The sequence below is a fragment of the Agarilytica rhodophyticola genome (genome assembly GCF_002157225.2).
Classification (GTDB): Bacteria; Pseudomonadota; Gammaproteobacteria; order Pseudomonadales; family Cellvibrionaceae; genus Agarilytica; species Agarilytica rhodophyticola.
Genome location: NZ_CP020038.1, coordinates 519,041 through 980,413, shown reverse-complemented (window position 1 = coordinate 980,413; position 461,373 = coordinate 519,041). Strand labels below are relative to the sequence as shown.

The following is a 461,373-nucleotide window of genomic DNA, read 5'->3' as shown; positions in this document are numbered from 1 at the left end:
AAGTTAACGTAGAGAGCGATATCTGATTTCTAAGCTTAAGGAAATCAGATATCCAAACTAGAGAGCACAGCCTTAAAAGACAGTCTATTCTCTTGAGAGCGTGCATCCAGCTAAACCGGAACCGATTATCACTAAATCAAAATGTGTTATAAAACGGTCTAACATACTCAACCTCTAGATTTCGATCACCTCAAAGTCACTTTTACCTACTCCACAGTCAGGGCACTCCCAATCATCTGGGATATCATCCCACTTTGTACCAGGTGATAAACCATCTTGCGGTGCCCCTTCGGCTTCGTCATAAATCCAGCCACAAATAATACATTGCAATTTTTTCATTGCGGTCCCCTGTGCAGAATGATTTTTAAATCAGCCGTATAATTAAGTATCAGATTACTCTGTTTTAAAAAATAAGATTTATTGGTCGTAAGTCCTAGTAAATCGGTAGAATGCAGAATTCTTTTCCTGTTCTTTTTGACGCCAACCATAACGTTTAGGTGCTTCCGTTTCTATTTTCAGCGTCCGGTAAATAAGCCAGTCATATAAAGAAAGAAAGTTATGTAGGTTCTTGGCCGAGTTAGGACCTCGGCTATGATGATGATGATGAGTTGTTGGGAATGTAAATACATGTGCTAACCCATGAAATATTTTTCTAACTAACGGATTAGAATGATTTAAAAGGTATAAATCATAATGCCAGTTGGTATGGACGTGTAACGCCCATAATCCTTTAATAATTACTCCATATATGAAAATTTCTGCTAAACCAAGGTAAAGAGCGATAAAACTGAACCAAACATTTGGCATGACAAACCAATACATCCAACCTTCAACGAAGGTCTGGCCAACGGTCATTTGAGCTTTTTCATCATCATTACCAATAAGGTGGTGTGGGCGATGTGCAGTTCGGAATATTTTATGTAAGGGTCGCAATATTTTTAATTTTGGAGTCCGGCTATGAGCTAGCCAGTGACCGAGCCCATGAAAATATTCTTCAAGCATTACAAACGCCAGCAGGCTCCACCAAAAGTATTCTTGCTCAAGATGAGCTAGAACGCCCTGATAAGGAGCTAAGAAAACGCCTGCTATTGTGAAGATCATCACCATAACTATAGGGCGTTGTATGAGCGTTATACCCACAGCACATATTGCCGCCATTTTTAAATCTGTAACATTTAGTATGCCTTTGCGGTAGTTACCCGTCATGAATTCGTAAATAACGCAAAGCAAAAAGAATGATGAGACAATTATCGTTTCCACTTTTAATCTCCCAACGTTTTATATGTCAGTCAAATATTATTTGACTTCATTTTCAGACCGTCCATATATGCTATTATTGACACAGTCATTCATCCAATGGATTATTAAAATAACAGTCATTGACAATGGTGATGCTAACAACTTTAGCTGGGCGAGATAAAGATGAAAGACTTAAGAAATGTTGATCTTAACCTCCTGGTAGTATTTAACGCGCTCGCGGAAGAGGAGCATCTAACTCGAGCAGCCGAGAAGCTTCACCTTAGCCAGCCAGCTGTTAGTAATGCACTCGCTCGCTTGAGAGATTTTTTTGACGACGAACTTTTCGTTCGTGCACCTAAAGGAATGAAACCCACTAGGAAGGCTCGAGCATTAAAGCAACCAATAAAACAAGCACTCGAAATTATCCAAAACCAGCTTCTTGATCAAGATGTGTTTGAAAGCAAAACAGCGAAGAACCACTTTTCTATTGCAGTAAACAGCTATGCTGAATTTGCACTTCTACCGAGGCTTATCGGTAATTTTCGCACTGAAGCTCCGAATGTAGTGTTGGACATATTTCCTGAGAGCGATGCCACCACAGCTGAGAAATTGAGATCTGGAGAATTAGACATCGCCTTAGATTACCTTTCTCTTCAAGGTAAAGATTTTATTGAAGAACCTTTTTTCGAAGAAGAGCTGGTCGTGGTTGCGGCCAAAGACCATGCTGAATTAAGAAATGGTCTTACAATTGATTTATATAACTCTCTGCCTCAACTCTCGATGCACCCGAGAGGCCATAGAGGAAGCCATACCGAGATTTTACTCGGCAGAAAACATATAAACCGAAATATTGTAATGTCAGTTTCAAATCTGATCAGCTTCGCTCCGTTAGTCGCGAATTCGGACATGATTTGTACACTGCCAAAACGACTTGCAAAGCACTTTGAAAAACAGCTAGCAATCAGCATATATGAATTACCATATAATCTCGATAAAATACCCATATTTATGATTTATCATCGAGATCGCGTGAATGATCCAGCACACAAATGGTTGCGAAACAAAATCACATTTCTTGCCACATTGAAAAATTAGTCTACGTAAGACTTTCTTACCCAAATTTTAAGGCCAACCTGTCACTGGTTGAATCAAAATCTCGCAGATAACTAGAAAAACCACATAAAACACTTATCACTACCATAACATCTTCATCTTATTATAATGTTGGGTCATACGAGATGCTCATATCAATTTGAAGATAATAAAGATACGCTAACGTGTTAAGAAACGTCTATTCGGACAGGCAATCAATCGATCATTACATGTTTACTTGTTTAAATCGATCTAAGCTTAGAGAAGTCAGTTGATTTGAAATAACGTTAGATCAATCCAATAGGCAGCTTTAAAGGTGTTTAAAAAATTAATATTACAACCAGTAATGAATTGGTTTTTGAGCCAGTTTGTAAATGCTGTCTGTTAAGGTAAACCAGCTGCGCTGTGTGTATAATTTGATTTGTTAAATCCAAGACACTTTTATCAAGTACGGACTATCTCACTATCGAATATATAGAACCTGTATTTAAGCCATATGAATAGGCTAAGTCTCCTATACTCCAAGTGAGTGATGGATGTTAATATAACTGCTCAGATGCTAAGTACTAGAAGGGCTTTACCTGCTGATGGGGATGCCATAACGATCTATATTAGCAGTTTAGAGGAAATTTTCGAAAAAATTAATCTGACTTCAAACAAACCAAAGGAGACTCCGTTTGAACAAAAGTGGCACAGAGGTCTTGGGTTAATAATTTTATTGGTATATGTGTCAATTAAATTTTGATTTATATTCATTAGTTTGGTCTATTTAGTGCGGTTTTTATTGTTATATTACCGAGAAGTATTTTCATCAAGATGAATTAAGATTGTAGTTAAATGAAGGAACCTATTATTTTATTGCCGGGCATGATGTGCGACGGCCGTTTATTTACACCACAGTATGTAGCACTTTCAGCGCAGCAACCAGTCACGGTAGCGGCGATTACTGGTAGAGCAAGTATTGAAGCATTAGCCGAAAATATTCTAGCAAATGCTCCCCCTACTTTTGCGCTCGCGGGACTATCAATGGGTGGCATTGTTGCCATGGAAATTATCCGTCAGGCACCGGGAAGAGTATCTCGCTTAGCTTTAATGGACACAAATCATTTGCCCGACCCTCCTGAGCGCATAGCAATTAGAGAGAGGCAAATTCAACAAGCTCGCCAAGGACACTTAAAAACAATTATGCGTGAGGAGATGAAACCCAATTATCTTGCCGAAGGAGAAAATCGCGATCACATTTTGGATTTATGTATGAGTATGGCCGAATCTCTTGGGCCAAAAGTTTTTGAGCAACAGTCACGAGCACTAGCTAAACGTCCTGACCAGAGGGAAACATTACGCCACATAAAAGTACCAACTCTTATCTTATGTGGAGAAAGTGATAGGCTATGTAATGTCGAAAAACACCAAATTATGCATAATTTAATCTCTCACTCCGAGCTGGTCGTCATCCCTAGAGCCGGTCATTTGCCTACACTTGAACAACCAGAGCTAACAAATAAAGCCCTAAATCGCTGGCTAAGAGTAGCGACTTGAAGTGTATTAGTTGCTTGTGCTATTGCGCTTAAAAATACTCGAACTTCTGGCAAAAACGTCTAGTCCCTGTTGGCTCAACCAATAGGGAATATCTATAAATATCCAGTTCTCCACTAGCTTATCCCCTTCTCGTCGATAAACATCGACTACTTGCATCTCGGCATTTTTCGAACCACCAGGGAGACCTAACCAACCACCAATAGGTGAATTGGATAGATTCGGCCAACCAAAAAAGCAAGCGTAGTTTCCTTCAGCAAAACGACACTCGTGGCCATGAAACTTCTTATCTTCTAGGTTTTCTCGAAAAGGCAACTGATGTTGCTCTTGGTAACGCTCAATAGTATATGTGGCGCCGACACCTGCAGGACCATACCACAACATATCTTCAGACCAAGTAGACTTTAAAATATCCACCGAACAGCCCATTGAACCGCTGTCATTGAGTGCCGATAAATCATCTATCATACGATCTAGCAAATCCAGAGTCTCACTAGACTGCTCTGTGGGAGCATCATCAAACAATAACCCGTCATGTGTACGTGGACCTGGATAATTAAAAAAAGTGCCAGTAGATGGCGGCAAAGGATTAACACCAGCAATCATCATTAGGCCAATGAGATCCACAAACAACCCACTGCGTGTTATCACCCCGTTCTCAACACAATTAAACTCGGCATAACGAAGGTTGGCAAGTCGGCGAGTATGAGGAATACCAAGAATATCTTGGTCAAACAAGCCCATAAAGTTTCCCATACTCATCACCCACACTTCGCCGTTGCCATATTTATTATTGCCGGCAATAAAAATATCTTCACGGCGTTGCATACGTGAAAAAGCCTTCATAAGAGGAATCCAAAATACTTCAGCAACTGCTTGTGCTCCTTGTTGTTGACGAAATGGATAAACGCCTTGCCAGGAATAATCATCGCTTACATAGCTGGCCAGCACTTGGGCAATATTTTCGGGGGCAGAGTTTTCTATTGCTTCAAAATATTCACGTATTAACTTTTTTTCTGATTGATACTGAATCATTGGTATTCACATGTTGTTCTAACAAAAATTACTGGACTTTATTGAGGCCATTTCTATTAGCAAGGTTTAGCCGAGACGAGCAAACCAAGCCAAAAATAGTAATATACCTACAAAGAAAACAGGCAATAGCCAGACTACTGGCTCCACTTTACCTGGCACCAAGTACCAGCCACCAGACGTCATCGCCTTGCCTTGATCACGAAACATTTTTATTTGTCCGGGTACGCTGTATTGATGCCACTCTTGTTTAAAGCCATCTAAAGCGACACTTGCTAGCCAAGCTACAACAAAGTTTATTGCTCCGGCAATAACAGGATACCAAGGCCAAGCAATTTCCGGTCTATCAACACCCATAGCAAGCCATATTGGGTCAACAGCAGGCTTTAAAATATCCAAAGGAACGATAAAAAGCAGGCCTAAAAATCCGGCAACAATACCTACTAGTAAACCTCTTTGCGATACCTGCTTGGAAAAAAAGCCCATACCATACATACATAGCTTAGCACCTACGACATAGGAGCCAACTTTTGATAAGACTTCCAGAATCGAGCCTTTGCCTCCTGCAAATGAAATAGCAATTGGGATAATCATTATGCCCCACAATACGGTAAAAATGCGGGAAACATTTAGGTAATGAGCTTCATCAGCATCGGGCTTATAAAATTTTCTATAGAAGTCCGTCACGCTGATTGTTGCTAATGAGTTTAGTGCTGAAGAAGTGGAAGACATAGAAGCGGAAATAATAGCGACGGTAATCAAGCCTAACAAACCCGGTATCGCTAAACTATTAGAAAAAATAAGCATGATTTGATTCGGCTGCTCAAATGGCTCGCCCTTATAATAGACAAACAGTAACGCACCAATAAGGAAAAATACAAAATATAAGAAGAATGCCGCAAACCCCATAACTAAATAAGATTTTTTTGCGTCACCAATATTTTTAGCCGCAAGCGCTCGTTGAGCCATAAATTGATTAGCACCATACACTGTTATGTGATAAAGGGTCATGGCAAACACACCGGCCCATATTGTTGGCGCTATGGAAAAATCCAGTTCAGTCCTAATGGGATTAAGTTTGCCATGCATGTCTAAAAAATTGAGCGCTTCGGGAAAGGAATCAATAGATGAAAGCAGCGAAACCAGAACAACACAAGCACCTAAAATTAAAATAATACCCTGTAGTACATCCGTCCATATAACGGCATTCATACCGCCAAGCATGGTATAGACAACAACGATAATGGCCATCACAACAATCGCGGTAGTCGCACTTATATCAGTAATGAACGTTACAACAAATGCCGTTGCCGTTAATATTGATGCAGCACCGACGCTCATGGTGAACATAAAGAGTAGACCCATAACCATGCACGATACTGAACCAAAGCGACGCTCTAAATATTCATATATAGAGGCAACACCACTGTTGTAGAAAAAAGGAATGAAAAAGACAATACAAACAAAGATAACAAGGGCGTAGTTAACATGAATAGCCAACGCAGCCATACCGTCACCGTAGGCCCATGCAGGCCCACCCAAAAAAGAAAGAGCGCTTACATAAGTTGCCAATACAGAGATACCAATTGCCCACCAAGGTGCGGATCGGTCTCCGAGATAGTAATCTTCAGCAGTATTAACTCGGCGGCTCATCAACCATCCCAAGCCTATATTCGCTAGCATGTATATGATTACGATGGACCAATTTAATATGCCGAAATCAACCACAATGATTCTCCTTTCTAGATATATACTACCTATGGACGAAATTTGAGCATTATCATCATTACATGGCTAGGGCCTGTTAACACTCTGTTTTTTATTATGACAAGCAGATTAATTGACTACGGATGCAATTTCAATCACCAATCCCATTCATAACGAATTTCTTTCTCATTTATGATCTCATAAAGTTTATATATGCAATATATTAAGGCGTATTTAGCACAAGGATAGTGCTCTACTAGAGCTAGTTATGCCCCATCCTCTTCTTTAACATTATTACATAGAGCATTATCACGGTTATAATAGAGCAATTTACTGAATTCGAAGTCAAAATAGGCTGCTACATATTGTAAGTGCCTTGGCAACGTTAAATACACCCATCATCCCGATATATCGGCAGAGAGAACACATATGGCAAACAAAATCCGTACCACTCATGTAGGATCATTACCGCGTAGCCAGGACGTTGTTGATTTCATTTTCTCACGGGAAAAAGGAGAACAATATGATCAAACTCAGTTCGATAAGGTTATGAGTGATCATGTTGCAAAGGTCGTTGCCAAACAGGTAGAGGCGGGTATTGATATTGTCTCAGACGGAGAAACATCGAAAATATCATATGCCACTTATGTCAAAGATCGCTATAACGGTTTTGGTGGTGATAGTGAACGCAATGCTCCGGCTGATTTAAAGCTTTTTCCAGATTTTCTGAAAAAGCTTTCACAACAAGGTGGAACTCCGGAATATTCACGCCCTGTATGCAACGCCGAGATTTCTACGAAAAACACGAGCGATTTAAATAACGATATTTCAAATCTCACTACAGCTATAAATCAACATAAAGCCCAACAAGGATTTATGAATGCCGCCTCTCCCGGCGTTATTTCTTTATTCCTACCCAATAAGCATTATTCTAGCCGTGAAAAATACCTGCAAGTATTGGGCGACGTTATGAAGCAAGAGTATGAAACCATTGTCGATTCTGGTTTACATTTACAACTGGATTGTCCAGATCTAGCTCTATCTCGACATATGTTATTTACAGACTTAAGTGATGAAGAATTTGTATCTATCGCTAACCTACATGTCGAAGTCCTCAATCATGCATTGCGTGATATAGATAAAAGTAAAGTACGCGTTCATATTTGTTGGGGTAACTACGAGGGGCCGCATATTTGCGATATCCCTATGAATAAAATGTTCGATACTTTGATGAAAGTTGACGCGCAATATTTATTATTCGAGACATCTAATCCTAGACATGCACATGAATGGACAATTTTTAGAGATCGAAAGTCAGAAATACCACAAGAGAAAGTTTTAATACCGGGCGTTATTGATAGCACAACAAATTTCGTGGAACATCCAGAGTTAATTGCACAACGACTGCAACGCTTTACAGACATCGTCGGAAAAGAGAGAGTTATCGCAGGATCAGACTGTGGATTTGGTACTTTTGCAGGCTTCGGCGCTGTCGCACCTGATATTGCTTATGCCAAGCTTGCGAGTTTAGTAGAGGGTGCCTCTCTAGCAAGTTCACAGTAGTGAAGTTATTGTAGGATCTATTTGGTAAAAAATGGTGTTTACCTATCCAACTAATTACTACAATGGATAAGTAAACACCGATGCTTACGCACACGCTTTAAAACTTGGTTCGAATTCTGACACCGGCATTACGAGGAAACAAAAAGCCTGTTTGCACTAAGTCATCACTGTTGTTATTGCCACGAGCAAGAACCGCTTCATCCTCTAAGTTTTCGACAAAAGCTTCAACACTGTATTTGCCTTCAACACTTTCCCAAGTTAAACGGATATCTGTTTTAGTAAAGCTGTCTTGTAACTGCGTAGGATCTGGGCCAATAATATTACTGGTGAAGTATTCGTCGCTGTAGTAGCTTTGAAGATATGGCGTAAGCGAGCCATTATCGCCAAGATCAAAACGATAGCTCGCACTTAGGGACAAGGTTACTTCTGGTGACCATGGCGTTACCTCCCCGTTTAGATCGATGAAAGGCTGTACCTGACCGCGATATAATTGATAAGGGTTATTTGCACCAAATACACCGTACTCTGAGTCTAAGTAGGAAAAATTAGCAGATAAAGTCCAGGCATCATCGGGCACATATACCGCTTCTATCTCAATACCTTTGGCTTCAATTTCACCGCCGTTGGTAGAAATACTTTGAACAATTCCGCCTACAGGGATTTGTAGCTGTGTTAATAAGTTATCGTACTCAGTCATATGAGCAGCGATATTTAACTTTAGCGTATTGTCGAGCAGGTAACTTTTATAGCCTATTTCTAAAACCGATGACTCTTGTTCATCTGTTGCGCCACCAACATTGACTGCTCCCGATAAAAAGCCTGTGGAATACGTACCGTAGAATAAACTCTCAGAGCCCAAGTCATATTCAAAACCGAGCCGATAAGTAGTGTTGTCATACTTTTCTGAAACCAGAATAGCATCGCTCGCATTTCGATTAATAGAAAACACATCACGACTAAAAGCTGGCACTATCGTCGGAGAAGCGCCGTTAGCTAAAATCGGATTAACAACTCGATCGACTGTGCCATCACCATTAGTGTCACCTGTAAAGTTGCTGCCCGCACCATCGAGAGATTTATCTTCTTCGCTATAACGCAAGCCAGTAATCAGGCGGAAGGCGTCACTCAATGACCATTCTACCTCACCATAAACACCGATCGTGTCACTCTCACGAAACGCGCTGTCTGCAAAAAAACCATTAATATTGATATCTCTAGAAACTATGGGTGTGCCCGATAAAATAGGCAGTTCTTGGCCATCAGGTGCAGTAGCCGTTCCTCTTACACTATCGTCGCGAAGAGTCGCTTGGAAAATTGAAAAGCTAGTGAATGTTTCATCAGATGAATAATAAAGGCCACTTGTCCATTGAATTGGGCCGTCGCCATTGGATGATATATTAAATTCCTGGCTAAATGATTCCAACGTTTCATCATAACCACCAATAGAGTTCGGGTTAGGGCTGAAATCAAAATCAAAACCAAATAGGTTTTCAAAATCTGTATAGTTACTAATAGATTTTACCGTTATGCCATCAAAATCTATTGAGCCACTTAATGTAATCGTCTCTTCTCTTAAGTCTACTTCAGGAGCATAATCTTGTGAAATTGTGTAGGCAGGATCGAAGTCGGCAACATTGGGAACACCACCAGAGCCTCTAACGGGATTTGCACAATTGGTCACAGAACCGAAAGGATCAGTTAAACCTTCTGGCGTCTCACGCCGACAGATAAATGTATAACCAAACAATCCAGCCTCGCGGCCATCTTCCTCACTCAACTGATAAATAAGTTTCCATTCCATGTTATCAGTCGGTCGCCAGAGTGTGCTAATACGATAGTTTTTATCATCTTGCGCACCTATATCTGGCCCAGCCAAATTAGTGATGTAGCCATCGCTCTTGTCGGTAGAAACGGCGAGACGAACGGCAAAGGTATCGCTCACGGGAAGATTTAATGCACCTTGTATCTTGGTACGATCAAACCGTTCGAAAGACAAATCCGTATAGCCTGAAACACCATCCTCAAAACTGGGAGCTCGAGTATACAAATTGAAAGCACCAGCGAAGGTGTTACGACCGTAGAGAGTGCCTTGCGGGCCTTTTAAAAACTCCACTCTCTCGACATCAAAAAAAGCGCGAGATTGTTGTGACGCTCGAGGCTTATATACACCGTCCACAAAGGCACCAACAATCGATGTGGCATCACCAAAAGTGTTAGATGAATTAGCTCCACGCACGTTGAATTTAGCATCATTTCCCACAAAAGCGTAGTTGACACCAGACACCAGCAATTCAACCCGAGATGCGTCAGTAATACCGCCTCGCTTTAAGGCTTCCTCATCAAAGGCTTGTACTGACAAACCAACATCTTGCACGCTCTCAGCACGTTTTGTCGCGGTAACTATGACCTCTTCTAGCTGGGCGTAAGTGGTAAGTGGCGATACAGATAGTGTTAAACCAATAGCTTGTGCCAGCTTCGATTTGTTTAGTCTAGCGTTGATCATCCTGCACTCCCATTCTATTTATCTGAAGTTAGCACTTCTTTTTAATATGATTTTCTGTCTATTCGGACGGGCATTAGTACAGCCTAATCCATGAGGCGCCTGAAAATATTTATACTTCGAATGCAATATCAAGTCAATGCAGGCCCATCATTGGTTTTAATATGACCAACCCTCAAAAATGACAAAAATTTCTTATAATTGATTTTATTAGGTCAAAAAAACAATAATTTGCACAATTTTAGTTAATATAAACCTATTTTCGTCGTCAAAATTAATTTTCAAACATTTGTTATTTAGTGGATCACACCAACCAACTGGGTATTTAATGTTGTTTTTTGCATTCGAAGTACATTATGATGACTGTTAGAAAAAGAACAGATACATTCTTATTTTCCCCACAAAACACCATCTGATTTTTTGCATGATAAGCGAGACAATGGCAACCACAATGGCTAACCACGAAAAAGAAATTGAACAGTGTATTATTCGCCGTAAGGATATGCAGGCATGTAAAACGGCCTTTATCGATGCACGTACACCGGGAAGCGATAAAAAAGAGAACTTTTGCTTAATTGGCGGAGGGGTTGCCGAAAACCCGGATCAGATAGTGCACATCGATACCCCACATGGTTTTAACATTGGCGCAGCGAAGCAGCCCAACGGCTGCAAGAACTCACATCACAGCCACGATACTGAAGAAGTGTTTATGGTTCATAGTGGCGAATGGAAATTCACTTGGGGCGAAAATGGTACCGATGGTTCAGTCATATTGTCTCCTGGAGACGTTATTTCCTTGCCCGTTAACATGTTCCGCGGATTCGAGAACGTTGGTCAAGATGACGCTATGTTATACGCGATTTTGGGTTTAAATGACGACGGCACTGCCGGCCGTGTAACATGGGCGCCCTACGTCTTTGATAATGCAAAAGAGCATGGGCTGGTACTACTTGAAGACGGGCGTCTAATCGATACTGCCGCTGGCCAGCAAGTTCCCGAAGACGCTTCTCAAGTAATACCGACAACATTAGAAGAAGCTGCAAAAATTGACACTTACTCTGTCGATGAAATGATAGCGAACGTTTATCGTAAGGACACAGTCACGGGAGAGATTAAAGGAGGCCTCAACGTTCATCCTGGAGTTAGAGAGATACCATTAATAGGCTCTGCTAACCCCAACGAAGATCTGGAAGATGCTTACATTAATCGCCATCACCGTTTTCATCTAAGATTACTGCAACTTGAAAGCGATGCACAGGTTCCCACACACCAGCGATTTGAAGAAGAAGTTATAATTGTTCAAAGTGGCGAAGTTAGTATAGATATCGATAGCTATTGCACAGTATTACATAAAGGAGATTTAGTAACCGTTCCCGTTAATGCTAAAAGATCATTGAAAAATAATGGGCAAGAACCGTCGGAATTATTTTTTGTACGCCGTGGTAACTACCCTAAAGCCCCTAACTATATGTAAGCTTTATTCAATAAAAATATCATTTAACAGATATATTAATTTTTAAAGACAAGAGAGAATTTATGTCTCGAATGCTTGGTCATTTTGACAGCGCGCCTAAAACACACAGCGAAAATACAAATATGCAAGGCTTCGATCCTGAATTTGCGGATATTGTCGACTATATTTTGCGAATTACTTACCGAATCTGGGAAGGCAAACAAGTTGGCCTCTGCCGAGACTACTATTCTGAAGAATGTCCAGTTTACACACTTGCTGGTATGACGGTTGGTTGTGAGCAGGTAACTCAAAATACCATAAATACTCTTGGTGCTTTTCCCGATCGAACACTGGCAGCAGTGAATATTATTTGGGGAGGCGATGATAAAGAGGGCTACCACACTTCGCATCTAATCGATACTGAAATGACTAACCTTGGTGACAGTGAGTTTGGGCCTGCATCTGGCGAACATGGACGAATTTTTGTTATTGCACACTGCATTATTAAAGCTAACAAAGTGGTAGAAGAATGGTTAGTTCGTGATAATTTTTCCCTCGCAGAGCAACTCGGTTTTGATCCAATAGAAGTGGCAAAAGAAAGTGCGCGACAGCCATTAGAAGAGCGTTTTGTACATTGGATGGCAAGCGAAAAAAACCGCGTTAAACAGCATGTCAATAATCAGCGTAAAAAGCTTGACGCAAGCCAAGAGCAAAAAGAAACGCTGCTTGCATCACTTCACAATATTTGGAACTGCCAAATGATTGGTGACGTCCAGCAGCTATACACACAAGGTGCAAAAATTTTTGCTCCAGCCAGTACCGAAATAGCAGGCTTCGACGCAATCATGGATTTCTATATTGCCTTGCAAGCGAGCTTATCTGATCTAAAAGTCTCATTTGATTATATATGCAGTACTTCTGACAAAGACAATGGTGAGAAGATTGCCGTGCGATGGACAATGGTAGGCAATCATACTGGCAACCGCCTGTTTGGTAAACCAAGTGGCAAGGAAATATTAATTATTGGTGAAAGCCAATATCATATGGTTGACGGAAAAATACAACAAGAATGGACTGTGTACGATCAACTTGCCGTTTATAGCCAGATATTTCGAAATTATGCCTAAGCCAGCAATAGACTTTCCATATGAAATTTATGATGCTCATCATCATTTTTGGGATTTAGACCAAGTACATTATCCGTGGCTTGCAACCAAAGGCATCAAGCGTTTCTTTGGTGATCCTGCCCCTATTCAGAGAAATTATCTTTACCACGATTTACAAAAAGATATTGGCCAGCTACCAGTTAAAAAGTCAATACATATTCAAGTAGGTGCTGATAAAGACCAACATTTCTTAGAATCCCAAACCATCCAGGATATCGCTCAAAGTAAAGGCCTGGCGGATGGTATTATTGCCTACGCATCCTTAGAGTCCGATGATATCAATCTGCAATTAGATCAGCTGACCACGCTACCTAATTTACGCGGTATCAGGCAAATTATTGGCCGCTCACCGCAAGAAGACAAAATAACAGGAACAGACAAATTAACCAACGATTCAAAATGGTTAGAAGGACTTAAGGAATTAGAAAAAAGAAATTTAAGTTTTGACCTACAATTAATTCCAGATCAAATGTTGAAAGCAGTCAACATATTTCAACAAGTACCAAACTTGAAAGTAGCCTTATGCCATTGCGGCTCACCTTGGTATCGCGATAGTGATGGCTGGGCAATGTGGGAAAAAGGATTAGTATCTATCGCTGAGTTACCTAACAGTATGTGTAAAGTATCGGGCTTGAGTATGTTCGATCATCAATGGACAGTAGATAGTTTACGCCCGATTATCGAAACAGTAATATCAATATTTGGCAGTGAACGCGTAATGTTCGGCTCCAACTTCCCTGTAGATAAGCTCCATACAGATTATGCAAGACTTTGGTTTGCCTATTTAGAAATAGTTAACGGCATTCATCAGTTAAATGATGTTCAAAAACAAGCTATGTTTAGAGATAACTGCGCACGTTTTTATAAATTAGAAAGCGAAAATAAGGCCTAAAGTTCATCCTATTTTCGACGATAAATTCTTCTTTGTATTTGTTCAGCACTGGGTAATTTAGGCTTGAAGTGAATTGCCATACCTCGAATAAGGAATACAATTAAAAAGCCTGCAGATAGTGCAATCGTAGTGTTTACACCACAGTACAACGCCAGATAGCACAAACTACTGCCAGCCAAAGCCGCCATAGCGTAAATATCTTCTTTCAGTAATAATGGAGGCCCGCCACAAACAACATCTCTAATCAAACCACCGCCCGTTGCAGTGACTGTCCCCATCATCACACAGGTGATAAAACCGTAACCAAGCTCATATGTCTTAGCAGTTCCTAACACCGCAAAGAGAGATAATCCTAATGCGTCTGCCCAAACAAGAAATTTTACTTTATTCCATGAATTGTAAAGTATCGTAGAAATACCGCCCGCCAGAGCAATACCAATTACCCATGGTTCCTTCAGCCAAAACACAGGAACATCAAGTAAGGTATCTCTTAAAGTGCCACCACCAATAGCAGGTAACAAACTGATGACCAATATTCCAAATAAGTCCATATTGTGTCGAATTGCCACCAAACCACCTGAAATAGCAAAAACATAGATGCCGGCATAGTCTGCTAATGTAATTAAATTCATTTCTACAAATTGTCAATTATTGTTAACAAGGTCAGAGAATATGACGACACTATAGCGCTTAACACATATACCTTCACCCATTTCGTTGGGCCAATAGAGTAAAACTAATGGATGTTGACTTCAAAAGAACAAAAGACAGAAAATCATGAGAATAAACGTTGTAGCAGAGTAAATAGGAAAGACTATTTCGGTTATAACTAGTAACTGAAATAGCCTAAAATTGTAGATAAACTACAAGCGCATTAGCACAGACGACTAAAACACTTGCAGTTAGTTTTCTCAAAAACTAGTGACCAAAAGAGGTGCTAATTACATCCAACAGGGCCTGTAGAGACAACGATATCATCCATCCAAACATCAGCATTATTACCGCTAAAGCTGTGCCACCCAAACATAACGTAGTTAAACTTATCTGCCAGCCAATCGGCTTTGCCTCCAACACCACCGTTATTCCAATCACTGGCTGATGTAATGGAATGTACCAGCTCACCATCAACCCTTGCGTGTAATTGGTGATATGGCAAATTACCTAACATTGCTAACTCAACACAATACCAAGTATTAGGCAACATTTCTGGCCCACTAAACCATTGGCTCATGGTTGGAGAAATATCATCGGTTGGCACCTCGTTTGTGCCTAAATGCCCTTTAATTTGACCAAATCTAATCTCATTATTTGCACTGGCATCCGCTTTTATACCCAGTATATGCTCGTGATTATCCCCCGCTTCATTACCGAGTTTTTTACTCATATAAACCATAGCTTTTATATAAAGAGTATTAACGCCATCAGGTAATTGCCTAATAATTTGAGCTGGAGCAGGGCCTCCCTTGAAGTGAACAGACTTATTCCCACTATATGATATGGCATCATCTACCAGCGCGAAAACGTTCCCTCCTTTAGTGTTGTTATTATTGTGTACCCAGCCAATAAAATTTTCCCAATCATTAGGCTGCTGATCGACAATACCGGTTTCAAATCCTTCTTCGAATAAAATCTGTGCGGAAGTTTCTCGCACTGAAATAATCTTATTCTCAGTTTCCACTTCACCGTTGAGGCTGACTGTCAGGGTTACGCTATATTCTCCTGCTGCAGCGTATGTATGCTCTATATTCTGACCGTCACCTGTATTCCCATCACCAAAGTCCCAGCTAAACTCTGCTCCGTCTAAAGTATCCCTGCCACTAAAGTTAGTTACTAAGCCATTAGATGTTGAGGTAAATTCAGCATTGAGAACTGGCACCTCAGGTTCAACAATAACCATTTTACTAATACTTGAGCTGGCACCTTTTGAATCAGTAACAGTTAGCGTAATATCGTAGGAACCAGCTGTATTATATGTATGAGAGCTAGTAACTCCGCTACTTGTTGAGCCATCGCCAAATGCCCACGCATAACTCAGGGTATCACCATCAGCATCTGTCGATGCACTTGCATCAACATTGATAACAAAAGGCACAGTACCCGAGATATTCGATAATAAAAATGAAGCGAATGGCTCAGTATTGGGAATGCTATCGTTCTCGCATACAGCACCAGTGACAACCGGATTCATCATATTTGCATTGGCAACGGCCTTAGTTCCTTGGAAGCCAAACTCTGCAGTTTGCCCGGGAGCAATATCCCTACTCCAAATTTGATTTTCAGCAAAATATGGATTATCTCCAGAAAAAACAGCATTCCACGAATTGGTAATTTTCGATCCGTTTTCATATTCCCACGACACATTCCAACCCGATATTGTGGTGGTACTAGTATTGGTAATTTTTATACTCCCAACAAAACCCGTATTCCATTCGTTTTGAATAATATGCTCACAAGTTGCAGCTAAACTGTGCTGACAAAATAGAGAACATGTTAAGGCCATCAGTGAAGTCCTTAACGAACAACCGAGTGTTAAATTAGACATAAAAAACCTTATGATTATGAATTAAAAGCTATCGCGACAACGCTTAAGTTAAGAAGGTTTAATTATAAAAAAAACGTAAGGCTTTTAATTAAGACAATGCCCATATAGTGAATGGTGGCTCAATGAGAATAATTATTGGCAGCAGAGACATTATTAAGGTTTTGAAAAAAATATTATTTTAAAGTTTTTACGTCAAATTCATATACCAAATAAATATTGCCATAATTTACAAGTGACACAGCGTAAGAGAGACGTATATTCGCAACTTGTCTTACTTAAAAAACGATAAAAAAATAATTATTTGTAGGTTCGTATTTCGCTAAAAATATAAATACGATAGATAAAAATAGCAGGGAGAAAATAAAGGAATAAAAAGTGGTAAATGCGATAGTACGATATGAGTATCAAGTTGCTAAATTCTGATGCCGATATAGAAGGTCATATCAGCATCAGACATATAAGTGGACACAGGTGAAACCAAGTCAGTCAATGAACTCAGGCTCTAGCCCCATCCCCCAGATTAATATGGTTCCGATCATTGCCGTTACCATAAGTACAAGACCAACAGTAATAACAGAAGAGGCATACATAAAGGCGCGATCCTTATCGATATTCATAAGAATAGGAATGCCTTCATAAATAAGATAGACCGAGTAACAACCAGCAACAACCATCGCAATAGTGTTTAGCCACAGTACAGGGTAGGCAAGAAAAATACCCACTAAAAATAGAGGCGTAGTTATAAATACGGCTAACGCTGTGCCATCATAGTGAACTCTTTCTTCAGGCCCTTGGACGCCATATGTATGTGACATCCAATTAATAAATTCTCCTAAAATAAACACTCCTGCAACTAATGCAACATAGGTGAGCGCACAGAGGGAAATGGCACTATTGACTGATAGACGCACCGGATCACCATCGCCTACAGACCAGCCAACCTGAGTGACACCATAGAAAGCTGCAAGTACGGGTATAAGCGCCAAAAATGGTACATGCGTTAAGAATACTTGTCTGAAAGAATCTTTTTGTTCACGAATGAGTTTCCATTCGTTATCTGGATTGATCAATATACCAATAGTGTGATCTAACAGCGCCATATAGCCTCCAATTCAAAGCAGTCTCGTTTATTTTTATTTGAGATCTAATAGATGTGCTTCAATTATAGAATGCCATCGCATGAATTTGCTATAAATAACCCACAATAAGGTTTGATCTAGCTCATACAGAGGGGAAAAACCTGCCCTATTTAACTACCCGCAGAGAAGGTCTGCGATCTGGCGTCTCTTTTTTCACATTCGTTTTGGGCTCAGGATCGGGATCAGGCTCAGGAGGAGCTTCAAAATCAAACATCATACCCTGGCCATTTTCTCTAGCATAGATACCCAAAATAGCGTGGCAGGGAACATAAAGATCGGTGGGAATTCCACCAAAGCGGGCATTAAAGGATACAGCCTTGTTACCAAGGTCTAAGGTACTAACTGCCCTGGGGGCGATATTAAGAACAATCTGACCATCCTTATTCACATACTGCTGAGGCACTTCAGTACCCTCCAAACGAGCGTTAACAACGATATGAGGTGTAAAATCGTTATCAACGATCCATTCGTAGAGAGCACGAATCATATAAGGACGGCTAGATGTCATTGCCAAAATACAAGTCTCTTTACTGTCAACTTACTATAAACTATCCGACTACTGGCCGCTTAAAGCGACCGCATTTCTCGTTCACTTTCGGTCAAGCTCTCTTGGAAGGATGAACGCTGAAACATTCTTTCCATATAGTCCAATAAGGGCATAACCTGACGCGTACGCGGTAATTCTATACCGAAACTACCTAGACGCCAAAGGATGGGCGCTAGACAACAGTCAACCAACGTGAACTCATCACTCATGAAAAAAGGTTTTTCAGAGAAGATCGGTGCTATAGCAGCAAGACTATCTTTCAAGTCTTTTTGCGCTTTAGCCACTAAATCGCGGTTTTTACCCTCGAGGATAGTTTTAACGAGTGGACACCAATCACGCTCAATTCGATAAATAAACTGGCGACTTTCTGCTCTTGCTACAGGGTAAACAGGAAGTAGAGGCGGATGAGGAAAACGTTCATCCAAGTATTCCATCATGGCAGCTGTATTGTATAGAGCTAGCTCTCTATCGAGCAATGTGGGCAGTGAGTTATAAGGATTTATCTCACTTAGCTCCATTGGTATATCACTAGGATCTACGTCCACAACATCGACTGAGACCCCTTTTTCAGCCAGTACAATTCGGACTCGATGGCTATAGTGATCGCGACTGTCCGAAAAATACGTCATGGATGAGCGTTTGGCTACAACTCCCATTAATTAATACCCCAACTTTGCACTACAATTTACTCTGCTGAATACAATTATTTAGTATTAACCTAACATAATTAAGCTAATACTAAAAATAAGCAGAAATGAATTCCTATTATATACTAATGAACGTCTTTCCAATATTCACGGTTTAACAACCAAGTAAATATTAATAACACACCTAGGAAAAGAAATACAAAAACGCCGATACGCTTTCTCTGTGGAGCCATAGGCTCAGCCATGTAAGTCATGAAATTCACAAGATCATACACAGTCTTATCATATTCTTCAGCGCTAAGAGTCCCCTTATACTCTTTAACTTCGACACTGCCACAGGGAGATTTAACCGCTTCACCTAGCTCATTGCGAACAACATCACCATGAGAATCTCTCTTATCTCCAGGAGCACACTCAGGCAGCCCCTGTAGTTCCATGAGTACATGCGGCATACCAACATTGGCGAAAACCTTGTTGTTAACACCTTTGGGCCGACTATCATCTTTGTAGAAGTTCTTGAGGAAGTTATAGACCCACACACTGCTACGTGCTCGAGTCACTAAAGTTAGATCTGGAGGCGTAGCGCCAAACCATTTTTTGGAATCTTGAGGACTCATGGATATTTCCATAAGGCTACCGATTTTTTGATCGGAAAAAACCAAGTTATCAAGCATCGCCTGATGAGGAATATCAAGATCATCTGCCACTCGACCGTAGCGAGAAAAATTAGCAGAGTGACATCCCATGCAATAGTTGACGAATACTTGCGCCCCGCGCTGCAAAGATTCCTTATCCTCTAGGTCAGCCTCAAAGTGCTCACATGGGATACTGCCACATGCGCCACCGCCAGCGGCAACGGCTTTAATAGGAATAATTACCAGAGCCAAGAACAATGCAAGTCCGCCAAGCACAACAATCTTATTAAGTCCCTTCATCTGAACACGCTTAGGCTCAGGATGAGTTTTCTCCATTTTCGTCCAGAAAGGCATACCGATGAAGTAAGCAAAATAAATCACCGTACAAATCTGGGACAGTATTGTTCTTCCTGGAGTCGGCGCTTTTACACCAAGGTAACCCAAGACAACGAAGGCAGCAGCAAACACAATCAATGCAACGCGGCTAAATGTGCCTTTGTAACGCATAGATTTAACAGGGCTTCGATCTAACCAAGGTAAGAAGAACAAAATAACAATAGCAGCTGCCATGGCAATAAAACCGAGGAACTTAGAGGTAAATACACCACCTAAATCAAAGGTTACAGCCCGCAATATTGCGTAAAACGGAGTGAAATACCACACCGGAGCAATATGCTCAGGAGTTTTCAAACCATTAGCTTCTTCGAAGTTTGCATGTTCTAGGAAGTACCCGTTTAGCTCTGGAGCAAAGAAGACAATACCTAAGAAACCAAACAAGAATACTGTAATTCCTACTAAATCATGAACAGTGTAATAAGGATGGAAAGCTACACCATCTAAAGGAATGCCATTCTCATCTTTATTTTTCTTAATCTCTACACCGTCAGGGTTATTCGACCCAACTTCATGAAGGGCAAGTAAATGCAATACCACAAGGGCGAGCAAAACAATTGGTAAGGCAACAACATGCAAAGCAAAGAATCGGTTTAAAGTCGCCCCTGAAATCAGGTAGTCACCACGAATCCATTGTACGAGGTCTTCACCAATATATGGGATTGCACCGAATAAATTGACAATAACCTGAGCACCCCAATAAGACATTTGTCCCCATGGCAATACATAGCCTAAGAAGGCTTCTGCCATAAGAGCCACGTAGATTACCATACCGAAAATCCACACTAGCTCACGCGGAGACTTATAAGAGCCGTACATCAAGCCACGGAACATATGCAGATATACAACAATAAAAAATGCTGAAGCGCCAGTTGAATGGAGATAACGAATTAGCCAACCATAAGGAACATCACGCATGATGTATTCGACAGATGCAAAAGCATCAGCCGCGGAAGGAACATAGTTCATCGTCAACCAAATACCAGTAAGTAGCTGGTTAACTAAAACAAGTAAAGACAGAACACCGAAGAAATACCAAAAGTTGAAATTCTTTGGTGCATAATATTTACCCATATGGGTATCCCATGCACGTTGCACAGGGAGGCGGGTATCAATCCAGTTCCACAAACCAGCAAGCCATGTTGTCATTGTTATGCCTCCTGATCTTCACCAATGATAATGACATCATCACTGGCATATTTATGAGGGGGGACTTCCAAATTAATTGGTGCAGGAACTCCAGTTAGAACACGTCCGGCCAAGTCAAACTTAGAGCCGTGACAAGCGCAGAAAAAGCCACCAAGCCACGCATCACCACCGAGGTCTTGCGCTCCGACTTCAGGGCGGTAAGTAGGCGCACAACCTAAGTGAGTACATAAGCCCAGAATTACAGCCACCTCTTCAGTGATAGAACGCGTTTTATTTTTTGCGTACTCTGGCTGCACAGATTTCTCGGATTCAGGATCTCGTAAACTAGGCTCCATTTTTGATAAGTCACTCAGAGCTTCTGGGGTGCGACGGAAAACGTAAACCGGCTTACCTCGCCACTCTACAGTTATCATCTGCCCAGGTTCGAGCTTACTTATATTAATTGATACGGGTGCACCTGCTGCTTTCGCTCTGGCACTTGGATTCCAAGAACCCACAAAAGGCACAGCAGCCCCAATGACACCTGCGGCCCCAACTGCAGACGTGAGCGCGGTTAACACTCGACGACGACCTACATTCACACCGTCATTACTCATGACGTAAATCTCCCCTCTTGATAAGGCTAATTTTGAAGGCTGGTTTTTTAGCGGCGATCAATTGCATGACAAGTCGAGCAGATAAGTTTTCGATGAGAAACACTGTCGTTTGAACCTCTAGCAATATAAGCCAAGAATAAAAATTCTCATGACTGGCAATTTTGATTATTAAATATACTGCCACTCAATAATAAGTAGATATAATGTACTTTCCTAAGGCCGGCTAAAAAATTGGGCACATGTTAAAGAAAAACATTACAAGTCACAAGATAATCGCAAGTTCTTATAACATTTTAGCTTAAAGCACGACCTAAATACTTAAGCAAAAAGTGCGGACGCGATGTAAGCCGTTAAAAAGTCTTTTACTTGCACAATCTTGTTCAATATAGATACGGCACTGGGCTTAGCATAGTTCATATACACAAAAACGCCCAAGTCAGCAAACTTGGGCGCCACCACAATGCAAAGATAAATCTGATTAACGCTTCGAAAATTGAGGCTTTTTACGAGCTTTACGCAAGCCGACTTTCTTACGTTCAACTTCACGAGCATCGCGAGTAACGTAGCCTGCTTGACGCAGAGGGCCGCGCAACTCTTCACTGTATGCCATTAGAGCACGAGTTAGACCGTGACGGATAGCACCAGCTTGACCAAAGCTACCACCACCTTTAACCGTAGCATTGATATCGAAGGCATCAACGTTTTCAGTACATTCAAGCGGCTGACGCACGATCATACGTGCAACTTCACGACCAAAATACTCGTCAACAGGACGACCATTTACGGTGATTTTACCGCTACCTTTAGTGATAAAGACGCGAGCCGTTGAAGTTTTACGACGACCCGTACCATAGTATTGTTCTGCAGCCATACTGCTATCCTTATAGTTTCAATTCTTGAGGTTGCTGAGCGGCATGCGGATGTACATCACCAGCATAAACCTTCATTTTCTTGAACATTGCGCGACCAAGAGGCCCTTTTGGCAACATGCCTTTTACAGCACTCTGAATAACGCGCTCGGGAGCTTTATCAATGAGCTTATTAAAGTTGATTGATTTCAAGCCGCCGGGATAACCGGTATGACGATGATACATTTTATCATTCGCTTTATTACCTGTTACATGCACTTTTTCAGCATTGATGATCACAATGTAATCACCAGTGTCGACATGTGGGGTATATTCTGGCTTATGCTTGCCGCGTAAACGGTGAGCAACCTCAGCAGCCATGCGGCCCAAGGTTTTGCCAGAAGCGTCGATAATGTACCAATCGCGTTTTACTGTCTCTGGTGTGGCACTAATAGTCTTCATGTTATATTTGCCCTAAAACGAGGTACGGATTAATAAGAGAAAAATTTAAATTGGAGCAACCAGGCCCCAAAAAGAGGGCGGATTCTACATAAGCGTTGTTCAGCATTCAAGCACTTTTTACATCTATTTCCCCTGCCACCCATTTCCTCGACTGAGGAGTAATACGGCCACTTCTATCCTAAGTGAGGGCAAGCTAGATACTCTTGACTTTGCATTTCTTGGATACGGCTCAATGTGCGCTCAAATTCAAAGCTTAAACGGCCTTTTTGATATAACTCAGGCATAGGCAATTCTGCCGAAAGCATTAATTTCACTCCACGATCGTAAAATTCATCCACCATATATATGAAACGCCTAGCTTGGTCGTCGTTATGTGCTCCCATAGATGGTACATTTTCGACAATCACCGTATGGTACTCTCGCGCAATTTCAATATAGTCATTTTGCGATCTAGGGCCATCACACAGAGCCGAGAACTGAAACCAAACAACATCTTCAGCCTCTTTAACTGCTCTAATCTCACGCCCTTCCACTTCTATTGCCACATCTTCACAAATCGCATCACGATCGGCGACGATATCATAGAAAAATACTTCCAGCGCTTGATGAGTTTGGTCGCTTAAAGGCGTGTGATACAAGGTTGCCTTCGTTAAAGTACGCAGACGATAATCAATGCCACCGTCCACATTAACGACAGTGGTATGGTGATTAAGCAAATCAATAGCAGGTAAAAAACGAGCTCGCTGTAAACCATCTTTATAGAGGCCATCGGGCACAATATTGGAGGTGGTAACAAGCACGACTCCCCTTTTGAACAGCACCTCAAGTAAGTTGGCTAGAATCATGGCATCAGTGATATCTACCACAAAGAACTCATCGAAACAGATGACTTTGGCTTCGTCAGCAAGTTTGTTTGCTACGACTACAAGAGGATCAGATTGATCCTTTATCTCTTTCATTTCCTTATGCACGCGGCGCATAAAGCGATGAAAATGTGTACGCATTTTGTTTTCAAACGGCAAGGAGTCGTAGAATATATCCATTAAATAGGTTTTCCCGCGACCAACACCGCCCCAAAAATATAGACCTTTAGTTACTTCGGCCGGCTGTTTTTTTGAAAACAGGGAAGCAATACGCTGTATGAACTTTTGCTGCGAACTGCGTTTATTTTCGTCGATAAGGGTCTGGTAGAGCGCTTGCAAATGCTCAATTGCATGCTTTTGAGCATCGTCTTCCTGAAAACCATGCTCACTTAGATCTCTCAAGTACCGATCTTGTGGGGATAAGGACATAACACACTGCTTCCTAATTTCTACTTAATACCCCCATCGATGGGGATTTTTATGTATCATAATTACTTATAGGCGAGCTGTGGAAAAAGCCCCTATCAACTTATCGCTGATCAAGTAATCATTGACTGGCCGTATTCTACAGTTTGATACGACTAAAGCAGCAGAAATTACTTAGTATCAGCGATCATGAAGTAATCATGCCGCATATTCACCATTAAAGAGTGATTGGCACCACTAATATTAGGAGGAAGAACGTGACGTTCTCACTGGAAACTTTACTGATGGTCAGCGCTATTGTTTTTTGCATTGGTGGCCTTATAGGCGCGGTAATCAGCCGTACACTTATGCCGCCAGAAATGCAAAAAGATCTCGAGCAAAGTCTTCAAGCCTCTCGCAGTGAATTAGAAAGATATCAACAAGATGTCTCTCAACACTTTGCCGACACATCCAAGCTGGTCACTAACCTGACAAATGCCTACAAAGAAGTCCATGATCATTTGGCAAAAGGAGCGATCCAACTCACTAATGCCGAAATCAGCAAAAAGATTCTCGATGCCGGCGACCGCAATCTAGGCATAGAAGCTCAAGATTCTATTGAAGAGTTAAATTTCGAACCACCGAAAGACTGGGCTCCAAAGGTGCCGGGGCAAGCGGGAACACTAAGTGAGGAATTTGGTCTCGATGATGTTCGTGAAGAAGATAATATCGAGAGCTTAACCGCAGGTAACAGAGGCTAGATAAATATCAGCAAGTGATTGGAGTCATAAGCATTTAAACAACTTAATAAAATCATTACAATTAAGCGAGGCTATCAGCAACTACTTCTTAATAAGTGAGGGATTATAAAACACATAGAACGGCTTCTTTAGAGTTCGGCAGATGTATTTACTCAGGCCCAAGCTCGAACATATCCATAATTTGATACTAAGATAACGGAAAACGTATTTTTCTATGAGTTCACTTAAAGCCCTTTTCTTATTTGTTCGCTGGCCAGTAACATTAGGGCTTCTCGCTGCACTTTTGGTGTTGACATTTTCCCCGGCACAACTCAAGTTCTCTTTGCCTAAATTTGTGCAGACAGAACATACGGGGTCTTCAAAAAATGAATGGATAGGCCCTGTTTCCTACTCCGATGCAGTGAGCAAGGCATCTCAAAGCGTTGTTAACATCTATACCCGTAAGCAAGTCGAACAAAAACTTCACCCACTTTTCAAAGACCCTATTTTTAGGCTGTTTTTTAATAGTGCCGATATTCCTCGCCGCAAACGCATGCAATCAGCACTTGGTTCTGGTGTCATTGTTACTAAAGAAGGCCACATTCTTACTAATTACCATGTTATCGGTGGGGCTGACGAAATTGTTGTCGCGCTGGAAGATGGCAGGAATGCCCACGCCCAAGTGCTTGGTGAAAATAGAGAACGAGATCTAGCCATATTGAAAATAGAGCTAGATAACTTGCAACCCGTATCCATTAGCGAAGACATATCACGAGTCGGCGACGTAGTACTGGCAATAGGCAACCCCTTTGGCGTTGGCCAAACCGTTACTCAAGGTATTATTAGTGCCACGCGCAGCCGTAACAGAAACTTAAATATTTCAACCTTCGAGAATTTTATCCAAACTGATGCAGCCATTCATCCTGGTAGCTCTGGCGGCGCATTAATCGATGTACACGGTAATTTGCTTGGTATTAATACTGCCAATCTTGATGAAACGGGTTCTGGGGGTATAGGCTTTGCCGTACCCGTTGATATCGCAATGCAAACCCTTAACGATATAGTGAAGTTTGGGCGAGTAGTGAGAGGCTGGCTAGGTGTTGAGGCGCAGGCATTGCAGTCAGCAGCGGCTCAGAACTCAGGCTTTAATGCAGCTACCGGCGTAGTTATCACACGTACAATGGAAGGTGGGCCGGCAGAAAAAGCTGGGCTGAAACGAGGAGATATCATCATTGGAATTCGCGGCAACCCAGTTAAAGAAGTGACAGATATTATTCAGATGATTCAAGAATCTCGACCAGGAGAAACCGTAACAATTGAGTTTATCCGAGGCGGGGAAGTTGCTTCGCTGGATGTAGTACTGCAAGAACAACCTTTAGCAGCGAGCTAAGCCCGTATTCATCACGCTATATTCGCTCGAAAGTCGAGCAAAAGGCACAAGATGAGTATGCCGGAAATAGCTCACCGAACAATATTAGTGCACTTTTAGTGTACTTCCAGCCTACTTTTTCGAAAAAATACCATTTACCCCTGTTCATATTCTCATTCACGCAGCAAACTACGCCAATAAATACGCTTAAATCCAAGGGCAGAGCATTATGTTTATTAGCACGTTAGATCTTTTCAAAATAGGTATTGGCCCGTCGAGCTCACATACCATGGGCCCAATGTCCGCCGCTGTTGCCTTCAGAAATAAGATCAAGGAAACCCTTGGTATCTATTCATCACAAAGTCATACGTTAAGACTGCGTTGCATATTGAAAGGCTCCCTTGCCTACACCGGTATTGGCCACGGCACCGATGGGGCGGTCATTCTGGGGCTCCATGGTTATACTCCGCAAAATCTTGCGTTTGAGAATGTCGCACAACTGCTTAATCAGTTAAAACAGCGTGATAACGTGCAAATAGATGGCTTGAATATACAATTCTTGCCCGACTCAGATATAGATTTTGATAAAGGCGAGCCTCTGCCAGAACATCCAAACGGCATGATATTACAGCTGCTAAAAGATAAAGAGTGTGTAGATACACAGACATATTTCTCAATAGGCGGCGGCTTTATCCACACTTTAGAAGAAATCAACTGTAGCGAACAAGTACTCACTATTGAAGACTACCCTTATCCCTTTGACTCCGCAGCACTTATGCTACAAATGGCGGAAAAAAGCGGGCTGTCCATCGCACAAATGAAGCGTGTCAATGAGGAAAAATCCATCGGGGTAGAAACTCTAGATTCGACTCTGGATGAGATATGGCAGGCGATGGAAAGATGTGTCAACAATGGTTTAGCCAATGACGGCCAATTGCCAGGGGGACTCAACGTTGAACGTAGAGCAAAGGCTCTCCACCAACAGCTAAATGAGGACACCGATAATACGACCTTAAATGATTGGCTATGTGCTTACGCCATGGCCGTCAATGAAGAGAACGCCGCAGGCCACTTGGTAGTCACAGCACCGACAAACGGTGCCGCTGGAGTCATTCCAGCGGTGCTGCATTACTTTGTAAAACACAGAAATGCTAGCCGCGATGATATTCACAACTTCTTGCTTACAGCAGCTGCAATTGGCGGGTTAATAAAACACCGTAGCTCAATTTCAGGGGCTGAAGTAGGATGCCAAGGAGAAGTCGGCTCTGCCGCCGCAATGGCCGCAGCAGGCCTGTGTGCTGTTCTAGGAGGCAGTCCCTCGCAGATAGAAAATGCTGCCGAGATTGCTCTGGAACACCACTTAGGTATGACATGTGATCCAGTTGCAGGCCTAGTACAGGTGCCTTGTATCGAACGCAACGGCTTCGGCGCAATAAAAGCCTATACCGCTGCGATGCTTGCAAAACGTGGCTCGGGGCATCACATCATGCCGTTAGATAACTGTATTTCCGCTATGAAGCAAACAGGCCTAGAAATGTCTGAGAAATACAAAGAAACCTCTCTTGGCGGGCTCGCTGTCAATTTAACGGAATGCTAGCCCTTACTAGCCCTATTAGAATAGGTCGTTAATCAATCCTTCCCGTCTAAAAATAAGCACCAATAGGTACTTTCAAACGTATTGGTGCGCTATTTGTATAGCCTACCTATGGCAGAAGCTGTTTTGTCATGTTTTTCTGAAAATATGAGAAGAAGCGCCCAGGCCAACGCACCAAGATTGAGCATATACAAAAAGTGGCCTTTTATAAAAAGCACCAAATGAGGGCAAAAACATCGAATCGCATATTAGAGCAATAATTTCAGACCAGCAGCTACCAGACGATTTTATTGAGACGGTAAGACAGTGGTATCAACCCATTGCACAAGATATAGCCGCAGAGGTTAATCTATCAGAGGGAGCTACAAGGCTCATCGGCATTCAAGGCTGCCAAGGTAGCGGCAAAAGTACTCTGGCTACATTTCTTAAAGCTATCTTGGAGATACAATTCAAGCTAAATGTTGCTGTTCTCTCAATCGACGATTTCTACCTCACAAGGCAAGAACGAGAACTGCTGGCAGAGCAGGTGCACCCCCTTCTCAAAACAAGAGGTGTCCCGGGTACCCATGACGTCAAATTAGCATTGGCGGTAATCGAACAACTTAGACACCAGTCACCCCATCAATCGAGTGACATACCGCGCTTTGATAAGGCGATAGATGATCGCGCACAAACATCCGACTGGGATCAAATACAGGGCTCTGTTGATGTGATTATTCTGGAAGGCTGGTGCACGGGCTTAAGTGCGCAAAATAGTAAAGCACTTTTGACACCTGTAAATGAACTAGAAGCACAGGAGGATACTACAGGTATATGGCGGGAGTATGTCAACCAGCAACTAGCCAATCAGTACTGTGAACTATTTGAGCAAATAGATAATTTAATCGTACTCAAAGCTCCATCCTTCGCATCTGTTTATCAATGGCGCCTATTGCAAGAACAAAAGCTCATTGAAAAGATCAAGTTATTTGATTCCGAGCAAATGAAAAGTGCAAACAATAAAACAATGTCTCCAAAAGAAATTACACGCTTTATATCTCATTACCAACGGCTTACTGAACATGCTATCGACACACTGCCTTCTAAGGCTGACTGGTTATTAACCTTAGGTGACAATCACCAAATAAAAGCACTAACTCTAAAGGACTCATCCTCAACAGCGGAGACAAAGCTGTGAAAGTAACGTCATTTATTGTATCCACAGACTTAGATGGGACTTTACTAGATCATCACACGTACGATTGGCAAGCAGCGATACCTGCGATAGAAGTGCTGCAACAACAACAAATTCCTATTATTTTAAATACCAGCAAGACCTTACAAGAGTCCATCACTCTTCAAAAGAAGATAGGCATCCAAGCCCCCTTAATTGTTGAGAATGGCTCGGCTCTAGTATTGCCTACGAACATTCCTACTCCTTTCGATACATCGGATAAGAAAATTGGCATTATCGACGATAAATGGCAAGTCATAACCTTTGGCTGCTCTCGCAAGGAGATACTGTCATTTATTTCAGAACAACGAAAAGAATACGGAAACATTTTAGCTGGTTTTAACGATTGGTCACTAGAAGAGATAGCAAAACGCACAGGTCTAAGCATAGAGCAAGCCGAGGAGTCTTCTAAGAAACTTTTTTCTGAACCGTTTATTTGGCTGGCAGATAATAATGCGTTTTTATTATTTGAGGAAAACGCTAAGCGAGCTAATTTACAAATACTGCAAGGAGGTCGTTTTTACCATTTGCAAGGCAAAACTGATAAAGCAACGCCCCTACTTTGGTTAAAAGAACAGTATCAAAAAATTAACCGTGGAACTTTCGGCAACGAAAATATCAATGATGGAATCATACCAAAACTTATCTGCCTTGGAGATAATAAAAATGATATTGCAATGTTAAATATTGCAGATTTTCCAGTATGTATAAAATCGCCAACAAGCGATTATCCCAACATAGACAGCAATAAGAATACGATTTATACAGAAGCCTACGGGCCATCTGGATGGACGGAAGCCATCACCAAATTGACAGCACAAATACAGCAAAAAATTTAATAGCAGCCATTAAGAATACAGGCAGTAAGTAATATGACAGACTTTTATCAGAATGGGATTATCACTACCCTACACAATCTAAATCAGCGTCCTTTAGAGGAAATGGAAGAAGAACTGAGACGCTTTTCTAAAGTCAGGCCCATGGCATTAGTTCTACCATCCTTATATTCTGAGCTTGAAGGGGAGGCTTTACCTAATATTGTCAAACATTTAAGCGAAGTTAATTATCTCAGCGAAATCGTCATTGGCTTAGATATGGCTGATGAAAGTCAGTATAGAAAATCATTAGAATTTTTCCGCCCCTTAAAGCAGTCATATAAAGTACTTTGGAATGACGGTCCTCGCTTACTAGCGCTTGATAAAAAATTACAAGATGAAGGATTGGCGCCTATGGAAAGAGGTAAGGGACGTAACGTTTGGTATTGTTTAGGTTATGCCTTGGCTTCCGGTAAGGCCCAGTCTATTGCACTTCATGACTGTGATATTGTTACCTATGACAGAGGTCTGTTAGCACGACTTATTTATCCTGTTGCAAATCCTAATTTTAACTACGAATTTTGTAAAGGCTATTACGCACGAGTGGCCAATGGCAAGATTCACGGTCGAGTCAGCCGCCTATTAGTTACACCACTAATCCGAGCATTGAAAAAAACTCTCGGCCACAGTGACTACCTTGAATACATTGATAGCTTCCGCTACCCATTAGCAGGTGAGTTTTCTTTTCGAACCGATGTTATCAACGACATTCGTATCCCCAGCGATTGGGGATTAGAAATTGGTGTATTATCTGAACTCAATAGGAACTACGCCAACAATCGTTTATGCCAAGCCGATATTTCAGATGCTTATGACCACAAGCATCAAGATTTATCTCCCGAAGACGCACAAGCAGGCCTTTCTAAGATGTCTATTGACATTTCCAAAGCCTTATTCAGGAAACTTGCCACCAATGGTATAGTCTTTAGCTCCGAAACGTTCCGTTCAATTAAAGCCACCTATTTCCGCATAGCACTTGATTTTATTGAAACTTATTATAATGATGCCAAAATGAATGGCTTAGACCTGGATATCCACAGCGAAGAGCAGGCGGTAGAAATGTTCGCCAAAAATATTTTGACGGCGGGACAAAATTTTCTGGATAACCCCATGGAAAAGCCTTTCGTACCAAGTTGGAATCGTGTAATTAGCGCCATTCCCAATATTTTAGATTTATTAAACGAAGCTGTTGAGCTCGATATGCAAGAATTTCAATCGTAGATCTGGGGTGCGAAAAATGTTTCTTTCAGCACAAAAAGAATTAAAGTTTTTAATACAGACCCATTTAGAGATTATTTATCCAGATGAGGATATTGAAACTCTAAATAAACGTCTGCTAGAAATAATGGAGCTAGAGGAGTGTAGCGTCAAACCTAACAGTCACGAGAATACGTGGAGTGAAAAAGACGCTTGGCTGATTACCTATGGCGATAGTATTAATAGTGAAGCAGCAACACCTCTGGCAACACTAAACCGGTTTGCCAAAGAAAAATTAGCGGATGTTATTAACGGAATACACATTCTACCATTTTTCCCCTATAGTTCAGATGATGGTTTTTCTGTAATTGACTATAGCCAGGTCAACGATAGCTTAGGCGATTGGGCCGACATTGAAAACATTGCGGCTAACTTCCATTTAATGTCGGATTTGGTGATTAATCACTGTTCCAGTCGCAGCCGCTGGTTCGACAATTTTAAAAGTAGAAAAGAGCCAGGAAAAGACTACTTTGTCGAAGCCTCGCCAGACGATGACACCAGTCAAGTTGTTCGACCACGTACCTCCCCCTTATTAAGAGAGGTGGAGACGCTAGACGGTAAACGCCATGTCTGGTGTACATTTAGCCACGACCAAGTTGACTTAAACTTTGCCAACCCAGAAGTTCTATGTGAATTCATTAAAATTATTAAGCTCTATCTCGATAGGGGCGTAAGAATTTTTCGTTTGGATGCCGTCGCATTTTTATGGAAACAACTGGGTACACCTTGTATTCATTTGCCTCAAACTCACGAGGTAATACGCCTCATCCGAAGTCTTATTGAGCATCACTCCAAAGATGCAATTATTATTACCGAAACAAATGTCCCGAATCATGAAAACCTCTCCTACTTCGGGAATGCCAACGAAGCCCATGCAGTTTACAATTTTTCTTTGCCCCCCCTTCTACTTCAAGCCCTTGTTGCTGGAACTAGTAAACATTTAAAAGCTTGGCAAATGAGTATGCCTCCAGCTCAAACGGGCACATTTTACTTTAACTTCATCGCATCTCACGATGGTATTGGGTTGCGCCCAGCTGAGGGTCTACTCGATGAACACGAAATAGAAACACTCGTTAACGCCATGCAATCTTTCGGCGCACGTATTTCCTGGCGGACAGCAGAGGGCGGACGCAATAAACCCTATGAAATGAATATTACTTTGTTTGATGCTTTGCAAGGAACGACCAAAGGCCCAGATAAATGGCACATTGAACGATTTATTTGTGCCCACGCCATCATGTTTGCGCTGGAAGGCGTTCCCGCCATCTATATTCATAGCTTTTTAGCGACTAATAATTATTATGAAGGTGTCGAAAGAACAAACCATAACCGAACAATCAACCGCTACAAATGGGATTACGACGAACTTACCGAAAAACTTAGCCAAAGCTTTTCAAACCATGCAAAAGTTTTCGATAAGATGTGTGGCTTACTTAGAATAAGAACAAAACAACCTGCCTTTCACCCTAATGCAGTGCAATTTACACTGCACCTTGGCGATCAAGTTTTTGGGTTTTGGAGACAAAGCCAGCAAAGAGATCAGAGTATTTTTTGCCTTCATAATGTCACGGATCAAGAAGTTCGCATTCCGGTATCGTCGATTAACCTTATAAGCCTGGATACATGGGTAGACTTAATCAGTGGTAAGGACTTCTCCGACATTAGGCAAGATGTTATCTTGCAACCTTATCAATATGTATGGATAACAAATAAAGTGTACTAAAACGCACCGGGGGTCTGGTAACAGACCCTAGTAAGAATGAATTAAAACCTGCATTTCTTCGTCAAAACACTGGTAAACAATTTCGATTATCTCTGTTGCTCTTGCAAAGTATTGCTCTCCAGTTAACCACGACTTTTCAGAAAACATATAGTGCTCTACCGACGCCAGAAACATATTGATTTCGTCGCAGCTAGAACCGCCAATCTTTTGTTGCAAAGCCTTATTCTTAAAAACATCTTCAATATCTTTTAACAAGTTTTTAATTTTATCTAAAGACTTACGTTTCTTTCCAACATCACTTGATGAAGTGAGAAAAATTGTACCCAAAGCTCTAAGCTGGCCTAACTTCTCTCCCAAACACAATAACTCATACCAATAAACACGGTTTCTACCAACAAGTTGTGCATCAACATTGTATTCTTTCGAGATCCAGATCATCAGATCCAAAGATGAGATAATTAACTTGGAGTGTTGCTCATAATTATCATATAACTCCTCCTCACCATTACTAGAAGATAGTCGCGCCCAGTGTTCCGTTATTGCGCGCCAATCATCATTCTTGGTAAAGTTCTCATCAATATTGACAATGCCTTTTATATCGCGCACTACCGAATCAGCATGAAAAATTAGATTTTCTTTTATATTTTTATCGCCAACGAGATAAGTAGCCATTAAACCTCGATGAACCTGGAGATGTTTGATTAGCATCCTCATTGCTTGTAGGAGTTGGATACCACACATACGTAATTTTTGACGGGAGCTTAAAAAGAAGCTAAACAAAATACCGACCGCAACGACAGCAACAAACATTACGCCCCAGTAAAATGACGCCATTCTCAAATGCCCTCGCTGTTTAGATTCTTTCATTTACATTTACAAATACCCAATAATAAACTAATTGAAGTACTCGCACACATTATATAGCCCAAAAATACCCACATTTCTGCGATGCATCAACCTAAAGACGATCTTTAATCCTAAGTATCTAGCGACTAAAACATATTAGTCAGCTTAAGAAAAGTGTGATCTCTAGCGTAAATACTTAAGAATATAAAAATGTAATTTTCAAAAGACAAGACATATTACAAAAACATGTTAAATATTATTTTTAATAACATTTAATAACTAAAATAACAATTCAACTTCAAACTTAGCTTCTCTGTCAGCCTCACAACTTAAGGTATAGAAGTCTTACTAACACTTCTACTCCAATTATCAATACTTTTAGAACTAAATGTTTTTAGATGCAGAAATAAAGATCTCTATGACAACTATACTATTTTTTATAAATCGAAATACGGGAAACTCTCATGTCTCTATACAATAATTTAGGCGGTGCAGCAGCTATTGATGCAGCCGTTGACATTTTCTATCGAAAAGTACTATCAGATAGCAGGATTAGTCATTTTTTTGATAACACCGACATGGAAACACAGCACGCGAAGCAAAAAGCCTTTCTCACTATGGCGTTTGGAGGGCCCAATAATTATACCGGTGTGGACATGAGAAAAGCTCATGAGAATATGAACTTAAACGAAGAACACTTTGATGCAGTGGCTGAATGCTTAACAAACACATTAAAAGACCTTGAAGTAAATGAAAATGAAATAAACGAAGTTATTAATGTTGCCTTAAGCGTCAAAGACGATGTGCTTAACAGATAAAGAACATGCCTACCGTATATTTTCATACTCTTGATGATACCGACGTACTATCTTTGCAATTAAATGATAATGAATCACTCCTAGATGGAATTCTACGCTCGGGCATTGATGTCCCTTTCGGTTGTAAATCGGGAGTATGTCAAAGCTGCTTAATGCAGAGTAACGATACTATTCCTCAAACAGCTCAATTAGGGCTTAGGCAGACCCAAATTGAGCAGGGGTTTTTCATGAGCTGCTGCTGTCTACCTGAAGACGGCTTTCGTGCCCATATGACTAAACCAAAGTCAGATTTTGTTACAGCAAAAGTGTTAGAAAAAGAACTATTGAACCAAGATATTTATAGGATAAGAGTTGAAAAGGTTGTCGACTACCGGCCTGGACAATTTGCAACTTTATGGAGCTCGAATGGAGTTGCGCGCAGTTACTCTTTTGCTAGTCATCCGCAAGAAGATGACTTTATCGAGTTCCATATAAAAAAAATAGAGAACGGCGCTTTCAGTCAATGGGCATGGAATAATTTAGAGCAAAGTCATACGCTAGAGATTCAAGGTCCTTTAGGTGATTGCTTTTACACAGAGTCCGACATGAATCAAACGCTTCTAATGTGTGGGATAGGCACTGGTCTCGCGCCTTTATACGGAATACTGAGAGATGCACTTATCTCTGGTCACAAAGGGAAAATAACCTTATACCTAGGAGGCAGAAATTCTACCAACTTATATTTTATGGATAATTTAAAAACCTTGGCAGAGAAATTTAACAACTTTTCCTTCGAATGTTTTGTTCAGGAAGTCGTCTTGGACAATCAGAGCGCAAACATACAGCAGGGAGATATATATCAAGAAGTTAAACGAGCCTATCCTAACTTAGAAGACACTAAAGTCTTTCTTTGTGGTGCAGATTCTTTTGTAAAAAAAATGAAAAAGCAATGCTTTCTCTCAGGAGCAAGTATGAAAGATATTTCATCAGATGCATTTATTGCATTTAAAAAAGACTAAGTTCTACTTAGCATCTGTTAACAATAATCTAACAACAGGTTTGCTTTAATTAAGGTAAACAGTGCCTAAACACCTTATACAGATAGCCTTATAGAAATAAAGATATCAATAAAGTGTTTAGATCTAATTTATAGGTTTAACAAGTGTCACCATGTTTTATAAGGTAAAAATTTACCATTCATGGTTAGAATTACTCGATCGCCTTTCGGATCCTCTTTTTTTTCCACATCCATAGAAAAATCAATAGCGCTCATAATCCCATCACCAAACTTTTCTTGTATCACTTCTTTTAGGGTATCGCCATAAACGCCTACAACTTCATATAAACGATAGATTAGCGGATCTTGAGGAATATCCCGATCCCAAGATTTTGTAGGATATTCTATTAAAGCTTCTTTCGCACCTGCTGGTAAGTCTAAAAAAGAGCATAGCTTTTCAGCTAATTCAGGAGGCATGCTATTCATTCCCAAACAAGCAGATGTAATCCACACAGTGCCTACATTTAACTCATCCGCAATTGCTTCCCATGTTAATTTTCTTTCATTTTTTACCAAAAATATGGCTTCGGTTACATCTATTTTTTTCATCAGTCATTCCTAGTGGTTAGGATTTAAAAAACTCAATTTGTAGTGAAAAATTATGGCTAAACGGAGTTAGGGTAATCCCCACGTACGTTTTCTGAATTAGCGAAAGTATTCGTTACAAGCCAACAACCGTCCATTTTTGTGCATAATCGCTTTATTCTTTAGCTTAAATATTTTTTGTCACCTCACAACACGCATAAAATAAGTGCAAAAATCAAGCAAAGATACCAGAATGGTGCTTTTACAGTGTTTTGAATGCGCAAAAAAAAGGCTTTTCCCAGACTCATGATAAATACAGCGATTATCATGCCAGTCTAGGATCGAGGTCACCGTAAATGACACTTTGTATCAACTACTTAGATGACTCTTAAAGATAAATCAGCAAGACTTGCAAACAATATAGCGAAATCACTACAAGGTTGAGCAGTGCATATTTTTAATGCTTTAACTATCTCGAAAGCCGCTAAACTAAAGTGATTTGTAGAAAAGCTGCACTTTCACTATTTTATAATTACTTACTGAAGTTTTATTTTTATCGAATACGCTTACGGCTCAAAACCAAATAAATTTAAATTAAGAAATTTACGATAATAATTTTGTATTATTTTTTCATTTAATTAAAAAAGTGGGGCACAAGTAATAGTTGGCATATTCGATGCTTGGGCTAATCACTGCAAACACCTCAGCGACCAATATTAAAAGTAGATTCATTATCTTTCATGCAAAGCAATGTGGATATTCTACACTGAGCACGACATCAGAAGTATGGATGTAATTTCACTTGTGACAAATCAAATGAAATACAAGTAGTAGTTAATATAATGTGGATATACGCGAAGGATGTAGATTTTTTTTGTTTGCAATTATAAGAATCATATAGCCGAAATAATTAATCCTGTGTGATTTTAAAGATATTTGACTATTGGGAAAGAACAAAGATGAAACTACAAAGTATATTTCGGGGCATCGTCTTATCAAGTGTTAGTATAGCTTATGTAACAAGCGCAAATTCATTTACCGAGGCGCTTACACAAGGTAAGGCAAATGGGGATATTCGAATACGCTACGAAACAGTTCAGCAGGATAATGCTTTGGAAGATGCCAATGCTTTAACCTTACGAACTCGTATTGGATATAAAACAGGTGAACTAAATGGTTTTTCTGCCTTTACCGAGTTTGAAGACGTACGAATAACCGCTGGCGTAGATGATTACTCCGTACCACCTACAGGTTTTCAGACAGGCGAATTTTCGGTAGTTGCAGACCCTGAAGTCACTGAATTAGACCAAGGTTTTTTACAATATTCGAATGGTTCATTTACTGCGAAGGTTGGTCGACAAGTAATGGTATTTGATAACCATCGTTTTATAGGTCACGTAGGGTGGCGGCAAGACCGTCAAACTTTTGATGGCGCTTCATTTAACTTAAAGCCAAACAAAAACCTCTCACTTAATTACAATTATATCAATAAACGAAATAGAATTTTTGCTGAAGCAGCGGATCAAGATTCAAATGACCATTTGCTGCATGCAGCCTATAAGACCCCTATTGGAACCATTACAGGCTATGCATATTTACTAGAACAAGATAATGCACTTGATACCACTTATGATACCTTTGGCCTTCGTTTTAATGGCCAAAATGGAAAGTGGAGCTACATAGCTGAGCTTGCCAGTCAATCTTTTGAAGCGGGCACAATAGAAGCTGATGCAAATTATATTATGGCAGAACTCGGCTATAATTTTGGCCCTGTAACAGTAAAGGGCTCTTACGAGTTACTAGGATCTGACAACGGCAATTATGGTTTTAGCACTCCTTTGGCAACATTACATAAGTTTAATGGTTGGGCAGATTTATTTCTTGCTACCCCCACCCAAGGTCTTGAAGATACCGCGATAAGTATAGGCGGCAAATTATTTCAAGGGGCTTGGATTATTAGATACCACAACTTTTCTACTGACGAATCTGCTCCTAATGATGATCTCGGAGATGAAGTAGACTTTGAATATAAAAGAAAGTTTGCAAAACACTACAACTTTGGTTTAAGAGCTGCGTTTTATAGCGACGCTGACGGCCCTGGTGGACGAGTTGATACCGATAAAGTTTGGTTTTGGGTAGGCGCGAGTTTTTAAGCTATTGCTATAGATTTAGCAGATGAAATGAGTGATGAAAGGAATATAGTCCTTATAGTAGTATGAGGACTATACCTACACCACTTAGCTTCTGTGCAAGCCTATTAAATTGGGAGCTCTCAACCGATCTGAGTATAAACACAGCCTAGGGTAACTTGGCAATAAATCTTGAGCCATTCAACACAACGTCAGAGGAAACATCCAAAATATCAAGCTCTCCAGCTAACCCAACAGAAGTTGCGACAATACTTCCACCTCTTTGATTAGCGGTGAATAACAGCTTCTCATCGTCAAGTAATAGGAAGAAACGAGGCCTATTAATATTCGCCGTCTCATGCTCAATAAGAGACAGTTCACCATTAGCATCAATATTGAAAACAGCAATACTATCGTGGCCTCGATTAGATACGTAGAGGTTATTACCGTCTTTTGAAATTTGTATATGAGCTGCGGTATTATTATCAGTAAAGCTACTTGGTAATGTGCTAATCCTCTGCCTTTCAATAAACTGACCGTTCAATTCAGAAACTTCAGTAAAAATAATTTCATTGCTTCCTTCAGCAACGATATACACAAAGTTTGGCTTACCAGGATGAAAAGCCATATGTCTTAAACGAGTTGCGGCACCACTATCCTCCTGAAAAACAACATTAGATATTAGATCAACTTGCCCTTTCTGCACATCATAACTATGTCGGGTAATTTTGCCTTCGCCATGGTAAATGGCATAAATATTATTTCCTGAAGGTCCCCATTGAACCCAGTGAGCTCTCGATTCTATACTTCGGGAAATCACCACAGAATCATCTTTGATTGCACCGCTTTCTTTATCGATACTAAATAGAGATATATTGCCTGTAGCAAAGCTTGACACTGCCAATTTATCTTCATTTTTGCTAAGAGAGATATAACCATTATTATCGCCAATACCGCGCTGGTGACTAATTTGTAGAAACTCGTTTTCGACCCATTTATTGCTCGTTACTCCAGCTGTTGCTGCATATATTCTATTTTGACTATCTAAGATACCATAAGAGCCTACTGAATCATCAGACACTTCGACTGCTTCATTAAATTTAAGAGTGCGTTTATCAAATTGAAGAACATATGCTTTTCTCCCAAATACTAGAAGTTCTATTATATCGGATTGATTCTCAGGTGTATCACTGGCTGAAGAGTCGTCAGAATTTCCACCTGAACCGTTACAAGAACACAAGAGTAACGCCGTGAGAACAAGAGAGAAAAATTTTAAACCATTCATATTATTTACCTGCGAAAAATTCTCGCGATAAATATAGAGACGACTAACATAAAAAACATGTTATCTATTTTCTATCAAGGGTTTGTCTTGGTATTACACCAAAATTTTCTAACATTTGTGATGTATTGTAAAAATAATAAAATATCTTTTTGAACGGATTCAAAGTCAACTTATTTATTATGTTGGTTGGATAAAACGTGAATAGAACTTTAATGAAAAAAACAGATTAAGGCAGAAGATGGTCTACCTTAATTATCATTTATTTTTTAATTCGATATTCCGCAGCGCGCGCATGAGCCTCTAAAGATTCACCTCGGGCAAGTACAGATGCAATTCGTCCAAGCTCATCCGCACCTTCAGCAGATACATGAATAAGAGAAGATCGTTTGACATAATCGTAGACACCTAGCGGAGATGAGAACCTCGCAGTGCCAGATGTAGGTAGGACATGGTTGGGCCCAGCACAGTAATCTCCTAAAGATTCAGAGGTATAAGGCCCGATAAAGATCGCTCCTGCATGACGAATTTTATCGACTGCTGCCAGCGGTTGTTCAATAGATAATTCCAAATGCTCAGGCGCGATGCGGTTGGCAATTTCTAGCGCATTATCTAGGCCGTCCACCTTGATGATTGCACCACGGCTTTTTAATGACACAGCAGCAATATCCTGACGCTCCAGGGTCGGTAAAAGTTTTTCAATACTAGCATACACAGACTTAGCAAATGCAGAGTCGGTGCAGAGTAAAATCGCTTGCGCTTGCTCATCATGCTCAGCCTGTGAAAATAAATCCATGGCAATCCAGTCCGGATCGGTAGAACCATCGCTGATAACAAGAATCTCTGACGGGCCGGCGATCATATCAATATCCACACGGCCAAACACTTCCCGCTTCGCCGTGGCGACATAGATATTGCCTGGACCAACAATTTTATCGACTTTAGGGATAGTTTCTGTGCCGTAGGCCAATGCACCAATTGCCTGTGCGCCACCAATAGTATAAACCCGATCAATACCAGCCACTGCTGCCGCAGCTAAAACAATATCGTTAACCTTACCTTCCGGTGTGGGGGTTACTAATACAACATCTTCAACACCGGCTACTTTAGCAGGAATGGCCGCCATCAACACAGAAGAAGGATAAGCCGCTTTACCTCCCGGTGCATATAAACCAACACGATCTAATGGCGTTACTTTCTGGCCCAACATCGTGCCATTAGCTTCTGTATATTGCCATGAAGCTTGCTTCTGATGTTCATGATAGCTTGCAATACGCTCAGCGGCATCTTGCAAAGCAGCTCTTTGCTCAACAGGAATCCGCTGCAGAGCCTCATGAACCTGCTGTTTTTCTATGATGACATCTGAGACAGTATTCAAACTGCGGCGGTCAAAGCGCTCTGTATACTCGACTAGTGCTTTATCACCACGTCTTTGAATATCACGTAAAATCTCTTTAACTGTTGTCACTACCTCGTCATTACTTTCTTCTTCCCAAGCAAGTAAATCGGAAAGTTGTCTATCAAAGCTCTCATCGGAGGCATTTAACATACGAATCAAGTCGCTCATTTCTAAGCCGCCTCTTCCCGTTCTTTTACTGCCGCGCTAATAGCATCGATAAGTGCCTCGATTTGCTGATGCTTCATTTTCATCGATGCTTTATTAACAATGAGTCGCGAACTGATTTCAGCAATAGTATCGCGCGCCTCCAAACCATTAGCTTTTAAGGTGTTACCTGTATCGACGATATCGACAATTTCATCTGCCAGTGACATCAGCGGAGCGAGTTCCATAGCGCCGTAAAGTTTAATTAAATCCACCTGACGGCCCTTACCGGCATAGTAACGCTTAGCTAGATTTGTATACTTGGTGGCGACACGAATTCTTCCAGCAGGCAGGCTTTTACCCACGATGCCTGCAGTCATTAGTCGACAACGAGAAATTTTCAGATCTAATGGCTCATAAAATGCACTATCGCCATGTTCGATCAGCGTATCTTTACCTGAAACGCCGACATCGGCCGCGCCAAATTCAACATAGGTTGGCACATCACTACCCCGTAGAATCAACAACCTCACATCGGGAGAACTGGTTTCAAAAGTTAGCTTTCGGCTAGCAGCAATATCTTCTAGCGGCTCTATCCCAGCGGAAGCCAGTAAGGGTAATGTTTCTTTTAAAATACGCCCTTTAGTAAGCGCGATGGTTAATTGAGGCATTGTCTTATTTTATCCTGAATTTCTTTTCCGGTAGCTTTGGAGGGAATATTTTTTAACCAGGCACACGGCGAATATTAACTCCCAATAACTGCAGCTTTTCTTCGATACATTCATAGCCACGGTCAATATGATAAATTCGATCGACCACAGTATCACCTTCGGCAACCATACCCGCTATAACAAGACTGGCAGAGGCTCGTAAATCCGAGGCCATCACGGGTGCACTTTTTAATTTTTCGACCCCCGTTACCACGGCAGTGTTTCCCTTGAGTGAAATATTAGCTCCCATACGATTGAGCTCATGAGTCTGTACCAGCCTATTTTCAAAAATCGTTTCCGTTACTGTAGAGGTGCCTTCTGCAACAGCATTCATTGCAGTGAATTGCGCTTGCATATCAGTGGGAAAGGCCGGGTAAGGAGCAGTAGTAAGGTTCACAGCTTTAGGTCGCCGGCCATGCATATCCAGTCGGATCCAGTCTTCGCCAGAGGTAATTTCAGCCCCCGCTTCTTCTAGCTTGAGTAAGACAACTTCTAGAATATCTGCGCGGGTATCACGCAAGGTAACGCTGCCTCCTGTTGCTGCCGCTGCCACTAAGTAAGTGCCCGTTTCGATACGATCTGGCATGACGGAGAAAGTACAGCCATTGAGCTTTTCAACACCTTCGATTACCAGATGATCGGTGCCAATTCCTTCTATTTTAGCCCCCATTGCAACCAGACACTCGGCTAAATCAACAACTTCTGGTTCGCGAGCAGCATTTTCCAAAACCGTCTTGCCTTTGGCGAGTACTGCAGCCATCAGCAGGTTTTCAGTACCGCCAACAGTAACGGTTTCCATATAGAAGTGGGCACCTTTGAGGCCATTCGGAGCTTTAGCATGTATATATCCGCCATCTACTTCGATCTCCGCCCCCATAGCTTCAAGCCCCCTAAGGTGTATATCAACTGGTCGGCTACCTATGGCACAACCACCGGGAAACGAGACTCTAGCTTCACCAAATCTTGACAGCAGAGGCCCCAACACCAAAATCGAGGCACGCATTGTTTTTACAAGCTCATAAGGCGCTTCAAGTTCTTTGATGGTATTGGGGTTAATTTCCACAGACATTTTTTCATCAACGATGACATCAACACCCATGCAGCGGATCAAAGCGAGCATAGTAGTAATATCATTCAGATGAGGTAGATTGCATATCTGTATCGGGTCACTGGCTAACAAGGTCGCAGCTAAAATAGGCAGTGCCGAATTCTTTGAGCCAGAAATTCTAATCTCACCCTTGATGCATGAACCGCCTTGAATAATCAATTTATCCATGAGAAATATCTATCAGCTTAAATTTTTAAATGTGAGTATGGAGCCACGCATTAGGCGTGATGATTAGACCATTCATCTGGGGTGTATGTTTTCATTTGTACCGCATGGATAGCGCCACTAGAAATAGCGTCTTGCAAAGCTGCATATACCAGCTGTTGTTTCTTAACCGCATTGAGCCCCTCAAAAGCAGGGCTTACCACGACTACTTGAACGTGGCTACCGTCACTTGAAACTTCAACCTGACTATCAGCGATAGCAGCTTCAAGCTTAGACTTTATTTGTTCTGAATTCATTGCAATACCAAGTAGGGAAATATAAAAAGTCAAACCAGCAAAAATTAGCGCCCATTAGACGCTAATAATTGGTGGCTATACTAATAAAAAAGCGGGCATTTCGCACCCGCTTTATCTATTTCGATATCTAATACCTAAACTGCATAGGGTAAATCAGCCTTTCCAGCTCCAGCTACTAATCGCTGCATCAAGATCACCACCAGTTTCAGCAACAGACTGGGAAAACTGCGAACGCAATGTTTTACCGAGGTTGACACCATCAAGCACCACATTGATCAATTTCCAAGCACCGCTTTTATGTTGCCCCATGGTGTAAGAAACTCGATTAACACCGTTTGGACCTTTAAATTTCTGGACAACCTCTACTTTTTTCTTACCTTCATTAGCCTTGTTCGGTGCTTCTAAACTAATTTCAAAGTCGGCAAAATTAGCCATACCTTTGGCGTAGGTCTCAACTAACCCGGAGGTAAACACCTCAATAAATTTCTCACGTTGCTCTTTTGACGCAGATTTCCAATATTTTGCGCCCATAACATTGCGAGCGATATATTTAAAATCAACAGCACTTTCCATGATTCTGCGCACGTCAGCAAAGTATTTCTCAGGGTTATCTTTTAAAGCTTTCTTACCGCCACTAACGACCTGCATAAGCTCAATAGTGACATTATCCACGACCTGATGAGGGGTAGCCTCAGGACGTTCATTTGCACTCGCTTGCTCGGTTGTGTCTGCGGCGTTTGCAAGACTGCTAAATAGCAAAAAAATACCTAACATTACCGAGTGCAGTGCGAACTTCATCTTCACAGTTTTATTCTCCTCATCGAATATCAAAAAATTTGGCCCTAAGGGCTTATTTAGGCTACGGGGCTTATTAGCGCCAATATAAACATCTAATGCTGAACGTAAGCTGACAATCTTTAAGTCTTTTAGGCTACATTGTACACCTTACACCCATAAAAAGACGGCTAATGTAAATAGTAAAAGCAGCAAAACAAAAGCATTGTAACAGGTTCCAACAACCACATTGCTCAATACAATCATCACACCTTTCACTGCTAGCCGCTTGTATATTGGTGTTTTAATACACATCATAATTGGGTTTAGCAGAGTAATTACAAGATTGTCGCCCTCTTTATTTAGCCATGTTAGGACTAACTCCATGCAGCAGAGTCTAAAATAGAGGGGATCAAATTTGAGATTTGCACAAATATAGTCCCTTATAGTAAATATTGCGGACTATAAGCATCGTACTTTTGTGTAAAAAGCCCTATTATAGCCCCCAATTTTACATACAAGTGGTTAGTCTGAGTCGATATTGAGCGATGAGCACATCGCCAAGTTCCATAACTCTCGTCAAATACCAATAGCGAATAAACTTATATATAAAGAGCCAAGTTTCTAGCATGAGTCAGTTTGATTATCTAAGCTCAGCCAAGCGCACTGTATCCCTTGAGCGGGACGCTTTAACAGATTTATTGACTAAAATTAATGGTGATTTTGTTAAAGCTTGCGAACTCATACTCAGCTGCCAAGGCAGAGTTATCGTAGTGGGCATTGGCAAGTCGGGACATATCGCAAAAAAAATAGCCGCGACCCTAGCAAGCACTGGAACACCGGCGTTCTTTGTTCATCCGAGTGAAGCTAGCCATGGTGATTTGGGTATGATCACTAAAGATGATATTACCCTTATGATTTCTAATTCAGGCGCTTCAGCTGAAATTGTTACACTGCTACCTATGCTAAAACGCCTGGACATTACTCTAATTAGTATGACAGGCAAACCCAACTCTCCAGTTGCAGAAGCGGCACATGTAAACCTTGACATTAGTGTTCAGTCTGAAGCTTGCCCACTAAATTTGGCTCCTACATCAAGTACAACTGTAACACTAGCTCTTGGCGATGCTCTAGCCGTCGCCCTGCTCGAAGCGAGAGGGTTTACTGCTGAAGATTTTGCCTTTTCTCATCCCGGCGGCGCATTGGGGAAAAAGCTTTTACTGCGTGTACAAGATGTGATGCATGGAGATACAGAGATTCCCAAAGTGACGGCAAGCACACCGTTAAAAGAAGCTCTCAGCGAAATGACAACAAAGGGCTTCGGAATGACTATTGTAGTAAGCCAAAGCCAGCAGCTGATGGGTATTTTTACCGATGGCGATCTTCGCCGTGCGATAGAGGCAGGTTTGAATATTAATAGCCTTGAGACTGGCGAAGTTATGACAAAAAACCCCAAGACGATAAATCAAAATATGCTTGCTGCCGAAGCATTGGGGATAATGCAAACACGCAAAATTACTGCCCTAGTAGTTAAAAATAATGAACAGGAAGTGATTGGAGTTTTACATATGCACGACTTATTGCGAGCGGGAATTATTTAAATAATGAGCAATCCAATGCAAATACAAGATAGTGAAATAATGGCCAGAGCAAGCAAAATTAAACTGCTGCTATTGGATGTCGACGGCGTAATGTCTGACGGTAAAATATATTTTTCTAGCACCGGCTCCGAAATCAAATCGTTTAACACATTAGATGGGCACGGCATTAAGATGCTCCGCCGATCAGGTGTGGAAGTGGGAATTATTACAGGCAGAACGAGTGAGATTGTTGCTAGGCGGGCAAAAGACTTAGGTATTCATTTATTGAAACAGGGCCGAGAGGATAAATTTGATGCACTACGAGAGTTACAAGAAGACTTTCCATGTGCTTATGAAGACATCGCCTACGTAGGCGATGACTACCCTGATTTGACAGTCATGATACGTGCAGGTTTAAGTATTAGTGTTGCAAATGCCCATCCGGAAGTAGCGAAACGCAGCCATTGGCAAACAACAAAAAAAGGCGGTGATGGTGCGGTGAGAGAAGTATGCGATATGATAATGCTTGCGCAAGGCACGTTTGACTCAGCACTTGAGGTTTATTTAAGTGACTAGAACTAGTCTGTACATTGTATTTATTTTGGCGCTATTATCCGCCATTATATACTTTGGTGACTCGCCACCTCGCATTTTAGGCACATCGCCGGCATTACACACAGAAGTGGATGCTGTGCCTTTCGCAGTCGCTCGCAATACAACAACAACACATTTCCAGGATGATGGCGGTCTAAGTTACACCTTTGATGCAGTCAAGTTGGAGCACTACCGAACTCAGGATGAAGATGAAGCACAAGAGATCTTCACCTTGATAGATAAGCCCCAATTGGTGTTTTATCAGGACAAGGAACCCTGGCTTGTATTAGCGAATAAAGGCAAAATAACGTCCCTAAATGAGCGTATAGAATTGTGGAATAATGTAGTCGTGAAGCATACAGATGCCGATGGTATTACCACCACCATTACCACACAGAGGTTAAACGTTGATCCAATAGGCAAGGTCGCTGAAACAGCTGAAGCTGTAAAAATAAATTCTGATAGCGTAGAAATCAAAGGCACAGGCCTTCATGCTGATTTTGTCGCACAAAAATTAAAGCTATTATCTAAAGTTCGTGGACTCTATGATCCAACTTAAATTTATATTTATCTCTCTAGCAGTGTTATTAGCAACCAATGCCTGGACACTACCAGACGATGACACACAGACGATGTTCATCGATGCTGACACACACGAGTTTGATATCCGAGCAGGAACAACAACGTTCTTGGGTAATGTGGTTTTGCAGCAAGGCAGCCTTAAAATCAATGCTAGTAAAGTGGTTTACTACGGTAAATTCGAAAAAGGCAAGGTTGACTCTGCCAAAAAAATTGTGGCAACAGGTAACCCCGCCCGTTTTCAACAAACCCCGAAAGAAAACAGCCCTCCGGTTACCGCTGTGGCCAATACACTTGAATACTCAGCGTCAAACGAGACGCTGTTTCTTATTGAAAACGCCTCTCTTGACCAAGATGGCACAAGTTTAAGCGGTAATCGTATTGAATACGATGTGAAAAAAGCGTTAGTAAAAGCAGGTGGAAAAACTTCTGCAGACGGCACCAAAGAGCGGGTGCGCATGGTTATCCCACCAAAAACCTTAGAGTCTATCAATGGCGAGGAAGGGCAAGAAGACAATTCCAGCATAGAATCCGAGCCTGAAGAAGACATCATCGATTCTGATTCAAATGAAGAAGAAAGCAACGAGACGGTAGACACAGAGGAAAATGAAACCTCCTCGCCCCCTCTCGAAGATACAGAATAAAACAACATAATAACCAACTAGCATATCAATAAGCAGTCGTCTTAATGTCGCAATTAGAAGCTAAACATCTCGCAAAAAGTTACAAAGGCAGACAAGTGGTTATCGATGTCTCAGTGTCGGTAAACCAAGGACAAGTTGTGGGCTTGCTCGGCCCTAATGGCGCGGGCAAGACAACCTGCTTTTATATGATCGCTGGCATAGTAAGGGCAGATCGAGGCCAAGTCTTTATCAATGGTGAAGATGTCACTCGCCAGCCCATGCATGGCCGGGCAAGGCGCGGTCTGGGCTACTTACCCCAGGAAGCCTCGGTGTTTCGAAAACTTACGGTCAGCCAAAATATCTTGGCGATATTGGAGACTCGCAAAGGCTTAAAGCGTAAGCAACGGCAAGAAATTCTAAATAAGCTACTGGAAGAGTTTCACATCACTCACATTAAAGATAGCCTCGGGATGGCGCTATCTGGTGGCGAGCGCCGACGCGTAGAAATTGCACGAGCGTTAGCCACAGAACCAGATTTTATATTACTTGACGAGCCCTTTGCTGGCGTCGATCCCATTTCAGTTAGTGATATCAAAGGTATCATCCAGCAACTAAAAGCCAAAAACATTGGCGTTCTCATTACCGATCATCATGTTAGAGAAACGCTCGATATATGCGAGAAATCTTACATCGTATCCGAAGGCCACATCATTGCTGATGGCGATGCCGCCACCGTACTCAATAACCAAAAAGTGCGGGAAGTCTATCTAGGACAGCATTTTCAGCTTTAGGCCATATCTGACACTAAGCCTAATTGTTTTGAGTTTAATACTTGACAAATTGCTCAAGCAGTGACCTATATACGGCACAATGTTTGCTTTATTTTTAACGCAAAACCGTTGCCTGAGAGCCTCGCTCAGTCTAAACTTATAAGGGTCTGCTTTCCTAAATGGAATCAAGCGGCTGTCACATAACATACAATCAACCGGGGCAAGTGTTAGCGCATATGAAGCAATCTCTTCAACTAAAGCTGGGTCAGCAACTTACAATGACTCCCCAGTTGCAGCAAGCGATTCGCCTTCTTCAGCTATCAACCTTAGATTTGCAATCAGAGATTCAGGAAGCGCTGGACTCTAACCCTATGTTAGAGATATCTGATGAATCCAGTAGCTCAGACAACGATTCAGGGGAAAAAGGGGCTGACTCTTCTCCTTCGGAAGATTTTGCCAAACCTAACGATTCTTCTTTAAATAGCGAAAGCACTAACTCTAGCGATGAAAATCCAAACTCTTCGAATGAAGAAGCGCGTCTAGATAGCGAATGGAGTGATACCATTCCCAATGAGCTGGCGGTTGATACCAATTGGGATGATGTCTACCAAGCATCATCATCCCCCGGCGCTTCGAGAAACGATAACGAAGATATGGATTTTGAATCTCGTCGCACCTCGTCCGAGACAATCCAAGACCACTTACTTTGGCAACTCAATCTAACACCAATGTCGGATCTAGATATAGAAATTGCCGAGGCTATCATAGATGCGGTAGAGCCCAATGGTATGTTGTGTCAGTCCTTGGATGATATATACACAGGCCTACAAGCCCATCATGAAGAATTAGAGATGGATGAGCTAGTTGCTGTATTGCACAGAATTCAGCAATTTGATCCCATAGGGGTAGCCAGCCAAAATATCAGCGAGTGTTTACTGATACAGCTAAACCAGTATGATCCTAATGAACCAGGCGTTAATTACGCCCGTAAAATTATTGAAGACTACCTAGAAGTACTTGGCAATCGAGATTTCAAGCAGTTAATGCGCAAATTGAAGATTAAAGAAGCCGAACTGCAACTTGCTATTAAAGTCATTCAGACGCTTAACCCACGCCCAGGGGAACATATTGGCACAGACTCAACCGAATATGTGGTACCTGATGTTTTTGTTAAAAAGGTAGATGATCGTTGGACAGTGCAGTTAAACCCTGAAATAGCTCCTCGAATTCGCATCAATAATGATTATGCGTCCTTAGTTAAAAGAGCAGACTCAAGCACTGACAATACCTTTTTAAGAGATAACCTTCAGGAAGCTAGGTGGTTTTTAAAAAGCTTGCAGAGCCGCAATGAGACATTATTGAAAGTGGCTACATGCATCGTTGAGAAGCAACAGGGCTTTCTTGATCATGGCCCAGAAGCTATGAAACCTATGGTATTACACGATGTTGCGGAAATTGTTGAAATGCATGAATCGACAATTTCTCGGGTAACAACGCAAAAATATATGCATACACCACAAGGTATATTTGAACTTAAGTACTTTTTCTCAAGCCATGTAGCAACAGAAGCAGGTGGAGAATGCTCTTCAACCGCTATTCGCGCCATTATTAAAAAACTAATCGCTGCTGAAAACGCCAGAAAACCCTTGAGTGACTCGAAGATCACAGGAATACTTGAAGAGAAAGGTATTAAAGTTGCCCGTAGAACCATAGCCAAATATCGAGAGTCACTTGGCATTCCACCTTCCAACGAGCGTAAACGACTAGTTTAAACTATTAGTCTTAATGTTATAGAGCACTCTGTATTTTTGTGTATTGGCTTGCGCAATAAACTATTGAATCGACATTCATCTATGTCTTCCTAAATATAGTTGAGCAATCTTCTAATACGCCAAGCTAAACACGTATATCTTTATTTTAAGGGGGCTAGTTGGCCCATTCGCCCACGACTCCATATTTTGTATACGTTTTATCTATATAGTACTGGATAAGATAAAAAATAATCATTGCTAAACACACAGTGTATTGTGTTCGTTACACAGTAAATAAAACTGATAAAATGGCAGTCTTTATTATTAAAATTGTTTAAAAAACTACCAAAGAATCTATGTTAATTAAAAGCATTCTCTCAACAAAGAGAACAGTGGCAAAAATTGAAGGTGGCAGTAAAAAGCGTGTGATTGAAACACTGGCACAGAATTTTGCGAACGATATCGAAGGCTTTGATGTCGATGAACTTTATCAAAGTCTTATTAACCGAGAAAAATTGGGTACAACCGGTATTGGTGATGGTATCGCAATTCCTCATTGCCGCTTTAATACCGGCGGTCATACATATGGCGCCTGCATGACACTAGCATCCCCCATTGACTTCGACGCAGTGGACGGCAAGCCAGTTGATATTATATTTGCAATGTTAGTACCGGAAAATGCAGAGAGTAGCCATCTAGAGTCGTTGGCAAGCTTGGCACAACTTTTACAAGATGCTGATTTTGTCAGCACAATACGTTCCGTATCATCTGATGATGCACTTTTCGATGCGATAACATCGTCATCTTAACCTCTATATAAGCGGGATCTGTCATGAGCTTTTTAGTAATCAGTGGTCGCTCAGGGTCGGGCAAAACTTCAGCCTTACATCTACTGGAAGATGAAGGGTTTACCTGTATTGATAATATTCCCGTCACCTTGTTGCCATCATTGATTGAGCATATAAATCAGCAAGAGAAGGAACGTTTTGCCATTGGTATAGACGCGAGAAATCTCGACAAGGATTTAGGCACTCTCTCGGGCATATTAAAATCCTCCCAAATCCCCCGTGAAAACTATAAAGTTATCTATCTAGACACTCATACCAATGTATTAATCAAGCGTTTTAGTGAAACTCGCCGTCGCCATCCTTTGTCGGATGAAAATACTGGACTTAATGAGGCACTTGAAAAAGAACGGGATATCCTTGCTCCTATTGTCGGTTTTGCCGATATTATCATCGATACTAGTGCTCTCAATTTGCACGAAATGCGCAGCACCATGCGACAACTCATCGTTGGCCCCCAAAGCAAGAGCATGTCAATTATGTTCAGTTCCTTTGGATTCAAGTATGGAGCTCCTACCGACGCTGATTTTATTTTTGATGTTCGCAGCCTTCCTAATCCTCACTGGGAACCAGGTTTACGTCTCAAAACTGGCCTTGATGTTGAAGTAGCAGATTACTTGTCGAGCCAGAATAGCGTAGAGGAGATGATTAACGATATCACTGGATTTGTTGCTAAATGGATACCTTCATTTGAAAATAATAATCGAAGCTATCTCACAGTAGCAATTGGCTGTACTGGTGGAATGCATCGTTCAGTGTATATTAGCGAACGCTTGTATCAAAATTTAAAAGAAACATATAAGGATGTTCAAGTTCGTCACCGACAATTACAAAACAATAACTTAAAAAATGGCTAATGCATGTTCGAACAGCAAATAGAAATCATTAATAAACTTGGCTTACACGCGCGCGCAGCCACACGCTTTGCGAATACAGCAAATAAATATAGCAGTAGCGTAAAAGTTCGCTTCGCCGACAAAACTATAGACGGCAAAAGTATCATGGCTCTGATGCTGTTAGCTGCGGCGAAGGGCAGCGAAATTACGTTAATTACTGAAGGTGAGGACTCAGAAGAAAGCATGGCCGCACTCGTTGAATTGATTAATAATAGATTTGACGAAGAAGAATAAACCGGCAAATAGTGTGCGCCTTAATATAAGGCTAGTGCCAGCAAATGTAAGGAAACACCGAGGCATAACTCGGATATAACTTAGATATAAACCTAGATAACTTATTACTAGATAACCTATTACCTAGATAGCCTACAACCTATAAAGAGTTACATGCAACAAGCTACCGAAGAGACCAAAAGCCAAACCCACTTGGCCAGAGTACAGACGCTACTAGGAAGCGGTACTCTGCAGCAGATAGCCAAGATGGTAAATAGCTTGCGTCCTGTAGAGATTGCTCGCCTACTTGAGTCTTCTCCCCCTCCTTCGCGTAAAGTTGTGTGGGATCTAGTAGATAAAGATGTTATCGGTGAGGTACTAGAAGAACTGCCCGAAGACATTCAAGGAAACTTTATCCGTGACCTGGATGCAGAACAGCTGGTAGAGCTAACAGAGGGCCTTGAGACAGACGATGTTGTAGATATACTGCAACAATTGCCAGAAAAAGTGACTCAAGAAGTGCTGGCGGCAATGAGCGATCAGGATCGCAACCGCGTGGAAACGGTCTTAGCTTATGACGAAGATACCGCAGGCGGCCTAACAAATACAGATACAATAACAATACGCCCACGTTTTACTCTAGATGTTGTACTGCGCTATTTACGTCGACACGTAGAGCTGCCGCCATCAACGGATGCTCTCATTGTGGTTAACCGTAAAGACCAATACTTAGGTTTGCTACCTCTCGCCAAACTTCTAACGTCAGATCCCAATACAACGGTACGCGAAGTGATGGTGACCGACACTAATGCCATACAGGCTAACCTGCCGGATCATGAGGTTGCTAAGCTTTTCGAACAAAATGATTGGATATCTGCACCTGTGGTGGATGAACAAGGCAAACTGCTTGGCAGAATCACAATCGACGATGTCGTAGACGTCATCCGCGAAGGCGCAGATCACTCGCTTATGAGCCTTGCCGGCTTGGATGAAGAAGAAGATACTTTTGCACCGGTAATGCGTACTATTCCAAGGCGCGCAATATGGCTGGGTATAAATTTGCTCACCGCCATTTTAGCCTCCGCAGTTATCAGCCTTTTCCAAGAATCGCTAGATAAAGTGGTGGCACTTGCGATACTAATGCCTGTTGTCGCCAGCATGGGAGGCGTTGCAGGCTCTCAAACACTGACAGTAGTGATTCGAGGTATGGCAATAGGCAACATCGGTTTTAGTAATATGAATTGGCTTTTGTCACGCGAGTTAGGCGTCGGTTTGCTCAATGGCTGTTTATGGGCAATAGTTATGGGAGGGCTGGTGTCACTATGGTTTAGTGATATCACACTCGCCTTTATTATCGCAGCTGCAATGGTAATCAATCTAGTTACAGCAGCAGCAGCCGGAACACTGCTACCACTGCTGCTCAAAAAAATGCATATAGACCCTGCCTTGGCAGGCGGCGTGACGCTCACTACAGTAACCGACGTTATTGGCTTTATGGCCTTTCTCGGACTCGCCACCTATTTTTACGCGTAAGCTAAATAACATACGGTTAGAAAACAAACATGCACATAGATTCCGATCATGAACCTCAAGAATTCGAGGAAGAAATAAAAAGTAAAACACAAGTTAAAAAAGAAATGCTCGCTCTACACGAATTAGGAATCTCCATCTCTAAATTAACACGTGAACAGCAAGCAAAAATTCCGCTCGACGATAAATTGCGTGAAATGATCGAACAAGCGCCGACAATTAAAAGCAATAGTGCTAAAAAAAGACATATGCAATACATTGGTAAGCTTATGCGCAGCGAAGATATTGATGCTGTCTCTCAAGCTTACGAGTCCGTCATACAGCAATCTCACCAAGCCGTACAACAGCACCATACCATAGAGAGGTGGAGAGATGTGCTGATTGCAGGCGATAACCGTGACATACAGCGTTACATAGAGTCATTTCCAAATACAGATCGCCAACAATTGAGACAACTTATTAGGGCAGCACAAAAAGAAATACAACAGTCAAAGCCTCCTGCGCACGCGAGAAAGCTGTTCCGTTTTATCCGAGATAATTTCTCAAGTGATGAACAAGATAGCTAACCGATAACCAACACTTCATCTAGTTGTCACTCATAAAAAATCATTAAGACTGCATTACAACTGCACTTTAAATTTTAATTAATCGAAGCTAAATCTCTATGAGCTTTCTCGCTAGTTTACGTAAGCAAGACTCTGACGACAAACAAGACCAACAACTTCACTATTTATTAACAATTGATCATTTAACAAGTGAAATGATATTACGGCTTTGTATTGCCAGCCAGCAAGAAATAGCAAGTATTGCTAACAAACCCTATTCTCTTCAGCGAGAACACCTATACCGTCCACCATCTTTTATACAACATAGCGACAAAAAAATACTGCAGGAATTAAGCGATAGTAGGGCTAGCTGGTTCAATACAGACAAAGGGCCTCTACCAGAAAACAATACTTGGTCACTTTTACAGGAGATTATTGCTACACAGCGATGCTACCTACTACATCAAAATAGTGTTATGGCTGTCAAAGCTGGCGAGCCTGATACTGTATATCCCTATTGGTCAATTAATACCAGTGGCGAGTATCAGCTCGGCTGGCAACTACAAGAAAACTTAAATCAATATAAGTTAATATTTTGCACACAAAAACCAAAATTTTATTTCACAGCTAATGATACAGCAGCTATCGATAGTATTGTCTTGGGGCCAGTTGTCTTTTTAGAACAACATAGACAGACCCCGCCCCGGCTCAACATTTCCGTAAGCGATATTGACAAATATATTCAACAGCGGTCAAAAAACTGGCAAAAGTGGGCTTTACCTCGCCCCCCCATAGTGGACACAGTAGTTGCGGATACAGAAATTAAGCCATTGCTGATCTGCCATGATAAGGGTACGCCTCAGCTATCACAAAAAAACAGCACTGGCGATATTCAACTGCTATTTAGTCTTTGCAGCGATAAATACTGCAGCCTACCGCAGAATACCTTCGACGACTGTATTTATTGGGATGGAAAAACACTACATCGCTTAGCGGTAGACAACAAACAAGGAGAGCACCTAAAAAACACGATTACAAGACGTTTAAGTGCGTTTACATCTCCCAATAACGAAAAGTGTATCTGGTATATTCAACATCAACAACAATGGCAACATTTATTTACAGACTTGTACGCACCGTTAAATAAGTTAAATGTCAGTTTTTGTACCGAGGCAGGTTTTCGACATCATTACGCTTATATCGAGAGCTGGGATGTTCGTATTAAAGAGCGAGAGAATGGGGATTTAAACCTTTCTGTATTACTACAAGCAAAAGATATAGACATTGAACTGCAGGAATTTTTAGATCAGCTACGAGATTTTAATTATCGCAGCAAGGATAGCCATATTTATTTACAAAGAAGCGATGGTCGCCTTTGGTTGGTACCCGCAGGTGATGTTCTCAATCTAATGGAAGAGTTGGAAGATTTAGATTATTCCCAAGATGGATTTCATTTACCCCATAATCAACGTCATCGCTTAGCAGATATAGAACACTGTACTCCGGCGTCGACCCATTGGTCCGGAGATACTGAATATTTAAATGAATCGATTGAATTGCACAAGAGTCCCGTTGTATTAAATAAAACTCTCGATTTTATCAAAGCACAACTACGCCCTTATCAATGGCTAGGAGTATGTTGGATTCAACACATGAAACAACATACCTGCAACGGTTTATTAGCTGATGATATGGGCCTTGGGAAAACACTACAAGCTCTAACCCATTTAGCATTTGAGAAAACACAAGGTAACTTAGCCAAGCCGGCACTGATTGTTATGCCCCTTAGCCTTTTACATAATTGGCAAAATGAGATAAAACGTTTCGCGCCACAACTAAGTTGTAAAATTATCCACGGTAGCAAAAGACATGACAATTGGACAGAACTCAATAATTACGATGTGCTATTAACCACGTACCACCTTGTGGCCTCAGATTTATCCTATTGGAATGAACAAAGGCTTTCCTGGCTCATCTTGGATGAAGCTCAGAGTATCAAAAACCCAAGTACACGCTATAGCAAAGCCGTGCGAGAAATTCCTTGCGAACATAAGCTTTGCTTATCAGGAACACCGGTAGAAAACCATCTTGGAGAGCTCTGGTCTATTATTAGTTTTCTGATGCCTGGATACCTGGGCAGCCGGCGTGAATTCAGAGACAACTTCCAAAAACCGATCGAGCAAGCCGGTGATGAGAAACAAATGCAACGTTTGCTTAAACGTATTGCGCCTTTTATTTTAAGACGCACGAAAGATCAAATAGCCAAAGATTTACCGGCAAAGACAGAAATAGAACAACTAATACCGTTATCATCAGAACAATATAATTTTTATGAGCAGCTAAAACATGAAACTTGGCAAGAATTACAAGCCAAGATAAATGAAGAAAATGAAAGTAATCATTCTATAGCGGCTTTAAGCGCATTACTAAAACTCCGCCAAGCATGCTGCGATCCAGGATTATTTCCCGATGTCGACTTACCCTCGGCAAAACGACAATACTGTATTGAAATGATTGAAGAACTGGTCGCAGAAAATCGAGCAGTTTTAGTATTCTCACAATTTACCCAAATGCTTGATATTTTGGATACATCCCTAGCAGAAAAAAATATATCAACACTTAAATTGACCGGAAAAACTCGCAATCGGCAGACCATGGTCGATGCCTTTCAAAGAGGAGAGGCTCCTGTTTTCCTTATCAGCCTAAAAGCTGGTGGCACGGGCCTTAACTTAACAAGAGCGGATACAGTCATTCACTATGACCCTTGGTGGAATGCCGCCGCACAGCAACAAGCCAGCGACCGCGCGCATAGAATTGGACAAGATAAGCCTGTATTTGTTTACAAGCTTATTGCTGAGAATACGATAGAGGAAAAAATAGCACAACTACAAGCACAAAAAATGGCTTTGAGTCAGCATGTAGATAATCAGGCACAATTAAATGCTGAAACTTTCGCGTTTAAGTTTGAAGAATTACTGACTCTTTGGGAAGAAGATAAAAACCATGAAAAAAACTAATATTGATATCGCCCAAATAGAACACTTTCTTGCTCAGCAAGGAAGTTTTTGTTTAATAGACTGGCTACTAAAGGAAAACTACTTAAGTTATAGCCACTATGAAGCGTGGCGCTATGGAAAAGAGGTTCTGTTAGATCACAACCTAAGTATTGATGATAAGGAAATTAATAAAATAATTAAAGAAACGAAAAATGCATGTAAGCAATTAAACCTAAGCAGCCAGCAGCAGGATTATTATACTTGGAGCAGTAGCAAAAATAATAAGCTTACAATAAGCCGACAACAAACTATTAATACTGAACTAGGTATACAATGGCTACGTCCGCAGGATCTACCACAGCTAGATTTATTCATGGACAATACGGAGGTTATTACAGAAAACAGGATTTTAGATGCACTTGGAGGGCGCCAGTTCGAGAGCGCGCAAAAGGCGTTGTCACAACTAACCGAGCTTAATCCGAATCAGAAGAAACTCGGAGAATATCAAGATCTCATTAACTATGGGCTTTATATCAGTAATAATCCGACGGTAGAAAAAACCACTCTTAGCGAAGAATTAGCAGGGCTTGAAAATGAAGTATCGCCACTTGCTCATACTATCCTAAAACATAATGCTCGCGATTATCTCGCTTTTGCGTGGCGCAGATTAAGTAACAGCTTAGAAAATCAAACATTTAATCAACAACAACCGAAACTACATCAGAGTTATATGCTGATGCAAATTCCCGACTGGCAGGGAGTATTGTCTTCATTAGCCGATGACAAACAATTATTCACTACAGCAGTCTTATTACATCGTCTTGCCTTAGCTTACGAAGCTACGAAGTGTGATAACGAAGCACTACTTATTTGGTGTCTATTGATGGAAATGGATCGCGTATATTGTGAGAGAATCATTGAAGAACAGCCAACACCACTTATTAACCCTTTGTGGCAAGACTTCTGGGAAACAGATGACGAAGAATATGATGGCGAATACTTAGGTTTTTTCCCAGCATTCATTTTTACTAAAATACCAGGGCTAATTCATCATTTAGGTAATTTTCCAACTTTACAACAGCCTGCTACCTTAGCTGTGATAGAAGCTATTAAAATTCATCAACAGCAAGGAGATGAAGTGCCTATAAGAAAAAAAATGCAGGACATAAGCCCTGCACTGTTAAAGTTATTTATTAATAGGTAACAAATAAATTAAATATATGAGCATTAGTATTAACATGCCCCTATTTAACTATTTTGGTTGTGCCAATATAACTTCGTGGAAGTAATAGGTATTAGGAGGAAAACTATCAACGCCAGTACCTGATCCACCAAGTTCAGTGAAGTCACCATTCATCAGTGTTTCACATGAAGAATTATCAAGGCTTCTTGAAAATAGCTCGTCAATATTAGACAAGCTATTAACTCCAACGGCATTGTAAACGTCGAAGGATTCCGCATCATAATCCGCGGGTTCTTCCTCCAAAGCGGCTTGATAATCAAAGTTAGCATTAAAACCACCACCTGGTGTTAAAGATCGAGATTTTGAGAAAACAGCCAAAGAGGAAGCCACTCGTAATGAACAAGAGAAAGCCAGTGGCTCTTGAGCAGTAAAACCAAACTGGGCACACGCACTACCGGCTTCAAGTCTACGGGTATAATTAACCCAACCTAGATAAAGTAGATCTTTTCCTAAACCACAACGGGATATAACATCACCTTTAGTACTACCAACATCAAACAAGGTAGCAAACTGCCAGCTATCGCCTGCAAATGTTTCTCCCTGGTCAGACACTAAGCCATTGGCAATGGTAAAGGTATACTTGGTGCTGAACTTAAGATCTTCGTCAGGCGTAAAGATCAGTGTGTTATCGCTGGCGTGGGTTGCTTTACCGGCAATACTTACTCCAGTATCAGTTTCTGTTAGCGTGAGGAAATTGCCTAGTTCCGATTCTGCTTGGCTAACCTTTTGTCCAAACCGAACAGCAATTGCCTCATGTACAGGAACGCGATTACTGAAATCATTGGGATATTGTCTGATTATGTTAAAGCTATCAGCAGCAGGACGTTGCGGACAAACATTATTGTTATCTGGCGTTGGCATTTCCACACAACGAGGAATATTTTCAAATTGAACAAAACTCACAGCAGAAGGTTCTGGTGTTGCTGTAGGTTGAGGCGTAGCTGTAGGGGTAACCGTCGGTGTTGGTGTCGATGTTGGTGTCGGCGTAGCGCTAGGGTCAGGTGATGCCGTAGGCGTCGGTGTCGGAGTGACAGTAGGTGCGGGATTATCAGGGTTTTGTGGCGAAGCGGTTGGCGTTGGTGTTGGCGTACTCTCTGCACTTGGGCCAGAGCTACTATCGTTATCACTACCACCACATGCGCTTAAAGTAATGGCGATACTAACGCTGGTTACCAACTTGGCAATAGCGGCGCGTTTAAATTCAATAATCATAGGATGTTCCAATACTAATGTAGATAAATCTGAGCCCATTCAAAGAAAAGAAAATGGCCTCATATATAGAAAAAGAATAGTGTTGTGTTGTATTAGTACATTTTAGATTTCTGGAAGATAACAGCGCCATCGAATTGTTCACATTAAACTAAAGACAAATAAAAAGCGCCACATAAAATCGATATATGACAATCTTTTTAGCCTTATTCAGATATAGATAATATAAAAGGGGAATGTTAAATATGGAAAATAGGACAATAAAATCAATAATTTACGAAAAGGCGGCGGCTGCGTTAATACAGCTTAAGGTTTTTATATTAAGACGATTAAAAATATAAACTGTAACAATAGGTGATTTTTATAATCACCTATTGTCTAACTCTCAAATATTTATTTACTAGCAAAGGTTCCAATAGCATCGTTTTTGCCAGATGGTACAAAAGCCAAAGCGGCTGAATTAATACAATAACGCAGTCCTGTGGGAGCTGGACCATCGTCGAATACATGGCCGAGGTGCTCACCACATTTGGAAAGGATTTCTACCCTTCTCATCCCCCAAGATCTATCTTCTTTCAGGATAATATTGTTCTCATCAAACACTTCCCAAAAGCTTGGCCAGCCCGTTCCTGACTTAAATTTATGTTCCGATTTAAACACAGGAATTCGACAACCAGCGCTAACAAACACCCCTTCACGCTTTTCGTTTAACAAATCGCCCGTAAACGCACGCTCGGTGCCCTTGTTCCAAAGAATATGAAAAGCCTTGTCATCGAGTAACTCTTCCCAGGTGGAACGTGGAATCTCATTGAGGTTCTCACCTTTTTTTATCCATTCTTTAGCTTGTACCACATCTACCTCAGCATTTTGAGCAGATGCTTTTTTTTGGTCTATTTCACCTATCGCACTTTGCACTCCCCATAGAGAAAGTAGGCCGGCGACCAGTGCAATATTTAACAAAAAGACTTTCTTTGATTTGGTTTTCAGCATAACAACACCTATCAACTATTAGCGCTCTAGGAAATACTTTCCTATTCGATATCCACACATTTGATATCTTTTAATCTGTATTAAGAGTATGGCAAATATTCGTTTAAAGTCTTCACGAATGTGTCGCACAGATATCCTAATCACGCTAAATCAGATTAAGCTTCTATGCTGAGCGACTGGCATTTTACGTCTAGTATCATCGACGCGACTAAAATCGATAGATGCTACTATTACACCCTCACCTTTATCTATTTTAGTCATCACCTCACCCCATGGGCCAACGATCATGCTTTCCCCCCAAGTACTTCTACCTTTGGGGTGCACACCCCCTTGATTGGGCGCCACAACAAAACTCTGGGTCTCAATGGCTCTTGCACGCACCAGTACCTGCCAATGATCCCGACCTGTCGCTTCGGTAAACGCGGAAGGTAGGCATATCAGCGAACAGCCTTGCCTTTGAAAAAAGGTAAAAATCTCAGGGAATCTAAGATCGTAACAAACAGCAACACCAAAGATACCCCAGGGGCTAGTAAAAGTTGGAATATTTTGACCATGACGGTACTCATCGGACTCGCGGTAGCGTTTAGTACCATCATTAACGTCAGCATCAAAAAGATGGACTTTGGTGTAAATACCTTGGCATAAACCATCGCTGTCAAAGACAGCACTGGCAGCAAAAGGCTTGTCGCTTCTAACATGAGCACTTTGAAAGGAGTTCTTATCTAGATGATATGTTTGCTTTTCAATGACGGCCTGACTTATAGGATAAGTGCCTGCCACAAGCCATACACTATGTTCGCGGGCAATATCGGACATTGTTGCCAAAAAATGCTCTTGTTGATCGTTATTAGGTTTTATTTTATTGCCATAGGTCAGAAAATTTTCTGGCAGAACAACTAACTTCGCGTTTTGCTCCACTGCTAGTTGCAATAATTTTTTTGCAGTCTCAAGATTTTCATCGATGTCATGACTACTGACCATTTGTATGGCGGCAACATTAACTTTAGTACTCATTGTTTTCCTCGATTTATGGGACTGCGATCGTATCTAAATCTTGCTCCTTAATTTCCTTGCCTCGACGGTTAGCCGCATTGATATCAAAAATTTTCTTAATGTTAATTTTTGGTTGTTCCCAGTCTCCCGTGACTTCAACATTAAAACTTGATGCTCGATCAACTTGTTTTTTAAATAGCTTACTCATAGCATAAACACCCAATGCAGCAGGTAACCCTACTACAACCGCTGTGGCTAATGCGACATTACTGGCCACAGGCAATGTAACAACCAATTCGCTATCCAGCTTTTCATTAGCCATATCGATGGTACCAGCCAACTGGATATATGAAGAGGAGGATTCAACAATAAGAGGCTCGGTTAAAAATATCTTGCCGTTTTTAAAATCGAGACTACCGAACACTCTGTCGTAAGAAAAACCTTGTGCGGCTAAATCAGAAAAATCTAAACGTAAGCGACGCAATATAGTATCAAAATTAAATAGCGCAATAAGGCGTAGTAAGGCATTTTCGTCACTACCGGCGCCGCGACTAAAACTACCTTTTTTAACATCTAAGCTAAGCAAACCTTTGACATTATTAAGAGTGACTTCATCCGGTGCACCTTTCCACCTTGCGTCTATATCAAATACCGCAGAATCACTTTCCATAAGTTTTTCCTGCTCCCAGGCAGCAAAGACATCCGCTAAGTTTTTAGCCAGTACTTTGCCACTAAAATAGCTATTATTTTGTTCGCCGTCACTCATCCACACAAATTCAGCACCGGATTCTTCTGTGCCAACCCTCATTTCTCTCACTTCGGCTCGGATATCGGAAAATACGACACCACCATCGATAGGGTCTACTTGAAAATCCCATGTCCCATAATTTTCGCCATTAATAGAAAGTTCTTTGGTAGAAAAATCAATCGCCACAGCTTCTGATAGATCCACTTCAGCCAAAACACTTTCATATGGCGGCTCTAGTGTTGTCTCGCTGCCATCTATTTTTTCTTTCCCAACTGTGTCCAGGGCTATATCAGAGGGAGAATTAGTAGCATTAGTTTCAGCTTCATCATCTTTGACGAACCTTAAATAATCTAGGTCAAGAACAATTGGCTGATCTTCTTCGGAAACAACCACTTTACCCGCTAAAAGTTCACTGCTCAGTTGCATTTCCCAGAGAGGCTGTTTGCGCTCCCCAGTGACCGATAAATTATCAATAGTAAATGAGCCGAGCAAAAACTTATCAATAGACAAATCAAACTTTGCTTGAAGATCATCCGAATTAGCATCTGGGTCGACATCGAATTCAGAGTCCGGGTTTTCAATGAAGTTAAAGTACGTATCTTTAACTGACGTCCACTTTTCTAAATCAAACTGAGTAAGAGAACCAACAATATCGAAGCGCCCTGTGCTTGGAATAGTGGTGTAGGAATTATCTCTTGGAGTAAGCTCATTAATTTCCACTAAGCCACTAATAGAATCACTAGCGACAGTGTCACTGGTAGCATTTCCTTGCTTAGTGGTTAACAAAGAAATTCTAAGATCATTATTCAACGAAAACCGGTATTCTTCTTTATCATCAAAGAAAAGAGCCCGTCCAGTAAAGTTAATTGCTTCCTGGTCTAGTTTTTTTAAAGGCCTGGGTAAATTAATTGCCACGCCGTTTAAATCGGATGATACATTCACTTCCAAAGGTCGTGCAGATTTAGCGCCTGGCACTGTGATATGTCCCTGAACTTCAGTTTCCCCTTCTAGGAATATTAGTTCCGGGCGCGTTACCCACGCATACAAAGCATCAACATCAACCATGCCATCAAAACTAACACGCGTATCTAAACCGCCTTCAGCATTGGGTGGACTAGAAATCCGGCTTTTAAAAGATTTGCCCCACACCTTGCCTGACAATTTATCGGCAAAAACGCCCTTATCTGTTTGATAGTGCAGGACGCCATTAATCTTCTTAATCTCTAGATTGACTTCAGGAATCTGCAAGTATGAGTTGTTTAATGAGACGTCTACTTTTTGTGAGAGATTACTGCTGCCCGAGCTAAGGGGTACAACCAAATCTACCTTCGCTCCAACCTTGCCATCTACAATCCAGCGATCAAAGGCGTTGCCAATATTCTGGCGAATAGGCGTGTCGTACAATAGCTTCATCGCGGTATTAGCATCGCTTTTTACTCGCCCTTGTATAGAAAGTGCCTGCCCATTTTTCACCGATGAGTCTTTAATCAAACTAACATGTGTATTAGAAATTGAATTGCCCAGTAACTTGGCTTTGCTTATGTTCATGGACAGGGAGTTATTGTCCAAATTTAAGCTTCCATCAACACCTTTTAATTCCGGCCATTTTGGGTCAAACATCAGGTTACCGTCATTTACTTCGCCGTATAGTTGGATAGTCGGAGGCACCGGAGGTTTTTTCTCAACAGAACCGTGGTATAAAAAGCGAGCATTTGAAATTTTGCCACTTTTAATGCTTCCGTCTAGCCAATCATATAAGGATTTTGGCACCGTTTTAGGTACATATTTTTTATGATTTTCAGCCAAGGTTTTTTCAATACCGAGCACTAACGTCATTTGCTGTGTGCCCCACTTCTTGCTAAAAGGCAGGGTTAACTTTAAATATCCTTTGCCCTCTTCCTCTGGGTTAGTGACTGTTAGCAGTCCCGAAGTGATATAGGTGATGCGGTTTTTAAAGTCTATCTCCCAGCCCACTTGCCCATGCGCCTCAGCGAAATCCATAGGGTCGTGATATACCTTTGGCAGGAATAAGGTGAAGCCATCATCTACATCCACATCAAAGCGGCCGCGATGAAGATTCATTGATACGAAACCATTAATATTAGAAAGCGCCGGCGCTCCCATAATGGCTTCAGACATACCGTCTTCAACTAAGGCGCTAATTTGAAAATAGCCCTCTTCCTTAGTTGTGATTTCAAAATCGAGATTTTTAACTGTGCCTCGAGGATTGATAGTCTTAACAATTTTATTGGTACGCTCATTCCCAAAGCCAATATGTAATAGAGTATCGACCCAAGGCTTTACGTCAATACTTTGCACGCGAATATTATTTAAGCGCTGTAAGTTTCCTTTTGCGATAAAGTCTAAGACAGGTGATTGAAATTCAGGCCATTGAGCATTAAAACCTTTCACCGTAAGATGCCAATTTTTCTCCTGATCTAACTGCCCCGCCAATTGTGCAGATAGTGCTTTTGGCAAATTGAACTCGCGATCGACGATATTAACATCGCCCGCCGCTTCTAAATCACCTCTTAATGAAATACCTTTATTGGCATCACCTTGGAACCATAAGCGTAAATTAAGTGTATATTCTTCACTTTTAATAGACGATAAAGCGAGCGCTGCCGCCACTTCGTGGGAAGGAAAGTTCTTCAATTCCAGATAACCGTTGGCAGTAAAGTTACTGTCTCTTGGGTCACCAAGTCCTTCAATGGCTAAATAAAATGCACGCTCCCCTTTACCTACATCTAGGCTCGCCAGTATGCGGTGGAAGTCTTCATCATTTTCTAGCGAGATATTCGGGATATGCAGTTGCGAGGCTTCTCGTGAAAAGTATTTCAACTGAAATCTGGCGTCAGTAATATGGACGCGCCGGCCAAACAAAAATATGTCGTAAATATCATCAAAGCGAAGTGCATTGCCATCGTTGCTAGAGCGAGTGAACTCTGGCATGCCGGGAACAGACCAAGCGCCGTGTTCATCTTGTACTAGCGCCATTTTAAAACCATCAAATTTCAACTGGCGCCAAGCTAGGCGCCTGTCGATAATTGAGTCAATAATACTCAGCTCTGCCGTCGCTTGAGAGACAATAAAAACCGACTCACCTGTTTTCGCTTTGACATGCACTCCTTTGAGTTCAAGCTTAGGTTTCAAACCAGACCAGCTGGCATCCACCAAAGCGATTTCCAAATCCATGCCAACGCTATTACCTAAGTAAGCACTTAGTTCTTCTTTGTAATCGGTTAGTAGAGGGAAAGCTTGACGAGCTAACTGAATAAACACCGCCGACGCAATTACCAAGGCAAAGACAGTTCCCCAGAATCTTCTGGAGATCATTCGCCAATGTTTTTGTTGAAATTTAATCACGTCTTTCTTCTACACGACTACTCTGGTTACCGCACAATACCTAAGCTCACACATCATTCTAATAGTCTTACGCCAAAACGATATCGTACTGCTCCTGGTTATACATACTTTCCACCTGAAATTGAATTGTACGCTCAATGAAGACTTCTAAATCTGCTACATTACTCGATTCCTCATCAAGCAAGCGATCAATTACCACTTGAGACGCCAACACTAAGAATTTATCGTTATCGTAGGTTCGCGCTTCGCGCAAAATCTCTCTAAAGATCTCATAGCAAATCGTTTCCGCGGACTTAAGTTGACCGCGACCACCACAGGCAGGGCAAGTCTCACATAGTACTTGCCCCAAACTTTCTCGCGTGCGCTTACGGGTCATTTCCACTAAACCAAGTTCGGACACTCCGGTAATCGTGGTTTTAGCGCGATCTTTTTCCATATGTTTCTCGAAGCTGCGCAACACCTGCCGCTGATGCTCCTCTTCTCTCATATCGATGAAGTCAATAATAATGATACCGCCAAGATTACGCACTCTAAGTTGTCTCGCTATTGCGGCAGCGGCTTCGAGATTGGTTTTAAAGATTGTTTCTTCTAGATTACGATGGCCAACAAAGGCACCAGTGTTAACGTCAATGGTACTCATTGCTTCGGTCTGCTCGATAATTAAATAGCCGCCAGACTTGAGTAATACCTTTTTTTGTAAGGCTTTTTGAATTTCATTTTCCACGCCATATAGATCAAATAGCGGTCGCTCACCGGGATAATGCTCTAATCTTGCGCCAATTTCAGGAGCATAGTGTTTGGCAAACTTTTGCATACGCGCAAAGGACTCACGCGAGTCGATGCGAGCACGCTCCAAGTTTGGCCGCATTAAATCTCGCACAGTCCGCATAAAGAGCGGCATATCTTCATAGATAATAGAAGGAGCTTTAGCCGCTTTAATGCTGTCTTCAAGGTCATGCCAGAGACGAAAAACAAAGGGAATATCCGCTTGCAATTCTTCTTTTAATGCACCTTCGGCAACAGTACGAATGATAAAGCCACCAATAGGATATTGCTCCTTATATTCTTCTGCCAACTCATTGACGAGTAATTTGAGCCGTTCCCGCTCATCCTCATCTTCAATGCGATTGGAAACACCGATGTGATCAGTATTTGGCATGTAGACCAGGTAGCGCGCAGAAACAGATAAATGGGTAGTTAAACGGGCGCCTTTGGTACCGATAGGATCTTTCGTCACCTGTACCAGAACAGATTGCCCCTCTCTGAGCAAATCACGGATATCGGCATCTTCGCTGCTGCGTTGCTCAACACCATCTTTGTTAAGTGGTGCAATATCTGCTACATGAATAAATCCCGCACGTTCTTGTCCAATATCGACAAACGCTGCTTGCATGCCGGGTAACACCCGCACAACTTTGCCCTTATAAATATTGCCGACGTAGCCCTTACTATGGGCTCGTTCAACATAGACTTCTTGTAAAACACCATTTTCAACGAGAGCAACTCGGGTTTCGGTGGGGCCAAAATTAACTAAAATCTCTTCGCTCATGTCTCTTCTATCCACACATGGCAATACAAGTGCATGCTAAGGCATGCATATTGCCGATATTTCGACATCACTCAGCCGTATTCCAGATTGGTATTTCCAGCTTCGATAACATACTACTAACAATTTCGATGGGTAGTCCCACCACGCCTGAGTAGCTGCCATTGAGGTTGGTGACGAACACAGCACCTAAACCTTGAATAGCATAAGCCCCTGCTTTATCGCATGGTTCGCCACTCGCCCAATAAGCTTCTATCTCATTATCGCTAATGGCGCGAAATTTTACTTCGGTAATACTGCATTCAACCCATTGCTGGCCACCAAAGCAAACAGCCACTCCTGTCATCACCTTATGAGTGCGATCTGAAAGCATACTTAACATGCGTTTACAATCTGCAAGATGTGCCGGCTTCTCAAGTATCACATCATCACAACATACAACGGTATCCGCTCCCAAAGAAGGAAGGTCGGGTCGCACTTTACTGCCCGCTTTAGATTTGTCCATTGCTAATCGACGAACATAAGCTTCAGGTAGTTCAGTGGGGTTATGTTGCTCTGGTACGTCAACATCAGCTGTTATATATCCGACGCCAATTTGACTCAACAGTTCACGCCGTCTGGGTGATTTTGAGGCGAGTAAAATATTCATATATTAAGCCATAAGTTAAGGTAATCGATGAGGGCCGGCTAGAACCTGTTCACACTAGGGCTTGTTAACAGGCCCTAATACATTCGGTAGTGCAAACGGATACGATTTATCGAGAAAAAAATCAAAGGCCAAAATAGTGCACTCACGGTAGTAGAGACAATGATATCAAGGGGCTCTCCCTTATAGCCAGCCAGACCTAACACCCAATTTGACATAACCTGATGGAAACCCACTAGCACAAAGATCCATAAGGTTTGATGCCACACCGAATAATTCTTAATACGCTGATATGCCACTAAGCATATGTAAGCCACAATAGACAGCGCTACGGCATGGGCTCCCCATACCACACCTTCGGCAAGGTCTTGAATCATCCCGGCAAACCACGCAATAAAAACACCGAAGTACTGGGGTGTGTGAGTGACCCAATAGACGACGAACAGACATAAAAATTCTGGCCGCAATAGAGCATAGTTACTTGAAATAGGATAAATAGCGACGAGCAAGCCAAGTGCTAGCGTGGCAAAAACAAGCCAATAATACGATACTAGTTGATGGCGTTTAGGCACCGATTAACTCTTCAAAGATTTCATTTATAGCCCACCTATTCATATAAAGCCCCTAAGGGAGGACTATCAAAAATTAACAAGGCATGGCGACTGCGACTAATATCTGCCATGGGCTTGGTAACAACTTTAGCAAAGCGCCTGGAAGGATCTTTCAGAACTTCCACCACTTCGGCAACAGGATAACCCACGGGAAAACGTTGCCCGAGGCCAGAGCTCACAAGCAAATCTCCCACAACAATATCTAAAGTATTTGCCACGTAAGGAAGCGCCAACTCATAGGTTCTTCCGCCAAGGCCCTCGGCAATCAATTGCTCACCATTACGATTAATCTGCACAGGCAAGGCATGTGTCGAATCGGTAATGAGTAAGACTTTCGAGCTGCGTTGCCCAACCACCACCACTTGCCCCATTAAGCCTTTGGCATCAACCAAGGCCTGACCTTCGTATACACCATGCTCACTGCCGCGGTTGACAATTACCTGATGCATAAGGGGATCGGGTGAACGGCCAATAATTTCAGCGATAAGCACTCGATCTTCAAGCGTATCAGCAGAATTAAGTAGCTGTCTCAATCTGACATTTTCAGCAGCGAGAGATGCATTGAGCTGAAGTTTACGTTTGAGCACAATATTTTCAGTTTGCAGCGATTCATTTTCCTGGATCAAGCGCTCTCTTGAGGTCAGTCTATTATCGGCCCACTCATCGAGCTGATTGGGAAAGTTAGATATCCAATAAAGGGGAGCGACAATATCCTGGGCGTGTCCTTTAATAGGGTCAAGCCAGTCGGTAAATAAATACATCAGGGATATCATTAACGACACTAAGGCGAGGATTGCCGTTCTAGTCCCTGGTGATGGACCTTTGGAAAACAGCGGTTTAATAATATTCTCCGACGCAAAAGTTAGAACAAAAAATATACTTCCCCTATATATTGTACAACTTAAATGCAAATAACAATGAAAAAGCTTTTTGAGTTCTTATTTTTAACAAAGTCAACATGGCTTGTTAAATAAACTATCTCGCTAATGAGATAGTTTATTTAATGTGTTTAATAGACTAAATCAATATTGTATTGATCCATTAATTCCATGGCACGACCACCACCTCTGGCAACACAGGTCAATGGATCTTCAGCTACAACCACAGGCAGCCCCGTCTCTTCGGTTAATAGCCTATCCAGATCACGCAGCAGTGCCCCACCGCCCGTAATAACAATACCTGTTTCCGCAATATCTGATGCCAATTCAGGCGGAGAAAGTTCTAATGCACTTTTTATCGACTGAACAATACCCGCTAGAGGCTCTTGCATGGCTTCAAGAATCTCATCACTGTTTAAAGTAAAGCTTTTGGGAATCCCCTCGGCTAAATTTCGGCCTCTCACGTCGATCTCTAACACTTCACTACCCGCGTAGGCACAACCAATCTCTTGTTTAATTCGCTCAGCCGTTGCATCACCGATCACGCTGCCATATTTTCGTCTGACATAATTAACAATAGCTTCATCAAAACGGTCGCCGCCGATTCTAACAGAATCCGATAACACTACTCCGTTCAATGAGATAATCGCTATCTCTGTGGTACCGCCACCAATATCGATAACCATTGAGCCTGTAGCTTCATCCACTCTCAAGCCTGCACCGATTGCCGCCGCCATCGGCTCCTCGATAAGTCGCACTTCGCGGGCGCCTGCACTTAGAGCAGATTCCCTGATAGCTCGCTTCTCTACTTCTGTTGAAAGGCAAGGCACACAAATTAGTACTCTGGGACTTGGCTGAAACCAACTGTGTTCATGAACTTTACGAATAAAGTGCTGCAACATCTTCTCAGTCACTTGGAAATCTGCAATAACACCGTCTTTTAAGGGGCGAATGGCTGTGATATTACCGGGTGTGCGCCCCAGCATACGTTTAGCTGCTATACCGACAGCCTCTACTGATTTCTGTCCGTTAACATTTCGAATTGCTACCACAGATGGTTCATCAAGTACTATTCCTTTTTCACGCACGTAAATGAGAGTGTTTGCCGTTCCCAGATCGATCGATAAATCATTGGAGAACAAGCCTCGCAGACGCTTCATCATATTGAGTAATAACCTGTTTGAATGATGCTATAAGTGATTCACTATCCAGCTTTTTAACTTGCTGTTAAAAAGCCTTTCAATGTGTTGTTATGTTAATAAATAAAATTAAAAAATCTATTGTGCTGCAATTTTTTAATAATTATAGGCTTAACTTCGCGTAAGACCTGTTAACTGGCCATGATCACGCTAAAATTATCGCACTCTATCAATGGTAGGGATTTTGAGCAAGGCGCAAATATGATAACGTAGCGCGTTCGATCAGATACGAGTATCAGTACTCGTAAAAATAACCCCGGATATGAACAGAGAGAGTAGTGTGGAAGCGAAAGAAATTCAAAATCTGGCGAAGTTGGCAAAATTAGAAATTAACGACGAAACGCTTGAGCAAACGGCAAAGAGTATTAACGAAGTGCTCAGTTTAGTAGACCAATTGCAAGCCGTCGACACAGATGATGTATTACCCATGGCACACCCCCTCGATGCCGTACAAACTCTCCGCAAAGACGTGGTAAGCGAAGCGGATAGACGCAACGATTTTCAAGCTATTGCACCTGCCACCGAAGATGGCCTCTATCTAGTTCCTAAAGTAATCGAGTAACACGGTGAAGTAAGTAGTAGGGTGATTAAATAATCGGGGTAACCCCTATGCCATACGCTATTAATTTCATCCTAATCTGTCATATACAACTCCTCATTCATAGACGTAAGCGCACGAGCAAACGCAATGCATAATTTAACTATCGCTGATATAAGCCGCAAATTGCGAGCAAAAGAATTTTCTAGTAAAGAAATCACCCAGCATTTGCTAAATAGAATCAAATCTCTTAACGAAAATTACAATGCCTTTATTTCTATTACGGAACAGCAAGCACTGGAGCAAGCAGATAAAGCTGATCAATTATTAGCACAAGGAAATGCACATGTTATGTGTGGTGTACCTATCGCCCATAAAGATATTTTTTGCACTGAAGGTGTTCTGACCACATGCGGCTCAAAAATGCTACATAATTTTGCTCCGCCTTATAATGCTACAGTTGTGCAAAATTATATGGATGCAGGCGTGGTTATGTTGGGTAAAACCAATATGGATGAATTTGCCATGGGCTCGTCCAATGAAAGCAGCTATTTTGGCCCGGTTAAAAACCCCTGGGCAGAAGACAGTGTTCCTGGTGGCTCTTCGGGTGGCTCCGCCGCCTGTGTCGCAGCCCGCCTAGCACCGGGGGCCACAGCTACCGATACCGGTGGTTCTATTCGCCAGCCTGCGAGTATGTGCGGGATTACTGGTTTGAAACCTACCTATGGGCGTGTTTCTCGCTGGGGGATGATCGCTTTTGCATCGAGCCTCGACCAAGGTGGTGTCATGACTCGCAGCGCTGAAGATGCGGCGCTAATGCTCAATGTTATGGCCAGTTACGATGCCAAAGATTCCACCTGCATCGATGAGCCAGTTAGGGATTACACAGCACAACTCGATGAAAAACTCGACGGTCTTACCATCGGTGTACCGCAAGAATATTTCAGCGAAGGTCTCAATTCAAGTGTTCAACAAGCTGTTGAGGATGCGATTAAGATTTACCAATCCCTCGGGGCTAAGATTAAGTCCATCTCACTACCTCATACACACTTGGCAGTACCCGCTTACTATGTGATTGCTCCGGCAGAATGCTCCGCTAACCTATCTCGTTTTGATGGTGTGCGTTATGGCTATCGCTGTGACACCCCTGAAAACCTAGAAGATCTATATATGCGCTCACGCGGTGAAGGCTTTGGCGATGAAGTCAAACGACGTATTCTGGTGGGCACGTACGCTCTATCTGCAGGCTATTTTGATGCCTACTATAACAAGGCCCAAAAAGTACGACGCCTTATTAAGCAGGACTTTGTGGATGCTTTTAAAGAGGTCGACGTTATACTCGGGCCAACATCCCCCTCACCAGCCTTTCCTTTGGGCGCAAAAAATAATGATCCAGTCGCTATGTATTTAGAAGATATTTACACTATCGCCACTAGCTTGGCTGGTTTACCTGGTATGTCGATCCCCTGTGGATTAGTGGACAACAAACCGGTTGGATTGCAATTAATAGGTAGCTATTTTAACGAACATAAACTGCTCAATATTGCGCATCAATTTCAACAAAATACCGACTTCCATACATTAAGTCCGCTCAGCAAATAGGTTATCGATCATGGTTTGGGAAACAGTTATCGGGTTGGAAGTACATGTACAACTTGCCACCCAGTCAAAAATATTTTCAGGCTCCAGCACTGCATTTGGCGCCCAAGCAAATACACAAGCGAGCGCTATTGATCTGGCAATGCCCGGCACATTGCCGGTTGCCAATGAACAAGCATTTCGCTTTGCTACCATGTTTGGCCTAGCTATCAACGCTGATATTGGTAAGCGCTCAGTATTTGAACGTAAAAATTACTTCTATCCAGATTTACCAAAAGGTTATCAAACCACTCAGCTAGCTGAGCCTATTGTTAATGGCGGTTACCTCGATATTGATTTGGCCAATGGCGAACAGAAACGCATCCGCATCCACCACGCTCATTTAGAAGAAGATGCCGGAAAGTCCTTACATGAAGACTACCATGGTATGTCGGGAATCGACCTCAATCGCGCCGGGACGCCATTGATCGAAGTAGTATCTGAGCCCGATATGAGTTCGAAGGAAGAAGCGGTAGCGTTTGCCCGCAAATTACACTCGATTGTGACTTCTTTAGGTATATGTGATGGAGAAATGTCACAAGGCTCTATGCGTTTCGACGTCAATATTTCTGTGCGCCAACCAGGTGATGCCTTAGGTACGCGCACCGAAACCAAAAATTTAAACTCCTTTCGTTTTATGGAACGCTGTATCGAGCAAGAAGTAGAACGACAAATTGACCTGCTTGAACAAGGTGGCAAAGTCGATCAAGAAACTCGCCTATATGACGGCGATAGTCATACCGCAAAATCCATGCGTTCCAAAGAAGAAGCCAACGACTATCGTTATTTTCCTTGCCCTGACTTATTGCCTGTCATTCTTGACGATGATTACATCAATGAAATTCGAGCATCACTACCTGAACTGCCCGATGCGATGAAGGCACGTTTCGAGAAGGACTACGCACTCTCAGCTTACGATGCTGGTATTTTGACGAGCGATTCTCACACGGCCAGTTTTTATGAGTCGGTAGTGGCTGCCTGCGAAGATCCCAAACTCTCTGCTAACTGGGTTATGGGTGAACTATCAGCTCGTCTAAACAGTGAAGAACTGACCATAAAAGAGAGTAACGTCAGCGCTCAGCAATTAGGCAAACTCATCGCTCGTATTAAGGACCAAACACTAACCAGTAAACTCGGTCGGCAAGTGTTTGACTATCTCTGGGATGGTGCTCAAGATGTAGACACCATCATCGAAGAGAAAGGCTTGAAACCTACCGATGCAGGTGAATTGGAATCTATTGTTGACCAAGTATTGGCAGACAACCCTCAACAGGTGGAGAACTACCGCAACGCCGACGATGTCAAACGCAAAAAGATGATCGGCTTTTTTGTTGGACAGATCATGAAAGCCTCTAAGGGACAAGCAAATCCACAACAGCTAAACCCCATTTTGAAAAATAAACTTGAGAGTTAGAAGTAAGTAAAATGACACAGAAAAAAGACAAACAAAAAGTTCTCGGTGAAGTGTTCACTGACGAGCGCGTTAGAGAATTCCTAGAAGTTGTGCCGGTAGGTGAAACAGACCCTCACTTTACCGCATTAGAGCGCGCCTACCGTGGTATGAAGGCTGACAACTTTGCTACTTTTGTAAAGTTTTTTGTCGCAGAAGGAAAAGATATTAACTGCACAAATGCAAACGGTGAAACTTTTCTACAAGTGATCAGCAAACACCGACATTCAGGGCCCTACATTACAGCTTTAACTGCAAGTGGCGCAAGATAAGCCCAATACCTAAGATATGCTGACACCACCTAGATACAAAAATAATTTAGCCACCGGTATATTTTACTTTAGCCAAGGCCTTAAATTACTTTGGCGGCCCGAATTACGACTTTATATTATTGTCCCTTTAGTCGTTAACTGCGCACTGTTTTTTGTCCTCACTGGCGCCCTTGTCCACTACTATGGCGGTTTCATCGATGGCTTGATGGAGCAACTACCCAGCTGGTTGGCTCCTTTAGCTTGGATCGCATGGATTGTAATTGGCATATTGGTACTGCTGATATACGGCTACAGCTTTAATATGATCACCAATATCATTGCCGCTCCGTTCTACGGGATGCTAGCGGCCAAAGCTGAAGAACTGCTCACCGGCGATGCTCCTCCCGATGAAAGCATTATCAAAATGGTTTTTCGCACCATAGGTAGAGAAATATCTAAACTGCTCTATTTCCTCTCCCGTGGTATCGTCATCGCATTGCTGATGCTATTAGTGGTGACCATTCCTGTAGTTAACTTCATTGCTCCATTTATTGGCCTGGCCTGGGGTGCTTGGTCCATGTCGATTCAGTATTCCGATTACTGTGCAGATAACAACCAAGTTGCCTTCAAGCCCTTACGCGGCTGTTTGTGGGACAGTAAATTTAGCAGCCTGGGCTTCGGTGGTTTTATTATGATGTGCAGCATCACTCCCATCGTTAATATTATCGCAATGCCTGTTGCAGTGGTGGGCGGTACCCTGTATTGGTTGCACGAACTGCGCGCCTGTGATGAGAGAAGGTGCAGCGTATAAAAAGATGTGATTTAGCCACAAACGTCCATTCTTAACATCAAACACTTAAGGCAATAGTAATAATCATACGGTTAACAACAATAATACGACTAGGGCCTGTTTGTAGGCGCTAGTCTTCACCCAAGACGAAACCTCCACCAGCCTCTTTGGCTCTTTGTAAACACTCTCTAGCATTTTTGACTAGGCTATCTAAGTCTTCTGATGAACTTGTAGACACTCCCGCACTGCAAGATACTGGTATTTGATATTCACCTACGTTAATAGCACTGGAGCATAAAATCTGGCGTACTTTCTCGGTAAAAGACAGAGCCTTTTCCGCGTCAAGGCCAGGCATAACAAAAGAGAACTCATTACTTCCCGTGCGTGCAAGAGTAAAGTGTGCCTGCGCTATCAAAGCACTCAGCTCATCGGCGATACCTTTAAGAACACCATCGCCTACTTCATTACCATAATCCTCGTTGACCAACCGAAAACTATCCACATCGATAACGGCGATGGAAGTAGGAGCCGACTTTTGTTGGGCATCTTCTAGCAGGGAGAAACCATGTTGATAGAAATATTTACGATTATAAACGCCGGTTAAATCATCGCGATTCACCATATCTCTTATCGATTCTATTAGCTCAATAAACTCGACATTATGAGATACCCGGCAGTAGAACTCTTCATGTTGGAAAGGCTTACGCAAAAAGTCGTTGGCGCCATTCTTAATAAAGCGCGCCGAAAGTGATCGCTCACCTTCAGACGATAAACCAATAATGACCAAATCTGTTTTTTCGTATTTATGGCGTATATTTTTCACCAGCTCACAACCATCCATACGCGGCATATTAAAGTCCGTTATTAGCAGCCTGACATCGGGATTATCCAGTAGTAGCTTAATCGCCTGAACACCATCACTCGCTTCAAGCACTTGGTAAAGATGTATTCTCAATAATGTGGCGATGAAACGCCGTGCTGTATCTGAATCATCGACAACAAGTATTTTGATATCCTGATTTTTAATTAAGCGCTCCAGCACACTAAGAGCATATTCGTAAGAAAAGCGACCTTCCTTAGTAACATAGTCAACAATACCTTTGGCCAGTAAACCTGCCCGTCGATCTTCATCAAAGCTTCCCGTCAAGACAATGGTTGGAATACCATTTTTTAGGGTGTAATCCACTACCTCACCATTGGGTGCATCGGGTAAATTCAAATCTATAAGACCTGCAAAAAACTCTTCTGCTTTACCCTCTACAAGACTTTTTGCTTCCGCAAAGCTTGTGGCATATACCGGTTGAAAGATATCTGAGTTTGAGAGCACATGCTTCAACACTTTCATGACAATCGAACTATCTTCCACAACCAGAATTTTTTTCATATCGCCTTATCTCTATGACATCGAAATAAACAAAAGCCCAGCTTCAAACCCTTCTTTATAGTGCAAGAAGACAACAAGGAAAGATTCTATGGAGGCATATATGAGCGTTTATATCTTCAAAAGATAAACGCCCTATAACAGTGTAGACAATATGAAAGGAGGGACTACTTTTTCAGTAAATGAGAAGGGGGCTGCTCACAGTTGATTTTACGACCTAAGAGTTCCTCTATAGCCGGTAGATGGAAGGCATCTTCTTCGCATGCAAAGCTGATGGAAACACCACTGGCACCAGCACGACCGGTGCGACCGATTCGATGAACGTAATCTTCCGGTTCTTCTGGCAAGGTGTAGTTAACAACATGGGTAACATCGTTAATATGAATACCGCGCCCAGCAACATCGGTTGCCACCAGTGCATCCAGTTTACCCTTCTTAAAATCATCTAAGGTGCGAATACGCTTACTTTGAGGGATATCTCCTGTCAACAAACCGACTTTTAGATTACGTCTGGAAAGTTGATCGTGTAATCTTTTACACTGATCGCGTCGATTGGCAAAAACAATCAAATTACCCACATCAGGATCACGAAATAAGTTGGTAAGTAAGGTCAGCTTTTCATCCGTAGACACCAAGTATACCTTCTGGTCTACCGTATCAGTGGCAATAGACTCTGGTTCGATCTCTACTCTTATAGGCTCATGGGTCCACTGCTCTGAAAGGCGCAGCACATCTTCTGGGAAAGTTGCTGAAAATAAAAGGGTCTGACGATGAGTATTCTTCGGCGCTAAACGAATAATGCGCTTAATTTGAGGAATAAAGCCCATGTCCAACATTCGATCAGCTTCATCGACCACTAAAACCTCTAGCTGATCTAGATAAACTTCTCGCTTCTCACAAAAATCCAACAAGCGCCCAGGTGTGGCAACTAAAATATCCACTAAGCTCGAGTGTAGCTTGTTTAATTGACGGCCATAATCCATGCCACCTACCAAGGTATGAATTTTTAAATCCGTATACTTACCGATTTGCTGAGCGTCTTTAGCAATTTGAACGACCAACTCCCTTGTCGGAGCAATAATCAAAGCTCTCGCCTCACCCGCATAGCGCACATCGTTTGCTCGTTCTTTCAACAAGTCCTCAAACACGGCAATCAAAAACGCAGCGGTTTTACCCGTGCCGGTTTGAGCTTTACCGACAACGTCATGAGAGCTCAGACTGTAAGGAAGAGATTTTGCTTGAATAGGAGAACAGAACTCAAAGTTCATTTCATCCAAGGCACGCATAATCTTGGGAGACAGGCTCAGTTCACTGAATCTCAAATTAGAAGAGTTTTTATTACTCACAAATAGAAAAGCCACAAGAAGTTTAAAACACTAAGATAAACGCCAAAAATTCGTTAGATGAAGCTCGTTTATACAAATTAAAACTTACCTCAGTACACATAATTCAAAGCGCATCCCTATACCAGCCGCCTATTTAAACACAAAAACATATAAATTGAACAATCTTGGTCATCAGAAGGTAATAGTATTGAATAAAAATTGTCATCTAGGAGAGCTATAGAGCGATAAACATTACTTACGTTATCAAAATACTTACTTTTGCTCTAAAATTCGCGCTCTCGTAATGTGATTCCAGAAGTGAGATGTGGGGTTTATGAAAATATTAGTTAGTGGTGCAGCAGGATTCATAGGCTACCACCTCTGTCACAATCTTCTCGCTCGTGGTGACAAGATAGTCGGCATCGATAATCTCAACGATTATTACAGCGTTGCGCTAAAGAAGGATCGCCTCGGGCAATTACAATCTTTCGACAATTTTCAGTTTTATCATATGGATGTCGCCGATCGTTCAGCAATGGAGAAATTATTCAGCGACAACAGTTTTGAGCGGGTCATACACCTCGCCGCACAAGCCGGTGTACGCTATTCCATAGAGAATCCCCACGCCTATATTGATTCAAATATCTCAGGCTTTCTCAATATTCTCGAAGGTTGTCGACACAATAACATCGCGCATCTAACTTATGCCTCATCAAGCTCGGTTTATGGCGGCAATCTTAAACAACCATTTTGTGAGTCTGATAACGTCGACACCCCCATTTCCCTTTACGCTGCGAGTAAAAAGTCCAACGAATTGATGGCTCACACCTACAGCCATTTATTCGGTATTCCAATGACGGGGTTACGATTTTTTACCGTTTACGGCCCCTGGGGAAGACCAGACATGGCGATGTTCAAATTTACTAAAGGTATTATTGATGGCTCACCCATTGATATATACAACAATGGGGAAATGTACCGAGATTTCACTTACATTGATGATATTGTCGAAGGAGTGATCAGGATCAATGACAAAATACCTGTAACAGAGCAAGATAATAAAAGAGGTATTTCGTCTTTGGAACCGAGAAAGGTACCCCATCGCGTCTATAATATTGGCAACAACATGCCAGTGAAATTAATGGACTTTATTAAAGCCATTGAACACTGCGTTGGTAAAAAAGCGAAAAAAAATATGATGCCGCTGCAAGCTGGAGATATGCCTTCTACCTGCGCAGACATATCTGCTCTAGAAGAAGATATCGGTTTTGCACCCAAAGTAAGGATCGCAGAAGGGGTCGCTAAATTTGTGGATTGGTATAGATCTTACTATAAGTAACATGCGTACGTTTTTTCGCCAAAAACAACATTAGAACAAAAAAAATTCAAACAAGTGTTTCAAGTTTGTGGATAAGCGCGCTATTATGCCCATTCGAGCTAGCTTAAGCTCAAATATACTCCTAAAATAGCGGCTCTCGATGCCTATAATCATTGATTACTCAACTGAAGATAGTTAATGAGCTAATATTTGTTCCGGCCATTGTTTACGTCGGATTACCTAGATGGAGTTAACGCTAGGTTTGAATAGGAATAGAGCACTTAATACAACAATAATCGGGAGAAATAGATGCTCAGTAAAACGCCACTAATACCCAAAAAACTCGCAATTGCCGTTGGCATCCTAAGCTCTCAAGCATTCATGCAGGCAAACGCACAAAGCCCTGATGGCAGGCTTGAAGAAATTATCGTTACATCTCAAAAACGAGCGCAAAGCTTACAGGATGTGCCAATCTCAGTTGCAGCTGTCACCGGTGACAAACTCGCCGATGCCGGGATAGAAAACCTAGATGATTTAACTTCTTACTTACCAAATATTCACTTTACCGAATCAGGTATCAGCACACAGGTGCGTATCCGAGGTATAGGCTCAGATAACAGCCAAGGCTTCGAACAATCTGTGGGTATGTATATTGACGGTATCTACTATGGCCGAGCACAATTGTTTCGTACACCAATGATGGATATGGAACGAGTCGAGCTTCTACGTGGCCCTCAAAGTATTTTATTTGGTAAAAACAGTATTGCAGGTGCACTCAACCTTGCAACCGCAAAACCGACAGATGAGTTTGAAGGCAAAGTCAGCGTCTCTCATGAATTCGAACACAATCAAGACGAAGTCAACGCCGTTATATCTGGACCTCTTACTGAAAACCTTCGCGCACGGGTCGCAGTGCGAACCTATGAAGAAGATGGTTACTTTTTCAATACCTTCAAAGAAGTGGATGAGGCAGATACCGAAGAACAAGCCGCACGTATTACACTTGACTGGACACCAACGGATACTCTTGCTTTCACATTGAAAGCAGAAAAAAATGAATTTGAAACGAAGGGCCGTCCAATTGAAGTGATCAGCGACGTGCCTCAAACCGCTGGCGGTGCAACTTTCGCTCAGACTCTTGGGCTTCTTAGTGCACCTGTCTTTGACTCAAATTTAAACTACCAGCGGCAAGCTGATGCCAATGAGTTCAGTGACAACGAAATTACTAACATAACACTGACCACCAGCTATGAATTTAACGATCACACCTTAACTTTCGTAACAGGAAAGCTATCGTTTGATTACACAGAATTATGTGATTGTGACTTCACTTCTGCAGAAATTCTTAACCTGGAGTTATTTGAAGACTACGATCAGTTCAGCCAGGAAATTCGTATCACATCTCCGCTGGGAGAAACTTTCGAGTGGATTGGTGGCTTGTTCTACCAAGACTACGATCAAACTTTTCGCGACAATTCCTTCACCTCTGGCGATAACTTGCTAACTCGAGTTGGCTTGAGCGCAATCGCTAATACAAGTGCAGACCGACGCTTCGAGCAATCGTCGGAGGCATGGGCTGTGTTTGGTCAAGTGACCTGGAATATCAGTGACTCTTTGCGTGCAACCTTTGGTGCCAGATACACCCAAGAAGACAAGGAAGCAAGCAAAGTTCTCGATATTTTAGACATCAATGGCCAACCGGTTAATGACCCAGTTATTGGCTTTACTTATCTAAGCGCGTTTGTATTAGAAAGTGAGGCTGCAACGGTGGATTTCACTCCAGGAGCTAACTTTGGCCAACCGCTGCAAAACTCAGGGCATAATATTTCAGCTGAGCGCGACGAGTCTGCGTTCACACCGCTTGTTATTGTAGAGTATGACTTTACACCTGATACCCTCTTATATGCCTCGTTCACCACAGGCTTTAAAGCTGGCGGTTTTGACCCCCGATCCAACAGTGTAGGTGATTTTGCCTCGTCTTCACCCGCAGGCCCTGAACAAAACCCAACACGTAACTTCGAGTTTGAAGAAGAAACAGCTGTGGCTGCAGAAATTGGCATTAAGACATCTCTTGCTGATGGCCGAGGTGAATTGAATGTATCGTTGTACAGGACTGACTACGAAGATCTTCAAATCAGCCAGTTTGACGGTGGTGCAGGCTTCAACGTTGGTAATGCAGGAGAAACGCGTGTTCAAGGTATTGAAGTAGATGGTAGATGGTTACTCACTGACGGTCTGACTGGTAGATATGGTATTTCTTTCTTAGACTTTGAATATACCGACTTCCCCAACGGCAACTGTAACCTCACGCAAATTAATGATGCCAGTGTTGGTACTGCAGACCTTGATGGTGACGGTGATTTCGAACTGTGTAATTACACAGGCCGAAGAGGTGTTTATACACCGGAATACACTGTCAACTTAGGCCTTGATTATTTTACGCCAATTACTGACAGCATCGACTTTGTAAGCTTTATCGATGTACAACAGGTAGATGGTCACAATGTTCACGTGAACCTAGATCCTATCGGCGAAATTGACTCTTATACATTGCTAAGCTTAAGAGTGGGCCTTGAAGGTGAAAAATGGAGCGTTGGTGTACTAGGCAAAAACTTACTGGATGAAGAAGTACTTTCATATGCAGCAGACCTGCCTTTGTCAGCTAGCAACTTCAACACCAGCTCTCAATACGCCATTGTTCGCCGCCCAGCAACAGTTGCACTTGAAGCCACTTTAAAATTCTAATCCACAGAAGTTAGTAATATTATTTAGAGCCTCGCCAATTAAGGCGGGGCTTTAAATTATTAAATCACCAAATTATTTAACCACTTTTATAAAAACATTAAAATTAGCTACTTAATTTATGGCGTGAGCACTATTGCTGAATTGTCATTAAAATGGCGTATCAAATAAGACTGACCTAACAAATAAAATAACTTAGGGCCTGCACTATTAAATTCATCTCATTTCCACAGCGTTTTTCCTGCAAACGATCAAGGCTTACACACATCTGTCGAAGCTTTTAATTTTATTGGCAACTCAGTTTATAAATATCATCATTAATAACTGACATTATGCCGATATCAACACAAGATAGTAGCGCTAGTCGAAGATTACTTCCTCCAACTATTGCAAGGCCACAAGCAAGGTATTCATAGCTTGAGTCCTGTAAGCCATCTAGACCAATGATGCTTATCCCCCTTCGGCTGTATCACGTACCTATGAAAATCAAAAATCATTATTGAGTACACAAGCAGAAAATAGCAAGGAATTAGAAAAAGATTATCCAATACTCCCTGCTGCAGATTAGAAAAAAATATCAAGTAAGTGAAACAGGTAGTTATTCCATTCCTCCTCCCTACGCAGGCCTTCATACTTTATTTAATAAACATGAAGAAATGATACCCATCATTATTGACGATTTATTATCACAGAAATCAGGGAAAAGTGATCATAGTTTGAATGCATTATATTGCCTAAGTGACAAATTTAAAGGTGGCAGCCCTTACATAGTAACAAAGGCAGTAATCGCACTTTCAGAAAAATCAATAAACGAGAAATCTATGGAATTAGGAACTACTATTTTACATAGTATTTTGGAAAATTATGCCAACTAGAATAATTTAGAAAAAGGACAAACTATCGCTGACACTGCTAAAAGATTTAAAAAAGTTTATCAGACAGTGGATTATTACAAAGCTTCATTGATAATAAGAGGCTCAACAATCAAAACCATCAACATTTTTTTATAATTTAGCTTTTGCCATCGATATAGGACTTTGGCGTTATTCCTATGATTTCATTGAAATCACGAATTAAATGAGATTGATCTGTATAGTCAAGCCAGGTAACTACATCTGCAATATCAGCGCCTTCATCGTCTAACATTTCAAGTGCTCGATGAAGGCGATATTTTCTAATAAGCCATTTAGGGCTTACCCCTAAATGCTCTTTTAAACAACGTTGAATTGCTCTTACAGATAAACCTGCACGAGAAGATAAAGCATCTACCTTAGCAATATAGATGTCATTTTTAATTGTGTTCACCAACTCCCTAGCTCTTAGCATAGAAGGCAATGGTGTAGAGGTAAAAGGCATTAGATAGCGTTGCAGGGCTTGTACTAATTCCTGATCGTTGTTTGCAGACACCAAGCCCTCTATAAGCTCAGGTATATCTCCGCCGAACACATCCTCAATTCTTAATTGTCGGTCGATATAATCTGCGGGCTTAGAATTTAAAAGGGGAGTCAACGCACCCAATTCGAATTTAACACCAACAATAGATCCACTATTTACCATTTTATACGAGTAAGCCTTACTCACTGGCCCTAAAATACTTAATTTTCCCTCATTGAAGAGCAAATGGAAGTTTAAGTCTGGCAAGTTCTTTTGTATGTGAGGACGATCTTCAGGTAATTGCCAATCAACAAACCAAAACTGCTCGACGAAACCTGCTAATAACGCATCAGGGAAATACCTTCGTAGGCGATAATTTTGTGCGCTTTTACTTTGGTGGAGAACGCCTTTGACTTTACTAGTGTTTATTTTCACATCATCACTATCGATAAGTTATTCCGCCATCGCCTAAGGCAATGAATGACGCCTTTTTACAATACTTTCATTACATAAGATAGTAACTTTTAGTGCTATGTACAACGATTACGAGATCACAACGATGAGACAGCAAACCGAAGAAAAAAATATAGAATTAAAAGGTATATTTCATATTGAGGACTGGCAAGAATCAGCAGACTCAGAAATGAGTGGTGGAGCCAAGTTAACAACGGCAAAAGTCCAGCAAAGATATGAGGGAGATATTGTCGGTACCAGTAAAACTCAATATCGTATGTATTATAAAACCGATGGGAATGCTTATTTTAATGGTTTCGAGAAGATTTCAGGCTCAATTAGATCAACAACCTGCCAATTAGTACTAAAACATGATGGGATATTTGAAAATGGACAAGCGAAAAGCCAATTTACTATTGTTGAATGCACACCACTTTATGAAATGATTGGCAAAACAGGCAGGTTTATATCTACACAAGCAAAACAAGCATCTTATTGTATTGCGAACAATAACTAAAAGCCTGCTAACTATTATTTTTATTACAGCATATTTTACATGCCGCATTTTTACTGACTTGCATATAGCGCCACTGGTTTTTTAAACCATCAAATAAGCCTAAACGGCCAGTCGCTGTTGCCAGTCCTGCTAGGAGTTTCAGCGCTTCAAGGGCTTGCATACAACCAATAATACCCACAACCGGTGAGAAAATACCGTTTTCCGAACAACTCAGTTGTTCATCATCCACATGTTCGAAAATACATTCATAACAGGGCGAATTCTCATCGCGGAAATCAAACACACTTAGTTGACCTTCAAAGCGAATGGCCGCCCCAAATACCAAAGGGCACGATACTCGCAAACAGGCACGGTTTAATCTTTGACGCGTCGCTAAATTATCGGAGCAATCCACAACCACATCCACGTCGACGAGCAGTGTCTCTAGATCATCTTCGTTAAGTCGTTTATCAAGAGCAACCACTTGCACATCGCTGTTCAGGGCATGCATCGCCGTTTTTGCAGATGCTACCTTTGTCATTCCAACAGCTGCTTGAGTGTGCATAATTTGCCGTTGTAAATTGCTCAACTCCACTACATCATCATCACTAACAATTAACTTACCCACGCCCGATGCAGCTAAATACATACACACAGGAGAGCCTAAGCCACCAGCACCAACAACGAGAACGCGGCCAGCATTAATGGCTTCCTGCCCAGCAATATCAACTTGTGGAAGTAAGATATGTCGTGAATATCTTAGCAGCTGATCATCATTCACTATTTTGTCCTAGGGTCACTCTATCGTTGCCACCATAATCTTGCACACTTGTGACTCTGTGATACCCCGCTTTAATAAAGATATCTTGCACTGCGTCTTTTTGCTGCCATCCGTGCTCTACCATCAACCAGCTATGGCGATTTAAATACTTTTGACCTTCATTCACAATATGCTGAATATCAGCCAAGCCATTATCCTCAGCGACTAATGCACTATAAGGCTCATAGGATAAGCCACCTTTACTAAGATGTTCATCTTCAGCATCAATATAGGGGGGATTGGAGACGATTAAATCAAAACTTCCGGAGACACTTTGGTACCAGTGACTTTGATAAATCGACACATTCTCCAAGCAATGCCTATCGCGATTTTTGGTTGCTTGCTCAATTGCTTGCTCGCTAAAGTCTACGGCGTCAATTCTACAGTCACGACGCTCCTTGGCCACAGCCAAAGCAATGGCTCCGCTACCTGTACCCAGGTCTAAAACTCTGCTATCAGGAGGCAAATGTTTTAACGCTTGTTCGACAATAACTTCTGTGTCGGGACGAGGAATTAGAGTATGGCGATTGACGTAGAATGGCATGGACCAGAATTCCTGCTCGCCAATAATATATGCCACCGGCTCGCCTTTTAGACGACGAACCAAAGATTCAGCAAGTTTATTTTCTTGCTCTTGGGTTAGCATTTTTTCTGGCCAGGTAAATAGATAAACGCGATTTTTTCCCAACACCCAGCTTAATAACGTTTCTGCATCTCGACGAAAGTTATCATCACATTGGCGCAGTTGTTCACAAGCTTCGTTCAACCATGATGCGATAGATCGAGTCACAAAAATTATTCGCTCAACGCTGCCAGCTGATCTGCTTGATATTCATTGACCAAAGGCTGAACCACTTCTCCCAAATTACCTTCCATGACTTCATCTAATTTATAGAGGGTGAGATTAATTCGGTGATCCGTCACTCGGCCCTGGGGATAGTTATAGGTGCGAATACGCTCTGATCGATCACCACTTCCCACTAGACTTTTACGTTCTTCTGACTGATTTTGCGCCGCTGCATCCCGCTGGGAGCTTTGCAATTTTGCCGATAGAAGAGACATGGCTTTGGCCCGATTTTTATGCTGTGAACGTTCATCCTGACATTCCACCACAACGCCCGAAGGAATGTGAGTAATACGGATAGCGGAGTCTGTTTTGTTAACATGTTGCCCACCGGCTCCTGAAGCCCGGAAAGTATCAACACGAATATCAGCTTTGTTAATTTCAATATCTTCTAGCTCGTCAGCTTCCGGCATCACCGCAACAGTGCAAGCCGACGTATGTATGCGCCCTTGAGATTCTGTTTCCGGTACGCGCTGCACACGGTGAGCACCGGATTCAAATTTAAGCTGTGAATATACGCCGTCGCCAACAATACGCGTGATGATTTCTTTATAGCCGCCGTGTTCACCCAGGCTCTCACTAATAACTTCTACTTTCCAGCGCTTATCCTCAGCATACTTGGAGTACATGCGGAATAAATCACCAGAAAAGATAGCAGCTTCATCTCCACCTGTTCCCGCTCGAATTTCCAAAAATACATTTTTGCTATCATTGGGATCTTTCGGTAGCAGTAACTTTTGTAGCTCAAGCTCCATGGGTTCAACTAAAGCTTCATTGGCTTTAATTTCTTGTTGGGCCATTTCACGCATATCGGCATCACCATCCTTTAATAAGGATTTAGCTTCTTCGATATCATTCATAACACCGCTGTAGCGCTCGAAGCTTTTTACAACGGGTTCGAGTTCTGCATACTCTTTGGAAAAATCGCGAAATTTATTTTGATCACTAATGACACTAGGATCGCTCAACAAAGCGCCAACTTCTTCATAACGCTCAACAAGTTGAGAAAGTTTTTCTACTATCGATTCTTTCATTTTTTCTCACGTCAACAACAAAACTTCAGCATTATTGCTAGCTAACATACACCTATCAACAGGCGCTAGTTAACAATAAAACTGTGTTTTATTTTTCTTCATCTAATTCGGATAAACCAAATAGAACTTCCATTGCCCGCACGATATCGTCGCGGCCTGCAGCACCTGCTTGTTTTACCTTGGCGGTAGGCACATGCATAAATTTATTACTTAAGTTGCGAGCAAGCTGAGTAATGACTTCTTCTGCGTTGGCACCATTACTGAGTAGTTTAAGGCTTTTGTCCAATTCCTGCTCGCGCACATTATCCACACTTTTGCGAAACGCTTTAATGGTGTTAACCGCACTACTCGAACGCTGCTCGCGAATATAGGACTTAACACCTTCTTCAATAATCTCATGAGCGATTTGAGCTGCCTGCTCTCGAGATCGCATATTTTCGTCGATAACCTCTTTTAAGTCATCAACTGTATACAAAAATACGTCAGCAAGATTACCGACCTCAGGCTCAATATCTCTGGGAACGGCAATATCCACCATGAACATAGGCTTGTGCTTACGTTTTTTAAGAGCCCGTTCAACCGCCCCCTTGCCCAATAATGGCAACTGGCTTGCAGTAGAAGATATAACAATATCTGCTTGATATAGATAGTCTGGAATGTCGGCAAGTAAAATGGCTTCGGCAGAAAACTTTTCAGCCAAAATCTTGGCATTCTCAAGTGTTCTATTGGCAACAATCACTTTTTTAATGCCTTGCTCAAGTAAATGACGCGCCACCAGCTCAATGGTCTCCCCTGCCCCTATGAGCAGCGCCACATCTTGCTTCAAGTCTGAAAAAATTTGCTGAGCTAGACTAACGGCAGCATAAGCCACCGACACCGGGTTTTCGCCAATCGCCGTTTCTGAACGAACACGTTTAGCAACAGAAAATACTTGCTGAAAAGTGTTATGCAGTACGCCGCCAAGCACACCGCTTTCGCGAGCAGTGGCATAGGATGACTTCATTTGTCCAAGAATTTGAGGCTCACCCAGGACAAGGGAATCGAGGCCACTGGCTACCTTCATCATATGACGCGCAGCTTCTTGGTCATTGTGCACATAATGAGCATTATGAATTTCAGATTTGGGAACATCTTTACAGGCAGCCAGCCAATCGATCAAGTCATCAAGACCACCATCACTATGGCAATAGATTTCCGTACGATTGCAAGTAGAAAGGATGGCTATCTCATTGACACCATCACGCGCCAACGCATCTTGCAATGCAGGCTCAATCTGTGAAGGACCGAAAGATAACTTCTCTCTAGTTTCAATACTCGCTGAATTATGATTAATACCAAACGCAAAGAATGCCATGAAATCTCATCTAATTTAGGCGTTAACAATCCTATTGATTATTAAAAAGGGCAACATTTTCTGCTGTACCAAGTGATAAGGCAAGCGCTCCTTTCAACAAGGAACAGTATAAAACAAACAATACGGCACTATAGAGCCATCTCTAGCGAAATGTTTAACGTTTATGTAACCCTTTGGTCTATGTTCGCGCCACATAGCGCATATTGCCAAGACAAAGCCAAAAATGAAAATCATTTGCAATTACCATTAATCGCTAACAAAGCCACTGAACGTGATATAGGTTCCACACTCAATAAAACAAGGGCACCTTATGGGCCGCTGACGGTCAAAACATTGTTATACTGATAAATAGGGCCTAGGTTTTGCTCATACCGCTTACACAAAAGAGGGCTAGCACTGGATTCGTCTTTCTATTATTTTCTTTCGTAAAGAGTTCTTGCGTAACAGGATTTATAGAGAAGGCAGCTCTTAAAACCAATATTAAGTCCGCCCGGACTAATATGGACAGCGAGATGCGTGGCAAAATCTAGCGTCTATGCGACATCTGCAGCCCTAGGTAGCATCCATATGAACAACCATTTATGGTAGACATAAGCAGGTATAGCATATTCAAGATAAATGGCATAACGAGTATTTATAAATGGGTTTTCGTAGTTTCAAACAAGGTCTCATTCGCTCCAGTTGTGTAGCGACACTCAGTGTTTTTGCATTACATGGATGCACGACGAACCCAACTCATACAGCAGCACAGACAGAAGTGCCGGTAGCACCAGAGGAAAAAGAGGTGTTGAAGCTGGATGTTGTGCCCGACAAACCATTCCCTATCGACACGTTATATGCCCTGCTCGTTGCCGAAATGGCGATTGATCGCAAGCGCTACGATATAGCCCTTAGCAACTATGTCCAGCAAGCGATACAGACCAGGGATGTTACCGTCGCCTCCCGAGCAACTCAAATAGCCCGTGGACTCAATGCACGACAATCAGCATTGGAAATGTCGCAGCTCTGGTCAGAACTCGACCCTTACAATTCGGATGCCCGTCTTATTGCTTCAATAGAGCTAATAGAGGCAAATGAATTACTAGAAGCTTTTGCTCTGTCTAAGAAAAACCTTGAAAACGGTGACCCAACTGCTTTTGAAAGTATTGCTGTAAAAGCAGAAAAAGACGACATAAAGATTGTTAAAACTCTGTTGGAAAAATACTCAGAATTACTCAACAATCACAAAACAGACATTGGCTTATGGCTTGGTTACTCCATACTCCTGCAGCAAGCAGGCCAGTTGGAAGAGGCTTTAGCTGCAGTAGATAAAGCCAACAAGATAGACAAGGACAACTTTCGAACAATCTTCCAAGAAACACGCGTTCTTCACAAAATGGGTAAAGCCGAGCTGGCCAACGAACGTCTTGGACAACTGGTAGATAAAAATCCGAACAATATCGGCCTGCGAGTTCGCTATGCACGGCTCGTGTGGAATACATCACCTGAAACCGCCAGAGAACAGTTCCAAATACTGCATGAGCAATCTCCTAACGATCAAGAAATCCTTTACTCACTAGCATTAGTGGAAAAAGATCTTGGATTGTTGGATTCGGCCAAAGATCACTTTGTTTTGCTGTTGAAAAACAACCAATACCCCTCTGCTGCGCATTATCATTTAGGTGATATTTTGCAAAAGAAACGCAAAATTAAAGTAGCTTTCGAGCACTTTATGCAGGTGGGAACTGGGCAAAATTACGTGGCCGCAACTATTAAGGCAAGCGACATTCTTGTTAACCAGAATAAACTCGATGAGGCTTTAAGTCTTATCAAAACACGCCAGCAAACTTCTACTGAGAGAACACAAGAGAGCCTCTTTATGCTTGAGGCTGATATCTACTCTCGTACAGGCAAACTACTTGAGGCCAAAGAAGCCCTCACCAATGGTCTCAAATACTTTCCCGACAGTGAGCGCATACTATATTCCAGGGCAATGTTAAATACCCAAATCGACTCCATTGAAGCTGCAGAGAAAGACTTAAAAAGAGTATTGGAATTAGTGCCAGAGCATGCCGCGGCCCTAAATGCCTTAGGCTATACTCTGGCGGACAAAACTACTCGTTACCAGGAAGCATACGAATATATTAAGCAGGCGTACGCCCTGACTCCCAATGATCCAGCTGTTATCGACAGCTTAGGCTGGGTAGCCTATCGTTTAGGCAACTTCACCGAAGCATTAAAAAGATTGCGCGCAGCAATGAAAGCTTTTCCAGACCATGAAATTGCAGCTCATTTAGGCGAAGTATTGTGGGTCAACGGCAATCACAAAGAGGCCATCGATGTATGGAAACAAGGATTGGAACTGAGCCCTGAAAGCAAAATTATAAAGAACACACTCGATAGGCTTAACGCTGATATAAAATAACGACATTTTTTCTCTGATGACCATTAACATTCTTAGTGATGCTACTGCCCAATGTATATACGTTGCTCGCGCTTACTGCTTACCCTGCTAGTTATTACAGCTTTTCTTGCCGGCTGTGCTTCAGCCCCCCAGAAATCTGGATTAAAACGCTCAAAAGAGGGATTGACCCACTGGCAGGCTAAAGGCAAGCTTGGAATTATCGCAAATGGCAAGTCAAAGTCAGTCAGCTTTAACTGGCAAAATTCAGGGAATTTTTTTGATATTCGCTTTCATGGTGCATTAGGTATCGGCAGCGCTCAGCTAAAACAAGATCGCGACGGCATTAGCCTAACGACCAGCAAAGATGAATACCATGCGAAGTCAGCTGAAGCCCTCATGCAAGATACCCTAGGCTGGTATGCTCCTGTGAGCGAGCTTCGCCATTGGATCAAAGGCATTGGGTCGCCACAATCGCCAGTAGAACAAAATAGCGTTGCACCGGACGGCAGGCTTCTATCACTAGAACAGCAAGGCTGGCTGATTGAATACCAGAAATATCATGAGAACCTAAGCATCAGACTGCCCAAGAAAATCATTGTTTCGCGCGATAAACTTAAGCTCACAATTATTATTAAAGACTGGCGATTCCAGGACTAACGAATCAATGCAAGTAGCTGTACCAATGCCGACGACATCAATACCAACAGTATCAATAACATTGCCATGCCCAGCAAAGCTCAACCTTTTTTTGCATATCACAGGTAGGCGCTCCGACGGCTACCACGATTTACAGACAGCATTTCAGCTACTGGATTATGGTGACGAAATAACCATTGAGGTTAATGATAGTGACAAGGTGTCCGTTACAGCACCTATTGCGGGCTTAGCACAGGTAGATAATTTGATTTATCGTGCTGCACATATGCTCAAGTCTTACACTGGAACCGATATGGGCGCACATATTACTCTTGATAAACAGCTGCCTATAGGTGGTGGCATTGGCGGTGGCAGCAGCGATGCGGCATCGACACTGTTAGGTCTTAATCATTTGTGGCAAACACACTTACCTATAGACACTCTGGCAGAGATAGGTCGACAACTGGGAGCTGATATCCCAGTTTTTGTACATGGCTATAGCGCGTGGGCTGAAGGCATTGGCGAAAAATTAACCCCCCTTGAACTTGAAGAAAAGTATTACCTAGTACTTGCGCCACAGTGCCATATTTCGACAGCAGAAATTTTTTGTCACAAAGATTTGACAAGAGACACACTCGCCATTACAGTAGCGGCCTTCCTCGAGAGGGGTGGGAAAAATGATTGTCAACCATTGGTAGAATCGTTATTTCCACAAGTGAAAGATGCGGTGAAATGGCTTAGCCGATATAGTCAAGCGCAGCTGACAGGAACGGGAGCTTGTGTTTTTGCATCGTTCTCTTCTAAGGAGGCAGCTCAAGCTGTATTTGCTGAGATACCAGAGCATTTAAGCGGATTTATAGCGAAAGGTGTGAATCAGTCGTCTCTGCATAAGTGTCTCGCCAAGATTTAGACTTTACTGGGGTGTAGCCAAGCGGTAAGGCAGCGGGTTTTGATCCCGTCATGCGAAGGTTCGAATCCTTCCACCCCAGCCATAACATCCATATCAACTGCAATTCGTCACTTCGTCCATCTCAAACTAAGCTTCTAAGGCAGGCGACATAATCGCCCTACCCTTTATCACGACAATTATGAGGCTAAAAAGTGGCTGATTTAATGGTATTTGCAGGTAACTCTTCACCAGGGTTGGCTCAAAAAGTAGCTACAAAACTAGGTATACCACTCGGGGACATTACCGTCGGAAAGTTTTCAGACGGTGAAATAATGGTAGAGCTCAACGAGAATGTTCGCGGTCGCGACGTCTTTGTTTTGCAGTCAACATGCGCTCCAACCAATGACAACATCATGGAGATGCTAGTGATTGTCGACGCACTATGTCGAGCGTCAGCTGGTAGAATCACCGCGGTTGTTCCTTATTTTGGCTATGCTCGACAAGATCGACGCGTCAGATCAGCGCGAGTACCAATTACGGCTAAAGTGGTTGCAGACATGATGGCTACCGTAGGTGTCGATCGGGTACTGACGGTCGATTTACACGCAGAACAGATTCAAGGCTTCTTCGATGTACCCGTGGATAATGTCTACGGAACTCCAGTACTTCTGGCGGATATCGAAGCGCAAAAATTTGAAGATTTGGTGGTGGTATCACCAGATATTGGCGGCGTAGTGAGAGCCAGAGCTGTAGCTAAGCAGCTGGGTATTGATCTGGCCATTATTGATAAACGTCGCCCTAAAGCAAACGTCGCTGAAATAATGAATATTATCGGCGATATTGAGAACAGAACATGTCTTCTTGTGGATGACATGGTAGACACTGCTGGAACGCTTTGTAATGCGGCGAGCGCACTCAAAGAGCGCGGTGCTAAAAAAGTGGTAGCCTATGCTACTCATGCGGTGCTCTCAGGGCCGGCAATTACACGACTGAATAACTCTGTAATGGACGAGCTGGTTGTTACCGACTCTATTCCACTGTCAGAGGAAGCAAAGAAATGCAAAGTAATTCGTCAATTGACCTTGTCTCATATGCTGGCTGAGGCGATGCGACGAATTAGCAATGAAGAATCTTTAAGCGCGATGTTTCGTTAGTGTAATTTCATTAACACAACTAACGTCACATTCCTATAAAGAACGGCCTCTTTGTGCAAGATCAAGTAACACAAAGATCGAGCAAAATAAAAGAGGCCAACCAACTCTCGATATCCTGGTCGCGGAATATTGAGATTTTTTTTATTTTCGGAGCAAAACTATGTCAGACAATGACTTTACATTAAATGCCTCGCTTCGCGATGATGCTGGGAAAGGTGCGAGCCGCCGCCTGCGTCGTGAAGAAGGTCTTGTACCAGCAATCGTCTACGGCGGTCGCAAAAAACCACAACCCGTAAGCCTAAAGTTCAACGAGTTGATTCACCAACTTGAGAACGAAGCCTTCTACTCTCACATCATCACTCTAAAAGTTGGTGATAGTGATGAAGAAGTAATTCTTAAGGACTTACAACGTCACCCATCAAAAGCGATTATTTACCACGCAGATTTCTTACGTGTTTCTAAAACGAAGAAATTCACCACTAAGGTGCCTTTGCATTTTATTAATGAAACCACAGCTAAAGGCGTAAAAGTTCAAGGCGGTGTTATTTCTCATAACATGACTGAGCTTGAAATCAGCTGCTTGCCAGGAGATCTACCTGAGTTTATTGAAGTGGATCTTGCCGAAGTTGAATTGGGTCAAATCGTACATATTTCTGACCTAAAACTTCCGAAAGGTGTTGAATCTGTGGCCCTTAGCCATGGTGAAGACCACGATCTCCCTGTAGTTAATATTCACAAAGCCAAAGGCGCGAGTGACGACTCAGCAAGTGAAAGTGAAGAAGCTGGCGAAGAATAATTCGCCACTTCAGTAATTTTATAGGCAAACCTAGTAATGAAAACACCTGACACGCCTGTAAAACTTATCGTGGGCCTGGGTAATCCGGGCTCCGAATACCAAAATACTCGGCACAATGCCGGTCAAGACTTTGTTGCAGAAATAGCCAGACAATATTCAGGCAGCATGTCACCATCACCCAAGTTCTTTGGTCTGGATACCCGTATAACAATCGCCCATCGAGATGTGCGCTTGCTAATTCCCACAACCTTCATGAATTTAAGTGGCAAAGCGGTTGCGGCTATCAGCCAGTTCTACAAAATTCCAACAGAATCTATTTTAGTCGCCCACGACGAACTAGACCTCGATCCAGGTGTAGTACGCCTGAAAATAGGCGGCGGTCATGGTGGTCACAATGGCTTACGGGATATTATTAGCGCCCAAGGTAACAATAAAAACTTTGGTCGCCTGCGCCTAGGTATCGGACATCCAGGCAACGCTAAACAAGTATCGAATTATGTGCTAAAACGAGCACCTTCGGACGAAATGACACGTACTGAAAACGCCATGGGTGAAGTATTCCCGCTACTACCAGACCTTGTCGCCGGTAACTGGGAAAAAGCCATGCGCGAACTTCACAGTAACAATTCAAAGTAACCATTTTAGAGCATTTTTTTAAAGTAACTGCTTTAAAAATAATGATAGGAAAGAATAACCATGGGCTTTAACTGCGGCATTGTAGGCTTACCTAACGTTGGTAAATCCACGCTATTTAACGCACTGACAAAAGCGGGAATAGGTGCAGAAAACTTTCCCTTTTGTACCATCGAACCCAATTCCGGAATCGTGCCTGTACCCGATCCTCGCCAAGACAAAATAGCAGACATTGTAAAACCCGAGAAGGTTATTCCTACTACTATGGAATTTGTCGATATTGCCGGTTTGGTGGCGGGGGCATCCAAAGGTGAAGGCTTAGGCAATCAATTTTTAGCCAATATCCGTGAGACAGACGCCATTGCTCACGTTGTGCGCTGCTTTGAAGACCCCAATGTTATTCATGTTGATGGCCAAATCAGTCCACAAGCGGATATTGAAGTAATCAACACGGAACTGGCGCTAGCCGATCTAGAAGCTGTGGAGAAAGCTATTCAACGCTACAGCAAGGCTGCAAAGGGGCAAGACAAGAATGCTATCGCAATGAAGGCTTTACTTGAAAAGATTCAACCACATTTGAATGAAGCCAAGCCGCTACGCTCTTTCAGCCTCTCAGAAGATGAGCTATTAAAGTTGAGGGAAATTAACCTTCTTACGCTAAAGCCCACCATGTACATCGCCAACGTCGATGAGGATGGCTTTGACAACAACCCTCTGCTCGATTGTGTAAAGCAAATCGCAGCTGAAGAAAATGCTGTTGTGGTACCTGTGTGCAACAAGATGGAAGCAGAAATCGCCGAGCTTGAGGAAGAAGAGAAAGTTGAGTTTTTACAAGAGCTAGGCATGGATGAACCAGGCCTCAATCGCGTTATTCGCGCCGGTTATACCCTGCTCAACCTGCATACATATTTCACTGCAGGTGTTAAAGAAGTAAGAGCCTGGACAATCCCTGTCAACGCTAGCGCGCCTCAAGCGGCCGGAAAAATCCACACAGATTTTGAGAAGGGCTTTATCCGAGCCGAAATTGTGGGCTACGACGATTTCATCGAACACAAAGGAGAACAAGGCGCCAAAGAAGCAGGAAAATGGCGTTTAGAAGGAAAAGATTACATCGTGAAAGACGGAGATATCATTCACTTCCGCTTTAACGTGTAATATTAAGCATAACAACTGAAATCTTCACTTGACTTTATAAGGGCGAGTAGTGAAAATAGCCGCCCTTCGAAGAGAGTCCTCTTCAACGTGTTATATGGCTAGGTAGCTCAGCTGGTTAGAGCGCAGCACTCATAATGCTGAGGTCGGGAGTTCAAGTCTCCCCCTAGCTACCATATAACTCTCCTTTCTACTGTTGTCAGCACATTCCCCTAACTACCTATAAACAATAACAATATATACTTAAGATTCGCCATGGCTTTAGACTTTAGTATCTATCTCTATGTGATGTTTTTTGAGTGGAGCGAAAGAAGCTATAGTGCTTGAGAGAAGACACTAAATGGAGTCAAACCAGTAAGTGTGTGGTGATATATATTATTTCGAAAAACGCTACTGTAGTTAGGAGTTTACACTCCCACTACAGCATGAATTAAATAAAAATATTAACGGGGAGCACTGATACTACCGAAGTTACGACCAGGCCTGGCAACCATAACAAGTCCTTCGTCAGAAACTCTAAGATGAACAAGTTTCCCTCTGCTAGTATCAAATATTCTAGCTCGGTCTGCGCTAGGATAAAAAGCTTTTAGTTCTGACTCATCAAAATCATTGATATTTTCAAGAGAGATTCCAGCAGTCGTAATCCACTTTTCGAATGTCCACACAACCTCTGTCACAGTGTCAGCATCGCTAGAATAGCGAACGGTGATGGATCCAACCTTTTGTCCCGCATCGTCAATCGCAGAATACACACATGAAGTTACAGAAGGACAATTTGTTTTATTAGTATCATTAATATCAAATTCAGAATAAGTATTCAATACTGACTCAACGTCCTGACGAGAATCACCTATCGCAACACCAATAGGAATAGAGACACCCTCAATAACAGTACCTATAGTAATATCTTGCGCATTAGAAAAGAGAGAGAAAGCACTGAGTGCAAATGAGAGTGCAAGATTTTTCATTTTCATTAAAAAATACCTTTAAAATTTGGAGTATATTAAAATTATTTGTCGGCACACCTATTACTCTTATTAAAAAATTTTAGAAAAAGTATTGCTGATAACATTTATGCACATTATAAATTAATTCCCATGAATTCTTATTTTAAATAAAAATTAATAAATTAAGAACAAAAATATGCGTTCGAATTAATTTAAAAAACATCAAAAAATTAAAATAATCAAATTAAAATAATTATAAAAAGAGAGATGACGGTGCGTTTTCAGTGCTACCCGTGCACCGACGCAAAGCAAGATACAACACTGAATTGTTTTTTGAAAGACAATTTTACTTGGTAATAAAAAAATGTCATTAAAATACAAAAGCATTCATTTAAAAGCGCTTGGTAATTAAATAAAAGTTTGACATATAGACACTATCGAAACATCTACAATTAATTGTTGACAATATATTTATTGGCCAAAGAAAAAGACGCTTAAAAATATCTAGAAATTAACCACCCCTGAAATTAAGAAACATAAAAAAATTAAGACGGCAACAAATTTGTTTTTGCAAAAACAAAAATTTGAACTAGATCAAAACCCTATTAACTTACAGTAATAATTAGTAACCAAGTTACAAATAAGAGATTTATCTCGTATATATACTTGCGCCGCAATTCAATATTGCTTTAGATCTTGTGAATTTATATTAATCAAGTCTACTTTCATCACACTCGCCAACTACTTTAACAAAGCACTTTAGAGAGTTTTTAGCTATGAAAAAAACCTATACACTTACCTGTTTTTTGAATCAAATAATGAGTATTATATTATTGATCTCTGCATCGCATATCGTTGTCGCACAAAACACTGATAATTTAATAATAGAAGAACAATTCCCGAGCGATAACTTTAACAAAATGGTAGCCACCTCAGAAATCTTCGTAAAATTCAACCAGAATATTATTGAGAGTAGTATTAACAACGAAAACACACTTACTGTAAGTATTCGGGAAAACGGAGAAAGAGTAGAAGGCTCAGTTAGGTTAATTGATAGTAGAACAATTAAATTTACGCCCAATACACCTTTTAAAAACTCGACAATATATTCTGTCTCACTCTCTAGCAGCATCGTGGCCAATAATGGTTCTACATTTGCTGGAAAAGATTGGGTATTCGCCACTCTTTATGATGTCGGTACAACTACTCAGGAAACTGTAAATGAGTGTGGAAAAGCATCTCATTTATCCCACATATATTTTGCTAATCGGGAGCGTAAACAAGCTGTAGGTTCTAAATGTTCTGCTTTCGGTTTTACTGAAGTACGACCTCCAGTTGCTTTAAACTGTAAACTTGTTGATCTCTCATTAAATGCGATAAGAAAAAAATCAAGTACACTAGATAAGTTAAGAGGTAGCTTTGATCCTTCATTCAACTATAAGGCAGCGGCTAAAGACTTGGGTATCACAGCTAAACAACTATATACTTCTCCACAGTTTGGAGTTAATAGTTCTTCTTCAGTTACGGACTTCTACAATAACAATATTAATAGAGAAACATGTAAGATGATCATGCAGGAAAACGCACAAGAATATGGTGGCGTTATTGGTGCAGTTAACGGATTTTTAGGAAATAGATATATATTCTTCGAAGCAATTTCGACGACAAAATAAAAATATTTACCTGTAGGGTAATTTTATTAAAACACTATTTTTGTAAAAGGATTTCATATTAAATTACTTCTCTAAGGTGGCTTATAAAATAAGCTACCTTATCATAACTTAACAAATGTGATTTTTATAGCCTTCGCGCCCTAGTAAAAAGCACATCTTTAGTGTATCTAGGCTTTTCAAACGATGAGCTTGCACCACAATGGGATAAAAAATAAATTTCGCACTAAAATAGGATGCAACTTAATAGTTTATAAAATATCACTTATTTTTAAATACTTTAGTGACAGTTAATTATTTTATTTTTCACTTGTAATTAATTTACTGTATTCGCTACATCTATACAGTATTTTTGTATATTTTTATTATTTGCGAACAAAAGCTTTTTAATCCACTACTAATAAAGCATTCACATCGCCAATATTGCTGTGTTTTCTCAATGTTAAAAATTGTTTTATTATTGAAGGGGTTATTTAATGAGGTCATCGCTACATATTCCGAGTGCATTTAAAAACTTATTTACGCACCAAAAAACAGCTAAAAACAACAATAATGTAACACATGCAAAAACGGAAGCCCCTGTAGTTGATACTCCCAGAATGTATATCGAAAGAGATCCAGCCAGGAATGTACAGCCGGCACCTAGGAACAATCAATGGAACCCTGAACTCGCTTCGCCTTCAAAAATCTCTATTCCGGCAAACACGGCGCTGACCGATGCCCTTACGGCCAATGGTTTACGTCCAGGTTTCATTGATGATGTAGATATGAGTAAGCCTTTAGTCATGGAGTTAAAAGAAGGAAAAAAGAACAAAAAACATCTCAGCAGCGCCTCTAGCGGTGACCCGGTTATCAGGCACTATGCCATGAAAACGGCTCCGCCTAAAGTGCTACAAATAGCCAACTTTCCCAATCGAAGTAATCAGAACCAAACTCTCATACTACATGATATAGGCAACGGTAATGCCGGCGTTCAGGCCATACTGCGTCAGAAAGATGGCAGTTTTACCGCTCTTAACCATAGCCAATCAATTCCCATTACTGATGGCAAAAAAGCCCGATACACGATGCAGGTAGGGCAAAATGGCGAAACTATGGTGCAGAGCTTTAATAAAAAACAAAACTTGGCCTCCTCCCTACGTACCCGTAACGACGCTCTCACTACTGGACACCTTCATACACCCGATGACGTTATTATGAATGTGTTGACTAAAAGCCATCAGTCTGCTGACGGCGATCTATTTAAAATTGCCGATGGCCAAATCTATCAATTTGATGAAGAGCAAAAACAGTGGCAAGCTAAAGCAGACACACAAGGAGCAAAAAAACTAATCTCCAGCGCCGAAGGTAAGGTCTATCATGCCGCTAACGGTCGGCTAAAAGATACGGCTACCAATGCGACCCTAATATCTCAGATGCCAGCCAGTAACGTTCTCCATATTGGTGCAACAGGCACCATGCTAGGTGTTAAGCCAGCGGCTGATCCTCAACAAAGTCACCACTTATTGCTAGGTAAAACAAATCAAGCTGAAGTAACAGAGCACACTCTAGCATTACCAACCAACAGTGAAATCACCGATGTTTTTGAACAGCAAGGTAAAGTGTGGATATCTCTAGCTTTGCACGATGAGCAAGGCAATGCTGCGGGCAATGCTTTGTACAAGAGCAATCTCACACAAGTCATGGATGAATATGGCGATGTTGCCACAACTCAGCTGAGTCCCCTAGAAAAAGTGGCTAACACAAACTTAGGATCAGATCTTAAAAGTGATTATAAGATCGATGCTTTTATTTCTGGTGCAGACGGCAAAGCATTTGTGCAAATTACAGGCAATGGCGGCAAGCACATTGCAGCCTTCGACCCCGAAAGTGGCACTATTGGCAAAGTGAATGGACAGCACACGGCTTCCACCTGGAATATATCTGGCAATAACGTCATTGAAAACGGCAAAGGTTTACCAAGTACTTCCCCAACACATGATATTCGTTTAGCAAATAACACCCAATTAGCTATTGTCGATCAAGGTATTGTTGTTAAGGATGCAGGTACCAATGAACTGCATACCACCTCTTTTGGTAAAAATGTCTCATCTATTGCAACGGATATTAAGGGTAAAACAGCTTACGCCTTAATTAATGGTCGTATCAAAGCTCTCAATGTAAGCCCCCCCACTAAAGAGTTTTCCATGTCCAGCCAGATGAAAACTTCCCTTGCCCAAAGTAATGGCACTACGGTGTCTCTTGCCAAAATAATACCAGGTAACAATATCACCGCCTTTGCAGCGGCAGACTCTTCTTTGATCGCACAAATGCACGGTGATGGCAGGCTGACCGCATTAATTAATGATAAACACCATGAGCTGCCAAGTTTACCGAGTAATGAAATCGTTACTGAGTTAGGTATTGATAGTGATCACAATCTATATGCCTTAACAAGTAACGGTAAGTTGCACAGAATGGCAAGCGATACCCTAGCTAAAAGCGCACAACAAACTACTAGCTCAGATAGCACACATGCAGAAGCAGAAGATGCAAAGACTCCCTGGGAAACAATAGACATACCCGAAAATATGACCGTCAAAGCCTTGAGTACGGGCAAGCAGATAAAAGTGACTCTCGAAGATACTCGAGGCCAACGGCATGAACTAACACCGACAGAAGACGGTTTCAAACCTTTATCCGCAGAAAAAAGTAGTGCTTTTGACGATTTTTCCAGGCGCGGTCGCTATTACCATATCCATGAGAAAAAGGATAAGAAAACCGGAGAGGTGCATGAAGAATTACACAAACGCCAATCCATTAAAACCCGCACAGGTAATGTTCTGGCACATCTAGCCGACGTACCTATCCACAGCGCTTCACAAGCCCAAAACTCTTTTATGAAACGCCTGCGAGGGAGCGAGCAAACCCGAGCAATGGCCGAAGCTGCAAAATCAACACATGCTGAATTTAAAGCTTTGAATAGGCAGCTGATCACTAGCAGAGATGAGCCACCTGCACCTATGACACAGCGCATAGCACAACTAGAAACTCGTGCACCAAAAACTGCTCAGCATATGCGTGCACTGCACCAAAACCTATTAAGTCAATTAACCGAAACTCTTACCGAAGCAGGTATCGAACGGGGTGTAATTAACGCTAAAACACATCGTCCACAACTCTCGAATCAACATGTAGGCAAAGAGTATGGTGGTGATAAAGATATTATTAATACCCTTAACACGTTAATGACAAAACTAAACATCGATGCAAATAGCCCAGTACATAGACTATTAAAAGCCTTCCACGACAGTGATCAAGGTTTAATGTCTCATAAAGCCATTAACCCCGCGCAGCCGCACACACTGCGAAACTTGCAGGTGACAAAGGAACATATCGAGCTAATCGCAGTGCAATTATCGACATTGGATAGAAATATTATGAAGGCCTCAGAAGCCATCGGTACAGCCACGACGCAAGAAGCGAAGGTGGCTGTGGACAACCAGCAAGCTGATCGCATTAGTAAGCAAAATGAAGAGTACCAAAATCACCCCATTGCTTTACAGAACAAAAAAGGAGTTACTAGCTACAAAGACCCCCTAAATGTTCAAAACGAGCTAGAAAACTTTTTCAATTTTCTAGATCGCCCAAATAGTGGTTTGAGTCGAGGCATTCGATCAAAAGTAGGTGCCAAAGATCACGAAGATGCTATGACGATTATGCGCAATGTGGCAGACAGTATTCCCGACGACAAAGCATTGACAATGAGCGAAAGAATAGGCACTCATGTTGGGTACGCCACTTGGCGACTGGGCTTACCGCAGACGCAGGATAAGAATAATGCTATTCAGCTGGCAGCGTTTACCGAGGTCGCAGCACAGCTTGGTAGTAAACATGGTATGAGTTTATCCACGGCTCCCAACGGTGACCTCAATATCCACCTTTCAAGAGTAAAAGATATTGGCGTATCTGCGTTAACAGCTGGAGCTGCATCGGTAGGGAATGGTAAAACCCTTGTACAAGCAGGTGGTGCAGAAGGTAGCGACCCCGGCATCCAAATCGGTGGAGCCAATCCAGATCTAAATGCGCGTTTTAAAATTCTTTTACGGTTTCAAACTTGGTTTGAAGGAGCACTCGGCACTAGCAAAGAAAAAGGTGGAACACTAGTTATTCCTGCAGATAAAAAAGGAGCTTTTCTAGACATAATGTTTGGCGGCAAAGCAGCCTCTCAAGTCCAGGACTTAATGAGCTTAGCCAAAACTCAAACTAAAAAAGAAGCAGTTCGGATGAATGCTGAAATAGGAGGCTATATAGCGGCAGCCATACGCTTCTATGGTGACTCAGATCTCAGTGTAGGACGAGACTCGCAGCCATATTTACGTGTGCAAGCTGAAGTCGACGCTCGCGTTAAATTCGCACAGTTAGACTTTGAAAAGCTAGTAGAAACAGGGCGAGGGCATCACCATACTGAAAAAACGGATCAGATGTTCCATCTCTTACCTTCTGGATATATACGCTCACGAATAGCTCAATACCATACAGTAAATTTACAAGCAGGCGATTCATTTGTCTATGGTGGTACCCCTGGTACTGCAGAAAATGGTGGCACTGGTATTAGCGAAAACTACGATGATGTGGGTAATACGCCGTGGCAAAGAATGTTTCTTTCATTTGATAATAAGCGAGAAACAAAATTTGATGGCACATCAAATACAGCAGGAGAAATTACCAAAGCCGATTATATTAACGCCATGCAAGACCTAGCACTCGCTTTTAAAGATTCTCACCCATTATTGGCAGGCAAAATCGCGGCAAACGTTAAAACCATGGAAAATAGTGGAGACAATTTTAAAGAGGTAGCAAAGCCAACAGTGAATACAGCAGTAGCCCTACTGGCCGGTGCCTCAGACACAGCGGCAGATGATAAAACTGAGAATAGCACTAAATTAAATAGCAAACAGCTGGCGGCTATTAATGTATTAGCAATGGTCGACATTCACAAGGAAGCCTACGATAAAGGCTCGACAATGCAAGGTGATGTTCAACACACCATGAAAGTTAGCAACTTCAACCGTCTACACGATGAAGGCACTGTTAATAAGCTCGCTCGAAAAGTAGGTATCGGGCCTAAACTAGATTCATCTGCATTACTCGCTCAGTTAATGCAGCACTCTCCGAATCTCAAAAATATTATTAGTCAAGCTTCTCAAGCGGGAGGAAGCGCCGTATTAAAAACTGGTTTTAACCCCGGTGTGCAAAGGCAAATAGACCAATTAAATGTAGAAAATAAATTAACAGATCAAATACTAGATGACTTGCTCGCAGGAAAAGGTAATTTGGTTAAAGAAATCGATGGTAAATTACAAGTAGTTCCTAATGCACAGGCAGGAAAAAATAACATAGTGCCACTAGCAATTGAAATATCAACAAGCAACATGCGCGAAAGAAACTTTGACACACAGACACCCTTCTTTCGTCCCGGAGCTCAGACCAGTATCGGCAGTTCAGAAAAAGCCATGAGCATAGAGTTTAGCTATGACGGAACAACAAGTGGATTACCGAGCAGTTTTACCGTGCAAAGGCAAAATGTAAATTCAGTCCCAAACAATACTGCACTGCACGAGGCATCTAAGGCTAGTTTACGCGTATCAACAACTTCTTAGAACATCAAGAAAAGGGGGCTAGATCACCCCCACAATATATTCAATAGTAAGTCATTTTCTCCCATAGGAACTCGGCGCAGATATATTTATGCGCCATTTTTTCAAAATAATATCTAGATCACACTAATAGTCTCTTACACCAACACGTATATTTAAGTGAGTTTACAATAGAGCGCTATGAATTATTTCTATTTTTCCTTCTAGTTTGCGTCTTATATGTTAAGATAACGCTGTAAGGAGCTTATACGGTTGCTGTAATGTGCATAAAACAAGGAATATAAAATAAAAAGCAGTGCGTGTATATTGGTATATTGAAAGCAGAGGTATCAAAATACTACCTTCATCAAAATAAGAATAATTAAAAGAATATTATTGGTGAAAGTATCTTTTTAAGTCTATAGTTGGGTATGAACTTATATCTGTATAAGTATTCATAAGTAATAGAAAAATAATTAATACCATTTTACTTTTCTGAGTAAGCCTAAATGGTTTGTATATGCAAATAAGCAAACTAAATATAAAAATTAGATCGACTTTTTTCATCTACTTGTAACCATAGCCGAGGTACTATAAACCTCTATTCTTGAAGTTATATAGTGGCACTAAAGTTGGAAGATAAAACTTTGATATACAAAAGCATATAAAGCTATAGCTTACATATTTAACTTTATTCTCACAGCAAAACTATTCAAAGGCAACATTATGGATATGAGTTTAAAAGTTATTCCACTCCAACTCCACCCGCTCGGTTTTATCGAATCATTTACTCATTTTGGCGCATCACTTAACTCTTTATTGAAAGAGACAGGAATAAATAAAAATATGTTAGCCAAGAGGGGGATAAAGATTTCTTATTCTCAATTAAATAGGCTTATAAAAAATGGTATAAAAGAATGTCAGCTTCCTGGAATAGGCTTGCTCATTGGAGGACACATTGATTGGAGTTACCATGGTACAGTTGGTACGGTTGTCTACTGCAGTCCCTCATTAAAAGATGCGTTCCATGCTTATTTTCATTTTCTCACTCTTGCGCAGCCTTATTATGAACAGCACCTGCAAGAGCGGCGTTATTTTTATGATACCTCCAAGACAATTGTAGATCCTATTCTTACTTTCGGCCCAACTGAAAACGATAGAGAACTTTACAAGTTTGAAATTGAATTTCAGCTCGCAATAACTTTACGATTGATAGATCTATGTGGCAACAAATCTGTTAGCGATACCAGAATACATGTTTGTCTTGAATATGAAGAACCAGAGTATATTCATCTTTACAAAAAATTACCTTGCACCTCTCTTAGGTTCGGCTGTAAACATTCTTCAATATCTGCATCAGAAGAATTTATCGTACAACCATGGAGAGAGCTTCGTAGACCAACTTTTTTAAGAGTTATTCAGCAGTGCGAGGAAGAGCTGCAAAATTCGGGTATGAAAGTTCGTTTTGCCACAAAAGTGTGTCGTATTATTGCAGCTAATTATTTTAACTATCATAATTCAGTTACTGTGGAAAGTGTTGCGGAACACTTGAACATAACCCCCAGATCCTTAACTCGGCGGCTTGCCCATGAACAAACATCGTTTCGTCAGCTTTATCACGAAGTAAGAATGGATATGGCATCACGGCATCTAAAAAGCTCTCACTTAAGTACAGAAGAAATTGCTAACTTGATGGGGTTTTCCAGTGTATCTAGCTTACGTAGATCAATTAAGAATTGGAGTGGTACAGTTATTAGTTCTATCAGAGATAAGTCTGTTAACCTTACAAAAAAGGCCTGTCCAATGTAAAAAAACGCACAAAAAAGATACCCCTTGAATATTCAGATTGACAAGCCAGATAACTTGATTACAGCCAAATAAGGTCCAAACCCATGAAAACACAAAAAATTCCTTCAATCTATATTATTTTAGGGACTCTGCTAGTTTTCGGTTTGGTGATGTTTATCTGGATGAACCAAGAAAATAATGTTTCTATTAACAACAAGACTCAACATAGCTTGACGACGACCACTACGGGCGATGTCAACGCCTCCGAATCAATTGCCATTAATCCCCAAGTACGCGAAAAAATTAGAGAAAAAAATAATTCAGAAACACCCTTTCGCTTTGACATCGAATATATCTTCAATGCCTTGAGCAGAGTTTCAATAGATAGCAACGGTAACGTTGTTGTCGATCATAATGCCAAAGATTTGCTTGAATCAGCATTTATGCATGTTTCTTTCGATTTGACAGAGTCGGAACTGGTAGAACTGGGAGAGTATATTCAGCTAGGAATTTCAGGAGTCGCGGGAGAACAAGCAGCCAAGATTGTTAGAGACTATTATGACTATCGGATAGAAGAAAAAGATTTTATGGCGACCCACCAAGCTAGCGACTTAAATGATATGCTTAATAACTTTGAACAGATTACCGCGATCAGAAGAGCAAATCTCGGTTATGAAGTTGCCGACAAGCTTTATGGACTCGATGAGATAAATAATCGTTATACTATAGAATCGATGGTCATACAATCAGACATTGAATTGGATAAGGAATCAAGAATAAAACAACAAAAGCTACTTAGCCAAAAATACGAGTTAGATAAGGTCGCCTATCACTTCGACGACCCAAACTTTAAGTCACGCTACGATCAATTCCTACAGGAAAAACAACATATTCTGGATGCAAACCTTGGTGAAAACCAAGAGCAAAAACAAATTGCGGCTCTACTTGAACAACATTTCGAGAGAGATGTTATTGAGAAAGTACGGCGCTACGCTAATCTTAAATAGTACGTTAGGATCTGTTGAAACCAAGCCGTCTGGTAACAAAAACAGAGTAAAGAACTAAGCATGAAAATAGTATATAAATGGCGTTCATAAATAGGTTGGGGTATGAACTAAAAAAACTTAAAGTAGTTTTTCCTATGGGCACATCAACAATATAGGCTGCAGCTTGGTTGTAGGTAGATTGAAATATTATTTCACCACTAGGCATAACTACTGCAGAAGGCCCGTTGTTAAGAGCGTGAACCATAGGTGTTCGATTTTCAACACTACGTAATACTGATGCATACAAGTGTTGATAAGGTTGATGAGAATCACCAAACCAAGTGTTATTAGACTGTGTAACGAGTATTTTAGCTTCTGATGACCCCTCGGATAAGGTTTTAGCTACCAGTCGTGGAAACATAATTTCATAACAAACAAATGGAAAGAACAAAGTATCATTGATACGATAGTTTACACTTTCTACCCCCTCACTATAGTCACTAAAAAAATCACCAAAATATTTTTTAACGACTTTTCTCACTGCTTTATTTTCGGAAAAAAGTGGTAGAGATTCCCCAATAGGAACCAGTTTTCGTTTCCGGTAATGCCCTTGCTCAACGCCGTCATTATTTATAAAAACTGAACTATTATATTTTTTGAACACCCCATCCAGCCTGCTTTTTTCAATATCTTGAAAAATTAAATGAGTATCAAAATCTTTTATATAATATTGAAATGCTGTCTTAACATGATGATCTCTGAAATACCCTTGAAATCTAGATTCGGGCCATATCACAGCAACGACATCTTCATGGGCGAGGCTCTGTGTCAGAGTTAATTTTGGAGAAAAAGCGTGGGAATAATTGATAGCCGGTGGTGGCACATTGATACTTGGCGCCTCATTAGGTTGAACTATACCAATTTTCTGGGTCGTCCATTGTCTCTCTAGTGTTTGGTATTTCGATAGTGAAAACATACCGTAACCCAACCAAAAGGTCACCATCATGGTAGCACATATTACTATTCCTTTTTCTTGTGTCCGTAAACAAATTTTATAAATTATTACATTGGTCAGCGCAATAATAAAATCCAACCCATAGACACCAGTTAAATCGATTGCTTGAAGAGCAACGAGAAAATGACTTTGGCTAGCCCCTAATTGAATAGAGAATAATAAAGGGAAAACTGAGAATACAATACAAACAATGACAGGAAAAGCTAAAAAATCAGATACTTTTTTTACTTTTCTCATTAGGTTAAAAACAATTGTTACAGCAGCTATTATATGAGCTGAATACAACCAGAATGCAATAGATAACAGTATTCTAGTAAATTTTTCGTATCCCTTTAGGTGAAAAATAAATTCCTCAATCCAATATACAGCGCAGACACTAGCTGACAGACCGCACAACAAGCCTAGGACATAAGCTTTTATAATATTAGTCTTATGCAATGCAAATAATAACGGAACAAAGCCAAACCAAGACAGTATAAATAAATTTGGAAAAAGAAAAGGTAGCCCAACTAACAAGCCGGATATCATCGCCAGTACAGACCTAAGCCTAAAGGATAAACAACTTAAATATACCCTATTGTAATTCATGACGACTCTTGCATTAGATCATTAATTTCCTTCTGCAATCGAAGCATCTCTGTTTTTCTTTCATCATCAGAAAGATCATTATTACTCTCAGCGATCCGCATTTTTAAAAATAATTTGGCAAATTCATTTTGCTTACCAAATAGTTTGCGAGATAATTGATGACCTAGGTATTTTTTTTGTAAATATGATTTTTCATCCAGTTGTCGACGCTCTTCTATAAGGGTCTTTTCATCAGAGTAACGAGATATAGTTTTTCTCTCAGCATTTTTATATTTGTGATATTTGAGAAATACATCCGCCAACAGCTCACCCTTTACCCCTACAAAGCTCTTAGTGATTAAAAAGCTTACTCTATCAAGGGATTTTTTTGAAATATTCTCAGGAAGCGATGCTTCTGCTTTACTTAATGAAGATTCAGACTTAGCATTGAGCTCTAGCTCTCCATGTAAATCTAATTTTATTTTAGAAAGCGCGGCCTCGATAATACCAAAACGAACCTCATTATTAAATACAGGAAAAAACAAGATTTTATAATCAGCATTCACAGATTTATTAGTATCTTGAATAATTGAACGCACTATCGCCAAACTAAAAATTATTAATATTACAATACTTAATAGACTGTGAAACCTCATCAAATATTTTCTTATATACATAAAATATTCCCGCAGGTTCATTTTACAACCTTACACGACTTATCTTAATAGTATTTTTTTATGGTTATACATTATCAATGATGCAAGTTTTTGAGCAATGAATTTATTATATGCATTTAGTGTTACACAATAAAATACTATTTATTCATTTAGTTTTGATATGGGCGCCATATTATCAACTCTCCATATAAAATGACATGAGATTCCATTCAGCTTAAAAACAGGCAAGTCGTGTCATAGCCAAAATATTCTAACGCTTACTAAAATTATCGCGCGCAATACATATCAACGAAATCAAATTAGGTCTATCTTTTTGATCGGATGACGCGAAGGTCAGAATCAGAAATCATTTGATTTTTCATATTCAATTTAAAGCATCAACTCACAAAAATGATGCTAACTAAAAACCTAAAAGGTGATCCTTCATGAGAAAATTAGTATCTCGAACGATCGTGGCACATGCTTTCGCATTTGTTGCCAGTTTCATGTTATCCAGCTCTGCAATGGCAGTCGGCGGGGGCGGTAATGCTGACGACCCTGCAGCTGACTATGCTGTAGCAGGCCCCAGTACGACTATAACTGAGAGCGGTGGATCAAATTGCACTATCTATCGTCCGCGAACGCTAACCGGAAATCACCCAATCGTTCTATGGGGCAACGGCACGGGCAATCGCCCAGATAGCTATGATGGAGGATTAACTCATCTCGCTTCCTGGGGTTTTGTAGTTGCTGCGGCAAATACAACTAATGCTGGCACTGGTTCAGCGATGATTGGATGTCTCGATTGGTTAGAAACTTCTAGTTTAAGAAGCTTTCTCGACTTTTCTAAAGTTGGAACTTCAGGCCATTCTCAAGGTGGTGGCGGATCAATTATGGCTGGACGGGACTCACGAATTGATGCGACTGCTCCGATGGCTGCATTCACAATAGGTTTAGGTCATAACTCTTCATCACAAAGACAACAAAGAGGGCCAATGTTGCTTCTTTCAGGTAGCTCTGATTTTATTGCCGCTCCTCGCTCAAATCAAGAACCCGTATTCAACCGGGCAAATGTTCCTGTATTCTGGGCGACATTGAATGGCGCGGGTCATTCTGAGCCAAGCGGTGACTTCGGAGACTTCCGTGGTATTACAACGGCATGGTTCTTATATTTATTGAAAGGGGATAGTAGCCTAGCAAATCTCTTCGAAGGTAATAATTGCGCTTTTTGTACAGCTGATGGCTGGGATATTCAACAAAAAGATATCTGAAGATTAATAGTTTTATAGGCCCAGAGTTTTCACATTAGCAAATGCAAAATTCGGCTTTGGGCCTATTACCAACAGAGTTTCAATTTACTTAACAAGTTTAACTGTTCCAAAAACGCTTGCATCGATAAACCCAAGATTCTTATCGCCATTAATAGGCTCAATCTCAACATCCCCCATAAAATGCTCACGAGCATTACCGTAATCGCTATCACAATAAGCAACCATAAGTCCCATTTCCTTTCCTTTACTGAGCTTAATCGGTTTTATCATGCTCGGCTCAACATCCTTATTGTCCCCTTGATATACAGTTATCTGCACTTCCCACAAGATTTTACTTGGCTCGGTAATACTTCGCTTCCAGATACTTTTTACATGGTCTGGAAACGCCTTAATATTCGACTTACCGGCTTTTTGATCCTCTTCTGTTAGAAATGGCCCAACGTCAATCGCTTGGTTGTCCAATGCAATGTGGTATGCGAAGGCATTGTAGTTATATAGGTGATTGCCGCCACTTTTATCTTCGTCTAAGAAAATTTCAAGTGTATCGTCATTCCAATATTGCTCTAGAGGGTTAGGGTGACTATCGTGGAGCACATCGTCCACGATTTCCGCAATTAGATACAGATGCTCTTCGGTCCACACCACTTTATAGCGCGCACTAAAATCATTCTCATCTGGCTGTGTTCCTAGCATAAGTTTATCTAGGCTTTTCCATTTTGCTTTCTCCCAAGCAGGATCACTCAGCTCGCCATCTAGAATTGGCGCCTGATCGGCAAATGGTGACTCATAAATTTCATTTACTACTGCTTTTTCTTCTGCAAAAGATTGTCCAGAGAAAAACAAGAATAGCAGGATAACTATACAAAAATTCATAAACCGTAAGCCCTAAAAATGTATTAACGTTTGCTGGCGATGCCACACACTACTCCCATGACAAGCAAAAAGTAACCCCAATCTCTTCCATCATGCACGTAAATCAGTAAAATTTTGTTACAATCGCTGGTGCGCACATCTTATTGTATCTTTGATCCTTGTGCCATAGAAATGAGGGGCTATTGCACACCTCACCCCCCCTAAGTAGGCACAATACTCTTTGACTATTCTTATAGCACTGAATACAAAATATCAAGGCAGGCATAAACTCAGGTTAGCGTACCTTAACTGTGTCGAGGTCTGATTATACTCTATGGATGGCATCAACAATTCCTCTCATACAGCTATCCAGGCGCTAAAAAATTAGCTGGCTTAGACTACTATCTACACAAATTAAAGGCTAAAGTGAAACCGCCAAATTTTTCCATTTCGATAGGAACTTTAGACAGGTCGCTGATGATTTTGTTAGCGAATAAAAATTCACCATTACTGTTGCCGTCATGCAACAGCAATGCACAATTAGCTTTACTCTTAATAAAAGACAGATCCAATACCCTACTTTTTTTATGTGCTTCACCATTAATGCCAGCGACAAACCAACGCTCCCCTCTTCGTCTAGCCATGACTACATCGCGGCCAGGGTAGCCTGACAAAAAACGGGTCTCATCCCAGGCTGAAGGCAGCTGTCGAAAGAAATCTCGGTAAGCTTGTGGCAAGGCCCTAAGGCTTTTGGATGAATCCGCGATATGCTGGATTCCTGATTCAAAAATCACCGACAACGCAGTTTCATGCCCATTAGTAGTGCGCCTCTTTACTCTTTGTGGCGTATAAGCCACCGGCGTATAGTCCATCGAACCAATAACATTGCGTGTAAAAGGTAAAATAGTATTCTGATAAGCTGCCAACTCGCCATAATCAGGCAACGATGAGAATGTATAAAACTCTGCTCCTCGTACAGATTCCATACTCATCAGATTAGGCCAGGTACGCTCCCAGCCCCGTGGCACGGTGCTACCGTGAAATACCACCATGATTTCATGTTCCGCTGCATCACGCAGAATATGTAGATATTGATTCATGATTTCCTGTTTATCACTTTGGAAAAAATCCACTTTTATGCCTTTTATTCCCAACCTTTTAAGCTTGGCAAACTCGGCATTACGTCGCCGACTATCGCTCATGATGTTGCGCGGTTCTTCACTTACAAAGTTATGTCGACCACCAGAGTTGTACCAAAAAAATAAATCTACATTACGCTTTTTCCCATAGGCGGCTAATTCTTCCATAGCATGATCGCCAATCGTATTCCAGTTAGCGTCGACTAGGGAATAGGGCCATCCAATATAGGCGGATAGATCAATAAAGTCTTTTAAAGCCGATAAGTTACGAGAGCTAGCGTGATCAGACCACCAACTCCAAGAAGATATACCTGGACGAATCCACTCCACATTGGATATTTTAGACGGATCACTTAGGTGAAAAACAAGATTACTTTCAATGATTCCTGCAAGACTGGCGCTAATAATGCCAAGCCGCCAAGGCATTTTCCACGGTGTTTTAGAGACTGCAATATTGCGCCCGAAACCCATTGCACTCTCTGCTAAGGGAAACGCTACTTTATAAATACCATCCTTAGCATCCGCCGCCAAATGAACGCCGTGATCACCTAAACCAATATTGCTTTCATGAAGCAACAACCATTGTTGGCCCTTAGTTTTAAATAATGATGGAAATCCCCAGCCAGTTTCTTTGTCTGTATTTTTAATCGATGTACCACTGGGGGTAGCATTTTTATAAGGCGTTTCATAAGCAGGTCGCCAAGTATCTGCAATATCGTAAGCCTGCCCCCAATGAGTACCATCAAGACCAACATTGAAACTTGTTACCTCATCAATAAGCCATGTCATCAGTGAGCTTTTATCTAACAAAACATAACGAAAACCGAAACCCTCATTAAAAAGCCGGATATCCAAACGCATTTTTTTACCACTTTCATCATCTTTAAAGGTGAGTAAAAGTTGGTTAGCCTGGGCATAATTATCACGACGTTTACCTGTTAACATCGTATATTTATCAGTAACTTTACTACGATTCTCTTCAATGAAAGTAAGGGCGTTAGTAAAGTCTGAAATAACAGGTTTATCTGGCTTTCTTTGATCGATGGTTGAGCTTACAAAGCCTAAACTCGACCACCCTAAAATAGATATGTCGCTATTGCGTCTCACGCTGTATTGTAAAGCGCCGTTAGACCTTTGACGTACGTAAAAAATAATTGAATTATCAGGAGAAGTAAGCTCCCATATATTGGCAACCACATTATTGTTATTGCCTTGGTGACTTTCAGCTACCTTTTGAGCAAAAGCACTCTTTAAAAAAATACTTAGTAATAGGTAAATAGGCAAGAAAAATAAAATTACTCTTTGTATATCTCTCATATCTATGCACCTTTAGGTAAAATTGAAGGTAAATACTACAGAATAAAAAAGGCCGCAATTGCGGCCTATTAATAGAGGTACTCACAAAATAACATTTTTACGTCTTTTCACCGATAACCAGCGTTGCCCTATTTCCTAATAAACGATTAATCAGAAGTGAAAAAGCAATACAAAATATTAAAGTAATAAACATCGCATGAATATAATGAACGGGCGTCCAAACAAAACTTAAAAAAGCATATAAAGCAACACCAGCGACCACAGCCGCTATCGCCGCACGAGCTTCGACCCCTTTAAAAGCCAAACCAACAACAAAAGCAGATAATATTGGCATAGAAAGCAGACCAAAGAGTTGTTGTACAGTATTAATCACACTTTCCTGTGTAGCAAAAACAGGAACTAAAAGAATAGCCAACAACGTCATAATACAAGAAACGATGCTACTTAACTTAGGAATATTATTGACTTTACGAACGTAACACTCATGCAAATCACAAACATACAACGCCGCTGAAGCGTTAAGAATACTATTAAAACTTGTCAATGCTGCCGCGGCAATTGCCGCAGCAAAGGCACCAGATAACCAGCCAGGCAATACGTCACCAACCAGACGTCCATAGGCTTCATCATTAATATCTCCATATAATTTAAACGCTACAATTCCCGGAACAGTAACGATAACAGGAACAATCATTAAACGAATTCCAGCAGCAGCTAGAACGCCTTTGCGCGCTTCTTTTAATGTAGGTGCAGCCATCGCCCTCTGAGTGATGGTTTGGTTTGTACTCCAATAAAAAGTTTGAATAAAGATCATTCCTGTCAGAAGAGTATGCCAAGGTATGGGCGAGTCGTTATCACCAATCATTGTCAGGCGTTCTGCAGGAATACCACTGAAATCAAAATCAATGGCTTTTAATGCAAGAAACACGACCAAAAGAGCAAGGGATAATATCAAAACGCCACTATAAGTATCTGATACAGCGACAGCTCGCAACCCTCCCAAAATAGCATATGTTGCACCGACAATAGCAAGTGAGACAGCAACAACCATGAGGGGAATATCCAAATCAAACATGGACAGTAAGAATAGTGAGCCACCATACAAAACAGCGGGCAAAAAGATAAAGATATTACCTAACAAAAAAAGCGCAGAGATTAATGCCCGAATATGTTTATCATTATATTTGCGCTGCAGCAATTCAGTGGTAGTTGTACAATTGTTGTTATAATATATCGGTAGAAAAACAAAGGCTAAAATAATCAAGCCACATACGGCAGCGAGTTCCCACCAAGCCAAAAGCAACATCTGATTGCCGTTCATCCCTACCAGCTGATCAGTAGATAGGTTTGTAAGGGTTATGGAACCAGCTACAAAATACCAACTCAGGCCACCGTTAGCCAGGAAATAGTCGTGTCCAGATCCCTGATCCCCAGTATCAGCCTTACGGCATTGAAGATAAGTTAATAACCCAATTATGGCTGTGATAAATATAAAAACGAAAATTTGCACACTGCCTCCATTTACGTATACATCATGTACTGAGCTGATTAATCGCAATAACTGATTAGCTGTAATAAAACCGATTAGTTGTAATAAAATAAATAGATACGATCAAAGCACTATGTCTACTTTTTGCTATATACCGTTAACATCTATTTCTAAATTAAACACGACTTACAAAACAATAGACCAGTTATTCTTCCAGAAGCCCAATGCGGTAGCGCCTATTCTCTAAATAACCACTAAATAAGTAATCTCTAAACAACTACTAACAAGCAATACGTTTATCTATTACTGAGCACTGGAGCAGCGTCTGCCTCGCTGTATTTCCGTCAACTATCTTCAATTAATTTATCTAGCATAAAGAATAGTCCATAGAATGGGGAACTCATAAAATTCATTCACATCATATTATTGTATTGTCGATGTTAGCGCCCAGCATATAAAATGGCGCAGATATACGCCTAGGCATGGCACCAATATAATACTTAATATGGGGATAGTAAAGAATTTATATGATAAATAGAAAGGAAGGGCGTACATATTTCAACCGCCCTCTAAAGTTTACTCGAAAGCTATCATAGCCAAGCAACAAACGGGAGTCGGCTAAAATAATAGCTGCACTGCAGTAAATGTCCAAAATACATACAACCGAAAAGCACTTGTATTCAAACTTCTATATCATTCTTTTCAATGTACACACGAGATATTCTCATGCTGAAAGCTGTGGGGAATATGCTTTTCAGTATTATACTTAGCATCACTAAAATACTGTTTTTCACATGTCTCGATGCGTTTGTAATAACGCTCATATACATTATCAAATTCTTCAATTGATCTATCGGAGGAATCATTTATTGCATTAGACATTTTTGATAATAAAACAATTGCTTCGTTAAAATTATTTTCTACTAGCAGGAGTTCGATAAGGAACTCTAGGGGTTTTATAATATGTGTGTTATTAAAAAACTGATTTTTCTTACATTTGTAACGCAGTAAGCCAATTTCCATAGATGAGTGGAGATACACATAAGCTGTCTCGCTTCTACACTCAATGTACGCCTTCATACCTCTTCTCATGGTATCTGTCCAAGCTCGCATTGCGATACCTTCACATTCAATCATACGATCGGCATGAGACTGACAAAAGTACTTGTATTTCATAAATACGCCCTTTGAACTTTAATTTTATTATCGATAGAAAATTATATGATTCGTATATATCTTATTATTTGTTTTAAACTGCCCACTTATCTTTGCCAATAAACCTAGCTTGTCATTGTTGTGCAGAGTGTTATTAGGACAAGAAGAAACAATAGAAAGAGGGTAATGGCTTTGTGCTATTTTTTCTTCCAGATCAGAAATTTGATGTGATAAGACAATATCGATTGTCGGTGTTTTTTTATTTAAATACTTAAAAATAGACGAACTTAACACTTCAAATTCATGCCATGATTTCAACGTTTGGTTTTCATGACAAACAACTATCTTAGGTTTATCGTCATCCCAATTGACACATTGATACCAGTCATATACTGGAGTTTTACATACTGATCTCGTATGGTTATCCAATATAGGAAATATCTTTTCCAACAAATCATTTACATCATGGTCGTTAATAACTTGCCAGGAAAATTGCGGCCAGTCTGTAGATTGTGATAAACGGTGGAAGCGTGTACTTAGCCCAGCATTTACCTCTAAACCTACACCGTCAGTATACCGCTCGAAAAAAGATAAAATTTGTCTATCGATCCACTGCCAATGCTTAAGCGTGGTGCTGCGCTGCTTCCAAGTATTTTGCGATAATGTTTTGTTACACTCAACACCTAGCTTACTTAATACACTGTAAGCTGCCTGATCAACAAAACCTGAAGTCGACGCGTGAGAACTAGCCTGCGCGCGAAAAATAACAGGATCAACTAGCTGTGATAACTGTGCAGCATTTAGCATAAATCACCCCAAATAAAAATACTAATGGTTTTCAATTAAACGTCGTTGTTACCCATTTATTTAGAACTTCATTGATTTCACTTTTACCCGGAGATGATGATCCGTTTTCTATCGCTTCGGCATGCCCAAATGTTGCTTCTATAATTGGCATTCCATCTACTTGCGTTTTTAAAATTACTCGATCGTTGTTTGCAAAACGTTGGCTCCATGCCGTTCGCACACTCTGCCAATAGGCCGAAGTTTTTTCCCAATAATCATAAGCAGGCGAAAAATCGACTCCATCTACACGCTGGTAGTTATTAAAACCAAATTCACGCACCAAGGTTGTTTTTGTTTCACTGCCCTCACGGACAGTTTTCGTATTATCCTGCTCGTGCGTCCATCCCATTGGGGTCACGGTGTGGCGGTTCTCAACGTTTAGCGCGTTGTAGTCATCACGTGTTGTATATTCACGCCTTGGCAAAGGACGCCAAGTACGGTCGCTTGTCCACGTTGAAACACCGTAGCGATGGTTCCATTTACCAGTTCCACAATAGCGGGGAGCATCAGAAACTTCATACACACATTGAGTCCACATACCTTTGTGTTTATTGCTCGAAATAAGTTTTCTTTCCCAAGTTTGATCGGCAACAAATTCAAATCTCTGTTTTGCTTCAAAGTGCCAGTCCTGGCGCCAATGTTTCACGACATGGCCATCACCAACAACTAAAATGTGCTGTAAAACAATAAGTGAGGGACTTTCTTCAATGAGAATAACTGTCTCAAACCCGCCGGAATGCTTGGCCGGCTTACGTTCATAGCCAGCCTTTAGTACAACTGTTTCTTGAAAATCAAAACTTACCTTATGCTCGCCTTGCATCGCCAAAATTGCAGCGCGATCTTTTTCACGTTTTGTGGATGCAGTCACAATTTTTTCGAAGTTGTCATTCGCCACAAAAGAATAAGAGGGGGACTTTAACTCTTGTTTTTTGTCCGGCGACTCTTTTTGATCTGGCGATTGGGAAATATACGAGCTTTGTGTACAGGCGCTGAGTAACATCACAGCAAGCACACCGCTAATACAAGTTAAGTTTTTATACATAATAAAATGTCCTGTCGCTTCTCAATGTCATTCACTTATTTTTACTTCATTTTGCCAATTTACAGATCAGGCAATTCTTCAAATAGCATTTACATCCTAAGCACTTGCAGTTATCAGTAAAATATATAATATTATGATAATGCTAATCATTATCATTCGCAAAATCAAGAAACCCATCATGATATCTAAAAAAATATGTCTTACCTTGCTCTCTCTGGCAGCAGTATCAACCTATGCCTTAGCTGATACATCAAACTCTTTGGATATGGAGAAGAAGTTAGAAGAAAGAATTGTCGTAGTAGGCACGAGAACAGAACGTGCCATACCCGAAATAGCAGCCACCATTGACGTCAAAACTGCCGAGCAAATTGAAAAAGAGTTAGCTCAAAACTTGGAGAATTTATTCCGCTTTACACCGGGAGTTTCTGGTTCCGGCTCTGGTAGCCGCTTCGGCTTCACCGGATTTAATATTCGCGGTATCGGCGGCAACAGGGTGCTAACCCTGGTAGACGGCATTAGAGTGCCGGAAGAGTTTTCTTTTGGACCTTTTTTAAGTGCCCGTCGAAATTTTATCGACATTGATAGCCTCGGCCGCGCCGAGGTAGCGCGCGGCCCTATATCTTCTCTCTATGGCAGTGATGCTTTAGGAGGTGTGGTTGCACTTACAACGAAAAAGCCAGAAGACTATTTGGGTAAAGACCAAAACACATATGCGGGATTTAAACTGGCTCATACCTCTGCCGATAATGGTACCGCAGCGCGCTTAGCGCTTGCAGCAGGAAGCCAAGACTTTGCTGGATTACTACTGTACAACCAAAGAACGATTGAGGAGTTAGAAAATCAGGGAGGAGTTGGTGGTATCGGGCTAAATCGTGAGCGTCCTGATCCGCAAGATATAGACAACCAAAACGCCGTGGTAAAATTTTCCTATTCACCAGGAGAGCAACATAGCTTACTTCTGTCATTAGAAAATTATGATAACCAAACAGATACAAGTGTCCTCTCAAATGGCGGTATCGTTAATTTTGGTGTAACCACGGATCAACAAGATGCTGAAGACGAACGTACAAGATCACGTTATTCATTGTCTTATACATACAAAGGCGATTTAACACTGCTAGATAGTTTAACAACAACAGTATATAAGCAAAGTAGTGAATCAGAACAACTCACCACGGAACAACGCAGTAGCGCAAGAGGCAATCAAATAAGGCTGCGCAGTTCACGCTTCGAGCAAGATATTCAAGGGGCCTTTGTGCAATTAGGAAAAGAGTTTAACAGTAAAAGCGCGATGCACTTTTTCACTTATGGTCTCGATTACTATCAAACAGATAATGATACATCTCGAAATGGCGGTACCTTCGATAGAGCCACCGGTGCACAACTACCAGAATTCCTACCATTACCTACGCGAGATTTTCCGCTTACAGAAGTTACTCAAGTTGCATTTTTTCTACAGGACGAAATTAGCTTGTTAAACAATCGTTTACTACTTTCACCGAGTATCCGTTACGATCACTATGATGCTAATGTGCGAGCAGATGAAATTTATTTGACCGGCAACCCAGGTATATCACCACCAGAAAACTACAGTGACTCGGATCTAACAAGTAAATTTGGTATCGTCTATAACATCACGCAAATCTATTCCATTTATGCTAGGTATAGTGAAGGATTCAGAGCACCACCTTACGATGATGTCAATGTAGGCTTTACTAATTTATTGGGCGGCTATAAAACCATATCTAACAGCGACTTAGTGTCAGAAGAAAGCCAAGGTATTGAGATTGGAATGCGTATAGAAAACGAAAACAACAATTTGCATCTAGCAATTTTTAAAAATGATTATGAAAATTTTATTGAATCATTAGCGATTGCCCCACAATTTGTCACTTCAAACGGTGTTGACCCTGCTGATAATTTACTAACCTTCCAGTCAATCAATCGCGCAGATGTAACAATTGAAGGAGCAGAATTAAGTGGTCGTTATTATTTTGAGACAGGGTCAAGCCTATTGTCGGGCTTTTCGTTACAAGCAGCCATCGCCTACGCGAGCGGCGAAGATGACAACACCGGTGAACCACTAAACAGTATTGAACCTATAACTGCAAACGTTGGTGTGAACTATAACTCTCCCACTGATCGCTGGGGTGTAAGTGTTATCAATACTTTAGTGGAAGCAAAAGATAATGACGATATTGATAGTCAAAGTGGCAGACTGCCATCCAGCGGCTATGGCGTTGTAGACTTACTTGCACATCTAACCATAAGTGAGAAGCTACGTATCAACATAGGTGTTTTTAATATCAGCGATAAATCTTATATAAGATGGGCAGATACACTGGCAATCGGTAATGATGCGCCCGCACGCTTCACCCAACCGGGTATCAATGGTGCAATATCGTTACGTTTTGAGCTTTAGCTCTGATAGTTTTAATAAAAGCAGTTACAAGAAATTGTGAATACAGATATCCAATTCATCCGGATGCCAAGTTTTCACAATTTCAATGTCGAGCTTCGATGTCGCTAAATTTAGGATGCGACACTGTTCATAATGGCGGCTTTTCATATTATAAAAAATACGGACAATAGGTTTATTTGAAAGCTCTAAGTTGGGCTCAATAACCACGCCCAATTTGCCATTACTCAGTTCTATCACAGTACCAACAGGGTAAACACTCATGCACCGAATAAAACTGTAAACTAGTGTTTTATCGAGATGGGACTCAGTCATAGACACCAGCAATTTCATTGCTTTAAAAGGCGCCATCCCCTCATGGTAGCAACGGGATGCCGTCACTGCATCATAGACATCCACAATGGCAGCCATGCGCCCATAGACATCGATCTTTGATTCATCAATCCCCATTGGATAGCCAGTACCATCTAAACGTTCATGGTGAAGACCACAAATAGACTTAGCAATATCGCTAATACCTTCGGACTTAATTAATACCTCTTGACCATAAACCACATGACGTTTCATTTCGACCCATTCATCATCAGTCAGTTTGCCCGCCTTATTTAGTATTTCAGAAGGCACACGTATCTTACCAATATCATGTAAAAGCCCACCCGTAGTCAATTCTTTTACTGTATTTTTATCAAAGCCCAGATAAGTTGAAAAAATACTCATTAGGATACCCACGTTAACAGAGTGCTCTAATAAATATCTGTCTTTCTCTCTAATTTGGCTTAGACACTGCAGAGCATTAGGGTTATTAAGTATGGAGTTATTAATATCATCTGCTAATTCATTGACAGGTGCCACATCAATGGCCTTGCCCATTTTGACATCATTTAATAAATCCTCAACCATGCCTCGGGCTTCACCATAAACGCGCTCAGCTTTTTCACGCTCAACCTTTAAAGTTAGACGTGGTTTGAATGACACATTATTGGATAAGATAGGATGAGCGAAACGAGAGTCTTTGCCTTTGCTAACATCAATAAAGAACTCTTTTAAGTTCTTCTCTCGAAGTTTGTCAAGCGTATCTTGGCGCTGAATAAAGCCTTCATTTTGCATTTTTCCATCTGCAACACCTTTAGTCTCCGTTGTAATGTACATACCAATTTCGAGATGCTCTGTTGAAATACGCTTGATATGACTCATCCGAAAAACTAACTCTAGGCAGTAAATGTAAGGAGCAAAAGCAACAGTTAAAAGTATAGCAGTGTTTCCAGTGCCACTAGATTTTTAAAGATAGATGTCAGCGGTAGAGCAATGAATTGTTATAGCCAAATAGTATTATAATTTTGACTACACAATGCTTTAGTCACAAGCAAGGATGGTAACAGCAGAAAAATATGGAGGGGCCAGTAGCTAGCCCCGAATCTTTACTCAAACATAGTCTTTTCAATAATGCCACATAAGATATGGCCAATCATGATATGGCTCTCTTGGATGCGAGCAGTGCAATCGGATGGCACACTTAGTACATGATCCGCCACTTGCAGAATCTTACCGCCCTGACCACAAAGACCAACACAGACAACACCTTTGCTTTTAGCACTATCAAAGGCTTCTAGGATATTTTTGGAATTACCTGATGTGCTAATACCAATAAAAACATCGCCACTTACAGCATTCGCTTCTAATTGGCGACTAAACACCTTGTCATAGCCGTAGTCGTTACCAATTGCCGTCAGCATCGAGGTATCGGTGGTTAAAGCAATTGCAGGTAAACCAGGGCGGTCAAACTCGAAACGCGCGACGAGCTCCGCCGCAATGTGCTGAGCATCTCCAGCACTACCACCATTGCCCGCTAACAAGACTTTATTGCCGTTTTTATATGCATCCACACATAACTGCGCCACTTCATCGATAGCATTTAAATGCTCAGCAGATGAAAGTATATGCTGTTTTACGCTGATGGATTGTTCAACAATGGTTTTTATATAATTTTGATGCGACATATGTTTCTCGTCATGTGTTCTAATAAAGCGAGAGCGGAAAGTGCTCTGTTATTTGTATAAAAGGATGGTGCTCTGTCACAATACGATAGGTTCTCCAAACCTCATCTTTGCGTCTATCCTCCCCTACTTCCAGGATTTGCCGATAGGTTTCAAGATTACATTCACGCAGTAATTCACCAATCCCCAAACGCTGCATCCTCAAATCTTCCTGAAATTGAGGATTGAGAACATCAATGCAAATCAAAGAGTTAGCAGTGACATAAATGTTATTGGACTGCAAACCTCTTAAATGCACACTACGGGCAACAACTCGATCTCCAGTATCTCGCTCAATATAGGGCGCAGGCTCGTCCAAAACGGTCTCATTCTGTGAGATGGTTTCAACGATCAGAGGTTCCCAAAAAAATGCTTCCAAACTTTTTGTTACGGTACCATCTGTGGTGAGCAAAACCCTCAAAAAAGCAGGTATTTTAGCCAAGTCCAATAAGTTATTGGTAATATCTTGAAACGATTCTATCGCACTCGGTTTTTGATTTAGCGCACTCATTTTTTTCGCTTACGTCTTTTAATCGCGGCATATTATCATAGAAGCCATGATTCATCTTTTATTTTTAGACTAGAGCCTAGTCACAGGAATTTAAGCCCTCCAGTTTGCCTTCAAAAACGTTATAATCTTAAACTTGATCAACCACCATAGAATATTTAAGGGGAATCCACTTTGAATCTTACAAACGCAGATAGCGGTCAACTTCAGCAATGGCAATCCGAACTTACTTCTCGTTACCAAGACATCAAAGCGAAAGGCCTTAATTTAGACCTTACCCGCGGAAAACCCTCCTCTGAACAGCTTCAATTATCAGATGCCTTAGACGGTATTTTAGGCTCAGAATACACCTCCCCTAGCGGAGTAGATGTACGCAATTATGGCGGTTTAGATGGTCTGCTTGAAGCCCGTAAACTAGGGTCACAATTCCTCGATATGCCGGCAGAAAATATTATTGCAGGTGGCAACAGCAGCCTTACGTTAATGCACCAGACGATGGCTATTGCTCATCAGTTTGGTCTTAATGGTAGTGATTCCGCTTGGAACAAGAGCGCTGATGTTAGTTTTATTTGTCCTGTGCCGGGGTACGATAGACACTACGGTGTTTGCCAGCACCTAGGCATTAAGATGATCACTGTGCCTATGGATGCCAATGGACCGGATATGGATGCGGTAGAGTCACTGGTAGCGCAAGATAAGAGTATTCGTGGCATGTGGTGTGTCCCCAAATACTCTAACCCAACCGGCGTCATATACAGCGATGATGTAGTAAAGCGCATTGCCCAACTGGGAAAAACAGCCCACCCAGATTTCCGCGTTTTTTGGGATAACGCTTATGCAATACACGATCTTGTAGAGCAGCCCAAGACACTAGCTAATATTTACGAGGCCTGCGTTGCTGCTGGCACAGAAGACAGTGTTCTGCAGTTTGCCTCCACATCAAAAGTGACTTTCGCCGGTTCTGGTGTGGCCTTTGTCGGCGCCAGCGCCAACAACCTTAAGGGCATCAAACAGTCCCTAGGTTTTATTACCATCGGTCCAGACAAAGTCAATCAGTTGCGCCATGTTAAGTTCTTCGCCGAGCCAGAATCATTAACTAAGCATATGCAAAAGCATGCCGGTATTATTAAGCCTCGTTTTGAATGCGTACTCAAGCAACTTGATAAGGCCTTTGGTGACAATGATCTAGGCAGTTGGGAGTCTCCGGAAGGTGGCTATTTTATCTCTTTTGACACTCGCCCAGGACTCGCTAAAGAAGTAGTAAGATTAGCAGGAGAAGCCGGTGTGAAATTAACACCCGCAGGTGCCACCTTCCCTTACGGTAATGACCCTGAAGACTGCAATATTCGCATTGCACCGACTGTACCAACAGTCGAGCAAGTAGAACAAGCCATGGACGTATTTGTCGTGTGCGTGCAGTTAGCGTCTATTAACCAGCAACTATCTGCTTAGGATCTACCAATAATCGGCACGACCCTTAAATTATTGAGCCACTCTTGGATGAAACTTTTCATCTTTCAAGAGTGGTAACAAAGGATGACAAAGTTGGCGCTAACCTTCTTTGGAATCGGAATCACAAGTCTCGGCAACTTCAAACCCTTGGCCCTTTGCCTGGTCGATAAGCGCTATGACTGGCCAGAAACCTAATTCTTTAGATTTGGCAAGATCCTCTTGCTTAATAGTATGTATATTAATATTGGATGTTGGAGAGCCACATAGCGCCGGCATCATTCTTCCTGTCATATAACCGCATTTAGAGTCGATGACAGCGATACCCGCCTCTTCCAACATCTTAGCTGTAGTAGCTAAGTCATCGCCCCCCCCTTCACATTGCACAGCACCGTTACTTCGAAAAATTTGCTCAGTAGCAGTAGATTCCGACACTTTTGACGCCACAGCCGCATCGGCAGAGGCGTCTTGTGTGGCATCATTATTTGCGGAATTATCGTTACTACAGCCATAAAGGCTGATCAGAACCACAGTAAGAAAAACATGACAAAGTTTAAACATCACCAGCACCCATAATTTTTAGAGCAGCAATCATAAACTATTTTATTATTATTTTATGTGCGCTTTGGCAGGGGCAGAAGCTTTCGATGACCACGGATGTTGATTGAGGTGCTGATAATTGAGTCCTCGGTTGATATCAATACCAGTAAGACGCCAAGCATGAGCATCGATAGAAATGGGGCCGAGTACTCTTTCATGAAAAACACTCGCAAAGATATAATCGCCCACTTGTTCATAGGCGTCATAGCTCACATCCACATGAGCGCCCAATGTAGTGCGGTAACCCTCTAGTGTAATATGGACGCGATACGTTAAGTGAGTTTCAGAATCAACCCATAACACCAGTTCATCACCCGCAGAGTTACCAATACCAGGCTTCATAGAAGTATAAATTCGGTGATATCGCTTACCATTTTCTTGCTTATCCTCTAAGCGAACAAAATTATCTTTAAAGGATTCAAGTGACAGTGGGCCGAGTAAAAAAATAAAAAAAGAATCTGCTGTTAATGCGGTCGATTGCAATACATCATCATCAACATTTTCTTCATTATTATAAAAAACTCGCGTCTGATTTGACGAGCGAATAACTTTTTTAGTCCCTGCAGGCCCTTGATAGTATGCGCTATAAACACCTGCATTAGGCAAAATTCTCTCCTCTGAACTAACGCGATAACGATGATCTGTAACCAGTGGCTGAATACGAGTAATAAGAAATTTCCAATCCCCATCAATACTTACATTAAGATCATTGAGTTGCTTTAATTTATTGCCACCGTGCTTTATAAACGTATTGTTAAATATTTCCGGGCCAGTTAAACCATCGGAGCAGCATGGTGTTGATAGAGATAATGGGCGGGGAAAGTTTTGCGCACAGCCGCTATTAAAAATAACAATTAACACACATAGTGCATAAATAAAACGGTAGCTCACACTCATAGAAATACTGATCTTGTAAGTAGATTTTTAAATATTTCTACGAGTCGCTGCACAAATAAGATTAATGTTATTGCTTGGGCTTGTTAACAAGATCTAGATAAATAGTCTCTAGATGCCTTCTTGCGCCAAGCACCTAAGCTCGTGCAAAGCTTTATCGGCATCTTTAGAAGCAATAAATATATGGTCGTGGTAAAAAGCAGCAACTACATTCGCACTAATATTTGAAACTGCTAACCGTGAAGATACAGCAGCAGTTAAACCTACTGCATCGAGACTAGAATGAATACTTAGCGTGATGCACTTAAAAACTCCGGAATATTGCATTTGAAATTCATCTGCTTTTGCCTTTGATAAAATCACTGTAGTTCCTTCCTGTTCACAAAAAGTACCCAATGGCTGTAGCGATTGTACAAAGTCGAAGTCAGAAGTATTTAGACAACAAAATACGTATTCTTCATCAGATAATCGGGGCGTCATGGACGCAATTAATGTATTTAAATCTGTTTCGCCTGACATAATTAGAGCTACCCTTTAGATAGTTTTATTCCAACAACACCAACAAAAATTAAACAACAAAAAAATAGTTGCTGCCAAGTGATAGGATGATTAAAAAAATAATGATCAACAAAAGAAATACAAATCGCACCTATGGCTAACCACACGATATAAGCCTGGCTTGCCGGAATGTGCCGCACCGAAATCGAAAATAACAGTAGGCTTGTTGCCATAGCAACAAGAGCCAAAACCACATAAGGAAATTTGCTAAACGCTTCCGATTTTTGAATACCGAATAGCCAGACAGCTTCTAAAACACCGGCAATAAATAAAATAAACCAAGACATGCTCTACCCTCTCTACTCAAAAAAGACCCGTAAACTTATGGGGTCGTCCCCGTAATAGAGCAGAGCGGTGAGGTCGTCCTCACTTCTTAAGAAATGTGTGCCCTAAGACACATGAAACATAATGTAACACTGCAAGCGGCTAATGAAAAGGGTTAAAGCCTATTCACCCTACTAGGGCAGCTCATCCCCACGAGCACTCACATAAAGAGAGTACCAGTCTTCGCGGCTAATATTGATTGATGATGATTGTGAGCAGGCTGTTATTCTATCTATTTTCGTGGTTCCGATAATGGGCTGGATATTGGCAGGATGTTTCATTAACCATGCAAGTATCAAAGCCTCTAGGCTAACATTATATTTATCGGCCAAAGATGCAACCATAGATGCCGTTGTCTGAATATGCTCTGGCTCATTAGTAATATCTCGCCCTGAGAATAATCCCTGGCATAAACTTCCCCAGGCTTGTAATTGAATGCCATTTTTGCGGCAATGCTCTAATGTACCACTGGTAAAATTGAGGTCACTGCCTTTAGGATTACCTGCCATCACCCCCTCATCGAGCCATGCCAGCTGTTGCAAGCTAATTTCTATTTGATTGGCGATAAGGGGCGCATCCAAGTAGGATTGCAGATACGCAATTTGATGTATATGCATATTTGAAACACCAAAAAACTTCACCTTGCCTTGCTCTCTCAATACTTCAAAAGCCTCTGCCACCTCCCCTGGTTCCATCAAAGGGTCTGGTCGGTGGAGCAATAAAATATCCAATTGTTCAATTCCCAGTCGTGCAAGTGAACCCTCAACGGACTGAACGAGCCATTGCTTGGAGAAATCGTAACGCTTGGGCCCAATATCGTCCTGAAAGCGAATACCACACTTAGACTGAATGAACATCTTATCCCGTAGTGAAGGCCTTTCTTTAAGCACCCGACCAAAAACCTTTTCCGCCTTTCCTAGACGATAAATATCAGCATGGTCAAAGACATTAATACCAGCTTCCAATGCCACTTCGATAACTTCATTTGCCTGCTTATAATGACTGTCAGCGATATTACTTTCCTGCCACTCTCCCCCCAGCCCCATACAACCATAAACAAGGCTACTGGCATTCGGCAAAAATTCTTCAAGTGCGTATTTAGGCATAAAAGCTCCAAAAATATATTGTGTAACAATATTTTTAACTGCTGATATCAACCATTAGTCTTCAGCAAAGGTGGCAAGATTAACGTGAACGACACACAAAGCCCAGCAAAAACTGGCCTACATAGGAATGTAATGAAAGTGGCAGCGCACTTAAGATACTTACAAAGGGATGATACGGCAGTCAATTATACAGTGCTTTGGGAACACTCGCTCTTGGCTACAGTTTTGGCCAATGCTTCACTATTAATGAAATCTTTAACCGCAGCCAATAACAACTGCACGCCGGAGAAACCAATAACCATTGCGATAATAATAGCAATAGCACTATCTAGATAAACGCCAAAAACATGGCATACAAGTGAAAGTAGCACGGCTATGGAAGTGAAAACATCAACCAAGCTATGATAGCCATCAGCTTCCAAGGCGGGGGATGATGTATCTCGGCCTGTGCAGATTTTTAAATGAGACATATATGCAACAACAGAGATAACAGCTGTCATACCAATAATACCAAGCCAAATATTAGAAATGGCTTCTTTTTCCTGTTGCGCTTCATTAATAATCTCAAAAGGCAGATAAAGTATTACTACAGCTACCAAAATCGAAAGGCATGATTCTAATCTGTGAGCTACAGCAATGCCTAGTTGACTATTTCTTCTTTCCTGGGAAATTTTAACCACAATACTGCTTAACAGTACCAGAGAAACCAACAGATCAGTAAGAGAATGAAACGCATCAGCAAGAATAACAGAGCTGCCAGTGACTACTGCCAGCAAGAGTTTGACGAATGTCAAAGAAAGATCGGCAGCAATTGCCAGTAGAGATGTTCTAATGCGTTTATCTATTATCATTAATATATACCTGCGCGTCGAGCAGTATGAAGGAGACTTCCCGCTCCTTCAAAAACAATAAAGTATATTGTTTTCAATTTCGTGACATTCATTAACAGCAAGAAGAAATTTAACTCTCAGTTTTGCTCCAGTCTAAGCGCATATCAAAACTACTGCGAAATTTTTTCTCAAGTGGTTCTATTTCAGTATCGATACTTTCAAAAACATTTTTCAAAGGCTTGATATTCGCGTCTCGACCAAAGATAAAGTCTTGGTCTTGCACAATTGTTCGATACGCCTTGTTAAGATCAAGAGCCCGTCTGCGCGAAGGCATAATGAGTTCGTACACGTCTTTTGCTTTGTTAACCGCTGCTAAATCCAATTTACCGTTTGGAAAGTATTTTTCTTGTAATTCATCGTTGCCTCTGAATTCATTACCGCCACCTACTTTCTGTAAGTATGAAGCGATACCTCCCATGGTTTCCCCATAAACAGGTACATCTTGCATACCTCGCAAGTTGATATACCCCCAACCCGCTGCACCGTCGACTTTTCTGGCAAATGCAAAAGTTTGATCTATTGTAGAACCAATGGTGGTATGACACCCCATGCAAAATAAATTTTCCTCATAGACTTGTTGGCGCAAGTGTCCGTCGGCATTTTCAATAAATCCAATAAGATGCCAGCCAAATTTATTATTAAGCCCCTTATCACCAAGGGTAGGATAGCGAGGTAAATTACCTTCCATTTTGTCACGTTGCTCTTCTGCATAAAAATTGCCGAGCATGGATTTTTCATGAAATTCAGTTTTCACCATGTAGCGAACTTCTTTCATTCGCTTTGGCACATAAATATCACCTTTATCATTAACACCGATATATCTCACCGTATGAAGAAAAGAAGTACCCACTGGATATAAGAACGTTGATACTTTCTCATCTGCAGCAGCACCGAAATAACGCGTGGGCCGACGCATTTCACTAACGGCATTTTCCAGTTTATTATCACCATCGATATCAAAACCCAAAGCGACCTCATTCATTGTCGGAATACTAAGGGTTCTAAAATTTTTAATCGCCGCTTCAACAACAGTTAAGTTTAAAACATAGATATTGCGATCATATTTTCCTGCTGCTGTTGTTCTAAACTTTTCAGGGAGCCGAATCATCACATCGTCAGTAGAACCGTTAGTGGGCCAAAATGTACTGGGTAGTGGCATATAGTTAAAAGCAACCCAACCACTACCATCTTTTGCAAATCCATTTTCGTCAAATGCTTGCGCTCCTAATTGCAAATCAGCAAGATCGGGAACCCACCCATTCCAGCCACGCGCAACAAGACTTGGCGCCAATGCTGAGTAATTATCCTGGTTAATATATTCTAAAATTTCGTCATCGGGAATGGCGGCTATACGCTCCGTCCTATCTTCAAATAGATTTTTCCAGTGATTCTTTACACCTACGTCAGAGAAACCGTAGTCACCCTGTAAATCGCCATCGTCCATGCGGTTGGCACGGCCTTCGTTAGCAAAAGTAAATTGATGGCATGTAAGGCAAGGGTTATTTTTCCCTTCCGTCTTGGTGTAGCACTGAGATGGGATGACTGCCTCGACATTATATAGTCTTGATTGACTACTAGAAGAAGAGCTGAGCACAGCTTTTACAAACTTCGCATCTTTTTCTTGCTGAATTTTATTTTGCGTCGCCTGGTCAATATTTTTTTCCGCTGAGACATTTTTCGTATTGGTAACTGTAGTAGAAGATTTAGGTTTAGTATCTTCCACAATATTTGATGTTGTAGATGACTCATTTTTGCCGCAAGCAATTAACGAAAGAGTAATACAAATTGATGCAGAGTAATTAACAAGTAATGAACAAATACGATTCATTCTCACGCCTATTTATTAGAATTAAATATTCTGTCGAATTTTAACAACGGAAAGTGACGAAAAAATGACAAACGAAAAAGAAAGGTATTTGTTTTAAATAACGTTAAAACAACATTTTAACTAGATTTAAGTGACATTTAAAATAGTATGTAGAGAAAAACACAAGGCAAAAAAAAATGGATTGACCAAGCAATCCATTTTTTAATTGACTCGACAACTTTTTATTGAGAGTTAAAAATTATAGAGAGTTAAAGAATGAGCAAGTAAAACCTTGACCCGCCCATTTTTAAATCAAAAAGCTTATTGATCACCAACAGTAGATGATGCAGCCAATGGACCTTCGAAACCAAACAAGGCCACTGAGTTTGAATGCAAGGCTGCTTCAAAATCAACACCAAATGACTGGTTAGCTAAAGTCGTGTTGAAGCCAGTAATACGGATCAAGTCATCGGAGTCGTTACCATCAAACAAGACACTACCACCTGCGTGCTGGATTGAAACATACGCTGTATTGCCGTCTGGAGTGAAAGCAAAACCTGTTGGCTCTGCACCTTGTACAGCGATGGAAAGCATTTTCACACAACCGTCAGTTTTAATATCGCGGTCAGCGCCATCTGGCAAACAAGCCCAAACATCACCATCGCTGCGGTCTTCAATAACATAAAGCACACCTGTACCTGGTTGGAAAGCAACGTTATCAGGCGCAGCAAAGTCGCCATCACCTTCAACAAAACGGTTAACAACAACAGTACGCTCATCAGCAGTTGCCATTAGAGGGTTGGCATCAACACCACAAATAATTTCACCACCGTTTTCAACACTTGGGTTACCGGTATTTGCCCAGCAGAAACGAACAGCGTCTGGCGTTGGCGCAGCGGCAACATAACTTGGGTCAAGATGTAAGTCTTCAGGACGGTAGTAACCGGTAGCGCCTTTATCATTAGCATCAACACGCGCATTGTTAGGGTCGATTTCAAGCCAAGCAGCGTTACCAACTTCACAACCTTGACCTGCTTGTTGGCGACTGTCACGGCAACTTACTTGCATCGCATAAGTGCTACCGCTAACCAGAGGAGAGTCAGCTAAATCGCTAATTGTTGTGCTAGCAGTGCGTGGCGTACTAGGAATAAATTTGAAGATTGCACCACCGTTAGTATCTCGGTTAATAAGCAATTCAGAACCATCACTGTTGTCATCAACACGACGACCATTGGGTAAGAAGTATTGCTCGTATGAACCAGGACGCAGTTCATCACCGCCGACAACCACACCACTGTCAAGTACGATTAAACCTTCCCAAGCCATAGTAGCAAGTGCTGTACGCTTGATCACAAGGTTAGTAGCATCAGGTGAAGTAGGAGCCGCTTCTGTCCCAGTGAATACACCATTGTTATCACCTTGTACAATTAAGGCGGCCTCACCTGGACCACCACGATTTGCCACCACTACGTTGGTGGTCGTTAATGGATTTAGGATCTCATAGGTTGCACCATCACCCGCTTCTTCAGTCGCTAGGATTGTGCCCCAAGGAGTTGTGCGAATACCATCACAACGAGTCATACCGCGCAAAATAGTTTCGATAGTTCCGTCACTAAGGTTAACACGCTGTACACTTGGCTTAAATTTATTGGCAGTGCCATCGTCAACTAAACCGCGAGATTCTTCAATACAGCCAATCATATGAGTTGGGTTATTACCAGCAGGATAAAAGCTGTGTTGATCCCACCACTCAGAAGCGGTACGTGTAAGGAAAGTTGCGCTTAGGCCATCAGCTAAATCAAGGTAAGCAGAAGCATCGCCACCATTACCAAAAGCATTAGCAGGAGAAGTATCGATACCAACAATGCCTTCGATCTCACCTTCACGGTCAATGGTGTCCGCGTTAGACGCAATTAAAGGAGCGCCGAAGCCATAAACATTCATGGAATCTGCACCAGCCATAGTGGTTCGATTACCAGCAGTTTCTGTAGGAGTCGCAAAGCCTGTAATATGCACGATGTCGTCTGTGCGGAAGTCGTCGACTAAATCGAAGGCGTCATCACGCGAATGCTGAATAGAAACCCATGCTTCTGTACCCTCGTTATTAAAACCAAAACCTGAAGGCTCAGCGGAAGTGTCATTTAATGATAAAATACGCACACAACCATCCGACGTCAGACCTTGGTCGTCGCCATCTGGCAAACACGCCCAAATATCACCGTGAGCGTTATCTTCAACTACATACAAAATACCAGTATTAGGTTGGAACGCTAGGTTGTCTGGTGCATTTAATTCGCTGTCACCTTCGATAAAACGATAGATAGTGACATCGTGATCAGTAAAGTCTCCATCGGCCTCAGCTGGGTCAGTATCGATACCGCACATAACCTCACCCCAGTGTTGAGCACCTCGATTACCAGTATTAGCCCAGCAAAAGCGAATGGCGTTAGCGTTGTCGACATTGCTATAAGTTGGATCGATATGCATATCTTCTGGACGATAGTAACCCGTTGCGCCAGCGATGTTTGCATCTGTACGTGCAGTAGCAGGGTTTACGGATACCCAAGCAGCTTCACCCACTTCACAACCTTGACCAAATTGAGAGCTGCTACATTTTACTTGCATCGCCCAAGTGGAACCGGCGACGAGAGGCGACTCAGAAAGAGCACTAATTGAAGTGGCAGTGTTTAAAGTACTAGGTACAAATTTAAAAATTGCACCGCCGTCAGTAACACCACCAAAGCTTACACTTTGACCTGCGTTATCTAACATTAATTCATAACTACCAGGACGCAGCTCATCACCGCCAATCACAACACCGTTAGCAAGAACAACCAGACCTTCCCAAGCCATGGTAGGTAATGCTGTGCGCTTGATGGCTAAATCTGAAGGAGCGCCAGCGGCATCGACAATAGTTGCTGCCTCCCCTGCTGCACCGCGATTAGTGATGGTTAAGTTGGTAGTCGTTAGTGGGTTAAGAATTTCGTAAGCAGCCCCATCACCCGTTTCTTCAGTAGCAAGGATGGTTCCCCAAGGCGTAGTACGTAAACCGTCACAACGAGCCATACCACGGATGATAGTTTCAACAGAACCATCCGCAAGAGAAACACGCTGAACACCAGGATTCATTTTTCCAGTGTCGCTATTAATAACTTCAGAACCATTTTCGATACACCAAATTTGGTGAGTAGGATTTTCACTTGGATACCAAGCAAATTGATCCGCATGGTGACCAATGGTGCGAGTTAAGAAATCAGCACTAAGACCCGATGCTAATTTTAGATGTTTATCTGCAGCGTGAACTGGACTGCGAACGGAAGTATCTGCACTAATATCCGTAACACCCGCATCGATGACTTCATCAATGTTATCAATGTTGGCAATAGCTGTTGTCTGCTCGGTACTTAATGTGATCGTTGCTGGCGCAACACCATCGATTACACCATCAGCAGCATCAGCAGCCAAAACAAAAAGTGTTTGTTCGCGATCCAAGCCAAGTAAAGCATCAGCATCACGTACAAATTGACCAACTCTAGTAGCAGCTGTTTCTAGCAATGCCGTGTCTAATCCAGAAATAGGGTCAGAACCCTCTGGTAGCTCATCTGTAGTTGCAACAACATTAGCCGATAGACTTGTCACTAGACTAGCAATTTCTGTATCGGCAATCACAGTGCCATCACCGTCAGGATCAAGAGAGTTACGTACCAGCTGAGCAATCATGGTTGACTGTGGCGTAATATTCACAGTTTGATTAGTCCCAGCGCTGCTCGCCATAGCGACAGATTCCATATCAAAAGGCTCGTCCATAAATGTCATATCTTGAGCACCAGCACTATCGAACACAAAGAAGATAGGTTGGCCTGCGTACTGAGCAGGAATATCTACTTTAAATAGATTGCCGTCGGCCGGATTACGATCAATCATCGCAATTGGGTTTTGCGCTTCCAATTCAGCTGCACGATCTGCCGCAGCATTAGCAGCAGTCACTGCTGCATCAACTTGGGCGGCAGTATAAACAAATATTTTACCTCCCATAACAGGACCGTCGAGTACTACACCCGCTGCATTTATCGCAGCGCTCACCCCGTCAGTTCCATTAGTGCCGTCAGTACCGTTGGTACCATTAGTACCATTGGTGCCGTTAGTACCATTACTTCCATCATCACCGCTACACGCCGCCAGCGCTAGCACTGGCACGGTAACGAGCAAAGTCTTGCGAATTGATTCACTCAACGGACCTAATATAGCCATGTTCGCCTCTCTATTTATTGATTTCGCTATCACAAAGGGAATTGTTTGGTGTGGCAGGCTACTGTCGTTCAATGAACGCAAGAAGAATGTTTTTTTAACTTTAGATTACAGTTATATGAAAATATTAATATATATCGTTTTAATAGTGCCAAATTATTGACTAGGCACAAATTAACACATTAAAACCTATCCTTTGCGTCAAGAATTTTAATTATAGCAGTCGCTTTTTTCATCTTGACCACTTGTCAATTATTTATAGGGCAAATCCTTAGTTTACTATCTAAGCTTATTAATTAACTGGTTCTGGTTTTTGTTAGATAGAGGTTAATTAGAGTTGAGCTCAAAGCAAGTGAATACATCAAAAGCGCCAGGATCTATTGCCAATACTTTAAAGTTTTGGTTCTTATTTTTCAGTCTAGTGCCATTGACCATATTTGCTCTAATAAGCTACCAACAGACTAAATCAGATGTTTATCATCTAGCTGATCAAAAATTGCGAAATACATCTGTGCTTGCCGCACGCTTTGTAAGAAATTGGTTCGAATATCGTATGTTCGATATTATTAACCAATCAGATTCCCACAATAACCGCGCTATGCTGCAGCAGCTAAAGAGCCGCTTAAAACAAAGTAATTTGACACCAATAGAATTTGTACAAACGGATATATGGCGTAGCATCGTACGAACACCTCATCGTGAGCTACAACGTCTTATAAAGCAATACGATTACATCGAGAATTTATATTTAATTGACATCGATGGAAACGTTTTATATAGCGAGCTACCAAGCCCCAAGTTAGGTGCTAATTTATTGATTGATGATATTGGCAACATCGGGATTGCCGATAACATAAAACAAGCAATTGAATTAGATAGCATTCAATTTTCTAATAAAACCCTATATGAGAAAGACAAAAACAAAATTACGGGTTTTATGGTCGCGCCTATGCATGTGGATGACAAAATACATAACGATGGCGGGATTATTGGCACTTTTGTAATGCAAATTAGATTTGATCGTATAATCAATGCATTAATTGTCAATACTGGCTCAAGCCTTACTCACTACCTAGTTGGCGATGATGCTTATCTTCGCAGCGCCTATAAAAATAGTCCTGGGGAACTATTAAAACAAACTATTACTACAAAACCAATTTTGCAATGGCTCAGATTACCAGCATCTGAGCGTAAAAATATGAGTAATGACGCTAGCCATTATAAAGGCCCACAAGGCAATCAAGTAATTGGCATCATCAATACTATCCAAATTGCGAATATTAATTGGGCCCTGGTAAGCGAAATCGATGAAGATGAGGCCATGCAGGCACTCAGTTCTATTGCAATGACGACGCTTATGTTAGAGCTGTTAACAATCTTCACCGTCATTATATTTACTCAGATATTAATTTCAAAAATCACCCGCCCCATACTAAATTTGCGAGACGCCATGTTAGATATCGCCCATGGAGGAAAAAAGCAGGAAGTGTCAGTGGAGACAGATAATGAAATAAATACGCTAGCTCAAGCATTCAATCACTTGTTAACTAATAAAAGAGAATATGAACAAACTCTATTAGAAAATACGCGAAAAATCGAACTTATTCTGGATAGTACTGCAGCAGGAACCTGGGACTGGTCTGTACAGACCCAGGAAATATCACTAAGTGAACAGTGGGCTGAATTAATAGGCTATGAGTTATCAGAATTAGGGCTGATAACTACTGATACATGGATGCAACTCATGCATCCCGACGACAGAAAATACTCTGACCAGGCAATGTATGAACATTGGAATAAAAAAACCGACCGTTACTTTTTTGAATCTCGTGTACAGCATAAGAATGGTAGCTGGATATGGGTACTCGATACAGGTCAAGTAGTAGAGTGGCACTCTGACGGTAAACCCAAACGGATGGTGGGCACTCGCATAGATATTAATGATAGAAAAATTGCTGAGCAGCAATTAAAAAGACTTTCACGTATCGCCAGTGAGTCAACCAATGGCATACTCATTACTAATACCGAAGGATTAATCGATTGGATTAACGAAGGTTTTACACGTCTATCTGGCTACAGTTTTGAAGATGTTAAAAATAAAACACCTGACCAGATTCTGCACGGTTCACAAACGCCAATTGACGCTTCGGAAAAAATAAAATCCGCGATGAATCATCTACAACAATTTGATGTAGAAACTATTTATTATCGAAAGAATGGGCAACCTTATTGGGTAAGCCTCAGTGGCAACCCATTACTTGATGACCATAGTAAATTAGAAGGGTTTATTTTTGTCGCTACCGATATCAACGATCAAAAAATTGCTTCTTTAAAGCTCGCACAACAACAAGATATGCTTGAACAGATGAGCTTGCTAGGGTCGATTGGTGCATGGGAAGTAGATTTGCAGAATAATAAAATTTACTGGTCTTCAATGACGAAAAAAATTCATGAAGTGCCAGAGGACTATCAACCAGAGCTGGCTTCAGCGATTAACTTTTATAAAGAAGGTGAGTCCCGCGAAGAAATTACTCGGCTCGTTCAGCAGGGGATAGAAAAAGGTACACCGTGGAATATTGAGCTGCCAATGATCACCGCAAAAGGAAGAGAGATATGGGTGGCGGCTTCAGGTAAGGGTGATTTTCATAATGGTAAAAATGTTAGGTTATTTGGCTCATTTCAAGATATTACCGACAGAAAAAAAATTGAGAACGATATAATACAAGCCAAAAATAAAGCTGAAGCAGCCACCGAAGCAAAAAATCAATTTCTGGCTACAATGAGTCATGAAATACGCACACCAATGAATGGCGTTATCGGGATGCTGAATCTTGTTGCACGCAGTAAACTTAATGAAAAACAACAGCGCCAAATTGATATTGCCAAATCAAGTGCAGATTCTCTATTAGCTATTATCAATGATATTTTAGACTTCTCTAAAGTAGAAGCCGGGGAAATGCACCTTGAGCTACTTAATTTCGATTTATATACCCATATCAGTGACTTTACCGAGTCGATGGCTCTAAAAACAGAAGAAAAAGATATCGAACTTATTCTAGATATGACGGCAATCACCAACCCGTGGCTAAAAGGGGACCCAGGACGTCTACGCCAAATTTTTACCAACCTTGTGAGCAATGCAATTAAATTCACAGAAAGCGGTGAAATTATTATCACATGTCGTATTGAGAACGATGGCGAAAAATATGTTTTTCATGGCTCAGTAAGCGATACAGGCATTGGAATTCCTGACGAGAAAAGAGCACTATTGTTTGATGCTTTTACCCAAGTTGATGCATCGACAACGCGGGAGTTTGGCGGTACAGGGCTTGGATTAGCTATTGTAAAAAAACTCTGCAGACTTATGGATGGCAATATCAGTTTAGAGGAAGGCCGAGAAAAAGGCAGCTGCTTTAACTTTTCAGTGTCTATGGAGAAAAGTCTCGATAGTGATAATAATGTTACATCGCCTCAAATTAACGGATTAAGTATTTTAATCATTGATAAGAACCTTACAAACTGTAAATTATTAAAACGACAACTCACATTATGGGGAGCAGAGGTTGTCTACGCAGTCGATAGTGGTTATGCTATTGAGGTGTGTCAATTACGTGAAAGCAAGCCATTTGATCTCATTTTTATCGAGATTAAATTGTTCGCTTCCTTGGGTGTAGAATTAAAACACAAGCTGCAAACAGCAAATAATTCAGACAAAACGCGCTTTATTGAGATGAACTATTTTAATAGGCATAGCAGTAATAACAAATTCCATGAAGATAGCTTTGATGATTATCTAACAAAACCTGTTACACCTAAAGATCTACATAAACTTTTTGCAAATGAACAGAATCGTCAACCTGGGGCTTCGGTAAAAAAACAAGTAGAAGTCATACCAGAAAGCGATTTATCTGACGATATACCAGTAGAAAATAAAGAGCCAAGTAAACCCACCGACAGCAAACGTGTATTAGTAGTTGACGATAACCCTATTAATCAAGAAGTCGCGTGCAATTTACTCGAGGCGTTGCAGGTCAGTACGCATGTTGCTTCCGGCGGTTTAGAGGCGATCGAAGAATTACAAGCAAGCGTATCGAAGCAAGCATACAAACTCGTGTTAATGGACTGCCAAATGCCAGGGATGGACGGTTATGAAGCTACACGACAAATACGCCAGGGAAAAGCTGGAGCATCAAATGCAGATATAGCGATTATCGCAGTTACTGCCAATGCAATGAAAGGCGATAAAGAGAAGTGTTTACAAGCAGGTATGAATGATTACATCAGTAAACCATTAGACCCTGAAATATTAGAAACAAAACTAAAACAGGTGCTTTTCAAGCAAGTAGCATTCGACGCGGTGAAAACTGAAGATGCCTCGTTGCCAACACAAAATATTAGCAGTGCTTGGGACTACGATAGTCTGCTAAAAAGAGTACGAGGAAAAGAAGAAAGAGTAAAACGCTTAGTGGAGATGTTTATGAGCGATATGCCATCGCGTATTAATGAGCTAACCAGTATGTGTAAAGAAAGCCAATTCAAAGAGATCGGCGATATTGCTCATACGATTAAAGGAGTTTCAGGTAATCTGGGAGCAACGGCTCTACATCAGGTGATGGCGGAGTTCGAAAGCGCTGCTAAAATCGGGGACCAGAACAAAATATCGGAACTCATGCCAAGCTTAGTGAACAACTATAATCAGTTAGAATCTCGCCTCAATGATTACCTAGGGAGCCTTTAAATAACCCTTTATTTAGACTTACAAGGGCCGGGATATTGCTCGCCCGTTGCCATTGTGCAATCCCCGTTCGCAGTCATACTACCGTTCTCAAAAATGCCTTCGTAGAGATTACCCTGAGCACTGGTGTAAATACCGATACCATGAAACTTACCTTGGCTATATTCACCCTCATAGCGAGCACCGTTAGGCCAGGTCATAATGCCGCGCCCATGCTCTAAGCCATCTGAAAAATTACCATCATAAACTGCACCAGACGCATGAACGAGTTTGCCTTTACCATGCCTTTTGCCCTCCTTCCAAGCACCTTCATAGCGGTTGCCCGACACCCACGTATAAATACCTTGCCCATGTCTAATGCCGTCTTTACACTCGCCTTCGTAAACGCTGCCATCGGAAGATTTCAGAGTACAAACTTCAGCTGTATTTTGTTTGTTGCCGCCAGAGAACAGGGAAGAGATACTCAAGTCGATATCAAACGCGATGGTCGCAATATAAATACAAATGATGAATAGCAACCAACAGAAGATCGCAATGGGGACCACATAGATCAACTTCGCAGTTAGACTCAAAGGCTCCTGGGAAGAAGTAGTAAAGCTGCTCTTAGCTTTTAGCTTAGAAAGAAAATTTTTATTCTTACCCGGCGCTGAGCTATTATCATCCGCACTTGATATCTGGCTTGCTTGATCCGGATTATCGAATTCGGCCAGAGCATTGGTCATATCTTCGGAGCCAGAGCCATTACTCGCTTGCGCGGTATCTACTTCATCAATAATTTTAGACTCTTGCGTCTTAGCAAGAACACGCTGGGCTCTTTGGCCCTTTACTACCGAATGATTCTCTAATGCCTGCTCTAGATTGAGCGCTCTATCGGCTGGGCTTAAGCTATCAGTGCTTATGTCATCGCTGCTGCCCTCAAGCGCTATCGCCTCTTCTTTAACATTATTATCTTCAGGCTCATGATTGGATGAATCATTGGCAACTAGCGCGATAGTAACAGGCTTTTGGTTAGATGGATGTGCAGGACTTACACTGCGATGAGTTTTTGCATCATCGATGATAGCATCAGAGTCGCGTTCAGCATCGAGTATCCCGTAACTACCACCATCGACAACAGCCTCAACTACAAAGCCTGCGATCGAATCCTCTGAGATGGTTTTAAGACGGCCAATTGGTGAGCGATAAGCCACAAGCACGGTGGCTCCCGTCGCCATTGGCTCTGATAGTTCAAGATGTATTTCCGGTGAAGATTTGGAGCGAGGCTTCACATACTTAACAGAAGTAATCTTCAGCCAGCGATCTTCTAGTTCAGCTCTAAACTCATTGGGATTAAGGGGGATTGCAGTACTCAGTTCATGCCCAAACCCTAATTCAATACGAAACTCCGTAGCGCAAACCACATAAGCATTAGCATCTTGCCGAGCATTAACAGTTTCTTCATCAGCTACAGAGTCGCCAGGTGCATCAAAGCTTACCTTCAAGCGAAGGCCCGGCTCCAGAGCATCCACAGGCTTGGTATAAATTTTTTCGTCGAAGGCTTCTATGGAGTCACCAAGCCCCTCTGTACACATTAGCCATTGGGTAGGTCGATATTTAATCCCATAGTTTGTATCAGTTGATATAGGCTTTTCTAGAAGGAGAGCCAAGATTGAGCTATTTCCTATATGCTCTATCTTAAGGGATAGAACACCAACCTGCGACTGATTCGTAACAAGTGTTAAATCAGCGGGTAGTGGTGGTAGATCTGCATCAAGTTTCGCATTTAAAAATAGGTACAAGCGATCACCATCGGCAAACGCAGATGAAATATGACCATTATTACCTTGTACACCATCAATATTGGGAGCGATAATCATTTCTCTATATATTTCTTGTTGCAGCCTGTTTCCACAGTTTATTTCTTAATCTATCTTATGAGTGCCTCTGATCGAAATCAAGATGACTCTTGAAAATCCTATAAAATCAATAAGTTAAGCTCATAAAGTATCATTTTTACCCATTCAATGTCTAATCGTGACACACCTCACAGCCATCAGCTTATGACACAAGCCAAGGTATACCTTAGCAAAAATACCACCTCAAAATAAGAAAACATTTAGACTCTACGTTTATTTTTTTGCACTTTTTTGTGTCACCAAAAGTCGTTTTGGCACAAATATAGTCATAATAGGACAGGTGGAGTGCATTCTTTGCTCAGCTCCTGGCATAGATAAACTTTTAACTCAGAGTTAAGTTGATTGTCGCGACACCGCGTAAAGTCATATTACACTGAAGGTTAACTGGCACACAAAACAGCAAACTTGTTTACATTGGAAATTAATTTTAGGTGTCGACTTTTCTACATACACGACAAAGATTACTTAATCTAGTGAAAAAAACGATAATCCCTACAAAATGAGCTACACTTCTAAAATGGCGAATGCTTTAGCTGTAAATGATTTACTAAAAAATTAAAGGTTATTTAAATATCTTTTTTAAGTATGATTCTCGTAAGCTGGAATATTAAGTCGTTAGTATTTCATTTTTGCTTGAAGTTTAAATAATCAAAAAGGTTACTCAATACGTATAAATGGTTGCTTTTATCGGTAGAGAAATTGTCTGTAAAAACGTCTAGTAAGATATTAAGGATAAAAATATCAATAGCTATTAATTTTTACATTCTCAATTCAAATAATCGTTACCTATTACTAAAAAGGATGTAATATTTTGCTAAGTACAATTGTTTATGTTTCTCGCTCCATAAAATTAATGGATAGTGATGAATTGGCTGAAATATTGAATGTTGCTCGCTCTTTTAATAGTGCCAATGATATTACTGGCTTACTTCTTTACAAAGATCAATCCTTTATTCAAGTAATAGAAGGGGATATAAAAACATTAGAAGCTTTATATGCACGCATTAATGATGATGATCGCCACTTCCGTATTCGCACCTTAGTTAAAGAGCCCATATCGGAAAGAAAATTCCCCGATTGGTCGATGGGCTTTCAAAACATAAATAAAATTGATATAAATAGCTTACCTGGCTTCTCCCAGTTTATGAGCCCAGAGTTCTCACAAGACAACCTTGAGATGCATGCAAATAGGGTTACTGAGCTGCTCTATTATTTCCGCGCGAGAAGTTGATTTGACATGTCACAGCATCGTTTTCTTAACAGATAATTTTTGCACCATATAAAGCGGAGAGGTTATGAGTGAAAAAGATTATTATGTTGTAGGTTTGGGCTCTTCTGCTGGTGGACTAGAAGCTTATCAGCATCTTTTACCAAAGTTAGGGAAAACCAATATATGCTATATTATTTGTCAACATCTATCTCCCCATTATAAAAGTATGTTATCCGAGATTCTTTCTCGCAGTACTTCCATGGAGGTAATTGAGTTAATTAATGGTCAAGAACTTTCCCCCGGTAAAATTTTTATTACGCCGCCTAATTCCAATGTAGAAATTTGCGAGGGCAAAGTTACCCTCTCGAAACCTAATACAGATGCAATGCCGAAGCCAAATATAAATCGCTTTCTGACATCATTAGGGCAACATTATAAAGATAGAACCATAGGTGTTATATTATCAGGCTCAGGTAGTGACGGTGCGATGGGAATGGCTTCATTACATGCCAGTGGTGGATTTACAGCAGTACAAACACCTCATACCAGTAGCTATGACAGTATGCCTAAATTCGCTATCCAAAGTAATCATATAGACTTTGTTGGCAGTCCTGAGGAAATTGCCGAATGTATTAATAACTATGTGTTGTCGGATAAAGATAGTTATCAAGAGAGAATTAAACCCACAGTATATACAGCAATAAATCAGTATGTTTTTTCTTGCACTGGTATTGATTTTTCACAATATCGATCTAGCACCATGTCTCGAAGAATTGCTCGGCGCATGTCTATTTGTCGCATCAATGAAATATTAGAATACTTTGAATATTTGAAGAAGAATGATAATGAGCTATCCATGTTTGTACAGGATGCCTTTATCCATGTTAGTGAATTCTTTCGAGACCCACAAGCATTTGATGAAGTAAAAAAAACTATAAGCAAATACCTCGAAGAACTGAGTGATTCTACCGAGTTTAGAATATGGGTACCCGGCTGTGCTACAGGTGAAGAAGCCTACACATTAGCCATTATTGTAGATGACTTAATTCGCAAGAACGACCTTGCTATCCATTACAAGGTTTTTGCAACCGACATTGCCGAAAAGGCAATTGATCATGCTCGCATGGGCCGCTACAACTTAGATTTGTGTGTCAATATCCCAAAAGAATATAGGGAAAGATATTTTGATGCTACAGAAGACCAACTAATAACGAGAAGAGTCATTCGTGACAATGTTGTTTTTTCAACACACAACTTAATTATTGATCCACCTTTTTCCAAATTACATATGGTCTCATGTAGGAATTTGCTTATTTATTTAAATAATGCACTACAAGATGACATTATCAATGTGTTTAATTATGCATTAGAAAACAAAGGCATATTATTTTTAGGCAACTCTGAAAACGTACAAGATGTAAAGGCATTTTCAACTATAAACGAGAAACTTCGGATATACCGAAAAAAAATGGACAATGCCCATTCATTAAACGCTATAAAATTTCGTCCTTTAATACAAGATAAAAAAATTCAACCAATTGAAAACAAAAGATTTAGTATTGAAAAAGAATTACATAAATTACTGATTGAACAACATGCCCCCATTGGGGTCGTGATAGATGAGAAAAGTAATATTATCTACAGCTCACGTAAAATGACAGGAATGCTGGTAGAGCAAGAGGGCTACTTTAATCAAAATATTATTGAACAAACACCAGTAGAATATCGGTCTGAAATGAGAGCACTTATTTATAAGGCTCGCCGAGCAGATAAACAAGCTCATAAAATTGGCAAACAGGTAACGATTAATAATAAGTCTTATTTTCTAAAGATACTTATTGAACATTTTCATGAAGAGCGCCCGGACTGGTTAGTCGCCATATTAACTTTACAAGAAAACAACTCTGGTGTACCCCATTCTAAACATGATGGGGAAAAAGAAGATGGTTCACTAGTTGTTGATCTGGAGCAAGAATTATCAGCCACCCGCGAAAACTTACAAACAGTGGTTGAAGAGCTGGAAACAGCCAATGAACAACTACAAATTTACAATGAAGAATTACAATCTTCCAACGAAGAGTTTCAAAGTACCAATGAAGAACTGCAAACGGTTAATGAAGAGCTACAATCGACCAACGAAGAATTAATAACCGTAAATGATGAGCTCTCCGAAAAAAGCCTAGAACAAGAACGTTTAACAACAGACATTTTTAACATACAAGAATCTCTAGATGTTCCCCTTTTTCTGCTAGATCATGAATTCCGCATATTACGTTTTACTAAACGTTGCTCGGTGCTTGTAGATACCAGCCGCCTGCGCATCAATGACATATTTTTCTCTATTCCCTGGCTACATGATATGCCTGATATCAAAAAGCTATTTGAGGAAATGGTAAATGATGTCTTGGTGCGAACAGAAGAAATTTTAATTGGTAATTCAGTGTACCGCTGTACTATATCTCCTTATAAGGGAGCAGAAGATTTACCCAATGGTACAGTGGTAGTTTTCTACGACATAACCAACCTAAAGAATATACAAACTGAATTAGCGTTAGAAAAAGACATTGCCAACATGACACTTGCTTCTCTGTCTGAAGGAGTTATGCGAATTAATGATGATTATTGTATTGATTATCTAAATGTTGCTACAGAAGGATTATTAAAATGGAGCGCAGATGAGTGTCTAGGTAAAAAAGTTAGCAGCTATCTACAACTGTTTGAAAGCAATAAACTGGTGGATCTTAAAAATCTTATTGAAAAATGCGTGGCAGAAAAGAGAGTATTTTCACCGACAGATAAAATTTACATTCTCAAAACACGCTACGGTGAAGAGAGAAAGATTGAACTTACGATAAGCCCTGTCGCAGTGGGAATGGCTAATTACTCCACTCGAGCAACACTGACATTAAAAGATGTAACAGAACAACAGAAGCACTTAGGGCAATTATTATGGAGCAGCAAGCATGATTCACTAACAGGCTTAGTCAATCGAAAAGAAGTGGAAAGCCGTATACTGCATGCTATTAAAAGTGCCAAAGAGAATAATGTTGAATCAACTTTAATGTACTTGGACTTAGACCAGTTTAAGGTGGTTAATGATACCTGCGGCCATATGGCAGGTGATCAACTACTAAAGCAAGTATCACAATTAATTGAAAATAATATTCGTTCTCGCGATACCTTGGCCCGCTTAGGCGGCGATGAATTTGCCATTCTTCTCGATAATTGCAAAATTATAAAAGCTGAGAGACTGGCTAAAAAGATTTTGGAAAGCATTAGTGGCTATACATTCGCCTGGGAGTCAAGACTTTTTAAAATAGGCGTAAGTATCGGTATAGTTGCCATTACTCCCGAGACTAACTCAGTAAGTTCTGTATTAAGTAATTCGGACGCAGCTTGTTATTCAGCAAAAGAAGGCGGAAGAAATAGAATTGAGATTCATGATAGCGATAACGATTTGTTGGAAATGCAACAATCTCAAATGAATGTTATTTCAGACATTACTGATGCTCTTGAGAATGACGGCTTCCGTTTGTATTTTCAGAAAATAGAGTCCCTGGATGAAAATCACTCAAATGTATGGGAAGCCCTTGTGCGTATGTTCAACAAACAAGGTGAGTTCCTGCTACCAAGTAAATTTTTACCCGCAGCCGAAAGATTCGGTAGTATACAGCGCATCGACCGTTGGGTTTTAGAGCAAGTAGTGCATGTATTTGGTACATATTTTGACAAGAGTAACCTACCCACAATTAACGTCAATATGTCTGCCAATACAGTGGTTGATGAAAGTTATCTCGTCTTTGTACGTCAACTCATAGAAGATGAAAAAATTATTCCTGAGCATATTTGCTTTGAGTTAACCGAAACCGCAGCCATGGCAAACTATGTGCGAGCAAAAAATTTCGTTGATGAAGTGAGGCGCCTTGGCTGCAAAGTTGCACTCGACGATTTTGGTACCGGTACAAGTTCCTTGGCATATCTGCGAGAGCTAGGTGTCACGACTGTTAAAATTGATGGAATGTTTGCGACGAGCCTCGGCACAGATGATATCGACCAAACGATTGTCGAAGCAGTCACTAAAGTAGCGCACAAACTTGGAATGAAAGTTGTAGTTGAGTGCATCGAGTCCGAAGAACAAATTCAGGCCTTAAAAAAGCTAGAAGTAGATTATGCTCAGGGCTACATTATTACCAAACCAGTGCCTCTTGAAGAGTTTGTTTCCATATGTCGCAATTCAAAGGCTATTGCAAGTTAATAGGCCCTGTCGAAATAATTCAATCGAAAGACATGTCAATAAAACCGAATCAGATATGGTTACGTATAAACCAAAAAGGTGAAAAAAAAACCCGTTATCTGAGGTGAAAAATGGTATTAAATATTGAGTCTCACGAAGGTAATATATATCTAGCCAATATTCAAAAACACTCACAAGGAGAAAAACACTACATTAGTGACAGTTCTGGCCTACCTGTAAAATTTCGTACGATTTCGCACATAAAAAAGCATTGTGAAAAGCAAACTTTTGAAAACGTATGGTTAATCCAAAATACACCATACGACGAAATGATTGGTTTAGAGAGTGCGACAGGGCCCACTCGTATGCCCCTGCATTGGGCGGTTGAAGCAGATGCTGAATAGCAAAATAAAAGCTAAAAGCGTTTATCTTTCGAGTTGGATAAAGTACTTCATGTAATCAAACTCTATGGATTGCGTAAATGGAGAATCAAAATAAAAGAAGCGCCGCCCTTTTAATTGCACAAAATTAATACTTTCTCGATAATGCTTTTCCCAAAGAGCTAATAAGGATCCATCATCGTAAGCACGCTGGAGGCCAACGGAAATTCTTTTTATGGCCTCTGTGTTGGACTTGTGCGTGTAATAGAAACGCGGCATGGGATAAAAAATCACCATGGCTCTATCAAGCGCTAGTCCTTCCATATCTTTATAATTATTATATTCATACATGACTTCATTAACACCGCGACAAAATAGGTGAATCCTCCCTGCCGCTGTCATCTTAAATAAACTTTCATACTCGGCTATTTCTGTCACCTTAAAGCCGTTATAACGTAATATTGCAACATCCGCCCAACTTTTACCCTGGCCATGTAAGAATTTTAGTAAATCGTCACTAGTTTTAACGTCGCTAAGCTGTTGTTGTATAGCATCGGGGATAAAACAAACACGATATCCAACCAAGCCTAAATGAATGGGAAAAGGAATATAACTTACATTGTAGTCGTACTCGAAATCCTTTTGGTAGCCAAAAGTACGAATGAGATTTGTATAGCGGTTTTGTCGCACACTCGCCTTGCTCCGCGCCTGATTCATTTTGGCAGCACCTTGCATCGAATAAGCACCAAAATCACTAACTGTTTTTTCCAAACTTAATCGCAACAGCTCGATTTCATAATCATGGCGGCGGTCATCATCGCTAACAGGGGTAACATGAGTGAAAACCATTTCAGCAAAAACTGATTTGGCCAACACCATAGACAGAATAAGATTAAAAATACATTTCATTAGATACCCAGCGATATTAGAGATCCTGGCCCCCTACAGGAAATCATAGGCTTAATAAAGCAATAAATCGTTAGCATGTTAAAATATAGCTCTGCCCTTAAAAGATACACAATTACGTTTATCAGAAAGATATGTCCATAACTTCTATAAAATTACTAATGAAGCAATATCTCCATGTAGCGCTATCTGTAGCTGCTAGTATATTTATCTCATCCTGCCAACACAATGGTGCAATAGCACTACATAATTTTACAAAGAAAAACGCACTCCACGGTGAAAGTATAGCAACCAGACAGCATGAGATTCTTATCTTAAGCTCGAAATCGTTATTTATCAAAGACGGCCAGTCATTGCATATCTATTTAGAAGGTGACGGTACTCCCTGGTTTCGAGGAATAGAGCCAAGCGAAAATCCCACTTCGAACTCATTTATAGCATTAAAGATGATGTTACAAGACAAGCACCCAAGCCTTTATCTCAATCGTCCATGTTATGGTTTTATTACATTACCAGATAATTGTAATAATGCTCTATGGACATCAGCGCGCTACTCTGCAGAAGTAATCAATGCAATGAGTGACGCATTAGATCAGATAAAGATCAGCACGAAAGCCAAGAACTTCACGCTTATAGGCCATAGTGGCGGTGCGAGCATTGCCATATTGCTTGCTAAAGAGCGCAAAGATATTGATAAAGTGATTACGATAGCTGGAAATTTAGACCATAAAGCATGGACTGAGCATTTCGGCTATGATCCCTTGTCCCATTCACAAAATCCAATAGACTACTTACCATTAGATAAGTCTATTAAGCGATGGCATCTATTTGGAGAACTGGATAAGGTTATCCCATTATCTATATTCGAAAAGGCGGCCGAAAAAGACAAACACGCCATAATCAAATATGAGAACTTTGATCATATTTGCTGTTGGCTTAAGGAATGGCCTAATATTATAAACAAAATCGTGAATGACGAAATACAAAATAGATAACATGTATAGTAAATAGGATGAAGCGTTAACTTATGACTAGATATAATATCATTATCTCATGCAGGAATAACGATCCTTTCAATTAATACATATCTATCGCTTACTAAGCAGCTCTAATCAATCTTATATTCCTGTATACACTCTCGTAACCTAGACGCCATATCAGATAAATTTTGGGTATATTGCGCAGAAGCTTCAGCATTAGCGAATGTGTTCTCAGCCTTGCTTTCAATACGAACAATATTTTCATTTATTTCATCGGCAACAGCAGTCTGCTGCTCTGCTGCAACGGCTATTTGATGGTTAATATTACTAAGGTTCTGCACGGAATTAATGATCGCTTTCAAGGCAGTTGCCATATTTTCAGCTTGTTCAACACCTTGCTCAGATCTTTGTTTACTATTTTCCATAGTCTCAACCGAAGCTTGAGTGGTATCTTGCAACGTGGAAATTAGCTTGTGGATTTCACTTGTCGCCTCCTGAGTCCTTTGGGCTAAAGTTCTCACCTCATCGGCAACAACAGCGAAGCCACGCCCCTGCTCACCAGCACGGGCAGCTTCAATGGCCGCATTTAATGCTAGTAAGTTAGTTTGTTCTGCAATTGTGCTAATAGTATCGGCAATGCCACCAATAGAATCTGAAGCCATGGCAAGCTTTTCAATATTTTCTGAAGCATCGCGAACTTCACTTGCTAGAGAGTGCGTCAGCTTCATACTCGCCTCTAGTAATTCGCTGCCATTTTTCGCTTCACTTTGCGCATTCGTAGCGACTGTCGCAGCCTCTTGTGTGTTCCTGGCAACCTCTTGTACCGTGGTCGCCATTTCATTCACGGCAGTAGAAACTTGAACAATTTCATTGCGCTGTATATTCATACTACTGCTATTTTCTTGCGTGGCAATCGCAAGCATTTCCAATTGGTTTTGCAGTTCCTGTTCTAGCTGATTAGTTTGCTCATTAACATGGACAAAACTCTCAATCATCTGGTTAAAGGCGCCGGCTGTCGAACCGATTTCATCTTGATCATCAATCTTAATACGCATTGTCAAATCTTTGCTTTCAATAATATTTTCTGAAGTAGATTTGATACCCTCTATTCTCTCAAAAAGATATTTCTTCAACATCCAAAAACCGATAACTGCAGCAACGATGGAGACTAAAAAGAATGAAATCACAATAATATATAAACTTTTTATCTTGCCATTAAAATCTTCTTCCAACACAAGCACAACTTCATGTGACTCACGGAGAAGCTTTATAGAACCGTCATAAAAATTATCCAGCAACTTTGGGGAGTTTGCAGAGGTGAGCTGCTGCGATACATTCTTAAACGAAATCCAACTGCGATCCACATCTTTCAGTTGGCTTACAAGCTCAGGGTCGGTGGCTGCCTCAAAGCCCAATTCTTTACTGCCATTTAGCATTCCGTATAGAACCTTCTCAAATTGATTTTTACTCTCTGTCAGCTCTGAGCTTTTATCTTTGCCGTTAAGGGTAAACATTATTTCTTTCGTCATTTTCTGCGAAAGCATTCGCTGACGACCCAACTGGTTTATAACGCTCATAGAATCTTTCGCTCCATCAATCCAGACATTGATGAATACAGCATTCATCAAAAGTAATGCTAGGAAGAAGCAAAATATTATCAATATACGCGTTTTTATACTCATTCTAATGCCTTGAGATTGTATGATAATAAGAGATATGTTGAATAAGTATAGAAGGTTTAAAACGTATTGCAGGCGCAGCAATACGCAAATGGGAATGATAGAAGCTGTTGGCGCCAATAGAATAAAATAATCTTTTTAATAACTTTAGGTACTACTAAGAGACCACGATTTACTAATTTACCTAAATAGAAGCTAATAATCTCTCACATGAAACCAACCGGCAATACTATAACGTTGCCGTGAGGCACTTAGAACTTCATGTGGAAATTCTTCGCTCAGGAAGATAGCAAGGGTACCAAACGCAGGGCAAACTCGACTTAACACTTGCTCTCCATCTTTAGCGTATAAAATCAGTTCGCCTCCCAGCTCACTTTGCCAATTTTTGTTAAGATACGTAACAACACTTAACTTACGATTTGTTTTACCCCTGAAAGCATCGAAATGTTTTTTGTAGAAATCACCAGGCTGATAAACTGCAAAGTGACTTTCAAAAGAAAACAACCCTAACATCAGGTGTCGATTAATCACTATTTTTAAGCCATCCACCCACTGCAACCAATGTTTTCCTGCATCGCTATCAGAATCAATCCATGCAATTGAATCACGCCGTATTTCACTATTTTTCCCATAGTCATTGGCTCGTCCAATGCCAGCTTGTGTAAATTGAGTGCTTGAACTTTGTAGGACTTCGTTGAGTAACTCTGTAGAAAGTTTTTCTGGCAATGCATTTTCACAAATACAAAAACCTTTTTCATATATTTCTTGTGCGATATATTCAAAAAGCTTGTTTTGGTCGGGGGAGCTTGGCATACAAATAGAATGGTATTACTTGATTTAAAATAAGAGTGTTAAGTAGGCTAAATAAGATTTAGTAAAACGTATACTACTATACGTTTTACTATTTTCTTTACGGCATATTAACTTGATTAATATTTGATATTACTACAAATAAAGTACGCGCTACTCATTCCACAATACATCAGTTTTAGCAGCGCAAATAAAATCGTTTTTATGCAAACCTTTAATAGAATGACTCCACCAAGTAACAGTCACTTTACCCCATTCGGTCAAGACGCTCGGATGATGACCTTCCGCTTCAGCAAGATCAAAAATCTTGTTGGAGAAAGCCATTGCTAGCTTAAAATTACGGAAGATGTACATTTTTTCCAGTTGCATAATGCCATCGCGAGTTTCTATATTCCAATCAGGAATCTCTTTAATTAGCTTTGCAAGTTCTGATTCGCTTACCCTAGGGGCGTCTGCGCGACAAGCTTCGCAGGATTGTTCTATAAGGTCGTTCATGTTCTCTCCTCAACTGGCATGTTTAGTTTTCGCAGGAAAAGTCGGCTCAAAAAGTCCGAGTGCTTTAGCTTTTTTTACTTCAGCCATAATATCCATATTAGCAATATCAAAGAGTTGTTCAATATTGTCTAATACATAGTAAATCGGCTGCATAATATCTATACGATAAGGCGTGCGTAGCACATCGGTAATGTTGAAAGCGCGCCGATCAACATTTTCATCGTTCATAGCATAATCTGTTTCACCTGGCGAAGATAGGATACCACCACCGTATATACGCAAGCCTTGTGCAGTTTTAAGTAAACCAAATTCAACTGTAAACCAGTATAAACGAGCCAAAAATACACGATCTTCTTTAGAAGCAGCATAGGCTAGTTCTCCATACTGCTGGGTAAAGTGAGCAAAAGCTTCATGTGTTAATAAAGGACAATGGCCAAAAACTTCGTGGAAAATATCTGGCTCTTGCAGATAATCTAACTCTTCTTTCGAACGAATAAAGGTGGCGACTGGAAACTGTTTGGATGCGAGTAGAGAGAAAAACTTATCAAATGAGATGAGTGCGGCAACACCTGCTGTTTTCCACCCTGTGGTATCGTATAAAACTTCATCCACCTCGCCTAATTGCGGAATTTTGTCTTTGGGTAGGTGCAACAAGTCAACACCGGCAAGATACTCATCACATGCAGCTCCAACGAGGATTTCTTTTTGTCTTCGGTAGAGAATCTGCCAAATCTGGTGTTCGTGCTCAGGATAGTCAATAAACCCCTCTTCATCGGGTTTACGCGCTGTATACTTTGACGACTTCGCCATTCAATTAACCTCCGATTCATCACCGGCAAAGTGATGGAGAATTAGCTCTTTTGGAGCTCGATTAAAACACGCTTTTGGTGTGTTTATAGGGCCTCTGAGGTCAGAGATATTTAAGAATAATTGACCCACAAAAAAGTTACAAGTGAAACTAGTAGATTGAGTTAGATAGATCTACTGGTTTCCTATCAGTAGTGAGCTTATTCCAAAATCCAAGATAAGTTAATATCAGACGGTAAATTTCTTAGAAACAGAATCGATATGTGATGAAAGCTGCGCAACTTCATCGAATTGCTGCTTAGTTGTTGTGCTACCTTCACCGATCTCCTCGGCAATGCTAGCTATCTCATTGATAGACTGGCTTATTTCGTTAACCACCACAGATTGCTCAGATGCAGCAGTTGCCATTAAGGTGTTCATTTCGGCGAGCTTTTCAATCGACGTGGTCGTAGACTCCACAAGCCCTTTTATTGCCTCCATGGCTTCATTCACCATCGTTTGGCTTTGTTCAGTGGATTTCATATCAGAGAGTGTGCGCCCACTGCTAATTTTGAGTTTTTCTAGAATTTGGCCGATTTCCACAGTACTCTCTTGAGATCTCTTAGCCAGCGAACGAACCTCATCGGCAACCACTGCAAAACCTCGTCCCTGCTCTCCGGCCCTCGCCGCTTCAATAGCCGCATTAAGTGCAAGTAGATTAGTTTGCTCCGATATACTTTCTATCACAGCCAACACACTACTGATTTCATCCACATTGCCGTCTAGCTCTTGCAAAGATGTATCAACATTAGTTAATACTTTGCTCAGATCGCCAATACAAGAATATGAGCGAGTCACCTCCTGCAATACCTGATTGATCTCGCTATTTACTGAAGTGGCGATCATACTGGTGTTTTCCGCATTTTTTGCAATATCAGAAGCAGTGGCGCTCATTTCTTCAACCGCAGATGCAACCATGATGGTGCTCTCTCGTTGCTGATCCACCTCCTGGCTGAGCTTGTTTTGTTTATCGTTGGCGGTGATAGCCACGGAGCTAAGCTGTTGGCTAGTGGTTTTTAATAAACCAATATCCTCGGCCATCTGAGATATCCAATGATTAAAACTCCGGGTAATACGATCTAGCTCAGTAATGCCATACATCGAGAGTTTTGCCGTTAAGTCACCCTCGCCTTTGCTAAGGTTTTCGATGGAATTTTCCAAACCCCGCAAGCCTGTTAGCAAGCTTCTTATGGCAAAAGAGCCGACGACAGCAACCACCACCAGAATCACACTTATAGTTGCCAAATTTCTACTTATAGCGCTCTCACGTGTTTCATTTAAGGAGTTGTCAACTTTAGTCAGCACGGAGTCAATCGAGTCAAAATAAATACCCGTACCAATGAATAGATTCCATTTATCAATACCTATGGCGTAGGAGTATTTCTCTGAGGGCTCACTTTCGTTTGGCTTTGGGAAATAATATTTATATACGCCAGAATTATTGCCTTTGGATAAGGCGATTAGATCACGGATAATATACTGTCCTTTTTTATCTTGCAGATCCCAGAAATTCTCGCCAACTCCATCGCCGCTTTTACCGAGTAATACTCTATCCGCTTGGTAGTTGTATCCGAATATATAACCAACACCCTGGTCATAGGTAAAGCGTTTCAATAACTCCAAAGCTTCTTCTTTACCGCTATCTCCAGGCATTTTGACGTAAGGATCAATAATATTACGAGCAGAATCCATCAGTGATATGAGACGACGACTCTCAATATCCATGATGGCTATTTCAACTTTAGAAGACAAAGAGTCATTCAACTTTGCCGATGTGCCAATAGCAATAACCACGACAGCAATAGAGATGATAATGATCGGGCCAAAGGATAATGCGTAAATTTGGTAGCGTAACGAGCGCAGCATATGGCTTCCTTGGAGCGTGTATCTAAAACGGTATTGTATTGACGAGATTAGTTCAGCTTAATAAAGCTGTCAAAGAAGCAGGTGACACCAATAACTACGCAAGCTTAGGGCACTCAAATCAATCTCCAATGTAATTTCGCCCAACCTTACTACTACCAAAGGGGTGTAAATATTCACTTTCATTAAACAAAGTTAATGAAATCGGAGTCTAATACGTTTATACATCGATACCATATAAAGAGTACTTCTACTAAGAGAAGTACCCAATAAATACTTTCACACTATAAGGATCAGATATGCGTATTTTCTTTTCTTATGTGACCGCGATTATGCTCTCATTACCTGCTTTTGCTGGTTTTAAGTACCCTGAGAGTAAAACGGTCGATCAGCAAGATAATTTTCACGGCACGGTCGTCAAAGACCCTTATCGGTGGTTAGAAGACGACGTGCGCAATTCAAAAGATGTGAGCGACTGGGTAGAGGCACAAAATAAAGTAACATTTTCGTATCTGTCGACCATTAAAGAGCGTGACCAGATTAAAAAGAGAATGAAAACGCTGTGGGACTTTGAAAAGTATGGTACCCCGTTTATCGCCGGCAACAAGTATTTTTATTTCAAAAATAACGGTTTACAAAACCAGAGTGTACTCTACTTTCAGGAGAGCTTAGATGCAAAGCCTCAACTTGCCCTAGACCCCAATACTTGGTCAAAAGATGGCACCGTGGCATTGGCACAAACTAAAGTGAGCCCGAACGGCCGCTACCTTGCCTATGGTATCCAAGACGGGGGCTCTGATTGGCGCACCTGGAAAGTAAAGGATTTAAAAACAGGAAAAATACTCAAAGATGAGCTGCAATGGCTAAAGTTTACCTCTGTCAGCTGGGATAGTGATAGTAAAGGTTTTTACTACTCGCGCTACCCAACGCCAGCTGAAGGGCAAAAATATCAGAGTTTGAATAAAAATCAAAAGGTTTACTATCATCGTTTGGGTAACGCACAGAAGAAAGATCGTCTAATATACGAGCGCCCAGACCAGCCAGCATGGGGCTTTAGTGCAGAAGTTACAGACGATGGCAATTATCTTCTCATTACTATCTGGCGCGGTACCGATGACCGTTATCGCCTCGTCTACTTTGACTTAAAGAAATCTCGTAAAAAGCCAATAGATCTTGTTACCGAATTCAAATATGACTTTTCATTGCTCGGCAACATAGACAATGTCTTTTATTTTCGCAGCACCCAAAATGCCCCCAAAGGTAAGGTGATCGCAATCGACCTTGAGCAACCAAAAGAGAGTGACTGGAAAACTATTATCCCTGAAGCGGAAGATGTACTCAGTTCCGCCAGTTGGGTGGGCAGCAATATTATTGCTCACTATTTAAAAGATGCACGCTCAGAAGTAAAAACCTACAGCCCCACAGGTAAATTCGTCAGCCACGTGGAGCTTCCTGGTATCGGCAGTGCCAGAGGCTTTGATGGTAGCCCCGATAAACAGGAAACCTTTTATTCTTTTTCTAGCTTTAATACACCTTCAGCGGTGTATCACTACGATGTTAAAAGTGGCAAAAGCAAGCTTTATAAAAAAGCCAGTACCGCCTTTAAGCCCAGTGATTACATTGTAAAACAAGAGTTTTACACATCTAAAGATGGCACACGGGTTCCCATGTTTATCACCCACAAAAAAGATATTAAACCTAACGGCCAACTACCTACGTTACTATATGGCTACGGCGGCTTTAATATTTCACTCACCCCACGTTTTTCCACCAGCAATTTAGCCTGGATGGAAATGGGAGGAGTCTACGTTGTTGCTAACTTGCGAGGCGGAGGCGAATATGGTGAAGCTTGGCATAAAGCAGGAACCAAACTACAAAAACAAAATGTATTTGATGACTTCATCGCGGCAGCTGAGCACCTTATCGCAAGTAAATACACCAACCCGAAAAAGCTTGCTATTTTCGGTGGCAGTAATGGCGGACTTCTGGTCGGCGCCTCGTCGGCACAACGTCCAGATTTATTCGCAGCTGCATTGCCTGCGGTAGGCGTTATGGATATGTTACGCTTCCACAAATTTACAGCGGGGCGCTTTTGGGTAGATGACTACGGATCAGCAGAAGATCCGCAGGAATTTAAAGCACTCTACGCCTACTCTCCTTACCACAATTTAAAACCGGGAATACAATACCCCGCCACCCTAGTTACCACAGCAGATACAGATGATCGTGTTGTTCCGGGTCATAGTTTTAAATATACAGCAGCGCTGCAAAAGGCCCATAAAGGCGACGTTCCTGTGATGATCCGAATCGAAACACGTGCGGGGCATGGTTCAGGTAAGCCTACAGAAAAAATCATCGAGGAATATGCAGACCGCTGGGCATTTTTGTTAAAAAACCTCGATATGACGCTACCCAAAAACTATCCGTAATTTAAAACACTCGTTTATTTTTTAAAAAACAATGACAGTAATATGTTATTACTGTCATTGTTTTATTACCGTTCTATATATCTAATATATAACTGAGATATGTCCTCATGTCACTCATCTGATGGCAGTATTCGTTTCGTCTCAGATATTACTCCCCACCGTTGGATTTCATCTCTTTACCGCAATTTGCCAACTTTTTTTATTTTATTACGTCAAAATATACACAACAAAAACATAAAGCAGCAAAAACTGTTCATGTTTATAAACATAAATACAGCAGCATAATATTAGCCACAAGCTGATAGCGAGAAATAAGTTGATATTTAAACCCATTTTTAAATTTATTAAGTATATTCATTAGAGGTAATAACAATGAAAAGCGTCGTATCACTAACAACTGGATTAATCACACTAGCCGTTTTATTCACAGCCAACGTCGCAAGCGCTGATCGTGCAAAAACTAAATATGTTTACCAAGGTGATGAAGAGGCACGGCCAATTTGTATGGCTATCGCGAAAAATCAAATGCGCCGTTTAAAACGTAACTTGGATAACAGAAAAGTTAGCACCTTCGATAATAAGGTACATACACGTTATAGTTGCAATGGCAAAGATTTAATAACTTTCGCCGAAGAGATAGGTGCAGAAAAAGCTCTACAATATCTTGCGAAGGTATCATCGAAAAAACAGGAAAAGCTAGAGTTAGTGAAACAGTAGAAAGTGGCGCTATCAAAAAATATTGAACAAGTAGTACGTCGATAATGGGGGCCTAGGCCCCTAAATCTTGTTACTCGACAAGACTGCCCCAAAGATCATACTCATCAGAGTGCTCAATCGATACATTAACGATATCGCCTGGCTGACAATTAAATTCATCGTTGAGATATACCAAACCATCAATTTCTGGGGCATCCCCCTGGGTTCGGCCAACAGCCCCTTCCTCATCCACTTCATCAATAATAACAGGCAAAACTTTACCGATTTTTTTACTGAGTTTAGCGGTGGAAATTTTCTGTTGCTTTTCCATAAAACGCTGCCAACGCTCTTGCTTGACTTCCTCGTCAACGGCACCAGGCAAATCATTAGCCGTCGCCCCGTCAACAGGTGAGTATTGAAAACACCCCACTCTATCTAACTGCGCTTCATCCAACCAATCTAACAGCAGATTAAAGTCATCTTCCGTTTCGCCTGGGAAACCGACAATAAATGTTGAACGCAATGTGATGTCAGGACATATCTCACGCCAGCGCTGGATACGCTCTAAAGTCTTTTCTTGGTGTGCAGGACGACGCATATTTTTCAAGACTGAATGACTCGCGTGCTGAAGTGGAATATCGAGATAGGGCAGGATTTTCCCCTGGGCCATAAGAGGGATAACATTATCCACATGGGGATAGGGATATACATAGTGCAAACGCACCCAAGCACCGAGTTCACTCATAGCATCGCACATTTCCAGCATACGAGATTTAACTGGACGACCTTGCCAAAAACCCGTGCGGTACTTTATATCCAAGCCATAGGCTGATGTATCTTGTGAAATAACCAGCAATTCTTTGGTACCGCTTTTTACCAAGCGCTCAGCCTCATCTAATACTTCACCCACAGGACGACTGGCTAGGTCGCCACGCAAAGATGGGATAATGCAAAAACTACAGCGATGATTACAACCCTCGCTTATCTTTAGATAAGCATAGTGGCGAGGCGTCAACTTAACGCCCTGTTCAGGAACCAAATCAATCAATGGGTTATGCTTTGCTCGAACAGGCGCTGGCGCATGCTGGTGTACCGCACTGACAACCTCTTCATATTGCTGAGGGCCAGTAACAGCGAGAACATTGGGGTGTACATCTAAAATAGAATCTTCGTCTTTACCCATACAACCGGTAACAATCACCTTGCCATTTTCGGCGATCGCCTCACCAATAGTATCTAGAGACTCTTGCTTGGCACTGTCGATAAAACCACAGGTATTAACAACTACAACATCAGCCCCTTCATAGGTTGGGGAAACCTCATAACCGTCCATTTTCAGCTGCGTTAGAATGCGCTCAGAGTCAACCAGAGCCTTAGGGCAACCAAGGCTAACAAAACCTACTTTCGCGCCGTCACTGTCGGCTCTAGGTTGAGAAGACTCGATAACTTTCGCTGGGGTTTCCATAGTGGTAGTTTGCTTCGGATCGAAGGTTTTTACAGTCATAGTATTCCGTAGTTGAATCGGCTGAAAAAAGTCGGCGGATTATACCCGAACTACCAAAAAGATACAGCCAAAGACGAATAAAAAACAACCACGCATAAAGGCATATAAATTGCCATTCTTAAAGCCTTTGACGACAAAGGTTTGTACCGCTATATTGCGCCGCTCATGCAGCGAGCAAAGTATCCATTTTCATGAACATGCAACACGATACCAGCGAAGACAAAAACTTTGATGACCTAGCCCATCATTTTAAAAACAAAGTTTACCAAGGTCTTAAAGGCCAAATTAGATTAGCGGTATTGGAACGTGACCTGCGCCCTCACCTGAACGATATAAAAACTATTATTGATGCTGGTGGGGGACAAGGCCAGTTTGCCCTACCCTTGGCTAAAGAAGGTCATCATGTTTCTCTGTGTGACATTTCACAAGAAATGCTCAAACTAGCGCAAAATACAGCATATGAGCAGGGGATAAAAAATATAAATTTTTTACATTGCTCACTCCAACAGTTAGATAAATATCTAAAAGAACCAGTTGATATACTACTGTGCCACGCAGTCCTTGAGTGGATGGCAAAGCCTGCAGAAGCTGTGGCTTATTTGAATAAAAATTTAAAGCCCGGTGGAATTTTGTCTCTGGCTTTTTTCAATATCAATTCCATCGTTTATAAAAACCTTTTACGAGGCAATTTTCGCAAAGTAGAATCTGGAAATTTTATTGGCCATAGCGGTAGTCTAACGCCAATAAATCCGCTACATATTGATGACGTGCTTGTGTGGTGTAAAAACAATGAATTAGATATTATTTCCCAGAGTGGAATTAGAGTATTCCATGACTATATAGCTAATCCTCGTATGCGTGAACATGCACCTGAAGCACTACTCGAAATGGAATTAAAGTTTTCTCAACAAGACCCTTTTCGTTCTCTTGGACGCTATATTCACCTTGTAGCTCGCAAACGAAAGTAAGCCAGTTATTAACTTGGCAGTTAAATATATCGCCCCTTAAATACAGCGCCGTTGTGTGAAACGGCTTGATTTTAAGTATCTCGCACGTGTCTGCCGACACGTAGCGGTACATCCATACACCGCCATTTCAAGCAGGCTATTTCTCTGCCTTCATAAAAGACTGATTCAGAAAAGACTGAAAACATTTAGCAAAAAATTTCATCTCCATAACCTTTTTACACAACAGCTTAATTAGAAATTATTTGCCCTATAAAAATATAACAAGAAAAACACAAAACTATCACAAAACTATTCTCTTTTTATCAAAACAATAAAAATCACTAAAACAATTGATCAATTAGATTTTCTTCATTGTTTTAATAAAAAATAAACAACATTAAAAAATCAGAGTAACCTAGACACAAACATGACAATTTTTTAATTTTTCAAAAATTAAGAATTATTAAAAAAATTAAAAATATTTAAAAAAATACTATTTTTTAAGTGAATTATTGAATTTTATAAAAGTAATTTTTCTTTTAACAAAAAAATAAAAATCGATATTTCTTTCAAAAAATAAAAAATAGGCGCGAATATATTAATGGCCGGGTATTTTTGGCATTTACTTTAGTGCATCATGATTAACACACACTTTAATTTTTAATAATTTTTTATAAATGCGGAAAATATTCATGAAGTTAAAAAACATTAGCATTCTTGCAGGTGGAATCTTTGGGCTTATTAGTGCTACATCGGCTTTTGCAAATGGCCCACAATATCAAGTTAAAGTCACCAATATTACTAAAGGTCAATCTTTCACGCCGATTCTAACTGTTGCACACTCATCTCCTGTTTCTCTTTTCACTCTTGGAGAACCGGCATCTGAAGAAATTGCAGCTATGGCTGAAGCAGGTAATATAGCACCATTGCGTACACTTGTTGAAGGCAGCTCAAGTGTATCCGATACAGCCTCGTCTCAGGGTTTGTTAGGGCCAGGCGAATCTACAGTTATGATGGTAACAGGTAGCTATAACGATATGCGTGTGAGTATGGCCGCTATGCTATTACCCACTAACGATACATTTATGGCAATCGACAGTGTGCGCGTACCTTATAACGGAAGTGTTGTTGCTTATGCTAAAGCTTATGACGCCGGCAGCGAGACAAACGATGAGTTATGTGCAAGTATTCCTGGACCATTATGTGGTGGCGAACCACTCTCACCTAATGATGACGGCGAAGGTTTTGTACACATTAGCTCAGGTATTCATGGTGTGGGTGATTTGGGCTCAGCAGCTTATGACTGGCGCGATGCAGTAGCGAAGGTTGAAATACAAATTATCTACTAGACGGAAATTAAAGACGCTCTAGTGCAAGATAAGCAGGGAGTGTTCTGGTAGTCAGAGCACTCCACAGACCAGCCTCGTTTAATAAGCGCTAAACTAAATAATATCCAGCTTACGTCCTATTCGAATAAAGGCCTCAATTGCAGTATCTAGCTGCTCTTTCTCTAAACCAGCACTCATTTGTGTCCTAATCCGCGCCTGCCCCTGAGGTACTACGGGATAGCTAAATGCGATCACATAGATCCCTTCTTTTAACAACTCTGCAGCAAATTTGCCAGCAAGGGATGCATCACCGATCATAACCGGAATAATAGGATGATCTTTACCTGCCAACGTAAAACCTGCGTCCTCCATTTTACTGCGAAAATACTCAGCGTTATCCCATAGCTTTTTGCGTAAAGCATCACCATTGGCTAAAAGATCCAATACTTTCACACTGGCGGCCGCAATACTTGGTGCCAGAGAGTTGGAAAAAAGGTAGGGCCTGGAACGTTGTCGCAACCAGTCCACAATCGGCTTTCTAGCTGAAGTGTAACCACCACTGGCGCCACCCAAAGCTTTGCCCAAGGTTCCTGTAATGATATCGACACGTCCCATCACCTGCTTGTACTCATGGCTGCCGCGTCCATTTTCACCTAAAAAACCTACGGCGTGGCTATCGTCCACCATAACTAAAGCGTCATAACGTTCAGCAAGGTCGCAGATCGCGTCTAAGTTAGCAATGACACCATCCATGGAAAAGACACCATCGGTCACAATCAAGCGGTAACGAGCTTCATGACTATCCTTAAGACATGCCTCCAACTCTGCCATATCGTTATTTGCGTAGCGCTTACGCTGAGCTTTACAAAGGCGGACGCCATCAATAATCGATGCATGATTGAGAGCATCCGAAATTACCACATCTTCCTTACCTAGGAGAGTTTCGAACAAACCACCGTTGGCATCAAAGCAGCTCGAATAAAGAATGGTGTCCTCCATTCCCAAAAACTCACTGAGCTTTCCTTCTAATGTCTTGTGAATACTCTGTGTTCCACAGATAAAACGCACAGATGCGGCTCCAAAACCATAGTCATCCATACCGTTTTTGGCAGCCTCAATAAGTTCTGGGGAATTGGCAAGACCCAGATAATTATTGGCACATAAGTTAATCACGTCTCCCTGCTCAGTAGTGATCACAGCACTTTGGGACGAAGATATAACACGCTCATCTTTGTATAACCCTTGATCGCGCAATGAAGATAGTTCTTCAGGTAGTTTTTCCAGCAATAATTTCGACACTTAATACTCCACACACTGTAACAATTGGGACATTTTTGACACGCTAACAACGTGCGATAGCCCAAGTTCTAATCTCAACTTTAATGATTATAACGAAGTATAAAGCCTTATCCGTAGGGAATATATCCACATTATCCATGTTCGAACCTATTAATAGGCTCAAAGGCTAGTAGTAGTTTCCCGGGTTGTGCATCAGTTTATCTATCAACTCTTGCGCCATCGCTTCCGATTCATCATAGAGGCGCAGTAACGCTTTTACCTGCTGCATAATATTGGAATTAACGACAGAAAGGCGCTTAACCTGGGTGAACAAGGCATTAATCTCTGACTTCTGATTAGCCGACAACTCCAAAGTATTCCAGTAGTTTAACTGCACAGAAAAACTCGGAAGCTTCTGTTCAGTACTGGCATTATTACGAAAAATCAGCTCCAAACGCTGATTTTCCATAGTCAAGCCATCGGCATCCTCCATAGCTTTTAGTTCCCGCAAATACCGCTCAGAAGAGGCTAGGTGTCGCTCTACATCGTAGATAAACTCACCAATAGCTGACAGAGGTAGTAGATTTGAAGAATTGGCCATGAACTATAGTTCCGCACTTATATTCATTTGGAGTAATAGAGCATAGAAGCTTATAGAACTCATAGGGCATAAGTCCAGACAATATCTCGCCTATTCGCCAATATTCTCATTACAAGAGCAAACACTTGACAAGTGTCAAACATACCAGAGCTTTCCTAACAAGGTCATTTTGCAGACAGTCATCAATATCGATTAGCAGAGCCCAGATCTGTAAGTCCGTTATCGCTATATCGTAATAAATACAAGCGGATTAAAACTTAAGACAAATATCTTAAGCGAACATATCAGAGACGCTAAAGCGCTTACAATTTATCGAGGGAAAAATATTTTTATCTAAAGGGGTAGAGTTAGCAAAGCTTATTTCAATTGAGAACAAAATAATCGTATAAACTTCGGCTAAGTATAATATTGACCATCAAAAAAATAAGAAAAACTACAGCATGTAAGATATATCATACATATGAAACAGAAATTGGCCAGTATCAATATATAGGAATAAATGAGAGTATACTATCATCCGTTGCCAACTACCGACTATCGTGTCAGGGACATGGCTTTTTGCCGGTAACGGTGTTTGTTTACTTAATAATTTTATTGTATTTTTCCATTAAGTTAGGCATACACTATCTTTATTCAAAAAACCGCAACCTTTTTTCAAATTTGAGATTGTAGTAAATCTTCAATATTGCTTACTACAACCCCAAAGGATCAATATATAACAAGAATATTTATCTATGCTAAATTATTTATCAATAGCTCAGTATTCTAGTAAAGGATTATACAGTATTACTTTAATCTTTCTTTCTTGTGTCAAATAAAAGTTCACTTGGCTCATTACCCATCACCCAGTTTTTCAATTCATTTCCTTGCCACATATAAGGCATCTGCTCCTTAATGAGAGTAATATAAGGAACTAATAGTGAATCGAAATTTTCTTCTCTTTGTTTAGGTGTCATAGAAGCAAACTCGTTGGCTTTTGCACGCAGAATATTATTATTGTTTGCTTCTAGCACCATTTCATTAGATAGTTTAGACAATCTATTTAGAGTATCTGTCCTCTCTTTAACTTTTGTTTCAATTTGCTCAGGACTTAAACCTAAATTTTCATTACGATTTTTGGTTTCCAAATTAGCTCGATAATCATTACCTTCACGCGCGACGATCTGTTTCACAGTTATTTGCACCTGCTTGGTCAAGTCGGAGATCTGTTCCGGAGTTATACGCTCATGGGCTTCTGTGGTATCAAAATGATGCTCTTGATTAAGCACAAGCTTCTTAGCTTGCTGTAAAGTTTCAAGTTGCTCTTTAAGATCTTGCTTCTGCGTATTAATAAAAAAGTGATTTAACTGATTATCTGTTTCAAGATTATCCATCAGTTCCGAAATATCTTTCGCGCGATTCTCTAACTGATCGGGAATATGTACCAGGAAAGCCTCAAGAAATGGGTTACTAGACTTGTCAGCCATCTTGACAAGGAAATTGATAATATTAGGTTTTTGAGCTTGTAAAAACTGAGGTAGCTGTTTACTTTTATCTACTTTTCCAGTTTCTTGTGAGTCAGGCAACAAACCCGCGCGACCACGTTCTATCATTCGACTGCCTCGTTTCATAGTATAGCTTAATGAATCACTACCAATCGACTCATGGGCCATTTTGGTAACCGAAGCGCCACCAGAGATGCTACCCCCAACATAAGCGCCGGGAGCTGGCACACCCAATGCTACAAGAGGTACATTTATGCCGCCTCCAGCATTAGCACCTACTGTCACATTTGTTCGTGTGAAATCTTTTATCTTAAGTGGTTCACCAGGAAAATCTTCTTGCTTACGGAAGTCTGGATCGAAATGTTGGAGATGGATCGTTACCTTCGGCATATTAGCACCAAGAGAAACATTTGCACTTTGTAAAATAGTGCTTAATGATTGAGTAACACCCAACTCTTTTAGTTTTTCTTCAAAACCTGCAGCTGCAAACCCAGCATTTAAACCTGCGGGCAGATCAATTTTAACACCGTGTAACGTTCCTGATTGATAAGGGCTCCAATGATCAAACCTAGCAGCTTCATACGACACTTTAATAGGGCTACCTCCCCCCGTTAAACCGCTAATTGGGCCTTCTCCTTGACCAAGACTAGAAACAGAAAAGTTAAATTCTCCTTTTTTCGATGTGATATCGATAGGTAAGACTCTCATAAAAGATAAGCCATCTTGAAAGGCTCTTCTATCATATTTGAATTTAGGCTTATTAAAACTATCAAGTGCAGCATCGATTTTTGTTTTAAATTCTTTATAATCCCGCTCTTTTGCTGGATCAATTCTATTACCATGACCATCCACTGAGTGTTGGTCTCTAATACTCATAGCCGCCGACATCAAGCCAATATTAATCGCTTGTAAAAACCCTTGGCGTCCACCCTTTTCTACACCCCACTTTTTTTCCATAGCTTTCATAGTGGCTGCCTGGCTTTTATCGCCATCATCATATTTTAATACACTATCCGTATAGGTATCCATGTCAGGAATAATCTCTTTTTCGATTATATCCATAACTTGCTGAGGACTCGCTTTTGATAATAGATTCTGAACTCCTGCATCAGAAGAGTCACCATTCGCATCCTTTAAATTTGGAAAACGCTCTGCAAGCATTCGGGATAACAAAGGTTTAACATTTTCTTCCATAGTTTGAAATGTTTTCTGACGGGCTTGATGTGCTTCTCTCATATAATCAGGTAAAGTTTCCGTAGGAGCAAGAAGACCACTTAAAGGATCTTGCACCTCGATCCTCACCTTCGTTTTTTGAGCAAGCACTCCACTTGCTCCAAAACCGAAGCTGGCAGCACCTGGAATATTAATATTAGCTGCGGCATTAGGACTGTAACTATGTGTGGATACTTTACCAACAACAGGAGTTGTTCTTATTGGAGCAGTAGCGCCCAATGAATTATTGCCCACATCAATTCCTAAATGTTTTTTAAGGAGTTCAGTTGTTCTAGACTCTGCATTTACCGCAGCCTGCAAAACTTCTTCATAGTTTTTCATCTCATTTCTGGGGTCTATACCATTTATTTCTCGCTGTATGGCTTGCAACCCTTCTGTAACCGGAGCATTTGAAGTTAAGCCCATAAGTTGGCCCGCGGCATTTTTAACTCTTCCTACTACACTAAAATCATTTGCTCCTATTCTTCTGGATTTCTTGTCAGCCGGATTATCACTCTCCTTCTTGCTAGGCTCCTCAAGCTCCGAAAGATTGTAATTTGCTTTACGAAAGCCTTCCTCATTTATATAGTGCTCCGTGCTAAGATAAACGTCGTTCCTCATAGCTTTTGTATAGCTATAATTAATTGGATTAGCACTGACATTAAAAACCTTTGTGAGCTTCGCTTTAGCACCCACATTTACAGTACCAGAAGCATTTGTAGCGCGAATAAATAGTGATTCATCTTCCGGAAACAGTACTGTAGCTCTAGTCCCTTTAAATTTCCCCTCAGGTCCGACTTGGAACACGTCAGTGATAAGACCCGACAATATATCCCAACCAAGACGCCCTTCGACATTCACATCGGTGTTTATACTTGAGCCCGGATCGTTTAGAAAATCCATTTCTTTATTCATTTTCTGCTCGACTAAGGGTTTAGCTTGTATGTATGCTGATGCTTTAGTGGTTATTGCCAGTGCTTTCACCGTATCACGTAAACCCTTACTTGGTAGCTGTGTTCCTAGATTCTCAAATAAATTAGATAAATCTTTCGTTTCCTTTATAGACATAGTTGCAGTACTAGGGTCATCACTTCTTCGCGCATCAGAGCGCGCCTGATCAGCATATTCGCTCAATTTAACTGCTAGGGTAGGATTTTTGTTTTTAACACTATTCGCCAAATTGTTAAATAACATTTCAACATCGGAGAGCAGTACTTTACTCGATCCATCAACCAAAAAGCTTCCACTTTCCCTATCAGGAATTCGTGTAAGAGCAGTACTTACCGGTGTAAGTTGAGCTTCTGCTTGGGCAGCAACAAATGAAGCTGAAGATACTGAGGAGGAGGACGCACCTGGAGGTAGCTGCGTTTCCGCTTGGGCAGGCAAAAAAGACGAAGGTCGTTGTGGTCGGGCAGGATCTCTGTCAATAGGCCCAGGAGTATTACTCAAATCATAATTTAAAACTTTACCGTCGAAGCTAGGAGCAACTTGAGATGCCTGTATTCTAGATGAAAAACCAAACCTTGCAGGATCTCTTTGAATTTGCTCACCGAGAAGTGAAGTAGAAGTATTCTGCTTGTTCCCGCTTGCATTTTGCTGCATAACAGGTTGAGCCGGTCTAGACCGCCTCAGGCTCTGCCTCAAGCGCGCCATCATAGATGGTTTGCCAGTATCAAGTTTGGCCTCACGTGGCGAATTTTCTTGAGCTTTGTTGCTTCTAAAAAGGTGACGAAGAGTAGTGCCAGATCTCATATTTTCTATCTCAATATTGTGTTCTGTTTATTTGCTTGGCAAGTAAATTTATATTGATTTTAATAATGAAAATTGGGACACACAAAACTCTTTTCTTCCTGAAATTATTATTATTTGCCTTTTTGTAGTAAACGTTTACGCCATGACTTCATACCCATAAAATTTAACTTGCTACCACAAAAAACTATTTGACTAAGATTATATTTAATTATTTTTATTTAGTTAATAAATGTGCAAACCTTTTGGGTTTAATTATTATTCGATTTATTTTTATTTTTATGTATTTCACTTTTTTGACGCTGCCCAATTACCTCTGTCGAACCCTCCTCATGTGAATAGAGGTACTTCCTAGGCAAAGTTGAAAACTTGATAAATAATTCGTTATCTTCTATATCATAATCATAGTGTTTAAAGTAGTAACTGAGGAAAAATAACGTTAGTAGTATTACTGCCATACCAATATAGAGTATTTCACTTAAGATGTTATATCGCTTGCTTCTGACCATGGCATCCTCAGCAATACGATTTTCTTCTTTATTTTTATCTGATTTTTGAGGAGTTGTTATCCAGGCAGCGGTAACAATTGTGTTCAATTTTTCCATTTTCCCATCTTTTGCAAGAATTTCTTCGTTATGAAATTCCTCGGCAGTAGAAACGTCTATTTCTTCAAGACCATCTTCGATTCTCTCTTCTATAGTGCGGTCATCCTCTTCCCAACGAATACTTTCCTTTTCGATAGACTGACTATCGCCAAGCGTGGTAGGTCTTTTACTTTCTGCAAGACTTAGCGCATCATTTTTTTCACTACCCACGCCATAAGAATTAATACTTGTAGAAGATAAATTTATATCTGACACTGTTATATATTCCTTATATATTTTCTATCGTAAGCAGACATATTAAATATATGAAATTTAATTTAAAAAAATGTCATCAAAAATCTGTATTATCGTACAGAAGCACGTTTTTCTATCTCATGGCCTTTTAAAAAACCAGGAAAGGAGAACAACAAGGCGGCTGGAGATGAAATAAAAATTGAGAACATGGCAAAATCATTTACCAGTGTGAGCCAACTTGATGAGAAGCCACTTAAAATTTCTAATTGATACATCAAGGTACTAAATAGAACGGCTATGACAGCTGCCACGAAAAGTATAGCACTAGTAGTCAAGAATATGACATTAAGAAACCTTAGAATAATATTGAGCCAATACTTTTTAGTAGATGACTTATTTTCTGAAAACTCACCACTAAAGTAACTTAAGCTTTTCATAGTCGAAACCAAAAGATAATGAATGTATTTTGCCTTTACTGATTAGTAATATTTGAACATCTAAAGTTCACAATTTCAGCAATAGAAAGCCAATTGACGCAATTTATTTCAATTTGGAAAAAAATGGAAAAATAAAATACAGCTATAAAAAACTAAGTGCCAAGACTTAGCAATATTTCATAGTATCACCTTATTAAAACCGGCAAGAACCCGCCATAAGTAGGTGATCTTCTGGGAAGAAAAAACATAGATGTATAAGAGTTCTACTGCATACATTTACAATAGAAAATTGATATGGATAGTTTTTAGGGTAAGATCCAGAAGTACCATAAGAAGTACTCCCAGATTGAAAAAGTTAATGCACAAAAGCCTTGTATAAGATACTATCGGAAAGATAGACGATACTAGCTATATAGCTTATCACTTGCAGTCGTCTTAATATTTTCACCACTAGCGTAGATCTCGTTCTGAATACCTTCCCCTGTTGCATATAAATCATTTAAATAGGCATTAACCTTGTCATTTTCTAGCGCCGCATCTTGCGCTGATTTCATAGCAATTTTCGGTGCTTGTTTTTTCATAAAATCGCCTAATAGACTTGGATGCCTAAATACATCGGCAACTGTAATTTTACCTCCTAACCCAGTTCCTTTTGCGGCTAGATCATCTATAGGCTTAAGACCACGAATACTCCTAGAACTCGCTTTCATAGTTCCCATTATGCCATTCTTAAAGATACTTTTAGCCATTGCAGAGGTACCTCCAGTGAATGCACCAAGAACGTCTATAGCTCCCGAGCCCATATCTTTTAGAGCTTGGCCTATTTTTTTAGGATCGAAGTTACTTCTGACCAGATCCACAGTACCCGAAGTTAATTGGGCTGCACCTGTTATTGGAGCGGTGAATACATTCGCCACGGTATTACCAACAAAATCCCAGCCTTTCTTTAGCTTATCACCAAAATCGTCGCCGAAAATAGCGCCACCAAACGCACCAACTGTCGAGCTAAAGTAGTTAACGAGACCAGAAGTTGCCTCTTTAACACCTTTACCAACTCCGGTAGCAGCATCTTTAACGCCGCTCAAAACACTATTGAAACCATTTTTAAACGCACCTTTAAAGTCGAAGGTAGCAACACCCTTCATAAAGTTTGCCGCGCCTTTCCAGACGCCTTTGGCTAGGCCCCATGCACCTTTGGCAACAGATTTAATTCCATTCCACACGCCTTTAAAAGCGCCTTTTATTCCGCCCCATAACTTACTCCAGAAGCTTTTCTTTTCGTAGTCAGCAAAAGTTGCCTTCTCGCCTTTTTTATTCTTGCCATTAGGGTCAAATATTTTATTTAGATCTTTTACCTTAACTTTAACATTGCGAGTCACACCCCATTTTCCCGTATCATTGACTTTACCATCAATCTCCACATTTTTTAGGTTTGATAAATCTCTACCTTTAAGGTTCTGTAAACGACCTGGTTCTAACCTAGCCGCGGCAATGTCATCCTTACTCATCTTTATTTCAACTTTTTTCCCTGTTTTTTTATCGACACCTTTAATTGTATACTCTTCAAATAAGCTCAAATCAACGCGGCCATCTAACCCTTGGATACCATTGAACTTTTTATTTTTATCTTTGTTTTCCTCCATAATACCAGCCATTTCAGCTTGCATTTCAGGCGACATGGATGGCGGCTCCACATGTATTTTTGAGCCGGTTAATGATGCATTCATTAACTTATAACGCTGCTCATCTCCCATATCTACTGCGCCATTCTTCTCCAGATATGTGGATACTGCGGCTTGATATTTTGCTGGATCTTTACGATGTTTTTTGTGTAAATCCTTAATCTGATCAACAACGTTAGAGGCATCTCCTCCTCGATTCGCTAGAGTTCTAGCTACCGCGCTTGCTTGGTCATCAGTCAAAAATATACCGTTTTTCTCCCTGTTCTTTCTGTCTGAAAGTAATTGTTGTATCGCTTTGTAATCCCCTTTCTTGCTACCTTTACCCTCCTCGTGAACATCGACACTAGCGCCTTTACTACTGCCTACGGCAGCAACCTCGTGTTTACCTAAATTCTTATCTATACCTAGCTCATCAAGGCGTTTTTCCGTAAGGGGCCCATGAATTTTCATATCATAATGCTTCATGAAATCTAATCCTTTAGGGTGTTGCTTGATAAGATTTTTCAGAGCTTTATCTTTTTGGCCTTGGCTCAAATTTTCAGGCGTTGGTGCCGCAGGTCTATTTGCCCCCACAGGGTTGACACCAGCAATAGGTGAATTCTGAAAAAGGTTACCGTATTCATTCCGCAAGTTCTTTTCACCACTAACAAAGGCAATCAATGCTTTAATGAATGCATTGAAAGTTTCAAGATTTTCATCAGAAGTGCCACTTGTCATGGGTATGGAGCCTTTAGTATTGCTACTAAAGGTTTTGAACATCGGCATATTGCCATTTGAGTCATCCTTGATTCTGATTGGGCCTCCTTTCTTTATCATAGGCTTGGGTTGATGTGAGAATTCTCTAGGCAAGAGATCTTGCTTTTTATTATAGCTCACCAAGTTATCTATCAGGTTCATATGCTTTTTCCCTATCTTAGTTACAAATAAAAGCTGTGATTAAAAACACTTTGGTACATTCAGAAAATAAATAATCATTTCAGGAAAAATCACTAGAAACTTAGATTAACTGAAATTAATTAATATATTCGTGTGTGGTGAGATTTATTAAGCAGTTCGGTAAGAGTCACGCGAAAAATCTAAGAAGACTTTGTAGGTGTATAGTTAACAGCTGACATCTTTTATCTTTATATTGTTTTTATCGGTATAATAAGTAACCCGTAAAAAAATCACTTAAAACAATAAATTCGATTAAAAAGATACTATAATGCGGCGACAATAGACTTAGCTGTAATCTATATGTCGATCAAATACTCTATAAAATTGGAACAGCCTAGTTATTGCTAACTAACGTCTGTTTGTATTATTAAAAATACAATAACTTTCAAAAACCAATAGAGAGCATAAGGAGTACAGCTAAATAAGATAAGTAATGCGAAGTCAGTGGATTTCCCTACGTTCTAGCATGAACCAGAAAATGTTAAGTCTAATATAGGAGATTACAATCTTTTAAAATTAATACTTCAATATAACTCTAAATAAAAGATAATAAAGGTTAACTGAATGGTCAAAATACTCGGTATACAACATCATATAAAAATAAAGCTTTTATCAAACGTAAATATATATCTGAAGACGATCAATAACAAAAAATTAGCTATAGATATATCATCAATTAAATAGTTGGTAACTCGGTAGCTCTTAGTAATTATGTACTCTACTATGAATACAATTCCACATAAGCACAGTTTTCTAGGTAATTAGCTACCTTTTCAGCTCTGTCCTCAATATTTTGCGCGCATTTGCCATTCTCGACTGAACAGTTCCAAGGGGAACGTTAAATGTGACTGCCGTATCTTGATAGCTATTGCCTTCGATTATTAGAGAATTAACAACACCTCGCATCTTCTGAGGCAGCGACTCGAGTTTTGTATGCAAATGGCTTATTTGCTCATCATATTCGACAATATCGGCCGGATCACTCACTTTTGGTAGGCATGAGGCGCTAGCACAAGACAGTGAGTCAATATCTGCTGACATCTCTTCGAGCAATACTGTTGGCTTCTTTTCTTTACGTTTTAAGTCATTACGAATGACGTTGTAAGCGATACCACACAACCACGTCTTTACCTGAGATTCACCACGAAAGCTGTTATACGAACGTATGACTTCCAGCAATGTCGCTTGCATATAATCATCGATATCACATTTATTCTTAACTCTCCTTGCGATAAATCTGCGCAAATACACGGTATTATTTCTTATAATACTCTCAATACTTTCGGTATTGTCGCGCTTGGGTTCTAATCTCACATTTACCAGGCTCATATTATATTCAACTCTTTTATTTGACTGCTTCACACGAAAGATGATTTAAGCGACAAAAAATCAATGTCCTATCCAATCAGTTATTAAACTCTTTAAAAGACACTTACGCTCTTTAGTCACTTAACACTTTATATATCTAGAATCTTTGATTGCATAACTTAGAGAATTAAATCAGCTTACTCTAAGTTTCTACATGCACTATATATAATACTTATCACAACAAAAATCATACCATGTTCATCTATTGATACTATTTAGAGCATCTGATTAAGATAGCCAATCAACGCCTATAAATATTTAATATCGATCCAATATTTATTCTCTATGGAATAATCACTAACTAAAGAGTGAAGAGAAATAACACTCGCTCTCTTATCCATGATGAACACACTTTCATAATTTACTCCTTTTATTACTTTAATGAGAGTTTTTTTTGTATCAAATTGTATACGCTTATTTTTGGTGCGAACTAATTGAAAATTATTTTCAATATTAGAAGCGTATTAAAACTCTATTTATTAAAAGTGGAAGTAAATTAGAGGATGGAGTTTATATTAAAAAAAACAGAAAAATTAGTTTTAATAGATCACTGTATCATTTTTGTGATAATAAGATTTATTGAACGACTACTATATAAATTCAAAATTAGAATCGAGTGGTTTAACTGCAGGGCAGTCACCAAAATTTCATCTAGTAATTACATAATTAGGGTGATAAAACATAAAACCTTATTAATGCCTTTACAATACATCTTTTAATGAGCCAGCTTTTATTGTTTCAATTTAAAAATAACTAATCTGTTAATGACTAAGTAACGTACAGTTGCGGCAATAATTTAAGTTTTCTTAAGCCTGTTTTTTCTGTATCTGAATATATATTATTTTTGATTATCGATGAAATTAAATAATAGCTATAGGCTAGTAATTTAATGGGTAAGGTAATAAAAATATAGTGGAGAAGAGAAGAAAGCTTCGGTGGTTTTGTACTAAGGCTTTTCTTTTTTTTAGACAGATAATCCAGTGACGAGCTTTAGATCGGAAAAATTATAATCAACAAGCAACCAAAAATTCAAAGCGAATTCTTACTACAAGTCAAAGTTCTAAGGTGATTAGAATTTGCACTAGCACAATAATATAAATACACCTTTTGTTGCATTATGTCCTCTAAGTCACCTACTGCTTAATAAGAATTCGCCAAATACGCTTGAATGATATATCGTTTCTACGGGTAACAAAAAAGAACCAGCTCACATTAATTAATCAATCTAGGTTAAAAAAAAGCAATTAGACTCTTGTTAAAGCGTGTAATAACCATATTTACGATAATACAAAGCTACCGCTAAATAACCTGTCACTTTAATTGTACCCTTTCATCCTCACTCTCAAAGCTATAAAGTTGAACATAACATATCCTATATTTTACACAATTGCTTTCGTCATTACAGAAAATTATCGTTTCTGGCTAAGTGATAAATCTCCATTTTTAACTTTGTTAAACTAATATCTAGCAGGGATTCTAGCTCAAGCTAGTCTTAGGGTAAATTTTCCTATTTATTTATCTACTTGAGGTGGCGCCCGTAAGAAAATTTTGTCATGCCGCAAAATTTTAAGGAAGGTTATTTTTATCAAAACTATCGAATTTTTCGATTTCATGAATTTGGTTGTCGTTATCGTTTTCGTCAATCTCTTTTATAGCTCTCAATACAGCTGCCATAGGTCTAAGAGTAGGGCGCGGAATAAATTTACCGGCCCTCCCTCTACGATATAAAGTTCTTGCTAACCAAACATAACGAATAATGGGAATATTATTTTCTCTCGCAACTTTAATTATATCTTTAGCCCTTTTGTCATACCCCTTACACAAAATCATAGGTAGGGGGGTTTCTCCGGGTTTATAAGAGATTGCAACGGCAAAATGAGTAGGGTTTACGACAACGGCATCTGCATCCGGTACGGCTTGCTCCACGGCACCGCCATCACCCGATGCGAGTTCCTGAGCCAATTGTTTACGCTGTCCTTTAATTGTAGGGTCACCTTCCATTTGTTTGAATTCTCTGAAAACTTCATCTTTTGTCATTTTCTGCTGCTTGATAAAGAAATGCTTTTGCACCATAAAATCAACTACGGCAATGATCAGAAATATCATTAAACAAATTCTGAGAATGATAGTGAGAATGTCAGCACCACCATCCAATGAAAAGGTTAAGTTACCTGTTGGAAAAAGAACAATTTGATGAATTGAGTTCTTCACAATTACATAAAAAACACATGTAAGAACAATGACCTTTACAATATTGAAAAAGAACTCCATCAGTTTCTGAGGAGATACTAAGTTTTTAGCGTTGCTTATAGGGTTAAACTTCGAAAGTTTCGGCATTGCAGACTCAGGCGACATTAAAAAACCAAACTGAACCCAAGCGGCACAAAACCTGGCGACAATAATTACAGCGAGTACCGGTAAACATAATGTAAGAGCATTTAGTAGTACGCTTTTCGCCACAGAAGATGCAGCGAAAACAAAATCATCATTAAGTCGAGCCAATGGCTGTAACATCATATTTTCTATAGTATTCATCATATGTTCACGAATCGCGATGAACATCTCAAAGCCAACAGAGGTAGTAAATAATTTGTTTATATCTTGGCTCTGAGCAACTTGCCCCTTTTTTCTAGCATCCTCCAGTTTCTTCGGGGTGGGTTCTTCTGTTTTTTCTCCTGACGATTCGCTCATCTTTTTGGCATGCCCCAAATATTGATAAGTGACTGGCGCATCTGATCGATTCCCGATAGATTCTGAAAACCTATATGCCAAAGATTAGATAGATACATAATAAGAATTATGAGCGCAATAAGGCTCTTTGCAGGCATTGCCATAAAATATACCTGCATTTGAGGACTATAAGCTCCCAAAACAGCAAACCCAGCTTCAACAAGTAATAATACCAAGATAATTGGCCCAGCATAGAGAACAAAAAAGTAAATGATCCGGGAGAATTGTGAGATGAATTCGGTATGCGCATCAGGGGACATGAGCGGAAACCACTCTAATGTTGGCCACAATGTATAACTTTCAACAATTAGAGCAAACATGTAAGCAAAGCTTCCAGTGACAATCATAACTATTGCCAGCGCCTTGGTGAGGAAGTCAGCTAACATGGAAGAATCTGGGCCTGCACCAGGGTTGAAGTAACCACCGGATAATGCGCCGCGCTGGTTGTCAATCATGACACCTACGGATTGAAATACCCAATAAGGCGCTCCTAGAATAAAACCTATTGTAAAGCCTAAAATCAGCTCTTTAACAACATATAGAGGGAAAAAAATATTAGCGAATGCGTCACTGCTAATTCTAATATAGTTACCTATAATAATGGGGAGTGAGACAGCAAATATAACCGCATGCTTGGCCATTCCATGTAGGTTATTTTTAGAAAATATAGGCACAAACTGAAGGGCGACATAAACCCTCGGCATGGTCAAAGACATTGCAACAAATAATTGAAACAAAATATCGACAAACTCAGTCATTTACTAGTTACCGATGTCGGGCAAAAGACCAAAGACCATCCCTAATAAATTGAGCACTTCACCTCCAATCCAAGCACCGGTCATAGCCAGAACCAGAGATACTGCAATTAATTTTACAGCAAAAGGGAGAGTTTGATCCTGCACTTGAAATAATGTTTGTACTAAAGAAATAAGAATGCCGAAGGTTAAAGCTGCCATTAGTGGAGGCATCGAGAGTTGCACCACAAGCATAAGCGCTTGTTTTACTATATTTAATGTATCTGCATGCATTTAATTTTACCTAAACATAAGATAGCACAAGGCTATGAAGCAGCTTTTGCCAACCTTCAGCAATAACAAATAAAAGAATTTTAAACGGCAATGATACTGTCATTGGCGCAACCATCTGCATACCTAAAGCAAGTAGTAAGTTTGAGACAATTAAATCAATCACGACGAAGGGTAAGTAGATAAGGAAACCAATTTCAAAACCAGATTGCAATTCTGATATTACGAATGCTGGAATTAAAATAATAAAGTCTTCATGGCTTACATCTTTCGACATTTCCTTTGGCCATAATTCTTTAGTCGATGACACAAACGTTTCCCTTACAGCGGGATCGCTATGTTTTGAGATGAAGCTTTTTAAAGGAGCGGTGCCCTTCTCAAAATGCTCGGCTATCGTAGCACTGGATACATCTTTTAAATCAATATGATTGATTTCATTTTGCATTTCAGCAAAAACGGGTGTCATGACGTAAAGTGTTAGGGCAACTGCAATACCATATAGAACCATATTTGGTGGCACTTGTTGTACACCTAAGGCATTTCGCACTATCACTAATACTACTGCTATTTTTAAAAAGGCTGTAGTAACCATAAATAATAGTGGTAGTAGCCCCATACCTGCCATAATCACAGCAAGATGGAGCGGATTCATTTCTGAAAGGTTCACTGCTCCATGCTCCAGTAACGAACAATTTCTACTCCAAGCTTGCCATCAATATCAACTAAGTCACCGCAAGCGACAACTCTATTTTGGCATAATATTTCCACTTGGCCTTTCAAAGGAGAATCCAGTTTGAAGAGATCCCCGGGTGACAAATTACATGCATCGCGGTAAGAAAGTGCAAAACTCCCTAGCCTTACATTGAACTCCAAAGGTAATTCATCAAAGTAAGATAAATTATTCGTAGTGCCACTATCAGTGTTAGGATTATTCTGTAAACTATCCACACCCGTAACAAGCGTATCGTTTTCAGGCCATTCATCCGCGTCTAAAGCTTCTTCATTATCATCAAAACTTTCGGTATCTGCGTAGTCATTTTCATGGCCTTGCTCAAACTCATCTAGTCCCATATTATCCAACCACCTTTTAAATTCTACGATTGTATTATTTTCTTGTTCATGCCATCTCACCAACATAGATGACTTTCCACCCAAGGAGACTACACCCTCGCCCTGCATATCGAAGTTAGGCTTTGATATGATAAAGACGTCACCCTCGTTCAGAGAGCGCCACGTCTTGGCAGTCATCGTGGTAGAACCGCATAGGGTGTTCACGAGAATTGGCAATGTTTCAACACGAGACTCATTGAAACAGTTCTTTTTCCAGTGTTGATTATTAAAAATATTTATCCAGACACTCGTCTCTGCCGCTATTTTTACAGGCAAAGTAAAGCCGCTCATAGAGATTTTTAATGACATTGTGGCAATATCAGCTGGAATTTTTGATAACGGCTTGTTTGGTATCGACCAACCAAAAGCATCATAAATAGCGTCGGGCAAAAGAACATTGGCCATATTGACCTTACCCATTCTAAGACGGGAATCCTCAATAACTTTAACACCGGTTAATCTCTGGTAAAAATTATCGAAGTCAAACAAGTAAACAGTACCGAAGTCAGTATCTATTGATAGTGAAGTGCCTTGAAATTTAGGTGTGGTATCGACAGAGTTAGAAGTTACTTTTATGCTTATTGGTTCATCATTCTGCTCACCATGGTACTGTACTCCCGATCGCAGAATTTTCTGTAAGGAAAATTCATCATTACTTATCTTTTTCTGTAAGAACGGTTTATTGAGTTCCGGAAAATCTTGAACTTGTATTGGACTATACGATATCAATGTAAACTCTCCTTCCAAGTGATTTTCTTAAGGAACTAGACATAGATTTTTTTGAGCCAATTAGCTGACTTCTTAACTTTCTATTATCTGTCGATAGTGAAAAATTCCAACTATAATCTCTTAACTCTGACTTTACATCTACATTGCGGCCTCCGGGTAGCTCAATATTGAAGTTCAACATTTGGTCACTTCGAACGCCGGCAACTTCTGATTCAATACGGTTAAATACTGTGGATAGTGTTTGCTCTACACTCAGTTCATTTGTTATCTGATGTTTTCCATCTAAAAATACGCTGGAAGAAACTGACGTTTTTTTCGACCCTTCTTGATTTAAATAACTGTTAAAATCAAAACCAGAATGCCAAGTTATTTCGGGTATTGATGCTGGATTATCAACCCCCTTTAACAAGTCGGTATCCATGTCTTTTATTGGCATAGAATTGTTCATACTAAATTTTCTCCAAACTATAGAAGTATCAGAAAAACTATTTTTTAAGCATATCGGTGAAAACTTCGATTTTCTCTAAATTTATGAATGCCCGGTTATATTCCCTTTTTTTTATTGATAGTTCTCCTTCAAGAACTTCTCTTTTACGGGTTGCTTCTTGCTTTTCTGATTCTTTATTTACTAGGTTATCTTTGATACCTTCTTGCTCTTCCTTTTTTAAGAAAATATCTTCTAGCTTAAAAACACCTGAAAGTATTTCCTGGTTTATTTCCTGATCGCGTTTTTCCTGATATTCACTATATCTTTCAACTTCTTCCTGAGCTTGCAATTCCACTTTCTTTGCATTTTTTACATCTAAAGACGCGCGATTATATTCCCGTTCAACATCTTCTAGGCGACGTTTTCTAAGCGAGGCAATAACACCAAGTTGCTTGATTTTTAATTTGTCACTCATAGCCTATTGGTAAATATCTAAAAGATAATGTAATTAACAGGATGAGTTTATTTAGTGATGATTTGTTCGAGATTGGTCACTGATTCTTGCAAACTATATTGCTCTTTTGTGCCTTGTTTCAAAAATTCCATAATTTCAGGAGTTTTTTGTACGGCTTCATCAGAAAGGGGATCTTCGCCGGGTTGATATTCACCTAAGCGAATGAGTAATTCTAGATCTTTATGCTTTGCCATAAGCATACGAGCATGGCGGGCTAATTTTGATTGTGAAGGATCGACAATATTATCCATTACTCGACTTAGACTCATTAACACGTTAACAGCTGGATAATGTCCTTTTTCTGCGAGGTCTCGTGATAGAACGATATGGCCATCGAGTAATGACTTAGCTTCATCTGCGACAGGGTCATCAGACATAGAGTCCCCTTCGAGAAGTATCGTATAAATCGCTGTGATTGAACCTTTAGTTGTTTTCCCTGCTCGCTCAATAAGTTTAGGCAACATCGTATATACTGATGGCGGGAAGCCACCTTTTGCGGGAGGCTCTCCAGATGCTAACCCAATTTCACGCTGTGCCCGGGCAAAACGGGTAAGAGAATCGATTAAGAGCAATACCTTTTTCCCTTGATCTCTCAAAGTCTCTGCAATAGCTGTTGCAGTAAACGCAGCCCTGGATCGCTCCATAGAACTTCTATCTGACGTTGAACAAACAAGAATTGTTCGTTTCAGAAGCTCAGGGTCTAATTCGTGATCAAGAAACTCTTTTAACTCCCGGCCACGCTCTCCAACAAGTGCAAAGACGACATAGTCAGCACTGCAACCCCTTGCAATCGAAGCCAATAAAGTTGTTTTACCACAACCTGCACCGGCAAATAAACCGATACGTTGTCCTTCACCAAAGGTGATAAATGTATCAAGTGATTTGACCCCAGTTGTCAGAACATCCGTAATCCTAGGCTTTTCCGTCGCCGCTACTGCCTCTGACATAACAGGCGTAATAGGCAAATCATCATCAATTTCCCCACTACAGAATATTCCCCCAGAACCGGTTCTGAGGTCTCTACCCATACCATCTAGCACCATTCCCATAGTGTTTTCATCAACGATGATACTATGCTTACTTCCAAGTGGTTTCACATCACAGTCGTAGTATAAGTCTTCTAAACGAGTGAGTGCAGATAAAATAACCGCATCTTCTGAAAAACCAATTACTTCTGCAAGTACAATCTTACCGTTATCTTTATCAGCAGAGATTTCACATAATTCACCTATTTTAGTGGCAGGAATTTTTGCCTCAATAAGTGTCCCAACAACCCTTTTTACTTTTCCACAGACATTAACTTTTTGTATACTTTCTACTTTCCCTAGTACCTTTTTATTCCACTCTAAACAACGATCACCTAATTGCTCATAGTTCATTTTTACCACACTAATTCAATTGTGTTTTTGCCTTGAAATACAACTTTCTTTCTACCCACACTCTTTAATGTATAACCATCGATAGTACCACCGACAGACAGTCTCTCTCCGGTATCAGTAATAACGTGTCCATAGGGACCCGAAACTATACGCGTCAGTTTAAATGGGAGTGTTTTGGACACAAAATTTGTGTTATCTTCGATAGTAAAGGAGAACTTATTTTCAGCTTCAAAACGCTTTATCATACGGTTGAGTTTATTTTTATTAATCTCGGTAATGCTCCCCGATACAATCCATTTTTTTGCTTCAGGCTTTAAAACAAGCCCTTTAAGTTCTCGCTCCATTAGCATACTCTTAAATTTCTTTATGAGTAACTTATCGTTGCCATCACGTTTTACATGCGTGGAATATGTAGTTTCTTCAGTGAAATTATTTTCATTCAAGTTTTCTTTATCGCTATTCACATCATCTATATTTGCGAATGCAAGCATTTTGAAGCTCAAAGTGAAGATAGTAGAAACAAAAATTATCGGTATAATTGGAATCTTAGGCCTCGATTTATTTTTGGCAGTAACTTCAGGTATATCAATATGGCTTTGATCTTCTTCGATTTCATCTACTGGTGCTTCTGGAAGCTGCATATTCCAAGGAGTATCTTCCTCAGCAATACATACCCATATACCTGCGATCTCATACGGCACATTTAGACTGATCGTTTCGGCTATACTTTCTGATGCGTCTTCATTAAATAGATCGACGCGGTATCCCACTTCTTGGCCTTCTGGATCTATCGAAAATATCGCATGCCTTTCATATATACCTGGATCGGAGATAAATATATCCGCGTCCAGTGAAGCTCCGAGAGAGATCTTATCCTCGTCTAAAGGAAAAGCAGACCCTCTACTTAAACCATTGAGAATACGTAACTCTTTCATAGTTAAACCTAGTAAATCTACTTAGTATTTAGTGGGAATTAGGAGAAGTTTGATCAAAATATATAAAAAACATCATAGACAATCTAGAAATAGCTTTATACATAGATGCTTAAGCCTAATATTCACAGTATTAATAGTCTGTTAATCATCCTACCTCTAATTATAATGCTTAAAATCTACTTCTCACCTTGATATACAGTGCTACTTTTAAGTGGTGCAAAAAGGAGAATTGTTCGTTACGAACGAATAAAACTGTGCACTAGGACAATTGATAAGATTTGTTAAGTTAGTATAAAAATAGAAAAATTAAATGAACAATTTTGTTTTCAGGCTACATCAAAATTAAATAAGGACTAAGTTAGCCTACATTTTTCACTATTATTTTCATCGATGATAGTATATTTAATTAACATGAATAAAATAAATTTATGACCAAATAAAGCTCGTCGATACACTAAAAATTGGTAATAAAAAAATACCAAGTGATACAGAAAAAGCCTTAAAAAAGCATGATATTCATATGGTTCAAATTTGAGTATTGCCCCATCAATATGTGATGTACGTTTACTTTTCAGCATTCATATAATTCTCTAATGAACAAAGGCAATTGCCTCTAGCACCCATATTTATAATGCAAAAAAGAGTTGGAAATATTATGACTTCAAACACTTTAGAAAAACTTGAACAGCCAGAAAAGAAAGAAAGTATAGATAGTGTCATAAAAAACAGCAGCGTCTACTTGCGCAGATTTATTTCAAAGAGAGCTAAAAACAAATGTGATATAGATGACTTCATGCAGGCAACGTTGTTAGAAGCCATCAGATCCTACCATAATTTCAGAGGGGACTCTCAAGCTAAAACTTGGCTGTGCGGTATCGCATACAACATAATTAGAAACAGCATAAAACGCCAAGAAAAGGATCTAAGTGTTTTTTCGGAAGAATATTCGGAAAGTATAGATTACCTATCAAGCGATAACGGGATATCTTCTCAAAGAGTTCAAGACCCGGCTGATATCATCGAGTGTAATGAATTAATAGATAATGTGTGTGACAGATATGAGGCACTTCCTGAAAAAATGCAGGGGGTATTTAATTCATTAGTTGTTGAAGGAAAAAGCTACCAAGACACCGCCGATCAGTTCAACGTGCCTTTAGGGACAATCCGATCACGTATGGCTAATGCACGAAAGATACTCCGACAAGAATTAAAAGCTTAGGCGTTTTTTATGAACCGAATTAATAATTATATTCCACCACCAACAGTGCCCAAGCTGACTATGGCAAAGGCATTAAGTACTAACGCCGCTAATAATATGGAAGAAGCTTCTTTCAAAATGAGCGAAGTAAAAGATTCTTCTAAAAAGGAGAAATCTAGTAGTAGTGATGCCACTCAAAAAAGATTGCTGGTGAAAAGTATTAACCGGATCACCAACATACAGAAATATTCAAAGATGCTTGATGAGCAGGATAGTGTTGAGAAAAAATTTCAGCAAATTATGTCTGCCGTAGGGAAAAATGGTGGTCTAGATAAATGGATAGAAGGCCAAAGCGAAGACGAAGCCGCAGTTGTTTGGTTGGCGCTAAAAAGAGCCGGAAACGAAGCGAAAGATCCTGCCAAAAAGCTTATACAATCTCGAGAGAGTTTTTTCCTAAAAGATAATATAAGCCAAATTCAAGCATCATTTAATGTAGCACCGGTAGTTTCAAAGTATTTTCCAAATAGAAATAGTGCGAGAAAGATGCGTAAAGCACTTTCTAGAAATAATGGTCGACGCAAGGGAGTTAGATCTATTTTCTTAAGCCTACTCGACGCTTTTGATGAGGATGAATTTCCAGAAAGCGTTGACGCATACATCCGTTCTATAGCCCAAGATATAGACGCAGATCATCCATCAACAGAAGTTGAGTATTTAAGAGATATCTATGAAAGGTTAAATGCGGCAACAGGTGTTAAATCATTATTAAATTTCTGTGACGATGCCATGTTAAATTTAAAGCGTCATATTGAAATTTTAGAAGCAAAACCGGTTGGCCTAGCACGATCATTATTAGACCTAACTGGTGACGATATATACCATAGTGAAATCAAGAGTATCGTGAGTGACTATGTTGAACCAGATAAAAAATCACGACTAATGTTTTTAAATGTCTTATACCCACTACTTAGTCGTTTACCCACATCCCTTTGGAGTGATGAAGAAAAAAGGCACGAAGGAATTAAGGCTTTTTTGTCTTATATGGAGCAAGAAACAAGGAAAGAATCCGAATATGCTCGGTTTTAATAAATGGATTATCTACTTTAGTTTAACCATTACCGCTTTCCTTCATTACTACCTTGGCGCCAAATAAAATACGTAAGGCGCCAAATAAACTTGCTCTTAACTTGGCAACTAGATAGCTATAATCTCTGAGGTAGTTTCTAGACTTTCATAAAAATGCTTTTACTATAGCAGCTACACTATCCTATTATTAGGTATATCTTATAGGTTTAACTTATAGTATTTCCCATAATCCCATAATAGTTGCTCATCTTTAGCAAAAACTATGTGAGAGTTTTTATCTTTTGGCACATTCGCAATGAAGCCTCTATGGGGTATGCCAATTTCTCCGTTATCTGCTATTTGTAACGAAAATGTGGAGATTTTCTTGCCACCATTAGTATCATGATTGATAAAACGTGTATAGTTACCTTTTTTTTCTCCATTAATTGCAAAGATTTCATTGTAGCAGAACGCTAGCTCATATTTGTTGTGAAACCCTCTTATAATGTCAATTAACTTTAGCCATAAAAGTTGTTGAACTTGGCCCACATACAAACCAAGAAACATGAAAGAGTAAATATTTTCTAGAGCATATACCCCCCAGCCATATTCATCTGACCAACGAATATCTAGTTTTGGAGTATAATTCGCAGCTATACAAGAATAAATATACTCTTTATAGTTTTTACAACTAACTTTTTTTCTACCACATAAGTAACTATTAAGTTTACTTACAAGTATATCTTGTAAGTAAACTTCTGTAACTGAAGGTATGTTTAAATCTTCACTTCTTTTATTACTATTATCTTGAGAAAAGGATTTGTTAAACCTACCCTGCCAGTGATTTATACCATTAAATGATTGAGGTGTTATAACATCGTATAGGTAGAAAAGTAAGACACGCATAAATGAAGAAACTTTATTTCGCTCAATATACTCCTTAAAACATTTAGTACCTGACTTACCATGATAAACTGCCTGATTTTTTTTATTGATTATATCAATAAAATCATTTTCATCGTAGTATTTACCTTCAATAGAAACTGGGATATTCACAAAAAGGCAACCTAAATACTAGCGACAGGCTTAATATCAATTGTTGGCACCATTTCGGAATACGAAAGTACCGGAACTTTAAAAAAGTCATTTTTAATAAATTCTCTTAAATATTTTCGAAGATCCTGAGCCACAACCATTACAACAGGTTTAATGTCTTTTTCAACATTACTCAATTGATCTTTTAGATTTTGAAGAAGACCATCTCTCTCATCTTGGGAAAGGGAAAAAAAACCGCCAGTCGAAGTTTTTCGAATTGCACCTCTAAGTAACTCTTCTGTTTCAGTATTTAACAAGCAAACATGCATTGTATTCATCGGCGATAGTTCTTGACATATTTGTCTAGATAAGACCACTCGTACCGACTCGGTCAGGACTTCGATATCTCGTTCTACAGCAGCTTGATCGACTAAAGTTTCAATAATTTTTCTCATAGGTCTTATAGAAACGTTTTCTGACACTAGATTTTGAAGTACTTCAGAGAAGCGCGATATTGGTAACACTCGTGCAAGCTCTTTATTTAACTCTGGATACTCATTATCGCTCCATTTCAATATTATATTAGTTTCTTCAATACCAATAAATTCATGTCCATATTTAAGAAGACCGGTACCAATCTTTTCAGCGGCAACTTCAAGATTATCTTTGAACTCTACTTCATTTTCTCTCAAAAGATCTTTATTTTCTACAGGCAACCAAAGTAAGCTCTCTTCCTCCCGTGAAGCTTTACCTTGCTCATATTCAAGACCTAGAGATTCTAATTTTTCACTATTAACATCATTATTATCTACCGCGATGAAGTTCATATTTGCCGTCGCAGATATAACAGCCGAATCATAAACTCGAAATTGAATTTCATCATTCTGCACATTCTTGTTCTCGATAACAATGATTGTAGGGAACATAAAGCCGCGATCAACAACGTAAGTATTCCTATATATCCTTACCTTTCTTACTATCTCAAGTATATGGGCATCGTTAGACATACCTTCAGCAACAACAATTGCCATTCTCTCACAAACATTAAACTCTCTGATGTCAGTTTCCCCATTATCAGCTTGAAGGGCTGGAGTACTTTCATTTTCTGTGCCAGCAGCATTAATTGCTTGCTTGGGTAACATTTTGGCTCCCAGCATCTGATAAGCGGCAATACCACCAACAATTCCTGATAGTAAGAAAAAGGCAAGTGTTGGCATTCCGGGTATAATACCGAATCCAAGTAGTACTATTGCAGCTAGCGCTAGCGCTCTTGGTTGACTACCAAGTTGCATAGCCAATTCTTGACCAACGTTTGAATCTTCAGAATCATCCTTTTTAACTCGTGTAATAAGCATGCCGGCTGTAAGTGATATCAACAACGCTGGTATCTGAGCTACGAGACCATCACCAATAGTTAGTATCGAGTATAGTTTTATAGATTCTCCAGCAGGCAAACCTAGCTGCATAACGCCAATAGAGAAACCACCAATTATATTAACGAGTACAATAATGATACCGGCAATCGCATCTCCTTTTACAAATTTCATCGCTCCATCTAATGCTCCAAACAACTGACTCTCTTTACCTAGATCGGCCCTTTTTTGCTTGGCTTCGGGCGCAGTAAGCAAACCGGCCCTAAGGTCACTATCGATTGACATTTGTTTTCCCGGCATAGCATCTAGGGTGAATCTAGCAGAGACTTCTGCAACACGTTCTGATCCTTTTGTAATGACAAGAAAATTCACAATCATCAAAATCAAGAAAATAACCAGGCCTACTACTAAGTTACCACCAACAACAAAATTACCAAATGTTTCAACGATACTACCTGCATCACCTTGCAATAATATAAGACGAGTCGTAGTTACAGATAATGCTAACCTGAATAGGGTAGTAATTAGCAATAAAGCAGGGAATGTTGAAAAAGCTAGGGGGCCAGGCATATACATAACCATGACGACGAGTATTGTGGATATTGTTATGTTTAAGGCAATAAGTACATCTACCAACCCTGTGGGCATAGGTAGGATCATCATAAAAATAATACCGACTACAAATACTGCGACGATAACTTCAGATCGATGGACTAAAAGCTGGACTATTTTGTTTAAAAAACTCATAAAATCACACTTAAAGCTTTGTTTTGAAAAAGATAGGTTTTATTAAATTAAGACGCACTATAGTGAAAGCGCTTAAGACTCAAATTACTTACCTAAAGTTACCGGTATGAGATGAATAATCACCTGACGAAGTATGGAGTCATTACTATTTGTGAATGAACTATATGTATAGTTCAAGTAAACATAGTTGTTTCTAGAATTATCTTGGAATATTGAATTACTATTAAAAGAATAGTAAATTTCAAAAGGGAGAATCTCGAATATTGACTTTAATTAGCAAAAACTTTTGGATCAACTAAATTATTAAACCAGAGGACTTGGTTTACCAACTTTTAGCCAATTTTTAACTAGCTATAACCACTAACATTAAATTCACTTTAGCAAATAACAGGATTAGCATTAAAGTGAACTTAATGGTTAGATTTTAACCTTCTCAAAAAAAACTGACACCTAACCCTTTAAATAGAAAACTAGATTAAACGGTAACTGGGTATTTACATCGTTTTTCGACAAGCCCTTTTCCATTGAGTAGAAAGCAAACATCGCTTCAACCTCGTCCTGAAAAGGTCAGCTATGAATCTAAAGAGCAGTTATAATAAGCGCATACTACATTTTGTTGTTTTTTTCTTCTTTCAAAAAATTCATTCCTTTATCCATTAGGTATATAATTTCCTTGCCTTCATCATCTGAATCTACAATAGCTTTTTGTATTTGTTCATAAATATTCTCTTTTTTTCCAATGTCACCAAAGTCAACATTGAGGATTTCATCACCAGTGTACGTCGATATCCTTAAAAGTTCGTCCAAATGCTCTTCAAGTTCTTTCTCAGCAATACCAGTAAGCCTTTTAAGTTCGCGAACGATATTTTTAAAATTATTGTTCATACCACTATCAACACCACTATTGAGGAATCTGGAATCGTGACCAACATAGCTACCATAGCTCTTGCGTCCAGTAATATTCATATTATGATACTCCAAAATTTAAAAAAGGCTGATACAATATGGGCAGTCCAAAATCGTAAAAATTAAACTGCCAGCATATTCGTTGGTAGACATTATTTTATTTAAGTTCCTTTTTTATAATACGCTATATCAATTTTCTACCCATATTAAAGGAGTTGCAAATATGAAAAGCAAATACCGCTAATGTAATTAAGCTTTAATTTCTAGTCAAGCTAGCAAACAGCCCTGCTGCACGATCTATACTTAATCATCGCCAAGATATCAAGGGCTGGAGGTTCGCTAACAAATAAAAATAGCTAATCCAAGGACAAGCTTTAGCTGGCATGTTGTATTTTATGCCCATATATACTAAGTATATGGCATTATTATTAGTTAATCGATCAATAGTTAGCTTCGCATGGTACTTTTAGCAACAAATAAGAGCTAAAACCAATTTTCTTTGTCAAAACTGTATAATTACCTCATTGTGAAGTTGAAACACATGATATTATTGTATAATAGATGTATATATGAAATTATTTGCATCCTGCGCAGATGAGTATTCAGGCGTTATCCAAATTTTCATATTGCCTACTCGCGAATAGTCTATATCCTTCTCAGGCATAGTGTTACATCCAGAAACTGAAAAAACAGTAGCAAAAAGTAACAGGCTATATATTAGTTTTCTCATTATAGAATACCTCTAATAAAATGTTCACTAACTGTTATTAAAAACGTTAAACAATCCAAATTTACCTATCATTAACCATATCTAGTGCGACTTTGTTACTTTCATTCATCCTTGCATACTCTAGGGCGCTAAACATGGTAGTTGATTCACCTGGAGCTAGAGCTTTCTTAGGATATAGTGAAACTCCAATTAAGCCTGCACCAATACAGGAATTCTCTTTAACGGTAACCGCTTCATCAGAACGATTCGTTACCGATCCGATATAAGCTCTTATGCCATGCCCATCTACATGGTAGCCAATCCTCGAAAAGTCAAACTCAATACCTTTTTGAAGACATTTGAATGGAAGCGCAGACTCTTTTTTATATTTCTTCATATAACCATATGGCATTTTCTGGACAGCTAGTAACTTAAATAAAGCCAGTGTTTTTTCAACATAACTTCTATTTGCATTTAGCCATCGATTTTGAATCTGTTGGACTTGGTCAGCGATTAAATTTGCACTACCTGTACTCGAAAAGTCAGCTGGGTTATGTGAAGTCTCAGATATTCTTGGTGTGAGAATGAAAAGTCTCTCCCTATTTAAAACTTTTTTCTTACGGCTAGAAAATAGATGCCCCAATATTGGTACATCGCCTACACCTGGAACTTTATTTACAGTATCTTCTGTACTATTAACATGATAACCACCTATAACGAGTGATCGACTCTGATCAATGATTGCTCGAGTACTAATATTAGTTTTTCTTATAGACGGCAGCCCATTTGATTGTACGTTTTGGATAACTTTGCCATCTTCAATCTCAACCGCAAGCCCTATTTTGGGGCTATCGATATCATCAATAGATTTCGGCGTAACATTGAGCAAAGTACCAGCTGTTACAGGTTCTACAGTCGCTACTCTCTCAGCTATATTTTGGATAAATACGGTCTCGCTCAAGTCGATAACTGCAGGCTCATTTTCCATAGTCAATATAGAGGTGTTAGCAATAATCGATGCGTCACCTCTTCCTTGCATAAGTTTGAGGTTAGCTTGGAATTGATTTAAATCATTGATCAGTACTGTAGCATTTACATTTGCCACTGGGTTGAGAGGATTAGCCTGTAGGCGATCAAAAGTTCTAAAACCACCATTCTCGCCAGTTCGTGTATTGCTGTAATCTAAATTGACGCCAATATCTTTTAGTTTTTCACGACTTATGTCTACGATAATTGCATCAATCTCGATCAAATTCCGTACTTGATCCAGCTCATCAATCAATTCTTGGTAATAATCGAAGTCTTTTGTAGCTGATTTAATTATTACGGAGTTCGTTCTGACATCCGCTTCAACACTTGCACCTTTCTTAACACCTCGCCCCATTGTTAAAAAGTTCTCAGTCTTACTACTGTCTACATCAGCTCCGATACCGGTTAACTTGGGGTTTGGTGTTGAACCTGATCGTACAAGCAGACCTTTTAATATCGTAGCAACACCTGGTATAACAGTTTTCTTTCTTCGAATTGTTATTGTGCGATCCATTACCGATGCATATTTAAGAGGAAACACATATACATTCTCATTTTTTTCCGTGCTCTTTTTTGTCGTTTTATCCTTTTGTTTTTTCCCTAAACGCTCGATCATATCGATATATCTTTTGGGGCCAGAAACCAGTACAGCTTTTTCGCCAGGCAGCTCTCCCCAGCCAAATTTTTTCTGAAATACACCCACTCCTATTAACGCTTTCTTTAATCCGTCAGATAACTTCAGACGTTTAGTATGCTGATCGGATACCGAGCTGAAATAAATTTTAGTCTTGTATACAAACCACTGGAATTTAAATTCTGTAGCAATATTATCCAAAAAGAAAATAGCATTTTCAGATCGCCTCCATCCATCACAATTGCCTGAAACACTAGCGTCTATAACAGGATCGACACTAAAACTTTTTGCAAAATCTCGGAGAACAACACTTAATGGCGTATTTTTGCATTCAATAGCATAAGCACTCTCCTTCCAAAACTTAGGCGGACTAGCCAATGCGTTTGCTGGCAATATTGTAGATAATATAATGGCTACTATAGTGCAGAATGTTGTTACCTTAAGTAATGAGTCATGTTGTTTGTTGCGACAAAATAACATATAGATCACTTCATGTTAGTATTTATTAATTGGTTCGAGTAGTTTGAATTGATTAAAACATGTCCAAAATTTTCTTGATGCCACCATAACCACCTCCCATGCTTTTAGTCATAAAATACTTTGTAACTTCCATTTTTTGGTAAGCCTCATTAAAGACTTCTAGATCTTCTGGAGATAAATCTACAAAAAAATCTGGATCATTCGTGAAACGGTAATAATCCTGCTTAGCATTATTAGCCATGTTTTCGAGCATTTCTCGTCTGCTACTACCGCTCATAATATTCACCTATGGATTAATTAAAGACATATATCTTTGTGGAAACGGGATCGGAAAGGTTCATGTGGGTAGTGCTTAAAGCTATGAAAACTAATATAGATTTAGCTGGCTTATAGCTCTTATATAAGACTTGTAGCGCTTTTAATACTCGTTAGGCATACAATGCATCCATTCAGTGCATTTTTCCTTTTATCGGGGTACAGAGATTTTATTAGTAATTCTAGATTATGTGAACTTTATGCGGCTGACTTACCAACTCTCATACATATTCTAGGTTTGTACTCTAGCATGGAGGTTGAACCATAATATCTAAATGTTTGGTAAGATTTAAAAAATGAGCGAGCTATCGTTTTTGTAACTTTGTTTTTCTTTGTCTAAGACACTATAAAGAGCTTCTATGCAACCAGAAAACTGGCTTTGATATGCACCATTTTTCACTCTTAGTTCACACTCACTACTCGATAATTTGGAACTTGTTTCAACGCTCCAATCATTATCTATCGCATATTTTGTCGCTAGCTCTTCATGCTCAGGGGATACAACAATTATTGCATTATTTTCATTCTTTGTTTTAGAGATAAGGGCTTCAATTGTTGAGCTAATCTTAAGGTCATCGTCAAAATCAGCAACAATAGTGGAAATTGCAGACTTAACAATATCAGAGCAATGCAGCTCAATCAGATCAAAATATTCATCTTGTTTATCTTGATAGTTTTTTATTTCCGTAAGAACTTGTTGCCAAGCATGAGTCTTAATATCCTCTTGTATTTTAGATTCATACTTACGAGTTTTATGCTGCTCTCTCTTTACAATTTTCCCTATCACTGAGGTAGCCTTAGATATGTATTGATCTATACCCATGACCTTAGTAATTTCATTTGCTCTGACCACATCGCCTCGTCGCCCATTAGGGTCTCGGTTAAGCGCTGCAAATGATATCTTCTTTTTTACAAAAGATTTAAGCTGATTTTCTACATGAGGTTGTTTATCAAAAATAGCCGTAGATTCAACTGTCATAATGATACTCTCAATACCTATAATTTACATACAATAATATTCCAAAGACGCTTAAGGTTTTTCAAATCTACATGGCTATATGCTGCTAGTTTAGGTAAATTAGAAAGAACACTAGACTTAAATGCTAGTTTCATACGAGGCCAAACTTCTGGACAATCGGATGATAATGCTACCTGTAGCAACCACAAACCCTTCTGATTTTTATATTGTAAATCGTCAGGAATAGGAAAACGTTGTTTTAATGCTAGCCCCTGCCCTATCTGGGAAATATAACGATATTCATCAAGAGATATATTACTCTCAGGAGCTGGTTTGGTAATATCTTTGCTATAAGCAATACTAGCCAAGCTTATTGCTTTATCTGGGTTTTCAGAAATTTTACATAATATATTTTTCCACTCAGGTTTTATTTCTCCTGAAAGGTTAGGTTCCAAGCCTAATGTATGACAAACATGAGAATAACATGATTGCCATACCATGGAAGAGCGATACTTTTTTAGAGGACTAAAATTTTCTTCTTCAAGCCAGCTGGAGTCTATATAATTATGGGGAGAATACCAAAATTTTAACCATGCTTTGTTATCTATACTTGAATTTGATTTTTGCTTTTTCATCTTGCTCTTATCCGTTCTTTCTTTTAAGAACTCTTAGAATAAGGTCTAGGAAAAACGTTCTCAGTTTACTATTTGAGAAAATTACTAAAAATATAATGGTAATGAACTGAAGAACAAAACCATACTTAATAGTCTTTGATAAAGGAACCGCATACTCTTCAGCAACAACAAACGACCCTATAAATGAATTTACTTTTCGCAGCTCAGTACATGACCTTTTAACATTACTTTCAATAAAAGAAATGGATATTTTATCAGTTTTAGCTTGTGATAACCCTGGGATACTACTTGTTACCAGCCGTCTAATACGTGGTTCAATAACGTCGGGGTCAAGATCTGGTAGATGTTTGATAAATACAGCAGCTGAAGACGGTGATATAGGCTGACCTGGAGCCACTCTCTCGGGCAAGACAACATGTACTCGCGCAACCATAATGTCATCTATCTGCGATAGCGTAAATTCTAACTCTTGAGATAGTGCATATATATAACGTGCACGTTCTTCTAAAGGTGTAGAGATTACGCCCTCTTTCTTAAAGATTTCACCAATTGAAGTTTGACTTCTATTAGGCAATCCTTTTTCTTTTAAGATAGCAACTGAACGCGCCATATCTTTCTCGTTAATTTGAACCGAGATTCCTTTTTTTTCTGTTATCTTTTTTGCATCAATACCTTGATCAATAAGTGTAGCAACTACTTCATTTGCATCTCTTACCGAAAGATCATCAAAAAGAGCAATTCTTTTTTCACCACATGCTACCAACAGCAAGCTTAAAAATGATATACTCAATATATTAACTATTTTTTTTATCATAAGCGATAGACACACAAAAGAAGTTAAGGTACTGTAACGGAAGCTATATTAGAGGGAAATACGTTAAATCCTAAGGCTATAACTGTACAAATATTAACACTAAAAAACCATCACATATAAATCTACCAGTTAATATTACTACCCTCTTTCAATACTTTAGATAAAGTATTATTTTCCGATTCTCGCTTCATAAAATTCAAACCATTAAGTAGCGACTTAAACAGTGTCTGTGCGGCTACGTCAAGTGTCTCATCTGAAGCTGAAGATGTTGCCTCGGCAAACTCACTATGCTTATCACCGTAGTTGCCAAAACTGGAATACTCGTTTCGTCCATACATATCAGAACCCCTAATTGTTAGCTAAAATTTTTATTGTAAATTGGTTAATTTATCAATTGCTGACTGCGATTTTTGAGCAACTTTGGCGACCATAGTTGTATAAAGATAATAATCAGACATATTTCTCGTTGCTTTTATAACATCCTTAGTTTCGGCAGTTCGAATAGCTTTATCTACGCTATCTTCATATACTCTCTTTTTGTCCAATAATGCATTAGAAAGCTGATCAAGAGGGTCAAGAGCAAAATCATCTTCCATCCAAGAATCAAATAATTGAAAATCCTGATCCGAATATTCGTCTACATCACTATCGATCAATGATTGGTCTGATTGATACAAATCCACATTGTAATGATTATTTTTCATGATTCTTACCTACTTTCTGATATATAGCTCTATAGGCACCTATAGAGCTATATAGCGCTTGTAACATTAGAAGTTAAGTTTTGCTGCTCCACCAGCTTTTTCCATAATTTGACGATCCGTTGCCATGGTCATATCGTTTCTTTGAACTTTAGACGCACGAGCAAACTCTTTCATTGCATGAGCAGTGTTTTTCTCACTTTCTTGGTTGGTAAAATTTCGAAAAGCATCATGGCCGTTTGTATCAACCGCGCCGGTCACTGCTTGAAGTGTTCTACCAACATTCATACCACCTGAAAAGAAGTTGCTAAGACCTGTAATACCTGAATTTAACATAATATTCCTACCTTTTTTTAGTTAAAATAACATTGTTGTTACATATTTTTAGTGGCTAGCGTAATTATATTTGTTCATTAAAATTTAAAAGTTTAAAAATTTAGATCAATACAATTACGATATTTTTTACGCAAGAACAAATTAATATACGTAAAAACTGGTTATCACTAATAGTTAACTATCAACTATTAATTTTTATAAAAACTTCTACTTCATATAAAAAATTTAGTGAACTATTTCTTTCACTTCATTTCTTAGCTCTATCATATTAGTGAAAACTTGCTCTAGAATATCTGCGGTAGTGCATTCTTTGGGAATTGCAAAGCATAAACGGATGCTGTTAGTCGCCTCGTGAGCAGCTGTCCAAGCTCCCTTCATTTTATCTATTTGGCCATTGAGCGTAAGCATTTGATTCAAAGCTTGAGGACCAAAAGTACCACTGTTAACATTTTCTTGAATACTTGTATGAATAACTACAAGAGCACTATCAAGTGGGCATTCCAGCCAAATATCAACGTCTTCATTTGTTGTAATGACGCTTGCACCTTCAAACATAGAGATCTCTACACCTGCTCGTCGGCCAAACTCGTTAATTTCCCAATCGATATTGTTCTGCATATTACTTTTCTCTCATATAACCATTTAAATTATTTGTTTACTTAGAGCCACTTAAGGCAAAATATGTATCTTATTAAAAATAAAAGTGGCTTAGAGCATTTATTACATATTACAATCCTTATCTTATAACGTCCTGACATTATCAAATAACCTAATAAATATCCTAAAGTCGGGTATTATTTATTATCAAAAAATCAAAACACAACCTTCTATATAACCTATAAAAACATTGTTTTATCGAACTATGTAACGCTTGCTGTAGAGTTTGTAGCAGGTCGAGGACGAAAGTTCATATGGCAGAAATATAATTTAATTAAGTCGATTGAGTTGGGTTTTATATGCTTTGATATGAACTTTCATTTAGTAGTACTACATATAAACATAAAACATAGCAATTTTTTGTAGTCGCCATCGACTTTAACAATCATTATTTAAAATGATAAAAATGAGTTAGCTTTATGCAAGAAAAAACAGACGATAACAATCGACGAGAAAATGAAACGCACCCTAAAGACATTCAAACAATAATTAAAGAGAATAGTACTTATTTATATAGGTTTATTTGTAAAAAAGTTCGCAATAAACATGATGCTGAAGATATTATGCAATCATCTCTTTTAGAGGCGGTTCGCGTCTATCATAAGTTTAGAGGTGAATCTCATGTTAGAACTTGGTTATGTGGGATCGCATACAATGTAATCAGAAACGAGTTTAAGCGACGAGCTCAAGAGGATGCAATGCTGTGTAGCGAGCCAACGTTTGAGTATGAGGGTCTGGAATCTGACTACCAGAATATGGATGAAGACCCAGCAGATACATTCGAAAGAAACAGACTTCTGCAGGATATTTCAAGGCACTATGATCGAATGACAGACAAGATTCAAGATGTTGTACATTCTCTAATAATAGAAGAAAACAGTTACCAACAGACTGCCGACTTATTCGATATCCCCTTAGGTACAGTAAGATCTAGAATGTCAAAGGCACGGGAAGTCTTTAGAGACAGACGCCAACACTTTTCATAGAATGCCAGTGTTATATTTAATTCTTTTGACTCAATTGAAATACAAAAGGATTTGTAAACTATATCCGCACGCATAATTGAATTATACATATCGTAAACACGCAAACCTCAACAAAATTTATCTAAAAGAGATTAATGATTATTAGTTTACGAGTAGAACAGCCAGCTTTCACGTCATATTTATTGAACATTTCACATATTTCTAATACTAATATAGTAAAAGGTTACATCTCTCTTTATATCCCTTGAAAATTTTGCTAGTGGGCTGAATTAGTACTAATGTCTTCACATCAATAATATGAGATTTTAATTATGTATTTTACACTGTCAGTATCTAACTTAAGTGATCGGATCTTGAGTATCGCGAAAAAAGAAGCTCATAACCAGGGCAATATTCTAAATGTTGTGGATTCCATGGGCTCTTTGCATATCTTAACTCTTTCTTGTAGTCAGCAAAGCGACTTAGCAAGTGTGATTGGCACTTTGGAAACCGGTGTTAATTCAAAGGTAATCACTGTCGAAGATAGTTCGGGAAAGAAAGTAGATTTTTGGTTAATCGAAGAAGAACAACCAGCGTTCTTCAACAGATATACACTGTCATTAGCTGTTTGATATATCCTACATATATACTCCTACTTTTCATACTAATCTTGTACGATTACCTAATATTAAGTATCGCAAATACTTAATATTAGGAATTTTCAACTCTTATTTCAGACTAATTTCTTATACTTAACATGCTAACAACGTCTTGATATGGCTCTTTAAAATAAAAAGTATTATTTTTTTATTTTAAAACGAGATGGCATTTGCATTATTTAAAAACTCAAAAACCATTTCAACTAGAAGTTCGGAAATTCTTAAGACCAATAAAAGATATATTATATTTTTTATATCAAATCGACCGTATCAAATAAATCAAAATAACTTTTAAAAAAAACAGAATTATTTGTTCTATTTTACTACTCACCTATACATTGCATCGATAGGCACTACTTATTAGATGCTCATGTAATATTTTTATGCATTTCTAATATTGAACTACGGAGATTACACAATATGAAACAGCCTGTGCCACTAGCAACATCAAACCTACCAATCATACCTTCTTTTTCAATGAATGATGGTAGTACAACTAAGACTACCACTACTACAACTACCACTACAACTACCACTACTACAGGTGGCCCTATTTCATTCGGTGGTGGCGATAGCTCTCAGGTAGCTAATTCACCTAAACAAAACCCGCAATTACAAAATGATAAAGCTACTTTAAATGCATTAGATACATTACAAAAGCCGGATAATTACAAAGCCTTACTTGGCTTTAGCGGCGAAGACGGTAAAAACGGAGTAGCGACAACTACCGGTTTATATAAAATGGCTCTAAATGGAACGCCTGAGCAACAAAAAGCAGCAAAACAAATGTTAAAAGATCCTGAAGCTCTTAAACAAATGGAGAATGGAAATTCAGGTGTTCAAACAATGAATGATGGACGTTTCGTAATGAGTGAACTGCAAAAGGCTTCTAAAGCTAAGAAAGCAGACATTGCTAAGCAAGAGGCTCCTCAGCAAACACAGCCTCAGCAGCAACCTCAGCAAGCGAAAAGTTCAGGCAGCAATAACATGATGATGATGTTATTACTTAACATTATTAAACTGTTATTAGAAATGTTGCTAGGAAAAAATGATAAAGCATCAGAAAGTGCACAGGCCCCAGCGCAAACTCAAGCACCGGCTGCCGCACAACCAAATAACGGTGATCTAGCGCCAACGACACAAAATAAGGCTAAATTCGGAGACCACCTTAAAAATAACTTTGACAAGTTTGCAGATAAAAATGGTCATATAACGCCTGAAACTTTACAAAAAATGGCAACTGAAGGCTCAGGTGAAGACAAAAAAGCCGCTCAATTCTTTTTAGCTAACCCAGATGCTTTAAGGGAAATGGATAATGCCCACCCTGGAGTAAAACCAGGTAGTGCAGCATTTGATGATGGCAAAATTAATAAAAATGATGCGACTATGTTTGCAGATAAATATGCAGGCGCTATGGCTAATCAAGCAAGAGAAGCTGTGGACAAAAACTTTGGTACTGCAGGCAATTCCAGCCCAACAGCTGTCTCAGATGCTATCAAAGCCGCTATGAAACCTGCAGCACCTAGCCTAGAAAAGACTGCGGATATGGCTACACATTTAAGCGATAACTTCGATAAATTTAAAGGTAAGGATGGTTTTGTTACTCCAGAGAGTTTACAGAAAGTAGCGACAGAAGGGACTGGAAAGGATAAAGAAGTTGCTCAGTTTTTCTTAAAGAACCCTCAGGAACTTAGCAAAATGGACAACGCTAAGGTAACTGGTATGCATAGCGCTTACAACGATGCAAAAATAGACTCAACGGATGCAAAAATGTATGCGGATAAAGCTGTAGGTGCAGCTAAACAAGAGAAAACCAGCATGGCAGACGGCCTTGTTAAAAACTTTGACGCACTCAGTGGCGGTAAGAAATTTATCAGTAAAGAAAGCTTAATGGATGCTGCAGCTAACGGCTCAGACGAAGTTAAAAAGATCGCGGAATACTACCTAGGTAAGCCTGGAGAGCTAAGTAAAATGGATAATGCTAAAGTGACAGGCATGAGCAGTGTTTACAATGATGGTCTAATTGACAAAGCTGATGCACAAAAGTACAGAGATTCAGTAGCAGCCTAATTAGCAGTTATTGTTTAAAATGTATATATTGTCCCCTCGCTTCGAGGTGGACAATATATTTTACCCGCGCAAATTTTTACTATATTTATATCGTTGGTTAACTGAAAAGCATTAACGTGTAGCAATATCGCTCATAACGTTCACTTCTCGACCATCTTGCAAACGCTCTGCGCCGCGAATGACAACGCGATCTCCCGCTTTTAACGCACCAGACACTGAAATATTTTGATCGTTTCCTGTCCCCAGAACAACACTGATTTTTTCAGCAACATCTTTTTCATTGACACGATAAACAAATACCGTATCGTTACGCAAAACTAAGGCATCACGTGGAATAGTAACAGCAGAAACACTAGGCCCGTTGTTTAAAGATAAGCTTACTGCATCGCCAATAACCCATTCTCCATCCAAGTGAACACGCACTTCTAGCATACGAGATATTGGATCACCTACAGGAATAACACTACGAATTGTCGAATTAAAATATTTATCTTGTGCTTTAATTTTGATTTTTGAATTGGGTGTAATAAAACGGCTAACATCTACCGGGGCTCTGGCACTTATTTCAAGGGCACGGGTATTAACCAAACGTACAAGTTCTTCTCCTAACCCCACATATTCTCCCGGCTGTTGAAAACGTTCTACCACCACCCCATCGAAAGGGGCAATAATATTAGAGCGGTCAAGAAGATATTGCGTTTGCTCTTGTTGAACTTTTGCAAGCGCAATTTCTTGTTGCAACACGTCCCTTTGACTGGTTAATTCATCAATTCTAAACTCTGCTGTACTACTTGTTTGGGCGAGGCTTAACGTTCTATCTAATTGCTTTTGTGCAAAACCCAAGCGAGACTCTAAACGTGCTAATTCAGCCTTATCTCGACGTAGTTGCAGCTGTAACTGATGCTCATTAACCCGGGCGACGGTATCGCCTTTTTTTAGGATATCACCAACTTCAGCCACGAAGTGGAGAACACCTGTCACTTCGGAGGCGATATTGGAATCTTCTCGGCTGATAACAGAGCCGGGCACCCATACTTGTGGTGAGACTTGCGTAGTTTTTGCCAGCGCAATTTCTACCACCGCAGGTGATGACGAAGGTTGAGCAAAAGAAATATTACTGACCATAAATGCAGCAGTTCCAATCGAAAGTGCTATATTTAAGGCCGGAACCTTCGGTTGTATATATTGTTTTATAGCGTTTATCATTTTAACAATCACGATCAATTCCTGTTATCCATTAATAGGCAGCATATTTTGGTGATCAAGCCACCACTTCCAGTTTTCTCTTTTCTATCGTTGGATCTTTCGGGTCACCACTGGAAATTAATTTTGGGGATGACTCACCCATTCGTAAAAAGCAAGGAAGTAAAACTAATGTAAATATGGTGCTTATACTCATTCCACCGACAATTACGGCAGCTAGGCCTCGATAAATAACACTGCCTTCGCCGGGCATAATAAGTAAAGGGAGCATACCGAAAATACTGGTCAGAGTACTCATAAAGATAGGGCGTAAACGCAGGCGCAGAGCCTGCTCCACAGCATGGTGCCTGCTAACACCTTCACGCTCAGCACTACGCGTTTGATGTACCAATAAAATGGCATTATTAACAACCAGCCCGAGAAGAATAATAAAACCTATCATGGTCAACAAATCGAGAGGTTGAAAGCTAATCAAGTTAAGTAATTGAAGAGCAATGACGCCACCGACTGTTGCTAATGGCATCGCAAGTATCACCAGCAAACTATCTTTCAGAGAACGAAAGAGTGCACTCATCAGCAAGAATAAAATACCGAGTGCAACAAAGAAGTTCTCAGACATGGTCGCCAGAGCTTTTTTCAAACTATCTGCGCTACCACCGTAATGAATATTCCCATCTTCAGGTAAGGCCGCCACAATTTTAGGCGCGACCTCTGTTTTTATAATATTGAGTGCTCTTTCTAAGGACATATTTTCAGGTGGAGAAACAATCAAGGTGGTGGTACGACGACGATCAACACGATTAATACGGTCCGGCCCTACAGTGCGCGTCACATCAACTAACTCATTTAAGGGCACAACACTGCCATTGGCCGTAGCAATTGGTGTAGTACCTAAAGCTTCAGGATTAGGCCATTTCTTCGCTTTTAAAATAATATCTAATCGTCTAACACCATCGAAGTATTCACCCACATACATGCCGTTACCCATAGTGCGGACAACACTAGCTATTTCACGACGGCTCCATCCCTTTTCTTGAATGCTGCGATCGTTAGGTAGCAAGCGCAGCTCGGGCTCAGCTTGCTGTAGGCTGGGTTCAGGCCGTACCTGAGCTTCTGGTAAAGCTTCATTTAACCACCCCATCGCATCTCGGGCTAAAGAGCGCACAGCTTCTGTATCGCGACTTTGAATATGAATCGGAATTGAGCGGTCACCCCCAAAGCGACCAAATAAATTCCCCTGAGCACTAAAGGCTCTGACATCTGGAATATCAGCGGTAATTTCTTCTTTAATTACTTTTTCTAACATCCCTACTTTGGACTGATCTTTTACTCTTGCCCCCATGCTTCCGCCGGTGCCACCAGGCCAGACAAAAATATAGTAATTTTTTAGTGCAGGTTCCTTCACACCGTCCATATACGGCTGCATGCGCTCTTCTATTTTTGCGATAACATCTTTTTCAATAACATCAATATTGGTAGCCGGTGGGTATTGAAAGAAAGTATCTACCGCATCACGTTTTACCGGCGGCAAATAATCAAGCTCTGGGAGCAATAGGTACGTCAATAAGGCTGGGACTGCCATTAATCCCCCAATTAATGCCCAGCGCTTACGTGCGGTACTCGTTAAAGCCATAACTAGCGAAGTGATCTTATGCCATGTGGCTTCATGATGATCTTTTAACTTAGCTTCTTTAAGCCACTGCTTTGATGCCAAAGGCACCACTGCCACAGCCACAATTAAAGAGATAACAACAGCAATAGCAATGGTGAGTGCTAGATCCCCGAAGAGTTGTCCTTCGATGTCTTTTAAAAATACTACCGGAACAAAAATCGCCACAGTGGTGGCAGTAGAAGCAAGTAAAGCTCCCCACACTTGATTAGCGCCTTTAAGTGCCGCATCCATGGGTTGCTCGCCCTTTTCCCTTAAACGCACGACATTTTCAAGTACCACAATCGCTGCGTCCAATACCATACCCACAGCAAAGGCAAGGCCAGCCAGAGAGATCACATTCAACGTGCGCCCAACAAAACTCAGAACGATAAAAGTTCCAAGTAGAGAAATCGGAATCGCCATGGCAACAATCAAGGTTGCACGGAAACGTCGTAAGAACCACCATAAGACGCCGACTGCAAGAAAGACTCCGGCAAATAAATTACCTGTAACAAGGTTGATGGCGCGATAAATAAACACTGAAGCGTCGAAGGACTGTTGCATATCAAGTCCCTTAGGCGCGAGCACGTCTTCTCTGATTCTCTCTACTTCAGCTTTGACTCGCGTTAAGGTTTCAAGAACATTAGCACCGCTCTGTCTGTCAATTCTAATACCGATGGCAGGGTTGCCATTTTGTCGGCCGAGGCTATTACGTTCGATATGCTTAACTTCAACATCGGCAATATCCCCTAACAAAATAGGACGACCATCTCGCCAGTCAAGCACCATAGCACTTAGCTGTTCGGGGGTAAATCGCCCCGCAAAGCGCACCATGTAGCGACGGCGTTCGACATTAACAAAGCCTGCTGAAATATCTTCCGACTGCCCCAAAGAAGCGGCAACCGAAGGAATGGAAATGTTAAGCTGAGCAGCTCTTTGGGGATCAAATTCAATTACTAACTCCTGTGCACCAGCATCGTTACCACCGCCAACACTGACTCTAGAAACTCCTGATATGGCTTCGATTCGTGGCCGGATGACATTTTCAGCAAAGGGTACATAATCTTCAATTGACTGATCATTGCCTGGTAAAACTTGTAGAAAAAACCATGTCAGTGCAGGAGTACCGCCACCTCCGCCACCTAAAGATACGGTAGGAGGATTAGCATCCCTTGGTAATGGCGGTAGTCTATTCATTCGACTAATAACACTGAGCATGGCCTCCTGCATGTCGGTATTAATATCGAACTGGAGATTTATCCAAGCAAATCCACTATTGGCATTTGCGGACATTTCTTTTACACCCGGCAGACCTTGCAGCACGTCTTCAATAGGCTCGACAATCTCTGACTCTACTTCTTTGGGAGAGGCGCCACGCCAACCAGTTTGAATCGATATCTGAGGATTCTCGATATCAGGAAATAACTGAATAGGTAATTTACTTAGGCTGAATACCCCGAAAAATAATAGAATGGCAACCCCTACAGCGGCTGCGGCAGGATTTTTTAACGCACTTGCAGTCAAGCTCATTGGGCTCAACCCTCCACTACAAGGAAGTTAACTAGAAATTATTTCATAACAATAACACTCAAAAATATGAAATAACGTCGAATAAGATTTGATGGAGCTGAATCACAGCTGGAAAAATTATTTTCACTTATATCTATGTTGTTCGTATGACAAAATAGAATGATGAAGTTCCATTAAAGGGCCTTTATTCATTATTAATGGGCAAAGATTAGAATCTTTATCTAAAGGGCACCAATGATTCAGCTCTGGAAGTATAGACTTTAGCAAAGTACAAGAGATCCAATCGCAAATATACGATTAGTGGATAAGGAGATGCGTTAAAGCGTCGATGAAAGGAATGACCTGCCGATTCTTATAGCGTTTATTCTACTTTATTGCGTTTTAATTGCTTCTAATCTATAAGCGAGATAACCAGGCTATTAATCCTCAGCCTGGAAAATGCCAACCAAATTAAGAGCATTTGAACCAACACTTAGATTCCGCTAGAAGTCCATCTCTAACTTTTTAGATTTCTGTTAGCCCTACAAAAAATGTTTTACTTTATCTTTAAATGTTCGACTCATCTTTAAGCGCGCACCACACTCCAGCATCAAGTAGTATTCACCATTCATATGGGAACAAACCTGCTTTACCTGATTTAAATTGACAATAGTTGAACGGTGGACACGCTGAAATACGTCTGGGTCTAATTGAGCTTCAAGTTGTTTCATGGTGATACGCATAATATGTATGTTATCGCCAACATGAACACACATATAATCGCCGGCAGCGTCGATCCAATTAATATCCTGAGTTTTTACGATGGTGACATTACTGCCATCTTTAATAGATATTTTATCTGAATATTGTTGTTTTGGCTCGCTGTGCTCATTTAACAGATCATCTACATTACCAGGCTTTTTACCGGTTATATCGCCAATAAGGTCGAGCAATTTTTCTTTATCCGATAAAGCGCCTTTTTCCTGTTGTTTTGCGCGAGCTTTTTCAACTGCCTGTTGTAAACGTTCTTCCTCAACCGGTTTTAAAATATAGTCGACGGCATGCACATTAAAAGCGTCAACAGCGTACTGGTCGAATGCGGTCACAAACACCACCATAGGCATATCGTCGCCCTGCATACCTTTAACCACATCGAAGCCATCGAGACCAGGCATTTGAATATCCAAAAACATCAGCTTTGGTTGTTTTTCGATAATCATATCCAAAGCATCCCGACCATTAGAACATTCACCAACAATAGTAATATCGTCAAATTCTTGTAAGCGAATTTTTAACCCTCTTCTTGCAAGAGACTCGTCGTCAACAATTATAGTGGTAATGGGTTCTTTCACTTAGCGGCCTCCGGCACGTGGGTTTCATATGGAATACGTATACTAATCTTTAAACCATTTGGCTTAATATTACTAAACTGACAGGCGTGATCAGCAGCGTATATTTCTGCAAGTCTCTCTTTAAAGTTGCATAAGCCAACACCTTTAAATGCGGGTAATTTGTTATCGACCATTTCAATACCAGGGCCATCATCGGCAACTTCAATCAACAACTCTCCAGCAAATACTTTTGCAACCAAAGAAATAGTACCGCCGCTTTCGTTTTTGGAAACGGCATATTTTATTGAGTTCTCCACTAATGGCTGCAAAAGCATGCTGGGAATCAACCCCGCGCGCGCCTTATCATCGACATCAAAGTTAAGCCTCAGGCGCTCCTCAAAACGGACCTTTTCAATATTTAGATACAGTTCAAGAGCAACAATTTCCTGAGCAAGTGTCACTTTTTGCATCGGGTCATTTTCTAAGGAGTAACGCAAAAACTTTGACAGCTCTGTGACCATAGTATTGGCCACCCTGGTCTGACTCTCAAGAATTAAGGTAGAAATTGCGTTGAGTGTATTAAAAAGAAAATGTGGATTAAGTTGGTAGCGAAGCATCTTCAGTTGAGCTTGATGGGCCATCGCCGTTGCTTTTAAAGTGCGTCGTCTCTCTTCTTGTAACATTTGGTAGTACTTAATACCGAAATATAACGCCGCCCAGCTTAATAAAATAAAAAAGGAGTAGGTATACCAGGCAATATACTCCGATATCACATCAACATGCTCTGGCTGACCAACGCCTTCCCGAAAAGCAATCATCTTGATATAAGCCCAGAGCCCTGTAGCAACAGCAACAACAAGCAGGGAATATAAGCTTCTTGCAATTGGAGCCATATTCCAAAAACGACGATAACAGGCCCGCATCACCAAGCTGAGTATGAGACCAAAAACGGTGGCAAAAGCTGCATAAAACACTTGAAACATTAGGTTCTTTTGCCATAAGAAAGCACTTAGTGAAACGAAAAAACCGTAACCCAACCAGCCGAAAAGGTTAAGTGCCCAAAATTGGTAGGCCCGCTCGGACATGAGCTTCTGCGTCAATGTTTTCAACATATGCATTAAGCTATAAATCTAATGTGATTTGGTGAAGTTTTAGCCATAGTATCTTGTGAAAGCTACCATCATTGTATCGACACAACACACGTTGTTGAGTCCTCTAAATTTAATATCAATAGTATATGGCATCTCGTGGTAGATAGGTGAGGCATTATCGCACCACATCAACGGTTTACCTTGTTTCTAACGCTAAGCTACCGGACTGGCCAACACACTCAACTCACGATGTTGAAACATAAGCGAGAGATCTTTTCTTCATTGTCTTTCGTATGGAATTGAAGATAAGCAGAAGCAAAGCTAGCCAAATGAATATGAAGGTTAACAATCTCTCAATTCTGAGGGTTTCATCGTAAACCATGACTGCTAGTAGAAAGATGCTAGTGGGAACAATGTACTGAAAAAAGCCCATTGAGGTTAAGCTGATTCGGTTGGCCGCCGCAGCGAAGAATATCAGAGGCACCGCCGTCACAGGCCCAGCCATTAAAATCAAGACACTATGCTGCCAACTAAAACTAGTGAAATCTAGGCTTGGACTATCACTAAATATTAAATAAGCCAGAGCAAAAGGAAAAAGTAAGCCGGTTTCAACGGTCAAACCGGTCAAACTATCAAGACCCAGTTTTTTTCGCACCAAACCATAGGATGCGAAAGAAAATGCAAGAATAAGCGCCACAAGGGGCAAGCTACCAAAAGTAAATAACTCTAACACTACCGCAAACAAGCACAGTCCTGCAGCACACTTACTGAGAAAGTCTAACTTTTCCCTTAAAAAAAGCATGCCAAATAAAATACTAAACAAAGGATTTATAAAGTATCCGAGACTAGCACTGAGCAGTAAATTGTTGTGTACGGACCAAATAAAAATACCCCAATTGATCGCAATTAATATGGTGGATAGCGCTAGCCCTACTAGTATTCTTGAATTACCCCATATGCCCTTAAAACGATTATATCGTTTGAATAAAAAGACGATTGCTACTAGAAATAACGTTGCCCCTAAAACTCTGTGCGCTAGGATCTCAGTAGCTGAAATAAAACTTAGCGCTTTAAAATAGACAGGCGAAAGAGCCCACAAAATGTAAGCAGAAATAGCCAATAAAACTCCTTGAAAAGGCGGACTTAAAAAACTCAAAACGACTTACCATGTATATAATGTTTGAATAGGATGTGACCAACACCAGCGTGATCAATAAAGCTTAATAACACTTCGAATATGCCTTTCAACGGTTTGTGTATTCATACTGACGCAAGCATATTGCAATATCATTTATTATGCTTTTTTATAACGATATGATGTGTTTATACCAATGAATGCAACAGAATACTCACATTTAACATAGATTGGTATCTTCACGCTATATTCATACTCGATGAAATAGCATTAGCTGCCAAAAATTATGTAAAACTTCACCCTAACGTATATTGTCTAAAAACGTTTGCATATTTGCATAAGATAAACGAAAGAGAACGAGCTAAGCGAGGAATGCAGTGATAGGCCAGGATTTAAAACGCGATACATTTTTGCAACGACATTCATACGCGATTAAAAGTGCCGGCGGGGTATTAGGTATCGTTATCGCTGTTGTAACAGTGATAACAATAATGTCTGCTATGAAACCTAAACCCACACCAAAAGAAGAAGAAAAGGCAATTATACCCAAGGTAAAAACTATTACCGTATCTCCTGAGACAATGAATATTTCCGTTTCTAGTCAGGGTTCGGTAACACCAGTGCGCCAGATTAATCTCGTCTCTGAAGTTAGCGGTCGTGTCGTGAGCGTTGCCGACGCTTATGCACCAGGAGGTTTTTTTACCAAGGATCAAGCTATTGTCACTATCGATAGCCGGGATTATGAGTTTGCCTTGCATCAAGCCGAATCAGACCTGGCCAAAGCAAAAGAGTTGCATGCAATGGAAAAGGGACGGGCTAGACAAGCTAGAGGGGAATGGCGCGATGTAGGCAACAAAGAGGCTAACGATCTGTTCTTACGCAAACCTCAATTAGCCTCGGCTAAGGCTGCTGTAGATGCCGCCGAGGCCAATCGTGATCGTGCTCGTCTAAACATCGCGCGCACTCGAATTAGCGCGCCGTTTAACGGCAGAATTAATACTAAGGGCGTCGACGTTGGCCAGTATGTCGCTCAAGGTACAGTCATTGCCGAAGTCTACAGCACTGAGGCTGTGCAGGTGCGCTTGCCTTTAACAGACAAACAAGTCGCCAAAGTCAACCTCCCTCTAACAGCGAGCAATTCCGAGCAGACGCAACCGGAGGTTATTTTAACTACCGTATATGGCGGTAAAAAGTATTCTTGGCAAGGCAAGATTGTAAGAACTGAAGGCAGCTTCGATGTTAGAAGCCGTACAATTTTCGCAGTTGCCGAGGTACGCAATCCTTTCGAGCATAATCCCAACGAGTTTAAGCCCCCTTTGTCAGTGGGGATGTATGTATCGGCAGAAATTATTGGCCATCAATTAGAGAATGTTGTCACACTGCCGCGAAAAGTTTTGCACAAGAAAAATCAGGTAATAGTGGTTGGCTCGGATAACCGTATTTCTTTCAAAACAGTAGATTTACTGCAAAGTGAAGGAGATAACGTACTTGTCGGTGGGTTAGAAAATGGTGAAAAAGTAATGTCTACTCGTGTGCCATATGCCGTTGCCGACCTAGAAGTCGAACCTGCTAACGACGATGCTGAAGAAGCTATTGCTAAGGCGAACGAGGGCTAATCAAGATGAAAGGAACACTAGGCTGGTTTGTTAATAACCCCGTCGCATCAAACCTTATCATGATATTAATCCTGGTGGGTGGTTGCGCCAGTATGTTCTCCTTGAATAAGGAGTTGTTCCCAATGGTAGAGAGGGACGTTATTGAAATATCAGTCCCCTACCCTGGCGCGGGGCCAAGAGAAGTTGAAGAACAGATCGTTGTCCGCATAGAAGAAGCAATTCAGGATTTAGAAGGTATCAAACGCCTTAAGTCAGAAGCGGGTTTTGGTTTTGGCATGGTTGAAGCCGAAATTGAGACCGACTACGAAATCCAAAAACTCTATAACGATATCAAAACCCGTGTCGATGCTATCTCTACCTTCCCTAGAGATGCCGAGCGTCCTCAAATTAATCGCCAAATCCCCCGCAACCGCTTACTTCGTGTTGCTATTTCTGGAGATGTGGACGAAAGGATCTTAAAAGACTTTGGTCAAACGGTGCGCGATGAGTTGGTAGAGCTTAATAATGTGGATATTGCGACTTTAAATGCCGTGCGCAAAGATGAGGTTTCAATTGAAGTATCAGAGTTCGATCTACGACGTTACAACCTTACTTTTGATGATGTTGTCAGCGCTATTAGAGAATCCTCTCTTAATCTTCCAGCCGGAGTGATTCGCTCACAGCTTGGCGACTTTCAGGTTCAAACTCGTGGTCAGGCATATAACCAAGCAGATTTCGAAAGTATTCCATTGGTGACCAATCCTGACGGCACCAAAATTTTAATCGGCGATGTGGCAACCGTGATCGACGGCTTCGCCGATACTAACGTCTATACACGTTTTGATGGAGAAAAGTCTGTCTTTATCGATATTTTTGGCGCTGCAGACCCAGATGTCATCAAGACTTCCGATGCTGTTAATAATTATGTTGATGAGCTGCAAGCCAATTTACCACCGGGCATAGCCGTTGCCGTATGGTCCGATTTGTCATTTATGTTCGAAGGTAGAATGAACCTGCTGGCCAATAACGCATTCGGCGGCCTACTATTGGTATTTTTCGTATTGATGCTTTTCTTACGTCCAGCATTAGCCATGTGGGTAGCACTAGGTATTGGTACCGCTTATATGGGAGCAATATGGATGCTACCTATGGTTGGCGTCAGTATTAACATGTTATCCATGTTCGCCTTCTTACTGATTCTTGGCATTATCGTAGATGATGCCATTATTGTGGGGGAAAGTATTTATGCGCAGCAGCAAAACGGCATACTAGGGAAAGACTCGGCTTTAAAAGGCTCGCAAAGTGTTTATAAACCTGTTCTTTTTGCCGTTATATCGACTATTGTTGTATTTATACCGATGCTCTTTCTACCTGGGGATGCCTCAAAGTTTTTGTGGTCTATTCCTGCAGTAGTGGTATGTGCTTTGACCTTCTCTCTGATTGAGTCGTTTTGGATTCTGCCTTCGCATTTATCTACCATGAAGCCTGAAAAAACGCCGAAGTGGTTTGTTGCACGTAAGTTTGAGCAGTTGCGCAAACACTTTGCCGACGGCATGGAACACTTTGCTATTAATATTTACCGCCCTTTTATTAGTAAATCTCTAAAATGGTACGCTGTAACACTCGCCGGTTTTTTCATGGCGTTTGTATTCTCAATATCTTTGGTCAGCACGGGTTACGTTAAACAGCAGTTCCAAGCTAACCCTCAAATGGATTGGATTGTGGCAGAGATCACTTTTGCTGAAGGCTATGCCCGAGATGAATTACTTTCAACGGTCCAGGTTGTCGAAGACTCAGTACCACAATTGAAAAAAGATCAACAGTTAGCTGAGCGTGGCTATGGAGATAATTTCATCCTCCATAACCTTACATGGGTTTGGCAAAATCGTGTGTGGATCGTGCTTGAGCTAGCTCACGAGAGCGAACTGAATTTAGATTCAGGCTTTATCGCAGAAAGATGGCGCACTTATATTGGCGATTTGCCAGATGTGGAGAAATTTAAATTAGATTTTACCGCTAACGATAATGGCAGCGATATCACTTTCGATTTGTTTGCTTACGATATTGACACATTAGACAAAGCCTCACAGGAAATCGTCGATATCCTAAAAACTTATCCAGGTGTTGAAAACGCGAGGGACTCACTGCAAACCGCACGAGACGACTTGGATATCAGTCTTAAGCCAAGTGCAAGAACACTAGGAGTCACTCTTGGCTCCGTGGCAAGGCAAGTTCGTCAGGGCTATTTTGGTGAAGAAGTACAACGTATCCCCAGGGTCAATGAAGATGTACGAGTCATGGTTCGCTATCCTTCTGACGAACGCTCAAGGATAGAACGAATTGAAGATATTCGTGTCCGTACCTCTGACCGCCACGAAGTACCTTTTGAGGTTGTGGCCAGTGTAGAATTTGTACCCGGCTACACGACTATTGAAAGAACCGATCGTCGTCGCAGTATACGAGTCACCGCGGATACTGTGGAAGGAGAAGCGAACGCCAATGAAATTCTCCAAGAAATTCTTACTAAGCATAAAAAGAGTTTGGAGCAAAAATATCCTGGACTCAAAATTGGCTTAGGTGGCTCCAGTGTTGATGAGCAGGAATTCATGGCGGCTCTCATTAAAGCCTTCGGACTTTCTTTGCTTATTATTTACATGCTAATGGCCATTGAGTTTAAATCATATTTGAAACCCTTTGGCGTTCTATCTGCCGTGCCTTTCGGTATCATGGGGGCTATTTTCGGCCATTGGATAATGGGCTTCCCTATTGATATCGCTTCATTCTTTGGCATTCTGGCGGCGGCTGGGGTAGTGGTAAATGATAACTTAGTATTTATCGATCGTATCAATCAATTACGAGGCCAAGGAGTTGAAGTAGTGGATGCTCTTGTAAGGGCAGGTGTTGATCGCTTCCGCCCCATCATCCTTACTAGCCTCACAACATTTATCGGACTTGTGCCGATAATGCTAGATGGAAGTATGCAGGCTCGCTTCCTAATACCTATGGTTGTGTCTCTAGCTTTTGGTATCCTGTTTGCTACCACTGTGACGTTAGTATTTGTGCCAGCCCTCTACTTGGCAGGCGCACGAATGAAAACAGGAATTTCCAAACTCATACATGGAAAGTCAGCAAGTCACATAACGAATCCAGTTGAAATGGAAATTAACGCGGATTAACTTTTTGGTGGTTTAGCTATGCATAAGCTAAACCACCAAGAATTCCTTCTTGCCGATCGCTTAGGTTATGAAGATCAGCTCTACCTCTCAAGGGTGTTTAAAGCTTACACTGGTTGTAGCCAAGTGTAGTATCGCAAGAGACATCTAAATAACGATCTAAACTCATAATTTAGGCTAACGGTCGAGGTGCTCGTTTAGCCAATTTTCGATCTGGGATTTTATCATTGCGCCGGATCGGCGCGCCACTTCCTCACCATTTTGAAAAATCATTAATGTCGGCGTAGCCTTGATGTTTAGCTTGTCAGCCGTTTGCTCGAACTCTTCCATATTCGCCATGGCCAGCGAGAAGCGTGTAGGATCGGCTTGAACGATAGTGTTTAATGCAGACCCCACCATCTTGCATGGACCACACCATGGCGCCCATACATCAACCAACAAAGGTTGGTCAGCACTCTTGAGTAAGCCATCAAAACTTTCGTCTGTTACGTCAATTTTGCTCATATCATTCACCCTCGCTTAGACGTGCTTACCTTCCTGCCAACCGTCAACAGCTCTTTTGGTAACAGTTTTAGGATGCTCTTCAAGCTGTGTTGCCATAGTGTCATTCCATCGATTCAGATAGCCAAACAAGGCTATGCTGGCGACGATTTCAACTATTTGGCCATCATCAAAGTGTTTGCTCAGCTCACTAAAATCCTCGACACTTGCCTCGTTTGGCAAGGTACCGGCCTTAATGGCCAGAGCGATAGCCGCCCGCTCTCCAGGAGAAAATAAATCGCTGCTTTCAAACTCCCAGATAGCAGCAATTTTTGCATCAGAGGCCTGGTATATGCTGGATAAATTAGCCATATGGGACTGACAATAGCGGCAACCTGAAGCCATGCTCGAAGCCAGACTAACTAACATTTTCAGCTCTTCACTTACGCTACCCTCATAGAGCACTGCTTGGTTAAGTGACATAAAGGCTTTGACGATATTGGGACGGCGAGCCATAGTACGGATACTGTTAGGAACAAATCCACGCGTATTTTTATAATGGGAAAAGCGTTCTAGGATCTGCTGATCGCCGATTTCTTCGTTTTCCAAAGGTCTCAAGTGAGGCATAACTCAATCTCCGCAAATAGTGTTGCCTGATACTATAGAAGGAGATGTAAATCAGGTCTGTCCCTTTAAATGAGTACAAAAACTGATGGCAATCCTTACTAATCACAGTTTTCTTTGCATTTGACAGGAGTACGTTGGTGAAAGGCATATCTGACATCGGCTTAGGTCGCGTGATTGAAACATTGGGCAATGCAATGTTTAGCAACGAGTTTTTGTTGTTTTTGAATAGCATCGTGGCGGTAGAACATTTTTCACTGGTTCAACTGGATAGCAATGAAGCCAGGTTTATTACCTCTGCTAATGGCAGTGGTATTAGCATTTCCAAACTATTACAAAAGCTCTACCTCACCCGCTACTTCAAAATGGATCCGAATATTAAATTGCACACTAGCGCAGAAAAAAATCATCAAGTACTAGTACGCAGATTGCAGCCAGGAGATATCAAAGATGCCAATTATCAACGTTTCTTTGGCTCGGATATTCATATCGTAGACCGTATTTCATTGCTCAAGCATGGCGACAAAGGACTTTACTGTTTAAACCTATACCGTTTTACAGAATCCTTTTTAAAAGCAGATATCGAAGCTTTAACAGAGGCTTCAGATATTCTAATGAGTTGCGTCGTAAAACACTCCCGACTAGCAGGAGGACTATCTGACTTCCTGACACGCGAAGCTCAACTTGATGATCTGGAGCAGAGAATTCGAGCCCTTAGCAGTAAGATTACGCAGAGAGAAATGGCTGTATGTGCCCGCATTTTATTAGGGCTATCAGGCAGTGGGATTGCCCTGGACTTAGGCATTAAAGAAACGAGTGTGCAAACCTATCGTAAACGCGCCTATGCTAAATTAAACATCTCCAGCCAAAATGAGCTGTTTGGTTTATGCCTAAAAAACGAATAACCAGAGGAGAGCGGCAAAAATGCCGCTATTTGCTGAAGCTTTTACCAGAGTTAAAGTCCACAATATTACCGCCAAGCTTCTGACGAGCAGTGAGGATCTTAGCGACTTGTTGATCAGACAACAGCTTAAAGAATGGCCCTAGGCGCTCTATGGCATTGTCAACCTGGGGAGCAATGGCCAATTGATTACCTGCCTCAATTTGGTCGAGCAAATGATCAATAGATAATGACTTCTTGGCTTCATCATCCAGCTGCTTGCGATAATCTTCCAAACTAAGTTGATAAATTTGGCTTGCCCCTACTTCTGAAGCACGTTGCAAGGCTTCATTAGCCATGCCAATAAGCGTACCTGCATCTATGTCATCCACAAGAACCGAGCTAACACCAGTGGATACTGTGATTTTGATGCGTTTACCATCCAACTTGGCCTTTAATGACTCTATGGTATGGCAAATACGATTTGCCATATCCACGGCACTTTCAGCATAGGACATGGGCATCGATACGATATAGCGCGCAATACCTACGCGGGAAATACTGTCTTCTTTACGAAAAGCATCTTCCAGGACTTTTGCCACCCGCTTAACCACTTTCTCAGTACCCTCTCTGCCAATACGAACAAATAGGTCTTTATAGTTATCCACCTCTAAAGAGATAAGGGTAAGGTTAGACTCATGACGAGCAGCAAAGGAAATTTCCTTCTCTAGCTGCATTTTCAAGCCTCTTCCGTTGAGTAAGCCGGTGAGGTTATCAATGGTCGCATTCTGCTTCAAAGAGCGATTTTGTTCGTGCAGCTTGGCGTAGGAACGAGCACGGGCTTTAATATCAGTACCATTAAAAGGCTTAGTGACAAAGTCAGTGGCTCCCAATGAGAACGCTTTTTGTTTAGCCGACTCAGGATTACCGGCGCCAGTAGCAACAATAATAGGCAATTCGCGCAGATTTTCATCGGTATGAGAGCGCACCGCTTCAAGCAATTCAAAGCCGTCCATTTCTGGCATTGCCAGATCGGTAAACACTACATCGATATCTGGGTCGCGCTCCAAGATAGCCAAGCCATCTGCCCCATCGACACCTAAAACTACATCAAAGTCTTCATCAAACATGCGAGTTGCTGCGACTCTTACTACTCGCGAGTCGTCAATCACTAAGACTTTTATTTTGTTTGATTCTCCAGCATACATTGTATCTAACGCCATATTCCGCCATGTTTATAGGGAGTTAGCTGCAATATATGGTATTGAAGAGAGCACCAATGAAGAGTGAAACAAAGGCAATACCCGAGTAACCGCAGCTAAACGATTGGACCTCTGTCGACAGGCCCTAACTGAGAAGTTTACATCTTAGTTGACTAAACACTAGCAAATATACGCGCCAATAGGGCGCGGTTTAACACAAAAGGTAGCCATAAGCCGATAAAAGGTGGAGAGCCGCCCTAAAATATCTATAAAAGGCCAAAAATTAGCTTTTTATAGATATTTCGGACTAAATAAAGAGGATATAGAAGCTCTAGCGCCTGCTACACGTGCCTAGTGAACACCGTCGGTATCCGCAGGAGCACCTTCAGCTTCGGCCTTGGCTTTAGCTTCCATCATGGCTTTGGCAAACACTGCATCAAAATTAATAGGGGGTAACATAAGAGGAGGGAAACCACCACGTGTCGCCATATTATCGATAGCTTCGCGAGCATAAGGAAACAAAATAGAGGGACATGTTGATGACAAGGTATGCTGCAGTTGTGCTTCATCTAAGCCTGCAACTTGAAACAGGCCTGCCTGATGAACTTCCGCTAAAAACGCGACATTATCTTCTTGTTTAACGGTTATTGTTAAATGCAAAACAACTTCAAAATGATTTTCTGCCACCTTACTTACGAGTGTATGCAAATCTTGCGATACCGCTGGCTTAGCCTGGCTGCGGGCCGTGATAGCCATCGGTGATTCAAACGACATATCTTTGATATAAATTCGTTGTAAAGCAAATTGCCCTTTCACAGGCTCCGCGGCTTGTTCTTCTGGTTTAGCTTGAGTTTCTTCAGTCATACAATATCTGCCTAAGCAAGGTGGTTTTAAGTATTGCCGTTAAGTGGGGGTAAATAGACCAGATTTCAACGCTAATCAGATGCCAATATTTGATCTAACTGGCCGGAGGCCTCCAGTTGCATAAGCTCCATACAACCACCGATGTGCTGCTCGTTTATCCAGATTTGAGGCACAGTTCTCTGTCCACTCATACGCATTACTTCACTGCGCAACTCGATGTTGTTATCTACAGGGATTTCCTCAAAAGCAAGGTTTTTCTTGCTGAGCAGCGCTTTCGCACGCACGCAGTAGCCGCAGTACTGTGTAGTATAAATACGAATAGAATTCATTAGGGTATATTCCTTAGCTCTTTATCACTGGCAGATTCTGGGCTTGCCATTCCGACATACCACCTTGCAAACGGTTGACATTAAATCCGTTCTCTTTCAATAAACGGCCTGAAGCGCCTGCGTGCTGCCCCATTTTATCGACAACAATAATGGTTTTCTCTTTGTGCTTGTTCAATTCGCCCAGGCGATCCCCCAGTTTCAAATGGGGAATATTAAGCGCATTCACGATATGCCCAGTTTTAAACTCTTTTGTCTCTCGCACATCTACAACCACAGCATTGCCCTGATTAACCAATGTGGTCAACTGGTGGAAGCTGAGCGAATCGCCACCGCGCTTACCCTCAACAACAATTAATCCGCTTACTAAAACAGCAAGGATTGTAACTAACAACCATTGCTCGGACATAAATACAATGAAATCCACGTAACAAAAACCTTCTGCAAATAAAAGAGGCAGGAGTATACACGAATGAGCTTTTTTTGGTCATAAGAGCCACTCTAAATAGACGCAAATTTGCAGGATGTTGGGTTCTCTAACTAAACTGAATTATCAGGGTCTGCTCAGTGTGGTTTTTACACCCATACGGAGTGGACATAGGGTTTCGCAGAAAGTCGCTCGAAAATGGCAATATATGTATACATAAATCAAAGGGAATTTACTAGAAGATCGTCCAAACTAGAACATGACGCAAGGTGGTGGTGTTCTTGAGGCTCAATTTTGGCAAATCCATTGGTATTCGATTTCTGCGGACAGTTTTCGGCTGCTACCTAGTGGTGACAGTCATGGTGACATCATGGCAACTTTATGTGGAATACAACTCTATCGAAAAAGAGCTTATGGTAAAGCTCGAGGGTGTCGCAAATTCTTTTAAAGATGGCATTGGTAAAGCATTATGGAATATCGACAACGACTCAATAGCCTTTATTTTAGCGGGAATCAAAAAGATAGAGATCATATCGGGCGCGAAGGTCACCAACCTACAAAATGACCTACAAGGCGCAGTAGGTGTTTATGTTAACAATGACGGAGAATACTTAAATAGTAATACTAATGCAGTCGATTCCAACCTCGAAGTCTCCCAGGACAAAGTTATTGTGCGGCCAGAATCAGCTAATAACTACTACGAATATACCTTGGCAATTTTCTTTGAAGAATCTACAGGAGCACCAGAATTAATAGGATTTATGAGCCTATATTCCAACCAGGCTGCTGTATTTCAGCGATTTAAGAAAAGCTTCGTTATTATTATATCAATTGCTCTGATTAAAACATTCGCTCTCTGGCTTATATTCCTATACTTTGCCAATAATGTGGTAGCAAAGCCATTAACTGATCTGGCCAATGCAACCGAAGCACTCAGCAAAAGTGATAAACTTCACCGCCAGCCTTACAATATATCGCAACTAAAACTGCTCGCTGATCCTGATAAAAACGATGAAATTTCGACCTTAGCTAAAAGCTTCCTGGGAATGCAAAATTCTATCCTGGAGAAAATCGACAACTTGTATTGTATTAACGAGATGGCGATAAAGCTGTCTCAATCGACTACAACAAAACAAGTCTTTGAATATGTAGAGCGCTACCTCAAAACACTCTTTGGTTGTCAGTTTGCCATTGTCGCAGACAAAAATAATAAAGTATTTTGGAGCTCGTTACCCAAGAGTGAATTACCAGCATTTGCCATAAAACATTCTGCTGACAATGACGATTTACCCGATACTAAGACACATGACCGCAATATCACGTATCAACACCCGTCGGTTGCAGATCAGATTCACTCACTTGTTAAGGAAGAAGTTGCAACACTAGTGCTGCCAATTTTGGCGGCCGGCTTTGAAGGTAAACAAATACGTTTCTTTGGCCCTCTAAATATCGATCGGTTAACCGGTGATTTGCAGTTAACCAAGGAAACTAAAAGTGTCTTGCAAGTCGTCTCGGTCATGATCAGCAACACACTTACCAACTTAAATCAGCGCGAAGTGATCGAGCAACAAAACGAACTGTTAGAAGAGCGGGTAGATGAGCGTACCCGCGAGCTGGCCGATGTTAATGCAGAGCTCAAACATTTAGCAGTGCATGACCCATTGACTCAACTTCCCAATCGAACGCTTTTTAACGACCGGCTTGAACAACTCATCCAATTATCAGAGCGAGAAAGCCGATGTTTTGCAGTCGCCAGTATCGACCTCACTAAATTCAAACTTATTAACGACAACTACGGTCACGACGCAGGAGATCTTGTTCTTGTAGAAATCAGTAAACGCTTTGCTGAGGGGCTCAGAGGTACCGATACCTTAGCTCGCATGGGAGGCGATGAATTTGCAGCACTTTTATCTGATACAGACAAACATAGGGCCATCGATACCATCATGCAGCAATTGATCAGCCGTCTGGATAAACCTATTGTTTTGCAAGATGGTAGTCAAATCATGCCTAACGCCAATATCGGTATTGCCTTATACCCTGATCATGCGGTGACAAGTGAACAGCTTTTCAAATTTGCAGATATAGCAATGTACAACGCGAAGCGAAGCGATAAGGGATATAGCATTTTTTGTCCGGATAAAAATTTACAAGAGCAAGAATTCGCAGAACTGATCAATGAATTAGAATTGGCTATTACCAAGCAAGAACTAGTACTGCACTACCAACCCATAGTCGATGTGAAGACCAAAATTTTGAATGGGTTTGAGGCCTTAATCCGATGGGTTCATCCGGTACGAGGAAAAATACCACCCAATATGTTTATTCCCCATGCAGAAAAGAGTCGACATATTGGACCGCTAACACACTGGGTACTGAGCGAAGCCTGCAGACAAAGTGTCAAATTTGAAGCAGAGGGTTTTTCTCTGCCAATTTCAGTGAATCTTTCCCCTCGCGTATTCACAAGTCCCGAACTACCCGATCAACTTTCGGCATTACTGCAACAGCATAAGCTGCCTCCTTCTCGGATAAAACTAGAAATTACCGAAAATGCAGCTATGACTAATCCTAATCAAGCGATGGAGATTATTTCAAAATTCAGTGCCATGGGCTGTCCGATATCCATAGATGACTTCGGCACTGGTCATTCATCTCTTGCCTATCTCACTAGATTGCCACTGAATGAGCTTAAGATCGACAGAAGTTTTTTGGTCTCAGACTCCAATAGCAACCGAGTGGTAGTGGAGACAATCATTGAGCTTGCACATGCGCTAGATTTAAAGGTAGTGGCCGAAGGTATAGAAACCGAAGATACCTATGAATTACTCAAACAAAGAGGCTGTGACTATGCTCAGGGATACTACTTCGGACGACCAATCGATGCACAAAGAGCCATGAAATTACTAAAAAGTACTGGCGATAATAACTCCCTCTTACTCCCACCAACCAATCAGACCTGACCCTTACTAAAATGTTGTGTAATGCTGATAAGCATAAATTTATCGCGTCCACATTGCTGCAAAGCAACTAAAACGCGTAAAATAAGGCTTGGCAGCTAATTAAACATATATATTGTATGATTAATATTTTAATATAGCCCGAGTCTATTTGCCCTTTTCAAGTAGTTACTACGCAAAGTAAATACACACTGTATTAAAACTAACTGGATCTCTCTGTTATGACTGATGTAAAAAGACCTGTAGCACTCATCATTATCGACGGCTTTGGTTACTCCGAAAACAACAAGCACAATGCAATTGCCGGCGCCAAAGCCCCTACGTGGCAAAACATATGGGAAAATGCACCAGTTACCACTATTGGCACCTCAGGGGCTCATGTGGGTTTGCCAGATGGACAGATGGGCAATTCGGAAGTGGGGCATATGACCTTGGGGGCCGGACGAGTGGTCTACCAAAATTTTACTCGTATCAATAAGTCTATAGCTGATGGTGACTTTTTTGAAAACTCGGCTTATTGCAAAGCCGTAGATGCTGCCATAGAAAAAGATAAGGCCGTACATATCATGGGGCTGCTATCACCGGGTGGTGTGCACAGCCACGAAGATCATATTATTGCGATGATGGAATTGGCAGTAAAACGCGGCGCCAAAAAAGTGTATTTGCACGCATTTCTAGATGGTCGCGACTGCCCGCCTCGCAGTGCCAAAGCCCCATTGCAAAGAGCTGAAGAGGCTTTCGCTAGCTTAGGCAGCGGTCAGATTGCCAGCATCTGCGGTCGTTTCTTCGCTCTTGACCGCGATAACAGATGGGAAAGGGTTCAAGCCTGCTACGAACTCCTAACCGAAGCAAAAGCCGAATATAGCTCTGCTTCCGTGTTGGAAGCGTTAGAGGCAGCTTATGAAAGAGATGAAAACGATGAATTTGTAAGCCCAACCGCTATTGCTGATCCTCAAGGGAAAGGTATTACCATGGAAGACGGCGACTCTGTAATTTTTATGAACTTCCGTCCCGATAGAGCTAGGCAAATTACCAATACTTTCGTCGACGACAATTTTGATGGCTTCGTTCGAGCAAAGCGACCCGCTCTTAGCGATTTTGTTATGACCACTGAATACTCAGCAGATATTGATACCAGCTGTGCCTATCCTCCTATCGATATCGTCAATTCTTTTGGTGAAGTGCTTGCCAACAATAAACGCCAGCAACTACGCATCGCTGAAACAGAGAAATATGCCCACGTCACCTTCTTTTTCAGCGGCGGCCAAGAAACAGAATATGAGGGTGAAGAACGTATTCTCGTTCCTTCTCCAAAAGTAGAAACCTATGACCTCAAACCAGAAATGAGCGCATATGAAGTGACGGATAAATTGGTTGCAGCAATAGAGTCTGAAAAATATGATGCCATTATTTGTAACTACGCCAATTGCGACCAAGTGGGTCATACCGGCAACTACGAAGCTGCAGTCAAAGCCGTTGAAACCGTAGACGAATGTCTCGCAAAAGTATTTGCGGCGTTGAAAAAGGTAGGGGGCGAAGCGCTAGTGACAGCGGATCACGGCAATGTTGAAGAAATGTTCGATGAGGCATCTGGACAAGTGCACACCCAGCACACCACCTTGCCTGTGCCCCTAGCTTACGTTGGCGACAAAAACATAAGTCTGAGCGAAGGCGGCAGTCTGGCAGATATTGCTCCGACCATGCTTGATATGATGCAAGTCGAACAACCAGCAGATATGACAGGCAGAAGCCTTCTGATCGAGAAATAAGCAGAAAACACTCTAACGAAAACAGAGAAGCTTGTTCACACTAGCAATACGTAGTGCATCACAATGTTGTTTATTGTGAACAAGCCCTAATAAGCTCAAGATACTTGCTGTAATACCAGCATCGGCATTTTTTTTTTGCTCTTGTCACGCTATTATCAGTATAAGCGCCCGTAAATTAAAAGCCCTGTAATCTCCGATACTTTGGGAGTATTTGCATAACATGCGACAGATCAACACCTTCTATAAGCTAAGATCAAAATTAGCTATCGTGGTTGCGTGTTTAGTCATTATTTTTGCTAACTCAAGCATCGCCAATGACTCTGAGAAAGAAAAACAGTTAGAACAACTAAAACAAACGATTCTCAAGCTTAAAAAAGAGCTCAATGCCACTAAAAGTAGTCGAGATGAAGTTAGCAAATCTCTAGAAAATACAGAAAAAAACATCAACGATCTCAGTAAAAAAGCCAAGTCGATTGAAAAAAAATTGCAAGATCGACGTGAAAAACTAGATAACCTCCGCGATGAACGAAGCCAGTTAAACCAAGAAAAAGGCCAGCAAGAAGGTATTGTTGGAGACTATGTTAATGCAGCCTATCGTTTGGGGGATCGCGGCAACTTGCGCCTGCTGCTCAACCAAGAAGATCCGACAAAAGTATCTCGTAACTTAAAATACTATGACTACTTGATGACAGCTCGGACGGAAAAAATTGCACGCTATATAAAAACCATCGAGCGTATCAACAAAATCGAACCAGAAATTAGCCGTCAGACACAACTTATCGAATCGGACTTATCTTTACTGGAAAAACAAAAGCAGGCTCTTGAAATAGCCCAATCTCAACGTAAGCAAATGCTCGCCAAACTGAATTCGCGAATCAGCAATCAGGGGCAACAGCTGAATAATTTGCTGGAGGATAGACGCCAACTGGAAAAACTGTTGTCTAAGGTGATTGAAAATATTGCAGATATCAAACAGCGCAAAGGCTCAGAAGTTTTTTCCAGCCTCAAAGGCAAACTGCCATGGCCTACCAAGGGTAAGGTTTTACGGCGCTTTGGCTCAAACCGCATCGCCAATAAAATGCGCTGGGAAGGTCTACTCATATCATCAAAAGAAGGTGATCCCGTGCGTTCAGTGCACTACGGTAGAGTAGTATTTTCTGATTATTTACGCGGCCATGGTTTACTGATTATTGTCGACCACGGCGCAGGTTTTATGAGCCTTTACGCTCATAATAGAGCTCTGTTTAAAGAGTTGGGTGAGTGGGTTGAAGGCGGCGATGTCATTGCATCAGTCGGCAACAGCGGTGGACAAAAAGATACAGCTCTTTACTTTGAACTACGCTATAAAGGAAAACCAACAAACCCACAACGCTGGTTGAGAAGAGCTTAGTCTAGCGGATTAAGCTCAGTAGTATGCATTGCATGACATGAATTACATGAGCATGAGCATGAACATGAAATAGAAGCTAGAAATCTTTTCATGGCAAATAAAATAAGAAACTTTTTAACAAAATCCTCATCACAACTAAATATATACTGTTAGGAGATTTACTTGGTGAACGTCGTAGCTCGTTGGTGCAAAATAACTTCTTTTGTAGGGCTCCCCCTTGTTGTGGGGCTGTTCGTCTCAGGGGTAAGTCCCGCTGGTTTTGCACAAGATAGCAAGCAAGAAACTGAAAATGGATCAAAACCCTTAAGCGTTTTACCACTAGAAGACCTTCGCGTCTTTACCAAAGCTTACGACCAAATTCGCAATGCCTACGTTAAAGAAATTGATGACCGCACATTATTAGAACATGCCATTCGTGGCATGTTAGATGAACTCGACCCTCATTCTACCTACTTAGATGCTTCATCATTTGAGGATTTACAAGTCAATACCACGGGTGAATTCGGTGGCCTGGGAATCGAGGTCGGTATCGAAGATGGCTTCGTTAAAGTCATCGCGCCAATCGACGATACTCCTGCGGCCAGAGGTGGCGTTGAAGCGGGTGACTTAATCATAAAATTAGATGGTGTTTCGGTGAAAGGGCTGGCTTTGGATAAAGCTGTCGAGAAGATGCGGGGCCCCAAAGGTAGTGACGTTACTATTACCATTGTGCGTGAAGGTGTCGATAAACCGATAGATCTCACTCTTACGAGAGATACTGTAAAAGTTAGAAGTGTCCGCTCAGAGATAAAAACTGAACAGATCGGTTACATCCGTATCGCTCAGTTCCAATTGCACACTGGCGATGATGTAGCCAAAGAATTCGCCAAGCTCATGTCAAAAGAACCCGATCTTGGCGGCATTATTCTAGACCTTAGGAATAATCCTGGTGGTGTATTACAGGCATCTGTCGACGTGGTCGATCATTTCTTAGAAGAAGGGCTTATAGTCTACACAGAAGGTAGGCTGCCGGACTCCAACTCACGCTACGAGGCTTCGCCGGGAGATATATCAAAAGGGATGCCCATTGTTGTATTGATCAATGATGGTTCTGCTTCTGCATCGGAAATTGTGGCAGGTGCGCTACAAGATCATGGCCGCGCGCTGATACTCGGCACACGCAGCTTCGGTAAAGGCTCAGTACAATCTATTATTCAGGTAACTAATGATCGTGCTTTAAAGCTTACTACCGCACTATACTTCACACCCAATGGGCGCTCCATTCAGGCAGAGGGCATAGAACCGGACATTCAGGTCGAACGTGTGCGAGTAACCGCAGTAAAGCCAAGATCAAGTATCTCTGAGGCGGGCTTAAGTGGGCATTTGGAAAATGCGTCTAAAAATGAGAAAAATACCAAGAAAAAAAGCAAGTCGTCGAGCAACACAGATTTGCAGAATACCGACAGCCAGCTTTACGAAGCGATAACAATGCTGCGCGGTTTGAATTTACTTAAGCAAAAAGAAAAAAAAGAGATACCCAATAATAAGGTAGCCAGCAAGCAAAAATGATTAATTACGCAAAAATGACTCGGGCATTTTTGAGTTTATTGTTATTTATATCATGCACCACAACAGCCGAAGACCTTGTAGAAAGCTATCCCGAGGCAGCTATGCGCGCCAAGGTCGCAATTATTATCGATGACCTTGGTTACACGATGGCAGAAGGTCGTAAGCTCGCTGCCATTCCCTTCGATATTACTTTTTCAGTGATTCCATTTACCCCTTACGGTAAAAAGATTGCTCACCTTGCGCACCGCAACCAAAAGGAAATTATGCTTCACGCGCCAATGGAAACCCTTGCCCAAGTGAAATGGGAAAGAGGGTTGGACACGTCAATGAAGGAGTCTGAGTTCATTACCACCATGGAAAAAATGGTGGACGACATCCCCTTTGTCAAAGGACTTAACAACCATGGTGGTAGTAAGCTTACTCAAAATAGACCTCGCATGGATTGGGTAATGGCTTTTCTTTCACGTCGTGCCCTTTACTTCATAGACAGCCGCACTATCGCCAATAGCCAAGCCGGTAAGGCAGCTCAGCATGCGCAAATCGCCAATCGTTCACGAGACATTTTTCTGGATAACGAAAAAGATCCAGAACAGATTCAAGTACAGTTAGAAAAGCTTAGAAAAATTGCCCTAAAACGTGGCGACGCCATCGCCATCGGCCATCCATACCCTGAAACCCTCGAAGCACTGCGCAAAGTACTACCTGAATTCGCAAAGCAAGGCATTGAGTTGGTAAGCGTTTCCAAACTACTTAAAGAAAGTCACAAAACTTAGAAGCATTTCACACAAATATTGCCTTAATGTGAAATAGCCCTAAGAACTTTCTCCAATATAAACGCTCAAATCAATAGCCTATTAAGTATGTTTTGTAATTACTTGTACATAACGGTTGAAATATACGCCAAAAAAGATCACAATTTCGCCCGCTTTATATAGGCATCGGTAAACAAACGGACTATACTTTGTTCACGCATTGTCGTTTTAAGCGTTTTATCGCGACAAACTGATAAATCATACGCTGAAAAACTCATAGAGAGTAAACAGAAGCGACTTTGCCAGAGGTGTTAAAAAGGTGCTACTAATATAGAAGTGCCGAAAAACTAAGGATCGTAATTTAAGAGGGTTTAGAGCCATGAATAGAACCGGCGAACAGGGGCTACAATGTCCAGAAAGATCAAAAAGATTTTTCAAAAAATCAGATTATTGGTACTACAACACACGCGAAGGTGTCGATATCGGACCTTTCGACAGCTTAGGTGAGGCCGAAGCAGGTGTAAGTGATTTTATAGATTTCATTATCCATGCAGAGCCGGGTGTTGTAAAAACTCTGGAAAGATACGGGCGGGCAGCCGCATAATTGTCTTTCGAGCCAAAATATAGCCATGAAAACCGATGCTTAGGGGCGAAACAATCAATTTAGTCGCCCCATAAAGTTGTAAGCTTTTATACCTCGTTAAATAAACAAAAAACTAGCCTATAACGTATTTTCTTACGATTTGTCCTTCTAAAAAGATTAAAGCCTTACCTCTATTCCACGTTCTGCCATGAAGGCCTTGGCTTCTGGAACTGTGTATTCACCAAAATGAAAAATACTCGCAGCTAGCACAGCATCGGCTCCAGCTTTAGCGACACCATCTACCAAATGCTCAAGATTACCCACGCCACCTGAAGCAATAACCGGAATATTAACTGCTTGGGCAATGGCAGAAGTAAGGCCTAGATCAAAGCCATCTTTGGTACCGTCTTTATCCATACTCGTCAGTAAAATCTCACCCGCACCGTAGTCAGCCATTTTTACTGCCCATTCAACAGCATCAATACCTGTAGGTTTGCGACCACCGTGAGTAAATATTTCCCAGCGGGCCTCCTCACCTTCATCGCTAGTTTTCTTGGCGTCGATCGCAACCACAATACACTGAGAACCAAACTTTTGCGCTGCACTGCGGACAAATTCAGGGTTATGTACCGCCGCAGAATTTATTGATACCTTGTCAGCGCCAGCATTGAGCATGTTGCGAATATCTTTAAGCTCGCGAATGCCCCCACCCACAGTTAGAGGGATAAATACCTCAGCGGCAATTTTTTCCACTGTATGAATAGTCGTATCTCGATCTTCGTGGCTGGCAGTAATATCTAGGAAGGTGATTTCATCGGCACCTTGCTCGTTATATTTTTTTGCCACTTCCACCGGGTCACCCGCATCGCGAATATCGACAAACTGTACGCCTTTGACTACACGTCCTTTATCTACATCAAGACAAGGAATAATTCGTTTTGCCAGTGCCATAATAATTTCTCGTTAGCTATTAGTGTTATCTTGCCAAATCACTCTTATGATTTTTTACCATCACAGTAATGTTGCGCTTCAACTATATCGAGAGTGCCTTCGTAAATCGCTCGACCGGTGATTGCACCAAGAATTCCAGCTTCCTCTCGATCTACAAGGGCACGAATATCATCCATATTTGTAATACCACCAGATGCGATAACGGGAATCGGAGATGCTTGCGCCATCTCCACAGTAGCCTCTACATTGACCCCTTGCATCATGCCATCGCGCGCAATATCAGTGTAAATAATCGACTCAACACCATCATCGGCAAATTTCTTAGCAAGCTCAGTTGCCTTCACTTCAGAGACCTCAGCCCAACCATCAGTCGCGACAAAACCATTCTTTGCATCGAGTCCCACAATAATATTGCCGCTGAACGCTTTACATGCTTCGTGCACGAAAGCAGGGTCTTTCACAGCCTTAGTACCGATAATGACATAATTCACTCCGGCATCCAGATAATGCTCGATAGTCTCCAGTGAGCGAATACCTCCTCCTATCTGAACAGTCAATTGAGGATGTGCTTTAGCGATCGCTGTTACCACTTCGCCATTGATGGGTTTACCTTCAAAGGCACCATTTAAATCCACAAGATGTAAGCGCTTCGTCCCTTTCTCCACCCACGTTGCCGCCACAGCAACTGGGTCTGAAGAAAATACCGTAGAATCATCCATCACTCCCTGGCGTAAACGCACGCAGGCTCCATCTTTAAGATCAATAGCAGGAATAATTATCATCAAGGTCTCACTTAAATTAGTATCTATAAAGCCATGCGCATTCTGCGCTTATTTTGGTTGTCGCAAATAAAAATGCGATCTATTTATTTGCAAAGCCGCCCGTACCATTCAGCCCGTTTGCGAGCTGTTGCCCGATAAGTCGCAAACACAGGTATACAGACACGCCTTGTTAGGCTATTTTTCCGTTCCAGTTCACAAAGTTTTTTAATAACTGTAAGCCGTGTGTATGGCTTTTTTCCGGGTGAAACTGAGTAGCAAAGAGATTATCTCTTGCGATCGCAGCGGTAAAAGGAATACCGTAAGTGGTTTGCCCTGCAATAATATTGTTATCACTTACATCAACATAATAACTATGAACAAAGTAGAAACGGCTATTTTGAGGGATGCTAGACCACAAAGGGTGATCGATTTTTTGCTGCACCTGATTCCAGCCCATATGGGGAACTTTCATTCTCTCTGAGGGCCGTTCACATTGCTCATTAATGTTGTTAAATGATGCATTGCTGGAAAAAAAGCGCACATTACCAGGCAATACACCTAAGCAGTCCACACCTTCATTTTCTTCACTCAACTGCATGAGAGACTGCATCCCAACACAAATACCTAGCACAGGCTTGCCGTCGGCCAAGGCTTTAGCAACCGCGCGATCGAACTCAAGCCGTTTGATCTCGGCAATGCAATCACGAATAGCACCAACACCTGGAAAGATCACATGATCTGCATTTTCTATTTCTTCAGCGTTAGCAGTAACGCTTATTTCAATATTGGACGATACAACACCAAGGGCACTGGCAACAGAATGTAAATTCCCCATCCCGTAGTCGACAATGGCTACTTTCTTAGCACTCATATATTGCTCACGAATTTTAAATGTTTCTGGGGCTTACTTTATTTAAAGTGTGCCTTTAGTCGAAGGCATAGCATCACCCAGCCTTGGATCTTTCTCTAAGGCCATACGTAACGCACGACCAAAGGCTTTAAATACGGTTTCAATTTGGTGATGGGCATTTTCGCCACGCAAGCAATCGATATGTAAAGTGACTTGTGCATGATTAACGAAGCCTTGGAAAAACTCCCAAAAGAGCTCGGTATCGAACTGGCCAATACGTTTTTGTGTGAAAGGCACTTTCATCACCAATCCAGGCCTACCAGAAAAGTCGATAACCACCCGCGAAAGAGCTTCATCAAGCGGAACATACGCGTGGCCATAGCGCCGAATACCGCGTTTGTTACCTACGGCCTGTGCCATGGCTTGACCGATAGTGATACCGATATCTTCCACGCTGTGATGGTCGTCAATATGAGTGTCACCCTGGCAACTTACATCCAAATCAATCAGCCCGTGGCGAGCGATTTGATCCATCATGTGTTCTAAGAATGGCACTTGAGTTTCAAATTTAGCTTGGCCTGTTCCATCGAGATTAAGCTCTACGCTAATCTGTGTTTCCAAAGTATCGCGGCTAACACGCGCTGTGCGTTCATCACTCATATTTAGGATTTAACTACTGTGGTTTTAAAAAAGGAACGAATTATACCGGCTTACTCCCCCATAGAGCCAGACAACAAGCACCTTAAGATGGCGTAATTTGACATTTTTGTTAGCATTATTTGCGCACAAGGCCTTTATCTGAATAGCCTCGAATGCATTAGGGTTGGCTGTTGATACGATAGAACTTCATCATCCATGCGCGGTCTACGGGTAACTCATACTATTAATCCTAAATGCCCTTGATGAGATTTTTATGTCCACAGACACCTCACAAGATACACCAACATCGCCTCCTATCTACCGCCGGATGCTGTCGTGGCTGCCCTATCTCTTGATTCCCGTAATAGCTTACTTCGCTCATGTTGAATACAACAGCTACTTAGGTAAGCAAGCCATCGAGGGTACTGGGCTGACAATTCACCCACTTGATAAAGCGCTTATAAAAGCGGACAAAGAAGAAAAGTTAGTACTTGCAGACATGTCGGCAATCTGGTGCCCTACTTGTCGCAGACTAGACAATGAGGTTTTTTCTGACGAATCAGTCAAACAAGTAATTGAAAAAAATTATGTCTTCTCGCGCATTGAATATGAATCGAAGGAAGGCGAAGCTTTTATGAAAAAATACCAAGTAAAAGGCTTTCCAACCCTATTGGTGTTAGATTCACAAGGTAATAAATTAGCCCAACTACCTTTGACATTCTCACCTGCAGAATTTGTATCGCTGATTAATCCATCCTAAATAAGCAAGGAGCTTTCTTTAGGATTAGCTCCTAAATTGACACACTAATTCTAATTGTCAGTCTATCTGGAGCAAGCCTCACTTGCTCTTATCGATAACTTTTGCCAGACTTGCGGCCAACCTCTGGTTCAGAACTTCCGCAAAAATTAGAAAATACATGACTGCAGCAGAACCCAAACCTTCAGGCCCAAGTATCGAAGCTAGCTTGGCAAATGCATTCTCCTCCTCATTAAGTAGACCACTAAAGATTGCTCTTTTAGGTTATCGCAGTCACCCGTTTGTAGGAGGGCAAGGGATTTACATTAAATACCTAAGTCGAGCACTTAGCGCTATGGGACATAGTGTAGATGTGATATCTGGCCCTCCCTACCCTGAACTAGATGAAAATATCAGGCTGATAAAGGTTCCCAGCTTGGATTTATTCGCCCATCCCAACCATGCCCGAGCGCTCAAGGCTAGGCATTTAAAGTCGTTCACCGATACCTTTGAATGGTGGAGTATGCTGACGGGAGGCTTCGCGGAGCCTTATACCTTTGGCAGACGTGTCGAGAAACTATTAAGAAACAGTGACTACGACATTATTCATGATAACCAGAGTCTCTGTTACGGCTTAGTGGCCTTGCAAAAGCGAGGACTTAATGTGGTGAGCACCATTCACCACCCCATTCACAGAGATCGAGCTCTGGCACTAAAAGCTGCCAAGAAGTGGAGTGATCGTCTACTAATAAAACGCTGGCATTCCTTCCTTAATATGCAGGAGGTGGTAGTGAAAAAGCTTCATAATATCATTACCGTATCCAGCACCTCACAAAAGGATATCGCCAAATATTTCGCTAGACCCGAAGCCGATACTCCAGTCATTAGTAATGGTATCGACACGGAAACTTTCAAGCCGTATCCAAGCATAGAAACAAAGCCATATCGCATTATTACTACAGCATCTTCAGATCAACCTTTGAAAGGACTGCAGTTTTTACTGCAAGCAGTTCATAGCTTACAAGAGGGGTTCTCTAATCTTGAGCTGGTGGTAGTCGGTAAACTAAAAGAAGATGGTGATACACAAAAACAACTGGAAGCACTAGATATAAACGGGCGAGTGAAATTTAAATCTAATCTGAGCACCCAGGAACTGGTAGAACTATACGCATCATCACACATCGCGGTCTCCCCTTCTTTATATGAAGGGTTTGGTTTACCGGTTGGAGAAGCTATGGCATGTCAGTTACCTGTCATTGCAACTGATGGCGGCGCACTGCCTGAAGTGGTAGGTAATGCCGGTTACATTGTTAAAGCCGGGGATAGCCAAGCACTGGCAAGACAGCTTAAGTTTTTATTTGATAACCCGGATCAAGCCCAAGCTATGGCAATTAAAGCTCGCCAGCATATTATCAGTAATTTTTCTTGGGCGAAGGTTGCACAGACCCTAACGCAGTATTACGCAGGAATAATGACACGTGCAGACCATTAATTTCGGCCATTTACCATTAAAAAGTGGCGATACCCTGCTCGATCTTGGCTGCGGCGAAGGCCGCCATGCTATTGGGGCAATTTTTCACAAGCCCGATATTTATGTGGCGGCTATCGATTTAAGCTTTAAAGACCTAAGCACAGCTAAGTCTCGTCATCATGATTTTGATCCACATGCGGCTAAACGGTGCTTATATGCCAATGCCAACGGCTTTAGCTTACCTTTCGCAGACAACAGCTTTGACCATGTAGTGTGCTCGGAAGTACTGGAACATATTCACGATTATCAGAAGGCACTCAATGAAATTAATCGCGTCTTAAAACCAGGGGGTACATTAAACATCAGTGTTCCTCGCTACTGGCCAGAAAAAATATGTTGGCTATTAAGTGAAGAATACTACAACGTGGAAGGTGGCCATATTAGGATATTCAATAGCCAAGCCTTAAAAAATGACATTAAAAACCTAAGCTATATTTTTCAAAATCGCCACTGGGCACATGCCTTACACGTTCCCTATTGGTGGCTGCGCTGCGCCTTTTGGTCCAAAGGCGATAATTTTTTCCTGACACGTTGGTACCACAAACTACTGGTATGGGACTTATTAAAACGTCCATTACTAACGCGAATGCTAGACCGAGTACTCAACCCCGTTATGGGCAAAAGTATTGTAATGTACTTCGTGAAACCTGAGACTAAATAATGCTAAATGCCGCTACACCCGCTCGCGAAGACAACATTACTAAATTAATACGCAATACATCGCGCTATATTCTCAGCTGTCAGCAAGAGAACGGCAGTATTCTGTGGTTTACCGATGGCAAACTCGACCCCTGGGATCACACGGAAGCAGCAATGGGGCTGACCATAACAGGGGAATATGAAGCAGCAAAAAAAGCTTTTTTGTGGCTACTTGAGCATCAAAATCAAGACGGTAGCTGGTATGCAAAATATTATGGCCCCAAAAGCGAAGATCAAGACCAACATAAAATTGAAACCAATTTTGTTGCCTACCCAGCCTGCGGCCTATGGCACTACTATTTGGTAACAAAAGATATAGCATTTATTGAGCAATGTTTTTCGTCAATAGAAAAAGCTATAGATTATGTGATTAGCAAACAAAAGCCCGAAGGGGATATTCAATGGGCTGAGTCAACCGTGGAAGAGCTACCACAGGATGCCCTGGTCACCGCTTGTGCCTCCATACTTAGAAGCTTAGAGTGCGCACTTAGACTTGCCAACTTACTATCTCTGAAAAAAGAGCCTTGGCAATTAGCCTATCAAAAGCTTGCCGATGTGCTTAAAAATAAGCCTTGGCGTTTTGATCGCACATGGGAACCCAAAACACGTTTTTCCATGGATTGGTTCTATCCAATATTGGCAGGCATATACAGCAAAGAAGAAGCAGAATTACGCATTGATGCCCGCTGGCATGACTTTGTTCACCCTACACTAGGCTGCCGTTGTGTCAGCGACGAGCCATGGGTGACAATTGCCGAATCTTGTGAACTCACCTTAGCATTAATTGCTAGCGGACGTGTACAGCAGGCGCAATCCTTATTTAATTCTCTTTTACAATGGCAAGATCAAGACGGCGGTTTTTGGACCGGCTATTCATTTAGAGACAAAGTCATTTGGCCACTAGAAAAAACCAGTTGGACCGCAGCGGCCATTCTACTCGCTGCCGACGCATTAAATACTATTACCCCGGCAGCACAATTATTCACCTCACCCAGCCATTTACTTTTTACGCAAGAAACCGAGTGAGCGTACCTGATCTATCCTTTCAAAACCGCAGTTGTTAAGCACATGCTGAAAAGCCAAGAAAGGACCTTGTCCACCCTCTTCTGGTTTTTCAAATAAATCATGTACCGCAAGTATTCCCCCCGGCGCCAATTTAGCCGACCAGTGAACACAATCATCCATCGACATCTGGGGGCTGTGGCCTCCATCCACAAACACCATACCCAGAGGTGTAGCCCAATGCTTGACGGTAACCATAGATGAGGCCACCACAGGCACAACGGTGTTATCTAGGCCGGCCAAGCGCACCGTACTTCTAAATTCAGGAAAGCTATCCATACATTGCTGCTGATCATCGTAAAGTGAAGCGTCATGATACTCCTCACCAAGTTGATGCTCTTCAGAGCCTCGATGATGATCAACGGCATAGAGCGTATTATCACTATCCTTGCATGCTTGTCCAAGATACACAGTGGATTTACCGCAATAGCTACCAATCTCCAGGCAGGGGCCAATGTCGGCAACCGTTTGCGCATAGCGAAACAACGCCTCACCCTCATCTTCCGCTAAAAAGCCTTTAATTGTATTTTCAGAAATAAACTTTGATAATACCGACAAAACAGAACTCCACCGAATTAAACCCTAGGGTTGGTTAACGAATTGCGAAAAGAACATAAGCCGCTCATTATTCTAAAAATTCAACGCAGTCTCAATAGCTGGTACACCAAGCGTATCCTCCGCCCTCAATTTGATAGTTTGGGAAAGCATCCCTTTTTTCTTAAACCACAATTCATTACCCTTGCAGGAAAAAATATTCATGCTGGGAATCACCTACACATTATTGGTGACAAAAACAAACCGGTTAATATATCTACATGGTCAAGTAAACAGCAACAAGGGAATGTTAGTATCGGCAGTCACTGCTTGATCTCACCTGGAGTGAATATAGCCTCCGCCGTCGATATCACCATCGGAGATAACTGCATGATAGCGGCGGACGTTAATATTAGCGATAGTGACTGGCACGGCATTTATAATCGAACCCGCCCTTTTCGTTGCAGCGCTCCCGTGCATTTAAAATCAAATGTTTGGATAGGCTTAAAAGCCATAATAGGCAAAGGTGTTACTATTGGCGAAAATAGCGTTGTCGCAGCAGGTTCAGTAGTGATTCAAGATGTACCCGATAACACCATTGTTGGTGGCAACCCCGCAAAAATTATTAAACGCATCAATCCGAATAAACGAATGTTAACCCGCGAGTTCCTTTTTCAGCATTCACAACAAGATGACAACCACTACATCGACAACCAAAAGCAACTAGACGCCTATTTATTTAATGATAATAGTACTTGGCACTGGCTAAAAACCAAGATAGCACCAAGTGATAAAGACTAAGCCTTCTCAAGTTTACGATAGTTGTTAATAAAAATATAAATTTTTGCGTCAATAATTTCTCAAGATGCAATATTACATGACATCAAAATCATACTATGCTTTGTAGTAGTGTGTCTCATATTCATGTTTATATTATTTTCATTGATTGCATTAACTTTTATAGAAGACGCAAAGCGGTTTGAGATTTAAAAAACCACTTAATTTTCACATCAAGACTTTAAGTATTACAAGATTTGCCTACTTTTACTCATAAGGAGTAGAAATTTTTGACTATACTGATTTAGCAAATCTGATACTAATATTTAAGATATCTCTTTTACCTAACATTTTAAAAAGTTAGTGCAATTTTATTGTGCAAGCTCTACTAATGGGGATTATTCCATTTGGATAAGTTCGACTTTTCGTTATTGTTACGAGCATTCTCTATTTTTTCAGTCGTAGCAACTCACTTTGGGTTGTATGAGCTGGTAGGTGGCTCTTTATATCTTATAGCACTATCGGGCTTCAACTTCGTAAAATATACCATGCCTAAATTAAACAGCATTAACGGCTATCCTCATAACCCATCTAATACTGAATTATTTCACGCTTATTTTCGCTTTGTTGGCAAACTGGCTTTACCAACTATACTCTACCTTTTTGTAGTATTTATCATTACAGGGCAGAATCATATTTTCAGTTTGTTGCTAGTGAGTAATTTTATTAGCCCCGACTATGCAAATGGAATGTCATATTGGTTTTTAGAAGTTTTATTACAAATATATTTATTGTTTTCTATTATATTTTTTATAAAACCCATACGCCTATCAATATCAGACAGCCCATACCGATTCTTTTTTCTAGCTTCTCTTATTGCATATATTATTAGTAGAACCTGCATCTATTTCTTTGACACCAACGACTTATTTAATCGTCTTCCTCACCTACTGTTTTATTTATTTCTACTCGGTGTTTTAACAGCTTTTAGTAAAACCACATCGCAAAAAATAAAAACCAGCATACTGCTAACGGCTATTTGCGCCGAAGCGATGATTACAAGATTCGGTGGACTTATTACTTTTTACTACTTTGCTGTTATTGCCACAATATGGTGTAAAAATATATATTTGCCCAAATCACTATGCACACCAATAAAATTAGTAGCTATGAGTTCACTGTTTATTTACCTAAGCCACTTTCAATCACTCAGCCTACTTAAAAAAATCAACGCCGATATAGCACCAGAAATATCAGTCCTTTTTGCCTTAGTAGTTGGCATTGTATTAAGTACAGTATGGAAAAAACGCTTTGTTTTAATCTCAATAACTAAGACAAGGATTTCAAGCTCCATGCAGTCTAAGACTGTTGTATAGTGTATAAACAGAACTACACAAAATAAAATCAAAAAAATAACAAGAGACTCATACCTTAACATTCTATATATTTAATTTATACATTATTACTCTAAAGAAAATTATTTTCTCTAAAAAATAGAGGTTTTTTAGAAAAAAAACAACACTCTTAATAAAAAGAATGTTGTGTAAAAAACCTATTTTCTTCAGCTACACATTCGCTTTAAATACATTGACCTGGATTAATTAGATCTGGTTTGCAATCTTCAGTAAAAAATCGAATATTATATATTTTAAAACTCGACGCACCACTATTCTCAGGCCATACTTTTAAATATGCTAGCGTTGGATATGGTAATAAGCCCGTGATAAAAATGCTAGAGCCGTTTTTCGGAAAACTGATTTGCTTAATTTTCTCTATGCTACCATCTTCCTTAAGGTAGTATAATGCAGCTAAAAAATCACTCTTGTCTCCCGCCGCATAAGTGTAATCAATTTTAGCCTCAATTTTAGGGCCACGTATTTCATTAGAATATGTGGCTGATGCTTCCATAAACACAAAGCCTTCATCGTCTTGATAACTTACATCTCCAGAGTCAACAAAATCAAAACTTATATAACTTGACTCAGGATCAGAAAAACACCATATCCATGGTTGATACATACTAGAATAATCCATTGAATTAGGTTTTATGTAGCGATTTTCAACACTCGATGGTAACCAATAGGTTGTATAGACGGATGATTTTTTATAGTTAGCTATGTATCCACTTTTTAATAGATTGTTATGATTACAATATTCTGTATGACTAAATTTCATCTCCCTCCAAAAAGTTGGAGATGATTCTTCTACTTCAGTTAAAAGATTTTTAGAGTAAAAATTCTCTTCGTTAGCTATCACGACACTAGCATGTAAAAACATATAAGATAAAATTATTTTCTTTACCATATTCTTCATATTTTTTCCTTATAGACATTGACCAATATTAGTTTGATCAGGTACACATTCCTCACTGTACAAGCGAATATTGCTTACTTCGATGCGACAGCTATCTGCATCTTTCTCAAGATTACAATTAGTGGTGATTCTAAGAGCTGTCGCCGTTGGGAATGGCAACGTGGTGCTTATTTTATATTCTTTAAAATTATGGTTGTGAGCATTATCCGTCTTCAATGTTTTTGCAACTTCCCATTCGCCATCTTCGGTGAGATACATAATGCTTAAATAAGTAGGACTGTTGGTGATATTTTTAAATGTCACTTCTGATTCGACACGTGGCCCACGAGTATCATTAAAGTAATTTGCATAGGACATCATAAATAAATCACCTAACTCTAAATGTTGATCGGGCTCTTGAGAATTTGCTTCAAGAATCACTCTTTCTTTAAAAAAGTGCGGCGAACCACATCGAATACTGGGGCGGTAAAGTATTGTTGTAAATGCTCCCGCTGTTGAAATATACTGTGTTGAACTACTCGATGGTGGATAATAGTTATTTTCTAAATAAACTGGATTCGCTACTGAAGGTGGTTCATGATAAATATGATAGTTCTGATAACCATGCTGAAGCGCTAAACCTTCTAACCATTCAGAGTTACAGTAAATACGTTCATCGAACTGAGCCTCAAACCAATGCGTTGATTTAGCAGGGACTTCATCGAACTTCAACTTACCTAGAATATCATTTCTAGTTTCCGCGAATGAGTGAGTATTAAGCAATAATGATAAAAATAGAATTCCAAACGTTATTTTTTTCAAATTTAACAATCCTTAGTAAAAATAAGACAGGCAAAAGCCATGCATTATTTTCGGCAATAAAATGTTTTGGTATTTTTCAGACACACAAGAAATTCGCAGTTAAAGCAACTGTAAATATAGTATGCATATGAAGAGTGTGTGTTGTAGTATTAGATATAATAGACTTGCATAACTTCCTCCTGAAGAAGTGATTCCCAATATTTAATATACATAAAACTCCTTTTCTAAATTATTTCCATTTAATGTTTCTGGTAAGAATTTATATGTCTTTTCCAGATATCTGTATTATGCCATATACTCCAATTTATTATAAAAAATAGAATGCCAATATATTTTTTAGGGAAAAAAATTGATTAACTTCAAAAGAAATACGAAATCATGAGACTAAATACCAGCGGGAAAAGTAATATATCTTTCATAACAAGATGAGCATGAAGATAAACCGGTTAATTAAATTTATCTCTCGTTCAAAACCTTTTCTCGGACTCGGGTAATTTTTCAGCAATGAAAAAATAAGTGAAGTAAGAAATTTGAATACTACAATAAAAAGAATATTTTTCACTCAAAACGCTTCACAAGATTAAAAAAACAGCACCTGTCACCAAAAACAACAATCTTGTTCGTTTCGTCTAAAGTTATATCTAAAAATCAACTTTCGCATTATTTTTTGTGCTTATCGCATTATTTCTTAACTCTCGCATCTGATAGGGTCTTGCACTTAATATTAAAAATTATGTCTTTGACTGCCACATCAGTCTCTATTTTTCACATAATAAAGAAATAAGGGTATTGCGATGAAAAAAAGTTTAGCAAAAACTTTTATATTGACATCTGCCGTGCTTGCTCAACCAGGTATTGTTGTTTCTGCTTACGGGCAGGAAGAAAAGCAGGTTGAGGAAGTGGTCGTAACGGGCTCGCGCATTTTGCGTAATCCTCTCGATGAAGCGGCACCAATGACAAACTTATCAGTTGAAGACCTTGAGAAAACGGGGCTCACAAACTTTGGGGATATTCTGCAACAGTTACCAGTAACAGGCTCTGCAATCAATTCGCGTTTTAATGTTCCTGGCAATTCTGGCTTCCCTCAGGACGGTACAGGTATCGGTGCTGGTGCAAGTGAAGTATCTTTGCGCAACCTTGGTGCTAAACGAACGTTGGTTCTGGTGGATGGACGACGCTGGATTCCCGGGGCATCGGCTTCAGGTGTGCCTGTTGCAGTGGATTTAAATACTATTCCAGCTAACGTTATCCAACGAGTGGAAGTATTGCAGGACGGTGCATCAGCAATTTACGGTTCTGACGCAATCGGCGGTGTAGTTAACGTGATAACTAATCGCTCCTTTGAAGGTTTTAAACTCGACGCTCAAGCCAGTGGCTATGATGAAGGCGACGGCGAGTCTTATAATATCTCAGCTTTATGGGGTGTGGGCAACAACGAAACTCATATTGTCTTTAGTGCTAGCCGAGTTGATGAGCGCGGAATTCAGACTGCAGATAGAGCTCAGTCAGCTTTCCCAAGTCCTTTTGCTACCAGCTGTGAAGCCGGGGGTTGTTCTTCCTTTACACCTCAAGGACGCTTTATTCTAGGCCCAAACCTTGGTGGTGCTGATATTACATTGAATGACGGTGTCCTCAATGATGGTATGGGTAATATTCCTAATTTTGATCCGTCTAACCCAGCGTCGGGCGATTTCCATGCGTTTACCGCAGCAGACAGATTTAATTTTAACGGCCCTGGCTTTAATTTCTTGCGCACACCTAACGAGCGCTACAATTTATTCACTAGTGTCAGCCACAAGTTTAACGACGATTTAGAATTTATTGCTAAGGCATCTTACACTAATCGTAATTCAGCGACTCAAGGTGCTCCTGAGCCTTTATGTTTAGGTAATGGTTGCGGCAACGCGATTTTGGATAACATCGTGATTGACGCTGACCAAATTTATAATCCCTTTGGTGTTGATCTATCCGTCGCTAACGGCAACTTAGATTTCTTTGGTCGCAGACCTTTAGAATCAGGACCGCGAATGTTTGAGCAAAATGTCGATACCTACTTTTTTAGCGGTGGCTTTGAAGGTAAGTTTGAAATTGGTGATAGAAATTACTATTGGGACTTCACTACCAGCTATGGTAATAACCGAGGTGTTCAACAAAAAGCTGGTTCTCATAACGCCGCTCGTTTAGCAGTTGCTCTAGCTGATCCTGCAGTGTGTGCTGCTGTTCCTAATTGTGTGCCGTTTAATTTCTTCGGTGGCCAAGGGCCTGACGGCACAGGTTCAATTACCCAAGAGATGTTAGATTTCGTCGGTTTTGTACAACGAGATATTAGTGATCAAACACTGTTAGATATCTCCGGTAACTTGACAGGGGCCATTGCAGAACTACCTGCGGGCACTCTAGCCTTTGCAACCGGCTTCGAATATCGCGAACACGAAGGTTCATTTCAACCAGACCCTGTTGCCGAGTCAGGAGAAACTGCAGGTATCGCCTCTGGTGCAACGTCAGGTGAATTCGATGTTACTGAGTTTTATGCAGAAATTAATATTCCGCTACTAGCCAATGTTGCAGGCGCAGATTACTTAGAACTGAATTCAGCACTACGTAATTCGGATTACAGTTCATTTGGCTCGGAAACGACATTTAAAGTATCAAGTTTGTGGCGTCCCATTTCTGACCTTTCTTTACGAGCATCTGTTTCTACAGGCATTCGTGCACCAGGTATAGGTGAATTATTCGGTGGTGCGGCGCGAGAAGATTTTACCTTCTTAGATCCTTGTGCTGATGTGTTGGGTAATTTGGGTACTGCTAACGGTGGCCGCGATAGTGCACAACCCCAGAATATCATCGACAATTGTGCGGCACTTGGAATACCCACCACTTTTGCGCAAACCAATCCACAACTATCAGCTCGCTCTACCGGTAATGACGAACTGATTGCCGAAACTTCAGATAGCCAAAGCTTTGGTTTGGTATATAGCCCAAGCTGGACGGATGAGGTTAGTTGGGCAGAATCTATCACCTTCTCTCTAGACTATTATAATGTCGAGGTCGAGGATGCAATCCAAGGTTTATTCGCTGGTGATATTATTGATAACTGTGTTAGCGGTGCGAGCTTGGATAATACTTTTTGTAACCTCGTTCAACGTTCACCTTCAGGCAGTGTCAATATTGTAGAAAATAGACTGCAAAATATTGGTGGTATTGAAGCTTCTGGTTACGATATCGCGGTGCGCTACTCTGGCCCAACAACAGATATTGGACAATTTAGCTGGAACGTAAATGCAACCAACCTCGATGAATATACAGAAACAACACCAACTAATCCTTCTGGCACTGACCTCGCCGGAACCATAACGGATGAAACCTTCCAAAGAGCATTTCCTGAGTGGCGAATGACATCAACACTTGATTGGCAGTATGAAACCTTTGGAGCAGGAATTACCTTCCGTTACGTAAGTGATATGGACCAACCTTCTGGCAATGTGTTAAGTTCAGAGGTATTTACCGATATCCAGTTCCGTTACAAGCCTGCAATATTTGAAGATAAGTTCTCGATTACTTTTGGCGCTAACAACGTTCTCGACAATGACCCTGCAGTGTGTGATGCCTGTGGTTCCATTGGCATGAGCCCTGTTATTCACGATCTTCCGGGGGTAGTTGCTTATCTCAGACTCAGCGCACAGTTAGATTAGTTAGCATAAGGGCACCTTTAATAATTATTCCTCCCCTCAAAGTTATTAAACTTTCAGGGGAGGCTGTTACGACACGACATTTTTAATAGAAGTTCTCTAAGATACGCGTACTAGAACACTTTCCTATCATACTGGATATTTTCGAACATAACTCTAGCTTCGTTAATATTACGTTTTTTATAAAACGCTTCTTCCTCTCCACGTTCAGCTCTTTTATTTGTTACTGCATCCTTCGCTTGTAAGTAAGAGCCAAATTTCAAATAGTCAGCATCAGACCGTTGAACATCGTATACATCACTTTTTTTACCCATTGCAGAGACCTGCAACTTACCTCGATCGTTTGAATAATTGACATCTATACTCTGCCCTTTTTTGATGGTACCAAAATTAAACGTTTTTTTGCTGCCATCTTTTTCCTTAACTTTTAAGTAAACTTCAAACTGACCATCGTTTGCAGTTCCGTTAACCTTGCCTTTTTCATTAGTATCAGCCACATATAACGCGGCAGAAGCGCCCTTATATGATGGATGAAGCTGCAATACTATCGCTTTAGAGCCTTTTGAAAGAGAAGGAGTTATTCTTGCCGAAAAATTCTCTTGGGTTTTGTCAGTTGCTGTGCGCAAGCTCTTATCAAGCTTCATTTCGTGACGGTCACCGCCTCCATTTGGGGTTTTTACTTTTTCTTTACGGGCATCAAAAACGAATTTACCACCCCCTGCACCAGGATCTCCGCCTTCCAATACAAAGCCTTGTTTTTTAAGGTCGGCTGTCGACTGCATTATTTTGCCGCCACTAGTGGGCTTAACTGGTTCAGTGTTTGTGACGTTGTCGGGAGATGTAGCTTTACTACTGTTCTCCTTGATGGGCTCACGATTTGTTTCTTTTAATTTTTCATTATCTTTTATTGGCTTCTTATCCACAGATGACTCTTTATCCTTAGAAATACCCTTATCACTATCCTTAGAAATACTCTTATCATTATCTTTGGAAATGGTTTTGTCATCTTTGATTGCTGGCTTATGATCTATTTCTTTTGAATTTGATTTTTCAACTCCGTTTTCTCCTTGGTCGTTATATATAGGCTTAGAAGACTCAGGGCTAGCATGGGTAGGTTTTTTGTCTAAATCTCCTCCCTCACTCATTCCGTTTGAAGGTTTATTAGATGATAATAATGAATCTATAAGATTTAGTGTCTTAAATAACAGATCGAAAGCCGAGCCAATAGAGTTAAAACCACCATTATTATTTAAGCTTTTTGTGAGAGGATTAGAACTATTGTTTAAACCCATACCTGAGCCAAAATCAGATTGTCCAAAATCAATCTTATTGGCAAAAGGGTTAAAGTCAAAATCAACCATTTGCGGACTTGAAGTGGAAGAACCAAAGTTACCCTGTGTAGTTTGGCCATTATTAGAGTAATTGTGATGATTTTGCCCCGCATAGTTTTTGGCACTCTTTGCCACTGCACCATAAGAGTTATCTACCTGCATATTTGAGGCCATACCCGTTTGACCAAAACTAATCGCATTCGGTCGCAAGTTGTGATTGGAGTTCCAAATATTTGACCGATTCGAAGAAAACCGATCAAAATTTTCTCTCTGGGGTTGGATAGATCCAGCACTACTTAAGCGCAGAGGGGATATCTCATTGAAATTTTGCTTCTGTTTGTTGCTTATGCTAGCCATAACATACCGCTCATTCTTAGTTTGTTTTCAAGTATGTGAGCAAATTTAACCTTTCGGTTCTAATAAATTAATATTTATAACTTATAAGGATAATGGCGCATTTTTTAATATAATTACACATATATGAATTCAACGTCATGGCACGTCTTATAAAAGCGGAAGACCAATTAGCTAATACTTCTCTCCCCAAGCGGCCTCGTTGCACTGTTAATGGATATCATAAGCAACACTACAATTTTACATTTTTGTAAAATTGTTTTAAAAAGAAACGACTCTTTTGCCCAAGAAGCTGTTTCTCAGCTTGCAAATACAATTGAGTCAAGGCAAAAATAACCCATAAACTGGAGTTTGCATAAAGTAGGTAAGCATTTTGAGGTAATTTTCAAAGCTGTATCAGCGAGTGCGAACGTTATAAAATGGCTTCTAAGCAGCTCAGTGATTGAGAATATTATTGAGGAATTTGTTTAACGGAACGTATATAAAATAGATTAATAGACATTAAATAAAAGCTCTATGGGAAACTCAACAGTGTCTCTAATAACAGATAAGCAGACAATAAACAGTATACCAACACAAATATGGCGCCTTATAACACAAAAAAATGTTGACTATTACACAGGTCTACCTACTGAAACGTCACATGGAGCTTGGGAATTCTTTAAACCCACACCAAATTCTGAATTAATCTTTGCTCAAATAAAAAAATCTTTTAACAAATCAATTAGGCTATTAACAAACGAAAAACATGTTAATTTATTTTTTACTCAGGGCTGCCATATAAATATAAAAGGTGATGGCCAGCAACCCCATTTAATCCCCTCTGAACACGCTTCTATGTTTTTGTTACCACAACAAAACATTAGCCTTCAATTAAAAGCTTCACCTTGTGCATTTATTTTTATTCTTCAACTACCTCTTGATGCGCTGGCTGATTGTATATACCCGTCAGTATGTCCTGAATTGAAAACATTGTCGGGAAAAAACTTTCGCTTATCCAAAAAAAGCGTGGAGATTATTGACGCGATCTGCAAAAATAAATCATCATTAGATCTAAGAGCTTGTTTTATTAGCGGTAAAACTTACGAGCTTGTCGACGAGATTTTACAAAATTTTCAGCACACTATTGGCAATTGCCAGAGTAGCATTAGTTACCAAGAAAATGTCGATATCACCCAAAAAGCTGAGGCTATTTTGCATAAGCTTTATACGTCACCACCGTCGCTGGAACAACTAGCTAGAAGTATTGGCACCAACCGCAATAAACTTTCTAATAGCTTTAAAGCCATTCATGGAAAAACTGTGTTTGAATATTGCCAGCAATATCGTATGTCGATTGCAAAAAGAATGCTAAGTGAGCATGAGCTGAGTATTTCACGTATCGCAGAAATTGTCGGTTATGAGCACGCGAGTAATTTCACTTCGGCGTATAAACGCCACTACGGAGAATTACCAAAAGCCACTCAGAGAATTCGGGCCTGAGCTTAGGCCCATACATCAGAACTGATCAATAATAGTGACACCCGTACCTTCAAATTTATCCATATCAACTAATGCTCGTGTCGCCTCTTGCAAACTAATACGCTGGCCAATAAGTTTGCCTGGCGATAACTTTCCAGCTTCAATCATCGCTAACATGTCTACATAACGATGAGCTTGCATCCCATGGCTACCAATCACTTCGAGCTCATTAGCAATCACTTTAGCCATCGGAATCTTTGCACAACCATCATCTTCAGCCATCAAACCCACCTGAATATGTTTGCCTCGCTTTCGCAGACTGGATACGGAGTTAAAACAGGTCATGGGATGGCCTAAGGCATCTACAGAGACATGAGCACCACCATTAGAAACATCCATGATACTTTCAACGACATCATTATTTTGGCCATTAATTGTGGCAACTGCTCCTAAGGATCGAGCAAACTCAAGTTTGTGATCATCTATATCAACGGCGATAACATTCGCCCCTAATGCATTGGCGATCATGATTGCTGATAAACCAACACCACCACACCCGTGCACCGCCAGCCATTGTCCGGCAGAGAGATTACCCTGACTCACCACAGCTCGAAAAGAGGTAGCAAAACGACACCCCAGGCCCGCAGCTTCTGCAAAATCGATGCTCTCTGGTAGAAGCACTAAATTATTATCTGCATAATCAATGGCAACATATTCAGCAAATGATCCCCAGTGGGTAAACCCAGGCTGAAATTGCTTCTCACATACTTGATGATTACCCGATGCACATTCGCCACAACTTCCACAACCGCAAACAAAGGGTAAGGTGACACGATCACCAATATTATAGTGCTGCACATGCTCACCGACATCAACGACTACCCCTGCCACTTCGTGACCAGGTACATGAGGTAGAACAATATCCGTATCGTGCCCTCGCCATCCGTGCCAGTCACTGCGACATAAACCCGTCGCCTTAACTTGCAAAACGACACCATGCTTACTCGGTGTGGGATCTTCCACCCGTTCTACGCTCACAGGGCCTGAAAATTGGTGGTAGATTGCGGCTTTCATAATTATTACCCCCCAAAAGCAGTGTTAGTAATGTGTGGCGATACAAGTGAAATCGACGATACCGGATTTTTCTCATCGTTACATCCCATCATTTTGTTGACAATATAGTGTCTCTGTGACAATATATATATTTACTGTCTCACAGACAATATATTTACCCGGTACAAATTTAAATATAGATTGGTGAAAATATGGACACTGATATGAATGTAAATAGGATTGAAATTTGCAAACTAGACGGTAGCAAAATTCCCTATAGCGCAATGGACTTTTCTGGCGGCGAAAGACACATACAACTGAAGGATTTAACACCATTAGAAACCAAAGAGCTTTGCATCAGAGCACGAGTAAGATCAACCTCAGATTTGTTGGACTTACTTCTAATTGAAAACGCCTTACGCGAAGAGTTTGGCAAAGATATCACTATCAATTTGGAAATCCCCTACCTTCCCTATTCACGACAAGACCGGGTCTGTGCTCCTGGGCAAGCATTCTCCCTACAGGTAATGGCAAATCTTCTAAAGACGATGAATATTAATAAGCTCGTCACCTGGGATTGTCATAGTGCCGTAGGCTCTGAGCTAGTAAGCGCTATAAACGTGGAAGCAGCCGATATCATTTCAGCTAACAGCGATTTACAAGATTTACTAAAAGCGCCGGATACTGTGTTGGTATGTCCTGATAAAGGCGCGGTTAATCGTTGTCAAAAAATACAGAATAGCCTCGGACTCAAAGATCTTATATTTTGCGAAAAACAGCGCGACCCGGCCACAGGGATGATAAAAGAGACACGCGTTCTAGCGGATGATCTGACAGGTAAAATAGCTATTATTTCTGACGACATCTGCGATGGGGGCTTTACCTTCATCAAAATAGCAGAACAACTTCGTGCAAAACAGGTCGAGCAAATTATCTTATTCGTAACTCACGGAATCTTCAGTAAAGGAATTGAAGTTTTCGATAATCTCATCGATAGAGTTATCACAACCACGAGTTTCCCACAAAAAACGAGTGCCAAACTCAATGTTATTAATTTTGAATACAATTTTGGAGAGTAAATGATGAATCCCTTAATGGCCATTGATTTCTACAAAGCAGACCACAGACGTCAATATCCTGAAGGCACGGAGTATGTGTATTCAAATTTCACCCCTCGCTCAGCAAGGCTGGCAAATGTACTAGAAGGCTTTGATGAACGAGTGGTATTTCTTGGCTTGCAAGCTTATATAAAGCGAATCCTAATTGAACAGTGGCAGCGAGAATTTTTCGACAAACCCAAAGAAGACGTGCTTAAAAAATATAAGCGACGTATGGATACATCTCTGGGGGAAGATGCTATATCTACAGAGCATATAGAAGCTTTACACGACCTCGGTTACTTACCAATAAAAATTAAAGCCCTTGAAGAAGGCAGTAGGGTGAATATTAAAGTTCCAGTGTTTACTGTAGTTAACACGTTGCCAGAGTTTTTTTGGTTAACAAATTATTTGGAAACCAGCATCAGTGCGGAAGTCTGGAAACCCTGTACCACAGCAACTATAGCTTACGAATATAAGCGTCTCCTAAAAAAATTTGCTGATGATACAGGTGCACCACTAGATTTTTTACCTATTCAGGCTCACGACTTTAGCTTTCGAGGGATGAGTGGAGCTGAGGATGCGGCACTCGCGGGCCTAGGTCATCTTGCTAGCTTTATGGGAACGGATACCGTCGCCGCTATTGATTATGCCGAAGATTATTATAAGGCATCAGAACTTGTAGGTGTCTCTGTCCCAGCCACAGAGCATAGTGTTATGTGTATGGGCACGAAGGAAAGTGAAATAGATACCTTTAAGCGTCTTATTAATGATTTATATCCCCATGGGATCGTCAGTATCGTATCGGATACCTGGGACTTTTGGCAGGTAATTAATGAGTTTGCTAGAGAACTCAAAGACGATATATTAAATCGTAAACGTGATGCCCTAGGATTCTCAAAAGTCGTATTTCGTCCAGATAGTGGAGACCCGGTTAAAGTCATTTGTGGTGACCCCGATGCAAAACCTGGTAGTCCCGAAAACAAAGGTGCTGTCGAATGTCTATGGGATATCTTTGGAGGAAGTGTCACAGAAAAAGGCTATAAACTCTTAAGCGATCGAGTAGGTATTATTTATGGGGATTCTATTACACTACAGCGAGCGGAAGCAATTTTAGCTCAACTAAAAGAAAAAGGTTTTGCTTCAACCAATGTTGTCTTTGGTGTCGGCAGTTATACTTATCAGCATGTAACACGTGATACCTTTGGTTTTGCCATGAAAGCTACTTGGGGTCAAGTCAAAGGCGAAGGCCGCGATATCTTTAAAGATCCTGTCACAGATAAAGGTGAAAAAAAATCTGCAATAGGACTTTTAAGAGTGGAGCAAACAGATAACGGCTTCCAATTATTTGATAAACAAACACCGGAACAAGAGCAACAAGGTATATTTCAGACAGTCTTTCAAGACGGCAAATTGTTAAAGGAAACGACCTTCGAGGAAATTAGAAAAAGATTGGAATATTAATAATTACTAGCAGGCCTTAGGGCCTGTTAACAAATACCACATGAGCAAACTTTTAACATAAGCAAAACAACAATATGAGCGAAGAAGAGTATTTAAAAAATTATAATATTCACGATTATGATATTCCCCTATCGACTGTCGATATGGCAATTTTTTCGCTAATAGAAGGAGAACTTAACATTCTTCTCGTACGCAGGAAACAACAACCTTGCAAAGGTATGTGGGCATTACCCGGAGGGTTTATTGATCTTGCTCTTGACAAAACAGTCGACGACGCAGCACAACGAAAACTACAAGAAAAAACCGGCCTTAAATCTGCCTATCTGGAACAAGTAGAAACTATTGGTTCCCCTTCTCGAGATCCGCGAGGATGGGCGTTAACTGTTTTGTACTTTGCATTAATTGACATTACCAAAATTAACGATAATGAATTAGAAGAGAATACTAAATGGCTATCGGTTAGGGATTTAGATCAGACTAAGTTGGCTTTTGATCACAATCTCATTGTACATAAAGCGCTGGATCGTTTGCGTGCCAAGGCGTGCTATACAGCCCTACCTATAGAACTAATGCCTAGCGAATTTACCCTCAGCGAATTACAAGCTGTATTTAGCACTATTTTAAATAGAGAATTTCAAGCCAAGTCATTTCGACAACGAGTACTATCTGCAAAAATGGTAGAAGAAACAGGGAAAAGTAAAATAAGCGGTAAAAGACCTGCCAAGCTTTATCGTTCAACTGAAATTGATCGTGATACTTATTTTTCACGGCCTTTGTTAGATAAAGGTTCTTAGTGTTTTTCTAGTGAATAATTAACCTCGATAAAATGATTATAGAAATCAAAAAAGTAAATTAATTTACGCCCTAATCATCCACTTGTTTTATATGCCAAATAAAAAATACAACATTTTCTATTGTTATCACACCAATAGTTTAAAGAAAGTCACAAACAGAACATCAGAAAAAATAGGTGAGATAATTTTATGTATAAAGCCAGTATTAACACACCCTCAGTCAACACGCCTTCAACTGTCGGCAGTGTCAACAGCTATTCCACAAGCTCTACCCCTTACGAAAGCAGTCGAACAAGAAGCCCCGTAATGATTAGTGCGCCAGGCAGCAATGCACGTTCAGGACACAACTCAGGTGCTAGCACGCCAAACTCGGACAATTACAACTCCGAAGATGACACTAGAGTTACTGTCAACCAAAATTATGGGAGCGGACCTGTAGACTATGCGTCAATTTCCGCACGAGAGCATGCACGCCAAATAAGGGAACGCCTTTATTCTGATTCTGATGTAGAAATAGAAAGTTCTGAATCAGAAGGGCACTTACCTTATAATTTATCATCGGATGATGATCGCAGTACTATAACAGGAAGTGGAGCATCAACTCCATCTAGCACTGGGGCTTACTCAAGTGGTAGCGATTCGGAAACCGAGGAAATATACCACCCATTGCCCCGCTCTAGAAATAGATAACTCTAATAATATCTAATCAATCCCGTTAATCAGCACACATAGTTACCTAATACTGATACATTGCCGAATATTGTAAAAATTTGATTAAGGCTCACAATAAATTTATTGGGTGAGCCCTTAAATGATGCTACTTGACTTTGCCACCTATAAAAGAATCACACCAAAACTACCACATCAAATCATCGGGAATCTCAAACTGGGCGTAGTAATCATCATCACCATCTGTAGAGGAATCTTTTGCCTCAGTATTTTCCTTATTATCAACCGTAGTGGTATTCCTATTGTAAACAAGGATGGTGCCTTCTTCGTCTCGCTCTAATATTTTATCTGCCACTGCCAAGGGGATAATTTCATAACCTTCGCCTAGACGAGCAATACATAGGCGCCCATCACTAATTTGGTCTAACAGTTTTTCGGTGACATATATTTTTTTAATCTGGGTACCATCTTTAAAGTTATAACTGACTTCGCCATTTTTACGGCTAATTTTGTTGAGCTGAATAAGCTGAATAATTTGCGCAGCAATCGCTTTTTGATCTGCTTTAAGTTTACGCTCTAAATTGAGCTGACGGTCTTTCTCTTGCTTTTCTAGCATTGCTTGGCGAGCATTGGCTTTACTTTCGTCTAAGGTCTTCTCTTTCGAGCGTAATTGCTCATTCTTCTTTTTCCTCTGGCTTTTACTTATTTGCTTCGCCTTTTTCTTATCTATCAGCCCTGCTCCCAGCAACTGATCCTGCAAGGATTTACTCATGATCTTCACCAACTTTAATTAACTGAGAAAATTTGTAGGGCGCTCTTTACTCCCTACAAATTAGTAATAAATATTTGATTAGGGTTAAGACTCAGACAAACGAGCCGCTAGCTGTTTTGCTATCGACAGACTCAACTCATTAAGTGTTCTATTTATTGCTGCGACATAATCATCGGCACTCTTAGAGTTTGTTGCCTGTTCGATATTTTTAGAACCCACAAGAACAGCCGTATTTCCCTTTTTATTTAGCACCGTCCATTTTGCTTTAAGACGAACTTTATCACCCTGCTTACCGGCTAATTCATCAAACACAATGCGTATTTGATAGTCTGGACGTATACGATTGTCCCAAGGAAAAGACCACACCGCATCTAAGTTTAAAATATTGGAAATATCATCGGCCAATACACGGTTAATCGACTCTTTAAAACTACCAGCCCACGCATGGTAACCAAGGATTTTAACTCTCTGCGTTTCAGTTAAACTAATAACTGACGGATTATCCAAATATTCTGGAAGCGTCACTGGGGCAATACCAATAGTCGTTCCCTTATTATTAAAGGAAACTTTTTCTGGTGACGGATGAGCAAATAACGAATAAAAGCTCGTTGCAGGACCGCTGGACGTGCAACTTTGCAACAAAAAGACAATACTGCTGATGATAATAGTATTTAAAAAACGTTTGTAATTACTCATCTTTTTTCGCTCCAGAAATCAGCGAATTAGGATGACGGTTAAGTTCATTCATAAACAGTTCCAATGATTTGGCGGCGTCGCCAACAGATTTCAGCATGTCATTTAATTCGTACTTCAATTCAGAATCTGGAGCGATTGCCTGATCCACAGTCTTCATTGTATCTGCCATTTGTTGTAAGGCTTGGTTAGCAGCTTGTAAGGTTTGCTCAAGATTGGCAACAGCACCGTCCACTTTGCCCGCAGTATTTTCTTTTTCCAAAGTGCTCAGTATTTTATTTAAACTGGCCATACTACCCGCTAAATCATTACCAATTTGATCGATAGGAATGGCATTTACTTTCGTTAATACCTCAGAAACTTGTTTGGTGATAAGATCGATCGAGTCGTCGGTTATGGTAGGAATCTCCGAATAGTTTTTGCCTCGAATTAATGCCGCATCAGAATTATCATCGAAAAACGCGAGATCGATAAAACGAGATCCCGTAATTAAACTTGCGACTTTCATCTGTCCACGTAGCCCTTGCTTAATCATACCATCCATTTTTTCATCAACTTCTTCTCGGCTTGGCGAAGTATTGGGCTCTAAACGCTGAGGCTCCATGGAAATATAAACATAAAGGTTTTTATCCGTATTGTCAGAATTTGCTAGCTTGATATCTACAACCTCGCCCACTTTTATACCACGAAATTCTACTGGTGCACCGACACTTAATCCTCTTAAGGAGCCCGAAAATTTAAGTACGTAAAAGTACTCAATATCAAACTGCCCCTCTAACACCGATTCTCTATCAGGATGTAAATAAAAACGATGGGTTGGATCAGCCTGTTTACTTTTTTCATAATCTGCCGCGTTATCAAATGCGATACCGCCATTAATTAGTGATACAAGAGACTCCATTCGCGCTTTAATACCACTGGCATTAACACTGACACCAAAACCGCTGACATTCCAAAAACGACTGCGCTCCGTAACTATCTCGTCGTGAGGAGCACGAATAAAAATATGGACGTCAACAGCCTCACTGTTTTTTGATAAGTTATATCCGGTAATTTCACCAACACGAATTTGCCTAAAATATATGGGGGAGCCTATTTGCAGTCGACCCAGCTCTTCTGCCTGCAAAACATATTGAGTACCTGGCTCATCTGATTCAAAAGCGGGAGATTCATTTAAGCCTTCAAATTTAGTTCTTCTACGACCTTTCTCACCCGGATCCATTAAAATATATACGCCGGAAATTAAGGTTCCAAGGTTTGAAACACCGGCAGTGCTTATACGAGGCGTTACCACCCAAAATCGCGTATTTTCACTGAGATGAGATGACACACTACTATCTAATTCAGCTGTGACAACTACTGATTTTAAATCTGGACTTAAACGCAGCGACTTAACTTTCCCCACTTCAACGTTTTTTAATTTAATCAATGTTTGACCTGCGATAATATCCGAGGCTTGAGCAAAAGTAATTTGTATTTCTGTGCCCTTTTCTATACGCGCTTGCACTGCAATCCAAATAGCAATAGCTAAGGCGACGATAGGTACAATCCAAACAGGTGATATACCGTGAATTTTTTTTACAACTGCTTTATTTATCATTTTGTTTTTCTAATCCATCCCACAATAATCGCGGGTCAAACGTTTCTGCTGCAATCATGGTCAGCACGACAACGGCACCAAAAGCAATAATTGCCGCCTCTGGCTCAACGGTGTAAACGAAGCCAAATTGCACAATAGCAGTAAAGATAGTGACCACAAAAACATCCACCATTGACCAACGTCCCACTACTTCTATAACTCGATACAAAAAGGTGCGATGCTTTATTCCCGTCGTCCAGCCGGCGTAAACCGAGATAATAAGATAAGCCAGAATCACAAGTTTCAATACTGGCACTAACACACTAGCTGTAAAAACCACGAGAGCTATCCAATATAAACCAGCACCAACAAGAGCAATGACACCAGAGATTATGGTGTCTGTCTCTGTAATCCCCAAAGAGGTGTAGGTCATAATCGGCAATACGTTGGCAGGAATATATAGAATAATGGATGCCACGACAAAAGCTGTCGACTTCTGCAAACTATTGGGCACACGCTTATGAATCGCACTCATACAACGAGGACACTCACCTTTACTATCAACAATGGACTCCCCCACCATCGCCTGACAGATGTGGCAATCGTGAACCACTTCTTGATCTGACTGGGTAAAATAATTGTTAGGATTCATCCACGACCAAATATTGCGCCTGTCCATTTTTAAATAGGCTAAAATCAGTACACCGACCAGTAAAAACAGCGCATAGGCGCCGAGCTCTAACTTTAGATACGCCATATCTGCCATCTTGACCGAGGCAACCACAACACTGAGTAAAAAAACCTCTAACATACTCCACGACTGGGCTTGCACAAGCCAACGCAAGATCACCGACTGGCCAGGAACTTTGCGATTAAAGTTGTACGGTATCAATAAGTAAAGAAAGGCAAAGATTTCAAATAGAGGAAATAAAAAGATGGTGGTGATAACCATCGCCGCCAAAATCCAATTACCACGCTCAAACAACGCCCAAAAACCATCGAGAATAGTAATGGTTTTACTCTGCGCCCCAATTTCAAGTGTTAGAAACGGTGCAAACTGACTAACAAGAAATAATAAGGCTGCAGTTATTGCTAAAGCACTAGCAGATTGCAACCACTTACCATAACCAATATGAAGAACATTATTACAAACACAGCATACCATTTCGTGCTCAGGAGAAACTGCCACAACTGCTTGCAGCTCACCGCAGTCATGGCACATTAGCCAGTCTTTGTGTTCAGCATGCACCTTAGATCCCTCTTAGCAAAAAAATATACGACATAATTAAAGTATAGTGTGTTGAGGTTTTATATTTGGCCACCGGCAATTTTAGAAAATTGATTTTTCAACCAAGGCAAACTATCGACTCGGCGTAATCCCTCATTTCGAAGCCAGCGCAATGCCACATTATCCGAGCCAAATAAACGCTTAAATCCCTCCATAGTAGACATTGCCAGTAAATTGTGAGGCTGACGACGACGCTCATAACGCTTAATAATAGATATATCTGACAGAGGAAGCTTCCTCGTTACTGCGCGCTCAATTTCTTCACAAAGCACTTTGACATCATAAAGCCCCATATTCGCACCTTGCCCCGCAAGAGGATGAATTGTGTGCGCGGCATCCCCAACCAATACCACTCCATTAGTCACATAGCGCTTAGCATGACGCTGAGTAAGAGCAATACTTAGTCGCTTATCCGCCTGTGTTACTTCGCCAAGTTTATATTCAAAGGCTCGACTTAATTCGCGACAAAAAGCCTTATCGTCAAGCGCCATCATTTTTTCAGCAGCGGCATGCTTTATAGACCATACAATAGAGCAATAATTCTCCTTGCCAGGCTCGCCTAGCGGGAGAAATGCAAGGGGACCATCATCGGTGAAACGCTGCCGAGCGGTAAATTGATGTTTTTTCTCAGTCATTACTGTGGTAACAATAGCGCTGTGGCCATAATCCCACTGGTTGGTGGCAAAACCTGCTAAATCTCTAATATGAGACTTAGCGCCATCGGCAGCGACAATCAGAGGAGCACTTAATACCTCACCATTATCAAGGCGAATACTGGAAATATCAGAGTGATTCTCAAGCGCTTCAACCTTACGTCCTAGGTATAGGGCTGTTTGACTAACCTTATCCAGCTGCTTGTACAAAACCGAAAGCAATACGGAGTTTTCTACAATATGACCAAGGTTATCAGCATCAATATCATGGCTATTAAAACGAATATTACCAGTACCCTCACCATCCCACACAAACATTTCGTAGTAGGGACAGGCACGCTCAGCCAATACTGCAGGCCATATTCCTAGATCTGAAAATATTTTTTCAGAGGCTTTGGATAAGGCAACAACTCGAGGATCATAACCATCCACCTTCGGCTCTTCAAGATTAGCGAATCCAGCATCCACCAGAGCGATATTTAACTCTGGCGCATGCTGAGCTACAAGATTAGCCAAACTAATACCTATCAAGCCACCACCGACAATCACGAGATCAAAGCTGGTGTTATCATCGTTAATCATTGCTTAAATGTAAATTCCTTTGCAGTTATTAATAAATGTAGACATTAGAAAATTCGAGCGCCTTTTCCCATCATGCGATTAAAAAACGTATCTTTCGCTGGTTGAAATAAACCCAAACCAAGTAGACCTACATTACGTAACGCTTGTGCCGCCTTATTCTCATTAGTAAACAGACGATTAAAATTATGGCTCATATTTACTGTGAGCCACTGATCAGATTGTTGATTTGCAACATACTCTTGCAAACCTTGTAGCTGGCCTAAAGGTTCTCCTCGCTGTTGTTGCTTAGCAAGTTGATTAGACAGATGTAAACAATCACGCAGAGCCAAATTAAAGCCTTGCCCTGCTACTGGATGCAGGTAGTGCGCAGCATTTCCCATGAGTACCATAGATGAACGCACTTGTTCTTTCGCAATCACACATTTGAGAGAATAATGATGACGCTCACCAACTTTTGTAAAGTGACCGAGCCGATAGCCAAAAGCACTCTGTAGATTTGTTAGGAAAGTGTGGTCATCCCAACCCATCACTTCATCTACTTTACTTTTAGGTGTCGTCCACACCAAAGCCGATTTCGAAGCACTGTTTCTTGCTCCCAAAGGTAACAAAGCGAGCGGGCCGGATTCAGTGAAACGCTCATAAGCAACACCATGGTGTGCATGTTCAAACTCAACATTCGCAATTACAGCCACCTGGTGATAATCATCTTCTTCTGTGGCAATACCCATTTTTTGTCGTAATTCAGATTCAGCGCCATCTGCTACCACTAGCAGATCACAATTAAGCTCACGAGGAAAATGGCTAGCCCCCCTGCTCACATTGCTTCCATCTAGCTCAATAGTGGCACCACCTGAATGAAAGCTTATATTTTTAGCATTCGCAGGAGCGAAGATTTCAATGTTAGGTAGTTGAGCAGTTTTCTGCGCCAGACAATATCCTAACCATCGGTTATCTACCACAAAACCCAGGGACTGGTTGTTGTTATCCTGTTCAGCATAGGAAGTTGCACCGAAGTGTCCACGATCAGTCACATGCACTCTGCTAATAGGCGTGATGTGCTGTTGGATATCACACCATAAACCAAGCTGCTTAAAAATTGTTGCACTATTGCTCGATATCGCGGTTGAACGCTCATCAAAGCTAGGTTGGTACATTTTTTTTGTGTGTGACTGAGATGTGTCTAAAGGGTAGTGCTCGATAATGCTGATACGAGCGTCAGGGATTTTATGAGCAACGAGTAATGCCAGCGACAGCCCCACCATTCCGCCGCCGACAATAGCCACATCCGTTTGGAGTGACCCTTCTTGATAATTAGCCTGATGGGTAGATGTTTCAAGTCTATCTGCACTCATTAGCTGGCCATCAAAGCCTCTATTTGGTCGATACTTTTAGGCACGTCAGCCGATAAAATATGATGGCCATCCTTAGTCACCAATACATCATCTTCAATACGAATTCCAATACCACGCCATTTAGCTGGCACATCAGTGTTATCTGGTGAAATATAAATCCCAGGCTCTACTGTCATCACCATACCTGCTTCCAGCACGCGCCATTCGCCACCAACTTTGTAGTCACCAACATCGTGAACGTCCATGCCGATCCAGTGGCCAATACGGTGCATGTAAAAGTCTTTATAAGCTTCCTGCTCAATTAACTCGTCTACATCACCTTGCAGCAGCCCCAGGCCCACTAGGCCTTCGGTAATTACTTTTACTGATGCGTCATGAGGTTCATTCCAGTGGTTACCCGGCACAACCTTGTCAATAGCCGCTAGTTGGGCCGCCAGTACAACTTCATATACCGCCGCTTGCTCTTTGCTAAATTTGCCATTCACAGGAAATGTCCTGGTGATATCCGAGGCATAATTCTCATATTCACACCCGGCGTCAATTAATACTAAGTCGCCAGACTTCAATTTATCTCCATTCCCTACGTAGTGCAAAATACAAGCATTTTTACCGCCACCGACAATGGCGTTATAAGCTTGGTAACGTCCACCTTGCATAGCACAGACATGCATAATTTCAGCTTCCAACTGATACTCCAGCATACCGGGCTTACAGATTTCCATAGCGCGCTTATGAGCCGATGCCGAAATTTGCGCAGCTCGCTCCATAATTCTTGATTCTTCCGCGCTTTTGTACAAACGAACATCGTGCAAGATATGATCTAAATCTAAGAATTCACCTGGGGATGAAGCACCTGCACGCACATTCGCACGAATGGCATTGACCCAATCCATAACATGTTTATCAAATGCCGCATTTTTACCTAAGGTATAATAAACACGTTCGCGTCCTTCAATCAGACCGGGCAGAATTTCATCAATATCCCCAATAGGAAAAGCATCGTCGGCGCCATAGTGAGCGCAAACACCTTCTGGGCCTTCACGAAAGCCATCCCAAATTTCCCGCTCCCGATCTTTTTCACGGCAAAAATAGACCACCTCGCCATGTTCTCTCTCAGGAATCAGCACCAGCACAGATTCAGGCTCTTGGAAGCCAGAGAGGTATAAAAAATCGCTGTCTTGACGGAAGGGATAATCAGTATCACGACTGCGCACCTTTTCACTTCCCGAAGGCAAAATAGCAATGCTATTAGGCTCCATCATGCTCATTAGTTGCTTACGTCGACGGCTGTATTCTGCTTTACTAATACTCATATTTTAGTGAACCACATTATTCTTATCATTTGCGCTATTGTCATTTGAGTCATTCTGATTTGAGTTACTCTCAGATAATTCAGTATAAACCGTTAGCACAGCTACTTTGACATACTCTACAAGTTCTAACCAATAGGCCTCATTTTCTTCTAGATCGTCATCTTCGTCTACGCTTACCAAGCTTATTTGCGCTAAATCGCGCAATGCATCGGCTACTTCGGGGCTTAGGCTTGCTTCGCCACTCAAACCTGAGACACCTAATCCGTGCAACAAGCCTTGACACCAGTATCCAAGTTCTTGGGTGCGCCGAGTAATCGTCGACTCATCTCCTGGCAACATAGGCATGAAGGAAAAATTCACATCTTCAAGCAGACGTGCGGTCAATTCGTAGAGTGCAATTAAATTACTCTGCTGCTCCTCATTTAAGGTAATGTGAGCAAGATCCATAAAGTCTAAAGCAACACTTCGCCACTCTTCTTCTGACAAGGCCTTGCCACCGCATAATAGACCGCAGAGCATACCCTGCAGCTCAGCCGGTGAGTTAACTGAGCCAATATTGAGGAGCATTTCATTAAGGACAAAAAAGTCGAGGTTGTTTTGCATATTGTATTTCCAAAAATCTAGCATGAAATGCTACCATTTTTGCGCTATCAAAGGATCAAAATATGAGTAGTTACCCAGCTTTTTTGATAAAAAAGCTATACTTTTCTAGAATTCACTTTAACATCGGTAAGTGCGCCTTAGAAAACATACATATAACACAACAAAGTATAGAATTAATGCAGTGTTAGTAATATCGCTATGGCAACTGATGCCTGTTGTAGCCAGTGTTTATATGACCCAGAACGCAAGATACAAAGCCAGAATTTAATACTTAAGTTAACAGTCAATTAGTCAGTATAAGAAAGGTACGATTGAAAACATGGCCACGTCGTTGATTAAAAATGTGGAAGGTAAGCTCGATGAGCTTATTCGTATTTGCAGTCGCCTGGAGAAAGAGAACTCAACCTTGAGAGCAAAAGAAGAAGGTTGGCAGCAAGAACGCAAGCGCCTTATGGAAAAAAATGAAATTGCCAGGGCGCGGGTTGAAGCCATGATACAACATTTAAAGACATTAGAAACGGAGTCTTGAGAGAATTGATATGAGTGAAGTTTCCACAGCATACGTCCATATATTGGAGAAGGAATACCAAGTTGCTTGTCCACATGATGAACGTCCCGCACTTAATCGAGCGGCGGCGGAACTGGATAAGCGTATGCGCGCCATTAAGTCTTCAGGCACAATCGTGGGGCTGGAACGCATTGCCGTAATGACAGCATTAAATTTATGCCATGAACTGCAAAAAGTTCAACGTAATACTCCACCGGATGATACAGAAGCGCTTGAGCGAATTGCCAAAAAGCTTGATGAGGCTTTAGGCAAAGAATAAATTGCATGAGAGTCCCTGGTTTCAATCTAGAGATTCTCTTGACTACCCTTGGCACTGGATTGACACAAGTAAAGCTCAATATAATCGATACTTTTAAAATTTACATAGATTAATTGAACTTTCCTTAAAGTTATAAGTATCTTTCACAAAGCTTTAACAATTTAAACTTTATTCTCATTTTACCTTTGTCAAGACTACCCCTGAAAATTCTCAGTGCTATACTCGTTAATAACCTGAGGTGTTTGCCAGTTGGCTATATCCCTGAGCCGATAATACCTTTTTCGGAGGTGATGTGTTTTATTGGTGTGCATATCCGCTAGACGGAGAGCCTTATATACTGCCGTCCCCTCCCCCTTGAACTCTTCGGTTCAAGGTTATGCCAACAGCGGCATCTTGGGCCATTTAATTTCTTATCACTTTATTAGTATGCATAAAAAATTTATTGCATAACACGATGATATTATTCTTTGAATAAATCTACTGTTCGTCACCTTACCCGAAAGAAGAGACAAGCACTTTCTGTTCAGCAACAAAGGTTAGCTTCCCAAAGACTTTTGCTTAAACTGGCACAGCACCCCCTTTTTCGAAATGCAAAAAATATTGGCTTTTATATTGCGAGTGACGGTGAAATTTCACCCGACCAACTTTTGTCACTAGCTTTGAAGCTAGGCAAACACTGCTATCTGCCTTCTGTAAAAGAAAAAGGAAACATGACTTTTCGCCTATACCAAGGGAAAAGTAAGCTGGTTACAAATCGTTATGGAATTTCGCAACCTGATATTACCTGCCAAATAATAGCAGCACATCAACTTGATCTAGTCTTCGTTCCACTCGTTGCGTTTGACCAAAGGGGCAATCGCTTAGGAATGGGAGGTGGATATTATGATCGTTACTTTGCGTTTAAAAAAAGATATAGCCGTTTGGGGCCAGATTTAGTCGGCTTGGCTCACCGATGCCAACAGGTAGATGGTCTTGTATCAGATATTTGGGATATCCCAATGCGTTGTATAGCGACAGACGAAAGAATACAGAGAGTTTTTAAAGGTTAGCGAAGGAAGTGACTTTAATGCCAGAGGCTATACTACTTATCACTTCCATATCCATTTTGCTTTACTATTATTTTTATATTGTTACTTTCCTTGTTGTAACGCCACGGGTGTTTCTTGTTCAGAATAGCCAAGCATATCTGAGACATTAACCGTGCTCAGTAACAAGCCCAAAACGAACACAATAGCGGCTAAAGTCAATACATCATTTTTCATAACACGGCCCTAATGACTACTTTTGTAATTTATAGTTGTGTTAAATGGATTTTAAGGTTTAAAAGAAAGTAGATTTATACAGCTTTCGTCTAAATCTTTCAAACCGCATCTAAATCCCTTGACTGATCACATTTTAACCATAGACTACATTTTTCAAAAAAAAAAGCTGCCACACTATTATAACTAGTGAAATATAGCGATAGTAAGTGTTCACGTGAAAATTCTAGAAACTCTTAGCAAAATTTATGAAAAAAATTGCATTTACCCCATAATTTATGATTATCAATAACCAAACTGCACGAAATATTCGAAAGTTGATAACTCAAACCGCTATGATTTCGAAAGAACCTTCGCTAATACAGGCCATACATTTTCCAATACAATAGGTTGTCCCTCCGCTCGGGGATGGATACCATCCTCTTGCATCAAAGTTGGGTAACCTGCCACTTTATCCAACAGAAATGGCACCAGAGGCAGCTTATACTTATCTGCCAAAGTCTGGTATTGCTGAAAAAATGGTTGTGTATAACGACGTCCTAAATTGGGAGGGATTTGAATACCAATTAACACGACTTGGGCACCCGAAGAGGTAGCCATCGTGATTAACCGATCAAGGTTTTTTGTGATATACGAGACCGGCTTACCTTGTAAACCGTCATTTCCCCCCAATTCAAGCATAACAATATCTGGGTTGTGCGAGGCCAACGACTGCTTCATGATTTGAATGCCTGCCGCAGTTGTTGCTCCACTGACCGAAGCATTGATGACTTGGTAGGGATAGTTGTTATCCTTCAGCTTTTCTCTCAGCAGGTGAACCCAGCCCTGCTGAGCAGATAATTTATAGGCAGCACTCAGGCTATCGCCAACCACAAGGATCTTTTTCTGCGTTTGGGCATCCAAAGGCGCTTGTTGCTGCGAATAAACGCTGATTGAAAATGTGAAACATACTAATGTCAGTACCAATAGACTAAGGTGAAGCAACCTAGCTGCAATATTTTGTCTGTGCATGTTTTGTTTTAGCGTGTTTGACTTCAAATAGGAATAATGCATGATCAAAGCTCTACAATTACATCAACAAGTGCCAATATCTGATGGAAGTTTGCACATTTTAAAAGGCGTTAGCTTGGAAATCGAAGCCGGCGAAACCGTGGCCATTGTTGGCGCTTCAGGCTCAGGCAAATCAACCTTACTTGGCATGCTCGCAGGCTTGGACATTCCCAGTGCAGGGAAAGTTTACTTGAATCAACACGAAATTACACAGCTCGATGAGGAAGCCCGCGCTCAAGTTCGCAGCCAGTTAGTGTCTTTTGTTTTTCAGAACTTTCAGCTACTGGGCAGCCTCAATGCTCTAGAGAATGTTATGCTGCCACTGGAATTGCGCGGAGAAGATAATCCAGAAGATAAAGCCAAACACTATTTAAATCGCGTAGGCCTGGAACAGCGTATCGACCACTACCCGAACCAACTGTCCGGTGGTGAACAACAACGAGTTGCACTCGCACGTGCCTTTGCGTGCGAAGCTCCCATCATTTTTGCCGACGAACCAACTGGTAATCTCGACACACAGACGGGAGAGAAAGTAGCCCAGTTGCTGTTCGATCTCAATAAGGAAACGGGCACCACACTTGTTTTAGTCACTCACTCCCAGGCATTGGCAGAAAAATGTGACAGACAATTAGAAATGCGTTCCGGCGAGCTATTAGAAGCCGTATAAGTACCAGCCAGAACTTGTGATTGAATGAGTGTAAACAGTCTCTGGACAATATAAGCGAGTAAAGCGAAATCATACATTATGAAAACCTCTTCTTTGGTACGCATGCGCGTGGCACAAAAACTTCTTTGGCGAGACTGGAAAAGCGGTGAGCTGAATATTCTGCTCGCCTCACTTCTATTAGCGGTAGCAACCGTTACCAGTATTAGCCTGTTCACTAGCCGCATACATAATTCCATCAACGAGGAAGCCTCCCACTTTCTCGCGGCGGACGCCAAAATCTCAGGCTCACAAATTATTCCTAACAACTGGCGAGATGAAGCTTTAGAGGCAGGCATCCAAACAGCTCATATCACCCGCTTTCGTGCGATGACATTTTTTAACGATGAAATGACACTCACACAAGTAAAGGCGGTTTCTGATAACTATCCGCTTAAGGGTGAGCTATCCATTTCGGATCAACCCTATCAAGCGAGTACTCAAGTTGCTCATGGCCCCAGACCAGGAGAGGCTTGGTTGGCGCCAAGACTCTTTGGCGTGCTAGGGGTGCAGCCCGGCGACAAAGTGAGCATTGGGGACGCAGACTTTACCGTCTCAGCATCGCTCAACAAGGAGCCTGATAGCGGCCAGAGTTTATTCGGTGTATCTCCTCGCGTGATGATCAATATCGAAGACGTAGAGCGCACTCGCTCCGTGCAAGTGGGCAGTCGCGTGGGCTACGATCTTTTACTCAAAGCTGATGATCAATATATTGCTAACTTCAAAGCCTTGGTGGAAAGTCAGCTGGGAGAGCATTTTAGGTGGACAGGCATTGAATCCGAAAATCGTGGTATCGGTAGTGCCCTCTCTCGAGCAGAGCGCTTTTTATTACTTACAGGCTGTCTAAGTGTGGTTTTATCTGGTGTTGCCATTGCATTAGCTGCAAGACGTTATGCGAAAAGGCAACACAATCAAGTCGCTATATTAAAAACCCTGGGCACAAGCCCCCGTAATATCCTTGGTCTTTATAGCTTACATATCTTATTAATTGGCTTGTTGAGCTTGATTATTGGTGCTTTCTTAGGGTGGTTCCTGCACTGGGGTATTATCACTGCACTGGGAAGCTTGATCCCCACTGAATTGGCGGCACCGTCGCTAACGGCTTACTCTACAGGAGCCATTACAGGCTTTATTGCTTTATGGGCGTTCGCGGCACCTCCCATCTTCTCTTTGCATCAGGTGTTACCAGCGAGCATCTTACGTGAAGAAAAAGATCAGACCCTATCGGCAGGCTGGAGTGGCGGAATTGGTGCCCTAGCAATACTTGTTCTTATGTTTTTTTATAGTCGAGATATTCAACTTACTCTGATCGTCGCTGCAGGGGTTAGTGCCTGTCTTCTGGGTGTAGGCTCACTTTCGGCCATACTAATACTGTTAACTAAAAAAATCGGCAAAAAACTTAGCTACACTTGGCGCTTGGGGCTGTCGAACTTACAGCGCCACCAGCGTTTCAACGCGTTGCAGATTATGATTTTCTCTGTACTGCTAATGCTACTTTTTATCTTGCTCACAGTGCGCACTACCTTGATTGGACAATGGCAACAGCAATTACCTGAAAATACGCCGAACCACTTTGCATTTAATATTTTTCCCGAAGAAACGGATGCGATAAAACGTTTCTTTGACGAGCAGTCCATACTTCCCAACCCCTTCTACCCTATGACTAGAGGTAGGGTTATAAAGGTCAATGACAAGGAAACTAGTGAGATTCTCAAAGATAGTGATAGCGGTATTAATTATGTTCGAGAACTTAACCTGACCTGGTCTCTCACTCCCGGCGAAGACAATCAGATTATCGCCGGCGAATGGTGGGACGACCAAACAGAAACATCGGGTGAACTACTTGTTTCTGCTGAGGAAGATTATGCCGCAGGTTTAGGCATTACCATCGGCGATAGCATCGAGTTTAGTGTCGCAGGAGAAAAAATAACCGCACGCGTAAGCAGTATTAGATCGGTTCAATGGGACTCCATGAACCCCAATTTCTACATGATTTTCAATCAAGCCATTCTAAATGGCGTTGGAGCAAATTGGATTACCAGTTTTTACCTAACGCCAGAACAAAAACCCTTTTTAAATAAGTTGAGCAGATCCTTTCCGACGGTATCCCTGGTAGAGCTGGATCAAACCATCGGCCAGATACAAAGCATTATCAGCAAGGTATCCATGGCGATAGAATTTATTCTGTTTCTTGTATTAGCATCCGGATTTCTGGTGCTCATCACGAGTATACAGGCCACCCTCGATGTTCGTTTCCAAGAAAGCGCCATATTCCGTACACTGGGGGCCAACCGCAAGCTAGTGCGTAAAACCTTACTTATTGAATTCTGTACTCTCGGCTGGTTAGCTGGGTTACTTGCAACATTCGGCACAGAGTTATGTATGTATTTCCTACAAACACGGGTATTTAGTTTAGATTATACAAGCCAGCCCCTGTTATGGGTTTGGGGGCCTTTGCTTAGCGCATTGTTGATAGGCACTATTGGCTGGACTTCTACCAGGAGCGTCACCAATACACCTCCGCTCAATGTGTTAAGGGCTATATAAAGAGTCTACTATGTTTTCATCCCCGAAATGGGCAAAATTCTTCTTAAGCCTTTATCCGCCTTATATTGGTGCCGGTATTCGTATAGATTTTGTCCGCGATGACTGGAAAGAAATACACGCCTCTATGAAAATGCATTGGTACAACCGCAATGCTTTTGGTACGCATTTTGGTGGCAGTTTATATTCAATGGTAGATCCTCAATACCTCCTTATGTTGCTGCATCTGCTGGGCAAGGATTACATTGTGTGGGATAAATCGGCAGATATTAATTTTGTCAAACCCGGCAAAGGAACATTGAAAGCAAAGTTTTTAATTACAGATAAAGATCTTGAAGACATCAAGAAAAACACTGCCGACAATCAAAAATATCTACCGAACTTTTATGTTAGAGTTTTCGACGAAGACAATGACACGGTTGCCGAAATTAATAAAACCGTTTACGTTAGAAAAAAGAAAGCGAGACACTCCTAGACACTAACTAGTGTCAATCCATAAACAGACCCTAGTAAGCCTAAAAGGATACAGTGCCCTAGACCGATGACAACATGTTGTTGATCTAGCAGACGTGTTTGCGGATTGAAACTAAAGAATAACAAGGTAATTCACATGATAAAATCCCGTGCTGCTGTCGCTCTTGCTGCAGGTGCCCCTCTCTCAATCGCAGAAGTTGATGTTGCTGGCCCCAGGAAAGGCGAAGTACTCGTTAAAATTGTTGCTACTGGCGTATGTCACACTGACGCATTTACCTTATCCGGTGCTGATCCAGAAGGTTTATTTCCCAGTATTCTCGGGCATGAAGGTGGCGGTATTGTGGTAGAAGTGGGTGAAGGCGTTACCAGCGTTGCAGTGGACGATCACGTCATTCCGCTTTACACACCTGAGTGTGGCAAGTGTAAGTTTTGTACCAGTGGCAAAACAAACCTTTGCCAAGCTATTCGCACAACACAAGGCCAGGGGCTGATGCCAGACGGTACTAGCCGTTTCTCCCTAGAAGGTAAGCCTCTTTTCCACTATATGGGAACCTCAACATTTTCAGAATATACAATTGTTCCAGAAATCGCACTGGCGAAAATTAGCAAGTCAGCACCTTTGGATAAAGCCTGTTTACTCGGTTGCGGTGTTACCACAGGCATAGGTGCTGTGCTCAACACAGCCAAGGTAGAAGCTGGATCGACAGTGGCTATTTTTGGCCTCGGAGGTATTGGTTTATCCGCTATCATTGGTGCTGTTATGGCAAAGGCCGAAAGAATAGTGGCGGTCGATATTAATACCAGTAAATTTGATATCGCCAAAAAGTTTGGTGCTACTGACTGCATTAATCCACAAGATTATGATAAGCCGATACAAGAGGTTATCGTCGATCTTACTGATGGCGGCGTCGATTACTCATTTGAATGTATCGGTAATGTTAATGTGATGCGCTCGGCTTTGGAGTGCTGTCACAAAGGTTGGGGCGAATCTATTATCATCGGTGTAGCAGGCGCTGGAGAAGAAATATCAACACGCCCATTCCAATTGGTAACAGGACGCTCATGGCGAGGCACGGCCTTTGGCGGAGTCAAGGGCCGCAGTGATCTCCCAGGCTATGTCGATAAATATATGGCAGGCCATATACCGCTGGACGATTTTGTCACACACACTATGCCCTTGAGCGATATCAACCAAGCTTTTGACCTCATGCACGAAGGCAAAAGCATCCGCTCGGTTGTTATGTTCGACGCGTAACACAATCAACAAGCCCGTCGTCTAAACACTAGAGAATAACATTTTTACCATGTGCATTTGGCGACGACTCGCTAACAAGAGCAATAAACTTTTTGTTAGCGAGAACACTAAAAACAAGGATATTCCATGGCAACTATCGAACTTATCTCAAGTGTCCTCTGCTTTGATGGTAAACAAGAACGCTACAAACACTGGTCAAATAGCAATAACTGTGAAATGACCTTCAGCGTTTATCTTCCGGCACAGATTAATGATCAAAATAAAGCGCCTGTTTTATATTGGCTTTCAGGCTTAACCTGTACCGATGAAAACTTTGTACAAAAAGCAGGAGCGCAGCGATGTGCCTCTGAATTAGGCATAATAGTGGTAGCACCTGATACCTCCCCTAGAGGAGAAGAGGTTGCTGATGATCCTAATGGCGACTGGGATTTTGGCCTGGGCGCGGGCTTCTATGTCAATGCGACTCAGTTGCCTTGGTCGAAGCACTACCACATGTTTGACTATGTCACAGAGGAATTGCCAGTCATTATCGAGCAGAACTTTCCAAGCAATGGTAAGGCCTCAATCAGCGGGCATTCTATGGGAGGGCACGGCGCTCTCGTTTGTGCATTGAGTAAGCCAGAAAAGTACAATTCTATCTCGGCCTTTGCTCCCATCGTTAATCCAACCCAGTGTCCCTGGGGTAAAAAAGCTTTTAGCGCTTATCTAGGTGATGAGGAACAGGCATGGCAAGCGTACGATACTTGCGAACTACTGAAAAAAAATAAATCCATTTTACCAACACTCATTCACCAGGGTTTAGAAGATGGCTTTTTGCAAGATCAATTACTGATTGATAATTTGCAAAAGACTGTTGAGCAATTAGATATACAAGCAGTAGATGTTCACCTAAACGAAGGCTATGACCACAGTTATTTTTTCATTGCCAGCTTTATTGAACAACATCTGCGTTTTCATGCGAAGTATTTAAAATAGCAGCGCCTATATATCAGCGGGGCAACTTATTAGGTGAGCAACTATGTGATCTTACAAACTATGTGATCTCACAATAGTTGCCCCATTATCTTTAATTAAAGAGCAAAACGATGTTCAGGTAAACCAGGAACATCTACCTCAACTTTAAATACCGCGCCGGAGTGAGGATATTTTTCTAATTCTTCTTCTGAACGATTACCAACAGTAGTGATGAATAATGTTTTCATATCATCGCCGCCGAAAGCTACCATAGTGGGACAGGTAGCAGGCACTGTAATTTCCTCGACAATTTCACCTTCGGGGCTTAATCGCGCAATGCGACTACCCTCATACAAAGCAGTCCAATAGAAGCCCTCAACATCCACTGCAGCGCCATCTGGACGACCATTGCCATGAGGAAATTCATGGAATATTCGACCATTGGCAATTGAGCCTGTACTCAGGTCGTAGTCATAGCGGTAAATGACATGCTTGGGTGTATCAGAAAGATAGAAGGTTTTATTATCAGGGCTAAAAGCAGAACCATTGGATGTAAGTAAATTGCCGACTAATTTTTTTACTGAAAGGTCTGTCCCGAGGGACCATAGGCTAGCGCCTTCATGATCTTTAGGTGGGTAGTAAGAGCCCGCAATAAAACGTCCTTCAGCATCACAACGTCCATCATTAAAACGATTTTTATCTAATCCGGCTTCAGGATCACTAATTGAGCGCAATTCCGTATTCCAGTCATCGAGAAAATAAAAGCCGCTGCGCATTGCTAGTACATAGCCGCTTTCCTTACGCAGACTGAAGCATCCTATTTCTTCGTCAAAAGTAAGAGTTTCATTAATGCCTGTCTTGGGGTCTAGTCTATGAAGTTTGAAAGCATTGATATCAATCCAATACAATAGACCTGATTTTTCATCCCAACGTGGACATTCACCTAAATTGGCTCGAATATCCAATGCCACTTCTACGTTACGCATGACGTCCCCCTATTTTTCGTTATTTATATGTATTATTTGCAATAGTTTTAACAGAGGATATTTTGCAACGCAGCAAGAGACTTGTAAAGACAAATCAGAAGGAAATTTAGTCCATTTTATATAAAGTTTATAGAAGAGCCAGCCCCTCCCCACTATAGCGAGAAAAGCGCGAGCGCAGATATTCAAATTGATCGCCTCGGAGGCGTCGGCTGTTTATCAACGCCATATATTCATATGGATTAGGTCGATAAGGCAAGGCCAACAACTCCATATTAGTTTCGTCGAGCATCTTATCGCCCTTAAACTGATTACAACGCTTACATGCAGCAACAACATTTTCCCAGCGATCGAGACCACCGCGACTACTTGGAACAACGTGGTCACGGGACAGTTCATCAAAAGTAAAATAATGACCACAATAGAGACATTGGCAATTATCGCGATAAAAAAGTGCCGGATTTGTCAGTGGAGGATCTAAGCGCATTTGCATTAACTTATTGCCATGACAAGCAACAATAGCTGGTAAGTCAATGGTTGTTTGTGAGCCTGTTAAACGAGATCTACCACCACAAACCCGCCGGACAACGCCACCTAAAGACCAAGACACAATCCCCCTAGCGTATAAGTTGACACATTCTTTCCAATGTAGCCACTCGATAGGCTGACCTGCCATATTAAGCCGAAGTATTCTTGCTTCCACACTTGTCACCTATAATTTTAATTAAACAAATACGCGCACATCTAAAAAATAGAAAAAGAGCTCGCCTTAATGTATTGCACTATTACGCTGAAAAATTGAATAAAAATAAAAAGCGTGATTATCAATTTTCTAACGCAAATCACTTATCAAAAAATCCACCAGTTAAATCCATAATTCTTTACACCCTAAAACGAAAAAACCCCGCTGAAATCAATCGAGCGGGGTTTTTAAAATTATGGCTAAAGGTTAAAGAGCAAAAAAGTCTCCCAGTCACCAATTTCGACTGATAATGTCGGGTATGGAATATAGGTATTAAAGCTCCTACCTCTATTTGTCGATTTAAATACTTGAAGACAGTATTCCTCTTAAAATCAAACCTAGACAGTTATTACTATTTAGTATTGACATCTATTGCAAATATTACAAACGCTTACGTGGAAATATTACGATATATCATAATTTAGTCAAGTAAGCAGGTAGCCATAATATCAACAGAAATATGAATAAAGTATGACATTACAGAAAGAACATGACTGCGAATGTTATAAACTTCAGATTAAATAAAGAATAAGAAAAAGTTAGCGGGATAGAAAACGCCACGACATTGATGTGTCGTGGCTAACTCACAGGATGTACCCAATCCTCGGGCCAGTATGGCTAAACCGTCCTTGCTCCTTGCCCATGTCCATATGTACGCGTCCTTAACAACCACCATTTTAACGCCGGGACGTATCCGAGCTAGTGGAGATTGTCGTCAAATCGTGTGAGATATTTCTCACGAACGAAGAATAGCGCGCCACACGCATAAAAACAACAAGATTATGTAAATAATCTATTTATCGCTTTTAGTTATAAATGAATCAATAGAAAAACACCATCTAAAGAGGTGAATATTGTATACGGAACTAGTTACCACGCATCTTTTTAAGTTGCTGGCTTTGACACTGCACAATATGCTGAATCAAAAGTTCTTGTGCTTGCTCCCCCATGCTGTAGAAGTCGATGCGCCAATACCAAGATTTTTTATCACTAATAGGTTCACAGCCTACGATTATACCGTTGACGACTATTTTTTTCTCCGACGGAAACAAAGTTAGCTCCATCTTTAGCTTGGCACCTTTTGTAATTTGTTCATCGTTTTCAAATGCAATACCACAAGCACTAATATTTGCGGCTTTAACTCTGTGAGCAATACGACTGATCACCTGATTTTCTAGCACTAACTGGTTCACCACTCTCTCGAGTTTTTGATTAAACACCGTAATTAACTCGACAATTTTTGGGTGCTCATCTGCCAATTCCACTAATAGACGTTCAATCTGTTGATCGTGCTTAGAAACAAGCTCTAAGACACTCGCGTTACCTTTTTGAAACCCGATATCATGATTATCGCCTTCTAGTACCTGGTATGAGATACCAATAGTTTCATTAATGCGGAAATATCGTCGCCTCTCATTTTGTCGCATAGTTTCGCCTAAAAAATTTCTTCTGGTTCAAGATCAAAAAGATATTCAGGTGCTAGGTCGAGCTCTCTAAGGATATCATCGCCATCCTCTTGTTCTTTTAAAAGTTTGATATCTTCTTCATCTAACTCGTTCTCTAAACCCTGTTTAATGAGAATTTCAACCCGTCGGTTGCGTGCACGGTTTTCCCTAGAATCATTTGGCGCCAGAGGTACGGTATCAGAAAAACCTGAAACTTCGAAGCGCTTTGGGGTTAATTCACCACCTTTCATCAACTCCATAGCAACACTCACGGCGCGAGAGGAAGACAGCTCCCAATTTGAACGAAAACGCGAGTTACTGATAGGGATATCATCCGTATGGCCTTGTATTTCGATTCTTCCAGGCTTCTGTACCAACACCGCCTTTACTTCGCGCATGACGTCAATATAAGAAGGTGACATTTGTGCTGACCCGGATACGAAAGAGCCTTTCTCACGAATCCTAATAATGATGAGACGACCACGTGTTTCAACTTCTACCTGTCCCTCCATGATTTGCTCCTCGAGCGCATCGGCTAGTTGGAAGGCATCTTGCTCCGTCTTTTCAAGCAGTTCCTGCAGCTTTTCTTTAACCCGTACTTTTACCCCAGCATCAAAGCTATCATCACCCTGCTCGACGGTAAATTCTTCATTACAATCTACTTCCAGGGACATTTCGGTAATATCTTCAGTATGTTGCCAAATCTCGTTTATAGGTGTGGATTCCGGTCGTCCGGGACTGAATTCTTGAGCAATAATGCTTGTCCCCTTCGGTATATCTGTAACATTCAATTTGTTCTGCACACCAAAAGCCTGAGCCATAGTTCCGGCTAGACGCTTAAATTTCATCGCGTCCATTTCTGAGAATGACAATAACAATACGAAAAAACACATCAACAATGACATGAGGTCGGCAAATGTTCCCATCCAAGGCGGCAACCCCGGCGGGCAGTCGCAGCCACCTTCTTCATCTTCATCACTCATTCAGACACCTCTGTGTGTATAGAAGATTATTCAGCTTCTGTTTCGCGCTTACCTTCGGGTAGGTAATTGCGTAACATGGAATCAATAACCCGTGGGTTTTGTCCTCCTTGAATCGCCAGTAAAGCATCGATAACGAGGCTCTTGACCATGGCTTCTTCAGCTGCGCGCAATTTAAGTTTGTCCGCTATGGGGCCAGTCATTGCATTGGCAATAATCGCCCCGTATAGAGTCGTCAACAGCGCAACCGCCATCGCAGGCCCAATCGCCTTGGGGTCATCCATATTGGCCAACATAGCAACCAAACCGATTAGCGTCCCAATCATTCCCATGGCTGGTGCCATATCTGTCATAGAAGCGAAAATAGATGAGCCAACGGCATGGCGCTCCACGGCCTGATTTTTATCTTTTGAAAGGAGGGTCTTAACAACTTCGGGATCGTGGCCATCTACCAGTAACTGAATACCTCTTTGCAGAAAGTCGCTGCTCACTTCTTTCCCTTCAAGAGAGAGCAATCCGCCTTTGCGCGCTTCATCCGCCAGTCCCACAATCTCATCAATCAACTCATTAGTATCGGGTAATGAATTTTTAAAACTTTTCCCTGCGACTTTCATGGCACCCAAAAACTGCCCCAAACCATACTTGATCATCACAGCGAAAATACTTCCGCCAACAACAATTACCAGAGAAGGGCCATTGACAAACATACCAAGTTCGCCACTCATCAACATCGAAATGACGATAAGCGCAATCGCGCCGAGCATGCCAACGAGGGTTGCTAAATCCACTTCCTACTCCTCACAACATTTACATTCATTCAGTAAAACTCATATGGCCTAAAGCGTAATGATGAAAAATCAAAAAACCGCCAACTTTTAGGAAAGACTATTTATTAGTCTAGCAGGCCACTGAAACAAGTTTTGGGCAATATATAAAAACCTATTAAGCTTTTGATTTTTATAATAAAAGCTACATAACCCCATTAATCTTCAGTATTCTCACACCATATAAAAATGGCGCTCTTAACATCGACTCAGGGGTACATTAGGCGATAGATAGAAGGTATTTTTATCTCCCATAGATGAATATCGGCATTAACAAAAAATAATGAAGGTTTGTTATGGAAGCTTATTTTGAAGATTGTGTATTGACCCCTATGCAAGCCTTCTGTAGGGTAAGCCGCTCAATAGGAGAGCACTTTTGTCTACAAAAAAAACACTCGATTTCGAGAAATCACTGCAAGAGCTTGAAGGTGTCGTGCAGGCACTTGAGAACGGCGATTTAAGTCTTGAAGAATCACTAAAAACGTTCGAAAGTGGCATCAAGCTTACACGCACATGCCAGGCTGCACTACAAGAAGCCGAACAACGGGTAAACATTCTGTTGGAACAGGATGGAGAGCAACGAACAACGGAATTTGATACCTCCTCCTTGGATTAGCAGCTGTCCCATGAATCCAAGCCTAGGTGAATTTATTTCTCATTATCAGGCGAGAATTGAAGCTAAACTCGCCCAATTGTTAGATAACATAGACAGCCATAACACTACCCTAGTCGCTGCAATGAAACACAGCTTGCTTGGTGGCGGCAAAAGAATGCGGCCATTATTGGCATACGCCACAGCCCAAGCTCTAAATAATGCCAACGATGCCACAGATAACTTCGCATGTGCTCTTGAGTGTATCCATGTATATAGCCTAATTCATGATGACTTACCGGCAATGGATGATGATGAGCTAAGACGCGGCAAGCCCACATGTCATATTGCTTATGACGAAGCAACCGCCATCCTTGCTGGAGATGCTTTACAGACTCTAGCATTTGAGGTTTTGGCTGACAGCAATATACCACTCCCTCCGCAACTGCGTATTAATGCCATATCCGAACTCGCCCGCGCGTCCGGCGCACGAGGTATGGTAGTGGGCCAAGCAATAGATCTCGAAGCAGTGGACTCGGCACCCTCTATTAGCCAGATGGAGACAATGCACAAGCATAAAACCGGGGCATTAATCGAAGCTAGTGTAGTGCTAGGCGCGCTTTCAGCGAATGCTAATGAACAGAGCTTCACCAAACTTAGAAGCTTTGCTCAAACTATTGGCTTAGCCTTCCAGATTCAGGACGATATTTTAGATGTCACTTCAGATACAAAAACCTTGGGTAAAGCACAAGGTGCCGATATTAAGCGCAACAAGCCCACATACGTTTCACTATTGGGGCTAGAAAATGCTCAGGAGAAAGTTAGAGACTTATATGAAAACGCTATAGACGCTTTGGCCCCATTTGGAGAGCAAGGACAAATGTTACGCCTACTGGCACAATATATTGTGAAACGCAATTATTAACCTATAAAACATGCTAACGCGTCCTCATATAGGGGTTACTTTTCGTTAAGTTACTTCGCGCAAAACAGCAAATCCGGTAGAATAATCACTTACGATGAGATGCACGACTCAATGATCAGTACAGATTTTCTCGATGAAATAAAGTGGACATCAGACGGCCTATTACCCGCCATCGCACAGGATGCAAATACAGGTAAAATACTTATGATGGCATGGATGAACAGGGAATCATTGAAGATAACCGCCGAAGAGAAAAAAGCCGTCTACTGGTCTAGATCACGTCAAAAATTGTGGCGCAAAGGTGAGTCATCAGGCAATACTCAGATAGTAGAGAGTATCCGCCTAGATTGTGACGCAGATGTACTGGTACTAAAAGTCCAACAGATCGGCAATATTGCCTGTCATACTGGACGAGAGTCCTGTTTTTATAGAGAGCTTATCGACGGTAAATGGCACACAGTAGAAGACGTTATAAAAGATCCTAAGGATATATATTCATGAGCCAGGTATTACAAGTACTCGATAAAGTACTTGAAGAACGTAAAAACAGTGCAAGTGCTGAAGAATCTTATGTGGCGCAACTACATGAGAAAGGATTGAATAAAATTCTCGAAAAAGTTGGCGAGGAATCTACAGAAACGATCATTGCAGCGAAAGATGCCGAGCGCTCTGGCCAACTCGATCTATTGGTCGCGGAAACCGCCGATTTGTGGTTTCATTCGATGGTGATGCTATCTCATTTGGGAACAGATAGTTCTGCGGTATTGGAAGAACTTTCCAGGCGCTTTAATCTCTCGGGCCTCGAAGAAAAAGCGTCTCGCAATAAGTCGTAATAATCGACACCTATAATTGATAGATACTGTTACGTAAAACACAGTATGTAACTTAAAACATAACTGAAGATATAGTTCTTGGAGAAGATATGGGACTTGGTGGAATTAGCCCTTGGTCATTACTGTTAATACTTGTCATAGTATTGCTTCTATTCGGTACTAAAAAGCTACGCGGTTTAGGTGGTGATCTAGGCGGCGCTCTTAAGGGCTTTAAAAAAGCCATGGCCGATGACGATAATGAAGTTAAAAAAGTGGAAGCTGATAAACACAGTGAAAATATAGAAGACACTGTGGAAAAAAAAGAAACCACTGAAGCGAAGTAAGTAGCGCAATATGGGCTTTGCTGAACTTGTTGTTATTGCCATTGTGGGTCTTATAGTTGTTGGGCCAGACAGACTTCCTGAAGCTCTGAAAACGGGCTTGGTGTGGGTTGGTCGTGTTAAACGTATGATCAGTAGTACACGCGTGGAGCTGGAACAGCAACTCGGTGTCGATGAAATACGCCGCGAAATTCACAATGAGCAGGTGCTCGACTCCTTAAAAGCTTTGAAGGTAGCCAAGCAGGAAGCAGAGCAAAGCATGGATAGTGTTAACAAAGAGGTGGCCAAGGTCGGCGTCACTATTAACGAAAACTTTGGCCCTGAAGATGACGGTGTTTTCGGTGATCAAAGTGCCAACCACCCTCCACAACACAATGAAGCTGTGGAACATCAAAGCGATGAAAATCGCGATATTCGCTAGTTTTCAAAGATTCTAAAATACGATGGATACAAATTCTGCCGAAGAGCAACCTCTCATTCAACACCTTCTTGAATTGCGCTCGCGCTTATTGAAATCACTACTTTGCGTAGTCATTACATTTGCCGCGCTATTTGTATTTGCCAATGACATTTACGAGTTCGTTGCTCATCCCCTACAGCAATTCTTACCTGAAAATAGCACTATGATTGCTACTGATGTAGCGTCACCATTTTTGACACCTTTCAAGCTGACCCTTCTGGTATCTATGTTTCTATCGATGCCCTACATACTATTTCAGATATGGTCATTTATTGCGCCTGCTCTTTATCAAAATGAAAAAAGACTAGCGCTGCCTTTATTTGTGTCTAGCGTTATTTTGTTCTATTGCGGTATCGCTTTTGCCTATTATGTGGTGTTTCCACTCGCGTTTCAGTTCTTTATGAGCGTCGCCCCTGACAGTGTTGCTGCCATGCCTGATATGAGCAGTTATTTGAATTTCGTATTAAAAATCATCTTCGGCTTTGGCGTTGCCTTTGAAGTCCCTGTAGTCACCGTCATGCTGATTGCGGCTGGCGTCACCACCACCGAAAGTCTGGCGACAAAACGTCCTTATGTGATTGTAGGCTGTTTTGTCTTGGGTATGTTCCTGACACCACCAGATGTTATATCTCAAGTATTACTGGCGCTCCCCATGTGGTTGCTATTCGAGTTGGGTTTATTTTTTGGAAACTTTATTGTTAAAAAAACGCCATCGGAACAGCAAGACGCACTATAGAGCTAATTTATTAATTCGAAAGATAGAATAATCTTTCGAAGCCCTCCTCTAAGCCAATCCATATATTCGACCTAAAATAAGGGGCTTTTGCAGTCACTTTATTTCAGCTACCTATGCGACATATCTTTCCACGGCGATTGAGAAAATGAAATACACCCTCTCATTGATTGAAATTAATAACGATTGCCGCCAACAGAAAATATAAACGAATTAATATTTAGATACCTCGATAACTAGACCGGGAAAAGATGAACTTTCTGGTAGTTAGTACTACCTAATATGCATCATTCCAGTTGAAATTGATAATCATTTTCACGAAAGAAAACAATTCTCATTCTAAAAGAAAAGCAGAGTCTGGGGTATACACCTTGAAAATACATCTTCCTAAAATACATATTCGACAAAGCTTTGCTAAGTTTAAGCAAAAAAATAAGGAGGCCCCTTCACAGTCGAACGATTCTATAAGTATACCAAATAGAGAGATACAGCGGGATAACTACGGTCGAGATTTTTCAAATACTTATATTAATAGAGATCAAACAAGGCAAGGTTATATTGCAACAGACTCAGCGAGAACAAATAAAGCAAATACAGCTAATCAAACAGATGAGCATATTGCACGTCCTTATATCGAAGCGGATCCAGCTAGAAATATAGGACTAATTGGAGATAAGAGAGAGAATAGTTCTCAATATCTTTCAAACCCATTGAGAGATGCATTAGAAGCTTCAGGAATTAGCAAGTTAACAGAAAAGCCGAGTTTGCAAGCAAACATAAACCTTTCAGTTGACCAAGAAAATAATGTTAAGTTTGAGTCTGAAAATAATGAAACAGTAACTAATTTGTTGACACATATGCTGTCAGATAAAGTTAAAACTATTAAGCACATATCTTCAGCTAGCGATAAAACGCATCAAAGTTTACTCATCCACGATTTAGATAACGGTGAATTGGGAATTAAAGCAGTGACCCAAAGTAAAGGCGATGCCGTCTCTGTTGCGACATATAAAACAACACTTTCAGCAGAGAGTTTTTTGAAAGATGAAAAGAGTGTCCTCGACATCAATGTACCCCACACAGTTATCGCTCAAATTAAACGTAATGTATTTCAAAATAAAAATGGAGAGCTATTTAGAATAGAAAACAACCAAGTCTACAAGCTCAATACAGATCAAGAAAGATGGAATCCAGTTAACGATAATGCTGAACCAACACATAAACTTGTCCCATCGTATAAAAATGGTGATATTTACCAAGTTACAGATTCAGAAATAAAGAGTTTAAATACTGGGGTCTCACTGAACACAGATATGCACAGTGGAGAACTTAAGCACATTGATGGGCAAGGCAATATGATTGGACTGAACAGAGACAGCCAGAGTGGCAAACACACTTTGATACTTGGCCACATACAACAACCAGCCGTTCGTCATATCCCAGTAGCATTATCACAAAATGAAAATATTTTAGATGTAACTCAACAAGATGGAAACCTTTTCATTATCTCTGCAGGATTAGATAGTGCTGGAGAAAAAGAGTATAACTTGTATTCTTTGACTTTAGATAACAAGCAAGAACAACAGGCTACGGTTAACACACCACTAAAAAAACTATCATTACTCGATAAGTCATCAACAAATTATTTTTCCTTAGCGGCTTTTCATCATGACAGTGAAGGTAAAGTTTATATAGAGTTTAATAAAGATAAGGAAAGCTATATTTCTCCTCTCGCAAGTAATGATACCCCTGACGTAAATCTATCGAATCATGCTTGGGTTTTAAAAGATGCTATTGCAGCAGAGCATAAAAATGGTTTACCTACACCTTTAATTGATCGCAACGTTGAGTTCAATACGGGAGAAAAACTCTTACTCAGCGAAGGCACTATTTTATATGAAGACCTAACAAGCAAGGAGCATCACTCAACATCCATAAGAGGGGAAATCGCTGCTCTCGAAACAGACGGAAGAGGTAAGAAAGCTTATATACTCGCAGATAACCAAGTACAATCTTTATCTATTGGAGTACCAACAACAAAGTTTAATATTTCTCGTCACACAGCAAATAACTTGTCACAAGGTGCAGCCACTCAGGTATCAGCAACGCCATACAGTGGAGAAAACATTGTTGCATTTGCGGCTGCCCATGAGCATCTTATTGTCCAGCTAGATAATGAAGGTGAGCTCACCGCTCTTGAAAAAGGTGAAAGTAAATCATTATCTGAAATCAGTGCACTCCCTGATAATAGTCCGATAAAACAGCTCGCCTTTGACCGTGCGGGTGACCTAGTCGCATTAGGAGAGTCAGGTAAGATATTTAAAATCAATGCCAAAGAGCTTAGTCAGAGCTTAAAAGATAATCACAATCATGAAGAACAAGTATGGCATGAGATAAGATTACCAATTAATGCCAGCGCTAAAGCAATTCACTCTGGGCCTGAAGTGAAAGTAGAAATTTACTACAACGATCAGGCTGAAACACAAGACATGTCGATAAATCGATCGGAGCTTACCTCATTAAAAGCACCTATAAAGAATAATCCTTACCATGATTTTGCAAAACGATCCAACTATGGACACATACATGAAAAAAAAAATAAGCAAGGAGAAAAGGAAGTCAGCTTACATAAACGCCAGCGAATCTTATCTAGAATGGGTAACTATGGCGCACATATTAAAGATCCTTTTGTCCGTGCGCCAGAATTATTAAAACAAATCAAGACTGACATAAAAGGCACAAAAAGCACTCGCGAAATATCTAATGCTGCGAAACAAACCCATCAGGACTACCAGCAATTAGTAAGTTCCTTAAAACATACAAATCCAGCAGGTAGCACATTCGCAGATGTTTTAAAATCTCTTGAAACACGTTCGCCAGAAGCGGCAGACAGTGCCAATTTGCTATATCAAGAGTTAATGAAACAACTACAAGACACCTTATTTCAAGCCGGAGCAGAACGGAATGTTATAAACCCTAGGACAGGTAATGTACAAATCACAAATAAACATGTAGGAAAGGAGTTTGGCTATGGCGATAGAGACCTAATTCAAAGCATAAAAAAATTACTATCACATTTTCAAATTGATGACCAAAAGAAAATATATGATTTAATCACGGCTTTTGAGCAAAGTAATCAGGGTCTTGTTTCTCATTCGCCAATTTTGGGATCCAAGCAGGCTCACTCTAATCGCAGCTTACAAATTTCCAAAGAACATTTAGAATTAATCGCAGTAACATTGAATAAACTCAGTGAGATAATTAAACAAGTTGATGTAAATGAAACAGCAGACAAAACACTAACAACACAAATAGAAGAGCTTAGCAATAGCTATAAAAATAACCCTGTCGCAAAACAAAATAGGCTAGGGATGACAAGCTATGAAGAAGTGATAAATATGGAAAAAGCAAAGAAAGATTTTGCTCAGTCTTTCGATAGAGCTAATAGTGCGATCAACCGTTCAATGCGTGCTATGTGTGGTACAGCTAATCGTGAAGACACTTTATCCGTCATGCGAGAAGTCATGAATTCAATGCCGAAAGAAGCCGTTGTAGTCTTGGGGCAAGATGTTAGATTTGTCCCCAAAATTGATTTTGCCTGGGCAATACCTTTCGCAAAGTTAATAGGCAAGCCCTTAGGTATCTCAGCATTTGCTACGGTTAAAGGGACTCTAGGCCTAGAAAATAAAATGGTATTCAGCATGATGGAAAATGGCGATTTATTTATTAGCACTAACCGAGAAGTGAACAAGGGCTTAATGGTGTCAGCAGGTATTGGAGCCACTATAGGAAAATTATCTAAATTTTTTCTTCCCGAGAGTGCAAAAAATAACGCATCAGATAGTAGCAATAAGAACCCTTTAAATTTAAGGCCAGCACTGAGGCTAAATGCTTGGATGGATATGGTTGCAATGCATGGAAAAGAGAAAGGTGCGATCCTAAATATACCTGCTGAAGAGCGTGATAATTTTCTTGAAAAGCTATTTGGTGGCAATGCGACTTCTCAGATTAAAGAAATCCTAGATACCGCCAATAAAAAAACAGCCGTTAAAGCGACAAATTTTGATGCTAATGTTAATTTCTCAACACAAGCTGACGTGAGAGGCATTGTAAACGCTGATATAGGCATAGATAAAATTAATACATTGCTACGAACTCAAGCAGAGCTAACGGCTAGCCTGAACTTGGTAGAAGTTAAATATCATGATTCGTATAGAGTTGCACGAGGAGATATTAGACACAGAGTAAGCGATCAAGTAGTACACCTTATACCAGAAGCCTATCTACAAACCCAACTTCGATTACTAGGCGCTGGCGAAGCTTATTTAAATGAAGCCACCCCAGGCAACGGAAATACCTTGCTATATGGTATGTTCGGAGAAAGTGCGAAAATACTTTATAAGCGTAAAGTTAGACCTCAAGATAAAAAACATGAAGGAACCTTTAATTCAAATGCAGGTGGCATCGGAGAAAAGGTAGCTCATAGAGTCGAAAAACCTATTAATCAGCTTTCTGAAAAAATTACCCGAAATCCCAAATTTAACAAAGTCAATAAGGCACTTAGAGGTGTAGACAATAGACGTATTAACAGGTTCGATGAAAGGATAAGAGCAACACCTGACGTTAAAAAATCAAGTTATCTCGACGCTATTGCAGAATTAGCAGACTCTATGAAAACGCAATATCCAGAAGCGGCTAAAGTAATAATGGATATACATTCTGAAATCAAAGAAAGCGAGAACGAAAATTTCCGCGCTAAAGCATCACCTATTATTCAACAAGCAACTCAACTATTGACTGAATTTCAAAAACATGGAAGCTTTGAAAATATGTCAGAAGATATATCACCGTTAAATAACAGACAGTTATCAGCTATCAACAGTCTTATTTTGCTAGATGCAAAAAAACAAGCTTATGATAACGGACAATATCTACAATCGAAACTTCGTTATACCACAATGGTCACAAACCTGGATCGATTAACCGATCCGGGCACAGTCAATAAACTTGCTGCGAAAATTGGTCTAGGAACAACAGTTGATACAGCATCTCACCTCGCCAAATTAGTGCAACAGTCTGGCGACTTTAAACGCATCATCCATGAAGAGGCTGAAAGATCATGGCGAACAGCCCCAACGGCAACTATTTCTCATTCTGTTAACGCCACAGTGAGAATGACATTTCATCCAGATGTACAACTAAGAGTCGATAGCCTAGCAGCAAGAGGCTTACTATCAGAGCAAATTATTGATGATTTGCAAAAAGGTGTGGGCAGTATAATAAAAATGGTTGATGGAAAGCCAATAGTAATACCCGATCCAAATTCAGGTAAAAATAACATGATACCTTTCCAGATAGAAATTACCCGAGATAAAGCACGAGCAAGAGATTTTGAAACGCCACTCCCATTAATAAGAGCGGGAGCAAAAACTAATATCTCGACAACAACTATTGCCACCACAATTAACCTAGGCTATGAATCGGGCAAAATTGATCCAACATCAATAAGTGTAGAACGTCCTATAATACAAGACTTAAGTGAAGATTTATCGAAAAAATTGGCGATCAGATCCGCTAAGGCCGCCGGCATTCACATATCGAGCTAAAACCGCTTAAGAGAAGTCCTATAGAGGTTAACTTAGGTTAATCTCTATATTAACGTAAGATATGTTACTGCAAATTAAACTTTTATGCTTTGTATGCCACTAATAGTTATTCTCGCTTAAGGGCGACTTTAATAAACTGAATATATCTTAGTTGTATGATGCATCGTCTATTTCACACTATAAGAGCAAACCCAACGACTCCATCTACCCTACACATAGTGGGACGAAAAAGCTCACAAGCAGTGCCGGCAGTGATGACAACAAACACGCAGAAGTCCCTAACACAAAAAAAAACTACACATAACGACGCTTTAAATTCCGGACAAACTGTAGGCAATACAAAGGCACAAGCCACTCAAGGCCCTACACAAGTCGCAGGGCATGCGGGAGATATTGCCGTTTTGGATAGTGACAGAATCGTTAAAATAATGGGAGAAAAAGAGGCACATACTTACCTCAAGTATGGTAAACAATTAAAGGGAATCATACCAAATGCGACCGCAATCACCCCTGAAGTACTAGAAAACCTCCCTTTGGAATTGCGAGATAAAATAAACACTATGCGTCAGACAAAAAAAGGGGAGTTGAAGGTGATTTTAAGTAAAGTAGGCGGCTCTCATATAAAGCCGACAACTTGGGATATAAAACTTGCTAAAAGTACAACATCTAAAACACAGTTAGTTGAAGAAGGTCATTCCTCTCCAATAACAAAAAAAATAAGAATGACAAGCCTAGACCTTATCTATGGTTCTAGGTCATTGTTTGGAGAAAGTCGTGGCTACCGGATGGAAGGCACCAATCTTCCCGAAGCCCAAGGTGCGAGCAAGCGAGATATAGCAAAAAACACTAATAAATATATGGCAAGCTCACTAACCCCATTTTCAGCTCGAGAAAAAAATCAAATCATCGATAAAATGATTGAAAAAGCAATAGAAACTCAATCGAAATTAAATGAGATAGGGTTAGTGTTTATTGGAAGTAGTTTTCTGATATCCACAGAAAATGGAGAGAAAAAATTAGGTGATATGGATATGAGATTAATTGATCTTGCACATCCAGTCGAAAAAACGAAAGAAACCGATGAGCACTTTAAACGAAAACAACAGCAGTTTAATGAAGGTATTGATAATTTCATTAAACACCTAGAGAACTTACGAGCACTATAATTTCAATTCAATTGCTCTTATTCAGTTAAAGTTAAGATACGCCAACATAGACTGGGTCAAAATATTCGATAAGGACTCAGCCATGACACTGTTCAGACGACTCCAAGCGTTAGCATTTATCACAATAAGTGCTATCTTTGTTAGCGCCTGCGGTGGTGATGATGAATACTATAATGACCATGACCATCACCACGACGATCCTCCTGCGTTAAGGCAGTTTGATATTATCGACACTTACGGCACAAATTCTGAATTTGATAACAATACCGAGCTTGCTATTTCTCCTATCATAAACAATGGTGAGTTTGAGATATTTTGGACAGTCACTAGCGATGTTGACTATTACGTAGAATTTAGAATCAATGATCACGCTAGTCCTAATGGCAGCCGTTTAATTTCCTCTGAACTGTGTGGGCCTTTTTCTTTCTGCCATGACAATCAATATCAGTTTTGTGATTATAGCAATAGCCTCAATGTGAGGTGTGAGAGCTCTAGTAACCATAGACAATCAGCCTATATCGGAGATTTTCTCCCCAATATCCCGCAAGATGCCTATTTTATTTTGCAAGTCTGCGATTCAGCATACTTCTACTGCGAGTATGAAGCTCGGCATGTTTCTATAGAGTAGAAAATACACCAAGCTTATGAGAATAAGTCATTGGGAAAAGGACAAGCCCAAGACTTCTGGCTGGAGAGCCTTATGCTATTTTTCACGACAAGCATTACGGGCAAAGCCCTTAAATTATTAAGCTGAGCTGTAATATTGCATTTTCCTATATGTTCACGACAAAAGATACCAGCTAAACTATAGAGAGTTGGCAAACTGTCGAGACAAATCAATGCAAATACTGTATCCCGAAATAAAACCTTATGCCCGCCACGATGTTGTGGTGAGCGATGTCCATACCCTATATGTGGAAGAATGTGGCGATCCTGAAGGCCTGCCCATCTTATTTGTTCATGGCGGTCCTGGGGCTGGTTTTAATTCGAGTGATCGGCGCTTTTTCGACCCAGAAAAATATCGCATCATCTTATTTGATCAACGAGGTAGTGGTCGTTCCAAACCCCATGCGGATTTGACAGATAATACACCCACACATCTGATTAGCGATATGGAGGTAATACGCAATCAACTCAATATCGATAAATGGATCTTGTTTGGAGGATCTTGGGGTTCCACCCTAAGCCTACTCTATGCCCAGGCCCACCCGCAGAGAGTCAGCGGCCTTATTTTACGAGGCATCTTTTTATCACGAGATATTGACTTAAATTGGTTTTATCAATCAGGCGCCCATCACGTATTTCCCGACTACTGGCAGGACTTCGTTAAGCCCATTCCAGTTGAAGAAAGAGAAGATATGATTGCCGCCTACTACAAGCGCCTAACAGGAGATAACGAATTAGCAAAGATGGCAGCAGCGAAAGCTTGGTCGATATGGGAGGGCAGGTGTGCTACGTTGAGACCTAATCCTGAGGTTGTTCATCGTTTTGCAGAACCTCATCTGGCGGTGTCATTAGCACGTATAGAAACCCACTACTTTATTAATCGAACCTTTCTTGAGCCCAACCAAATTATTAATAATGCCCAAGCTCTTGAAGGGATTCCAGGCATTATTGTGCACGGCCGTTATGATATGGTGTGTTCACTCGATAATGCTTTTAGTTTACATCAAGCGTGGCCAGATTCTGAACTGCATATCATCCGAGATGCTGGCCATTCATCGAGTGAGCCAGGAATTATCGATGCATTGATTAAAGCAACAAATGCCATGGCAAAAATGTGCGGTGAGGGGGATCATACAAGTTAAATCTGATCTATATCAGATATTTTAATTCAGGCTTAGTATGACAAAAGCGCGACATCTCAAGGCCAGCGCAGAATAAATCGTGCGCCGCCATGGGATGAAGCAACTACCTTTACTTCACCGTTATGCCATTTCATAATTCTGTGTACAATGGCCAAACCTAGACCAAAACCGCTTTTGTTTTCACAGCCACTATTGCGTAAACGCACAAACGCTTGAAATACTTTTTTCGCGTCTTTCAAATCAATCCCAGGCCCATCATCTTCAATCGCAATACAATAAGCCCCGTCGTCTATCGACAAGGTTACCCAAACACAGCTATGGCAGTATTTAAATGCATTTTGAATGACATTATGCAAACAGCGTTCTAGCAAATACCATTCTGCATAAACAGCGTTATTATCCAATAAGTTTATGACTTCAGTTTTAACATCTTTATCACTATATGCCCGACGATTGATATCAAGCACATTGTTAATCAAAGAATATAGATCGCCTCGCTTAAACTGTAGCTTTTCTTGACGTTGTTCGAATCCTGCATAAGTTAATAACTCGTTAATTAACTTTTCCATCTCGGTAACATCTTCGCGCACACTATCTATTTGTTTGTCTCTACTACTTGCATCTTTAGTATCCTTGGCCATTTCCAAAGCAAATTTCATTCGCGCCAGTGGTGTTCTTAACTCATGAGAAACGGCATAGGTCATTTCTTTGTGAGTTGCTAACAACTCATCAATGCGCGTTTTCATGCTATTAAAGGCAGAAGCTAAAGAATATACAGTAGAACTTTGCCCCAATTCAATTTTACTCGGCGCATTATCCAGCCCCACTTTTTGGGTGTATAGCTGTAATTTTCTTAAATCTCTCGACAAAGGCCAAACCCAAAAATAAATAATAATAGCAATGGCTAAATAAAAAGTAATGAGTAAAATAAAATACACATGCTCTCTTTCGTTACTCTTGTCATTGAGAATAACTCGAACAATATACTCGGTGCCGACAATACGTTTATAGCTTGAGCGACGACCCTGATCATCAAACAAACTAACGGTACGGCCATCGGCAATTTTTTCAGCGAGGGAAGATTTGGCTAGTTCCTCGAGGGAATAAATTTGCATGTCCTGTTTAATGAAAAGGCTAAGTTCTCGACTCTTCTCTATTGCTTCGTCTAAAGTCAAGCCTTTTAGCTCAGACTCAATTAATTTAAAAAATGCTTGTTCAAAAGGTTGGACTTCTGGTTCAGGGTTATACACTTGCCAGAGTCGATCAGTTCCCCAGCCAACGATAATTACAGAAATAACCACTAACAAATAAAGAGAAACAAACGCCCTATTCATCGCAGTCGTTACTACCAAGCATCGGGCACAAATAAATAGCCTTTCCCCCAGACCGTTTTTATTTTTTCGGGATTATCAGGATTATCGTTAAGCTTCTTTCGGATATGAGAGATGCGCACGTCTATAGTACGGTCTAAGCCATCATATGGGCGGTTGTATATAGCGTTGAAGAGATATTCACGGCTAAGAATTTTACCTGCATTTTTTGCCAGCTCTAAAAGCAGATCAAACTCATGACTGGAAAGAATAACATTCTCACCGTTTAAATGAATTTTGCGCGCAGCAACATTGAGACTCAACGCTCCAATGCTAATTTCATCTTGTTCTTTTTTCTCTTCACTATGATAACGACGCAGCAGTGCTCGTATTCTCGCCAATAGCACACGAGGTTCAGCCGGTTTAATCACATAATCATCTGCACCGAATTCTAAACCAAGCACTTGATCCATATTAGAGTCCCGAGCTGTCAACATTAAAATTGGCCCAGAATATTTTGGTCGTATTTCTTTACAAATGGTCAATCCATCTTTACCAGGTAACATAATATCTAAGATAACGATATCAGGCATTAACTCACTTACACGGCGAGGAACATTGTGGCCAATTCCCTCGATCACAACTCTAAATTCATTGCTCACTAGATAATCCTTAACTAGTTGAGCTAGACGCTCATCATCTTCAGCTAACAGTACACAATTCATCAAAAAAAGCTCCAAGCATTTCTTCTACGCCTGCGATATTTCGTATTATCTTGCACAACCTCAAACGCTTCCGTCACAACTAAATTCTGGTTTTCAATTTCCTTGAGTTGAAAATTAACATTACGTGATGCAGAAATTTCCACATGATGCTCACCCGAAAACGCACGGTTCCAACAGTTTAAAGGGCTACTTTTATCCGTTCGATATAAACATAAAGATCTGCGATTCTCCGAGGTCCATCTAATTTCCAATTCATCATGGCACAGTTCTTCGCCTTCAGACAATACACATAAACGAGGTTTAATCGAAAATTGAATAACAGGCAGAGTATTATCGGCCGAACTATGAACAGCAATAGCGAGAGAAAACAACGTTAAAGTCACACAGTGTCGACACGCTCTAAAAATGGTATTCTCCCCCGAAAAATAGCGCTAGTGTCGTATCTTCAGTAACAATTGGGCTATTGCGCACTTCGCTGCCAAACCAACGGTTATGAGCAATGGCACGCAAAGACCATTTTTTACTTAAACGATATTGCCAGTCCATTTTTAAATAATAAGAAATATCATCATCGACAGTGTACACATCGGCAGGATTAGACGTTTCGTTACTGCGTACACCATAAAAATAATCCAATGTTTTGCTATCTTTCCATTCGGCACCAATACTCAACTCTATTGCGTTCTTAGGCATAGCAAACGAATGTGATATGGCACCGCGAATTTGTTTACCATCATGCACTGATGTTACATCCTGAAGCGCTTGCAAGCCAAGACTAAAATAGTTCGAATTGAATGTATATTCAAAACCTGCCAACCCAGCAATATCCCGATCGTGAAGAGAGTCAACGTTATTTATTGTTCTCTGCTGTGGCGCAGCCACCGGATCTTGCAAAAAATCATCACCAGGATCATTACTTGGAAGCTGCTGTTGTTGTTGGGCAAAGCTTGAACTTAGGCTAGGGTCAGCAACAGTAGCAGATCTTCCCTCTATCGAGAAATTACCAATTCCGATATCATCAAAAAATATCTGGTCATAACTTATCGTTCCTATGATATTTACCATATGTTGCTCGTCACTGTAGAGCGTCAAGCCTATGGTGTCTGTCTCCCAGAAGAAATACTCACCGTAGTAACTAATACTAGGCAACAATAGGATAGGTATATTGTCTTCACCTACAATAGGGTTAGTACGCACCCCCAGACCAACCCCTAAAGAAAACTGCCAGCTTCCTACCTCAATACAATCTTTATCTTCGCCAGAGCAAGCTGCATCCGCATTGGCACGGGCACAAAGCATCAGCACCAGAAGTGCAAACAAATAGAGAGAGTGGGTTTTCACATGGGGCATATTAAGCATCATCGACATTGTTGTAACATGTCATAAATCATGCGTTTAGCTAACACTTCATTCTATAAGGTTTTGGCAAAGAATTGTTAAAAAGTGTAATAGCATAAATTACCTCGCAGCTTTCTTCTAATTTATCGAATTACACTTGTTAACACAAAGATGCAATTCCTTTACAGACATATATACAAAAAAAATAACATGATTACACCTGCCAATTTTAGAGTTTATAGCAAAAAATTGGCTGATACCCGAACAAAGGGATTCAAGTACACAATACAGTTTACATCATGTTATTAAAGGAACCTGTGATTCACCTCGAATGATTTCTGGCTCCCAGGCGTTCCCGAGGTAAATCAGAGGTTCCTAAAATCAAAACACTATGGGGAATTTAACATGCTTAAGCGAGTAAGCATTGCTATTTTATCTACCGCGGCCATCGCCTGTGGCGGCGGGAATAATTCCACTACACCGCAAACATCAGACACCGTTAGCATAAACGACTACCCCAATCTCACCAAAGCAGGCATTGAAGCCAAGATACTCGAACCTGCAACAGCAAGTTCACTAGAACGCCATTTAAAAAATGGGCTGCGTCTTAATGTTAACATTAGATCTATGGGTGATGTCGGCGGCGCCTTTGATGAAGCCGTTGCCAATGCAAGCAGCGTTGACACGACAACCTTAAGCTCCGCTAGCAATAGTGAATTTTCCAGCACAAACACTCATATTTTAGGTGTCGATGAATCAGACTTCGTAAAATATGATGGGCGCTACATCTATATGGTGACACACCCTGAATATATTTGGAACCAGGAACGTCCCAACGCGAAAATTAGAATTTTACAAACAGACCCAGGTAATGCTGACGCGCAAGAGATTGGAGAAATAAAAATCGCTAACGAACAAGACCAAAAACAATGGGGCGAAGTCAGCGAGCTTTACTTAGTCGGTGATAACACAAGCACTAATACTTTGGTAACACTGCGCTCAACTTGGAGTTTCGCAAGTGCAGCTGAACCGACGTTTACAGACAATATATTTACTACATCATTTTTTGCACCACAGGCTAATCAAGTCCAACTAGCGTCATATAATGTTGAAGATCCAAGCCAAGCAGTACAAGACTTCACTTTAGAAATCGATGGTTATTTACAAGCCAGCAGAAAAATAGGTAATACACTGTATCTAGTCACACAGTATTCTCCATACTTACCATTTCTTAAATATTTTGTAGAAGATGAAACAGAAGCAGAAGAAAATGAAGCGCGAATCGCTAATATATCCTTAAGAGATTTATTGCCTTCTATTAAAATCAACAATGGAGAAGCGCAACCGTTATTGAATGCAGAAGATTGCCTAGTGCCGGAGAACTTAAATAATAATCACGGTTTCCTCAATATTGTGTCACTCATCGCCATTGATTTAGATAATAATAATGTAAGTTCAGTAAAATGCTTAAATACCCAAGTGGATGGAATCTACTCCAATGCCAATAGCTTGTACCTAGGTGGTTCATCTTATAATGCCAGTACCGGAGGTCTGACAGTTATTCATAAATTTAACTTGGAAGATAACATTAATTATCGTTCCACAGGCATAGTGTCAGGTACATTTGATTGGCGCGATCCATCGTTTCATATGGATGAATACGACAACCATCTACGCGTCGTAACAACATCTAGACCTAACAATCAGGAGATCAAACACCAGCTTACAGTATTACGCGACAGCCCTAACAGCGATGAAATGTTAGAGGTTTCAAGCTTACCCAATGAGCAAAATCCTGCGACTATTGGTAAGCCCAATGAAAGAATATTTGCTGTTCGTTTTATGGGAGAGCGAGCTTATATTGTCACTTTTGAACAAATAGATCCGCTTTACGCGCTCGATTTATCCGATCCAGACAACCCTGCTATCGCCGGAGAATTAGAAGTTCCTGGGTTTTCCACATATTTACATCCAATCGATAATAATTATTTAATAGGTATTGGACGTGAAACTAATGAGCAAGGCGTAAGGCAAGGTTTAAAAGTCAGCCTTTACGACGTGCAAGACATAAGCAGCCCAAGCTTATTGGGTAGTGAAGTTATTAGTGGCAGCAGAACTTGGTCAAGCGCACTTTTTGATCTCCGTGCCATTAGCTTTTTATCACCTTCACCAGATCAACTACGCTTTGCATTTCCAATAAGTCGTTATGACGAACAAGGCCAATGGCAAGATGAAGCCTTACACTTGTTCCAGATCAATGACTTAACAGGAAATAATGCTACTCTATCCACAAATGGAAAGATGGTATCTGAAACGCGGTCTGATAGCACTCTCTGGCCAACTTTCTCCGGCACGGATAGAAGCATCATGCACGATGAAGCTGTGTATTACACACATGGCAATGGTGTTTGGTCGGGCTTTTGGGCAAGTCCATCAAGTGCTTCTGGGCCTCATTAATTTAGTTTTTGTATAGTTGATATATCATTGCACCTCTTACCATCGCCTTTTTACGTCTAGCCGATACATAGGCGATGGTACTTTTTACATGCACTAGGTGCGTATTATATTTATATACCAAGGATACAGCTGCTGTTACTATCCTCTTCTCTCACTGTTTTCTTTTCGAGAATCTAAACCTTTATTAGAGACCCTCAGCCCGTTTGCTAAAAGATTTTTAACAGACAAGTTACCTATATAATAGGCTGTTCTCGTTAACGACTAAAAGCTCATTAGCTAGAGCTTTACTTATCATGTATGACGTTGAACCTCTCGCTCCATTTGTCCCCTGCACATAAGAAAAAACATTTTATAATCTGCCATTAAAGACCAAAAAGGATATTTAAATGTGGCAGGACGATTTCTCTCAATAAAAAAATGAGAAATCCATGCAAAACTATAGCCTGCAAGAGGCGCAAGAAGAATAAGCTCAAAACTATAGAAAAGGGCAAACAGCAAAGCAATTATAGATAATAAAGTCCCTACAAAATGCATATTGCGAGTATGAGCTTTACTATGCTCATGAACGTAAAAGGGCCAAAACTCATTAAAACTTTGATAGCGGTTCATTATTGAGTTCCTCATTATTAGGGCAGTGCCTGTCATCAGGGTCTAAGGTTTTAATCATACGAAAGTGTTCCCCCACACCTTCGATCGCAAATTTATCTCCATCGATGAAAAAACCGTGTTCTAGATACAAACTAGACACATTCACACGAGCATTACACCACAAAAAGTGGCCTTGTTCACTTATCACCACGTCCTGAGCTATGTTAAGTAGGGCACTGGCAATACCTCGACGACGAAACTCTTGATCTACCGCCACACCGCGAATTCGCCAACCACCTTTCACTTCTTGTCCAGGAATATCTTCTTCATAGAGGGATAAAATGCCTACTAGCGTATTATCAATGGTATAGCCAAAGTGCTTAGCCTGCTCATCACCTTGAAAAAAGCAGGTAGCAAGCGGTCGACCTGGCCGCAGGATTTTTTGGCGTAAGGGGTAGGTCTGCTCAGGATTTATCTTTATTATCGACATCGTTTAGAGCCCGTATTCACACACTACAATACTACCAACTATTCTGTGCCAATGGCCATGGGGTTAATGGCACTTTAAACGACTATGAGCTAATAAAAAGAATTGATAAAAGCATATGAAGGTACTTATACAACGAGTTAAACACGCTTATGTGGAAGTTTCTGGAGAAACAATTGGGAAAATTAATCATGGGATATTGGCGCTAATTGGCATCGAAAAGAATGACAATGAAGAGACACTGCAGCGTATGGCAAATAAACTTCTCGCTTATCGAATCTTCTCAGATCAAGATGGCAAAATGAACCTCAACGTTAAAGACGTTGCAGGAGGCGTACTTGCGGTATCACAGTTTACCTTAGCGGCAAATACCCAAAAAGGTTTGCGTCCCGGCTTCTCTGAAGCGGCCCCGCCTGCAAGCGCTGAACGCTTATACCAGTCATTTGTAAAGCTCTTACAATCTCAGCACAACAATGTGGAACAAGGCAAATTCGGGGCGGATATGCAGGTATCTTTACTAAATGACGGCCCAGTCACGTTTATGCTAGAAATGTAATTCAAATAAGAAAGAACAAAACAAGAACAAAATATAATCAAAAGAAATAGCAACATAGCTTATAATTTATCCAAAACCATATTCTAATAGCTAACCACTAATAAATGGTATAGCAATTAGTATGAACAGGCGCTGGGATTCTGCTAGACTAGCGCCCCAATTAAACGCCTCAAATTTCTGCATTAGCAATTTGCTTACATGGCTGAAATATGAGCAAGCCTAATAGCAGTAATCGAAAGAGCAACCACAAACTAGTTGCCACAATAAAATAGTAACAGGAGCTACCTATGGATTCGTTATCCGCCGTATTCGTAACCTTCGGAGCGGTCATCATTCTTATCGGCTGGGTGCAGCTACTTTTCACTTCTTTTGCTGAAGATTATAGCTGGGGACTGACAACACTATTCCTCCCTCCTCTATCCTATATCTATGGTTTTTGTGCACTAGATAAAGCCAAAGATGCCATGATAGCCACAGTTATCGGTTGGCTTTTGGTCATATTTGGTTTGCTATAAGAAAGAACAGCTTCCATTACTAGAAGATCCCTTACAAGCGCAGATAGTACTGATAAATAGCACTAAAGCGGTAAAGGGATCTTATAAACTAAAGCAAAGTCTTATATATCCCCCATTCCTCGCTCACATTTCTCTATACATAAAAAGTAAGCATTAGGGTATATTTTTATTTTCGTTGTTTTGCATCCACTGAAATAATACAGACTTTTCCATAGGTTTCGCATAATAAAAACCTTGCGCATGAGTACAATGTAACGACTTCAAAAACTCTATTTGCCCGCCATTTTCTACACCTTCAGCAACCACTTCCATTCCGAGCTTTTCAGCCAAATTAATGATCATATCTACAACATCACGACCATTTTTTGTATGAGATGCGTCAATCAGTGACTTATCGAGCTTTAAATAGTCGATAGGCATTTTTTGCAAATAATTGAGTGAAGAGTAACCTGTACCAAAATCGTCCAGAGACAAAGAAAAGCCCATTTTTTTAATATCAAATAGCAACTTCAGTGTGGACTCTAGATCGGTAATAGCCAGCGATTCGGTAATTTCCAAGTTAATAAACTTTGGATGAATACCAATATTGGCAACTGTAGAACGCAGTAATTGTAATATTTCAGAGTGTTGCAGTTGGGCGACAGAGAGGTTGATGGACATATGACAATCAACCCAACCATGCTTATGAAACTCAACCAGACTTTTCACTGATTCCTGAAAGATCCAGGCCCCCAAACGTACAATTAATCCAGACTGTTCAGCGAGAGGAATAAACGTTTCTGGGGGAATATCATTGCCGTGTTGATCCCGCCAACGAACCAATGATTCAAAGCCTGTAACGGCGAGATCATGTAAACGAAGTTTGGGCTGATAGACCAAGAACAATTGATCTAGCTCGAAAGCCGAACGCAAATGGCGCAACATGCTCAGCCGCCCTTGAGCATCTTTAACCATGTTGTGGCGAAACAATAATACTTCACCTCGACTATGATTTTTTGCTGTTTTTAAAACGATGGTCGTATCTTTTATCGCCTCATCACCACCGCCAATTACTTCTGAAATGGGGACAATACCAGCCGTAACAGAAATAATTTGTCGCTCATTTTCAATATTAAAAGCATGCTCAAATGCATCTAAAAGTTTCTGCTGAGAGATACATTGAGATGGCCCAAAAACAGCGAAGGTATCGCCTGCAACTCTAGCCACCATGCAGGGTTCAGGAAATTGCCTACGCATACGCTGACCAACAGCGCGCAATAAGTCATCACCATAGACTTGCCCTAGAGAGGCATTAATTTCGGCAAAGTTATCAATATCCACCATACACAATACTTCATCTGATAACTTTTTCGCGTTAATGGTATTATCGATTTCTTCTACCAGCGCATTGCGATTAGGCAAGCCGCTGAGCATATCGTAGTAGGCATATTCACTTAGCTGGGCAACTAGCTCAATATTGTCTGCACAGATAATAATATTACTGCAAAACAATTCCAAAAGGCTTTCATCGACTTCATCAAATTCTGTTTCACTTCTTACATAACATGCCATATCCCCTCTTTTTTCGCTGCCTAGATAGAGGGCCAACCCTTGCCTATTGAAAGAGTTTTTGCGCGAATCCAAACATTCAAGCAAACAGTTTTGTGCCTTATTATCATTAAGCTGCATTAATGACTGATGCATGAAAGGTAAAAATTGCCCAGTTGCAGCAATAATATTGCTATTACTGTTAGCACTCTGACGGATACAGATAAGCCCCTCTGCAGGGCTGGATAACAAACTACAAAGATGGCCAATAATGCCTTTTGCGAACTCATCAATGCCTTGCTGAGACAACAGTGCTGCACTGGATTTCACAATCATTCCCAAGCTCTTAGTGCCAGCCTCTATAGCCTGAATTTGTTTATATGAACGTATTGCTGTAGATAAGGAGGCAAATAAACGCGACTGAGTTAGTTCAGATTTAAGTTTGTAGTCATTGATATCATAATCGCGAATCACTTGAATTTCTGGAGCCTGATTCGGCTGCCCAGTACGTAAAATTATACGCGTATCCTTCATTTTCAATTCATCGCGAATAACAGGCACTAGATCCAAACCTGCATTGGGTGTCTCCATAACGACATCGAGAAGAATGACAGCAATATCTTTATTTTCACTCATTAATTGCTTTGCTTCACGAGCGCTAGAGGCATGTAAAAATTCTAGCGTCCGCCCAACCACTTCTGTACTGCGCAGCGCAAAAGTCGTTGCCGAATGCACATCATTGTCATCATCAATAATGAGAACTCGCCATACTAATTTATTCTCCTTGACGGCCCGCATAGTGGAATCCTCTTCCACAAATTCCATCAATCGATCATCATCTTTTTCGTTCATCATTTTCGCTAATTAGTGAGTGGGCATTATGATTTTTATTTATATTAAATACCTGTAATGATTAATCACAGACCTTACTATTAACCCAGCGGGCAAATATCTTTTTTAACTGGTTTTTTTCTCTGAGCTTGCAATCTGAGCCAAGCCGTCCTCACCATCCTTCGGTGCAACTAAAGGCATTTTGACAACAAACTTAGTTCCACTGTTAACCTCCGAATGCACGTCAATTGTCCCCCCTAACGCAATCGTCACAATATTGTGAACGATGTGTAAACCCAAGCCATTACCACCGTCCCCGAGTTTAGTTGTAAAAAATGGATCGAATATATGAGACAAGTCGGCAGATTCGATACCGTGGCCATTGTCCTCCACTTCAATCTGAACGCCTTCTGGAATAGGAGATGTACTAATAGTAATTTTGCCATCTTCACGCTCGTCAAAACCATGCAGTAGCGCATTATTCAATAAGTTAGTTATAACTTGTCCAAGAGGCCCTGGGTAACCATCAAGCATAAAATCCTGTTGTTCTGATATTTCTAGCGTATAAGGCATGTGTTTAATTAAGGTTGCCATGGTTACGCGAATTTCATTTAATAAACTCGATAATAAGAAACGTCGCCGCTGAGCACTTGTTCTATCCACGGCCACTTGTTTAAAACTCGACACCAATTCAGATGCTTTCTCCAGGCTCATACACACTAAATTACTGCCTTCGTACATATCTTTTAAATAATGATCGAGGGTAGAGCGAGTAATTCCCGAGTCGATGACGGAAATAATTTCTTGGGTTCCCTTTGCCAAAGATGAAGCAACCGTCAGGCCATTGCCTATAGGAGTATTTAATTCGTGAGCAATACCCGCAACCAGAGACCCCAAAGCAGCAAGCTTTTCCTGTTGTACTAACTCACCCTGCGCATGGCGTAACTTATCTAGTGTGCCCTGTAATTCTTCATTAACGTCCACCAACTCTGCGGTGCGCTCTCTTACACGCTTTTCAAGCTCGTGAAATGCTCGGCTTAAACCACCTCGCATTCGTTCTAATTGATTCGATAACGATCCAAATTCATCACTATTTAATTCAGGTATCTGGGTTTCTAAATCACCATCAGCAATACCCGCAGCGGATCGCTCTAGTTGAGACAAAGGGCCAATTACCCATTTGCGCAAGCAATAGCCCATTAAAGCAACCGAAAAAACCAATTGCACGGTGAGATTAGTTAATATTAAGCGTGATTCTGTTTTGGCACGATTGCGTGCCTCTTTAAGGCTATAAACTAGGCTTACTTCACCGAGAATATCGCCTTCGTAAGCAATTTTTCTAGAGATAGAAAAAGCATCTTCAAGTACATCCACATCTTGCTTTTGATAGGACAAGAAAATCGCTTCGCTATTGGTTGTGACTAGAATTGATAAGACCGATTTATCGATACTAATGACATTAATTAATTCTCGTCCTAAGCCAGGAGAAATATTCCACAGCGGCAAAGTCATTCCCGCCTGTAAAATATCAATATAGTTGTCCGCTTTAATTCGACTGTCATAAGTGATAGTACGATTATAGTTTTCACGTATTAAAATCGAACCGCTTATCAGAGCAGGAAAAGCAATCGATAATAGAACCACAACTAGCAAAACTTTTTGTAGACTGCGATTACTACGAGTACGACCAATTTTATTTTTTTTATATCTTAGATCTACCTGCGGTTCATCAGGTTCGCCACTTGTCATTTGCATCATAACTGCAAACCCCCGCTGCAGATTTTGGTGTTAGCACCAGTTCGGCGACATTTTTCTCATCAGGTTCGCCGATTAGTGATGAATATTAGTGATGATTGAGCAGCTGATTGGCTTCGCGCCATGTGGGATAGCATGATTCTACAATCTGCCAAAATCGGCGATTGTGATACCTCTCTAGTAAGTGAGCAAGTTCATGCACGACCACATACTCTAAACAATTTTCCCGATAGCAGGCCAAGGCTAAGTTCAACCAAATACGTTTAGCGGTGATATTGCACGATCCCCAGCGAGTTTTCATGTTTTTTATGCGCCATTCATTAATTGATACTCCAAGTATTGGTTGGTACTTGGTAATCAAAGGAGGAATTTTCTTTTCAAGCTCGCGACGATAAAAATTATCTAAGCATTTTTGACGTTGCTGCATGCTTGCATCTTTTGGCGCATAAAGAAGAATGCTGTCGCCATCGACAACAACTCTTTTAGAAAAAGAAGAATTCAAATGTGTACAAGGCATGAGTATTAAGGTTTTATCAACACCCCAATACCTATGAATTTCACCGTTTTTATATTGTAGTTGTGCTGGATATTCTGTATTGGATATGCGCGCTTGCTGTTCTCGTATCCATTCCACATTGGAAGAAACAAAAGAATGTATATCCGCATTATTTGCCCGCAACGGTGCTGAAACTCTTACTTCACCATGGGGAGGTTTAACCACCAACCGTAAGTTTTTCATTTTTTTGCGGATAACTTCAACGCTAATACCTTGAATATTCATAACTTAGAGCAGGCCCTATGAATTTTCTCGTTCTGCGGATAACTGCAACAAAGTTTCATCATCAACACGTGCATGAATTAATATCGGCGAACAACACACTTGGCAGTCTTCAACATAGGATTGTTCATCAACACCCGGCTCTACAAGAATATTTAACATTTCCCAACAGTAAGGGCACTGTAATGTCGCTTCGATAAGATTCATTAACAACCTCTGATATCTTAAACTTATTAACGCCAATACTACGCTGAACAACAGCCTAGAGGATACCAAATTAGAGCATCATCTATCTGTTCGTGCGCACAAAGCCATAAAATAAACTTTAGGTTGATAGCAATTTATACAAAGCATGCCCACACTATACGTTCTCATATAACTGAGTATTTATAGCGCTACTTAATTAAGGAAAACTATGTACAACCAATATGCTGCATTAATATTCGATATGGATGGCACACTTATAGAAAGCGGTAAGCTTCACGAACATGCGTGGACTCACGCGTTGAGCGAATTTGATATTCCTGTGGATCGTCCACTTATGCAATCACTAGCTGGTGTGCCTACATTGCAGACAATAGAAATCGTCATAGAGAAATTTGGCATAAACGTCGACTACCCCCTCGAACACATCTTACAAGCAAAAGAAAGATGGGTAGCGAAAAATAATATTGACTACGTCAAAGCCACCAAGCTGGCTGATATTGTCAGAGAATATCATGGCAAAAAGCCCATGGCGGTAGGGACTGGGGCAAATGCAGAAGAAGCTGAGCAGATGTTGGAAGCCTGTGGTATCCGCTCATATTTCGAATGTGTGATCACTAGCGATCATGTCAAAGAGTTTAAACCTTCTCCAGAAACATTTTTATTATGCGCCTCAAAGCTCAATGTAGAGCCAACACAATGCATTGTGTTTGAAGATTCGCCATTGGGTATAGAAGCGGCCGTGCGCGCGGGAATGGCAGCAGTTAACGTTCAGACAGAGCTCGATATTATTAACGATTACTTTCGCTAGAACCTACTAAAAGCGGTTGTAGTTTTATGTGTCACTTACTTACGAGTTAACCCATGCATTAAAATCGTCACGTTGCCATATGCGTAGGAGATTCAGACCCTCGTCAACTATTTGCCAGTACTTGTCAATAATATTTGTGCCCAAATTGAAGATTTGCCACGAAGAGGTTTGAATCTTACTGCCCGATAGCACATCGCGCGATACCAGCTCGATAAAATAAACAAATTTTGTTTCGAATTCGCCAACAATACTCTTAGCATTAAAAGCATCACCGAGAAGACTATGCAAGCGCTGAGAGCAGTGGCCGGCTTTGACGTTATCTTCGCGTGCACACTGAAGGAGATAACGTAGCTTTCGTTGTTGGCTCTCATGAACACAACCAATCTCAGCAGCAAAACTGGCTAGACCGCGAATCTTAGCCATATTTTCAATAGAAATAGGGAGTAGGGAGCAAATAAAGTTCAACAGTTCCATCTGCTTAATCTGGCGGGGATATCGCTCGTTATCTTCACTACCGATACGATCTGTATCACCTGAACTTTCGCTATCAGCGCTCTTTTGCAATTCATCTAGCAAAGGCTTTCTTAAATTGTTTGAGATATCCAATATTTTCAGCAATAGCTGCTCAATAAAATGGGAATGTAACTCGAAATTATCTGTCAGTTTGTCATCTTGCCAATCATTTCTAATCGTGTCCCAAGACAGTTGGATATTTTTTTTGTCGGCAATAGAGAATAACGTCTTATCGTATGTAGAAAATACCAGAAGAGTAGATAAACGACGATTGATCTTACTTTGCAAAGTTTTAAAATCTTTCTCAAAACTTTTGTTGCCAGCAAGCAGCCTCATGCTGATCCCGCGATGCAGCTGCACATCTTTAATCAAATGATTGAGCTGCATGATGAAGTTTTGCTCTAATTCACGCTTCTGATACGCACTACAAAAATCTGCATAGCTATCTTGCGGGGTGGTGATTACCTTGCCAAAAGGATAGATATTTGTTGCCTGACTCTCATTAAAACCCATACCAGCTACTACCTAGAATAATTCACAATGTCCTGTCTAAACTTGCGTGCTCATGCTGTCCCTTGATGCTATTTCATGATTCAACCCCTTATTGACAGCTAATCCGCCATCAAAAAGGCATAAAGTATCGAAATGGTATATATGAGCTGCGTTTTTCACTACACACAAGCAAAGCAAACACTACACCAACTTTTATTGTTGAAGAATACTCGCACGAGAGCCAGTGCCTAAGCGCCTAGATGATGCGTACGAGTCTTGGTTTGCATCATAATGAAAAAACACATACAACCAATCGCACCAAAATGAAGCACGCAAGTAAATTTCCGCTACAACATACTCAAAAAGACATACTTCACGAGACTAAGCTACCAAGGAAGAATTGACTACCGCATACTAGTTTAATGATTACACTGGGGTTCACTCATACTGTTTGCGGATATTTTACTCAAAACCATTCGCTTCACGACACGATTCCTCAACTAAATGAACAAAACATCCATTTAGCCAATAGCATAATCTTTGTTTACATATTATCTGCCCCTATAATGGTCGACTTTCTATTTCATTTTCACATCTGGGTAAACAAACACGAGCATGAAAGATAATTATCAACCTGCCTCCATTGAGTCGGAAGTACAGCGTTATTGGGAAGAGAATAAGTCCTTTGAAGTTAATGTAGACAGGTCTAAGGAAAAATTTTACTGCTTGGCAATGTTTCCTTATCCCAGTGGCCGTTTGCACATGGGCCATGTCCGCAACTATACGATTAGCGATGTAATAGCCCGTTTCCAAAGAATGCAGGGTAAAAATGTTCTTCATCCCATGGGGTGGGATGCATTCGGTCTACCGGCCGAAAACGCCGCGATCAAAAATAGTACAGCACCTGCCAAATGGACTTACGCTAATACGGATTACATGCGCGACCAGCTGAAAGCTCTTGGTTTTGGCTTTGACTGGTCACGCGAGGTAACCACCTGTAAACCCGACTATTACAAGTGGGAACAGTGGTTCTTCACTCGCCTTTATGAGAAAGGTCTGGCCTATAAAAAAGTTTCAGCTGTTAACTGGTGCCCACACGACCAAACCGTACTGGCTAACGAACAAGTTATCGATGGTTGTTGCTGGCGTTGCGATACAGTGGTTGAACGTAAAGAAATCCCACAGTGGTTTATTAAGATTACAGAGTACGCTGAAGAACTACTTAATGACTTAGACAAGCTACCTCATTGGCCTGAACAAGTAAAAACCATGCAGCGCAACTGGATTGGCAAAAGCCGTGGCACTGTTATCAACTTCAGTTTGCAGCATACTATCGATGGCATTAAAGACTTTGATGTCTATACCACACGCCCAGACACACTTATGGGTGTTACCTATCTAACCATTGCTGCTGAGCACCCCATCGCCTTATCTCTTGCTAAAGATAACAAGGAAATTGGCGACTTCATTCAAAGCTGCAAAACCCAGTCTGTCGCCGAGGCGGATATGGCCAATATGGAAAAACGGGGCCTCGATACTGGGCTTAAAGCTCTGCACCCAATCACTGGTGAGGAAATTGCTGTTTGGATAGGCAACTACGTATTGATGGATTACGGCTCGGGTGCAGTCATCGCGGTACCGGCTCACGATCAACGGGACTGGGAGTTTGCAAAAAAATATGAGCTAGAAATCAAACAGGTTATTGAACCCACTAAAGGCAGCAGCGCTGAGGTAGAGGTAGATTTAGATAAGGAAGCCTTTACAGAAAAAGGCATGCTGATTAATTCAGGCGAATTTGATGGGTTAGACTTTGCCGGTGCTTTTGAAGCTATATCCCAAACCCTTATCGCAGCCAATAAAGGTAGCGTTACCACACAATATCGCCTGCGAGATTGGGGAGTATCGCGACAGAGGTATTGGGGTGCACCGATTCCCATATTGAACCTCGCTAACGGTGGCGAGATACCTGTACCCGCTGACAGATTGCCCGTGCTGCTGCCTGAAGATGTGGTCATGGACGGCGTTCATTCCCCTATTAAACAAGACGAGGAATGGAAGAAAACAGAAATTAATGGGGAAAGTGCCGAGCACGAGACCGACACCTTCGATACATTTATGGAGTCCTCCTGGTATTACGCGCGCTATGCCAGCCCCAGCGAACATGCCATGCTAGATCCCGAACAAGCGAATTACTGGTTACCGGTGGATCAGTATGTGGGAGGGATTGAACACGCTATTTTGCATCTGCTGTATGCACGCTTCTTCCATAAATTGATGCGTGATGAGGGTCTTTTAGAGAGCGACGAACCATTTACCCGCCTACTTTGTCAGGGCATGGTGCTATCGGAATCTTTTTATAAATTAAACGATGGCCAAAAAGAATGGATCGAGCCTCAAAACGTCACTATGGAAAAAGATGACAAGGGTAAAACCATTAAGGCGATGCTTACCGATACCGGTGAAGAGTTAGAGTTCGGTGGCGTTACAAAAATGTCCAAGTCGAAAAATAATGGTGTTGATCCAGCAACAATTATTGATAAATACGGCGCAGATACTGTACGCCTATTTACTATGTTCGCCTCACCCCCTGATCAAACCCTGGAATGGGCTGACAGCGGTGTGGAAGGAGCGCAACGCTTTTTGAAAAAGCTTTGGAAAGCAGTATCTCAGCATCTTGAAGTGGGTCAGCCTGGTGAACTTAATGTTGATACATTAAGCGCTCAGCAGAAAGACTTGCGGCGCAAAACCCATGAAACCATTAAGAAAGTCAGCGATGATTTTGGCCGCAGACAAACATTTAATACTGCTATCGCTGCAGTAATGGAGCTTCTTAACGAAGTGAGCCGTCACGCTGATCGCAGCAATCCAAATGGACTGGCAGTTGAACGAGAAGCTCTATCTGCTGCCGTTTTATTACTGGCTCCCATTGTACCGCATATCTGTCATGTGCTCTGGAGCGAGCTCGGCGAAGGAGAAATTTTACAACAACCATGGCCGCAAGTAGATGCATCGGCATTGACACGAAGCAGTATTACCGTTGTAGTTCAGGTAAACGGCAAGGTTCGTGATAAAATCGATGTAGCCCCTGACACTAGCCGAGAAGAAATGGAAAAAGCTGCATTATCTAGCGATAAAATACGTAAGTTTATTGATGGTAAACATATTCGGAAAATTATTGTAGTACCTGGAAAACTGGTCAATGTGGTAGCGAACTAATGAGTATATGGATATCTCGATTTTTTGTTGTCGCCAGTGCTTTGGTGATCTCATCGTGCGGCTGGCAATTGCGTGGATTACAGCAGTACCTCGAACAAGGCCCACAGAATATCGGCCAAATTCAACTGGTGACTTCCGCCGATAACCGTCTTTTTAATGCTACTTTAAAGCAGCAATTAAAAGATCTTTCAATTGATATTGAATCAGACTCAGATATCACCTTGAAACTGCAACAAGAAAAAGTCGAACGAAGTCCACTGTCCTACAGCAGTACAGGTATTCCTGTGCAATACCAGCTGATTATGAGTATACGTTTTGGCGTGACTAACCCTTTGCGTAATGTTCCCAGAGAGCGCACCTTATCCGCTCGTCGCGAATACGATTTTGATACTTCACTGGTAGTTGCTAAAAACGAGGAAGAAATTAAATTGCTACAAGAAATGCGCGAAGAACTATCTTCACGCATTATTTCTTATCTGGGGAAGTAACCCATTATTTTACAGTAAATAATATTGACCATGGCCAGACTTCGATATGATCAGCTAGACAAGGCTCTCTCCAAGCAAATTGCGCCTTTATATGTAGTGACAGGAGATGAGACATTACTAGTGCAAGAAGCCTGCGATAAAATTCGTCAAGCGGCGAAAGCCCGTGGCTATTTAGAACGAGAGCTTTATCATACGGATGCTGGATTTCAGTGGGATACGCTTATTAATAGCGCAAATAGTTTGTCATTATTTGCCGAGAAAAAAATTATTGAAATACGCATCCACAATGGCAAACCTGGAGACGCTGGTAGCAAAACACTGATAGAGTATTGTCAAAGAATATCTAACGAAAACTTATTGCTGTTAATTTTTCCAAAAATAGACAAGCGCACACAAAATACAAAATGGTTTAAAGCACTAGATGCTAGTGGTGATATTGTCAGTATTTGGCCGGTAAGCCTTCAACAAATGCCACGCTGGATAGAAGAGCGCTTAGGTGCCGCCGGCTTGCATGCCAACCAAGACGCAATTGAAATTCTATGCGCAAAAACGGAAGGCAACTTACTGGCTGCAGTGCAGGAGATTGAAAAGCTTAAATTGATTGTAACTGACAAGGTTATCGATGCCAGCACCATGGCAGATGCTGTTACAGATTCCGCCCGTTACGATGTTTTCAGCTTGACCGATAAAGCCATTATAGGAGACAGTCGCGCAGCAGTGGCAAGTTTAAATGGCTTACGCGCAGAAGGAACAGAAGCAACCTTGGTGTTATGGGCGCTATCCAGAGAAATTCGCACTTTGGCCTCGATTAAAGAAGGTGTTGAAAACGGCAAAAGCCTAGATTTCTGTGCAAAGCAAGCCGGTGTATGGGATAACCGTAAAGCCATGATTAAACAAGCCGTCAATCGCCTACAGCTAAGACAGATACATTTGTTAGTGAGAAAATCCAGCAACGCCGACAAAATGATAAAAGGTATTATTAAAGGCGACGTTTGGAATGTTTTACTGGATATTGTTTTATCACTAACAGGTAACGATGCCTTAAACGCTCGCTCGACAAAATTAGGATTGCAGAGTTTTAGGTCTTAGAGTCTGTTAACAGGCTCTAACTAAACTCAAATGCGTCGGCAAAATTTACGGCGCAACTCAATTTAATCATCATTCCGAAGTAACACAAATTATAGCGCTGGTTTGGTTTTGAAAGGGTAGTTTTGCACCAGGCTCTCGAAAAAGCATACTTTATCAGCGTGCACGTTTAGGATGACCAGCTTGTACTAAAGCTTCAAAGTATCCACTCATACATCAAAGCGCTTACTGATCTTGCTCATCAGACACTGCATCCCAGTAGTCTTCATATCCTGCCCGCTCAAGGTAACCAGATATGGCGTACATGACTTTCTCACTGATAAACTCAGCGCTTTCATCCCAAGGAAGAGCTATATCGTTATTAAAATCTTGGATTGATGCATCGACCATGGCCCAAAAAAATTTACTTAAATGCCTAGCTTCGACAGCATCTTTAACTTCACCCCGTTTTAATATTTCCAGAGCAAGCGGGTCATCCAGTTTTTCCGCATAGTGGAACGTAAACTCACGCTCAGTTTCAGTTTTATAATTTATCATTGTTATCGACATCCTCTAATTACAGACATTTGTCTCGCCAATATTTTTAACTTGCCGATCAAAGTTTCCAGCAACATTGGCTCCGTAACCGTTAAAAAATAATGACCTTTTTTCTCTCTATCGGCTTCAAACTTTAGCCCAGGGGGCAAATCAGGTCTTTCAAGTACCCAGTGAATATCAATCTGAGCACCTGGATTCCAACGACCTTTAAGGCGATAGACATCTTTCAAATTTTTATACGTAGAAGAAAATGATAAGCCCATTTGATCGTGAGGCAAAATCCATTCTTTATTCTCAGAGAAGAACCAATCCCCATCTCTCACGCCCTTATATAAAACTTCTCCTTCACCAACATCCCTTTGTCTATATAAAGTTGGGTGGCTGTACTTGCGAATGGGGCGAAGCCTGAGCTTCCCTTCGTACTCTTTAATTACTTCGCTTAAATCATTGATTGTCTTAAATTGAATGATCATATCCGTATCTCATTATATTTGGAGTGGGTATTTTATACTGGATAATAATTCCAAAGATTCAAAAGACGCCAATTTTGATAGACATTCGTACGAATGTCGCAACAGTCCTCCATCTTCTAAAACTTGGTTGCACTGGTGTCGGGGCCAGGAAAAAGGCTATTAGGCAGGCGATGTTTGGAATGTTTTACTAGAAGCCATTTCATAACTGCTGCACTTCCCGATACGGCGTTAAAAATACTCTCAAAATGCTCATTTACTTCGTGTAAACTCTGCTTTTTCGGTTATTTTTGCCCTGTCTCGCCTGCGTTCGCGAGTTATAAAACAGCTTCTAGATATTGTTTTATCATTAACAGGTAACGATGCCTTAAACGCTCGCTCGACAAAATTAGGATTGCAGAGTTTTAGGTCTTAGAGTCTGTTAACAGACTCTAACTAAACTCAACCGAGTCGTCTTTTCCATGTAAGACGTAATCCATAATCTCAACTTTTTTACCCTGTACAAAACCTCGGTTTATCGAACGCCAATTACGCTTACGATAAAACTCTATTTGATCATCGGTATATAACAATAAACGAGGTAGATCACATGCGTCGGCAAAGTTTACCGCGCAATTTAACAACATACTGGCGATACCTTGCTGCCGACATTCTGGCAAAACAAATAGATTGGTTAGCCATTCTGTTGGACAGTGATCATTAGTAAATTGATAGTAAACCAGACTTACTGTTCCAATAGGCTCATTGCCTTTGTGGGCAACAAAAGTTGTAGGCAGTACATCATTACACATATGCTGTTGCAAGGATGTGCTGCGCTCGTGCAACTTTTTCTCAATAACATCAGGAGACCTATCTCGTCCTTCTAAGCCTTCGTATGTTTTTAACCATTCATTGTGATGCCAAAGCGCGATAATGGGTATCCACGATTCGTTTTCAACTAGATTAGATATCTGAATACTCGACACTAAAATCAGCCCCAACCTTAGATTCAATTAACATAGATCGTTACAGACAGTACCAAATTGTATGGCTCAGGCTGTAATCATGATCAATTAAACCATAGACTTGTTATTTTACGACTTCACCATGCGCTTGTTTGTCTGCATGATAGGACGAACGGACAAGAGGCCCACAAGCAGCATGAGTAAAACCAAGTTCTTTTGCTATTTCAGTGTATTCATCAAATTCTGCAGGCTCGACATAGCGCAATACAGGTAAGTGATCACGCGACGGTTGCAAGTACTGACCGATGGTTAACATATCAACATTATGCGCACGCATATCGCGCATCACATCAATAATTTCTTCCTTCGTTTCCCCTAGACCGACCATTAAACCAGACTTAGTTAATACATCAGGCTTACGCGCCTTATAATCATTTAACAGTTTTAACGACCACTGGTAGTTTGCCCCTGGGCGAGCTTGCCGATACAAGCGTGGCACAGTTTCAAGGTTATGATTAAAGACATCTGGCGGAGTATCTTCAAGTATCTCCAAAGCCACATCCATTCTTCCACGAAAATCAGGTGTCAGTATTTCTATTTGCAGATTTGGCGACTGTTCTCGGGCTTCTCGAATACAATCAGCAAAATGCTGCGCACCACCATCGCGCAAATCATCTCGATCCACTGATGTAATTACAACGTATTTAAGGCCCATATCCGCAATAGCTGTTGCCAAATTAATCGGCTCTTGGGCATCCAAAGGATTAGGTTTACCATGTCCAACATCGCAAAAAGGGCAGCGTCTTGTACAAATATCCCCCATAATCATAAATGTCGCCGTACCACCACTAAAGCACTCACTTAAGTTTGGACAATTTGCTTCCTCGCATACTGTAGACAAACCATTCTTGCGCAAAAGAGTTTTAATACGCTGTACCTCTGGGGATACACCGACTCGAACTCTTATCCAGTCAGGCTTTCTGAGTAAGTTATCACTCGCTATCACTTTTACTGGTATACGCTCTACCTTATCAGAATCGCGCAGCTTCTCACCTTGTGCTATACGGCGGGTACGTTTTATTGGGGTGCTATCGCTCATGTTAAATCTCAAAAAAGTTTAGTGTTATTCTACCTCAGATACGGTTTAAAAACTTACTTCGGATGAGAAAGAAATGATCGCCGCCCACGCCCGAACCTGGGCGGCATCTCGCTACTTAAACTAGTTTTATCTTCTATGATCTATAGCACCACATATTTTTATTTTATTGAGAGTCTGCTCCTCTCATAAAAGAAGCTCGGGCTGCACTAAGATTTTCACCAAGGCTGCTGCAACAGGCTCCAGCATAATCCTTAAAGCTCTGGGCTTTTGCACTCAGCTGTTGTTGAATCTGAGTACCATTATGCGCTATACCGTTGGTAAATCTATAGAGATAAGGCATATCCTCCCGGCTAACATGTTCCCCCAACTGCTGAGTCAGAAGGTCTTCATTTCTTGAATAGCGACCTTCTTCTCTTGAAATCGCACCACGTCCTGCAATTTGCAACTCATTGGTAACCTGTTGGATGAGAAGCCCCCCAAATAACTTGGCGCTGTCCGTTTTATCACTGGCAGTTCCCCATTGAGCAAGAGCACTTATAAGTCCGTAAACAGCACGCACACCTAGCTGAGTAAATTGTAACTTTTCAGAACTCATCCCTTCTTTATCAAGATGATCGATGAGAGTTTGTCCTGCCATCGCAATAACATTAGGCAATAAAAAACCAACCCCCGCTTGCTTCCAACCATCGATCGCTCCCAATTTTACTGCCGCAACTGCAATTCCAACAGGAAGTGCCAACTGCATATACGCATTTTCGATCACACTCGCAGCCGCTTGGTTACCCGAGGCTTCAGCGGCCATTTTTGCAGCGCGACCAATTGCAGAACAAGGAATACCAACGTCTAAAATTTTTGGGGTTGCGGTTTCGGCATTCTTACCTGAGCCTAAAAATGATGGCGGGCTGATATTCAAAGTATTTTTAATAATTGCCGCACCTGCTTGGTTTGCCCCTTTGGCTATTTGAAGACCTGTATAGGTTGATAACGCCATATTTGTCAGCTTACCCAAATTACTTTGAGGCAAGCCAGGAACTGCCTGGCCAACAGTATGATGCAATACATGGGAAAGTTGTCGAATAGGCTCGGCCCATTTTTCAGGTGTTAGAACCATCGTTGCAATTGGATTTTTAGCTCCATCGGCAAGCACAACATTGTTCTCACCTTTGCGTCCATCATAGTTAAATATCGCACTTGTAGAATCCGGCTCAGAAAAACGTGTAGGTCTAGAAAACTGCAGATTTCTGGATACATCATAGTCAACGCTATCGCCATTATCTACTTTTCGAACGTCTATTATATCTTTACCTCCGCCCTGGTAATCCACAACAAAGCGGACGGTATCTTGAGCATCATCAGGTAACCTATCAGGCGACCAATTAAGTTTATCACTAACACCTGAGGGCTTAGCGGGAGCGGATTCTTCGGCAGCCTCAGCTTGCCCACGACAGCACTTAGTTACCCATGAATAAGTGTCTTTAGTATTTTGAAGATAACGGCCACCCGCTGAAGATCTTTGTGCATCTACTTCAGGATCATCCCAAGTGCTATGAATACCCACATTTTTTACACCGGCCAATTTCACTAGTGGCTCACCCGACTCATCGATAAGCGCTAGCGTTTTAGTACCATCTTCGAGGGTTGAAGCTTTAAATAAAACTTGAGCATCAGGATATATCGGTGTGGCAAGATCTTTGTTAAGTGTACGATCGGTTAAAAATGCTGTCGTAATATCAGATGCTGGTGCGCTATCAGAAAGATCGATGATAGTCATACCGTCTCTTTGATTAACAGGGCCCGTATCTATAGTTTTGGCTTTAATAGATGGCACTGAGCCTGCTAAGGCGGGATTACCCCAATCTATTTGCATATTAGAAGGTTTGCCATCAGGATTAATAATGGTTGAGTCTGGTCCGGCATATGCGTAGTTTTCTCCTCCAACGTTAACCACACTAAAGACGCCATTAGGAAGTGTTAAAATGCCGACTTGATGATTCTTATTAAAATTTACAGCACTGAAACCTGGCATCGTTGAAAGATCTCTAGGTAAGGCTCTCGCTTCAGTGGTATTTATAAGTGAGTTAGAACGAGAAGCAAGCAAAGGACTTACAGCCGAGCTTTTTTTACCTATTGGTGATGTTGATGAAGCAACAAGAGATTCACTCATTCGAGCTGCAGCATGTGTTGATAAAGATGATGAAATTACCATGTATATTAAATTCCAAATTAAAAAAATGTTTTACATTCGGTTAGTATTTCATAAGCGATACTTGATCAGATTAGTTTTTTATAAAAACAAAAAATTGATAACTGTATTTATTTTTCGTCTCGCTTTTTTAAAAAAGAAAAAATAAAAAAAAGAATTACACTTACGAATTGATCTCAAGCGATAACAAAATGTCATTTAGCAAAAAATTATGACACGCACTTATTTTAGAAATAATAAAAAAATATACGCTTAAAAAAATGAAACTTACAATCAGCTAACAGCCTCACTGCAAAACCTTTTAATCATATAATTTAATTTGCCGAACCAGCAAACAAATCACACAAAAATCCACCACCCTTTCGCTACGACAACTACCCAAAACGCTTTTAGCCCTCTCGGATAAAATGAGAAAAGTAGCCTAATTATTTAAACAAGAAAAAATTAGATTAAAATTTCTTTTAAGGACAGAACTGCGAGAAAAATATGGATAGCATCGGACTTATAAAAGAAGTATAAAAAACACCTAAATTAAAAATATAATTTAAAATTTCGTCAACTACAAAAAAAGACTGAAGCTTTAATAGTAAATAAGGTCAATTAAGTATCAAGTATTTATTTAGTAAAGATCCCATTTACGATATACCGTCTCCACCTTGAAAAACTTATTTCGCACTCACAAAGTTGGACAAAGACCAGACGCACACAAACGAAAAAATAAGAACAAAAGAAGAATCAGAATCAAGGAAAGCTCAACTTGCAGATATTCGTAATCTCCACTAGGTTACAAAATTAGAATATAACCAATGGAATTTTAACACCGAACATTGCTTTGGATATCTTTCATTCAATAATTTTTGAAATAAACCGAAGATAAAATATTCTATACAATTTAGTCGCAATCCTCCACGGAAAAGAAAGATTTGTAACGGACATCTGAGTTTTCGTTACGTGAAAAATTTTGGAAAAATATTTTGATAAACAGACAAGAGATTAGTAAAAAGCAACAATAAATTACAAATTAAACACTGGTAAATATTGGTTAATGAGCTTTATTAAAAGTAAGGCTCGTGCGCTCAGCAATAATTTTGGCGTAAACATCCATAAGTTGATTCATTGAAAGAGCATCTGGATCGGTAACCAAATCTTTTATTTGGATCATTTCTAAGCCTTGATACCCGCAGGGGTTTATTTGTAAGAATGGGCCAAGGTCCATGTCAACATTAATTGCCACACCGTGATAACTACAACCGCGACGCACTCTCAAACCAAGAGATGCGATTTTCTTGTCATCCACATAAACACCTGGAGCATCAGCTTTAGCTGAGCTTTCGATACCATAGGATTGTAATAACTCGATGACGCTCTGCTCCAACAATGTCACCAAATCACGAACCCCCAGCTTTAAGCGTTTTAAGTCCAGTAAAGGGTAAGCGACTAACTGGCCTGGACCATGATACGTCACCTGGCCGCCACGATCAGTTTCGACAATAGGGATATTAGAGGTATTGAGAATATGTTCTGGTTTACCTGCCTGCCCTTGGGTGAATACCGGCGGGTGTTCCACCAGCCATAATTCGTCCACAGTTTCAGCATCACGTTTATCAGTGAAAGTTCGCATTGCTTGCCAACTTTCCTGATAGTCCATCAACCCCAGGTTTTTAACGTTAAGAATGGACATAGCCTTACATTTGTTGTCAGCAGAGATAGTTTAGTGTCGCCAAAAATAAAACCACCATTAAATGACCATCCGAGTGGATGGGTTTTTTTTCAGATCTTCAAATATAGCCTGTAGTTGATCAACACCTGTCGCCACAATAAAGACAGTAATAGAATGAAAGCGACCATTGCGACTATCCTGAACCCTAATCTTACTACGATCCAGATCCGGTGCGTGCTTTTCAATAATGTCTAACACTGCTGCCTGATACTCGTCACTGGCCACACCCAATACCTTTATCGGATAGTTAGCACAGGGAAACTCTATTTTTGGTGGTTCTTGTGTCGTCATTCAATTACAAACCTTTGACTATACATTTGGCCATAGCGTTCTTGCAGCTGAGGATAGCTTTATTCGCCACCTATCATTAATAATACATTATCCCACATACGTGAGATAAACCCGGCTTCTTCTACCGCTTCAACAGCAACTAATTCTTGTTCGATAATAGTCTCGCCTTCAAGGGTCACGAGAAGCTTGCCAAGTACCTGACCTTTGGTGATAGGCGCTTTAATCGTATTATCCACTTGCGTTTGTGCCTCTAAATTTTTATGGCTACCGCGGGGAATAGTTGCCACCAAATCCTTTTTCACTCCAAGTTTAACTTCGTCGGCTAAACCACCCCAAACGCGACTAGTATTTAAAACATCTGTTGCCTTATAAAGTGCATGCGTTTTGTAATAGCGAAAACCATAAGCTAATAGACGCTGAGACTCACTGGCACGCTGCTTCTCTGAACGGGTTCCAAGCACCACAGATATCAAACGCATATTATCTTTCAAAGAAGAGGCTACCAAACCAAAACCCGCTTCGTTTGTATGACCGGTTTTCAAGCCATCGACGAATTTATCCGTGAACAATAGTTTGTTGCGATTAGGCTGATTAATGCCGTTGTATTTAAAGTATTTCTCAGAATAGATAGAGTAATGATCAGGGTGATCATTGATTAATGCCTTGGCGAGTATTGCCAAGTCATATGCCGTTGACACATGACCATCAGCAGGCCAACCCGTAGCATTTTTAAATTGCGTACTTTTCATGCCAAGCAATTGCGCCTGTTGATTCATAACGTCAGCAAAAGATTCTTCACTACCAGAAATATGCTGAGCCAGAGCAATAGAAGCATCGTTACCTGATTGGATGATCACACCTCGCAATAGATCAATCACCTTAACCTGTGAACGAGGATTTAAGAACATTGTAGAGCTGCCGCTCTTAGTACCACCTCGGCGCCATGCATCTTCACTTATTGTGACTAAATCTGTTTCCTTCAAACGTCCTTCATGGATTTCGTCAGAAACAATATAGCTGGTCATCATCTTGGTTAAACTTGCTGGCGGCAGTGGTGTTGTTGAGTTGGACTCAACAATAACTTTGCCGGTATCCGCATCGATCAATAAATAAGCTGAAGCAGATAACTTAGGTGGCGCTGGAATAATAACCGGAGCAGCCGTCGCTACCACAGCATTGGCAGCCAGGCTGACAACCATTAAGGAAAATATAGAACGCAGCTTAAAAAATGACATGTACAGACGAGACCCTTTCAATTTTAATTCACCTTCATGTATAGCTAAATAACTATAGAAACGTTATTGAGGCGATAAATATTATATTAAACACATTATCCATAAAGCCTTAAGAATTTAAAGCTTACAAAAAATCAAGTAGAGATAGAGCCGAAGGCTTGCTAGGCCTGTTAATATGCCCTAACTGTCGCTTTTAGCAAAGTGTAACAGATTCACAACGAAACACGAGTGTCGACCACTGCTCATAAGCAGACTTTAGAGTACCTCTAGGGATAGATAATATGAGGCGTAGGAAAATTAGCTTTAATTAACTTCTCACGAAAAAGAGAAAGTTCTAGATTATCGACAAAAGGGCCAACTCGTACTTTAAATAAGCTCTGCTCTTTTTCAGGAGCCACCACCAAGACATCGCGTGATGTCATCTTAACAACCTTAGCCTGCAAAGCTTTTGCCGACGCGGCTTTACTAAACGCACCTAGCTGCAAAAAGGTATTAGCAGGCAATGCGTAGCCCGCCGAATGGACAGGCGCTGGAGCCTTAGGTTCACCCGAAGCAGCTGGAGCACTAGCTGCTTTTTTACCTGCTTGATACTGCTTAGGATCGATATACTCAACGAGAACTTCAGCGGTGCCGCCTTTTTGATAGCCAAGTTTCTTGGCGGCCGTATAGGTTAAGTCAATAATACGATCACCGTGGAAAGGTCCTCTATCATTAACTCTAACCACGACACTCTTTTTATTTTTAAGGTTAGTGACTTTGACATAACTTGGAATAGGTAAGGTCTTATGGGCCGCCGTCATACCATACATATTGTATAACTCTCCATTAGAAGTTTTGCGCCCATGAAACTTTTTTCCATACCAAGAAGCAACACCGCGCGCCTTATAGTTTGAGGGGTCTTTGATAACCCGATAAGTACGACCCAATACTTTATAAGGACTGACATTACCTGCAATCGTCCTTAATTCTTCACGTGGAACAGGTTCTGGTATATGAGAAACATCCACGGGGCGCTTAGGGCCGCTGTCTTTCTCCTCATCTTTAGGAGGTGGAGTTTGTACACCAGGGTCTTTCACAGTCATAACCTCACAACCAGACAAAAAGAAGATACAAAGTAATAGTCTTATATCTAAGAAAAAAGGGGGTTTTACATTCGTTTTCTTCTGACTGGGGTTCATATCAACTCAAGCTTTTGGTGTACTTATATTGGTATTCATTCAGAACAGGCATCGCCTGAGCTTATTTTGAGTGTCGAGAAATTAACGGCTCATAGCCAAGGGTTTGTCCGTACCATTTTTGTTATTGTCAGGCAAACGCTGTTTTATTTCTTGACTCAATTGCCAAACAGCTAATGCATACATGTGGCTTCTATTGTATCGCGTAATAACATAGAAGTTGTCAAAACCGATCCAAAACTCTTTACCATGATCGCCTATGAACATCAAAGGCACTGCTTTTTTGCTGGCTTCGTAGCCGTCATCAACCGGCACAAAGCCCTTCTGGTTTAATTCTTCTAAAGTATGCTTAGGGCGCTTCTTTGAATTCAAAACATCATTATCGTAAGCATTTTTAATCCGAGCACGCGTAAACACTGGTTGTTTCGACTGCCATTTATGCGCTTTGAAATAGTTAGCAACACTACCAATGGCATCGGTCGGATTATTCCAAATATCAGCAATTTCATCGCCATCAAAATCCACTGCAAAATTGCGGAAGCTACTAGGGATAAACTGCCCATATCCCATAGCCCCAGCATAAGAGCCTTTAAGTGCAAGAGGGTCTTGTTTCTGCTCTTTTGCAAGCAACATAAAATGCTCAAGCTCACTCAAGAAAAATTTACCCCGTTTAGGATAGTCAAAGCCCAACGTTGCTAGGGCATCTAATACTTTGTAACTACCAGCGTGGCGCCCATAGCGGGTTTCCACACCAATAATGGCAACAATAACTTCTGGATCAACACCATAAGTCTCAGATGCTCGTTTAATTGCTTCACTATGCTGCTGCCAAAACTCGATACCTTGATTAATGCGAGATTCCTGAATAAATATTTTGCGGTATTCAAACCACTCTTTAGTTTTCTCTGCCGGCCGTGAGATCGCATCTAAAATAGATTGTTGTTTTTTTGCCTTGCTTAAAAGCCCAAGCACTTCTTCGCGTTCAAATTTATGTTCATTCACCATTTTGTTAACGAACTTTTCAGCCAAAGGATGCTTGGAGTAGTCGGCCTGCACTGAAGAAGCTAACAATATCCCCAAGGGTAATAGTTTGTTAATGAATGAAACCTTAAAAGATGAACAAAAAGTTTTTAGTCGCATTGTCAATTTAAATAGTTAGTTATTGAAGAGCACAGAATATATCGACTCTTAAAGTGAAAAAACAGCAAGCACATCAAAGTTAGCAGAACTCTCAACCTAACCCAGGTTTTTTTTCAGGCTCCTATGGGCATTCAGCCCATGTTGGCCCAACCTTATGCCAAGCTAGTATTCAGATGCCACTTTTTTCTTTTCGGTGGCAATAGCCATTAAAATACCAAAGCCCGTCATCAGTGTTACAATTGATGTTCCCCCCAGGCTTACTAAGGGTAAAGGAACTCCGACCACCGGCAGCAGGCCTGCCACCATACCAATATTAACGAAGATATAGACAAAGAAAGTCAAGGTAATACTCCCTGCTAACAGCCTATTAAAAGTATTCTGTGCTGTCCAAGCAATAAATAAGCCGCGACCAATAGTTAAGCCATAGAGTGAAATTAAACAGATAACCCCTAGCAAACCAAATTCTTCGGCAAGTACAGCAATAATAAAATCGGTATGGCTTTCAGGCAAAAAGTCTAATTGTGATTGTGTTCCTTTTAACCATCCCTTGCCTTCAAGCCCTCCAGAACCAATGGCAGTTTTCGACTGAATAATATTCCAACCTGCGCCAAGCCTATCAGCCTCGGGGTTTAATAAGGTAAGCACTCGTCTTTTTTGATAATCCTTCATGACAAATTCCCACATGGGCCATGCACTTAACAGCACCAGAAAGACACTGCTAAAAACATAACGCCAACGCAAACCCGCTAGAAATACTACAATCATGCCCGAGGCAATAATTAACAGAGAAGTACCGAGATCAGGTTGTTTAAGAATTAAAAAGGCAGGCAAGCCAATAATGACAATACACCAAAAAGTATGCTTTAAATTAGGGGGCAACATTCGGGCCGAGATATAAGACGCCACCATAATCGGCACCGCAATTTTTAACACCTCTGATGGCTGAAAGCGAAAGAAGCCCAAACTGATCCAGCGCTGAGCGCCCTTAGCTCCAACGCCAATAAAAAACACGGCAGCCAGTAATATCAGCCCAAAGCCATAGAACCAAGGACTCCAGCGTCGCAACAGGCTAGGGTCCACTTGTGCCACAGCAAACATCGTACAATAAGCCACGCCAAAAAAAACTAACTGGCGTGTTACTAACCGCTGGCTTTCGCCGCTGGCACTGTAGAGAACCGTTAGTCCATAAGCTGTAATGAGCAGTAGTAATAATAGTAAGATCGGATCAATATGCATGCGCCGCCAAAGGCTTTCGGTACGGCTAAAATGATCTTTTGAATCAGGCAAGCGCCTTAAAAAATCCTGATTGGAAGAACTCATTGACTAACCAACCCTTTTGACTCCATCGGTTCTGAGCTTAGGTATTGATCGAAAACCGCCTTGACCACAGGAAAAGTGGTTTTACCATGACGCTCACCATTTTCAACAATGACCGCTAAAGCAACTTTAGGTTTATCGGCAGGCGCGAAACCCACAAACAAGGTGTGATCACGATAGGCTTCTTTTAATGCCCCGCCATCATACTTTTCACCCTGTGCAATACCCACTACCTGAGCAGTGCCAGTTTTGCCCGCAATTTTATAGTCTAAGCTACGTCCCAAGCTATTGGCGGTACCGCGAATACCATGCACCACATCGGCCATTGACTTATGAATAAAGTCCCAGTTCAAGTCATAGCCTTCATAATGGCTTTCTTCTTTCAGCTCAGTAGGTTTCTCCCCTACGCTAGCCACTAAGCGAGGTTTAATACGCTTGCCTTTAGAGGCCAAGGTAGCTGTCATCACAGCAAGTTGTAAGGGGGTTGTCAGCACATCCCCTTGGCCAATGCTCATGTTGAGACTATTTCCAGGATACCAACTTAAGCCCCTGGTCGCTTTCTTCCAGGCCCGCGAAGGCCAGAGGCCATGACGCTCACTGGTAATATCTAACTCCGTGTCGCTGCCTAAGCCAAAATACAGTCCGAAAGCATGCATACGATCAACCCCCATTCGGAAAGCCAAGTCGTAGAAAAATATATCGCATGATTCAACAATAGCCTGTTTTAAATCCACAGAGCCACCGTGACCACCTTTTTTCCACTCACGATAAAAGCGCTCGTCATTTTCAAGTTGGTAATAGCCAGGATCTTTCACTCGAGTATTGAACTGAATAATTTGGGATTCTAAGCCGCCCATACCAAGCATTGGTTTCAAGGTGGAGCCAGGAGGATATTGCCCTTGTATAGTCCGGTTAAATAAAGGCAAGTCTTTTGAATCATTAAGTGCACGATATTCCTTTACACTAATACCGGTCACAAAACTATTAGGATCAAAACTTGGAGTGCTCACCATGGCCAGCACCCCACCGGTTTCTACTTCAATGACAACCACCGCACCACGGCGCTGGCCTAAGGCCTTGGTGGCAGCCTCTTGGATTTCACTATCTAGGAATAAATACAAATCTGAGCCTGCATTTGAATGCTCTTCGTCAATAACACGCAGGCTGCGGCCATGAGCGTTGGTTTCAATATATTCATAGCCAACACTACCGAGTAACTCACTCTCATAAAACTTTTCGATACCAATTTTGCCGATACTATGTGTGCCCGCGTAACGCTCAAAAGTCGGCTCGTCGAACTTAGCTAACTCATTTTCACTAATACGCCCGACATAACCAACAGTATGGGCAAACAAAGGGCCTTTGGGATAGTGCCTAACCAGTTGTGCATCTACCTTCACACCTTTCAAAGCAAATTTGTTCACTGCAAGAATAGCAATTTCTTCCTCGGTCAATCGATATCGCAAAGGCACAGGCTCATATGGACGGCGACGCTGCTTGAGGTACTTATAAAAATTTTCTTTATCTTGCTCACTGATGGAGACCAGCGACGATAACTGCTCAATGGTTTCATCGAGGTTACTTACACGTTCGCGAACGACAGACAAAGTAAAGCTCGGTCGATTTTCCGCAATCAACTCTCCTTTGCGATCAAAAATAAGCCCTCTATTAGGTGCTACCGGCCTCACTTGGATACGATTTCTATCCGAAATAGTGGAATAACTTTCGTGCTGGGTCACTTGTAAAGAATAAAAGCGAGCGACCAGAATACCAAACAGTAGGAACACTGCGATCAAAGCCAAAATCATTCGTCGGGAAAACAGTATCGCCTCATTGAGGTGATCTTTAAAACGATGATGTTCGGTACCAGACCAATTCATAAACGCGTCAGTTATTTATATAAAATTAGTTATGCGATGTTAGCAATATCACAGGCGCTTAACCGCCTATGATCACAAATATACATAGGCTACTTATGGTATGGATGATTTTGTGTAATTGTCCAAGCGCGATAAAGTTGTTCTATCAAAACCACCCGCACGAGAGGGTGGGGCAAGGTTAATGCAGATAAAGACCATGACTCATCTGCAAGCCCTAGACACTCTTTTGATAAACCATCCGGGCCACCAATAACTATATTTGCATGTATCCCCGACATTTGCCAATTTTCTAGCTTGGTCGCCAATTTTTCGGTGGATAAACTCGTCCCTTTAACATCTAGCATGATGACATGAGCTTTCTTAGACAAAGCGGCAATAATTTGTGTTCCTTCTTGCGCTTTTATTTTTTCTCTGTTGCTTGTCTTCGACCTGGGTGCTAATGGAAGTTCTATCAATGAAGGACACAATTCTCTAGGTAAACGCTTAGCATATTCATCATAGCCTTGCGCTACCCATGCAGGCATTTTATTGCCAACACTTATTATCGAAAGTTTCAAACGCTAACACCTGCCTTAGTGATGAAGCTTAAGGATTATGAATTATTCTTTCTCGATGGAGGCTCCATCGTCCATAACTTTTCTAACTCGTAAAAATCACGAGTGCTTTGTTGCATCACATGAACCACAGTATCTCCAAAATCCACCAAGGTCCACTCGCCATCCTCCATACCTTCTACACCAATTGCCTGAATACCAGCTTTTTTTGTGTCTTCGACAATGTTTTGAGCCAAGGATTTTACATGACGGCTTGAAGTACCGGTAACAATGACCAAACAATCCATCACATCACTAAGTTCTGTAACATCCAGCTCGGTGACATCTTGCCCTTTTGAATCTTCTATTGCGTTTTTAATAATCTCATTTAAGTTTTCTGACATGTAATTCTCACTAAATCTATTTACTACTTATAAATCTTCACTTCAATATCTGCGCCAATCTATTTATGAGTCTGTTGGCCGCGAGATATAGAGCTGTTTATTTTTAATATATGCCGCCACCCTACTGGGCACGTCATCATCAATACTTTGCCCAGCAACCACTCTTTTGCGAATAGCGCTGGAAGCAAGGTCTAGTTCTTCTGTATCAAGCATCACTATTTTACCGCAAGCATGATGCCTCACAGCAGCGGCCGCAACGCTATTTTGCGCACAGTATGCCAGCAATTTATTATGCTCACCTTGCTCGTCAATATCGATGCCAGCTCGCCTAACAACAAGCAAGTTACATAGTTTAAGTATATCCTGCCAACGATACCATGTACTAAAGCTTATCCACGAATCCCAACCGATCACGAAGCATAGACAGCAATCATTACCTTCTTGTTTACGAATTTCCAGCATGGAGTCATAAGTGTAAGATAACTTTTCTCTTTTTAATTCTCGCTGATCAATTACAACATTGGGAAAATCTTCAAGAGCAGCTCGTAACATATGAAGTCGGTCTTGCTCAGTCGCCTGTAGAGCCTGCTTGTGCGGGGGTAAGCGACAGGGCAAAACCCGCATTTGTTCGGGCTTTAGGATATCAAGAACACTTTGAATAACGAATAGGTGGGCGTTATGCACAGGATCAAAACTTCCCCCGTATAACGCCACAATAGGCAACGGTATGGACATTAACTTAGGATTTGACCATTACCCAAGACCACCCATTTTTGAGACGTTAAGCCATCGAGACCAACCGGGCCACGGGCATGAATCTTATCAGTGGAAATACCAATCTCTGCGCCTAAGCCGTATTGAAAGCCATCGGCAAAACGTGTGGAGGCATTAATCATAACCGAGCTGGAATCCACTTCTGTTAAAAAGCGCCTAGCCAACGTGTAGTTTTCAGTGACTATCGACTCCGTATGTTGAGAGCTGTAACAATTAATATGCTCAATCGCAGCATCGATATCATCAACAACCTTAATAGATAAAACAGGGGCGAGATACTCTGTCTGCCAGTCTTCCTCAGAGGCAGGCAAAGCAGAGACTAACTTACAGGTTTTTTCACAGCCACGCAGTTCAACGCTTTTATCCTGATAAGCTTGGGCAAGACGGGGAAGAATATCTTTCGCTATCGCATCTGCAACTAGCAGGGTTTCCATCGCATTACATACACCGTAACGGTGGGTTTTACTATTGAGAGCGATATCAAAGGCTTTTTCAAGATCTGCTTGTGCATCAATATAAACGTGACATATACCATCTAAATGTTTGATTACGTTGACTTTCGCATCATTGGCTATTCTCTCAATAAGGCCTTTGCCACCGCGAGGAACAATTACATCCACATATTCGGACATCGTGATCAGTTCGCCCACTGCAGCCCGGTCTGTGGTTTCAATAACTTGTACAGCATCTTCTGGCAAACCGGCATGGCTTAAGCCCTGCTTGATACATTTGGCTATCGCCTGATTCGAACGAATCGACTCACTACCGCCACGCAGAATAGCGGCATTTCCAGATTTCAAACAAAGACTAGCCGCATCGATAGTGACATTAGGCCGAGACTCATAAATAATGCCGATAACCCCCAAGGGCACTCGCATTTTTCCCACTTGAATACCCGAGGGGCGATATTTAAGATCAGTAATTTCACCGCAAGGGTCAGGCAAAGCCGCCACCTGTTTTAGCCCTTCGATCATGCCATCGATGCGCGCGGGAGTAAGCTCTAAACGATCCAACAAAGCCGCATCTAGACCATTACTTTTACCTTGCTCAAGATCCTGCTGATTGGCAGCAGAGATAGCCTCTCTAGCGCCTTCAATCGCATCGGCAATGGCCAGCAAGGCATTATTTTTAGCGCCCGTTTCAACCGCTAACATTTGACGGGAGGCACTCTTTGCGCGAGTCCCAAGGGACTGCATATACTCTTTGATACTCATCTATTTAATACTATCGCTCATGTATAAACTTCGTTTTGGAGATTATCGTCAAGCTAAAGCGCGCAGCTCTTTCGCGTCGCTTTTGAGCTTTTTGTTACGCTTTACTGGTTTTCGGCACTTCGCCAAGATCTTGTAGCACCGTATTGTAGAGTATTGGGCTTAACTTGAACGAAGTAAGCCGAAGCTTATTAAGGTATGGAGCTACTGCGGGGATAATGCCGCGCTCCTTAGCCATTTTAAAGATTCCTAGCATACCAGCGACTCTAATGCCCTGGTTTTTTGCTTCCCACCTTCCGTCCAGTTCATCAATAATGAGTAAATCAGCATTCGTATGCAGAGCGAGCCCAATTGCTTGGCTCTCACCAGGATCTAGCTTTTTTTTAAATTTCTTCGCATACCCATCATAACTATTAACCTTTTTAACTTTAATCCAAGGTAGAGTTTTGACCTCTTTAGAGCCACCTATATGGTCGCCTTGCCGAGTAAGCTCCTGATAAACGGCTTCGGGAATATAGATCGTTTTGAAAAGGTTTTTCAGTAACTCAATAGCCCCTATTTGGGAAAGGTAAGTAATAGCTGTAGTGTCGCTAACAACGATTTTTCCTGGTTTATTTACCATTTTAAAAATCCTTTAAGTTATCGCTATCTTCTAAATACTCATTGACGTCATAATTTACATATTCATTATATTTCTCGAGTAATCCATGAAATTCAATCTCTGAAGTACCAAGAACCTTTCCACCTTGGACGCCATTTATCCTTTTTGCTTTATAAAGTGATATGGCAAGAAATTCGATCATTTCAGATTGACTTAATCCTGCACTTTCCGCTATCTCGTCTAGTACCTCTATTTTCATAACTTATTCCCTCATAGTTGCAAAACTTTTGAAGCATAACTACCGTCTTTAATAATTTTGCCTTAAAGACTTGGGGTTTAGAAGCTTTAACTAACTCATAAAAGGTACTGCATGAAGAACATACTATTGACGAACTTATCAGTAGGTTTTACTTTTATTACTAAACCGGATAATAGTTTGAATACCAGCTTCCATCTTTGCTCGTGCAGTGCTATTTGCACTATGTACTCTTATTTCTGGCGGTATGAACTGTTGAGTAATGACAGCCTCTTCAATCCAAAGTACTACATCATTACCAGTGCCTCGCTCATCATCACCTAGATCATGATCAAGACTAATCACATCAACATTTCCAGTCTTGAGCAGTTCAATTGCCTCATCAGGCCAATATACTCTCTCCCAGCCATCAGGAGTGGGTCTCAGATCATCAAGATAAACTTTCATGGTGCTCATAGCTATTTTGCATACTGCGCCCAACTGTGGATAGGTATTATACACGCTTATGCAAATGAGGCATCGCTGTCTGTGGCAAAGCATGAACATGCATATTGCACACGCTCTTCTACGCTCCAGCGCTCAAGGCGCGGGGTTTCTTCGATTTTATTAAGCCTTGGAATTAAGCCTGTATTATTGGCAATCTGTATTGAGAGGCCCGGGCGCGCATTTAGTTCAAGTAACATCGGCCCTAGTTTTTCATCGATAACTAGGTCGACACCTAAATAGCCTAACCCGGTCATATCGGCACAGGCGCAAGCTAGCTCTAATAGCCTGCCCCATTTAGGGAGTGCAAGTTCTGAAAGGTCTTGTTTAGTATCGGGATGGATACGGATAGGTACATCATTTTGCACGGCATTTACCGCTTTACCTGTGGCAATATCTAATCCAACACCAATGGCCCCTTGGTGTAAGTTGGCTTTGCCATTAGACTCTGAGCAGGAGAGTCGCATCATCGCCATCACAGGCACACCGCGAAAAACAATCACGCGGATATCAGGCACGCCCTCATAAGAATAGTTAGACAAGCTGCCATCGACGCGAATACAGTCTTCTATCATGGCAACATCGGTGGCACCACCAAGAGAAAAAAGCCCAGCTAAGATATTAGAGATATGTCGTTGTAGCTCTGCGGCCTCAAATGCTTGACCGTTAGTACGGTAATACTTGCCATCCTCAACATTGGATACCACCAAAATTCCCTTACCACCTGAGCCTTTGGCAGGTTTAATACAGAAGGAAGTATAACCTTCTATCAAGCTACCGATGTTTTTCGCCAGTGACTGGCTTTCAACCACACCAATTAACGGTGGGACAGTGACCCCGTGTTCAATAGCGAGCGTCTTCGTTTGTAACTTATCGTCCACAATGGGAAATAGTGAGCGCTGGTTGTAGCGGCCAATATAGGAAATATTGCGTCTGTTCATTCCCATCACACCTTTCGATGCGAGGTTTAGATAAGTTCGAAACATACGTGTATTGAAATTTAAAGTGTCAAAGCCTTAGCTCTTTTGAAAGGGACTGAAACGACGAAGTTCAAGTAGTCGATAGCCTGTGTAATTACCAACAAGCAAGACAACCCCCATGAATACAAGCTGCAGCCCTAAGAAATTAAATGTTAGATGCCGTACCAGCTCATTGGTCAGTAACATATAAGTCACTAACGCTACCAACAGCGAGCCGCCAGATTGCACCAACACTTCTTGTGGCCCCTCCTCTTCCCAAAGAATGGACATTCTTTCGATCGTCCAGCTTAGAATAATCATCGGGAAGAAGGTAATTTTCAGACCTTCACTCAGGCCCAGTTGGTAAGCAATTACCGACAAACCAGCAATCAAGATGATTACGGAGATAATAACGGCGGCAATCCGCGACACCAGCAGTAGATTTAGATGGGAAAGATAACTTCGAATCACCAAGCCCGTGCTAACAATTAACAGGAAGCCCACTAACCCCGTTACCAGGCTAGTTTGTATGAAAGACATAGCGATCAGCACAGGCATGAAGGTTCCAGAAGTTCTGAGACCAACAAAAATCCGCATAAATACCACTACCATTACACCCACAGGGATGAGCAAGATACCTTTAAATAAGGCTTGCTCCTCAAGAGGTAGACTATGGATGGAGAAATCAAGTATGGAAGGGTCTCTCACAAACCCACTGGCTTGAGCTTCATTGAGCGGCACTTCTTGCTCGATCATTGAAAATGAAACATTGGTATTAGAGCCGCCAATCACATCGATCAGAGGTTGAGAGTGGGATTCCCATAACAACAATGTGCCGGGCTTTCTAATTTTTCCACTTTCTGGGTTGAAGATTTTGTAGCCATCTTCATTAAATACCTGCAGGTAGCTCACTAGACGCTGGCGCCTGCGGCCATCCTCCAGTTTTAGGCCCAAAACTTCTCGCGCCGATACATCCGCGTGCTGCAGAAGGGTGACCAACCAGGCAATCTTAGACTTGTTCTGGATAAGGAACTCAGCACTTTGTGTCTGAGTATTAAATTCGCGAATTAGCTCAGATGTTAGAGTAAAAGGATCAGCAGAACGTTTTAGTGCCTGCTCAAGTAAGGTTTTAGCGGCTGTTTCATGTGGGCCATCTCCGAGAGGCGTTAACTTAGCCTCGGGCATGGTATATGTTCCAGCCTGGTTCTGATCCTCATCGACCAAAACATCAACACGATAATAGAGTATTTGTGGGCCTGCAGCATCGCGAATAGTCCATTGTGCTCGGCGCGCAGGCTCATCTTCTAGGTATGAAAGACCATAGCCCGCACTGGCCGTATGCTCTGCCATACGCACAAAGCCTTCTTGTGTATCGGGAATTGCGAGAGAAACGGTAACGGGTTCGTTACGTGCTCTAAATTCGACTTTCGATTCAATGGACCAAATTTGTTGCTTTTCACCTGGCAACCACGGCACATCAAAATTCTCGTGCCGGTAATAACTGAGCATAATACCGGCAGAAATTAATAGGAAAACTAAAAAATAGAAAGGTTGTCTAGCGAGCTTCACTGATTACTCAACTCTAATTTACTCAACTCTAATTTATTCAACTTGGGCAGTTAGTTTGGGGTCTTGTGGGCGAGTGAATTTCTTGGCCACATCTACCACAGCAATATCCTGAAGAAAACTACGTCCAAGTAGGACGGGGTATAACATTCCAGTACGATCAGACAAAGTAAATTCAGTTTGTTCGGTCAACTCACCAAGTAATAAGCTTAGCTTGACGACAGGGCGTCTCTCCAGTTTATCGCTAGAAGCTTGACGGATACGTACATAACGTTCAAGTGGCGCTTCCATGGAAATATCTCTTTCACCCAAGCTGACGCTAAATCTCACCCAACGATCACCATTACGCTCAAAACGCTGAATATTGGTAGCATTGAGAGACGAGGAACTCGCTCCAGTATCCACTCTAGCTTTCATATATTCACTAGCACCCTCAATTAGAACATATTCCAAACGACCCAAAACAGCTTTGCCACCTACCGAAAGCGCTGCAGGATCAACTTTTGGAACTGTTTTGTTCTTTTTGGGAGATTCCGTAACCTGAACTCTTTGCTTGGGTGCTGTAGCCTGCACCAATTGCTTACCGATAATATGGATTTGGGACTGCATTTGGCCGATGCGATCCGCCAAAGCCAACTGAGAATCGGATAGAGAATTTAGGCGTGAGCTGTGTTCTGACAGCAAATCTTGTTGCTCTTGCAATAATTCATGGCTTTCGAGAGCCAGCGGATTATCTTTGTTGACACGAAACATTGAACATGCAGAGAGAAAAATGAGACCCGCACAAAGGAGTAATACTCTCATTATATACACCTAAAAAATATCCTATTAATTCTTCATTATGATCCCGCCAGTATAGCGGCTATACATAATACCAATCGCCATTTATTTTTATGCGAATAGCGACACAAGATAGGCTCAAAACCGACAAGTATTCACACATATGCTTGATTCAAAGCCTTATAGACAACGACATTATAACCCGTAAAGCGTAAAACAATATGACAGGCCGAGATAAAAATGCTCTTTGCAGGCTGTAAAGACCTCTGCAAAATCTAAGCTAGCTCGATACAAGTGAGCAAAAAATCATCGCTTGCAGCAGCCTGAGCACAGCTTTTAATCATTGGAAACGAACGCTATGATACTACGTACTTAAAGAAGGTTTTTAAAGAAAGTTTTTGAGGAAGTAGTTTCAGATGTCTTTGCAAGGTGTAATTTTTGATCACGATGGCACACTTGTGGATAGTGAGCGATTTCATTACGACATATGGCAGCAGCTAATGCAGAGCCATCACATCCACTTCTCAGAGCAGGATTATATTGCCCATTGTAGTGGTGTTCCCAGTATTGAGAATGCCCGATTCATTGTTAATAAGTACGATATTGACCTGGAGCCAAACGCACTATGCCAAGCCAAAGAAGCTCTCTGTGCCAAATATTTTGACCAGCATGAAACGATACTTTTACCTTATGTGCAGCAAACTATCGAGCAGTGCCATAAGCTCGGGCTAAGACTTGCGGTAGCAACAGGCGCCCCTAGAACCACCGTACAAAAATCCATCAGCAAACGAGATTTTTTCCCACTTTTCTCTTGTGTTGCCACTAGCGATGATGTTGTCCACAACAAACCTGCAGCTGACGTATACCTTCTGGCACTCAGCTCTCTTATGCTCAAGGCGGATGAGTGTATTGCTATTGAAGATTCACCAACAGGTATCGCCGCCGCCAAAGCTGCAAAACTTAGATGCATTGCCGTGCAAAACCATTATTCTAGGCAGCAAGATTTAAGTGCAGCAGATTATATTGTCGACGATTTATCTCAGGCGTACAGTATAATTGAGTCGCTTATTGGCTAGCCGCCACGTAAGAGTGGGGCTATCAATCCCATCACTACTGAGAGTTCAGCCTTGGTTCAGATAGTGAGACGTATCCTGTGTTTAACAATATAGGAGAAGATCATGAACCGTCTGATTAAACTCACAACTCTCGCTTCTTTGCTAAGTGTTTCAGCTTTTTCTGCGGCCGACAACCACAGGTTTTACGACTACGCCAAAGTTAAGGATGTGACCCCCATATATAAAACCTACAAGCACCGAGTACCAGAAGAAAGTTGCTGGGTTGAAACAGTTCAAACTGAACATCGCAGACCTCGTCATAATTCGGCCACAAGCACTATCGTTGGCGGTATCATTGGCGGCGCTATAGGACATGCTGTAGGACATAAAAAAAGTAACAAAAGAGTGGGGGCAGTCGTAGGTTCAGCCCTAGGCGCATCTATTGGGCACGATATTGGAAGACGCAGTAGAGGCGCAGATCGCTATGATGTCAGTTATGAAGATGTAGAACGTTGTGAAGTTTCTTATCACACAGAAACCCAAGAACGTTTAACCGGATATGATGTTACTTATAAGTACCGAGGAAAAACTTACTCTACATTTATGGAAGAGCATCCAGGTAAGCGCATTAAAGTTTCTGTCAACGTTCAGCCTGTAGATTACTAACCGTTGATTTTTAAAAAAATCGGTAAATATCTAACGATTAGCGTAAAATGGGCAACATCAACCTCAAAATTATGCATATGGCGTTTTATTAATGAAGTTGTTCAAAAACACTAAACAGTTGGGTAAAGCTGTCGCCTTAACGGTGACAATAAGTACTCCATGTATAAGCATCGCGCAATCTCAGAGTGATGAGAATGCTGTTGGCGAGGGCAATATTAAGCATCTTCGATATGCTAGCCTCAATGACCAGCTTATATATAGAAAAGCCTCTGGAAAAAGCCAAGCTGCAGCACAAGCACAGTCTCAATATGGTGGTAAAGTACTTAGTGTCAACACCTCTAAACGAGATGGTCGTACCGTATATAGAGTCAAGCTGCTACTGGATTCCGGGCGCATTAAAATAGTGTCTATTAACGGCGGATAAAACTTATGCGATTACTCATTATTGAAGATGAAGCAGCGATACGAGAACAGCTAGCTGATTTTTTTCAGCAGCAAAACTTTATTATTGATACAGCTGCAGATGGTAAAGAAGGAAGTTACTTCGCGATGGAATACGATTATGACATTGCGATTATCGATATAGGCCTACCTTTCAAAGACGGCATCAGTATCATCAAAGAATTGCGCGAGGCGGGCAAAAAATACCCTGTATTGGTGCTAACAGCACGTGGTAACTGGCAAGATAAAGTCAGCGGTTTGGAAGCAGGTGCCGACGACTACTTAGTCAAGCCTTTCCATTCGGAAGAGTTACGCGCCAGAGCCAACGCTTTAATTAGACGCTCAACTGGCAACGCTTCTCCCGTGCTTAACTTTGCCCCCATACGCATAGACACTTCAGCAAAGCACGTTTCAGTGAATGATAACAGTGTGGAATTAACTAGCTACGAATATAATACCCTTGAGTATTTAGCATTGCATGCGGGTGAGGCAGTATCAAAAACAGAGCTGACAGAGCATCTATACCACCAAGATTTTGAGCGTGACAGCAATGTGATTGAAGTATTCATTGGGCGCTTACGAAAAAAGCTTGATCCCGATAATACAATTAAGCCAATCAAAACTGTACGTGGACAGGGTTATCGCTTCCACCTTGAAAATTAAACAACTCATTATCTCAATAGTTAACCTGTTACGCAGCAAATCTCTAGCATGGCGGATATTTTCTGCCTCGGTAATTCTTCTACCTATATTGTTGGGCTTCAGCGCCTTCATGCTAGACCGAGCATTTCGGAAAAGCGTCTATAATAGCGAGCAGGATTCTCTACTCGCTTACACTTATTCGATGATGGCTGTAGCCGAGCCTGATGAAGGTTTTCTGTTAATCCCCGACGCACTAAGAGAATCACCGTTTAACGATCCGGCATCCGGCTTATATGCTCAAATAGTTGATGATGAATTCGGCCCTATTTGGGAGTCTATCTCTCTGAGCATTTCTCCTTTTACGGCCAAAATTCCATATAAGCATGTGGAAATTGGTGAATTTAGTTTTAGTACAGAGGAAATCGAAGGGGAAAGTTTTTTTATCTCGCGTTTCAACTCAGTATGGGAAATAGAAGAGATTGACCGTGAGTTTCAGTTTGTGGTTATCCATTCTCAAGCGAAATTACGTGGCGACTTGCTGGGCTACCGCAAAACGTTATTAGGGTGGCTGAGCGGCCTTGCCATACTTCTAATTATTGTGCAAACAGCCATTATCCGCTGGGGCTTGTTCCCTCTTAAACGCTTGGCATTAGATATTAAACAACTTGAGTCAGGTCTTATCCAGTCGTTAGACAAAAACTACCCAGAAGAAATTGTACCCGTCACACAAAATATTAATTTGCTACTCAGCAGTGAACAAAAACAGCGTAAGCGTTATAAGAATACGTTGGCGGATTTAGCCCATAGTTTAAAAACGCCACTATCAGTGATACGTAGTGTGATAGAAAAACATTTTCCTCAAGCAGAGAAGAAAGCAGAATGGGAATTGGCCGTCAATGAGCAGATTGAGCGCATGACCAAAATCATTAGTCATCAATTAAATCGTGCGACCGCTACTAAAGCTTCATTCCAATCTACGATTAAACTCACTCATCTTATCAAGCGAATTGGCAATGCATTAGAGAAAGTCTACCAAGATAAAAATATTCAGTTCACACTTCACATAAAAGAAGACCTAGACTACGCGGCCCAAGAAGCAGACTTTATGGAAGTACTGGGAAATATTTTGGAGAATGCTTTTAAATACGGCCATGGTAAGGTCACCGTAGATGCTATTCGCAATAAAAAAAGCATTACCATCAAAATATCAGATGATGGCGACGGCGTACCCGAGAGCATGCGTAATGAGATTCTCGAACGCGGTGCACGTGTAGATACATCGACACCCGGCCAAGGCATCGGTTTAGCTGTAGCCGCAGAAATTATCAGTAGCTACGACGGTGGAATATTAGTAGAAAAATCACACTTGGGTGGTGCTTGCTTTATACTGACACTGCCAGTATAAAATTAAATTTTGTAGGATTAACGCTAGCAATGCAATTACTGCTTTTACAGATACTACGCTTTATTTTTCAAAACCCTATTTTTAAGGTATTGAGAATTTTTCAGTTCCTACTTGCCATCGGCATTTTCTTTACCTTCGCTCTAATGCCAGTGAACAACACTCCCTCCAATATCCCGCCAGCAGCTCTTCATTTTACTGGCAACTTGTTACTTATAACATCGGCTTGGGTAGCATTATTAGAATACCTAAAGACAAGTAGAATATTTATTTTAAGCGCCGTTTTATCGCTGTGTTCTGAACTTGCACAGAGCCTTACTACCACGCGAATTACTGACCCTATGGACTTAGGCTACAACCTCATAGGACTTTCGGTAGGAGTATTAATATGTTTTATGCTCAATTACTTATTAAATACAAAACATATCACGGTACTTAACTGATTGAAATAGGCTTTATTTTTTTCTAAAAAAACACTGAATCAAAGAACTCAACGGCATCTTTACCAATACGTTGATGTACATCCTCCCGCACAATATCCTTATGATCTAAGCATAACTCACTCAAATATTTCTTGCCAAGAGAAGTACAATTAGACAGAAATGTGTAGTGGCCCACTTTATCTATTTCAGAATATTTTGCCGCTTTGATAAGAGAGGATACCCTCTTTGCATTCGAGAGAGCAGGTGCTACTTTATCATTACTACCCACCACAACTCGCACTGGGATAATAATATTTTGTAAACTTTTTTCAGTAATTGACTGAGCAACCGCAGGAGCTAGTACAAACGCGGCTTTAATAGCACTAATTTTGAATGAATCGCCTTGCCTAAGCATGGATTCTTTAACTCGAGCGGTATCCTTAACTTTCTTAAATTCTTTATCGATAGAAGAAAATTCCAACTGAGCATCGCAGGTAAAGTCTCGTTTAGGACTTTGGCAAAATTTTGCAAATAGTGTTTTATCGGTAATACCACCGATAGCAGAAATTGCGGTATAACCACCTAGAGAAAAACCAACAACGCCTATTTTGTCATTGTCAATATAGCCTGACCAAAGACGATGCTGAGATAATTCATTTAATACAACAGATAAATCCAGTGTGCGTTCCCACCAAAGCTTGTAAGCTTCGGCATATTTTTTCGGTTCAATAGCGGTATTACCATGATGGTTAACGCCTATGACTAAATAGCCATGTTTAACTAGATGTTCAGCTAACCAGAGCATCTGTAGGGCCGAGCCTCCTGTTCCATGAGACATAATAACTAATGGTAGAGCTATTTTATTAACAGGTTTTGCACCCCATACAGCATTACCGGCATTAAACAGTGGCTCATCAGGTTCACCTAGCATCACAGGCTCAACATTCTCAGCCTTGGTAGGATAGAAAATATGAGAAGTAATGGGGCGAGGCCCTTTTCCATTCCAAGCTAAGCGACTCTCGTCTGTAAACTCTATCTTTGATATTCCAACATTTACGCTGTTTTGAGCGTGCAGCTTTACAGATAAAGCAGCTACTAGTACGAATATTATAGTTATTCTGAAGTTCATATCAGCGATACGTCCTTGGGTGTTACTTATATTAAGGCTTCATTTTAATTAACAGCTAAGTTTTTTAATCTGTTGCAAAGGGTTTAACCATTAGTATCAACTTAGGCAACAACAAAAGAGCTCCCATGAGGGCAGCAAACATTGCAAGTCCTGTGAGCAAACCAAAATAAATGGTGGGAATAAATTCAGACAGCACCATAATTGAAAAACCGAAAATAATAATAACCGATGTATAATACATAGCCCGTCCAATGGAGGCATGAGCACGATGCATAGCAGCTATATAATTGCCATCTACTTTAATCTCTTCTTTAAAACGATGAATATAATGAATAGTATCGTCTACACCAATACCTACAGTGATAGCAGCAACAGTAATTGTCATCATATCAAGTGGTAAACCGAGTAAGCCCATTGTCCCCAAAATAGAAAGTGCCGCTAAAATATTTGGTAAAATTGCCACAATAGCAACTTTCAACGAGCGGAATAAAATAACAAACATTAATGTAATCGCTAAAAATACTGCTCCGAGCGTGACGATTTGCGAGCTAAATAAACTCTGTAGCATATTATTATAAAGCACTAATAATCCTGTAATACTCAGATTATCGCTAGTGTAACCTTCTTTTTCATGTAAGTGTGCTTCAATACGCTCAACCAATTCTTTACGCTTTAAGCCTGGAGAAGAGTCCTTTATTCGCATGGAAATACGTGTTTCTTTACCATTAGGTGACAAGAATGGAGAAACTAATATGTTCTGCACATTGTCCGGTAGAGACTTTTGCATGACGGCTAGTTCAAAGTCGTTTAATCCGCCATTAATATCTTTCCCTACTTTGTATAAAATCGCTAACGATTGAACCTTACCTATTTCAGGCAAAGAATCGAGATAATCATGTATACGCTCAACTTTTTTCAAACCCGATACGGTGAGCCAGTAGTTATTGTTATCCGCGGTTTCATCACCGAAAGCATCATCACCGTAACCATCATCTGCATAAGGGTCTTCTTCGCTATCAGCATAAGGGTCTTCGTCAAACCCGTCGCCATCGTATTCGCTATCTTCATCATCAAACCCGCTATCTTCAACGAGCTCAACTGTATTATCTGCAGCAACAATGATATCTAAAGACGTTGTCCCACCTAGGTTATTATCGATAACAGATAAGCCTTGGTAAATTTCGGTGGTACTGTGGAAATAATCGATAAAGCGATTCTCTACTTGTAAACGCCCTATACCAATAACGCTAAGTATCAAGACTAAACCGCTAACACCTAGAACGACAGTTCCATATTTTTCCACCACGGCGCTAAAGTAGAGAGTCAAAGCCTTTCTGTCGCTCTTTGCTTGCACTTTTTGCTGACGAGATAAATCTTGTTGCTTGGGTAAATCTCTTGGCAATAGCATTAAGGAGGCAGGCATTAGTAAAAAAGCTAGAATTAAAGCCACAACTAAGCCAATAGTCATCATCCAGCCAAAATCAATGACGGGACGAATATCACTAATTACCAGAGAAGCAAAAGCCACTATAGTGGTCAAGGCCGTATAAAGGCATGGGCGAGCCATAAATTTTACTGTCGCAGAAACTAACTGTGCCTGAGACCAATCTGGATTATCCTGTGCATATTCCCGATAACGCACAATCAAATGAATAGTGATCGCTAAAGATATTATTAATAACAAAGCAACAAAATTTGATGAAATAACGGTAAGACGCCAGTCTAACCAGCTAACGTATCCCAGCATCATTAGTACAGCGGCAATACAGCTGAGCATTGGAATCACAACAAAGCGTAAGCGACGAAAAATTAGCGCCAAAATAGCAATCATAAAGATGATAACCGCTGTACCAAAAACAACCAAATCACTTTGTATAAAAGTAATCATATCTGCTGTGATCATAGTGACACCACCGACAAATAGCTGTGCTTGGTTTTTATAACTAGCCACCACCTCTCGTACACGCTCAACACGCGCATGTGAGCGAGCTTCGGCTTCGGTTCGATATTCCAAGAACTCTTGAGATACTTCGGCAAGCTGTATTTTTTCTGCCTCCGTCAAGCCTTCTTTGGCGCGTTTTATACGAAGTCTCTCTCTCTCATTCACTAATTTGATATAGGTTGAGTCAATAGCTATATTTAGTTGTAAAGCTGTAGTTTGTCCGTCAGGGCCTAGAATAAGTTCTTTATAAATAGGACTTTCAAGGAATTCTTTAGCGGCGAGCTTTCTATCCACACCAGGTGATAGCAGAGTCAAAGGTTGCGTTACGATTTCAGGAAGACTTCGCAAAGGGCTGTATAACAATGGAACATCAAGGATGGTATTAACACCGCTAACACCATCGATGGCAGCTAGGTCTTGTTTGAGCTTACCAAGCAACGCTAAGGAAGCATCAGAGAATAAATCTTCATTCGGGCGAAAGGTTACCACTAAAAAATCACCGCTTTGGTATTGCTGTGAAATCTCCCGAAAATAATTGAGGTCTTTATCGTTTTCTAAAGTAAGTGAGTCTGCCGATGCATCTAATTTGAAATTTGGCAACCCAGAAACCAGTCCCAGAGTAATGATACTAATGGCCAAGAGTATAAGTTTAGGATAATGAGTAACGATATGAACATATTGATTGAAAAATAGACGCATCAAAAACCTTTTAAATCCTTTGCGTTAACATTGGAACTTATTGGTGAAAGAAATTTTTGTGTAATTTTACGCAAAATTAGGTAAACGTAGGCTGAACCGGTGCTGCAAGGGTAACCAGTTTTACTTTAAATAACAGCTATTATCTGTTTAATAACGAGATATTTTTGCAGAATAAAACACACTTGTAAGCATTTGTGACAAATCAGTGTTATCTTTAAGTCATGTTATCGTTATACTCGTATATTTCTGCACTACATATTCGACCATATGCTAAAAATTCAGTTCAAGGATAAACGTAAAGAACCTTTTTGGGTGATGGAAAAAGCCTTTTCTATTGGTCGTGCAGGCAATAGCCACCTTGAAATCGATGAGCCATCTGTATCTACACAACATGCCAAAATACTAGATAAAGGCGAGACGTTTTTACTCAAGGATCTAGGTAGCGAGGCCGGAACCTTCGTTAATGGCCAACGTATTACCCAAAAGAATATCGTTTGTGGCGACACTATTGCTATCGGCGAGGTCGAGTTAGTTATTATCGATCCCTTGGAAGATATCAATGACCAGAACAGTTGGTCACTTATCGCTGATTCCAGCTGGCTTTCAGGACAAGAATTTCCCATTCACGGTCAAGCAGATGATATATTAAGTGTTGGCCGCAGCTCTCAGTGTGACATCGTTTTCCCTGGCACACATCTCTCGCGAGTACATGCACAAATTACTATCAATTATGCTTCGCTAACCATACAGGATATGAGTTCGGCTAACGGTACTTTTATTAATGACAAGAAAGTATCTATTGAACAAGCCTATCCCGGTGATCGTATTCGCTTTGATGTTTATAGCTTTAGGGTATTTGGTCCGGGAATTAAGTTACCCAAGTCTGCCACCACAATCACGCGAGAAATGCCCGAAGAAATAGTAGATAAGGATAAAGGCAATGGTACAAAGAAATGGAAATCAAAACCGACATCTCCAGGTAATCGTGAAGAACTCAATCTCTACAAAAAGCAATACCGTCAACACATTCTGGCAGGCATAGTTATCATAGCCTTGATAGCCACTATCACCTATGTAGCCCTAGCTATCACCGGCAATTCCCTGTGGTAAAAAAATAGTAGGAAAAAGTAGTAAAGTTTTTAGCAAAAAAACTGAGCTTACTCCCCCCAACGAGCAAGTAAGTCTTGTTTCATGCCAAGCTGATCCATAATTCTCGCCACCACAAAGTCCACCAAGTCATCGACTGTCTTCGGGCTTTGATAAAACCCAGGACTGGCAGGTAATATGACACAACCCATACGGGTAAGTTTGAGCATATTCTCCAAATGGACTTCAGAATATGGGGTCTCCCTTGGCACCATAATCAATTGCCTACGCTCTTTTAAGGCAACATCAGCTGCTCGTTCAATCAAGTTATTACTGGCACCGTGAGCAATAGAGGATAGAGTTCCACCGCTGGCCGGGCAAATAACCATAGATACCGGCGAACTAGAACCAGAAGCGACGGGCGCAAACCAGTCGCTTTTATCAAACATAACTAATTGTTCACGATCGGTATTAGCATAACGACAAAAAGCATCCCATAACTTTTCAAAATCATCAGTTAGAGACAAGTCTGTTTCTGTATTGATGACAATTCTTCCAGCTCCCGATAGTAGCAAATAGACTCGGCAGTTAGCGGCTATGAGGCAACGTAAAAGGCGCAAGCCATATTGCGCACCTGAAGCTCCAGTTATAGCCAAAGTGATCGTTTTGTGCCAACTCATAGATCTGCTTTTCCTCGCTCCAACTTATCCGTTAACGCAGTTAACATGCGTGTGTGTATCCCCTGAAATCCGCCATTACTCATAATCACAATATGACATGGCTTACCATCTATTGCCTCGATAACAAGGTCAATGATGTCATCCACTGATAAGCAAACTTGTGATTTCTTCAATGTCTCGCTATTAAAAGTCTCGTTATTAAAAGTATTGCCATTAGCGGCGTCATTAACACTAACATACTCTTCCAAAGACCAATCTAGTTGTTGGTCTTGATACCAAAACACCTCATTAGCCGCAGCGATGGAATCCAGTAGGCCCGCTTTGTGTACCCCCCGCTTCATAGTATTAGAGCGAGGCTCAATAATAGCAATTATACGTTCGCGACCAACTTTAGATCTCAAACCTTCCAGTGTTGTTGCGATAGCCGTTGGATGATGGGCAAAATCATCGTACAACTTCACCCCTGCAATATCGCCAATAAGCTCCATACGGCGCTTAACACCTCTAAAGTGTTTTAGTGCTTCACCAGCCAACTCGGGCAAAACCCCTACATGACGAGCTGCCGCTATTGCAGCGATAGCATTAAATACATTGTGTAAGCCATTGAGCTGCCAATCCACACTTGCTACCACTTTGTCTTGCAATAAAATATCAAAGTGGCTGTTATCCTGGCTGCGGGATGTGTAGTTCCACAGCTCATCCGACAGCGTTACCTTATCGGCTGCATGCTCTGTTTTGTCTACATCAGCTATATTCACTCCACCTAGGCATTGCCTACTGCTCCAACACCCTTGCTCAATCACCTTCTTTATACTTGCTTGATTTTTGTATACCACCAAACCATTTCGTGGAATACAACGCACCACATGATGGAATTGTTTTTGAATGGCCGCTAAGTCTTCGAAAATATCCGCATGATCAAATTCGAGATTATTAATTACCAGTGTCCGGGGTCGATAATGTACAAATTTAGAGCGCTTATCAAAAAAAGCCGTGTCATACTCATCAGCTTCAATGACAAAAAAATCCGTATTACCCATTCTCGCGGAGCTGGAAAAATTTCCAGGGACGCCGCCGATAAGATAGCCTGGTGACATACCAGCATATTCTAATATCCACGCTAACATACTTGAGGTTGTGGTTTTGCCATGTGTACCCGAAACACCGAGAACCCATTTACCTCTGAGAATATGATCTGCTAGCCATTGGGGGCCAGAAGTGAATGCTATACCTCTGTCTAAAATTTCTTCCATCAAAGGATTGCCACGGCTGACGACATTTCCCACAACAATCATGTCGGGGGTTAAATCCAATTGCGACGGGTGAAAACCTTCGATTAGCTCAATTCCAGCCGCTTCGAGCTGTGTGCTCATTGGTGGATAGACATTAGCGTCTGCTCCCGTTACACGATGTCCAGCTTCGCGCGCCAGTTGTGCCAATGACCCCATAAAGGTGCCACAAATACCTAGGATATGAATGTGCATAAGTAATTATTAACTCGTTAAGGTGGCGACAGCTTAACGGCTTCAACGCTTGGGAAAAAGAAGTATTTTCACGATATTTACATCTCCCAGCATATCGATTATACAAAATCGAACCAAAATAAATGAGTGACTACTTAAAAAGCATACACTTTTTATATAAGGAGCTTGCTCACCAATATGCCGATCCAACACCCCCCCCTAAATAACATACCAATCACCTCCAGGCCGTCTTCGATAGGGGTACAAACGCAAAACACACAAGGATTAAGGGCCGCCCAAGCTCAAGCGAATCTACCTGTAATGATGCAAAAAGCCGTCGAAAGTATATTAAAGCAAGGCGCAACATCGGCAGTACCAGGAGAAACGGGAACGACAATCGACGCCCAAAGCTGGGTTAGGCAAATGAAGCAAGAAGTAGATAATAATCCTCGCTTACGCGCCAATTTAATGAAAATGCTCAGTAGCCTGGAATCTGCTCAGGCTAATCTAGATAAGAATATTACGGACGTTTCAGCCCCATATAGAGTGGCAAGTGCCGCAGCAATTTTAGGTGCGTGGGCCTTAACAATATCGCAAGGAGTGAGAGCATATAATGATGTAAAAAATGGCCAGTCTGACGGACAGTTTATAACACTATTTTCTTCACAAGGAGCGAAAATAGCTGCGATGCTGACAACCTTGTTTCAGACTAATAATGGCGAAACCAACTATAATTTACTACGTAACTACGGCTTACCCAATGCTGTTGCATCCCTATCTTTTGAGTTTATTAAAAACCAACCTATAGCAATTGCAAGCACTATCGTTGGCACACTAGCAGGTTTTCACTCCCTAGAACTCAACGCTTGGAGGAAAAATGCCGAACACCGCAATCCGGTCAGTTTTAATGAGTCAGACAGTGAGGGTTTGGAGGCTTTTAAACAGATTGCCCAGGCTATTACCAATGATATTGAACAAGCTGATGCTCTTATTACCAATATGATTGGAGGTACACGACCTTCAGGTGAAAGCGTGGATAGAGTGAGCACATCAGAACTCAATGTACTGGAAACATCTCACAGACTGATGAGTGACAAAGCGCTTCACTTACGAAAACAGGCAGGCCTAGAAATTCCAAAATCCCAAGCAAATGCTGCGGATAAAGCCAAAAATGGCTACTTTGTCGCGCTACAACAGTTGATCGGTTATACCTCAGTCGCATTAAGCAAAACACCAACAGACAAATTTAGTAGCCTTGCCGATATTATGGGGGTCGGTTCTTTAATGGGAATGAAAGCAATTGGCAATGCTACTGGCAACGCCATGCAGCAGGCCTTTAAAGATCTTATGAGTTTAACCATGCTATGGCTGCCTATACAATCAGCAAACGCCATTGTCGCAAAAAAATCAAAAAATGGCGCAGGCTTCTTAGACACTCATCAACTACGTAACATTATGTACTCGATTGGAGCCTTATCAACCGGTATGTTAACTATTGCAGGACCTGTTTCTAAGCTTGGTGCCGATGCTTTAGGGGTCCCAATCAATGCCGCGAGCAACGCTTATAGTAGGCTATTTGGTAACAAACAGGGGGACACATCTAACACTTCCGTCAACACAGACGATAGTTTGCCATCAGGTATTGATAGAGCAGAAGCCGAAACACAAATACATGCAGCAGAGATCCCAGATCTAGAAGCAGGCTTATCCGCAGCAGAAAAGGCGATAAATCCTGAACTTGATTCAGATGATGAGAGTTCTACCCACGAAGCTGCAACCACTATTGCTCAAAAGATGCGTAACGTCAAAAACGCGTTTACAAATTATATGAAAGAAACCTTCGCCGTTAAAAATATCGAGGTCGTTGCTATTATGCCATCCAAAGACGATAAGACTATCGAGCGAGATCGAAAAGAAGTTGTCAACCAGCTAAATCAAGAAACACTGCAGAGTTATGTGGATCTTTTAAAAGGCCTAACAGCACCCCCTCAAATACCTAGCGATGCGATATCAATCCCAATTGAGCAAGAAGAAGTACTGGATCTGGACCAATTGGCCTTAGTTCATACCGCTGCTAAAGTTGCAGCAGAGGCCGAAGCTAAAAAGAGTTAATAATAAATAATAGTGACCAAAAATTTGTTATGGCCCCAGGGCCATAACTTAAAACATTAATGTTTAGGTTTATCAATAAGCACCTATGATGCTCCCCAAACTTGCTCTAATCTGCGATCTCGACCGCAGCCTGTGCGATAAAATTTATAGCGAACAGGGTTTTTCTTGTAATAGTCTTGGTGATAGGTTTCCGCTGGATAAAATTTACTACCTTCGATTACTTTAGTCGCTATAGGCTTATCAAACTTGGCTTTTATTTTTGCAAGGCTTGTCTCAGCTAAAGTTTTTTGTTCGTCACCGTAATAATATATATAGCTTAAATACTGGCTACCTTTGTCGCAAAATTGTCCACGATTATCGAAAGGATCGACATTTTTCCAGAACACTTCCAACAAAGTAGCAAAATCTACTTTAGTTGGATTGTATTCAATTTCAACCGCCTCAACATGCCCAGTGCGACCGGAAGACACCGCTTTATAATTTGCCTCCCGAGGACTCCCCCCGATATAGCCAGAGGTTGTTGATAATACTCCATCGAGCACATCAAATGGCTTTTCCATACACCAGAAACATCCGCCCGCAAAAACAGCCACGGCCGTTTCACCTTGCTCTTTTGCTTGCACCTGTAGGCATACAGCAATAAGTAATATTCCACCTAAAACGCGCATAAAGTGCATATTTAAATCTCCAAATAATTTTCAACAATTTCAATATAAGAGATAAGACCAAAGCATGTATCACAAATTCAATTCGGTCTAATCACAAAAAAAGACTCCGAAGAGTCTTTTAACAGAAGAGAGCCTAGAGGCTATGAACAGGCTTTAACATAGTTTAGTTATCAAGTGCTTTATAACTAAACTCACAGCAGCGGAGCAATAACCAAACTCACAATCGCCATAACATTAATTAAAATATTCATAGCAGGCCCTGAGGTATCTTTGAAAGGGTCACCTACAGTATCCCCAACAACTGCAGCAGAATGCACCTCCGAGCCTTTACCACCCAGGTTACCTTTTTCAACGTATTTCTTGGCATTATCCCAAGCGCCTCCGGCATTGGCCATGGTCAAGGCTAACAAAACACAGCAGATAAGTGCGCCACCCAGCATCCCACCCAGCGCTTCAGGCCCCAAGGCAAAGCCAACAATAACCGGCGCAGCTACAGCTAGCACCCCTGGTGAGATCATGCGCTTCAAGGCTGCGGTGGTGGCAATTTCCACACAACGATCAGTATCGGGCTTCGCTTTTCCCTCTAATAATCCAGGAATCTCTTTGAACTGCCGTCTAATTTCCTTGATCATATCGAAAGCTGCATCCCCCACAGCCCTCATTGTTAATGCACTTACAAAGAAGGGAAATATTGCTCCCAAAAACATGCCACACAGCACTAAGGGATCACTAATATTAAGGGCAAAATCCGCATTATTAGCCGATACAGTTTCAATAAATGCCGCAATAATTGCCAATGCAGCAAGCCCAGCAGCGCCAATGGCAAAACCTTTACCTATAGCCGCCGTAGTATTACCCACCTCATCCAAACCATCAGTAATTGCACGTGTCTCTTCACCTAAACCGGCCATTTCAGCGATGCCTCCAGCATTGTCGGCTACTGGGCCATATGCATCGATTGCCATCGTAATGCCAACGGTTGCCAGCATACCCACAGCTCCGATACCAACACCAAACACGCCCGCCCCCTCGGGCAACAAAACACTAGAAACAAAGATTATTCCGGCAATTGAAATAACGGGAATCACCACCGACTCCATACCTGTGGCAATACCGGAGATCAATACCGTGGCCGGCCCAGTCTCACCATCTTTTGCGATTTTTTGCACAGGTTTACCACCGGTATAGTATTCGGTAACCAGACCAATAATGATGCCACCAACGGCACCAGCAACAACACACAACCATAACGCGGTGCTCATTCCCATGGACGAGATAAGTGCATAGGACGCCAGCATAAATATGACGGTAGCCCCAATAGTGCCAATCCTCAGCGCCACTTCAGGCGATTTGGCCGACATAATGCGCACAATTAAAATACCGGCTATGGAACACAGTAACCCAACCGAAGCAAGGGCTAGTGGAATAAACATTAAGTCCGCCTGACTATCCGCAATTTGCGCAACGGTGGTCACAGCCATAGTGGAAGCTATCGCGATACTTGCAATCATAGAGCCACAATAAGACTCAAAAATATCAGATCCCATTCCTGCCACATCCCCCACATTATCCCCCACATTATCTGCAATAACGCCAGGATTACGCGGATCATCTTCGGGGATACCTGCCTCGACTTTGCCCACGAGATCAGCACCAACATCTGCACTTTTTGTAAAAATTCCTCCCCCTACACGAGAAAACAAGGCCACCGAAGAGGCCCCCATGCCAAAACCGTGAATTGCCTCAGCATGTGCCGGGTCTGAACCAAACATTAGATACAGTGCGCCCAAGCCTAATAAGCCCATAGAGGCAACCGTTAAGCCCATGACCGACCCGCCATAGAAGGCCACACTTAATGCACTTGCAGCACCTTGGGTATTAGCTGCCACTGTGGTTCTAACATTCGCTTTTGTCGCCGCATACATGCCCACATAACCTGCAAAGGCCGAGCATATGGCGCCAATAACAAATGCCACAGGAGTGTGCCAAGAACGAAAGCCAATAAATAAAAAGATAGTAATTACTGCAGCAAAAATAGCTAAGATGGAATATTCACGGCGCATAAAAACCATAGCGCCACGGTGAATTTCAGTAGCGATATCAGCTACGGCACCTTCACCAACAGAGTAACGAGACAGAACGGAGTAAACAATAAAAGCAACAACAAGACCTAGCACACCAAGTAGCGGTGGCAATAGCAACACGTCCATAAAATTCCCCAGATTAATCGTTTATTTATTAGAATATGCGATTCATCTGCACGCCCGATATTTAATTTCATTACCGTGGAGATACTGTTGTGCAGAGACTTCAGTGTAGGCAAGTCTTAGACCCACGTAAACAAAGAACTTGGTCAATACCTTATTAATAGGCATAAGGATTACTTCCATGACACTTATAATTGTCGACTAAGATCTATATGTTACAATCCCGCCTCTGATTTTTAATTGTTCCAATTTGTAACACTTAGGATACGTTTATGAGTTTGCACCTAGTTCCAACAGGGAAGAACCCCCCTGATGAGATAAATGTTATTATTGAAATCCCTATGGGAGGAGAACCCATTAAATACGAGATAGATAAGGAGTCTGGAGCCTTATTTGTAGATCGTATACTTAGCACTTCAATGAGATATCCATGTAACTATGGCTATGTTCCTCATACCTTATGTGGTGATGGCGACCCAGTGGATGTATTGGTGTTTATGAACCGTCCACTATTACCAGGTTCTGTTGTAAAATGCCGCCCACTAGGCGTTTTAAAGATGACGGATGAATCAGGTGAAGATGCAAAAGTTATTGCTGTGCCTATTAGTAAAATTTCTAAATACTATGACAAGATAAATACCATCGAAGATTTGCCGCAAGTAAAATTGCAACAAATCGCACATTTCTTTGAGCACTATAAAGATCTAGAAGAAGGTAAGTGGGTTAAAGTTGACGGCTGGGAAGGTGTCGATGCAGCAAGAAAAGAAATTGAAGAATCCATTGAAAAATACAAACAAGAGCCAGATCAACCTCGTTTCTAATTAGCGTTTATCTCTCTTACTTTTATTATTTTTCACTGCTAATATTTACACGGTAGTAAAGAATTTCTGAGACGCCTTAACGTTTTTTATAAGGCGTCTAATTAAATCAGGACAATCTAAATCAATCTTCTTTTAAAGATATATTACTAGTATCCGGAACGATGGGCGCAGGCTTTTGCGAAGGCGAACCGAGTTGTGCACCGGGCTCAGCAATAGAGAAACTACTTATATCTACATGAGTTTCTGGAATATTAGCTTTCTCATCTTCTTTTAATAAGTCCTCTCCAACATCAGCTAAACTCACATCACTTAAGTCGAGATCTAAAACCTCGTAGTGTCGTTTTTCTTCGGCGTCTAACAAATCTCCACCCTGCTCTTTTAGCGATAGAGTGGAGACATCCACATCCACAGGAGCAACAACTTTTCTTTCCGAATCTTCTAACACCTGAGTCCCTGCAGGAGCCAATGTTAGACCATTATCTGATACTTGCTCTGACTGATCAGTATTTTCTTGAACAGACTGTCGTCTGGCAGCAGGGAGATCCGGCGATGGACTCTGTTCATCCCTCACTGGAGTGTTTACAGGTTCAGCACCGATATTAAAAACTGCTTTTCCTTGGGATTTTACAGATTGTTGAGTTACAGGTTGTTGAGTTTGCCGATCTGGCGATGGCTGTTCCTGCACAGGTTTAACGGGAATTAAATCAATACGAGCACCTGCTTTTTTTATCGCCACCCGGTATTTATTGGCCGCCTCAAAACTCAGGTTGCGTTTAAGAATTATCGCCTTGCCACTGAAAAGCGCTTCCAATTTAGGGCCGCTTATCTTAAATAGTTTACCAACATTATTTTTGACGACATCCAATTCAAAAGAGCGAACAAGTTCCCCTTTAAAAACTATGTTATATAGATCGTCAGCCATAGACTAACCTTAGATTTTTAAATTTTATTAATTCGCATTATAACAAACCAATCGAGAAAGACTGTTACCTATTCACCCACTCAACAAATATGTTGCATTGATTACACATTACAGCAAACAAGATAACCATTTTCCTTTCCAGAACTGTAACAAATAAAACAAAAAAACAAAATTGAACGTCAAAATAATGCTTTCTCTAACTTGCTTATGAAATCTACAACAGGTTACGTTAAGTATATTTCATTCTAAACAATCGCTTACTTAAGCCATGGTTTTAAAAAAACTATAAAAATCAGGCTCTTGAGCTAACTTATATTTTTCACTTAACTCCTTGGTCAAGAGCGAAAACAGCATAAACCGATGGCATAGTTTGGAATTATTTACCATAATTAAAGGACGTCTCGACGAAATTTGACGCAATAGCGAAAAGGGGTAGTAAATAAAAGAAGTTTTGCAATTAAGCTCAACAGACTAGGAGAGCCCAATGCCTGACAATTTAACCAATAGAACACTCCCGAACTTTGTGCATTACAGATCGAACAGACATCGTGTATCTCAGGGCCAGTATGTCAATCCCGATGAAGTCAAAATAAAAGTTATTGAAGATATTAACTTTTTGCGTGGAAGAATTTCCCATATAAAACACTCCAAGTTCGTCACACCAAATTCATCCATCTTAAAAACATATGAGAGTATGCTGCAGAGCAGAGAGTCGGTATTAAGTTGGTTACTCGAAAACGATTACGAAGAGTGCGACAAAAGGTCGCACTCTGGATAAAAACTAATGAGCTCTATCAGGCTTCTACCTTTAACTCGTTAAATTTATTGTCAATGAGTTCTACGAGCTCGCTCATCTGCGAAAAGTTTTCAACAACTTTACCTAAGCCCTGCCACTTTGCTTCTTCCGATACAGAACCATAAAGCAGCACCTCCATACCTGCTGATATGGCTGCACGAACACCTGAGATGGAATCTTCAATAACCAAGACATTACTGGCCAATGTATTCATCTTGCGTGCAGCGTAAAGAAACAAATCAGGATGTGGTTTACCTAGAGCGACATCCTGCGCACTAAAAAGGTGCTCAAAATATGACAATAAGCCCGTGGTTTTTAATGAGTGCCTTATTTTTTTATGGCCTCCATTTGAGGCCACACAAAAAGGAATTTGTTTCTGCACAAGGTAATCTAATACTTGTTCAATCCCTTCAACCGAACGCAGCTCGGCTGCGAATCTAGATTGTGTATTTCGCTCTAACATGTTTGCAAAAGTCACAGGCAAAGATATTTTTTTATTTTCTTGCAGCCATGAATAGCAGGCATTTAAGGTCTTACCATGGAATGTTGAAAAGCATTCATCTGCAGGCATGCTAACACCAATTTCAGCGAGAGCACTGGAAAAAACCTGCGCGGCAAGCTGTTCACTATCAACAAGCACACCATCGCAATCAAAGATTATTAACATATTAACTACTCGTCACAACAAAACGCTGAAATATTTCTTCTAGGTTATCTAAAATCACTGTTTTTAAAGCAATTTCAGAGTTCTTTATTACATCTGAAACCAATTCAATGGTGAGTTCTTGTTGAAACAAGTGGGCAGTAGGACGATAGCTTAAATGCCAAGGTTCGGGCGCAACTTCTAGTTGTGAATTAAGAGTGTAGGGGCGAAAAAAAGACATCGCAGGCTGGCTTAAAATGTTATCTAACCAGCAATAAAAAGCTTCGAATGGGCCTCCCTTCTGAGTCTCGCTAACAGTCAACTGCAGTTGATAGCCATCATCAATTGCTGCTGCATCGTATACGTCGAAGTCTGTTCCCCAATGATGACGAGATGTTCCTGGTAATGCAGACCAGCGAAGAATGGCAAACATTAGCTCTTTTGGGTTAAGCTGAGTTATGTCAAGCGCATTCTCATTTTTATCTAGAACATCTCTCAAGCCACTAGCCTTTGCATTCCATATTTGCAGTTGCTGCTCAAAACTTCTATAGCCGCTTGCAATGCGAAGATCAAAGCCATTTTTTTCTGCTTGTGCTTGTAACTCTCGCAAAGCAGAAACCAACTCAAAATGTATGGGCTTTTCGCAGCTTTTAGAATCAATAAGCGTGCAGTCTTTTCCTATCACTGCATTTCTTATGACATTTTTCTTACTATGTTTATCCACATTAAGTACTTTTTCTATTAAAACACATTGCGTGTTGTCGATAAGTCTGTATGATTAAACTCTGTTGCTAAGGCGATTTAGTTATATTGTCTTAAGCGGACAAACTTTACAATAAGATTTTTTGCCACAATTCTAATAATAAAACTTGGGAGATCCTAAAGAAATGACTTCCAACAACGGCGATTTACTCGGCCTTAAAAACCTTGGAATGGCTTCAGTTAATATTCTGAATGCTGTTGGCGTTAATTCCTATGAAGACCTATCAGAGATAGGTGCAGTAGAGGCATTTTGTAGAATTAAAGCGCGCGGTATTCATGTGTCTAAAGTAATGCTTTATGCATTGCAAGGAGCATTAATGGATGTACATTGGAATGACCTTACCCCCGACCTAAAAGCACAACTTGTCGCAGAAGCAGAGCAATCGAGTAAAATTGCTTAGCGCTGGTATTTGGTAGATAAGAGATAAGGTAGATAAGATAGGTGCGCGAACTTTGCTCATCTAGCGATGTTCCAGAAGGAACAAGTAAGGGGTTTAAAATCTCGGAGAGCAATATATTCATTGTTCGCAGGGATGGTGCTGTCTATTGTTATGAAAATACCTGCCCTCATCTCGGCATCCCACTCGAATGGAAGCCCGATGCATTTTTAGATGCAGAGGGAGAACTCATTCAATGTTCAACTCATGGAGCTCTTTTCATTATCTCTAGCGGGGAGTGTGTGTCCGGGCCTTGTGTGGGTAACTATTTAACTCCCCTTGATGTTCTTGAGCAAGACGGCACAGTATTCCTAGTTTAAGATTACTTGAACCAATCAGCCGGATATTTTTTAGACAAAAAAATAAGGCATGCACCGTTCCTCGTCTGATATTATCTAGAGATACACAGGTAGTGAATGGTTTAAACATATCTCCTGAGGAGATATGTCAGCTTGGTAGGCGATTACTTCGACACCGGCATCCACTGCCTGACGTAACTTTTGAGTGTAAACCGGGTCAATCTTTTCTGCTGGCGAAACCTGAGAAATACCTGTGTGTTGTACACAAAAAAGTAAAACCGCCCTGTCCCCTTCTTCCTTCACTTTTATAAGTTCATCAAGATGCTTAGCAGCGCGCGCGCTTTTAGCGTCCGGGAAAATACCCAAACCACCATCAAAACCAAGAGTCACACTTTTGACCTCAACAAAACAGGACTCTCTATTACGCTCTAGTACTATATCCACCCGGCTATTTTCACCATATTTAACTTCGGTTTTAAGACTGGCATAGCCTTGCAGCTCTTTGAGGGTGCCATTTTCGATGGCTTCTTTGACCAAAGCATTTGCGCGCATGGTATTAACGCCTGCCAAATGCTCTGTGCTAGTGGTAGCCAACTCCCAGGTATAACGATATTTACGTTTCGGGTTATTAGAATCGCTCAACCAACACGGCGCTCCCTCAACAATGCAATTGGTCATGGCTCCAGTATTGGGACAATGCACCGTTAATAACTCCTCACCAATTAAGACATCGGCCAAGAAACGCTTGTAGCGTCGCACCAATGCGCCTTTTAGTAATTCTGGGCTAAACTTCATATTTACTCCTAAAAAAGCACTGGCGTGAGTTTATCAGATCTGGTAGCTTTCACGCCTTTGTTTAAATTGTCCGGAAATCCGGATCTTGAAAATAGAGACATCGTCCCCAAATAGTGTCCGAATGTAAGCGTGAGGCTAAATCGAGATGCCCGAAACACAAACAAAACCAGGCTTTGCTCTGAGCGACTTCACTCCCTATGAGGAGCAGAGTGGCGAAGAGTACATGAACGACAAGCAAAGAGAGCACTTCAGAGAGCTTCTCTTATCATGGAAAAGAGAGTTAATGGAGGAAGTCGATCGAACAATGAGTCATATGAAGGACGAAGCGGCCAACTTCCCTGACCCAGCAGATCGCGCTAGTCAGGAAGAAGAGTTTAGCCTTGAGCTTCGTACCCGCGACCGAGAGCGCAAACTTATCAAGAAAATCGATAGCACCTTGGAATTGCTCGAAACCGACGATTACGGCTACTGTGACGCATGTGGTGTTGAAATAGGCGTAAAGCGTTTAGAAGCAAGGCCGACAGCAACCCTATGTGTTGACTGCAAGACGTTGGATGAAATTAAAGAGAAACAAACACTGGGCTAAACCCACTTTTTGTTGGCTCCTGTTTTCTTAAATCATGGTTATGTGCACATCTGAATTTGTATTGGGGTGTGCGCCATCTCAATTCGAGGCCTAATGCCTTCCTCGCCCTATATTGGTCGTTTTGCTCCTTCCCCTAGTGGTCCGTTGCATATGGGCTCACTACTTTGTGCAGTCGCAAGCTTTATGGATGCCAAGTCTCACCAAGGCAAATGGCTACTGAGAATTGAGGATATTGACCCTCCGCGAGAACAAACAGGCGCGAGCGATGCCATTATTGAGACATTACAACTGCACGGCCTTTTATGGGATGAAGCCCTTGTCTATCAAAGTCAAAGGAGCTCGCTTTATAAACAAGCTCTAGAATTCATTGATGGTCACAACCTGAGCTATGCCTGCACTTGCACTCGCAAGCGCTTATCAACACTGGCAGGTGTTTACGATGGTCACTGTCGAATAAACAACCGATCTAAAAATGAAATTAATGGCGATAAGCTGCCTGCAGCTACCCGCATTGACCTTCAAAGTGCATTGGCACACCTCAATAATTATGATCTCTCCGAAGCTACGCTCTGGGATCAAATTCAGGGGCACATTAATAATGATCTAACTGACCTGGGTGATTTTATTATCCATCGTAAAGACGGCTTATTTGCTTATCAACTGGCAGTGGTAGTCGATGATCTTGCACAAGGTATTACCCATGTCGTTCGCGGTACAGACCTACTTGATTGCACCCATAAACAAAACCTTTTACTGCACTTGTTACATAAGTCTTCGCAAGTAACACCTCAGAAACTTAATTATGCCCACATTCCTGTACTAAGTTTGCCTACAGGTTTGAAGTTAAGTAAACAAAATCATGCGCCAGCAATAGACAACTACAAAGCAAAGGAGAATGTCTTAGTGGCTCTAACTTACCTCCATCAATCGCCACCTCGCGAACTAACGCAACAGTCTTTACATCAAGTTATACAATGGGGAATTGAAAACTGGGATATCAAAAAAATTCCTAAGCAAAAAGCTATGTGTATGTAAGCACTGATCTTTTATTGAGCTGTTAACTCACTTCTAGATTTCATAAAACCTTACTCCCTTTGCTACACTAAGCTCTATTTATATTTCTCATCTAGGCATTTACTAATCTTCCGCATATGAACAAACAACGTCCATTGCTGTTAATTATTCTATTGTTATATATTTTTGTGCCGAGCATTCTGCAGTGGGTTGCAGATCCAAATGGCAGCTGGTATCGGCCATTTATTGTCTGGTTATTCGTCATAGTGGTAGCTTTTGCAATCCAATATAAGGAAAAAGCCAATGACCTTTAGTTTCCTTCATGTTGGTATTATATGCATTGTCTATATCAGTATTATTTTTGGTGTGGCCTATGCAACTGAGAATGGCTGGATTTCAGAAAAAGTTGTTACTCACCCGATTGTTTATGTATTTTCACTAGGTATTTTTGCCAGCGCTTGGTCATTCTATGGCGTTATCGATCTAGCACAAAATTTTGGTTATGGAGCCCTCGCTTACTATCTAGGCACAGGCGCGCTTTTTTTACTCTCACCTCTCACTTTGAAACCCCTAACAGAATTGGCAAGACGTTATCAAATTACCTCAATGGCGGATTTGTTAACTTTTCGCTACCACAGCCATTCCGTAGGAGGCATTGTTACCCTGTGTATGTTGCTGGCAATGACGCCTCTACTGGCCCTGCAAATCAAAGCCGTAGGCGACACCATTCACATACTCACCTTATACAGTGGCGACAATTTAACATCCAACAATTCCGACTTCGGCTCCCGGGAAATGTTCGCCCTCGCCTACTGCATTGTTATCACTTTCTTCGCTGTGCTATTTGGCTCTAACAGAGAACGACACAAAGGCCTGATTACAGCAATGGCTTTTGAGTCATTGATTAAATTATTTGGCTTATGCGCAGTAGGTATTTTCGCTTTATATTATGTGTTTGATGGGCCGGCAGATTTAGATCTTTGGCTGACAGAAAATCCAGAAAACATTGATCGCTTATATTCCACTGTCAATACAGCTTCATTCCATACAATGCTACTGGTTTTTTTATCTACTGCCATTTCAATGCCGCATATTTTTCATATGACGGTGGTTGAGAATAAAGTGAAAGATGCGTCCCGACTTGTAAGCTGGGCATTTCCATTATTTTTATTTTTCATGGCGCTACCGATTTTCCCCATCCTCTGGGCTGGACTAAAATTAAATAGCCAGATGCCGGCTGAATATTTTCCTTTGGCTGTGCCCATAGCATCTGGCAATGCTACTTTTACTATTATTTCCTTTATTGCAGGTCTCTCTGCTGCCACCGGAGCCGTCATTGCTATCGCACTCTCAGTAGCGACGATGATTATGAACTACTGGATTCTACCATCCACCCCCCTTAGAACTAAGAAAGAGATCTATGGCCAGCTTACTCGTATTCGTAGAATTTTAATCGCAGTTGTTATTGTTATAGGTTATGGTTTTTATTTATCGTTAAAGAATCGATTTAACTTAACCGACTTGGCGATCAGCGCTTTTATTGCCACGCTACAATTTTTGCCAGGCATTCTAGCTGTGGTTTATTGGTCAAGAGGTAATCGTCGTGGTTTTATCGCTGGTTTATTTGTAGGTATTGCCATTTGGTTCTCCGGTATTTTTATGCCTATGATTTGGGGGCAACATAATTACACTATTACTATTTTTGATGTTCCGGTTGTTCTAGGGGTACAAAGTTGGAGCGCACTTACCCTCTGGTCGCTAGCTTTAAATGCGATAACATTTATTGTTGTCTCCCATTACTCCAGCCAGTCCCACGATGAACGGTACAGTGCTGAGCTTTGCTCCGAAGATGAACTCAGCCACCCTATACGTCTAACATTGGACGTTCGATCCCCAGATGAGATGGTAGAACGCTTGAGCGAGCGAATAGGCGAGTCAACCGCGCGCATTGAAGTCGAGAAAGCCCTACAGAGCCTGGCGTTAAATGCAAATGAAAGCCGCCCTTATGCACTTAGGCTATTAAGAAATGAAGTAGAGGCAAACCTGTCCGGCTTGCTAGGAATAGCACTAGCCAGTGAAATTGTCGATAAACAACTCCCCTTTAAGTTACCAGAGAAGGAAGCAGATACTGATATTACGCTAATGGAAAACCGCATTAGCGACATGCGCGATGAATTGACCGGGGTAGCAGGGGAACTGAACCAATTGCGTTTATACCACCGTCGCACATTTGAAGAATTGCCCTTGGCTGCCTGTTCTGTCGGTAAAGATATGGAAGTTATGCTTTGGAACAGCGCGCTAGAAGACCTTACCGGTATTGCCAGCGAATCCGTTACGGGCTCACGTCTAGCAGAAGTGCTCGACCCATGGGGGCCGTTACTCACAGACTTTTTCTCTTCTGCAAAGGCGCATTTTTATAAACAAGAAATTGAGCTACTTGGTAAACCGCACTGGATATCTCTACATAAAGCTTTAGTACCATCATCTTTTTTCCAAAAAGTGGATAGCCAAGTGATGATCCTAGAAGATGTCACAGAGCTACAAATTCTAGAACAGGAGCTTATTCACAGCGAGCGCCTAGCATCAATAGGACGTCTAGCAGCCGGCGTAGCCCACGAAATCGGCAATCCAGTTACTGGTATTGCTTGTCTTGCACAGAATATGCGTTACGAAACAGATAATGAAGAATTGCTGGAAACCTCGGAACAGATACTGTCGCAAACAGATCGTGTCAGCAAAATTGTACAGTCGCTTGTTAGCTTCTCACACTCAGGTTCTCATCAGAATAGTGTGTCCGATGAAGTGAACCTTTGGCAGTGCGCACAAGAAGGGATTAACCTCATTGCCCTACAAATCGAAAGAGGGCAAATGAACTATCAAAATAAAATCCCAGAACCCCTGGTTATAAAGGGTGATAGCCAACGAATTATCCAAGTGTTCGTCAACCTACTTTCCAATGCTCGCGATGCTAGCCCAGAAAATACCGATATCGTGATTGAAGGTGAACAGACGCCGGATTATGTAAAATTTTCGGTGACAGATGGTGGATCGGGAATTTCTGATGAAATAAAGGATCAAATCCTGGAGCCTTTTTTTACGACCAAAGAACCAGGAGAAGGTACCGGTCTTGGTCTAGCGATGGTTTATAGCATCATTGATGACCATAAAGGCAGCATTGAAATTATCAGCCCGGTAGACAAGGTGTTACAAAAGGGCACAAAATTTGTGGTAAAACTGCCCATAGCTCTTGAATCTCACCGCATATAAGGTAACACTAGGGGGAATACTATTAGACAAAACTGTGAGCAGCTTTTTATAGCATCATAGAAATCAAGATAGACATAGCATTATGAGTAAAATACTGATTGTTGAAGATGAAGTCATTATTCGCACAGCTCTGCGCAAACTGCTAACACGCAATAAGCACGATATCAAAGAAGCAGGCTCGGTGAATGAAGCAATTACTAAGTTCAAACTTGATAACTTTGATTTGATCATCAGTGATCTTCGGCTACCTGGCGCGCCTGGTACAGATCTTATTAAACTTGCCGATGATGTGCCTGTCTTGATTATGACTAGCTATGCCAGCTTACGCTCCGCCGTAGACTCTATGCGCATGGGAGCGGTGGATTACATCGCCAAACCCTTTGATCACGATGAAATGCTCGCTGCGGTCAAGCGCGTTATTGGCAAAGCAAATGCTTTACCCAAACATACCCCACAGCCTAAAGATAACGACTCCCCCATTGAAGGGATGATTGGCTCCAGTTCAATCATGAAATCCCTCTATGCCAAAATTCATAAAGTTGCTCCAACAAATGCAACAGTGCTCGTCAATGGTGAAACAGGTACCGGCAAGGAATTAGTGGCCCAGGCAATTCATAGAGAAAGCCCCCGACGGGATAGCTCCTTAATCTCAGTTAATTGTGCCGCTATCCCCGAAACATTGATTGAAGCCGAATTATTTGGCCATGAAAAAGGGGCTTTTACTGGTGCCGCAAGTATGCGTGAAGGGTTAGTGGCCGCGGCCGATGGCGGCACATTGTTTCTCGATGAAATAGGCGAGCTTCCCCTAGAAGCCCAAGCTCGGCTCCTGCGAGTACTGCAGGAAGGAGAAGTTAGGCCTATCGGCTCGGTCGAGTCTAAAAAGGTAGATGTACGTTTAATCGCAGCAACGCATCGTGACTTAGGTAAACTAGTTAGAGAAAACAGATTCCGTGAAGATCTTTATTTTCGCATTAATGTCGTCCAGCTTAAGCTTCCTCCTCTTAGAGAGAGAGGTAAGGACATCTTGGCCTTGGCAGAAACTTTCGTAAAACGCTTCTGCGCTGAAATGCGCAAACCTCCGCTCTCGTTAACCCCCGAGGCGATTCAGGCCATTACGACCTATAACTGGCCTGGAAATATTCGTGAGCTAGAAAATGCAATGCAGCGCTCGGTTATCCTCTGCGAGGATGAGAGTGAAATAGATCATACACAGCTTTCAATTGACCTCGATCTTGTGAAAGTTACCGATGACGCTGATAGCGGCGAAAAAACGCTACTATCCCCCAAAGAACCTGCCGCTATGGCAAGTAATGAGCCAAATGAAGATCTATCTTTAGAAGATTATTTTCAACGCTTTGTTCTCGAACATCAGGATAGTATGAGCGAAACAGAGCTGGCGAGAAAATTAGGCGTCAGTCGTAAATGTCTTTGGGAAAGACGACAACGACTGGGCATTCCTCGAAAAAGACCAACACAATCAGCCAATTCCAAATAACTTTCTGAGACAAGTAAGCATCTAAGAAAGGCTTGTTATGTAAACAACGCTTTTGCCTCTGCTATATCGGCGGGGTCAATATGCTTAAGCTTGTTCACTATCTACAGCCTGTATCAAACTTATGGCGACATCGCTAATAAGCCAATGGCATAAAAAAATTTAAGGCTCTCAGGCGTCAATGTGGCCGTCTACATTATGTGCAAAAAACACCCACTTTTTTTGAACCATATCTACTAATAGTTACACTTACCTTCCATGCACCATAAATAGCCTCTAAATGGTCAGGTTTCACCATAAAAAGGCACAACTGCCTATAAAAGGGAGAAAAATAGTTCAAAATAGATATAAACGATAAGAAAAAGTTCCATTTTCTCTGAAAAACAGTGTTACCGTGCCTCAAAAAAGTAACAACTATCGGCACATATCGTAACGAGCCAACATAACTAAAGCTAATAAAAAAAAAGAACAAAAAAGGCAACTCATTGATTTATATAGATATTTAGTTTTTGGCACGTCAGCTGCATTAGTAAAAGCATAATAAAAACAATAAAGAATAATAAAAACTTTATAAATAACTAATAACAACAATAAATAATAAAAAACAAATTAAATAAACAATAATAACAACAATAAATAATAAGAAACGATAAGAAACTGACTTGCGTATATTGGGAGAAAGCTCGCCTAGTTGGACACGGAAGTGCCCAGGTTGATAATAAAAGAGAATGAAAGACTAGATTTTTAGCGGGAAAGCCAAGGCTTTCCCGCCTTAGTATTTACACTCCCCCTTTCCTACCCACTACTTTCTGGTACACTGCCCCACGACAAGCGCTACGCGTATTTAAACAACAAGACTTTGTCTCATTTATGTTGAAAAGGCTATATCAATTATTAAGGCCAACGGATTCTGCGGCTCCCACAATAATCCCCGAAAGCGAACACCATATTTCCAAGCATGATGTGAGTTCTGCTGCTCGAAAAGTCATCAGCAACCTGAAACAGGCGGGCTATTCAGCCTATCTCGTAGGAGGCGGGGTGAGGGACTTCTTATTGGATTTTCATCCAAAAGATTTTGACGTAGCAACTAACGCGACACCGGAGCAGACTAAAGCTGTCTTCAAAAACGCACGCCTGATCGGCCGTCGCTTTCGCATCGTCCATGTAAGATTTGGACGAGAAGTGATCGAAGTTACCACTTTCCGTGACAGCCCCCAACAAGACCAGCCAAAAAAAGATCATAACCAGTCAGATAAGGGAATTTTGTTAAGAGATAATGTCTACGGCGACATTCGATCTGATGCGTTACGACGAGACTTTACCGTCAACGCTCTCTATTATGATCCGGAAGACGGCACCATCCACGACTATACAGGTGGCTTAAAAGATCTGAATGAGCGTCAACTAAGGATTATCGGTGATCCAGATGCTCGTTACAAAGAAGATCCGGTTAGAATGCTTCGAGCGGTTCGTTTTGCGGCTAAGTTGGGGTTCAGCTTAACATCCGAAACCGAAGCGCCTATTCGAGAACATGCTAATTATCTAGCCGACATCCCTCCTGCACGTTTATTTGAAGAAGTACTCAAGCTTTTTATATCGGGCTATGCAACCGCAATTCTCACCCAGCTGCGTGAATTCGGCTTGCTCGCTTATCTTTTTCCAGGGACAGAAAGCTACTTGCAGGAAGACGACCCTTATTATCAGAAACTGATCTTTGCCACCGTTGCTAATACCGACAAACGCTTGCGCAATAATAAGCGAGTAACACCAGCATTTATCTACGCTGCTATGTTGTGGCCTTCCTTACATGCACGTATGCATGAACTTATTAATTCACACAAGGTTCCACCTTACGAAGCTATGCAGCAGGCTGCTCAAGGGGTGATCAGCCAGCAGCTTTCCTATACAGCCATCCCCAAACGCTTTTTAATTCCAATGCGAGAAATATGGAATTTACAGCTTCGCTTCGATAAGCGCGATTCACGCCGAGCACATCAAACATTGGAACATCCTCGATTTAGGGCAGCCTATGATTTTTTACTGCTACGTGAAGAGGCTGGCGAACAATTAGATGGGTTGGGAATGTGGTGGACATCATTTCAAGATGCTAATGCTGAAGAGAAGGGGAAATTGTTAAAAGATGTCCCTTCTAGTGGCAAAGGACGACAACGACGAAGGCGCAAAAAACCTCGTAAGAATAATAACAGTGGCGACAACGGTGACAACAAACAGTCATAACATTTCAGTTAAACATACAGTGTTTATTGGCATGGGCAGTAATCTAGGTGATTCACTAGGTGAAATCCAAACCGCCTGTCAGGACATAGCAAATCACCCTGAATTTTCTCTTATCCGTGTTTCCAGCTGGTACCGTAGCAAGGCCGTAGGTCCAGGTGAGCAACCTGACTATGTTAATGGCGCGATAAAAGTAGAAACCGAACTGCCGGCTCTAGCTGTTCTTAAAGAACTACAAAAAATTGAACAACAACATTTACGCGTTAGGGATATTCGCTGGGGGCCGAGGACATTGGATCTAGACATACTTCTTTACGATAGTGATATCATCAGTAGTGATACTCTTACAGTTCCTCATACCCAGATAACCCAACGCAACTTTGTTCTGCAACCCCTGCTTGATATAGACAATAATCTTGAACTACCAGACGGTCGCAAAGTCGCTGATCTTTTGCATATAATTGGCACTGCTGACTTATTTCGAATCGACGAAGAATAACGCTTTTTAATGGGTTACTTTTCGGGTTTATCCGCCCGATTTTCTATTGTCAAAGTCCAATATGAAGGACATTTGGATATAAGTTACTTTCTTTTCACACTATTTATTGGTTACTGCTATGGTCTACGCTGGAGATACCACTCAATCACTAGAAAAGCCCGTTACTATTCTCACTTTGAAAAAAATGAAGGAAAGCGGCGAAAAGTTTATTACTGTTGCTCTGTACGACGCTCCCATGGCAGCGATGGCAGAATTAAGCGGTGTTGAAGTTGTTTTGGTTGGCGATAGCCTAGGCATGACTGTGCTCGGCTATGACAGCACCATCCCAGTTACCATGGAGCAAATGATCTATCACATCGAAGCCGTTTCCCGTGGCAATAAAAAATCATTGATTATGGGAGATCTTCCCTTCATGACATACGCAACCCCTGAGCAAGCCCTAGAAAATGCTGCTAAGGTCATGCGTGCTGGCGCTCATATGGTAAAAATTGAAGGCGGTGAATGGCTAGCAGACACAATAAGAATGCTAAGTGACAGAGGTATACCGGTGTGCGCACATATCGGCTTAACACCTCAGTCTGTTAATAAGTTGGGAGGCTTTCGCGTACAGGGTAGAACACCTGAACAGGCTCGAAAACTAATTAGTGATGCAATGGCTTTAGAGGCTGCTGGAGCCGATATATTATTACTCGAATGTGTTCCAGAAAAAGTGGCAGAAGAAATTACTGAAAATATTAGTATCCCCACCATTGGTATTGGCGCAGGAAAATTCACCGATGCTCAGGTATTAGTTATCAATGATATTTTGGGCTTGACCCCAAAACCACCAAAGTTCTCGAAAAACTTTTTAATAGAGAGTAAAGATATTCCTAGCGCACTAAAAAAATATGCCGCGGATGTTAAAACTGGTGTGTTCCCAGGCGAAGAAAATATTTTCCACTAAGCCCAGGCTTGACTGCGTCTAACACGGCTTACGCCAATTGAATTTACTCATCAAGAAGCGGCTCATCAAGAAGAGACATGGACGTTTCTTTTCGTAAAAGCATTTGGGCAATTAATTGACTCACTTTTTGAGCGTGCGTGAGATGTACGAGATGCCCCCCATCGGCAAAGCGCTCTACCCTAACGCCACCTGGAGATCCAACCTTTTCGGCAAAATCCGCATGACGTGGGTCAACCAATTCGTCTTTATTTCCCTGCACAATAAGCAATGGAGCACGCAGCTTTCGCCAGAGAGGTTTCATCTCTGTCAAGCTGTCTTGCAATGCTAAAACTTCATCATTGGCTTTTACCATTTCAGATGGCAACATCCATTTTACTAATAGCCAAGTAGCAAGATTATTGTACCAGTGTGCCGCAGGATACTGATCAGTTAGATCGCCTGCCAAAACTACAACAGCATCCACCAGTTCTGGATAATCCATAGCTATCCTAGGCACTAGCGAGCCACCGAGTGAATGGCCTACTAAAACTAAGTTATCACTATCGAACATGTGCCGTAATTCAGATAACACCGGCCCAATAAGCTGGGATTGTCTAGCGAGGGATAAGTTACCGTCATCGTTAAAAATCGTCGAGCCTCCCCAACCTGGCCTATCAATGGCAACCAAATTTGCATTCTCTACTAGCTTTTCATCACTCAACTGTGGCGAAAACACAGTCCAGCTACCCGGTGTCCCATGGATAAAAACAATAAGATTCTTAGAGTCGTTTTTACGCATAACATAGTGAATACGAGTCGCTTGGTTGGCGATTAGGTGAGATGAGACAAGCTCCTTGGCGATTAACCCGTCGGCGACATCACCACTTTTAACAATTGCGTCAGGGGCAAAACATGCCGTTAAAGTAACAGTTAAAACTAGCAGCATGAATACTCGCACACCTTGCTTTATTGCAAACAGCATTATCGACATTTCCTCAGTTTAGAGCATAAAAAACAACCAGACATTGAGGCTACCAACAAGTTCCAAAACAACCTCCACTACAGATGAGCAATATACTAGTTCATCCCTCTATAAATTATCCGTTTTCATAAAATATTGTTCACAGATTTAAATTTAGGGTCTGTCAGCGAAATCGGCATTCATCGCTTTTTCTGTTTACAACTGATGAGTTATCAGGGAAAACCTTACATATAACATAAAATTTATCCTATACGTACATTTATCAATCAAAACAGAATACTATTTTGCATATGCGACCAGTGCCTGATAAAGTTTCAAAAAGTCGAGAATGAAATCACAAACCACTAATTTTTTTATTCCTCATAGAAAACGTCTAAACAATTCAAATACACGTACTAACCGTATTTAATATTCCGTCAATCTATTGGCCTGCAGCCATAGGAGAGTTATGCAACAGTTGCCCGAAATATTGAGAGATAATGTAAGACTACTGGGACAGTTACTTGGTGAAACTTTACTTGAGCACGAAGGCCCAAAACTTTACAAGAAAGTAGAAGAAATTCGAGCTCTGTCAAAAACTCTGACCCAAGCGCAAGATGGCGATTCAACCCCTCTAATTGATTTTCTTAGCCAACTCGAAGATAAAGATATATTACCCATAGTCAGAGCATTTAACCAATTTCTGAACTTGGCCAATATCGCAGACCAGGAATATCTGTGCAGTGCTGCTGCTCAAACAGAAGATCGCTTGGATGCCTTACTCGAACAACTAGCGAAGGATACCGGCAAAGACGAACTTAACCAACTGATTCAAAACTTAAAAATCAGCCTGGTACTCACAGCACACCCCACAGAAGTGACAAGACGCACCCTCATACGTAAATACGAAGCCGTGGCCGATACTCTATCTGATATGTCCCGTAGTGATTTACTCACTTATGAGAGAAATAAATTACAAGGCCGCTTGCATCGTTTAATCGAAGAGATATGGAACACCGACGAGATTCGTAGCGAACGGCCAACGGCCGTCGACGAAGCCAAATGGGGCTTTGCCGTTATTGAGAATAGCTTATGGCGAGCAGCACCTGATTTCGTCCGCCATTTTGATCGCATCTGCCGCCGCCGGCTGGGCCAAGGTTTACCTTTGGATATTAAACCTTTCCAGTTTTTTTCCTGGATGGGGGGAGATCGTGATGGTAACCCCAATGTTACCCACGATGTTACCGAAAAGGTTATCTTACTTGGCCGTTGGAAGGCCGCTGAACTCTATCTTGATGATTTCCAGAATATAGGCGGGGATCTTAGTATGCATCAAGCGAGTCCAGAACTACTTGATGCCATTGGAGTGAAGAGCGCCACCCCCTACAGAACACTTTTAGCTGGTATTAACGAGCGTTTGAAAAAAACCATTATTTGGACTGAAGCGCGTCTGAGAGAAGAAAATGTCGCCGAGCCTGAAGATATTATTCGCTCGCAAAAAGAGCTGCTAGACCCTCTGATGATGTGCTACAACTCGTTAATTGCTCAGAACTTCGAACACATTGCAAATGGCCCCCTACTCGATACCATAAGACGCCTCTACGCCTTTGGCATTAATTTACAGCCTCTCGACATTCGACAAGACGGTGACCGTCACGTTCAAGTATTGGACGAGCTAACGGAATACCTGGACTTGGGTAATTACCGCCAGTGGGATGAGCAACAGCGACAAGAATTCTTGTTAGAGCAGCTCGCCAGCAAACGTCCTTTGCTGCCTCACGATTTACCTCTGTCTAATGACTCGGCCGAAGTAATCGCCACTTGCCGCGTGATCGCCAAACAGCCTCGAGAAACCCTTTCTCATTACGTTATATCTATGGCCCAGCAACCGTCAGATGTGTTGGCTGTCGCTCTGCTCCTTAAAGAAACCGGCTCTACTTGGCGAGTGCCTATCGTCCCCTTATTTGAAACGTTGGACGATTTGGATCGTGCCCCGTCGGTGATGAACCAACTTTGGCAAATGCACTGGTACCAACAATACTGCAAAGGCGAGCAGACAGTGATGATTGGTTACTCTGACTCTGCCAAAGACGCCGGTAAAGTAGCAGCCACCTGGGCACAGTACAAAGCGCAAGAAAAACTGGTGAGCTTATCCGAGCAGCACGATATTACTTTGAGTTTATTCCATGGCCGTGGCGGCACGGTCGGCCGTGGCGGTGGCCCAGTGGAAAAAGCCATGGCTTCTCAGCCACCAGGGTCTGTAAAAGGCCATATCCGCGTAACCGAACAGGGAGAAATGATCCGCTACAAGTTCGGTATACCAAGAATTGCTTTCAAGAGCTTATCTAATTACGTGCACGCGACTCTTAAGGCAACCACTGCGCCAACGCCGCCACCTCAGCAATCATGGCGTGACCTGATCGAGCAGATGGCACAAGCCAGCCTCAAATCCTATCGAGGCGTAGTGCGTGAAGACCCAAACTTTGTTCCTTATTTCAGAACCCTTACCCCCGAACAAGAGTTGGGTAAACTAGCACTGGGCTCTCGCCCAGCCAAACGTAAAGCGGAGGGCGGAGTAGAAAGCCTGCGAGCAATTCCTTGGGTATTTGCTTGGATGCAAGTGCGGCTTAATCTACCCAGCTGGTTGGGCTGCTCTCAGGCATTAGAGTATGCTCAGGAAAAATCCCCTGAAGTACTGGCAGAAATGGTAAGTGAATGGCCGTTTTTCTCCAGCTTCTTGGATTTACTTGAAATGGTGGTAGGTAAGGCTGATGGACAAATTTGTGGCTACTATGAAAAGTTATTAGTGTCACCGGACTTACACACCTTCGGCGATCAACTACGTAAAGACTTGATCAACCTGGAAAACCATCTCAATAGCATCAAACAGCAACCGGCTCTACTTGATGATAACCCCCTATTACAACTATCCATTAATGTCCGCAAGCCTTACATAGACCCGCTTAACTACCTCCAAGCAGAACTCCTCAAACGTGAGCGCAGAGCAGGAGAAATAAGCTCAGAGCTGGATCAAGCATTGAAAGTAACGATGGCGGGCATCTCCGCTGGTATGCGCAATACTGGCTAGCTCGTAAGTTCCACATCACAAAGGCTAACATAAACAGCCAAAGGCTCTGACATATGCGCTGATCGGTAAAACAACCGGTTAGCGCCACTCTGGCGAAGGATTCGCACTAGGGCTTTCAAAGCACATCAGGACACAATACAATTGGAGTTTTAGTGTGCTGATCTCAACCGTCATAAAGACGACACAATAAAAAAGCGGTGATATAGTAGTGGCTTAAGCCATTAGAATTAGCCGCGTATCTATCTATGCTATGGAACTATAGAAGTATTTATTAATGTTTGACACCATCCCATTAGAAAGGCCAGAAACCCCACTACTAGACGGCATCGATTGCCCGGCAGATTTACGCAAGCTTAAAGAGAACCAACTTGAGCAGCTTGCCAGTGAATTGCGGGAATTCTTGCTTTTTACCGTCGGCCAGACAGGAGGGCATTTTGGCGCGGGTCTCGGTGTTGTTGAGCTTACCATAGCCCTACACTATGTTTTGAATACTCCCAATGATCGTATTGTATGGGATGTAGGCCATCAGACCTACCCACACAAGATTTTAACGGGTCGCAGAGATGAAATGGCAGGCATTCGCCAATGGCAGGGTATATCAGGTTTTCCCAAGCGCAGCGAAAGTCCTTTCGATACCTTTGGTGTAGGCCACTCCAGTACTTCTATCGGTGCCGCTCTGGGCATGTCAGAAGCGTCAGATCTACTTGGGTTAGGCCAACAAGCTGTGGCCGTTATAGGCGATGGTGCCATGACCGCCGGTATGGCTTTTGAAGCACTCAACCACGCGGCACATACCAAGAGCGATCTTCTGGTCGTACTAAACGACAACAATATGTCTATTTCCAAAAATGTCGGCGGTTTAGCTACTTACTTCTCAAAGATCTGGGCCAGCAAGACATATCACGCTCTGCGGGAGGGAAGTAAGCGCGTACTCACAAAAATTCCCCAGGCATGGGAGCTAGCGCGTAAGACCGAAGAACATCTGAAAGGCATGGTGTCTCCTGGCACAATGTTCGAAGAACTCGGCTTTTATTATGTAGGGCCTATTAACGGCCATGACCTACATCACCTAGTACCTTACTTGCGCAATTTATTGGCGATGAAAGGCCCTAAACTGCTCCATATCATCACCCAAAAAGGGCATGGCTTTGCGCCTGCGGTGAGTGACCCTGTGGGCTATCACGCACTTAACAAAATAGAGCCCAAAGTAAAGGTTAATGCGCCAAAGCCCGCTATATCAAACAAGAAAAAATATCAGACCGTTTTTGGCGATTGGTTATGTGATGTGGCTGCTGAAGACGAATCTCTGGTTGCCATCACACCCGCTATGTGCGAAGGCTCTGGAATGGTTGAATTTTCAGAGGTATATCCAAATAGATTTCATGATGTCGCGATTGCTGAACAACATGCCGTTACTTTCGCGGCAGGACTTGCATGTGAAAATATAAAACCTGTGGTCGCTATTTATTCTACATTTTTACAACGAGCATATGATCAGCTTGTGCACGATGTGGCACTTCAAAACTTGGACGTAACTTTTGCTATTGATCGTGCAGGTCTTGTTGGCGAAGACGGCCCAACACATGCTGGGAGTTTCGATATCTCTTTTATGCGCTGCATTCCTAATATGATTATCGCGACACCCAGTGATGAAAATGAGTGTCGCCAACTTTTGTATTCTGCTTACCATTATCAAGGCCCTTCGGCAGTTCGCTACCCAAGAGGCACAGGGCCAGGTAAGGACATCATCGTAGAAGATCAAAAATTTGCCGTGGGCAAAGGCAAAAAAATCCACAGTGGTCGCAGTGTTTGCATTTTAAATTTTGGTGTTTTACTACCTCAAGTCATGAATGTCGCCAAGAAAAATCAATACACCGTATGTGATATGAGATGGGCAAAACCATTTGATACTGAACTCATATTGGATCAAATAGCTCAGCACGATTACATTATTACTGTAGAGGAAAACGCCGTAGCTGGTGGCGCGGGTGCAGGCGTTATCGAATGGTTAAGTAGCGAGGGCTTTACCATCCCCACTCTTACCATTGGCTTGCCCGACAAGTATTACCAACACGGCAAGCGCGAGCAGTTACTTGATGAAGCAAACCTCAGCAGCAAGGGTATTGAAAACCAAATTATTCAATGGCTAGAAAAACTAGCTACTCGACAAGTGCCACTTTCAAGTACTAGAGTATTCTCTCACTAGAGCCTATTAACAAGTTTTATCCAAGTATCTATTGAGCAGCACAGGAATAATCCATCTGTGTTGCTAGGTAGGCTTTTTCTAAGTCGGGAATGTATTTTTTATGCTTGCGATTAAGCATAGTAAATAAGTATTGTTGATCAATAGGTTCGTCAAAATAAGAGATAATATGCTGATTCAAATGACGGCGATTTATTTCCATTCCGATATCCTTGCTCCAAAAAGTATAGTCACCACGCTTCGCTCTTATCATGCTCAACGCTCCCGTTAGTGAGCTTGCTTGATTGCTACGCTTATAGATAGTGTGGGGAAAACGTTCGAAATAGCGAATACCTAAAATCGGAACTAACGTATAGTTAATCACGTCACTCTCATGGCTAATATCGAGACCCGGGCGTCCATATACCCATAAATCTATAGACGAAACAGGCGTCATAATAGGCAGCAGAGAACTTTCTTCACGGTAAACTTGTTCTATGCGTCCTACGTCACCATCGATGTTCGCCCTCTTAGACATTTCCAGAGAACGTTTTGCTGGTAATTGTACTAGTGATACCCCATGGCCTGCATAGTTAAACGCACAAGTCACTCTTTTTAAAATATTTTTATCACTAAACACATGTTCAGGTGAATATCCTAAAATAAAATTTTCCGCCGATACAACAGGTATCACACTACATAAAAAAACAAAAATATAAATGCGTAAATTAGCCTGCATGTAATACTAGAACCTATTCCTAATAGAGGTAATGTCATAGTTCAACACCTTAACAATAACAACATAAATTTTTAAAGTATTAAAAGGCATATCCTCTAACAAAAACCACATAATATACTTAAAAACCTACTATCAAGATCTTCCAAAAAACCTACCAACTGCATCAAATTCAACAATAGCGCGCTTTAACTCTTGTGTGCAATACTATTTAAATAGGGCTATTTATTTAGTTGATTTTGGTCAAGCTTACTGTTCGCTCTCCTCTTTAGTGCCTGATATAAAATCAGGCAGAACCTTCATTAAATATTCTTGCAGTTGAAAAGGCGATAGCTCAATTGCAATATCTAAACTTCTAACAGACATATCGTTTTTTCTACAGTCCTTAACAAAAGCATCAGCAGCACTTTCTAATATAGCACCAAGATCTAAACAATCATTAAAATATACCTCAGTGTTTTTCTGGCAATATTGCGTGTAAGCGTAAAGCGTTTCAACTACAGCGCTCTTGTAATAAGGCGGATGTAGTTGCTGGGTATAACTATCAATCAAGTGTGCAAAACTCTCTTCACCGGGTGTCATCGAGCGACGAATAGCTTCAGTGTCCAAGGCACACTCTTCGCTTTTCAGATCACCAAAAATAATATACTTTGTGTGCGCTAAACTTTGCCAAATTTGCTTTAAAAAAGTCTCATCGAAGCGTTGAATCAGTCCTCGGGCTGAACGCCATTGTAGCCAATCTGTATCAATTGCATGTGCCTGTTCTGCGGCACTATCTAAAAAGTCTTTATTGCTATGATTTTGTGAGAGGTTAAGTTTAATTCCTTGGGTAAATGTTTTTTTCTGCCTTTGCAAAATATCTGTAAGGCAATCTAAGAACTTAACGGGAGACAAGGAAGCAAGGGTTTCGATACCTTGATAGTAGTCAGATACCTGTTTGTTTTTAGCGCAAAGTGCAAGTAAGTTATGGACGTAGATAGAACGCAGACCATCAAACAAGTCAGGGTTGGTACGAACTAAGGAGCCAATAATAGCTAAGAGTTCCTGGATAAGGCTGCGCTCCAAACAACTTTGAGCAATGTCTTTGATACTCTGTATAACGTCTTCATTAGAAGAAGATAGATGTAACTCTTTATATTGAGTTTCACTGCTCCCTAATACCACAGACAAATGGCGTGAACCTAGAAGACTGAGTCCTTCCGAAAGTCCAGAGTGCACTTTATTTAATAAGGTAAAGCAAAAACGAGCACTTCGCCAGTGATTATTTCTACATGCGATATAGTATATTTGGTCAAATACTTCCAGTAGATATTGTCTACTATCGATATCTGTTTCATCGTGCAGTTGGCGACTATCTGTAAACTGTTTAATTAATACATAAATCCTGCTGTCCACCTCAAAAGCATCAGAGTTTGTTTTTAGAATGTGCTGATACTCATCAACAAAACATTTTGTATCAGCATTAGGGGCATCAGGTAAGTGGTCAATTAAACTTTTATCACTATCAATACCATTAGGATAAATAGGTGTAATACAAAGATTATCTACTATAAATTTACTATTACTCGATGCCCGGTAGGCTAATTTAGCCGATGCATATCCGACACGCTCATTATTAGCTTTCAGCTGGAAGCTACGCAACGTTTGAAAAAGTCTATCTATATCAGCAAGTTTGCAGGTACGCTGCTCTACCATAAATGTAAATACAGCCACCTCAGTATTGAGCCAGTGTTTACGAATATGTGAAATTTCTTGCTCGATCTTATATGCCATACACCTAGCATCGTAGTTTAAGTAATCATCCTCATCACCCTGAATCCAGGACAAGCAAAGAAATTGTGTTCCGTTAATGTCATAAGTTTTCGAGGTTGATAGGCTCTGTAAACGCCGCTTGGGTCGTCCAGTCAAACCAAGAGATGCATTGGCGCCTACTTGCGCATAGGCTTCGACTAAGTGAGGTGCTGAGATTACATTAATCGGACGAATATCATCTAAGGATTCAGCGATAACACCATTTTTAGACAAGAGCTCTTTGACTTCATCATTTTCGGCTAATACGACAAGTGCAATTTCTGGTTGAATAAAACGAGTAGAACGGCGACGTAACCTCAGGGAATCTAAGTCCTGAGTTGTCAGCAGGCCCTCGTCAATCATTAATCCCGTTAAATAAAGACTTTGTGCCCATACTAAAGGAACATTTTCGTTAGCCACTCGTTGTTGACTACGTGGGTGTTTTTTTTCTGCTGCTATATTTTCTTCGGGCAAATAGTAAAGTTCAGGAATTAGGCCAAAACCATCCACTTCAACCATAAGACTTTCAATTTTATCACGGTAATATTTTGCTGTTGCTTCATTCTCATTAAATAGTGCATCGATATATAAGAAGGTGTAAAACAATGGCCATTCCGATTCTACATTTTCAAAATTCGCCAACTCAGTATGCTCATAATAAAGCCTAGAACTATCCTCTAAAACGGTCTGATGACCATCCCAAATGAAACGTTTACAACCGTAGTTGCCACCGAGGGTAGCCAAAATTTTATCTCGGGTTTTAATTACAAGAGCTTCATCACCAACGGCAAATGCAGGAAAACCAATAATACTTAAAAGCGCACTATCCACTTCTTTAGATAGGCTCTCGCGGGGTAATATCGATGCAAGAGTAGCACGAGCAAGAGAAATAGAATCTGCGACAGTGTGTACGATTGCTCTAGGGGACGCATTTTTACCAAACAAGTTAAAGCCGTCGAGAGCTTGCAAAGCGGCTTTCGCCATTCCTAGAGAACTTGCATTAATTTCTGTTTTACCATTATTAATTTTGTTGCCTCGCTCCCAAATACCAAAATCAGGTGTCCGATAAGCTCCAGCAATGTAGTAAATCAAGTTTTGGATAAAGTCCACTTCATCATAGGTAAAAATAATTCTCGAACCTGAAGCAGATATTTGCCCTAGCATTAATAAGAATAGAGATGTCGCATCAATTTGCAGATGGCCCCAGGCATCATCAGCTACCACAGGCAAACCTGTAGCAGTATCGTATTTTGCGTGCAGAGCATCAATCGGATTTAGGGAATGTTTGAAGATTTCAACTTTATCTGCTTGGCGCATCATCGACTGTAACAAGCCACGCATAAGTTTGATAGTAGATTGCTCAAGCTCATCACTGCGGATTTTTTCTCCATGCTTGCGATACGCTAGCCCCAGCGCCCAAACACACATGATCGAGTAGACATTATCTCTTACCCAAGCATCAGTATAGTTACCATGTGTATTAATTGACGTACTGGCAGGAAGCAAGCCAGTGACAGGGTGTTGTCGACGCAGAATAACAACACTCACTTCTTTATAGATACTATCCAATAAATCTATCGATTTTATAGCCATCATTAATTACTACTATTTCTTAATTGCTGAATAACCAACACTAATATCACAGGGTTACATGCTGATAAAAACCTGTATTAGACACTAGTAGGCGTGAGCAAGATAGTCTTAGTTATCAAGTGGTAGGTTCTGATTTTTCACACTCAATAGTAGTATAAGCACTTACATTGTGTGGCAATGAATTTAATTTATCTCCATACAAAAAGCACCAAGTAAAGAAAATCGACACTCTGCTTAAAACGCATAAAAAACAAACATATATTGGCAAGAATGATTATTTCCAGCTAAATAATAGCTTAATAAAGTATGCTATATTGATGTTCTGCACTATTTAACTATACAAGCTGCTCCAGCTTAATAAAAAATCATCTAAAAATATGCTTTACTCTGAGCTAAGTTTTTCAGACACTATTATTATGGCAATGTCGTGAAGTAATATCACAAAAATACTGATTTATTTGTATTTGACATCAAAAACAATTCCAGCTAGTTAACTTATTAGGAGTTTTTGTTACACACAATAGATAGTCAGTTGTTAGATCTAATGCTCTAGGAAACTTGGAAACACATTAGAAGTTGATCATAAAAATTAATAAATACCAGGAAGGACAAGGTCATGCATGTACAGTCTCTTTTTGCCCCCATAAAGTTCTTAATCTTATTACTTGTAAGCATTCTAAAAAAGAATTTCAGGATGTTGCGTCTGATGTGCATACTCGTCATAACGAGTATGTGTATTACTCTCATTATCGGTAAGATTTATCAGCACTGGGATGATCATCCCGATAGAGGAGCAATTGCCATCACCAGTGGCGAATTTGGTGAAGACTTCTCAACACCGGTTTATCTCGATCAAGGTTGGGATAATTCAGATAGCATGTGGTTTTACAACACCACTCAGGGATCGAATTTAATTCCCTATGATTTTTTTCTCGCTCTGGAACTAGCAGACAGCGAAGAGAAATTTAAATCCGATAAGATATTCCATAAGTATCGTTACCTGCCCCAAGCTAAGAGCTTCTTCAACGAAGACGCCCTAGCAGTAGGTTTCACTAAAGACGAATACAAGGGTAGAGACTACATAGGATATACCTGTGCGGCCTGTCATACGGCACAAATTAATTATAAAGGTCAGGCCATTCGCATCGATGGTGGGCCTGCTATGGCTGATATGGTTGGCTATCTCCACGAAATGCAAAAAGCCATGATGACGACGCGGGATGATAAGGCGAAAAGAGAGCGTTTTATCAACAATGTGTTGGCGCTCGATAATGACTATAGCCGTGCTGAAGAAGTGGAAAAAGACTTAGAAAAATGGACGGGAGTTATTCTAAATTACAACACGGTCAACCACAGTAAAGTTAAATATGGATTTTCGCGCCTCGACGCCTTCGGACGCATATTTAACCGGGTATTGCAGCATGTTATCAATAAAGACCAAGCCCGCACCCTAATGCTTATCGCCACCAATGCTAGAGGCGAGCGCATGCTTACCCCAAAGCAAGTGGATGCGGTGCTTAAGGGAGTAGATGAAACAATTATTGGCGACAACCAATTTGCCCTTATTTTAGAGCGGCTGAGCTCGGACGAGGGAGACTACCCTAACCTCAGTTACACAAATATCCTCCGTTTACGAGATTATTTGTTTAACGAACCTAATGCGCCAGTAAGCTACCCCTTTCTTTGGGATATCACTCATTCAGACTATGTTCAATGGAATGGCATTGCCGGTAACGCAGGTGCAGGACCACTAGGTAGAAATGCCGGTGAAGTTACTGGCGTGTTTGCAACTCTTGACTGGCAAGCAAGTGAGCCTTTCTTCAGTCTCAGCGCTCACCTATCAGGCCAAAAGAATAAACACAAAAAAGTGAAGTTCGAATCTTCTACTGACTTAACGAACCTTAAAAGACTGGAGCATCAATTAAAAAGTTTGAAATCGCCCTTGTGGCCGCAAGAAATGCTGGGGTCAATTGACCAGGAGCAAGCGCAGAGAGGTCAGCTCATCTATGCCAACTACTGTCAGTCATGTCACCAGGTGATAGATAGAAATGACTGGGATAGGGTCGTTATAGGCCATATGTCCTCGCTTGAGGACGTCAAGACTGACCCTGCCATGGCTGAAAACAGTATTAACTACAAAGGCAAAACAGGGAATTTCCAAGGGACTTATCAAGGCGTAGATGTGGGTGGAGATATTATTCTTGGCGAAGAAGCACCTGTTGCAGTAATCCTTACGGCAACCACTCGTGGTGTGGTTGCAACGCCAGATCCAGATAAAGGATTTATTAGGCGTTGGTTAGATTTGATTTACACTCTGGCAGGATCATTTTTTGATAACGATATTAAGCCGAGTATTAAACAAGGCACCTATGAGCCTGATACTACAGCCGAGCCGTTTCGATCTTTACTCTCATATAAGGCAAGATCATTAAATGGTATCTGGGCTACCGCGCCTTATCTTCATAATGGTTCAGTACCAACATTGTATGACCTATTATTGCCCAAAAAACGCGAAGGTGATCCTGAAGACGGCCGTTACAGACCCGATACTTTTATGATCGGTACACGGGAGTTTGACCCGAAAAAAGTAGGCTTTGTCTATGAGGGCTATGAGGGGTTTTCCTTTACAACTAACAAGCGCGGTAATTTTAATAATGGCCACGAGTACGCGGCAGGACGCACACCGCAGCCTAACGGAGAGATATTGCCCAGTCTGACTGAAGCTGAGCGCTGGGATCTATTAGAGTACTTAAAAACGCTTTGATAATTATATTAAGAGTAGAAAACAATAACTTATTGTTTTCTACTCTTAATCCCCCCCTTATCCCTCATCTTTGCCTAGACATTATTGTTCAGCAATCAAGGTGCCGCCCTGAGCAGAAAGAAAATCTGTTAAGGTTGGCAATTCTTCAGGTTTAATAGCAAGATTAAAACGTACCACCTGCTGATAATCAACGTCCACCATTTCACCTGAGTGTAAGCTCAGCCAGTGCCGAAGAGGCTGTTCTAGAGCAAACCCACCCTCAACCACAATATCTATAAGCGGGAATTTCGTATACGTTGATATTTTATCCATGACCTGTTGGGCTGCCGAACTATAGGCTCTAACTAAACCTCCAGCTCCTAATTTAATACCACCAAAGTAACGTACAACCACTAGCATAATGTTGCCTACACATTTGTGCTGCAGTACATTCAAAATAGGTTTTCCCGCTGTGCCACTGGGCTCACCATCATCAGACATTGCCACCAAGGCGGGGGACAGGGGGTTACCAATTAAATACGCCCAGCAATGGTGCCTAGCGTCGGGATATTGTGACCGAGTCTCATCAAGACGTAGCAACGCTTGCTCGCGACTGGATGCCGGCAAGGCAATGGCAATAAAACGACTCTTTTTGATTTCATATTCGGATTCACTTACATCCGATAATACTTGATATTCTCTAGACATTAATCCTAACTGACACTCATCATTTGTACATATTTCACTAGCTGATCAATTCTCTCGTTACTCAGCTGTCGATAATCAAAATAGGGACAAACAATAACACGCTTACTTTTGTTAATGGCAAAAAATGCATCTTGCCAATCGATACTAAAGGGCATATTTAACTCAGCAGCATACGTTTTTCCGGCGATAATATGAATACAGTCAAAATCAAAGTTTGGCTTCGAAAATAACAAGGCTTCTTTTGTATCTCCTTGCAGTAAAAATAAATCACGATATTGGCGCCAACCGTTATGACTGTTAGACCATTTAAGCGCATACAAAAACTTGGCATAGACATTAAATATCTTACGCCAATGATTGCCGGTTTGTTGCGCAATAGAATAAACCTCTCCTTTTACCAGGGATCTCATCTTTGTAAGTGCCTGATATTCCGGCATAGGCGGACGATTAGCGATATATACGGCAAGGGAAAAACGTTCCGCCCCCAAACCAATACGCCCGGAGGCATTAACAGCGTCTATCATAAACTACATCTCATAACGATTGTTTCTCATCCAAATTGCCAATGACAGAAAAACAAAAGAAACAATAATGCCTACAAAAACTTCTGGGCCAGATAAAAAACTTTTACTCAGGCTATTCATAAACTCGTGACCATCACCAAAATAATCTTTCATATGATTATTAAAATCAGGAATATAACTTGCGAAAATATTGAATAGCCATGATCGACCAAAAAAGATGTTCTCCACAATTATAATGCCTAGTGGAGGTAGAATAGACCACATCATCGGAGAACCAGAAGTTGATGATGATACCAACATCAGCCAACTATAAATCGGTGAAAACCATAAGCCACTGGCAAAAATAAACAACAAGGCGCTGAAAAAAGCTAAGACAAGACCGGAGTTAAATAATACAAGACCTATATTCCCCAAACCAAGAATAAAACTGAGTAAAGTCACGATAATTAAGAGTATAAGAATAGTAACGAGGCTGATGATCAACGCCGAAACAGGAACAATAAGCAGCCCTGTTAAAAATTTCACGAGAACATTATGAGTTTCGGAAATGGGCATGGATTTCCAAAATAAAATACTGCGATCTCTACGATCATCGTATAGAGAACCGAGTAAATAATTCATCGTAACCAAAGTAGATATAGAAATAAAAATATAAAAAAATACCACTACAAAAGTATGCAGAGATGGACGTATCTGATCTACTGAAATATTTTCAATATCAATTACAAAATCTTGCGGAAGATCATTATTCAAATAGATCTTAGTTAAAAATGTAATCAAAACAAATAAAAATACTCCACCCAAGGCAGCAAACACACCAAAGAAAGATTTCTTATGCTCCCACAACTCTCGCCTAAAAAGCATTATAAATTTTACTTTATTCATGACTGCCCTCCTTATTTTTGGTTTGATGACTTGATCGTCGCTAGAAATAAATCTGCAATATCCGGTGTTTTTATTTCCCCTAGCTTTTTCAGCATCTCCAAGTTACCAGAACGATAGATCATAACTGCTCCACCTAACATCCTCTGCTCAGACAAAGGAGAAAGTTCTCGGGCTAGCGATATATTTTCATCTCTCACTTCAAGTGCTACATAATGATTAGGAATATCATCTAAACACTCCTGCAATATAATTTGGCCTTGATCGATAAATATTACATCCGTGAGAATATTTTGAATTTCTTCTACTTGATGGGTAGTGATAATAATTGTTTTGTTCTTATCATAGTACTCAGTAAGCAATCTGCTATAGAATTCTTTACGATGAATAATATCTAACCCTAAAGTCGGCTCATCGAGAACTAATAACTTAGCATCAATAGCCATTACTAATGCCAAATGTAACTGGGTTATCATACCTTTAGATAATTGACGAATTTTTTTATTGTGCTTAACTGAAGTGCTAGCGAGAAAACTCTCTGCTTTTTCACGATCAAATTTTTGGTGAATACCTTGTACAAAGTCTAACGCTTGAGAGACCGTCATCCAGCGAGGTAAAATCGCAGTATCAGCAATAAAACACACATGCTCTAATAGTTTAGTACGTTGTTTTCTGGGTAAAAAACCTAAAACATCTAAGTTTCCATCTATAGGAGTTAGACCTAATAAAGCTTTCAAAAGTGTTGTTTTGCCTGCACCGTTAGGCCCAATAACACCTAAGACTTGTCCAGCACTAACATCGAATGTGATGTCATTGATAACTTTTGTAGACCCATAGGTTTTATGTAACCTCTCAGCCTTTATAATAACCTCAGTCTCCGCGCTATCTTTCATTCTCCCTCTCCTATTGTTTTAGCTTTTCGACTACATCACTTGTTGAAATACCTAGTTCCTTAATGCGTAGAATAAATTCCGGCAGTTCACTGTTAAAAAATTTTTCTTTTTCTTTTTCCATAATAATATTCTTTGCGCCTGCGATAACAAACATGCCTAAACCCCGTTTTTTCTCTAGTAATCCTTCAGCAACTAATTGCTGATATGCCTTAGATACTGTGAGGTGATTGATATTAAGATCACTAGAAACTTCTCTCACAGAAGGTAACGCAGCCTCTTCCTGGTAGGTTCCATTTAATATGAGCGATATCACTTTGCTTTTTAATTGACGGTATATTGGCTCACCATCTTTCCACTCACTATGCATCATTACTTATCTACCTTTTTTAACCTAAACACAACGAACAAGCGCTAGCCCCCTATCTATGCGACAAAGAGATATTCCTTATATGGTGATATACATTACTATAACACCCCAACCCTAATTTGCAATAGATTGTGACTTTCTTTTCATCCTTATATTATGGGCATCTTTAAGAATTGGGCTTGACCGATACAACGACAATACTCTACCCTCAGCCGTAAACTAACGGAGATAATAGGCAAGTGAAAATAAAACGATGTCCTTGGGCAGAAGCAAGCGCCTTAGAAATAGAATATCACGATAAAGAATGGGGTGTTCCTGTACACGATGATAGGCTTCTTTTTGAAATGTTAATTCTTGAGGGAGCACAGTCTGGGTTAAGTTGGTCTGTAATACTCAACAAGAGGCAGGGGTATTTAAAGGCCTTCGACAATTTCGATGCGAAAAAAATAGCTCGCTATACAGAAAAGAAAGTTGAAAAATTATTACAAAACCCTGAGATCGTAAGGCATAAATTAAAAATAAATGCCACAATAGAAAACGCTAAACGATTTTTAGAGGTACAACAGGAATACGGCAGTTTCGACAGTTATATTTGGTCTTTTGTCGACGGTAAACCTATTCAAAATAAATGGAAAAGCGCATCCGAAGTTCCAACGAGTACAAAAGAATCCGACGCTATGAGTAAAAGCCTCAAGAAAAAGGGGTTTAAGTTTATAGGTAGCACAACATGTTATGCTTATATGCAAGGAGTGGGAATGGTCAACGATCATCTAACTACGTGCTTTAGGTACAAAGAAGTAAAAAATTTAAGTAAATGAAGCGTCTAATAATGGGCCTCGGCCTATGCGAAAGTCTGACGAGATTAATATATGCAAAAAGTTAATTTAGAAGAGAAATTTCGCCTATTCGATCAATACTTTACACCTAAAATTGTTGGTGAGCTGAATGGGCAATACATAAAAATTGCCAAATTTCTGGGAGAATTTTCTTGGCATACACATGAAGGTGAAGATGAATTTTTTCAGGTAATCAAGGGAAGTATCATTATTCACTTGCGCAATGAAAGCATTACCCTCAATGAAGGCGAGTGCTTTATTGTCCCCAGGGGGGTAGAGCATAAGCCACAAGCATTAGAAGAAGCACATATTATGATGTTTGAGCCCAAGTCAACGGGGCATACTGGGACACTAGAAAATGAACAAACTATTGCTATTGAAAATCAACAATGGCTCTAAGTTGGATACTATCAAATTCAGTTAATATCATGCTCTTCTCGTATCACCGATAGTTTTTCATTTACTCTGGATACTGCATTCATACACATTTTCATGATGTCCGCAAGCTTTGCCAATTCCTGATCAGAGATAGGCTGAACATCGCCTGCGTTATTTTTATAAAAAGCCGTCAACTCATCTAAATCAGATTGTATTGAGGGTTTGTATTTTTCAAGTAACGACCAATTTTTTGATATATCAGTTGTAAATTCAACAAATAACTGTTCCTGGGCAGCGTAAGTTGTATCTGAAAAATTCCGCCAAAAATTGTCTGCATACTTTCTGCTAGATTGTGCTAAATCCCTGTACATAAGTGGCACACTAGAAAACCACTCTACAGTATCTTTAGAAGGGCAGCTATTACCAATATTATCGCGGGAATGGTAGAACCCCACGAGGTTATCAACATATTCTTTCAAAGGCTCGTAGCACATTTTGATGGTGGCAATCGGTGTCGCAATATCATGCATTAAACGAGCTCCAGCATCATATAACTCCCGTTGGTTGACACCCATACTCTTAACAGCTTGATCTTAATCTTCAGCAGCTTTTAGTTGCTTCTCTTTAGCCAACTCAGGATTGAGGTGATAGCATAAAGCCTCCATAAGCTTTGTTTTATTTAGTGGCTTATGAAGATACACATTCATACCGGCATCTAGACATGCCCGCGTTGCGATAAATGAAGGGTCACCACCTAGGCCAATAACAGGTATGGATTGTAATCCCAATTTACGGTTAGAGCGGATTTCACGTACAAGATCTATACCACTTTTATAAGGCATGTTGAGATCGGCAATAATTGCATGACACTCGACCTTTGCTAGCGCCTTCATAGCATCATCAACGCTGAAAACATTGAGTATCTCTACATTCATATTCTCAAAAGCTTCGTTGAGAATCATGTGATTGATTTCTTCATCATCCACATACAATATAGTTTTGCCAGCTAAGCCATTACAGCTTTCCGATTCGCTACATACTTTTAGCTTACCAACTTCAGATGGCTCCGCGTTACCTTTAGTCTTGGGGAATATTAAAGTGAATTTTGTATATTCCTCCTTGACCGAATCGCATAAAATATCGCCACCAAATGCTTTCATTGTGCGTTTACAATACGATAACCCAAGCCCAGTCCCACCACTTTTCTTATCTGAATAGAATTCATTGAACAGCATGGGAATTTTTTCTTTTTCAATACCTGGCCCAGTATCCTGAACTTCTATCGTATTGTAATGAACATCTCCCCGAACCGTTACAGCGATATTTGCCTCAGGGTAGTGACTTATGTAGTAAAGCGCATTTTTTAATAAATTAAACACTATATGATCAAATAGCATGCGCTCAATTTTTAACGTAAAGTCTTTATCGACACTTACCTGAACTCTTGACCGCTCATATTGATTTCTATAGGCATAATTCTCAACGGCACTTAAAGTTGCATCTTTAGCAGAGATGTATTCTAAATTTCCCAATGAGATTAAATTGCCTTTGGTCTCATTTAAAATCATATCGATTACTTGCAAACCATGGAGTACCGTGTTCTTAGTATCTTGCCACTTCTCTTTTTTTTCGACGTTACTGTGGGAAACTCTCTCTTCGTAGGATTGCTCAAGCTTGTACAATTGATAGAGCACTTGGCTTAGAGGCGTTCTCACTTCGTGGGCAATACTACCTGCAAGAGAGTACATCGTCATTTGCTGCTGTTTTATTAGAGCAGAAAACAGCAATCCAGTTATCATCGTAACACTGATATATAAATGCAGAGTGAGCACTAATATAAAACCGCTATATGTATCAGAAAAGGGACCTTGACCAATAACGGTATGACGAACAGCCTCTGTGCCTACAAATAGAACCAATAGTGCAACTGTAATTCCCGAAAAGCGCAAGGCACTCCATAGTACACACGGCAGTAACAAATAAGGCAGCGTTCTGGTTAAACTGGTTGTACTTGCCTCCAAACTAAATACATATTCGGTTAAGAGGAAGGTAGTAATTATAAGAACTAAAAACTCAATAGTTTTATACGTGTTGGAATATTCAATTATATTTTTAAAAGAAAAGTTTGAGCTTGTCAATAAGAGTAAAACTAATGGCAAAGCCATTATTGTACTTCCAGCATTATCAATAACACCACTTGCCCATAATTCAAATGGTGTTTTCATAAATCCAGCTCCTAAAATACTCACGGAGAAACAAGCACTGATCATCGAACCGGCGATAGAAGTCAAGAACAAAATTGTAATAATTTCTTTTACAGTCGCAAAAGTTATTTTTCCAGGAAGGAAATACCTAACGAGGGCAGTACCTGAAACAGTCTGAATAATGTTCGCAGCGAGCGCTCCGAACATAATCGTCCACGAGTAATCACCAGTGGCATACATGCCGATAATATAACCCAGGCTCATAACACAAATATAGTGTAGCCACTGCTTTGAGGGCTTAATTAAGAAAAACCCAAATGCTACACCATTAGCTGGCCAGAATAAGGCAACAGCTTCGACTCGACTTTCAAGCCCTATAATTACAGCTACATAATACAGTAGCCCAAACAGGCATAGATGATAATAATCACCAGACCACTGAACGTTCAAAAGACTAAAAATTCTTCTCAACATAATATAGCTATTAGATAGGGCTCTTAATTGTACCTTAAATAGCTAAGCGAACAGCATAATGCCGCGCCAAAATACTATTTACGATGCAGAAAGTGGCTGAGCCACTGGTTTTTTCCCACGTCTTTTTAATCGAAGACCAATATTCACGAGCTTATCCAGTTCTTTAGGGAGTCCAACAAAACAACCTTCAGAGATTTGTTCAAAAATCGCTAATGAACCAGGGTAGACTAAAGTATTATGACCAAGGGAAATCATGTAACAAGTCTCGGCGAGCTCTTCGAGAACATAACGACAGGACAAGTTAACAGCATTCTCCGTTGCCAAAATATCGAAACTCTCTGCTCGCAAAATAAACTGTCGCGCAAATCCTCTAACAGCTTCTCGAAATGATTCCTGCTCCTTGAATAGAGTTTGTAATGCTTCATGATATTTTATAACACTGCAATTATCATAAATTTCTGCTCCCCGAATAACTTTGAAAGGCTTTCCAGTTTTCGTATTTTTGAGTATATGTTGGTGCGTTCTTAAATAATAATCTCCCAATCCTAGTGCATGATTTAAACTATCTTCTGCTCCTAGATCTTTTCTAATTTGCAGAGTAAGTCGATGCACATTATCGCCTAGCAAGAAGGTACAATCCGAAAAACGATTTGAAATCCAATCGACAATAGAGGCCAGCTTGCTACCTATAAAGCTGGGGTTTTCCAGACTAATACCCACAAAGCAACTTTTATAAGTACTAATATCGGCTCTCGCTTCAGCAGGAACACATGTGCGAACCTCAGCTTTATAACGAGCATTATTTGATTGATTAAGTGGGATAATAATTTGATTTTTCATAAGTCTTCTCTCTGCTTTATTGAAGTATTTTTTCTAATGAAGAACTAATAATGATTCGAAGAAGCCAGAGAGGCACGTATTATTTTTATTGTCATAGTAACGTGCAGTAGAAGTTACAGAAAATATAAAGCCCTTCGGCCTTATTTTAATAAAGCTATGCATAAAATATAATTTTATGAAATAGAAGAATAGGTTTGCTATAACAATTTAAAGTATCTAGAAAAACATATATTATTTATGAGCAAGCACTACTTTTTTAAAAGAAATAGTGTTTTAATGTTGAGATAAGTTATTTTTATGCAACAGCTCATGCAAATATATTCCGCTTTCTAAGAAATTAATATTCAAAAAGGATAAATATAATATTGTAAGCATTTAAATTTAGAGAAATAAAAGAGAAGCAATAACTTAAGAGGAAATAATAGCTTAAGAGCCCATTATTCGCAGAAAAATTAAACTTTATAATATTATTTATATTACATTATTATATAATAGCTAAAACCTTAAGCTCTGTTTTTCATAAGAGGAGATATACTCCTGCGTATCTAGAACGCAGCAGTATTGAAACTACAACTTAATACTAGTATCAAGAAATATGAATATATTTTGGGTTTTCTCTTTATTTGTTAAGTTTTATTGAGGCTAAAAATCTATTCGTTAGTTTGCGCACACATACAACAATTATAAATTATCAGAGCGTCTTATTTTTAGCAAAAACGATAGATAAGTACTTGAGCATTGATGTATACGAGACAGGGATATTGCAAAGAATAAGGTAATTAGCTCACTAATCACACAGACACGCACATAACGCTTCTATTGTCTTCACTGGACGATTCTTAGTAGTATTTAATTAATTAGGTCTTATTAATAGTATATTAATAAGATTTATGGGATATAGTGGCAAAAATAACAGCAAACAATATAATAGCACCACCAAAAACGGTACTAATAGAAGGAATTTCATTCAATAAAATAACAGCAAATATAATGGAATAAATGGGTTCCAATCCTATCAAAACACTTATCAATTGGGCCTTAACTACTTCTAAGCTTTTATTGAGTAATGCCTGGGGAAGAGCTGTAAATATAACACCTAATATTAAAAGAAGAAATAATTGACCAACGTTCGGCCATAGAGAAAAACTCCAGACCAAAGGTAACGTACATAGTAATGCAACAATGTGTTGGTAAAAAGTAATAGTGACAAAGTAATTATTTCTCGTTAGTTTACGATTAATCATGGTAAACATAGCTGCCGTAAAACCTGCGAGCACAGACCAACCAAGAGCAATTGTATCGGTATTCGAGAAACTGAATTCAGGAACAACAAATAACAAACCTAAGAATACTAAACATCCACTTAGTACATCTTGCCATTTTAAACGTTCTTTAAATATGAGAGGTTCGATGAACGTTACGAAGATTGGATAAGTAGAAAAGCCGATTACACCAATGGCAACTGAAGATAACTGAATCGAGTGGAAAAATGTATACCAATGCAGCGCAAGTACACATCCAGAAAGACCTAAAATGCAAGCATTGCGAAAGCTACCAAAGCCAAAGCTTTTCCTCAATACCAATAAAACCAAACCTAGGGAAAGGACAGTGAAAAAAGAACGCCCAGCAATAATCGTCCAGGGACTGACTGGAATAAATTTAGCAAATAACCCTGTCATGCCAAGTATAAAGACTGTGATATGAACGATAACAAGGTGCGAGCGAAATGTCATAAATTACCTTTGCTATTAGCCTTTAAGACTTATTCGAAGTACCACGAAACTTCATATCACATAGAAATAGACGGGAGTCTATTAGCTTAATTGTTTTGGCGATAGATATCTTGAAACAATTTTTTTGTTAAGTTAAGAGCTTCTGTCTCATCTATTTTATTTTGTTTGGCGAGCTTGCGTGCAATTTTATTTATAGAGGTTCTACCGTCTACTTCGGCACTTAGCTGAGCATAAATACGGTGAGTAAATGAAAATTGCTGGAAATACTGTGCCTGAGGAATGGGTTGTTTCTCATCTAGTAACCAAAGGGGTAAGTTTTGCGTAGTTTTCACAGTATTTACATCGGTAATTTTTTTTGCTCGCCAGCTCCATACATGCTCGATGCGATGCCCTGCATTGTAAGGGGATTTTAGATAGGGAATATTATGTTCTTCGATGTTTTCAATTTCGAACCCGTGGACATTCGCTAGCTCAACCACCTCCTCTATACTATAACATAACGCATCTCTACGCTGATTGAAGACCAGGCTACCAAAATTAACCCAATAACCGCCAACGGGAATATATTGATTTAGCTGCCGTAAAAACCGGCCAAACTCTAAAGGTTGAATATCGATAAACCACGGGGTTAGCACGGTATCGAAGGCACCATGTTTAAAACAGGGTTTTGTTGCATCACTAAAAATAAAATGGAATCCTTCAGGCTTTACTTCGCCTTTAATCTGGTGCTCGATAGCAACAAATTCAGTTTTTTTCGGTTGTAGTGGAAACTCGTATAATGAGAAAGACTGATCTTGTAATAAATATTCAGCCGCCATAACCAATAAGGGATTGATGTCTGTAGCCACAGTCATTTTAGACTTACACGTCTTATGAACATCTAGAGCTAAACGACCGGCACCAGCACCTAGTACAACGATTTTATTAGCATCAAGCCCTTGTATTTGTGAGCATACAATATCAGCTGTAATACTGTTTTCTTCTTCTCCCCATACCCAGTCTCGATATAGGTTAGCTTCGTAACTAAGTAAGTTTTGTGTAGTCGGAGCTCGATCATTCAGAGCATCATATATATTCTTTTTTCCACTCTTACTTGCTACAACGGGCAGTAGAAGTTCCGATACTCGACGAATAAATGCTTGCTTTCCTACGAGTAAGCGCTTGATCCTATCTAAAGTTGCGCCCTCTGCTCGTGCAGCTTCTTTTTCAAGATTTTGAATTTCACTCAACAAAACTTGATTGAAGTGATTGAGTTTAATTCCCCAGTCAGTGAGGGAATTTTGTGGGTTAGGTAGTAACCACGGTACACCATTAATAATAGGGTAATGACTTTTATCATCGCCTGAAGACAATACATTTTCTTTTAAAACTAGAGGGGTGTTATTTGCAGGGCAAATGAGCAAATCACAAAGTTCTTGTGTCAAAGGCATATTATTACTCTATCACTATGTTATAAGGTATATCAGCCATAAATGCAGTTATCGATTGATGCTGTTACAGTGCTATAGTATACCTTTATCTTTCACAGATTATTACTATGCATGAGTTCCAATGTCGAAAACACTGTGGCGCGTGTTGTATAGCGCCTTCGATAAAGCATCCATTCTTCGGCATGCCTCATGGTAAACCTGCGGGTGTCATGTGTTCAAATTTAGATAAAAATTCTATGCAATGCACTATTTGGAACACCAGTCATTATCCGAATGTGTGTAAGCAATTTGCCCCTGACATAGACATATGTGGCAAAAATAGGGATCAGGCATTGGAAATTATTTCTACTTTAGAACTAGATACTATTCCCAGCTCATCGTCTAAAACGAAAAATAAATAACTTTTTTAGAACCTGCTGATATTAGCTATAGAAAAACCGAGGTATTTACAAAAATACCTCTTTCACAAGTGTTAATAAAATTTTTTGTGCCTGGAGAGAATATTACTTAGAGAATTATTTAGCTGGCCTAAAATACTGCGCCCAAGATGCAAACCCGGCGGCACTGCGGGTTTGTATCCATACTTTACCTTTCCCACTAAAGCGACATACAAAACCTTCACCGGAAAAAAATAAAGATTTATAACCACCAACTTTGGTAATTTTATATTCCAAGCCTTCAGTAAAAGCAACAATATTTCCGGTATCGACAACATAGTCATCATTAACGTCAATTTCTATCATTGCACCATAAGTATTAAACCATAGGTCGCCAACACCACTGCAACGAATTAGAAATAGTTTTTCTCCGGAGAAGAACCCTTTCACCATTCCCTGCCATTTAGACTCGACAGTAACACCTCGTGTCGAAGCAACAAATGCTGAGTTTTGTAAATAGATAGTATCACCATCGAGATACTGGTGATATAAATCACCAGGTGTCGCAGGCGCAATACCAATTTCACCCGGAGCATTCTCGGCCGTAAATTCATTAATAAATATACTTTCGCCCGTTAAAAATCGCCCCAGCCCACCTTTTACTCGGGTTTTCATTTTTACATGAGTATCCATGGTCGCCATTGAAGAAGCTTCTACTTTAAGCATCTGATTAGCTGGTATTTTTACTGTCAGGTAGCTGTAGTCAGGGCGACCTTCAATAGTATAAGGAAACCCTAAGTATTTCTCAGGATCAATAATAGGGTTAACCGCTGTAGACTCGTAAACGGCCTCAATTTTTACCGTATCAGGTAATACTACCTCCATCGGAGTTACTTCAAAATCAAAGCCTATTTTTTTGAAAGCCGCAGCATATTTCTTAGCGCTAGCTTCATCTAGATTTTCTTTAATAACAAGTGGTGCTTGCTTAATGATAGATACGACTTTGTCATTACTTATTTTGAACATTGTTGCAAAAGCATTGATAGCGGTTTCATGCCCAACCCCTTCACGCAATTCTCCGGTAAGCAAAATGTTATATTTTTTTTCCGACATTTTTTAAGCCTTATGCACGTCTCGCGCGAAGATTTGGTGACAATAGCGAACCAAAGCTTCTTGGATTATGAGATTGACACCACACCGTACCACGGCCATTAAATTTACATACCAGACCTTCACCCCCCAAAAAGGAATGTAGCCAGCTCTTACCAGCCTTAGTGATAGAAAAATCTAGAGTTTCATTAAATGCGACAATATGTCCAGTATCGACAATATATTCACCGTCAACTTCGATAGGATAAATAGCGCCAAAAGACGACACGATAATCTGGCCACTTCCTTTTAGGTTCACCCAAAAAACACTCTCTCCGGACAGGATAGATTTAAAGCCCTGCCAACCCAGGTCAATATCGACACCTTCTGTGCAGGCAAGAAAGGATCCCCCTTGTACGATCAGATTTTCCTGATCAAGTGTCATCTTCATCATATCACCGGCTAGGTTAGTTCCTAGTATCACTTCACCATGGCTCTCGCCGGGCTCAAAATGATTGAGGAATATTGATTCTCCAGCGATCAAGCGCTTGGCTGCTTTAAATAAACTGCCAGACTTTTTTTTGTGAGTAGAAGTAGTAATCTTCATATGCCCACTCATGGCAATCATAGCGCCAGATTCCGCAGTAAGTGCTTCCCCTTTTTGTAAACTCACCCTGGCTGCGGTGTTGCCCGGCTGATGAATCAATTCTATGTCCATGAGATGCCCTAATATTTGTACGTATAAAAAAGTGATAGATGCCTATTAACACTCTTAAGAACTCATCGTGAATTTTTAAGAACCAACTACTTATAATGTCTTATAGTTTGGGGTTTAACCAAGCAGCAAGCCCAGAAATACTTCGTGATTGCAAAATAATCTTACCCTTTCCTTCTACTCGCGTGACCAGACCTTCACCACCAAAGAAACTAGAAAAAATTCCTCCGGCTAACTGCAGCTTAAGTTTAATGCCCGGCTCATAAGCGACAAGGTGTCCAGTATCAACAATAAACTCTCCATCGATATCTTTCTCAAGCAAGGCTCCATAAGCCCCATAAAAAACCTTACCGCTACCGCTCATATGCAAGCGGAAAAGACCCTCTCTGGCAATCCAAGAGACAAAGCCTGCCCACTGCAACCCCAACGTAACCCCTTCTGTACAGGCAATAAAAGCGCCTGGTTGCAGATTAAAAGCTTCGTTATTTAACTCAATACTTTTAATTTCACCGGGATTAGCGGGGGCCAGTACCAATTTACATGGCTTATTCCCGTTGTTACTAAAGCGGCTAATGAACAGGGATTCATTACCTAGAAATTTTCGCAACAGGCCTTTAATAAAGCCCCCATTAAAAGACGCCGTTAAATCTAGCGCAGGATCCATACTCGACATTGCATCCGATTCGCTGACAATACTGTCACCCGGATCAAGGGTAATGTCGACATAAGAGAACGCTTGGCCGCCTTTGATATCACTTTTCATTTTTTTTATTCTCACTTGGTGTTGAGTCGGCAGGTACCGACTCAACAAATGCTCTCACACGACTTTGTAACGCTTTGAATGACTGCGACAATTCTGCAGATACGAACTCATTTTGGTACTGAGCAATAAGTTCGTTCAAGTGGGCGATACGACTATCGGTGGCAGGATGTGTGGACAAATATGCCATAGCCTGTTCAATCACTGCCTTAGCCTGCTCATCTTCAATACTTGCTAATTGCTCTGCCTCTTGCGATTTCAATTTAGCAAAAAAATCCACCAAACCACGGGGGTCAATGCCGGCCGACACTAATAGTTCTAGTCCTTTACTATCCGCTTGTTGTTCGTAGCGACGAGAATAGCTTTGGTTTAATAATAAAGGAGCAGCACTACTTAACACAGCTAGTACACCACTGACATCGCCTAACATACCACTAATTAAAATATAAATACCTGCGGCTCCCATAACATTTCTAATGCCATGCTGCTGTTCGACATGCATGATTTCATGCGCCAACACACCCAATAACTCTTCTGCACTTTGTGCTTTGAGAATAAGCGATGAATGAATCACTATCTTGCCCCCAGGCAGAGCAAAAGCATTGACGGCCGAATCATTAACAATCGAGAATTGGTAAGAGTAACGACTGTCTGGTAGCGCTTCTATTAACGGCGACACTAAAGGCGCCAATGCTTCTTCAGCCTTCACATCCTCCATGAACTGAGCGCCAATACGATATTGCGCAAGAGCACTCTCGCCTAAAGACTGCTCCCAGCTTACCGGAACCTCAGGAGCTATCGCGCCAGTAACTAAATCCATCCGAAAAAGTAAAAATAAGGGCACTGCAACTATAATAGCAGCAACCATGGCCAGTAATGCCCAACCTGAAGCCCTCTTAGCTCTAGCTTTGCTAAGTAGGCTTTCAACAGAGGGAATAGCCTTGAGGGAAGGGTCATGTAGAATTTGACGATCGCTAGTATAAAAATTCCATTCGGGATAACTTGGGTGAGTAAAAAAGACAAGGCGGTTACTCGCTCCTCCCATATGGACATTGATATCGTGAGAAGAACAACGAATATGCTGGCCGGCAATAATGAAATCCAGTTCACGCGCACTGACGACTAGCCGACCGGAACTACGACCATTGTCGAGGCTACTATGAAACGCCTGACACGCATATTCTTTCATCTAACTCGCTATCGTCCTGTATCCAGATAAAGTGAAAGAATATCACCTTATGCCACAAATTCCAGGCCAATAGTGTTATGAATTTTTATTATTGTTATAAGTTTGCCTACCTTTAGGCATAAAAAGTACTATCAAGAGCAAATAAGTGCTCTCAAGAACTCCTTGTTAATCACCTTTCGTCTATGTCTTAGCGAGCGCTTCATCATGTACAAAAGTAGAAGGCCTTTGTACATGAATAAACTAGGCAACCAGCATTAACGCCTTTTTTGCTGCTTCTGCGCCTGTTCAAACAATGCTGCCATAGTACCCACTTTAGCGCCGCCAGCAGATTGATTAGAGCCAGAGTATGATTTCTTTTTACCGCCATTACTGCGGCTAGGTCGATCACCACCTTTGCTGGAGGATTGTTCTCCTGGCACATCGTCTAAACGCATGGAGAGAGCAATTCGTTTGCGTGAAGCATCAACCTCCATCACTTTAACCTTGACTATATCGCCAGCTTTTACAACCTCTCTTGGATCTTTCACAAAGGTATTAGACAAGGCAGAAATATGCACCAAGCCATCTTGGTGGACACCCACATCAACGAAGGCACCAAAATTGGTAACATTAGTGATTGCACCTTCCAAGATCATTCCAGGTTCAAGATCAGATATTTTTTCAACCCCATCCTGGAATTGTGCCGTTTTAAACTCGGGCCTTGGGTCACGGCCGGGTTTCTCCAGTTCTTGGATAATATCTTTTACCGTCGGAACACCGAAGGTTTCGTCAATATAATCATCCGCCTTCAAGGTTCTTAAGAAGCCCGCGTCACCGATTAAGCCTGAGATATTTTTTTCATTCTTGTTAGCAATACGCTCAACCACTGAATAAGATTCAGGATGCACAGCCGATGCATCGAGGGGATTTTCGCCTTTAGCGATACGCAAAAAACCAGCAGCTTGTTCAAAAGCTTTAGGGCCCAAGCGGGTCACTTCTTTTAATTGCTCGCGATTTTTTAGTGCGCCATTTTTGTTGCGAAATTCTACAATATTATTAGCAATAGTTTGATTCAGACCCGACACACGTGCTAACAAAGGTGCCGATGCAGTATTTAGCTCCACACCTACCCCGTTCACACAGTCCTCTACTACTGTATCCAAGGACTTAGCCAAACGCGACTGAGATACGTCGTGCTGATATTGACCAACACCAATGGATTTAGGATCAATTTTTACCAATTCTGCCAATGGATCTTGCAAGCGACGGGCGATTGAAATTGCACCTCGAATCGTTACATCAAGATCAGGAAATTCTTTAGCCGCAAACTCCGATGCGGAATATATAGATGCACCCGACTCATTCACCATAACCTTTTGCACGTTCAGATCTTTATGGTCTTTCAGCATATCGCCAACAAATTTATCTGTTTCGCGGCTGGCAGTACCATTACCGATGGCAATCAAGCGCACATCGTGTTTCTTGCACATGGCAACAAGTGTCATTTCGGCTTCGCGGACACGATTTTGGGGCGGTGTAGGAAAAATTGCTCCGTGATCTAATACCTGCCCAGTGGCATCCACAACAGCCACTTTAACACCTGTGCGAAGTCCAGGGTCAAGGCCGATAGTCGCTTTTTGTCCGGCAGGGGCAGCTAGCAATAAATCTTTCAAGTTGCTGGCAAATACTTCTATCGCATCCGCTTCGGCGCGCTCACGTAGATCACTGAGTAAGTCAGTCTCTAAATGGGTCGCCAGCTTTACTCGCCACGCCCAACGTACACACTCAGCTAACCAAGCATCCCCTGCACGTCCTTCATCAGCAATATTCCAGTGTTGAGCTACCATAGTTTCACAGGGGTGGCTCTGTCCTGGCTCTAGGTCATTTTCTAATGTAAAGGAGATATTTAGAATACCTTCATTACGCCCACGAAACATCGCCAATGCTCGGTGAGAGGGTACTTTGGCAAAGATCTCCTTGTGTTCAAAGTAATCGCGAAATTTTTCACCCTCAGATTCTTTTCCGCTAATCACTTCAGCTTTTAAATAAGCGTCATTACGCAAGAATGAACGCAACTTTTCTAACAGCGCGGCATCTTCACTAAAACGCTCCATAAGGATTTGCTTAGCACCATCCAAAGCCGATTTGATATCTACAATCTTGTGCTCTTCGTTGAAGAACGCTTGGGCTTCCGCTTCAGGTGCTTTAGATGGATCACCAAATAATAAGTCTGCTAGAGGCTCTAGACCCGCTTCGCGAGCGATTTGAGCTTTTGTCCGACGCTTAGGTTTATAAGGCAGGTACAAATCTTCTAATAAAGTCTTGGTATCAGCGGCATTAATCTGAGCACTCAACTCCGGCGTCAGTTTTTCCTGTTCATCAATGGACTTTAGAATTGTGGCCCTTCTATCTTCTAATTCACGCAGATAATTGAGACGCTCATCGAGTTGACGTAGCTGGGTATCATCAAGGCCTCCTGTTACCTCTTTACGATATCGAGAGATAAAAGGAACGGTGGCGCCTTCGTCAAGAAGTTGGACTGATGCTATAACTTGCTGTTCACTAACGCTCAATTCTTGAGCAATGCGAGAATGGATGCTACTCATAGATTGTTACTTATACTGTATTTGTCTTCAAGGAAGCGCGATTATGCGAATTTCGAAGGCTATACACAATCTTATATTTGTATAATTTTTTAGATGGTAACAATTATCACAACTAAGAGGGGTCAGATTACTGTGAACAGACTGCGTTATAACTATTAGATATATAAAAGCAGGGAATATCGAAGAAAAGCAACATGAAGTCCAGAGAAAGCCAATAACATAGTTCTTTTCATAGCTGAACGCATATTAGGATAGATATTTTAAAAACAAATTAATATACAGAATATTCCAGATAAAAAACTAAAATTATTAATCATTACATCAATCAATAAAACGCAGTTTTATCATCATTATTGTATACCAAGAGAAATAATTAAAATTTATCAGTCTGAAATAAATTAAAATATTTTAGTTATTGTAGGTTTGCAACATGTTAAATATTTACTGCCGCATTGTAAGTTTGCTTAAAAAAGTAATACAACATCAGTATCGGTAAATCATTTAACATATGCATCAAATAGCCGGCATATATCTTCACAAGAACACACCAACCTTGCGCAAAAGAGATTCAATACAAAATTTTCATACACAATAGAATTAGCTATATATTTCACTACAAAAACCTAAACGCTCATAATCACAGAGGTTATGGTTTACTGCTAGCGAACTTAATTTATTTTTGATACGAGGCTATTTACTAAAGAAATAGAGTATAAGATATGCGTAAGAAGATCAGAGTAATACCCTGACCTTTCCCCCAAATATAGCCATAAGGCTATGTATAGCAGTAAGCAAACCTGTTAACAGAGCTTAAATCAATCGTTTAAATTATTTGTTATTTGACTTAAAAGATTCTGCAGACGTGAGAGCTTATCTCCACCTACATCTTTTTCCATAACAGTATGTTTCTTTTCAACTTCAGGTTGAATTCTACTGTGCAACCTCTTTCCCTTAGCACTTAAACGAATGTTTTGCGCCCGCTGGTCATAGCGGTTTGCTTTTCTAACCACAATGCCATCATCAGAGAAACGCGCAAGAATTCTTGACAGACTGGGGCTTAAAATCCCACTTTCATGTGCAAGTTGTTGCGCATTTAATTCACTGTGCTTGTGTAACTCACGAATCACCCTCCATTGTTGCTCAGTCATATCATAACGAGTCAATACAGGTTTAATATAAGCGACTGTATTCTCGCGTGCTTTTAAAAGTAAACTAGAAATAGATTCAATATCTGTGGCCATTTCCTTTGTCTCGCCCATTAACGTACCTTTTATAATAGACAACTCTATTATGTTTTACTTGTTAATTGAGGACAACAAATGATTTTTTTTTAATAAAAATATGAAAATAAAAAAAAGGGCGCAAAATGCGCCCTAGAACTCCTTTGGAAGAGTGGTGAAATCTTTAGTTAACTAATATTTAAGTTGTCGAACTGCGAGTCAATACTCCATCGTCGCCGACAGAATCTAACTTTTCAAATGCAATATAACGATCAAGCTGAGCGCCGGAGCCCAAGTTTTGTGGGATACCATTATTCGCATATAAAGAGGCGAAATTCGCTTCCTCACCGTGCAGTGCCATATAGTTCAATACAATGCAGTCAACGCCATTTTCAGCGTTATTCGCCATCGGACTACTTCCTGTATTAACGTTACCATCTGGATTCATATAACCTAGCTGCTGATGCACCGCTTGCTCTTCTGGTGTGGCACCTTTGATAACTGGGCGTCCTTCGGGATCGTAAACCAAGCAAAACTGGCAGCGAGTATCTTGGTTATCCCCTTGCCACATGAATTTGCCACGACCTAAACCGTTTTCAATTTGATTATTCGCAGATAAAGAGCCGTCACTATAGAGAGCGATCATCACAGGCACACGCTGACGATGGGCATATTCCAATACCGCACCCATAGCACGACCAGCACGCAGATCTCGCACTTCACCAGTGCCACGACCTTGTCCATGATAATCATAGCCACCCATGGAAATATGTCCTGCACCAGCATAAGAGCTAACAGTTGTCGAAGGCCCACCAACAGCCAACTTCATCACTGCCGCTGTTTTTTGGAATTCTCGATCATTAAGCTGATCACCAGGTGTTGCGCCTGCGTCGCCACTAGTGAAAATATCGACAATATCTGGATCAACCGCAATATCTAGAACACTAGGATCATCGTAATCATTTGCTAAGCCGGCAGTCTCAACATAAGTACACTTGAGACGCTCACGTAATGCTGCATCTAGGCCAGCAAGACCAGGTGCGTCCAGCTTTAGATCACTCATACGCGAAACAGTTTCCATTACAGCAACCACTTCTTGAGCACTGAGGCCATCAAAGGTTCCGACTTGCACTAAACCGAGGGCATCAGTTCTGCGATCGACTTTTGTTTCCCTTAACTCATCGAAGTCCACTAGCGATGTGGACTGCATAAATTTATTCGGCAAACGTGAGTTACCGCCACCAACATCGTTATTACGGGAAGCCACCGAGTAAACCAAATCACCCTTAGCACCGGCTAAGTTAATACCTCGGATAGGGTTATGTGGATTGTTGCCAGTATCGTTTTCCGAACGCGAAGGCATAACAAAGCCATTCACATTAGCACGACACTCGACAGACGTTTTATCTAGGATACCGCGTAAAAATGCACTATCTGAATGAAATGCCAGCCCTAATGTTGTATCTGTGTGGTCACCATTACTCGTACCTGTTTCGCTGTCGCCAGCTTCGGTTGCACCAGGCACCATATCACCTGGCAAACCTTGGCGTGCGTAACCAGCAGTACTGAGAAAATCCATCTGGCCGCCGGGGCCGCCAACCAATACGTTAGAGCCTGCGGTATTAGCGCCACCAGCCAAATCGAAGGCAATGAAAGGCACTTTACCGTTACCACCTGTGATACCGCAGTCATTGATACGTTGGGCAATATCAGCGGATAACTGGGCATTTGCTGGCATGGAAGCGGCCAAGGTGCCAAATAAACTTCCACCAACTAATGTTCCCATACCAGTAGTAAAACCCTGCGCGAGAAACTCCCGTCGACTTTTTGGCCTTGGATGACAATTATGCATCAAGGGTTCATCGAGGCCTTTAAACAAACTTTTCTTCGCCATTATTTCGTCCACCCTTTCCTATTGCATTAACATGGCTGCGCTAGCAAGTACGGAAGTACATACCGCGATAGCCTTGGTATTTTGGTTATTGGTTTGCAGCTTAGGCAACAAGCCCTGGTGTTCAGGCGCTGCATTAACCAGTTTGTCTTTAATGTCATCGGCATCTGGCTGTGTGGCAAAAGTGCCACCCCCTACTATCAACATACGGTCAAGCAGAGGATCAATCAGCGCATCCATCATCGCAGGAGTGCTAAGATCACCGTAATTGCCAAAGTACGAACTGCGCAGTGCATTATCATTAATCAGCTCAGAGCAGTACGCCAGCGATAACTGTGTGATGGCCGACTGTTGTGACGATAAGAAAGCGTTAGGGGCAACAGCACCAGGTAGTGAACGGCGCACTTCACTTGTGTAAAAATCATATACACGGCTGGAAGGCACTGTGGTTATGGCCGATAGGTTTTGGAATATTTCATCAAATAAGCGTAAACCGAAGTCAGGCTGTGTTTCCGCCGCCACTGGCGCAGCCGCCGCCGGAGTCGGATCAGCTGGACGATTATAAGTGTTGCTACCAATCTGCTCGAAAGTTAAGAAGAACAAGTCATTAAGCTGTCCTTCTTCCAAGCCAATAAGTGTACCTGTAGGTGTAGTCGACAAAGGCACCCCTACTTCTGAGCTGTAATTACCTGCGTTGACAGTGACATCTATATTGGCAAATGCTTGGCCTATATCAGCCTCACTACCATTAATACCAATACGCATACCTTGGATATTAATATCGCCTGAAGGCACCGCATCTCGATCTAAGCTGATAAAGAAAGGCGAACTGAACAAATAACTGTAGTCATCGAAGACTTCAACTGAAAACACTACATAAGCCTGAGGCATATCCACCAAGTGAGAAACACCGAATAGCAAGAAGTATTTCTGACCAACACCAGCATCAAAGTTAGCTGTGATTTGCTCTTCAGTTAACACTCGATTATGAATAGCTAGCAATCTGACGGTACCTTCCCAAGGGCGAGCATTATCCGGCTCATTACCTAACACTAGGACAAAAGAGTCATCCCAGTCATTGATATTACCGGCAAACTCATCGCTAGTATCTTGCGATATAAGCTCACCGTTAACATAGATACGTCGTCCCTCAACAGGGTCATAAGTCGCCACCACGTGTTGCAAAGTTGCTTGCAAGACTTCATCTGCCGATGGAGTATCTAAAGAGGGCATGCCGTTTTCATCAGAATTTTCAGAGCGAGTTAAAAACCGATAGTCATACAGATTCTGATTCAAGCTAAAGTTACGGGCATTCGTACCACCGGAGTAGGTAATGATACGGGACTCTTCTTGAGTCACATTGCCAGGTACAACCCAAGCTTCAACAGAATATTCACCTGTTAAGCGAATTAGGTCATTGAGCTTTTTACTTGCGATAGTAGTGCCGGTTGCTTTGCCATTGTCTTTAATCCGAATACCAAACGAACCGACCCAGTCAACAGATGGTGTCAGATTCAAATCCAATGCGGGATCGACACCACTGGTATCAAAGGCAACAGAGCCCGCTCCCTGTTTAAATTCGTAAAGAGCAATAGTGTCAGTATCAAAGCGACCACCACTGCTGGCAATCACACCATTTTCAATAATGTTAATCGCCCGGCTAACAAGGAAGTCGGGATTGATTGGCTCTGGATCAGCGACGCCGTTATTCACGAAGTTATTGATTGCCGCCAACATTTCTTGTGCACTATATGCTGCCGGTAGCAAGGTTCCCGATGGATCAGCCCATGAGTTATGACCTTCCTGCATTCGTCTAACAAAACGTGAGCTGGCAGGGTTATTAACATCAATCAATGTGCGAGCAGCAAAATATGCTGTATCAATGTTACGGCTAGCAAAAAATGGTTGCTGACGTGTAGCACTGTCTTCGGAGTGACACTCGATACAATTGCCTGTCGCGGTATTGGCGAGAATGGGCTGATAGATATAGGTGTTAAACGCGGCCGAATCAGTGGGCAAACGGCGTGTAGCACCAACCTCACGTTCCTCGGGTGCAGTGAGCACAATAGCATTACTGCTGGCACCAGTTGCCGTGGCCCAAGATTGAATGAAGTTTTGCAGAATATCTGCAGCTGCTGGACTCCAAGCGTTGTGACCTTCTGCGGCACGTTCAACCAAGCGAGAGAGGACAGGTGTTGCCTTATCCACTAAAGGCAAAGTTGCCTCATAGGCCAAGTTAATATCATCACGGCGCATGAATAGTGGTTCTTGACCAACAACCTCGTTGTGGCAAGCACCACAGCGATCATCGCCGGCAACATTGTTCCACAGGTTTATTCTAAATTGCAGCACATCGTCAGTTGCTGCCGCAGGGCCATTATAAACAAGTCCGGTGTCTTCAGAGGTGGGAGGCGGAGGCGTGCCTGCCTCGTTCTGTTGACCACTATCACCACCGCCACAACCAACAAGTGTGGCAAACGTTACGGCAGAAATAAGAGAGGAAAATCTTTTTATTGCTGTAAGCCTCATGATTTATTCTCCCTTACAGTAGTTGGCGGAACTGGCAAAAATATGCTTCAGGTTACCGTCTGCCTGAAACTCGCTCACTAAAGAACTCACTTGTGCTAGATCTTCACTACTATGAGGCGTACGCAAACATACTGTTTTAAAGACACGCTCTACATGGCATTGGGCAAATGCTTGAGTATTCGCCAACTCTTGAAACATGGAGCTTGCACCTGTGCCTCGTCCTGGTAAGGAGGTATCCCAACCGATCACCGCATTTTTACCCTCGCGCCAATAGTTGGCCCAAGAATCATCAGGCGTTCTATAGCCTGGGGCAAAGGTAGCATCGTTGTTGAAATATTTTGATTGCACTGTGCCAGCGGTGTACTCAACCTGACCATTTTCTCCCGTAGGATCATTTTCAGCATCAAAGGCATAATTGTGATATGCCAAAGATTGAGTCAGAGGATCCATACCACTGTGACAACCGATACAGTTATTCAAAAATACACGCGAATCGCCACCAGGGCTGCGCGACACATCCTGTCTTATACGGTCAGGTATTCTGGTCACATCGTGCACTTGTTCTAAGTCTAAGCAAAGATGGTTGAGTAAGGTAAAACGGAAAGCTGCGCGATTAGTTCCGGCAATTAGAAAGGCTTTGGCGCTTGCGCGAGAAGTTACCACACCAGAAGCGCCACCACTAGCAAAGGCAGGAACTAGTGAAGATTGAGGGCGCGCTTCTAGGTCATCTTTTAAGCTAAAGCCAGGGTCACCATTAAGTTCGAGACCAGCTTCAAGCTCCATATAGTGATTATTATTGTTGACGGCGTAAGAGGCTGAAGGCCCATTACCTACATACAACACATCCTCATATAAAAGACCGCGAAAATCTCTCTCATCACGGACATAGCCGATGGCAGTTGCCGTATAATCATTGAGATCCGCGAAGGCGTCGGACTCACGATTTGTCCAGGGAGAGGCCCAGTTCTTCAGGGTTACATTATAAAAGCTGTGATCTGCATCATTATCAATCGCCAACCGAGCTGCTTGATAACCACCATTGGCACCACCAGTGTTAATCAGATTTACCATCTGGCTTAAAATTGACTGGCTCGGTAAATTGCCTGTTAATCGATCATGTATACGCTTAGCTTGATCTTCAGGTGTTGCATTAACCACTGATCCATAGATCAGTCCTGCGATACCCAAGATCAGCGTCGATGCTTTAAACCTCCTGCAGAGGCGCTGATATTCACCTAGTTTTATTGTCATCTCACAACTGCCTTAATTTTTTGTTAGCCCTTTATATAACGTCTCTTAGCAAAGTGCTGTGTTTACCAAATTTAAATCCTTTAACTTAATTTCCTTGCCTTGAATTACTTGTTGGTTATTGGCTTTCTAAGATTGTTAAAATCTTGCGCCATTTATCCCCTTTTATATAATTCCTTCTATATTTCAAATACTTCGCATGTCTTTATTTGCTTCTATAAAGTGACATTTTTTGTTTTTTTGCTGACACAAATTGTCATTTTTAATTCCCAAAATATGACAATTTTTGTCAAAAAAGCCAGCAACAACTGGTCGAAAGCCTTATATGGCGGGCTTTTGCGCACAATATCCACTGTCAAAACATTTTCTCATTCAACAATAGAAACGCAGGAAACATACCGAAAAGATAAACATTTGATCAGAGTTCACTAGTGAGCACCCAAGATGAGAATCATGTCACAAAATTTACGCCTTGATCTCAAAATTATTTCACTTAGCTAAAAACCCATGATTTAGAATGCAGTTATCTAGCCTTAATTGAAGTGCCAGTTTAGCCTGTTTTTTAAGCACAATGGCGATAGGGCAACAAAAAACCTATTTAAGTTCTCAAAAAATACAAATTATTATAATTTTGTTTAAAAATAGGCACAGGTTTTGTAGAACAAAACACTTATGATGCGTGAATGAGTTATGAAAGTGTCCGTGTCTGGGGATATGCTAACCAGTATTGTCTAACGCGATAAATACTAAGCGGCTTAAAGGCCTTCAGATCAACGTTCAAGCTGGCAATCTGTTTACAATCACGACATCATCATTAATTACATTCGAAACAGTTACACCCGACAAACCAAACTCATCTAGAGAAACACCGAGTATAGCGATCACTCACATGAAGAAGACATATTTTTCATCAGCAGCAGTATTATTTGTCGCCGCGCTATTAAATGGCTGTGATGTATCCAATAATAATGGATCTTCCGAGGGAGCAGGTTCAGGCCAAGCAGGCGATCCCGTCATTGTAGATTTTCCCATTGCCTACATTGAGCGCCCCGTACCTTTGGGCATGGAAGAAGATAATATGCCCATGGCCATACTGCCTGATGACGTACAAGATCCTGCGGCATTTCGTCCCGGAGCAAGGCTATTTATAAAAGATAGAGCTTCTGTCTCTGCTGCTGCTCGAGTCATTACTGATGATGTTTTTCCTGACACGCCTCCACCGGACGGTAGCACCGAGCCTGCAACGCCAGCACTTTATGACGTGCGAGATCTCAGTGTGAACCCAGAAGGTACGAAACTAGCATTCGCTATGCGTGCGCCTGAGATCCCCAATGTGGATGACGAGGATCAGCCTACCTGGAATATATGGGAATACGATATTGAAAATGATGCGCTGACCCGTGTTATTGAATCTGATATTACCGCCGAACAGGGACAAGATCGCTTTCCTGTATACCTGCCCGATGGCAGCCTTGTTTTCTCATCTACACGCCAACGAACTTCGCGCTCAATCCTATTAGATCAAAGCCGACCACAATACTCTTATACCACCGAGAGTGATTCGGATAGACGCGCCTTTACTCTGCACCGTATAGATGAAGACCGAGAAGTTATCGATCAAATATCTTATGGAAGAGGACACGATATCTACCCGACTATTCTGGATGACGGCCGCATTATGTTTTTACGCGGTGATAACACGTCAAGAGCCAACCGAGATCGCCTCAGCCTTTATACTATGAATCCAGACGGCAGCAATGTCAGTCTGAGTTATGGTTTCCACAGCCCATCTGGGGCAAGAGCTCAAGAAGTCGATCCAGATCAAGGGGCATTGGTAAAACCTGTTCAAATGCCGGATGGACAGATTATGGTGTCCTACAGACCTCGTTCTACTCGTTTACTCGGCGGTGACATATTTACTGTCGACACAGAAAACTATATCGATCTAACCCAACCCACCAGTGCTAACTTGGGCGCCACAGGACCGGCTGAAGCATCGGCCTCTTTTGGCGAAGTGGTACTGGAATCCCAATCGCCTCACGGCTATTTTAACTCTGCTTATCCACTAGAAGATAATACTGGCCGCTTGCTGGTCAGCTGGATGCCATGCCTAGTACAAGGCTTCCGTTTTGGTATCTACGTGCGTGTGGTCAACAACGATATTGTTGAAGATGGTGAAGTGGTTGGTGTTGATACTCGCTATCAATTAATCAATATCGATGGTGAGCTGGTTGACCGCGACGGCAACACATTAGCAGACGGCGTTGACCCAGTTGAGATTATGCAAGATGAGATTATCTCCTTACCTTGCAGTAGCGACGCTTTCGATAATGACAATATCACGGTTTCCGATCCGCAATTCGGTGTCTGGATTTACGATCCTGCGACGCAGACACAAGACCCTGTGGTATTGGCAAATGAAGTGGGCACAATGTTCACCGACGCAGTGGTATTTGAAGCCAGAACACCCCCGACGTTTATTCCTGATGCTGGTGCAGATGAGTTCTCTCGCCAACTTATCGATGAGAACGTAGGTGTTCTTCACATCCGCAGTATCTATGATTTTGACGGTCAAGATATCAGTGCCGACGGTATTGTTGCCATGGCCGATCCATTGCGCACACCAACAGATAGCCGCGAAGTGCGCTTTGTTCGCTTCTGGGAAGAAGCCCTAGCACCTCACGATGATGAGTATGAGATCGATGCTGATTTAGTACAAGGGCGAAATGGGCAACCTGGGCGAGGCATTATTGGCTACGCTGAAGTATTCCCCGATGGTTCAGTCATGACCAAACTCCCTGCCAATGTCACCTTTAGCATGGAATTTATTGATGCTAATGGTCGTCGTGTCGACGGCCCGCTAGGCATTCGCCATTCCAATTGGCTTAATGTTCGTCCAGGGGAAGTGCGTACATGTAACGGCTGTCACACAGCCGCAAGTACCGCACCACACGGTCGTATGGATGCCGAGCCTGAATCAGCAAATGAAGGGGCACTGGCACAAGTTGCATTTCCTAACACCGCTCTAAGAGACCCTTTTGGCACCCCCTATAACACCCCAGATACATTGCCAGAAATAGGTGAAACGATGGCGCAATATTATGCGCGCGTGCGTCAAGCAGACCCCGGCTTTGAAGATGATCCTCTGCTACCATCGCTGGATATTACTTATACCGATGAGTGGACTGATCCAGCCAGTGGTGCAACACCGGGTACAGATATATCGCTAGTTTACGGTGTGCCAGATGCAACTACGGGACGCGGTGGCCCAGACAATTTGCAAACATTACCGCCAGTACTAGTCGGCAGTTGTCTGAGTGAGTGGAGTTCTTTATGCCGTATCGTGATTGATTATCCGGACCATATTCAACCGATCTTTGAAGTGGATAGAACAGCCATGGTCGCCGGCGCCAGTGTCAATGTGACATGTACAAACTGCCACAGTACTGTCGATCCCGATGGTAACCCCCAAGCACCGGCACCTAATTCAGAAATTCTTGTAGCAGAAGCTGGTACTCAGCGCTTTGTTAATTTCTTGCAACTTGACTTTACTCCTGTTGTATCACCCCTCGACAATAATATGACGTTCTTGAAGGCTTACGACGAGTTTTTCGCTACCGGCGATAACGTTCAAATACTAGACGCTGGCGGCAATTTAGTTATCCATCAGGTTCCGGTAATACAGGATGGTCAAATAGTATTTAGGCGTATTAACTCTGTCGATGCAATGGGGAATTTATTATTCGAAGCGCTTGACGGTGCTGGCGCTACAGTATGTGCGCCACTGAGTGATACCACTGTAACATTCGTACTAGATGCTGCTGGCCTCAACGTTAACTGTACTGAGCTAGAAGTACAACGAGATAGCATGGGCGTGCCAATTTTAGATGCTGCTGGCAACCAAATCCCCATTCCAGAAACAATGCCCGCTGTTGATAATGATCGCTATCTCACTGCTCGCAGAGCCAATGCGCCACAAAATCAACGCTTCTTTGATGTTTTCGCACCTGGCGCACCCCATGACGGATACCTGACACCAGCGGAATTAAAACTCTTCTCAGAATGGTTAGATATCGGTGGGCAATACTACAATGAAATATTTAAGGCACTGGATGATTAAAGCGTTTGATACGTAAGGGGCTGTTGACACTAATGTAAGCGCTCCTGTTTAATTCGTGCAAAGCTCTACAACGGAGCTTTGCCTTTATTTAAAGTCGCTTAAAAAGCCACGATTGTTTAAGAATTAAGGAATCACTGTTTGAGATATTTACTCAGCCGCAAGCAAATCACATTTTTTAAGATCATGTCGATCGTAAGATTTCAATGTGCGTCAACATCATTAATAATACATAAAGTGTCAACAGGCATAATGCTTGTTAACATAGCCCGACTAAAATCTTTTTATGTTAACTAACAATGGCGTTCCACTGAGTTTATTAGGATGATGATAAAACGTTTTGCTGGCGTTGTGATTTCCTGCCTATGTTGTTTGGCGCCAGTTGCCCAAGCTGGCATATGGGATTTTTTCGTAGACGAAGGCTTACATCTTGTCGTCAGCGACCCTTATGTTGAAATGCGCACAGGCCCGGGGCGAGGCTACCCTGTTTTTCATGTGATCGAAAAAGGGCAAACCTTACACTTGTTCAAAAAACGTACAGATTGGTACAAAGCTGAAACCAAAGATGGCGTCAAGGGATGGATAAAGCGCTCAGAATTATCCAAAACTCTTGGGCCAGATGGCTCTGAAGTAGATTTCTCTGCGCCAAACTGGCAGGACTATGTAGATCGACGCTGGGAGTTCGGCGTCCTGGGCGGTAATTTTGAAAGTAGCGACGCGCTGACAACCTACCTAGGGTTTAATTTAACGCAAAATATATCGGCCGAATTGAAGTACACACAAACCTTCAGTTCAGTTTCAAATAACAAACTATTGAGTATCAACGCTGTACATAAACCTTTTCCATCGTGGAAAATTTCACCGTTTTTTACGCTAGGTGCAGGGGAAATTAAGATTTCACCCAGCTCCAGTTTAGTGCGAAGTGAAGAACGTGAAAATCCTGTCTATACCGTTGGTGGTGGGACATTCGTTTATATATCGCGCAGGTTCTTGTTCAGGTTGGAATACAATAATCACACGTTGCTGACAAAGCGCGAAGACAATGAAGAGGTTGAAGAATGGAAAGCAGGATTCAGCGTATTTTTTTAATACGTCTACTGTTGACAGCAACGCTAGCAGCACTGCCAGGTGTTGCTCTTGCACAAGAAGACGATGGTAGCGATATCCGCGAAAAAACCGTTCTTGATGCCGTTATTGATCCTGGTCTAGATCGTCGAAAAATAGATGAAGACAAAATCGACACAGAAAACTTTGAAGTTGGTTTTTACGCCGGTGTGATGAGTTTTGAAGACTTTGGCTCAAATAATGTCTTTGGCTATCGCCTGTCCTATCTCATATCTGAAGATTGGTTCTTAGAAGGCGTTTATGGCATCACAGAAGTGGGCGAGGCTACGGTAGAAAGTCTATTTACGGTAGATATTTTAGGTGATGATCGCGAAGTCGATTACTACAATTTATCATTAGGTGTTAATTTATTTCCCGGCGAAATTTTTATGGGAAGTAACTACGCGTTTAATTCCAATTTCTTTTTGATACTGGGCGCGGGTAATACTTCTTTTGCCGATGATGAATTCTTTACCTACAACTTTGGCGGCGGCTTCCGTTTATTCGTCACAGACTGGCTCGCCTTCCGAGCAGATTTTCGCAACCACATCTTTACCCATAACGCTTTGGGAGAAGATAAATCCATCCAAAACTTGGAAACCCATATCGGGCTTTCGCTGTATTTTTAGTTGAGATAAAAGCATGATGAAAAGATTTATATTAGCAATTGTGATGAGTACCTTGGCTGTTACAGCCACTGCTCGCTCCGCCAAGCATGAAGAATTGAGTGGCCCCGCTAAGGATTTCACGCTGAAATCGAACTCAGGCAAGAACATTCGTTTATCTGATTTACGTGGCCGTGCCGTTATGATTAATTTCTGGGCATCTTGGTGTGGCCCTTGCCGTCAAGAAATGCCGCTACTCGATAAATTATCACAAAGATACGAGTCTGCAGGCTTCACCTTGCTCGGTGTTAATGTTGATGCAGATAAAAAGCTCGCAGATAAAGTGCTAAAAGAAATTCCTGTTTCTTTCCCTGTTCTTTACGATCCAACAAGTAAAGTCAGCGAGCTTTATAAAGTAGACGTTATGCCCAGCACAGTACTGGTGGATTGCGACGGCAATTTGAATTATCTACACCGCGGCTACGTTCCTGGTGACGAAAAGTCGTATAAAAGTCGAATCAAAAAATTACTGCGTAGTTGTAACTAATTAATATTTAATATCCTTCCAGAGACGCGCATTATGCGCTTACTCTGGATACTGTAAATAGAAGTAAAATTTTATTAGCAACAATTGTTAAAAGAATTAAAGCAAAATAGCGCACCACGGTAATCACATGCAACGATTGGCCATAAAAAAAGTAGTAATAATTCTACTATCTATTGCGATGAGCGCTTGCTCATCCCTCTCTATCTCTCCTTGGGTAAAGCCCTACGAGCGCGATAATTTAGCCGACGCGATTATGTCATTTGATCGCAACCCAATAGATTCTAGTTTTATGACCCATGGATTTGGCAATAGGGAAGCGGCCATAGGTGCTGAAGGTTCAGGAGGCGGTGGCTGTGGGTGTAATTAATTTTGCATGGAAGAAAGCGCACACGACTCTGCGGATAAGCAGCTGCTTTGTTGTACTATTTTGTGTTGCCAACTACGTTAGCGCTGCGGTATTACCCGAGGATCGAGCGGATGTTTTACTGCACAACTACGATGGTGATGATTCAACCTTTAAAGGCCCTTCTGTTCTTGTCAGAAAACAATTTAAAGAAACCGTTTCTCTCTGGGGCAACTATTACGTAGATATGAACTCAGCCGCATCCATCGATGTGGTTACGCAAGGGAGTGCTTATGAAGAAGAGCGCACAGAGACAAGTGCAGGCTTCGATTACTTACATGATAAGACTGTTTTCAGTGCTAGCTTTACCAACAGCAGTGAGAATGACTACGAAGCCAATAGTTATGCTCTTAGTCTAAGCCAAGATTTTTTTGGTGATTTATCGACACTTAGTATGAGCTACTCCAGTGGCGAAGATGATGTCTACCAAAACACCCGTAACGGCTCAGGCAAAGACGACATTACTGGGCGTATATTGCAAGGTAATGCCGAACATCAACGTTTTGGTATAGGCTGGACACAGGTACTTACCAAAAATTGGATTGTAGCCTTGAATGCCGAAGCTTCTGTGGATGAAGGATTTCTGCGCAACCCCTACCGCAGTGTGCGTTTCATCGGACGCGTCACAGGGGATGTTATCGAAGAGCAACGGCAACAGGAAAACTATCCGACAACGCGTAATAGTGAAGCATATGCATTAAAAAGTATGTACTACATGCCGTGGAGAGGCGCACTAAAACTTGAGTATCGTACTTTCTCTGATAGCTGGGATATTGAGGCTAGTAATTATGAGTTTCGTTATACCCACCCCTTCGGTGAAAAGTGGATAGTAGATTTTCGCTATCGTTTTTACGAGCAAACCCAGGCCAGTTTCTACTCGGATTTATTTAATTTCCGCGATGAATTTCTATTTCGAGCAAGTGACAAAGAGTTAAGTACTTTTGATAATACAACGATAGGTTTTGGGCTGAGTTATGAGCTGAAAAAAGAATGGATTGGCTGGTTTGATCGAGCCACAGTTAATTTATTTTTCGATCATGTTGACTATAGCTACGATAACTTCCGTAATAAACGCTTATCACAGCCTGGTAGCGGTGCTGATGGAGGCCGTGCATTCCAGCCTGGTAGCGAACCACTGTTCGAGTTTGATGCGCAAATAACACGTATCTTTGTCTCTTTATGGTACTAGCTCTAGACCCTATCCACACGAGTACTATAAAAACCAATTGCCAGAGACACCCTTAAGTAATTCGTAATTAGCAGCAACGCTCTTAAAGTGTTACTGCTAGTTATTTTATGTTACTCCATCTCAAAATTATTCCTGCCATATACTTCACAAATTAAGCTTGTTTTTTGTCTATGAAGCTGTCCACAAAATAATAATTTTTTGCACATATTTTTGACATATAAAAAGCTTCTCTTATCGAATTATATAAAATGAGATGCATTCATCTGGGGTTCAGGATTATTAGTGTTACAATTCTCCCCACCACACACAAATATATTTAAAATTATGAAAACACTACATAAAACATGTTTGTTTTTTGCACTTGCATCAAGCACCAGCGCACTAACTCACGCAGCATCTTTAAACGTTGATATAAATAATGATGCTCTGCGAGGTCAGTATAATTTTAGTAGAGAAGACGCAGGCCTAGGTTTGTCTGCGGCAGCTATGGTAACCGATGACAATGGCGAGATTTACAGCTTCACGGTTCGCACCCAAGGCAGACTCAGAAGCCAGCAGTTCATCAGAGGCGGCTTTGGCGGTCGTTTATATCATGGCTCCCCAGAAGGCCCTGATAGCTTCCAGGCTCTAGGGCTAGGTGGTTTTGTCGATGTCACAGTTCCTCAGTTGACAGACATTACTGTTGGTGTTGATCTTTATTACGCGCCAAGTATTGCCATTACAGACGACTTGGACAATTTGAAAGAGTTAACCTTCAAAGTTGCTTATCAACTGTTTGATAATGCCAATGTTTATGCCGGATTACGTTTCCTGGAGATCGAACAGGGCGACTTTGATTACGAATTCGATGACAATGCTCATATAGGTTTCACTCTGCAATTTTAGGGCGATTTATCTTTCCTACAAAAACTGTTGGTGGCGATTCTTTCGCCTACCACACAGGCTCAAATGATCACCATCTAAACAGTTCAACCTATCACTTGCCCTAATATCACTTTATTCTTGCCTAGATATTGTCTCGCTATAGCTACGTCTTATTCAACACAAATTGGATAATAGATCACAAAACCGCCGCAACGCATACTTAGCACACATTTTACCCTGTCGTATTACAAGGGGATTGCTACCCCCAAAGTTTATTGATATTTTTACTTGAAACTATAAACAAATGAAGATACTGTAGTTATATACAGGGTTACTTATAATCAAAAATATCATCAACTAATAATTAATATATAGTTAATAAACAGGAGGCAACTATGGCCGTAGTAGCCGTTTGGAAATGCGATCGAGATGGTGCGATGTTTGACAACAAAAAAGACGCCGAAGAACACGACAAAATGCTGGAGTTGGCAGCAAATATTACTTATCTCATCGAGCAGAATGTTGAAATAGACGAAAAACAAAGCGAAGCCATTGGCCTCTTACTCGCTAAGCATAGAGAAAAATTAGCCGTTGCATGTAAAGGCAAACCCGCTGTTCTTATTATGGATAAAGAAGAATCCGAAGATTCTATTGAAGATAAAGAAAGCGGTACCGTTACTTCACTTGCAGCAAATCAATAACATATACCCTAGTTTCTGTGCGCTTACCACAAAAACTGGATTGATATAAGTTTTACACCAGCCCAACGCCACTTGGGTTATATCACCTTAACCGCCTTCGGGCGGTTTTTTTATTTTTACCTACTAGTTAAAACGTCACAATAAAGAAAAATAGCTAGCCTACATCTTTATGCTGTAATTGTGATAAGAATTGTGCCGACGGGACAGGCTTGCTAAATAGGAAACCTTGAGCTTGGTCGCAGCCTAAACCCTTAAGAAACTCCAACTGTAATTTTGACTCCACACCTTCGGCAATAACATTTAAATCAAGACTGTGAGCGAGCTGGATAATTGCCTTAACAATTTTTTCGTCGTTGGCGTCATGTCCAATATCTCTTACAAAACTTTGGTCAATCTTTAATGTATCCAATGGTAAGTTTTTAATATAAGAAAGAGATGAATACCCTGTACCAAAATCATCGATACTAATATGAATACCGGCTTTCCTTAAACAATAAAGTTCTTGGCTTACCTGACGACTATTCTGCATTAAAGAAGTTTCTGTCAATTCAAATTCTATATGCTTTGGGTCGATATTATTATGATCAAACATACTCAAAATGTTATAGGAAAAATTGGCTTCTACTAATTGTTTCGCTGAAATATTAACAGCAATTCTAAAATCTGAATTTTTTGCTGCAAGAAAACTTGACTCCGCAATTTTTCCAACTTGCATAAGTATTTCTTTACCAATGCTATTTATTAGCCCTGTTTCTTCAGCAACAGGGATAAACACACCTGGACTTACAAGATCATTATCAGGCTTGACCCAACGCGCTAAAGCTTCGGCACCAACGTAGAAACCGGTATTAATATCTACCTTCAATTGAAAGTACGGAATAATTCTATGATGATAGAGTGCAGCTCTCAATTCATTAGCAATAAGCAATTGTCTTGTAACATGCTCATGCATTTTATTTTGGAAGAATTTATAATTATTTCGGCCTGCTGCCTTTGCAGAATACATAGCTGTATCTGCAGCTTTAGTTAATAGGCCAGCATTTTCACCGTCAGTAGGAAAACGGGAGACACCTATACTACAGCCAATATAAGTATTGTTGTTAAACACCTTAAAACTGTGCTCAAACTCTGAGAGTATTTTTTCACATACACGGGCAACAAAATGATCCGACTCTACATGATGCAGTATAACTGCAAATTCATCTCCTCCTACACGAGAAACCAAATCAGCAGAACGTAACACACCTTTCAAACGCTCAGATGCCTGAACTAACAAAATATCTCCTGCATCGTGCCCCATACTATCGTTTATATCTTTAAAACGGTCTAAGTCAATAAACAATACATAAATGTTTTCTTGCTTACGTTTTGCAACCTCAATCGCTTTTTCCAGAAACTCCCAATACAATGTGCGATTTGCCAGGCCTGTCAGCTGATCATACTTGGCAATTTTAAGCAGCTCTTTTGCCATCTCCTTACGCTCGGTAATATCTTGGAAAACCAACATACCACCAACAACTTCATCATCGGAGTACACGGAAGATTGCGTAAACTCTACCGGAAACCTATAAGATTTTTGGCGCCAGAAATATGTATCATCACAATGGTTGCATTGTCCCTCTTTGAAAGTTTGTACAAAATCAGAGTTTTGCCAAACTTCATCACTTACCGTTGGGTTAATGATATCTTTTATATCAATACCTAAAATATTTTCTTTAGAAATAGTTAATAAAGTACAAGCCGCCGTATTCGCATATGTCACTTTGCTATTTAAGTCAAAGCCAATTACACCGTCGGCAATATAATTTAACATCAGTTCTTGGCTGCGTTCTTTTTTGCGTAAATCCGCAAGCATCTTATAGTCAATAGCTGTAGACAAGGTCATTCCTAATAGTATTTCAATTTTATTTTTTAAAGTCGGAGCGTCAATCGGTTTTGTTATAAAGTCTATTCTGCCAAGTTCATAATGCTTATTAACAGAAGATCTTGAAAAATTAGAAGGAGTTATGAAGAAAATAGGAATATGCTGAAAAGATGTATTGTTACGGATATTTTTGGCTCGTTCAAAACCATCCATATTTAACATCTCAACATCTATGAAAATAGCAAACAACTTCTCCAACGGCATTTCTTCCACCGCCTGCTGAGCATTTGTTACTTCATGAATATCTATAGGAAAATCATCAAGGATCTGATGAAAGTAATGCCGGTGTGTTCCACAGCTCTCGACAACCAAGCACCTACGAGACGCGGCATTAGCTCCAAACTCTGCCAGCACAAAAATACACCTTTTATTCTATACCTAAACTTAGAGCTTAGAACAAACTGATGAATCTTCCAGCAGAAATGAGATTATTGAATAGAAAGGAAAGGGTGTTATTCTAAAATATTAACAATAAGGGTATTGACAAGAAATACACTCACTATGTACCAGTAACATGACAATTAAAATAAGCTGACAAATAGTAAGTGTATTTGAACATGTGAAATATTAGCTGCTTACCGCTTCAAGGTAGGCATCAGTGGTACCTTTAATTTCTGGCCAAATTTCTTCAGAAGTTTCGATATTACCAGGAACATCTTCTAACCAAATGGACTGTACTTTCTTGTTAAGGTTAAGGTACAGCTTACCATCCACTACACGCCAAGCTTCTGGATCAGCACTAAACTTGCGGTTTTTGGTGACACCAAATGCACAAAACCCTCCATATTGAGGCGCATATTTGTCAGCATTCGCGCGGAACAAATCGCGATTCTTAGCAGAAGCAAAATGGTAGATAGCACCATCGTGCGCCGCTGTGTACTTAGCCTTACCCTTGGTTGCTTTCTTATCAGTAAAATAAGCTACTGGGTCATAGCCTTTAATTGCTAAATCATTGTCATCGGTATTGATTGCGGCATGGCCTGCAAACGCAGCACTGCCAATAGACGCCATTACCACCAAGCTAATCACACGGAATATTTTGGATATGTTCATCATCATGACTTCCTTAATAAATTTCAAATTAGATAAGTTATGGGTTTTCCGTCTAGAGCCTATTGATGGTGTAGATAAAAGTAAAAATAGGCCCTAATCAGTATGGTGGTTACTATATAGATCAGATAAATGTGAAAACGTCCAATCGTCCGATAGGCTAAACAAATCGTCCAGGAGTATAATGAAGGCTTTATAAAGAGAGCACTAATCTTATTCCTATGGATAATCTTTCAGGAGTACTCAATCATTTGTCGATTTCAGCGCGTGTTTTTTATACAGGCGCGATGTGTGGCATTTCAAATTTTAATGAGCCTCAAGTAGACCAAGGGCACATACACCTTGTCAAACAAGGACAGGTAAAAATCGAAAGTACGATTCATCCTACCATCGAGGTTAATGAGCCAACACTCATTTTTTGCCCAAAACCTTTTAGTCACCGTATTGTTAGCCAACCTGACAGCGATGCCGAATTGGTCTGCGCATCGGTAGAGATCGGCTCCAGCTCAAGTAACCCAATCGCAAATGCTTTACCCGACTTCGTGGTAGTTCCATTGACTTCATCAGAAATGCTCGAACATTCTGTAGCCTGGTTGTTTAAAGAAGCATTTCAAGAACAACAAGCCAGACAGCCAATGTTAGATAGACTGTCTGAGATCGTGATTATCCAATTGCTTCGTTACGTTCTTGAGAAGGAACAATCGCTGCAAGGTTTACTTAGAGGCTTAACTCACCCTCAAATCAGTAAATTGATACAAGCTTTACACCAACAGCCGGAGAAAAATTGGAACTTAGAAGAAATGGCGAGTATTGCTGCCATGTCCAGGTCAAAGTTTGCACAAATCTTTAAGGATACGTTAAATCAAACTCCAGCAGATTATTTGACTGACTGGCGCATTAGCATTGCGCAAACCTACCTTGATAAAGGTTATCCTGTTAACTGGGTAGCAAATAAAGTAGGTTATGAAAATAGCTCTGTATTAGCTCGTGTCTTTAAGAAAAAGACAGGAGTTTCTCCGTCTCAATGGCGACAACGAAAAACAGGTATGGAACCTGTAGATTAGGGCCTAAAAGCTGTTTCATAGCTTAGTGAAACAGCTTCTAATACTAGGCCTCACACTTTAACCTTGCTTAGGCACTACCTCTCCCAAACGGTACCAATTAAATTTACGCGTTATCACCATGACTGCTGTCAATATTGCGAATAACAAAATAGCTCCCATAACAAAGGCATAATCTTCTGACCTTAATATAAAAAACATCAAGGTATATATTAATAACAATGCAGAAGAAAGTGTTATTGCTCTTGTAGCACCACATAGTACATATGACGAATAAAAACCAATTAAACCTATGCATGCTAAAGCGCTGCCCCAGTAAGCCAGAGTAAAACTCATATGTTCACTGAATGCGACTAATAATAAATAGAATATTGAAAGAGATAAACCGACCATTAAATATTGTAATGGATGAATAAGAAGAGACTTAAACACCTCAAAAAGGAAGAATGCCGCAAAAGTAAGGAGTAAAAATAAAAGTGCATATTTCCCCGCTCGGTCTGAAAGGCTGTAAGCACTAATAGGTTCAATAAACTCAACTCCAAAATAGGTATTTAATAATTCTTCGCAATTTCCCCTCTCACAGGCCTGAATTATTTCATTAAGGTTACTTGAAAGAGAGTTAAGTGACCAAGAAACAGAAAAGCCATTATCACGAATTTCACGGGTATCAGGTAAAAACTTGCCATTAAATTTTGGATGAGGCCAAGCGGACACAAGGTTTACCGTATTGTTATCGCCAACAGGATAAAAACTCAATGCATTACTGCCCTTCAACTTTATAGAAAATTCATAATCAAGACTTGTTAAAACGTCTAGAGTAAGATCGACATGTAAACCCTGTTGCCCTGTGCGAATGGGCGTTCCGGCATTGAAAGGTAATTCTTTATCATTGTAGTGGAGAACAGGGATTTCGCTGACACCACGCAAGTCACTAATAAAGGTTACAAGGGAGGGCTGCCCAATTTTTACAAAGCCTTCTTCTTTTTTTATAGCGCCGATTGGTGTTAAGTCAAGATGGCCCTCGATATCTATTTGGGAAGTATATACTGGCGCACTGTAAATACCTCTATACCGCCGTTCAACACTCACATCACTGTTAATAAGGTTTTTTTCAGGCACTAATATTTTAGTATTCTGTCTTGTTCGTATACGTGTAACGTAAGCTTCAAGGTTCTTATCCCATACATTTTCCTTATACTGCGTTTCATAGGGAACCACCAAGATTGGTCCTGTGACTACCTGCCGATGGCTCCATGATTGCGCAATATTTTCTGCCGCTTGGGTGTGATAATACTGCCTCTCGCTCATGGCACTATCCACCCAGATTAAAGGTATTTGTAAAACAAGAATTAAACCTATAATCGTGGCAATTTTTAACCACAGTTGCCTTTGTTTGGTCATTGCTATCCCTCTAATATAAATAAAAGAGAACAGCTTAAAGCTAGTCCTTGAGTCAAGAATGAAGCGAGTATGATTTTTATGTGAAGTCTGTGTGAAGAGCAAACGTCTAACCGATCCAAGGAAGCAACTTCAATAACAATTCGACGCCAGAGTTAAAGAAATGGAACGCCAAAAAAACTAAAACTTTTCCAATAATGGTAAAGGATCGAACCAAAAATCGATAAATTCTACACAGAGGTATAACTAAAAGTTAAGGTTAGGATTTATATTTACTCTCCGAGTTACATCACTTAAATCATGCCAAAAACCTTCTATATACTTAGCTCTAGAGCCTGTATATAACCGCGACTTTTAGACTACATAATTATTTTTATCAACTTTAAAAAGGTTATTTTATGGGTAATCATAATAGTTTAATGTCTTTACTTAGATATTCGGGCTCTTCATCGGCTTCCTCTGCTTCAACTACTAGTTCAGGACGCCGAAGGAACTCAGCAGCGAGGAGGGCAGAACCAAGAGGGCCTGTGATGCCATCACAATCAGGGCTTAGTTTGGTCTCTGAAAATAGATTCCGCAGAAAAAATCTACAAAATGAACGATGTCCGATAGATCAAACTAACTTTACATTACAAGAAGCCCAAAATAAGAAAATACTTAAACTTGATTGTGGGCACCATATGCATCTTGAGTGTTATCAAGAATACGTATTACGCCAGGGAAATAGCTGCCCATTAGATCGAAGAGAATTGTCACATGCTGACAGAATAATGGCGCATCAAGGGAGACATTAGGTTATATTTTAAGAGCGTTCAAAACAAAAAGAGCACAAGACCAATAGATTGTCTTGTGCTGTGATAAAAGTATATCAAGGGCCTTACTAGGGTCTGTTAACACTAATTTAATAACTCCATTAGTGCTAACAGGCCCCTATGCAGCTTCGCTATCAGAGGCAATAGCAGGCTGCATTAATAGGTAGTCGTATGCGGCTAGAGCAGCTTTAGATCCCTCGCCCATTGCCACAACAATTTGTTTATAAGGTACGGTGGTAACATCACCGCAAGCATAAATACCCGTTTCACTGGTTTCGCCGCGATCGTTAATTACCACTTCACCATAAGGTGTAAGCTCCACCACATCTTTTAAGAATCCACTATTAGGAACTAAGCCTATTTGTACAAATACACCAGATAAATCTGCCGTCTTATTTTCACCAGTGGCACGATCCTGGTATTCTACCGCAGTCACTTTACCGTTTTCTGCTGTAATTTCTTGCGTGGCCACGTTCTTTAAAATAGTAATATTGTCACGAGCATAGGCTTGATCCACTAGTACTTTATCGGCTTTAAGCTCAGGTAAAAATTCAAATACCGTTACCGACTTAACAATGCCAGCCAAATCTAATGCTGCTTCAATACCAGAGTTACCTCCACCAACAACAGCAACATCTTTCCCTTTAAAGAAAGGCCCATCGCAATGGGGACAATAGGCAACACCATTACCAATATTTTCTTTTTCACCGGGGATACCAAGCTCTCTCCACTTCGCACCGGTAGCGATAATAATCGTCCTACTCTGGATTTTTTCCCCAGAAGAAAGATGTATGGTTTTTATCTCGCCTTTTTCAATCTTATCAACGCGTAAATGTTCCTTAATAGTGATGTCATATTCATTCATATGCTCTTGTAAAGAACCAGATAATTTTGGCCCAGTAGTTTGAGGTACTGAGATCAAATTTTCGATGCCCATAGTATCTTTCACTTGACCACCAATACGATCCGCAATCAAAGTAACATTTAAACCTTTACGCGCCGCATAAATAGAAGCTGAAACACCTGCAGGGCCACCACCAATTACTGTGACATCTTGCAATGGTAGTGCAGCACTCTTATTACTTGCATTACCGACCTGTGCTAACTTAGGCGAACGGGCCATAAGTTTCTCTAACAGCTGCGCCGTATCAATTTTGCCATTGGCAAAGAGCTCGCCGTTTAGATATACCGTAGGCACACCTTGTATATTGCGTTCTTCAATTAACTCAGGATATAAACCACCATCAATCATTTCCGCTGATATATTGTCATTTAGACTGGCAAATTGGTTGATGGACTGAACCACATCAGGACAGTTATGACAGCTTAAGCTTACAAAAACTTCAAAACGCAATTCTTCTTCAACACCAGTAATAATATTTCTAATACTGTCATCAAGTTTTACATCTGTGCCAGAAGTATGAAGAACGGCTAAGACCAATGAATTAAACTCATGACCTGCTGGAATGCCGGAAAAGATCATTCCTTGAGATTTCCCATCCACTTCAAGCATAAAGCTTATGGGACTGCGTAAGACTGCTGGAACATCCCGCTCTTCAACATGAATTCTGTCTGATACTGAAGCAAAGTCATTTAAAAATTTAACCAACTCAGCACGTTTTGCATGTTCGCCAGTTTGTAGAACTAAGGTTACGTCATTACTCATTTTTGCAGTATATGACTTCAGTGCGTCTAATAAATTTTTCGTTAACATAATACTGTCTCTTCTGTCTGGGCGGCGAAGTAAGTCAACTTCGCCGCGTGCTTAGCACCTTCCTTTAAATCTTGCCAACAAGATCTAAACTAGGAGTTAAAGTTTCTTCACCTTCTTCCCATGCTGCTGGGCAAACTTCGCCGTCGTGGTTTGCCACATATTGAGCAGCTTTCACTTTACGCAACATATCTTTTGCAGAGCGGCCAATACCTAAGTCGTGTATTTCTGCAACTTTGATAACACCTTCAGGGTTAACAAGGAAAGTACCGCGTAAAGCCACACCTTCTTCTTCAATCATTACATCGAAGCCACGTGTGATAGTGCCTGTTGGGTCACCGATCATTGGGTATTCGATTTTGCCAATAGCATCACTTGAGTCGTGCCACGCTTTGTGAACAAAGTGGGTGTCTGTAGAAACAGAGTAAACCTCAACACCTAGGTCTTGTAACTCTTTGTAATGCTTAGCCATATCTTCAAGTTCAGTAGGGCAAACAAAAGTGAAGTCAGCTGGGTAAAATAAGAAGATGGACCATTTACCTTTAACGTCTTCGCTAGTTACTGTAGTGAATTCACCGTTATGAAAAGCTTCAGCTTTGAACTCAGGGATAGATTGGTTGATTTTAGCCATGTCGTTACTTCCTCATTCGAGTATTAAAAGTTAGTTCGTTAAGTTGATGGAAGTAGAATAAGGGCTACCACTCATTTAATAAATTGAATAAAATATATAAAGCCAATCTATTTTTTAGAACAACCCCTTATGAGAACCTAGGTTATATGATCACACTTAAACAGCTCACTTACGCTCTGGCCGTGGATAAGACTAAGCACTTCAAGAAAGCAGCAGAAATGTGCTCTGTATCACAATCCGCATTGAGTACCGCGATTTCTGAGCTGGAAAGTCAGCTCGGTATTCAGATATTCGAGCGGGATACCAAAAGGGTATTGACCACCAAAGTTGGTGAAGACTTACTAGAGAAGGCGAGAGATATTAAAATACGAATGGATGATCTATACCAGCTCTCCAAACGCCAAACATCACCGCTAAACCATCCTTTATCCATTGGCGTTATTCCAACCATAGGCCCTTATTTATTGCCTAAAGTGTTGCCTGAAGTACGAAAACAATACCCGGATCTAGAACTCACTATCTTAGAAGAACAATCCCATGTCCTAGTCGAAATGGTTAAGAATGGCGACATTGATGCAGGTATTTTGGCTTTGCCTTATCCTCTGGATGGATTGCATGCCTTCGAATTTTGGCAAGAGGATTTTTTCATGGTTGCCCACAATACAGACAGCCATGCCCAGCAAGTAGAAATTACCAGCGATGAGATTCGCGAAACACGTTTGCTGTTACTCAAAGACGGCCACTGCTTAAAGGAACACGCAATGGCTGCATGTAAACTACAAGCAACTGAAGGTGGCAGCTATTCTATGTCTGGCGCAAGCCTATATACATTGATCCATATGGTTGCAGGCCGCATGGGTACAACACTCGTACCACAGATGGCGTTGGATCAACTGATCATTGAGGGGTCGGAATTAAAAGCAGTCCATCTAGATGAACCGGGGCCACACAGAACTATTGCTTTTATTACTCGTCTAAATTATGCAGGAGTTAAGGATATAGAATTACTCATGAATATATTTCGAGAGCAGCTAAAAAAATATTGTACGGAGCACTAAAAAAAATTTTCACTGCACATGCATTAAATAACGAGATGCGCCATTTAATCTACTGTAAACAACAAATAACATTATTGTTTTTGTGATTATTGGCGCAGTAAGTATCTCTTTTCGTTGCTTACGCACAATACACACAAATATACTGAGGATATATTGAATTTAATTAGTCAAAAGATAATACGCTCTACAATATAATCCTGTCACCTAAAATATCAAAATCTCACATAGAGAAAAAAAAGCGCTCATTAACTGAAAAATTTATCCATTTATATTCTAAAAACCTAAACATGCATATACAACTTCAAAAAGCATCACAAATCTAAATTGATTTAATAAGAAATAAAAAACAAATAAGCAAAAGTTAAAAATATTATCTTATCGCTTGGCTTACGAATACACCTACAAAAAAAATATCCTTTTGCTATAAAAAATCACATTCGATAGTATTTCCCTATATAGGAAAGTCTTTTCTATAAAACCACAACAAAAGATAAAATAGGTTTCTTATTTTTAGAAACAAACGATAAAAATAGGATGGTCTTTTTAATTACACAAAAGGCAAATCATCTGTCACCAAAAATAACAAATTATCATTTTTTTGTTTTATTAAAATTAAAAATAATAGCCAACTATAATATTACAGCTCACCGTAAAATTATTTCAGTTTTTTATTTTTTAAAAACAAGTAACTTTTTAAAAAAATTTTACAAGTATTAAAAGGATGCTAATGTATATTAAAGGAATTTTCCTAGCACAATTTTCTAACCAAAGGATCAAGCTACTTAGGTATTAAGAAAAAACAAAAACCCAGTAGCCGAAAAGCAAAATAAAGATATGTTGTAACATTTTTTATTAATTATTATTTAATAAAAAATTAAAACAAGAATTAAATTATTTTTTAATAATTTGAGGAGTCCAATAGCTTATACGTTTCAGCTAAGTCTATTTATTTAACCTATTAACTATTAGTAGGGCTCTAATAGACTATTCCTTTTCATGTCTTATCGATTATTAAAAATTAAATTCTAAATAATATTTCGGAGGTGGATAGTGAGAAACACTAATTACCGCGACAGTTCGCGTAATAGTTCTTTATTTAAAAAAAACAAATGCGCCAAAATTATTGGCTCATCATTACTCAGTATTGCAATATCTATAGCAGCTTCTTCAAGCTATGCAGTTTCAAACCATGAACATGCAGGTCATTCACATGGAACATCAAAGTACGGACGCAATATAGATAATCGACTTGCTATTTCATCACTAGTAACAGCTGTAGCACCCGAAAACGCACAGTTACAAAGTATCGAAACCATGCGTCAACAAATGCCCGGGATGTTAACAACTTTTAACAAATACGGCGCAACTAGCAGTATTGTTAATCCAACAGGAAATATTATGCCAGCACCGCAAGGCTTCGCTGGACAAAATCTTGAAACAGTTGCTAAGAATTTTATTACCGATCATGTACAGTTATTGGGATTAACCGATTCCGATGTCAACGGTATGGAATTAGTCAATACAGTTAAATCGATTAGTGGTGTCACTCACTATTACTATAGACAGGTATATAAAGGTATCCCTGTTTATAACGGGCAACTGCAAACACATGTTTCTTCGCAGGGAGCTATTAGTCATGTAACCAATGGCTTTATTCCCAAATTAGCAAATAGCGTTTATTCATTAACGCCCAAAATTAATGCTGGCCAAGCAGTCAATGCCGCGGCTCGGGCATTAAATGTAAGTGTAAAAGACCAAGCACTGTTAAGTGAGCAGGATTCGGATATACGTGCGACATCAATACTCAATCACGCACAACTTTCCTCCGAACCTATTAAGGCACAGCTCGTGTTGGTGCCTATGTCTCCGGGCAATACCGCTCTGGCTTGGAATTTCCAACTTAAAATGAATAATTCGTGGCCAGATATCACAGTTAACGCAGTTACAGGTGAGCTGATAACAAGCTTCGATCAAACAGAAGAGTCTGCTTTTAGAGTCTATCCTGAACCTGAAGAAAGTCCCATTCATACATCTCCCACACCACCTAATGATGCTCGAGTGTTGGTTTCCAACCCTGAAGACTCAACTGCTTCGCCTAACGGTTGGTTTGACGGTAACAGCCTAATTATGGATGGTAACAATGTTCACGCCTGCGCAGATACCGACGCAAATAACCGATGTGATACTCCACAGCCAAGCTGTTCCGCGGGCCAAGTTTGTGATTTCCCTATCGATTTGTCACGGGCACCATCAGCATCTGAAAATGCCGCGATTGCCAATTTATTTTATTGGAACAACATTATCCACGACATACAGTATCAATATGGTTTCGATGAAGTAGGTGGTAATTTCCAGGAAAATAACTTTGGTCGCGGAGGCTCTGGCTCAGACTCTGTAAATGCAGACGCCCAGGACGGCAGCGGTAATTGTAATGCAAACTTCTCTACACCTAGAGACGGCAGTAATCCGCGCATGCAAATGTTCACCTGTAATAGAGCAAACCCTTCTCGTGACGGTGATTTTGATAACTTGGTTATCGTCCACGAATATGGTCATGGTATCTCAACCCGACAAGTGGGTGGCCCAAGCAACAGTTCGTGCCTGAGAAACCAGCAACAAGGTGGCGAAGGTTGGAGTGACTTTTTGGGCTTAGTGTATACCGCCAAAGTAGGTGATCGTGGCGGCGACGCACGCGGCGTAGGTTCTTACTTATTTGGTTTAGCCACAGATGGCAGCATCAGACCTCAGCGTTATAGTACTAACCCCGCAATTAATTCTTACACCTATGAATCTGTTCGCAATGCAGTAGTTCCTCATGGTGTTGGTTCGGTATGGGCACAAGCCTTGTGGGAAGTATATTGGGCACTTGTTGATAAACATGGTTTTGAAGAAAACCTCTTAGACTTTGATATCAATGATGCCAATGAAGCAGGCAACAAGCGTATGATGTTTTATGTTAATGAGGGTTTGAAAAATACCTCATGTTCACCAACATTCATCGATGCTCGTGATGGAATTATCGCTGCGGCCAACAATAGTTTTGGAGGCAGTGATGTATGTACTATATGGAATGCTTTTGCCGACTTTGGTTTAGGTACCAATGCTTCAACTACTGGCTCTAACGGCAGTGCTAGAAACGGCTTTAATATTCCCGCGCAATGTACGGGTAATCCAACGCCAACACCAACACCTGGCCCAGGAGGTTGTACTGTTGAGGAAGGATTTGAAGCAGGCAGCGGTGGCTGGAGCAACTCAAGTGCCTCTAGCTGTTCAACAGGTGCTTTCGTTTCCGCCTCTCCTAGCCAACAAACTAGCAGTGGTGTAGTAACACAAGTAGGTTCTGCAAATAGCGGTTCCAACGCTTACTTTACAGCCACAAATACCTCCGTAGGAGTTAACGATGTCGACGGCGGAGTTTGTATTACTTCTTCACCCACTTATAGCGTTAACAGTGCTTCGACTTTATCTATGGCTTATTTCCACGGTCAACGAGATGCTGGTGATGACGCCAATGGTGACTTCTTCAGACTAGAAGTATCTACTGATGGTGGTAATACCTTCTCTACGCTGGCAAGTAATGGTGACTCGAGATCCACCGCCGCATGGACAAATGTTTCGGCTGCGATACCGGCAGGCTCTAATGTGGTTATCCGGGCACAATGTTCTGACGGCGCAGGCCCAGGAGATATTGTCGAATGTGGTCTTGATGACGTAAGAATCTGTCCTAATTAATTTATCGGCATTCATCCATTGTTTTAATAGCGGGCCTAGTGCCCGCTTTTTTTGAAAGTAAAAACGTGTGTATATAGCTTCTAACTAGTTAATTTCACTGATCTTAGTAAGTGTTAATGCATTAACAAGCCATAGATTATTACCACCTGGTGCATTTAGGAATTCTAAATCTAAAACACCATCCTTAACCTCGACAATAAAAGATCTAGTGGTATAAACACCTTTAGGAGTTGCTATATTTGAAAGCATGACCCTACCTTCAGCTTTAACGCCCTGACCGTCGCGAGCGTAATGTCCATCTCCCATAATCCATGTAACCTCCCAGACACCATTAGTCAGAAACTTTCTTAAGATGCCACCGGCAGTGCCAAATACAAAATCTCGCTCGGTGCTATCACCAACACCACGATCCCGATCCTGTAAACCACTTTGCCCCCAGACGATATTATTGGGCGATGTGGAAGCAGTAACCCGTTGATAACCTTGCTTTAAAGCAGAGGTAGCTTTACCAAAATCATATTTAAAAACTTCTGGGTTATTTGTGCCAGCAAAACCTTGCACCCCTGTCATAAGGGTAGTGGTTTCATTTGAGTCGTTTAAAGAAGATACGGCTAAACCCATACTAGGTGCGCGTCCAAGTTGAATATTAACTGAGCCAATAGTTAACCAGTTAACACCGTCTAGAGAGTAATAACCTGTTGCCTTGTTACCACTCTTACTGACCCGCACCCATTTAGGTGTTCCATTGCCACCAACAAGAGATTTAGACATACTTCTAGCACCGGTTGTATTTCTCCATTGCATACCTACCTGCCCATCTGTGCGAACATATACAAAAACATTTTTCGCTGTGTCGGAATTATTTTGCCGCAACATTACGCCAGATTTTCCCCACTGATGACCACTGTTAATAGATTCCACCTTAGCCCGTATATCGCCATTTCGTGAGCCAGTCTGATGACTATAATAATGGAAGGTATCAGCGTTATTCCAAATATCTCCACCACTGCTACGAATAAAAAATCCGCCATTAATTTCTGTTGTAGACCCCGCTCCTCCAATATTTCTCGCGGTACCAGAAAATGAAGGATTTCCTATTTTTATTTCTACATCAATAAAACGTATACCTCCTGCACTTCCAGTGCTCTTTGGACGAATGGAAACATTACTATTTGGAAAGTTATAACTACTGCCTATCTGTAAGGCTCCATCCCTAGTATCTTTAAAGTCTTCTTCATTCTTAGTGCCATTAAACGAACCTGGAGTAAAGTCTAATGTCGATGTGACTGCATTATTTTTGCGGTGAACCAAAACACCGCGAGCAAATCCTGCAGAATCAAAGTTAGCCCAGCGTTCTGCCATCTTAGGTGCATAGCTAATCCAAAAATCTTCTCCATTTACATTTACTCGAACACCCAAGTTACGGACAGAAGGCAGAGTATCTAGTTCAAACTCCCATATACGATAAGTACTATCAGTTTTTGCAATAGGAATATAACGATCATCTATAAATTTTGTTTGATAACGCATGGGCAAATTAATTGTAGAATAATCACCAATACGGCCTTGGCCATCGCTACCCATCATAAACAAGCCATCTCTACCTCCTCGCACCTCACCCGGATATATCACACCAGAAGCACCCTCAATAGAGTGAGCGTGCCCAAGACCTAGAGCGTGACCAAACTCATGAATCAAACCACCATCAAATGGGTTTTCTCCAGGCAGCCATATATTACCAGGCGATCCCAGGGCACCAAATTCACGCGAATGTTTAATACTAGGATAAGAATAAACAACGTGATCATAATCCTGTAAGTTAAATCCAGCATTACTTGCCATATTGCGCGCAGTACTGCGAAGTTTATGAACATCCATATAATCACCTGATACACCAGGAAAGGTTAGCTCTTGTGTATAAGTAGCTCTAATAGCGGTGATTTTTTTATAACTATGTTTTACCCAATACCGATTTAATGAGACATTCAAAGTATTCAAGCGATTTCGCCAAGTTTGATTATTTATAGTCATCGGTTTATCGGTAAACTCACCGCGAATATACAAAATATCCATATCATCCGCTTGAGCACAAACACTTATATTTAAAAATACTAGGACGACTAACATTAGTCTATGGTGAAGTATTTTATTAATGAAATGTTTTTTTAACTTTATTCTTATCATCTTAAACTGCCATTATTTAGATATTTGAACATAAAAAACAATTTGCTATCAAAAGAAGCAAGTAAGGCAATAAATATTCATACGAATTTCTTCGGGTAATCGTCATAAAAAAAATCGACGATAGACAAAACATATACAGAATAAATTATTGCGCCAACTTAAAACATAAATTAAACAAATTTAATTTATGTTAAATTTCGTGGCGAGAATAACACAACTGTTTATTTATTTTTTCTAAAAAATAATTGACGTGACAATAAAACTATTAACAATTAAAAATACATCTTGCCTTTACAGGAAAACGATAAACAAGATAAAACCAAATGATCTTCAAAGAGTAGGCAGTATAAATTATTTTTTTAACTTCAATTAATAATAACGATATTAGTAGACTTACACTAGGAAAATACAGTAATAATTGTTTTCAATACAGGACTGGAATACACAGCAGTTATGAAATAACTCCCAGTATTTTTTATTATTTTTTCAGAATTCACATTAGACATTCCAAGTAGATAGAAACCAGAATTATTCTTCTAGGTTTATATTACTACTAAAGTGGTTGCACTGTAACTCAGTATTATAGAATACATTGCTTGATATTTTTCTCGGCTTAACAACATCTAAAATACTATCAATTACGATACTTCTATCAGCATTTTGATTGACAAAGAAGAACAATCCAGAAGCAATGATCTGAAAGGCAATAGCCCCAATGATCATTCTCATATATTACTCTTTTAAATAGGGTGCTTTAATAACTATAAAATTAACATACCCATAGTAAATTATTTTTTTTTACAAAACATCTACCATAAGTATTCAATGTATTTTTTTGTGAATAAGTTTTTTAATTTACTCTATTACCATCAAGAATATCCTTATAACCGATAAAGGCGTTCCATCTATTTTAATTTAATTAAGGATGGCATACCTATGCACTCGTCACTTTTAAATTCTGTTATAGGAAAAACAGAATACCATCATCGATTTTTTAAAATTTACCCTGACATCTACAAAAACGATAATAAATCTCTAGAGGCTAGTAGCTACTGCCAATAACGATTGCCAGGAGAAAGAGATGAAAAAGATACTGCAAAAATTTAGTAAAATTTTGAAAAAAGACAGCGGTGGACAAAAAGATCCGCTGCCACACTGTAATTATCACAATAATTATTACGGTGACCAAGTATGCGTGCGTAAAAGTCTATAGGAGTATGCAAGCACAAAATCTATAGATGATAGAGTTCACAAATGAATTCTATCATCTATATAATCTCATGCCTTAGCCATAATTAATGCTAAGGAAGCATCCGCAGAAGTAATTGCGCCTTCGAGTAGACCGGCATCGTATTTCGCGCATTCGGTAACGGGAAAGCTAATATTGAGCTTCTTTAATTCGTCAAGGTAGGGGCTTAAGTGACACTCAGGATGACGAGAAGGTTCTGATATATCTTGTTTTGTAGCAACCCACCTGTCTTTAGCCCAGTCTTGCAAAAAATGCGACTTGGTTGCCAATGCTTTATCACCGAAAAGGGTTGCCAGCTGCCTAAGACACATAGCTTCTATGGTTTGAGCCGGATAGTTTTGACGAGTCGCCGCATTAACACCAATAAAACCAAATAAACCATAGCCTTGCTCGCCTTCGGCACTTGCATCGTGTATTTCTATCATGGGGCCAACACGACTAAACGCATGGCCAGCCAATCCCTCATCTCGCCAAAAAGGTCGATCATACTGGGCAACAAACTTTGCCTGTGCTGCCATCCAAGTAGGTGTTTGTATAAGAGATTTAAACAGTCCTTCAGACAAATAAGACTGTAATCCCGCTATATGATCTGTCGCTATTCTCGGTGGCACTGCTAATGCTAGATGCTCTGCCGTGAAGCTAGTATCTGCCGTTTGTATTTGCCAACGGCCATCATTTAGCTCGACATGTTCTACTGCATGAGAAAGACGGAGAGCTGCTGTGTCGACACGAGCTTGTAGAGCCTCAATTAGGCGATATACGCCTCCGCTCAGCCTAAAAGTTTGCATACCGGCCATATCAGAAAACCTTTGAAGGCTGTCACTATTCGCTTGGTACAAACCATCTCCTTGCTGGTATTGCTCAAAAAACTGCACTTCCAGTTCAGACAAAACATTAAGTAGATGACGTTGTTGCGGCCAAAACCAAGTAGGCCCCAAGTCCATAGCAAAGCCGCTATGATCATCGATTTTGCTATGAATTCGACCGCCAAGGCGAGATTTTGCCTCTAGCAATATATAACTTTTATTGCTTTGTTGAAGGCGATAAGCCAAGTAAAGCCCACTTAGACCTCCACCAACGATAACAACATCTACATCTTTCACATCAATACTTCTCTTATCTGACCTATGGTTAAATTTGCCTACCCACTGTAAAGCTTACTTATAAAGCTTCGCCATAAAGATTATCTATCACTAGATAGATAAAATAATATACAAAATAAAATCTAATGTCAATCACGAGAGGAACAAGCCCTAATAAGCATGTATCATCCGCTTTCTTTAGGCCCTAATACATTTGGTAATAAACTATGAAGGTAAAATCACAGCTACTTAAAAAAGTAGCGTTATTTATTTCGTTTATTTTTCTCCTACCTTGCAAAGATACTCTAGCACAAGAATATAATCACGATAGTAAAGCAGGGATGATCGCTAACACCTCACTGGAAGCCATGGGCGGGCGCAAAAACTATAATGACGTTCGCTATATATCCTGGTTGTTCTTTGGCCGCAGATTTCATGTTTGGGACAAGCATACTGGAGATATTCGTATTGAGTATGGAGAAGGCAAAAACAATCTTCTACTCATGAATATACATAACAAAAAAGGGCGCGTTTGGGAGAATGGAAAAGAGGTCAAAGATAAGGCGCTACTGGCCGAAAAAATGAAATGGGGTTATGAAGTTTGGATTAACGATTCTTATTGGGTAGTCATGCCCTATAAGCTTCACGACCCAGGTGTTAATCTAACCTATTCACGAGAAGATAAAAGCAGCGATGGCCGCCCAGTGGATGTATTGACCATGACCTTTAACGAAGTCGGCGTCACACCGGAAAATAAATATGAGGTATTTATAGATAAAGAAAGCCACTTTATTACAGAGTTTTCATATTATCCAAAAGTAGAAGATAAGGAACCCAAATTTCTATTGCCATGGAAAAACTGGCGGCCCTACGGAAAAATTATGCTATCAGATAACCGGGGCGAAAACGGTATGGCCCCGCTAAATACTTTTGCTACATTGCCTACAGAAATATTTAATCAATACTCACCAGCGAAAGATACTAAAGGAAAATACATTGCAGGCTCAATGCTGAGATAAAACCAATATATACAGTATAAACAGGGAAGTTCATCTATTTTAGAAAATCTTGCAAAAAATCACACAATAATTCTAACTAGATTTAACTTTTAAAATATCAATAAAGTTTTCTATGGGGCGATAGTTTAGTATTTTTACTGCTTTTTCTATACTATAAACTCTATCGATAGAAGTAGGCAGAGGCCAACCATTTCTTTTAAACATCTCTTGTGCATTTGGAAAATAATTTTTAATTACAGCCCAAGGGTCATGCAAGAGTCTCTGACAATCCTTTTTAACAAAGGGAGTTTGCCCAGAGATATTAAAAATATGAAAACCTTCAAGTTTACATTGCATTGCCAATGCATGAGCACAAGCAACATCTTGCGCAGCAACGCCTCGGTATAAGCGATAAAATACTTGCAGGTGATCCGCCTCCGGAAAACATCGTGACATTCTCAAAACAATAACATCAAGACCGGCAAGAGATACATCGAAACATGCTTTTTCGGCTGCCAGTTTCGTTTCATCATAAATGTCTTCCACCGAAGGTGTAAGCTGCTCATCAACCCAAACAGCGCTATTCTTAGTACGTTGAGTACAACCATATACCGATGTAGTACTGGTATAAATAAAGCGTTTGATTTTATATTTGAGAGACTTTTCAAGTAATAGTTGTGTAGACTCTACATTTACCTGCCAAAACTTTTCATCACCTACCTCTCCTACATGAGGCGCATGAAAGGCTGCACAGTGAAAAACCACATCGACATTGGCAACCAGGTTATCAAGTAAAATACTATCCGAAATATCTCCTACATGAGTAGTAAATTCTCCGGGCACAATATCTAGACCCAGCACTTCGTACTGGTTAGCTAAGTGAGTTGCAATAACAGATCCAATATTGCCTGAACTACCTGTAATTAGCACTCTCATATTAATACCCATTACGCTCAAGTAATATGAATTTTAAATGCTGTTACACTGAAGATTAAAATAAAAACATTTATGATAACGAGTGAAAAAGTGTGATTTAATCTGGGCACAGCTCTATTAAAATATCTGAAGTTACGTGTCTCAGAAAACAAATCACTCCTACTCTGAATCTTCAGCAGGAGGCATAATATTCTCAATTGTTTCTGTTTCTACTACCGGATCAATTTCATCCACAACAGGACTCGATGAGGCTTTATCACCACTTCCGTCAATGGCTTTCGTAGTAAGCTTATCCCCAGTGGTGGTTCCATCATCTGCTATGTTTGGCTGTTGAGTATCTTCGTTCTCACTAACCAATACCTTCCCTTCCGGTGTTTCTTCAACAGCGGCTTTTAAGCCAATATGGTAGGCAGCAAAACCTGGAAACATGACTTGATTCAATGCCATGCCAATTACGCGCCCCTCAAATGGACTAACAATTTGCGATCGCACATTAGTAATAGGATCAGTTACCGTACCCAGTAGGTCCCCTTGTTTAACACGCGCGCCAAGGGAAACTTCACTAAATAGAATGCCTCCCTCGCGAGCTCTCACCCAAGTAGATTTGTAATAGACGGGTTCGGCACTGCGCTCCCAAAAGCGACGACGTTTGATCATACCCAAACTATCCATCGCACTCTCGATACTTTTTACACCGTGCTCTACTGCGTCTTTCTGCAATTCATGTGGAGCACCAGCTTCCAGTGTTACCGAGGGGATGCCCTGTTCCACAGCAGCCCGACGCAAACTGCCAATGGCACCTTCACTTTGCACCACCACAATTGCACCCATTTTTTCAGCTAAGCTTGCGACATTGGGATAATTTAAATCGGCACGTAATTGCGGCAAGTTAGTTCTGCGAAATGAACCTGTATGTAGGTCAATTAACATATCACAATGGGTGATAACTTCGGAGAAAAATGAATAAGCAATGCGCGCAGCCGAACTCTCTTCTGGGTTACCTGGGAAGAAGCGATTCAAGTCGCGACGATCGGGTAGGTAGCGGGACGAGCGCCTAAAGCCTTGTAAGTTCACTATCGGAACACCGATCACAGCACCAGAAAGTTCTTTCGGATCAATGTCATATAGAACTCGCCTTACCACTTCGATACCATTTAACTCATCACCGTGAACAGCGGCCGTGAGACAAAGTGTCGGACCTGGCTTTACACCATTAAGCACTAATACCGCGGTAGGCGCAGAAATACCGATAAACGAAACGCTCGGCGACCAACCCAAACGAGTAGAAGTGCCTGGAAGTACTTCACTATTAAGTAGCAACAGGGGCTTTTGTTGCTCTTTTTCTTCTTTACCTGAAATCTCTTGCGCAAGTTTGCTTAGTAATCCTGCTTTTTTATCTTCTGCTGTATCTGAGTCTGCGATAGCTTTTTCATCAACCGCATTATTGCTTTTATCTTTATCCGCGGTAGCGCCGCTAGCAGATGAGGTGCCAGGCTCATCTGTCACGGTTGGGCTGTCTGTAGCTGGGCTATCGACTATTTGGCTATCAGCAGCCGTATTATTAGGATCAGCAATCGTCCCTTTCTCTGGCTCACTTTGTTTGCCATCGCTAGCCTTTGCTGTCTCTTTTGTCTCGCTCTCCTTTACCTTAGCCGCTTCTTCTGCTGAGACTTTCTGTGCTGGTGGATCCTCAGGAGAATCTACCTGCTCAATCACTTTTTCACTGTCAACTTTAGGCTGGTTTACTCGCAGAGGCTCTTCAACCACCTCCTTCAAATCGATGTTTTCTGCAGGCTCCATCACTTCAGCGCTCTCCTCAGCTGGAGTGCCTGTCTCATCTATTTTGCCTGTCTTATCTATTTTGATTCCTTTTTGGGTAGGTGTCTTATCTATTCCTTCTGTTTGAGTGCCTGTCTCGATAGGCTCGCTAACTTTAAGTGGCTCCTCAACAACCTCTTTAAGATCAATATTTTCCGCCTGCTTAGGAGCTTTAACAGGTGGATTATCCTGACCTACCACCTGTTGCTCAGGGTCAACAGATGATAGTTTTAGTTTCACTAAACCGTTATCCGCTTGTTCTGTATTCTCCTCACTAATGTTTGCGGAGGGAAAATCATCACGCACCTGCGTTTTTTCTTCCGCTATTGGCTCAACTGCCACATCAGCAGACGCATCTGTTATCCCATTATCTGCTGCAATAGTTTGCGTCAAAGCCAAAAGAACAACACTAAAAAGGGCAGGATATCGCTCAAGCATATTGTCTAACCAATGAAACCTTATCTAATTACCACAATTGGCGATCATTATAGGAGTTTGAATGTATGAAAAACACCGACTAAAGGGCTTTACAGCCCTGTTTATCCCTACCAAGTTCCCGTATTCTCCATTGACACCCAAGGTTCCTGGGGTGGCAGGCTATCGCCCTTTTGTAAAAGCTCGATAGAAATCCCATCGGGAGAACGAACAAAGGCCATATGGCCATCCCTCGGGGGCCTGTTAATGGTAACGCCTGAGTCCATCAGCTTTTGGCACAAAGTATAGATATCATCTACACGATAGGCTAAATGACCAAAGTTTCGCCCGCCAGTATATTCTTCAGAATCCCAATTATAAGTAAGCTCAAGTAGAGGAGCTTTGTGTTCTTTCGCCCGTTCAACATCTTGCTGTGCCGCCAAAAAAACTAGGGTAAAACGACCACCTTCACTGTCTTTACGGCTCACTTCCACAAGACCAAGCTTATTACAAAAAAAGTCTAAAGAAGCGTCGAGATCGTGCACTCTTAGCATGGTATGAAGATATTCCAAAGTCATCACTCCAAATAATTAATAGTTAAATGATACTATCCAGAAGCGGATAAAAGTCTGATTACGCGCTGGCCTGCAATTACGATCAAAATACCACCGAGAATCATTAAAGAAGCAAAAACAAAGGAGTAAGATAGTGATTCCTTGGCAAAAAGCAAACCGCCAGCAGTAGCAATAACAGGAACAAGTAACTGCAGCACTGCCGCTTGTAATGCTGATAGGCCTGTCAATGCGGCATACCAGATTGAATACCCAATACCCGAAGCAACAGCACCTGACATCACGGCCAAAAATAAACCTTCAGAAGTAATTTTTGCATCAAACAAAGTAATACCAAATAAAATTGCCGCCAGCGGTAAAGTGCGCAAAAAGTTGTAGTAGGTATCGGCTACTGGCGATAAAGAACCACGGCCTTTGAGGGTGTATACGCCCCACGCACAACCAGCTAATGTCATTAATACAAAACCAGTAAGCGACGGCTTACTTATTTCTGGCGCGACCAGATAAACAAAACCACAAAAAGCTACAAACACACCCAATAACTCAGAATAATGAAGAGATTTGCCACTAACGACACTAACTGCAATCATGGTAATTTGCACGGCAGCAAATAAAATGAGTGCCCCTGTTCCCGTATCCAAAAAAACATAGGCGAATGAAAAAGCTGCGGCATAGATAAATAACATCAGAGACGCAAGCCAACTGCCATGCTGTATTTTTTCTGATGTTTGCTCAAGCTTATCTTTTTTACGAGTAAACTGAAAAATAAGCAGTAAAGTTGTAATGCCTGAGATAAGTCTGACGCTGGTAAAGCTGCCTGGATCAATAGCCCCGTCAAGCAGAGCTAAGCGGCAGAGTACAGAATTGGCAGCAAATGCCGTTAATGCAAGTGCTGTAAAAAAAATAATTTTTATTGGTTGAGTATCGCTCACTTAAACCTAAACCCTATTGGTATGTCTGTATCATCAAAAACGCCATTGTAGAGCCACTTGTGATTGTTGGTAGTCATTATTTATCGGTAGGGAAAAATATCGTCGAGCATAGTTATTTTCTTTGAAGCGGTGATGCTCAACAACCATATGTATTGCCTGATTAAATACATAGCTTGCCGCAAATGTCCATGAACGTCCATCCTGGTTATTATTATCCATAAACGTTATGTCTAGATCTTCGACTTCAAAGTCATCATAACGCAGAGTAAATTGGAAACCACGCCACTGTTTCCTAAGCCCCACGTACCAGGCTTGGTAGTCAGCACGCACAGCAATATTGGTGTCCTCTCCCATATTGGTCTTGCCTTTAAGCCACTGACTTAGCAAGGTTGTTTCATTATTTAATGGCAGCCACACACTTACATGGTGGAATTTAGTGTGCCAAGCATACTGGCCCTGACGAATAGCTTTTGGATCAGCTCGATTATCGTAGTAATAAAGTTTCACCTTTAAACCTCGCTTCTTCGCCGCCCAAAGCGATAAGGCATATCCAGGCCGATCATCGACTTCCACGAACGGATCAAAATCTTCTGACTGGCTGCTAAAGCCTTCATCGACACCAATAACAGGGAGCTCGGCAAAAGAAATTTTTTCACCGAGGCGCACTTGGCGATCATGTATTCCCCACCCCCGCCATGCAAGTAATGCCGTTGTTGGATCGTTTCCACCATAAACAGAAATACTGCCACCAAGATCCCAATCGCTACGATGTGCTCGCCCTAAACGTGTCACAGACACTTCGCTACCAAGAATTCTCAGTTCTTCGCCGAGCCATGTATTAATTGCGGAATTACTTAATATTCCAGAAGAAGTCCAGCCAGGTTTAGTATTTTCCAAAGAAATAGCAGGATAAAACGCTCCAACTTTAGCATTAAATCGATAGCCGTTTAGAGGCACTGGACGGTAATCAATAAAAAGTTCATTGACTCCAACATTATCACCACCATCTTCGTAAGCCGATACAAAACCCTGCACGCTTAAGGCATCGGCAAATTGCCATCTAGCTTCAACAATTGCTTGCCCAAGTAATAAATGCTCTGATGATTCATCGATACGAGCGGCATCCAAGCCACCAGCTAACCAAGAGTTTTGCGCACCGGAAATATCAGTAGCACGTAAATCCAGTAACACATTAGACCGCCACTGGGAATACGCTAAATTCGAATAAATAAGAAGTAGAAAAAAAACAATAGGAAAGATATACACTGGTCGGGAGACTAGAGTTTCAGCAGCACAATTTTGGCAGCATTTTCTAACAACCATGTATCCAACTTTTCCTTCGACAGTGGTCGACTTAAATAAAAACCTTGAGCCAGATCGCATTTTAATTCACTGAGCAGATCTAATGCCTGCTGATTTTCAACACCCTCTGCCACTATTTTAAGCCCCATATTATGGCCCAGCTCAATGGTGCTTTTAACAATAACGTAATCGTCACTGTCTCGTATTAGTGAGAGTACAAATGATTTATCGATCTTCAATTCATCTACTGGCAAACATTTAAGTTGAGCCATTGAGGAATAACCTGTACCGTAATCATCAATAGATAAACTTACCCCTTGCTGACTTAAGGAGTGCAGTGCCGCGAGTGCTTTATCAATATCTCGCATTACCGCACTCTCAGTAACTTCCAATACAATTGCCTCAGCGGGCAGCTTATATTCAGCCAAAGTTTCCATAACCCAGTCAGAAAAGTTATCTTGCGTCAGATCAACGGCAGAAATATTAATCGCTACTTTAAGATCTTTTCCTTGCTCACGCCATTGAGCACACTGTGTCAGAGCAGTATTTACTACCCAGCGGGTAAGATCGCGAATAGCGCCGGTTTGTTCCGCATAGCCAATAAATTCTTCCGGATTTATAAAACCATAACGTGGGTGAATCCAACGCACTAAACATTCAACATGAGTATATTTATCTTGTTGAATATCAAGTTTAGGCTGATAGTTTAATGACAACTGATCATTTTCAATAGCATTGCGCAACTCGGCGATCAATGTCAGCCTTTGTGTACTATGGTGGTCGAGCTGCTTTTCGTAATAGACAATATCCCGGCTTTCCGTTTTCGCAATATACATGGCAATTTCTGCTGTTTGCAAAAGTGAGTTAGGCGTTTCACCGTGATCTGGGAACATAGAAATGCCCATACTTAAACGAACTTCTAGGGCAATAGACTCTATTTCTATAGGCTGAGCAGCTAATTCTTCTAGTTGCTCAACAACATCATCTAACAAACTTAAATCCGGCACTAAAACAGCAAATTCATCGCCACCCAAGCGCGCTATTTTTACATTTTCAGGTCGCCATTTTTCCATCCGATTAGCAAAAGAAACCAGTAGTAAGTCACCACTTTGATGGCCTAAAGTATCATTAATATCTTTAAAACGATCAAAATCAAAAAAACAAATAGCAAAATGGGTATGGTTTTTACAAGCATAATCTATCGCCTTGCTAAGCTCCTGAATAAAAGCATTGCGATTTGGCAGGTCAGTTAGCATATCGTGATAAGCAATATGTTGAATTTCCTGCTGCCGCCGGGCGATATCCGAACGCATATCAGTAAACACTTGAGATAAAGTACCCACTTCACCTTTTATCTTTGTAGGCAAATCTCCTGAGTACTCACCACGACCAATTTTCTGAGCAATTTTTACTAGCTGTAATAAAGGCTTGGTAATACTGCGTGAAAGTATTGCCGCACCCACTAAAGAAATTAATAACGCAGCAAAGCCGATAAATACGATGCGCCGCATCAAATTTTCCACTTGCTGCTGCACTTCCCGATGGGACTTTAAAAGCAAAGCATAAATTGGATGATCACTTGAACTTTGTAAAAAAGTCTTGAGGGCCAGAGCACTATCGTTTTCAGAAAATAGTGGGAACACCACTTCACTGGAGCTAAGCTGTGCAATTTCAATATTATTAAGTGATAAATCAACCGCACTCGACTGTGCCCAAATACGTTGTTGATCCAAACCAATAATATAAATATTTAAATTCGTTAAGTCTGCAAGTTCACGGGTAAATTCATTCCCTAGCTCACGGCCAATAACAATCCAAAAGCTAGGCGAAGGCGCACTGACTGGTATAAAAAAACCGACGACGGCCAATTCATACAATTTATTTTTGAGTGGTACGACAACGCCTAAAGACCAATCTTCATTGGCCGCCTCATCGAGTATATCTGGGTGAGGAAAAGATTCTTCTTCGCTAACAACTCCTGCCTGACCGACAATATTACCATCGATATCGAGCAACCACATGAGATCTGCCATATGCTCAGATTCGAGGCGACGTAAAAAGTTACCCAAGGAGATTTGCAAAGAATACTCGTCATCGAATACGGCTGTGCGAAGGCCATCTTCTTTGCCGATAATTTTTGCAGCTTTGACAAAGTTTTCTATTTTTGAATAAGTCTTATCTTGAAAGACCTTACGCCCCACATTGAGAGCATCATATACTCTTTGCTCGCCAGCCGCCCTTACATTGCTACCGACAACATACAAAGTGAAAGCAAGTGCACCGGCGATAAGAATAAGAAAAAGTAAAAATATGCGTAACCGTAAAGGCATTAGTAGAACTCATCATCATTCGGTACTTGATTTCGCGTCGATAGCAAGCGTTTGCGTAAGCGTATCTCTGTCATATTTGCAGAGCCATCTCGTATCTCTATATCGCGCTCTATTTTACCTCGCCCATCTCGAATACGAGGGTGACGTATACGTAGTACTGCCTTAGTTGCAGGAATATCACTAAAGCTTGCAAGACCACTTTCATTGGTTCGAGCATAGTATGGCGTATCCATGACGTAGATATAGGCCAACATCCAGTCATGAATATTGCAACCTAAAACTACCTCACCTGGCGTATCCATCACTTCTTGTTTGACTTCACTTTTCCCCAAACGAAACTGACGTCGCCACGGCTTCGAGAAGGAGTAAACATGATGAATGATTGTATCCGCGTTGCTAAATGTGACTGTCGAGCCCACATTAGCTAAACTAATTTGTGGAGAAAAACGCCTATCACTTTGTTGTACTTCTATGTTTTGTGGTTCGGGAATGGCAAAGCTATTGTTATGAAGAGAAATAACAACGCCCTCAACCGGTTCACCTTTACTACTCAATACCCTTACATCCAACTGCGCACAATAGGCCTGAGCACACCAGAACAAGTAACACCCAACACATGCACTTTTGAGCACTACGCGTCGCCAAGCAGGTAGGGGACATTGGATAAACGCTAACAAAAACGCCATAAAGCCATTCACTTAATACTGTCATTAGTCAAAGTATAGACATTATTAATGACAGTCTAAACCTTTCACCACAAGGCTTTAAGCAACCGTCAGCAATATCGGCTTATCCTTTGTAATAACCATCGTATGTTCAAATTGAGCCGATAAGTTTTTCTCATGGCCGACCAAAGTCCAACCGTCACTAGTCTCCGAAACAAACTTACTTTTTGTCGATAAAAACGGCTCAATAGTAATTACCAACCCTTCATGGAGACGCCTCCGATCTGTCGGATTGTAATAACCGGGTATTTCCTTAGGTTCTTCATGTAACCCACGCCCCACACCATGACTGCAAAGGTTCCTAATAATCCTAAAGCCTTTTTGCTTTGCTACTTTACTGATGGATTTACCGATCACATTGAGCGGGCTTCCAGCACTTGCATGGCGGCAGGCCTCATTTAACGCTAACTTGGTAGAAGCGATGAGCTTATCCTTCAGATAAGTACTGGGCGGCACCACAAAAGAGCCTCCAGTATCAGCAAAATAGCCGTTCTTCTCAGCGGAGACATCGATATTAACAATATCCCCCGGCTGGATCACTCTACTACCAGGGATACCATGGGCAGCCTCTTCATTCACACTAATGCAGGTGTAACCTGGAAAGTCGTAGGTAAGCTTGGGAGCGGACTGTGCACCATAGAACTCCAGCAATGCTTTACCTATTTGATCAAGCTCGGCCGTTGTCATTCCAGGCTCGGTGCGTTTCATCATTTCCTTTAGTATTAATGCGACGATTTTTCCTATTGCCTTCAACGCCGCTAAATCTTCATCTGTTTCTATTGTCATGTACAAGCTCCTAAAGCAAGTTTTTATGGGTGTCTTGTTAACACTAACGATTCAATCGAACTTTAAAAAAAAATCATCCACTTAAAAAACTCAATATTATCGATATAACGAGATAGTAAATATGACTATAAATTCAAGGCCTGCCTTCGCGCCTGCAGCCTCTCCCTCATTTTTTAAAACCGAAGATACACAAAACAGGACAAGCACCCGCCCATTGAGCGCTAACTATAGAACCGCACAACCAATGCAAGCGCAAATGCTACACGTTCAAGGCTCAAACATACAATCTCTATTAGCATTTGAAGGTAACAGTGCCAACGACTCAGAGATTATGTTAGTTGGAAGAGATCTATCCCTCAGTGAAGCCAAACAAATATATGGGCCAGCCGTTTCACAACAAGCTAGAAACTTCGCCAGCGAAGTAGTCACAGCCTACAACAATGTCGTTAGAGGGCGAGACCGTAACGGTAGTACGTTTAATAGTAAACTACGTGACTTCAGAACCACCCAAAATAACCTGAGCGGAAAAAGATACCTCATGAATAGACAGGTTAAAGCTGACTTCGATCGAGCAGCAAACATAGTCAATAATTTTAGTTCCTACAACAGGCAAATACAGCAACAACTCAGAAGTAGTGCACCAGAAGCATAAACAGTAGAACCAAGCTCAGTTCTTTTCAATCAACTCAGCTAGGATATTAAATATTTAACGAGACACCCACCTTTATTAAACAAGACACCCACAAATAAAAGCGACACGATAACATCCCATATATGGGTGTCTCATTAGCACTATAGTTATTTCGCCTCTTCTCGCTGTTGCTCAAACCACCAGAGGATATGGGCAACCTTGGACATTAAGTTACTTGGCCGTCTGTAAATCCCATGGGATGCCCCTGGAATTCTAACGAGGGCTGATTTAACCCCTTCTAGACGCAGAGCTTGATAGTACTGCTCCGTTTCTGAGATGGGCGTGCGGTGGTCTTGTTCGCCAGTTAGTAGCATTGTCGGCGTGGTGACATTGCCAACATAGCTAATCGGAGAATATTTCATATAGTGTTCAAGTGCTTCCCACGGCTTTTTACCGAACCAGTATTTATAGAAGAAGGGATAGAAGTCCGCAGTTAGAACAAAGCTGTACCAGTTGATAACGGGTTTTGCCACAACTGCCCCAGCAAATATGTCGGTGTGGCCGATAATCCAGCTGGTCAATACGCCTCCACCAGAACCTCCAGTCACAAATAACTGTTTGTCATCGATGAAGCCTTTATCCACTAGATGGGAAACTCCCGACATCAAGTCGTCGTAGTCCTGGCTTGGGTAGTTGTGATGAATCGTCTGAGCGAACTCTTGGCCATAACTCTCACTGCCGCGAGGGTTGGTGTAAAGCACAACATAGCCCGCTGCTGCAAACAGCTGCACTTCTGCTGAGAAATGAGGACCATACGCAGCGACCGGACCACCATGAATCTCTAGAATAAATGGGTATTTTTTACTGGGGTCAAAACCGGGGGGATAGACAACCCAACCATCAATTTCTCTCTGGTCTGCCGATGATTTATAACGTATTGCTTCAACTTTTCCCAAACTAAGATGTTGTAAAGCATCCTCATTTAAAGCGGTTAATTTTTTTATCTTGCCATTACGTACGATAGCGACATCTGAAGGACGTAAGGGATCAGAGTAGGTAAAAGCAATAGTGCCATTAGTAGCAACATCAAAGTCCCCACTTACATAAGGCCTACCTAAGCCTGCTCCACCCAAATCTTGCGCAACAACACGGCGCTTTCCATTTAATGGCTGATAGGCCACCTTAACTTGCCCCTTATCCGTGTATTGAAAGTAGATACCTTTTCCATTAGCAGCCCACTTGAACTTACCCACACTTCGATCTAAATCTCGAGTCAGAATACGAATATTGTTGCCGTCGGCATCCATCACGTGAAGCAGCATATTCTCGTAATTCTTTAATTTATCATCGTAACCTCTGTAAGCGATTAGCTTGCCATTGGGTGATACTTTAGGGCCAACATCTGGGCCAACGCGTTGGGTAAGTTGGGTAAGCTCACCGTTTTCAATATCGACGCGATAAATCTCCGCTTCTAAAGGTTTCATTTCAGCATCTTGTTCGCGATTGGCAGCCACATATAAGCCTTTACCATCTTGAGCCCAGCTGAAGCCGGCACTGTAATCAAAGTCACCAGATGTTATTTGACGAGGCGTCCCGCCGTCTGCAGCTAGCACGAAAACATGCGTATGACCTGGAACATTGTAGCCACTGCCATCAGAACGGTAGAGAGTTTTATCGATAAAGACTGCAGGCTTTGCCCACTTGGCACCTTTAGGTTTACCCGGCAGCTTAATAGGTGTATCTGCCTTACCTTTAACAAACATGGTAAAAGCAAGATATTGGCCATCGGGAGACCACTGCAAAGCAGATGGGGACTGTTGCAAATTAGTCAGTTGTGCATTAGCCCCGCTTTTTAACCAGCGCATATGGATTTGTGGCTTACCACTAAGAGTGGAAACATATGCCAACTTACTACCATCGGGGGAAAGTAATGGAGAGTAGTCTGCTTGATTACCTGAAGTAACTGGACTCATACCACCATTGGCAGTATCAACTGACCAGATATTACTACTCTTTTTATCTTTCTGAATATCCATAAAATTACGTACAAAATAGATGCGCTTACCATCTTTCGTCATTTCTATATTCGATGCATATTCAAGATTAAAAACATCTTCTAGTTGTAAGGTTTTTTTATTATCCGCCAAAGCCGTGTGAGCTATTAGCATTAGTGACAGCAGCAATATTTGTCTCATGGAACATCTCTTAGGTGGTGGTGTTTGAAATGGATGCCTAGAATAGCTTCTAAGCTCTGTCGCACGAGGGCCTGTTAACACTAATTAAATTACACCTGCTGCCAGCCCTTGGCAGTTGCTCCTGCACTGCCCTAATACACCACATCCATGTGGCTATTCGGGTTTGCACTTAAAAGCGCTACTCGGCGTTGCTCATCGCTGATTTATGCCTGTATGGATACAGGTAATTAGAGCAATGCAGGAGCAATTGCCGAGAACAACTAAATTACACTCTTCGTGCCTTGATTAGCGCTTTTAAGTGCAAACAGGAGTGATCAAATTAGTGTTAACAGGCCCTAGATAAAAACGTTGGAATTTATCAGCCCCTCAACAGCAAAAAGCCTCTTTCAGGGATGCTAGCATTATTTGAATCACAGCTGTGAGCAGACATTTTTAGTATATAAGCCGCTAGCACCGTTTTGGCTTTTCATGCCAGCAGGCACGAATAGAAAATATAATGATATTAGCAAGACTGGTTGAAACTAACATTACCAAGAACACACGAGATACTCCCCAATGCGACAAGTAAGTTGAAAAAGCACCAATCAAACCACCAGACATATACATCATCGTTGAATTTAAAGAAGATGCACTTCCTGCATTGCTGTCATACAAGCTGATATATAACCCTGAAACCGTCGGCACCATAGCACCTGAAGCAGCAATAGTAGCCATGAGCCCTAGCATAACTACGGGCAAGGTAGGTGAGATAAAAACGTAGGTCAGCAATAAAACTAAAATAGCAGACAGCTGCCCAACAATAGCACAGCGTAAAATTATTAATGGGGGAAACTTTTTTAACATTCTCGCTGCGATGCGGTTACCAATCATTAACATAATACTATTAATAGAAAAGACTAAAGCAAATTCGAATTTGTTGAGCTGGTACACATCCATAAAGATGAAAGAAGAGTTAGTCAAATAACTCATAAAAGTGCCAGCAATAAAAACTGAAAAAAACACATAGCGTATGGCAATGTATTTATTATTAGTTCGTAAGGTAATCGCCTGCCAATAACTGGATAAAATCTTCTTAAAGTTTAAAGCATAGCCTGCATGTTCATTGGTTTCTGGGATAGTTCGCCAGGATAACAACAACATTAATAAACTATAGGTTCCTAAAAAAGCAAAAATATATTGCCAACCTAAAGGCGCAATAATAGCTCCAATTACTGGGGCTACCATAGGAGCAACTAGCATAACTAAAATAATGTTGGCATATTTTTTTACGATATCTTCAGGCGGATAAACATCACGTGCTTGCGCCATACAAATAACCGACGCTGCCCCCCCGCCAATACCTTGTAAGCCTCGTGCTATTTGAACCATATCAATATTCGTAGCCAACATAATAAAAACTGTAGAGCCAAAAAATAATACTAACCCACACAAGCTAATAGGTTTGCGGCCAATTTGATCTGATAATGGGCCGCCTAAAAACTGGCCTATCGCTAAACCTACAAAGTAGGCGCTAATAGTTAAGTTGGCCTCACTAATACTCACACCAAAATGTTCACCTATAATAGGCAAAACAGGTAAGTAAGCATCGATAGCTAATGGGGTAAGAGCTACTGAGCATGCAATAAATATAAGAAAATATTGGCTCTGTTCTAATTGAGCTTTGGTTAGCATATACAGTTTGTTGGTCGAAACTTAAGAAAAAGTATCTCTTTAAATACATTAAGGCCTATTGGAAGGCTTCTTGAGACGCTATGAAGTATGTAGATAGTTTAACCTATATTTAAAGTATAATGTTTCTTATTTTTCGATCGAATGTGTGACTAATTCAAGATAAGACGAGTTTTGTAAAATATCTAGCCTAAAAATGGAGGGGAGTAAAAAGAACGTGGATGCAAGATATGAAAAAAGCAAGAAGCAAATGAATAGAACCAAAGTTAACACTCCATTTATTCCTATTGTTTTATTTCCACTATCTGTGTCTCATTAATTTTTGCGTTATTTTTCAATGTGTACAAATAGTGGGCAAGACTCTGCCCACTATTTATCAATTTAACTAAAAAGTTTCAGTAACTTCTTAGCGGCTGCGTCGTGTATCTGGAATGATAACTCGGCTCTCGGGAAATTTAATAAATGCTTGCCCCGTGAAACTAGGTGACATATCAAGCACTGTGGCTTCAAATTCACCATCATTTAGAATAGTTACCTTGTATTCACCTACAGCCTCAGGGTCGAAAGTAGAAACGCCTAGTACATAGTTCACACCCGCTTCAGGAAAGAAGAAAATTTCAGCAGGGAAACCGGGACCGCCACTAGTAGTAGTTATAGTGCCGCCGCCGTTGTTGGCTTCGCGGAAATCACGATCATATAAGCCAATAAAACTATCAAAGCTATCGCTCTCAACACTTACTCGAACTGCTTTATCTCCATCCAAACCTTTAATATCGAAATAATCAATAAAATAAGTATTGTTGGGGAAATCAGGATCAACGGCGTCATCGGCGACTAATTCACCATTGTCACTTTCTTCAACTGGTGATCCCAGGACAAAGTTATTAGTGCGAATGAAATCAGTATCATCAAGCTTTGCTGTTAGACTTTGGATAAATACACCATCGCCTTCCAGTAGTGGCAATACTGACTTATTAAGACCAGCAAAACACTCAGATGCTGAAGAAGGCAGAGGCCCACGACCATCGCTGTCAGCAACGCAATCAAAGACACGCGGCCAACCAGATTCATCGATAATGCGAGAATCAAAAATCATCCCTTCTTCTGGATCGTTATTAAAGGCTGTATTTACTAACTGCCAACGAGGTTCAATCTCAGCACTTGGTTCGAAGCGAGTTCTAACATTACCAAAAGAAGCAAAACTTACACCTCCTGGACGCACGCTCACTTTATGCACGCGAGAAGGCTCTACAGCTACGCTTTTCGCCCAATCAGATAACACAGATGTTCGCGCCCATACACCTGGATTACCCGGTAAAGCACAACCATTACCATAACTAGTAACACCTGCTAATTTCCATTTATCGGCGTAGAAATCTCGTACTAATAAAGGTCCGCCACTGTCGCCTTGACACGCATCAATTCCACCTTCTGGAGCACTTGCACAAATCTGCGTTTCAAAATTAATAGAAGTCGAATAAACCTCAGCACAGGCATTTTCATCAGATATTGGGACATGCACATCTTGTAGAAGGCGAGACTGACGATCACTTGTTCCCCAACCCACAGCGGTAGCCAAGACACCAACGTCTGCAAGATATTCATTGTCCTCGGACAACATAGCCACTGTCTCCACACCGCTTTCGGTCAAATTAACCGGTTCAGATAACTCCCATAAAGCAATGTCATAGCCTGCCCCCACAGAAAATGGTGCGCCTGGCTCAGGGGGTTCTACAACATAATCCGGATGCAAATGAATCTTCTTAACAGATAGCACCTGTCCACTACCATCAGTGGTATTGCTCGTACCTGCCAAGACACCCACATCGTCAGGGTTAGTATCCACTGAACAGTGAGAAGCAGTCACGACCCAACGATCAGTCACCAGTACACCACCACAGAATTGGCGGAAACGACCGGAGTTCGTAGAACCAACAGCAACCATGAATGGATATTCCATCTCTTCGGTAACATCACCACCAATAATTTGGGTGGTAATACGGTCACTGGGTTTATTTTCTATCAAAGTCGGCGCAACGTCTTCACCTTCTCCTCCAGTTACATTACGCCAGCCAAAAGGAAGTTCCTGCCTTACAATGTAGTCACCCGCAGGTAGATTCCAGAATGCATAGAATCCGGCTCGATTAGTTTGAGTGGAAAGTTCATCAGCATCTTTAACGCCATTATCATTTGCATCGATGTATACCGATACTCGCTTTAAACCTCTTTCACGAAAATCAGGTTTTCCATCGCTGTCACGATCATTCCATACTTGACCAACAATAAAGCCAGGCCAAAAATCATAACCATAGTTAGTATTGATATTCGAAGAGAGTGAATTATCATCAGCAAAGCTGTTTAATGAAGTGAGGGCACTTGCAGCTAACACCCCAGCCAAGATGTTAGATTTCATCAAATATTTCATGTTTTTTTCCTTACGTTTAGAAAATGCAGAAAATACTCCTAACTATTAATTAGACGTTAATAACTCAGCAACATATAGCTCAACCACAGCTTTAAACATGTTAAGTAATAGAAAGGTAAAGATGGTAGAAAATACTAGAAAAGTAATATTCTCTAGGAACAACTTTTCACGGACAGTATAAACATCAGTGAAGCTACTCACTATAGCGTTGTAGAGTGGCATTAGACAGGACAATAGATTTTTTAACGAAGAGAATTTAATTTTCCTCATTAGAATTGTCACAAAAAACAACTTAATTTAAGTTCATCAAAGATAATTATCATATTATCAGTTTGAAAAAATTTAGTTTCAAAAAAATTGCATCAAATGAATTTAAATTCAAGAAAAAAATCAATAAATAAAATATTTTTTATAGCTAGATCACAATACAACCACAAAAAAACACTCCATTAAATATAATTAATGGTTAAACATTGTATAGGTAAAAACAAAAAGTGTTTTATAAGACGACATTTTTTGTTAAGTTTGATTTGATAGCACACTAGATTAATCCACATTAGTAACAATCGTTCTAATAACTTTTGAAGAATATAACCCGGCTATTCATTCTTTTTGATATAACACAATAAAAATGATTGAAAAATCTGCCGTATTTACGGCAAGCCATCGAATACTTGATAAACACAACAAATAAGTGCACTGAGTCAAAATAAATTTCGTTTACTAAAAATTATTAATGTTGATTACCTTCCTTAAAAATATGAAATCAAATATGACTAAAATTAAACAACCGTATAAAACGCAACATTAATTTCAAATAGGTGTACGTTTTATCTAGCTTATAAAATGACTCTAAGATTAGAAGATTTGTCTAAATGAAATTTATTCATTTATTTACAAGTATTATTAATCATTAGGCTTTATATGCTTCAGTGTCCAGTAAATACAGAACTTCTAACAATAAAACATAGTGAAAGAATTAATATATCTTTCAAAAACACTTACTAATAAAAGTAAAAATGCTCCTCCAAAAGACATACACAAGTAACAATAAACTCCATCATTATCACCTGATCACTATCGGTAAGTGTCCATGGGCAACCCTAATAAAGTGACAGTCACAATAACTTATTGTTTATTGTTGCAATACTTGCCATTACATGTATATAATTACAGCACTAATCAAGGATTGATGATTTCATGCCTAAACCTCGAAAACAACTTATATCGCTTGATGCGACACCTTACTATCACTGCACTTCACGCTGTGTGCGTCGCGCTTTTTTATGTGGTTTTGACCAATTAACGAATAGAAGCTATGAGCATCGTCGAAAATGGATTGAACAGAGAATACATTATCTCGCTCAAGTATTTTCTATAGATATTTGTGCATATGCAGTAATGAGTAACCATTTACATGTAGTACTGCACGTAAACCGAGGCAAAAGCTTGGACTGGAGCAATAAAGAAGTAGCAATACGGTGGCATAAGCTCTACAAAGGCACAGAACTCACACGCAAATATCTTCACAATAACTATTTAACAGCTTCTGAAATACACACAGTGAAGTTGAAATTAGCGCAATGGCGTAAACAATTAAGTGATATTAGTTGGTTTATGAGGGCTCTTAATGAGCCTATTGCTCGGCAAGCTAATGCAGAAGATAAATGTACAGGGAAATTTTGGGAAAGCCGTTTTAAATCTCAGGCATTGCTAGATGAGAAAGCTTTAATCGCATGCATGGCATACGTTGATCTTAATCCAGTTAGATCAAAAATGGCAATTTCCGTTAAAACATCAGACTATACTTCGATCAAACTTCGTTGTAAAAATTATATAAGAAAAACAAATCAACCTAAGATGTTAATGCCCTTTGCTACAGCTCTTAGTAAAATAAAAAACAAAGTAATACCATTTAAACTAACAGATTATATATCTCTACTAGAATGGACAAAAAATGTTATTAGAGGGAATAAGCCTCACCATAGCCCTCCTACCATATTAAAACAGCTAACCATAAGCCCTAGTACTTGGTTAATTTTAAGTACACAATTTGAAAACCGATTCAAATCTTTGGTTGGCATGAAAGAAAAGCTACGTATCACGGCTTATCAACTAGGTTTTAAACGTTCACCAGGATTAACTAACTGTCATATGCTTTTAGGTTAACTTAAAATATATATCTTCCTATTATTAAAATACAATTCGCAAACCTAAATAGCTAAATAAACTAATTTGAAATTTATTTAGCTGTTTATTGAGCGTAGTTTCCCAGCCACCTAAAAAATCCACTTTCCTTAATTTACCTCCGTAGTAAATCGCCTATCTGTTGTTTTTTCAATCCAACTTATCTAGACACCCACTTATAACATCTCAGACTAAACATGACTGTCTTAATTTAACCTCGTCTTAATTTAACCTTACCAATTAACCTGATAACGGTGGCACTCTTGTAGGGTGTCTAAATTACGTCTTTAGTAGGTGTCTAGGTTAAAATTTTAAAATAAAAATTTAATCTATCGAAGATAACTACAAACACAACTATTCACCGTATAAAATTTCAATTGTTTTTAAGGACGACAATCGTTGTGGTATTCGTCACATCTCTCAAGATTTATTAGCAGGCTGATTTTTTTTGATGGTAGCATTTTAAGTAATGCAAAAATATTTTTTAACGTGGCCTTAATTATATAAGCCAATCGTATTAAAAAGGCTTTAGTTACAATGTATCATTTTTAATTTAGTTACAATGTATCATTTCGATCCTATCAAATACAAAAAAATAATTTCATTAATTAAAATAACGACTTGAATAATTTAACAAATACTATATTTAACTTGTATGGCTTGAGAATATTAGCATTTTTTAAAATTTATTCGGGACTACAGTAATTTAAATAGCGCCAAAAACAACATTTAGTCACAGCTATTATAATCTTCATATCGGTGGGTAGCTTTAATACCTTAATAACAATATATGACTTTATTAAAAAATATTGAGGCTTTTTATGTTTCAGGCGTTCACTATATTAAATCATCGGTGACACATATTGGTATGCATGTAAAGGTCAATTTAGCAATCACCCAAATTAAATATACATTTCACTTATTAAAATAAAAATTTAATCCGGCCGCATTTAGAGTCTACTTTAAAAATATTAATTATTTTCAAGTACAAAACGATCGCTAGTGTAATTTTTAGCGTATCTGGCCGACTATGTTGCTTATCGCTATTAAGGAGGGTGAAATGTAAACTTTCAAATCAGTGATGTACGCAATTAATAATGACTACCTTTATTTAGACAGGACAAAGGAAAAAATATGAAAATTGCAATTACGACAATCTTGATCGCTTTTTCTTCAGTCGCATTTGCTCAAGGTAAATACCTTGAAGTAAAGCAGGAGTTTTTATCTGACAATGCAAATTTTGGTGCATGGGAAGTTTCCTCACAACAAAACTTACTAGATAAAAGCTTATCAGAAAGCCTGAAAAGTAACATATTACAGTCTAGCGGCCCCTACGCTATTACTAATATGAAAGATATTCAGGCCCTAATTAATAATGAAAAGTCTAAACTTTATCCCGACTTAAAATTATCAGTAAACACCTTTAAAAACCAAAAACCACTTGAGATTTCAATCAATCGTATCGACACACGTCAACAACGAGAAATTTTGCGCGGACAAGTGGATGGTGTTGAAGGCTCAAACGTAAAACTCGTGGTTTACAACGGGCAAATGAGTGGCCGCGTCACATTTATGGGGAAACAGAAGGTGCTTGTTATCCGTAGTATGAATGGCGGTATCGCTGCTAACTACGAAGTAGATACTAGCAATATTACATTCGACTAAACCCTTCCTCTTCATCAACCATATTAAAAGGCAAAGAAATGAAAGCGAAATATAGAAATCTAATGATCGCTGCATCATTTTTCATTCAGTCTATAGCATTTGCGCAAACCGATGTTTCGGTTCTGGTTGTTTATACGGATGACTCACGCGCAGCGGTAGGCGGTACAGCGAATATTGAAACAGATATTATCTCCGCGATTGATGACGGTAATCTTGCATTGAATAATAGTAATATTGACATGCAGCTGTCGATTGCGGGTATGCGAGAAGTTTCGGTAAATGAAAATGTTTACCCCAATATGCCAAGCTTACTCAACGATCTTACTAATCCTAACAATAATACTTTTGGTATAGTTCACCAGTGGCGCGACCAAGATGGAGCCGACTTGGTTTACCTTATTTTCGAGGGCATTCAGCAAAACGGTCAAGCTAATGCCATCTGTGGTGCGGGAATTCCATGTGATCAATCTTTTGAAAGTGAAGCGTTTGCGGTAGGCCAACGTGGTCTAATGGATGTAGCGCCTATTGTTATACATGAGTTAGGCCATGTTATGGGGCTTCGGCATGACCGCACAAGAGACTGTGGAAGCGAAAACACTACATGTGGACAGTTCCTGTTTCCCTATAGCTTCGGGCATATCGACCCTCAAGGCAATCCAGATTGGGGGACTATTATGGCTGGGGGAAGACCTTTCCCATTGCTAGACTTCTTTTCAAACCCAAATCTTGATAACCCTAATACTGGACAAGCCTTAGGTGTGGCAGATCGGAGTGACGCATCACGAGCGCTCAATAACGTTCGAAATATTATTGCTGGTTTCAGGGGACCTGCGTCACCGACCCCTACACCAACTCCAACACCCACACCAACACAAACGCCTACGCCTACACCAACTCCAGGCTGTGTTGCAGGAGCTTTAGACCTTAGAAACACCCAGGATTATTCAGGCAATGCTCCTGGCGATGCCACAGTTTCTGCAGACGGCTGTACTATTACGCTAACCGGCAACGAATGGCGTATAACAGGCTTTGACTTCGATATTAATGCATCAACTACTGTTACTTTTGAATTTTCAGCGGTTGGAAATGCAGAAATACAAGGGGTTGGCTTCGATCAAGATCTAGGCGCAAGCAGTGATCGCATCTTCCGCCTCATTGGAAGCCAAGCATGGGGTATCGATAATTTCAGCTACACAGGAAATGGACAGACTCAATCGTTCACTATACCTGTTGGTAACTTTTATACAGGGACAGGATTTGGTTTTGTAATAGCTAACGACGACGACGCGTCACCTGCAGGAAATTCAGTCACAGTCAGCAACGTGGTTATCTCTAACGGTGCTACACCAACTCCAACACCCGTTCCAGGATGTTCAGTAGAAGAAAGTTTTGAAGCCGGAAACGGCGGCTGGAGTAATAGTAATGCTTCAACCTGCTCAACAGGTGCCTTTGTTGTAGATACCCCAACAGCGCAAGCGAGCAATGGTGTAACGACTCAAGTAGGTGGCGCAGCAGATGGCAATAACGCCTTCTTTACAGCAACGAATACAGCTGCTGGCACTAACGATGTTGACTCCGGAAATTGTATTGCAACTTCGAGCACCTATAATGTAGCAAATCAGTCAACACTATCTCTGTCTTACTTCTTCGGCCAAAGAGACGGTGGTGATGATGCCACTGGCGACTTCCAGCGTATCGAAGTATCGACTGATGGTGGCAGCACATTTTCTACACTGGTTGCTAATGGAGATACAGCTTCTGATGCCACATGGCAAACTGCAAGTCAGACAGTTCCAGCAGGTTCAAATGTTGTGATTCGCACACAATGCTCCGATGGCGCAGGCCCAGGAGACATTATTGAATGTGGTGTTGACAACGTACGCATTTGTTCAAATTAAATCCTTACTTTTAGCTAGATAAGTGGGCCTCTGAGGCCCACTTTTAAACAACCGACCATCTCTTTTTATCCAAATCCCTCCAGACTGAAACAGATAATATCGATACAACGATATTATCAACTATGCTCGTCACTTGTTTCGAAACTTTATGTGGGTGTCTCTCTTATATTCTTGAACGTCCCGGGGAAATCATGGGTGTCTTGTTTATATTTTTAGAAAAATAATACCTTTTAAACAGACTTTGTTAGCTAATTCTAAAGCATAGATTGTTTAGATGAACTTCCCTCCTCTAGAAAACACTATCTCAATGAGGCAATTAAAATTATTGAAAAATGCCGTATCTAAAGTGAGAAAATCTAACATGTTACAAAGTCACACTCCCAGTTTTAAACATACACTTGCACTTCATCAAAACGGTCAAGTCGAAGATGCACGACTGGGATACCACGAACTATTGCGACATGAGCCCGAAAATCATGTTGTTATGAACGCATTGGCTTGTGTTTATCAAGGGCTAGGGCAAAGCCGTGCTGCGCTGGAACTTTACCAAAAAGCAGCAGCGTTTAGTCAACATACATCACTATATAAATTTAATATTGCAGTAGCGCTTATGGATCTTGATGAGGACGATAAAGCTCTAACAGCGTGGGATAACTATATTAGTCAGGTTAGCAATAATCCCGCAGCTTATCAAAATAGAGCCTGGATCTATTGGTATAAAAAGAATATGTTGCAACAGGCATGTATCGACTATCAGGAAGCACTCAAATACGATGCAGAAAACATTTCTATTTATTGTGAATTAAGCCAAGTGTTAGCAATGCTTGACCAACAACTGGAAGCAGAAAGCCTTATAAAAATAGCCGTTACCTTTGCATATCAACAGAAAAACCCTGACAATCATAAATTGTTAGCGATAAGTTTTATGAGCCTTGCAAAAACAGACGATGCTATTATTCAGTGGAATAAATATTTAACATATTTTCCCAATAGTTCTGAGGGTTATAGCTACCGAGGGTTGTTATTACGGGAAAAAGGCGATATAGAACAGTCACTACACAGCTACCAACTTGCAATAGCCTATGCACCTGAGGATATTAAAAACTATTGTGAATTAGCTGAAATACTATATCTACAAAACAAAAAGAGCGAAATGGAAATTTTACTAGAACAAGTATGGTTACTCGCACATACAAAAAATTCCAGAATACTTTTTCAACGAATGGCTAAAACATTTGGTAAAGTTAATTTAATTGAAAAAGCGGTATCCTGCTGGCAGAAATGTATTGCCTTAGAGCCAAGAAATAAAAATTTCACTAATTATTGCCATGAACAGATAGCATTTTTATATGAGCATAATAGTAACTAAAAGATAACCAAATAAAATATTGAAATTAGAAACAAATATCTTCCCTTTTTAGCCCTCCTGTTTTTCACTTAATAGTCTTTAAGAATCGGATAAGAGATTAGGATAAGATTCTCACAGAGGATGGTATACATAGGATATTAGTAATAAAGATCCCTCCTAAAGGCTACAAATAGTTAATTCTAGAATGCAATTAAAGATCGATGTGGGTGTCTATTATAGATATAACAAAAAGTTAGTGGGGTTCTCAGCTTTATAATAATTTTTCTCTATAAAGAACTATTTTTCTTATAACACTACTTACTAGTGACATTGTTAGTTACAGGTCGTTATTGAAGGAAAGCATAAAAATACATTTACACAGTACATTCATATTAATTATTAGGAATACCTAATTATGACACTCACCCTAACTCCCGACTTTTCATACTCTGGTGATGAAATAGTGCCTCACACTAGAGCACAAGAAAAGTCTATAAAAACCTAAGCAACACACGCTATGGCCACTTTTCGCCTCCTACCATACTAATGGCCATGGCGTTTAAATTTACTTCACCTACCTAAGTGAATGAAAAGCTAAGAAGCCTTGCCTACCCAAGGCTTCAGCTAATATTAGTAATCCTCAGCATATCGTCTCAATTCTATACTCAACTCTTCTTTAAGGAGTTAGTGAGTCATTAAATATCCACATACCTAGCAACTTCAAAGTCATTTATACGCTTGTAAATTGATACAGGGCGAACACCTTGAAATGATGATATCAGGCTATAATTGTTTTTAAGACATTCACAGGTATCTACAAATATAAGAAACGATTCTCTATCACAAATCTTGGGCTCAACGAGAGTATAAGTAGGATTTTTTTCTAGCAAACCCATAAAATATGCGTCCCCATCTAAAACCCCCGCATTATGAAGCTGCTCTACATGCCCCTCAAAATGATATTTTTGATTGGTATTAAGTTTATTTAGAAATACATATACTGGTGATGTTGAAATCGTAACGACAGGCTCCTGTGTACCTATAGTATGCTTAATAAAAGCGTTTGCCTGCTTCAGCTCCCTTTCTGCACCGATATTTAATGTATGATTAACAATGCGTCCAGAACCAGAAACAATAAAAATTAGCAATGTAATAGAATGACCATATCTAATAATAAGGCTCGACTGTAGCTCCTTTGAACTTTCAACCGCTATTGCTGAAAATAAAGCAATTGAAACCGTAGAGAGAATCCAATAATGATTAAAGAACATCATTGATGCACTTGCTGCTATGCATGCTGCTAAAAAAGTGCCTATTGAGAAAAAACCTACAATCTTCTTTTCTTTCTCTAATGTATAAAACATCAGAGCACCACTGACAATAATAGGAGTAAAGGGAACTATCCATTTGAACAGTTTATTAACAACTAGACTTTTATCAAAGTTAGCACCGTAACTTGTAAGAAAAACTATTTGATCTGACAGATACTCCAATAGTAAATCTCCCCCAGTGAAGTAATCGAAAAAATAAGGAGAATAAATAATTGAAGAACCGAGAAAAAACCCTCCGGCAGTATAAAAAGATATTATTGTTAGATATCTAATAGATTTTCCTATAGAAAAAAGAAATAAAATAAGAGACAAAAACGAAAACATACCTAAGAAAGAAAAAAGGTAATTAACCGAAAATCCAAGAGCAACTAATGCACCGTAAAACAAGGCTATAGTCTTTTTATGTGTGCTATTTTCATCTTGAATACGAACAATGAGAAAAAAAACTAAAGCCAATATAAAAGTCTGAATACTTTCAGTATTACCCGATAAACCATCAATACCTATAGGAAAAGCTAGGCATGTAGTAAAGGAAACGACAAGCGCTGAGCGTCCAAAATTTAATCGCCTTAAACCGTAAAAGATACACAGTGCTGTACCGCCGAGGAGGCTAACAGTCATAATTCTGATAGCAATAAAATTTTCACCAAAAATACCAAAAAAGAAGGCGTAAACATAATAAACACCGATAGGCTTATGATCAAAAACCCCCTGATAAGGCAATTTACCGTCGAGCATATCCGCAGCGACAAGCGCATATATCATTTCATCTTGATCAAGCAAAGATGAAGAAAAGGCTCCACACATCAAGAGAAAAACAATGATAATAATGCCGTAAAAAGGCACACCATACCCAATTTCACCTTTAATAAAGCGTATTAGCAGGCGTTGATTTTTTTGCACTCACCACTCCTTTGTATAGGGCCATTGGAATAATTCAATAGCTCAGGTTTCCCTACTGCATAGGATTGAATAAAAGCTACTTTATATTCATAGAATAAAACAATAACAAGTGAAGAATTATAACCATTTTAGAAAAAAAATCCATATCGATAAATACGAGCCCTATTCTCGCCTTTAAGCTTAGAAATAAGAAGCTATAAGGCAAAAAATACAAAAACGACAAAGAATAATATTGCGCGCCAAATTAAATTATGTAATTTTATTATTCATTTTCTACAATCAACTTATAAGCACAAGTCCGACCTAGTTTATCCCTTAACATATTTCTTATTAATGTTTACTCTTCTCCAGAAAAAATCATATGCGCATTTTTCTTTACACAAGAAAACGTTATCAAGACAGTTTCTATAACAACAAGTTATTACTTAACAAAAACTCTTTACGCATCTTTACGATTTCTTTTTAGTGAATTAATTATTCGAATAAAAAATTACTTCTATTTTAAATAATTCTAACTCCAATATTTGCCATATATTTTCCATTTGCTAATGCACAACTTCAGTGCTGAAAAATTAATTCCATTTTTACAAAAAATAACATTTATAAATTTTTCTATAGACGTTTTCAATAAATACCTATCAAAAAAAGGGAAAAGTGGATTAATCTCTTCAAACGTTTGCAGCGTTTTACTTGGTGATTAAGTTAACAAAAAACAAATCACAAAGAATAATTTACTAATAAAAAAATATTTATTTAAGTTATCTTTAAGTTGCATGTACGAGAGCTAATTTCGATTCGCTTTCTTCCGAGAATGGATTCCACATCATTAAATTTTTAATCGTAATTAACGCTAGATAAATATGAGTTTCAAACACGATTAAAACAATACAACTATCAGAAACGCTATATAAAAACCGTCAGCGAGACTAACTGACAAACCCTCTATTTTTTAATATCCATTAAAAATAAGAGGAAAAGACCTATCAAACCCTAACATTCAAATAATGAAAACGATGAAGGAACCAAGCAATGAGTTTCTTAAAATTAAAAACTATTCATCACTATCAGCTAAAAAACCTCATAACTACCGTTGTGGCCAGTACTGTTTTAATGGGTTTTACTACGGATGCATACAGTGGCACCCCTTTTGGCGGAGGACAACCTCTCATCATTGATGATGGTGTTGTACTTCAAGCTGAAAACTTCGATACCGATGGACAAGGAGCCGCTTATAACGATACCGACGCGACAAACAATGGCGGGGTTTATCGGACCCGAGCAGGTGTCGACATACAAGTTACAACAGATAATGGTGGAGGCCATAATGTCGGCTGGACAGCTAACGGCGAATGGATGAATTATACCATTGACGCAACAACAGGAACTTACGATATTTTAGCACGCGTTGCATCGGCTCATTCCAACCCTGGAAATCTGCAAGTACAGATAGGAAATGGTAATAGTTTTACCAACCTTGGTACCTTTAATGTTGAAAGCACAGGTGGTTGGCAAAATTTTACAACCTTAACACTTAGAAATATTAGGCTCTCAGGTGGTCGACAAGTCATTCGTCTAAGAATGATTGGCGGCAATTTTAATATTAACTGGCTGAAATTCAATGCATCGGAATCGTCGAATATTACTACGGCAATTCGTAACGGCGGTTGGGGTGCAACCGCAACTTGGAGCAACGGTGTACCTAATGCTAATAAACGTGCCGTGATTCCACAAGGCCGGACAGTGACACTATGGGGTGGAAAACCCACCGCCAAAGGCGTAGTGGTTCAAGGTGTTTTGCAAGTAGGAGAACAGGCAGGCGCAGATTATTCTCTTAATACAGACTGGGTACATGTTAACTCCAATGGTATTTTCAGAGTCGGTAGTGCAGCTAACCCCTATGACGAAGGTAAGTTTACCCTAACCCTCACCGGCAGAAATCCAGATACAGATTGGACGATAGAGACAGCTGCGGGAACCATGCAAGTTAAAGATAATAACAGTTTTATCATGGCCGCAGGCGGAGGTAGGCTACAGTTTTTTGGTGAAGACAGACTTACCTACACTCGACTAGCAGCCACAGCTACTGCTGGCAGTAATAAAATTTATGTCCGCAATTTAATTGAACGCAATTATGATGGTGACTATTCAGCAGCTTCTGACGGTGAGTTAAATTGGAAAGTTGGCGATCAAATTGTTATTGCTAGCTCTTCACGAGATTACTCTCACGAGGAAGTTCGCACCATCACAGCACTAGTGGATTTAGGAAACAGCAATACCGAAATCACATTAAATACGCCACTGAACTATCGCCATTATGGCGAACGAGAAACTTATGGCACTGGGGCAAAAACACGCACTATCGAAATGCGTGCTGAAGTTGCTGTGCTCAACCGCAACGTCAAGATACAAGGCCTTGCTTCTCAAGATACCGATGTTAATTTTGGTGATCGCGCAAACTTTAAGGCTGGGTTGAGCCAGGGCGTAGGCGGCAACATTATGATCATGGGAACAGCGGGCCAAATCACTCTGGATAGTGTACAACTGGATAAAATGGGCCAAACTGGACGTCTAGGACGTTACCCTATGCACTGGCACCTAGCAGGAAATCGCCAGGGTGACATGCTGCGCGGCGTATCCATCACCAACTCAAACAATCGCGGAGTCACCGTTCACGGTACTCACAACCTCTTAATTCAAGATGTTGTTTTGCACGATATTCATGGCCATGGCTTCTTTATGGAAGATGCTGTAGAAACCGGTAATACCTTTCTTTCTAATATTGCTTTTGGCATTCACAAAGTCGGTCGCAGCGATGCTGTAGGCGATCGTAAGCCAGACTTGAATGATCCTTTTATCGTGGACACGCACGACCACGTTGGTCAAAATCCCGTGCGCTTCTTAAGTTCTGCTGCCTTTTGGATGACTAATCCAGATAATATTTGGCGGGGCAATATTTCTGCAGGTTCAGAAGGCACAGGTATTTGGTTTTTATTTCCCAGTTCAGCAATTGGCGCTGCAGCTAAAGATCCACAATACGCTAATGTCGTCCCAGACAAGGTCAACCTAAGAGAATTCGCTTTTAACTCTACCCATTCGTCGCCTATTGGTTTGAATGTTGACCGTGGCAGTGACCTGGAAGTCCCTGTAGGTGGCAACATATTGCCAAATTGGAACGGTGATGAGTACAACCCGCCAGTAGAACCACAGTTTGCTGATTTTACGGGTTACAAACACAATGTCGCGATCTATCATCGCGGACGCATCGGTAACTTTGTTAACAACAAATTCGCAGACAATTTTAACAGTACGTTTATTACCTTCACACAGCGTATTACTGACGCTCTATATGTCGGCCATAGTCGCGGTAATAGTAACCCGAATCAAACAGTTACCGGCCATACCTTCTACGATGGCGCGAACACGTTAGATGGTACGCATTTCGCGGGCTTCTCTGCAGCCAACGCACATATGTTCCGTTCAGCACCGATCGCAGCGCGAAATACTCATTTTGTCATGCGTAATTCTTCTTACGAGAACGACGGCTCAGCAAATCACATGAGTTTTGTGAATCCTCAGGGCGGCAGTTCATACGAACCGTTAGGTAAATCTGCACCTTCCGTCATCTACGATGCGGATGGCACACTTACCCGGCATGTAGGTGGTGGCGCTGGCTCTACGATTATTCCAAACCATCCCTACTACTACGATAACGGCGATTTTAAACCTTCAGGTTGGAATGCGAGAATATCGGATAATCGCTACGCATTAATGCGTATGGGTAATGTTAATGGCTCCAACGCTACCTTTCGTGTCAGAACACCGGATGGAAACACAGCTTCAGATAGGCCAGGCAGTGGACAATTTTCTGGTTCTAATGCATTAGTGAAGCTTAATGGCGGAGAATACTCTGTGGATTTCCCAAGTGGCGTCAATAGTATTTCAGGCGGCTTTGATATCTCGTTCTTTGTTCGCACCGGCCCCACGGGAGGATCAACCATCGTTAAGTTCCCGGGAATAGGTAATCGAATGAGAGTAACGAATTATAGAAATGCAGGTAACCTAAATGCACTTCGTAACTCAAACTCCACTGCCTTCGCTCAAGTTGGCAATGACCTTTACGTGAAGTTTTTTACTTTAAATAATCCTTGGGACAAAGTCAGATTTAGACGTAAATAACTGAATACCTGCTGTATCTGGCACGCAAAAATGCTCGGAGGGAGAAGCCTGTACCGAAAGCTTCCCCTCTGCGCATAGGTCATCAACTTTTACATTATCAAAATATTAAAATTTTCTAGAGAAGAAGCCAGCAGTTATTGTTATGGGTGTCTTGGCTAATTACTGAAGGTTTCATAGCAAAAATCCACTACGTAAAGAATTTCACATCTATTTTCATGGGTGTCTTAGATAATCTTCCTAATTAATATCAGCCAATATAACAAAAAGTTAATAGAGTTCTCTCCTTTATGATAATTTTTCCCTATAAAGAACTATTTTTCTTATAACACTACTTACTAGTGACATTGTTAGTTACACGTCGTTATGAAAGAAAGCATAAAAATATATTTACACAGTACGTTTACATTACTTGTTAATAAAACTTAAGCCGCATACGCCATGGCCAACTTTCGCCTCCTACCACATTGAAGGCCATGGCGTTTCAACTCCCAAACCTACCTAAGTAAATAAAAGGTAAAAAACTTGACTATCCAAGGCTCCAACTCAATAAGTTTTTACAACGCTAAGAGTGACAAGGTGGCAGTAAAAACATCCCTGTTAGATCACGCCATAGGGTGCCGACCTGTTAACCCTTCACACACAAAACCTGCTTAAGTGTATGCTCTATTGCAACAAGATCCGTTTGATTTTCCATAACTTGATCAATATCCTTATAAGCGGCTGGAATCTCATCGATCACGTGTTTATCCTTACGACATTCCACTCCCTTAGTCTGCTCGACTAAATCCTCGCGACGAAATCGTTTCTTTGCAGCTGTGCGACTCATTACACGGCCAGCGCCATGAGCACAGGAACAAAACGACTCTTGCGAACCAAGACCACGCACTATATAAGATTTAGCTCCCATACTACCGGGAATAATACCTAATCGGCCTCGTTCAGCATTAATCGCGCCCTTGCGGGTGACATATACATCTGCACCATAATGATGTTCTTTTTCAACATAATTGTGATGACAGTTAATCGCTTCTTTCACAATTGTGAAATCCGCCAGATAAGGCTTAATCGCGCGCAGAACTAACCTCATCATTTCTTCCCTATTTAAACGCGCATATTCCTGAGCAAAGTCCACTGCTTCAATATAGTCGTAAAAATGTGGATTACCTTCTTGAAAATAGGCAAGGTCTTTATCAGGCAAGTTATGCATATGTCCCTGCATATCTTTTTTAGCTAGCTGAATAAAGTAACGACCAATACTATTTCCAATTCCACGGCTTCCACTATGTAGCATCACCCATACTTTTTTCGACTCATCAATACACACTTCGATAAAGTGATTACCGCTGCCAAGAGTTGCCATCTGTTTCGCCCAAATTTGGCGTGGATGCTTTTGCATTTTTAATAATGCTGGATGTTTATCAAAAAGAAAGTCCACTTTTGTTTGTAGCTTTTTACAGGCACTTTCACGGATCGAAATAGTTTTATGAGCACTTAAACCAACAGGCACAGCTCGCTCAATAGAGAAGCGCATTTCAATCAAGCTATCTGGTAATTGAGCTGAGGTCAAAGAAAGTTGCACAGCCATCATTCCACAGCCAATATCCACACCGACAGCAGCCGGAATAATCGCATTAACAGTCGGAATTACAGATCCAACAGTCGCGCCAATCCCCGCATGTACATCTGGCATCGCAGCCACATGAGAATGAATAAATGGTAACTGAGAAATATTTTTCAGTTGTGTTAATGCTACGTTTTCTACATCACGCGTATAAATTTTTACAGGTTTTACACCATTTTTTGCGTTTTTATTTAATTCCATTTTTACAGGCATAGCTGCCTCCTACCATATATTTGGCATAAATTTAATAATTTGGGATTTTAAGGCATAAAAAAACCCCAACAGGATATCCGGTCAGGGTTTTATCTGACTCGGGAGATTTTTAAATAACCTCCCGAGAAAATACGCTCGAAAGGTTTAGATTTTATATCTCATTTGTTTAGTCATTTATGAATACTCCTCTTTCGAATGTGAATGTATACAATTTGTGCGCATCTTACTCTTACATTTTTATTTGTCAATAAACTATTTATGATATTTCAATATTTTAGTTTAAAAAAATATGCGTTATCGAAAGCATGATAAATAAGTCTAGCGATAACTAAATTTAGCTAAACTCTGTCAATCTGTAAAAAATGGCTTGATTTTAGTGCTGAGAGGCATACAATCCACGCAAACTTAATTCGAGGTTGTAATGACTTTACCAAATTCAAAGCACCGCAGTTTTTATATCTGGACACCCGGGATGATATGTAATCCACAGGAGGATCTCGTACGTCCATACTCTGCCTGCTAGACGAATATCTTGGTGGGCAATACGCCTTCCAGCTTTAGTTTAAGTAATAAAACAAAAAACCCGGAAGGCGATTTACGCTTTTCGGGTTTTTTTTTGCCCATGGAAGGGCTTATTCCACGGAGCGCAGGACGCGCGAAAGTGGCTTTGACTGAAGGAAATGAAAATTTAAAAATTTGGGCCGTTAGTTCAACGGTTAGAACCCTGGCCTCATAAGCCAGTTACGAGAGTTCGACTCTCTCACGGCCCACCAAATTTAGGAAATCAACAGGAAAAAGAGATTTATTTTAATTGAGGCTTAGAACATTTTTTTATAGATGAATAGTGTGATTTAACCGGTAGGGAAATTTTGAATTTTAGTCAATTTTTCTCCGATGCCCCCTTCCCGAAATTTTGCCATAAGTTGCACTAGGGAATTGCTCACCCTGAAGAAAAATAACGCTATATAACGTTCTGGAATACACCCGAAAAATCATCAAAAAATTAAGTTTGCAAAGAAAAAAATCAGCACGTATCGTTTAAAACAGATTCGCAACACGAACAAAAAACAGTAAGTAACACATTATGAATATTAACTATCAGCAACATAGCAAGCATTTTTATTTATCGGGCTGGTCCACACCGTCCATAGATACAAATGTACTCCGTAGTGGACTAGAACGTCCCTGCGTAACTTTTGGTGATAGCAAACTAATGTAAGCAGCTTTCAATAACGGAAGGCTGTGCCTTCCGGTGAATTATATAAACCCCGGTTGGCAACAATCGGGGTTTTTTTATGCCCACGGATGGGTGGTATAACGCGAGAGCCATGGATGGCGTTAGCGTACGTTTTAGGAAGAACTAATTCGCGAAGGCTGGATGCTAAAGCGGAATTTTATGGAGTAGTACTCGCATGGATTGCGATTTTTGTTTCTAGCAATTGGAATTGCTAAACGCGCAATAGATGTGCGGAAACAATTTTATTTAGGTGTGATACCCACCGACACGGTATCGGTTTTTTAACAATGTGGTCGCTTTTTTTGGCAGGTAGCTTAATAGCAAAGCCCTCGGCTGATAACCGAGTAGATGTAGGTGCAAATCCTATTCTGCCAACCAATGTCCCTATGGTCTAGTGGTGAGGACTCCTGACTTTCTATCAGGCAGCGCCGGTTCGAGTCCGGCTAGGGATACCAAATTTTTGGGCATGCAGGCGAGAATGGAGAACCACTACCAAAAACGATTAGGTTAAGGGTAGCCGGGTAAAACCGGAGGTTACTGAAATAAGCTATTACGCATGGTTGAGGATGCAGGCTCGATGCTCTAAGGCGGGTGTCAGCTGGCGCGCGTTTTCCAAGTAATTAGCTTGGCTGAGAGTAATGCCTCAGTTGTTTCCTTTCGCGGGTTCGAATCCCGCCATGTCCACCAATTGATACGTCGATAGCTTAATGGAAAAGCGTTGGTCTCCAAAACCAGAAGATGTGGGTTCAAATCCTACTCGGCGTGCCAAATAAAAGCGGGGTAGTGAAGCAGAATCATACGGGTTTCATAAGCCCGTGACGTCGGTGCAACTCCGGCTCCCGCAACCAATTTTGTAGAGATAGCTCAAATGGCGAGAGCGCCTGGTTGAAGCCCAGGAGATCCCGGTTCAATTCCGGTTCTCTACACCAATTTATTGCTACATAGCTTAACTGGTAAAGCGCCCGGCTGTTAACCGGGAGGATGCAGGTTCGAAGCCGGCTGTAGCAGCCAAATTAGGGGAAGTACCCAAGTGGCAAAGGGATCGCACTGTAAATGCGAAATATGTTGAGACGTAGGTTCGAGTCCTACCTTCCCCACCAAAAACCAGGAGGTGTGGCCGAGCGGTGAAGGCACCGGTTTGCTAAACCGGCAGGTGACGAAAGTTGCTTCAAGAGTTCGAATCTCTTCGCTTCCGCCAAGTTGATTACTTGGAAGGTGCGGTCCAGTGGCGGACAACCGGTCTTGAAAACCGGCGAGTTGTAAAGATACGGCTCGACCGCATGGATGCAGAAGGTAGAGCAACGCAGGAGCAGTTGCCGAGGGGTTCGACTCCTCCACCTTCTTCCAACAAATGCTCCGATGATGCAATTGGAAGACATGACCGACTTAAAATCGGTTTGTTGCGAGTTCGACTCTCGCTCGGAGTACCAATTTAAAGCCCAGCTAGCCCAATTGGCAGAGGCGCCTGGCTTAGAACCAGGATGTTCCCAGTTCGACTCTGGGGCTGGGTACCATTTTAATGCAGGCGTGATTGCAATTGGCAGACATGACGTTTTCAAACATCGCTTTTTTGTGAGTTCGAATCTCACCGCCTGTACCAAAACTCGTGGAGTAGTTTAATCGGTAAAATGCGATTTTCATAAAATCGGTGTTGGTGGTTCAAGCCCACCCTCCACGACCAATTAAAAATAGCAGTGTGGTGTAACTGGCAACACACGTGACTTTGACTCACGTATTTCAGGTTCGAATCCTGGCGCTGCTGCCAAATTAACAGTTATGCACGAGTGGCAGAGAGAATATGCGCGGGATTGCAAATCCTGTATTACGCAGGTTTGAATCCGGCCTCGTGCTCCAATTTTGGGGGCCCATGTACCAAGGGGGCGACGATGCTTTGCAAGTATTGTGAGGTCGGTTCGATTCCGACAGTCTCCACCAATTTTCGGTTCGTTAGCTTAGCCAGATTTAAAGCACTCGGTTGTCAGCCGAGGGATCACGGGTTTGAATCCCGTACGAACCGCCAAATTCGTTTTAACAAAAGTTATTCTGGGTGTAGCGCAGTTTGGTGAGCGTGGCCGGTTTGGAGCCGGGCGGTCGTAGGTTCAAATCCTACCACCCAGACCAATTAAATTGCGGCATTGACCGAATGGTGAGGTACCTGCCTTCCAAGCAGAGGAACAGGGTTCGATTCCCTGATGCCGCTCCAATTTATTTTTTATCTATTAAAAATTTTCTTTCCGGGTGTAGCTCAGTTTGCGAAGAGCGCTTGCTTTGGGAGCAAGAGGCCCTAGGTTCGAATCCTAGTACCCGGACCAAATTACTGGACGTGTAGCTCAATGGGAGAGCACCTGTTTTACACACAGGATACAGTGGTTCAATTCCATTCACGTCTACCACTTCAACTTTTAAAAAATGCTCACGTCGCTTAACGGTAAAGCACTTCCCTTGTAAGGAAGATGATGACGGTTCAAATCCAGTCCGTGAGCTCCAATTTGCTCGATTAGTTTAATAGAAGAAAACGCTGGCGTGCGAAGCCGGTAATGCAGGTTTGAATCCTGCATCGAGCGCCAATTTATTTTTTTCCGCTCGTGGCGTAATGGTAGCGCATCGGCCTTTTAAGCCGACAGGTGTAGGTTCAAGTCCTACCGGGCGGACCAATTCTTTGCTCCCGTAGCTCAATGAATAGAGCACTTGTCTTCGAAACAAGGTGATGCTGGTTTGAATCCAGCCGGGAGTGCAAATTAACGATAAGAGAATACTTAGGGGTGGCTATAGCATAGTGGCAAATGCCCCTGGTTGTGATCCAGGTTGACATGGGTTCGAATCCCATTAGTCACCCCTAAGTATTTTCAATTACTCAATCAAGGAGAGCATCATGCGC

At 41.0% G+C, this 461,373-nt stretch carries 375 protein-coding genes, 28 tRNA genes and 1 other RNA gene (1 of these 404 running past the window's edge); 188 read left to right on the top strand and 216 right to left on the bottom strand.

Annotated features, from left to right (window positions below):
• Positions 1-174 precede the first annotated feature (174 nt).
• Together BVC89_RS04180 and BVC89_RS04175 are read right to left on the bottom strand one after the other, a co-directional pair.
• Positions 175-339, bottom strand: a complete 165-nt coding sequence (locus BVC89_RS04180; RefSeq protein ID WP_086930000.1) for a rubredoxin — start codon at positions 337-339, stop codon at positions 175-177.
• Positions 340-417: 78 nt separating this feature from the next.
• Positions 418-1,260 (bottom strand): hypothetical protein, encoded by an 843-nt coding sequence (locus BVC89_RS04175; protein WP_086929999.1) that lies wholly within the window; start codon positions 1,258-1,260, stop codon positions 418-420.
• A 162-nt stretch (positions 1,261-1,422) separates the two neighbouring features.
• On the opposite strand from BVC89_RS04175, the gene BVC89_RS04170 reads away from it, so the two are divergent.
• Together BVC89_RS04170 and BVC89_RS04160 are read left to right on the top strand one after the other, a co-directional pair.
• On the top strand, positions 1,423-2,334 hold the full coding sequence (locus tag BVC89_RS04170; protein WP_086929998.1) for a LysR substrate-binding domain-containing protein: 912 nt from the start codon (positions 1,423-1,425) through the stop codon (positions 2,332-2,334).
• A gap of 834 nt (positions 2,335-3,168) precedes the next feature.
• Positions 3,169-3,870: an alpha/beta fold hydrolase gene (locus tag BVC89_RS04160; protein WP_086929996.1), complete on the top strand. Its 702-nt coding sequence runs from the start codon at positions 3,169-3,171 to the stop codon at positions 3,868-3,870.
• 6 nt (positions 3,871-3,876) lie between these two features.
• Here BVC89_RS04160 and BVC89_RS04155 read toward each other — a convergent pair whose 3' ends face one another.
• Both BVC89_RS04155 and BVC89_RS04150 read right to left on the bottom strand, forming a co-directional pair.
• Positions 3,877-4,902, bottom strand: a complete 1,026-nt coding sequence (locus BVC89_RS04155) for a nuclear transport factor 2 family protein (RefSeq protein WP_086929995.1) — start codon at positions 4,900-4,902, stop codon at positions 3,877-3,879.
• A gap of 66 nt (positions 4,903-4,968) precedes the next feature.
• Complete coding sequence (locus BVC89_RS04150) at positions 4,969-6,627, bottom strand: sodium:solute symporter family transporter (RefSeq protein ID WP_086929994.1); 1,659 nt, start codon at positions 6,625-6,627, stop codon at positions 4,969-4,971.
• A gap of 408 nt (positions 6,628-7,035) precedes the next feature.
• On the opposite strand from BVC89_RS04150, the gene BVC89_RS04145 reads away from it, so the two are divergent.
• Positions 7,036-8,169 (top strand): cobalamin-independent methionine synthase II family protein, encoded by a 1,134-nt coding sequence (locus tag BVC89_RS04145; protein WP_086929993.1) that lies wholly within the window; start codon positions 7,036-7,038, stop codon positions 8,167-8,169.
• Positions 8,170-8,266: 97 nt separating this feature from the next.
• Here the strand turns inward: BVC89_RS04145 and BVC89_RS04140 are convergent, their stop codons facing one another.
• Positions 8,267-10,672, bottom strand: coding sequence for a TonB-dependent receptor (locus BVC89_RS04140; RefSeq protein WP_086929992.1), 2,406 nt, complete (start codon positions 10,670-10,672; stop codon positions 8,267-8,269).
• Between the two features lie 448 nt (positions 10,673-11,120).
• Here BVC89_RS04140 and BVC89_RS04135 point away from each other — a divergent pair, with 448 nt between their 5' ends.
• The 3 genes from BVC89_RS04135 to BVC89_RS04125 all read left to right on the top strand — a co-directional run bounded on the left by BVC89_RS04135 (position 11,121) and on the right by BVC89_RS04125 (position 14,180).
• Positions 11,121-12,143, top strand: coding sequence for a cupin domain-containing protein (locus BVC89_RS04135; RefSeq protein WP_158657776.1), 1,023 nt, complete (start codon positions 11,121-11,123; stop codon positions 12,141-12,143).
• Positions 12,144-12,205: 62 nt separating this feature from the next.
• A complete protein-coding gene (locus tag BVC89_RS04130; protein ID WP_086929990.1) occupies positions 12,206-13,249 on the top strand; it encodes a nuclear transport factor 2 family protein in 1,044 nt (347 codons plus the stop codon).
• Entirely contained in the window at positions 13,242-14,180 is a 939-nt protein-coding gene (locus tag BVC89_RS04125; protein WP_086929989.1) for an amidohydrolase family protein, read from the top strand. Before BVC89_RS04130 ends, BVC89_RS04125 begins: the two co-directional genes overlap by 8 nt.
• An 8-nt stretch (positions 14,181-14,188) precedes the next feature.
• On the opposite strand, the gene BVC89_RS04120 is transcribed toward BVC89_RS04125, so the two are convergent.
• The 10 genes from BVC89_RS04120 to zapE form a co-directional block, all read right to left on the bottom strand.
• Positions 14,189-14,812: a trimeric intracellular cation channel family protein gene (locus BVC89_RS04120; protein WP_086929988.1), complete on the bottom strand. Its 624-nt coding sequence runs from the start codon at positions 14,810-14,812 to the stop codon at positions 14,189-14,191.
• Between the two features lie 305 nt (positions 14,813-15,117).
• Positions 15,118-16,722, bottom strand: a complete 1,605-nt coding sequence (locus BVC89_RS04115) for a PKD domain-containing protein (RefSeq protein ID WP_086929987.1) — start codon at positions 16,720-16,722, stop codon at positions 15,118-15,120.
• A 482-nt stretch (positions 16,723-17,204) separates the two neighbouring features.
• Positions 17,205-17,822: a Yip1 family protein gene (locus BVC89_RS04110; RefSeq protein ID WP_086929986.1), complete on the bottom strand. Its 618-nt coding sequence runs from the start codon at positions 17,820-17,822 to the stop codon at positions 17,205-17,207.
• Between the two features lie 145 nt (positions 17,823-17,967).
• Positions 17,968-18,375 carry a ClpXP protease specificity-enhancing factor gene (locus BVC89_RS04105; RefSeq protein ID WP_086929985.1) on the bottom strand — a complete coding sequence of 136 codons (408 nt, stop codon included), beginning with the start codon at positions 18,373-18,375 and terminating at the stop codon, positions 17,968-17,970.
• A 53-nt stretch (positions 18,376-18,428) separates the two neighbouring features.
• Positions 18,429-19,064 (bottom strand): glutathione S-transferase N-terminal domain-containing protein, encoded by a 636-nt coding sequence (locus BVC89_RS04100; protein ID WP_086929984.1) that lies wholly within the window; start codon positions 19,062-19,064, stop codon positions 18,429-18,431.
• A gap of 116 nt (positions 19,065-19,180) precedes the next feature.
• Positions 19,181-21,232, bottom strand: a complete 2,052-nt coding sequence (locus BVC89_RS04095; RefSeq protein ID WP_086929983.1) for a ubiquinol-cytochrome c reductase — start codon at positions 21,230-21,232, stop codon at positions 19,181-19,183.
• Positions 21,233-21,234: 2 nt separating this feature from the next.
• Complete coding sequence (gene petA, locus BVC89_RS04090; RefSeq protein WP_086929982.1) at positions 21,235-21,828, bottom strand: ubiquinol-cytochrome c reductase iron-sulfur subunit; 594 nt, start codon at positions 21,826-21,828, stop codon at positions 21,235-21,237.
• 478 nt (positions 21,829-22,306) lie between these two features.
• Entirely contained in the window at positions 22,307-22,699 is a 393-nt protein-coding gene (gene rpsI / locus BVC89_RS04080; RefSeq protein WP_086929980.1) for a 30S ribosomal protein S9, read from the bottom strand.
• A gap of 10 nt (positions 22,700-22,709) precedes the next feature.
• Positions 22,710-23,138: a 50S ribosomal protein L13 gene (gene rplM, locus BVC89_RS04075; RefSeq protein ID WP_086929979.1), complete on the bottom strand. Its 429-nt coding sequence runs from the start codon at positions 23,136-23,138 to the stop codon at positions 22,710-22,712.
• A gap of 173 nt (positions 23,139-23,311) precedes the next feature.
• The gene (zapE, locus tag BVC89_RS04070) at positions 23,312-24,430 is read right to left on the bottom strand and encodes a cell division protein ZapE (RefSeq protein ID WP_086929978.1); all 1,119 of its coding nucleotides are present in this window, start codon (positions 24,428-24,430) and stop codon (positions 23,312-23,314) included.
• 254 nt (positions 24,431-24,684) lie between these two features.
• Between zapE and BVC89_RS04065 the strand changes: the two genes are divergently transcribed.
• From BVC89_RS04065 to BVC89_RS04035, 7 genes are all read left to right on the top strand, one after another.
• Positions 24,685-25,167 carry a Z-ring associated ZapG family protein gene (locus BVC89_RS04065; RefSeq protein WP_245929336.1) on the top strand — a complete coding sequence of 161 codons (483 nt, stop codon included), beginning with the start codon at positions 24,685-24,687 and terminating at the stop codon, positions 25,165-25,167.
• 214 nt (positions 25,168-25,381) lie between these two features.
• Positions 25,382-26,536, top strand: a complete 1,155-nt coding sequence (locus BVC89_RS04060; RefSeq protein WP_086929976.1) for a S1C family serine protease — start codon at positions 25,382-25,384, stop codon at positions 26,534-26,536.
• Between the two features lie 208 nt (positions 26,537-26,744).
• Positions 26,745-28,112, top strand: coding sequence for an L-serine ammonia-lyase (locus tag BVC89_RS04055; RefSeq protein WP_086929975.1), 1,368 nt, complete (start codon positions 26,745-26,747; stop codon positions 28,110-28,112).
• Positions 28,113-28,545: 433 nt separating this feature from the next.
• Positions 28,546-29,286 carry a phosphoribulokinase gene (locus BVC89_RS04050; protein WP_245929335.1) on the top strand — a complete coding sequence of 247 codons (741 nt, stop codon included), beginning with the start codon at positions 28,546-28,548 and terminating at the stop codon, positions 29,284-29,286.
• Positions 29,283-30,161 carry an HAD-IIB family hydrolase gene (locus BVC89_RS04045; protein WP_158657775.1) on the top strand — a complete coding sequence of 293 codons (879 nt, stop codon included), beginning with the start codon at positions 29,283-29,285 and terminating at the stop codon, positions 30,159-30,161. Before BVC89_RS04050 ends, BVC89_RS04045 begins: the two co-directional genes overlap by 4 nt.
• A gap of 33 nt (positions 30,162-30,194) precedes the next feature.
• Positions 30,195-31,418, top strand: a complete 1,224-nt coding sequence (locus tag BVC89_RS04040; RefSeq protein WP_086929972.1) for a glycosyltransferase family protein — start codon at positions 30,195-30,197, stop codon at positions 31,416-31,418.
• Between the two features lie 16 nt (positions 31,419-31,434).
• Positions 31,435-33,177 carry an alpha-amylase family glycosyl hydrolase gene (locus tag BVC89_RS04035; RefSeq protein WP_086929971.1) on the top strand — a complete coding sequence of 581 codons (1,743 nt, stop codon included), beginning with the start codon at positions 31,435-31,437 and terminating at the stop codon, positions 33,175-33,177.
• Positions 33,178-33,204: 27 nt separating this feature from the next.
• Here the strand turns inward: BVC89_RS04035 and BVC89_RS04030 are convergent, their stop codons facing one another.
• A complete protein-coding gene (locus tag BVC89_RS04030) occupies positions 33,205-34,044 on the bottom strand; it encodes a hypothetical protein (RefSeq protein WP_158657774.1) in 840 nt (279 codons plus the stop codon).
• 443 nt (positions 34,045-34,487) lie between these two features.
• On the opposite strand from BVC89_RS04030, the gene BVC89_RS04025 reads away from it, so the two are divergent.
• Together BVC89_RS04025 and BVC89_RS04020 are read left to right on the top strand one after the other, a co-directional pair.
• Positions 34,488-34,841, top strand: a complete 354-nt coding sequence (locus BVC89_RS04025; protein ID WP_086929969.1) for a group I truncated hemoglobin — start codon at positions 34,488-34,490, stop codon at positions 34,839-34,841.
• A gap of 5 nt (positions 34,842-34,846) precedes the next feature.
• Positions 34,847-35,839 carry an FAD-binding oxidoreductase gene (locus BVC89_RS04020; RefSeq protein ID WP_086929968.1) on the top strand — a complete coding sequence of 331 codons (993 nt, stop codon included), beginning with the start codon at positions 34,847-34,849 and terminating at the stop codon, positions 35,837-35,839.
• A gap of 146 nt (positions 35,840-35,985) precedes the next feature.
• Here the strand turns inward: BVC89_RS04020 and cynS are convergent, their stop codons facing one another.
• Entirely contained in the window at positions 35,986-36,426 is a 441-nt protein-coding gene (gene cynS, locus BVC89_RS04015) for a cyanase (protein WP_086929967.1), read from the bottom strand.
• A 935-nt stretch (positions 36,427-37,361) separates the two neighbouring features.
• Here cynS and BVC89_RS04010 point away from each other — a divergent pair.
• On the top strand, positions 37,362-38,555 hold the full coding sequence (locus tag BVC89_RS04010; protein WP_086929966.1) for an alginate export family protein: 1,194 nt from the start codon (positions 37,362-37,364) through the stop codon (positions 38,553-38,555).
• A 145-nt stretch (positions 38,556-38,700) separates the two neighbouring features.
• Here the strand turns inward: BVC89_RS04010 and BVC89_RS04005 are convergent, their stop codons facing one another.
• The 6 genes from BVC89_RS04005 to BVC89_RS03980 form a co-directional block, all read right to left on the bottom strand.
• Entirely contained in the window at positions 38,701-39,816 is a 1,116-nt protein-coding gene (locus BVC89_RS04005; RefSeq protein ID WP_086929965.1) for a lactonase family protein, read from the bottom strand.
• A gap of 259 nt (positions 39,817-40,075) precedes the next feature.
• Positions 40,076-41,380, bottom strand: coding sequence for a histidinol dehydrogenase (gene hisD, locus BVC89_RS04000; RefSeq protein WP_086929964.1), 1,305 nt, complete (start codon positions 41,378-41,380; stop codon positions 40,076-40,078).
• 2 nt (positions 41,381-41,382) lie between these two features.
• Positions 41,383-42,027 carry an ATP phosphoribosyltransferase gene (hisG, locus tag BVC89_RS03995; protein WP_086929963.1) on the bottom strand — a complete coding sequence of 215 codons (645 nt, stop codon included), beginning with the start codon at positions 42,025-42,027 and terminating at the stop codon, positions 41,383-41,385.
• A gap of 52 nt (positions 42,028-42,079) precedes the next feature.
• Positions 42,080-43,342, bottom strand: a complete 1,263-nt coding sequence (gene murA / locus BVC89_RS03990) for a UDP-N-acetylglucosamine 1-carboxyvinyltransferase (protein ID WP_086929962.1) — start codon at positions 43,340-43,342, stop codon at positions 42,080-42,082.
• A gap of 50 nt (positions 43,343-43,392) precedes the next feature.
• Complete coding sequence (locus tag BVC89_RS03985; RefSeq protein WP_086929961.1) at positions 43,393-43,635, bottom strand: BolA family protein; 243 nt, start codon at positions 43,633-43,635, stop codon at positions 43,393-43,395.
• 153 nt (positions 43,636-43,788) lie between these two features.
• Complete coding sequence (locus BVC89_RS03980) at positions 43,789-44,433, bottom strand: MlaC/ttg2D family ABC transporter substrate-binding protein (protein WP_086929960.1); 645 nt, start codon at positions 44,431-44,433, stop codon at positions 43,789-43,791.
• A 605-nt stretch (positions 44,434-45,038) separates the two neighbouring features.
• Here BVC89_RS03980 and BVC89_RS03970 point away from each other — a divergent pair.
• The 13 genes from BVC89_RS03970 to BVC89_RS03910 all read left to right on the top strand — a co-directional run bounded on the left by BVC89_RS03970 (position 45,039) and on the right by BVC89_RS03910 (position 58,535).
• Positions 45,039-46,010, top strand: a complete 972-nt coding sequence (locus tag BVC89_RS03970) for a KpsF/GutQ family sugar-phosphate isomerase (RefSeq protein WP_086929958.1) — start codon at positions 45,039-45,041, stop codon at positions 46,008-46,010.
• A gap of 3 nt (positions 46,011-46,013) precedes the next feature.
• The gene (gene kdsC / locus BVC89_RS03965; protein ID WP_245929334.1) at positions 46,014-46,565 is read left to right on the top strand and encodes a 3-deoxy-manno-octulosonate-8-phosphatase KdsC; all 552 of its coding nucleotides are present in this window, start codon (positions 46,014-46,016) and stop codon (positions 46,563-46,565) included.
• Positions 46,558-47,142 carry an LPS export ABC transporter periplasmic protein LptC gene (gene lptC / locus BVC89_RS03960; protein WP_086929956.1) on the top strand — a complete coding sequence of 195 codons (585 nt, stop codon included), beginning with the start codon at positions 46,558-46,560 and terminating at the stop codon, positions 47,140-47,142. Before kdsC ends, lptC begins: the two co-directional genes overlap by 8 nt.
• Positions 47,129-47,806: a lipopolysaccharide transport periplasmic protein LptA gene (gene lptA, locus BVC89_RS03955; protein ID WP_086929955.1), complete on the top strand. Its 678-nt coding sequence runs from the start codon at positions 47,129-47,131 to the stop codon at positions 47,804-47,806. Before lptC ends, lptA begins: the two co-directional genes overlap by 14 nt.
• A gap of 44 nt (positions 47,807-47,850) precedes the next feature.
• Positions 47,851-48,576, top strand: a complete 726-nt coding sequence (gene lptB, locus BVC89_RS03950; protein WP_086929954.1) for an LPS export ABC transporter ATP-binding protein — start codon at positions 47,851-47,853, stop codon at positions 48,574-48,576.
• 215 nt (positions 48,577-48,791) lie between these two features.
• On the top strand, positions 48,792-50,327 hold the full coding sequence (locus BVC89_RS03945) for an RNA polymerase factor sigma-54 (protein WP_086929953.1): 1,536 nt from the start codon (positions 48,792-48,794) through the stop codon (positions 50,325-50,327).
• A 335-nt stretch (positions 50,328-50,662) separates the two neighbouring features.
• On the top strand, positions 50,663-51,115 hold the full coding sequence (locus BVC89_RS03940; RefSeq protein WP_086929952.1) for a PTS sugar transporter subunit IIA: 453 nt from the start codon (positions 50,663-50,665) through the stop codon (positions 51,113-51,115).
• A 23-nt stretch (positions 51,116-51,138) separates the two neighbouring features.
• Complete coding sequence (rapZ, locus tag BVC89_RS03935) at positions 51,139-52,008, top strand: RNase adapter RapZ (protein WP_086929951.1); 870 nt, start codon at positions 51,139-51,141, stop codon at positions 52,006-52,008.
• A gap of 3 nt (positions 52,009-52,011) precedes the next feature.
• On the top strand, positions 52,012-52,281 hold the full coding sequence (locus tag BVC89_RS03930; protein ID WP_086929950.1) for an HPr family phosphocarrier protein: 270 nt from the start codon (positions 52,012-52,014) through the stop codon (positions 52,279-52,281).
• 153 nt (positions 52,282-52,434) lie between these two features.
• The gene (mgtE, locus tag BVC89_RS03925; RefSeq protein ID WP_086929949.1) at positions 52,435-53,793 is read left to right on the top strand and encodes a magnesium transporter; all 1,359 of its coding nucleotides are present in this window, start codon (positions 52,435-52,437) and stop codon (positions 53,791-53,793) included.
• A gap of 29 nt (positions 53,794-53,822) precedes the next feature.
• Positions 53,823-54,356, top strand: coding sequence for a ribosome biogenesis factor YjgA (gene yjgA / locus BVC89_RS03920; protein ID WP_086929948.1), 534 nt, complete (start codon positions 53,823-53,825; stop codon positions 54,354-54,356).
• Positions 54,357-54,454: 98 nt separating this feature from the next.
• Positions 54,455-57,352, top strand: a complete 2,898-nt coding sequence (locus BVC89_RS03915) for a DEAD/DEAH box helicase (protein WP_086929947.1) — start codon at positions 54,455-54,457, stop codon at positions 57,350-57,352.
• Positions 57,339-58,535, top strand: a complete 1,197-nt coding sequence (locus tag BVC89_RS03910) for a hypothetical protein (RefSeq protein ID WP_086929946.1) — start codon at positions 57,339-57,341, stop codon at positions 58,533-58,535. Before BVC89_RS03915 ends, BVC89_RS03910 begins: the two co-directional genes overlap by 14 nt.
• A 48-nt stretch (positions 58,536-58,583) precedes the next feature.
• Here BVC89_RS03910 and BVC89_RS03905 read toward each other — a convergent pair whose 3' ends face one another.
• From BVC89_RS03905 to BVC89_RS03860, 9 genes are all read right to left on the bottom strand, one after another.
• A complete protein-coding gene (locus tag BVC89_RS03905; RefSeq protein ID WP_158657772.1) occupies positions 58,584-59,786 on the bottom strand; it encodes an Ig-like domain-containing domain in 1,203 nt (400 codons plus the stop codon).
• A 390-nt stretch (positions 59,787-60,176) separates the two neighbouring features.
• Positions 60,177-60,773: a peptide-methionine (R)-S-oxide reductase MsrB gene (gene msrB, locus BVC89_RS03895; RefSeq protein ID WP_086929944.1), complete on the bottom strand. Its 597-nt coding sequence runs from the start codon at positions 60,771-60,773 to the stop codon at positions 60,177-60,179.
• Between the two features lie 150 nt (positions 60,774-60,923).
• Positions 60,924-61,787, bottom strand: coding sequence for a carbon-nitrogen hydrolase family protein (locus tag BVC89_RS03890; protein ID WP_086929943.1), 864 nt, complete (start codon positions 61,785-61,787; stop codon positions 60,924-60,926).
• Between the two features lie 13 nt (positions 61,788-61,800).
• Positions 61,801-65,880, bottom strand: a complete 4,080-nt coding sequence (locus tag BVC89_RS03885; RefSeq protein ID WP_103654232.1) for a YhdP family protein — start codon at positions 65,878-65,880, stop codon at positions 61,801-61,803.
• A 67-nt stretch (positions 65,881-65,947) separates the two neighbouring features.
• Positions 65,948-67,429 carry a ribonuclease G gene (rng, locus tag BVC89_RS03880; RefSeq protein WP_086929941.1) on the bottom strand — a complete coding sequence of 494 codons (1,482 nt, stop codon included), beginning with the start codon at positions 67,427-67,429 and terminating at the stop codon, positions 65,948-65,950.
• Between the two features lie 67 nt (positions 67,430-67,496).
• Entirely contained in the window at positions 67,497-68,075 is a 579-nt protein-coding gene (locus BVC89_RS03875) for a Maf family protein (RefSeq protein WP_086929940.1), read from the bottom strand.
• A gap of 74 nt (positions 68,076-68,149) precedes the next feature.
• Positions 68,150-68,644 (bottom strand): rod shape-determining protein MreD, encoded by a 495-nt coding sequence (gene mreD, locus BVC89_RS03870; protein ID WP_086929939.1) that lies wholly within the window; start codon positions 68,642-68,644, stop codon positions 68,150-68,152.
• 35 nt (positions 68,645-68,679) lie between these two features.
• On the bottom strand, positions 68,680-69,594 hold the full coding sequence (mreC, locus tag BVC89_RS03865; protein WP_281260983.1) for a rod shape-determining protein MreC: 915 nt from the start codon (positions 69,592-69,594) through the stop codon (positions 68,680-68,682).
• Positions 69,595-69,692: 98 nt separating this feature from the next.
• Complete coding sequence (locus tag BVC89_RS03860) at positions 69,693-70,724, bottom strand: rod shape-determining protein (RefSeq protein WP_086929938.1); 1,032 nt, start codon at positions 70,722-70,724, stop codon at positions 69,693-69,695.
• A 298-nt stretch (positions 70,725-71,022) separates the two neighbouring features.
• Here BVC89_RS03860 and gatC point away from each other — a divergent pair, with 298 nt between their 5' ends.
• From gatC to cysZ, 5 genes are all read left to right on the top strand, one after another.
• Positions 71,023-71,322 (top strand): Asp-tRNA(Asn)/Glu-tRNA(Gln) amidotransferase subunit GatC, encoded by a 300-nt coding sequence (gatC, locus tag BVC89_RS03855; RefSeq protein WP_086929937.1) that lies wholly within the window; start codon positions 71,023-71,025, stop codon positions 71,320-71,322.
• 126 nt (positions 71,323-71,448) lie between these two features.
• Positions 71,449-72,900, top strand: coding sequence for an Asp-tRNA(Asn)/Glu-tRNA(Gln) amidotransferase subunit GatA (gatA, locus tag BVC89_RS03850; protein ID WP_086929936.1), 1,452 nt, complete (start codon positions 71,449-71,451; stop codon positions 72,898-72,900).
• 10 nt (positions 72,901-72,910) lie between these two features.
• Entirely contained in the window at positions 72,911-74,350 is a 1,440-nt protein-coding gene (gene gatB, locus BVC89_RS03845; RefSeq protein WP_086929935.1) for an Asp-tRNA(Asn)/Glu-tRNA(Gln) amidotransferase subunit GatB, read from the top strand.
• Positions 74,351-74,361: 11 nt separating this feature from the next.
• A complete protein-coding gene (locus BVC89_RS03840; RefSeq protein ID WP_086929934.1) occupies positions 74,362-74,658 on the top strand; it encodes a PA4642 family protein in 297 nt (98 codons plus the stop codon).
• Between the two features lie 16 nt (positions 74,659-74,674).
• Positions 74,675-75,448, top strand: a complete 774-nt coding sequence (gene cysZ / locus BVC89_RS03835) for a sulfate transporter CysZ (protein WP_086929933.1) — start codon at positions 74,675-74,677, stop codon at positions 75,446-75,448.
• A gap of 109 nt (positions 75,449-75,557) precedes the next feature.
• Here cysZ and BVC89_RS03830 read toward each other — a convergent pair whose 3' ends face one another.
• Both BVC89_RS03830 and rhlB read right to left on the bottom strand, forming a co-directional pair.
• On the bottom strand, positions 75,558-76,811 hold the full coding sequence (locus tag BVC89_RS03830; RefSeq protein WP_086929932.1) for a response regulator: 1,254 nt from the start codon (positions 76,809-76,811) through the stop codon (positions 75,558-75,560).
• Between the two features lie 164 nt (positions 76,812-76,975).
• A complete protein-coding gene (rhlB, locus tag BVC89_RS03825; RefSeq protein WP_281260982.1) occupies positions 76,976-78,154 on the bottom strand; it encodes an ATP-dependent RNA helicase RhlB in 1,179 nt (392 codons plus the stop codon).
• A gap of 313 nt (positions 78,155-78,467) precedes the next feature.
• Between rhlB and BVC89_RS03820 the strand changes: the two genes are divergently transcribed.
• Positions 78,468-79,472, top strand: coding sequence for an NAD-dependent epimerase (locus BVC89_RS03820; protein ID WP_086929931.1), 1,005 nt, complete (start codon positions 78,468-78,470; stop codon positions 79,470-79,472).
• A gap of 288 nt (positions 79,473-79,760) precedes the next feature.
• Complete coding sequence (locus BVC89_RS03815; RefSeq protein ID WP_086929930.1) at positions 79,761-82,196, top strand: TonB-dependent receptor; 2,436 nt, start codon at positions 79,761-79,763, stop codon at positions 82,194-82,196.
• Between the two features lie 1,008 nt (positions 82,197-83,204).
• Here BVC89_RS03815 and BVC89_RS03805 read toward each other — a convergent pair.
• Complete coding sequence (locus BVC89_RS03805) at positions 83,205-84,002, bottom strand: helix-turn-helix domain-containing protein (protein WP_086929928.1); 798 nt, start codon at positions 84,000-84,002, stop codon at positions 83,205-83,207.
• Between the two features lie 124 nt (positions 84,003-84,126).
• Between BVC89_RS03805 and BVC89_RS03800 the strand changes: the two genes are divergently transcribed.
• Positions 84,127-84,537, top strand: coding sequence for a DUF3224 domain-containing protein (locus tag BVC89_RS03800; protein ID WP_158657771.1), 411 nt, complete (start codon positions 84,127-84,129; stop codon positions 84,535-84,537).
• 7 nt (positions 84,538-84,544) lie between these two features.
• Here BVC89_RS03800 and BVC89_RS03795 read toward each other — a convergent pair whose 3' ends face one another.
• The 4 genes from BVC89_RS03795 to hemA form a co-directional block, all read right to left on the bottom strand.
• Positions 84,545-85,297: a HesA/MoeB/ThiF family protein gene (locus tag BVC89_RS03795; RefSeq protein WP_086929926.1), complete on the bottom strand. Its 753-nt coding sequence runs from the start codon at positions 85,295-85,297 to the stop codon at positions 84,545-84,547.
• Positions 85,290-86,126: a peptide chain release factor N(5)-glutamine methyltransferase gene (gene prmC / locus BVC89_RS03790; protein WP_245929332.1), complete on the bottom strand. Its 837-nt coding sequence runs from the start codon at positions 86,124-86,126 to the stop codon at positions 85,290-85,292. Before prmC ends, BVC89_RS03795 begins: the two co-directional genes overlap by 8 nt.
• 5 nt (positions 86,127-86,131) lie before the next feature.
• Positions 86,132-87,214: a peptide chain release factor 1 gene (gene prfA, locus BVC89_RS03785; protein WP_086929925.1), complete on the bottom strand. Its 1,083-nt coding sequence runs from the start codon at positions 87,212-87,214 to the stop codon at positions 86,132-86,134.
• A gap of 88 nt (positions 87,215-87,302) precedes the next feature.
• Positions 87,303-88,568: a glutamyl-tRNA reductase gene (gene hemA, locus BVC89_RS03780; protein WP_086929924.1), complete on the bottom strand. Its 1,266-nt coding sequence runs from the start codon at positions 88,566-88,568 to the stop codon at positions 87,303-87,305.
• 640 nt (positions 88,569-89,208) lie between these two features.
• On the opposite strand from hemA, the gene BVC89_RS03775 reads away from it, so the two are divergent.
• The 9 genes from BVC89_RS03775 to BVC89_RS03735 all read left to right on the top strand — a co-directional run bounded on the left by BVC89_RS03775 (position 89,209) and on the right by BVC89_RS03735 (position 96,387).
• Entirely contained in the window at positions 89,209-90,972 is a 1,764-nt protein-coding gene (locus BVC89_RS03775; protein WP_086929922.1) for a tetratricopeptide repeat protein, read from the top strand.
• Between the two features lie 51 nt (positions 90,973-91,023).
• A complete protein-coding gene (gene lolB / locus BVC89_RS03770; RefSeq protein WP_086929921.1) occupies positions 91,024-91,608 on the top strand; it encodes a lipoprotein insertase outer membrane protein LolB in 585 nt (194 codons plus the stop codon).
• Positions 91,609-91,615: 7 nt separating this feature from the next.
• A complete protein-coding gene (gene ispE / locus BVC89_RS03765; protein ID WP_245929331.1) occupies positions 91,616-92,497 on the top strand; it encodes a 4-(cytidine 5'-diphospho)-2-C-methyl-D-erythritol kinase in 882 nt (293 codons plus the stop codon).
• 7 nt (positions 92,498-92,504) lie between these two features.
• Positions 92,505-92,579, top strand: a tRNA-Gln gene (locus BVC89_RS03760).
• Between the two features lie 121 nt (positions 92,580-92,700).
• Positions 92,701-93,630 (top strand): ribose-phosphate pyrophosphokinase, encoded by a 930-nt coding sequence (locus tag BVC89_RS03755; protein ID WP_086934498.1) that lies wholly within the window; start codon positions 92,701-92,703, stop codon positions 93,628-93,630.
• Between the two features lie 160 nt (positions 93,631-93,790).
• On the top strand, positions 93,791-94,426 hold the full coding sequence (locus BVC89_RS03750; protein ID WP_086929920.1) for a 50S ribosomal protein L25/general stress protein Ctc: 636 nt from the start codon (positions 93,791-93,793) through the stop codon (positions 94,424-94,426).
• Positions 94,427-94,462: 36 nt separating this feature from the next.
• The gene (gene pth / locus BVC89_RS03745) at positions 94,463-95,062 is read left to right on the top strand and encodes an aminoacyl-tRNA hydrolase (RefSeq protein ID WP_086929919.1); all 600 of its coding nucleotides are present in this window, start codon (positions 94,463-94,465) and stop codon (positions 95,060-95,062) included.
• Between the two features lie 60 nt (positions 95,063-95,122).
• Positions 95,123-96,214 carry a redox-regulated ATPase YchF gene (gene ychF / locus BVC89_RS03740; protein ID WP_086929918.1) on the top strand — a complete coding sequence of 364 codons (1,092 nt, stop codon included), beginning with the start codon at positions 95,123-95,125 and terminating at the stop codon, positions 96,212-96,214.
• A gap of 96 nt (positions 96,215-96,310) precedes the next feature.
• A tRNA-Met gene (locus tag BVC89_RS03735) sits at positions 96,311-96,387 on the top strand.
• A 267-nt stretch (positions 96,388-96,654) separates the two neighbouring features.
• Here BVC89_RS03735 and BVC89_RS03730 read toward each other — a convergent pair.
• The gene (locus BVC89_RS03730; protein WP_086929917.1) at positions 96,655-97,185 is read right to left on the bottom strand and encodes a hypothetical protein; all 531 of its coding nucleotides are present in this window, start codon (positions 97,183-97,185) and stop codon (positions 96,655-96,657) included.
• A 749-nt stretch (positions 97,186-97,934) separates the two neighbouring features.
• Here BVC89_RS03730 and BVC89_RS03725 point away from each other — a divergent pair.
• The 4 genes from BVC89_RS03725 to BVC89_RS03710 all read left to right on the top strand — a co-directional run bounded on the left by BVC89_RS03725 (position 97,935) and on the right by BVC89_RS03710 (position 107,241).
• Complete coding sequence (locus BVC89_RS03725) at positions 97,935-98,831, top strand: Ig-like domain-containing domain (RefSeq protein WP_086929916.1); 897 nt, start codon at positions 97,935-97,937, stop codon at positions 98,829-98,831.
• 473 nt (positions 98,832-99,304) lie between these two features.
• Entirely contained in the window at positions 99,305-104,470 is a 5,166-nt protein-coding gene (locus tag BVC89_RS03720; RefSeq protein WP_086929915.1) for an AvrE-family type 3 secretion system effector, read from the top strand.
• Positions 104,471-105,172: 702 nt separating this feature from the next.
• Positions 105,173-106,255, top strand: a complete 1,083-nt coding sequence (locus BVC89_RS03715; RefSeq protein WP_086929914.1) for an AraC family transcriptional regulator — start codon at positions 105,173-105,175, stop codon at positions 106,253-106,255.
• Positions 106,256-106,338: 83 nt separating this feature from the next.
• Positions 106,339-107,241 carry a lipase secretion chaperone gene (locus BVC89_RS03710; protein ID WP_086929913.1) on the top strand — a complete coding sequence of 301 codons (903 nt, stop codon included), beginning with the start codon at positions 106,339-106,341 and terminating at the stop codon, positions 107,239-107,241.
• A gap of 4 nt (positions 107,242-107,245) precedes the next feature.
• Here the strand turns inward: BVC89_RS03710 and lnt are convergent, their stop codons facing one another.
• Both lnt and BVC89_RS03700 read right to left on the bottom strand, forming a co-directional pair.
• A complete protein-coding gene (gene lnt, locus BVC89_RS03705; protein ID WP_158657770.1) occupies positions 107,246-108,763 on the bottom strand; it encodes an apolipoprotein N-acyltransferase in 1,518 nt (505 codons plus the stop codon).
• A 56-nt stretch (positions 108,764-108,819) separates the two neighbouring features.
• Complete coding sequence (locus BVC89_RS03700; protein WP_158657769.1) at positions 108,820-109,500, bottom strand: hypothetical protein; 681 nt, start codon at positions 109,498-109,500, stop codon at positions 108,820-108,822.
• Between the two features lie 404 nt (positions 109,501-109,904).
• On the opposite strand from BVC89_RS03700, the gene BVC89_RS03695 reads away from it, so the two are divergent.
• On the top strand, positions 109,905-110,729 hold the full coding sequence (locus tag BVC89_RS03695; protein ID WP_216825085.1) for a poly(ethylene terephthalate) hydrolase family protein: 825 nt from the start codon (positions 109,905-109,907) through the stop codon (positions 110,727-110,729).
• 84 nt (positions 110,730-110,813) lie between these two features.
• Here BVC89_RS03695 and BVC89_RS03690 read toward each other — a convergent pair whose 3' ends face one another.
• From BVC89_RS03690 to BVC89_RS03665, 6 genes are all read right to left on the bottom strand, one after another.
• Positions 110,814-111,602, bottom strand: a complete 789-nt coding sequence (locus BVC89_RS03690) for a sugar-binding protein (RefSeq protein WP_086929910.1) — start codon at positions 111,600-111,602, stop codon at positions 110,814-110,816.
• A gap of 380 nt (positions 111,603-111,982) precedes the next feature.
• Positions 111,983-114,037, bottom strand: coding sequence for a glycoside hydrolase family 97 protein (locus BVC89_RS03685; protein ID WP_086929909.1), 2,055 nt, complete (start codon positions 114,035-114,037; stop codon positions 111,983-111,985).
• A 97-nt stretch (positions 114,038-114,134) separates the two neighbouring features.
• Entirely contained in the window at positions 114,135-115,547 is a 1,413-nt protein-coding gene (locus BVC89_RS03680; RefSeq protein ID WP_245929330.1) for a sodium:solute symporter family transporter, read from the bottom strand.
• 681 nt (positions 115,548-116,228) lie between these two features.
• Positions 116,229-116,702, bottom strand: coding sequence for a hypothetical protein (locus BVC89_RS03675; RefSeq protein WP_086929908.1), 474 nt, complete (start codon positions 116,700-116,702; stop codon positions 116,229-116,231).
• A gap of 27 nt (positions 116,703-116,729) precedes the next feature.
• Positions 116,730-117,488, bottom strand: a complete 759-nt coding sequence (locus BVC89_RS03670; RefSeq protein ID WP_086929907.1) for a hypothetical protein — start codon at positions 117,486-117,488, stop codon at positions 116,730-116,732.
• 31 nt (positions 117,489-117,519) lie between these two features.
• Positions 117,520-118,569 carry a DUF6607 family protein gene (locus tag BVC89_RS03665; RefSeq protein ID WP_086929906.1) on the bottom strand — a complete coding sequence of 350 codons (1,050 nt, stop codon included), beginning with the start codon at positions 118,567-118,569 and terminating at the stop codon, positions 117,520-117,522.
• A 178-nt stretch (positions 118,570-118,747) separates the two neighbouring features.
• Between BVC89_RS03665 and BVC89_RS03660 the strand changes: the two genes are divergently transcribed.
• Positions 118,748-120,991, top strand: coding sequence for a TonB-dependent hemoglobin/transferrin/lactoferrin family receptor (locus BVC89_RS03660; RefSeq protein ID WP_158657768.1), 2,244 nt, complete (start codon positions 118,748-118,750; stop codon positions 120,989-120,991).
• Positions 120,992-121,015: 24 nt separating this feature from the next.
• Here BVC89_RS03660 and BVC89_RS03655 read toward each other — a convergent pair whose 3' ends face one another.
• From BVC89_RS03655 to BVC89_RS03645, 3 genes are all read right to left on the bottom strand, one after another.
• Entirely contained in the window at positions 121,016-122,182 is a 1,167-nt protein-coding gene (locus BVC89_RS03655; protein ID WP_086929904.1) for a cyclic di-GMP phosphodiesterase, read from the bottom strand.
• Between the two features lie 224 nt (positions 122,183-122,406).
• A complete protein-coding gene (locus BVC89_RS03650; protein WP_086929903.1) occupies positions 122,407-122,985 on the bottom strand; it encodes a D-sedoheptulose-7-phosphate isomerase in 579 nt (192 codons plus the stop codon).
• 19 nt (positions 122,986-123,004) lie between these two features.
• A complete protein-coding gene (locus BVC89_RS03645; RefSeq protein WP_086929902.1) occupies positions 123,005-123,532 on the bottom strand; it encodes a chorismate--pyruvate lyase family protein in 528 nt (175 codons plus the stop codon).
• Between the two features lie 171 nt (positions 123,533-123,703).
• On the opposite strand from BVC89_RS03645, the gene BVC89_RS03640 reads away from it, so the two are divergent.
• Entirely contained in the window at positions 123,704-124,981 is a 1,278-nt protein-coding gene (locus tag BVC89_RS03640) for an aspartate aminotransferase type Ic (RefSeq protein WP_086929901.1), read from the top strand.
• 99 nt (positions 124,982-125,080) lie between these two features.
• Here BVC89_RS03640 and BVC89_RS03635 read toward each other — a convergent pair whose 3' ends face one another.
• The 8 genes from BVC89_RS03635 to BVC89_RS03600 form a co-directional block, all read right to left on the bottom strand.
• Positions 125,081-125,539, bottom strand: a complete 459-nt coding sequence (locus tag BVC89_RS03635; protein ID WP_086929900.1) for a hypothetical protein — start codon at positions 125,537-125,539, stop codon at positions 125,081-125,083.
• Positions 125,540-125,587: 48 nt separating this feature from the next.
• Entirely contained in the window at positions 125,588-126,475 is an 888-nt protein-coding gene (locus BVC89_RS03630; RefSeq protein WP_086929899.1) for a hypothetical protein, read from the bottom strand.
• Positions 126,476-126,583: 108 nt separating this feature from the next.
• On the bottom strand, positions 126,584-126,991 hold the full coding sequence (locus BVC89_RS03625) for an ACT domain-containing protein (protein ID WP_086929898.1): 408 nt from the start codon (positions 126,989-126,991) through the stop codon (positions 126,584-126,586).
• A gap of 8 nt (positions 126,992-126,999) precedes the next feature.
• Entirely contained in the window at positions 127,000-127,317 is a 318-nt protein-coding gene (locus tag BVC89_RS03620; protein WP_086929897.1) for a DMT family transporter, read from the bottom strand.
• Between the two features lie 171 nt (positions 127,318-127,488).
• Positions 127,489-128,460, bottom strand: coding sequence for an aldo/keto reductase (locus BVC89_RS03615; protein WP_086934495.1), 972 nt, complete (start codon positions 128,458-128,460; stop codon positions 127,489-127,491).
• A gap of 185 nt (positions 128,461-128,645) precedes the next feature.
• On the bottom strand, positions 128,646-129,311 hold the full coding sequence (locus BVC89_RS03610) for a cation diffusion facilitator family transporter (RefSeq protein WP_086929896.1): 666 nt from the start codon (positions 129,309-129,311) through the stop codon (positions 128,646-128,648).
• Between the two features lie 109 nt (positions 129,312-129,420).
• A complete protein-coding gene (locus BVC89_RS03605) occupies positions 129,421-131,178 on the bottom strand; it encodes a hypothetical protein (protein WP_086929895.1) in 1,758 nt (585 codons plus the stop codon).
• A gap of 300 nt (positions 131,179-131,478) precedes the next feature.
• The gene (locus tag BVC89_RS03600; RefSeq protein WP_103654231.1) at positions 131,479-135,408 is read right to left on the bottom strand and encodes an alkaline phosphatase PhoX; all 3,930 of its coding nucleotides are present in this window, start codon (positions 135,406-135,408) and stop codon (positions 131,479-131,481) included.
• 349 nt (positions 135,409-135,757) lie between these two features.
• Here BVC89_RS03600 and BVC89_RS03595 point away from each other — a divergent pair, with 349 nt between their 5' ends.
• Positions 135,758-140,143 (top strand): response regulator, encoded by a 4,386-nt coding sequence (locus tag BVC89_RS03595; protein ID WP_158657767.1) that lies wholly within the window; start codon positions 135,758-135,760, stop codon positions 140,141-140,143.
• Between the two features lie 8 nt (positions 140,144-140,151).
• Here BVC89_RS03595 and BVC89_RS03590 read toward each other — a convergent pair whose 3' ends face one another.
• Entirely contained in the window at positions 140,152-141,996 is a 1,845-nt protein-coding gene (locus BVC89_RS03590) for an MORN repeat-containing protein (RefSeq protein ID WP_086929892.1), read from the bottom strand.
• Between the two features lie 850 nt (positions 141,997-142,846).
• Between BVC89_RS03590 and BVC89_RS03585 the strand changes: the two genes are divergently transcribed.
• The 3 genes from BVC89_RS03585 to BVC89_RS03575 all read left to right on the top strand — a co-directional run bounded on the left by BVC89_RS03585 (position 142,847) and on the right by BVC89_RS03575 (position 147,883).
• The gene (locus tag BVC89_RS03585) at positions 142,847-143,266 is read left to right on the top strand and encodes a BLUF domain-containing protein (protein ID WP_086929891.1); all 420 of its coding nucleotides are present in this window, start codon (positions 142,847-142,849) and stop codon (positions 143,264-143,266) included.
• Positions 143,267-143,330: 64 nt separating this feature from the next.
• Positions 143,331-147,500 carry an EAL domain-containing protein gene (locus BVC89_RS03580; protein WP_086929890.1) on the top strand — a complete coding sequence of 1,390 codons (4,170 nt, stop codon included), beginning with the start codon at positions 143,331-143,333 and terminating at the stop codon, positions 147,498-147,500.
• Between the two features lie 110 nt (positions 147,501-147,610).
• Complete coding sequence (locus BVC89_RS03575) at positions 147,611-147,883, top strand: DUF6482 family protein (protein ID WP_086929889.1); 273 nt, start codon at positions 147,611-147,613, stop codon at positions 147,881-147,883.
• 21 nt (positions 147,884-147,904) lie between these two features.
• Here BVC89_RS03575 and BVC89_RS03570 read toward each other — a convergent pair whose 3' ends face one another.
• The gene (locus BVC89_RS03570; RefSeq protein ID WP_086929888.1) at positions 147,905-148,768 is read right to left on the bottom strand and encodes a hypothetical protein; all 864 of its coding nucleotides are present in this window, start codon (positions 148,766-148,768) and stop codon (positions 147,905-147,907) included.
• A 131-nt stretch (positions 148,769-148,899) separates the two neighbouring features.
• On the opposite strand from BVC89_RS03570, the gene BVC89_RS03565 reads away from it, so the two are divergent.
• Positions 148,900-149,760 carry an alpha/beta fold hydrolase gene (locus BVC89_RS03565; protein WP_158657766.1) on the top strand — a complete coding sequence of 287 codons (861 nt, stop codon included), beginning with the start codon at positions 148,900-148,902 and terminating at the stop codon, positions 149,758-149,760.
• Between the two features lie 113 nt (positions 149,761-149,873).
• Here the strand turns inward: BVC89_RS03565 and BVC89_RS03560 are convergent, their stop codons facing one another.
• From BVC89_RS03560 to BVC89_RS03540, 5 genes are all read right to left on the bottom strand, one after another.
• Positions 149,874-151,427, bottom strand: coding sequence for a methyl-accepting chemotaxis protein (locus tag BVC89_RS03560; RefSeq protein ID WP_086929886.1), 1,554 nt, complete (start codon positions 151,425-151,427; stop codon positions 149,874-149,876).
• A gap of 192 nt (positions 151,428-151,619) precedes the next feature.
• Positions 151,620-152,237 carry a 2OG-Fe(II) oxygenase gene (locus BVC89_RS03555; protein WP_086929885.1) on the bottom strand — a complete coding sequence of 206 codons (618 nt, stop codon included), beginning with the start codon at positions 152,235-152,237 and terminating at the stop codon, positions 151,620-151,622.
• A gap of 150 nt (positions 152,238-152,387) precedes the next feature.
• The gene (locus tag BVC89_RS03550; protein WP_086929884.1) at positions 152,388-152,729 is read right to left on the bottom strand and encodes a 4a-hydroxytetrahydrobiopterin dehydratase; all 342 of its coding nucleotides are present in this window, start codon (positions 152,727-152,729) and stop codon (positions 152,388-152,390) included.
• A gap of 9 nt (positions 152,730-152,738) precedes the next feature.
• Positions 152,739-153,539: a phenylalanine 4-monooxygenase gene (gene phhA / locus BVC89_RS03545; protein WP_086929883.1), complete on the bottom strand. Its 801-nt coding sequence runs from the start codon at positions 153,537-153,539 to the stop codon at positions 152,739-152,741.
• Between the two features lie 225 nt (positions 153,540-153,764).
• Positions 153,765-155,441: a methyl-accepting chemotaxis protein gene (locus BVC89_RS03540; protein ID WP_086929882.1), complete on the bottom strand. Its 1,677-nt coding sequence runs from the start codon at positions 155,439-155,441 to the stop codon at positions 153,765-153,767.
• Between the two features lie 296 nt (positions 155,442-155,737).
• On the opposite strand from BVC89_RS03540, the gene BVC89_RS03535 reads away from it, so the two are divergent.
• Together BVC89_RS03535 and BVC89_RS03530 are read left to right on the top strand one after the other, a co-directional pair.
• The gene (locus tag BVC89_RS03535) at positions 155,738-157,867 is read left to right on the top strand and encodes a prolyl oligopeptidase family serine peptidase (RefSeq protein ID WP_173780723.1); all 2,130 of its coding nucleotides are present in this window, start codon (positions 155,738-155,740) and stop codon (positions 157,865-157,867) included.
• A gap of 372 nt (positions 157,868-158,239) precedes the next feature.
• Positions 158,240-158,584, top strand: coding sequence for a DUF3718 domain-containing protein (locus BVC89_RS03530; RefSeq protein ID WP_086929881.1), 345 nt, complete (start codon positions 158,240-158,242; stop codon positions 158,582-158,584).
• 70 nt (positions 158,585-158,654) lie between these two features.
• Here the strand turns inward: BVC89_RS03530 and rimO are convergent, their stop codons facing one another.
• The gene (rimO, locus tag BVC89_RS03525) at positions 158,655-160,028 is read right to left on the bottom strand and encodes a 30S ribosomal protein S12 methylthiotransferase RimO (RefSeq protein ID WP_245929405.1); all 1,374 of its coding nucleotides are present in this window, start codon (positions 160,026-160,028) and stop codon (positions 158,655-158,657) included.
• A 230-nt stretch (positions 160,029-160,258) separates the two neighbouring features.
• Here rimO and BVC89_RS03520 point away from each other — a divergent pair, with 230 nt between their 5' ends.
• Positions 160,259-161,035 carry a methyltransferase domain-containing protein gene (locus BVC89_RS03520; protein ID WP_086929879.1) on the top strand — a complete coding sequence of 259 codons (777 nt, stop codon included), beginning with the start codon at positions 160,259-160,261 and terminating at the stop codon, positions 161,033-161,035.
• Between the two features lie 671 nt (positions 161,036-161,706).
• Positions 161,707-162,363 (top strand): spondin domain-containing protein, encoded by a 657-nt coding sequence (locus tag BVC89_RS03515; protein WP_158657765.1) that lies wholly within the window; start codon positions 161,707-161,709, stop codon positions 162,361-162,363.
• A 93-nt stretch (positions 162,364-162,456) separates the two neighbouring features.
• Here BVC89_RS03515 and BVC89_RS03510 read toward each other — a convergent pair whose 3' ends face one another.
• From BVC89_RS03510 to BVC89_RS03435, 16 genes are all read right to left on the bottom strand, one after another.
• Positions 162,457-163,641, bottom strand: coding sequence for a glycine C-acetyltransferase (locus BVC89_RS03510; RefSeq protein WP_086929877.1), 1,185 nt, complete (start codon positions 163,639-163,641; stop codon positions 162,457-162,459).
• A 166-nt stretch (positions 163,642-163,807) separates the two neighbouring features.
• A complete protein-coding gene (locus BVC89_RS03505; RefSeq protein WP_086929876.1) occupies positions 163,808-164,221 on the bottom strand; it encodes a hypothetical protein in 414 nt (137 codons plus the stop codon).
• 791 nt (positions 164,222-165,012) lie between these two features.
• Positions 165,013-168,669, bottom strand: a complete 3,657-nt coding sequence (locus BVC89_RS03500) for a hypothetical protein (RefSeq protein WP_086929875.1) — start codon at positions 168,667-168,669, stop codon at positions 165,013-165,015.
• A gap of 248 nt (positions 168,670-168,917) precedes the next feature.
• Positions 168,918-169,526 carry a hypothetical protein gene (locus BVC89_RS03495; protein WP_086929874.1) on the bottom strand — a complete coding sequence of 203 codons (609 nt, stop codon included), beginning with the start codon at positions 169,524-169,526 and terminating at the stop codon, positions 168,918-168,920.
• Between the two features lie 89 nt (positions 169,527-169,615).
• Positions 169,616-169,942, bottom strand: a complete 327-nt coding sequence (locus BVC89_RS03490) for a hypothetical protein (protein ID WP_086929873.1) — start codon at positions 169,940-169,942, stop codon at positions 169,616-169,618.
• Between the two features lie 404 nt (positions 169,943-170,346).
• Positions 170,347-172,521, bottom strand: a complete 2,175-nt coding sequence (locus tag BVC89_RS03485; RefSeq protein ID WP_086929872.1) for a phage tail protein — start codon at positions 172,519-172,521, stop codon at positions 170,347-170,349.
• 804 nt (positions 172,522-173,325) lie between these two features.
• Complete coding sequence (locus BVC89_RS03480; RefSeq protein WP_086929871.1) at positions 173,326-173,889, bottom strand: RNA polymerase sigma factor; 564 nt, start codon at positions 173,887-173,889, stop codon at positions 173,326-173,328.
• Positions 173,890-175,494: 1,605 nt separating this feature from the next.
• Complete coding sequence (gene sctU, locus BVC89_RS03475; protein WP_086929870.1) at positions 175,495-176,619, bottom strand: type III secretion system export apparatus subunit SctU; 1,125 nt, start codon at positions 176,617-176,619, stop codon at positions 175,495-175,497.
• Positions 176,616-177,416, bottom strand: a complete 801-nt coding sequence (gene sctT / locus BVC89_RS03470) for a type III secretion system export apparatus subunit SctT (protein ID WP_086929869.1) — start codon at positions 177,414-177,416, stop codon at positions 176,616-176,618. Before sctT ends, sctU begins: the two co-directional genes overlap by 4 nt.
• 3 nt (positions 177,417-177,419) lie before the next feature.
• Complete coding sequence (gene sctS / locus BVC89_RS03465; RefSeq protein ID WP_086929868.1) at positions 177,420-177,686, bottom strand: type III secretion system export apparatus subunit SctS; 267 nt, start codon at positions 177,684-177,686, stop codon at positions 177,420-177,422.
• A 10-nt stretch (positions 177,687-177,696) separates the two neighbouring features.
• On the bottom strand, positions 177,697-178,350 hold the full coding sequence (sctR, locus tag BVC89_RS03460) for a type III secretion system export apparatus subunit SctR (RefSeq protein ID WP_086929867.1): 654 nt from the start codon (positions 178,348-178,350) through the stop codon (positions 177,697-177,699).
• A complete protein-coding gene (locus tag BVC89_RS03455) occupies positions 178,347-179,522 on the bottom strand; it encodes a FliM/FliN family flagellar motor switch protein (protein ID WP_086929866.1) in 1,176 nt (391 codons plus the stop codon). The genes sctR and BVC89_RS03455 overlap by 4 nt, the downstream gene beginning before the upstream one ends.
• Complete coding sequence (locus tag BVC89_RS03450; protein ID WP_086929865.1) at positions 179,509-179,970, bottom strand: hypothetical protein; 462 nt, start codon at positions 179,968-179,970, stop codon at positions 179,509-179,511. Before BVC89_RS03450 ends, BVC89_RS03455 begins: the two co-directional genes overlap by 14 nt.
• A gap of 37 nt (positions 179,971-180,007) precedes the next feature.
• The gene (locus BVC89_RS03445; protein ID WP_086929864.1) at positions 180,008-180,424 is read right to left on the bottom strand and encodes a hypothetical protein; all 417 of its coding nucleotides are present in this window, start codon (positions 180,422-180,424) and stop codon (positions 180,008-180,010) included.
• 47 nt (positions 180,425-180,471) lie between these two features.
• The gene (locus BVC89_RS03440; RefSeq protein WP_086929863.1) at positions 180,472-181,842 is read right to left on the bottom strand and encodes a FliI/YscN family ATPase; all 1,371 of its coding nucleotides are present in this window, start codon (positions 181,840-181,842) and stop codon (positions 180,472-180,474) included.
• A 2-nt stretch (positions 181,843-181,844) separates the two neighbouring features.
• The gene (locus BVC89_RS03435; protein WP_086929862.1) at positions 181,845-182,777 is read right to left on the bottom strand and encodes an FHA domain-containing protein; all 933 of its coding nucleotides are present in this window, start codon (positions 182,775-182,777) and stop codon (positions 181,845-181,847) included.
• A gap of 655 nt (positions 182,778-183,432) precedes the next feature.
• Between BVC89_RS03435 and BVC89_RS03425 the strand changes: the two genes are divergently transcribed.
• Positions 183,433-183,996, top strand: a complete 564-nt coding sequence (locus BVC89_RS03425) for an RNA polymerase sigma factor (RefSeq protein ID WP_158657764.1) — start codon at positions 183,433-183,435, stop codon at positions 183,994-183,996.
• A gap of 9 nt (positions 183,997-184,005) precedes the next feature.
• On the top strand, positions 184,006-185,061 hold the full coding sequence (locus BVC89_RS03420) for a TyeA family type III secretion system gatekeeper subunit (RefSeq protein WP_086929859.1): 1,056 nt from the start codon (positions 184,006-184,008) through the stop codon (positions 185,059-185,061).
• Positions 185,062-185,259: 198 nt separating this feature from the next.
• Here the strand turns inward: BVC89_RS03420 and BVC89_RS03415 are convergent, their stop codons facing one another.
• The 12 genes from BVC89_RS03415 to BVC89_RS03360 all read right to left on the bottom strand — a co-directional run bounded on the left by BVC89_RS03415 (position 185,260) and on the right by BVC89_RS03360 (position 196,330).
• Positions 185,260-186,096 carry an SET domain-containing protein gene (locus BVC89_RS03415; RefSeq protein WP_086929858.1) on the bottom strand — a complete coding sequence of 279 codons (837 nt, stop codon included), beginning with the start codon at positions 186,094-186,096 and terminating at the stop codon, positions 185,260-185,262.
• Between the two features lie 11 nt (positions 186,097-186,107).
• The gene (gene sctV / locus BVC89_RS03410; protein WP_086929857.1) at positions 186,108-188,195 is read right to left on the bottom strand and encodes a type III secretion system export apparatus subunit SctV; all 2,088 of its coding nucleotides are present in this window, start codon (positions 188,193-188,195) and stop codon (positions 186,108-186,110) included.
• Between the two features lie 606 nt (positions 188,196-188,801).
• A complete protein-coding gene (locus tag BVC89_RS03405) occupies positions 188,802-189,161 on the bottom strand; it encodes a hypothetical protein (protein WP_086929856.1) in 360 nt (119 codons plus the stop codon).
• Positions 189,162-189,892: 731 nt separating this feature from the next.
• Entirely contained in the window at positions 189,893-191,953 is a 2,061-nt protein-coding gene (gene sctC / locus BVC89_RS03400; protein WP_086929855.1) for a type III secretion system outer membrane ring subunit SctC, read from the bottom strand.
• A gap of 52 nt (positions 191,954-192,005) precedes the next feature.
• Positions 192,006-192,230, bottom strand: a complete 225-nt coding sequence (locus BVC89_RS03395; protein WP_086929854.1) for a hypothetical protein — start codon at positions 192,228-192,230, stop codon at positions 192,006-192,008.
• A 327-nt stretch (positions 192,231-192,557) separates the two neighbouring features.
• Positions 192,558-193,247: an HrpE/YscL family type III secretion apparatus protein gene (locus BVC89_RS03390; RefSeq protein WP_086929853.1), complete on the bottom strand. Its 690-nt coding sequence runs from the start codon at positions 193,245-193,247 to the stop codon at positions 192,558-192,560.
• 17 nt (positions 193,248-193,264) lie between these two features.
• Complete coding sequence (locus tag BVC89_RS03385) at positions 193,265-193,861, bottom strand: hypothetical protein (RefSeq protein WP_086929852.1); 597 nt, start codon at positions 193,859-193,861, stop codon at positions 193,265-193,267.
• Positions 193,862-193,868: 7 nt separating this feature from the next.
• Complete coding sequence (sctJ, locus tag BVC89_RS03380) at positions 193,869-194,675, bottom strand: type III secretion system inner membrane ring lipoprotein SctJ (RefSeq protein ID WP_086929851.1); 807 nt, start codon at positions 194,673-194,675, stop codon at positions 193,869-193,871.
• Positions 194,676-194,797: 122 nt separating this feature from the next.
• On the bottom strand, positions 194,798-195,013 hold the full coding sequence (locus BVC89_RS03375) for a hypothetical protein (RefSeq protein WP_086929850.1): 216 nt from the start codon (positions 195,011-195,013) through the stop codon (positions 194,798-194,800).
• A gap of 30 nt (positions 195,014-195,043) precedes the next feature.
• Positions 195,044-195,379: an EscI/YscI/HrpB family type III secretion system inner rod protein gene (locus tag BVC89_RS03370; protein WP_086929849.1), complete on the bottom strand. Its 336-nt coding sequence runs from the start codon at positions 195,377-195,379 to the stop codon at positions 195,044-195,046.
• Between the two features lie 66 nt (positions 195,380-195,445).
• The gene (locus BVC89_RS03365; RefSeq protein ID WP_086929848.1) at positions 195,446-195,712 is read right to left on the bottom strand and encodes a hypothetical protein; all 267 of its coding nucleotides are present in this window, start codon (positions 195,710-195,712) and stop codon (positions 195,446-195,448) included.
• A gap of 225 nt (positions 195,713-195,937) precedes the next feature.
• Positions 195,938-196,330, bottom strand: coding sequence for a type III secretion system chaperone (locus tag BVC89_RS03360; RefSeq protein WP_086929847.1), 393 nt, complete (start codon positions 196,328-196,330; stop codon positions 195,938-195,940).
• A gap of 458 nt (positions 196,331-196,788) precedes the next feature.
• Here BVC89_RS03360 and BVC89_RS03355 point away from each other — a divergent pair, with 458 nt between their 5' ends.
• The 3 genes from BVC89_RS03355 (at position 196,789) to BVC89_RS03345 (ending at position 200,063) form a co-directional block, all read left to right on the top strand.
• Positions 196,789-197,355 (top strand): RNA polymerase sigma factor, encoded by a 567-nt coding sequence (locus BVC89_RS03355; RefSeq protein WP_086929846.1) that lies wholly within the window; start codon positions 196,789-196,791, stop codon positions 197,353-197,355.
• Positions 197,356-197,666: 311 nt separating this feature from the next.
• The gene (locus BVC89_RS03350) at positions 197,667-197,966 is read left to right on the top strand and encodes a hypothetical protein (RefSeq protein ID WP_086929845.1); all 300 of its coding nucleotides are present in this window, start codon (positions 197,667-197,669) and stop codon (positions 197,964-197,966) included.
• 447 nt (positions 197,967-198,413) lie between these two features.
• Complete coding sequence (locus tag BVC89_RS03345; protein WP_086929844.1) at positions 198,414-200,063, top strand: hypothetical protein; 1,650 nt, start codon at positions 198,414-198,416, stop codon at positions 200,061-200,063.
• Between the two features lie 111 nt (positions 200,064-200,174).
• On the opposite strand, the gene BVC89_RS03340 is transcribed toward BVC89_RS03345, so the two are convergent.
• From BVC89_RS03340 to rarD, 5 genes are all read right to left on the bottom strand, one after another.
• Positions 200,175-201,281 carry an efflux RND transporter periplasmic adaptor subunit gene (locus BVC89_RS03340; protein WP_086929843.1) on the bottom strand — a complete coding sequence of 369 codons (1,107 nt, stop codon included), beginning with the start codon at positions 201,279-201,281 and terminating at the stop codon, positions 200,175-200,177.
• A gap of 43 nt (positions 201,282-201,324) precedes the next feature.
• A complete protein-coding gene (locus BVC89_RS03335; protein WP_086929842.1) occupies positions 201,325-204,447 on the bottom strand; it encodes an efflux RND transporter permease subunit in 3,123 nt (1,040 codons plus the stop codon).
• A 521-nt stretch (positions 204,448-204,968) separates the two neighbouring features.
• Positions 204,969-205,778, bottom strand: a complete 810-nt coding sequence (locus BVC89_RS03330; protein WP_086929841.1) for a LytR/AlgR family response regulator transcription factor — start codon at positions 205,776-205,778, stop codon at positions 204,969-204,971.
• Complete coding sequence (locus tag BVC89_RS03325; RefSeq protein ID WP_086934493.1) at positions 205,775-206,869, bottom strand: sensor histidine kinase; 1,095 nt, start codon at positions 206,867-206,869, stop codon at positions 205,775-205,777. The genes BVC89_RS03330 and BVC89_RS03325 overlap by 4 nt, the downstream gene beginning before the upstream one ends.
• Positions 206,870-207,092: 223 nt before the next feature.
• Positions 207,093-207,968, bottom strand: coding sequence for an EamA family transporter RarD (gene rarD, locus BVC89_RS03320; RefSeq protein ID WP_281260992.1), 876 nt, complete (start codon positions 207,966-207,968; stop codon positions 207,093-207,095).
• A gap of 392 nt (positions 207,969-208,360) precedes the next feature.
• Between rarD and BVC89_RS03315 the strand changes: the two genes are divergently transcribed.
• From BVC89_RS03315 to BVC89_RS30685, 3 genes are read left to right on the top strand one after another with little or no spacing between them, the layout of a single operon-like run.
• The gene (locus BVC89_RS03315; RefSeq protein ID WP_086929839.1) at positions 208,361-209,599 is read left to right on the top strand and encodes an efflux RND transporter periplasmic adaptor subunit; all 1,239 of its coding nucleotides are present in this window, start codon (positions 208,361-208,363) and stop codon (positions 209,597-209,599) included.
• 5 nt (positions 209,600-209,604) lie between these two features.
• Positions 209,605-212,754, top strand: a complete 3,150-nt coding sequence (locus BVC89_RS03310; protein ID WP_086929838.1) for an efflux RND transporter permease subunit — start codon at positions 209,605-209,607, stop codon at positions 212,752-212,754.
• Between the two features lie 18 nt (positions 212,755-212,772).
• A complete protein-coding gene (locus tag BVC89_RS30685; RefSeq protein ID WP_158657763.1) occupies positions 212,773-212,883 on the top strand; it encodes an AraC family transcriptional regulator in 111 nt (36 codons plus the stop codon).
• Positions 212,884-212,928: 45 nt separating this feature from the next.
• Here the strand turns inward: BVC89_RS30685 and BVC89_RS03305 are convergent, their stop codons facing one another.
• Entirely contained in the window at positions 212,929-213,255 is a 327-nt protein-coding gene (locus BVC89_RS03305) for a thioredoxin family protein (protein WP_086929837.1), read from the bottom strand.
• A gap of 15 nt (positions 213,256-213,270) precedes the next feature.
• Complete coding sequence (locus BVC89_RS03300; protein WP_086929836.1) at positions 213,271-213,858, bottom strand: carboxymuconolactone decarboxylase family protein; 588 nt, start codon at positions 213,856-213,858, stop codon at positions 213,271-213,273.
• Between the two features lie 137 nt (positions 213,859-213,995).
• Here BVC89_RS03300 and BVC89_RS03295 point away from each other — a divergent pair, with 137 nt between their 5' ends.
• Positions 213,996-214,760 (top strand): helix-turn-helix transcriptional regulator, encoded by a 765-nt coding sequence (locus BVC89_RS03295; protein WP_103654230.1) that lies wholly within the window; start codon positions 213,996-213,998, stop codon positions 214,758-214,760.
• A 25-nt stretch (positions 214,761-214,785) separates the two neighbouring features.
• Here BVC89_RS03295 and BVC89_RS03290 read toward each other — a convergent pair whose 3' ends face one another.
• From BVC89_RS03290 to BVC89_RS03275, 4 genes are all read right to left on the bottom strand, one after another.
• On the bottom strand, positions 214,786-215,958 hold the full coding sequence (locus tag BVC89_RS03290) for a GGDEF domain-containing response regulator (protein WP_086929835.1): 1,173 nt from the start codon (positions 215,956-215,958) through the stop codon (positions 214,786-214,788).
• A 330-nt stretch (positions 215,959-216,288) separates the two neighbouring features.
• Entirely contained in the window at positions 216,289-216,801 is a 513-nt protein-coding gene (secB, locus tag BVC89_RS03285; RefSeq protein ID WP_086929834.1) for a protein-export chaperone SecB, read from the bottom strand.
• Between the two features lie 71 nt (positions 216,802-216,872).
• Entirely contained in the window at positions 216,873-217,130 is a 258-nt protein-coding gene (gene grxC, locus BVC89_RS03280) for a glutaredoxin 3 (protein WP_086929833.1), read from the bottom strand.
• Positions 217,131-217,143: 13 nt separating this feature from the next.
• Complete coding sequence (locus tag BVC89_RS03275; RefSeq protein ID WP_086934491.1) at positions 217,144-217,545, bottom strand: rhodanese-like domain-containing protein; 402 nt, start codon at positions 217,543-217,545, stop codon at positions 217,144-217,146.
• A 368-nt stretch (positions 217,546-217,913) separates the two neighbouring features.
• Between BVC89_RS03275 and BVC89_RS03270 the strand changes: the two genes are divergently transcribed.
• On the top strand, positions 217,914-220,514 hold the full coding sequence (locus tag BVC89_RS03270) for an EAL domain-containing protein (RefSeq protein WP_086929832.1): 2,601 nt from the start codon (positions 217,914-217,916) through the stop codon (positions 220,512-220,514).
• A gap of 67 nt (positions 220,515-220,581) precedes the next feature.
• Here the strand turns inward: BVC89_RS03270 and BVC89_RS30680 are convergent, their stop codons facing one another.
• Positions 220,582-220,647 (bottom strand): hypothetical protein, encoded by a 66-nt coding sequence (locus BVC89_RS30680; RefSeq protein ID WP_425428385.1) that lies wholly within the window; start codon positions 220,645-220,647, stop codon positions 220,582-220,584.
• An 85-nt stretch (positions 220,648-220,732) separates the two neighbouring features.
• Here BVC89_RS30680 and gpmI point away from each other — a divergent pair, with 85 nt between their 5' ends.
• The 5 genes from gpmI (at position 220,733) to BVC89_RS03245 (ending at position 226,574) form a co-directional block, all read left to right on the top strand.
• Entirely contained in the window at positions 220,733-222,280 is a 1,548-nt protein-coding gene (gpmI, locus tag BVC89_RS03265; RefSeq protein ID WP_086929831.1) for a 2,3-bisphosphoglycerate-independent phosphoglycerate mutase, read from the top strand.
• Positions 222,281-222,500: 220 nt separating this feature from the next.
• Positions 222,501-223,670, top strand: coding sequence for a murein hydrolase activator EnvC family protein (locus tag BVC89_RS03260; RefSeq protein ID WP_086929830.1), 1,170 nt, complete (start codon positions 222,501-222,503; stop codon positions 223,668-223,670).
• 222 nt (positions 223,671-223,892) lie between these two features.
• Positions 223,893-225,218: a S41 family peptidase gene (locus BVC89_RS03255; protein ID WP_425428384.1), complete on the top strand. Its 1,326-nt coding sequence runs from the start codon at positions 223,893-223,895 to the stop codon at positions 225,216-225,218.
• A complete protein-coding gene (locus tag BVC89_RS03250) occupies positions 225,215-225,991 on the top strand; it encodes a divergent polysaccharide deacetylase family protein (protein ID WP_086929828.1) in 777 nt (258 codons plus the stop codon). Before BVC89_RS03255 ends, BVC89_RS03250 begins: the two co-directional genes overlap by 4 nt.
• A 358-nt stretch (positions 225,992-226,349) precedes the next feature.
• Positions 226,350-226,574: a DUF6316 family protein gene (locus BVC89_RS03245; RefSeq protein WP_086929827.1), complete on the top strand. Its 225-nt coding sequence runs from the start codon at positions 226,350-226,352 to the stop codon at positions 226,572-226,574.
• Between the two features lie 156 nt (positions 226,575-226,730).
• Here the strand turns inward: BVC89_RS03245 and hisF are convergent, their stop codons facing one another.
• The 4 genes from hisF to hisB all read right to left on the bottom strand — a co-directional run bounded on the left by hisF (position 226,731) and on the right by hisB (position 229,775).
• Entirely contained in the window at positions 226,731-227,504 is a 774-nt protein-coding gene (gene hisF, locus BVC89_RS03240; RefSeq protein ID WP_086929826.1) for an imidazole glycerol phosphate synthase subunit HisF, read from the bottom strand.
• A gap of 44 nt (positions 227,505-227,548) precedes the next feature.
• Positions 227,549-228,286 (bottom strand): 1-(5-phosphoribosyl)-5-[(5-phosphoribosylamino)methylideneamino]imidazole-4-carboxamide isomerase, encoded by a 738-nt coding sequence (gene hisA / locus BVC89_RS03235; protein ID WP_086929825.1) that lies wholly within the window; start codon positions 228,284-228,286, stop codon positions 227,549-227,551.
• A gap of 169 nt (positions 228,287-228,455) precedes the next feature.
• Positions 228,456-229,136: an imidazole glycerol phosphate synthase subunit HisH gene (gene hisH / locus BVC89_RS03230; protein ID WP_086929824.1), complete on the bottom strand. Its 681-nt coding sequence runs from the start codon at positions 229,134-229,136 to the stop codon at positions 228,456-228,458.
• Positions 229,137-229,178: 42 nt separating this feature from the next.
• Positions 229,179-229,775 (bottom strand): imidazoleglycerol-phosphate dehydratase HisB, encoded by a 597-nt coding sequence (gene hisB / locus BVC89_RS03225; protein WP_086929823.1) that lies wholly within the window; start codon positions 229,773-229,775, stop codon positions 229,179-229,181.
• A 253-nt stretch (positions 229,776-230,028) separates the two neighbouring features.
• Here hisB and BVC89_RS03220 point away from each other — a divergent pair, with 253 nt between their 5' ends.
• The 4 genes from BVC89_RS03220 to BVC89_RS03205 all read left to right on the top strand — a co-directional run bounded on the left by BVC89_RS03220 (position 230,029) and on the right by BVC89_RS03205 (position 233,746).
• Positions 230,029-230,514: a thioredoxin family protein gene (locus tag BVC89_RS03220; protein ID WP_216825083.1), complete on the top strand. Its 486-nt coding sequence runs from the start codon at positions 230,029-230,031 to the stop codon at positions 230,512-230,514.
• 157 nt (positions 230,515-230,671) lie between these two features.
• The gene (locus BVC89_RS03215; RefSeq protein ID WP_086929822.1) at positions 230,672-231,982 is read left to right on the top strand and encodes a glycosyltransferase family 4 protein; all 1,311 of its coding nucleotides are present in this window, start codon (positions 230,672-230,674) and stop codon (positions 231,980-231,982) included.
• A complete protein-coding gene (locus BVC89_RS03210) occupies positions 231,969-232,682 on the top strand; it encodes a class I SAM-dependent methyltransferase (RefSeq protein WP_086929821.1) in 714 nt (237 codons plus the stop codon). The genes BVC89_RS03215 and BVC89_RS03210 overlap by 14 nt, the downstream gene beginning before the upstream one ends.
• Entirely contained in the window at positions 232,682-233,746 is a 1,065-nt protein-coding gene (locus BVC89_RS03205; RefSeq protein WP_086929820.1) for a prenyltransferase/squalene oxidase repeat-containing protein, read from the top strand. The genes BVC89_RS03210 and BVC89_RS03205 overlap by 1 nt, the downstream gene beginning before the upstream one ends.
• Here the strand turns inward: BVC89_RS03205 and BVC89_RS03200 are convergent.
• On the bottom strand, positions 233,720-234,340 hold the full coding sequence (locus tag BVC89_RS03200) for a class I SAM-dependent methyltransferase (RefSeq protein WP_086929819.1): 621 nt from the start codon (positions 234,338-234,340) through the stop codon (positions 233,720-233,722). The genes BVC89_RS03205 and BVC89_RS03200 overlap by 27 nt on opposite strands.
• 42 nt (positions 234,341-234,382) lie before the next feature.
• On the opposite strand from BVC89_RS03200, the gene BVC89_RS03195 reads away from it, so the two are divergent.
• On the top strand, positions 234,383-235,117 hold the full coding sequence (locus BVC89_RS03195) for an acyltransferase (RefSeq protein WP_086929818.1): 735 nt from the start codon (positions 234,383-234,385) through the stop codon (positions 235,115-235,117).
• A 383-nt stretch (positions 235,118-235,500) separates the two neighbouring features.
• Positions 235,501-236,469, top strand: a complete 969-nt coding sequence (locus BVC89_RS03190; RefSeq protein WP_086929817.1) for an acyltransferase family protein — start codon at positions 235,501-235,503, stop codon at positions 236,467-236,469.
• A 202-nt stretch (positions 236,470-236,671) separates the two neighbouring features.
• Here BVC89_RS03190 and BVC89_RS03185 read toward each other — a convergent pair whose 3' ends face one another.
• Positions 236,672-237,406, bottom strand: a complete 735-nt coding sequence (locus BVC89_RS03185) for a hypothetical protein (RefSeq protein WP_086929816.1) — start codon at positions 237,404-237,406, stop codon at positions 236,672-236,674.
• Positions 237,407-237,415: 9 nt separating this feature from the next.
• On the bottom strand, positions 237,416-238,207 hold the full coding sequence (locus tag BVC89_RS03180) for a hypothetical protein (protein ID WP_086929815.1): 792 nt from the start codon (positions 238,205-238,207) through the stop codon (positions 237,416-237,418).
• 794 nt (positions 238,208-239,001) lie between these two features.
• Here BVC89_RS03180 and BVC89_RS03175 point away from each other — a divergent pair.
• Positions 239,002-241,899, top strand: coding sequence for a TonB-dependent receptor domain-containing protein (locus BVC89_RS03175; RefSeq protein ID WP_086929814.1), 2,898 nt, complete (start codon positions 239,002-239,004; stop codon positions 241,897-241,899).
• A gap of 110 nt (positions 241,900-242,009) precedes the next feature.
• Here BVC89_RS03175 and BVC89_RS03170 read toward each other — a convergent pair whose 3' ends face one another.
• Complete coding sequence (locus tag BVC89_RS03170) at positions 242,010-243,401, bottom strand: polysaccharide lyase family 7 protein (protein ID WP_158657762.1); 1,392 nt, start codon at positions 243,399-243,401, stop codon at positions 242,010-242,012.
• A gap of 711 nt (positions 243,402-244,112) precedes the next feature.
• Between BVC89_RS03170 and BVC89_RS03165 the strand changes: the two genes are divergently transcribed.
• Entirely contained in the window at positions 244,113-245,063 is a 951-nt protein-coding gene (locus tag BVC89_RS03165) for a helix-turn-helix domain-containing protein (RefSeq protein WP_158657761.1), read from the top strand.
• Between the two features lie 15 nt (positions 245,064-245,078).
• Here the strand turns inward: BVC89_RS03165 and BVC89_RS03160 are convergent, their stop codons facing one another.
• Entirely contained in the window at positions 245,079-246,116 is a 1,038-nt protein-coding gene (locus BVC89_RS03160; RefSeq protein WP_086929811.1) for a zinc-dependent alcohol dehydrogenase family protein, read from the bottom strand.
• A gap of 191 nt (positions 246,117-246,307) precedes the next feature.
• On the opposite strand from BVC89_RS03160, the gene prs reads away from it, so the two are divergent.
• The 4 genes from prs (at position 246,308) to BVC89_RS03140 (ending at position 250,140) form a co-directional block, all read left to right on the top strand.
• Positions 246,308-247,174, top strand: coding sequence for a ribose-phosphate diphosphokinase (gene prs, locus BVC89_RS03155; protein ID WP_216825082.1), 867 nt, complete (start codon positions 246,308-246,310; stop codon positions 247,172-247,174).
• Positions 247,175-248,656, top strand: a complete 1,482-nt coding sequence (locus tag BVC89_RS03150) for a nicotinate phosphoribosyltransferase (RefSeq protein ID WP_216825081.1) — start codon at positions 247,175-247,177, stop codon at positions 248,654-248,656. It abuts the gene before it with no gap.
• 74 nt (positions 248,657-248,730) lie between these two features.
• Entirely contained in the window at positions 248,731-249,450 is a 720-nt protein-coding gene (locus BVC89_RS03145; RefSeq protein ID WP_086929810.1) for an NUDIX hydrolase, read from the top strand.
• Positions 249,451-249,639: 189 nt separating this feature from the next.
• A complete protein-coding gene (locus tag BVC89_RS03140; protein WP_086929809.1) occupies positions 249,640-250,140 on the top strand; it encodes a hypothetical protein in 501 nt (166 codons plus the stop codon).
• 166 nt (positions 250,141-250,306) lie between these two features.
• Here BVC89_RS03140 and BVC89_RS03135 read toward each other — a convergent pair whose 3' ends face one another.
• The 8 genes from BVC89_RS03135 to BVC89_RS03100 form a co-directional block, all read right to left on the bottom strand.
• The gene (locus BVC89_RS03135) at positions 250,307-250,891 is read right to left on the bottom strand and encodes a DUF2058 domain-containing protein (protein ID WP_086929808.1); all 585 of its coding nucleotides are present in this window, start codon (positions 250,889-250,891) and stop codon (positions 250,307-250,309) included.
• Between the two features lie 84 nt (positions 250,892-250,975).
• A complete protein-coding gene (locus BVC89_RS03130; RefSeq protein ID WP_086929807.1) occupies positions 250,976-251,587 on the bottom strand; it encodes a PqiC family protein in 612 nt (203 codons plus the stop codon).
• The gene (locus tag BVC89_RS03125) at positions 251,580-253,184 is read right to left on the bottom strand and encodes a PqiB family protein (RefSeq protein WP_086929806.1); all 1,605 of its coding nucleotides are present in this window, start codon (positions 253,182-253,184) and stop codon (positions 251,580-251,582) included. The genes BVC89_RS03130 and BVC89_RS03125 overlap by 8 nt, the downstream gene beginning before the upstream one ends.
• Positions 253,174-254,412 (bottom strand): paraquat-inducible protein A, encoded by a 1,239-nt coding sequence (locus tag BVC89_RS03120; protein ID WP_245929328.1) that lies wholly within the window; start codon positions 254,410-254,412, stop codon positions 253,174-253,176. The genes BVC89_RS03125 and BVC89_RS03120 overlap by 11 nt, the downstream gene beginning before the upstream one ends.
• Positions 254,413-254,471: 59 nt before the next feature.
• Entirely contained in the window at positions 254,472-255,686 is a 1,215-nt protein-coding gene (locus BVC89_RS03115; protein ID WP_086929805.1) for an FAD-dependent monooxygenase, read from the bottom strand.
• A 44-nt stretch (positions 255,687-255,730) separates the two neighbouring features.
• Positions 255,731-257,038, bottom strand: coding sequence for a 2-octaprenyl-6-methoxyphenyl hydroxylase (gene ubiH / locus BVC89_RS03110; RefSeq protein ID WP_086929804.1), 1,308 nt, complete (start codon positions 257,036-257,038; stop codon positions 255,731-255,733).
• On the bottom strand, positions 257,038-258,351 hold the full coding sequence (gene pepP, locus BVC89_RS03105; protein WP_086929803.1) for a Xaa-Pro aminopeptidase: 1,314 nt from the start codon (positions 258,349-258,351) through the stop codon (positions 257,038-257,040). Before pepP ends, ubiH begins: the two co-directional genes overlap by 1 nt.
• 3 nt (positions 258,352-258,354) lie before the next feature.
• Entirely contained in the window at positions 258,355-258,954 is a 600-nt protein-coding gene (locus tag BVC89_RS03100) for a UPF0149 family protein (protein ID WP_086929802.1), read from the bottom strand.
• Between the two features lie 319 nt (positions 258,955-259,273).
• Between BVC89_RS03100 and BVC89_RS03095 the strand changes: the two genes are divergently transcribed.
• The 4 genes from BVC89_RS03095 (at position 259,274) to BVC89_RS03080 (ending at position 260,830) form a co-directional block, all read left to right on the top strand.
• Positions 259,274-259,483: a TIGR02449 family protein gene (locus BVC89_RS03095; protein ID WP_086929801.1), complete on the top strand. Its 210-nt coding sequence runs from the start codon at positions 259,274-259,276 to the stop codon at positions 259,481-259,483.
• Between the two features lie 10 nt (positions 259,484-259,493).
• A complete protein-coding gene (locus tag BVC89_RS03090) occupies positions 259,494-259,781 on the top strand; it encodes a cell division protein ZapA (protein WP_086929800.1) in 288 nt (95 codons plus the stop codon).
• A gap of 227 nt (positions 259,782-260,008) precedes the next feature.
• Positions 260,009-260,185, top strand: a non-coding RNA gene (gene ssrS / locus BVC89_RS03085) — 6S RNA.
• A gap of 63 nt (positions 260,186-260,248) precedes the next feature.
• Complete coding sequence (locus BVC89_RS03080) at positions 260,249-260,830, top strand: 5-formyltetrahydrofolate cyclo-ligase (RefSeq protein ID WP_086929799.1); 582 nt, start codon at positions 260,249-260,251, stop codon at positions 260,828-260,830.
• An 81-nt stretch (positions 260,831-260,911) separates the two neighbouring features.
• On the opposite strand, the gene BVC89_RS30490 is transcribed toward BVC89_RS03080, so the two are convergent.
• Together BVC89_RS30490 and BVC89_RS03075 are read right to left on the bottom strand one after the other, a co-directional pair.
• Positions 260,912-261,043 carry a hypothetical protein gene (locus BVC89_RS30490; protein ID WP_281260981.1) on the bottom strand — a complete coding sequence of 44 codons (132 nt, stop codon included), beginning with the start codon at positions 261,041-261,043 and terminating at the stop codon, positions 260,912-260,914.
• Between the two features lie 330 nt (positions 261,044-261,373).
• On the bottom strand, positions 261,374-262,093 hold the full coding sequence (locus BVC89_RS03075; protein ID WP_245929327.1) for an arylesterase: 720 nt from the start codon (positions 262,091-262,093) through the stop codon (positions 261,374-261,376).
• On the opposite strand from BVC89_RS03075, the gene BVC89_RS03070 reads away from it, so the two are divergent.
• The 5 genes from BVC89_RS03070 (at position 262,092) to fghA (ending at position 268,041) form a co-directional block, all read left to right on the top strand.
• Positions 262,092-262,757: an ABC transporter ATP-binding protein gene (locus BVC89_RS03070; RefSeq protein WP_086929798.1), complete on the top strand. Its 666-nt coding sequence runs from the start codon at positions 262,092-262,094 to the stop codon at positions 262,755-262,757. The two genes, BVC89_RS03075 and BVC89_RS03070, sit on opposite strands and share 2 nt — an antisense overlap.
• Positions 262,758-262,835: 78 nt before the next feature.
• Complete coding sequence (locus tag BVC89_RS03065) at positions 262,836-265,340, top strand: ABC transporter permease (RefSeq protein ID WP_245929324.1); 2,505 nt, start codon at positions 262,836-262,838, stop codon at positions 265,338-265,340.
• Positions 265,341-265,350: 10 nt separating this feature from the next.
• Complete coding sequence (locus BVC89_RS03060; protein ID WP_086929797.1) at positions 265,351-265,812, top strand: DUF4442 domain-containing protein; 462 nt, start codon at positions 265,351-265,353, stop codon at positions 265,810-265,812.
• Positions 265,813-265,947: 135 nt separating this feature from the next.
• Positions 265,948-267,066 (top strand): S-(hydroxymethyl)glutathione dehydrogenase/class III alcohol dehydrogenase, encoded by a 1,119-nt coding sequence (locus BVC89_RS03055; protein ID WP_086929796.1) that lies wholly within the window; start codon positions 265,948-265,950, stop codon positions 267,064-267,066.
• 135 nt (positions 267,067-267,201) lie between these two features.
• Positions 267,202-268,041: an S-formylglutathione hydrolase gene (gene fghA / locus BVC89_RS03050; protein ID WP_173780747.1), complete on the top strand. Its 840-nt coding sequence runs from the start codon at positions 267,202-267,204 to the stop codon at positions 268,039-268,041.
• A gap of 95 nt (positions 268,042-268,136) precedes the next feature.
• Here the strand turns inward: fghA and BVC89_RS03045 are convergent, their stop codons facing one another.
• From BVC89_RS03045 to pomA, 5 genes are all read right to left on the bottom strand, one after another.
• Complete coding sequence (locus BVC89_RS03045; protein WP_086929794.1) at positions 268,137-269,006, bottom strand: SMP-30/gluconolactonase/LRE family protein; 870 nt, start codon at positions 269,004-269,006, stop codon at positions 268,137-268,139.
• Between the two features lie 127 nt (positions 269,007-269,133).
• Positions 269,134-269,706, bottom strand: a complete 573-nt coding sequence (locus tag BVC89_RS03040) for an HNH endonuclease (protein ID WP_086929793.1) — start codon at positions 269,704-269,706, stop codon at positions 269,134-269,136.
• Positions 269,707-270,611: 905 nt separating this feature from the next.
• A complete protein-coding gene (locus tag BVC89_RS03030; RefSeq protein ID WP_086929791.1) occupies positions 270,612-271,172 on the bottom strand; it encodes a PilZ domain-containing protein in 561 nt (186 codons plus the stop codon).
• An 8-nt stretch (positions 271,173-271,180) separates the two neighbouring features.
• Positions 271,181-272,173 carry a flagellar motor protein MotB gene (locus BVC89_RS03025; protein ID WP_086929790.1) on the bottom strand — a complete coding sequence of 331 codons (993 nt, stop codon included), beginning with the start codon at positions 272,171-272,173 and terminating at the stop codon, positions 271,181-271,183.
• Positions 272,174-272,199: 26 nt separating this feature from the next.
• Complete coding sequence (gene pomA / locus BVC89_RS03020) at positions 272,200-272,958, bottom strand: flagellar motor protein PomA (RefSeq protein WP_086929789.1); 759 nt, start codon at positions 272,956-272,958, stop codon at positions 272,200-272,202.
• Positions 272,959-273,370: 412 nt separating this feature from the next.
• On the opposite strand from pomA, the gene BVC89_RS03015 reads away from it, so the two are divergent.
• From BVC89_RS03015 to pip, 11 genes are all read left to right on the top strand, one after another.
• Positions 273,371-273,610, top strand: coding sequence for an exodeoxyribonuclease VII small subunit (locus BVC89_RS03015; RefSeq protein WP_086929788.1), 240 nt, complete (start codon positions 273,371-273,373; stop codon positions 273,608-273,610).
• Positions 273,611-273,620: 10 nt separating this feature from the next.
• Entirely contained in the window at positions 273,621-274,511 is an 891-nt protein-coding gene (ispA, locus tag BVC89_RS03010) for a (2E,6E)-farnesyl diphosphate synthase (RefSeq protein WP_086929787.1), read from the top strand.
• A gap of 111 nt (positions 274,512-274,622) precedes the next feature.
• Positions 274,623-275,012 (top strand): phosphoribosyl-AMP cyclohydrolase, encoded by a 390-nt coding sequence (gene hisI, locus BVC89_RS03005; RefSeq protein WP_245929322.1) that lies wholly within the window; start codon positions 274,623-274,625, stop codon positions 275,010-275,012.
• On the top strand, positions 275,009-275,344 hold the full coding sequence (locus BVC89_RS03000) for a phosphoribosyl-ATP diphosphatase (protein ID WP_086929785.1): 336 nt from the start codon (positions 275,009-275,011) through the stop codon (positions 275,342-275,344). Before hisI ends, BVC89_RS03000 begins: the two co-directional genes overlap by 4 nt.
• An 89-nt stretch (positions 275,345-275,433) precedes the next feature.
• Positions 275,434-275,667, top strand: coding sequence for a twin-arginine translocase TatA/TatE family subunit (gene tatA, locus BVC89_RS02995; RefSeq protein ID WP_086929784.1), 234 nt, complete (start codon positions 275,434-275,436; stop codon positions 275,665-275,667).
• 10 nt (positions 275,668-275,677) lie between these two features.
• Positions 275,678-276,085, top strand: a complete 408-nt coding sequence (gene tatB / locus BVC89_RS02990) for a Sec-independent protein translocase protein TatB (protein WP_086929783.1) — start codon at positions 275,678-275,680, stop codon at positions 276,083-276,085.
• Between the two features lie 22 nt (positions 276,086-276,107).
• Entirely contained in the window at positions 276,108-276,860 is a 753-nt protein-coding gene (tatC, locus tag BVC89_RS02985; protein WP_086929782.1) for a twin-arginine translocase subunit TatC, read from the top strand.
• A gap of 368 nt (positions 276,861-277,228) precedes the next feature.
• Positions 277,229-282,463: an AvrE-family type 3 secretion system effector gene (locus BVC89_RS02980; RefSeq protein WP_086929781.1), complete on the top strand. Its 5,235-nt coding sequence runs from the start codon at positions 277,229-277,231 to the stop codon at positions 282,461-282,463.
• Between the two features lie 254 nt (positions 282,464-282,717).
• On the top strand, positions 282,718-283,629 hold the full coding sequence (locus tag BVC89_RS02975) for an inositol polyphosphate kinase family protein (protein ID WP_342752234.1): 912 nt from the start codon (positions 282,718-282,720) through the stop codon (positions 283,627-283,629).
• An 82-nt stretch (positions 283,630-283,711) separates the two neighbouring features.
• Positions 283,712-284,257, top strand: coding sequence for a hypothetical protein (locus BVC89_RS02970; RefSeq protein WP_086929779.1), 546 nt, complete (start codon positions 283,712-283,714; stop codon positions 284,255-284,257).
• A 211-nt stretch (positions 284,258-284,468) separates the two neighbouring features.
• A complete protein-coding gene (gene pip, locus BVC89_RS02965) occupies positions 284,469-285,437 on the top strand; it encodes a prolyl aminopeptidase (protein WP_086929778.1) in 969 nt (322 codons plus the stop codon).
• A gap of 56 nt (positions 285,438-285,493) precedes the next feature.
• Here the strand turns inward: pip and BVC89_RS02960 are convergent, their stop codons facing one another.
• Genes BVC89_RS02960 through BVC89_RS02945 form a run of 4 tightly spaced genes read right to left on the bottom strand, consistent with a single transcriptional unit; the run spans position 285,494 to position 288,822 of the window.
• Entirely contained in the window at positions 285,494-286,771 is a 1,278-nt protein-coding gene (locus BVC89_RS02960; RefSeq protein ID WP_086929777.1) for an ATP-binding protein, read from the bottom strand.
• 11 nt (positions 286,772-286,782) lie between these two features.
• Positions 286,783-287,472, bottom strand: coding sequence for a winged helix-turn-helix domain-containing protein (locus BVC89_RS02955; RefSeq protein ID WP_086929776.1), 690 nt, complete (start codon positions 287,470-287,472; stop codon positions 286,783-286,785).
• On the bottom strand, positions 287,472-287,855 hold the full coding sequence (locus tag BVC89_RS02950) for a DUF3019 domain-containing protein (RefSeq protein WP_245929320.1): 384 nt from the start codon (positions 287,853-287,855) through the stop codon (positions 287,472-287,474). The genes BVC89_RS02955 and BVC89_RS02950 overlap by 1 nt, the downstream gene beginning before the upstream one ends.
• Before the next feature lie 16 nt (positions 287,856-287,871).
• Entirely contained in the window at positions 287,872-288,822 is a 951-nt protein-coding gene (locus BVC89_RS02945) for a MipA/OmpV family protein (protein ID WP_158657759.1), read from the bottom strand.
• Positions 288,823-289,215: 393 nt separating this feature from the next.
• Here BVC89_RS02945 and BVC89_RS02940 point away from each other — a divergent pair, with 393 nt between their 5' ends.
• Positions 289,216-291,267 carry a beta-propeller domain-containing protein gene (locus BVC89_RS02940; protein ID WP_086929773.1) on the top strand — a complete coding sequence of 684 codons (2,052 nt, stop codon included), beginning with the start codon at positions 289,216-289,218 and terminating at the stop codon, positions 291,265-291,267.
• A gap of 291 nt (positions 291,268-291,558) precedes the next feature.
• Here BVC89_RS02940 and BVC89_RS02935 read toward each other — a convergent pair whose 3' ends face one another.
• Both BVC89_RS02935 and BVC89_RS02930 read right to left on the bottom strand, forming a co-directional pair.
• Positions 291,559-291,876, bottom strand: coding sequence for an Mpo1-like protein (locus BVC89_RS02935; protein WP_086929772.1), 318 nt, complete (start codon positions 291,874-291,876; stop codon positions 291,559-291,561).
• Positions 291,854-292,345: a GNAT family N-acetyltransferase gene (locus tag BVC89_RS02930; RefSeq protein ID WP_086929771.1), complete on the bottom strand. Its 492-nt coding sequence runs from the start codon at positions 292,343-292,345 to the stop codon at positions 291,854-291,856. The genes BVC89_RS02935 and BVC89_RS02930 overlap by 23 nt, the downstream gene beginning before the upstream one ends.
• Positions 292,346-292,460: 115 nt before the next feature.
• Between BVC89_RS02930 and dtd the strand changes: the two genes are divergently transcribed.
• A complete protein-coding gene (gene dtd, locus BVC89_RS02925; RefSeq protein ID WP_086929770.1) occupies positions 292,461-292,898 on the top strand; it encodes a D-aminoacyl-tRNA deacylase in 438 nt (145 codons plus the stop codon).
• Between the two features lie 287 nt (positions 292,899-293,185).
• On the top strand, positions 293,186-293,413 hold the full coding sequence (locus BVC89_RS02920; protein WP_086929769.1) for a hypothetical protein: 228 nt from the start codon (positions 293,186-293,188) through the stop codon (positions 293,411-293,413).
• 153 nt (positions 293,414-293,566) lie between these two features.
• On the opposite strand, the gene BVC89_RS02915 is transcribed toward BVC89_RS02920, so the two are convergent.
• The 4 genes from BVC89_RS02915 to BVC89_RS02900 form a co-directional block, all read right to left on the bottom strand.
• Entirely contained in the window at positions 293,567-295,795 is a 2,229-nt protein-coding gene (locus tag BVC89_RS02915; protein ID WP_086929768.1) for a bifunctional diguanylate cyclase/phosphodiesterase, read from the bottom strand.
• Positions 295,796-295,897: 102 nt separating this feature from the next.
• Positions 295,898-297,529: an ATP-binding protein gene (locus tag BVC89_RS02910; protein WP_245929319.1), complete on the bottom strand. Its 1,632-nt coding sequence runs from the start codon at positions 297,527-297,529 to the stop codon at positions 295,898-295,900.
• An 85-nt stretch (positions 297,530-297,614) separates the two neighbouring features.
• Positions 297,615-298,307, bottom strand: a complete 693-nt coding sequence (locus tag BVC89_RS02905) for a M48 family metallopeptidase (protein WP_086929767.1) — start codon at positions 298,305-298,307, stop codon at positions 297,615-297,617.
• A gap of 15 nt (positions 298,308-298,322) precedes the next feature.
• Positions 298,323-298,511 carry a CPXCG motif-containing cysteine-rich protein gene (locus tag BVC89_RS02900; RefSeq protein ID WP_086929766.1) on the bottom strand — a complete coding sequence of 63 codons (189 nt, stop codon included), beginning with the start codon at positions 298,509-298,511 and terminating at the stop codon, positions 298,323-298,325.
• Positions 298,512-298,719: 208 nt separating this feature from the next.
• On the opposite strand from BVC89_RS02900, the gene BVC89_RS02895 reads away from it, so the two are divergent.
• Positions 298,720-299,319, top strand: coding sequence for a beta-phosphoglucomutase family hydrolase (locus BVC89_RS02895; protein WP_086929765.1), 600 nt, complete (start codon positions 298,720-298,722; stop codon positions 299,317-299,319).
• Between the two features lie 39 nt (positions 299,320-299,358).
• Here BVC89_RS02895 and BVC89_RS02890 read toward each other — a convergent pair whose 3' ends face one another.
• Positions 299,359-300,345, bottom strand: coding sequence for a hypothetical protein (locus BVC89_RS02890; RefSeq protein ID WP_086929764.1), 987 nt, complete (start codon positions 300,343-300,345; stop codon positions 299,359-299,361).
• 594 nt (positions 300,346-300,939) lie between these two features.
• Here BVC89_RS02890 and leuS point away from each other — a divergent pair.
• Genes leuS through holA form a run of 3 tightly spaced genes read left to right on the top strand, consistent with a single transcriptional unit; the run spans position 300,940 to position 305,117 of the window.
• Entirely contained in the window at positions 300,940-303,540 is a 2,601-nt protein-coding gene (gene leuS, locus BVC89_RS02885; protein WP_086929763.1) for a leucine--tRNA ligase, read from the top strand.
• Positions 303,540-304,028 carry an LPS-assembly lipoprotein LptE gene (locus BVC89_RS02880; RefSeq protein WP_086929762.1) on the top strand — a complete coding sequence of 163 codons (489 nt, stop codon included), beginning with the start codon at positions 303,540-303,542 and terminating at the stop codon, positions 304,026-304,028. The genes leuS and BVC89_RS02880 overlap by 1 nt, the downstream gene beginning before the upstream one ends.
• A gap of 30 nt (positions 304,029-304,058) precedes the next feature.
• Positions 304,059-305,117, top strand: a complete 1,059-nt coding sequence (holA, locus tag BVC89_RS02875; RefSeq protein ID WP_086929761.1) for a DNA polymerase III subunit delta — start codon at positions 304,059-304,061, stop codon at positions 305,115-305,117.
• A 222-nt stretch (positions 305,118-305,339) separates the two neighbouring features.
• On the opposite strand, the gene BVC89_RS02870 is transcribed toward holA, so the two are convergent.
• The 22 genes from BVC89_RS02870 to BVC89_RS02760 form a co-directional block, all read right to left on the bottom strand.
• Complete coding sequence (locus BVC89_RS02870; RefSeq protein ID WP_086929760.1) at positions 305,340-305,651, bottom strand: hypothetical protein; 312 nt, start codon at positions 305,649-305,651, stop codon at positions 305,340-305,342.
• A 2-nt stretch (positions 305,652-305,653) separates the two neighbouring features.
• On the bottom strand, positions 305,654-306,124 hold the full coding sequence (locus tag BVC89_RS02865; protein ID WP_086929759.1) for a hypothetical protein: 471 nt from the start codon (positions 306,122-306,124) through the stop codon (positions 305,654-305,656).
• Positions 306,125-306,552: 428 nt separating this feature from the next.
• Positions 306,553-307,086, bottom strand: a complete 534-nt coding sequence (locus BVC89_RS02860; protein WP_086929758.1) for a GNAT family N-acetyltransferase — start codon at positions 307,084-307,086, stop codon at positions 306,553-306,555.
• 103 nt (positions 307,087-307,189) lie between these two features.
• The gene (gene lipA / locus BVC89_RS02855) at positions 307,190-308,164 is read right to left on the bottom strand and encodes a lipoyl synthase (protein ID WP_086929757.1); all 975 of its coding nucleotides are present in this window, start codon (positions 308,162-308,164) and stop codon (positions 307,190-307,192) included.
• Between the two features lie 163 nt (positions 308,165-308,327).
• Positions 308,328-310,370 (bottom strand): hypothetical protein, encoded by a 2,043-nt coding sequence (locus BVC89_RS02850; protein ID WP_158657758.1) that lies wholly within the window; start codon positions 310,368-310,370, stop codon positions 308,328-308,330.
• Positions 310,371-311,409: 1,039 nt separating this feature from the next.
• A complete protein-coding gene (gene lipB, locus BVC89_RS02840) occupies positions 311,410-312,048 on the bottom strand; it encodes a lipoyl(octanoyl) transferase LipB (protein WP_086929754.1) in 639 nt (212 codons plus the stop codon).
• Positions 312,049-312,105: 57 nt separating this feature from the next.
• Complete coding sequence (locus tag BVC89_RS02835; RefSeq protein ID WP_086929753.1) at positions 312,106-312,378, bottom strand: HP0495 family protein; 273 nt, start codon at positions 312,376-312,378, stop codon at positions 312,106-312,108.
• Positions 312,379-312,437: 59 nt separating this feature from the next.
• A complete protein-coding gene (locus BVC89_RS02830) occupies positions 312,438-313,613 on the bottom strand; it encodes a D-alanyl-D-alanine carboxypeptidase family protein (RefSeq protein WP_086929752.1) in 1,176 nt (391 codons plus the stop codon).
• 266 nt (positions 313,614-313,879) lie between these two features.
• Positions 313,880-314,695, bottom strand: coding sequence for a septal ring lytic transglycosylase RlpA family protein (locus BVC89_RS02825; protein WP_086929751.1), 816 nt, complete (start codon positions 314,693-314,695; stop codon positions 313,880-313,882).
• A 177-nt stretch (positions 314,696-314,872) separates the two neighbouring features.
• Positions 314,873-315,928 carry a lytic murein transglycosylase B gene (mltB, locus tag BVC89_RS02820; RefSeq protein WP_086929750.1) on the bottom strand — a complete coding sequence of 352 codons (1,056 nt, stop codon included), beginning with the start codon at positions 315,926-315,928 and terminating at the stop codon, positions 314,873-314,875.
• 162 nt (positions 315,929-316,090) lie between these two features.
• Positions 316,091-317,248: a rod shape-determining protein RodA gene (rodA, locus tag BVC89_RS02815; RefSeq protein WP_086929749.1), complete on the bottom strand. Its 1,158-nt coding sequence runs from the start codon at positions 317,246-317,248 to the stop codon at positions 316,091-316,093.
• Positions 317,245-319,125: a penicillin-binding protein 2 gene (mrdA, locus tag BVC89_RS02810; protein ID WP_086929748.1), complete on the bottom strand. Its 1,881-nt coding sequence runs from the start codon at positions 319,123-319,125 to the stop codon at positions 317,245-317,247. Before mrdA ends, rodA begins: the two co-directional genes overlap by 4 nt.
• Positions 319,126-319,214: 89 nt before the next feature.
• Entirely contained in the window at positions 319,215-319,682 is a 468-nt protein-coding gene (rlmH, locus tag BVC89_RS02805; protein ID WP_086929747.1) for a 23S rRNA (pseudouridine(1915)-N(3))-methyltransferase RlmH, read from the bottom strand.
• A gap of 35 nt (positions 319,683-319,717) precedes the next feature.
• Complete coding sequence (gene rsfS, locus BVC89_RS02800) at positions 319,718-320,062, bottom strand: ribosome silencing factor (protein ID WP_086929746.1); 345 nt, start codon at positions 320,060-320,062, stop codon at positions 319,718-319,720.
• A 63-nt stretch (positions 320,063-320,125) separates the two neighbouring features.
• Entirely contained in the window at positions 320,126-320,797 is a 672-nt protein-coding gene (gene nadD / locus BVC89_RS02795; RefSeq protein ID WP_086929745.1) for a nicotinate-nucleotide adenylyltransferase, read from the bottom strand.
• Positions 320,797-322,050 carry a glutamate-5-semialdehyde dehydrogenase gene (locus tag BVC89_RS02790; protein WP_086929744.1) on the bottom strand — a complete coding sequence of 418 codons (1,254 nt, stop codon included), beginning with the start codon at positions 322,048-322,050 and terminating at the stop codon, positions 320,797-320,799. Before BVC89_RS02790 ends, nadD begins: the two co-directional genes overlap by 1 nt.
• Before the next feature lie 94 nt (positions 322,051-322,144).
• Positions 322,145-322,669 carry a PIN domain-containing protein gene (locus BVC89_RS02785; RefSeq protein ID WP_086929743.1) on the bottom strand — a complete coding sequence of 175 codons (525 nt, stop codon included), beginning with the start codon at positions 322,667-322,669 and terminating at the stop codon, positions 322,145-322,147.
• A 1-nt stretch (position 322,670) separates the two neighbouring features.
• Positions 322,671-322,907 (bottom strand): UPF0175 family protein, encoded by a 237-nt coding sequence (locus tag BVC89_RS02780; RefSeq protein ID WP_086929742.1) that lies wholly within the window; start codon positions 322,905-322,907, stop codon positions 322,671-322,673.
• A 138-nt stretch (positions 322,908-323,045) separates the two neighbouring features.
• On the bottom strand, positions 323,046-323,360 hold the full coding sequence (locus BVC89_RS02775) for a cyclic-phosphate processing receiver domain-containing protein (RefSeq protein WP_216825079.1): 315 nt from the start codon (positions 323,358-323,360) through the stop codon (positions 323,046-323,048).
• Between the two features lie 47 nt (positions 323,361-323,407).
• The gene (locus tag BVC89_RS02770; RefSeq protein ID WP_086929741.1) at positions 323,408-324,373 is read right to left on the bottom strand and encodes an alpha-L-glutamate ligase-like protein; all 966 of its coding nucleotides are present in this window, start codon (positions 324,371-324,373) and stop codon (positions 323,408-323,410) included.
• A 30-nt stretch (positions 324,374-324,403) separates the two neighbouring features.
• Positions 324,404-325,915, bottom strand: coding sequence for an inactive transglutaminase family protein (locus BVC89_RS02765; RefSeq protein ID WP_245929311.1), 1,512 nt, complete (start codon positions 325,913-325,915; stop codon positions 324,404-324,406).
• A 33-nt stretch (positions 325,916-325,948) separates the two neighbouring features.
• Entirely contained in the window at positions 325,949-326,716 is a 768-nt protein-coding gene (locus BVC89_RS02760) for an ATP-dependent zinc protease family protein (protein ID WP_216825078.1), read from the bottom strand.
• A 392-nt stretch (positions 326,717-327,108) separates the two neighbouring features.
• On the opposite strand from BVC89_RS02760, the gene BVC89_RS02755 reads away from it, so the two are divergent.
• The 6 genes from BVC89_RS02755 (at position 327,109) to BVC89_RS02730 (ending at position 331,341) form a co-directional block, all read left to right on the top strand.
• On the top strand, positions 327,109-327,768 hold the full coding sequence (locus BVC89_RS02755) for an HAD family hydrolase (protein ID WP_086929740.1): 660 nt from the start codon (positions 327,109-327,111) through the stop codon (positions 327,766-327,768).
• 102 nt (positions 327,769-327,870) lie between these two features.
• Positions 327,871-328,413, top strand: coding sequence for a glycine zipper 2TM domain-containing protein (locus BVC89_RS02750; protein ID WP_216825077.1), 543 nt, complete (start codon positions 327,871-327,873; stop codon positions 328,411-328,413).
• Positions 328,414-328,504: 91 nt separating this feature from the next.
• The gene (locus BVC89_RS02745) at positions 328,505-328,837 is read left to right on the top strand and encodes a PepSY domain-containing protein (protein WP_086929739.1); all 333 of its coding nucleotides are present in this window, start codon (positions 328,505-328,507) and stop codon (positions 328,835-328,837) included.
• 5 nt (positions 328,838-328,842) lie between these two features.
• Entirely contained in the window at positions 328,843-329,517 is a 675-nt protein-coding gene (locus BVC89_RS02740; protein WP_086929738.1) for a response regulator transcription factor, read from the top strand.
• Complete coding sequence (locus BVC89_RS02735) at positions 329,507-330,901, top strand: ATP-binding protein (protein ID WP_103654229.1); 1,395 nt, start codon at positions 329,507-329,509, stop codon at positions 330,899-330,901. Before BVC89_RS02740 ends, BVC89_RS02735 begins: the two co-directional genes overlap by 11 nt.
• Positions 330,902-330,930: 29 nt before the next feature.
• Positions 330,931-331,341: a VanZ family protein gene (locus tag BVC89_RS02730; protein WP_086929736.1), complete on the top strand. Its 411-nt coding sequence runs from the start codon at positions 330,931-330,933 to the stop codon at positions 331,339-331,341.
• A gap of 22 nt (positions 331,342-331,363) precedes the next feature.
• Here BVC89_RS02730 and BVC89_RS02725 read toward each other — a convergent pair whose 3' ends face one another.
• Complete coding sequence (locus BVC89_RS02725; protein ID WP_086929735.1) at positions 331,364-332,449, bottom strand: alpha/beta hydrolase family protein; 1,086 nt, start codon at positions 332,447-332,449, stop codon at positions 331,364-331,366.
• A 64-nt stretch (positions 332,450-332,513) separates the two neighbouring features.
• On the bottom strand, positions 332,514-335,090 hold the full coding sequence (locus BVC89_RS02720; protein ID WP_425428358.1) for an efflux RND transporter permease subunit: 2,577 nt from the start codon (positions 335,088-335,090) through the stop codon (positions 332,514-332,516).
• A 267-nt stretch (positions 335,091-335,357) separates the two neighbouring features.
• Here BVC89_RS02720 and BVC89_RS02715 point away from each other — a divergent pair, with 267 nt between their 5' ends.
• On the top strand, positions 335,358-336,200 hold the full coding sequence (locus BVC89_RS02715) for an FHA domain-containing protein (protein ID WP_086929733.1): 843 nt from the start codon (positions 335,358-335,360) through the stop codon (positions 336,198-336,200).
• Between the two features lie 47 nt (positions 336,201-336,247).
• Here BVC89_RS02715 and BVC89_RS02710 read toward each other — a convergent pair whose 3' ends face one another.
• Positions 336,248-336,856 (bottom strand): UbiX family flavin prenyltransferase, encoded by a 609-nt coding sequence (locus BVC89_RS02710; RefSeq protein ID WP_086929732.1) that lies wholly within the window; start codon positions 336,854-336,856, stop codon positions 336,248-336,250.
• Complete coding sequence (gene mpl, locus BVC89_RS02705) at positions 336,853-338,340, bottom strand: UDP-N-acetylmuramate:L-alanyl-gamma-D-glutamyl-meso-diaminopimelate ligase (RefSeq protein ID WP_086929731.1); 1,488 nt, start codon at positions 338,338-338,340, stop codon at positions 336,853-336,855. The genes BVC89_RS02710 and mpl overlap by 4 nt, the downstream gene beginning before the upstream one ends.
• 177 nt (positions 338,341-338,517) lie before the next feature.
• Between mpl and BVC89_RS02700 the strand changes: the two genes are divergently transcribed.
• Positions 338,518-340,431: a hypothetical protein gene (locus tag BVC89_RS02700; protein WP_158657757.1), complete on the top strand. Its 1,914-nt coding sequence runs from the start codon at positions 338,518-338,520 to the stop codon at positions 340,429-340,431.
• 83 nt (positions 340,432-340,514) lie between these two features.
• Here the strand turns inward: BVC89_RS02700 and msrA are convergent, their stop codons facing one another.
• Both msrA and BVC89_RS02690 read right to left on the bottom strand, forming a co-directional pair.
• Entirely contained in the window at positions 340,515-341,108 is a 594-nt protein-coding gene (gene msrA / locus BVC89_RS02695; RefSeq protein WP_086929729.1) for a peptide-methionine (S)-S-oxide reductase MsrA, read from the bottom strand.
• Positions 341,109-341,290: 182 nt separating this feature from the next.
• Positions 341,291-343,309 (bottom strand): sodium-translocating pyrophosphatase, encoded by a 2,019-nt coding sequence (locus BVC89_RS02690; protein WP_086929728.1) that lies wholly within the window; start codon positions 343,307-343,309, stop codon positions 341,291-341,293.
• Between the two features lie 269 nt (positions 343,310-343,578).
• On the opposite strand from BVC89_RS02690, the gene ppa reads away from it, so the two are divergent.
• Positions 343,579-344,127, top strand: coding sequence for an inorganic diphosphatase (gene ppa / locus BVC89_RS02685; protein ID WP_086929727.1), 549 nt, complete (start codon positions 343,579-343,581; stop codon positions 344,125-344,127).
• A 121-nt stretch (positions 344,128-344,248) separates the two neighbouring features.
• Here the strand turns inward: ppa and BVC89_RS02680 are convergent, their stop codons facing one another.
• Complete coding sequence (locus tag BVC89_RS02680) at positions 344,249-345,049, bottom strand: hypothetical protein (RefSeq protein WP_086929726.1); 801 nt, start codon at positions 345,047-345,049, stop codon at positions 344,249-344,251.
• 484 nt (positions 345,050-345,533) lie between these two features.
• Between BVC89_RS02680 and BVC89_RS02675 the strand changes: the two genes are divergently transcribed.
• Complete coding sequence (locus BVC89_RS02675) at positions 345,534-345,827, top strand: hypothetical protein (RefSeq protein ID WP_086929725.1); 294 nt, start codon at positions 345,534-345,536, stop codon at positions 345,825-345,827.
• A gap of 16 nt (positions 345,828-345,843) precedes the next feature.
• Here the strand turns inward: BVC89_RS02675 and BVC89_RS02670 are convergent, their stop codons facing one another.
• Both BVC89_RS02670 and BVC89_RS02665 read right to left on the bottom strand, forming a co-directional pair.
• The gene (locus tag BVC89_RS02670; RefSeq protein ID WP_086929724.1) at positions 345,844-346,512 is read right to left on the bottom strand and encodes an HAD family hydrolase; all 669 of its coding nucleotides are present in this window, start codon (positions 346,510-346,512) and stop codon (positions 345,844-345,846) included.
• 1 nt (position 346,513) lies between these two features.
• Positions 346,514-347,212 (bottom strand): M15 family metallopeptidase, encoded by a 699-nt coding sequence (locus BVC89_RS02665; protein WP_245929309.1) that lies wholly within the window; start codon positions 347,210-347,212, stop codon positions 346,514-346,516.
• 163 nt (positions 347,213-347,375) lie between these two features.
• On the opposite strand from BVC89_RS02665, the gene BVC89_RS02660 reads away from it, so the two are divergent.
• Positions 347,376-347,651 (top strand): TfoX/Sxy family protein, encoded by a 276-nt coding sequence (locus BVC89_RS02660; RefSeq protein ID WP_086929723.1) that lies wholly within the window; start codon positions 347,376-347,378, stop codon positions 347,649-347,651.
• 41 nt (positions 347,652-347,692) lie between these two features.
• Positions 347,693-348,007 carry a Rieske (2Fe-2S) protein gene (locus BVC89_RS02655; RefSeq protein WP_086929722.1) on the top strand — a complete coding sequence of 105 codons (315 nt, stop codon included), beginning with the start codon at positions 347,693-347,695 and terminating at the stop codon, positions 348,005-348,007.
• A gap of 75 nt (positions 348,008-348,082) precedes the next feature.
• Here the strand turns inward: BVC89_RS02655 and sfsA are convergent, their stop codons facing one another.
• Positions 348,083-348,781 (bottom strand): DNA/RNA nuclease SfsA, encoded by a 699-nt coding sequence (gene sfsA, locus BVC89_RS02650; RefSeq protein ID WP_086929721.1) that lies wholly within the window; start codon positions 348,779-348,781, stop codon positions 348,083-348,085.
• A gap of 145 nt (positions 348,782-348,926) precedes the next feature.
• Between sfsA and dksA the strand changes: the two genes are divergently transcribed.
• The 7 genes from dksA (at position 348,927) to panB (ending at position 358,817) form a co-directional block, all read left to right on the top strand.
• Complete coding sequence (gene dksA / locus BVC89_RS02645; protein ID WP_086929720.1) at positions 348,927-349,367, top strand: RNA polymerase-binding protein DksA; 441 nt, start codon at positions 348,927-348,929, stop codon at positions 349,365-349,367.
• Between the two features lie 93 nt (positions 349,368-349,460).
• Complete coding sequence (gene gluQRS, locus BVC89_RS02640; protein WP_086929719.1) at positions 349,461-350,402, top strand: tRNA glutamyl-Q(34) synthetase GluQRS; 942 nt, start codon at positions 349,461-349,463, stop codon at positions 350,400-350,402.
• A 282-nt stretch (positions 350,403-350,684) separates the two neighbouring features.
• Positions 350,685-353,648 carry an ATP-binding protein gene (locus tag BVC89_RS02635; protein ID WP_086929717.1) on the top strand — a complete coding sequence of 988 codons (2,964 nt, stop codon included), beginning with the start codon at positions 350,685-350,687 and terminating at the stop codon, positions 353,646-353,648.
• Between the two features lie 82 nt (positions 353,649-353,730).
• Positions 353,731-355,143, top strand: coding sequence for a sigma-54-dependent transcriptional regulator (locus tag BVC89_RS02630; RefSeq protein WP_086929716.1), 1,413 nt, complete (start codon positions 353,731-353,733; stop codon positions 355,141-355,143).
• An 867-nt stretch (positions 355,144-356,010) separates the two neighbouring features.
• Complete coding sequence (pcnB, locus tag BVC89_RS02625; RefSeq protein ID WP_086929715.1) at positions 356,011-357,378, top strand: polynucleotide adenylyltransferase PcnB; 1,368 nt, start codon at positions 356,011-356,013, stop codon at positions 357,376-357,378.
• Positions 357,359-357,874, top strand: coding sequence for a 2-amino-4-hydroxy-6-hydroxymethyldihydropteridine diphosphokinase (folK, locus tag BVC89_RS02620; RefSeq protein WP_245929307.1), 516 nt, complete (start codon positions 357,359-357,361; stop codon positions 357,872-357,874). Before pcnB ends, folK begins: the two co-directional genes overlap by 20 nt.
• 118 nt (positions 357,875-357,992) lie before the next feature.
• Complete coding sequence (panB, locus tag BVC89_RS02615) at positions 357,993-358,817, top strand: 3-methyl-2-oxobutanoate hydroxymethyltransferase (RefSeq protein ID WP_086929714.1); 825 nt, start codon at positions 357,993-357,995, stop codon at positions 358,815-358,817.
• Between the two features lie 43 nt (positions 358,818-358,860).
• Here the strand turns inward: panB and BVC89_RS02610 are convergent, their stop codons facing one another.
• Positions 358,861-359,778: an alpha/beta fold hydrolase gene (locus BVC89_RS02610; RefSeq protein ID WP_158657756.1), complete on the bottom strand. Its 918-nt coding sequence runs from the start codon at positions 359,776-359,778 to the stop codon at positions 358,861-358,863.
• 448 nt (positions 359,779-360,226) lie between these two features.
• On the opposite strand from BVC89_RS02610, the gene ppc reads away from it, so the two are divergent.
• Entirely contained in the window at positions 360,227-362,845 is a 2,619-nt protein-coding gene (ppc, locus tag BVC89_RS02605) for a phosphoenolpyruvate carboxylase (protein ID WP_086929712.1), read from the top strand.
• Between the two features lie 274 nt (positions 362,846-363,119).
• Entirely contained in the window at positions 363,120-365,051 is a 1,932-nt protein-coding gene (dxs, locus tag BVC89_RS02600) for a 1-deoxy-D-xylulose-5-phosphate synthase (RefSeq protein ID WP_086929711.1), read from the top strand.
• Between the two features lie 28 nt (positions 365,052-365,079).
• Here the strand turns inward: dxs and BVC89_RS02595 are convergent, their stop codons facing one another.
• On the bottom strand, positions 365,080-365,766 hold the full coding sequence (locus BVC89_RS02595) for a hypothetical protein (protein ID WP_086929710.1): 687 nt from the start codon (positions 365,764-365,766) through the stop codon (positions 365,080-365,082).
• A gap of 246 nt (positions 365,767-366,012) precedes the next feature.
• Positions 366,013-369,150, bottom strand: a complete 3,138-nt coding sequence (locus tag BVC89_RS02590) for a glycoside hydrolase family 15 protein (protein WP_245929305.1) — start codon at positions 369,148-369,150, stop codon at positions 366,013-366,015.
• 703 nt (positions 369,151-369,853) lie between these two features.
• Here BVC89_RS02590 and BVC89_RS02585 point away from each other — a divergent pair.
• On the top strand, positions 369,854-371,911 hold the full coding sequence (locus tag BVC89_RS02585; protein WP_245929303.1) for a di-heme-cytochrome C peroxidase: 2,058 nt from the start codon (positions 369,854-369,856) through the stop codon (positions 371,909-371,911).
• An 81-nt stretch (positions 371,912-371,992) separates the two neighbouring features.
• On the opposite strand, the gene BVC89_RS02580 is transcribed toward BVC89_RS02585, so the two are convergent.
• The 5 genes from BVC89_RS02580 to BVC89_RS02560 are packed head-to-tail and all read right to left on the bottom strand — an operon-like array spanning position 371,993 to position 375,267.
• Complete coding sequence (locus BVC89_RS02580) at positions 371,993-372,598, bottom strand: IMPACT family protein (protein ID WP_086929708.1); 606 nt, start codon at positions 372,596-372,598, stop codon at positions 371,993-371,995.
• A gap of 5 nt (positions 372,599-372,603) precedes the next feature.
• On the bottom strand, positions 372,604-373,122 hold the full coding sequence (locus tag BVC89_RS02575) for a DUF6942 family protein (RefSeq protein WP_086929707.1): 519 nt from the start codon (positions 373,120-373,122) through the stop codon (positions 372,604-372,606).
• Between the two features lie 3 nt (positions 373,123-373,125).
• Positions 373,126-374,007 carry a hypothetical protein gene (locus BVC89_RS02570; protein ID WP_086929706.1) on the bottom strand — a complete coding sequence of 294 codons (882 nt, stop codon included), beginning with the start codon at positions 374,005-374,007 and terminating at the stop codon, positions 373,126-373,128.
• Positions 374,008-374,018: 11 nt separating this feature from the next.
• On the bottom strand, positions 374,019-374,897 hold the full coding sequence (locus tag BVC89_RS02565; protein ID WP_086929705.1) for an ABC transporter ATP-binding protein: 879 nt from the start codon (positions 374,895-374,897) through the stop codon (positions 374,019-374,021).
• Positions 374,898-374,907: 10 nt separating this feature from the next.
• On the bottom strand, positions 374,908-375,267 hold the full coding sequence (locus BVC89_RS02560) for a GntR family transcriptional regulator (protein WP_245929301.1): 360 nt from the start codon (positions 375,265-375,267) through the stop codon (positions 374,908-374,910).
• 236 nt (positions 375,268-375,503) lie between these two features.
• Here BVC89_RS02560 and BVC89_RS02555 point away from each other — a divergent pair, with 236 nt between their 5' ends.
• Together BVC89_RS02555 and BVC89_RS02550 are read left to right on the top strand one after the other, a co-directional pair.
• A complete protein-coding gene (locus BVC89_RS02555; RefSeq protein WP_216825075.1) occupies positions 375,504-376,082 on the top strand; it encodes a DNA-3-methyladenine glycosylase I in 579 nt (192 codons plus the stop codon).
• Between the two features lie 51 nt (positions 376,083-376,133).
• Positions 376,134-376,499, top strand: a complete 366-nt coding sequence (locus BVC89_RS02550; RefSeq protein ID WP_086929704.1) for a cupin domain-containing protein — start codon at positions 376,134-376,136, stop codon at positions 376,497-376,499.
• Positions 376,500-376,516: 17 nt separating this feature from the next.
• On the opposite strand, the gene BVC89_RS02545 is transcribed toward BVC89_RS02550, so the two are convergent.
• The 5 genes from BVC89_RS02545 to BVC89_RS02525 form a co-directional block, all read right to left on the bottom strand.
• Positions 376,517-377,053, bottom strand: coding sequence for a hypothetical protein (locus BVC89_RS02545; RefSeq protein ID WP_086929703.1), 537 nt, complete (start codon positions 377,051-377,053; stop codon positions 376,517-376,519).
• 18 nt (positions 377,054-377,071) lie between these two features.
• Entirely contained in the window at positions 377,072-379,156 is a 2,085-nt protein-coding gene (locus BVC89_RS02540) for an MASE1 domain-containing protein (protein ID WP_086929702.1), read from the bottom strand.
• 78 nt (positions 379,157-379,234) lie between these two features.
• The gene (locus BVC89_RS02535; RefSeq protein ID WP_086929701.1) at positions 379,235-379,996 is read right to left on the bottom strand and encodes a tRNA-dependent cyclodipeptide synthase; all 762 of its coding nucleotides are present in this window, start codon (positions 379,994-379,996) and stop codon (positions 379,235-379,237) included.
• 878 nt (positions 379,997-380,874) lie between these two features.
• Positions 380,875-381,729 carry a DMT family transporter gene (locus BVC89_RS02530; protein WP_086929700.1) on the bottom strand — a complete coding sequence of 285 codons (855 nt, stop codon included), beginning with the start codon at positions 381,727-381,729 and terminating at the stop codon, positions 380,875-380,877.
• 86 nt (positions 381,730-381,815) lie between these two features.
• A complete protein-coding gene (locus tag BVC89_RS02525; protein WP_086929699.1) occupies positions 381,816-383,159 on the bottom strand; it encodes a class I SAM-dependent methyltransferase in 1,344 nt (447 codons plus the stop codon).
• 107 nt (positions 383,160-383,266) lie between these two features.
• On the opposite strand from BVC89_RS02525, the gene BVC89_RS02520 reads away from it, so the two are divergent.
• Positions 383,267-383,560: a YkgJ family cysteine cluster protein gene (locus BVC89_RS02520; protein ID WP_086929698.1), complete on the top strand. Its 294-nt coding sequence runs from the start codon at positions 383,267-383,269 to the stop codon at positions 383,558-383,560.
• A gap of 114 nt (positions 383,561-383,674) precedes the next feature.
• Here the strand turns inward: BVC89_RS02520 and BVC89_RS02515 are convergent, their stop codons facing one another.
• The 9 genes from BVC89_RS02515 to BVC89_RS02475 form a co-directional block, all read right to left on the bottom strand.
• Positions 383,675-384,649, bottom strand: a complete 975-nt coding sequence (locus tag BVC89_RS02515) for a TIGR00266 family protein (protein WP_086929697.1) — start codon at positions 384,647-384,649, stop codon at positions 383,675-383,677.
• Positions 384,650-384,659: 10 nt separating this feature from the next.
• Positions 384,660-385,343 (bottom strand): TIGR00266 family protein, encoded by a 684-nt coding sequence (locus BVC89_RS02510; RefSeq protein WP_086929696.1) that lies wholly within the window; start codon positions 385,341-385,343, stop codon positions 384,660-384,662.
• A gap of 100 nt (positions 385,344-385,443) precedes the next feature.
• Complete coding sequence (locus BVC89_RS02505) at positions 385,444-386,103, bottom strand: TIGR00266 family protein (RefSeq protein ID WP_086929695.1); 660 nt, start codon at positions 386,101-386,103, stop codon at positions 385,444-385,446.
• Positions 386,093-387,289 (bottom strand): M48 family metallopeptidase, encoded by a 1,197-nt coding sequence (locus BVC89_RS02500; protein WP_086929694.1) that lies wholly within the window; start codon positions 387,287-387,289, stop codon positions 386,093-386,095. Before BVC89_RS02500 ends, BVC89_RS02505 begins: the two co-directional genes overlap by 11 nt.
• 254 nt (positions 387,290-387,543) lie before the next feature.
• Entirely contained in the window at positions 387,544-389,874 is a 2,331-nt protein-coding gene (locus BVC89_RS02495) for a Tex family protein (protein ID WP_086929693.1), read from the bottom strand.
• 815 nt (positions 389,875-390,689) lie between these two features.
• The gene (gene hpaR / locus BVC89_RS02490; RefSeq protein ID WP_245929300.1) at positions 390,690-391,133 is read right to left on the bottom strand and encodes a homoprotocatechuate degradation operon regulator HpaR; all 444 of its coding nucleotides are present in this window, start codon (positions 391,131-391,133) and stop codon (positions 390,690-390,692) included.
• Positions 391,134-391,293: 160 nt separating this feature from the next.
• Positions 391,294-392,988: a hypothetical protein gene (locus BVC89_RS02485; protein WP_086929692.1), complete on the bottom strand. Its 1,695-nt coding sequence runs from the start codon at positions 392,986-392,988 to the stop codon at positions 391,294-391,296.
• An 18-nt stretch (positions 392,989-393,006) separates the two neighbouring features.
• Positions 393,007-395,514 carry a LamG domain-containing protein gene (locus BVC89_RS02480; protein WP_086929691.1) on the bottom strand — a complete coding sequence of 836 codons (2,508 nt, stop codon included), beginning with the start codon at positions 395,512-395,514 and terminating at the stop codon, positions 393,007-393,009.
• 3 nt (positions 395,515-395,517) lie between these two features.
• Positions 395,518-396,765: a hypothetical protein gene (locus tag BVC89_RS02475; RefSeq protein WP_086929690.1), complete on the bottom strand. Its 1,248-nt coding sequence runs from the start codon at positions 396,763-396,765 to the stop codon at positions 395,518-395,520.
• Positions 396,766-397,651: 886 nt separating this feature from the next.
• Here BVC89_RS02475 and BVC89_RS02470 point away from each other — a divergent pair.
• The 8 genes from BVC89_RS02470 (at position 397,652) to BVC89_RS02435 (ending at position 406,292) form a co-directional block, all read left to right on the top strand.
• Positions 397,652-400,882: an HzsA-related protein gene (locus BVC89_RS02470; protein ID WP_086929689.1), complete on the top strand. Its 3,231-nt coding sequence runs from the start codon at positions 397,652-397,654 to the stop codon at positions 400,880-400,882.
• Between the two features lie 321 nt (positions 400,883-401,203).
• The gene (locus BVC89_RS02465; RefSeq protein WP_245929298.1) at positions 401,204-401,968 is read left to right on the top strand and encodes an SH3 domain-containing protein; all 765 of its coding nucleotides are present in this window, start codon (positions 401,204-401,206) and stop codon (positions 401,966-401,968) included.
• The gene (locus BVC89_RS02460; protein ID WP_086929688.1) at positions 401,938-402,612 is read left to right on the top strand and encodes an outer membrane beta-barrel domain-containing protein; all 675 of its coding nucleotides are present in this window, start codon (positions 401,938-401,940) and stop codon (positions 402,610-402,612) included. Before BVC89_RS02465 ends, BVC89_RS02460 begins: the two co-directional genes overlap by 31 nt.
• Before the next feature lie 43 nt (positions 402,613-402,655).
• Complete coding sequence (locus BVC89_RS02455) at positions 402,656-403,135, top strand: TlpA disulfide reductase family protein (RefSeq protein WP_425428383.1); 480 nt, start codon at positions 402,656-402,658, stop codon at positions 403,133-403,135.
• A 127-nt stretch (positions 403,136-403,262) separates the two neighbouring features.
• Positions 403,263-403,502, top strand: coding sequence for a DUF4266 domain-containing protein (locus tag BVC89_RS02450; RefSeq protein ID WP_086929686.1), 240 nt, complete (start codon positions 403,263-403,265; stop codon positions 403,500-403,502).
• Positions 403,489-404,727 carry a DUF3570 domain-containing protein gene (locus BVC89_RS02445; protein ID WP_245929295.1) on the top strand — a complete coding sequence of 413 codons (1,239 nt, stop codon included), beginning with the start codon at positions 403,489-403,491 and terminating at the stop codon, positions 404,725-404,727. The genes BVC89_RS02450 and BVC89_RS02445 overlap by 14 nt, the downstream gene beginning before the upstream one ends.
• Before the next feature lie 324 nt (positions 404,728-405,051).
• On the top strand, positions 405,052-405,612 hold the full coding sequence (locus tag BVC89_RS02440) for a YfaZ family outer membrane protein (protein WP_158657755.1): 561 nt from the start codon (positions 405,052-405,054) through the stop codon (positions 405,610-405,612).
• A 374-nt stretch (positions 405,613-405,986) separates the two neighbouring features.
• Complete coding sequence (locus BVC89_RS02435) at positions 405,987-406,292, top strand: YebG family protein (protein ID WP_086929684.1); 306 nt, start codon at positions 405,987-405,989, stop codon at positions 406,290-406,292.
• Positions 406,293-406,446: 154 nt separating this feature from the next.
• On the opposite strand, the gene BVC89_RS02430 is transcribed toward BVC89_RS02435, so the two are convergent.
• Together BVC89_RS02430 and BVC89_RS02425 are read right to left on the bottom strand one after the other, a co-directional pair.
• Positions 406,447-408,570, bottom strand: a complete 2,124-nt coding sequence (locus BVC89_RS02430) for a two-component system response regulator (RefSeq protein ID WP_086929683.1) — start codon at positions 408,568-408,570, stop codon at positions 406,447-406,449.
• A 213-nt stretch (positions 408,571-408,783) separates the two neighbouring features.
• Positions 408,784-409,275 carry a YHS domain-containing (seleno)protein gene (locus BVC89_RS02425; RefSeq protein WP_245929293.1) on the bottom strand — a complete coding sequence of 164 codons (492 nt, stop codon included), beginning with the start codon at positions 409,273-409,275 and terminating at the stop codon, positions 408,784-408,786.
• Positions 409,276-409,487: 212 nt separating this feature from the next.
• Between BVC89_RS02425 and BVC89_RS02420 the strand changes: the two genes are divergently transcribed.
• Positions 409,488-410,330 (top strand): AraC family transcriptional regulator, encoded by an 843-nt coding sequence (locus tag BVC89_RS02420; protein WP_086929681.1) that lies wholly within the window; start codon positions 409,488-409,490, stop codon positions 410,328-410,330.
• 57 nt (positions 410,331-410,387) lie between these two features.
• Here the strand turns inward: BVC89_RS02420 and creD are convergent, their stop codons facing one another.
• A complete protein-coding gene (gene creD, locus BVC89_RS02415; protein ID WP_086929680.1) occupies positions 410,388-411,728 on the bottom strand; it encodes a cell envelope integrity protein CreD in 1,341 nt (446 codons plus the stop codon).
• A 395-nt stretch (positions 411,729-412,123) separates the two neighbouring features.
• Here creD and BVC89_RS30675 point away from each other — a divergent pair, with 395 nt between their 5' ends.
• Positions 412,124-412,519: an RING finger domain-containing protein gene (locus tag BVC89_RS30675; RefSeq protein WP_425428353.1), complete on the top strand. Its 396-nt coding sequence runs from the start codon at positions 412,124-412,126 to the stop codon at positions 412,517-412,519.
• A 136-nt stretch (positions 412,520-412,655) separates the two neighbouring features.
• Here the strand turns inward: BVC89_RS30675 and ahpF are convergent, their stop codons facing one another.
• Both ahpF and ahpC read right to left on the bottom strand, forming a co-directional pair.
• Positions 412,656-414,251: an alkyl hydroperoxide reductase subunit F gene (gene ahpF, locus BVC89_RS02405; protein ID WP_086929678.1), complete on the bottom strand. Its 1,596-nt coding sequence runs from the start codon at positions 414,249-414,251 to the stop codon at positions 412,656-412,658.
• Between the two features lie 64 nt (positions 414,252-414,315).
• A complete protein-coding gene (ahpC, locus tag BVC89_RS02400; RefSeq protein WP_086929677.1) occupies positions 414,316-414,879 on the bottom strand; it encodes an alkyl hydroperoxide reductase subunit C in 564 nt (187 codons plus the stop codon).
• 146 nt (positions 414,880-415,025) lie between these two features.
• Between ahpC and BVC89_RS02395 the strand changes: the two genes are divergently transcribed.
• A complete protein-coding gene (locus tag BVC89_RS02395) occupies positions 415,026-415,937 on the top strand; it encodes a hydrogen peroxide-inducible genes activator (protein WP_086934471.1) in 912 nt (303 codons plus the stop codon).
• A gap of 1,050 nt (positions 415,938-416,987) precedes the next feature.
• Entirely contained in the window at positions 416,988-419,669 is a 2,682-nt protein-coding gene (locus BVC89_RS02385) for an extracellular metalloproteinase (RefSeq protein WP_216825074.1), read from the top strand.
• Positions 419,670-419,753: 84 nt separating this feature from the next.
• Here the strand turns inward: BVC89_RS02385 and BVC89_RS02380 are convergent, their stop codons facing one another.
• The gene (locus BVC89_RS02380) at positions 419,754-421,742 is read right to left on the bottom strand and encodes a DUF1349 domain-containing protein (RefSeq protein WP_086929675.1); all 1,989 of its coding nucleotides are present in this window, start codon (positions 421,740-421,742) and stop codon (positions 419,754-419,756) included.
• Positions 421,743-422,934: 1,192 nt separating this feature from the next.
• Between BVC89_RS02380 and BVC89_RS30485 the strand changes: the two genes are divergently transcribed.
• On the top strand, positions 422,935-423,066 hold the full coding sequence (locus BVC89_RS30485; protein WP_281260980.1) for a hypothetical protein: 132 nt from the start codon (positions 422,935-422,937) through the stop codon (positions 423,064-423,066).
• 65 nt (positions 423,067-423,131) lie between these two features.
• Here the strand turns inward: BVC89_RS30485 and BVC89_RS02370 are convergent, their stop codons facing one another.
• On the bottom strand, positions 423,132-424,205 hold the full coding sequence (locus BVC89_RS02370; RefSeq protein ID WP_086929673.1) for a flavin monoamine oxidase family protein: 1,074 nt from the start codon (positions 424,203-424,205) through the stop codon (positions 423,132-423,134).
• A 206-nt stretch (positions 424,206-424,411) separates the two neighbouring features.
• Here BVC89_RS02370 and BVC89_RS02365 point away from each other — a divergent pair, with 206 nt between their 5' ends.
• Entirely contained in the window at positions 424,412-425,203 is a 792-nt protein-coding gene (locus BVC89_RS02365; RefSeq protein WP_086929672.1) for a hypothetical protein, read from the top strand.
• Between the two features lie 72 nt (positions 425,204-425,275).
• Here BVC89_RS02365 and BVC89_RS02360 read toward each other — a convergent pair whose 3' ends face one another.
• The 8 genes from BVC89_RS02360 to map all read right to left on the bottom strand — a co-directional run bounded on the left by BVC89_RS02360 (position 425,276) and on the right by map (position 434,997).
• The gene (locus tag BVC89_RS02360; protein WP_158657753.1) at positions 425,276-426,118 is read right to left on the bottom strand and encodes an NAD-dependent epimerase/dehydratase family protein; all 843 of its coding nucleotides are present in this window, start codon (positions 426,116-426,118) and stop codon (positions 425,276-425,278) included.
• A 159-nt stretch (positions 426,119-426,277) separates the two neighbouring features.
• Entirely contained in the window at positions 426,278-428,374 is a 2,097-nt protein-coding gene (locus BVC89_RS02355) for a M14 family metallopeptidase (protein WP_245929292.1), read from the bottom strand.
• Positions 428,375-428,481: 107 nt separating this feature from the next.
• A complete protein-coding gene (locus BVC89_RS02350; RefSeq protein ID WP_086934468.1) occupies positions 428,482-428,922 on the bottom strand; it encodes a VOC family protein in 441 nt (146 codons plus the stop codon).
• A 35-nt stretch (positions 428,923-428,957) separates the two neighbouring features.
• Positions 428,958-429,854: a DMT family transporter gene (locus tag BVC89_RS02345; RefSeq protein ID WP_216825073.1), complete on the bottom strand. Its 897-nt coding sequence runs from the start codon at positions 429,852-429,854 to the stop codon at positions 428,958-428,960.
• A 33-nt stretch (positions 429,855-429,887) separates the two neighbouring features.
• Complete coding sequence (locus BVC89_RS02340; protein ID WP_086929670.1) at positions 429,888-431,045, bottom strand: hypothetical protein; 1,158 nt, start codon at positions 431,043-431,045, stop codon at positions 429,888-429,890.
• 86 nt (positions 431,046-431,131) lie between these two features.
• On the bottom strand, positions 431,132-433,486 hold the full coding sequence (locus BVC89_RS02335) for a putative bifunctional diguanylate cyclase/phosphodiesterase (RefSeq protein WP_086929669.1): 2,355 nt from the start codon (positions 433,484-433,486) through the stop codon (positions 431,132-431,134).
• A complete protein-coding gene (locus BVC89_RS02330) occupies positions 433,486-434,172 on the bottom strand; it encodes a cupredoxin domain-containing protein (protein WP_086929668.1) in 687 nt (228 codons plus the stop codon). The genes BVC89_RS02335 and BVC89_RS02330 overlap by 1 nt, the downstream gene beginning before the upstream one ends.
• Before the next feature lie 78 nt (positions 434,173-434,250).
• Positions 434,251-434,997, bottom strand: a complete 747-nt coding sequence (map, locus tag BVC89_RS02325) for a type I methionyl aminopeptidase (protein ID WP_086929667.1) — start codon at positions 434,995-434,997, stop codon at positions 434,251-434,253.
• Positions 434,998-435,118: 121 nt separating this feature from the next.
• Between map and BVC89_RS02320 the strand changes: the two genes are divergently transcribed.
• Positions 435,119-435,649 carry a hypothetical protein gene (locus BVC89_RS02320; RefSeq protein ID WP_086929666.1) on the top strand — a complete coding sequence of 177 codons (531 nt, stop codon included), beginning with the start codon at positions 435,119-435,121 and terminating at the stop codon, positions 435,647-435,649.
• Positions 435,650-435,795: 146 nt separating this feature from the next.
• Here BVC89_RS02320 and BVC89_RS02315 read toward each other — a convergent pair whose 3' ends face one another.
• The 3 genes from BVC89_RS02315 to BVC89_RS02305 all read right to left on the bottom strand — a co-directional run bounded on the left by BVC89_RS02315 (position 435,796) and on the right by BVC89_RS02305 (position 441,916).
• Complete coding sequence (locus BVC89_RS02315; RefSeq protein ID WP_086929665.1) at positions 435,796-437,823, bottom strand: S9 family peptidase; 2,028 nt, start codon at positions 437,821-437,823, stop codon at positions 435,796-435,798.
• A 447-nt stretch (positions 437,824-438,270) separates the two neighbouring features.
• Entirely contained in the window at positions 438,271-439,494 is a 1,224-nt protein-coding gene (locus tag BVC89_RS02310) for a multidrug effflux MFS transporter (RefSeq protein ID WP_086929664.1), read from the bottom strand.
• 403 nt (positions 439,495-439,897) lie between these two features.
• Positions 439,898-441,916, bottom strand: a complete 2,019-nt coding sequence (locus BVC89_RS02305) for a trypsin-like serine protease (protein WP_086929663.1) — start codon at positions 441,914-441,916, stop codon at positions 439,898-439,900.
• Between the two features lie 1,200 nt (positions 441,917-443,116).
• Between BVC89_RS02305 and BVC89_RS02300 the strand changes: the two genes are divergently transcribed.
• The 4 genes from BVC89_RS02300 to BVC89_RS02285 all read left to right on the top strand — a co-directional run bounded on the left by BVC89_RS02300 (position 443,117) and on the right by BVC89_RS02285 (position 449,035).
• Positions 443,117-444,085 (top strand): transposase, encoded by a 969-nt coding sequence (locus BVC89_RS02300; RefSeq protein ID WP_086929662.1) that lies wholly within the window; start codon positions 443,117-443,119, stop codon positions 444,083-444,085.
• A gap of 1,152 nt (positions 444,086-445,237) precedes the next feature.
• Complete coding sequence (locus BVC89_RS02295; protein ID WP_086929661.1) at positions 445,238-445,768, top strand: hypothetical protein; 531 nt, start codon at positions 445,238-445,240, stop codon at positions 445,766-445,768.
• Positions 445,769-445,806: 38 nt separating this feature from the next.
• On the top strand, positions 445,807-447,666 hold the full coding sequence (locus tag BVC89_RS30480) for a M12 family metallo-peptidase (RefSeq protein ID WP_086929660.1): 1,860 nt from the start codon (positions 445,807-445,809) through the stop codon (positions 447,664-447,666).
• A gap of 361 nt (positions 447,667-448,027) precedes the next feature.
• Positions 448,028-449,035, top strand: coding sequence for a tetratricopeptide repeat protein (locus BVC89_RS02285; RefSeq protein WP_158657752.1), 1,008 nt, complete (start codon positions 448,028-448,030; stop codon positions 449,033-449,035).
• A gap of 674 nt (positions 449,036-449,709) precedes the next feature.
• Here the strand turns inward: BVC89_RS02285 and BVC89_RS02280 are convergent.
• A complete protein-coding gene (locus tag BVC89_RS02280; protein ID WP_086929658.1) occupies positions 449,710-451,248 on the bottom strand; it encodes an ArnT family glycosyltransferase in 1,539 nt (512 codons plus the stop codon).
• Between the two features lie 1,029 nt (positions 451,249-452,277).
• Between BVC89_RS02280 and BVC89_RS02275 the strand changes: the two genes are divergently transcribed.
• Positions 452,278-455,424, top strand: coding sequence for a carbohydrate-binding protein (locus tag BVC89_RS02275; RefSeq protein WP_086929657.1), 3,147 nt, complete (start codon positions 452,278-452,280; stop codon positions 455,422-455,424).
• A gap of 625 nt (positions 455,425-456,049) precedes the next feature.
• Here BVC89_RS02275 and BVC89_RS02270 read toward each other — a convergent pair.
• Positions 456,050-457,258, bottom strand: a complete 1,209-nt coding sequence (locus BVC89_RS02270; RefSeq protein WP_086929656.1) for an RtcB family protein — start codon at positions 457,256-457,258, stop codon at positions 456,050-456,052.
• A 698-nt stretch (positions 457,259-457,956) separates the two neighbouring features.
• Between BVC89_RS02270 and BVC89_RS02265 the strand changes: the two genes are divergently transcribed.
• The 27 genes from BVC89_RS02265 to BVC89_RS02140 all read left to right on the top strand — a co-directional run.
• Positions 457,957-458,031 (top strand) — tRNA-Ile (locus BVC89_RS02265).
• 767 nt (positions 458,032-458,798) lie between these two features.
• Positions 458,799-458,873 (top strand) — tRNA-Ile (locus tag BVC89_RS02260).
• A 2-nt stretch (positions 458,874-458,875) separates the two neighbouring features.
• Positions 458,876-458,950: transfer RNA gene (locus BVC89_RS02255), tRNA-Glu, on the top strand.
• 238 nt (positions 458,951-459,188) lie between these two features.
• Positions 459,189-459,263: transfer RNA gene (locus tag BVC89_RS02250), tRNA-Trp, on the top strand.
• Between the two features lie 6 nt (positions 459,264-459,269).
• A tRNA-Met gene (locus BVC89_RS02245) sits at positions 459,270-459,343 on the top strand.
• 5 nt (positions 459,344-459,348) lie between these two features.
• Positions 459,349-459,424, top strand: a tRNA-Phe gene (locus BVC89_RS02240).
• A 6-nt stretch (positions 459,425-459,430) separates the two neighbouring features.
• Positions 459,431-459,506 (top strand) — tRNA-Asn (locus BVC89_RS02235).
• A gap of 5 nt (positions 459,507-459,511) precedes the next feature.
• Positions 459,512-459,595: transfer RNA gene (locus tag BVC89_RS02230), tRNA-Tyr, on the top strand.
• A 7-nt stretch (positions 459,596-459,602) separates the two neighbouring features.
• A tRNA-Ser gene (locus BVC89_RS02225) sits at positions 459,603-459,693 on the top strand.
• Positions 459,694-459,705: 12 nt separating this feature from the next.
• Positions 459,706-459,842, top strand: a tRNA-Ser gene (locus BVC89_RS29535).
• Positions 459,843-459,848: 6 nt separating this feature from the next.
• Positions 459,849-459,925 (top strand) — tRNA-Leu (locus BVC89_RS02220).
• Between the two features lie 7 nt (positions 459,926-459,932).
• A tRNA-Leu gene (locus tag BVC89_RS02215) sits at positions 459,933-460,009 on the top strand.
• A gap of 7 nt (positions 460,010-460,016) precedes the next feature.
• Positions 460,017-460,095: transfer RNA gene (locus tag BVC89_RS02210), tRNA-Leu, on the top strand.
• A 5-nt stretch (positions 460,096-460,100) separates the two neighbouring features.
• Positions 460,101-460,176, top strand: a tRNA-Met gene (locus tag BVC89_RS02205).
• A gap of 9 nt (positions 460,177-460,185) precedes the next feature.
• Positions 460,186-460,260 (top strand) — tRNA-Gln (locus BVC89_RS02200).
• A 13-nt stretch (positions 460,261-460,273) separates the two neighbouring features.
• A tRNA-Cys gene (locus BVC89_RS02195) sits at positions 460,274-460,349 on the top strand.
• Positions 460,350-460,436: 87 nt separating this feature from the next.
• Positions 460,437-460,515: transfer RNA gene (locus BVC89_RS02190), tRNA-Asp, on the top strand.
• A gap of 23 nt (positions 460,516-460,538) precedes the next feature.
• Positions 460,539-460,616, top strand: a tRNA-Pro gene (locus BVC89_RS02185).
• A gap of 8 nt (positions 460,617-460,624) precedes the next feature.
• Positions 460,625-460,698: transfer RNA gene (locus BVC89_RS02180), tRNA-Gly, on the top strand.
• A gap of 31 nt (positions 460,699-460,729) precedes the next feature.
• Positions 460,730-460,807 (top strand) — tRNA-Pro (locus tag BVC89_RS02175).
• A gap of 7 nt (positions 460,808-460,814) precedes the next feature.
• Positions 460,815-460,888: transfer RNA gene (locus BVC89_RS02170), tRNA-Val, on the top strand.
• Between the two features lie 18 nt (positions 460,889-460,906).
• A tRNA-Thr gene (locus BVC89_RS02165) sits at positions 460,907-460,982 on the top strand.
• A gap of 4 nt (positions 460,983-460,986) precedes the next feature.
• Positions 460,987-461,062 (top strand) — tRNA-Arg (locus BVC89_RS02160).
• A 12-nt stretch (positions 461,063-461,074) separates the two neighbouring features.
• Positions 461,075-461,149, top strand: a tRNA-Lys gene (locus BVC89_RS02155).
• A 7-nt stretch (positions 461,150-461,156) separates the two neighbouring features.
• Positions 461,157-461,229: transfer RNA gene (locus BVC89_RS02150), tRNA-Arg, on the top strand.
• 28 nt (positions 461,230-461,257) lie between these two features.
• Positions 461,258-461,330 (top strand) — tRNA-His (locus BVC89_RS02145).
• A gap of 37 nt (positions 461,331-461,367) precedes the next feature.
• Positions 461,368-461,373, top strand: the 5' portion of a protein-coding gene (locus BVC89_RS02140) for a response regulator (protein WP_086929655.1). The gene runs 288 nt beyond the window's last position; only the first 6 of its 294 coding nucleotides appear in the window; it begins with the start codon at positions 461,368-461,370; its stop codon lies beyond the right edge, outside the window.

Coding starts and splice junctions, on each gene's coding strand:
- BVC89_RS04180 (WP_086930000.1), bottom strand. CDS start 339: ATGAAAAAATTGCAATGTATTATTTGTGGCTGGATTTATGACGAAGCC.
- BVC89_RS04170 (WP_086929998.1), top strand. CDS start 1,423: ATGAAAGACTTAAGAAATGTTGATCTTAACCTCCTGGTAGTATTTAAC.
- BVC89_RS04160 (WP_086929996.1), top strand. CDS start 3,169: ATGAAGGAACCTATTATTTTATTGCCGGGCATGATGTGCGACGGCCGT.
- BVC89_RS04155 (WP_086929995.1), bottom strand. CDS start 4,902: ATGATTCAGTATCAATCAGAAAAAAAGTTAATACGTGAATATTTTGAA.
- BVC89_RS04145 (WP_086929993.1), top strand. CDS start 7,036: ATGGCAAACAAAATCCGTACCACTCATGTAGGATCATTACCGCGTAGC.
- BVC89_RS04140 (WP_086929992.1), bottom strand. CDS start 10,672: ATGATCAACGCTAGACTAAACAAATCGAAGCTGGCACAAGCTATTGGT.
- BVC89_RS04135 (WP_158657776.1), top strand. CDS start 11,121: ATGGCTAACCACGAAAAAGAAATTGAACAGTGTATTATTCGCCGTAAG.
- BVC89_RS04130 (WP_086929990.1), top strand. CDS start 12,206: ATGTCTCGAATGCTTGGTCATTTTGACAGCGCGCCTAAAACACACAGC.
- BVC89_RS04125 (WP_086929989.1), top strand. CDS start 13,242: ATGCCTAAGCCAGCAATAGACTTTCCATATGAAATTTATGATGCTCAT.
- BVC89_RS04120 (WP_086929988.1), bottom strand. CDS start 14,812: ATGAATTTAATTACATTAGCAGACTATGCCGGCATCTATGTTTTTGCT.
- BVC89_RS04115 (WP_086929987.1), bottom strand. CDS start 16,722: ATGTCTAATTTAACACTCGGTTGTTCGTTAAGGACTTCACTGATGGCC.
- BVC89_RS04110 (WP_086929986.1), bottom strand. CDS start 17,822: ATGGCGCTGTTAGATCACACTATTGGTATATTGATCAATCCAGATAAC.
- BVC89_RS04100 (WP_086929984.1), bottom strand. CDS start 19,064: ATGGGAGTTGTAGCCAAACGCTCATCCATGACGTATTTTTCGGACAGT.
- BVC89_RS04095 (WP_086929983.1), bottom strand. CDS start 21,232: ATGACAACATGGCTTGCTGGTTTGTGGAACTGGATTGATACCCGCCTC.
- petA (WP_086929982.1), bottom strand. CDS start 21,828: ATGAGTAATGACGGTGTGAATGTAGGTCGTCGTCGAGTGTTAACCGCG.
- rpsI (WP_086929980.1), bottom strand. CDS start 22,699: ATGGCTGCAGAACAATACTATGGTACGGGTCGTCGTAAAACTTCAACG.
- rplM (WP_086929979.1), bottom strand. CDS start 23,138: ATGAAGACTATTAGTGCCACACCAGAGACAGTAAAACGCGATTGGTAC.
- zapE (WP_086929978.1), bottom strand. CDS start 24,430: ATGTCCTTATCCCCACAAGATCGGTACTTGAGAGATCTAAGTGAGCAT.
- BVC89_RS04060 (WP_086929976.1), top strand. CDS start 25,382: ATGAGTTCACTTAAAGCCCTTTTCTTATTTGTTCGCTGGCCAGTAACA.
- BVC89_RS04055 (WP_086929975.1), top strand. CDS start 26,745: ATGTTTATTAGCACGTTAGATCTTTTCAAAATAGGTATTGGCCCGTCG.
- BVC89_RS04040 (WP_086929972.1), top strand. CDS start 30,195: ATGACAGACTTTTATCAGAATGGGATTATCACTACCCTACACAATCTA.
- BVC89_RS04035 (WP_086929971.1), top strand. CDS start 31,435: ATGTTTCTTTCAGCACAAAAAGAATTAAAGTTTTTAATACAGACCCAT.
- BVC89_RS04030 (WP_158657774.1), bottom strand. CDS start 34,044: ATGAAAGAATCTAAACAGCGAGGGCATTTGAGAATGGCGTCATTTTAC.
- BVC89_RS04025 (WP_086929969.1), top strand. CDS start 34,488: ATGTCTCTATACAATAATTTAGGCGGTGCAGCAGCTATTGATGCAGCC.
- BVC89_RS04020 (WP_086929968.1), top strand. CDS start 34,847: ATGCCTACCGTATATTTTCATACTCTTGATGATACCGACGTACTATCT.
- cynS (WP_086929967.1), bottom strand. CDS start 36,426: ATGAAAAAAATAGATGTAACCGAAGCCATATTTTTGGTAAAAAATGAA.
- BVC89_RS04010 (WP_086929966.1), top strand. CDS start 37,362: ATGAAACTACAAAGTATATTTCGGGGCATCGTCTTATCAAGTGTTAGT.
- BVC89_RS04005 (WP_086929965.1), bottom strand. CDS start 39,816: ATGAATGGTTTAAAATTTTTCTCTCTTGTTCTCACGGCGTTACTCTTG.
- hisD (WP_086929964.1), bottom strand. CDS start 41,380: ATGAGCGACTTGATTCGTATGTTAAATGCCTCCGATGAGAGCTTTGAT.
- hisG (WP_086929963.1), bottom strand. CDS start 42,027: ATGCCTCAATTAACCATCGCGCTTACTAAAGGGCGTATTTTAAAAGAA.
- murA (WP_086929962.1), bottom strand. CDS start 43,342: ATGGATAAATTGATTATTCAAGGCGGTTCATGCATCAAGGGTGAGATT.
- BVC89_RS03985 (WP_086929961.1), bottom strand. CDS start 43,635: ATGAATTCAGAACAAATAAAGTCTAAGCTTGAAGCTGCTATCGCTGAT.
- BVC89_RS03980 (WP_086929960.1), bottom strand. CDS start 44,433: ATGAAGTTCGCACTGCACTCGGTAATGTTAGGTATTTTTTTGCTATTT.
- BVC89_RS03970 (WP_086929958.1), top strand. CDS start 45,039: ATGAGTCAGTTTGATTATCTAAGCTCAGCCAAGCGCACTGTATCCCTT.
- kdsC (WP_245929334.1), top strand. CDS start 46,014: ATGAGCAATCCAATGCAAATACAAGATAGTGAAATAATGGCCAGAGCA.
- lptA (WP_086929955.1), top strand. CDS start 47,129: ATGATCCAACTTAAATTTATATTTATCTCTCTAGCAGTGTTATTAGCA.
- lptB (WP_086929954.1), top strand. CDS start 47,851: ATGTCGCAATTAGAAGCTAAACATCTCGCAAAAAGTTACAAAGGCAGA.
- BVC89_RS03945 (WP_086929953.1), top strand. CDS start 48,792: ATGAAGCAATCTCTTCAACTAAAGCTGGGTCAGCAACTTACAATGACT.
- BVC89_RS03940 (WP_086929952.1), top strand. CDS start 50,663: ATGTTAATTAAAAGCATTCTCTCAACAAAGAGAACAGTGGCAAAAATT.
- rapZ (WP_086929951.1), top strand. CDS start 51,139: ATGAGCTTTTTAGTAATCAGTGGTCGCTCAGGGTCGGGCAAAACTTCA.
- BVC89_RS03930 (WP_086929950.1), top strand. CDS start 52,012: ATGTTCGAACAGCAAATAGAAATCATTAATAAACTTGGCTTACACGCG.
- mgtE (WP_086929949.1), top strand. CDS start 52,435: ATGCAACAAGCTACCGAAGAGACCAAAAGCCAAACCCACTTGGCCAGA.
- yjgA (WP_086929948.1), top strand. CDS start 53,823: ATGCACATAGATTCCGATCATGAACCTCAAGAATTCGAGGAAGAAATA.
- BVC89_RS03915 (WP_086929947.1), top strand. CDS start 54,455: ATGAGCTTTCTCGCTAGTTTACGTAAGCAAGACTCTGACGACAAACAA.
- BVC89_RS03910 (WP_086929946.1), top strand. CDS start 57,339: ATGAAAAAAACTAATATTGATATCGCCCAAATAGAACACTTTCTTGCT.
- BVC89_RS03905 (WP_158657772.1), bottom strand. CDS start 59,786: ATGATTATTGAATTTAAACGCGCCGCTATTGCCAAGTTGGTAACCAGC.
- msrB (WP_086929944.1), bottom strand. CDS start 60,773: ATGCTGAAAACCAAATCAAAGAAAGTCTTTTTGTTAAATATTGCACTG.
- BVC89_RS03890 (WP_086929943.1), bottom strand. CDS start 61,787: ATGAGTACTAAAGTTAATGTTGCCGCCATACAAATGGTCAGTAGTCAT.
- rng (WP_086929941.1), bottom strand. CDS start 67,429: ATGAGCGAAGAGATTTTAGTTAATTTTGGCCCCACCGAAACCCGAGTT.
- BVC89_RS03875 (WP_086929940.1), bottom strand. CDS start 68,075: ATGAATATTTTACTCGCCTCAAAATCACCCAGACGGCGTGAACTGTTG.
- BVC89_RS03860 (WP_086929938.1), bottom strand. CDS start 70,724: ATGATGAAGCGTCTGCGAGGCTTGTTCTCCAATGATTTATCGATCGAT.
- gatC (WP_086929937.1), top strand. CDS start 71,023: ATGAACAGAGAGAGTAGTGTGGAAGCGAAAGAAATTCAAAATCTGGCG.
- gatA (WP_086929936.1), top strand. CDS start 71,449: ATGCATAATTTAACTATCGCTGATATAAGCCGCAAATTGCGAGCAAAA.
- gatB (WP_086929935.1), top strand. CDS start 72,911: ATGGTTTGGGAAACAGTTATCGGGTTGGAAGTACATGTACAACTTGCC.
- BVC89_RS03840 (WP_086929934.1), top strand. CDS start 74,362: ATGACACAGAAAAAAGACAAACAAAAAGTTCTCGGTGAAGTGTTCACT.
- cysZ (WP_086929933.1), top strand. CDS start 74,675: ATGCTGACACCACCTAGATACAAAAATAATTTAGCCACCGGTATATTT.
- BVC89_RS03830 (WP_086929932.1), bottom strand. CDS start 76,811: ATGAAAAAAATTCTGGTTGTGGAAGATAGTTCGATTGTCATGAAAGTG.
- BVC89_RS03820 (WP_086929931.1), top strand. CDS start 78,468: ATGAAAATATTAGTTAGTGGTGCAGCAGGATTCATAGGCTACCACCTC.
- BVC89_RS03815 (WP_086929930.1), top strand. CDS start 79,761: ATGCTCAGTAAAACGCCACTAATACCCAAAAAACTCGCAATTGCCGTT.
- BVC89_RS03800 (WP_158657771.1), top strand. CDS start 84,127: ATGAGACAGCAAACCGAAGAAAAAAATATAGAATTAAAAGGTATATTT.
- prfA (WP_086929925.1), bottom strand. CDS start 87,214: ATGAAAGAATCGATAGTAGAAAAACTTTCTCAACTTGTTGAGCGTTAT.
- hemA (WP_086929924.1), bottom strand. CDS start 88,568: ATGGCATTCTTTGCGTTTGGTATTAATCATAATTCAGCGAGTATTGAA.
- BVC89_RS03775 (WP_086929922.1), top strand. CDS start 89,209: ATGGGTTTTCGTAGTTTCAAACAAGGTCTCATTCGCTCCAGTTGTGTA.
- lolB (WP_086929921.1), top strand. CDS start 91,024: ATGTATATACGTTGCTCGCGCTTACTGCTTACCCTGCTAGTTATTACA.
- ispE (WP_245929331.1), top strand. CDS start 91,616: ATGCAAGTAGCTGTACCAATGCCGACGACATCAATACCAACAGTATCA.
- BVC89_RS03755 (WP_086934498.1), top strand. CDS start 92,701: ATGGTATTTGCAGGTAACTCTTCACCAGGGTTGGCTCAAAAAGTAGCT.
- BVC89_RS03750 (WP_086929920.1), top strand. CDS start 93,791: ATGTCAGACAATGACTTTACATTAAATGCCTCGCTTCGCGATGATGCT.
- pth (WP_086929919.1), top strand. CDS start 94,463: ATGAAAACACCTGACACGCCTGTAAAACTTATCGTGGGCCTGGGTAAT.
- ychF (WP_086929918.1), top strand. CDS start 95,123: ATGGGCTTTAACTGCGGCATTGTAGGCTTACCTAACGTTGGTAAATCC.
- BVC89_RS03730 (WP_086929917.1), bottom strand. CDS start 97,185: ATGAAAATGAAAAATCTTGCACTCTCATTTGCACTCAGTGCTTTCTCT.
- BVC89_RS03725 (WP_086929916.1), top strand. CDS start 97,935: ATGAAAAAAACCTATACACTTACCTGTTTTTTGAATCAAATAATGAGT.
- BVC89_RS03720 (WP_086929915.1), top strand. CDS start 99,305: ATGAGGTCATCGCTACATATTCCGAGTGCATTTAAAAACTTATTTACG.
- BVC89_RS03715 (WP_086929914.1), top strand. CDS start 105,173: ATGGATATGAGTTTAAAAGTTATTCCACTCCAACTCCACCCGCTCGGT.
- BVC89_RS03710 (WP_086929913.1), top strand. CDS start 106,339: ATGAAAACACAAAAAATTCCTTCAATCTATATTATTTTAGGGACTCTG.
- lnt (WP_158657770.1), bottom strand. CDS start 108,763: ATGATATCCGGCTTGTTAGTTGGGCTACCTTTTCTTTTTCCAAATTTA.
- BVC89_RS03700 (WP_158657769.1), bottom strand. CDS start 109,500: ATGAACCTGCGGGAATATTTTATGTATATAAGAAAATATTTGATGAGG.
- BVC89_RS03695 (WP_216825085.1), top strand. CDS start 109,905: ATGAGAAAATTAGTATCTCGAACGATCGTGGCACATGCTTTCGCATTT.
- BVC89_RS03690 (WP_086929910.1), bottom strand. CDS start 111,602: ATGAATTTTTGTATAGTTATCCTGCTATTCTTGTTTTTCTCTGGACAA.
- BVC89_RS03685 (WP_086929909.1), bottom strand. CDS start 114,037: ATGAGAGATATACAAAGAGTAATTTTATTTTTCTTGCCTATTTACCTA.
- BVC89_RS03675 (WP_086929908.1), bottom strand. CDS start 116,702: ATGAAATACAAGTACTTTTGTCAGTCTCATGCCGATCGTATGATTGAA.
- BVC89_RS03670 (WP_086929907.1), bottom strand. CDS start 117,488: ATGCTAAATGCTGCACAGTTATCACAGCTAGTTGATCCTGTTATTTTT.
- BVC89_RS03665 (WP_086929906.1), bottom strand. CDS start 118,569: ATGTATAAAAACTTAACTTGTATTAGCGGTGTGCTTGCTGTGATGTTA.
- BVC89_RS03660 (WP_158657768.1), top strand. CDS start 118,748: ATGATATCTAAAAAAATATGTCTTACCTTGCTCTCTCTGGCAGCAGTA.
- BVC89_RS03655 (WP_086929904.1), bottom strand. CDS start 122,182: ATGAGTCATATCAAGCGTATTTCAACAGAGCATCTCGAAATTGGTATG.
- BVC89_RS03650 (WP_086929903.1), bottom strand. CDS start 122,985: ATGTCGCATCAAAATTATATAAAAACCATTGTTGAACAATCCATCAGC.
- BVC89_RS03645 (WP_086929902.1), bottom strand. CDS start 123,532: ATGAGTGCGCTAAATCAAAAACCGAGTGCGATAGAATCGTTTCAAGAT.
- BVC89_RS03635 (WP_086929900.1), bottom strand. CDS start 125,539: ATGTTTAAACTTTGTCATGTTTTTCTTACTGTGGTTCTGATCAGCCTT.
- BVC89_RS03630 (WP_086929899.1), bottom strand. CDS start 126,475: ATGAGTGTGAGCTACCGTTTTATTTATGCACTATGTGTGTTAATTGTT.
- BVC89_RS03625 (WP_086929898.1), bottom strand. CDS start 126,991: ATGTCAGGCGAAACAGATTTAAATACATTAATTGCGTCCATGACGCCC.
- BVC89_RS03620 (WP_086929897.1), bottom strand. CDS start 127,317: ATGTCTTGGTTTATTTTATTTATTGCCGGTGTTTTAGAAGCTGTCTGG.
- BVC89_RS03615 (WP_086934495.1), bottom strand. CDS start 128,460: ATGCCTAAATACGCACTTGAAGAATTTTTGCCGAATGCCAGTAGCCTT.
- BVC89_RS03610 (WP_086929896.1), bottom strand. CDS start 129,311: ATGATAATAGATAAACGCATTAGAACATCTCTACTGGCAATTGCTGCC.
- BVC89_RS03605 (WP_086929895.1), bottom strand. CDS start 131,178: ATGAATCGTATTTGTTCATTACTTGTTAATTACTCTGCATCAATTTGT.
- BVC89_RS03600 (WP_103654231.1), bottom strand. CDS start 135,408: ATGGCTATATTAGGTCCGTTGAGTGAATCAATTCGCAAGACTTTGCTC.
- BVC89_RS03590 (WP_086929892.1), bottom strand. CDS start 141,996: ATGATTATCGCTCCCAATATTGATGGTGTACAAGGTAATAATGGTCAT.
- BVC89_RS03580 (WP_086929890.1), top strand. CDS start 143,331: ATGAGTGAAAAAGATTATTATGTTGTAGGTTTGGGCTCTTCTGCTGGT.
- BVC89_RS03575 (WP_086929889.1), top strand. CDS start 147,611: ATGGTATTAAATATTGAGTCTCACGAAGGTAATATATATCTAGCCAAT.
- BVC89_RS03570 (WP_086929888.1), bottom strand. CDS start 148,768: ATGAAATGTATTTTTAATCTTATTCTGTCTATGGTGTTGGCCAAATCA.
- BVC89_RS03565 (WP_158657766.1), top strand. CDS start 148,900: ATGTCCATAACTTCTATAAAATTACTAATGAAGCAATATCTCCATGTA.
- BVC89_RS03560 (WP_086929886.1), bottom strand. CDS start 151,427: ATGAGTATAAAAACGCGTATATTGATAATATTTTGCTTCTTCCTAGCA.
- BVC89_RS03555 (WP_086929885.1), bottom strand. CDS start 152,237: ATGCCAAGCTCCCCCGACCAAAACAAGCTTTTTGAATATATCGCACAA.
- BVC89_RS03550 (WP_086929884.1), bottom strand. CDS start 152,729: ATGAACGACCTTATAGAACAATCCTGCGAAGCTTGTCGCGCAGACGCC.
- phhA (WP_086929883.1), bottom strand. CDS start 153,539: ATGGCGAAGTCGTCAAAGTATACAGCGCGTAAACCCGATGAAGAGGGG.
- BVC89_RS03540 (WP_086929882.1), bottom strand. CDS start 155,441: ATGCTGCGCTCGTTACGCTACCAAATTTACGCATTATCCTTTGGCCCG.
- BVC89_RS03535 (WP_173780723.1), top strand. CDS start 155,738: ATGCGTATTTTCTTTTCTTATGTGACCGCGATTATGCTCTCATTACCT.
- BVC89_RS03530 (WP_086929881.1), top strand. CDS start 158,240: ATGAAAAGCGTCGTATCACTAACAACTGGATTAATCACACTAGCCGTT.
- rimO (WP_245929405.1), bottom strand. CDS start 160,028: ATGGAAACCCCAGCGAAAGTTATCGAGTCTTCTCAACCTAGAGCCGAC.
- BVC89_RS03520 (WP_086929879.1), top strand. CDS start 160,259: ATGAACATGCAACACGATACCAGCGAAGACAAAAACTTTGATGACCTA.
- BVC89_RS03515 (WP_158657765.1), top strand. CDS start 161,707: ATGAAGTTAAAAAACATTAGCATTCTTGCAGGTGGAATCTTTGGGCTT.
- BVC89_RS03505 (WP_086929876.1), bottom strand. CDS start 164,221: ATGGCCAATTCTTCAAATCTACTACCTCTGTCAGCTATTGGTGAGTTT.
- BVC89_RS03500 (WP_086929875.1), bottom strand. CDS start 168,669: ATGAGATCTGGCACTACTCTTCGTCACCTTTTTAGAAGCAACAAAGCT.
- BVC89_RS03490 (WP_086929873.1), bottom strand. CDS start 169,942: ATGAAAAGCTTAAGTTACTTTAGTGGTGAGTTTTCAGAAAATAAGTCA.
- BVC89_RS03485 (WP_086929872.1), bottom strand. CDS start 172,521: ATGAACCTGATAGATAACTTGGTGAGCTATAATAAAAAGCAAGATCTC.
- BVC89_RS03480 (WP_086929871.1), bottom strand. CDS start 173,889: ATGAGCCTGGTAAATGTGAGATTAGAACCCAAGCGCGACAATACCGAA.
- sctU (WP_086929870.1), bottom strand. CDS start 176,619: ATGAGCGAATCGTCAGGAGAAAAAACAGAAGAACCCACCCCGAAGAAA.
- sctT (WP_086929869.1), bottom strand. CDS start 177,416: ATGACTGAGTTTGTCGATATTTTGTTTCAATTATTTGTTGCAATGTCT.
- sctS (WP_086929868.1), bottom strand. CDS start 177,686: ATGCATGCAGATACATTAAATATAGTAAAACAAGCGCTTATGCTTGTG.
- BVC89_RS03450 (WP_086929865.1), bottom strand. CDS start 179,970: ATGAACAATTCTATGCCAATAAAAGACATGGATACCGACTTGTTAAAG.
- BVC89_RS03445 (WP_086929864.1), bottom strand. CDS start 180,424: ATGAGTGACAAATTAAAAATCAAGCAACTTGGTGTTATTGCCTCGCTT.
- BVC89_RS03440 (WP_086929863.1), bottom strand. CDS start 181,842: ATGAACTATGAGCAATTAGGTGATCGTTGTTTAGAGTGGAATAAAAAG.
- BVC89_RS03435 (WP_086929862.1), bottom strand. CDS start 182,777: ATGAAAGAGTTACGTATTCTCAATGGTTTAAGTAGAGGGTCTGCTTTT.
- BVC89_RS03425 (WP_158657764.1), top strand. CDS start 183,433: ATGACTTCAAACACTTTAGAAAAACTTGAACAGCCAGAAAAGAAAGAA.
- BVC89_RS03420 (WP_086929859.1), top strand. CDS start 184,006: ATGAACCGAATTAATAATTATATTCCACCACCAACAGTGCCCAAGCTG.
- sctV (WP_086929857.1), bottom strand. CDS start 188,195: ATGAGTTTTTTAAACAAAATAGTCCAGCTTTTAGTCCATCGATCTGAA.
- BVC89_RS03405 (WP_086929856.1), bottom strand. CDS start 189,161: ATGAATATTACTGGACGCAAGAGCTATGGTAGCTATGTTGGTCACGAT.
- sctC (WP_086929855.1), bottom strand. CDS start 191,953: ATGTTATTTTGTCGCAACAAACAACATGACTCATTACTTAAGGTAACA.
- BVC89_RS03395 (WP_086929854.1), bottom strand. CDS start 192,230: ATGAGCGGTAGTAGCAGACGAGAAATGCTCGAAAACATGGCTAATAAT.
- BVC89_RS03390 (WP_086929853.1), bottom strand. CDS start 193,247: ATGACAGTTGAATCTACGGCTATTTTTGATAAACAACCTCATGTAGAA.
- BVC89_RS03385 (WP_086929852.1), bottom strand. CDS start 193,861: ATGAAAAAGCAAAAATCAAATTCAAGTATAGATAACAAAGCATGGTTA.
- sctJ (WP_086929851.1), bottom strand. CDS start 194,675: ATGATAAAAAAAATAGTTAATATATTGAGTATATCATTTTTAAGCTTG.
- BVC89_RS03375 (WP_086929850.1), bottom strand. CDS start 195,013: ATGTATGGACGAAACGAGTATTCCAGTTTTGGCAACTACGGTGATAAG.
- BVC89_RS03370 (WP_086929849.1), bottom strand. CDS start 195,379: ATGAAAAATAATCATTACAATGTGGATTTGTATCAATCAGACCAATCA.
- BVC89_RS03365 (WP_086929848.1), bottom strand. CDS start 195,712: ATGTTAAATTCAGGTATTACAGGTCTTAGCAACTTCTTTTCAGGTGGT.
- BVC89_RS03360 (WP_086929847.1), bottom strand. CDS start 196,330: ATGCAGAACAATATCGATTGGGAAATTAACGAGTTTGGCCGACGAGCA.
- BVC89_RS03355 (WP_086929846.1), top strand. CDS start 196,789: ATGCAAGAAAAAACAGACGATAACAATCGACGAGAAAATGAAACGCAC.
- BVC89_RS03350 (WP_086929845.1), top strand. CDS start 197,667: ATGTATTTTACACTGTCAGTATCTAACTTAAGTGATCGGATCTTGAGT.
- BVC89_RS03345 (WP_086929844.1), top strand. CDS start 198,414: ATGAAACAGCCTGTGCCACTAGCAACATCAAACCTACCAATCATACCT.
- BVC89_RS03335 (WP_086929842.1), bottom strand. CDS start 204,447: ATGAGCTTGACTGCAAGTGCGTTAAAAAATCCTGCCGCAGCCGCTGTA.
- BVC89_RS03325 (WP_086934493.1), bottom strand. CDS start 206,869: ATGTTGAAAACATTGACGCAGAAGCTCATGTCCGAGCGGGCCTACCAA.
- BVC89_RS03310 (WP_086929838.1), top strand. CDS start 209,605: ATGAAAGGAACACTAGGCTGGTTTGTTAATAACCCCGTCGCATCAAAC.
- BVC89_RS30685 (WP_158657763.1), top strand. CDS start 212,773: ATGCATAAGCTAAACCACCAAGAATTCCTTCTTGCCGATCGCTTAGGT.
- BVC89_RS03305 (WP_086929837.1), bottom strand. CDS start 213,255: ATGAGCAAAATTGACGTAACAGACGAAAGTTTTGATGGCTTACTCAAG.
- BVC89_RS03300 (WP_086929836.1), bottom strand. CDS start 213,858: ATGCCTCACTTGAGACCTTTGGAAAACGAAGAAATCGGCGATCAGCAG.
- BVC89_RS03290 (WP_086929835.1), bottom strand. CDS start 215,958: ATGGCGTTAGATACAATGTATGCTGGAGAATCAAACAAAATAAAAGTC.
- secB (WP_086929834.1), bottom strand. CDS start 216,801: ATGACTGAAGAAACTCAAGCTAAACCAGAAGAACAAGCCGCGGAGCCT.
- grxC (WP_086929833.1), bottom strand. CDS start 217,130: ATGAATTCTATTCGTATTTATACTACACAGTACTGCGGCTACTGCGTG.
- BVC89_RS03270 (WP_086929832.1), top strand. CDS start 217,914: ATGGTGACATCATGGCAACTTTATGTGGAATACAACTCTATCGAAAAA.
- gpmI (WP_086929831.1), top strand. CDS start 220,733: ATGACTGATGTAAAAAGACCTGTAGCACTCATCATTATCGACGGCTTT.
- BVC89_RS03260 (WP_086929830.1), top strand. CDS start 222,501: ATGCGACAGATCAACACCTTCTATAAGCTAAGATCAAAATTAGCTATC.
- BVC89_RS03250 (WP_086929828.1), top strand. CDS start 225,215: ATGATTAATTACGCAAAAATGACTCGGGCATTTTTGAGTTTATTGTTA.
- BVC89_RS03245 (WP_086929827.1), top strand. CDS start 226,350: ATGAATAGAACCGGCGAACAGGGGCTACAATGTCCAGAAAGATCAAAA.
- hisF (WP_086929826.1), bottom strand. CDS start 227,504: ATGGCACTGGCAAAACGAATTATTCCTTGTCTTGATGTAGATAAAGGA.
- hisA (WP_086929825.1), bottom strand. CDS start 228,286: ATGATAATTATTCCTGCTATTGATCTTAAAGATGGAGCCTGCGTGCGT.
- hisH (WP_086929824.1), bottom strand. CDS start 229,136: ATGAGTGCTAAGAAAGTAGCCATTGTCGACTACGGGATGGGGAATTTA.
- hisB (WP_086929823.1), bottom strand. CDS start 229,775: ATGAGTGATGAACGCACAGCGCGTGTTAGCCGCGATACTTTGGAAACA.
- BVC89_RS03220 (WP_216825083.1), top strand. CDS start 230,029: ATGTCCACAGACACCTCACAAGATACACCAACATCGCCTCCTATCTAC.
- BVC89_RS03215 (WP_086929822.1), top strand. CDS start 230,672: ATGACTGCAGCAGAACCCAAACCTTCAGGCCCAAGTATCGAAGCTAGC.
- BVC89_RS03205 (WP_086929820.1), top strand. CDS start 232,682: ATGCTAAATGCCGCTACACCCGCTCGCGAAGACAACATTACTAAATTA.
- BVC89_RS03185 (WP_086929816.1), bottom strand. CDS start 237,406: ATGAAGAATATGGTAAAGAAAATAATTTTATCTTATATGTTTTTACAT.
- BVC89_RS03175 (WP_086929814.1), top strand. CDS start 239,002: ATGAAAAAAAGTTTAGCAAAAACTTTTATATTGACATCTGCCGTGCTT.
- BVC89_RS03170 (WP_158657762.1), bottom strand. CDS start 243,401: ATGGCCTCAAATATGCAGGTAGATAACTCTTATGGTGCAGTGGCAAAG.
- BVC89_RS03160 (WP_086929811.1), bottom strand. CDS start 246,116: ATGAAAGCCGCAATCTACCACCAATTTTCAGGCCCTGTGAGCGTAGAA.
- prs (WP_216825082.1), top strand. CDS start 246,308: ATGGACACTGATATGAATGTAAATAGGATTGAAATTTGCAAACTAGAC.
- BVC89_RS03150 (WP_216825081.1), top strand. CDS start 247,175: ATGATGAATCCCTTAATGGCCATTGATTTCTACAAAGCAGACCACAGA.
- BVC89_RS03145 (WP_086929810.1), top strand. CDS start 248,731: ATGAGCGAAGAAGAGTATTTAAAAAATTATAATATTCACGATTATGAT.
- BVC89_RS03140 (WP_086929809.1), top strand. CDS start 249,640: ATGTATAAAGCCAGTATTAACACACCCTCAGTCAACACGCCTTCAACT.
- BVC89_RS03135 (WP_086929808.1), bottom strand. CDS start 250,891: ATGAGTAAATCCTTGCAGGATCAGTTGCTGGGAGCAGGGCTGATAGAT.
- BVC89_RS03130 (WP_086929807.1), bottom strand. CDS start 251,587: ATGAGTAATTACAAACGTTTTTTAAATACTATTATCATCAGCAGTATT.
- BVC89_RS03125 (WP_086929806.1), bottom strand. CDS start 253,184: ATGATAAATAAAGCAGTTGTAAAAAAAATTCACGGTATATCACCTGTT.
- BVC89_RS03115 (WP_086929805.1), bottom strand. CDS start 255,686: ATGATTAACGATGATAACACCAGCTTTGATCTCGTGATTGTCGGTGGT.
- ubiH (WP_086929804.1), bottom strand. CDS start 257,038: ATGAGTGCAGATAGACTTGAAACATCTACCCATCAGGCTAATTATCAA.
- pepP (WP_086929803.1), bottom strand. CDS start 258,351: ATGAGTATTAGTAAAGCAGAATACAGCCGTCGACGTAAGCAACTAATG.
- BVC89_RS03100 (WP_086929802.1), bottom strand. CDS start 258,954: ATGCAAAACAACCTCGACTTTTTTGTCCTTAATGAAATGCTCCTCAAT.
- BVC89_RS03095 (WP_086929801.1), top strand. CDS start 259,274: ATGGCCACGTCGTTGATTAAAAATGTGGAAGGTAAGCTCGATGAGCTT.
- BVC89_RS03090 (WP_086929800.1), top strand. CDS start 259,494: ATGAGTGAAGTTTCCACAGCATACGTCCATATATTGGAGAAGGAATAC.
- BVC89_RS30490 (WP_281260981.1), bottom strand. CDS start 261,043: ATGAAAAATGATGTATTGACTTTAGCCGCTATTGTGTTCGTTTTGGGC.
- BVC89_RS03070 (WP_086929798.1), top strand. CDS start 262,092: ATGATCAAAGCTCTACAATTACATCAACAAGTGCCAATATCTGATGGA.
- BVC89_RS03075 (WP_245929327.1), bottom strand. CDS start 262,093: ATGCATTATTCCTATTTGAAGTCAAACACGCTAAAACAAAACATGCAC.
- BVC89_RS03065 (WP_245929324.1), top strand. CDS start 262,836: ATGAAAACCTCTTCTTTGGTACGCATGCGCGTGGCACAAAAACTTCTT.
- BVC89_RS03060 (WP_086929797.1), top strand. CDS start 265,351: ATGTTTTCATCCCCGAAATGGGCAAAATTCTTCTTAAGCCTTTATCCG.
- BVC89_RS03055 (WP_086929796.1), top strand. CDS start 265,948: ATGATAAAATCCCGTGCTGCTGTCGCTCTTGCTGCAGGTGCCCCTCTC.
- BVC89_RS03045 (WP_086929794.1), bottom strand. CDS start 269,006: ATGCGTAACGTAGAAGTGGCATTGGATATTCGAGCCAATTTAGGTGAA.
- BVC89_RS03030 (WP_086929791.1), bottom strand. CDS start 271,172: ATGCGACAAAATGAGAGGCGACGATATTTCCGCATTAATGAAACTATT.
- BVC89_RS03025 (WP_086929790.1), bottom strand. CDS start 272,173: ATGAGTGATGAAGATGAAGAAGGTGGCTGCGACTGCCCGCCGGGGTTG.
- ispA (WP_086929787.1), top strand. CDS start 273,621: ATGAATCCAAGCCTAGGTGAATTTATTTCTCATTATCAGGCGAGAATT.
- hisI (WP_245929322.1), top strand. CDS start 274,623: ATGATCAGTACAGATTTTCTCGATGAAATAAAGTGGACATCAGACGGC.
- BVC89_RS03000 (WP_086929785.1), top strand. CDS start 275,009: ATGAGCCAGGTATTACAAGTACTCGATAAAGTACTTGAAGAACGTAAA.
- tatA (WP_086929784.1), top strand. CDS start 275,434: ATGGGACTTGGTGGAATTAGCCCTTGGTCATTACTGTTAATACTTGTC.
- tatB (WP_086929783.1), top strand. CDS start 275,678: ATGGGCTTTGCTGAACTTGTTGTTATTGCCATTGTGGGTCTTATAGTT.
- tatC (WP_086929782.1), top strand. CDS start 276,108: ATGGATACAAATTCTGCCGAAGAGCAACCTCTCATTCAACACCTTCTT.
- BVC89_RS02975 (WP_342752234.1), top strand. CDS start 282,718: ATGACAACAAACACGCAGAAGTCCCTAACACAAAAAAAAACTACACAT.
- BVC89_RS02970 (WP_086929779.1), top strand. CDS start 283,712: ATGACACTGTTCAGACGACTCCAAGCGTTAGCATTTATCACAATAAGT.
- pip (WP_086929778.1), top strand. CDS start 284,469: ATGCAAATACTGTATCCCGAAATAAAACCTTATGCCCGCCACGATGTT.
- BVC89_RS02960 (WP_086929777.1), bottom strand. CDS start 286,771: ATGAATAGGGCGTTTGTTTCTCTTTATTTGTTAGTGGTTATTTCTGTA.
- BVC89_RS02955 (WP_086929776.1), bottom strand. CDS start 287,472: ATGAATTGTGTACTGTTAGCTGAAGATGATGAGCGTCTAGCTCAACTA.
- BVC89_RS02945 (WP_158657759.1), bottom strand. CDS start 288,822: ATGCCCCATGTGAAAACCCACTCTCTCTATTTGTTTGCACTTCTGGTG.
- BVC89_RS02940 (WP_086929773.1), top strand. CDS start 289,216: ATGCTTAAGCGAGTAAGCATTGCTATTTTATCTACCGCGGCCATCGCC.
- BVC89_RS02935 (WP_086929772.1), bottom strand. CDS start 291,876: ATGAACCGCTATCAAAGTTTTAATGAGTTTTGGCCCTTTTACGTTCAT.
- BVC89_RS02930 (WP_086929771.1), bottom strand. CDS start 292,345: ATGTCGATAATAAAGATAAATCCTGAGCAGACCTACCCCTTACGCCAA.
- dtd (WP_086929770.1), top strand. CDS start 292,461: ATGAAGGTACTTATACAACGAGTTAAACACGCTTATGTGGAAGTTTCT.
- BVC89_RS02920 (WP_086929769.1), top strand. CDS start 293,186: ATGGATTCGTTATCCGCCGTATTCGTAACCTTCGGAGCGGTCATCATT.
- BVC89_RS02915 (WP_086929768.1), bottom strand. CDS start 295,795: ATGATGAACGAAAAAGATGATGATCGATTGATGGAATTTGTGGAAGAG.
- BVC89_RS02910 (WP_245929319.1), bottom strand. CDS start 297,529: ATGATGCAAATGACAAGTGGCGAACCTGATGAACCGCAGGTAGATCTA.
- BVC89_RS02905 (WP_086929767.1), bottom strand. CDS start 298,307: ATGAATATTCAAGGTATTAGCGTTGAAGTTATCCGCAAAAAAATGAAA.
- BVC89_RS02900 (WP_086929766.1), bottom strand. CDS start 298,511: ATGAATCTTATCGAAGCGACATTACAGTGCCCTTACTGTTGGGAAATG.
- BVC89_RS02895 (WP_086929765.1), top strand. CDS start 298,720: ATGTACAACCAATATGCTGCATTAATATTCGATATGGATGGCACACTT.
- BVC89_RS02890 (WP_086929764.1), bottom strand. CDS start 300,345: ATGGGTTTTAATGAGAGTCAGGCAACAAATATCTATCCTTTTGGCAAG.
- leuS (WP_086929763.1), top strand. CDS start 300,940: ATGAAAGATAATTATCAACCTGCCTCCATTGAGTCGGAAGTACAGCGT.
- BVC89_RS02880 (WP_086929762.1), top strand. CDS start 303,540: ATGAGTATATGGATATCTCGATTTTTTGTTGTCGCCAGTGCTTTGGTG.
- holA (WP_086929761.1), top strand. CDS start 304,059: ATGGCCAGACTTCGATATGATCAGCTAGACAAGGCTCTCTCCAAGCAA.
- BVC89_RS02870 (WP_086929760.1), bottom strand. CDS start 305,651: ATGATAAATTATAAAACTGAAACTGAGCGTGAGTTTACGTTCCACTAT.
- BVC89_RS02865 (WP_086929759.1), bottom strand. CDS start 306,124: ATGATCATTCAATTTAAGACAATCAATGATTTAAGCGAAGTAATTAAA.
- lipA (WP_086929757.1), bottom strand. CDS start 308,164: ATGAGCGATAGCACCCCAATAAAACGTACCCGCCGTATAGCACAAGGT.
- BVC89_RS02850 (WP_158657758.1), bottom strand. CDS start 310,370: ATGGTAATTTCATCATCTTTATCAACACATGCTGCAGCTCGAATGAGT.
- lipB (WP_086929754.1), bottom strand. CDS start 312,048: ATGTCCATTCTTAACGTTAAAAACCTGGGGTTGATGGACTATCAGGAA.
- BVC89_RS02835 (WP_086929753.1), bottom strand. CDS start 312,378: ATGACGACACAAGAACCACCAAAAATAGAGTTTCCCTGTGCTAACTAT.
- BVC89_RS02830 (WP_086929752.1), bottom strand. CDS start 313,613: ATGTCATTTTTTAAGCTGCGTTCTATATTTTCCTTAATGGTTGTCAGC.
- BVC89_RS02825 (WP_086929751.1), bottom strand. CDS start 314,695: ATGACTGTGAAAGACCCTGGTGTACAAACTCCACCTCCTAAAGATGAG.
- mltB (WP_086929750.1), bottom strand. CDS start 315,928: ATGCGACTAAAAACTTTTTGTTCATCTTTTAAGGTTTCATTCATTAAC.
- rodA (WP_086929749.1), bottom strand. CDS start 317,248: ATGAGTTCTTCCAATCAGGATTTTTTAAGGCGCTTGCCTGATTCAAAA.
- mrdA (WP_086929748.1), bottom strand. CDS start 319,125: ATGAATTGGTCTGGTACCGAACATCATCGTTTTAAAGATCACCTCAAT.
- rsfS (WP_086929746.1), bottom strand. CDS start 320,062: ATGTCAGAAAACTTAAATGAGATTATTAAAAACGCAATAGAAGATTCA.
- nadD (WP_086929745.1), bottom strand. CDS start 320,797: ATGTCCATACCGTTGCCTATTGTGGCGTTATACGGGGGAAGTTTTGAT.
- BVC89_RS02790 (WP_086929744.1), bottom strand. CDS start 322,050: ATGAGTATCAAAGAGTATATGCAGTCCCTTGGGACTCGCGCAAAGAGT.
- BVC89_RS02785 (WP_086929743.1), bottom strand. CDS start 322,669: ATGGTAAATAAACCAGGAAAAATCGTTGTTAGCGACACTACAGCTATT.
- BVC89_RS02780 (WP_086929742.1), bottom strand. CDS start 322,907: ATGAAAATAGAGGTACTAGACGAGATAGCGGAAAGTGCAGGATTAAGT.
- BVC89_RS02775 (WP_216825079.1), bottom strand. CDS start 323,360: ATGAGCACCATGAAAGTTTATCTTGATGATCTGAGACCCACTCCTGAT.
- BVC89_RS02770 (WP_086929741.1), bottom strand. CDS start 324,373: ATGTTTCGAACTTATCTAAACCTCGCATCGAAAGGTGTGATGGGAATG.
- BVC89_RS02760 (WP_216825078.1), bottom strand. CDS start 326,716: ATGAGAGTATTACTCCTTTGTGCGGGTCTCATTTTTCTCTCTGCATGT.
- BVC89_RS02755 (WP_086929740.1), top strand. CDS start 327,109: ATGTCTTTGCAAGGTGTAATTTTTGATCACGATGGCACACTTGTGGAT.
- BVC89_RS02750 (WP_216825077.1), top strand. CDS start 327,871: ATGAACCGTCTGATTAAACTCACAACTCTCGCTTCTTTGCTAAGTGTT.
- BVC89_RS02745 (WP_086929739.1), top strand. CDS start 328,505: ATGAAGTTGTTCAAAAACACTAAACAGTTGGGTAAAGCTGTCGCCTTA.
- BVC89_RS02740 (WP_086929738.1), top strand. CDS start 328,843: ATGCGATTACTCATTATTGAAGATGAAGCAGCGATACGAGAACAGCTA.
- BVC89_RS02730 (WP_086929736.1), top strand. CDS start 330,931: ATGCAATTACTGCTTTTACAGATACTACGCTTTATTTTTCAAAACCCT.
- BVC89_RS02725 (WP_086929735.1), bottom strand. CDS start 332,449: ATGAACTTCAGAATAACTATAATATTCGTACTAGTAGCTGCTTTATCT.
- BVC89_RS02720 (WP_425428358.1), bottom strand. CDS start 335,090: ATGCGTCTATTTTTCAATCAATATGTTCATATCGTTACTCATTATCCT.
- BVC89_RS02715 (WP_086929733.1), top strand. CDS start 335,358: ATGCTAAAAATTCAGTTCAAGGATAAACGTAAAGAACCTTTTTGGGTG.
- BVC89_RS02710 (WP_086929732.1), bottom strand. CDS start 336,856: ATGAGTTGGCACAAAACGATCACTTTGGCTATAACTGGAGCTTCAGGT.
- mpl (WP_086929731.1), bottom strand. CDS start 338,340: ATGCACATTCATATCCTAGGTATTTGTGGCACCTTTATGGGGTCATTG.
- BVC89_RS02700 (WP_158657757.1), top strand. CDS start 338,518: ATGCCGATCCAACACCCCCCCCTAAATAACATACCAATCACCTCCAGG.
- msrA (WP_086929729.1), bottom strand. CDS start 341,108: ATGCACTTTATGCGCGTTTTAGGTGGAATATTACTTATTGCTGTATGC.
- BVC89_RS02690 (WP_086929728.1), bottom strand. CDS start 343,309: ATGGACGTGTTGCTATTGCCACCGCTACTTGGTGTGCTAGGTCTTGTT.
- ppa (WP_086929727.1), top strand. CDS start 343,579: ATGAGTTTGCACCTAGTTCCAACAGGGAAGAACCCCCCTGATGAGATA.
- BVC89_RS02680 (WP_086929726.1), bottom strand. CDS start 345,049: ATGGCTGACGATCTATATAACATAGTTTTTAAAGGGGAACTTGTTCGC.
- BVC89_RS02675 (WP_086929725.1), top strand. CDS start 345,534: ATGCCTGACAATTTAACCAATAGAACACTCCCGAACTTTGTGCATTAC.
- BVC89_RS02670 (WP_086929724.1), bottom strand. CDS start 346,512: ATGTTAATAATCTTTGATTGCGATGGTGTGCTTGTTGATAGTGAACAG.
- BVC89_RS02660 (WP_086929723.1), top strand. CDS start 347,376: ATGACTTCCAACAACGGCGATTTACTCGGCCTTAAAAACCTTGGAATG.
- sfsA (WP_086929721.1), bottom strand. CDS start 348,781: ATGAAGTTTAGCCCAGAATTACTAAAAGGCGCATTGGTGCGACGCTAC.
- dksA (WP_086929720.1), top strand. CDS start 348,927: ATGCCCGAAACACAAACAAAACCAGGCTTTGCTCTGAGCGACTTCACT.
- gluQRS (WP_086929719.1), top strand. CDS start 349,461: ATGCCTTCCTCGCCCTATATTGGTCGTTTTGCTCCTTCCCCTAGTGGT.
- BVC89_RS02635 (WP_086929717.1), top strand. CDS start 350,685: ATGACCTTTAGTTTCCTTCATGTTGGTATTATATGCATTGTCTATATC.
- BVC89_RS02630 (WP_086929716.1), top strand. CDS start 353,731: ATGAGTAAAATACTGATTGTTGAAGATGAAGTCATTATTCGCACAGCT.
- pcnB (WP_086929715.1), top strand. CDS start 356,011: ATGTTGAAAAGGCTATATCAATTATTAAGGCCAACGGATTCTGCGGCT.
- panB (WP_086929714.1), top strand. CDS start 357,993: ATGGTCTACGCTGGAGATACCACTCAATCACTAGAAAAGCCCGTTACT.
- BVC89_RS02610 (WP_158657756.1), bottom strand. CDS start 359,778: ATGCTGTTTGCAATAAAGCAAGGTGTGCGAGTATTCATGCTGCTAGTT.
- ppc (WP_086929712.1), top strand. CDS start 360,227: ATGCAACAGTTGCCCGAAATATTGAGAGATAATGTAAGACTACTGGGA.
- dxs (WP_086929711.1), top strand. CDS start 363,120: ATGTTTGACACCATCCCATTAGAAAGGCCAGAAACCCCACTACTAGAC.
- BVC89_RS02595 (WP_086929710.1), bottom strand. CDS start 365,766: ATGCAGGCTAATTTACGCATTTATATTTTTGTTTTTTTATGTAGTGTG.
- BVC89_RS02590 (WP_245929305.1), bottom strand. CDS start 369,150: ATGATGGCTATAAAATCGATAGATTTATTGGATAGTATCTATAAAGAA.
- BVC89_RS02585 (WP_245929303.1), top strand. CDS start 369,854: ATGTGCATACTCGTCATAACGAGTATGTGTATTACTCTCATTATCGGT.
- BVC89_RS02580 (WP_086929708.1), bottom strand. CDS start 372,598: ATGTCTAGAGAATATCAAGTATTATCGGATGTAAGTGAATCCGAATAT.
- BVC89_RS02575 (WP_086929707.1), bottom strand. CDS start 373,122: ATGATAGACGCTGTTAATGCCTCCGGGCGTATTGGTTTGGGGGCGGAA.
- BVC89_RS02570 (WP_086929706.1), bottom strand. CDS start 374,007: ATGAATAAAGTAAAATTTATAATGCTTTTTAGGCGAGAGTTGTGGGAG.
- BVC89_RS02565 (WP_086929705.1), bottom strand. CDS start 374,897: ATGAAAGATAGCGCGGAGACTGAGGTTATTATAAAGGCTGAGAGGTTA.
- BVC89_RS02560 (WP_245929301.1), bottom strand. CDS start 375,267: ATGATGCATAGTGAGTGGAAAGATGGTGAGCCAATATACCGTCAATTA.
- BVC89_RS02550 (WP_086929704.1), top strand. CDS start 376,134: ATGCAAAAAGTTAATTTAGAAGAGAAATTTCGCCTATTCGATCAATAC.
- BVC89_RS02545 (WP_086929703.1), bottom strand. CDS start 377,053: ATGGGTGTCAACCAACGGGAGTTATATGATGCTGGAGCTCGTTTAATG.
- BVC89_RS02540 (WP_086929702.1), bottom strand. CDS start 379,156: ATGTTGAGAAGAATTTTTAGTCTTTTGAACGTTCAGTGGTCTGGTGAT.
- BVC89_RS02535 (WP_086929701.1), bottom strand. CDS start 379,996: ATGAAAAATCAAATTATTATCCCACTTAATCAATCAAATAATGCTCGT.
- BVC89_RS02530 (WP_086929700.1), bottom strand. CDS start 381,729: ATGACATTTCGCTCGCACCTTGTTATCGTTCATATCACAGTCTTTATA.
- BVC89_RS02525 (WP_086929699.1), bottom strand. CDS start 383,159: ATGCCTTTGACACAAGAACTTTGTGATTTGCTCATTTGCCCTGCAAAT.
- BVC89_RS02520 (WP_086929698.1), top strand. CDS start 383,267: ATGCATGAGTTCCAATGTCGAAAACACTGTGGCGCGTGTTGTATAGCG.
- BVC89_RS02515 (WP_086929697.1), bottom strand. CDS start 384,649: ATGTCGGAAAAAAAATATAACATTTTGCTTACCGGAGAATTGCGTGAA.
- BVC89_RS02510 (WP_086929696.1), bottom strand. CDS start 385,343: ATGGACATAGAATTGATTCATCAGCCGGGCAACACCGCAGCCAGGGTG.
- BVC89_RS02505 (WP_086929695.1), bottom strand. CDS start 386,103: ATGAAAAGTGATATCAAAGGCGGCCAAGCGTTCTCTTATGTCGACATT.
- BVC89_RS02500 (WP_086929694.1), bottom strand. CDS start 387,289: ATGAAAGAATATGCGTGTCAGGCGTTTCATAGTAGCCTCGACAATGGT.
- BVC89_RS02495 (WP_086929693.1), bottom strand. CDS start 389,874: ATGAGTAGCATCCATTCTCGCATTGCTCAAGAATTGAGCGTTAGTGAA.
- hpaR (WP_245929300.1), bottom strand. CDS start 391,133: ATGGGCGAGACAAAGGAAATGGCCACAGATATTGAATCTATTTCTAGT.
- BVC89_RS02485 (WP_086929692.1), bottom strand. CDS start 392,988: ATGGCGAAGAAAAGTTTGTTTAAAGGCCTCGATGAACCCTTGATGCAT.
- BVC89_RS02480 (WP_086929691.1), bottom strand. CDS start 395,514: ATGAGGCTTACAGCAATAAAAAGATTTTCCTCTCTTATTTCTGCCGTA.
- BVC89_RS02475 (WP_086929690.1), bottom strand. CDS start 396,765: ATGACAATAAAACTAGGTGAATATCAGCGCCTCTGCAGGAGGTTTAAA.
- BVC89_RS02470 (WP_086929689.1), top strand. CDS start 397,652: ATGAAGAAGACATATTTTTCATCAGCAGCAGTATTATTTGTCGCCGCG.
- BVC89_RS02465 (WP_245929298.1), top strand. CDS start 401,204: ATGATGATAAAACGTTTTGCTGGCGTTGTGATTTCCTGCCTATGTTGT.
- BVC89_RS02460 (WP_086929688.1), top strand. CDS start 401,938: ATGGAAAGCAGGATTCAGCGTATTTTTTTAATACGTCTACTGTTGACA.
- BVC89_RS02455 (WP_425428383.1), top strand. CDS start 402,656: ATGAGTACCTTGGCTGTTACAGCCACTGCTCGCTCCGCCAAGCATGAA.
- BVC89_RS02450 (WP_086929686.1), top strand. CDS start 403,263: ATGCAACGATTGGCCATAAAAAAAGTAGTAATAATTCTACTATCTATT.
- BVC89_RS02440 (WP_158657755.1), top strand. CDS start 405,052: ATGAAAACACTACATAAAACATGTTTGTTTTTTGCACTTGCATCAAGC.
- BVC89_RS02435 (WP_086929684.1), top strand. CDS start 405,987: ATGGCCGTAGTAGCCGTTTGGAAATGCGATCGAGATGGTGCGATGTTT.
- BVC89_RS02425 (WP_245929293.1), bottom strand. CDS start 409,275: ATGATGATGAACATATCCAAAATATTCCGTGTGATTAGCTTGGTGGTA.
- BVC89_RS02420 (WP_086929681.1), top strand. CDS start 409,488: ATGGATAATCTTTCAGGAGTACTCAATCATTTGTCGATTTCAGCGCGT.
- creD (WP_086929680.1), bottom strand. CDS start 411,728: ATGACCAAACAAAGGCAACTGTGGTTAAAAATTGCCACGATTATAGGT.
- BVC89_RS30675 (WP_425428353.1), top strand. CDS start 412,124: ATGGGTAATCATAATAGTTTAATGTCTTTACTTAGATATTCGGGCTCT.
- ahpF (WP_086929678.1), bottom strand. CDS start 414,251: ATGTTAACGAAAAATTTATTAGACGCACTGAAGTCATATACTGCAAAA.
- ahpC (WP_086929677.1), bottom strand. CDS start 414,879: ATGGCTAAAATCAACCAATCTATCCCTGAGTTCAAAGCTGAAGCTTTT.
- BVC89_RS02395 (WP_086934471.1), top strand. CDS start 415,026: ATGATCACACTTAAACAGCTCACTTACGCTCTGGCCGTGGATAAGACT.
- BVC89_RS02380 (WP_086929675.1), bottom strand. CDS start 421,742: ATGGATATTTTGTATATTCGCGGTGAGTTTACCGATAAACCGATGACT.
- BVC89_RS30485 (WP_281260980.1), top strand. CDS start 422,935: ATGAAAAAGATACTGCAAAAATTTAGTAAAATTTTGAAAAAAGACAGC.
- BVC89_RS02365 (WP_086929672.1), top strand. CDS start 424,412: ATGAAGGTAAAATCACAGCTACTTAAAAAAGTAGCGTTATTTATTTCG.
- BVC89_RS02360 (WP_158657753.1), bottom strand. CDS start 426,118: ATGAGAGTGCTAATTACAGGTAGTTCAGGCAATATTGGATCTGTTATT.
- BVC89_RS02355 (WP_245929292.1), bottom strand. CDS start 428,374: ATGCTTGAGCGATATCCTGCCCTTTTTAGTGTTGTTCTTTTGGCTTTG.
- BVC89_RS02335 (WP_086929669.1), bottom strand. CDS start 433,486: ATGCCTTTACGGTTACGCATATTTTTACTTTTTCTTATTCTTATCGCC.
- BVC89_RS02330 (WP_086929668.1), bottom strand. CDS start 434,172: ATGGCGTTTTTGTTAGCGTTTATCCAATGTCCCCTACCTGCTTGGCGA.
- map (WP_086929667.1), bottom strand. CDS start 434,997: ATGACAATAGAAACAGATGAAGATTTAGCGGCGTTGAAGGCAATAGGA.
- BVC89_RS02320 (WP_086929666.1), top strand. CDS start 435,119: ATGACTATAAATTCAAGGCCTGCCTTCGCGCCTGCAGCCTCTCCCTCA.
- BVC89_RS02315 (WP_086929665.1), bottom strand. CDS start 437,823: ATGAGACAAATATTGCTGCTGTCACTAATGCTAATAGCTCACACGGCT.
- BVC89_RS02310 (WP_086929664.1), bottom strand. CDS start 439,494: ATGCTAACCAAAGCTCAATTAGAACAGAGCCAATATTTTCTTATATTT.
- BVC89_RS02305 (WP_086929663.1), bottom strand. CDS start 441,916: ATGAAATATTTGATGAAATCTAACATCTTGGCTGGGGTGTTAGCTGCA.
- BVC89_RS02300 (WP_086929662.1), top strand. CDS start 443,117: ATGCCTAAACCTCGAAAACAACTTATATCGCTTGATGCGACACCTTAC.
- BVC89_RS02295 (WP_086929661.1), top strand. CDS start 445,238: ATGAAAATTGCAATTACGACAATCTTGATCGCTTTTTCTTCAGTCGCA.
- BVC89_RS30480 (WP_086929660.1), top strand. CDS start 445,807: ATGAAAGCGAAATATAGAAATCTAATGATCGCTGCATCATTTTTCATT.
- BVC89_RS02285 (WP_158657752.1), top strand. CDS start 448,028: ATGTTACAAAGTCACACTCCCAGTTTTAAACATACACTTGCACTTCAT.
- BVC89_RS02275 (WP_086929657.1), top strand. CDS start 452,278: ATGAGTTTCTTAAAATTAAAAACTATTCATCACTATCAGCTAAAAAAC.
- BVC89_RS02270 (WP_086929656.1), bottom strand. CDS start 457,258: ATGCCTGTAAAAATGGAATTAAATAAAAACGCAAAAAATGGTGTAAAA.